Here is a 457,975-nt window from a genome sequence, read left to right as displayed (position 1 = left end):
GCCGCCGAGCGAGTAACCGGCAAGGATCTGCGCGGCCTGCATCACCTGCTCCTGATAGACGAAAATGCCGTAGGTCTCGTTCAGAATCGGCTCGAGCAAATCGTGCGGATATTCAATCGCCTCCTCGCCATTCTTGCGGCGGCCGAAGAGCGGGATATTGTCCATCGGGCCGGGCCGGTAGAGCGAGACGAGCGCGATGATGTCGCCGAAATTGGTCGGCTTCACGGCGGCGAGCGTCTTGCGCATGCCCTCGGATTCCAGCTGGAACACGCCGACCGTGTCGCCCCGCTTGAGCAGATCGTAGACCTTCGCGTCGTCCCAGCTCAGCCCTTCCAGATCGACGCTAACACCGCGCTTGGCGAGCAGCTTGACCGCGCGTTGCAGCACCGAGAGGGTCTTGAGGCCCAGAAAGTCGAACTTCACCAGCCCGGCGCTCTCGACATATTTCATGTCGAATTGGGTCACCGGCATGTCGGACTTGGGATCACGGTAGAGCGGGATCAGCTCCGACAACGGACGGTCGCCGATCACCACGCCGGCGGCGTGGGTGGAGCTGTTGCGCGGCAGGCCTTCCAGCATCATCGCCTGATCGACCAGCCGCTTGATCTGCCCGTCCGCCTTATATTCGGCGACGAACTCGGCGGAGCCGTTCATCGTTCGCTCTAGCGTCCATGGGTCGGTGGGGTGATTGGGAACCAGCTTGGCCAGCCGATCGACCTGATTATAGCCCATCTGCAGCACGCGGCCGGTATCCTTGAGCGCTGCGCGCGCCTTCAATGTACCGAAGGTGATGATCTGCGCGACCTGATCATGGCCATATTTGCCCTGCACATAGCGAATGACTTCACCACGCCGGGTTTCGCAGAAGTCGATGTCGAAGTCCGGCATCGAGACGCGCTCGGGATTGAGGAAGCGCTCGAACAGCAAGCCCAGGGCCAGCGGATCGAGATCGGTGATCGTCAGCGCCCAGGCGACGACCGAGCCAGCGCCCGAACCACGCCCCGGCCCCACCGGAATATCCTGCGCCTTGGCCCATTTGATGAAGTCGGCCACGATCAGGAAGTAGCCGGGAAAGCCCATCTGGATGATGATATCCAGCTCGAAATCGAGCCGGGTGAAATAATCCGGATAGCTCTCCCGCAGCGCGGCTTCATCAAGCTCGGCCGCGGCTTCGCCATGCGTGTGCTGGTGGATCTTGCGCAGGCGCCCGACGAGACCCGCCGTCGCATCGACGCGCAACTGCGCCTCCTCACCGTCGCGGTCGCCGGCAAGGCTGGGCAGGATTGGCTTGCGCTTGGGCGCCATCACCGCACAGCGCTGCGCCACGACGAGGGTGTTGGCGATGGCCTCCGGCAGATCAGCGAACAATTGCTGCATCGCATCGGCAGGCTTCATCCAGCTTTGCGGCGAGCTTTTCGGGCGGTCGTCGCTCTCCACATAGCTGCTGTTGGCAATGCAGAGCAGCACGTCATGGGCCGGATGGAAGCCGGCATCGCCATAACAGGCGGGATTGGTGGCCACGAGCGGCAGATTGCGCGCGTATGCGAGGTCGATCAGCGCGTCTTCCGCCGCCGCCATGATCGCATCGTCGGTGCGGGACAGCTCGATATAGAGGCGATCACCGAAGAGGGCGGAAAGCCGGCCCAAATAGCGACCGGCTTCCTCCGGCAGGCCTTCCGCCAGCAACCGGGCGAGTGCGCCTTCGCCGCTGGCCGTCAGGCAGATGAGCCCATCGGCATGGCGCTCCAGCGCCTCGAAGGAGACATGCGCCTCTTCCATTTCCGGCCGCTCGACATGGGCGCGGCTCGCCAGCGCACAGAGATTACCATAGCCCACGTCATCCTGCGCCAGCAGGACCAGCCAGTCGATCTGCACCGGCGCATTGTCCGGCCGGCCCGGGCGCGCCACCGCGAGCGTGGTGCCGATGATCGGCTGCACGCCGGCCTTCGCCGCCGCATCCGAGAAGGCCATGGCCGCATAGAGGCCGTTCCGATCGGTCAGCGCCGCGGCAGGAAAGCCCATCTCCTTGGCCCGCGCGGCAAGCTGCTTGGGCGCAATCGCGCCTTCCAGCAGGGTGTAGGCCGACAGGTTACGGAGCGGAACATAGGGCTGGTGCGGCATGACCGCTGTTATGGGGCTTTGGCGTCCATCTGGAAAGGGCCGCGCGCAAGTTACCCACAGGCTTTGCACCACTGGCGCCGCCATCGGGTGCCCATCCCAGAAATCGCTATGAACGCGGGATCTTGCAAGGACTTGCGCCCCGGACCCAAGATGGTTCAATGAGTCGCAGACACAGGGGACGGGATTATGGACATCGAACCGACGGGTGGCACGGCGCCATCACTCATGGAACGCGCGAAAGCGATCATCCTCAAGCCCAAGGCGGAATGGCCGGTGATTGCGGCGGAGACGACGCCGAGCGGTGACATCTTCACCAACTACGCCCTGCCACTGGCGGCGATCAGCCCGATCGCGGCCTTCGTCGGCGGCCAGCTCTTCGGCTTCGGCGCGTTCGGCTTCAGCTATCGCCCCTCGCTGATGGGCGGCCTCTCCATGGCGGTGACGAGCTTCATTCTTGCGCTGGTTAGCCTGTTCCTCATCAGCTTCATCGCCAACAAGCTCGCGCCCAAATTCGGCGGCGTCGGCAGTTCTCGCAACGCCTTCAAGCTCGTCGCCTATTCGATGACGGCCAGTTGGCTAGCCGGCATCTTCAGTATCGTGCCGTCACTCAGCTTCCTTGGAATTCTCGGCCTCTATTCTTTCTATCTCTTCTATGTCGGTGCGGCGCCGCTGATGAAAGTGCCGCCCGAGAAGGCGCTGACCTACACGATCGTGACGGTGCTGTGCGTGCTGGTGATCTATATCGTCATCGGCGCGATCACCGCCACGGTGGGCCGCACCTTCGGCTTCTCGCCCTCGGGCAGCCTGGGCGGCGGCACGGTGACGACGGAGGATGACGCGACGATCGTCCTGCCCGGCGTCGGCAACATCGATACCGGCAAGATCGAGCAGGCAGCGCGCGACATGGAAGCCGCGCAGACCCGTGAAGCCGTCGCTCCAGCGCAATTGCAGGCGCTCCTGCCCGCCAGCATCGGCGCCTATCAGCGCACGGCGATCAGCAGCGTCAAGGCCGGCCCCACCAGCCAGGCCGAGGCAAGCTATGAGGCAGGTGGCAAGCGCTTCACTCTCAAGGTCTCCGACATGGCTGTGATGGGTGCGATTGCCGGCATGGCGAGCGCCATGGGCGTTGAATCCAACCGTGAGGATGGCGACAGCTACGAGCGCACCACGACGGTGGACGACAATATGGTCATCGAGCGGTGGGACCGCGGCGCCGGCAACGGATCGTTCGCAACCACGGTCGACAAGCGCTTCATGGTCGAGGCAGAGGGCGACGCGGGCAGCATCGACGAATTGAAGGCCGCCGTCGCTGCCATCGACATGGCCAAGCTGAAAGGCCTGGGGCGCTAATCAGGCGCCGATCCGTTCAAAAATAGGCTGCGCCTGAGCGGTTCAGGCGCGAGGCTGAAAGCGTCGGCGATTACCAGTCCAGCACTTCGCCATCATAGGCCCAGAAGCGGCCCGTGTTCGCCATGCTCAGGCCATCGAGCACCTGCCGCAGCCCCGCCGCGCTGGTCTCGACGTCGATGTCCGCGCCGGGGCCACCCATATCGGTGCGCACCCAGCCGGGGTGGAGGGAGGCCACCGCAATCCCCTCGCCTGCCAGATCGGCGGCGAGGCACTGGACGACCTTGTTGACCGCCGCCTTGGAGGCACGATAGGCGAGATGGCCCGACTGCGGCGCGGCCATCGACCCCATGCGGCTGGAGGTCACCGCCACGCGGGGATGAGCCGCCCTGCGCAAATTGGGCAGCAGTGCCTGGATCACCCGCAGCGGGCCGAGCACGTTCACATCGAGCGTGCGCAGGAAGCCATCGAAGTCCATGTCCGTGCTGCTCTGACGCTCGGGGCCGATCACTCCGGCATTGGCAAGCAGCAGGTCGACCGGCCTGCCGTCCAGCGCCGCCGCAAACTTGCTGACCGATTGCGCATCCGCCACATCCAGCGCCATGGTGGTGCCGAAGATGGGGTCGGCTCTGTCTTCACCACGCATGGCCCGGATCACATCATGCCCGTCCTGCGCATATTGCCGGGCCAGTTTCAGGCCGATGCCCCGATTGGCGCCGGCGATCACGATGGTTGCCATGAGTCGTCTCCTGTCGCGTGCCGTCGGCCACCATGGCGCGCCGGCACAAATCGCTAATCGAGAAACCCGTCATGCAGCCGAACGATCCGGTCCATCCGCGCCGCCAGCCGCTCATTATGCGTTGCGATGAGGGCGGCTGAGCCCTGCTCGCGAACGAGCCGGATGAATTCGTCCAGCACCACATCGGCCGTGCGCTCATCCAGATTGCCGGTCGGCTCATCCGCCAGCACCAACGCCGGGCGATTGGCAAGGGCCCGGGCCACCGCGACGCGCTGCTGCTCGCCGCCGGAAAGCTGGCTGGGCTTATGCTCAAGCCGGTGCCCGAGACCGAGGCTGGTGAGCAGGCTTTCCGCACGCGCACGCGCCTCAGCCTTGCTCTTGCCGAGGATCAATTGCGGGAGGATGACATTCTCGACCGCGCTGAAATCCGGCAGCAGATGATGGAACTGATAGACGAAGCCGAGCTTCTCGCGCCGCAGCGTCGTGCGGCCATCATTACCCTCGCTTGCGACCTCGACGCCGCAGAGGCGGATCGATCCGCCGAAGCCGCCCTCCAGCAGGCCGATCGCCTGCAACATGGTCGACTTGCCGGAGCCGGACGGGCCGAGCAGCGCCACGATCTCGCCGGCCTGGACGTTCAGGTCCACGCCGCGCAGCACGTCGATCTTGGCGCCGCCCTGCGTGAAGCTGCGCGACAGGCTGTGAACGGAGAGCACCTCACTCATAGCGCAGCACCTGTACGGGGTCGGTATTGGCAGCCTTGAAGGCCGGATAAAGCGTGGCGAGGAAGCTGAAGCCCACCGCCATGATGCAGATGGCGCCGATCTCGACCGGATCGGGCTTGGACGGCAGCGAGGTCAGGAAGCGGATCGACGGGTCCCAGAGCTGCTGGCCGGTGAGCATCTGCACGCCATCGACAATGCCCTGGCGGAAGAACAGGATCACCGAGCCGAGCACAAGGCCTGCGCCGGTGCCAAGCGTGCCGATGGTCACGCCCACCGTCACGAAAATCCGCAACAGGCTGGCGCGCGTCGCGCCCATCGTGCGCAGGATCGCGATGTCCCGCGTCTTGGCGCGGACCAGCATGATCAGGGAGGAGAGAATGTTGAACACCGCGACCAGAATGATCAGCGAGAGGATGACGAAGGAGACCACGCGGTCCACCTGCAGTGCCTCGAACAGGCTGGCATTCATCTGTCGCCAGTCGATCACCTGGCCCTGGGTTGCGACCTGCTTGGTCAGCGGCGCCAGGATCTCGCCGACGCGGTCGGGGTCTTCCGTCTGCAGCTCGACCATGCCGACCTTGTCGCCCATCAGCAGCAGCGTCTGCGCATCCTGCATCGGCATGATCACGAACGCCTTGTCATAATCATAGATGCCGATTTCGAAGATGGCGCCGATCTCATAGGGGAGCTGGCGCGGCACCGTGCCGAAGGGCGTCGAGCGCCCGGCCGGATTGATGACGCTGATTGACTGGCCAACGCCCACGCCAAGCGCCTCGGCCAGGCGGGAGCCGATCGCCACCTTGCCACTGCCGGCCCGCACATCCTTGAGCGAGCCTGCCAGCACCTTGCCGGAGAGCGACGCATTGTCGTGAATATCGGCTTCCGTCATGCCGCGAATCAGGGCCGCCTCAACCCGGCCGTTAAACGTCGCCAGCAGCGGCTGCTCAATCAGCGGCGTCGCGCTGGTCACACCAGGCGTGGCTCGCGACTGCCGCGCGATCTCCTCCCAATTGTCCAGCCGCCCGCCATAGCCCTGCACCACCGCATGGCCATTCAAACCCACGATCTTGTCGAACAGCTCGGCACGGAAGCCATTCATCACGCTCATCACCACGATCAGCGCGCCCACGCCCAGCATCACCGCGACGAGGCTGATGGAGGCGACGAGGAAGATGAATCCCTCGCCCTTGCCAGGCAGCAGGTAGCGCCGGGCGATCATGCGTTCGTAACGATTGAGGATCATGGCAGGGGCAGAAGCCTCGCGGGGGAACAGTCTGCGCACCTCTATGGTGCGGGGGAGGGAGTGGCAAGGCCCTGCGGCCTGACCGGGGGCATGGCGCGCCTGTTGCGGATATGGCACAGGGTGCTTAACAATTTCGTAGCGTCGCAACTTGCCTGATGACAGCCGCCGTGCGTCATCCTAGCGTTAGCGGCGAAACACAGGCAATCATAGCAGGCCGTGGTTCAGGGATGTCGCATCCCGCCTGACTCGCTTGAGGGGGCCGGACAGGTGAGCGGAAGCGACGCCAAAGGGGGAGACGATTAATCGTCCACGGGCGCCCGGATCGGCAACGATCTGGGCGCTTAGTCTTTATGGCGATCTTCCCCGCACCCCTAGCACCCGATTGTTGCCGGATGATGTCAGCGCGAGCGGCACCGCTTGACTGTGTAAAAGTCTTGATCACTTGCCTCACCTGCCCCTCTTGAAAGGGCATGGCGCGCGCATATCTCTGCCCTGTCCGGTCGCCCATGATGGGGATCGGCTGATGCACCGGGCGCCGACTTCGGGCCTGGCATCGCAGTTCAAACACGCTCCAATGGAGGATTTGATTATGCGTGGCTTTGATTTGACTCCCTATCGCCGCTCCACTGTCGGCTTTGATCGCCTGTTCGACCTTATCGAGAACAGCGCGCGCCTGCAGCAGACGGACAATTATCCGCCCTATAACATCGAGCGCCTTGATGAGGATCGCTATCGCGTGACGGTCGCCGTCGCCGGTTTCAAGGCGGAAGAAATCGACATCACGGCGCAGCAGAACCTGCTGCAGATCACTGGCCGCAAAGCCGAGGTCGCGGAGAGCGAGCGCGCCAATTATCTTCACCTCGGCATCGCGAACCGCAGCTTCGAGCGCCGGTTCGAGCTGGCCGACTTCGTGCGCGTCGAGCGCGCCGACCTCGCCGACGGCCTGCTCATCGTAGAGCTGGTCCGTGAGGTGCCGGATGCGATGAAGCCGCGCAAGATCGCCATTAACGGCAAGGGCGAGGTCATCGACCTGGCAAGCGACAAGAACGCCGCCTGATCCGTTCCACCCCTCTCTCACCAGTCGGAGAGATGAGCGCCCGGGGAGACCCGGGCGCTTTTTTATGGCGGACCTTCGCGCCGCATCATTCCTCAAGCCGCCAGAGAATACGCTGATTAAAGCCGCTCATCACGGGCTGACCCAGCGCATTGCGCGCCGGCGTGTACCGGGCACGCGTCGTAATCATCTCGCATGAGGCCTTGTCCAGCAAATCATGGCCGCTGCTTTCCACCAGCCTGCAATCGAAAGGCTGGCCGGTCTCATCGACGGTGAAATGGATGATGGTCGCGCCTTCCCAGCCGTTACGCCGGGCGAGCAGAGGATAGTCGACGGCTGGCACGGCTCCCTGCAGCCTCGCCCGCATTGCCGGCGCTTTCAGGGCATCTTTTGCCGGATCATAAGGCGGCGGAACCTCGACATGCGCATAGTCGTCCTCAATGGTTTCGGGTAAGCCGAGGACCACCGCTTCCGCCAAGGCGCCGAATGCCGCCTCGGCTCGCTCGAAATGCCCTGCATAATCAACGTCGATCTGCACGGCTTTCCCAGCCCACAGCAGCAAGGTCCCGAGCCAGGCCACACCGACGAGCGCCAATATAAAATCCTGTGATTTGCGGTTCATGCCCCCCATCTCCGTTCCCGCATCATGCCCGAGCAACCCGCCAAGGCGCAACCGGTCCCCCTGACCATATCGATAGCCGCACCAGAAGCATTGGCCCCTGCCCCATCTTGCGCTAATCGCGCGGCATGACTGATCGATCGCCTCTCGCTCGCCCCTTCCCCGCCCTCCCGGACATTGCCGGTGTGACCCCGCGCGTAGCCCGCGCCCGATACAAGCAATGGGATCGCTGCGACCTCACTTATGTGGAACTGGCGGAAGGCACCGCTGTGGCCGGCGTCTTCACCCGGAACGTCTGCTGCTCGACCGAGGTCGAGCTTGGCCGCGAAAGCGCCGCGCAGGGCAAGGCGCGCGCATTGATCGTCAATGCCGGAAACAGCAACGCCTTCACCGGTTTTCGGGGGCGCGAAGCCGTGGACCAGATTCGCGATCAGGTCGCCGGGCACCTTGGCTGCGCCGCCAGCGACGTGTTTGTGAGCTCGACCGGGGTGATCGGCGTGCCGCTGCCCCGCGACAAGGCCCGCGCCGGCGTCGACGCGGCATTGGCCGCTACGCCCTGCACTTGGGAGCAGGCCGCCGAGACCATCGGCACCACGGACACCTTCGCTAAAGGCGCCACAACCAGCGCCTTGATCGGCGACAAGACCGTCCGCCTCTCCGGCATCATCAAGGGTTCGGGCATGATCGCGCCGGATATGGCGACGATGCTGGGCTATATCTTCACCGATGCCGCCATCGCGCCCGATTTGCTCCAGCAGATGCTGAGCGCCGCCAACCGGCGCAGCTTCTCGTGCATCACCGTGGATGGCGACACCTCCACCAGCGACACCGTACTGCTCTTCGCGACCGGCAAGGCCGGCAACGCCCCCCTCACGAGCATGGACGATGCCGGCGCCGACGCGTTTCAGGCAGCGCTCAACGACATTTGCACCCAGCTCGCCCAGCTCGTGGTGCGTGATGGCGAAGGGGCGCAAAAGTTCATGGAGGTCGAGGTGACCGGCGCCGTCAGCGACGAGAGCGCCCGGCGCATCGGACTCTCCATCGCCAATTCCCCGCTGGTGAAGACGGCAATCGCCGGAGAAGACGCCAATTGGGGCCGCGTGGTCATGGCAGTCGGCAAGGCCGGCGAGCCGGCGGATCGCGACAAGCTGGCCATCCGCTTCGCCGACAAATGGGTGGCGCAGGATGGGCTTGCCGTGGACAGTTATGACGAAGCCCCGGTGGCAGCGCATCTCAAGGGGCAGGATGTCCGCATCGGTGTCGACCTTGGGCTGGGCACAGGCCGCGCGACCGTGTGGACCTGCGATCTCACCCATGGCTACATCTCGATCAACGCCGATTACCGGAGCTAAGCCTCATGAACAGCCTCAGCAGCGCCGTGAGCGCGCTCCTGCGTGATGTCGCGCGCGATGTCGTCCTGCCGCGCTACCAGAACCTTGCCAATCACGAGGTGGAGGAAAAGACGGTCGGTGAACTGGTGACCATCGCCGACCGCGAAGCCGAGTTGCGTTTGAACGAAGGGCTGAGTCTTATCCTGCCCGAAGCGGGCCTTGTCGGCGAGGAAGCCTGCGCGGCCGATCCCGGCCTCACCGCAAAGCTCGAAACCGGTCTCAACTGGGTGATCGATCCAATTGATGGGACAGCGAATTTCGCTTCCGGAAAGCCGCCCTTTGCCATCATGGTCGCGCTGGCCGATGCCGGCGTGATCCAGGCGGGCTGGATTCTCGATCCCTTGACCGGGCGCCTGTGCGAGGCCTCGCTCGGACAGGGGGCGTGGATCGATGGCGAGCCGATAAAGGCCAAGGAGAGCGGCGCGGATATCCCGGTTGCCGGACTGTCCGTGCTGTTCCTGAACCCCGCCGACCGGCGGGCGATGATCGACCGCGTCGAAGGCCAGTTCGCCATTGCCGACATTCCGCGCTGTGCCGGGGAGCAATATCCCCGCATCGTGCTGGGCGTGCATGATCTCGCTGCGTTCGAGCGCACCTTGCCATGGGATCATGCCCCCGGAGCGCTCTTCGTCAACGAGGCGGGCGGTCGTGTCGCGCGCCCGGATGGCTCGCCCTATCGGCTGGCAGCCGATCCGGGGCGCGGCCTGCTTGCGGCGGCGTCTCCGGCTCTATGGGATCGTGCGGCCGCGGTTCTTTACGGTTAATCAATGCCCAGCACAAAATGCTGTTTTATAACGATAACTGAAAACAAAAAGGGCGCCGTTTGGCGCCCTTTCTTTGGCTCACCGCCAATGGTGGTCGGTTGCCTTACAGTTCGCCTTCGATCCAGCCCTTGAGCGCGCTCTTGGGGGCGGCACCGACCTTGGTCGCGGCCGGCGCGCCATTCTTGAACAGGATCATCGTGGGGATGCCGCGCACACCATAGCGAGTCGGCGCATCGGGATGATCGTCGATATTGAGCTTGGCGATGGTCACCTTCTCGCCCAATTCCTCGCTGATTTCTTCCAGAGCGGGTCCGATCATCTTGCACGGGCCGCACCATTCCGCCCAGAAATCGACCAGAACAGGCTTGTCGGACGCAATCACGTCCTCGTGGAAGCTGGCGTCGGAAATTGCCTTGGTAGCCATCGTCGAAACTCCTTCTGTCGAACGTCTATCTAGGTTGCCGAGGCGTCCGCCTCAAGGTCGGTGCTGCCCAACTTGTGCTCCTGTGCCAGCAAGCCGGGCTTGTGCGCAGCAAGCAAGGCCGGCGGCAGATCGATGAGGCGGGGGGCCGCCGTGTAAAGCAGGCTGACCCGTTGCGGACGACCCGGAAAAATCTCGGCCAGCGCAGCGGCATAGGCCGCCATCTGGCGGACATGGGTTACGGGCAAATCCACTGCATTGTCAGGGACATGCCGCCCGGTCTTGAAATCAACAATATGAACGAGGTCATCCGTCACCAGCAGCCGGTCCACCGTTCCCGCGATCACCTGCCCGGCTACGACGGCCGCGATGGGCGCTTCTGCCAGCGCATCCGGGCCGAACAGTGCAGCATGGTCGGGATCGTCCAGCACGGCGCTGACATGCGCGAGCAGGTCGGTGCGCATCCCGGCGTCGGCCACGCCGGCCCGCTCCAGCCAGCGCGAGGCGGCGGCAGAGCGCTCGGTGGCGGGCAGATCCGGCAAACGCTCGAACAGCGCGTGGAGCAGCCGCCCCCGCTCTGCAGCCGCACGCATGGCGGCATCCGGCGGCGGATTGGGCACGTCATCCTCGACCAACGCGGAGGGAGATAACGGGCGGGGCGGCCGCGCTTCTTGCGGCGCCGGCGCGCGCAGCCAGGCAGCCAGCGCGGGTTCTGCGGCGCTGGCATCTGCCTCGCGCGCTTTCTTGGGCTTGGCCGGCGCGAGACCTGCCGGGCCGGACCAGCGCAGGGCCTTGCCCCAGTCGGGCACGTCCGCCTCGGCAGCCCCGAGTGTCCGCATCGCCAGATCGACGGCTTGATACCAGCTTTCCTTGGGCGGCTCGCCCTTGGCGCGGCTACCGAGCGATCCGGTGACGATCAGCCGCTCTTCTGCGCGCGTGAGGCCGACATAGAGCAAGCGCCAATGCTCCTCCATGTCGAGCCGCTCGGCGGACTGCATGGCTTGTTCGATCGCCGGCGCGGCTTCGCCCTTGGCGGGGCGGATGAGCGGCAAGCGGGCGGCCTCGGTCACCGGCAGGCTCACGGCGTCGGCGCGCGGGCGCTGGCTGGGGTCGAAGGCGGCATCGGCGAGAATGACGATGGGCGCCTCCAGCCCCTTGGCGCCATGTACGGTCATCACCCGCACCATGTCACCACCCTCGCCCAGTTCGCGCTTGATGTCGGCATCGCCGCGATCGAACCAGTCGATGAAGCGCTGCAGCGACGGATGATCGTCCGCCTCAAAGCCCAGAGCGGCATTGAGCAGTTCGTCAATGGCATCGCGCGCCTCCTCCCCGAGCCGGGCGATCAGCTTGCGCCGTCCGTCCATGGCGCCGGAGAGGATAGCCTCGAGATAGCGATAGGGCGTCGTGAAATCGGCCTGCCCCAGCAGTGTGCGCAACGGGGCCTGAAGCTCCGGCGCCAATGTCGCGCGCAGGTGGCTCCATAGCGAGCCCTCGCGCGGGACGGCGCGCGCCAGCAATTCATCCTGCGTCCAGCCGATGAGCGGCGAGACCAGCAGATTGGCGAGGTTGAGATCGTCCTCGGGCTGCACCGCAAAGCGCAGGGCCGCCAGCAGATCGCGCACGGCGAGCGGCGCCTGGAGCCGCAACCGGTCCACGCCGGCGACCGGTACGCCCGCCTCATACAGCCGCGCGACGATGAGGCGGGAGAGCGCGCTGCGGCTGCGGAGCAGGATCAGCACATCGCCGGCGCGCGCCGGGCGGCCTTGGGTAGCCAGCGGCGTGCCGATCATGCCTTTGACCAGCCGCGCGATCTTCTCGGCATGGCGGCGCTGATGGTCGGCCAGCCAGTCTTCCTCCCCCTCGCTGGCAGTCTCGTCAGCCTCGCCGTCCTCGTCGCTCTCGCTCGGCAGCAATGAGGTCGGCGGGAGCAGCAGCACCTCACCGGGGTGCTGGCGGGCGGCCTGATGCGGCGCGGAGGGCGTCTCCAGCCCGAGGCGATCATGCCCGACCGCATCCAGCACCGCGTCGACGACATCGAGCACCGCAGGCATGGACCGGAAGCTGCGGGCCAAAGGCAACTCGGCGAACGGGTGGCCGACGCGCTCGGTTGCCTCGCGGAAGCGCTGCAGGGCGCTGGAAAAGGCCTCGGGACTGGTGCCCTGAAAGCCGAAGATCGCCTGCTTGGTGTCCCCCACCACGAACAGGGTGCGCAGTCGCGCCTGCTCGTCGGGCTCGACCTCAAGAAACTCCTCGACGATGGACCAGACGATGTCCCACTGCGCGTCATTGGTGTCCTGCGCCTCGTCCACGAGGATATGGTCGACCTGCTGATCGAGCTTGTAGCGGATCCAGTCCGCCATGCCCGGCTGGGTGAGCAGCGCACTCGCGCGGCCGATCAGATCATCGAAATCGACCGCGCCGGCCTGCCGCTTGGCCTTGGCATAAGCGCGGGCATAAGCACGGCCCGCCGTCAGGCCCTGCGCCGCCGTGCGCGCGAAGGCGGCTTGCTTGCGCAGATCGAGCAGAGCCTTGATCGCCGCGCCGCACGCGCTGGCGAGATCGACATAATCCGGCTCGGCTTCCAGCAGGTTCTTGTTGGCGCGGTTCTTGACCTCGCCTTCCTTGGTGAGCAGCACGCCGAGCAGGTCCGCCAGTCCCTCGGCGCGCTGGACCTCGGAGCCGCTTAGCCAAGCCGCGATCATATCAGCGCACGCTAGGCCGGATTTGGCACCCCATGCACCATTGGCCCGCGCGACGGCCTGCAACGCGGCCACCGGAAACACGCCCTCGGCGCAGCGATCCGCCAGATGGGCATCGATGTCGCCATCCGGCAGGTCGAGGAAGGCGAGGAGGAAGCCTTCCAGATCTTCCGGCAACGCATCCAGCAGTTGCGCCGCCGGCACGCAGCGGGCGAGATAGGCCTGCGTGCCTTCTTCGCCCAGCCGCAAGGCCAGCATCTCCAGCGCCGCTAGCACCGGATCGTCCTGCGCTTGCCCCGCCTCCTCGATCATCGCGATCAACGCACGCCGGGCCAGCTCGCCCTGCCCGCGCTCGTCGAGCGGGCGGAACCCGGGGACCAGTCCGGCCTCCAGCGGGAAGGCGGCCAGCAGCGCCTGACAGAAGCTGTGGATGGTCTGGATGCGCAGCCCGCCGCCAGTGGCATCCAGCACGCGCGCAAACAGCAGGCGGGCGCGGGCAATCGCCTCCGGCCCCGGATCCTCGCCGAGCGCCACCAGATCGCGCGCGACGTCCACGGACTGCCCCTGCACCCAGCGAGCAAGCCGGCTGTGGACGCGCTCGGCCATTTCCGCCGCGCCCGCCTTGGTGAAGGTCAGGCACAAGATGCGCTCGGGCGCGACGCCGCTCAGCAGCAGCCGCAGCACGCGGGCCGACAGCACGGCGGTCTTGCCGGTGCCGGCCGAGGCGCGCACCCAGCGATGGGCGGCGGGGTCCGAGGCGCTGGCCTGCTCCTGCGTCAGCCGGTTGAGTTCGCCCGCCTCAGACATGGCTCACCTCCGGCTGCGGCTCGGCGCGCCGATCCCGCGCGAACCACTCATCCAGCCGCATGAGCTGGTCATAGTCGGTGAACACGGGCGCATCGCTGTGCGGGCGGGCGGCGAATGGCTCGTCGCCTGTCAGCCAGCGCGCTACGGCATCATCGAAGAAGCCGGCGACCATTGCGAGGAAATCTGCCGTCATGATCCGCTTGTAGCTGCCTTTGGGGTCGGTCAACGGACGCTTGAACCCGAAATTGCCATCCGTGCCCTTGCCGAGCTTCCAATATTCAAAGGCGCTCACATCCGATCCGGCGGCAAGGCCCGCTTCCTTGGCGAAGCCGCCGGCCTGCGCGATCAGCCCCAGCAAACCGAGCTGGAGCGAGAAGCCGGCCTTGACCTGCTTGACCGAGGCGGTCGCGCCGCTCTTGTAATCGACAATGGCCAGTGTGCCGTCCGCGAACCGGTCGATCCGGTCCGGCTTGCCGCGCAGGGTCACGCCTGCCCGCTCGATACGGCCCCATTTCTCGCCGAACATCACGTCGCGCCCCTGCCCGGCCTGATCGCGCACGGCGCTCGCCACCCAGTCCAGCGCGGCCAGTAAACGCGGCTGCCAGAGCGTTTTGAGCAGCGGATGGGCTTGCGCCTGCGCGATCATCTCTTGGGCCAGCGCGGAGAGCCGCGCGGGATCGTGCCCGCCTTCTTCCATCCAGCGCTGGAGGACATCATGCGCGCGGGTGCCGCGCCAGGCCGGGCCGGGGTCGGCATCCACGACGTCCAGCGGCGCCAGGCGCAGAATGCGTGCGGCGTAGAAGGCGTAGGGATCGGCCCGCAAGCGATCGACATCGGTGACGGCGATCTCACGCGGGCGCAGGTCCGCGCGTGGGCGAGGTGCCGGCGCGCGATAGGCCGGCGCGGCGGCATCCGGCCGGTCGATGACCCGTGCGAGCGCGATCAGCCTGTCATCCTCTACCCAGCGCGCGCCGGTCATGGCCTTGAGCCTCAGCCAGAAGCGCGAGGCGACGGTGGGCGCGGAGGCATCCCGCCGGGCGCGGGAGAGGATCACCTGCGGCGCGCCCAGCCCATTGGCGAAATCATGCGCGGCGAGGCCGATGCGATAATCTAGCCCCGGCAGGCCGAGCGCGCGGCGGATGCGCGGGGCGAGCCAAGGGTCGGGCGATGGCAGGCCGGGCCAGACGCCTTCATTGAGTCCGGCGAGGATCATCAGATCGGCCTGTTGCAGCCGTGCTTCCAGCAACCCCAGGATCTGCAGGCGCGGGTGACCGCCCTGCGGCGGGCGCACGGCCTGCCCGCCGAGGATCTGCGCGAGCATCCCCACGAAGCCGGCACCATCCGCGCGCGCCGGCCCTTGCGGCGCGGCCGCTTCCGCATCGCCCAAGCATTGCGCGGCGGCGTGGCCCTGATGGCCGGCCCAGACGCGCTCCTCCGTCAGGGCCGAGGCGGTCTCGCGGACGGCGGCGAACAAGGCGGGCAGGCTCTGCACTTCAGAAAAGGCGGCCTCCAGAGGCGTCAGCAGTGCCACGACCTGCGCCCACCAGGGACGCAGCGTTTCCCTCATCGCCTGCTGCCGGTTGCCCTTCTCCGCGAGCAAGGCCGTGACGCCGGCCAATCCTGCCGCGGGCCGGGGGCCGCGCAGCACCAGATCGAGGCGGCGCACGGATTCGAGCCACGTCAGCCGCTCGTCACCAGCCATCACCAGCGGATGCTTGAGCAAGGCGAGCAGCGGCACCGGCGCGAACTGTTCCGCGCCGGCCTGCACGAGCGCCAGCAGCAGCGTACCGGGCGGAAGCTGGGAGAGCGGGCGGCCGGCGCTGTCATCCGCCTCGATTCCCCAGCGGCGCAGATGCGCGGACACGCGCGTCGCGAGCGCGCGATCCGGCGTCACGAGCGCGGCCGTGCACCCTTCCGTCTCCACCGCCTCGCGCAGGGCGATGGCGATGGCCTGCGCCTCCTCCGCCGGGTTCGCCGCCTCGATGGCGCGGACATCCTTGAGCGAGCGCTGCGCGGTCGGCACATCCGGCCAGCCGCCGGTCAGCAAAGCCGGGAGCAGCGCGTTGCTGATCGCCTTGCCGCGCGCGGCGCGGGCATCATGCTCGCTGCCCCAGCGCCAGAGCGCCACCTCGGCCCGGTGGGCATCCATCCGCTCCAGCAGCAGCTTGAGCGCGAATTGCGGGTGCGATTCATTGGCGGGGGGCGGCAGATCGCGCCCCGGCTCGGGCCGCGCGACGGGGCCGATCGCATCCCATTGCTCATCCGAGAGATTCTGGTCGAGATCGGGCAGCACCACCGCACCACGCGGCAGGCCGGCGACCGTCTTGAGCAGTCCCGCCACGGCTGGCGCATTGGTGACGATACCCGCGGCAACCACGAAGCGCTCCGGCGGCACCTCGCGCCAGCGGGCCGCAACATGATCGAGCAGGCGATTGCGCCGCTCGGCCATGTCGATCAGCCCGCGCGCGTTAAGCTCCTGGTGCCACTGGGCCGCCAGCGCATCGAAATCGCTGAACGCGGCTTGCCAGTGGTGCGAGAGGTCATCGGGCTGCAGCGCCTTGAGATCGGCAAGCGCCTTGCGCTCGACGGTCAACTGGTCGAAGGCGCCCGCCAGTGCCGTCGCCAGCCGCCAGCCCTCGCCCGTCTCAAGCCGCTCGCCCCGCCGCGCGCGCTGGTCGATCACCAGCCGGGTCAGGATCATCAGCCGCTCGGCCGGCGCGATGGCTTGCGGGATATCCGCTTCCGCCCCGATCGGGCTGAGCGCGCTGCCCAGCGCTTCATCGAGATCGATATCGCCGATGGGCACCAGCCTCGGCAGCAGCAACCCGTTGCCGGAGGCGCGCACGAACGCATCGCGCACCGCCCGCACCGCACGATTGTTCGGCAGCAATATGATGCCGCGTGCGAGGGCCAGCCCGCCATCGCGCCGGCCATGCTGGGCGAGAAGCCCGGCGGCGAGCGCATCCGAAAATGCCCGGTGAGCGGGGATGGTAAAGAGGGCCGGCGCGCGGCGCTCAGCCATCGGCCAATCCTGCCTCGACCAGCGGAATCGCCTGCGGGGTGCCGACATCGAACCATTGGCCGCCATGGCTCAGGCCAAAGGCGCGGCCCTGTTCAATCGCGCGGTCCCAGAAAATATTGGTCGAGAAGACCTCGCCCGGCGGATCGCGCACCAGGCGCGGCGAGAGGATTTGCACGCCGGTGAAGACGAACGGCGCCACGCGGCCGGGCTTGCGCCGGCTCAGGCGACCATTGGCCTCCATGTGGAAATCGCCAAGACCACGATGACCGGTGGCACGGGCGTGCGGGATGAGCAGCAGCAGCGCATCCATCGCGTCATCGTACCAGCGGTCGGCCAGCGCGCGTATGGAGTCGAATGGCCCGTTGATCCACAGATTGTCGCTATTGGCGCAGAGGAAAGGTTTGTCGCCAAGCAGCGGCAGCGCCTTGACGAGGCCGCCGCCGGTTTCCAGCAACCGGGCGCGCTCGTCGGAGACCGGATAGGTCGCACCCGTCCGCCGGGCGCGCGAGTCCAGATGCGCCTCGATGGGCGCGGCGAGATAATGGACGTTGACCACCGTGCGACGGATGCCGGCATCCTCGATGCGGTCCAGCGCATGATCCATGAGCGGCTGGCCGGCGACGCGGATCAGCGGCTTGGGTCGTGTGGCCGTGAGCGGACGCATCCGCTTGCCGAGGCCAGCGGCCATCAGCATCGCCGTCTCAAGCGTGGTGCTCATTGCGCGGATTGCCCCGCAGCCAGTTGGCCCCGCGCCGAGGCCGGCACATTCTCCGCGAACCAGTCGGCCACCGGCGCGAGCGCGGGATGAGCAAGATCGCGCTCCAGCAGCCCCCACATGCGCGGCAGGAAATCGAGATAGCGCGGCTTGCCATCGCGCTTCCACAGGCGCGTGAAAATGCCGATGATCTTGGCATTGCGCTGGGCACCCAGCACGGCATAAGCCGCCTCGAATTCCGGCGAAACCTTCGCGCGCGCCTGATAATGCGCCAGCATCGCCTGCTCCACGGCCGGGCTCACATCGCGCCGGGCATCCTGCAGGAGCGAGACGAGGTCATAGGCCGGGTGGCCGGCCAGCGCGTCCTGAAAGTCCAGCAGACCAAGCCCGCGCGAGCGCGCATGGTCCCGCAGCAGCATGATGTTCTCGGCATGATAATCGCGCAGCACTGTCACCACTGGCGCGACATCCTGCTCGGCGATCGGGAGCACCTTGTCCCACGCTGCGGTGTAGCCCGCCGCATCGACCGCAAGCCCTGCCGCCGGAGCGAACCATTCGGTCAACAGCGCTGCCTCGCGCTGGTAGACGGCGCGGTCATAAGGCGCGAGGCCACTCTGGGCCGGCTGCTCATGAAGATCGACGAGAAGGTCCACGGCGCGGGTGTAGATCGCCATTTCCTCGGCCGGCGCGGCATCCAGATGCTCGCGCACCCGCGCGTCGCCAAAATCCTCGAGCAGCACGAGACCCTGCGTCAGATCCCGCGCCAATATGGCGGGCGCCGCGAATCCGCTTTCGCACAGCCACTCGCCCACGCTGATGAACGGGCGCGGATCTTCATGCGGCGGCGGGGCGTCCATCAAAATGGCGCGACGATCACCCTCGACCACGCGAAAATAGCGCCGGAAGGAGGCGTCACCGGCAAGCGGCAGGATTTCCGCCCCTGCCCATCCGGCTCGATCGAGAAACGGGCGCGCGCTTGGCGGTGGGATCATGTGACTGGCCATCGGCTCTCCCAAACGCGCGGCACCCGCGCTGTCAAGCGGCGCGTGCCGTCCGCCAAAATGTCGATCTGCAGGGCGAGAGCAATGGCATCGTAGCGCCCCGCCAGCCGATCGGGCCATTCGATCGCCAACGCGCCATCTTCGAGCCATTCGTCCAACCCGAGTTCGCCGAGATCGCCCGTGTCCTCGATACGATAGAGATCGACATGGCCGACCGGCAGACGGGTCTCGGGCGGCTCATAGCCCTGCAGGATGGCGAAGGTCGGGCTTGGCACATCGCCTTCATGCCCAAGGCCCCTGAGCAGGCCGCGCGCGAGCGTCGTTTTGCCGGCGCCCAGCCCGCCGGTGAGCGTGATCACATCGCCGGGCCGCAGCTTTGCGCCCAAAGCTGCCCCGAAATCGGCGAGCGCGTCTGCTGAGGAGAAGGCAAGGGCACGATCGGACACGCCATCATTCTCCGCGCGGCAGAGTGAGGGTAACGCTGGTCCCCTGCCCGGGCTCGGAGACGAGATCGACGCTGCCGCCATGCGCTTCCACGAACTGGCGCACCAGCGGCAATCCCAGCCCCTGATTGGCCCCATCGCCGTGACGCCCGAACCGCACGAAAACGTCGAACAGATGCGCCTGTGTCTTAGCATCGATGCCCGGGCCGTCATCGGACACGATGATGCGCACCACGTCCGGCGCGGGCTGCACATGCACAAGCACCCGCCCGCCCCGGCTCACGAAACTCACTCCATTATCCACCACATGGGCGAGAGCCTGCCGCAGCCGGCGCTCGTCGCCCGACACGGTGCCCGGCTCCTGCTCGAACGACATGTCGACCGTCACGTCGCGCGAGTCCGCCTTGTCGCTCAGGCCCTCGACAACCTGCCGCACCATCGCGGCCACATCTATATCGCGCCTCTCGATAGGCAAGCCGCCCGCTGCACCCTGAGTCAGGTCCAGCACATTATCGATCAGCCGCGTCAGCCTTGTGGTCGCCGTCATGATGGCATTCACATAATCACGCGACTGGGCGCTCAATTCGCCCGCATAGCCGGCTTCCATCATCTCGGCGAAGCCGACGATGGAGGTGAGCGGCGTGCGCAACTCGTAGCTCATGTTGGAGACGAACGCGGTCTTCACCCGGTCTGCATCCTCCAGCGCCTCATTGCGATCCCGCAGGGCCTGCTCGATGTGGCGGCTGTCGGTGGTGTCGAGCATGGTGAACAGTGCGTTGCCGTCCGGCAGCGGGATGGCCGCAAATTCGAAGAAGCGCCCGTCGGCAAAGGCGATGCGCCCGCCGCGCTGGCGGCGCTCCATCGTCGCGGCCCGAATGAGCTGGTGGACAAGACCTGCCTGTTCGGGTCGCGCCAGGCGATCCGCCAGCGCCGACATGAGTTCATCGACGCGCGGATGCGCCGCCATGGTCGTGTCGGGCACGGACCAGATCTTGGTGAAGCGGCTGTTCCACAGATGCAGGCGACCGTCGGAGGCGAACACGGCAATCGCCTCGAACAGATTGTCGAGCGTCGCGGTGCGCACCCGCAGCAGCGTATCGCGCGCGGAGGCCAGCTGGACATGCTCGGTACGGTCCTCGAAGATGACCAGCAGGCCGCCATCGGGCAGCGGCTGGGCGTAGACGCGCAGATGCACGCCATCACGCAGGCGCCACTGCTCCTCATGCGCGGAGGGCGAGAGGAACCAGTTGCGGCGCTCCTGCCGCCATGCGCGGAAATCCGGCGTGTCGGGCACCTGCCCGCTGTCCCGCATGGCATCCAGTACCCGGTCGAAATGGGTGTCAAACGCCGCCGTCTCCGGCGTCAGGCCGAACAGGCTGAGGAAGGGCTGATTGCAGAACTGCAGCAGTTGATTGGCACCGAACTGGACGACGCCTGCCGACAGCCTGTCCAGCATGTCTCGGTTCGCCTGCGAAAGGTGGCGCAGCTCTGCCCGCACCTCCTCCAGCTCCTGCATGTCGATGGCGTAACCTGCAACGCCCGAGGGGCCAAGCGGGACATCGACGACCTTCATCAACCGGCGCTTGCCATCGATGGTGACCGGCAGCATCCGAGCGGTTGGGGCCTTGCGCGCGGCGGCATTGGCGGCGGATGCGCGCGGGGAAATGCCATCGACTGCTTCGACAAGCTCGATGCCCTGCTCGATGACATCCTGCGCGGACTTTCCGTCCACGGCCTTCACATAGGCGCTGTTGACCAGGCTGATCTGATGATCGGCGCCGCGATGCCAGACCGGCATGGGTGCCGCCTCGATCACACCCGAGAGCGCATCGAGGGCCTGGCGATACTGCCCGACCTGCCCGCGCAGCTCCTGGATCTGCGCGAAGCTGTCGGTCGCGTCGAAGACCCAGAGCACGACCGTGCCGGCCTTGCCGAGCCGCGTGCCGACAGGGCCGCCGCGCACCAGCAGCATCCGGTCCGACCCGTTGACCCGCACCGGCAGCGTGAAGGGTCGGCCGCCCTGCTGCGCCGCTGCGATCTCCGCCGCGAGCGCGCGGGCATGATCGGGCTCCAGGCCGCCATCTGCATCCAGCAGCCCATCGAGGTCGGTGGGCGCGGCCTCGCGGCCGAGCCATCCGGCGAGCCTGTCCGGCGCGTCCAGCTTGCCATCGGGGCGAATGAGCAAGGGTACCGCGGGCGCGGAATTCAGCAGATCGACCAGTTGCGCGGCGTGCGTGCGCGCCAGCGCCGCCTTGCGCCGCATCGAGAGGCCGGTGAACAGCGCCCAAACCGCCAGCACCAGCCACACGGCCAGCACGGCCCCCACGATCAGCGGAAAGAACGGGACATTGGCAATCACGGGAGTGGATTACGGGCCAATCCACCCTGAGACAAGGCCGGCTTGCGCCTTCTTTGGCGTTGGCCGGATAAGAAAAGGAACCGGCGCCCTCAGAGCGCCGGGCCGTCCTTCGTCACCGTCCAGGTCTGGCCCTGGCTCACCAGCTTCTGCAGGTCCGGCGTCTTACCCTTGGCCAGTAGCGCGTTCTGCTCCACCACCGCCTGCTCGAAGCTCGCCTTGGGGGCATCGTAGAGCACGCCCAGCGCCATCGGGAACAGGCCGAAGGGCATTTCCACCAGCATATGCGCAACGGCGCGATTGGTGACATCATGGACGATCACGCCGGCTGCCTGCCAATCACCATCGACCACGTCCACGACCTTGAGCGTCAGCGCCTCGCGGTCGAGCGCGATGCCTTTAGCGCCCTTATCGAAGAGCAGCGGCTTGCCATGCTCCACCCAGAGCTGGCCGACATCGGCATTCTTCTTCTCGGTGAAGTCGGCGAACACATCCTTGTTGTACACGATGCAGTTCTGGAAAATTTCCACGAACGCCGCACCCTTGTGCTCATAGGCGGCCTTGAGCACGTCCGGCAGCTGCTTGGACACGTCATAGGCCCGCGCGATGAACCGGGCACCCGAGCCGAGCGCGAAGGCGCAGGGCCGCGCCGGATGGTCGACCGAACCGAAGGGCGTGGATGGGCTCTTGGTCCCCTCCCGGCTGGTCGGCGAATATTGCCCCTTGGTGAGGCCGTAGATCTCGTTGTTGAACAGCAGGATCTGGCAATCGAGGTTGCGACGCAGAATGTGCATCGTGTGATTGCCGCCGATCGAGAGCCCGTCGCCGTCGCCGGTGACGATCCATACGTCCAGCTCGGGATTGGCCAGCTTCACGCCGGTCGCCACCGCCGGCGCGCGGCCGTGGATGGTGTGGAAGCCGTAGCTCTCGACATAATAAGGAAAGCGCGAGGAGCAGCCGATGCCCGAGACAAACACGGTGTTCTTGGGGTCCGCGCCCAGCTGCGGCAGCGTGCGCTGCACGGCCTTCAGGATGGCGTAGTCACCGCAACCCGGGCACCAGCGCACCTCCTGATCGGTCTCCCAGTCCTTGAGGCTGGTCTCGACGCGCAGCTTGGTCAATGTGGTCATGTCGTTCATGCGAGCATCCCCTCGATGGCCGCCTCGATCTCCGCGATGCGGAAAGGCTGGCCCGAGATCTTGTTGAGCGGGCGGGCATCCAGCAGATACTGGTCGCGCAGCACGGTCTTGAGCTGGCCAGTGTTCATCTCCGGCACGAGGATCTTCTCGTAGCCAGCGAGCAGCTCGCCCAGATTTTCCGGCAGCGGCCAGATATGGCGGATGTGGATGTGCGATACATCCAGCCCCTTGCGCCGGGCGCGCCGGACCGCCTGATGGATCGGGCCGTAGGTCGAGCCCCAGCCGACGACGACGAGCTTGCCGCTCTCCTCGCCCAGCGACACCTCCTGCCGCACGCCCTTGGCGATGCCCAGCACCTTGTCGCGGCGCAGTTCGGTCATCGCCTGGTGATTGGCCGGGGCGTAGTTGATGTGACCGGTGTTCACTTCCTTCTCGATGCCGCCGATGCGGTGCATGAGATCGGGCGTGCCCGGCTTGATCCACGGCCGTGCCAGCTTCTCATTGCGGGCATAAGGCTTGAGACCGCCTTCCGGCACCGCATCGAGGAACTTGACGGCGAACGGCGTGTAGCCGCTCATATCCGGCACTTTCCACGGCTCGGCGGCATTGGCTATATAGCCATCGGTCAGCAGCATCACCGGCGTCATATATTCGATGGCGATCCGGCAGGCCTCGATGGCGCAATCGAACGCATCGGCGGGCGAGCGGGCGGCAATGACCGGCATCGGCGCATCGCCATTGCGGCCATAGACGGCCTGATAGAGGTCGGATTGCTCGGTCTTGGTCGGCAGGCCCGTGGACGGACCGCCACGCTGTGAGTTCACGATCACCAGCGGCAGCTCGGTCATGATCGCGAGGCCCATCGCCTCGCCCTTCAGCGCGATGCCGGGGCCGGACGAGCTGGTGACGCCCAGCGACCCAGCATAGCTCGCGCCGATCGCGCTGGCGATGGCGGCAATCTCGTCCTCGGCCTGGAACGTCGTTACGCCATATTCCTTGAGGCGCGAGAGATGATGCAGGATCGAGCTGGCCGGGGTGATGGGGTAACCGCCGAAGAACATCGGCAGGCTGGCCAGCTGCGCACCCGCGACGAGACCGAGCGAGATCGCCTCGGCGCCCGTCACCGTGCGATACAGCCCCTCGGGGGCCGGCGCCGGGGCGACATGGAGCTGCTTGAGCGGCGCGGCCAGCTCGGCGGTCTCGCCATAGGCATGGCCGGCATTGAGCGCGGCGATGTTGGCATCGGCGATCTCCGGCGCCTTTGCGAACTTGGCCTTTAGCCAGTCGATGATCGGCTGGCGGCTGCGATCGAACATCCACAGCGCCAGGCCGAGCGTCCACATGTTCTTGGAGCGCAGCGCTTCCTTGTTGCCAAGGCCGAAGGGCTTCACGCTTTCCAACGTGAGCGCGGAAATATCGAACGCCAGCACCTGCCAGCGCGCCAGCGAGCCATCCTCCAGCGGATTGCTCTCATATTTCGCCTTGGCGAGATTGCGCTCGTTGAACTCGCCGGTGTCGGCGATGATGAGGCCGCCGGGCTTCAAATCCACCACATTGGTCTTGAGCGCGGCCGGGTTCATCGCGATCAGGATATCGGGCGCATCGCCGGCCGTCGTGATCTCGGACGAGCCGAAATTGATCTGGAACGCCGAAACGCCGAACAACGTGCCCTGCGGCGCCCGGATTTCCGCCGGAAAATCGGGGAAGGTCGCAAGGTCATTGCCTGCCAGTGCGGTGGACAGGGTGAACTGCCCGCCAGTGAGCTGCATGCCATCGCCACTGTCTCCGGCAAAACGGACGACAACGGCTTCGGGCGCAGCCTCTTCGCTGCTGTGAGTTATGGTCGATGTAGGTGCGGCAGATGCCATGCTCAGACTCTAGTAATGCAGTGGTTGCATCGCCCCTAGTCCGTCGAGCCCAGCCGAGCAAAGTAGAAAAGCTGCGCGCGACAGAGCATTGCCTTTTTCTCTCCGGCTTGCCATCGCGGCCGTGAACTTCTTTTAACGGATGAAATCGCGACCTCGTCATGACCAAGATCGACCCCGCCTCTCTCCCCTACCGCCCCTGCGTCGGCATCATGCTGGCGAACCGTCAGGGCGAGGTGTTCGTAGGCCAGCGACTCGATTCCAAGGAAGGCGATGCCTGGCAGATGCCGCAGGGCGGCATCGACAAGGGCGAGACGGCGGAGCAGGCACTGCTGCGCGAACTGGGCGAGGAAACCGGCATTGCGGCCGATCTCGTCGACATCATCGCCCGCTCGACCGAAGAGCATCTTTACGATCTGCCCGAAGAGCTGATGGGCCGGCTGTGGGGTGGCAAATATCGCGGCCAGACGCAACGCTGGTTTCTGCTGCGCTTCAAGGGCGAGGACAGCGATATCGACATTGCTACCGAGCATCAGGAGTTCATGGCGTGGCAGTGGGTCACGTCCGACCGGCTGGTGGATCTGATCGTGCCGTTCAAGCGCCCGGTTTATCGCGCCGTCGTGCAGGAATTTGCGCACCTGCTCTAAAATCGGGGCCGGCGGGATCGCCGGCACCGTCCCATCCTGACACATCTGGCGAACGCGACCGTCTCCTGCGATTGCGCATGGTTAACACGATCCTTACCTTTGCGGTCCGCCCTTCGGACTCGCGATGCACAGGACCAGAGATGCGCAAGATCGCCCGCCTCTTCACCATTCGCACCAAGTTCGAGGCCTATCTCGCGATCTTCGGCGTCGCCATGGGCGCGACCGCGCGGGGTGCCCATTATCTTGAGGTCTATCCCGGCTTTGCGGGCTATCTGCTCTACGCCAGCTGCTGCGGAGCGGTGATGATCGTGGGCGGCCTGATGATCGATGGGGTGACCCTCAAGCAGACTTATTGCCACTGACGCCAAGGCGCACCCAGTTCGGCCATGTCTTGCGCTCGATTGTTGAACCGGGAATAGGTTAGCGATCCGCCTTCCATGGATCACGAAAGACCTGCGATGACCTCAGCAAGCCAGACCCGCGCCCTCCTCGCGCGCTATTATGACGCCTTCAATGCCGGCGATGCCGAGACCATGCTGGCCTGCCTCGCCGACGATGTGGTGCATGATATCAATCAGGGCGAACGGGAATCCGGCAAGGACGCCTTCCGCGCCTTTCTGGGCTGCATGGACCGCGCCTATCGCGAGCGCCTTGCCGACATCGCGCTGATGGTGAATGAGGACGGCAGTCGCGCCGCGGCGGAATTCATCGTCTATGGCGAATATCTAGTCGGCGAGGACGGCCTGCCTCCCGCGCATGGCCAAAGCTATGTGCTGCCGGCTGCGGCCTTCTTCGAGGTGCGCGATAATCTGATCCGCCGTGTCACCGTCTATTATAATCTCGCCGACTGGATCGCGCAGGTCAGCCGGGAAGACGCGCCAGCGTGAGCAACCTGACCGTCGAGACGCTGCGGGACCGCGAGGCGCGCCATGCCGCCATCGACGATCTCGCCCGCCTGCGCATCACCGTCTTTCGCGAATGGCCCTATCTCTATGACGGCTCGGTCGACTACGAGCAGCGCTATCTGAGCGCGTTTCTCGACGGCGACGATGCGGCTTTGGTCATTGCCCGGGATGTCCGCGCCATCGTCGGCGTAGCAACCGCCTCGCCGATGATCGGGCAGGACGAACCGCTGCAGGCGCCATTCCGCGCGCGGGGCATCGAGGTGGACCGGCTCTTCTACTTCGGCGAGTCCGTGCTGCTCGGTGCCTATCGTGGGCATGGGCTTGGCCACGCCTTTTTCGATGCGCGCGAAGCCGCCGCACGCGAGGCCGGCGCGACGGCGACCTGCTTTTGCGGCGTCATTCGCCCTGCCGATCATCCGCTCCGCCCCGCTGAGGCCCGCGACCTTGGCCCATTCTGGCGCAAGCGGGGCTATCAGCCGCTGGAGGGCGTCATGGCAGAATATCGCTGGAAGGACATCGACCAGACGGACGAGACCAGCCACCCGATGCAGTTCTGGTCCCGCGACCTGTAGCGCTTAGAATAGCTTGCGGAAGCTCAACCGGACGGTGCGGCCCAGCGGATCGATGAAGGCGGGCTGATAGGCGAAGGGCACTGCGCCATTGCCATCCGTGACGCGCTGGCGTGCATCGAAGACATTCTCGACCCCCAGCTGGAGCCGCGCGCCGCGCAGGAACGAGGCTTTCTCGATCAGGCCGGGCATCTGATTGAAGTTCACGAACGCCCGCACGTCCACCTTGGCCAGCGCCCCAAAGCGCAGCTGGCTAGCCGGCAGCCCTGCCGTGCCATTGACGCGCGAGGGGCTGCGCCAGCTGCCGGTCAGCCGCAGACCGTAGCCGCTCTGCGAAATGCCGGTGCGCAGCTCGATCAGATGCCGCGACGGCCCGCTGGTGTCGCCCAGCGTATCGCCATCCAGCAGATCGAGCACGGGCAGGCTCGGGGCCAATTGCGTGGTGTTGGTCAGCGCCCACTCGTGATGGACCGAGAAATCGACGCGTCCGCCGCCGCCACCTGCACCGCCCCGTCCACCCGGGCCACCAGGACCAAAGCCGCCCGGCCGGGGACCGGGTCCAGCACCCGGAGGGGGTGCATCCGCGCCGGGCGGGGCGTCTGCTCCGGGCTGCCCGCCCCTGCCCGGCCGATCCGCACCGCCCGTCTCCCCGCGCGCTGTCCGCTCGGCCTGCCGCCGTTGGAACGCAGCCCGCATGGCATCGATCTGGCTCTGCGGGGTGGCAAGGCGTTTGCTGAAGCTGAAACCCCAGCGGAGCACTTCCCGCGTCTGCTCGGCGATGTTGATCGGGCGCAGGTCTACCTGCGTGAGGCGGCCGCTTTCATCGCGCGCGAACCGCTCCGGGAAAGCGCCGATGGTGTCCGCCGTCACGCCCGGAAAGGCCGACACCCCACCCTCGGTCGCGCGGTGATTGTAGGATATGTCGAACCGCAGGCGCGGCTCGCGCAGAACCGAGATGTCGGCTCCGAGCCGGAACGTCTTCACCCGCGCCTTGTCGAGATCGGGGTTGCCGCCCGTGATCGTCGTCACCAGCACGGATTCGCCGCGCGCGAAATCGAAGATCGGTACGAAGGGCGTAAAGGTCTGCGCATCGCCGATCTGGGCCACCGTCGCGGCGGAGTCTTCATCGCTGTAACCGGCCGAGAGGGACAGGAAGCCAAGCGGCGACCAGTTGAGACCCAGCCCGAAGTTCCGCAACGTGCCGGCATCCGAATAATGATCGAGCCCGAGCGTGACATTGGCGGACATGCGTCCGATGCCCGAGGAGGCGGGCACGAGGGGGATGTCCACGGTGAGCGACCCGGTCGCGCTGTCCCGCCCAAGGTCGCGAACCGAAGGGACCAGATCGCGCTCGCGCATATTCTCGATCCGCGTGAGCGCGCCCCCCAGCTTCATCGTGGCCATGACCTCACCGGCCGGCAGCCTGAATAGCGGCCGGTTATGGATGAAGGTGATGTCCGCCGTGTCCGAGGTGCTGCGTGTGAGGTCCGCAGCGCGCGCGTTGAGAAAGGCGGCATCGATCGGCAGGCTGGGGTCGGCCGCCGGATCGCCTGCCGCCAGCGCGTCGGCATAATCTGACAGATCGAACGGGCGGCCGGTGATGACGCGGCTCTCGGCACGCGCATAATTGGCGGTCAGCGTCCATTGCCCCGTGCTGCGCTCGGCATTGACGGTGAGGCCGACCGTGCCGGTCTGGCTCCTGGAGGCGCGCCCCAGAGCGCCGGCGCCCTCCAGTTGTGGGTAGAACAGCACATCGTCCGCGCCCGGCGCATAAGGCGTTCCGGCGGGAATCGTCACGCCCGGCAGGGTAAGGCCAACGAGGCTGTCCCGCCGATTGGTGACCAGCTCGCCGCTCAGTGTCGCCTTGGTGCGTTCGCCCAGGGGTCGGCTGTAGCTGGCATTGAGCGTCAGCGTCTCCTGCGCGGCCTGGAGACTGCGCGCCGGGCTCTCCGCGCGGTCCAGTCCGCGATCGCTCTCCAGAATCGGATCGATGCTCTCGTGCTCGGCGCTGATGTTCACCCGCTGGCTGTTGCGGATCAGGAAAAGGCCGCCCTCCAGCTCCAGCGAAGCGCCATCGCCCGCGGTCGGCACCCGGCCGTCGACCTCAGCCGTGACCGCGCGGAAGCGCTGGCGCAGGACGATGTTCATAACCTTCTGGTCGGCGCCGTAACCATAGCGAAGCCCAACTTCTTCCGGCAGGATATCGATCCGCGCGATGGCTTCGGCCGGCAGGCGGGCGATCTCGCGGAAGCCGGAAATGCGGTGCCCTTCGAGCAACGTCACCGGCGGCTTCCCGCTCGCGCTCTGCAGCTCAGGACCAAGTTCGGTCAGCAGGTCGCTGATCGTGCTGACGCCCAGGGCCCGGATGTCTGCAGGGCGCAACTGCAACTCAGGGGTGGCATTGCCGATGACCGCGCCCCGCTCGCGCTGACCGCTGACCACGATCTCCTCGATATCCGTCCCCACGCCCTCATCGAGGTGGGTATCCGCTTCTTGCGCTCCCGCTGCGGGCATCAGGGCAAAGGACGAGGTCGCCAGGAACAGTGCGGCGGCAGTGCGTCGGTTGGCGGGCATAGAAACCTTCAGAACGAGGGAGAGCCGAGGCTCGGCCGGATGAGGATGGCAAACAGCGAAACGGGTTCATTTCTGTCCTGTCTGCCAAGACCGCATTGCAAAATGCCGCCGCCGCCTTCAATCCTCCAATTTGTACTAAAATGTCACCCTGCCCCGCTGCAGGGATGGCACATATAAGAGGAGAGGCGCGCAATGACTTTGCCCATTGAAGACAGACTTGGCCTGCAGGATCTTATAGCCAATTATAGCTGGGCGCTGGACACCGGCGATGTCGATGCCCTGGTCGCCTGCTTCACCCCCGATGCGCGCATGGTGGAGGAGGTCTTCGAGGATCCAGACATCTGGGAAGGCCATGAGGGCATTCGCGGCATTGCCGAGCATTATCGCAATGCGCCGGGCTTTCCGGGCCGGCAGCATCATGTCACCCAGACGCAGTTCTTGCCGCAGCCGGACGGATCGGTAAAGATGCGTTCCTTCGCCTTCGTGACCGAATGCGAGGGCGAGCCGCCCTATCTGCTGCGCTTTGCCGGCTGGTATGACGACCATGCCGTGAAAGGGGCGGACGGCGCCTGGCTGTTCCATCGTCGCACCGTGCGCCTTTGGGATGGCGAAGTGCTGAAGAACTTCCCCGGCAAGGGCGAATGGGTGCCGCGCAAGCGCCCGGAATCGCTCATCATCAAGCGGTAACCCGCCCGTCACCCCGCCTTCGCGCCGACCAGGGCCAGCACCCGGTCGGCATAGTCGGGGCGACAGATCAGCAGATCGGGCATGTAGACATTGGCCTGGTTGTAGCGCAGCGGCGTGCCGTCGATGCGGGAGCAATGCAAACCATGGGCCAGCGCGACGGCGACGGGTGCGCAACTGTCCCACTCATATTGGCCGCCGCTGTGCAGGTAGATATCCGCCGCGCCGCGAACGACCGCCATCGCCTTGGCGCCGGCCGAGCCCATCGGGACTAGCTCGGCACCCAGCGCCTGTGCGACCGACAGCGCCTCCGGCGCCGGGCGAGTACGGCTGACGACCATGCGGGGCGTCGCAGGTGCCGGCGGCACGGCGATGGGCCGGTCCGAGCGCATCACCAGCCCCATGTCCGGCAAGGCGACGGCACCAAGGGCGGCCACGCCATCCACCGCGAGCGCGACATGGACCGCCCAGTCCGCCCGCGCCTCGCCATATTCGCGTGTGCCATCGACCGGATCGACGATCCAGACGCGGGACTTGGCGAGCCGATCCTTTGTGTCGCGGCTCTCTTCGGAGAGCAGGCCGTCGTCGGGTCTCTCGCGTCCGAGCACCTCGCATAGATAGGCATTGGCGAGGGCATCGCCCTCATTGCCCAGCGCCTTTCCATCGAAGCGCGCCTCATCCCGCAGGCCGAGCAGCCGCCGGCCCGCTTCCTCCGCGAGGTGCGCGGCCAGCTCTGCGTCCGTCACAGATCCGGGCTCCACACGCCCACGATGCGCTCGACGATGAGGTCCGCCGCCTGCTCGGGCGTGAGGGCCTGGGTGTCGATGCGGATTTCCGGCTTCTCGGGCGCTTCATAGGGACTGTCGATCCCGGTGAAGTTCTTGAGCTCGCCGGCACGGGCCTTCTTGTAGAGGCCCTTGACGTCCCGGCGCTCCGCCTCGGCCAGCGGAGTGTCGACGAACACCTCGATGAACTCGCCCGCCGGCAACATCGCGCGGACCATGTCCCGCTCGGCGCGGAAGGGCGAGATGAAGGCGGTGATCACGATCAGCCCGGCATCGGCCATCAGCTTGGTCACCTCACCGACGCGGCGGATATTCTCGATCCGGTCGGCCTCGGTAAAGCCCAGATCCTTGTTCAGGCCATGGCGGACATTGTCGCCATCGAGCAGGAAGCTGTGGCGGCCCAGCGCGAACAGCTTCTTCTCGACGATGTTGGCGATGGTCGACTTGCCCGAGCCGGACAGGCCGGTGAACCACAGCACCGCAGGCTGCTGGCCCTTCTGCGCCGCATGGGCCTCACGGCTGACATCCATCGCCTGCCAGTGGACATTCTGCGCCCGCCGCAGTGAGAAGTTCAACATTCCCGCCGCAACGGTGGAATTGGTGATCTTGTCGATGAGGATGAAGCCGCCCAGCGTGCGGTTCTCGGCATAAGGCTCGAACACGATGGCCTTGTCGGTCGTTAGCTCGGCAACGCCGATGGCATTCAGCTCCAGCGTCTTGGCTGCGAGATGCTCCATGGTGTTGACGTTGACGACATATTTGGGCGGCTGGACCGTTGCGGACACAGTCTGCGTGCCGATCTTGAGCCAATAGGCCCGGCCCGGAATCAGGGCATCGTCGGACATCCACACAACGGTGGATTCGAACTGATCGGCGGCCTGCGGAGGATTTTCGGCGGACGCGATCACGTCGCCGCGGGAGCAGTCGACCTCGTCGGCAAGGCAGAGCGTCACCGACTGGCCGGCAACGGCTTCGTCCAGATCGCCATCCAGCGTGACGATGCGCGTGACCGTGCTGGTCTTGCCCGAGGGGAGCACGCGGATGGCATCACCCGGCTTGATCGCGCCGCTGGCGACCAGGCCCGAGAAACCGCGGAAATCCAGGTTCGGCCGATTGACCCATTGCACCGGCATGCGGAACGGGCGGGCCTGATCGGCGCTGTTATCGACCTCGACCGTCTCCAGATAATCGACCAGCGTCGGCCCCTGATACCAGGGTGTGTTGGCCGAGAGGGTCGTGATGTTGTCGCCCTTGAAACCGGAGATCGGCATGGGTACGAACTGCTCGATGCCGATTTCCTTGGCGAAAGCGGCATAATCCGCGACGATCTTGTCGAACACGGCGCGGTCGTAACCGACCAGATCCATCTTGTTCACCGCGAGCACGATGTGGCGGATGCCGACCAGCTTGGCGAGATAGCTGTGCCGCCGCGTCTGGGTCAGCACGCCCTTGCGCGCGTCGATGAGGATCACGGCAAGATCCGCCGTGGAGGCTCCCGTCACCATGTTCCGGGTATATTGCTCGTGACCCGGCGTATCGGCGACGATGAACTTGCGCTTTTCCGTCGTGAAGAAGCGATAGGCGACATCGATGGTGATGCCCTGCTCGCGCTCGGCGGCGAGACCATCGACCAGCAGCGCGAAGTCGATCTCCTGCCCCTGCGTGCCGACGCGCTTGCTGTCCGCCTCCAGCGCGGCAAGCTGATCCTCGAAGATCATCTTGCTGTCATACAGCAGGCGCCCGATCAGGGTCGACTTGCCGTCATCCACGCTGCCGCAGGTGATGAAGCGCAGCAGCGACTTGTGCTGATGCTGCTCCAGATAAGCATCGATATCCTGCGCGATGAGGGCATCGGTCTGGTAGACCGGCGTCTCGAGGGTGGCGTCGGCCATCAGAAATAGCCCTCCTGCTTTTTCTTCTCCATGCTCGCGGCACCGCCATCCTTGTCGATGATGCGGCCCTGCCGCTCGCTGGTGGTGGTGAGCAGCATTTCCTGAATGACCTCCGACAGCGTGCTCGCCTCGCTCTCGACCGCGCCGGTGAGCGGGTAGCAGCCCAATGTGCGGAAGCGGATCGAGCGCATCACCGGCTCCTCGCCGGGGCGCAGCGGAAAGCGCTCGTCATCGACCATCAGCAGCATCCCGTCCCGCTCCACGGTCGGGCGCGGCTGTGCGAAGTAGAGCGGCACGATGGGGATGCGGTTGAGCTGGATATATTGCCAGATGTCCAGCTCGGTCCAGTTGCTGATCGGGAAGACACGGATGCTCTCGCCCTTGGCCTTCTTCGCATTGTAGAGGTTCCACAGCTCCGGGCGCTGGTTCTTGGGATCCCAGCCATGGCTCGCGGTGCGGAAGGAGAAGATGCGCTCCTTGGCGCGGCTCTTCTCCTCATCGCGGCGCGCGCCGCCGAAGGCGACGTCGAAGCCGTAGAGATTGAGCGCCTGCTTGAGGCCCTCGGTCTTCCACATGTCCGTGTGCAGCGGGCCATGATCGAACGGGTTGATGCCCCGCTCCTTGGCCTCGGGATTCTGGTAGACGAGCAGTTCCATGCCGCTTTCTTCCGCCATGCGGTTGCGCAGCTCGTACATCGCCTTGAACTTCCATGTCGTATCGACATGGAGCAGCGGAAAGGGCGGCGGCGCGGGATAGAAGGCCTTGCGCGCCAGATGCAGCATCACCGCGCTGTCCTTGCCCACCGAGTAGAGCATCACCGGCTTTTCCGCCTCGGCCGCCACCTCACGCATGATGTGGATGCTCTCGGCTTCGAGGCGTTCGAGATGCGTGAGCGTACGGGTCATGGAAAGTCCTGGACTGGATGGGCCGGTGGCATTGTCGATCAATCTTGGCCGATTAATCTGGTCCCGCTGCTAGCCCAGCAGCAGAGGTGGTGCAGCAAGCTTTTCCTACGATCCGCCACAGTTTGGCTTGGGCAGTCGCGCCTGGGTCTGCGACTGCCCCGTGGGAAGCGGGCCCTTAAGCCTCTTCTGCCGCCTTCTTCTTGGCCGGTGCCTTCTTCGCGGCAGGCTTCTTGGCTGCGGCCTTTTTGGCTGGCGCCTTGGCGGTCGCGGCCTTCTTCTTGGCCGGTGCTTTCTTGCCTTTCTTCTTGGCCGGCGCGGCAGCCGCGCGCGCATCGATAAGCTGAGCCGCTTCCTCCAGCGTCAGCGCATCCGGCGCAACGCTCTTGGGCAGGGTCGCATTGGTCGTGCCATCAGTGACATAGGGGCCATAACGGCCTTCCATCAGCTTGATCTCGGCCTCTGTGCGGGGATGTGCGCCCAGCACCTTGAGCGGCTCGGCGGCCTTGCGGGCGCCGCCGCGATTAGCGGCATCGGCCAGCTTGGCGACGGCGGCATTCATGCCGGTCTCGAAAATCTCGACCGTCGAGCCCAGCCGGGCATATTTGCCCTCATGCGCCAGATAGGGACCATAGCGCCCGAGGCTGGCCACGATCGGCTTGCCGGTTTCGGGATGATCGCCAATCGTGCGCGGCAGCGAGAGCAGCTTGACCGCCCAGTCGAGCGTCAGTTCGCCATCCGGCAGATCCTTGGGGATCGAGGCGCGCTTGGCCTCCTTGCCATTGCCCATCTCGACATAAGGCCCGAACCGCCCCGACTTGCGCAGGATCGGCTCACCGGTCTCGGGATGCTTGCCAAGCTCTTCCGGCCCGGTATCTGCCTCGCCGCTGCCCCCAGGCTGGCCGAATTTGCGGGTGAACTTGCACTCGGGATAATTGGAGCAGGCGATGAATGCGCCGAAGCGCCCGCCGCGTAGCGACAGGCGCCCGTCCGCGCACAGCGGACAGGCACGCGGATCGCTGCCGTCGGCCCGCTCCGGGAAGAGCATCGGCGCGAGAAATTCGTCCAGTTCGGCAGTGATCTCGGACGGCTTGCGATCCATGATCTCGACCGTCTTGGGCTTGAAGTCGCGCCAGAAGGCTTCCAGCACCGCCTGCCACTGCGCCCGGCCGCCGGAAATCTCGTCCAGCTCATCTTCAAGACCGGCGGTGAACTCATAGGCCACGTAGCGCTCGAAGAAGCGCTCGAGGAAGGCCGTCAGCAGCCGCCCGCTCTCCTCGGCAAAAAACCGGTTCTTCTCGACACGGACATAATCGCGATCCTTGAGCGTCTGGATCGTCGAGGCGTAGGTGGACGGGCGCCCGATGCCCAGTTCCTCCAGGCGCTTGACCAAGCTTGCCTCGCTGTAGCGCGGCGGCGGCTGGGTGAAGTGCTGCTCCGCGCGCACATCGCGCTTGGCCGGCTGGTCACCTGCGGACATGGCGGGCAGCAGCTTGCTGTCCTCATCCGCCACATCGTCGCGGCCTTCCTCATACAGCGCTAAGAAGCCGGGGAAGAGCACGACCTGCCCCGTCGCCCGCAGCGCGTGCTGGCCGGTGCCGTCGGTGAACTCGACCGCCGTGCGCTCCAGCCGCGCCGAGGCCATCTGGCTCGCCAGCGCGCGCTTGAAGATCAGATCATAGAGTTTGGCATGAACGCCCGAACCCACGCTCTCGCGCGTGAACTCGGTCGGGCGGATCGCCTCGTGCGCTTCCTGCGCGTTCTTGGCCTTGGTCTGGTACATGCGCGGCTTGTCCGGCAGATAGCCGCCGTCATAGCGGTCCGCGATGGCCTTGCGCGCGGCGGAGATGGCGCTGCCATCCATCTGTACGCCGTCGGTCCGCATATAGGTGATCGCGCCGTCTTCGTAGAGCTGTTGGGCGACGCGCATGGTTTCGTTGGCTGAAAGACCGAGCTTGCGCGCGGCCTCCTGCTGCAGCGTCGAGGTGGTGAAGGGCGGCGGCGGATTGCGGGTGGCCGGCTTGGTCTCGACCGAGGCGACGGTGAAGCGGCCGGCCTCCACATCAGCCTTGGCAGCCTTGGCATCGCCTTCCTTGCCGATGGTCAGCCGGTCGATCTTCTCGCCACGCCAGCGGACCAGCCGCGCCTCGAAGCTCTGCCCGGCCTGCTCCAGATCGGCCGTGACGGACCAATATTCCTGCGGCGTGAACGCCTCGATCTCGCGCTCGCGCTCGACGATGATGCGCAATGCGACTGACTGAACGCGCCCGGCGGACTTGGCGCCGGGCAGCTTGCGCCACAGCACCGGCGAAAGGGTGAAGCCGACCAGATAATCCAGCGCGCGACGGGCGCGATAGGCATCGATCAAATCTTCATCGAGCGCGCGCGGCGCCTTCATGGCCTCCGTCACGGCGGCCTTGGTGATGGCATTGAATGTCACGCGATCGACCAGCTTGGGGAGCGCCTTCTTGTTGCGCAGCACTTCCTGCACGTGCCAGCTGATCGCCTCGCCCTCGCGATCAGGGTCAGTCGCGAGGATCAGACGGTCGGCCTTCTTGGCCTCGTCGGTGATCGCCTTGAGCTGGCGCGCCTTGTCGCCATAATTCTCCCAGGCCATCGAGAAGCCATCGTCCGGATCGACCGAGCCATCCTTGGCAGGGAGATCTCGAACATGGCCGTAGGACGCCAACACCCGGAAGTCGCCTCCCAGATATTTTTCGATGGTCTTGGCCTTGGCCGGTGATTCGACGATAACGAGTTGCATAGGGTTCCGCTAACGATCCTTACGTGTACGCGCGAGTCTGGAAACGGCTCGGCCGCAACGTCAAGCGAAATGCTTACTCGCCGACATCGGGCTTCTCGGCTGCCACATGCCGGCGGTGCCACGTCGCCTGCCGCCAGATATAGATCAGCACGATCAACAGGATGATGCCCGTCGACAGCGGCCCGAGGAACTTCTCGATGTTGCTGAACCGCCGCCCGAGCACCCAACCGGCAATCGCCAGGCCGGAGCTCCATGCCGCGGTGCCGACTGTCGACCACACGAAAAAGCGGACCAGCCGCATCCGCAGAACCCCGGCGGGAATGGAAATGACCGAGCGAATGGTCGGGAGGACCCGGCCGATCATCACGATCGGCCCGCCGAAGCGCCGAAACAGGCCCTGCGCGCGCTCGACTTCAGGCCAGTCGAGCGTCAGCCAGCGGCCGTATCGCTCGATGAGGGGGCGGAATCGATGCAGGCCGATCATCCGCGCCAGCGCATACCAGAACAGATTGCCGGCCATCGCGCCCGCAGTACCGGCCAGGATCACGCCGCCCAGCCCCATGCCACCCCGCGCGGCGAGCACGCCCGCGACCGGCATGATCACTTCCGATGGGATTGGGGGGAACACGGTCTCCAGAAGCATGAGCAGGAACACGCCGAACAGGCCGGTGCTCTCCACGATATCAAACACCCAATCCTGCATTGAAAACTCCAGTCCAGCGCGCGTTAGCGTTAGGAGACGGGCGGATCTGCAACACGCAGACCCGCCCTGCCTCAACACCCATCAGCGCAAATAGTTGATGATCGCATAAACGCCGATGGCGCAGAGCAGAACAATTATCGATATCGCCGTATAGCCGAAGGGCGAAATCCGCTCGATATGATCCTTGTAGAAGCGCTCATAGCCGGGCCGCAGGTCATCGCGAGCGGACAGCATCGCGACATCATAGGAGGAGGCCTCCTTGCGATACCAGTGGAGAAGGCGGCGCAAATCGTCCTCGTTCAGGTCAGGATATGCGGCGATCAAGGCGTCGATGCGCGCCTGCGCAGCGACAGCCCCGGAGTCGGGGGTCGTCAGTTGTTTCATGATAATTGTCCGAAGTTCGGGTGAGATAGGGCGCCGAGAAGGCGCGATTACCGAGCTTCAGACAGAGGGAGGCGGGCGTGGGCCTTGATTGCGGCGCGCCGCCTGATCGTGGGTTGGGTCAGTGCGGTCCAGCCGCGGCAAGAATTGGGGGACCGCCTCTGTGTGCCCTGCCGCCACGACATCGGGCGCATAGGGGAGCGGCGGCAGCGCCTGATGCAACTCCGCCTTGGTAAACTCGCTCCGCCCCGGCGGGACCAGCGCAACTTCCACCGTCGAAGCGCTGAAAGCCGAGCCGTTGCGCGGCTGGAATGTCGCGGCACCGTCGGGCCATGCCTGCACCGCGATGAGCGCAAGGAGCAACAAGGATAGCAGCCGGCGCATCATCGCGCCGGGCAGTCCTCGCCCCTGCCAGGCGGGCGGCGTGTCAGGCGATGCCACCTCAGGCAAAGCTCACCCGTCCCCCGGCATGGCGCTGCAGACGACCGGCAATCTCAAGCTCCAGCAGCGCCGTCTGCACGCTCGCCGGTGCTAAGCCGCTCTGCCGGATCAGTTCGTCAACCGCCACCGGGCTGAGGCTGAGCAAGCCCGTCACGCGCTGCCGTTCCGCCTCCCCCAGATCGTCAGATGGCGGCTGCGACAGGAAGTCGCGCTGCCCCGAGCGCAGCGCGCGCGGATCGAGCGACGCGATCGCCTCCACGACATCCTGCGCGCTTTGCACCAGCGTGGCGCCGTCGCGAATGAGGGCATTACAGCCATGGGCGCGCGGATCGGCCGGAAAGCCGGGCACGGCCATCACCTCCCGCCCCTCCTCGCCCGCCAGCCGCGCAGTCAGCAGCGAGCCCGAGCGCGGCGCAGCCTCCACCACCACCGTACCCAGGCTCATCCAGGCGATGATCCGGTTGCGGGCGGGAAAGTGGCGGGCAAGCGGCTCAGCGCCGGGCGGCAGTTCGGTGAGCAGCAAGCCCTCGCGCGCAACCCGCTCCTGCAGATCGGCATTTTCCGGCGGGAAATTGACGTCGATGCCGGACCCGATCACCGCAACGGTCCGCGCGATCCCGGCCCCCTGATGCGCGGCGGTGTCGATGCCGCGCGCGAGACCGGAGACCACGACGATGCCGGCCTCTTGCAGGGCATGGGCCAGTTCTCGCGCAAATCGGCAGGCTGCGGCGGAGGCATTGCGCGCACCGACGATGGCGACACAGCGCTCAACGCCCAGCCCCGCGTTGCCCCGGGCGATGAGCACCGGCGGGGCACCTTCGGCCTGGCCGAGCAGAGCCGGGTAATCCGCCTCGCCCAGAAAGAGATAATGCGCGCCCAGCCGCTCGACCTGCGCGATCTCGGCATCGACGCTGTGGCGGTCACAGGGCTTGAAGCGGCGGTTTCCCCCGCGCGAGGCGAGATCGGGGAGCGCCTCCAGAGCGCGGCCCGCCGTGCCGAAGCGGGCCAGCAGCTGCCGATAGGCGACCGGGCCGATATTCGGCGTCCGGATGAGCCGCAGGCGATCGTGCCGATCTGCGTTGAGCCTCGTCATGCGGCGCGGGAGCGTCCCACGCGCGGTTCCTCCCCGCGCAGCAGGCGCGCGATGTTCAACCGATGCCGCCACAACACCACGAGCGCCATGCCGGCGATGGGCGCCGCAAGATCGGGCCGGCCAATCAGCAACGCCGCCACCGGCGCGCTGATGGCCGCGCTCATGCCGCCCACCGAACTGATCCGAAACAGGGCCAGCGCGGCCAACCAGACCGCCGCAAAGACCAGCCCGACGATCCAGGACAGCGCCAGACACACGCCCAGCATCGTCGCCACGCCCTTGCCGCCGCGAAAACTCAGCCAGACCGGATAGCAATGCCCCACAAAGGCCATGACGCCGCCAATAGTGGCGCCGCTGAGGGCCATATCCCCGACCGGCATCAGCCATGCGCCGACCATCGCCGCAACGGCACCCTTCGCCCCATCCAGCAGGAGCGTCGCAGCCGCGAGGCCTTTGCGCCCGGTGCGCAGCACATTGGTCGCGCCGATATTGCCGGAGCCGATCGCGCGCAGGTCCCCTGCCCCAGCCAGCCGCGTAAGGATGATGCCGAAGGGGATGGACCCCAGAAGATAGCCGACAAGCGCGACAAGGGCCGGCAACTGCCATTGCATGGGAATTCTGCTCCTGTTTCGCCGGTGACCTTTGCGCAGCGGCGGGCGATCTTGCAAGCGGGGATCGCGTGCGAGCGCCCGGCGGGTGGCGCGGACAGGCCCATCGCATGACTTTAATTTGCAACATTTCTGTCATCGATCCATCACAGGATGATGGCAGCGCAACCCGAGATGAAGACAATCGCGGTGTTCAGCCTCAAGGGAGGCGTCGGCAAATCCACCTTTGCCGTTAATCTGGCATGGGCCTCGGCAAGCCTCTCTGCGCGGCGGACATTGCTGTGGGACCTCGACCCGCAAGGCGCCGCGACCTGGCTCCTGGCCGCGCAAACGGAAACGCGCGACGCCGCCCGCGCGGTCTTCGCGCGGCAGCTGGAACCGGAAGACATCTGCCAGCCCACCGCCATCCCCGGCCTCGATCTCTTGGCCGCAGACATGTCCCTTCACGGTCTGGAGCGGCTGCTCTTCGATCTGGGTAAAAAGCGCCGGTTGGCGAAGCTCCTCTCGGGCCTCGCGCAGCGTTATGACCGTGTTATCCTGGATTGCCCGCCCGGGCTCACCGAGACAGCCGAGCAGGTGCTGCGGGGCGCGGATCTTGTCGTGGCCCCGGTGATCCCTTCACCGCTCGCGCGCAAATCGCTCGATGACCTAGCCGGCATCCTGATCCGGCGCGGCGGATGGCATCCCCCGATCCTGCCGGTGTTCTCGATGGTGGACCGGCGGCGCAAGCTCCATGCCGAGGCGCTTGAAGCCCATCCAGACTGGCCGATCGTCAGCTACTCCAGCCTTGTCGAGCAGATGGGCTTCCGGCGCGCGCCATTGGCCACCTTTGCAGCTCAGAGCCAGCCGGCCGAGCAGTTCGCGATGATCTGGCAAGCCATCGAGCGCCGTCTCGCCAAAGGGTGAGGCGAAAGGATCAGGCGACCTGCGTCGCCGAGCGCCCGAACAGGCCGATGCTCTCGTCTCGCGACATGGGCCGGCCGAAATAATAGCCCTGAATCTTCGAGCATCCCAGCGCCCGGATGATGTCATATTCCCCTTCGGTTTCTACACCCTCGGCGGTGGTCTCCAGCCCAAGGCTGGTGGCCATGGCCACCACCGCGTTGATGATGGCGAGGCTCTCACGCTGGCCGCGAGCGGCGCCGTGAATGAAGCTTTGATCGACCTTGATGGTGTCGAACCGTGCACGGGAAAGGTAGCCGAGCGACGAGTAGCCCGTCCCGAAATCGTCCAGCGAAAGCCGGATGCCCATTTTCGCCAACCGATCGAGCGCCTGCGACGCGCCCGTCTCCTCCTGCATGAATACGCTCTCGGTCACCTCCAGCTCCAACCGGCTGGCGGGAAGCCCGGACTGCGCCAGAGCTGCGCTGATCTGTGGGACGATCTCGGGATCGCATAGTTGCTGGGCCGACACATTGACCGAGAGGCTCACCGCGTCGGGCCAGTGACAGGCTGTCTTGCACGCCGTCTCCAGCACCCAAGTCCCGAGGCGGGAGATGAGCCTTGTATCTTCGGCGATAGGAATGAAGCGGCTGGGCGGAATCGGACCAAGCTGGGGGTGCGTCCACCGGCAGAGCGCTTCGAAGCCGATGACATGGCGGGACCGCGCGTTGACGATGGGCTGGTAGACCAAGTGAAATTCGCCGGCCTCGATTGCGTTGCGCAACGCCAGTTCGAGATTGCGACGCTCCTCCGCGTCGGCGTGCATCGATGCCGTAAAGCGCAGATGCTTGCCGCGCCCGGCCTCCTTGGCGCGATACATGGCCAGATCGGCGCTGCGCATCAGCATATCCGCATCCGTGCCGTCCTGCGGTGCCATGGCCGAGCCGATGCTGGCGCCGATGAACAGCGTCTGCCCATCGAGCACATAGGGTCTGGACACGACCTCGATGATCGCGCTCGCCAGCCGGTCGACATAGATGGGATCGGCCACCTCGCGCACGACTACGGCAAACTCATCGCCGCCGAGCCGCCCGCAGACTTCGTTGAGCGAGCAGACGCCGCGCAGACGTTCGGCAACTTGGGCCAGAAGCTGGTCGCCGACATGATGACCGAGCGTATCGTTCACCGATTTGAACCGATCGAGATCGATCATCATGAAGGCGCACCGCGTCTGCCACGTCTGCGTGTCTTCGACGGATTTGGCCAGTTCCTCGCCCAGATTGAGGCGGTTGGGAAGATTGGTGAGCGTATCCAGCCGGGCGAGTTGCGAAATGCGCTCATTCGTCTCCTTCTGCACCGTGATGTCGGAGCCGACGCCGCGAAAGCCCAGGAAATTGCCGGCCTCATCCAGCCGGGGAGATGCGGACAATGACCACCAGCGACGCGCACCATCGACCGTGCCGGACAGGCACAGGTCGGAAAAGGACACACGGTCCTTGAGCTTCTCCGCCAGCACATGAAGGGCCGGGTCGAAGTCCCCGTTCGTCCAGGTCGATCCCGCCAGCACCTGAAGGATGGACTGGCCGTCCACCTCTTCCACCGTCTTGCCGAGCATCCGCGCAAAGGCCGGGGAAACCCCGGTCAGACGCCGGGCGGTGTCGGTCTGCCACAGCACATCGGCCCCGTCGCGATCATGCTCGCGCAGCAGGAGACTGACGACCTCGCGCTTTTCGGCCAGCGCCTTGCTGGTCGAGACCTGCACGCCGAACTGGTGCGCCTGCCAGAGGCTTGTCGCCAAAGCGAGCAGAGCATAGATCGCCACGACACCCGCCAGAAAGGGATCGGCATGTCGCAGCATCATCCAGACGGTGCCCGTGCCGATCGACAGGATGAAGCCACTGGCGGACAATGGGGTGGACTGGAACGAAATGGCCACCGACGCCATCAGGCAGCAGGCGATGGTCCAGAATGTGACCACTTCTTCCGGCCTGGCTTCGCCGGTGAAGAGCACCATTGCGGCGACCCATATGGCGCCCTGCAGCCAGCAGATCGCGCCATGTCGCAACAATGCGGCCCGCGTCGCATCGGCATAATCCGACGCCACATTGACCCGGCGTAACCGCAGCAACTGCGCTTGTGAAATACCGAGCACCAACATCCAGACAACGAACATCCAGATATTGATATGGTTGTAAAACCGCGCGCCCACGAGCATGGCAGAGATGGCCGTGATCGTGGTGAAGAGCCCCAGCATCCGGTCTGCGGAGCGCATCTGGCTCCCGCATACAAGGCGCCCCTGCGCCCCGGGAAGCGGACGGAATCCGCACAACAAGCCGAGCGAAACGACTTCTGTGGCGGGCGCTGCGCGCTGGTCTGGGACGGTTGAACGCTTGGTCACGGCGCGGTCATATCGCGCGCAGGTTATCAACCCGTAAGCAAGCGCTTGCAGTCTTTTGCCGCGTCAACCGCTCCGATCAGGCCGCGATGTCATAGGGCACGATTTCCCCGGTCAGATACAGTGTCCGCGCCTTCGAGCGGCTGAGTTTGCCCGAGCTGGTGCGCGGCAGCGAGCGCGGCGGCACCAGTTCAACCACGCAGTTCATGCCGGTGATCGAACGGACGCGCTCGCGAATCTCTTCCCGCAGCCGTGCGCGCTCGACATTGTCAGAGACGCGGCAATGCACCAGGACGGCGGGTGCTTCCTCGCCACCAGCGGTGGTGATGGCGAAGGCGGCAATGTCCCCCTGCTTGAAGCCGGGAAGCTGCTCCACCGCCCACTCGATATCCTGCGGCCAGTGATTCTTGCCGTTGATGATGATCATGTCCTTGGCGCGGCCGACGATGTACAGATAGCCGTCCGAAAGATAGCCCATGTCGCCGGTGTCCAGCCAGCCGTCGGCCATGCAGGCATCAGTCGACTCCTGATCGCGGAAATAGCCGACCATGAGCGAGGGACCGGTCGTCCACACCTTGCCGATGGTCCGCTCGGGCAGCGGGCCGCCGAATTCGTCGCGGATTTCGACAGTCATGCCCATCACCGGCTTGCCGCAATTGACAATCGCGCGGAAACGCTGCGGGCGATCCTCGACGGCATGGCCGCCGGACAGTTCGGTTTCCTCGACCAGCTCCACCATGATGCCTTCACCCGGCGGCATGATGGTCACGGCCAGCGTCGCTTCAGCCAGGCCATAGCTCGGCAGGAAGGCCTTGGGCGAGAAGCCGGCTTCCGCAAAAGCATCAACGAACTGCTGCATCACATCCGGGCGGATCATGTCCGCGCCGTTACCGGCCAAGCGCCAGCGCGACAGGTCGAAGCGTTCGGATGCCCGCGTCTGGCTGGACATGCGACGGGCGCAGATATCGTAACCAAAAGTAGGCGAATAGCTGATTGCTGTGCCCTGATGGCGCGAGATCATATCCAGCCACGCCAGCGGGCGGCGCGCGAAATCCTCGGTCTTGAGGTAATCGGTCGAGACCTGATTGGCGACGACCGAGAGGAAGCAGCCGACCAAACCCATGTCATGATACCAGGGCAGCCAGCTGATGCAGCGGTCGCTCGCGATCAGCTCCATGCCGTGGCTATGGGCGGCGAGATTGCTGAGCAGTGCCTTGTGGGTCACCGCCACGCCATGCGGAAATCGCGTCGATCCGCTGGAATATTGCAGATAGCAGATGTCGTCCGGACCGGCCTGCGGCAGCGCACAGGCTGTCACCGGTGCCGCGAGGAAGTCATCGAAGCTGAGCGGCTCCACGCCCTTGCGGCGCGCGGCCTCACCGGCCATCTCGCTCAGCTCGGCAGGGAAGAGCAGCATGATCGGGTCGCAGCTGTCGAGCTGGACGCAAAGCTGGTCGATATAGCTTTCCTTGCCGCCGAAGCTGGTGGGCAACGGCAGCGGCACAGGCCAGGCACCGGCATAGACGATGCCGAAGAACAACTGGGCGAACTCGGGGCCGGTCTCGGCGATCAGGGCGATCCGCTGCTGGGGCTGGACACCCCGCGCAATCAACCGATAGGCGCAGGCCAGTGCATCGCCGCGCATCTCCGAAAAGGTATAAGGACGCGCAAGATTGCCGCGGGCATCGTGAAAGTTAACTCCACGAACACCCTGCGCAGCATAATCAAGCGCGGCACCCAAAGTATCGAAATCGGCAAAGCGCCGCTCAAGCCGATCTTCCGTCGGTGTTGGCTGCATCTTAAATGACCCTTCTTTTTCCGCCAGATATCATCCCCTTAAGTCAAGGCATGGCGGCTGTTCTCTTGCGTCTACGCCTGGCTGGCTTGCGCTTGTCTGAACCGAAAAGCCGCATTCTATGCCTAGCCCTACCCCGTTCTTGCGCGAGTTAGGCGCGTTTACTTTAAGACAGGGAGTGTGGCACAAAAATGGCGCATGACGCCGCGCCCGCAAAAATCGCCGCCAAAACCGCTTGTCGAAGCGAGCCTTGAGGCGCTGGCTCTCCACTATGTCGGGCGCTTCGCCACCAGCCGGGGCCGACTCGCCGCCTATCTTATGCGCAAGCTGCGCGAGCGTGGCTGGGCCGGCGATTCCCCGCCCCCGACCGAGCGGATCACGCAAAAGCTGGTCGATCTCGGCTATGTGGACGACCGAGCCTATGCCGAGATGAAATCCGGGGCGATGCAGCGGCGGGGCCTCGGGCAACGCCGCATCGCGCAGACGCTGCGGCATGACGGGATCGACGAGACGACATCCGAGCAGGCCGCCCCCGACGCTGCCGCGCAATGGGATGCGGCCGAGCGCCTCGCCCGCCGCAAGCGAATCGGGCCCTTCGCGGCCGAGCAGGCCGACCGGCCGTTGCGGGAAAAGCAGATCGCGACCTTTTTGCGGGCCGGCCACAGCATGCAGACCGCCCGCGACTGGATCGAAAGCGCGCCGGGCGAGTTGCCCGAGCGACCAGAGACCCTGTCAGCAGAGGATTGGGAATGACGAAGAGGCGGCGGATCGGGCGTGGTCTGAACATCGGCGCGCTGGCGACAGCGCTCGCGCTGGCCGCCTGCCATGCGGCGCCGGAGGACAGCGCTAACACCTCAGCGGTTGCCAATAGCGCGGCCCTGCCCGCTGGCAGCACCGAACTTCGCATTCACACGTCCAGCGGCCAGACCCATCGCTTCATCGCGGAACTGGCGGTGGACAAGGAGGCCCAGCAGCATGGCCTGATGGGCCGCGAGACGCTGGCCGACGATGCCGGCATGATCTTTCCGTTCGCCTATCCTAACATGGCATCCTTCTGGATGAAGGACACGCGCGTTCCGCTGGACCTGTTGTTCATCCGCACCGACGGTACGATTGCAGACATCCTGCAGGGTGAGCCGAACAGCCTGCGCCCGCTCGCGGCCAATGAGGCGGTGACGGCGGTGCTGGAAATCCGGCAGGGACGTGCGGAGGCGCTTGGCATCGCCAAGGGCGACCGGATCGAATGGGGCGATTGCGCCACGGATGCAGGCGCCGGTGCTGGTAGCGCGCCCGTGTGGCGAGCGGATCGCTTCTGCCCCTCGTCGCAGCACTGAGCGCACTTCATTCGATTCCACGTTGCCAATCCCCCGTGAGTGCGGCTAAGCGCTCTGGCCATGGGACTGCTCGGCAAGATCTTCACCTGGTGGGACGGCGCCACCATCGGCACCTCGCTGTTCACTTCGCGCAAAGGCACGAAAGTGGGCGAGGACCATCAGGGCAATGTCTATTATGAAGGCGGCACGGACCCCAACGGCCTCACGCGCCGCTGGGTGATTTACAAGGGCGCCAATGATGCCAGCCGCGTGCCTGCAGAATGGCATGGCTGGCTGCACCACAGCATCGACGGCACGCCCGAGAGCCATTTGCCGCCGCCCCGCATCTGGGAAACCGAATTCACGCCCAACCAGACGGGCACGCCGCAGGCCCATCTGCCTTCCGGCGCCATCGCTGCCGGCGGTCGCCGCCAGATGGCGACGGGCGACTACGAAGCCTGGACGCCGAATACGTGATGATTCTCCGGTCCGCGCGGCCGGGCCGATGGTTGCTCGCGCTCGGCATCATTGGACCGCTGACGGCCTGCGGGGACCCCGAGGCAGCCCGCAATGTCGCGGTCGTGCCGGAAGAGCGCACGCAGGACGAGCGCCCCGTGAAGGTCGAGACCGGCTTGCCCGGAACGCCGATGGCGGAGCGCGTCGCGGAGATCGGCCTGCTCAACAAGCGCAACGGCATCACCCAGAAATTCACGATGAAGCCGGGCGTGGCGTTGCGCTCGGGCAATGCCATAATCCGCCTGCGCGCCTGCGAAACCACCGCGCCGTGGGAAATGGACAAGGAAACCGGCGCATTCGTGCAGCTCGACGTGCTGGAAAGCCGCGACAATAAATGGCACCGCACCTTCTCCGGCTGGCTGTTCAAGGAACGGCCTGACCGCAATGTGGTGCTGCACCCGATCTACGACGTCTGGGTGATCAGCTGCGCGATGAGCTGGCCGGAGACCGGGCCGGATACGGTGCGCGTGGCGGATCGCAGCGCACGTTCGGCCGGCGCATCCGGCAACGAATCGAGCGCATCGAACGCGGCAGAAGCCCCCGCAGCGCCGTCCGCGCCTGCCGACAGCGCATCGCCGAGCAATCCCGAATAGGTCTGCGCATCGATCTCCACCGCGCCCAGGGAGGCAAGGTGCGGGGTCATGAACTGGCAATCGAGCAATGTGAATCCGCCGACCCGCAACCGGGCGACCAGCCAGGCCATCGCCACCTTTGAGGCATCACGCCGGCGGCTGAACATGCTCTCGCCAAAGAAGGCCCGCCCCAGCGCCAGACCGTAGAGCCCGCCGACGAGATGGCGCTCGCCATCCTCGTGGCTCCACACTTCCACGCTGTGCGCCAGCTTGCCGTGGTGCAGGCGCACAAAGGCTTCCTCAATGTCCCGATTGATCCACGTCGTCGGGCGATCTGTGGCGCTCTGCGCACACAGGGCGATGACCTGCTCGAACGCGGAATCCGCAGTGACCTCGAACCGGTCGGCGCGCACGGTCTTGCGCAGGGATTTGGAGAGATGAAAGCCATCGAGCGGCAGTATCGCCCGCCGCTCAGGCTCCACCCAGAAGACAGAATTGGCGGCACGGTCGTCGGCCATAGGGAACAGCCCGACCGCATAAGCGCGCAACAGGATCGGTAAATCGATCGCCATTCCCGGCCTTTAGCATCCCCACCGGCCTTTGTCGCGCCCGTCCCTTGGGGCAAAAAGGGCTGGCAGGCGCCACGGGGAGGCGATAGCGATCCGGCACAGTCTGGAGAGGAGCAAGCCTGTGGCAATTTTCGTGCTGGTTCATGGCGCCTGGGGCGGCAGCTGGGGTTATGGCCCCCTTGCCCGCGAACTGCGGTCGGCCGGCCATGAGGTACACGTCCCGTCGCTCACTGGGCTGGGCGAGCGTGCTCATCTGGCTCATGGCGGCCTTACGCTCAGCGATCATATCGCCGATGTGGTCGGCCTCATCGATTGCGAGGGCCTGCGCGACATCATCCTCGTCGGCCACAGCTATGGCGGCATGGTGATCACCGGTGTCTCGGCCCTGCGCGGCACCCGCATCCGCAGCCTCATCTATCTCGACGCCTTCCTGCCGAAGGATGGCGAAATGCTCTGGGACATCGTCGATGACGCGACGCGGGCGATGTATATCGAGAATCAGCGGCAGTCGCCGGGCCTCGTCCAGCCGATCTTCCCGGTTCCGCCGGGCCGGGCCGGGCGCGTCTCGGGCCACCCGCTCCTCACCCTGCTCGAACCGGTCAAACTGGGTGGCGAGGAGGACGCGGTCGCCCGGCGGACCTACGTCTTTGCGTCCGCCAGCCCGCTCGGCTCGTTCGCGCAGTTCCGCGCGCGCTGCACCGCAGACCCGGCCTGGGATGTCCACGAACTCCCCACCAGCCACATGATGTGGGACGATGATCTCCCCGGCATTACACGCATCCTCCTCGATGACGCAGCGAAGGACGAATGACGACAAGTTGCGGAAAGCGCCGTTGACCGCTTGCGCCCGCCTTCGGGTCGCGTTAAGGGCAGCGCCTTCACCGGCACAGGGGTGTAGCTCAGCTGGTAGAGCGTCGGTCTCCAAAACCGAATGTCGTAGGTTCGAATCCTATCGCCCCTGCCAAAACTTGCCCCGAGGCGCCCGAGCGCGTAGAGGCAAGGACGGTTGCGAAATGCAGGCGGCGGGCCGGCCGGAGAGAGCTCCGGGTGCGGTCCGCTTTCTTGTGTTTCAAAGAGTTCTGGTTTCATCTGAAAGAGCAGGCTGAGCGTGGCGAAAACCTCCCCCATCGAATTCGTGAACCAGGTCAAGGCCGAGTGGAACAAGGTCACCTGGCCGACCTCGCGCGAGACGGTGATGACCACGATCATGGTGGTGATCCTGACCACGGTGCTCGGACTTTTCTTCTTTGGCATCGACACGTTCTTTGGCTGGATCGTTCGCACGCTGCTGGGTTTGGCCGCGGGCCAGAGCTGATCGCCGCTCTCCCGACCAAGACGAATTGAGGAAACGATAAAATTATGGCGCGCTGGTACATCATCCACGCTTATTCGGGCTTCGAGAACAAGGTCCGCGAGTCCATCCTGTCCGAAGCCGAGCGCATGGGTCTGGCCCAGCTCATCGAGCAGGTCGAGGTGCCGACCGAGACCGTGACCGAAGTGAAGCGCGGCAAGAAGGTTCAGGTCGAGCGCAAGAACATGCCGGGCTATGTGCTCGCCAAGCTCAGCATGAACGATGATATCTACCACCTCATCAAGAACACGCCCAAGGTCACCGGCTTCCTCGGCAATTCCGGCAAGCCGCAGCCGATCAGCGAGGCGGAAGCCGCCCGCTTCTTCGGCGCGCGCGAGGAAGCCGCCGCCCAGCCACGTCACAAGGTCAATGTCGATTACGAGATCGGCGACAGCGTAAAGGTGATGAGCGGCCCGTTCGCCAGCTTCATCGGCACCGTCGAGGAACTGGACTTCGAGAAGAGCCGCGTGAAGGTCTCGGTTTCGATCTTCGGCCGCGCGACGCCGGTGGAACTGGACTTCGAGGAAGTCGAGCTTTCCAAATAAGGCTTTCGACAGCCAATTTTTCGAGCCGCCGGTCCCTGATCGGCGGCTCTTTTCTTGTGTCGGTCCCGATAACTCGCTCGTTATTCCCGCGTTCGCAGGAATAGCGGGAAGGAAACGCCGAACAGGCACAGACGCGCCGCGCCGGTCTTCAGCAGTCCTTTCCACCTCATCCAACCTGACCATCGCGCAGGGCGATTGCGTTGGCGCGGCGAATGATCCCTTGATTGCGCAAGCACCGCAACGGTGCCGCATCGGGAGAGATTGGGCGTGGCAGGGAGCAGGAGATCGTGGATTGCAGGCACGGCGTTGATGACGGCGCCGCTGCTCCTCGCGGGACAGGACGCCCCATCAGGCGGAATGCAGCCAGCCCATGTCACCAGCGAGCGGATGCGGGCGCCGGACGCAACCGCCAGCGCCGGCAGTTGGATGGCCTATGGGCGCAGCTATGACGAGCAGCGTTATTCGCCGCTCACCCAGATCAACGACAAGACCGTCCAAAGGCTGGGACTGGCCTGGTACGATGATTTGAACACCTATCGCGGCGTGCAGGCGACGCCGCTGGTGGTCGATGGCGTGATCTACAACGCCTCCGCCTTCAACATCGTGACGGCCTATGATGGACGGACCGGCCGCAAGCTGTGGACCTATGATCCGCAGGTCGAGCGACAGTGGGCGCGGCTGGCCTGTTGCGGTCCCTCGACCCGTGGCATTGCGGCGTGGAACGGCAAGATCTACGTCGCCGCGCTCGACGGCCGGCTGATCGCCGTGGATGCGCGGACCGGCAAGGAAGTCTGGACCGTTCAGACCTTCGACCGCGCGCACCCCTATTCCATCACCGGCGCGCCGCGCGTGTTCGATGGCAAGGTGGTGATCGGCCATGGCGGCGCGGACTATGGCGTGCGCGGTTTCGTCAGCGCCTGGGATGCGGAGACGGGTAAGCGGCTGTGGAAGTTCTACACCGTACCCGAAAACCCGGCCAATGGCCCCGACGGCGAAGCCTCGGACGCGGCTATGAAGATCGCCCTGCCGACCTGGCACGGAAAATGGTGGCAATATGGCGGCGGCGGCACGGCGTGGGACAGCTTCGTCTACGATCCGGCGCTCAATCTCGTCTACATCGGAACCGGCAATGGATCGCCGATCAGCTGGCATTTCCGCAGCGCGGGAAAGGGCGACAATCTGTTCCTCTGCTCCATCATTGCGGTCGATGCCGATACCGGCGCCTATCGCTGGCATTATCAGGCGGTGCCGGAGGAAGACTGGGACTTTACCTGCACCCAGCCGATGATGCTCGCGGACCTGAAGATCAAGGGCAAGACCCGCCCGGTCATCATGCAGGCGCCCAAGAACGGCTTTTTCTACGTGCTCGACCGCAAGACCGGGGAATTGCTCTCGGCCGAGAAATTCGTGCCGAGCAACTGGGCCAGCCATATCGACATGAAGACCGGGCGGCCGGTGCTCTATCCGGGCGTGCACCTGACGACGACGCCCCAGCGCATCACGCCGAGCCTGCTCGCAGCGCATAGCTGGCACCCCATGTCGTTCAGCCCGAAGACCGGGCTGGTCTATTTCCCGGCCATGGAACAATCCATCGTCTATGCCCGGCAGCGGGACGAGGATTTCGCCTTCGTGCCGTTCCGCAACAATGCCGGCTTCGATTATGCCGGCGCCACGCCGGAATGGGCCGCGCAGCGCAAGGCCTTGCAGGCAGAGGCGGATGCCATGGAGAAAGGCTATCTGCTCGCCTGGAATCCGGTCACACAGAAGAAAGCCTGGCGCGTGCCCTATTCACTCCCCGGCTCGGGTGGCACGTTGGCGACGGCGGGCAATCTCGTCTTTCAGGGCACCATCGAGAAGACCTTCGCAGCGTATCGCGCCGACACCGGGCAGAAGCTCTGGGACATGAATGTCGACAATGTAGCCATCGGCGGTCCAGTCACTTACGCCATCGACGGCGTGCAATATGTCGCGGTGAATGTCGGCTGGGGCGGATCGATCGTCGCGGGGCTAAGCAAGATTCCCGGCGGCTTCCGGGTGTCACCGGCGCGGTTGCTGGTGTTCAGGCTGGATGCAAAAGGCGTGACGCTGCCGCCCCTGCCGCCGCCGACGGCCCTGCCCCGCCCGCCCTTCCTCCGCGCCACCGAAGCGCAGGTGCGGCAGGGCGCCCAGCTTTATGGCGAGACCTGCGCCCGCTGCCATGGCGAGAATGCGCGCGGTGGACTCAAGGATCTGCGCTACATGACGCCCGATACCCGCGCGCACTTCCTCGATATCGTGCTGGAGGGCACCAAGGCCGATCTGGGCATGGCCAGCTTCAAGGGCGTGCTGGATAAGGCACAGGCGGAGGCGATCCACGCCTACCTCATCGCGCGCGGCAATGAGGATTGGCAGGACGACGCCGTGCGCAAGTGAGGGACTAGTTCGTGCGGCCTAGCCGCGCCGCTGGGCGAACCAGATGACGTGGCGCGGCCCCTTGCCGTTCTCTCGCGCCTTCACCGCCACCTCGTCGACGATGAACCCGGCGCTTTTCAGCCGGCGGGTGAAGGCTTCGTCCGAGCCGGCGGACCAGACGGCGAGAATGCCGCCCGGCTTGAGTGCCCGCATCGCCTGGGAGAGGCCGCGCGCGGCATAGAGCCGGTCATTGGCCGGCACGGTGAGGCCGTCGGGGCCGTTATCGACGTCGAGCAAGATGGCATCATAGCGCCCCTGCCCCTCTTCGATCAGCTCGGCGACGTCGCTGTGGACGAGATCGACGCGGGGATCATCCAGGCAGCCGGCCGCCAATTCGGCCATCGGCCCCCGCGCCCATTCGATAATCTCCGGCACCAGCTCGGCCACCGTGACCTTCGCCTGCGCATCGAGCGCGCCCAGCGCCGCGCGCAGCGTGAACCCCATGCCATAGCCGCCGATCAGCAGATGCCGTCCCGCGCGGGTCGGCAGCCGCTCCAGCGTCATCAGCGCCAGCGCCTTTTCCGATCCGCTCATCCGGCTGTTCATCAGTTCGTTGCGGTCCAGTACGATCATGAAATCGTCGCCGCGCCGGAACAGGCGCAGATCCTCGCCGCCGGGCACCTTCGCCGTGCCGAGATGTTCGCGGGGCTTCATATCGTTCCTTTCAACCGAGCCGTCCCTCTGGCAGACCCGGAGGCATCGCGCAAACGGTCCCGGCACTGTATGCCTCCGCGCGACTCTCCCCCTAATCCAATCCCCGGAGCTTCATGCGTTACTTTCTCGATACCGAATATAATGGTTTTGGCGGCGCCCTGATCAGCCTGGCCCTGGTGCCCGAATATGGCGATCAGGAGCTGTATCTCTCGCTCCTGCCACTTCCCGAACCGCTCCACCCCTGGGTCGAGCACAATGTGATTCCTTATCTGCGCCATGTGCCGACCGGGCTGGATTATGCCGTGGAGCGGGCCAATGCGTCCGAGCTGGTCGCCACCTATCTCGCCGGGGACAACGAGCCGATGATCGTCGCCGACTGGCCGGAGGACATCGCCCATTTCGCAACGCTGCTGATGACCGGCCCGGGCGAGATGATTGATGTGCGCGGCCTCCGCTTCGAGCTGGTCAACGCCGCCGGGTTCAGCAGCGCGCGCAACAGCCAGGTGCCGCATAATGCCCTTCACGACGCCCGCGCCTTGCGAGGCTTCGTGCTCTCGACAGATATCTGAACCGGGCGGCGCAGCAGGTATCGCTTGCCGCCGCCCGATAGATTGCTAACCATTAAAAGAATAGTTGCCTTACGAACGATTCGAGGCACAGCCGGAGAGGACAGCCAGCATGGCCAGCGCGCCCCGCTCGATCGATATCGCCACGTTCATCAATGAGCGGAAGCTCGGCCCGTTCAATTTCCGGCTGATCGTTCTCTCCTGGCTGATCACGGTGTTCGACGGGTTCGACATGATGCTGATCAGCTTCACCGCGCCCTGGATGCGGGATGAGTTGAGCCTTTCCACCCACCAGCTGGGCAATGTGTTTTCTGCCGGTCTGTTCGGCATGATGGTCGGCGGTTTTGCCTTCGCATACATCGGCGACAGGATCGGACGGCGACAGACGATCATCGGCGCCGCGTTCGCATTCGGTATTTTGACGACCGCCACCGCGCTGGCGCAGAGCTATGAAGCCCTTCTCATCCTGCGCTTCCTCGATGGCTTTGCCATTGGTGGCATGCTGCCACTCGCCTGGGCGCTCAACATCGAATATGTGCCCACCAAGTACCGCTCGACCGTGGTGACGGTGATCATGGTCGGCTACAGCCTCGGCTCCTCGCTGGCCGGGCCGGTGACCGTGTGGCTCGCACCCACCTATGGCTGGGAGGGCGTGTTCGTCTTCGGCGGCCTCGGCACGATCGTCTGCGCCTTTGCCCTGCTGTTCTGGTTGCCGGAATCGGTACGCTTCCTCGCCAGCAAGAACCTCAAGCCGGACCTCATCGCCAAGACGTTGAACAAGGTCGATCCCACGCTCGGCGCGACCGCGCAGGACCGTTTCGTGCTCAGCGACGAGAAGCAGGACACCAGCAACTTCACCGCCGCCAAGCTGTTCAAGGGCGACCTCAAATGGCTGACGCCGCTGCTCTGGCTGGCCTATATCGCCAGCACGCTGGCGGTCTATTTCAAGGCCAATTGGGGCCCGATCGTCTATGAAGATCTCAAATTCTCGCGAGAGACGGCGGCCTATGTCTCGTCAATCGGCGGCATCGCCGGGGCGGTGCTGGGCCTGCTGCTGATGCGCTTTACCGATGGCAAGGGGCCGCTCGCGGTCGCGGTCTATCCCGCCGTCGCCTTCCCGCTCCTGCTGCTGGTCGGCCTGGTGCCGATGGAACCGACGCTCTTCCTGATCGTCTCGGTCGCCGCAACCAGCTTCGTGGGCGGCGCGCATTTCGGTATCCTGTCGATTGCCGGCGTCTTCTATCCCTCCGCAATCCGGGCGAACGGCGCCGGCTGGGCAACATCCGTAGCCAAGATCGGCGGCATTGCAGGGCCGATCATCGGCGCGTTCGTGCTGGCGAGCGGCCTGCCGATCGTGCGCAGCTTTGCCATTCTGGCGCTGTGTCCTGCCGTTCTGGCACTGTGCGCGCTCGGCATCGGCATGATCGTGAAGCGCCGCAAAGCACCGGCGGACGTGATCAACACGGCGCAGCCCGCGCCGGCGGAATGAGCGGCGGCGCGACAACCTAAAAGCCCGGCTTCATCGGCAAGGGGAAATGCTCGCTGGTCTTCTGGGTGAAGCCGCGCCAATAGCGCGCCTCTCTCCTGAGCCAGTGCTACGAAAACCATGACGACAGAGCGCCTCTTCAAACCGATCCTCGCAGGCGCCCGGCTGATGCCGCGCCTGTTGGCGGTGATCGGCGCGACGGCGGGGATCGGGCTGACAATCGTGCTCTGCCTGCAATTCCCGATTGCCTCTGCCGATCTGCCGATCATCGTCGCGCCCATTGGCGCTTCGGCAGTGCTGGTCTTTGCCGTGCCGACCAGTCCGCTCGCCCAGCCCTGGTCGGTGGTGGGCGGGAACATCCTCTCGGCACTGGTGGGCGTGGCGGCGGCCCGCTGGATTCCGCCAATGGCGCTGGCCGCCGGCGTGGCTGTCGGGGGCGCGATCCTCGTGATGTCGCTCTGCCGCTGCCTGCACCCGCCCGGCGGGGCGGCGGCGCTGACCGCCGTGATTGGCAGCCAGGGCATTCACGATGCCGGCTATGCCTTCGCCTTCGCGCCCGTTGGGCTCAATTCCATCGCGCTGGTGTCGCTCGCCATGTTCTTCCATCGCATGACCGGTCACAGCTATCCGCATCAGCCGGCTGCGCCCGCAATCCAGAGCGCGCAGGTGCGAGAGGCATCAGGGCTGCACAGCGAGGATATCGACAAGGCGCTGGAGGATATGGACGAGAGTTTCGACATCAGCCGCGACGATCTCGCCCTGCTGCTCTCCCAGGCGGAGCTTCATGCGCTGGCGCGGCGTACCGCCGGGCAAAAGTGAATCGAGAAGACCGCTCTTTCCTTTTGCACCAGTCAACGCTATAGGCGCCGGCTTCCGGACGGTCTTGCAGGCCCGATGGAAGCCCATTGCGGGAGGACGACCCCTCAAGGTCAGCCGTTTGACCGCTAAGCTTGAACCGGGCGGCGCCATTGGCCCCGCCTTCTACAGAGTGAGTGTAATGGCCAAGAAAATTACGGGCTATATCAAGCTCCAGGTGCCCGCTGGAGCCGCCAACCCCTCGCCGCCTATCGGCCCTGCCCTGGGTCAGCGCGGCGTGAACATCATGGAATTCTGCAAGGCGTTCAACGCGGCGACCGAGAAGGAGCAGAAGGGTACGCCCCTGCCCACGATCATCACCGTCTACGCTGACCGCAGCTTCTCCTTCGTCACCAAGAAGCCGCCGGCAACCTATCTCATCAAGCAGGCCGTGAACCTCAAGTCCGGCTCCAAGGAGCCCGGCAAGGTCTCCGCCGGCAAGATCACGCGTGCCCAGCTCGCCGAGATCGCCGAAGCGAAGATGGTCGACCTCAATGCCAACGACATCGAGGCCGCGACGAAGATCATCGAAGGCAGCGCCCGCGCGATGGGCCTGACCGTGGTGGAGGGCTAAGAACATGGCAAAGCTGACCAAGAAGGCCAAGGCAATGGCCGCCGCAGTCGATGCGAACAAGCTGCACGGCGTCGATGAAGCCATCGCGCTCATCAAGAAGAACGCCACCGCCAAGTTCGACGAGACCGTCGAAGTCGCGATGAACCTGGGCGTCGATCCGCGTCACGCCGACCAGATGGTCCGTGGCGTCGTCACCCTGCCCGCCGGCACCGGCAAGGACGTGCGCGTTGCCGTCTTCGCCCGCGCCGACAAGGCGGATGCCGCCAAGGCAGCCGGCGCCGAGATCGTGGGCGCCGAGGATCTGCTCGAGCACATCCAGAACGGCAATTTCGACTTCGACCGCGTGATCGCGACGCCCGACATGATGGGTCTGGTCGGTCGCCTCGGTAAGGTGCTGGGTCCCAAGGGCCTGATGCCGAACCCGAAGCTCGGCACCGTCACGCCGAACGTCGCTGAAGCCGTGAAGGCTGCCAAGGGCGGCCAGATCGAGTTCCGCGTCGAGAAGGCCGGTATCATCCACGCCGGTCTCGGCAAGGCCAGCTTCACCGAAGCCGACCTGCGCAAGAACTTCGACGCCTTCGTCGATGCCATTGTGAAGGCCAAGCCCTCGGGCTCGAAGGGCAAGTATGTCCGCAAGATCGCTCTGTCGTCCTCGATGGGCCCGGGCGTAAAGGTGGACGTGGCTCAGGTCGCCTCGGCCTGATCTCACCCAATTCTAAAAACGCCCCGCCCGGTATCCACCGCGGCGGGGCTTTTTTATTGCCCGATGTTATGATCTGAATTGGCGGTGTGATTAGGCGTTTGTTCGTAAAGCGCCTGTTAACCCTGCGATGGCATTGCTTGGCGAGGCACGCGACGATAGAACTCAGATGAAAAACAGGGAAATTGGGGTGAAGAAGCGACATCCAACTGCTGGACAGGATGCCTATGACCGGGTGTCGAAACAGCTCAATCTGGCGGTTCGCCTTCTCGGCTTCTGGATCGCTCTTGTCAGCCTGTTCTTCCTCTTTCAGGCGCTCGATTATCGCGGGTTGATCGCGCGACTGGCCGAATGGCAGTTTCTTCATTTCGATCGTTACTGGCCCACCCTGACCTTCGTCGCGGTGACGGCATTGTTCTCTGCGCCGCTCATCGCTGCGGTGTGGCTGCTGCGCACGCGCCAGCGCCGCACCGAATCCTTCGGCCCTGCCCGGCAGGACGATCTGCGCATCGTTAAGGGACGCCTCGCTCGCCTCCAGGGCTTTTTCGCCGGCGTTTGCGTTGGCAGCCTGCTTGCAGCGGTCATTGTGCTGATCCTGCGGCTGCAATTGCCATCCGATGAGGGCACCCCACGCAGCATCGTCGTCGGCTCGCCCGATGCGATCGCGCCGGTGGAAGGCCGCGCCGTCATCACGGGCAGCATCGATCTGCGCGAGACGGCGCAGTTCAATGAGGATCTGCTGCTGGTCAAGCGCTCGCTCTATTTCGCGCCGGTTCGTTCCGGGCCGGACGATCGCTCGCCGCTGCGCTACTTTGTCGAGGTGCGGCGCAACGATGTGCCGGAAGGCTATCATCCCATCACCTTCCCCAAGGATGAGGACCTGGTGCGCGTCTGGCGGTTCCGCCTCTCGCACCTCGTCTTCACGCCCTATCTCGACGGCGTTCTGCGGCGCGAGGCCCTGCCGGGCGAGATCGTCAACCTGTATCGGCATGCGGGTTATGACGTCGAAGACGATAATTTCGTGCTGTTCAGCGGGCTCGACAAGCTGACGTGGCGCTACAACGTCCTTGCCGCCGAATTCGGGATTTCGGCTCTCATTTCCGGCCTTGCCGCCTTCATCTTCGGCCGCCGCCGCCGCCGGGTGAAGCAGCGGATGGAGGACGAAATCGAGGCCTCCCGCACGGCACAGGCGCCCGCCTGACCGCGCTTTCTTAATGCCGCGCTAACTCAATCTCGAAACCGCTTCTTGGGTGAGTCGGGGTGATGATGCGGCATGATTGGCATCCATCTCGAATTCGGTAGCATCATGGCGGCAATGGCATCCATTGCCGTCGCGCTGAGCAACCCGTTCACGGATCACCAGAACATCCAGAAGGAAGCCGCCGCAAACATCGCTGTGCCGGAGGCCGCAGTTCTGGATGCCCCGGCCATCCAACTACCTGCCAACACCGTGCAGCGCCATGCCGACGGCCTCTTCTATGTCGAGGCGAAGGCCAATGGCCACTCGATCCGCTTCGTGGTGGATACCGGCGCGACGGTCGTCGTGCTCAATCGGGCCGACGCGGCCAAGCTCGGCCTGACTTATGAGAGCCTGCCCGGTCGCGCACAGATGCGCACCGTCAACGGATCGTCCGCGATGCGCTGGGCGAAGATCGAGCGGATGGAAATGGCGGGCAAGCGCATCGAGCAGATCAGCGCCGCCGTGGTCGATGGCGCCCTGCCGGTTTCGCTGATGGGCCAGAATGCGCTGCAGCAACTCGGCACCGTCACCCTGAGCGGCGACACCTTGACGATCCACTGAACCGGGCTTCCCAGCCAGACCGATCCCGCCGCGCAATCGGCAAAGAAAAGGCCAGCCCCCCCGGACTGGCCTTTTCAGCGGGAAACGCGTGTGAAGCCGGCCATCAGCTGGCGGCGAAGGTAACCTTCACCGGATTGCGGCGACGCATCATCGTGCCGGCCAGACCGAAGCCCGCGATCATCAGCGCCCAGGTCGACGGCTCGGGAACCGAACCGAACACCGGCGGCACAAAATCGGGCAAGGGAATGGGAATGCCAGGGATGAACCCGCCGCCACCGCCCGTACCACCAGTGGGCGGCGTGAAGGAGGCCATGGAGGGCTCCAGCGACGGCTGCGTCACGATCAGCGGGCTGTTGAGGTTCGATACGAAATCGGCAGCTTCCGGCTCGGCGAAGAAGGCGGTCGGCGCGACCGGCGACTTGTTCGGCGCCGCGGTCGGCTTCTGCGCGAATGGGCTGCTGCCCTGGTTGCGAGAACGGCCAGGACCGCAATCGGCGCGATTGACCAGCTGGGTCAGGTCACCCTTTGAATTGACGAATTCGGGCGCGCAGCCATCGCGAAGATAGCCCATGATCGCGGAGCGCAGCGACGTCTCTTCCGGCGCGGGCACGGCGACGAACGCCGAGGCGAACTCAGGGATGGTGAACATCCGGCGCTCATTGTGCGGCGCGGCTGCGATCAAGGCGCTGGCCACCACGGCCAGACCGATCAAAGCTCGGTGCCGTTCAATTTCACGGCGCGCCCAACGGAGCGAGTCTGTCGATAAGCTTTCCATGAACCCGTGCTAAACCTGCGGTGGAAAGAATTAAAGCGCTTTAACCTTCTTTTCCCACGTCTTAACCACCTTTGCGCAGATGGCCGACAGACGTTGCCAAAGGGTCACAAATTAGGCGCCCACCGCCCTCCCCGGCTCCCTCGCCGTGGCCGGAATCGGAAACGGCTTGCTTTTCACCGCCGTCGCGCCTATCGGGCCTTCGCTCACCGGGCCCGTCCCGGTGCACCGTCCGAGACAGCTGGTGATGGGATCTGCCCATCTTAATGCCCAGCCGAGACGGGGAAAAGTTCTTGCCGGACGGCGCTCCGCTTCGATGCGCAGCTCAATCCGGGTCTGTCCGCACTCTCGTGCTGGACCAGTCAACCCTTCCCCTCGGACTGCTTCGCCGCATGCGGCCCATCTCGGGTCGTGCGCGGCACATGTGTGAACGCGGCCGGGCCTTCCGGGCCTTGCCGCAGAGGAGAATGGCATGGATCGCAATGAAAAGACCGAGGTCGTTTCCGCGCTTCACGAATCTCTGAAGGAAATGGGCGTGGTCGTCGTGACCCGCAATCTGGGCCTCAGCGTGGCTCAGTCGACCCAGCTCCGTCAGAAGATGCGCGATGCGGGTGCGACCTACAAGGTAACGAAGAACCGCCTTGCCAAGATCGCCATCAAGGACACCGATTATGCCAGCATCGAAGAGATGCTGGTTGGACCGGTGGGCCTGGCGACGTCTTCCGATCCGGTTGCGGCTGCAAAGGTCGCGATCGATTTCGCCAAGACGAACGACAAGCTGGAGATCGTCGGCGGCGCCATGGGCACTACGCTCCTGGACGCCAATGGCATCAAGGCGCTGGCTTCGATGCCGTCGCTCGACCAGATGCGCGCAACGCTGATCGGCCTCATTCAGGCCCCGGCGACCAAGCTCGCAGTCGTCACCAAGGAACCGGCCGCGCAGCTCGCGCGCGTCTTCAACGCTTATGCCACCAAGGATGCTGCCTGATCTTCAGGCCGCCTCCCCGGCAGACAGTTGCAATCAATTGACTTGGGCCAGACCCGGCCCCGCTAGAAAATGGAGTGAATTACATGGCTGATATCAACTCGCTCGTCGACCAGCTCTCCGCGCTGACCGTTCTCGAAGCTGCTGAGCTGTCGAAGGCTCTCGAAGAGAAGTGGGGCGTTTCCGCTGCAGCCGCAGTCGCGGTTGCTGCGCCCGCCGGTGGCGCCGGTGGCGATGCCCCCGCTGCTGAAGAGAAGACCGAGTTCGACGTGATCCTCGTCAACGACGGTGGCAAGAAGATCAACGTCATCAAGGAAGTCCGCGCCATCACCGGTCTCGGCCTGACGGAAGCCAAGGCGCTCGTCGAAGGCGCGCCGAAGGCTGTGAAGGAAGGCGTGAACAAGGCGGAATCCGAAGAGCTGAAGAAGAAGCTCGAGGAAGCCGGCGCGACCGTCGAGATCAAGTAAACTTGATGGGAGGGGAGCGGCCCGGCCGTTCCCGCCCGACAAAAGAAGCGCGTCCGGAGCGATCCGGGCGCGCTTCTTTTTGCGTTTGAGGGATCGTCGCGTGGATCAGGCGTGATCGATGGGCGCCCGGAGGCCGATCAACGGCGTGTGGCAGCCTCGGCCTTCATCGCCTCGATGGCTTCGCGCAGCGTCGGGTAGCGCGCCCGGTCGCCTCCCTCTCGGGCAGCGGAGCGCTCAGCCCGTCCATAGTCGGTCAGGGCCAGCGGCCCCTGCCGCCCGCGCATTCCCAGCCGCCAGAAGAGCAGACTGGCGAGCAGCACCAGACCGGCGATGAAGCCGATCTGCTGCCACGGCGCGGAGAGATATTGCGCCAGACCGAGGCCTTCCGCCTTGCCCTGCGTGCGCTGCAAGGTGGGGCCCGCCGGCCCGGCGCCCATCGGCACTGCGGACAGCGCGATCGGTACGGGTGGCCCATCTGCGCTATTCATGGCAGGCGCCCCGGCCACGCTCTCATTGGCCGGCGCGACATCCTGCGCCATAGCCACCGCCTTTGAACCAGAGTCCAGCAACTCCGGGCGCGCCGTGCGCACATCCTCATAGGAGCGCGCCAAGGGATCGCGGCTCTCCGGGCGATAGGCCGGCAATTCGCTCACCGGCCGCGCGAGGCGGTCGCGCGACTCCGGCCGCGCGGAGGGCTGCGCCAGACGGTCCCGGCTCTCGGGCCGCACCTCATTGGCAATCAGCATCGGTGCCCGCACCTGATTATCCTGCCCGAAGGCAGGCGGGAGCAGCAGGCTGGTGAGCTTCTGGAAATCGAGAAGGCTGGAGCTTGCCCGGACAAACGCAGTTTCCGCTTGCCCTGCCGCCGGACTCACGGCGAGAAGGCAGGCGATCGACGCCATCCCTGGAAAGACAACAGGCAATCTCATTATGACCCCACCGACCCATTTCGGGACAGACTGCGATCAGCATATCGTCGCGCCAATGTAAAGCGTGAGGGACAAAAGGCGCCCTGTGCCGCCCGATCCTTGCGCCGACACGTGCGGCCTGCGCCAGCCGATTATCGAAGGGACACATCATCATGGCCGAGACATCTTCTCTGACCACGACGAACAATGACGACCTCAAAGCGCTGGTGCGGACCGTCCCGGACTATCCGATTCCCGGCATCCAGTTTCGCGACGTTTCGACCCTGTTGCTGGATGGCGAGGGCTTTCGGGCGACGATCGACCGGATCGCGGCATTGGTCGATCCAGCGCAGGTCGACCTCATCGCCGGCATCGAGGCGCGCGGGTTCATCGTCGCAGCCGGACTCTCCTACAAGCTCGGCAAGGGCAAGCTGATGCTGCGCAAGTCCGGCAAGCTGCCCGGCGCGACGGTCGGCATTGATTATGCGCTCGAATATGGCACCGACCGGATCGAGATGCATCAGGGCGCCGTGCGGCCGGGGCAACGGGTGCTGCTGGTGGACGACCTGCTGGCGACCGGCGGGACCGCGCTCGCCGGCGCCGCCTTGCTGCGGGGCGAAGGTGCCATTGTCGATCAGGCGGCGTTCGTCATCGACCTGCCCGAGCTGGGCGGCGCGGCGCGCCTCAGGGACGTGGGCATCACACCCCTCTCCCTCATCACCTTTGAGGGGCATTGAGACGCATGCGCATCCTGATGCTCGCCGCCCTGCCGGAAGAGGCCGATGCCTTCCTGCCGGATGCGGGGGACAGGCTGGACGGCGACTGGCCGCTGGTGCGCCGCGTCGACACCGGGCGCCATCTGGTGCACATCGCGACGACCGGGATCGGCAAGGTCAACATCGCCGCGGCCGCCGCGCGGCTGCACGCGATCTACGATGCGGACATGCTGATGATCCTCGGGACGGCCGGCAAGCTGAGCGCCCTCGCCGGCGATTGCTTCTGGCTCGCCCGCGCCGTCCAGCATGATTATGGCGCGCGTCGCCCGGATGCCTTCGTGCACTACCCCGCTGGCGCCTGGCCAATGGGGCCGGCAAATGTCACGCCTTATGCGGCCATGCCCGATCCCGGCAGCGCCCTGCCCCATGCTTGCATCGCCAGCGGTGACGCATTCATCGAGGATGGCGCCTATGCGGCCCATCTCGTCGCTGCGCTGGATGCCGACATCGTCGACATGGAAACCGCGGCCGTCGCCCAATATGCCGCCCAGTGCGGCCTCCCCTGGGGCGGCATCAAGGCGGTGACGGACGATGCCAATCCCGACAGTGCCGGGGATTTCCACGCCAACCTCCGCGCCGCCTCTCGCCGGGCCGCGCTTGCCATGGAACGGGTGCTCGACCTGCTTTGACCTCGCCGGACAACACGCTAGATTGCGCCGACTGCATCGCCCCAACACAGAGAGACATGATGGCTCATTTTGCTGCTTCCCCCCTCCTCCTCGCCGCCACCGGCCTCTGCCTGGCCTTGCAGGGCTGCGGCGCCAAGGCCCCGGCGGGGCCGATGCCCACGCCCGAGCCCTTCGCCGAGGCGATCCTCTATGATGGCCAGGGCAACCGCACCGGTGTCGCGACGCTGGTGCCGGAAGACGGCCATATGCGCGGCAGCGTCGAGGTGACGCGCGGGCTGACGCCGGGTGCGCACGGGATGCACATTCACGCCATCGGCAAATGCACCCTGCCCGATTTCGTATCGGCCGGCGGCCACCTCAACCCCGAGAGCAAGCAGCACGGCACTGAGAACCCGCAAGGCCCCCATGCCGGCGACCTGCCGATGGTCACCGCTGACGCACGCGGCGCTGCCAGGGTAACGTTCATGGCGCACACCAACATGGCAACCTTGCTGGACGACGATGGCGCGGCGCTGGTGATCCACGCGGACGCCGACGACATGCGCACCGACCCCACTGGCAACAGCGGCGGCCGGGTGATGTGCGGCGTGTTCTACCGCAAGGAATCCTGATCGCAGATCGGGTTCGTCGCCGACCACCAACGCCGCAAAGGCATTGCAGCGGGCCGCAAGCCCCTTGCAATGCCGCGCGATGGCCTTATATCGCTGGTCATTCGGATTGGTCGGGCATCTGCCCGCCAGTCGCCTTCCGCTACCCGGGCAAGCATGACGCGTTGCGCACGACATGCATCACATATGGGGTGACGGCGAGGTTCATATGACGCTCAAGTGCGGATCGGACAGCCCCGGCCCGCACTTTTTTGCGTGCTCGCAGCCCTCGAATCGAGGTGCGCAGCCGCAGCAAAAGGCTGAATTTTCGCTGCAATGCGAAAAATATTATCGGGACCACAACACGCAGGAAGGTCAGGTATCTCTGGCATGGCAACCAAGGCTCTCCCCATCAAGCCCGGCGAAAGCGCCACCAAGCGTATCCGCAAGGTGTTCGGCAACATCCACGAGGTCGTGGAAATGCCGAACCTCATCGAGGTTCAGCGCGAAAGCTATGAGCAGTTCCTGCGGTCCAATCCCGCAATCGGCTATGTGTCCGGCCTTGAGAAGACGCTGCGCAGCGTCTTCCCGATCCGTGACTTTGCCGGCACGGCCGAGCTGGACTTCGTCCACTATGAGCTGGAAGATCCCAAGTACGACACCGAGGAATGCCGTCAGCGCGGCATCACCTACGCCGCGCCGATGCGCGTCACCCTCCGCCTGATTGTCTTCGAAGTCGATCAGGACACCGAGACCCGCTCGGTTCTCGATATCAAGGAGCAGGATGTCTACATGGGCGACATGCCGCTCATGACCGGCAACGGCACCTTCATCGTCAATGGCACCGAGCGCGTCATCGTGTCCCAGATGCACCGCTCGCCGGGCGTCCTGTTCGACCATGACCGTGGCAAGACCCACTCTTCCGGCAAGTATCTCTTCGCCGCTCGCGTGATCCCGTATCGCGGCTCCTGGCTCGACTTCGAGTTCGACGCCAAGGACATCGTGAACGTGCGTATCGACCGCAAGCGCAAGCTACCGGTCACTGCCCTGCTCTTCGCGCTTGGCCTGAACAGCGAGGAAATCCTCGGCGAGTTCTACAACAAGGTCACCTACGTGCGCGGCGAGAATGGCTGGCAGATCCCCTATACGGCGGACGCCTGGCGCGGCCTCAAGCCCACCTTCGACATCATCGACGCCAAGACCGGCGAAGTGGTGTTCGCAGCCGGGCAGAAGATCAGCCCGCGTGCGGCGCTGAAGGCTGCCAAGGACGGCCTGGAAGCGCTCGTGATCCCGACCGAGGAAGTCTATGGCCGCTACAGCGCCTATGACCTCATCAACGAGAGCACCGGCGAGATCTACATCGAAGCCGGCGACGAGGTCTCGCCCGAGAACCTCGCCAAGCTGGATGCGGCAGGCATCGACCGCCTCGAACTGCTCGACATCGACCATGTGAATACGGGTCCGTGGATCCGCAACACGCTCAAGGTCGACAAGGCCGAGGACCGCGACCACGCGCTCTCGGACATCTACCGCGTGATGCGCCCCGGCGAGCCGCCGACGCGCGAGACCGCCGAAGCCCTGTTCGAAGGCCTGTTCTTCGACGGCGAGCGCTATGACCTCTCGGCCGTGGGCCGCGTGAAGCTGAACATGCGCCTTGGCCTCGACGCCGAGGACACCATCACGACGCTGCGCCGCGAGGACATCCTCGCCGTGGTCAAGGAGCTGGTAAACCTCAAGGACGGCAAGGGCGAGATCGACGACATCGACAATCTCGGCAACCGCCGCGTGCGTTCGGTGGGCGAGCTGCTGGAGAACCAGTATCGAGTCGGCCTGCTCCGCATGGAGCGCGCCGTGAAGGAGCGCATGTCCAGCGTCGACGTCTCGACGGTGATGCCGAACGACCTCATCAACGCCAAGCCCGCCGTGGCCGCAGTGCGCGAGTTCTTCGGCTCCTCGCAGCTCTCGCAGTTCATGGACCAGACCAACCCGCTCTCCGAAATCACGCACAAGCGCCGCGTTTCGGCCTTGGGCCCGGGTGGTCTCACCCGTGAGCGCGCCGGCTTCGAGGTTCGCGACGTTCACCCGACCCATTATGGCCGTATCTGCCCGATTGAGACGCCGGAAGGCCCGAACATCGGTCTGATCAACTCGCTGGCGAGCTTCTCGCGCGTCAACAAGTACGGCTTCATCGAGACACCGTATCGCAAGGTCATCGACAACAAGGTGACGGACGAGGTCGTGTACCTCTCCGCCATGGAAGAGGCCAAGCACACGATCGCGCAGGCCAACGCCGAAGTGAACCCGGACGGCACCTTCGCCGAGGATCTCATCTCCGCCCGTGAGGCAGGCGAGTTCCTGATGGCGCCCCGCGACCACATCACGCTGATGGACGTCAGCCCCAAGCAGCTCGTTTCGGTTGCCGCATCGCTCATTCCCTTCCTGGAAAACGATGACGCCAACCGCGCGCTCATGGGATCGAACATGCAGCGTCAGGCCGTGCCGCTCGTGCAGGCCGAGGCGCCGTTCGTCGGCACCGGCATGGAAGAGACGGTTGCGCGCGACTCCGGCGCCGCCATCGCGGCCAAGCGCTCGGGCATCGTCGATCAGGTTGACGCCACCCGCATCGTGATCCGCGCCACCGAAGAGATCGAGGCCGGCAAGTCCGGCGTCGACATCTACACGCTGATGAAGTTCCAGCGCTCCAACCAGGACACCTGCATCAACCAGCGTCCGCTGGTGAAGGTGGGCGAGCATGTGAAGGCTGGCGACGTGATCGCCGACGGTCCCTCGACCGAGCTGGGCGAACTGGCCCTGGGCCGCAACAGCCTCGTCGCGTTCATGCCCTGGAATGGCTACAACTACGAAGACTCCATCCTGATCTCCGAGCGGATCGTTAAGGACGACGTCTTCACCTCGATCCACATCGAGGAGTTCGAGGTGATGGCCCGCGACACCAAGCTCGGGCCGGAAGACATCACCCGCGACATCCCGAACGTCGGCGAGGAAGCCCTGCGCAACCTCGACGAGGCGGGCATTGTCTACATCGGCGCCGAGGTGGAGCCGGGCGATATTCTCGTCGGCAAGATCACGCCCAAGGGTGAAAGCCCGATGACGCCGGAAGAGAAGCTCCTCCGCGCCATCTTCGGTGAGAAGGCCAGCGACGTGCGCGACACCTCGCTTCGCCTGCCGCCGGGCGTTGCCGGCACGATCGTCGAGGTGCGCGTGTTCAACCGTCACGGCATCGACAAGGACGAGCGCGCGATGGCCATCGAGCGCGAGGAAATCGACCGTCTCGCCAAGGACCGCGAGGACGAGCGCGCAATCCTCAATCGCGCAACCTTCAACCGCCTGCGCGAGATGCTGGTCGGCCAGACGGCCACGGCAGCACCCAAGGGCGTCAAGAAGGGTGTCGACATCACCGAGGAGCTGCTCTCCGAGGTCGAGCGTCACGAGTGGTGGAAGTTCGCGGTTGCGGACGATGCCCGCCAGTCGCAGCTCGAAGCGGTCAAGACGCAGTATGACGAGGCCGTGAAGGTCATCGTCGAGAAGTTCGAGGACCGTGTCGAGAAGCTGCAGCGCGGCGACGAGCTGCCCCCGGGCGTGCTCAAGATGGTCAAGGTCTTCGTCGCGGTGAAGCGCAAGCTGCAGCCGGGCGATAAGATGGCCGGCCGTCACGGCAACAAGGGCGTCATCTCGCGCATCCTGCCGGTCGAGGACATGCCGTTCCTGGAGGATGGCACCCCGGTCGACATCGTGCTCAATCCGCTGGGCGTGCCGTCGCGCATGAACGTCGGGCAGATCTTCGAGACGCACCTTGGTTGGGCCGCCCGCGGCCTTGGCCAGCAGATCAAGCATGCCCTGCGCGACTGGCGCGAGGCCAACCCGAACGCGACCGGCGGTGAAATGCCGGAAGCGGTGAAGGAGCGTCTGCTGACCGTCTATGGCGAGGATTATGCGGACGAGATCAAGTCCCGCTCGGCTGAGCAGGTCATCGAGCTTGCTTCCAACCTCGTGACCGGCGTTCCGATCGCAACACCGGTGTTCGACGGTGCGCGTGAAGCCGACGTTTCCGCTATGCTGCAGCTGGCAGGGCTCGATACGTCGGGCCAGTCCACGCTCTATGACGGCCGGACCGGTGACGCGTTCGACCGCAAGGTGACGGTGGGCATCATCTACATGCTCAAGCTGCACCACCTTGTGGACGACAAGATCCACGCCCGTTCCATCGGCCCCTACAGCCTCGTCACCCAGCAGCCGCTGGGCGGTAAGGCCCAGTTCGGTGGTCAGCGCTTCGGTGAGATGGAGGTCTGGGCACTGCAGGCTTATGGTGCAGCCTACACGCTGCAGGAAATGCTCACGGTCAAGTCCGACGACGTGGTCGGCCGTACCAAGGTCTATGAGGCGATCGTCAAGGGTGACGACACCTTCGAGGCCGGCATTCCGGAAAGCTTCAACGTGCTCGTGAAGGAAATGCGCTCGCTCGGCCTCAATGTTGAGCTGGCGGCGCTGGAAGACCTCTCCGACAGCGATGGCGACGACGAACTGCCCGAGGCGGCGGAATAAATCATGGAAGCCCCTCCCCTTCAGGGGAGGGGTTGGGGTGGGGCCTGGCGCTCAGTTTGCTGCGCGACACCCACCCCCTTCCCCTCCCTTGAAAGGGAGGGGCGAACCAAGTTTACGAGGAAGGGTATCAACCCATGAACGAACTGACCACCTTCGCCAATCCGATGGCCAAGCCGGAAACCTTCGACCAGATCCAGATCGGCATTGCGTCGCCTGAGCGCATCCGCAGCTGGTCCTTCGGCGAGATCAAGAAGCCGGAGACGATCAACTATCGCACGTTCAAGCCCGAGCGTGACGGCCTGTTCTGCGCGCGCATCTTCGGCCCGATCAAGGACTATGAGTGCCTGTGCGGCAAGTACAAGCGCATGAAGTATAAGGGCATCGTCTGCGAAAAGTGCGGCGTGGAAGTGACCGTTTCCAAGGTCCGCCGCGAGCGCATGGGCCATATCGAGCTGGCCGCGCCGGTTGCCCACATCTGGTTCCTCAAGTCGCTGCCTTCGCGCATCGGCCTGCTGCTCGACATGCAGCTCAAGCAGCTTGAGCGCGTCCTCTACTTCGAGAGCTACATCGTCATCGAGCCGGGCCTCACCCCGCTGGAGAAGTATCAGCTTCTCAATGAGGACGAGCTGGTCGAGGCGCAGGACGAATATGGCGAGGACGCCTTCTCCGCCGGCATCGGTGCCGAGGCGGTCAAGCAGATGCTCATGGACCTCGATCTCGAGGGCGAGCAGAAGGCGCTGATGGAAGAGCTGGCGACAACCAAGTCGGAGCTCAAGCCCAAGAAGATCATCAAGCGCCTCAAGGTCGTGGAAAGCTTCATCGATTCCGGCAACCGCCCGGAATGGATGATCCTCGACGTGGTGCCGGTCATTCCGCCGGAACTGCGCCCGCTGGTGCCGCTGGACGGCGGCCGCTTCGCGACCTCGGACCTCAACGATCTCTACCGTCGCGTCATCAACCGCAACAACCGCCTGAAGCGCCTGATGGAGCTGCGTGCGCCGGACATCATCGTTCGCAACGAAAAGCGCATGCTTCAGGAAGCCGTTGACGCCCTGTTCGACAACGGCCGTCGCGGCCGCGTCATCACCGGCGCCAACAAGCGTCCGCTCAAGTCGCTCTCCGACATGCTCAAGGGTAAGCAGGGCCGCTTCCGCCAGAACTTGCTCGGCAAGCGCGTCGACTATTCCGGTCGTTCGGTCATCGTGACCGGTCCGGAGCTCAAGCTGCACCAGTGCGGCCTGCCCAAGAAGATGGCGCTCGAGTTGTTCAAGCCGTTCATCTACGCCCGCCTCGACGCCAAGGGTCTCTCCATGACCCTCAAGCAGGCGAAGAAATGGGTCGAGAAGGAGCGCAAGGAAGTCTGGGACATCCTCGATGAGGTGATCCGCGAGCACCCTGTGCTGCTGAACCGCGCCCCGACGCTCCACCGCCTCGGCATTCAGGCGTTCGAGCCCGTGCTGATCGAGGGCAAGGCCATCCAGCTGCACCCGCTGGTCTGCGCCGCGTTCAACGCCGACTTCGACGGTGACCAGATGGCCGTTCACGTTCCGCTGAGCCTTGAGGCCCAGCTGGAAGCGCGCGTGCTGATGATGTCCACCAACAACATCCTCTCGCCCGCTAACGGCAAGCCGATCATCGTGCCCTCGCAGGACATGGTGCTGGGTATCTATTATCTGTCGATGGAGCTGGCCGGCGAGCCGGGCGAAGGCATGATCCTCGCCGACATGCAGGAGGTCCACCAGGCCCTCTTCGCCAAGGCGGTGACGCTGCACAGCAAGATCATCAGCCGCGTGCCGCAGACGGACGAGAATGGCGAGACCTACATGCGCCGCGTGGAAACCACGCCGGGCCGTATGCTGATCGGCGAGTGCCTCCCCAAGAGCCACAAGGTGCCGTTCGACGCCGTCAACCGCCTGCTCACCAAGAAGGACGTGGGCGACGTGATCGACGAGGTCTATCGTCACACCGGCCAGAAGGACACGGTGCTGTTTGCCGACGCCATCATGGCGCTGGGCTTCCGCCACGCGTTCCAGGCGGGCATCTCGTTCGGCAAGGACGACATGATCATTCCGGACAGCAAGGTGGCTCTGGTCGATGAGACCAAGGCGCTGGTGGCCGACTATGAGCAGCAGTATCAGGACGGCCTGATCACCCAGCAGGAAAAGTACAACAAGGTGATCGACGCCTGGTCGGGCTGCGGTGACCGTGTGGCCAACGCCATGATGGACGAGATTCGCTCGATGCCGCAGGACCCGGATACGGGCCGCCTGAAGCCGATCAACTCGATCTACATGATGAGCCACTCGGGTGCCCGTGGTTCCCCGGCGCAGATGAAGCAGCTGGCCGGTATGCGCGGCCTGATGGCCAAGCCGTCGGGCGAGATCATCGAAACGCCGATCATCTCGAACTTCAAGGAAGGCCTGACCGTCCTTGAATATTTCAACTCGACGCACGGCGCCCGTAAGGGTCTGGCCGACACGGCGCTCAAGACGGCGAACTCGGGTTACCTGACCCGCCGTCTGGTCGACGTCAGCCAGGACTGCACCATCGTCGAGGTGGATTGCGGCACGCAGAAGGCGCTGGAGATGAAGGCCATCATCCAGGGCGGCAGCGTGATCGCATCGCTCGGCGAGCGCGTGCTCGGTCGCACCACGGCCGAGGACATTGTGGACAGCAAGGATGGCTCGGTCATCGTTCCCGAGGGCGAGCTGCTGGACGAGGCGATGGTCGCGAAGATCGAGGCCATCGGCGTTCAGGCGGTCAAGATCCGTTCGCCGCTGATCTGCGAATCCAAGATGGGCGTGTGCGCCAAGTGCTACGGGCGTGACCTCGCCCGCGGTACGCCGGTGAACATCGGTGAGGCTGTCGGCGTGATCGCCGCCCAGTCGATCGGTGAGCCGGGCACGCAGCTGACGATGCGCACCTTCCACATCGGCGGTGCCGCCCAGCTCAACGAGCAGTCCAACCTTGAGGCCGTTTCCGACGGTTCGATCGAGTTGCGCGACATGCCGACCATCACGGACAAGCATGGCCGTAACCTGTCGCTGGCCCGCAATGGCGAACTGGCGATCATCGACGATGAAGGCCGCGAGCGTGCGGTCCATCGCCTGCCTTATGGTGCCGCCATCCTGTTCAAGCATGGCGCCAAGGTGAAGCAGGGCGACCGCATCGCCGAGTGGGATCCGTTCACGCAGCCGGTGATCACCGAGAAGCCGGGTATCGTGAAGTATCAGGACCTGATCGACGGCAAGACGCTGACCGAACAGGCGGACGAGGCCACCGGCATCACGCAGCGCGTGGTGACCGAATATCGTGCCCCGTCTCGCTCCAAGGACGATCTGCGTCCGCGCCTGACCCTGCTGGACGATGCCTCCGGCGAGGCAGCGCGTTACCTTCTGGCACCGGGCGCGACGCTCTCGGTCGAGGATGGCGCGCAGGTGCAGGCCGGTGACGTGCTGGCCCGTGTCTCCCGCGAGGCTGCCAAGACCCGCGACATCACGGGCGGTCTGCCGCGCGTGGCGGAGCTGTTCGAGGCGCGCAAGCCCAAGGACAATGCGATCATCGCACGGGTCTCGGGCCGCGTTCAGTTCCTCAAGGACTATAAGGCCAAGCGCAAGATCGCGATCCTCCCCGAGGATGGCGGCGAGCCGGTCGAGTATCTGATCCCCAAGAGCAAGGTGATCGACGTTCAGGAAGGCGACTACGTGAAGCGTGGCGACAACCTGATCGGCGGTTCGCCCGATCCCCACGACATTCTCGAAGTGCTCGGCATCGAGCCGCTTTCGGAATATATGGTCGCGGAGATCCAGGAGGTCTATCGACTGCAGGGCGTGAAGATCAACGACAAGCACATCGAGGTGATCGTTCGCCAGATGCTGCAGAAGGTTGAGATCACCGACGGCGGAGACACCACGCTGCTGGCAGGCGAGCAGGTCGATCGCGAGGAAATGGACGAAGTGAACGCCCGCCTCGCGCCCGGCCAGCAGCCGGCCTTCGGCAAGCCCGTGCTCCTCGGCATCACCAAGGCGTCGCTGCAGACCCGCAGCTTCATCTCGGCAGCCTCCTTCCAGGAAACGACCCGCGTCCTCACCGAGGCGGCCGTTCAGGGCAAGAAGGACACGCTGATCGGCCTCAAGGAGAATGTGATCGTCGGGCGTCTGATCCCGGCCGGCACCGGCTCCTCGATGAACCGGATGCGGATCGCCGCGAACAGCCGCGATGCTGCGCTCCGCGCCGCCATGCGGGCCGCCAACGAGGTTCACCTCGTGGCACCGCAGACCGCCGCAGAAGAGCATGAGGCCGAACTGCGCCAGCCCGTGGAAGCCGCCATCGGCGACGATCCGCTCGGCAAGGTGCAGGGTGAGGACTTCACCACCGAGGACATGAACTAAGCATCAGGTCCTTTCAGGAAGAAAATAGAGAGGCCCGCCGGAGCGATCCGGCGGGCCTTTTGCTTGGATGTCCGACGCGATATCCTGTGGCATCGACTCCCTTGGCCGCAGGACACATGATGCTGAAACTGAGGCTCTGCTGCCTTGCCCTAACCTTGGGCGCCCTCGCCCTCTCTGCCAGTGGCGCGCTGGGACAGACCAATCCCTATCAGGAGGATGCCCGTGCACTTCCGGGCATCATCGCGGAAACCTATGCCTATCCCGAGCGCCTTGCGGGTGGCGAATATCGCCTGCCCTCCCGGCTCCAGGCGGAAGCCGAGGCGGTGCGCGATGAGGATGGCCTCATCCGCCTTGCAGAACGCGCCCTCATGGTTCTCGCCGACCATCATGCAATCACGGGAGCCTCCTTCTCCAACAGCTGGGCGGTTTTCCCAAGCTATGGCGACCTGTGGATCGAGCGGCGCGGCGCTGGCTATCGTATCGAGCAGGTCCGGACCGGCAGCCCGGCGGAACAGGCCGGTGTGCAAGCCGGCGACGAACTGATCGCCATTGCCGGAACGCCTGTACAGGCAGCGGTCGACGCATTCTGGACCGACCTCGGCGTCGCGCCGGGCGAAGGCGATGCCGGCTATGCCGCGCGCGTGCTCGCGGCGGGCCGTCGCGACCGGCCGCGACAGCTGACCGTGAAGGCGGGCGGCAGGTCACCGCGCACGGTCGAACTGCCCAATCTGTACGCCCTCAAGCCTCAGGACATGCCGCCGCTTTCGGTCGCGGAGGACGCCCGCGGCGCGGCGATCATCCGTTTCCACGACTCCCTCGGTCGCGATGACACGATCCCAGCCTTCGATACGGCCATGGCAGCGCTGACGCCGGGCAAGCCGATCATCCTCGACCTGACCGACACAGCCAGCGGCGGCAATACCACGGTGGCGCGGGCGATCATGGGCTGGTTCGTCACCCAGCCCACCGCCTATCAAATTCACAACCTGCCCGTCGAACAGCGCGAGACAGGCATTGCGCGGCAGTGGATCGAGCAGGTGCTGCCACGGGCGGGGAAGCACCATGCCGGCCCCCTCAGTGTGCGGGTGTCACGCTGGACCGGGAGCATGGGCGAAGGCCTGGCGATTGGCCTGCATGCCATAGGCACGCGCGTGCAAGGCAGCAGGATGGCAGGGCTCCTGGGCGCGATCTACGATCATGCGTTGCCCAAATCCGGCGTGATCATCAAATTGCCGACCGAGCGGCTGTACGCTGTCGATGGGACGCCAAGGGAAGCGTTCCAGCCCGAGCCGGTCCCGATGGATACAGCGCGCTGAGGGTCAGCATTATGGGCGCGCGGCCAAGCCTGCGTCGGCGCTCCTTACAAAGAAAAAGGCCCCGGAAACCGGAGCCTTCCTCTGAAACCTTGGGTTGAGCCCGCTCAGTTCTTCTTGAGCGTGAGGCCACCGAAGCGCTTGTTGAACTGGGCCACGCGGCCGCCCTGATCGAGCTGGCGCTGACCGCCGGTCCATGCCGGGTGCGACGTCGGATCGATTTCCAGCGTCATCGTGTCGCCTTCCTTGCCCCAGGTCGAGCGGGTCTGGAAGCTGGTCCCGTCCGTCATCTGCACGGTGATGAGATGATACTCGGGATGCGTGTCTTTTTTCATGTGTCGGCTCCTGAAATGACCGGTTTCCGACCGGTCCGGGGCGTTAGGGAAGCGCGGCCCTTAGCGGGAAAGGGCTGGCTTGGCAAGGCTCCCCGGGGTTTGTGTCCCGCTCAGTCCTTCGGCGGATCGGCGATCATCGCGACGCAGTTTGTTTCTGCGCACAATTTGCCGTCGATGCTGGCCTTGCCGGAGAATTTGCAGACCGAACCGCGCAGCTGCGTGAACTCGACATGGAGGTCCAGCAGATGCCCCGGCTCGACAGGCGCACGGAACTTCGCGCCCTCGATGGTCATGAAATAAACGAGCTTGCCCGTGCCGGCGAGCCCGAGAGACTCGACGGCGAGGATACCGGCAGCCTGGGCAATCGCCTCGACGATGAGCACGCCCGGCATGATCGGACGCCCGGGGAAATGCCCCTGGAAGAACTGCTCGTTCATCGACACGGCCTTGACCGCGTGGATCGAGGTCTTGGGAACCATCGAGACCACACGGTCGACCAGCAGCAACGGGTAACGATGCGGCAAGGCTGCCAGCACGCCACGGATATCGAGTCCGCCGCTCTGTTCAGCCCCTGCGCTTTCCGCTTCGCTCATCGGTGATTAGCGCCCTTCGCCAGCCGTCGGCGTGCGCGCAGCCGGCGCTGCAGCGGCAGGCTGCTGCTGCTGCTGACCACCGGGCTGCCAGCCCTGCGGCGGCGTGATGCTGACGGACGGGACCAGCGCGTTGATCTCCTGCACGAGCAGACGGGTGACGTCCGCCGTGGGCTGGAAGGCTTCTGCGGCTTCCGCCTTCACCAGCAGGTCGATCTTGTTCTTGGTCATCACGTTGCGCATGGCCTCGGGCAGCTTGGCGCCGATCTGCTCGAGCACATAGGCGCGGGCGAGCTGGAGCGGCTGCTCGAGACGCTGCAGTTCGGCCTGCGCTTCCTGCGCGCGACGCTGCAACTCGTTATACTGGGTCTGCAGGGTGGTCTGCGTGGCAGCGGGCGGGTTCTGGCCAGCGGCCTGCGCTGCGGTCTGCAGCGCAGTCTGCTTCTGCTGAATCTCGGTCTGCAGCGCAGTGCGACGCGTGTTGATCTGGTCGATATTCGACTTGTAGGTCACCTGCATCTGCTGGCTGGCCGTGGTGGCCGCGCTCGACTGGCCAATCGCCTCGTCGATGTTGACGACGGCAATCGCCTGCTTGACCTGTGCGGAAACCGGCGCAGAAACGCTGAGGGCCGCGACCGATGCCGTTGCGAGCGCAACAGCGGAAAAGATGGAGTTACGCATCAGAATTGTGTCCCTATGTTGAAGGTTACAAGCTTGGTATCATCGCCGTCGACCTTCACCAGGGCCTTGGCGATATCGATCCGGAACGGACCGAAGGGCGAATTCCAGTTCACGCCGAAACCGACCGACACGCGCGGTTTGGGGCTGTCGCCGAGGAAGACTTCCTTGAAGCCGCCAATCGACGTTACGTAAGGCGTCGTACCGGAAGGACAGCTAGCGCCATCGGGAATGGACGAGAGCGAACTGGCGGTCGTGTCGGTCGCAGGCGTGATGCACTGCCTCAAGCCGCTGGCATCCCGGATGGGGAAATCGATGTTTTGGGGCAGGTCGATTAAGTTCGGACGACGGACGCCGAAGACGGCACCGGCATCGATGAACACTGACGGACGCAGGCCCATGTCACGCGCGCCGGCACCAAGCGGGATCTCGATCTCAAAGTGCGTAAGGTAGTAAGCGCGGCCGCCCAGAGCGTCGTCGGACCACTGGTCGCGATTTTCACTCAGTCCGATGACGTTATTATTCTCGTCGTACAGATAAGGCTTGCGCACGATGCGCGGCCCGACGCCGCGAATATCGAAACCGCGCAACTGCGGCTCACCCAGGAAGAAGCGATCGACGAGGCGGACGGGGTCGGAATTCGGCCCCGCGCCATCTTCGAACGAATGGATGTAGCCAGCCTCGCCCTTCACCGAGAAGATGAAGCCGCCGCCGAGCGGCCAGTATTTATCGGCAGAGAGACGGTTGCGCAGGTAACGAACGTTACCGCCCAGACCGGCAAAGTCCTGACTGAACGTGATGCTGTGCCCGCGCGTCGGACGGATGCGGTTGTCCCGCATGTCGTAGATCAACGAATAGCCGATCGACGACGTGGTGCGCTTGCCGATGGCATCGCACAGATACTGGCTTGCGCGCAGAGGGTCGCACTGGAAGTTGCCGGCCTGCTCACGGTCGGAGTAATAGTTGGCCTTGTCCAGCGTCACGTCCTCGAACGAGAGGCCATAGCGCAGCGCCAGCGAGAGATATTCGGTAATCGGCAGACCGGCCCGCAGCTGGAAGCCGGTGCGGACCTGGCTGTACAGCGTGTTGCGGTCATTACCGGACAGGTAGTTGAACGAGTTCGTATCCTGCCGGAAGATATCGCCGCCCAGCGCGATGTTCTTGTCCAGGAAGTAGGGCTCGGTGAAGCCGACGTTCACGGACTTTGAGTAGCTCGAATAATTGACCGAAGTGCGCAGTTCCTGGCCCATGCCGCGGAAGTTGCGCTGCGTGACCGATGCCGAGAGGATGAAGCGCTCAAGGCTCGAGAAACCAGCGGAAAGCTGAAGCTCACCGGTCGCCTTTTCCTCGACATTGGTTTCCAGCACGATGCGGTCGGGCGCGGAACCCGGCTTCTGGTCAATCTCCAGACGCTCCTGGAAGAAGCCCAGCGAGTTGATCCGGTCCTGCGAGCGGCGGACCTGGAACGTGTTGAACGCATCACCCTCGTGCAGACGGAACTCGCGGCGGATCACCTTGTCCTGCGTCAGCGTGTTGCCGTTGATATCGATCCGCTCGACATAGACGCGCGGCGCGTTGGCGATGCGGAAGGTGATGCCCATGGTGAGGTCTTCGCGGCTGCGATTGAACTCGGGCTGCACGTCGGCGAAAGCATAGCCGAACAGACCGGCGGTCTGGTTGAGCTGCTCGACCGTGTCTTCCACGGCCTTGGCGTTGTACCAGTCGCCCTTCTTCATCCGCAGCGAGCGGGACAGGCCCTCGGAACTGAGGTCGCGAATATCGCTCTGCACGGTCACGTCGCCGAACTTGTAGCGGTCGCCTTCCTCCACCACATAGGTGATGATGAAGTCCTGCTTGTTCGACGTCAGCTCGGCAACGGCCGACACGACGCGGAAATCGGCATAGCCCTGCGTCAGGTAGAACTGACGGACCTTCTGCTGGTCATAGGCCAGACGGTCGGGATCGTAGGTAGTGCCGGACGAGAAGACGCGGAACCAGCGCGACTGCTTGGTCGCCATCTCGCTGCGCAGCTGCCCATCGGAGAATTTGTCGTTGCCGATGATGTTGATCTGGCGGACCTTGGATTTCGGCCCTTCCGTGATCTCGTAGACGATGTCGACGCGGTTCTGGTCCAACTGCACCAGCTTGGGATCCACGACCGCCGCGAACCGGCCCTGGCGACGATACAGCTCGATGATCCGGGCGACGTCCGCACGCACCTTGGAGCGCGTGTAGATCTGCCGGGGCGCCATGCGGATTTCGGGAAGGATCTTGTCGTCCTTGAGGCGCTTATTGCCCTCCAGCACGATACGATTGATGACCGGGTTCTCGGTCACCTGGATGGTGAGCGCGCCCTGATTGTCGCGGATCTGCACATCCGAGAACAGTTCGCTGGCGTAAAGCTCGCGCAGCGCCTCGTCGAGCGTCTCGCGGGTGTATTTGTTGCCGATCCGCAGCTTGGTATAGGAGAGGACCGTGTCCCCCTCGAGGCGCTGGGCACCTTCCACCGTGATGGCGGAGATGGTGCGCTCTTCGGCGGTCACCGGCTGAACCGCAGGCGCGGAGGGCAGCGCGGGGGCCGGCTGCGCTGTGGCGCTTCCGGTGGCCTGTGCCATCGCCGGCACGGACCCGAAGCCCGCCAGGATGGTGCCACACAGGAGCAACGGCGCGAGGCGGCCCTGTGTCGATGAAATGCGTGCTGCTTCGCTCAAACTCAGATTCCTCGACATGTCCTGAATGCACTTCATCCGGGGAAGCCGCATCCGCGCTGCCTCCCCTGCCCCAACCCGATCAGCCAATCAAGCCGCTCAGCCCTCGCCAGACGCCAAACGACGCCAGATCGTTCAAAGTCACGAAGATCATCAGTCCCAGCAAAAGCGCGAGGCCCGACCGAAACGCCATTTCCTGAAAGCGTGGACTGACCGGCCTGCGCTGAATAGCTTCTATTCCGTAGAAGAACAAATGACCCCCGTCGAGCATGGGAATTGGCAAGAGATTGATGAACCCCAAGTTAATGGAGACCAGCGCAACGAAGGCAATCAGCGCCTCCGGCCCCAATGCCGCCTGCTCGCCGGAAATCTGCGCGATCTTAAGCGGCCCGCCCAGTTCATCGACTGAGCGTCGCCCGGTGACGATGTCGGCGAGGCCGCTCGCCATCATGCCGATCAGCTCGCCCGTGCGGCGCACGCCGACCCAGGGCGCCTCGAGCAACCCGACAGGGCGCGAAACCGATTCAAGGCTACGCACGCCGAGCGCGCCATAACGGAACTCGTTGCCGAATCGATCGACTTGAACGACCTCGCCGATCTTCACCGGAATCTGGCGCGCTGCCCCGCCACGCTCGACGGTGAGAGTGACCTCCTCGCCGGGCAGCTTGGTCACGATGATCTGGCGCAGCTCGCCAAACAGCTCCACCGGCTTGCCATCCACGCCGCGAATCTTGTCCCCGGACAGGATGCCGGCGCGGTCCGCCGCGGAATTGGCTTCCACCGCCGTCACGTCGGCCGGGGTGACATTCTCGCCATAGGCATAAGCAAAGCCGCCCAGAATGATCGCGGCGAACAGCAGATTGATAAGCGGCCCGGCCAGCACGATCAGCGCGCGCTTGCCGACCGACTTGGACTGGAAGGTGCGGTTGCGCTCATCCGGCGGCAGTTGCAGCCAGCTCGGGTCGGACTGGCTGGCCGCGTTCATGTCTCCGGCGAACTTGACGTAGCCGCCGAGCGGCAGCGCAGCGACGCGCCAGCGCGTGCCGCGCTTGTCATGCCAGGCGAAGACTTCCTTGCCGAAGCCGATGGAAAAGGTCTCGGCATGAACGCCGAACCAGCGGCCGACGAGATAATGTCCCAGCTCATGAACGAACACGAGCGGGCCGATGACCAGCAGGAACGCAAGAATTGTGAAGAAGAAACCGGGGTTATCGGTCAATTGATGAGCTCCGCCGTCAGCCGCTCGGCCATTGCACGCGCCGACCTGTCGATGGCCTGAACATCCTCGAGCGTGGCGATGCGGCCTGCATCGCTGCGGGCTAGCACGTCTTCGACGATCCGGCCAATATCAAGAAAGCCGATCCGCCCATCGAGGAACGCCCCGACGGCGATCTCATTCGCGGCATTGAGGACGGCAGGTGCGCCGCCGCCTGCCTGAATCGCCTCGCGCGCAAGGCGCAGCGCGGGGAAGCGCTCCTCATCGGGCGCCTCGAAATCGAGCCGGCCGAGTGTGGCCAGATCGAGCGGTTCGCAGGGCGTCTCCATGCGCTGCGGCCAGGCCAGCGCGCTGGCGATGGGGATGCGCATATCCGGGCAACCGAGCTGCGCAATCGTCGAGCGATCGCGATATTCGACCATCGAATGGATGACCGATTGCGGGTGAACGAGGATCGAGAAGCGCTCTAGCCCGATGGGGAAGAGGTGGTAGGCCTCGATCAGCTCCAGCCCCTTGTTCATCATCGTCGCGCTGTCGATGCTGATCTTGCGGCCCATCGACCAGTTGGGATGCTTGACGGCCTGCGCCGGCGTCACCGCGCGCATGGCCTCGCGGCCGAGTGTGCGGAACGGCCCGCCGCTGGCGGTGAGCGTGATCTTGCGCACGGCGTCGAGGCCGCCGCTTGCGAGGCACTGGAAGATCGCGTTGTGCTCGCTGTCCACCGGCAGCAGCGCGGCGCCACTGCGGGCGACCGCTGCCATCATGACGTCACCGGCCGAAACCAGCGCCTCCTTGTTAGCCAGCGCCACCGTCTTGCCCCCGGCGACCGCCGCGAGCGTGGGAGCCAGTCCCGCGCAGCCGACGATGGCGGCCATCGTCCAGTCTGCGCCCATTTGCGCCGCCTCGATCAGTGCCTCGCTGCCAGCGGCGACCTCGATGCCGCTACCGGCCAGCGCAGCCTTGAGCGCCCCATAGCGGCTCTCATTGGCGATGACGGCGCGGCGGGCGCTGTGCGTGACGGCGATCGCGGCGAGCTTGTCGACATCATCCCCGGCCGTCACGGCCAGAACCTCGAACGCCTCCGGCTCGCGCGCAATGAGATCGAGCGTGGAGGTGCCAACCGACCCGGTCGCGCCGAAGACGGAAACGGTGCGCGGCGCGATCATCCCAGCATTCCTCCTGCGCTGGCCAGAGAAGCCAGAATGGCGGCCAGCAGCAGGCCATCCACCCGGTCGAACATGCCGCCATGGCCGGGAATGAGATTGCCGCTATCCTTTACGCCCGCTCGGCGCTTCATCCAGCTCTCGAAAAAATCGCCGACCTGGGCCACCACCGCGATGGCCGCGCCGAGCAGGGCGCTGACCAGCACGAAACCGGGTTGAAGGCTCACACTGGCGACAATCGCCACCAGCAGCGCGGAGGCCGCCATGCCGCCGCCCAGACCAGCCCAGGTCTTGGACGGACTGATGGCTGGCGCGATTTTCGGTCCACCGATGGTCCGCCCGGCGAAATAGGCGCCCACATCCGTCGCGATGACGACGCCGATCAGCAGCCAGCGCGTCGCCGCGCCGAGAGACAGCAGCGCTAGCGCCGCGCCGCCAATATAGATCAACCCGAAGAGCAGCCAGAGTATCCGGGCGAGCGTGCCATCGGGAAAGCGCCGAACGAGGCCGCGCCATTCCCAGAAGACGAGCGCGCTCACCAGCGCCACCAGCAGGATCAGCACCGCGCCATCGGCCCATAGCGCGAGCCCGGCGCCGACCAGCAGCACGATCGCCGAGCCGGTGCGAACCGCCAGATCGGAACGAGGCGCGCGTTCCGCCATCATCGGCCTCCATACCGGCGTTCACGGCAGGCGTAGCTTTCCACCGCCGCTGCCAGCGCCGCCTCGTCGAAGTCCGGCCACAGCGTCTCGGTGAAATATAGTTCGGCATAAGCCGCCTGCCAGAGCAGGAAGTTGGAGAGGCGCACTTCGCCAGACGTGCGGATCAACAGATCGAGCGGCGGCAGATCGGCGGTGTCGAGCTGTGCCGCGATCAGGTCCGGCGTGATCGCCTCTGGCGCCAGCGTGCCGGCCTGCACCTGCTGGGCAAGAGCGCGCATGGCGCGAGCCAGTTCGTCCTGCGACCCATAATTGAGCGCCACCACCAGCGTGGACGCAGTGTTTCCGGCGGTGCGCGCTACGGCCGCATCGACCATGGCCGCCGCTTCCGGCTCGAAGGCATGGTGATTGCCGATGATCTTCAGCCGGATGCCAGCCTCGTGCAGATCGTCCACTTCCGAGCGGAGAAACTGCTTCATCAGGCCGGTCAGGTCGGCAATTTCATCCTCGGGCCGCTTCCAGTTTTCAGACGAGAAGGCGTAGAGCGTCACGCATTCGATGCCGAGCTTGGATGCAGCCCGCAGGGTACGACGCACGGCCTCGGCGCCGGCGCGATGACCCGCGACGCGCGGCAAGCGGCGCGCCTTCGCCCAGCGGCCATTGCCATCCATGATGATCGCGACATGGCGCGGCACCGCCCTTTCCCCGCCGGTCTGGGCGGGGGTCGGCGCGGCCTTGCGCGTCATCCTGGACCTCAAAAGGCTCATAAATGGCCCTGGCCTCTCCCTCGGCAGTCGAAGGACGGATTATTTGCCAAGGATTTCCTTTTCCTTCGCCTGCGCTGCCGCATCGATATCCGCTATGGTCGAATCGGTGAGCTTCTGCACGTCGGCTTCGGCGCGCTTGCGCTCGTCCTCGCTGATTTCGCCCTTCTTCTCGTCAGTCTTCAGATTGTCCATGCCATCGCGGCGGACGTTGCGGGCGGCGACGCGCGCCTTCTCGGCATATTGGCCGGCCAGCTTGGCGAGTTCCTTGCGGCGCTCTTCGGTCAGGTCTGGAATCGGCAGGCGGACATTCTGCCCGTCGACAATCGGGTTGAGGCCAAGGCCCGCCGAGCGGATCGCCTTGTCCACCGGGCCGACATTGGACTTGTCCCACACCTGCACGGAGAGCAGGCGCGGTTCCGGCGCGGAGACGGTCGCGACCTGGTTAAGCGGCATCTTGGCGCCGTACACCTCTACGGTGATGGGATCGAGCAGGCCCACATTGGCCCGGCCCGTGCGCAGCCCGTTCAGATCGTGCTGGAGCGCGTCGACGGCGCCTGCCATGCGGCGCTCCAGATCAGCCTTGTCATATTTTGCCATCTTGCCTCTCCGATGAACCTAGCGACCGCTGTCGACCAGGGTCGAAACACCCTCGCCGCGCAGCACGCGGGCAAGGTTGCCCTGCTCGCGAATGTTGAACACGATGATGGGAATGGCGTTATCGCGGCACAGCGCCACGGCGCTGGCATCCATCACCTTGAGATTTTGTGTGAGCACCTGATCGTAACTCACGCGATCGAAACGCTTTGCGGAGTCGACGAGCTTGGGGTCGGCATCATAAACGCCATCGACCGACGTGCCCTTGTAGAGCGCGTCGCAGCTCATTTCGGCCGCCCGTAGCGCCGCGCCGCTATCCGTCGTGAAATAGGGATTGCCCGTGCCGGCGGCGAAGATCACCACCCGGCCCTTCTCCAGATGCCGCTGAGCGCGGCGACGGATATAGGGTTCGCAAACGCTGGCCATGGGGATAGCGGACTGCACGCGCGTCGCGACGCCCAGATGCTCCAGCGCATCCTGCATGGCGAGGGCGTTCATCACGGTCGCCAGCATGCCCATATAATCGGCATTGGCGCGGTCCATGCCCTGCGCTGCGCCAGCCATGCCGCGGAAGATGTTGCCGCCCCCGATCACCAGACAGATCTCGAAGCCGAATTCCTTGGCTTCCTTCACTTCCCCGGCCACGCGCGCGACAGTGCCCGGATCGATGCCGAAGCTCTGAGCCCCCATCGCGGCCTCGCCCGAGAGCTTGATGAGAATGCGCTTGGGGGCGGTCGTGGTCATGAATGCCTAACAAATTCCAGAGACGGGAGCGGCGCGGACCTTAGTAAGCCCGCGCCGCCATGCCAAGCACCGAGCGCGCCCGGTGCGTAATAAATGAAGGAAAGGATCAGGCGCCGACGGCGGCTGCGACTTCTGCCGCAAAATCCTTCTCTTCTTTCTCGATGCCTTCGCCGAGCTGGAAGCGCACATAGTCCTTGAGGACGATGGTCGTGCCGGCATCCTTCGCGGCCTTGGCCACGACGTCCGCGATCGGCGTCTTGTTGTCCATCACGAAGATCTGCGAGAGCAGCGCCTGCTCCTTGGCGAACTTCGCCACGGCGCCGTCGACCATCTTGGCGACGATGTCGGCGGGCTTGCCCGACTCGGCAGCCTTCTCCGCCGCGATCTTGCGCTCGCGGTCGAGGATTTCGGACGGAATGTCCTCAGCCTTGAGCGCGACCGGGAAAGCCGCCGCGATGTGCATGGCGATCTGCTTGCCGAGCGGGGCGAGCACGTCGGCACCGGCCGGGCTTTCCAGCGCGACGAGCACGCCGATCTTGCCGAGCGAGGGCGCCACGGCGTTGTGCATGTAATCGATGACCAGCCCCTGATCGACCGACACAGCCTTCACGCGACGCAGCTGCTGGTTTTCGCCGATGGTGGCGACATTGGTCACCAGCGCATCGTTGATCGTGCCACCGGCCGGGTGCGGCGCGGCCAGCAGGGCCTCGGCATCGCCGATGGCGTTCTTGAGCGCCACGTCGCCGGCCGTGCGGACAAAGCCCTGGAACTGATCGTTCTTGGCGACGAAGTCCGTCTCGCTGTTCACTTCGACGGCAACGCCGCGCGTGCCATCGACAGCCACGACCACCAGGCCCTCGGCTGCGGTGCGGCTCGACTTCTTCTGCGCGGCGGCAAGGCCCTTGGCGCGCAGCCAGTCGACTGCGGCTTCCACGTCACCATTGGTTTCGGCAAGCGCCTTCTTGCAGTCCATCATGCCAGCGCCCGAGCGCTCGCGCAGTTCCTTGACGGCGGCTGCGGTAATCTCTGCCATGTCTCTTGTTCCTCAAATCTCGAATTCAATATTGCCAGATGTCAGGCGGGCGCCAGGATCGTTCCCGATCCGGCGCCCTGCCCGCACATTTTTGCGTGCGTTTGACGGCGCCGATCAGACCTGCGCGAGCGCTTCCTCAGCCGGCGGCTCGTCCATGGCGCCAAGGTCCATGCCAGATGCCGCGGCGGCGTTCTGGTTGCCGCGGGTCGCAGCCTGGGCCAGAGCCTCGCAATAGAGGCGGATGGCGCGGCTGGCGTCGTCATTGGCCGGAACCGGGAAGGCGATGCCCGACGGATCGACGTTCGAGTCGAGAACCGCGACCACCGGAATACCCAGCGTGTTGGCTTCCTTGATCGCCAGCTCTTCCTTGTTGACGTCGATGACGAACATCACGTCCGGAATGCCGCCCATGTCGCGGATGCCGCCGAGCGACAACTCGAGCTTGTCGCGCTCGCGCGTCATCTGGAGCACTTCCTTCTTGGTGAGGCCGTGGGTGTCACCCGACAGCTTCTCCTCAAGCGTCTTGAGGCGCTTGATCGAGCCGGAAATGGTCTTCCAGTTGGTGAGCATGCCGCCCAGCCAGCGGTGATTGACGAAGTGCTGACCCGAACGACGGGCGGCCTCGGCAATCGGCTCCTGCGCCTGGCGCTTGGTGCCGACGAACAGCACCTTGCCGCCAGCGGCGACCGTCGCGGACACGAAGTCCAACGCGCGGGCGAAGAGGGGAACGGTCTGCGAGAGATCGAGAATGTGGATGCCGTTCCGCTCGCCGAAGATGTACGGCTTCATGCGGGGATTCCAGCGGTGCGTCTGGTGGCCGAAGTGCGCGCCGGCCTCGATCAATTGGTGCAGGGTGACGACGGGTGCCGCCATAATATATCTCCTTCCGGTTGAGCCTCTGGGATTCAGTGACCGCGAAGCGGCACCGGTATGTGGCGAATCCCATGTGGGTTAGACGCGCGCCCTTAGACCAAGCCCGACAGGAGCACAAGCCTGCACATCCCGCTTGACAGGCGGCGAGAACAAGAACAAATAGAGAACATCAAGCCATGGCGATGCTGTGGACACAGGAAAGGGACGACGATGTTCTATATTCTGGGATATGCCTTGTTTGCGGTTGCGGCGACTTTGGCGGCGACGATCATGGTCCATGAACTGCGGCTGCGCCATGGCGCGATGATGCGCGCTCTGCGGACGCTGGATCTGGAAGGTTGGACGCCCGAGCGGGCCGGGCAGCGGCAGACGGCACAGCCCGTCGCCGCGACGGGCCTCAGCCTTGCGATAGCGATGCAGCCACGAGCCGCCGCTTAACCCGAGCGTAGCTGACCAGCCCGACCGGCAGCAGCGCGATGTACGCCAGCGACAGCAGTAGCAAAGCGTGCCACGGGGCAACCATCAAGCTCGCGGCGAAGATGCCGGCCAGCAGAATGGCGAACAGGCGCCAGGCCGGCGGCACGCGGAGCCCCTTCCAGCCCAGCGTCGGCAGGCTGGAGATCATCAGGAACGCCGAAATGACGATCCACGGGGCGACAAGCCGCCAGTCGCGGAACACGTCCAATCCGGTGATGAACCAGGCATAGAGCGGCAGCAGGGCGATGCCGGCGCCCGCCGGGGCAGGTACGCCAGTGAGAAATCCCGCAGCCTTGCGCGGCTGATCGATGACATCGAGGCTGGCATTGAAGCGCGCGAGGCGCAGCGCGCAACTGAGCGCCAGCACCAGCGCGACGATCCAGCCAAAGCGGGGCATGGACTGCAGCGACCAGAGATAGACGAGAAGCGCTGGCGAGACGCCGAAGGCAATCGCATCCGAGAGCGAATCGAGTTCCGCGCCGAAGCGGCTGTCCGCCCGCAGCAGGCGCGCGACACGTCCGTCGACCCCATCGAGCACGCCGGCAAAGATGATCGCCGCGACGGCAAGCTGCCATTCACCGGAAATGCCATAGCGAATGGCGGTGAGACCAAAGCAGAGCGCCATCGCCGTAATGGCGTTCGGTGCAACCTGACGCAGCGTGATGCCGCGGCTCATCCGGGCGATGGGACGCGGTCGCGCCATTATATCAAATCCGAAACAGGCGCGGGGCCGCCAATGGGCGCGCCAAGCGAGCGAGGCCTCATTGCAGCACAGCCGTGGCGGACTGGTTCTCGCCCAGATGCGCCAGGATCGTTTCGCCGGCGACGGTATGCGTGCCAAGCGCGACCTGCGGCGCCGTGCCGGCAGGGAGATAGACGTCCACGCGGCTGCCGAAGCGGATCAACCCGACGCGCTGGCCTGCCGCGACGATATCGCCGCGCTTGACGAAAGGAACGATCCGCCGCGCGACCAGCCCAGCGATCTGCGTGAAGCCCACCCGCACGCCATCGCTGCGCTCGACCAGAATGTGCTGGCGCTCATTGTCTTCGCTGGCCTTGTCCAGGTCCGCATTGACGAACTTGCCACTGATATAGACGACATCCTTGATGGTGCCGCTGATCGGGGTGCGATTGATGTGGACGTCGAACACGCTCATGAAGATAGAAACCCGTGTCATGGGTTCGGTTCCAAGCTTGTCTGGTCCGAGCATCTCCGGCGGGGGCGGAACGACCTGAATCAGGGTCACCAGGCCATCCGCCGGCGCGATGATCGCGCGCTCATCCTGCGGCACGGCGCGGATGGGATCACGGAAGAAGGCGAACACCCAAAGCGTCACGCCGACCATCAGCCAGGCCAGGATCGACCAGCCCATCAAGGCAAAAATGAGGGTAATCGCAGCGGCAATCGCCCCAAAGCGCCGCCCCTCCGGGTGAACCGATGGAAAACTCCACTTGACGCTTGTCCGTGAAGGCGCGACCGGCTGCGTGCCCGAAAATTCTGTTGTCATGGGCTCTGTTTAGGGTGAGCCGCCGCCCGGCACAATCCCCGCCGGCCCAAACAGGCCTGCCACGCGGCATAAATCGCCCGACATCAGCCTCTCATGCGTGGCTAGGGCAGTTGATCATCGCCGCGACCTTCCCTAGAGGCATGCTGAAAGGCCCTGCCGCGCGCGTTCGCGGCGGCCCCAGCGACATCGAACAGGGAACATGGCACGCATGAGCAAGATCAAGGTGAAAAATCCGATCGTCGAGATCGACGGCGATGAGATGACCCGGATCATCTGGGAATGGATCCGCGAGCGGCTCATCAAGCCTTATGTCGACGTCGACCTTCACTATTATGATCTCAGCGTCGAAGAGCGTGACCGCACCAACGACCAGATCACCATCGATTCCGCCGAGGCAATCAAGAAGTACGGCGTCGGCGTGAAGTGCGCCACGATCACGCCGGACGAGGCGCGCGTCGAGGAGTTCAAACTCAAACAGATGTGGAAGTCGCCGAACGGCACGATCCGCAACATTCTGGGCGGCGTCGTGTTCCGCGAGCCGATCGTCATCAAGAACGTGCCCCGCCTGGTGCCCGGTTGGACCGACCCGATCGTGATCGGCCGTCATGCCTTTGGCGATCAATATCGCGCCACCGACTTCCTCGTGCCCGGTCCCGGCAAGCTGCGTCTGGTGTTCGAAGGCGACGATGGCAAGGTGATCGACCGTGAAGTCTTCCAGTTCCCCGGCTCGGGCGTCGCCATGTCGATGTACAATCTCGACCAGTCGATCATCGATTTCGCCCGCGCATCCATGAACTATGCGCTCGACCGCAAGTGGCCGCTGTACCTCTCCACCAAGAATACGATCATCAAGGCCTATGACGGCCGTTTCAAGGATCTGTTCCAGGACGTTTTCGACCGTGAATTCAAGGACAAGTACGCGGCTGCTGGCATCGAATATCAGCACCGCCTGATCGACGACATGGTCGCGGCCGCACTCAAGTGGAGCGGCAAGTTCGTATGGGCGTGCAAGAATTATGACGGCGACGTCCAGTCGGACACCGTGGCGCAAGGCTTCGGTTCGCTCGGCCTGATGACCTCCGTCCTCATGTCGCCCGACGGCAAGACGGTCGAGGCCGAAGCCGCGCATGGCACCGTGACCCGTCACTATCGTCAGCACCAGCAGGGCAAGGCGACCTCGACCAACCCGATCGCCTCGATCTTCGCGTGGACCGGTGGCCTCAAGTTCCGCGGCAAGTTCGACGAGACGCCGGACGTCGTCCGCTTTGCCGAGACGCTGGAGCGCGTCTGCGTGCAGACGGTGGAAAATGGCGAAATGACCAAGGACCTCGCGATCCTCATCGGGCCGAATCAGGCCTGGATGACCACCGAGCAGTTCTTCGAGGCGATCCGCCGGAACCTCGAAGCTGAAATGAGCAACTGGTCCTAAGGACCTGAAGGGGGCGCTTCGATGGGGTCAACCACGCTCGAAGCGCCCTCCTCCCTCCCTGCGGTACGCCCGCACCCTGGCCTCCCGCCCACTCGCCCGAGCGGACTGATCCGATGATCCACGGCACGTTCGGCAGCCAGACCTTCAACGAGGCGCTGGTCATTCTCGGCGCGGCAGGCCTCGTGATCCCCGCCTTCGCGCGCTTCCGCATCAGCCCGATCATCGGCTTCATTCTCGTCGGCCTGCTGGTTGGCCCCTTCGGCCTCGGCCGGTTCGTCAGCGCTTATCCGGCGCTCGCCCATGTGACGATCTCGCGGGAATCGGCGATCACCGCCTTTGCCGAACTCGGCATCGTCATGCTGCTCTTCTCCATCGGCCTGGAACTGTCGTTCAAACGCCTGTGGTCGATGCGCAAATTCGTCTTCGGCATCGGTGCGGCGGAACTGCTCGGCAGCGCCACGCTGATCGGTGGCGGGATGCTGCTGCTGGGCAGCAGCCTGTATGCCGCCATCGGCCTGGGCCTCGCTCTCTCCCTCTCCTCGACGGCGCTGGTCATGCCGATTGCCGGCACCCATTCGGCGGTCGGCAAATCCGCGTTCGGCATGTTGCTCTTTGAGGATTTGGCGCTTGTGCCGATCGTCTTCGCGCTTGGTGCCATGGCGCCCAATGTCGCGGACGATGGCTGGGAAAATCTTGCTACCGTCCTGCTGACCGGCGGTCTCGCCGTCCTCGCCTTGCTGATCGGCGGGCGCTTCATGCTCCCCCGCCTCTTCGCACAGGCGGCGCGGGCCAAGCGACCCGAAGTCTTTCTGGCGGCAAGCCTGCTTGTGGTAATGGTCTCCAGCCTGCTCACCACCGCTGCCGGTCTCTCGCCCATCGTCGGCGCGCTGGTCGCGGGCATTCTGATCGCGGAAACCGACTATCACGGCCAGGTCGAGGGCATGACCGAGCCGTTCAAGGGCCTGGCACTGGGCGTCTTCCTGATCACCGTGGGCATGGCGATCGATCCGGTCGCCCTGGTCGCGCAATGGGATGGGTTGCTGCTCGCGATCACCGGCGTGGTTCTCGCGAAGGTGGCGGTGACCAGCCTGCTGCTGCTGCTTGCGGGCGCGCGGCGTGGGGTGGCGCTGGAAACCGGCATCCTGATGGGCAGCCCCTCGGAAACGACACTCATCGTGCTGGCGAGCGCCGTGACGGCCAATCTCATCAGCCCCGGCACGGCGGCGTTCTGGCAAATGGCCACCGCCATCGGCCTCACCCTCACCCCCATCCTCGCCAAATTCGGGCATCGCATGGCCCGGCGGGTCGAACGGGATGCGCTGGAGCCGGACAGCACCGACACTGACGACAATGCGCGCGCCGCCATCATCCTCGGCTTCGGCCGCGTTGGCCGCACCGTCGCGGATCTCCTGCGCGTGCATGAGGTGCCCTATGTGGCGGTGGAGAACGATATCGATATCGTCGCGCAGGCCCGGGCGGAGGGCTACACCGTCCAGTTCGGCGATGTGTCGCGCCCGGACACGCTCGATCGCCTGAGACTCGGGCGCGCGCAGGCGCTCATCATCACCATGGACGACCCGGTGCTGGCGATGCGCGTCACTAATCGCGTGCGGGGCTGGCTGGACGATCTGCCAATCATCGTGCGGGCGCGGGACACCACCCACGCCGCGCAACTCTATCGGGCCGGCGCAAGCGACGCGGTGCCGGAGACGCTGGAAAGCTCACTGCACCTGGCCGAGACCGCGCTGGTGGACCTCGGCCTGCCCATGGGGCCGGTAATCGCGTCCGTGCACCAAAAGCGCGAAGACCTGCAGAATGAGATCAAGGCGGCGGCGGAACTCGACGTCGCGCCGCGGCTGCGGAGCCGGCGGCTGGGGGAAGCGAACGGTCCTGCCTGAGCCCTACTCGCCGCTAGCGCGGCTCGTGCTCGGTTCCGCTGCCCGGGGTGATGAACAGCAGTTCCACCTCTCCGGCCGCATCCGCCGTGTGCCAGACATTGGCGGGGTTGATCGCATAGTCGCCGGCGGAGAGTGCAACATGGGTTTCCGTGCCATCGTCCGCGCGCTGCCGAAGCGTCACGGCGCCGGCGATGCAATAGACGATTTCTTCGCCGAGCGGATGCCGCTCCCACATCGACCAATTGCTGCTGAAACGATAGGCGCTGACCAGGCGGCCATCTGCGCCATCGCCGCCATGGCGGGCATCATAGGAGGCATACCATGCCGGATCGGAGGTCATGGCCGGCTGTGCCACGGCCTTGCCGCCCCGCGCGAGGTGTATGGGATAGGTAATGAGCGACTTCGGCGTCATGGATCGTCTCCCACACAGGAGCCGGCCGGACCGAGAGGTCTGCCCTCCCCCGTTCAGCGCCCCGTTAGCCCTGCGCGATGCGCGCCTTGATCGCCTCGATCGCCGCCGGTGCAGCCGAACCGTCCGGACCGCCACCCTGCGCCATATCCGGGCGACCGCCGCCACCCTGCCCGCCCAGCGCAGCCACGCCGAGACGAACCAGATCGACAGCGCTGAACGTGCCGGTCAGATCGTCGGTCACGCCGGCCGCGATGCTCGCGCGCCCGTCATTCACCGCGATGACGACGGCGATGCCGCTGGCAAGCCGGCCCTTGGCGTCATCCACCAGACCGCGCAGCCCCTTGGGGTCGAGCCCATCGAATTGCTGGGCGAGAACCTTGTAGCCATTGACGATCTCGGGCGCAGCCTCAGCCGAAGCGCCGCCGCCCGATGCGCCGGCCAGTGCGAGCGCCTTCTTGGCTTCGGCCAGCTCGCGCTCCAGCTTGCGGCTCTGTTCGGCCAGCGCGGCCACGCGGGCCGTTGCGTCCTCGGGCGTCGTCCGCAAGGTCGTGGCGATGGCGCGCAATTGCTCGTCGCGCTGCGTGAGCCACAGGCGCGCGGCCTCCCCGGTCAGCGCCTCGATCCGGCGGACACCGCTGGCAACCGCGCTTTCGCCCACGATCTTGAAGAGCGCGATGTCGCCCAGCGCGCGCACATGAGTGCCGCCGCACAGCTCGACCGAATAGGTGCCCTCGTCGCCCGTGCCCATGGAGAGCACGCGCACTTCGTCGCCATATTTCTCACCGAACAGAGCCATGGCGCCGGCAGCAATTGCGTCGTCCGGCGACATGAGGCGCGTGCTGACCTCGGCATTGCCGCGAATCTGCGCGTTCACATCGGCCTCGACCCGCGCGATCTGCGCCGGGGTGAGCGCCTCGGGATGCGAGAAGTCGAAGCGCAGCCGGTCTTCCGCGACGAGGCTGCCCTTCTGGGTCACATGCGGGCCGAGCGTCTTGCGGAGCGCGGCGTGCAACAGGTGCGTGGCGCTGTGATTGGCGCGCACGCGCGCGCGGCGGGCGGCATCGACCTCCATGTGGACGATATCGCCAATGGCGATTCGCCCGGCCTCGATGCTCGCCTGATGGGCGTGAAGACGGCCCAGGGGCTTGGCGGTGTCCGAGACGGTCGCAGACAGCCCATCTGACTTGCTGATCCGACCGGTATCGCCTGCCTGGCCGCCGCTCTCACCATAAAAGGGCGTCTGATTGGTGACGATGGTCACGCTCTCGCCGGCCTGCGCCTGCTCGACGCGAGCACCATCCCTGACCAGCGCGACGACGCGACCCTCACCGGCTTCGCTCAAATAGCCGGTGAACTCGGTCGAGCCCTCGCTCTCGGCAATATCGAACCAGACGTCTTCCGATGCCTTCTGGCCAGAGCCTTTCCAAGCGGCGCGCGCGGCGGCCTTTTGGGCAGCCATGGCCGCGTCGAAGCCGGAGCGGTCGACGGTGAGGCCCTGGGCGCGCAGCGCGTCTTCGGTCAGATCGTAAGGGAAGCCGTAGGTGTCATAGAGCTTGAACGCGGTGTCACCGGGCAGCGTCGCGCCTGTCGGCAGCCCGGCCACGGCTTCATCCAGCAGCTTGAGCCCCTTGTCGAGCGTCTGCCGGAAGCGGGTTTCCTCGCGCAGCAGCGTTTCCTCAATCAGCGGCTGGGCGCGGATCAATTCCGGGAAGGCCGCGCCCATTTCCGCGCTGAGACCGCCAACCAGGCGGTGCATCAGCGGCTCGGCGGCGCCCAGCAGATGCGCATGACGCATGGCGCGGCGCATGATCCGCCGCAGCACATAACCGCGCCCCTCATTGGCCGGCAGCACGCCATCGGCAATCAGGAAGCCCGCCGAACGCAAATGGTCGGCAATGACGCGGTGGCTGGCGGCCTGCTCGCCTTTTGCCGACGTCTTGGTCAGCGTGGCGGACAGATCGATCAGAGCCCGGAACTGGTCGGTATCGAAGACGCTATGCACGCCCTGAATGACCGTAGCCGCGCGTTCGAGGCCCATGCCGGTGTCGATGGAGGGACGTGGCAAATCGCCGACGATTTCGCCGCCCAGCTGCTCGAACTGCATGAAGACGAGATTCCAGATCTCGACGAACCGATCGCCATCTTCATCGGGCGAACCCGGAGGCCCACCGGGCACATCCGGACCATGATCGTAGAAGATCTCGGAACAGGGGCCGCATGGGCCATCATCGCCCATCGACCAGAAATTGTCTTTGGTCGCGATGCGGATGATGCGCTCGTCCGGAAGGCCGATCTTCTTCCAGTAACCGAAGGCCTCGTCATCGGTGTGATAGACCGTGACCAGCAGCCGGTCCTTGGGCAGGCCGAGTTCGCGCGTGACGAACGTCCACGCCAGCTCGATGGCGCGTTCCTTGAAATAATCGCCGAACGAGAAATTGCCGAGCATCTCGAAGAAGGTGAGGTGCCGCGCGGTGTAGCCGACATTATCGAGATCGTTGTGCTTGCCGCCCGCCCGCACGCACTTCTGCGAGGAGGTGGCCGTCTTGTAGGGACGACTCTCAAGTCCGGTGAACACATTCTTGAACGGCACCATGCCCGCGTTCACGAACATGAGCGTGGGATCGTTATTGGGCACGAGCGGCGCGGAAGGCACGATCTCATGACCATTGGCCCCGAAATAATCGAGGAACGCGCGGCGGATATCGTTGGTCGACGTCATGGACGAGCGATTAGGGGAAGCCGCAGCCGCCGACAAGCGGTGAGTGAACGGAAAATCGCGACCAAACTCCAATCGTCAGTCGCAAGCGCAGCTTCACGATCGCTCGAACTGCACAGCGCGCTACTCATGCGACGCCACCGCAGACGACGACCTGACCGTGCTTGTGCACGATCAGGCCGCCCGAAAAATCAATCCTCGCTTGCCTCGTCACTGTCCGGCCCGGTCATCATGCCCTCGGCCACAGCCTCGGTGCGCGCGCGGATGGTGCGCTCCAGCTTGTCCATCATTTCGGGATTTTCGCGCAGGAAGTTCTTGGCGTTCTCACGCCCCTGCCCGATCCGGACGGAATCATAGGAGAACCACGCACCCGACTTCTCGACCACGCCGGCCTTGACGCCCAGGTCCAGAATCTCGCCGACCTTGGAAATGCCTTCACCGTACATGATGTCGAACTCGACCTGCTTGAACGGCGGCGCGACCTTGTTCTTGACCACCTTCACGCGCGTGGCGTTGCCGACGATATCGTCACGATCCTTGATCTGGCCGGTCCGGCGAATGTCGAGACGAACAGAGGCGTAGAACTTCAGGGCATTGCCGCCCGTGGTCGTCTCCGGATTGCCGTACATCACGCCGATCTTCATGCGCAGCTGGTTGATGAAGATCACCATGCAGCGCGAGCGGCTGATCGAGCCGGTCAGCTTGCGCAGCGATTGCGACATGAGCCGCGCCTGCAGGCCGACATGGCTATCGCCCATCTCACCCTCGATCTCGGCGCGGGGCACCAGCGCGGCGACCGAATCGACCACCAGCACGTCGATGGCGTTGGAGCGCACCAGCGTATCGGTGATCTCCAGGGCCTGCTCGCCGGTATCCGGCTGCGAGACGATCAACTCATCGATGTTCACGCCCAGCTTGCGGGCATAGACTGGATCGAGCGCATGTTCGGCGTCGATAAACGCTGCCGTGCCGCCGATCTTCTGCGCCTCGGCGATCACATGGAGCGCCAGCGTGGTCTTGCCCGAGCTTTCCGGGCCATAGACCTCGATCACGCGACCGCGCGGCAGGCCGCCGACGCCAAGCGCGATATCAAGGCCCAGACTGCCTGTGGAAATCGCCTCGACCTGCATCGCCTCCTTGGAGCCCAGCTTCATCGCCGAGCCCTTGCCGAAGGCGCGATCGATCTGCGCCAGTGCTGCTTCGAGTGCTTTCTGCCGTTCCATGGTTCCCACGTTCTTCTCGCCGTCGATAAGCTTCAAGCTCGCCGTCATGTGCCTGCTCCCCATGGAAGTCAAATCCTCGTGAACCGAAAGTCACAAGAGCCATGTATCCTATTTGTTCTTGCGGAACAAGAGGGGAACGAAATTTAAGAGCGCAGGTCAGGCGACCCGGCGCGGACCTTCCGCCGGGACCGGCACGACCGCAACCTTGGCAGCGGCGAGGGAAGCCCCCTCCTCCGCCGTCAGCAGTACCGGACCGCGCAAATCCGGCCGCTTGCGGGGCGCGATGCAGCGCGTTGCGGCGCTGAGCTTCTCGACCGGCACCTCCGGAGCTTCCGGCGCGGATGCGGCCTGGGCGCGGATGCTGAGGTCCGCCGACCAGAGCCGTCTGACGATCGCACCGGCGACGGCGAGCGCTGAGGGACGCAGCGCATTCACGTTCATACCGTTGGTGAACAGCGACACGATCAGCCGGTCGCGAATTTCCTCGGAATGAAAGTCGAACAGGATACCGATCCGGCGGGCAGAATAGCGCACCTCGCCGCGCAATATGCCGACGTCGGGCAGCACGATCTGCACCCTTTCACCCACCGCGAAGCCGCTCGGCGCATCGAGATGCAGGCCGATGCCCGAGATGGAGATATCCCCCCTCGAGGCGCTGAGCATCTGTCCGTTATCGCCGATCAGCGTCACCGTCTGGCGCAGGTCGAAGCGCTCCTCGCCGCGCACACGCGGCTTCTCCAGGCACATCATCGCCACCAGCAGCAGCATCACCATGTTGAACGCCAGCCAGAAGGCCACGACCGGCAGCAGGCCATCCTGCGTGACGATGCGATAATCGGGCAGCATGTTGATGGCGAGGCTGGCCAGACTCGCCGCCATGAGGGTGAGCGAGGCGAACAGCACATAATCGCCCGGCCCGCGCTTGCCGCCCTTGGAGCCGGAGCCCTTGGGCGTCACCTTGAAGGTCAGTCCCTTCGGCGCGATCAGCGTCTTGAGCGCAGCGGGCAGGATGCGGAACGTCTGGAAGACGGACAGGATCTGCGCCGCGAGCGGATAATAGCGGCCCGGCGCCAGCATGCTGATGCCACCCAGCAGCGCGACGATCATCGGCAGAAGGAAGAAGATAATGCCCGGCAGATCGACCCCGACCATCGGCGCCAGATTGAACAGAGCGAACAGGATCGGCGCGAGGATGGTGAAGACCGATTGCAGGCCCTGCGTCACCCAGGCAGAGGGAAGGAACAGCAGCCGATAGCGCAGCTTCAGCGTGCCCCCCAGCGGGCCATGGTTGAGATAGAGAATCTGGATCGCGCCCTGCGCCCAGCGCTGACGCTGGACGAAGAAGGCAGCGGTGCTTTCCGGCGCGAGGCCATAAGCCAGCGGTTCGTTGAGATAGCGCGTGATGTACCCCTTGCGCAGGCTCGCCAGGGTCAGCAGCATATCCTCGGTGATCGAGCCCTCGGGCAGGCCGCCGCCGATCTCGTCGAAGATCGCCCGGCGCGTCACCGAGTTGGAGCCGCAGCAGAAGGAGGCATCCCAGCCATCCCGGCCCGGCATGATCGCCTCGAAGAAGAAGCGCTGATCGTCCGGCATGGCCTGCTGCAGGCCAAGATTGGTCTGCATGGGATCGTGATTGTAGAAGCTGTGCGGGATCTGGACGATCCCGATCTTCTCATTCTCGAAAAAGCCCATGGTGCGGATGAGGAAATCGCGCTGGGGCACAAAATCGGCGTCGAACACGGCGACGAACGGCGCATTCGTCTGGGTGAGGCCATGGTTGATATTGCCGGCCTTGGCGCCCTTGTTGTCCGGCCGGGTGATATATCCGGCGCCCTTGGCGAGGCACATGTCCTGTACCCAGGGCCGCCGCCCGTCATCCAGTACCCAAACGCGCGCCTCCGGCCAATCCATCGCGAGACAGCCGAGAATCGTCTTCTCCAGCACCTCGCGCGGCTCATTATAGGTCGCGATGAACACGTCCACCGGCGGCAGAAGATCGGCATTCTCCGCCCATAAAGCTCTCAGCCGGGCTTCCCCCGCATCGGCTTCAGCCGAGCGGTCCGTCGGGCGCGAAAGAATCGCCAGAAGAATGCCGGCATCGAACAGCGCCAGCACCTCCACGATCAGGCAGGAGACCGGCCACCAAAGCTCGCTGAAGCTGCCGCTCCAGGGAATCGTATAGACAATCCGCCAGTGCAGATAATTGACGATGGCAGCCGCAATCGTCGCCACGATGCCGACACGCGACGGCCATAGCCCGCCGAATATGACGAAGGCGCCCAGCACCAGCGCCAGCGAGGCCCAGGGCGCCGTGAAAGCGACGTCGGTCATACGCCTTAGAGACTGCGGCTGAACCGCACCTCAGCCAGACGCCCGACATCGCATTTGCGCGCGGCGTCGGCCTTGGCCGGCACCTGCTCGGGCAGCGCAACATCGACGATGATCTCGCGCGCTTCCGGCAGGGAATAGGTCGAGGCGGCGAGCAGGCCTTCCTGTCGGCGACCGGCAGCGCCGGTGATCGCGATGACCCGGCCCTTCATCCACTCGCTCGCGCCGATCATCCGGATGTTCGCGGGCGAGCCAGCGTGGATCACCTCCGCCTTGCGCTCGGGCAAGGCCACCTGCACGAAGCGACGGCGGCAATCGACCAGATCGACAACCGGCTCGCCGGCACGAATGGAGGTACCGGAACTGGCGGTGGTCGCCCAGACCAGCGTGCCGGCTGGCGCCACATAATTGGCGCGAGCCTGCGCATCCTTCAACCGGAGCTGCGTTTGGGTATACTCGGCATTGGCGTCGGTGAGCATCTTTTCAATGGTCTGGCGCTGGAGCACCACGCGATCGGCCTGCTGCACGGCATAAGGCGCATCATTATAGCTGTCGCCCAGAAACACCCCGGCGCGCGCGGCGTTGCGGGCAATGCCGATGGACTGGATCTTGGCCCCAAGGCCGCTGCACTCGCTGTCCTTCGCGGCGAGCAAGGCGCTGGCCTTTTCCACGCCGGAGGCAGACATGAAGCCCTGCTCGGAGAGCTGGCGGGCGCGGGCGAGGCTCGCGCGAAGTTCTGTCCGCTCGGCCTGGCAACCGGACAAGGCAGCGCCAGCGGCAGATTGATCCTCGTAGAGGCGCGCCGTCGTGGCGTTGGAGAACACCGTGGCGCGGCGCCCGAGCCGGACCTCCTGCGCGGTCAGCTCGCCGAGCTGGCGCTTGGCGAGATCGATCTGCGCGAGGGCGATTTCGGCCCGGGCCTTGAGTTCCGCGACCTCGCCGGTGTCCTGCGAGAGATCGAGCAGATGCACGGGCGTCGGCTTCATGAAATACTGGCCATCGGCGGGCAGCGCCGCCACCGTCCCGTCCGCCGCAGCGGTCAGGCGGATGATCGGCGCGTTCACCGCCGCCTGCGTCGACACATCGTTGAACACATAAGGCGCAAAGCCAATGGCGCCCGTGCTCAGCAAGGCTACCGCCAGCGCAATGCGCGTGCTGCGCGCCCGCAGGATCGTTTCAACGCGACTCATGAATACCACCACCCCTGAAAGATACCGGGCGTCTGCCCGGCGCCCACCGAGCGGGACTAGCAGTGGCGTGGTTACGATATCGTTAGCCGAAGCACGGCTGGGCCGTGTTATGCGCGGGCGGTCGCATCATCCTGCAGATCGCCCTGGCGGGCGCTCGCCAGCACATCGCGCGCGGCCTCGGCGAGTTGGGAGACCGAGAAGGGCTTGGGCAGGAAAGCCACATTCTCGATGTCGATGGACTTGCGAAGCTGCTCCTCGGCATAGCCGGACATGAAAAGCACCGGGATGTCAGGATGGCTCTCCCGGACATGGCGGACCATCGTCGGGCCATCCATCCCCGGCATCACCACGTCGGAAATCAGCAGATCGATCCGCTCGGCTTCGGCAAGCCGCGCCAGTCCCTGCTCGCCATCCGAGGCGGTGACGACGGTGTAACCCTGCCGGGCCAGCGCACGCTCGGCCACGTTGCGCACCATGTCCTCATCCTCGACCAGCAGGATGGTGCCGGTGCCCCATGTCTCGCTGACCGCCGCCTTGCGCGGGGCCACGGGGGAAGACATGCCTTCCGAAGCGACCGCGTGCACCGGCAGATAGATGTTGAACGTGGTGCCCTGCCCCACGGTCGAATCGGAGAAGATGAACCCGTTGGACTGCTTGACGATGCCGTAGACGGTGGAGAGCCCAAGCCCGGTGCCCTTGCCGACAGACTTCGTGGTGAAGAAGGGCTCGAAAATCTTGCCCAGCACCTCGGGCGGGATGCCGGTGCCGGTGTCCGAGATGCTGAGGCCCGTATAGTCGCCGATGGGCATGATCTCGTTCTTCATCTCGCGCACATCGGCAGCGGAGACCGGGAAAGTGCGGACCGTCACCGTGCCGCCTTCCGGCATCGCATCGCGCGCGTTCACCACCAGATTGACGATGACCTGCTCGAGCTGGCCAGGGTCGGCGCGGACATGGCCGAGATTGCGGCCGTGGAAGACCTCCAGCCGGATATTCTCGCCGAGCAGCCGCTTGAGCAGGCTGGAGACCTCGGACACGACATCGGGCAATTGCAGCACTTGCGGGCGCAACGTCTGCTGGCGCGAGAAGGCGAGAAGCTGGCGCGTCAGCGAGGCAGCGCGGTTGGAGTTGGCCTTGACCTGCTGGATGTCGTCATAGTCGCTATCGCCGGGCGTGTGGCGCATCAACATCAGATCGCAATGGCCGATGATCGCAGTCAGGATATTATTGAAGTCGTGCGCCACGCCGCCGGCAAGCTGGCCGACCGCCTGCATCTTGGTCTGCTGGGCGACCTGACGCTTGAGGCGCGATTCCTCGCTATTGTCCTTGAGGCTCAGCAGCACCGCGGCCTCGCCCAGCCCCCTCACCCCGGCGAGGCTCAGAGACACGGGCTCGTCCGGCGCGCCGAGCAGGCCGACCTGCATGTCGCCGGACATTTGCGGGCCATTGGCAAAGCGCCGGATAGTGTCGGCAACGGCGGCGCGATCCTCCACCACCACGATATCGCCCGGATAGCTCGGCTTCTCGCCCGGCGGGATGCCCGCAGCGCGACCAAAGGCCTTGTTGAAGAACAAAAGCCGCCCTTCCCGGTCGGCCATGCCAAGGCCGAAGGGCAGCAGCGAGAGCAGGGCTTCGACATAAGCGAGGCTGGAAATGCCCTCCACCGCAGACACGCTCTCATCCACCATGACCAGCACGATCTGGCCGGAGGGATCATCCGGGCGCAGCGGCACTTGGATCATGCGGATGGGCACCGCCTGTTTTTCTTCCTGCGCGAAGAAGATGCGGCCCTCGGCGTCCACGCGCATATAGCCGGCGAAGTCGCGACCCTCGATGATGCTGTCCGCGCGGCCGGTCGCGCGCAGGATGAAGGCGGGATTGGCCGCACGGATGCGCCCTTCCCCACCGATCATCACGCACATCAAGCCGGAATCGGACAGGCGCTCGCCCGCCTCGCCAGCCATGATGCGGCCGAAATCATCGACAATGCTGGCCTGCTGGACACTCTCGAACCGCCAGAGCAGATAGTCATCCGCCCGCCCGGTGCGCGTGACCTGCAGATCGAGATGCAGGCTGCCGCGCAATATGCCACGCACGGTGATTTCGCCCTCGCGCCAGGCCGCCTGTCCGGCCTGCGCCACGCGGTTGAGATCGCTCGGGGAAATGTCGATCTCGGCCGGCGCGGGATAGCCACCGAACCAGTCGCCATAATGATCGTTGGCGCACACCATGCGGCCCGTCCGGTCGGTCAGGGCGATGGCGCAACCGGCTGCATTTGCCGCCGCGCGGATCAGCGTCCAGTCCGGGTCTGCAGGCGTAGCCGGCACGACCGGCGCGAGGCTGCGCTGCGTCACCCAGAGCAGCGCGGACACCGCGAGCACGGACGCCCCGAACACGGCGCCCACAGCGGGATCGCCGAACAGCCATAACAGCGGCGCGCCCGCCAGCAGCGCGACCAGAGCGACGAGCAGCAGCATGGGGAAGCGCGGTTGATTTGCCGTCAGATTGAGCAAATCGCCATTGCGCGCATTCGCTCCCCCATCGCTCACGAAATCTGCCCTCCCAACGGCAAAATCCCGTCGCCTCCGGTCTCAGCGCTTTCCGAGCGCCCCGCCTGACGCCCGCGCCATTTCCGTCCGATGCGGCTCTTCCACAGCCAGGAGGAAACGAAATAGCCGATTGCGGCCGAGACGACCGACACGACGAACAGGCCGAACAGCAGCACCGGCGCCGTCGAGGACAGCAGCCAAGCCGTCCATTCCGCCAGCCCCGCCTCCTGATGAATAAGCGCCATCACCTGGCTAACATCGCCGGAGCGCCCCAACATGGTTGCGCCGACATAATAGGATGCGGCGAGGATGAAGGGCGTCGTCGCGGGATTGGACAGGAAGGTCATCGCAGCGGCCAGCGGCACATTCGCGCGGAATGGCAGCGCCAGCAGCGCCGCGCCGGCAATCTGCAGCCCGGGGATCAGCAGGAAGATGCCGACGAGCAAGCCCAACGCCACGCCGCGCGGCACGGACCTGCGGGTGAAGCGCCACAGCTCGGGGGCCAGCACGCGATGCGCCACCGGCTTGACGAACCGGTTTTCCGCCAGGCTCTCCCGGCTGGGCATGGACGCGCGAAACGCCTTGATCAGCCGGCGCTTGGGCATCAGCCCCGCTCCCGCATGATGCGGCCCTGTTCGCGCTTCCAGTCGCGCTCCTTGGCGGTCTCGCGCTTGTCGCGGACGTTCTTGCCCTTGGCCAGCGCCAGCTCGACCTTCGCCTTGCCGCGCTCATTGAAATAGACGCTCAACGGCACCAGCGTCATGCCCTGCCGGGCGACGGCGCCGTGCAGCTTGGCGATCTCGCGCTCGCGCAGCAGGAGCTTGCGGGGGCGCTTGGGCTCATGATTGAAGCGGTTGCCGTGGCTGAACTCGGGGATGTTGCTGTTGATCAGCCATATCTCGTCATCCTTCACCTCGGCATAGCTCTCGGTGATGGAGCCATCGCCAAAGCGCAGCGATTTAACCTCGGTGCCGCGCAGCATGATGCCCGCTTCGTAAACGTCCTCAATCGCGTAATCGAAACGGGCGCGCCGGTTCTCGGCCACGGTCTTGACCTTGTTGAATGTCGCAGGGCGCGGGCGAGCCATTGGAATCTTTCTGTAATGAGCGCCAGATTTAGGCGATGTGACCAGCCTAAACCAGCCCCGCGATCTCTAGAGCGCGGTCTACCGTCGCACGCGAGGCACCTGATGGCCATGTTATCGGCAGCCGCAGCTCGCACGGCATCTCCGGTCGCACCCGCGAGAGCGCATATTTGATCGGGCCCGGTGAAGAATCGGTGAAGAGCGCATCGTGAAGCGGATAGAGCCGGTCCTGCAACGCCAGCGCATCCTTCCAGCGATCCTCAAGGCAGGCATTCTGGAAATCGGCGCACAGGCGCGGCGCGACATTGGCCGTCACCGAAATGCAGCCCCGGCCGCCCATGGCGTTGAACGCCAGCGCCGTCTCGTCATTGCCGGAAAGCTGGCACCAGTCCGCCCCGCAGGCGAGGCGCTGGGCGGTCACGCGGCCGATATTCCCGGTCGCATCCTTGAGGCCCACGATGCTCGGAAATTCCTCGACCAGCCGGTGCAGCACCGGCACGCCGATATCCACGATGGAGCGGCCCGGAATATTGTAGAGCACGATGGGCAGATCGCAGCGCGAGGCCAGATAGGCGAAATGCTGGTACAGCCCCTCCTGGCTCGGCTTGTTGTAATAGGGCGCGACGACAAGCGCGGCATCGGCACCGGCGGCCTGCGCGGCGAACATATGTTCCAGCGCGATCCGGGTATCGTTGGAGCCAGCGCCGGCAATCACCGGCACGCGCCCAGCCGCCTGCTCGACGCAGATCCGTACGACGCGATTATGCTCCTCGATGGTCATCGTGGCGCTCTCGCCGGTCGTTCCGCACGGCACGAGGGCGCTCGATCCCTCCTCGATTTGCCAGTCCACGAAGCTGCGGAATGCGTCCTCATCCAGCCTGTCATTACGGAACGGGGTGATCAGTGCCGGAATCGAGCCGGAAAACATATGAAAAAACTCCTTCAAAGCGCGCGCTCGGACAGGCATAGTGGGGCAAATGCACGCGCCCGTTCACCGTTCGATCATCGAGGCTCTGCCATAATGCTTCCCATGGGAAAAGACCTTCGCTTATCTGCTGTCGTTCTTGTTGCGGCCATGGCCTTGGCAGCGACCACTGCATCGTCTCAGCAAAGCACGCCGACCGTCACCTGGCAGGCCGTTCAGGAGCGCCTTGCCGCTGGCGCCAATGACGAAGCACGCACCCGCGATGCGATTGAAAACTGGCGCCGCATTGCCTCCAGCGACAGCCACGATTTCTCGGTCTACGCCAACTTCCTGCTCGCCAACCCCGGCTGGCCCGAGGAATCCAAGCTGCGCTCCTATGCCGAGCGCCGCGTGGATGCGGACATCAACGAGCCGTCGGTCATTCTCGCCTTCTTCGCAAAATATCCCGCACGCTCTGCGCAGGCCAAGGCCATCCATGCGCTGACGCTGGCGCGAATGGGCAAGCAGGGCGAAGCGCAAAAAATGGCGCGTGACGCCTGGGCCTCCGGCGCCATGGATGCCAAATGGGAGGACCGGCTGCGGATGCAGTTCGCATCCACCCTCACGCCAGAGGATCATTTGCAGCGCGCGGATTCAGCGTTGTGGCAACGTCGCCCCGAGATCGCCGAACGCCTGCTCGCCTCGGTGCCGGTGACCCGCCAGGCGGTTGTCGCCGCGCGGATCGCCTTCCAGCGCAAATCGCCCAATGCTGCGGCCCTCATGGGTCCGGCCGATCCCGTGGGGATGCTCGACGCCGGCTATCTGGCCGACAAGGCACGCTGGCTGACCGACAATGGCGACCTTGCTGCGGCGCGCAGCCTGCTCGGCAACCGCACGGCGCTGATGCAGCGCCCGACCGACCCGGAAAAATGGTATGAGGTGCTGCTGGCGCAGGCCCGCGCCGCGAACAATGACAATCAGTTCAGCACCGCCTTTGCCATTGCTTCCAAGGTCGATGATGCCTTCCCCCGTGGGACAGACATCAGTGCGCAATCGCTGGGCGTGCGCGATGATTATACCAGCCTCACATGGCTGGCGGGCATGATCGCGCTCAACAAGCTGAACCGCCCCGCCGACGCCGAAGCGATGTTCGACCGCTATGCCAATGGCGCCAAATCGGGCCAGACCAGCTCCAAGGGCCATTATTGGGCCGGACGCGCAGCGCTGGCTGCTGGCCGGCAGGCGCAGGCGACTGCGCATTTCGAGAAGGCCGGCAGCTATCCCGATCAATATTATGGCCAGCTCGCGCTCGAGCGTCTCAAACGCCGCGTCAATCCCGATGCGCTCGCCAGTGCCGTGCGCCCCAGCGCCAGCGAGCGGGCCGCATTCATGGCGCGACCGGTGGTGCGCGCCGCCAGCCTGCTCGGGCGCAACGGGCAGACCCGCGACCAGTCGCTGTTCATCCGCGCCATTGCCGACAATGCGCAGACGGACACGGAACTGGCGCTTGCCGGCGAACTGGCGCAAGTCCTGGGCCGCCCGGATCTCGGCGTCATGGCCGCACGCAGCGCCGGCCGCAACGGCCTGAGCGCCGCGCCCGACTACAGCTTCCCCCGCATGAACGTGCCGCTGAGCGATCGCTCCAACTGGACGATGATCCACGCAATCACCCGGCAGGAAAGCCAGTTCGACCGGGCCATCGTCTCCCACGCTAATGCGCATGGCCTGATGCAGCTGCTCCCCTCCACCGCGCGCGAAGTCGCGGGCAAGATCGGCATGAGCTTCAACCAAAGCTCGCTCTACGACCCGAACTATAACGTGCAGCTCGGCAGTGCCTATTTCCAGCAATTACTGCGCTACTACAACGGCAGCTACCCGCTCGCCATCGCCGCCTATAATGGCGGCATGGGCCGAGTGAACCGCTGGCTGCAATCCAACGGCGACCCGCGCCTGCCCGGCGTGGACATGGTCCAGTGGATCGAGGACATTCCCATTTTCGAAACGCGCAATTATGTGCAGCGCGTGCTGGAGAATGCCGTGATTTATGACATGCTGAGCCCCGTGCAGAGCACCGCCGACTTGGCGCCGCTCAGCCGGTTCCTGGGCAAGTCCTTGCCCGGCTGAGGCCCGCCCGCATCCAGCTAATCCGACCTTTCGACCCAGAACAGAATAGAGACCATGACTGAAAGTGAGACGAGTTCCGCGCCCGCATCGACGTCCATTTCCGGACCTGCCGACGCCGCCGAGACCGACGAGAAGCGCGGGACCAAGGCCTTCTGGGCCGGCGTCGGCATCGGATCGGCGGCGCTCGCTGCAGCCCTGATGTATGCCAGCAAGCGGCCGAAACGCCGGGGCAAATGAGCGCGCTGCCTCGGCCGAACTACATCACGCCGGGCGGTTTTGCCGCGCTGCGCGCCGAATATGACCAGCTTCTCGGGGAAGAACGGCCCAAGATCGTGGAGATCGTCAGCTGGGCCGCCGGCAATGGCGATCGCAGCGAGAATGGCGACTATCTCTATGGCCGCAAGCGGATGCGGGAGATCGACCGACGCCTGAAATGGCTGGCGCAGCGGATGAAGCTCGCCAAGATCGTCGAACCCGCGCAGCAGCCGGACAAGAGCCGCATCTTCTTCGGCGCGACGGTCACGCTCGCCGATGAGGAGGACAATCAGCGCAGTGTTACCATCGTCGGCAATGACGAGGCGGATGCCGGCGCCGCTCGGATCGGCTGGGATACGCCGCTGGCGCGCGCCCTGAGAGGAGCTGCCGTGGGCGACCTACGCCGCGTCGACCTGCCGGGCGGCAGCAAGGAATGGGAAATCCTCGCCATCAGCTATCCGCAATGATCGCGCGGACGGCCTTGCTGGGGATTGGGCTGCTGGCCGGCACGGCGTCGGGGGCATGGGCTGCAGATTGCCCGACGGGGCTCTTCATGGCCGATGCCGGGCCGGATGCAGCCTCGGCACTGGAAATCGACCCGGATGGTCGCTTCCGCTACATGTTCACCGCCGGCGCTGTGGACGAATCGGCAGCGGGGCGCTGGGAATGCAGGGATGACGGCACCTTGCGCCTCACCACCGAGCCGACCCCCAAGCCGGCAGCGTTCTCGCTCGCCGATGTAGCCAGCGACGGGAACGAGCCGTTCACCCTGCTGGTCACCTGGCCCAATGGAGTGGGCGTTCCCGCCGTCGATTTTGAGCTCACCCTCGACGATGGCGACACCATCGCCGACTATACCCAGAGCGACGGCTGGACCGGCGATTTAGGCAAACGCCGTCCGCGCTCGATTCAAGTCTCCGAAGTATTTTTCGGCACCAAATCCGAGGTGATCCCGCTGCCCGCGCAGGAGCATCTTCGCGTCCACATCATCCTGACCCCCAATGACATGGGCGTTGCCGCTTTCCGCGATACGCTGGTGACTCGCGAGGACGACAAGCTGGTTCTCCATTGGCGCGACGGCACGATGCGCTACGCCCCGGCCGCGCAGGACTGAGCGCCTCGCCATGATGGACATCCGCCCCGCCTCGGCCGCCGACTGGCCGGACATCTGGACCGTATTCGAGCCGGTCATCCGCGAGGGCGCGACCTTTCCCCTCGCCCGCGATCTGGATGAGGCGGGTGCCCACGCCTACTGGACCGCGCCGGACAAGCAGGTGTTCGTCGCGACATCCGACACCGGCATCGTCGGCAGCTACACCTTGCGCGCAAACTCGACCGGCCCGGCTGCCCATGTCGCCAATGCCGGATATATCGTCCGGGCCGACCAGCGTGGGAAAGGCATCGCGCAGGCGCTGTGCCGCCACTCGCTGCAGACGGCCCGCGCGCAGGGGTTCCGCGCAATGCAGTTTAACCTGGTGATTTCCACGAACATCCGCGCCGTGCGCCTATGGCAGCATATGGGATTTAGCATGGTCGGGGCGCTTCCCGGCGCGTTCCACCATCCGGTTCACGGTTATGTCGATGCGCTCGTGATGTACCGCAGCCTCATGGATCAGGCCTGAGCCGCTCACTCCTCCGGCTGATAGCCGAACGCCTCATGCGCCAGTTTCACGACGGCGGGATCGACGTCCGGCATCTCCATCGAGACATGCTTTTCCAGCCGGTCGGCGATGCACGTGAGCGCCGCGATCCGCGCAGCCTTGCGATCATTGCCATCGATCACCTGCCAGGGCGCTTGCTTGGTGTCGGTCTTGGCGAACATGTCCTTGATCGCATCGAGATAATCAGCCCGCTTGTCGCGATTGCGATAATCCTCCGTGCCCGTCTTCCAGCGCTTGAAGGGATCGTCCAGCCGCTGGGCAAGCTGCTTGTCCTGCTCCTTCTGCGTGATGTGGACGAACAGCTTCACGATCGCGGTGCCGCTATCGATCTGCTGCGCCTCGAACGCATTGATTTCGTCATAGCCGCGCTTCCACTCGGCTTTTGTGCAGAAGCCCTCCACCCGCTCGACCAGCACGCGCCCGTACCAGCTTCGGTCGAAGATCGCGATGTGCTTGTCCGCGGGCAGCTTGGTCCAGAAGCGCCATAGGAAATGGCGCCCAAGTTCGTCCGGCGTCGGCGCCCCGATGGGCCAGACGTGGAAATAGCGCGGATCGAGCAGCGACGTCATTCGCTTGATGATGCCGCCCTTGCCGGCGGCGTCCCACCCTTCCAGCATCACCACGCTGCGGCGCTTGTGGATGATGTGGGCGACCTGGATCTTCTCCAGCCGCTTCTGGAGCTTGAGCAGCGCCTTGTCGAAGTCGCCGTCGAAATCGGCGCCTTTTTCGTAATCGGAGAGCTTGATGGTCATGGCCGCACCCTATCGTGCGGCCAGCCATTGTCGAGAGTTCAGCTCTTTTGCGGCTCGACGACGCGGATGTGCAGTTCGCGCAGCTGCTTGAGCTCCGCGTTGGAGGGCGCGCCCATCAGCAGATCCTCGGCGCGCTGGTTCATCGGGAACAGCGTGATCTCGCGCAGGTTCACAGCGCCACAGAGCAGCATCACGATGCGGTCCACGCCGGCGGCCATGCCACCGTGCGGCGGCGCGCCATATTGGAAAGCGCGGTAGAGGCCGCCGAAGCGATCTTCCACATCCTGCTTGCTCAGGCCAACCTTCTCGAAGGCCTTGACCATCAGCTCGGGCGACTGGTTGCGGATCGAGCCGGACGCGATCTCGAAGCCGTTGCACACCATGTCATACTGGAAAGCCTTGATCGACAGCGGATCGGGCCCGTCCAGCGCCTCCATCCCGCCCTGCGGCATGGAGAAGGGGTTGTGCGCGAAGTCCAGGCTCTTGGAGTCCTCGTCATATTCGTAGAACGGAAAGTCCACGATCCAGCACAGGTCGAAGCGGTCCTTGTCGATCAGGTCAAGCTGCTCGCCGACGCGGATGCGGGCAAGACCGGCGAGCTTGGCGGCTTGCGCCTCCTTGCCGGCAGCGAAGAACACGCCGTCATTGGGACCAAGGCCGAGCGCTTCGATCAGCTTGGCGGTCGCCTCAGGCCCGTGATTCTTGGCGATGGGGCCGCCCGGCTCGCCATCCTTGATGTTGATATAGCCAAGGCCCGAGAAACCTTCCGAGCGCGACCAGTTGTTCATCTCATCGAAGAACTTGCGGCTGCCCGCGCCAGCGCCCGGCGCCGGAATGGCGCGGATGACGCCGCCGCTCTCGACGATGCTCGCGAAGATGCCAAAGCCCGAGCCGACGAAGTGATCGGTCACATCGGTGATGATGATCGGGTTGCGCAGGTCCGGCTTGTCGCTGCCATATTTGAGCATGGCCTCGGCATAGGGGATGCGCGGGAAGCTGCCGGCCGGGGTCACCGGCTTGCCATCGGCAAAGGTCTCGAAGACCTGCGCGATCACCGGCTCCATGGTGTTCCACACATCTTCCTGCGTTACGAAGCTCATTTCCAGATCGAGCTGGTAGAACTCGCCCGGCAGGCGGTCGGCGCGCGGGTCTTCATCGCGGAAGCAGGGGGCGATCTGGAAATAGCGATCGAAGCCGGCGACCATCAGCAACTGCTTATACTGCTGCGGCGCCTGCGGCAGCGCGTAGAACTTGCCGGCATGAATGCGGCTGGGCACGAGGAAGTCGCGCGCGCCTTCCGGCGAAGACGCCGTGAGGATGGGGGTCGAATATTCGGTAAAGCCCGCACCTTCCATGCGGCGGCGCATATCCGAGATGATCTTTGTGCGCTTGACGATGTTGGCGTGCAACGTCTCGCGGCGCAGATCGAGGAAGCGATAGCGCAGGCGGATATCCTCGGGATATTCCTGCTCACCCGCGACCGGGAGCGGAAGCTCCTGCGCGGCGGAGAGTACGACGGCCTCTGCCGCCCGCACCTCGACCTCGCCGGTCGGCAGGTTCGGGTTCACGGCTTCCTTGGCGCGCGCCACCACCGTGCCGGTGATGGTGACGACGCTCTCGGCCTTCAGGCTCTCGATCACGTCGAACACCGGGCCGCTGACCTCAGTGACGATCTGCACCATGCCATAATGGTCGCGCAGATCGATGAACACCAGATCGCCATGATCGCGCTTGCGGTGGACCCAGCCGGACAGCCGAACAGTCTCGCCGGCATTGGCGGCGCGGAGCTCCCCGCAGGTGTGCGTGCGATAGGCGTGCATGGTCTAACGGCCTTTTATTTTCACGCGCCTCATTGCGAGGGCGCCAATTGGATGACAAAGACGACTTGTGGGGGATATGGTGATACGCTCAAGCGTGCCGCCGGCCCCCAATCCGAGGACCGGCCAATAATAAGATCACCTGCCATATGCAAATCCATCCATTGATCACTGACAGCTCTTCCCTCGCCGCGCTGTGCGAGCGGTTGTCCAAGGCCGACTTTGTCGCCGTGGATACCGAGTTCATGCGCGAGAACACCTATTGGCCGGAGCTGTGCCTTTTCCAGATCTCCGATGGGAAGGAAGCCGCGGCGATCGACCCCAAGGCGCCCGGGCTGGACATGGGGCCACTGCTCGACCTGCTGGTGACCAATGAGGATGTGCTCAAGGTCTTCCATGCCGGCGGGCAGGATATCGAGATCGTCTTCAACCTCACCGGCAAGACGCCGCACCCGCTGTTCGACACGCAGATCGCCAGCATGGCGCTGAGCCAGGGCGAGCAGATCGGCTACAGCAATCTGGTCGATAGCTGGCTGGGCATCCATCTCGACAAGGGCGCGCGGTTCACCGACTGGGCGCGCCGTCCGCTGGACAAACGGCAGATCGATTATGCGATCGGCGACGTTACCCATCTCGCCGCGATATTCCCGATGATGCTGGAGGAACTGCGCAAGACGGGGCGCGGCGTGTGGCTCAATCAGGAAATGGAGCGGCTCGCCGATCCCGGTAATTATGAGGTCAATCCGGCCGAGGCGTGGAAGCGCGTGCGCATTTCCAGCCGCAAGGCCGATGTTCTCGGGCGCCTGAAGGCGCTCGCCGCATGGCGCGAGACCGAGGCCAAGGACAAGAACCTGCCGCGCGGGCGCATCGTCAAGGACGAGACGCTGGCCGACATCGCCTCCCATCCGCCGCGCAAGCAGGAGGATCTGGGCAAGGTGCGCGGGCTTTCGGCAAGCTGGAAGGGCAATGACATCGGCGCGCGGCTGATGGCTGCAGTAGAAGATGCCGGCCCCCTCCCCCGCGACGAAATGCCCGAGCGCGATCCCGGTCGGCCCGGCCTCGGCAAGGAAGGCGCGCTGGTCGCCGATCTGCTCAAGCTGCTGCTCAAGATCCGCTCGCGCGAGATCAACGTTGCCTCGCGCCTGCTCGCCCGCGCCGACGATCTGGAGATGCTGGCAGCCGGCGTGCGGACCAACCTGCCGATTCTGGAAGGCTGGCGGTTCGAGCAATTCGGCCGCGACGCGCTGGATCTGGTGGAAGGCCGCATGGCCTTCGCGGTGCGCGACGGCAAGCTGCTGATGACCCGCACGGAAAAGCTGGCCGAGCCCAACGACTGATCGCCTGCCGGATGACCGGTGGACGCCCGCATGCTAGGCTGGCCTTTTGAGGAAAGGCCCGGCACCATGCGCATGATCGCTCCCCTTCTCGCTCTTGCCCCGCTGACGGCCTGCGCTACCGCCACGACCAGCGTGGGCGAACCGCCACTGGCCGGCAACGGCGCCTGTTCGGCGGAAGGCCTGCAAAGCGCCATCGGCCAGCGCGCAACCGCGACTCTGGGCGCCGACCTCCTCGCCAAATCCGGCGCCCGCACCCTACGCTGGGGCCCGCCTCGCTCGGCCATGACGATGGACTATCGCGAGGACCGGCTGAACATCAGCTATGATAATGCGATGATGATCGAGCGGGTGAATTGCGGGTGACGGGGGGCTGGGCTGCGCCGGCAATTCAGGGGTACGACACTGTACAGCCGTCCCGATAGGCGACTTTCCGGACGTTCGGCTTACCGGCGATCGCGGGTCACCGTTAGAGCGTCGTCTATCTCCCAAGCGTCGCTTTGGCGGATCATCCGCGCCACGGTGTGAGCGTCTCTGCTCCAATACCGAACTACGAACGCGCAGTTGATAGTGGTTGGACTTCCCGGAACATCGTTAGGTAACGCGTCACCGCACAACACGTCGGCTATTCGCTTTATGCGTTCCGAGTGGATCAGAACGACGCCGCTCGGATCGTCTTGTGCCGCTTGGTTGGAGGCGGCTTGGACGACCGCGCCGTCACGGTTACGAACTGCGGCCAATATTTGTTCATCGGTCGGACAGAGCGTCGGCGCAGCGCAGCGGCTCACATTGGCCATGATCAATAGAGCAATCAACTGCGCGTCCTTCTGAGCGCTTAAGACATTACTAGCATGAATGGCAGCTAACCACCCCAAGACAACCCATTAAATCCTTCAAAAATACTCTGAGCGGCCGATCCGTCGGCTCTGGAATTTGCCCGCAGCCAAGTCACGCATCGAGCAGATAGCCCATGCCCATGGCCTGGCCGAGCTGGCGCAGGCGGCGGTCGATGGATTCGCCGGCAAGTGCCGCATGTTCCGGGTCGAGGCGCAGGATGACCGTGCCGTCGCGCACGTCGAGCGAGGAGCCGTCCAGCGGGCCTTCCGCGCCGCCGGAGAGGCGCTGGCACAGGCGGATGGCAAGGCCCCACTGGATCGCGCGGCGCAGCAGCGGCTCGGGAGCAAGGCCTGCGAGCAGCGCGGGTATGCTGGTGCCGCCGCCAAAATTCGCGTGCAGCGCCTGCCCCAGCGCGGCGCGCTCGGCGGCATCCACGCCGACCCAATTGCCCTGCAAGGCGAATTCCATGCCGCGCTCGGCGCGAAACTCGGGATTGGCGCGCCAGCCGACATCCGCCAGCAGACAGGCCGCAAAGCGGATGCGCGCCCATTCCGGCGGATCATCGTGGAACAACGGCGCGATCCAGCCACTGATCGTATCGCCATGGCCGACAAAGCGCCCCTGCGCCTCACCCTCGATGCGGGCGGCGACCAGGAGCGGGTCCTGATTCGCCATATCGCGCGGCAAGCTCCCGTAGAGCAGCCCTTCCCGCAGCCCGAAGGCCGAAACGGTGAGATGGGCGGAGCGCAGCCGCTCCACCACCGCGCACAACAGATGCGCTGCATCCGGCAGGGTCGGGAAGCGCGCGCTGGAGACGCCGACTGCCTTGAGATCCGCCTTCTGCGCGCTTTCCAGCCATTTGAGCAGCTCGGCCGGGCGATCCGGCGTCATTCCGTAATGATGCAGGATCGGCAGCGAATAATTGGTGAGGTGCATGTCCAGTCGCGCCAGCGCGCGCCAGCTGCCGCCGATCAGATAGAAGGGCAGGCCCTGCTCGATGTCGCCAAGGCCCTGCGCTTTGAGCAGCCCATCGAGATGCTGGACCAGCCCCTTGCGTCCCCGCGCGCGGACGTCACCGATCCGAAAAATGCCGAGCGGCAGGGAAACGGGCATCTCCACGCCCTCGGGCCGCACGCGCACCAGTTCGAGACTGCCGCCGCCCAGATCGCCCATGATCCCGTCCGCACGCGGCATGCCGGAGAGCAGCCCGTGCGCAGAGGCCAGCCCCTCCTCCTGACCGCTCAGCACGCGCACCTCAAGGCCGATCTCCGCCGCACGGTCGATGAAGGTATCGCGGTTGGACGCATCGCGCACGGCGGCGGTGGCGACGCAGGTGATCTGGTCCACCTCCATCTCCACGCACAGCCGGGCAAAGCGCTCCAGCGCCATCAGCCCGCGCTCCATCGCCGCCGCGCCGATCCGCCCGGATGTGCCGATCTCCGCGCCCAGGCCCGCCAGCACCTTCTCGTTGAACAGCACGAAGGGAATGCGCCGTGGCCCGTCATAAACGACGAGGCGGACGCTGTTGGAGCCAATGTCAATGATCGCCGTCCGGCGGAAATGCGGGCCGTTGAGCGTCGCCTTCATCGAGCGGCGCGTCGTGCGATCGAGCAGGGTCATGGCCGCACCTCTGTCCTCAGCCACGCTCGGAGAGCGAGAGCTTGGGCACCGCGCGGGCGGAGCGCCGCGAGGCACCGCGACCGGAGAGGGACGGATTGGTCATGAAATAATGATGCAGGTTGAACGGCTTCTTCCCCGGCTTGAGGCGTGTGTAGCTGCCATCGCTGCCCAGTGCCCAGCTCTGCTCATCATCGAGCAGATTGGCCACCAGCACCTGATCGAGCACCTGATCATGGACGGTCGGGTTCTCAATCGGCAGCATATATTCAACCCGCCGGTCGAAATTGCGTGGCATCCAGTCCGCCGAACTGATGAACAGCCTGGCGCTATTGTTGGGCAGGGACTTGCCATTGCCGAAGGCCCAGATGCGACTGTGTTCCAGGAACCGCCCGATCACCGACTTGACCGAGATATTCTCCGACATGCCCGGCACGCCGGGCCGCAGGCAGCAGATGCCGCGCACGATCAGTTCCACCTTCACGCCCGCATTACTGGCGCCATAAAGCTGCTCGATGATCGCGGGGTCTACCAGGCTGTTCATCTTAGCCCAGATCGTCGCAGGGCGGCCAGCGCGGGCATGCTCGATTTCCGCTTCGATCAGCGCCGCGAGCTTGTCGCGCATGTGCAGCGGCGAGAGGGTAATCATCTCCATATGCTGCGGCTCGACATAGCCGGTGATGTAATTGAACACGGCGGCGGCATCGCGCCCGGCCCGGGGATCAGCGGTGAAAAAGGATAGGTCCGTATAGATGCGCGCGGTGATCGGGTGGTAATTGCCGGTGCCGAAATGGCAGTAGGTGCGAAAGCCGTTCCCCTCGCGCCGCACGACCATCGAAATTTTGGCGTGGGTCTTCCAGTCAATAAAGCCATAGACGACCTGCACGCCGGCGCGCTCCAGTTGCGCGGCCCAGAGCAGGTTCTGCTCCTCATCGAACCGCGCCTTCAGCTCGACGACGGCGGTGACGGACTTGCCTGCCTCGGCCGCATCAATGAGGGCACGGATGATCGCGCTCTGCTTGCCGGCACGGTAGAGCGTCTGCTTGATCGCCACTACATCGGGATCGTCCGCCGCCTGCTTGAGGAAGGCGATGACGACATCAAAGCTCTCATAAGGGTGGTGGACGACGATGTCCTTCGCGCGAATCGCGGCGAAGCAATCGCCGCCATATTCGCGGATGCGCTCGGGGAAGCGCGGGGCGTAGGCCGGGAATTTGAGATCCGGCCGATCTTCCTCGACCACCTCGGCCAGATCGGCGATACCCATGAAGCCATCGATATCCACGACCATGGCCTCATGGCCCTGCATCATCGTCTGCAGCTTGGTTTCGACCGGTTCGGCCACGCCGCTCTCGATTTCCACGCGGATGATCCGGCCGCGCCGGCGCTGCTTGATGGCGCTTCGATAATAGCGGACGAGGTCCTCGGCCTCTTCCTCGATCTCGATGTCGCTATCGCGCAGGATGCGGAACAGGCCGCTGTCCCGCACGATGAAGCCGGGGAAGAGCAAGGCCGAATAGCGCCGTACCAGCGCCTCAATGGCGATGTAGCGCGCGTTCTTGCCCGGCACGCGGATGAAGCGCGGCAGCGTGGCCGGCAGAATCACCAGCTCCTGTACCACCTCCTTGTCCGATTCGCGCAACAGGTCGAAGAACAGGCTGAGGCCCTTATTGGGAATGAACGGAAACGGGTGGGCGGGATCGAGCGCCTGGGGCGTGAGGATCGGGAAGATCTGCTCGAGGAAATGCTGGCGCATCCAGCTGTCCGCGCGGGCATCCACCGGTTCGGGACCGATCACGCTGATATGCGCGCTGCGGAGCGCGGCATGAAGATCATGCCAGACGACCTGCTGGGCGGACATGAGCGCCTCGGCCCGGTCGCCGATCGCCTCCAACTGCTGGGCCGGGGTCAGCCCATCGACCGAGCGCATTTCGACGCCCTGGAGCTGCTGGCCCTTGAGACCGGCCACCCGGACCATGAAAAACTCATCGAGGTTGCTGCCGGAGATGGAGAGAAAGCGCAGCCGCTCCAGCAGCGGATGCGCCGGATTGCAGGCTTCCTCCAGTACGCGCTGATTGAAATTGAGCCAGGACAGCTCCCGGTTGAAGTAGCGCGCCCCGTTTGCGGCGCCCGCGCCCGTGATCGAAGAAGTGGGATCGGCTTCAGACACGGTCAATGGGTCCCCTCATGCGGTGCGGTCTCATCCGCTCCGTCTAGCAGCGCATTGTTACGGAGCGCTTGCCGCGCCAACGCAACCGAGAGTTTCTGCCCCCGCGCCAGCGACAGCGCGTTCAGCTCGGCCACGACGCCGTCGATCGCGGCATAACAGCGCGCGGTGCGGCGGGCGAGAAAATCCGGGAGGTCCGGAGCGAAGGCCGAGCCTGCCCGCTCCAGTCCATGGACGATCAGCGCTGCGGTAACCGCTTCGTCCGGCGGGAGAATACGCGCGACGGCGGCGGTCGCGAGGCGCGTGCGCAGATCGGGCAATGCAATCGTCCATGTCGGCGGCGCCTCGCTGGCGACCATCAACAGCGGCCGGCCCGAATCGCGTGCCTCGTTCCAGAGGTGGAATAGGTGGGTCTCATCGGCGCGGTCGGCATCATCGACCAGCACGCCGCCGCTTTCGCGCAGAAACACCTCCGCGATGAGCGAACGACCGGACCGGGATGGGCCGACGAGCAATGTGCAGGGCGAGGGCCAGCGCTGCCAGTCGCGTATCAGCGCGAGCGCGTCGGTATTGGCAGCGTGGACCAGCAGACTTTCCGCTCCGCCATGCCGCGACCAGCCGATGGGCAGCGGCAACTGGGTCATTGCCCGCCCCCGCCTCCGCCGGCTGGTGGACTCGCGCTCCGACGGGCGATCCGCAGCGTGTTGCCAGATACGGCGACCGAATATCCCCGTCCTTCAAGCTGCGCGCGCAATTGCTCGATCGTGCCGCTGAAGCCGACCTGCATGACAGACGTGCCGCCGAGTGCCAGGCTTGAGGTCGAGGCCGCGCTGACCCCCGGAATACCCCGCAGCATCGCCTGCGCTTCCCCGACCGAGGCCGTGGTAGGCGTCTCGATCTGAACGCTGAACGAGGCGGCACCGGGCGTATCGGCCGGCAGGACACCGAGGATCGCCTCCAGCCCAACCGCATTCTCGATCTCGACCGCGTTGACCGGCTCCTCGATGACCAGCGAGGGGTCGAGCCGCAAGGTGCCGTCCGCCAGCGCGCCGGCGTAAAGCTGGTCGATCCGGGCGACGGCATCGCTCATCATCTTGGGCAGGTCGGCGGGCGTGGCAGCGCGCAGGGTGAAATCCCCGATGAAATTATTGTCCGGCCCATAGCGCGCGCTGAAATGGCCGGTAATCGGCCCGCCGGGAAAGCTGCGCTCGATCCGCGCGATAGGCATGATCACATCCGCCGCACCATAAAGATCGAGAAGGATACGCCACCAGTTGCGCCCGCGCCGGCCAGTCTGACCGGGATTGAGCAGCAGCGAATCCGGGCCATCGCCAGCGGTGCGCACATAATCGATCGGGCTGTCGGAAATGCGGAATTCCGCCCACGCCTTCTGCCAGGGCGTCACCCGCTCGAACGTCATCGGCGTGCCCGAATCCCAGAGAACCGGGATCACCAGCAGCGGCGGCGAGCGGCGAATCTGCCCGGAAACGCCAAGCGCCTGCCCGGCCCTAGCTCGATCGAACATCACCGAGAGCGTAGCGATATAGCGATTGGGACCGATTTGCTCCTGCTGCACCTCAATGCCGGACACCAGCCCATCCAGCACGCTGTCCCCAAGCGCAGGGCCATTGCCGCCATGCGTCCGCTTCCACAGCGATTGCCAGGCGAGGCGCTGGGCCAACCGCCACCCGGTCGCCCGCGCCGCATCGGCATTGGGCCCGGCGACATCGACGCGAATATCCTTCACCTCGAAATCGCCCTGCGAGGCCAGCGGCGCAATGCCCCGCTCACCCTCGATCTGCGCGACCAGCACAGCCGCAAAGGCCGCCAGAACCAGCGCGAACACGAAGTGAATGGGGCGCAAGGATGGCAGAGAGAGCGTCACGGCGCCCTTTTGGCGGCATTGTTCTGGAAAACCAAGCCCGATTTGGTAAGGGCGGGCCATGGACTCCAAGCACAACCAGCCCGAGGGCTACACCTATGCGCAGGCCGGCGTGGATATCGCTGCCGGAAATGCGCTCGTTCGCGCCATTGCTCCGCTCGCCCGCGCGACGCGGCGACCGGGGGCCGATGCCGATCTGGGCGGATTCGGCGGCTTCTTCGACCTGAAGGCGGCGGGCTTTACCGATCCGCTGCTCGTTGCGGCGAATGACGGCGTCGGCACCAAGTTGAAGCTCGCCATCGATAGCGGCAAGCATGACACGGTGGGCATCGATCTGGTGGCCATGTGCGCCAACGACCTCATCGTGCAGGGCGCAGAGCCGCTCTTCTTCCTCGATTATTTCGCGACCGGCCGCCTCGACAATGGCGTGGCCGAGCGGGTGATCGCGGGCATCGCCGAGGGCTGCAAGCAGGCCGGCTGCGCGCTGATCGGCGGCGAGACGGCGGAAATGCCTGGCATGTATGCCGATGGCGATTATGACCTCGCCGGTTTCTGCGTCGGCGCGGTCGAGCGCAACGAAGTGCTGACCGCCGACAAGGTAGCCGAGGGCGACGTGATTCTGGGCCTCGCCTCCTCGGGCGTCCACTCCAACGGCTATTCGCTGGTGCGACGCCTGGCGGCGGACAAGGGCTGGAAGCTGGACCGCCCTGCCCTGTTCGATCAGGAAGTGCTGCTCATCGATGCGCTGATGGCCCCGACCCGGATCTATGTGAAGCCGCTGCTGCCGCTGGTCCGCAAGGGCCTCGTCCATGCGATGGCGCATATCACCGGTGGCGGCCTGCTGGAGAATATCCCGCGGATTCTGCCGGCTGGCCTGCACGCGCATATCGATGCGGACCTTTGGGCGCAGTCGCGGCTGATGGCGTTCCTGCAAGCACAGGGCAATATCGAGCCGGGCGAGATGGCGCGCACATTCAATTGCGGGATCGGCATGGCCGTCGTCGTGGCGCCCGCCGATGTGGACGCGGTGAGTGCGGCGTTGCGTGAGGCGGGCGAGACCGTCCACCGCATCGGCGAGATTCGCGATGGCGAGAAGGGCTGCACCGTGCGCGGATCGCAAGAGACGTGGTGCGCCATGGCAGACTGGAACGCGGTCCATCTAGGGTAATAAGCCCGAACGGATTGGGGGAACTGACGTGTCCAAGGCCAAAGTCGCGGTAATGCTCTCCGGCACGGGGACGACGATGACGTCGCTCCTCTATGCCTCGCGCCTGCCGGACTGCCCCTATGAGATCGTGCTCGTCGCCTCCAACAAGCCGGAAGCGCGCGGGCTGACTGTCGCGGCGGCCGAGGGCGTGGCCACCTTTGCCCACAGCCACAAGGGCATGAGCCGCGAGGCCCATGAGGCGATCATGCTCGACGCGCTGCGGGCATCGGGCGCGGATTATGTCGCGCTGTGCGGCTATATGCGCATCCTCACCGCCGATTTCGTGGGCCAATGGGCGGGGCGGATGCTCAACACCCATCCGTCCCTGCTGCCCAAGTTCAAGGGGCTCGACACGCACCAGCGGGCCATCGACGCCGGCGATAGCCATGGCGGCTGTACCGTCCACCTCGTCACACCGGCGCTGGATGACGGCCCGGTGCTGGGGCAAATCCCGGTCGCGATCCTGCCCGAGGACACTGCCGACACGCTCGCCCAGCGCGTGCTTTATGCCGAATATCAGCTCTATCCCCGAATGCTCGCCAGCTATGTGGGGCGCGAGATGGACCCGGACTGGCTCATCGACCGCGTCGGCCAACTGGCCCTCGCCTTGCCGGAGACACATGCCCGCGACTCGCATGGGGCGGCGGGTTGGCGCGTGGGCAGCGAAACGTCGGGCAAGTTCTTCGCTTATGTCTCGGTGCGCCACCATGGCGAGGATGCGGTGGCGCTACTGGTCAAGACCTCCGGCGCTGACGAAATGGCCGCGCTGATCGAGGCCGACCCCGACATCTATTATCGCCCGGCTTACTACGGCGCGAGCGGCTGGATCGCGATCCGCCTCGACCGCCCGGGCGTCGACTGGGAGCATGTGCGCGGCTGGCTGGAAAAGAGCTGGCGGGCCGTGGCGCCCAAGCGGCTGGCAAAAATGCTCGAGATTGCGGACCAGTTTTAGCGCGGGAGCGCTGGCGGTCCCGACGTCCCAGCATTCCTTTCCGTCATTCCCGCGCACGCGGGAATCTAGCTTGAACCTCGCGTCACCGCGCAGGGGTAGTATGGATTCCCGCGTGCGCGGGAATGACCGAGAAAAAGGATCGAGGTCTTCGCATAACCGTCGACGTTTCCTCTCCGCAGCCGAAGTCCAGACATCCTCGCGCCAATTGATTGATGCCTCAAATAGGGATAGGGGGTATCCCTATGTCGCATCTCCTCGAAATCAATCCGCAGTTGCTCGCCCGCGTCCGGCGGATCGGGGGGCAGGTCAACGCCATCGAGCGCGCGCTCGAATCGGACAAAAGCTGTACCGATATCCTGCATCTGGTGGCGGCCGTGCGGGGCGCGGTGAACGGGCTGCTCGATGAAATCATTGCCGAGCATCTGGAGGCGCATGTCGCGCGGCCGGGGCTGAGCGATGCTGAACGCCAGATAGGGGCGGACGAACTGCTGGCGGTCATCCGCCGCTACGCGAAGTAGGGAACGGTGATGCGGACACTCGATATTGACGGCCTGACGCCGAGCCACGACTTCCTCGGCGCCTCGCATGACCAAAATGCCCGGCGGACCTATTGGGTCATCCTGCTAACCGTCGTGACGATGGTGGGCGAGATCATCGCTGGCTATTGGACCGGATCGATGGCGCTGCTGGCGGATGGCTTCCACATGGCGACCCATGCCGGCGCGCTGTCCATCGCCGCATTCGCTTATGGCTATGCGCGCAAACATGCGCAGGACCCCGCCTACAGCTTCGGGACCGGCAAGGTCGGCGATCTGGCAGGCTTCGCTTCCGCCATGGCGCTGGGTCTCGTCGCGCTGGCGATTGCCAGCGAGTCGGCGGTGCGCCTGTTCGAACCGACGAGAGTCGCCTTCGGCGAGGCCACCTTCGTGGCGGTGATCGGCCTGCTTGTGAACATCGCCAGCGCCCTGGTGCTGATGGGCGGTGCGCATGGGCATGATCATGGCCATGGACATGATCATGCCCATGCGCATCATCATCACGCCGCCCATGACCATGGCGCGCATGACCATGGGCATAGCCACGGCCATGACAATAATCTGCGCTCAGCCTATTTCCACGTGCTGGCGGATGCGCTGACCTCTGTCCTCGCCATCGGCGCCCTGCTGGCCGGGCGCTATCTCGATTGGGTATGGATGGACCCGCTGATGGGCATCGTCGGCGCGCTGGTCATCGCCCGCTGGGCCTGGAGCCTGATGCGCGACACTTCGACCATGCTGCTCGACCGCAGCGACGAGGCGCTGGCCGGCAAGGTGCGGGCGGTGGTCGAGGAGCAAGGCGATGCGCGCGTGGACGATCTTCACGTCTGGCGCGTTGGTCCGCAGGCACATGCCGCGATCGTCAGCGTCATCGCGCAACCGGAGGTCAGCAGCGACACGATTCGCGGCCGCATGGCCGGACGCTGCACGCTCGCGCATCTCACGATTGAAGTGCGCTAGCCGTCCCCTCGGTCGGGACGGCCCGAGACCTTAGCGGAAATTGTCGGCGTAAGCCTGAATCTTCAACGTCTTGGGTGGCGTTCTCACGACGTGATAGGCGATGCCATAGCGCTCGGCATAAGCACGGGCGGCGTCCTCGTCGGGGAAGCTCAGCTTGACCTGCTCCTGCGTGTCGCCAGAGCCGGCCCAGCCCATCAGCGGATCGGGCTTCTTGGCTTCTGCCGGGGCGAACTCCAGCATCCAGGTGCCGGTGCGCGCCCGACCGGACTGCATGGCGTTCTTGGGTATCTGGTAGATCCGGGCGGACATCGGTGCTTTCCCCATCGTGCATATGCCCAACATGTGAGCGCTTTCGCCGTCGCGCAAAGCGGGTGGCCCTGTCAAGATGATTGGAGGACTGAGGCGACCTGTTCGTGTCGAGCGAAGTCGAGACACGCGCGCACCGCTCTGCCGTGTCTCGACTTCGCTCGACACGAACGGAAGGTCATCCGGAACAGGATCACCGACGGGCATCAGCCTTCTTGGTCCGCAGCGTAGCGCTGGCCGCGGCGGGATCATCCGGCCACGGATGCCGCGGGTAGCGCCCGCGCATCTCTTTGGCGACGTCCGCCCAGCTGCCTTTCCAGAAGGCCGGCAGATCCCGCGTCGTCTGGATAGGGCGGCCTGCGGGCGAGGTCAGGGACAGCACCAGCGGGATGCGCTCGCGCCCGATGACCGGATGTTCCGACAGTCCAAAGAGCGCCTGCACCCGCAATTCGACGGTCGGGCCGGCTGGCGCCTCATAGTCGATGGCGTGGGTGCTGCCGGCCGGGCTACGGAACTCGGCCGGCGCCAGCGCCTCGATCCGCTGCGTGGCATTCCATCCCAGGCGCTGGGTTAGCAGGCCATGCAGCGCGCCACCGTCGATCGCGGAAAAGCGCCGGGCATTGGCGGGGAGCAGCATCTCCAGCCAGTCCTCCGCATCAGCGAGCAGCGCCGCATCGCCGATCTCATCGCCCACGCCCGCAAAGGCAGCCCGTGTCCGCAACGCCTGCGCCGCCTTGCCCCAGGGCAGCAGCCCCAGCCCCTCGCTGCGCAGCGCCTGTGCGAGCGCCGCAATGATGGCGGCCCGTTCGGGTGCGTCATCCGGCCCGCTGGTGAGACGGATTGCGCCCAGATGCCGCTCGCGCAATGCCTCAACGCCGGCCAGATCCTTGCGCCAGCGCACCGTGCGACGGTCCATGACGCGATGCCCGGCAGCGATCATCACATCCTCCTCCTGCACGGCCAATGCGGAGAGGATGCGTGCCCCGGCGGCGCTGCCCTGAATATCGCCCACCGCCAGCCAGTCTGCACGTGCCAGCGGATCGGCGGGATCGAGCCGGAAGCCGCGCCCGCCCGCGCTGATCCAATGTTCGCCACTGGCATCCCGTCGCCGGGCGATGCGGTCCGGGAAAGCCCGCATCATGCAGCGGGCAAGCGCGGCATCGTCGATAATGCCTCGCGACGACCCGGACGCGACTAACCCCAACCAGCGGCGGGCAAGGCCACGCGCCGCTTCGGCCCGCTGCCCCCGCTCGCGCTGCCAGAGCGCATGACGCCGGGCGAGGTCAGCCGATGGCCCGCCCAGCCCGCGCTCGGTGAGCAGCACCGCCACGTCAGCCGCCGCAGCGCCCTCCCCCGCCTCAGCCGAGGCGATGAGCATATGCGCGAGGCGTGGCTCCAGCGGCAGATCGGCGACCGCGCGGCCATGCGGCGTCGCCCGCCCCTCCCCATCCAGCGCGCCCAGCGCCTCGAGCCGGCGCCGCGCCTCTGCTACGGCCGCCGCCGGTGGCGGATCGAGCCAGCGCAGCATGGTCGGGTCGGTCACGCCCCACACCGCGCAATCGAGCAGCAGGCCGGTCAGGTCGCTTTCCAGAATTTCGGGCGGATCGAACGGCGGCAGCCCGGCGGTCGCCGCTGCTTCCCACAAGCGGTAGGCCACGCCCGGCGCCTGACGACCCGCGCGGCCGGCGCGCTGGGTCACTGCGGCCTGACTGGCGCGTTCCGTCACCAGGCGCGTGACGCCGGCGGCGAGATCGTGCCGGGGCCGACGGGCGAGCCCTGAATCGACCACGATGCGCACGCCGTCGATGGTGAGGCTGGTCTCGGCGATGCTGGTCGCCAATATCAGCTTGCGCGTGCCTGCCGCCGCCGGCCGCAGGGCCGCGCGCTGCGCTGCCGGGTCGAGCGAGCCATGCAGGCGATGGAGGGCGATGCTCTCGGACAGCCCCATCAGCCGCTCGGCCGTGCGCTCGATCTCGCCGACACCGGGGAGGAAGGCCAGAACATCGCCCTGCGACTCTTCGGCCAGCGCGCGACGGATCGCCGCCGCCATGCCATCCTCGATGCGCTGCTCTGCCGCGCGGCCAATATGCCGCAGATCGATGGGGAAAGATCGGCCCGCGCTCTCGATCACGGGGGCCGGCTTGTCCTCCACCGCCATGAGCGTGGCGAAGCGCGCACCATCAAGCGTGGCGGACATGGCGAGCAGGCGCAAATCCTCGCGCAGGCCGGATTGCGCATCAAGCGCGAGGGCCAGCCCGAAATCGCCTTCCAGGCTGCGCTCATGAACTTCATCGAACAGCACGGCGGCGACGCCGGTCAACTCTGGATCGGCCTGAATGCGGCGCCGGAAGATCCCTTCGGTCACGACGAGGATGCGGGTGCGGGCGGACTGGCGGCTCTCAAGTCGGGTGGCATAGCCGATGGTGTCGCCGGGCTTCTCACCAGCCAGATCCGCCATGCGCTCGGCAGCAGCGCGCGCGGCAAGCCGGCGCGGCGAGAGCAGCCAGATCTGCCCGCCCGCCACCCACGGCTCGCCCAGCAAAGCGGGCGCAACGCTGGTCGTCTTGCCCGCGCCGGGCGGCGCCACGAGCACGGCGTTCGGTCCCGCGCGCAAGGCGGCGAGCAGGTCGGGCAGAACCTCATGGATGGGGAGCGCAGCGGTCACGTCATTCGCTTATGCGCCGACGCCGGCAAAGCCAAGCTGGCGGCGTAAGGGATAAGAGCAAAGCCTGACCGCCGCAGCGTCATCCGAGGATGGCGAACATGGTTAATGCTTAACCACCGCCATGGGAGCAATCTGCTCCTGCGATTGCACCGGTGCGGCAAGAGTTCCGTGCACTTGTTCACTTAAGTCATGGAACTCTCTACCTTTTGCCGCAACGCCCGAACGCTCCGCCTCTTTACCGCGAAGAGGTATTGCTCTGTTAACCGTTCGAACCCATCCATGGTCTCGCTGAGGCGCAAGGCTTCGTAAAAATAGAAAGCTCGTCTGGCCCGGTTGGGGCCTTTTGGGGGTCGTCCAAGTGCATGATCATATTGTGTCCGCCTCTTTGGCGGAACCGCACGGCGGGCTGCTGTCCGTGCGCCGTATACCGTCTGCCTGCGGCCAGCGGCTGCGCACCATCGATGTCCGGCTGGCTGATCGGCCCGACCTGCGCGAGCAGGCGCATGATCTCCTGAACCGCATGTATGGATCGCGCGGTTATGGAATGGCGCATCTGCTTCCCGACAATGGCGATCACCAGGCCGTCTTCACGGCAGCGCTGGAAGATGCCGTAATCGCCACGCTCACCCTGACGGTGGACTCACCAGCCGGCCTTTCGACCGATCAGACGTTCCGCATGGAACTGGATGCCTTGCGCGAGGCGCCCGGTGCCCGCCTGTGCGAGCTCACCAAGTTCGCGGTCGATCCCATGACCAAGTCCCCCTCCGTCCTCGCGGGGCTTTTTCATGTCATCTTCATTTACGGTATGCAGCGCTTCGATTGCACGGATCTGGTGATCGAGGTGCATCCACGCCATGTGCGCTATTATGAGGCCATGCTCGGTTTCGATCGGCTTGGCCCGCCGAAGATGGATGAGTCCGTCTCCTGGTGGCCCAAGGATACGCCGGTACAGCTCATGCGCCTCAAGGTCTGCGATGTCGCCGACCAGATCAATCGCTTTGCCGGCCGCGCCGACAAGATCGGCCGCTCGCTCTACCCCTATTTCTTCTCGCGCGATGAGGAGCAGGACGTCGCACGGCGCGTCGCGCGCTTGTGGGACAGGGATGCGGGTTGCGCAGAACCCCGCAGCCGCAATGGCATGAGCGGCACATTCTGGCGCAGCGCCGCCTGAACAGGATCGTTTGCTCTCATCGCATAAAAAATGGGGATCAACGGCTGCACCCGTTGATCCCCATTCTTTATCGAGGCCGTCCCGTGGGAGACGGCCAGGATGATCAGGCGAACTGGACCCGTGCGCTAGTGCGACGTGCGCGGCGCATCGTGTAGCCAAGGCTGCCGAAGCCGAGCAGCATCAGTGCCCAGGTGGCCGGCTCCGGAACCGGCGCGCTCACCGGCGACGGCGTGAAGGTCAGGTTGCCGCCGTAGGAGCCCAGACCGGCGGACGTGCCGCTGATCACCAGCTCGTTCAGCATGCCGGCCATGATCGGGAAGCCCGAAATTCCAGCCGATTCAACGTCGGTGCCCTGGCCGAAGATCGGGACGTCCTTGCCGTTGATCGTGACAGTCAGCAGGTCGATGTTGGTCGACAGGCCCGACAGCGTCGTGATGATGCCGCCGCTGCCGACGCCATCAACGTCAACGATGAAGCGGTAAATGTCGGTGAAGATGCCCGAACCGATGTCGGTGCGGCCAATGGTGGCCGAAACGGCTTCGGTGATGGGGGGGATGGTGTCGCCAGACGTGGTGAACTCGTCATCGCCAGGCGTGAACGTGCAGTTCATGGCAACGCAGGTGGCGGCGTTGGCCGCACCCGGCGCAAATGCTGCCGCAGTGGCCAGTGCGGCCAAAGATACCAGTTTCCTCATGGATAGCTCCTTTGTTTGTTCGGTTTTTGAGCTGGCTCATCATGCTTCTCCCACACCGCCTGAAAGGCGAACATTCCGAGTAGATAATGAGGCGACCGCTCGCGCAGAGAAATACTGGTCGGTTAACGGATTATCAACGGATTCCTCATATTTTATTGCTGTATTTCAGATACTTAATCCGGCCAACCAATTTGCCGGGTTCCCAAAGTTCCCAACCGTTAACCGCAGATTTACCACGCTATGGCGGGCAGTGCGGTCGCTTCATCGCAACGCAGCATCGTTCCCGTGCAGTGCAAAATTATTTGGGTCGTGGCCGATATACCCCGTGTCCCGAAAATGGACGGGAAGGGACTGGCGAGAAGAGGGGAAGTGGCGGACTGCCGCACCGACAAGCCCCGATTCGAGACCGGCTAGGCGAGGCGGCCGCCCCGCCCAATCGGGCAGCGCGGCGCGTCATCTCGCTATGGTTGTCGGTGCAACGTGGAAGGCGCTGGCGCCCGCTGAAAAGCCGGATCAGTAAGCCCGCGCGATCGCGAATTCGACGGCTTCGACCAGCGCAGACTTGGCGGCACCCTTGCCGTACATGCCGATGGCGTCGATGGCGCGCTGGCCATAATGGCGCGCCCGCGCCATGGTGTCGTCGATCGCGCCGGTTTCGCGCAGCAAATGCTGGGCATGGGCGAGATCGGCATTGTCGCCATGGAGGCCGGACATCGCTTCTTTCCAGAATTTGCGATCCGCCTCGCCGCCGCGCGCATAAGCCAGGATTACCGGCAGCGTGATCTTGCCATCGCGGAAGTCATCGCCGGTATCCTTGCCCATCGTCGCGCCGTCCGAGACATAGTCGATCGCATCGTCGACGAGCTGGAAGGCAATCCCGAGATTGCGACCATAGGCATCCAGGGCCAATTCCTCCGCCTCCGGGCGCTCCGCGACCACGGCGGCGATCCGGCAGGCTGCTGCGAACAGGGCTGCGGTCTTGGCACCGATGATGTCGAGATACTGGTCCTCGTCGGTCTCCACACGACGCTGGGCGGTCAGCTGATTGACCTCCCCCTCGGCGATCACCGCAGATGCGTTGGAAAGGATCTTGAGAACCTTGAGGCTGCCATCCTCGACCATCAGCTCGAAGGACCGGCTGAACAGGAAATCGCCGACCAGAACCGAGGCATTGTTGCCCCAGATCATGTTGGCGGTCTGCTTGCCGCGGCGCATGGCGCTGCCGTCCACCACATCATCGTGCAGCAGCGTGGCGGTATGGATAAACTCCACCGTCGCCGCCAGCTTGTGGTGCCGAGTGCCGGCATAATCGAGCAGCCGGGCGCAGGCGAGCGTGAGCATGGGGCGCAGCCGCTTGCCACCGCCGGCGATGAGGTGCCCGGCCAGCTCCGGGATCAGCGGAATGCGCGACTGCATTCGGGCGAGGATGACTTCGTTGACGCGGTTCATATCCTCCGCAACGAGGCTCAGCATCGGCTGGAGGGATGGCGCGCCCTGGCGGGGCAGGTGGTGGATTGTGGCGCTCATGCGCGGTGCTCTGACCAGATGACCGCGCTTTGGCAAGCAAATTGGCTTGCCTTGTGCGCCCGGAGCGGCAAGTGATGCGCCGTTGCGGGCGCTGCCCGGCCCCTCATCAGCCTGGTTCGCCCCAGCGAGATCAGGCCACAGGAACAATGCCCCAGAGGCTCAGGGAGACGACCCGGAATGGACGAAACGCTCAGGCGCTACCGCGAAAGCATCGACAATATCGACGCGGCGCTGGTCTTCATGCTGGCGGAGCGCTTCAAGATCACCAAGGCGGTCGGGGAGCACAAGGCCCAGTCCGCCCTGCCCCCGGCCGACCCGGATCGCGAGGCCCGGCAGATCGAACGGCTGCGCACTTTGGCTATCGACGCCAATCTCGACCCGGATTTCACCGAGAAATTCCTGCGTTTCATCATCGATGAAGTGATCCGGCATCACGAACAGATGCGCGCCGACGAAGCGGATGCCGCTGGCGCCTGAGGTGCCCGAGGGTAACGCCGCCAGATTGTTCCCGCTGCGTTAACCAGGTAACAACCTGCGCCGGGCCATGATGGGCCATGGGGCAAAGCCAGCGCCACATTCTTTATGCCTTCATCCGCCACGCCGGCCTGCCGGTACTGGTGGGCCTTGGCTATTTCGTGATTTCCTACGCGACCATATCGCTCAAGACCACGAATGGCATGGTCGCGCCCGTCTGGATCGCCAACGCCTTTCTGCTGGCGCTCGTGCTCGCCCGGCCCGCGCGGCAGGCCCCTGCCCTCATCATGGCGGGCATGGTCGCCAATGTGCTGTCTGGCCTGCCGGCTGGCAATAATCTCCAGACGGCGTTGGTCTACGGGTTCGCCAATGGGCTGGAAATCGCCGTCGCGGTGGCCGGGCTCAAGCTGCACAGGAATGGCGCCCACGCCTTTTCGGACCCGGAGGCTCTCCCTCATGTGCTGATCTGGGCCGGGCTGGTCGGCCCGGCTTGCGGCGCTTTTCTCGGCGGGCTCGGTGCCTGGGCCAACAATGCCCATCCGCTCAGCGAAGCCTATGCGCGCTGGTTCCTGGCGGATGCTCTGGGCCTGTTGATCTTCACGCCGGTCTTCCTTGCCATGTTCAACGGCGAGATGAAGCGCAGCCTCGCCAGCCAGACCCGGCAACGCAGGCTAGAAGTCGCGGCGCTGCTCGCCCTCACCGCCGGCGCGGCTGGCGTCGCCTTCTTCTCGACGGAATCATCGCATCTGCTGCTCGTCGTTCCGCCCATGCTGCTCGTTCTACTGCGCAGCGGGTGGATGGCGACGAAGATCGCCCTCGCCATCGTCACCGTCATCGGCGGCGCAGCGATGATGGGCGGCTATGGCCCGCCGGTGATGCACAGCCATCATGCGGCCCATCACCTCTACGGCATCCAGATGTTCATCGCCCTGCTCATCGTGGTGCAGGTGCCGATCTCGGCCATGCTCGCCAGCCGGCAGGCGATGATCGAGCGGATGCGCCAGAACGAGCAGTCGCTGAACCTGCTCGCCTCCGCGTCTCCGGTGCTGCTGCTGGCGTTCAACCTCGAAGGCGTCTGTACGCGGGTCGTGGGCACGCGCGAACTGCTGCTCGACCGCCCGTTCGACGCGCTCGTCGGCGCAGAGCTCTCCGACATTTCGGAGGAAGGCCAATATGATCTGACCCGCGCGCATAGCGCGGCGCTTGAGGATGTGAGCACGAGCCAGATTGCCGAGTTTCGCACCCTCAAGCTGCGTGACGCCTGGATGGAGGCGACATTCCGCGCGCACTTCGACGAGCGCGGTCGGTGCATCGGGACAATCGCGACGGTGCAAGACATCACCCAGCGCAAGAAGCAGGAACTGTGGCTCTCCCGCACCGCCACGACGGACAGCCTGACCGGTCTGCTCAACCGCGCCGGCTTCCATCAGCGGCTGGAGCAGGCGCTGGTGAAGGCGACACCGGGCACCCTCAGCCTGGCCGTGATCGACATCGACCGGTTCAAGCTGATCAACGACAATAGCGGCCACCAGATGGGCGATACCGTGCTGCGGGAAATCGCATGTCGCATCTCGAGCCAGGTCCGGGCGAGCGACGCGGTCGGGCGCATGGGTGGCGACGAGTTCGTGGTGCTCCTCGCCACCTCGAATTGGGATCGTGTGCAGGAAATCTGCGGCCGGATCGTCTCCGCGGTCAGCAGCGAGCCCATTGCCCTGCCCTCGGGTAACAGCCTGCGGGCTGCGATCAGTTGCGGCGTCGTGCGCTACCGGCAGGGGCAAAGCGCCGAGGATTTCATCCATGAGGCGGACATCGCGCTCTACCAGGCCAAGCGCGGCGGTCGCAATCGGGTGGTCGCTGCCTGATCCGCAAGGTCGGCCGCGAACTGGCGACATTTTGTGACATTTGCGTCTGCCCGCGACAAAGTCTCGCGACAAGTCCCCGCTATATCATGGTCATGGCGCTACCCCCCGGCGCCGGCAGACCAGGAATTCAAGTCTATGAAACGTCTCACCGCAATCGCGCTCTCCAGCGTCGGCCTGCTGTCCATCGGGACCATGGCAATCGCTCAATCGGCACCGCAGCCGCCCCAGCGCGGCGAAGCCCGTCCGCCGATGGATCGCGCCTCCCTCGAAAAGCGCCTCGCGACCATGTTCGATGCCGCCGACACCAATCGGGACGGCGTGCTCTCGGTTGAGGAGCGCAAGGCCCATCAGGCGCAGAATCGCGACAAAATGCGCGATGCGATGTTCGCCCGCCTCGACGCCAATAAGGACGGCTCAATCTCGAAAGCCGAATTTACGGAAGCCGGCGCGATGGCCGGCGGCCATCAGCGACGCGGCCATGAAGGCAAACGGCGTGGCCATGGCGGCCCCGGCATGGGCGGCGGCATGATGATGATGGGACGCGAACTCGCTGCCTATCGTGACAAGCCGATCCCCCGCGCCACCTTCATCCAGGCAGGCCTTGCCGGCTTTGACCGAATGGACACCAACCGTGACGGCAAGATTTCGCCCGAGGAACGGCAGGCCGGCCGGAAAGCCATGATGGAGCGCCGCAATACCGACCAACGGCCTGCGCAAACGCCCCCGGTGCGCTGAGCCCCCTCGGCCGATCCGGCGGAGACAACTCCCCATGCCGCCGGATCGGCCATCCCACTTTCCCTCGGTCGCCTGCCCCTTTCAGGCGGCTGAGGGATGGACCTCAAGACCCAAGCAGGGCAGAGAATTGCATCCCACCGATTTTGCGAAAGCACTTTGATGTCCGCACGGCCCCATCTCCTCCTCGTCGACGATGAAGCGGCCATTCGCGAGCCGCTGGGGCAATATCTCCAGCGCGCCGGCTTTCGCGTTTCCGATGCAGGAAATGCGGCCGACGCGCGCAAGATCCTCGCCGGCAGCGCCATCGAATTGGTGGTGCTGGATATCATGATGCCGGGTGAAGATGGCCTCAGCCTGTGCCGCTCGATCCGCGAGCAGGGCGAACTGCCCGTGATCCTGCTCACCGCCCGCACCGAAGAGACCGACCGCATCGTCGGGCTGGAAATGGGCGCGGACGATTATGTGCTCAAGCCTTTCTCTCCACGCGAGCTCGTGGCGCGGATCAAGACGATCCTGCGCCGCGCCGGCAACGGCACCGCCCGCGAACCGCAGGCAAGTGCATCCCTCTACCGCTTCGAGGGCTGGACGCTCAGCGCTGACGACTGGACGCTGACCGGCCCGGACGAAGTCGCCATCCCGCTCAGCACGGCCGATTACCGGCTGCTCCATGCCTTCGTCACGCATCCGCGCCAGGTGCTCAGCCGCGATCAGTTGCTCGATCTCACGCAAGGCCGGGAAGCCCACGCCTTCGACCGCTCGATCGACAATCAGATCAGCCGCCTGCGCCGCAAGCTGGAAGATGACGCCCGCTCGCCGACGCTCATCAAGACCGTGTGGGGCGGCGGCTACATGTTCGCCGCCGATGTGGCGCGCGAATGACCCTCAGCCTGCGCACCTTCACCGGCTGGCTGCGGCCGAGAACGCTGGCGGGGCAGACAATCCTCGTCGTGGCTGCCTCCTTGTTTGCCGTGCAGCTCATCGGGTTCAGCTTCTACTATATGATGCAGCGCAATCAGTGGGTGACGATTGCCGCAGCCCCGGGCGTCATCCGCATCCTTGAGGCGCTCGATCAGCGAGACGCACCCTCCCCCTGGCATCGCGCGCGAGCGGCCCGCGGCATCGTCGTCACCGACGCGCCGCCCCGCCGCGAAGGCGCCGACTCGCCGCGCGTAGCCGTGCGTGCCAACGAGCTGTTTCGCTCGGCCGGGCTGGTGCCGCTCGCGGTCCGGGTCGCCATTGCGGAAGCCCGGCCCGGCGCGGATGGGCGCGAGCGCGCGCGCGATCTTCTCCAGCCGCCCAACCGCCGCGCACCGCGTCTGCAGGTGCAATTGAGCGTGCAACTCCGACCCGACCGCTGGATCACCGTCTACACCCGCGCCGCACCGGTAGCCCAGCCAATCCTGCGTCAGATCGTGATGCAGTCGCTGTTCCTCTATGGCATCGTGCTGATGCCGCTCGTCTGGTTCACCCGACGCCTAGCCCGGCCGCTCCACGCGCTCACCCAGGCCACCGCCCGGGTTGGCACGCCGGAGGGCGCCTCCCCGGTCATCGAAACCGGGCCGGAGGATTTGCGGCGCCTCGCGGCGTCCTTCAACGCCATGCAGGACCGCATCCGCTCCATGCTGGAGGAGAAGGACCATATGCTCGGCGCCATCGGCCATGATCTGCGCACACCCCTCACGGCGCTGCGGGTGCGCGTGGAATCGGTCGCCGAGGGGGCGGATCGCGAGCGCATGGTCGCGACCATCGAAGACATGCAGAAGATGCTCGACGACATCCTCTCGCTGGCGCGTGTCGGCCGGGACCGCGAACCACCACAGCGCATGGACCTTGCGGCGCTGGCCGATGCGACCATCGACGATTTCGAGGATATGGGCGTGCCGATGGAGCGAAGCGACATGCCGCGCGCCATCGTCAACGTCCATCCCCGCGCCGTCCGCCGCGCGCTCACCAACCTGATCGAGAACGCTGTCAAATATGGCGCACGGGCGCATGTCTCGCTGCGGATCGAAGGCCAACGCGCCACGCTCTGCGTCACCGACGAAGGCCCCGGCATCCCGGAGGACCGCATCGAGGACATGCTGCAGCCCTTCACCCGCATGGAAGCCTCGCGCAGCCGCGACACCGGCGGCACCGGTCTTGGTCTGGCCATCGTCCGGGCGGTTGCCTCGGCGGAATCGGGCCGACTGGAACTGCGAAATCGGCCTGAGGGTGGGCTGGTCGCGGAACTGAGTTTCCCGCTGGCGTGAAGACTGGCTCTCGGCTGCTTATGCGTCGACCTCGGACACACGAGTGACCGACAAATGGTGGTTGGCGACTGCCTGACGCCCCTGCTCTGGGCGCAGATTCCTGCCTGCTGGGAACATGTCCCAGAACAGGATGCAACAGGGGAACCAAGGTTAACAAAATGGAAACGGGGTCCCAGAAGCGGTATGCTGCATCAACGACATTTGAGTCGTGGGAGGCAAATCGGCTCGGGGTATTGTCGATTTGCGAGAATTAGAGGGCACTTCCATGGGTAAGTTTTTGACAGTCGCGCTGCTGGCATGCGGAACCTCATTTGCGGCCCTGCCCGCCAATGCAGCCGTCGTGATCAGCGGATACACGCTCGACACCGGCACGTTTGGCGCACAGACCGGCGTTCATTCGTCCAGTTCGCAGTCTGGCTCGACCTTGAACGGTTATGTGAATCAGGACGGATCGAGTGTCACGTTCAGCACCAGCACCGGCACGATGAGCATCACCGGCAGCGGGCAGGCCACCATCAACGGCGATCCGCTCATTGAAGATCTGAGCGTCCTCTTCGCCAAGGGCTGGGACAATGTGACGTTCAATTTCGCTGGCGACCCGGGCACGTTCAACCTGCTGGTCAATGGTTCGGCACTGTTCTCGAGCCCCGCGTGCGGCATCTGCACGATCGGCAATGGCAACAATCAGTTCACGCTGAGCGGCACGGGCATCACCAGCCTTGCTTTCACGTTCGATCCTGGCGTGACGAGCGCGCGTCAGTTCCGCGTGGAAGGCGTCAGCCAGGCACCGGTGCCTGAGCCCGCGACTTGGGCGATGATGATTGCAGGTCTTGGCTTGGCAGGGGCAGCGATGCGCCGCAAGAGTGCAAAGGTCCAGTTTGCCTAATCCCACAGGGCAGACTGCATAGCAGTTTTCCCAGCATAAATGGTGACTGCTTTAAAGGGCGCCGTTCCCACGGCGCCCTTTTTGCTTATCTCACGTGGCGGCCGGTTACATCGCACTCTACCGGTGATCGCAAGCCCGGCGCGGCCGTGTGGCGTGGAGTACACCCCCACCTCATCAATGCTGATCCATCAGCCCCGTCGTACGGGCCATCAGATCGGACTTGCCCGGGGGCGTATTGGAGCTGCGTTTTGGTACAGAGTCCGCATTGATCACCGTCGCGCCCTGGGGCAGCGCGGTGCGGCCGAGGTCCAGCTTGCGCACTTCGGATTCCGCCATGGCGACACGCTGGTCGCGCACGAGGATGCGGCGGTCGATCTTGGCCTGCTCGGGGCTTTTGGGAGCCGGGGCGGCGGGCTGAGCGCCTGCGGCATTGGCGGCCTGCCCCCCGGCGGGAGAGTCCTTGCTCCAGGCGAGGATCACCGACATGCGCCGGTTGCGCGGATCGTAGCGGTTGTCCGCGACGAACGGCTCGCGATCCGCCACGCCTTCGATGCGCGCGAAGCGATCCGCTCCGATGCCGCCCTGTGCGAGCACGGCGCGAGTGGCTTCGGCGCGGGATGACGAGAGCAGCCAGTTGTTCATGTTGCGCCCGGCGGCATAGGGCAGCGCGTCGGTGTGACCGCGCACGATCACATCGTTCGGCACTTCTGACACCGCCTCGGCGACCTGCGAGAGCAATGCGCGGGCTTCCGGCACCAGCCTGTCCGTGCCGATGGCGAACATCGCGAAATCGGCTTCATCCACCAGATCGATGCGCAAGCCCTCCAGCGTCTCGGTAAAGCGCACATGCTTGCGCAGCTTGCGGAGCGCTTCGGTGCGCTCGAGCTTCTGCTCCAGCTCCTGCTTGAGCTTCTCGAACTTCTGGCGATCCTGGTTCTTGAGATCCTCGCCGCCGACATCTTTGGTGCCCGTGGCGTCGCGCGGGATGGTGATGGCCAGATTGCCCTGCCCGCCCGTCGTCGGATAATTCTCCTTGCTGACGAGACTGTCGCCACCGAACAGGCCACTGGAGCCGGCGCTGTCCATCTTCATCTGCACCAGCGTGGGCGTGAAATAGTCGGCCAGTCCCTTGCGCTGCTTCTCGGTGGTCGCACCGAGCAGCCACATGAGCAGGAAGAAGGCCATCATCGCCGTCACGAAGTCGGCATAGGCCACCTTCCAGGCGCCGCCATGATGGCCGCCATGGCCGCCATCGATGATCTTCTTGACGATGATTGGCCTTGGTTCAGGCTCGTTCACCGGTTTCTTTGCGGCCGATGCCATGGCTTAGCCCTCAGCGAACGCGCATGCCGTCGAACACTTCGGCAAAGGCCGGCTGGTTCGCATGGATGAGGTTGGAGCGCGCGGCCTCGATGACCAGCGGCTGCGGGTGGCCGTGGAGCGAGGCGATGATGATCTGCTTGACGACATGATACATGGCGCCATCCGCCTCGATCACCTGCTTGGCGCGACTGGCGAACGGGCCGACCATCCCATAGGCCAGCAACACGCCGAGGAAGGTTCCGACAAGCGCCGAGCCGATCATGCCGCCCAGAATTTCCGGCGGCTTGTCGATAGAGCCCATGGTCTTGACTACGCCGAGCACGGCGGCGACGATGCCGAGCGCCGGCAGCGCGTCCGCCAGGCCCTGGAGATTGTCGGCGGGACGAACCGCCTCATGGTGGTGGGTCTTGAGCGCATTATCCATGACGTCCTCGACCGCATGCGGATCGAGCGTGCCGGATGAGACGACCACCAGCCGCAACGTATCGCAGATGAGGTGGATGAGCGCGCTGTCCGCCATCAGCCGGGGATATTCGGCGAAGATCGCGGAGGATTTGGGGTCTTCGATATGCGGTTCGAGCGCGACCGGACCTTCGACCCGCAGCGTCTTCATCAGCTTGCTGACGAGGAAGATGCAGTCGAGATAATCCTGCTTCTTGAACTTGGGGCCTTTGAAGACGGTCATCACGCCGCCGGCCAGCGCCTTCAAATCCGCGCCGCTGTTGCCGATGATCAGCGCGCCTGCCGCGGCGCCGCCGATGATGAGCATTTCGTGCGGAAGCGCATGAAGCACCGGACCAATGGCGCCGCCGGTGAGCATGAAGCCCCCGAAGACCATGACCAGCAGAACGACAAGACCGATACCAGCGAACATTCTGATCCCCGCATGTTCATAAAACGGGACCGCGCACAGCTGCTTTTGGTCCCTTCATCCCTTCCTAGAACGGCTCTGCTGAAACAGGGTTTAGCGACAGGGTTAGCGAAAGATGACGATTACGATTTTTCGAAATTTCTGCCGGCGCGAACAAGAAAAACGGCCCGCAGCCAAAAGCCTGCGGACCGCCAGATTTGCCTCTCTTCGAACAGGATCAGAAAAGATCGAATAGCGACTTTTGATTGATCCGCGCGAAGGCCAGTTGCGCGGCTTCCAGCGTCAGCAATTTGCTTTGCAGCTTCACGCTGGTCTCGGTGATGTCCGTATCTTCCAGCGCCGAGCGACGCTCAGTCAGCGCCAGATCGGAATTGGTGAGCCGCCCGCCAATGTCTTCCAGCCGCTGCGAGCGAACGCCCTGCACGGACTGGGCGACAATGACATGATCGAGCGCGGTGCGGGCATCCTGCAGGGCAGCGGAGCGGTCTGCCTCCGTACCGGTGCGCACCACATTGATGATGTCGGAGATCACCTGATCGATCGACCGGCTGCCCACCGCATTCTCCATGATGCTCGCGCGGGTCGGCACGGCTTCCACGTTCAGCCCTGCGCCCAGAGGAATCAGCACGGCGCTGGGATGATCGAAGACCGGCGTGCCCTGATAATCGGTCTGATTGAGGAGATCGTTGATCGTGGCGCGAATGCCTTCCAGTTCCTTGGCCACCGCCTCGCGCCCGGTCGATCCGTCGGCGGTCGAGGTGGACGTGACAATCAGCTCGGTCACGCGCGTCATGAGATTGTTGACCTCATTGAGATTGGTGCTGGCCTGCGTCGCGCGGGATTCGGCGAAGGTCAGATTGCCCTTCCACGCCGCGTTGATCGACTGGCGCCGCCCGACCTGCGAGATCTGCACCCAGTCATGCGGATTGTCCGAGGGCTGGTTGATCTTCTTGGTCGTCGAAATCTTGGTCTGCTCGCCCGCAATATCCGCAGCGAGCCGCTGCTGGCGGGTAATCTCAGCCGTGATGGACTGCGTGGTGATGAAAACCATGATGGATTGCCCTTATTGCGTCAGAATGCGGAAATCAGTGTCTGGAACATTTCCCGCGCGACCTGGATCACGCGGGACGATGCCTGGTAGGCCTGCTGGAGCCGGATCAATTCGGCCGCTTCCCGGTCGAGATTGATGCCGGCCACATCGGCGCGTGCCTGCTGCGCCATGGTGTTGCGGCTCTCGGCCGCGGTCTGCTCTTTGGTCGTGCTGTTGGCGATGCTGCCATGGGTCGCAATGATGCCGGTCCATTCATCCTCGATGGACCCGCTGCCGCGCAGGGCGGTCATGGCCAACAGATTGCCGTTCGCGGTGCCATCGGCGGAGAAGCGCGCGACGAGAGCAGGCGAGCTGATCAGCACCGAGAGCGAGCTGGCATCCGCCCCCATGCTCAGCAGTGTCTGGCCCGCGACACCGGGGGATGAATAGCCGCTGGTGTGCCAATCATTCATTTCGCTCACATAGCGGCTCGCGAGATCGTCCAACGCGTCGATCCTGTCCCGCACGACGCCGGCACTGGTGGCGATGCCGCCCAGCGCGCCACCGGTCGGGGTGGCAATCGCCGTGCCGTCCGCCAGCCCGAAGCTTAAAATGCCGTCGGCGGCCTGACTGACCGTCAGGGTCTTCACCTGATTGTTCTCGACCAGCATGTCGCTGCCGTAACTGATGTTCGCGACGCCATTGGCGCCGAAGGTCACCGTCACGTTCAGCCGCTCGGCAATCTCGCTCAGGGCCTGATCGCGTGAATCCAGCAGGCTCGCATGGCTCGCCGTTCCCTCCGGCACGCGGCGCAGGCCTTCATTGGCATTGCCGAGCTGGCGCAACGCATCGTTGAGCGAATCCACCTCATTGGTGGCCGTGTTGCCGATCGAGCTGCGGATCGAGACCAGATCATTGTGGCTCTGCTGAAACGCTGCATTGATCTGCTCGAACGAGAACAGCACGTCCGCCTGCAGCGTCGTGTCTGTGGGGTTGGAGGCGAGCCGCTCCACCGCTGCGAACATGCCGGTGAAGCGCTGGCCGACGCCCAGTTCGCCATCGTTGAGGGCGCTCTGGATGTCCGACATCCAGCGGGCACGCTGATTGACGCTGCCCAGCGCATTGGTCGTCTGACGCGCTGCCGCTTCCAGATATTGGTCGGATGCGCGCACCACGCCGCCGATCTGCACGCCGTAGAAGGAGGCGCTCGATTTATAGAGCAGCATCGGCGAATTGCCCGCCGCGGATTCGCTGAGCGCAATCGTCCGGCGGCTGTAGCCGGGCGTCTCCGCGTTGGCGATATTGTCGGCAATTGCTCCCATCGCCGCCTGATAGGCGCGCGTGCCGGAAGCGCCGATCTGAAGAAGATCGCTGCTCACGGCTTATGGTCAAGCTGCTGGAGGATCAGTTCGGCAATGCCAAGGCCACCCTTGGTGGCGAGCCCTTCGGCCATATGCGCGTCCTGCATCTCGCGGAACTGGTCTAGCCCGCTGCCGCCGCCAATCTCTTCGCCCAGGCTCGCCTGGCGCATGGAAGACAGGAGCTGGCGGGTGAACACGGCCTCGAATGCCTTGGCGGCCTTCTGCAATGCGGCGTGATCGTCGCTGGCCTTTGGCGACGTCGGGGCTTGCGCCTGCGCGCCCTGCATGGCGGCGGCAAAGGCCGCCTGACCGGAGCCGATCCCTGAGACCTGCGTCATATCACCTCCAGCTCCGCCCGCATGGCGCCGGCCTGCTTGAGCGCGCTCAGGATCTCGAGAAGGTCCGAGGGGGAGGCGCCCACGGCATTCACCGCCTTGACTATATCGGCCAGAGACGCGCCACCTTTAAACAGGAACATCGGATTCTTTTCTTCATGGGCGGAAAGCTGGCTGGATTCCTCCACCGCCGTCACCCCCCGCGAGAGCGGCGCAGGCTGCACGATGCGCGGCGCTTCGGTCACGGTCACGGTCAGCTTGCCATGGCTCACCGCGGCCGGGGTGATCTGCACATTGCCGTTGATGACCACCGTGCCGCTGCGCGCGTTGACGATCACCTTGGCCGGCGGATCGGCGGGTTTGACCTGGATGTTTTCGATGAGGCCCATCATCATGACGCGGCTCTCGGCACCCGGCGGTGCATCGATGGCGATGGAGACGCCATCCACGGCACGGGCGCGCTGATCGCCGAACGCGAGGTTGATCGCGTCGGCCACCCGCAGCGCGGTCGTCACGTCCGCCTCCGCGAGGTTGAAATTGATCGTCGGGCTGGTCTCGAACCCGGTGGCTACGGCGCGCTCGACGGAGGCGCCCGAGGGGATGCGGCCGGCCGAGGGCACGTTCACGGAAAGCTGCGAGCCATCGGCCCCGGAGACGCCGAAGCCGCCCACCGCCATATTGCCCTGCGCCATGGCGTAGATCTCGCCATCAGCACCACGCATCGGGGTCAGCACCAGCGTGCCGCCGCGCAGCGACTTGGCCTTGCCGAGCGCGGAGACGGTCACGTCCAGCCGCTGTCCCGGCTTGGCGAAGGCCGGCAATTCCGCCGTCACGAGTACGGCTGCGGCGTTCTTCAGCGAGGGGTTGACGCCCGGCGGCAAAGTGAGGCCGAAGCGCGAGATCACGCCCTTCACGCCCTGCGTCGCATAATCGAGGCTGTCATCGCCCGTGCCGGCGAGGCCAACCACAACGCCATAGCCGACAAGCTGGTTGGACCGCAGCCCCTCGAAGGTGCCGATGTCCTTGATGCGCTGGGCATGGGCCGAGGTGGCGATCATGAGGCAGAGCCCGAACGCCAGCAGGGCGAGGGAGACGACCAGCCGACGGAGCAAGGAGGGATAAGGCCTGATCATGGCTGAAAGCTCCATCAGAACGGGCTGATCATGGAGAAGAAGCGCTGCAGCCAGCCCTGACGGCTGGCGCGGGCGATTTCTCCCTTGCCGGTGTAGGTGATCCGCGCATCGGCGACGCGCGTCGAGAGAATGCGGTTATCGGGCCCGATGTCCGCCTGCCGGACAAGGCCGGAGATCTGGACGTATTCGTCGCCGCGATTAAGCGTGAGGGCCTTCTGCCCGCGCACCAGCATCGTGCCATTGGGATAGACCCGCGCAATGGTGACGGTGATCTCGCCGGAGAGCGCGTTCGACTGCGCAGCATCACCCTTGCCGGTGAAGCCCTGCGTGCCGCCCGAAGCGATGTCGCTACCGCTGAACAGCTTGCTGAACGGCCCGGTGCTGGGCGGTGTGAGGCCGATGCTGCCCGCGCGATTGGTATTCGCGCTGGTGCTCTTGCTGGCCTGCGTCCGCTCGACGAGGAGGATGGTGATGACATCGCCCACGCTTGCTGCCCGCGCGCCATTGGTCAGCGCGGAATAGCCGGCCGAGGCCTGAAAGATGCCGCCATTGGGCCGCACCGGCGCGGCGCTGCCAGCGTCGCCCGGATAGGTGACCTGATAGGCCGGGTTTTCGAGCGGCTCCTGCTTCTTGCCGAACAGACCGGCAGAGGCCGGTGCGGCAAAGCTGGTCGCCGTGAGCGCAAGGATCAGGATGGAAGCGCGGCGATACTGCATAGTCATGCTCAAAGCTGCTGATTGACGTATTGGAGCATTTCGTCGGTCGCCTTGATCATCTTGGAGGCGATCTCATAGGCGCGCTGGGTCTCGATCATCGTGACCAGCTCCTCGACGGTGTTGACGTTTGACTGCTCGAGCGCGCCCTGGCGGATGGTGCCGCGGCCTTCGAGGCCTGCAGCGCCCACCTGCGGCGCGCCGGATGCCGCCGTCTCCAGTAGGAGGTTTCCACCGACAGCCTGCAGGCCAGCGGGATTGACGAACCGTGCGGTTTCGATCGCGCCAAGCTCGACCGGCTCCTTTTGACCGGCGACGGTCGCCGAGACGGTCCCGTCATTGCCGATGGTGACGGCACTCACGCCCTCGGGAAGCTGGATCTGCGGCACCAGCGGCAGGCCATCCGGCGAGACCAGCAGGCCTTCCGCATTGGTCTTGAAATTGCCCGCCCGGGTATAGGCGATCGTGCCGTCGGGCTGCTGGAGCTGGAAGAAGCCGGCCCCCTCGATCGCGAGATCATAGGTGTTGCCGGTGGTGTTCATCGTGCCTTGGGTATCGATACGCTCGGTGCCGGTGAGCTGCACACCGGTGCCGAGGTTGAGGCCGATGGCGAGCCGGTTCTGGCTATCTGCCTGCGTGCCCGCCGCAATGACCTGCTGATAGGCCAGCGTCTCGAAATTGGCGCGGTCGCGTTTGAAGCCGACCGTGTTCACGTTCGCTAGGTTGTTGGCGATGACGCGCATCTTGACGTCCTGTGCGTCAAGGCCGGTGCGGGCGACATGAAGTGCGCTGCTGGTCATTGGTTTGGTCCCCTATCTATCCGTCAGTCGAGCCGCATGAGGCTCGCGCCGCCGGAGTCGATCTCCTTGGCGGTGTCGATCATCTTGATCTGATTTTCCCACGCGCGGCTCGCCTCGATCATCTGGACGAGCGCCGTGGTGGCATTCACGTTCGAGCCTTCAAGGGCGCCGCTGGTCACGGTCGCCATCGGGTCTTGCGGCAAGGCGCCGCCATTCACTTCGCGGAACAGCGTGTCCGTGGACTTGGCGATCGTCGACCCCTTGGCGTTCACCAGCTTGATGACATCGACCTGCTGCGGCTGATCGATCTGGCCGCCCTGCGGGACGATCCAGATGCTGCCATCCTTGGCGATGTTGACGCTATCGGCGGGCGGCAGGGTGATCGGGCCACCCTCCCCCAGCACCGGATAGCCATCGCCCGTGGTCAGCAGGCCGCTCTCGTTCAGCTTGAGATCGCCGCGCCTTGTATAGGCTTCCGACCCGTCATTGGCCTGCACCGCGATGAGGGCGTCACCATCCACCGCGATGTCGAGCGTATTGCCGGTCTGCACCGCCGTGCCGGCCTTCATGTCCGCCGCGATGACCTGCCCCACCTGCTCCGCGCGGCTCTGGAACGCGCCGCCGCCGACCCAGCGGGTCGAGGCGTTCGCGATCTCGGCGCGAAAGCCGCTGGTGTTGACGTTCGCGAGATTGTTCGCGACCGCCGTCTGGCGAGCCATCGTGCCGCGCATCGCGGTGCGGGCAATGGTGGTGAGACGATCCATGATTCAGCTCCGGGTCCGGTCGATCTTCGCGATCAGGTCCGCATGTTGATGATAGTCTGGGTCATGGCGGTGGCGGTCTCGATCGCCTTGGAATTCGCCTGGAAGTTGCGCTGCGCGGAGATCAGCGCGACCAACTCCTCGGTGATGTCCACGTTCGAGCGCTCCAGCGTGCCCGAGCGGACCGCGCCGACCATGCCGCTATTGCCGGCGCTGTAGCTCGCCTCGCCGCTGTCGCCGGAGGAAATCCAGTGCGAATCCCCCATCTGCCGCAGCTCTTCCTGCGCGGGAAATGAGGCCATGGCCACGACGCCGAGGTTACGCACCGAGCCATCGCCGAAGGTCGCACTGACGACGCCAGTGGCCGAGATCGCGATGGCGGTGAGCGGAATGCTGGCATCGTCCGGATGGGCGCTGGGGATTTCCAGATCGGAGAGATCGCCGGCCGCCGTGCTGGTCGGCGTGCCATCGCCGGTCGCGTTGGTCGGCAGCACCTGCAGGCGGGCACCGGTGGAATCGACGATGAAGCGGTTCTTGTCCATCGTGAAGGCACCGGCGCGGGTGTAGCTGATCGTCTGGTCAGGCGAGGCGCTCTTGACGGTGAAGAAGCCTTCGCCGGTGACGGCCAGATCCAGCGTCTTGTCGGTCGTCTCCAGCGTGCCCTGCGTGAACTGCTGCTTCACATCGACGAGACGGACGCCATTGCCGCCCGCGCCGACGCCGCCACTCGCATAAATGTCGCCGAAGGTTGCCTTGCTCTTCTTGAAGGCGAGCGAGGACACGTTGGCGACATTGTTGGCGACGACCCCGAGGTCGGTCTGGGCGCCCTTGAGGCCGGAAAGCGAAATGTAGAAGGACATGGTGGATGCTCCTTGTGAAGTTCAGGGATCAGCCGAGACGCAGCGCGTCTTCGGGCGAGAAATTGCCGAGGGCGGTCATGAGCTGGGCGTTTCCGCCGCTCGCGGGGGACTGGACGGCGGCGATGCTGGCCCAGGTCGCGATGCCGGCCGGCGTCGCGCCGCGCACCTTGACCTGCAGCGCCTGCCCGCCAATCACATTGCCGGCATCGTCCCGGCCGTCCCAGAAGAACGGCACATTGCCCTTGGATTGGGCGCCGAGATCGAAGCTCTGGACGACCTTGCCGCTGGCATCGACCAGATCGATCGATACGTTCGAGGCGTCGGCGCCCAGCGCGATCTCGCCGGCATAAGCGCCGGTGCGGTCGGGCGTGGCGATGTTGCTCTCGACCAGCATCGACTTGCCGATCCAGCCTGCGGCATCGGAGAGGCGCGCGCCGGACACGGAGTCCGCGATCTGGCTGAGCAGGGATGTCGATTGCGACTGCGAGGCCAGCGACGACATTTGCGCCATCTGTGTGACCATCTGATTGTTGTCCATCGGCTGGAACGGGTCCTGATGCTGCATCTGCGTGGTGAGCAGGCGCAGGAAGCCGTTCATGTCGATCGACGCGTTTGACTTCGCGCTCGTCTCGGCAAGGTTCCGGTTGGTGAACGCCGTGTTGGTGTCCACCGCCCAGGGGCTGGTGTTGGTCGTCACTGCTGTCATTTGCCGAGCCTGATTGTTTCGAGGATGAGGGATTTGGCGGTCTGGAGGACCTGCACATTGTTCTGGTACATGCGCGCGCTCTCGACCATTTCGACGAGCTCGGCGCTGGTATCGACGCCGGCTTCCCACACATCGCCATTGGCATCGGCTAGCGGATGGCCGGGCTCGTGCCGCTTGGTGGCGGGCGTGTCGGAGGTCACGACGTTATCGACCTTGACCGTGGCGACGCCGGGCTTCTCGACCACGGTGGAGAAGACCGGGCGGATCGCGCGATAGGCCTTGTCCTCGCTGCCCGTGACCGAGCCGGCATTGGCGAGGTTGGACGCGGTGGCGTTGAGGCGCACGAGCTGCGCCGACATGGCGCGCCCGGCGATGTCGAAAACGTTCATGGGCTTGTCCATGCTCATTCTCCTCGCAGCGCGCGCGTGATGGTGTTGAGCCGGCCCTCAAGGAAGGAAAGCGTGGTGCGGTACTTCACCGCATTCTCCGCAAAGAGCGTCTGCTCGGTCGACATCTCGACGGTGTTGCCATCGCTGCTCGCCTGCAGTGGCACGCGATAGCCCATTGCCGTTTCGAGCGCGCCGGTCACCGAGCCCTGCTGGCTGGTGGCGCTGGCGAGCGCCTTCTCGAAATCGATGTCGCGCGCCTTGTATCCGGGGGTCGAGGCGTTCGCGATATTGGAGGCAAGCAGCTCCAGCCGCTGCGAGCGCAGCGCCAGTGCCTTGCCATGGATGCCGAACAATGCGTCGTCGAACGACATTTTTTCGTGCCTTCCCTAAAAGTCCGTGGGCCGCATCCGTTCTGACCGGTTGAAACTGGTTCGGTTCCGGCACGACCCATGCCCACGGGTATGGATTGCAAATGCCGTGCCAAACCAAATTGCCGCCGGCTGAGGCCGCGCGGACATGAGGATTTCCGCGCCCTTTGCGCAGGCGGGCGGCAAGGGTGGCAATGTTTTGCCGGTTGGCGGCAGAGTTTTGCCGGTGCGCACGTGCGCCCGGCAGCATGGGGGGATGAGCGGGACCATGTCGGATGTTGTGGGGTTGGATATTCTCGGCCACGTCTTCGCGCCGCTGCCCCTATTGATGGTGCTGGGCGGCGCGATCATGATCGCACTGGCGCAGGTCGGGTTCGGCACGGGTTTTCGCGCCCTGGCTTCCCTACGCCCGCTGCTGACCGCGCGCCCGGATGATGAACGCGACAATGCCCGCGCGCTGCTGTTCAAGGTCGAGGCCGTCGCGCAGCTCAAGGGCCTGGCCCGCGCCGACCGACTGGAAAGCACCCACCCCTTCGTCAACCAGACCCTTACCACCCTCGCCAATGCCGCAGATGCCGAGCATTTCGCGCTCTGGGTCCATCAGGCGATCCATGATCGCCGTGCCCGTCACGGGCGGGTCATCGCCTTCTGGAATGCGCTGGCCGATGCCGCGCCGGCCGTCGGCATGGCCGGCACGATCGTCGGCCTGATCGGCATGTTTGCGCAGATGAGCGACCCCGCAGCTATCGGCCCGTTCATGGCGCTGGCGCTGATGACAACGCTGCACGGCCTGATCCTCGCCAACGCCATCGCCGGGCCCATCGCCAACCGCCTGTCCGCACTCTCCGAGCGGGAGATTGGCTGGCAGCAGGCCATGGCGGACCGGATGATCGCCATCGCCCGCCGGGAAGCCAATCCGTTCCAGCGTGCCAGCATTCGCGAGGTCGCCTGATGTCGGCGCAGCCGCGCCAGAGCCGCGCGCGCTGGGCGCTGAGCTTCGCGGACCTGTGCCTGCTGCTGCTCGCCTTCTTCGCCCTGCTGCAATCCAACCAGACCACGCGTGAGACGGCCCTGGCCGGGATTGGCAGCTATTTCGGCGCGTTCGAGGCGCCGCGCCAGGCCAATTTGGTCGCGCAAGAGCTGTTCGAGCCGGGCGAGGCTCTGCTCAACCCTGCCGGTCGCGCCGCTCTGCTGAAAGCGACAGAACCCATCGTGCACGAGAACAAGGTCGTGCGAATTCAGTCCATTGGCCTCGACTCCGGCGATCATCGCTTCGACGCCTGGGATCTGGCGGCAGCGCGCCTCGGCGCCGTCGCCCGCACCCTGGTCGCCGCCGGAGTGCCGGAGAAGCGCCTGCGGATCGCGGGCCTCGCCGAACGTCCCGACGCCAGCGCGCCCGGCAAGCAGACTATCAGGATCACCGAACTGGCCGAAACCGACCCGTAACATGCGTCTGGCACGGACCTTGCTGTGTTTGTTCCGACCATGCATCGGAGCAAGTGACGTGACGATTGAACGCCTGACCTTCCCAAAGCGCGCTGCCCTCATCGCAGCCCTGCTGCTCAGCGCGATCGCGCTTACCAGCATCCACGCGCCGGCGAAGGCGCAGAGTTTCGAGAATCTGGACCGGCTGGACAGCCTGGTTGCGGCCAGCCTCGGCGCCAATCTCGGCCAGCCGGGCGGCCCACTGGCGCCCATCGATCGCCGCCTGAAACTGGCACCCTGCCCGCAGACACCGACGGTCGAAACCCCGCAGATGAACGCCGCGACGGTTGCCTGCCCCAGCCTCGGCTGGCGCATCCGCGTGCCGCTGCTGGTCAACCGGCAGGCCGGCAATCCTCAGCAAAACGGCCGTTTTTCCGAGACCGCGAGCGGCGCGCCGGTCGTCAAGAAGGGCGATCCAGTTCAGCTGGTCGCGGGTAATGAGAGCTTCAGCATTTCCCGCATGATGATCGCGGATGAAGACGGCGCGCCCGGTGCGCTGATCCGCGTGCGGGAAGAACCGCGCGCCACGCCTGTCATGGCCCGTGTCGAGCGGACGGGTGTTGTTCGTATCCCCGGCATTTAAACTTTCCTGAACTGATCCGTTTATAGTACGGATTGGACAGAAAGGACGTTGGAATGATCAAGTCTGTTGGCCAGGCGACGAGCGCCGCAGTAGAGGCAGCCAAGCTGCGCGACGCTGCACAAGCCCGCTCCGCTGCGCCAGTCAGCGCCGAGCCCGCGCCCGCGAAAGCGGCGGAATCGGCAGCCACCCCCGCCGCGCGCATGGCCGCGCAGGGCGCCCCGGTGGACATGGACCGGATCAACCGCGTCAAGCAGGCCATTGCTTCGGGCCAATATCCGGTCGATGCCGACAAGATCGCCGATCGCATGATCGACCTCGATCTTCCTCATCTGCGCGCCTGAACGTGCCCCAAATGAACCTGTCCATCATCGAGAATTTCGCGGCCGCGACCGGTTCGCTCCGGGTCGCCATGCAAAGCGCCGACCCGCAGGCCATCGAAACGGCAATGGACCTGTTCCGCATCTCGCTCGATGCGATCAAATCCATCGAGACCTGGGAGCGTGATCCTGCGATCAAGGCGCGATTTAGCGACCTGATCGAGGAGCTGGATTCTTCGCGGATGCTCGCCTGCCTGCTCGGCGATATGACCACGCAGATGCACGGCGCGATCGCCGATCGCGATCTGGATGTGCCGCAGCCGCTGTACCAGCGCGCCGGCTGAGGCTTCGGCCTCGCCCCCGGATATTCGTACTTTCCTACCAAGCCCAGTGCGCCCTGTGGGCCTGTCGCCGCGCGTCGTGATCGCCCCAAAAATCCCGATCCGCCGTTAACCAATTCTGGCACGCATCTTGCTTTTTGATCCCCGGTACCAACGGGAGATCATTAGTCGCCATGTCCGTGAATGGACTGACCACCAACTCGGCCCAGGGCAGCAATGCCGCCAGGGTGACGCAGGCCATTGCCAAGGCCAGCAGTCGCACCGGTGTGGATTTCAATTATCTGATGAGCCAGGCGCATGTGGAAAGCGCGCTGAACCCGACGGCGCGCGCGCGCACCTCTAGTGCGACCGGCCTCTACCAGTTTATCGACCAGAGCTGGCTTTCCATCGTCAACGACCATGGCGCGAAATACGGCATGGACTGGGCGTCCAACGCCATCGAGCGCACGGCGAACGGGCGGTACGTGGTTTCGGACCCGGCCCTGCGCCAGCAGATCCTCGACCTGCGCAATCATCCCGAGACGGCCTCGATCATGGCGGCGGAACTCGCCACCGACAATCGCGCCTATCTTGAAGAGCGGATCGGCCGACCGGCCGAGGCGGTCGATCTCTACCTCGCCCATTTCCTCGGTGCAGGTGGCGCAGCGAAATTCCTTACGACGATGGCGCAGGCGCCCGACGCCTCCGGAGCGGCTCTGTTTCCCGCCGCCGCGCGGGCCAATGCCTCGGTGTTCTTCGACCGGCAGGGCAATGCCCGCAGCCTGACGGACATCCGCGCGAGCTTCGCGCAGAAGCTGGCGGTGGGCGGTCAGGCCGCCGGCAGTGCGGCAAGCGATATGGCGATGGACGGCACGCAGACCGTGATGCCCGCCGACTATGTCCGCATCGCGCAGGAGCGGCTGACGATGAACCAGACACTGAGCGAAAAGCAGCCCTATCCCGAATTCGCACCGCGCGCCGAAACCGCGCGGCTTGCCTACCTCATGCTCGCCACCCTCGGAAGGTAATCGCCAACCATGACGCGCAACGACATCAACGGCAGCATCTGGAAGAACTCGGCGCGCGGGGCAGCCCTGCCCTTCGCCATCCTGCTGCTCGTCATGTTCATGGTGGTGCCGGTGCCGGTGCTGCTGCTGGATATCGGCTTCGTCGGCAACATCATGATCAGCCTTGCGGTGCTGATGATCGCGCTGAACGCCGCCAAACCGCTCGATTTCTCCAGCTTTCCGACCGTGCTGCTGCTGGCCACGCTGCTTCGCCTGGCGCTCAACGTCGCCTCGACGCGCATTGTGCTGGTTAACGGTCACAACGGATCGGATGCGGCCGGCCATGTGATCGAGGCATTCGGCAATTTCATGATCGGCGGCGATTATGTCGTCGGCATCTTCGTGTTCGCGATCCTGATGATCATCAACCTTGTGGTGATCACCAAGGGCGCGGGCCGCGTGTCGGAAGTGTCTGCCCGCTTCACCCTCGATGCCCTGCCCGGCAAGCAGATGGCCATCGATGCCGATCTCAACGCCGGCCTGCTGACCGCCGAGCAGGCCAAGGTCCGCCGGCAGGAAGTCGCGACCGAAGCTGACTTTTACGGCTCGATGGACGGTGCCTCCAAGTTCGTGAAGGGCGACGCCGTCGCCGGTGTGCTGATCCTCGTCATCAATATCCTTGGCGGCATCACCCTGGGTCTGGTCAGCCATGACCTCTCCATCGGGCAAGCCGCGCAGACCTACATCCTGCTGGCCATTGGCGACGCGCTCGTGGCGCAGGTGCCGGCGCTGCTGCTCTCCATTGCCGCAGCCGCGATCGTGACCCGTGTCACGTCCGAGCATGATCTCTCCGGCCAGATCTCCAGCCAGTTCGGCCACAGCCGCGCCTGGGTTCCGGTTGCGGGTATTCTCACCGTGCTCGGCATCGTACCGGGCATGCCGCACCTCATCATCCTGCCCGCCGCCGGCCTCGCCTGGTTCATCGCGTGGAAACTGCGCAAGGCCGCCAAGGCCCGCAGCGAGGCACCGGCGGAACCGGCGGTGGTCGAAAATCCTGCCCACATCGAGTGGAGCGACGTCTCCGACGGCGCCGCGCTTGGCCTGGAGATCGGCTATGGCCTGATCTCGCTGGTTGATGAGCGCAAGGAGGCGCCGCTGATCGGCCGGATCACCGGCATTCGCCGCCAGCTCTCGCGCGAACTGGGCTTTGTGGTGCCGATGATCCGGGTGAAGGACAATCTCGCGCTTGGCCCGAACCAGTATCGCATCACCATCGCCGGTGTGGTGGTGGGCGAGGACGAGATTTTCCCCGATAGCCTGTTGGCGCTCGACAGCGGCGACATCACCCAGCGGATCGAGGGTCGCGCCGCGCAGGACCCGACCTTCGGGCTGGACGCGGTGTGGATTCCGATGGAGCGGCGCAGCGAAGCGGTCGTCTCCGGCTATACCGTCGTCGACCCGTCGACGGTGATCGCCACGCATATCAATCATCTCATCCTGCAGAACGCCGCTGAGCTGTTCGGCATGGACGAGGCCAAGAAGCTGCTCGACACACTGCGTGAAGTGACGCCGCAACTTGTCGAGGGCCTGACGCCCAATCCGTTGAGCCTCGCGCAGATCGCCGCGCTGTGCCGCGGGCTGCTCATTGAGGGCATTCCGCTCAAGGACTTCCGTCGTATCGCCGAAGCCATGGTGATCGTTGCGCGCGGGGACATGTCCACCGACGCGCTTATCGAGGCGGTCCGCCAGCGCATCGGCTCGCTGATCATCCAGAGCATCGTGCCAGTGAAAGCGCCGCTCCCGGTGCTCACGCTGGATGGCGAGCTGGAAGGCCTGCTCGCGCAGGCCATGCGCGTCGGCGCCGATGCCCATCACCCCATCGAACCGGCGCTGGCCCAGCGCCTCATCGAACAGGTGAGCGAGGCGGCCCGTCCGCTGATGGCACAGGCCCGCAACTTTGCGATCGTGACCTCACCGGTGGCGCGTCGCGCCCTCTCCCGCCTGTTCCGCCCGCATCTGCCCGACGTTCCGGTGCTCTCCTTCCTGGAAATCCCGGATGGCAAGGCCGTGGAAGTCGTGGCGGTGGTCGGCAACGAGACACGCATCCACCAGGTCGAGCGGCTGCAGGCGGCATGACGATGTTGCGCAGCATAATCCGCACACGCCTCCGCCCTGCTCGGAAATTCCCGGTTAAACCTTTCAGCATAGATGAGACCCATGCACAGCGCACAGCTTGAGGTTGCAGCCCTGACTTATGGTCGCCGGCCCGGTGTCTCACCGGATCAGCTGGCGCAGCAATATATGCCGCTGGTGCGCAAGATCGCCTGGCATGTCCATGGCCGCGTCTCCAGCGCGATCGAGATCGAGGATCTGCTGCAGATCGGCATGGTCGCGCTGGTCGAGGCGGCCAATAGCTTCGAGGATCGCGGCTTCGGCTTTGCGACCTATGCGCAAATGCGCGTGCGCGGCGCGATGATCGACCATCTGCGCCGCCATGCGACCCTGTGTCGCTCGGCGATGGCGCGCCGCAAGACCATTCAGGATGCCCGTCGCGCGCTGGAGCAACGCTTCGGGCGGCCGCCCGCGGATAGCGAAGTCGCCGCGCATCTCGGTCTTGATGCTGCCGGCTGGCGCGAGCTTGCCGATGGGACGGACATGGCGCAGCATCAGAGCATGGACGAGGTCTATTCGGACCAGTCGATGTGGTTCGCCGATGCAACCGAGGGCGCCGAGGAAGTGCTGGAGCGGGAATCCCTCAAGCGCGCGGTTTCCGCCTGCATCAAGGAATTGCCCGAGCGCGAGGCGATGGTGCTGCAGCTCTACTTCGTCGAAGAGATGAACCTTGAGGAAATCGGGCTGACGCTCGATATCGGCGCGGCCCGGGTGTGCCAAATCAAGAAATCTGCGCTCGACAAGCTGCGGGGACGCCTCAGCGCCTTCCTCTGACCGGAACCGCGCCGCGGGATGATCGTTTCTCCGCCATCAATCAGGTGGAGGATGACATGGCCGAAGAACCCAAAACGGTAATCGTCGAGCGCTCGAGCGGCGGCAGCGCAACCGCGATCATTGCGATCGTGGCACTGCTGATCCTCGCGGTGGGCGGCTACTTCCTGCTGCAGAGCCAGGATAACAAGAACGACGCTGTGTCCACGGCGGCGCAGCAAGTCGGCGATGCAGCGCAGGATGTGGGCGATGCGGCCCAAGGTGCTGTCGATAAGAAGTGAGCGTTTGCGGACAGCGCGCCGCCTCAATTCAAAATCGAGCAGATTTAGCCCCTCCTCTTCAGAGGAGGGGTTGGGGTGGGGTTGCGCCCGCGCGGCCACTTGCTAAGTTTGCGATGCTGGCGCATCGCCACCACCCCCAGCCCCCCCTCTGAGGCGAGCATATTTGTGGGTTTGACCCGCGCAGCCTAGGCGAACCCCCGCGGTTGCGCTAAAGCGCGGCCATGTCCGCCACTTACACCCTCGATACGGCGACCAGCCGGGCGAACCCCACGCCGGCGCCGATGCGTCGGCTGACCATTCCCGCCATCCGCGCGCGCAAAGTCGATGGGGTGACCGACTCGCCAATCGTGATGCTGACCGCCTACACGGCGCGGCAGGCGCAGTTGCTCGATCCCCATTGCGACCTGCTGCTGGTGGGCGACTCGCTCGGGCAGGTGATCTACGGCCTGCCGTCCTCCGTGCCCGTCACGCTCGAGATGATGGCCGCCCATGGCGCTGCGGTCGTGCGCGGCAGCTATCACAGCGCCGTCATCATCGACATGCCGTTCGGGAGCTATGAGGCCTCCCCTGAGCAGGCCTTCGCGAGCGCAGCCCACCTGATGAAGGAAACCGGCGCTGCCGGCGTGAAGCTGGAAGGCGGCGAGGCTATGGCGCCGACCATCGCCTTTCTGAGCGAGCGGGGCATCCCGGTCTGCGCCCATGTCGGGCTCACGCCGCAGGCGGTGAACGCGCTCGGCGGCTATGGACCGCGCGGCCGCGATGCCGCCGAGGCCGCCAAAATCCGTAACGATGCCCGCGCCGTCGCCGCTGCCGGCTGCTTTGCGATGGTGATCGAGGGCGTCATCGAGGAACTGGCTATCGAGATCACGGGAGACGTGCCCTGCCCCACCATCGGCATCGGCGCCTCGGCAGCCTGCGACGGGCAGGTGCTGGTGACCGAAGACCTCCTCGGCATGTTCGAGCGCACGCCGCGCTTCGTGAAGCGCTATGCCGATCTTGCCGGGACGATCAGCGATGCCGCGGCCCAATATGCGCAGGAGGTGCGCGCGCGCAGCTTCCCCGGCGAGGCCCAGCTTTATGGCGCCAAAAAGTGATTTGCGCGGAGTTCATCCGCCGCTAAGGTCCGCGGCCACAAAATCCCTTCATGCGCCCCTGCGCTTTTTCAGCCGACTGGAGATAGAGACTTGGCCCTGACGCCACATCAGAACGAGGCCCTGCTCCGCGAGATCGACGATGCCGTGCGACAGGACGATCTGCTATCCTTCTGGAAAAATTACGGCCGTCTGGTCATCGCCGTCGTCGTGCTTGGCCTCGCTGCCTTTGGCGGCTGGCTCTACTGGCAGCACCACCAGACCCAGAAAGCCGAGGCCAACGGCGAGCAGTTCGCCCGGCTGATGAGCGCTGCCCAGCGGGCCACGCTGGATGACGGGGTGTACAAGCAGATCATGACCGAAGGTGGCCCGGGTTATCGCGCGCAGGCGGAAATGCTCCGGGCCGCACTGGCGGGCGGTCGCAATGACCCCAAGACCGCGCTTGCCGCCTATGATGCCATTCTGGCCGACGCGCAGGCCCCGGCCGCGACAAAGGACGCCGCACTGATGCGCCGGACTGCCCTCGCCTTCGACAGCATGAAGCCGCAGGACGTGATCGCCGCGCTCAAGCCGCTGGCGGTGCCGGGCAATAGCTGGTTCGGCAGCGCCGGTGAACTGACCGCCATCGCCCATCTCAAGGCCGGCCAGCGCGATCAGGCCGGCAAGATCTTCAACGAGATGGCCAACGATCCACTGGTGCCTGAATCCATCAAGCTGCGCGCCGGACAGATGGCCAGCATGCTTGGATCGGCGACGACGCCCCGGCAAGCCGGGCCGACCGCTGACACGCCTGCCTCCTGATTCCATTGAAAGAGAAACCCACGAGGATGCGTAATCCCACATCATATCGCGCCGCCTGGATCGGCATTCCTGCGGCCCTGCTGCTCCTGACCGGATGCGGCGGGAAGAGCGGCCCCAAGACCCCCGTGCATGGCGACCGCACCTCCATCCTCGGCAGCAACAATGTGCTGGCCGTGGACGATGCTGTTGCGTCGCTCCCGGTCACACTGCCGCCCCCGGTCGTTAACCCCGCTTGGGCGCAATCGGGTGGCAATGCCGCCAAGGCCATCGGCCATGTCGCGCTCGGCGACAATATCCAGCAGGCCTGGTCGGCATCGGTGACCGGTGGCGGCTCGCGCAGCCGGCTGGCCGCAGCGCCGGTCGTCGCAGGCGGCAAGCTGTTCGTGATCGACACCGATGCGACGGTCTCCGCCTTCGACGCCAAGACAGGCGCGCGGCTCTGGTCGAAGAGCATTCGCTCGCCCAATCAGCCTTCGCAGGTGCAGTTCGGTGGCGGCGTCAGTGTCGAGGGCGACCGTTTGTTCGCCACGTCCGGCGCCGGGTCCGTTGCCGCGCTGAATGTCGCGGACGGCGCCGAGATCTGGAAGGTGCAGCCTGGCGGCCCGCTGCGCGGTGCACCCACGCTCTCCAACGGCAATGCCTATGTGATGAGCCAGGACAACCAGCTCTTCGCGCTCTCGCAGGCAGATGGCGCGGTCGTGTGGACGGACAGCGGCACGCTGGAAGCGACGGGCGTGTTCGGCGTCGGCGCTCCGGCGGCGGCGCAGGGTTCGGTGATCGCTGGCTATAGCTCGGGCGAACTGACGGCCTATCGCTACGAGAACGGCCGCGCCTTGTGGGGCGATGCGCTCAGCCGCACCAGCATCTCCACTTCGGTCGCCATGCTGACCGATATTGACGCCGACCCGGTGGTCGACCGGGGCCAGGTGTTTGCCATTGGCGAAGGCGGCCGCATGGCAGCCTATGAACTGGTGAGCGGGCAGCGCCTGTGGGAGCTGAACATCGGCGGTATCGCGACGCCGCTGGTGGTGAGCGACTGGGTGTTCGTGGTGACCGACAAGTCCCAGCTGCTCGCCATCACGCGTGCCACTGGCAAGATCCGGTGGATCAGTGATCTGCCGGCATGGCGCAAGCCGAAGAAGAAGACCGGCCCAATCCGTTGGCGCGGCCCGATCCTCGCGGGCGGCAAGCTCATCCTCGTCTCCACCGAAGGCGCGATGGCATTTGTCGATCCGACGAGCGGCAAAGTGCTGCAGGAGCGCGACCTCAAGCAGGGCCTCACCCTGCCGCCCATCGTCGCGGACAACATGCTTTATGTGCTGACGGACGAGGGACGCATCCTCGCGTTCCGCTGATGGCAAAAAGACAACGCCCAGACCGCGACACGCCGGCCGGAAGCCTTCCGGTCGTCGCCATCGTCGGCCGCCCGAATGTGGGCAAGTCCACGCTGTTCAACCGGCTGGTGGGCAAGAAGCTCGCGCTTGTCGATGACCAGCCCGGCGTCACCCGCGACCGGCGCGAGGGCGATGCCGAACTGCTTGGCCTCAAGTTCCGCATCGTGGATACCGCCGGTTTCGAGGAAGACGACGCGCAGACCCTGCCGGGCCGAATGCGCGCGCAGACCGAAATGGCGGTTCAGGGTGCCTCGGTCGCCTTGTTCATGATCGACGCGCGCGCGGGCATCACGCCGCTCGACGAGCATATCGCCCGCTGGCTGCGCGCCGGGAACACGCCGGTGGTGCTGCTCGCCAACAAGGCCGAGGGCCGCGCCGCCGATCCCGGCATCATGGAAGCCTTTTCGCTCGGCTTTGATGAGCCTGTGGCCTTTTCCGCGGAGCATGGGCAAGGTCTTGCCGACCTGTTCCAGGCGATCCGCTCGCATGTCGAGGCGGACGAGCCAGACCTACCCGTCGAGGGCGACGAGGATGATGTGGGAGACGAGGACGAGCTGGACGACAGCGCGCCGCTCAAGCTCGCTATCGTCGGGCGGCCCAATGCCGGCAAGTCCACGCTCATCAACCGCATATTGGGCGAAGAGCGGCTGATCACCGGGCCGGAAGCCGGCATCACGCGCGACAGCATCGCCGTGGACTGGACCTGGCACGCGCCCGACGGCGTGGCGCGCGCGGTGCGGCTGATCGACACCGCCGGCATGCGCAAGCGCGCAAAAGTGCAGGAGAAGCTGGAGAAGCTCTCTGTCGCCGATGCGCTTCATGCCGTGGATTTCGCGGAAGTCGTGGTGCTGATGCTCGACGCCACGCTTGGGCTTGAGGCGCAGGATCTGCGCATTGCCGACAAGGTTCTGAGCGAGGGCCGTGCGCTCGTGATCGCGCTCAACAAGTGGGACGTGGCCGAGAATGGCTCGTCGCTGTATCAGGGCGTCCGCAAGGCGCTGGAAGACGGGCTTGCGCAGGTGCGCGGCGTGCCGCTGCTCACTGTATCCGGCGCCACCGGAAAGGGCATTGACGATCTGCTGCAAGCGGCATTCGATACCCGCCGCCGCTGGTCGCAGCGCGTGCCAACGAGCCTGCTTAACCGCTGGTTCGATGAGGCGCTGGAAGCCAATCCGCCGCCGGCACCGGGCGGCAAGCGGATCAAGATGCGCTACATCACCCAGGCGCGCAGCCGGCCGCCCACCTTCGTGGTGTTCGGGTCGCGTCTCGACGAGGTGCCGGAAAGCTACAGTCGCTATCTCGTGAACGGCATCCGCAAGGCGCTCGACTTTTCGGGCGTGCCGATCCGGCTAAACCTGCGTAGCGCACGGAACCCATTTGACAAAAAGAAGTGATCCGGCGCGCGTCGACGCCCGCGGACTGAAATGTCCGTGGCCCGTCCTGCGTGCCGCGCGCGCGATGCGCGATCATGATTGCGTATTGCTTCTAGCCGACGATCCGGTGGCAAAAATCGATGTGCCGGCCTTGGCGCACTCCAATGGCTGGGCGGTCGGCGTTCACGAGGCCGAGAGCCATGTGGAATATGCGCTGAGCCGCAAGGGCGCAGAGGAAACATAAGCGAGCGAGATGCGGCCGTTTTGCGGCTTTTCCGTTGGCGGCAACGGCCTGTTCTGCTGCGCTGACAGATCTTGAGCGGCGGGCAGGTCCATTCTGCCCTTCCCCCTCACCCCTCGCCACCCTATAGCCGCCCGATGCTTGCCGATCCCGCCGCCCTGCTCAGAAGCGTCTTTGGCTTCGAGGCCTTTCGGGGCGTGCAGGCGCAGGTGGTGGACCGGGTGTTGGCGGGCCGCCCGACGCTGGCGATCATGCCCACCGGCGCCGGCAAATCGCTTTGTTATCAATTGCCTGCGCTCGCTCTGCCGGGCTGCTGCGTCGTGGTCTCGCCCCTGATCGCGCTGATGCACGACCAGTTGCGGGCGGCGCGAGCGCTCGGCATCCGCGCGGCGAGCCTCACGTCGGTGGACGCTGACTGGCGCGAGACGCAGGACAGGCTGGTTGCCGGCGAGCTGGACCTGCTCTACGTAGCGCCAGAGCGCGCCTCGGGAGACGGGTTCCGCGCGCTGCTGGAGCGGTCGCGCCTCAGCCTCTTCGCGATCGATGAGGCGCATTGCGTGTCGGAATGGGGCCATGATTTTCGCCCCGATTACCGCCTGCTGCGCCCACTACTGGACGCCTTTCCCGATGTCCCCCGGCTCGCGCTCACCGCCACGGCGGATGCCCACACCCGCGAGGATATTCTCACCCAGCTCGGCATTCCGGCCGAGGGGCTAATCATCTCCGGCTTCGACCGGCCCAATATCCGTTACCTCGTGCAGCCGCGCGATGGCCTGCGTCGTCAGCTCACCGATATTCTGGCGGCCAATTCCGGCCCGGGCATCATCTATGCGCCAACCCGCGCCGCGACCGAGCAGCTTGCCGAGGCGCTCGGTGCCAAGGGGCGGCCGGTGCTGGCCTATCATGCGGGGCTGCCCGCTGAGCTGCGCGCCGCCAATCAGGCCGCGTTCCTCGCCAGCGAGGAGATGGTGATGGTCGCCACCGTGGCCTTCGGCATGGGCATCGACAAACCGGATGTGCGCTTCGTCGTCCATGCCGGCCTGCCCAAGTCGATCGAGAGCTATTATCAGGAGAGCGGGCGCGCAGGGCGCGATGGCGATCCCGCAACGGCGACGCTGCTGTGGGGCGCAGAGGATTTCATGCGGGCGCGCCAGCGGATTAGCGAGGTGGAGCCAGAGCGTCAGGCCGGCGAGCGCGCGCGCATTGCCGCCCTGGGTGCACTGGTGGAAACCGCGCGGTGCCGCCGTGCGGTACTGCTGCGCCATTTCGGCGAGAACCCGCCGCCCACCTGCGGCAATTGCGACAATTGCCTCTCGCCCCCCGCCAGCATCGATGCGACGCTGACGGCGCAGAAGCTGCTCTCGGCCGTCCACCGCACCGGCCAGAGCTTTGGCCTCGGTCACCTCGAAGCCGTGCTGACCGGGCGGGGTAATGACCGGATTTCCCAGCGCGGGCATGATCGCCTGTCGGTCTTCGGCATTATCGAAGGCGAGGAGGCCGCGCTGATCAAGCCGGTCGCCCGCGCTCTGCAGGTGCATGATGCGCTGACCACCACCGACCATGGCGGGCTGGCGCTCGGCCCGGCGGCGCGCGGCTATCTCAAGGGCGAGGAGCGCGTCGAGCTGGTGATCCAGCCGAAGAAGGAGCGCCGGCGTGGCCGCGACAAGGGGGAGAACCCCGTCAACGACCCGGTTTTCGAGGCGCTACGCGAGTGCCGCCGCACGCTGGCGCAGGATGCCGGGGTGCCGCCTTATGTCATCTTCCATGACAGCACCTTGCGCGACATGGCCGCGATCCGCCCCAAGTCGCTGCGGGACATGGCACTGGTCAGCGGTGTCGGCGAGCGCAAGCTGGAGGCCTATGGCGAAGCCTTCCTCACCGCCCTTCGTCGCTTCGGCTAATTCATCAGCCCGTTTCGTCGGCGTCAGTGAGCCGCGCGGCCATATCCATGAAATTGCGGGCGGCCTCGCGCTCGGCGGGGTCCTTGAAGGCCACGTCCAGGTCCGGCGCGCCACCGAGCATGTGCAACAGCGCCCATAGGCCGAAGCGCCGGCCGGCGTCCTTCTCCAGCCCGAAATCGACGCGCATCCGCTCAATTCCGGCGCCCATCGCCTCGGGTGGCAACTCTTCCAGTTCGGTCTTGCCGAAATAGCGCAGCATCAGGTCATGAAAATCCATGGCCGCCAGCATAAGGCAGGCACAGCCCGGACGCAGCCGAAATCGACGGCGTTTACCGCCGGATCGTCACGCTCCAGGCGTAGCCGCGATACAGGGCGCGGCAGGACAGGTCGGCGCCATAGCTCGCGGCAAGGCCGTGGGCCACGGCAAAGAGCGGCTCGCGCGGCGTGACGTGAAAGCGCTCGAGCCAGCCCCGCAACGCCGCCCGGAACCAGCCGGGCAAGCGCTCCTGCTGGCCGAAATCGACGATATGGAGCGACCCGCCCGGTTCGACGACCGAGAGCGCCTGCGCGAGCGCCGCCTCCCATTGCGGGATCATCGAGAGGCTGTAGCTGATATAGACCCGGTCAAAGCCCGGCTCGCCGAACAAGGCCTGCGGATCGAACCGGGCGGCATCGGCGCGCTCCAGCAGGGTGCGCGAGTGCGCCCCCGCATGCGCAATATTGCGCTGCGCCGATTTGAGCATTTCCGCCGAGATATCGAGACCGAAGAGCCGCGCCTGCGGATAATGCCGGGCGACCAGCGCGAGATTACGCCCGGTGCCGACCCCGATCTCCAGCACCGATCCGCCAACCGGCACGGCCAGATCGCGGATGAGCCGATCCCGCCCCAGCAGATAATATTTGCGGGTGATGTCGTAGACATGCCGCTGCAGCGCATATTGCGCGTCCATCGCGCGCGCATGGCGGTCGCTCGCGGCGCCGATGCGGTCCATGTGCGACACCGCCTAGCCCTTCAAACCGTAGAGATGCACGCCACCATAAATGGACGAGCGGTCGGCGCGGGTGAAGCGCAGCGAGTCCTCGCCATGATAATGCCAGCGCTCCAGAAGCGGATCGGGCAAACGCCCCGGCAGCAGGCTCGGCTCGGCCGCCGTGCGGAAGAGCACCCGCGCATCGGGGCGCGCGGTACGGCTGATCTCGTACCAGAGCGCAGTCAGTTGCGCATCGCTCATCCAGTCCTGCGCATCGAGCAGAACATAGCGGTCGACGCTCGCAGCCGGCTGGCGTGAGAGCCAGTCGGTCATGTTGGCGTGCTGCACATCAACGCGGCGGGCCCTGTGCTTCACCGCCTCATAATGGGCGCGCTCCAGATAAGGCGGCAGCGGCGCATCCTCATGACGGCCATATCCACGACCAAATGCCTGCCAGGCGAAGTAGTTGGCTTTAAGATCATAGTCGCAGGCGAGCCGCTCAAGCCGCTTGCGCAACACCGCAGCCATTTTCTCATCGCCGGCAAGCACATCATATTGCGCGGGCGGAATGCCGAGGCCGAAGAGCGAGGCGGGCTGGTCGGTCAGCCAGCGAATGAACTTGCGCTCGAAGATCGGCGCCAGTCGCGCCTCGAAGATGCGGCGCTGCTCCTCCATGTCGCGCGCGGCCAGCAATTCGCGCGGATCGATGCGGTACAGCCGTGCCACCAGATGCGCCGCGCCGATGAAGCCGCCGAGCAACCCGCGCTTGTAAGCGCCGGAGCGGAACATGCCGATGCGGCGCCGCCCCACCAGATCGCGCCCCTCCCAATAGCGGCGCGCCGTCTCGTCCAGATGCGGGCGGATATAGGCCTTATAGGCCCGAAGATTCTCCGCGCTGTCGGCCTCGGCAAAGAAGCGGCGAAAGCTCGCATAATCGGGCAATTGCTGCGCCGCGACCTGCTTCAGCCGATTGAGCGCAATATGCGCCGTGTTGAGATCGACCGCCGTGATGCGGGCCGGATCGGCGGTCAGGTAGGAGAGCACATTGCAGCCGCCGCTGGCGATGGTCACGACATGGCTCTCCGGCTTGATCGCCAGCGCCGCCATGTCCACCACCGGGTCTTCCCAGATCTGCGCATAGACCAGGCCTCGAAACGCGAAGGCGAAGGCGCGTTCCAGAAGGCCCTCGCGCGTGGTCGCCTCATGGTTGATAACGGCGCGATCGATGACATGCGGCATGAACGGCTCCCCTGATGGTCCACTGACGCCCCACTAGGCGCCGTGCATGTCAGGCCCGTGACCGCGCGATGGCAGATTGGTGACGAGGCTGCGTGCAATGGTCTTGGCTCTGGCGGAGCGCTCACGCTAGGATCGGGCATGGCAGGGTCATCACCCCATCTCGATCAGATCTGGTACGCGCTGGAATGGCTCATCCGCCTCGGCGCGCTCGCGGTCGTGCCCTTGCGGCGGACACCTGCGGCGGCGCGGGCGTGGCTGCTGCTGATCTTCTTCCTGCCGGTGCCTGGCCTGCTCTTGTTTCTCGCCATCGGCAGTCCGCGCTTCCCGGCGTGGCGGCGCGAGCGGTTCGGCGCCTTGCAGCCCTTCTTTGCTGCGACCGCGCAGGCGCAGCAGCGGCATCATCCCGCGCTGGGCGATGTGGAGCCCATCGCGGCGCTCGCGCACACTTTGGGGCATATGCCCGCCACCGACGGCAATGCCATCACGCTGATCGACGCCTATGATGCGGTCGTGGACCGGCTCGTCGCGGATATCGATGCCGCCGAACAGTCCGTCCACCTGCTCGTCTACATCTTCGCCGACGATGCCGTGGGCCAGCGCGTGGCCGCCGCGCTTGGCCGGGCCGTTCAGCGCGGTCTGGACGTGCGGGTGCTGTTCGATCCGGTCGGTTCGCGCCCATGGCGGCGCGGGACGCAGGCGCTGCTGCGCGCCAAGGGGGTGCGTGTGTGCGAAACGCTGCCGTTGCGCCTCATCCGGGCGCGAACCCGGCGCGACATGCGCAATCATCGCAAGCTCTTCGTGATCGACGACAGGATCGGCTATGCCGGCTCCCAGAACATCGTCGCGCGCGATTTCCGGCCCGGCGTGGTCAATCGCGAACTGGTCGCGCGGGTGACGGGGCCGGTGGTCGCCAGCATGGCGGCGCTGGTGCGTGCCGACTGGTCGCTGGAGTCTGGCGATCCCCCCGGCGCCTCCCCTGCCCCGACGGACACCGCCGGGACCGCTTGCCTGCAATTGCTCCCGAGCGGGGCGGACTATCCGCTGGCCGGGTTCGAGACGCTGTTGGTCTGGCAATTGCATCAGGCGTGCCAGCACGTCGTCATGGTCAGCCCTTATTTCGTGCCGGGCGAGGACGTGCTCGGCGCCATGGGCGCAGCGGTGGCGCGCGGGGTCAAGGTCGACCTCATTCTCTCGCGCGTGGCGGATCAGCCGCTCGTTCGCCTCTCGCAAAGCTCCTTCTATCAGGAGCTGCTGGACGCCGGCGTCTCGATCCACCTGTTCCCCAACGAACTGCTCCACGCCAAGACGCTCAGCATCGATGACCGGCTGGCCGTGGTGGGATCGAGCAATGTCGACCTGCGCTCGTTCCAGCTCAATCAGGAGGCCAGCCTGCTGATCTACGACGCCGCCTCGATTGCGCAGGTGCTGACAATTCATGAAGGCTATCTGGCGGCCTCCACCACGCTGACCCCGACAGCATGGCGCGCCCGCTCGCGCACCCGGCGGCTCGCCGAGAACATCGCCCGGCTGGTGGATTCGCTGCTGTGAGCCTCAGCCCGCCCGGTCGGCGAGCTCCAGCAGGCGGGTGAACGTCTCCCGGTCGACATTGCCGCCCGAGAGGGTGACCAGCGTCGCATCGGTCACCGGCACCTTGCCCGCGAGCACGGCAGCCAGCGCCGCAGCGCCGCCGGGCTCGACGACCAGATGGAGCTTCTCGAAAACCACCCGCATGGCCTGCGCGACCTCCATCGGCGTCACGGCGGCGCCACCGCTGGCCCGGCCCTGCAATACCGCGAAATTAATCGGGAAGGTGCGTGGAGTCTGGAGCGCGTCGCAATCGGTCGGGAAGGCCAGGTCGTCCACCGACTGGATGCTGCCGACGGCGAGCGAGCGAAGCAGATCGTCATAGCCTTCCGGCTCGGCCAGATAGAGCGCCGCATCCGGGCAGGCCAGCGCGAGACCGGCAGAGAGGCCCCCGCCCCCGCAGCAGGCAACGATGCGGTCGGGTCCGCGCCCGAGCTGCACCTGCATTTGCGCCGTTGCCTCAATCCCGAGCGTGCCCTGCCCCTCGATGATCCACGGATCGCCATAGGCATGAACGAGGGTCGCGCCGGTCTTCGCGACGAGATCGGCAGCGATGCTGTCGCGATCCTCGCTCGCGCGATCATACAGATACACCTTGGCGCCCAGCGCCCGGGTCGCCGCCAGCTTGGCGCGGGGCGCATTGCTCGGCATCACGATGGTCGCGGCGATGCCAAGCCGCCGGGCGGCCCAAGCCACGCCCTGCGCGTGATTGCCGCTGGAAACGCCGACCACCCCGCGCGCCCGCTGCTCCGCCGTCAGATCGCTCAGCCGATGCCATGCACCCCGGATCTTGAAGGCGCCGATGGGCTGGAGCATGTCCGCCTTGCACCAGATCGTCCGCCCCTCGACCTCCAGAGGCAAAAGCGGCGTGGGCGGCAGCAGCGCCGCAATCTTGTCCGCCGCGCGCAACACGCCTTCGCGGCTCGGCGCACGAAGCGGATCGAGCAATTCTTGTTCTGTCACAGAGCCCCCCTATATGCAGGCGCTTGTCGATTCGACTTCATGGAGACTAACAGATGAGCAAGGTGCTGGTCATCGGCGCAGGTGGCGTCGGATCGGTCGCGGTCCACAAGATGGCGATGAATGTGGACATCTTCAGCGACATTCACCTCGCGAGCCGCACGGTCTCCAAATGCGATGCGATTGCCGCCTCCGTGAAAGAGCGCACGGGCGTTGCCATCAGCACCTATGCGCTGGATGCCGACGACGTGACCGCAACGACCGCGCTGATCAAGCAGATCGGCCCCAAGCTGGTCGTGAATCTGGCCCTGCCCTATCAGGACCTCGCGATCATGGATGCCTGCCTCGCGGCCGGCGTGAATTATATGGACACGGCGAACTACGAGCCGCGCGACGAGGCGCATTTCGAATATAGCTGGCAGTGGGCCTATCAGGACCGGTTCAAGGATGCCGGCCTCATGGCGCTGCTCGGCTCCGGCTTCGACCCGGGCGTCACCAGCGTCTTCGCGAGCTGGCTCAAGAAGCATCATTTCGAGCGGATCGACACGCTCGACATTCTGGACTGCAATGGCGGCGACCATGGCCAGCACTTCGCCACCAACTTCAATCCGGAGATCAACATCCGCGAAGTAACTGCGCCCGCGCGGCACTGGGAGAATGGTGCGTGGGTGACCACGCCTGCCCTCTCCTACAAGCAGAGCTTCGACTTCGAGCAGGTCGGCCCCAAGAACATGTACCTCATGTACCATGAGGAGCTGGAGAGCCTCGCCAAGCACCTGCCCGAGATCAAGCGCATCCGCTTCTGGATGACCTTTGGCGATGCCTATCTCAAGCATCTCGAAGTGCTGCAGAATGTCGGCATGACGCGGATTGACCCGGTGATCTACAATGGCGTTGAGATCATCCCGCTGCAGTTCCTCAAGGCCGTGCTGCCCGAGCCAGCCAGCCTTGGCCCGACGACTAAGGGCAAGACCAACATCGGCGATATTGCCACCGGCCTTGGCAAGGACGGCAAGGACAAGACGCTCTACGTCTACAATATCTGCGACCATGAGGACGCCTATGCCGAGACCGGCAATCAGGCGGTGAGCTACACCACCGGCGTGCCGGCGATGATCGGCGCGGCGCTGATGCTGCAGGGCCTGTGGTCCGGCGCTGGTGTGTTCAACATCGAGCAGCTCGATCCCGACCCGTTCATGGACATGCTCAACAAGCATGGCCTGCCGTGGCAGGTGAAGGAACTCGACGGACCGCTGCCCTTTTGATGGGCGCCCTGCGCATCCGCATCGGGCTGGCGAGCGCCGCCCTGGCGCTCGCTCTGGGAGGCTGCGCGCCGCAGATCGGCCTGGTCGATGGCGTGCCGTCTTCCGAGCTGAACAGTTGCGCCCGCCAGGGCGGCTCGCTGCAGGCACGGGGACGCGCGCAGACCGTCATGTGCGTGGTGCCTTATGCGGATGCAGGCAAGAGCTGCGCCTCGAAGAAGGACTGTCAGGGCCGCTGCCTCGCCCAGCCGGGCAAGAACGGCACCCTGCCGCTCGACGAGCAGAAGGCGCCCGGCCATTGCCAGGCTGACAACAAATTATTCGGATGCTTTGCCGAACTCGACGGCGGCAAGGTCGTTCGGTCTATGTGCATCGACTGATCGGTGCATCGATGAAGGCGCGGCGCTCGCAGCCGCGCCATGACATGACTTGAGCGGAGCAGACCCCATGGAAACCCGAGCCGGCGACCCCGGCGCCTTTGCGCGCTTCGACCTCAATCGCGTGCCCTCGCCCGCTTTCGTGGTCGATGCGGCCGCCATCCGCCGCAATCTGACGATCCTCAAGGACGTACGGGATCGGGGCGGCATCAAGATGCTGGCGGCGCTCAAGGCGTTCTCCATGTGGTCGCTCGGGCCCACTGTCTCGGCCTATCTCGACGGAGTCTGCGCCTCCGGCCTCTACGAGGCCCGACTGGGCCGCGAGGAATATACCGGGCTGGATGAGAAGGGCGAGGTCGCGACCTATTGCGCCGGCTACAAGGCGGCCGACCTGCCCGAGATCTGCGTGCTCTCCGATCATATCATCTTCAATTCGCCCGGCCAGCATGCGCGCTTTCGGCCCATTCTCGATGCGCAGCGCGCGCAGGGCATGAGCTTCGACGTGGGCTTGCGGATCAACCCCCTCCATGCCGAGGGCGAGGTGGCGAAGTACGATCCTTGCCGGCCCAACAGCCGGCTCGGCTTCCCCATCGACCAGCTTCTCCCTGAGCATCTTGAGGGCGTGGACGGCATCCATTTCCATACGCTGTGCGAGCAGGATTTCGTGCCGCTTGGCCGGACATGGGCCTCCGTTGAGCCGAGCCTCAAGCGCTTCTTTCCGCAACTCAAATGGCTGAACTTCGGCGGTGGCCATCATATCACCCGCGCCGACTATCAGCGCGATGAGCTGGTCGCCTTCCTCCAGCAGGTCCGCCGTGAGACCGGGCTCGACGTGTATCTGGAGCCGGGCGAGGCCGTGGCGTTGGACGCGGGCATATTGGTCGGCGAAATTCTCGATGTGATCGACAATGGCATGCCGGTGGCCATCGTGGATATTTCCGCGACCTGTCATATGCCGGACGTGATCGAGGCACCCTATCGTCCGGCCATGCTCGGCGAGCAACCCGGCGGCGATCTGGTGCGGCTGGGCGGCCCATCCTGCCTCGCCGGCGACATCATCGGCGACTATGCCCTGCCTGTCCCCGCCGAGCCGGGCCGGCGCATCGCCTTCCTCGATCAAGCGCATTATTCGATGGTGAAGACCAACACCTTCAACGGCGTGCCGCTGCCTTCCATCTGGTTGTGGGACAGCGAGACGGACGAACTGCAGGAAATCCGCCAGTTCAGCTATGAGGACTTCAAGAGTCGGCTGAGCTGACACGGAAATGACATAAAACTGTCACAATAAGCCCTTGAATTTCCTCGTCTCGTTCCAGCTGGATAACCAAAACTTTACCGTCCCGCTTCTAGAGGCGTGGCATGATGCATGCGCCCTCTTTCCAGATCGACCGACAGGATGACGAGGACGCTGTCGCCCGGCTGCGGATGCCGGGCAGCGCGCAGATCAAGGCGCGGCAGGGCGCCTCGTCGATGGAGATCGTGGCGGTATTTCGCCAGCATATGGGCTTGCGGCTTCTCCCGCTGGTCGATGAGGCGGATCGGCCGGTGGGCGCCATTTATGAGGAGGATGTCCGCAATATTCTCTTCAATCCCTATGGCTATGCCCTGTTAAGCAATCCCGGCATCACCATCGCCTTTGGCGAACGGATGCAACGCTGCCCGGTGGTCGAGATGGACCGGGGCCTTGCCGGCTTGCTCGCCGTCCACGCGCGCGACGGTGGCAAGGAAGCGATCATCGTGACGCGCGGGGGCCGCTATGCTGGCTTCGTTCCCAATGCCGCCATTTTTGCCGCAGTGAACGCGCAGGAGGTACGTCAGCTCCGTGCCCGCGACGCGGAACTGACGCGACTGCGGAGCGTGAGCGCTTCCTTCGAGCAGGACATTCAGGGCCTTTCGAACACCCTCGGCGACATGGCGGCCCTGCTCCAGCGCAATGCCACGGGCACCGCCAGTCGCAGCCAGGACAATACCGACCACGCTCTGCATGTGCTCACCGCCGCCAGCCAGACCGGCGCGATGATGGACGAGGTGGCGCGGTCCAGCGCCGCGCTTGTGCGATCGCTGGGCAGGCTCGACTGGGAGACGGAGCAGGCGCGCACCGTGGCCGCCGAAGCGGTGACCCGCGTGGACGCCAGCGCCGCGCAGGCGCAGGCGCTCGATCAGGCGACGCAATCCATCGAGACCGTCACCGCCACCATTGAAATGCTGGCACGCTCGGTCAAACTCCTCGCGCTCAACGCGTCCATCGAGGCCGCGAGAGCTGGGCAAGCCGGGCGCGGTTTTGCCGTCGTCGCCAATGAGGTACGCGCGCTGGCCCAGCAGACCGGTATGGCTGCGCAGAGCATCCGCACCCATGCCGTCACGGTGCGCGGCACGGTCGCTGCCGTGCGCAACGCACAGGCGGGCCTCGAGGACGTGATCGCAAGCGTCAAGCAGATTGCCGATGGCGTGACCGCAACCGTGAGCGCCCAGCGCGCGCTCTCCCTGCACCTTGCGGCCGGCACCGAACAGGCAGCGTCGGCAAGCAAGGATATTGAGGCGCATATCGTGCGGATCAGCGGCAATGCGCGGTCGGCGACCGAAGGGGCGCAGGATCTGGCGCGGACGGCTCATGATCTGAGCGACTCGTCCAGCACCCTCTCGCGGCGGGTGGAGCGGTTCCTGAGCGAGATCGTGATGCGTGAGGGCGGCGCTGGTTGAAGCGCATTCAGGCGCAGACTCGACTCGTCGCACCTGCCTTGCCCCGATCCGGCCTGTCTGCGACACGCCCGATCCTGTGCCGAAAGTGAGCCGCCGCAACGGCGCCATTCCAAAAGCTAGACTTTCCGCGACTTTCCCGCGCCGCAGCGCGTGACTCAATTTTGACCCCCGATCTTTACAGGGGGGGCCACAGGTCATATATGCGCACCCCTGCTGCCCCATGGGACTTCCACCGCAAGGCAGCTCTTTTCGACTGCAATCCACTGGAGGTCCCTTGAGTTGTACAAGCATCATAGCGCGCTGGGGGTAGCTCTCTCCCTCAAACCGGCAGCACCGGTAACGCTTATTCGCCCGCAGGCAGCTGCCCGCGCCGCTCGATACTTCTCGACGAAGTTCCCGGGGCGCTCGCTCTATGCCGTCAAGGCCAATCCCTCGCCCGCGTTGCTCGAAACGCTGTGGGCGGCTGGAATCACGCATTTCGATGTCGCGTCCATTGCCGAGGTTCGGCTGGTCGCGCGGACGCTGCCGCAGGCCAAGCTCTGCTTCATGCATCCGGTGAAGGCCGAGGAAGCCATTCGCGAGGCCTATTTCAAGCATGGCGTGCGGACCTTCTCGCTGGATTCGCTCGAGGAGCTGGAGAAGATCGTGCGGGCCACCCGTGGCGCGCCGGACCTTGAGCTGTGCGTGCGCCTGCGCGTCTCCTCCGAGCACAGCAAGCTGAGCCTTGCTTCCAAGTTCGGTTGCGATCTCGCCGATGCGCGTGAGCTGCTGCAGGCCACCCGTCAGGCCGCCGATGCGCTCGGCATCTGCTTCCACGTCGGCAGCCAGGCGATGTCGCCCCACGCCTATGTGCAGGCCATTGAGCGCGTGCGCGCCGCGATCGTCGATGCATCGGTGACGGTGGACATTGTGGATGTGGGTGGCGGTTTCCCCTCCACCTATCCCGGCATGGAGCCGCCGCCGCTCGGCCATTATTTCTCGGCCATTCACCGCGCCTTCGAGAGCCTGCCGATTTCCTATTCGGCAGAGCTGTGGTGCGAGCCGGGCCGGGCGCTGTGCGCGGAATATAGCTCGCTGCTGGTGCGCGTGGAAAAGCGCCGCGGTAACGAGCTGTTTATCAACGACGGCGCCTATGGCGCGCTGTTCGATGCCGCGCATCTCGGCTGGCGCTTTCCCGTGCAGTTGCTGCGCGCGGAAGCCAACGAGGCGGATCAGGAAGCTTTCAGCTTTTACGGCCCGACCTGCGACGACATGGACCATATGGCCGGCCCGTTCATGCTCCCTGCGGACGTGCGTGTGGGCGACTATATCGAGATCGGGATGCTCGGCGCCTATGGCAATGCCATGCGCACCGACTTCAACGGCTTCGGCGCGGAGAGCGTCGCACAGGTCGCCGACGAGCCGATGGCCAGCCTCTACCGCGAGGAAGAGCCCGTCCCGCAGCAGTCCAACGTGGTGCAACTGCGCCGCTAAAGCGGATTGCCAAGCCTGGCAGAATGAGACAGCCTCTCCGGACAAGTTTCGGGGAGGCTTTTTCATGTCCGTCAATCTGCTGGTGCCGGTGTTTGCGCTGGTGCTTTGGTCCATCGTGATGCTCATCTGGATGGTCGCGCTGCGGCTCCCGGCGCTGAGCAAGCTCAAAATCTCGCCGGAGCAGGCACGCGGCGGACGTGGGCAGGATCTCGACCGGATGCTGCCGCGCGAGATCAACTGGCCGGCGCACAATTATGCGCATCTGATGGAACAGCCGACGATCTTCTACGCGACGGCGATCGGCTTGGCGCTACTCGGCCAGGGCACGACGGCCAACATCGCCCTCGCCTGGGCCTATGTGGGCATCCGCATCGTCCACAGCGTGTGGCAAGCGAAGGTGAACACCATTCCGGTGCGCGCCAGCCTGTTTTTCCTCTCGTCGATCCTGCTGGCGGTGCTGGCCGTCAACGGCCTGCTCGCCGCGCTACGGCTCAGCGCCTGAAGGTCGCGACCAGCTCGACATGGGTCGACCAGCGGAACTGGCCGACGGGCTTCACCCGCTCGATGCGGTAGCCTGCCTCGGCCAACATCACCGCATCCCGCGCGAAGCTGGCCGGATTGCAGGAGACATAGACGATCAGCGCCACCTGTGAGGCCGCGATCTGCGCCACCTGGTCGCGCGCGCCGGCGCGGGGCGGGTCGAGCACGACGGCATCGAAGCGGTTGAGTTCCGCCGGGGTGAGCGGACGGCGGAACAGGTCGCGATGCTCCGGGAAGATGCGGCCGGGCAGGCGATTGCCGCCGCCGCGCAGGGCCATCACGAGATCGCGGGCGGCCTCCGCCGCATAGACCTTCCGCCCCGGCACATCATTGGCGATGGACAGGGCGAAGGTGCCGAGCCCCGCGAACAGATCGGCCACCATCGCCGCGCCGCCCAATGCCTGACGCACCTCGGCGACCAGAGCCGCCTCCCCGTCCTGCGTCGCCTGCAGGAAAGCGCGTGGCGGGTAGCCAGTGAGGACATCGCCGAAGCGCACCGTCGCCGGCTCCGGCTCCCAGATGGTCATCGGGGCATCGTCATCGATCAGGATGAGCCGGGCGAGCTGGTTCTCCCGGGCGAACTCGAGCAGCGCTTCGGTATGCGCGAGGCCATCGACCCGCAGGCCTGAAAGGACGACATCCACGCCCTGATCGACCAGCGTCAGATCCGCCTCGCCGGGCTGGCGATCCGGCAGCATCGTCGCAAAGAGCGCACGCAGCGGGGCGACCAGCGCGAAAAGGCGCGGGTCCAGCACCGGGCATTCGCGCAGATCGATAAGCTTGTGACTGCCCTGCTCCGAGAAGCCGAACTGGACGCGCTTGCCGAGCCGCAGCGCGCGCAGGCTGGCCCGACGACGGCTATGTGGCGGCGAGACGTGCGGCGCCGCGACCTCCTGCGCGCTCAGTCCCTGCCCGGCCAGCGCGCCGGCCACGCGATCGCGCACATAGTCGGTGAAGGCCTCACCCGACAGGTGCTGGAGCTGGCAGCCCCCGCATTGCGGGAAGTGCCGGCATGGCGGCGTGACGTGATGCGGCCCGGCCTCGATGCTGCCATCGGTGCGCAGACGGTCGCCCGGCGCGCTCAGCGCCACATGGCGGCCATCCGCCGTCACGCCATCGCCTCGCGCGGCAATGCGGACGATAAGATCGGGATCGGGGCTGGTCATGAGGCACTCGCAAGGGCAGCAGGAAGGCAACCGACAAGATCGTCGGCAATGAAACCCGCGCCGGCACGGCGGCCAGCCTCGCCATGCAGCCAGACGGCCTCACAGGCAGCGGTGAAGGCATCGCCCGTAACCGCCAGACGGCTCGCGCACAAGCCGGCCAGCACATCGCCCGTGCCGGCGGTGGAGAGCCATGACGAAGCCGGCGGGGCGACGACGCAGCGTCCATCGGGCGCGGCGATCACGCTGTCCGCGCCTTTGTGGACGACGACGGCCCCGATATCGGCCGCCGCCGCGCGAGTGCGATCGATCTTGTTGCCGGAGCGTTCGCCGAACAACTGGCGAAACTCGCCCTCATGCGGGGTGACGATAGCAGGGGATGGTGCTTCCGCCGGACCCCGCGTGCCCATCAGCCACAAGGCATCTGCATCGGCGACGGTCGGCACCCCTGCGGTCAAGGCCGTGAGGAGCGTGCGCCATGCGGCATCATTGCGCCCAAGGCCGGGGCCGACAAGCAGCGCCTTGGCCCGATCCACCTCGAAATGCTCGCTGCACACAATGGCGTGGCTTTGGGGACTGGCCGGCGCAGTCTGCCCGATCAGCCGCACATAGCCAGCACCGCTGTGCGCCGCCCCCTCCGCCGCCAGCGCGGCCGCGCCCGGCATCGCGCCGGCCACAACGCAGACCAGACCGCGCAGATATTTGTGGGCATCACGGGCCGGAGGCCGGATCGATGGCGGTTGAAGAACCCGCGCGGCATCCGCCGGCGCGTCGATGCCGATGTCGACAAGCCAGCGCTGCTGCGCGAAGCCGAGCGCCGGCATCAGCACATGGGCGGGCTTCCAAGCGCCCAGCGAGAGGCAATGGGTGAAGACCGGCACTGGGGAGAGCGCGAGCGCGGCATCGCTCTCCACGCCGCTCGGGACGTCGATGGCGTAGCTCAGTTGCGCGGCATCGACCAAGGCGCCGAGCCGCGCCGCCAGCTCCGGCGACAGGCCGCGCGTGAGGCCGATGCCGAACAGCGCATCCACCAACTGCGTCGCCGGTTCGGCAAGCATGATATCCTCGACCGGGCCGCCCCAGTCGGTGCGCGCCTTGCGGCTGCTGTCCGTTCCGCTCTCGCCCAGCGCCGCCACGCGGACGGGCACGCCCAGATCGCGCAGGGCACGGGCGATGACGAAGCCGTCCCCGCCATTGTTGCCGGGGCCGCAGAGCACCAGCACATCGCGCATCGCGCCAGCGCGGAAGATCACCTCCGCAGCGCCCTCGCCGGCCCGGCGCATCAGAGCATAGGAGTCCGTCCCGGCGTCGAACAGCGCCTGTTCGGCGGCGCGCATCTGGGCGACGGTAAGGATGGGCGTGGCGGTCATTGGCGGCTGCATCGCGGAGAGCGTAGGTTTCCTGATCCACCACTGTGCTCCTGCGAAGGCAGGAGCCTAGGGTGGTCAGGACGGTTGCTTGCGCCCTGGGCTCCTGCCTTCGCAGGAACACGGCGTTGAGCAAATAAGCGTCGGTGGCGCCGCAACTGACGCAGGGATGCATCAGCCCAGGCCCCTCTCCCGAGGAGAAGGGCCATGGGATCAGATATCAGCGAAGACATGCTTCTCCGCTTTGGCCCCGGGATGCGTCACCGCGCCCTGCCAAGCCGGGCCGACATTCTGCGCGTAGCGCCACAGGGCACCCGCCTGATAATCATTCTGGCGCGGTTGCCACTTCGCCCGGCGCTCGGCGAGCACGGCTTCGTCGACCAGCAGGTCGATCGTGCCCGCCTCGGCATCGATGCTGATCGTATCGCCATTTTCGACCAGCGCGATGGGGCCCCCGTCCGCTGCTTCCGGGCCGACATGGCCGATGCAGAAGCCGCGCGTGCCGCCCGAGAAGCGCCCGTCCGTGATGAGCGCGACCTTCTCGCCCAGACCCTGCCCATAAAGCGCAGCGGTGGTCGAGAGCATCTCGCGCATGCCGGGGCCGCCTTTGGGGCCTTCATAGCGGATCACGACGACATCGCCGTCCACGATCTGCTGCGCCTCGACGGCGGCGAAGGCCTCTTCCTCGCGCTCGAACACCTTGGCGATGCCGGTGAACTGCAGGCGCTTCATGCCCGCGACCTTCACGATCGCTCCTTCCGGCGCAAGGCTGCCCTTGAGGCCGACGACACCGCCGGTCGGCGTGATCGGCGTCTTGGCGTCGTAGATGACCTTCTGGTCAGGGTTCCACGTCACTTCGTCGATATTCTCGCCCAGCGTCTTGCCGGTCACCGTCATGCAATCGAGGTGCAGCAGGCCGGTCTGGGCCAGCGACTTCATGAGCATGTAGATGCCGCCGGCGGCATGCATGTCCTTGGCCACATACTTGCCGCCCGGCTTGAGGTCAGCCATGTACGGCGTGGTCTTGAAGATCTCGGCCACGTCGAACAGCGAGAAGTCGATGCCGCATTCATTCGCCATGGCCGGCAGGTGCAGCGCGCCGTTGGTGGAACCGCCGGTCGCCGCGACGATGCGGGCGGCATTCTCAAAGGCTTCGCGCGTGCAGATGTCCCGCGGGCGCAGGTTGATCTTGAGCAGTTCCATGATCTGCTTGCCCGCCGCGACGGCGATTTCCTGACGGCTCTTGTAGGGCGCCGGCACCATGTTGCTGTTCGGCAGCGACAGGCCGATGGCCTCGCCGACGCAGGCCATGGTGTTGGCAGTATATTGCCCGCCGCATGCGCCATGGCCCGGACAGGCCGCCTTCTCGATGGCCGTCACTTCCGAGAGCGGGCAATTGCCGGCAGCGAACCGCCCGACAGCCTCGAACACGTCGATGACGGTCAGGTCCTCGCGATCCTTATACTGGCCGGGGAGGATGGAGCCGCCATAGACGAAGATGCTGGGCACGTTGAGCCGCAGCATCGCCATCATCATGCCGGGGAGCGACTTGTCGCAACCGGCGAAGGTCACCAGCGCGTCATAGCAGTGGCCGCGCACGGAGAGCTCGACCGAGTCCGCAATGACCTCGCGGCTGACGAGGCTGCTCTTCATGCCCTGATGGCCCATGGCGATGCCATCGGTCACCGTGATGGTGTTGAACCGGAACGGCGTGCCGCCTGCCGCCATCACGCCCTCGCGCGCCCAATTGGCCTGCGTATCGAGCGTGGTGTTGCACGGCGCGCTGTCATTGCCGGCGGAGGCGAGACCTACGAACGGCTTGGCAATATCCTCTTCCTTCCAGCCCATCGCATAATAATAGCTGCGGTGGGGGGCGCTCTCGACGCCAACGGAGACGTAGCGGCTGGGGAGTTTGGATTTGTCGAAGCTGTGGGTCATTTCATTCACCTTCCTGCGGGCAGCGCTCTAGGCCCGTTGCGGGGCGGCTTGCAAGCATGGAGGGCGCAAAACACGCCTGTTGCGAGCCGCTCTCAGGAAAAGGCCGCACGGCAGGCGCGCAGCACCGGCCCGATGATGCCCGCCAGCCGCGCCTGACCGGCGCCGTCGCTCACCAGATCCTGCCGCATCTCGATGCCAAGATAGGGCCGCCCATGGGCCTCGGCATGGCGGTTCATCGTCGCATTGAGCAGCTTGCCCGAATAGGGCTCCTGATCGCCGACCAGCAGCCCGGTGGCGGCCAGCAGTGGGATGGCGATCCGCGCGCCGCGATCGTCCTGATTGTAGAGCACGCCGATGTCCCATGGGCGGGCCTCCTCGGGCCGGCTGCGCAATTGCGGCGTAAAACTGTGCAGCGAGAGCAGAAACGGCCGATGCCCCTGTTCGGCCAGCGCGGCGACCTCGGCATGATAGGGATCGTAGAAGCGCGCGAGGCGGTCGGCGACCTCGGCGGTGCTGTTGCCCTCGATATGGTGGCCATCGCTATGCACCGGCACCAGCCCGGCCGAATCCGCCTCGCGATTATAATCGATGACGAGGCGCGAGACGCCGCCCAGGATGGCGCAACACCCGCCTTGATCCACCAGCAGCCGCGCGACCTGCGCGACGCCGATGTCGACCGCGACATGCTCCTCCAGCACGGCAGCGGGTAGACCGAGATCGATATCCTCCGGCACATGGTTGGAGGCATGATCGGCGATGATCAGAATCGGTGCGGACGGATCGCCCAGGATTTGAAACGCAGCAGTCATGTCCAAGGCCTAGCGCAGTTTGCGGCCTGCCAAAAGACCACGTGTTCAGCGCAGCAGGCTGGTCATCACCCACCAGTCGGGATGGTCGGCGATGATGCGGTCTGCGGCGGCATCCCGCTCGGCCTCGCTCGCGAAGACGGCAAAGCAGGTCGCACCGGAGCCGGACATGCGGGCAACTTGGGGAAGCTGCGCGCGCAGCACCGCCAGCACGTCCTCGATTTCCGGCACCAGAGCCATAGCGCTCGCCGTCAGATCGTTGCGGCCCCGCGCCCATGCCAGCGGATCCAGCGCGCCCCGGTCGATGCCGTCCCATCCGCCGAACACAGGCCCGGTCGGGCAGGCGATCAGCGGATTGACCAACAACACGGGCGTCTCTGCAAGATCGAGATCGATCGTCTCCAGCCGGACGCCCACGCCCGACCCGAATACGGTGGCCGAGCCAAGGCAGGCGGGCACATCGGCGCCCAACGCCGAGGCGATGGCCGGGAAATCGATCTCCATCGGCCGCACGTCCCACAGCCGCACCAGCAGCCGAAGCGCAGCGGCGGCATCGGCCGAGCCGCCTCCGATGCCGGAAGCAACCGGCAGGTGCTTCTCGAGCAGCAGATCGGCGCCCAGATGGCCGCCAGTCACGGCTTGCAAGGCATGCGCTGCGCGCATCACCAGATTGCGCTCATCGGTCGGCAAGCCATCAGCGAACGGCCCTTCGACCCGCAGCGCGATCTCGCCGTCCTCGCGGAGCGTGCCGCTCAGCCCGTCGCCATCCGCGCAAAAAGCGAACAGGCTCTCCAGCTCATGATAGCCATCAGCGCGGCGCGCGCGGACATGAAGGGCAAGGTTGAGTTTGGCGTAGGCGGTTTCTGTGAGCACGGCCGCGCTCTTAGCCGCTCTGAACGCCGCTGTCTCGCCTACATATGCTGGCTGCGTGATAAGAGCACGCCGCGCACTCCGAGGGCGACGGGAACCATTCCGTCCGAAAACCGTCTCCCTATCGTCAAAACATTGTGTTGAAAGGGACCTCCATGCTCTGGACCATCATCGGTATTCTGATCGTTCTGTGGCTGCTTGGGTTCGTCCTGCATGTCGGCGGCGGCTTGATCCACATCCTCCTACTGATCGCGGGCGTGGTGTTCGTATTCCAGCTCATCACCGGTCGCCGATCTCTCTGATCGCGCCAGATGATCGATGAACAAACGGGGCCTTGATCGGCCCCGTTTTTCTATGCGTCAGCGAGGGTGTAGGCGCAGCTACATGTTCGGATAAGTCGGCCCGCCGCCACCCTCGGGCGCCACCCAGTTGATATTCTGGGTCGGGTCCTTGATGTCGCAGGTTTTGCAGTGGACGCAGTTCTGCGCGTTGATCTGGAAGCGCGGGTTGCCGGCGCCATCCTCTACCACTTCATAGACACCCGCCGGGCAATAAAGCCGGGCCGGCTCGTCATAGAGCGGCAGATTGTAGCGGATCGGCACGTCGGGGTCCTTGAGCTGCAGGTGGACCGGCTGGTCCTCCTCATGATTGGTGCCCGAGAGGAAGACGGACGAGAGGCGATCGAAACTGAACACCCCGTCCGGCTTGGGATAGGCGATCTTGTGAACGGCATCCTTGCGCCAGAGCTTGGTATGGTCGGCCTTGTTGCGCAGCGTAAACGGCAGCCCGATGCCGAGCGTGCGCATCCACATATCGATGCCGGCAAACAGCGTCCCCGCGACATTGCCGAACCTGGCCAGCGCCGGGCCGGCATTGCGCACCAGCTTCAGCTCCTTGGCGATCCAGCTTTCGTCCAGCGCGGCGGGGTAGGCATCCAGTACATCGCCGGAACGATCCGCGGCGACCGCATCCGCCACGGCGTCGGCCGCCAGCATCGCGGATTTCATCGCTGTATGCGTGCCCTTGATGCGCGGCACATTCACAAAGCCGGCCGAGCAGCCGATCAGCGCCGCGCCGGGCATCACCAGCTTCGGGATGGATTGCCAGCCGCCCTCATTGATGACGCGGGCGCCGTAGGAGACGCGCTTGCCGCCTTCCAGCACCGCGCGGATATCCGGATGCTGCTTCCAGCGCTGGAATTCCTCGAACGGGCTCAGATAGGGGTTCTTGTAGCCCAGCCCGACCACGAAGCCGAGCGCCACCTGACCATTCGCCTGATGATACAGGAAGCCGCCGCCATAGGCATCGGTCAGCGGCCAGCCTTGCGTGTGGATCACCCGGCCAGGCACATGCTTGGCCGGATCGATGTCCCACAATTCCTTGCAGCCCAAACCATAGGTCTGCGGATCGCTCTCCGCTTCCAGATCGAAGCGGGCCTTGAGCTGCTTGGTGAGGTGGCCGCGCGCGCCTTCTGCGAACAGCGTGTAGCGGGCATGAAGCTCCAGCCCGGGCTGATAATCCGGCTTGCGAGTGCCATCGCGGGCGACTCCCATGTCGCCGGTCGCGACGCCCTTCACGGCGCCATTTTCATCGTACAGGATTTCCGCGGCGGGGAAGCCGGGGAAGATTTCCACGCCCAGCCCCTCCGCTTGCTCGGCAAGCCAGCGACACAGCGAGCCGAGGGAGCCGGTATATGTGCCCTTATTGTGCATGAACCCCGGCGTCAGGAGATGCGGCATTGCGAATTTGCCCGAGCGGCTGAGCATCCAGTGATGGTTCTCGGTGACCGGCACCTGCGCCAGCGGGCAGTCGCTGGTCCGCCACTCCGGCAGCAGTTCATCGAGCGCCCGGGGATCAATCACTGCGCCGGAGAGAATATGCGCCCCGATCTCCGAGCCTTTTTCCAGCACGCACACGCTGATCTCGCTGCCCGCCGCCTTGGCGCGCTGCTTGAGGCGGATCGCCGCGCTCAATCCTGCAGGGCCTCCGCCTACGATCACCACGTCATAGGGCATGGATTCCCGTTCGGACATGTCTACCTCCCTATGCGGCGGACGCTCTGGAGTTCCGTCCGGTCGCCGCAATATTTTCACGCTTTACAGTCGCCAGCGATGCGGCAGAGTTGACCGCGCCGTCAACCTCTGTCTCTGTAAACCCATGGGTGAGCAGGACATGATGACGCCGGAGCAGGCGGCCTATGCCTATGCGCATTGGTGGCGGGAAGCGGGGCTGGACTGCGCCACCGACGAGGCGCCCCGGCGCTGGCGAGATGGCGAACCCGTTCCATTCTGGCGACGCTCTTCCAACACAGCCAGTGGCGCAGCAGACGTTGCCGCGCGGCCGGCCGTTGATGCGCCTGCTGAAGCCCCCGGGCCGGCGCCGCAGCCCGCCCCCGTACAGGCCCGCACGCCGGATCAGGCGCCCAAGAGGATGCCGGGAGATATACCGGGCTTCCTGGATTGGATTGCGCAGGACGCAGGCCAGCCGGAAGCCGACTGGCATGGCGAGCGGATCGCGCTCCCCGCCCTGCACGCGCCGCGCCTCGTTCTCCTCGTCGAGATGCCGGCCGCCGGTGCAACCGATCTGGCCCAGCTTCTCGAGCCGCAACAGCAGCGGTTCATCGCCTCGATGCTCGGCACGCTCGGCCTTGAGCCCGCACAGGCGCCCTGTCTGCCGCTGGCTCTGCGCCGTCCGCCGGGCGGTCATCTCGATGCCGCTTTGCTCCCCCAGCTCGCTGCGCGGATCAGCCGCTATCTCGATCTGGTCCAGCCGGGCGCGATCATCCTGCTGGGTGACCGGATCGGCCGCGCCATGCTCGGCGAGCGCTGGCGGCCGGGCCTGGTGGGGCTCGAAAAGATTGACCTACCGCATGGCAGCGTGGATACGGTCGCCCTCGCGGGGCCTGATCTGCTGATGAACCGGCCGCTTGCCAAGGCCAGAAGCTGGCAAAGCGTGCGTATGCTCCATGGATTGTTGACGCAATGAACAGGTCCCCTTCCCGATCCCGTGTGCGCCGGTCGCTGCTCATGGCCCTGTCGCTGTGCGCGCTCGCTGGCCCACTGGCGGTAGCCCAGCCGGCGGCGGCAGCCTCCGCCATCCCGACGCCGAGCCAGGATGAGCAAGGCCGATATGGCGCCATTCTCGCCATGCTGGAGGGCAAGCGCTGGGACGAGGCGCGCAGTGCCATTCTCGGCCTCTCCGAGGCGGACAGTATGCGCCCGCATCTGCTTGCCGAGCTGTATCTCGCCAAGGATAGCCCCCGCGTCGAGCTGTTCGACCTGCTCGACCTGCTGCACAAGACGCCCAACCTTCCGCAGAACGACCGCATCGCCTCGCTGGCCCGCAAGCGGGGCGCGCAGACGCTGCCGGACCGGCCGGCCACGCGCCAGCTCATGTGGACCGGCACGTCGCCCCAGCGGCAGATGCTCCGCTCGGTGAAGGGCGATGCCGCGGCTGATCAGCTGCGCGGCACGCTGCTCCAGTATATCAAGGACGATCAGCCTAATCAGGGCGAGGCCCTGCTCGCCTCCGCCGAGGCCGGGCTCGGCATGGATGGCCGCACCGAATTGCGTCAGCGCCTCGCCTGGTCCTATTTCATCTGCGGCGATACCGCCAATGCCCGCCGCATGGGCGCGCTGGCCGTCAATGGCGGCACCGGCGAATTCGTGGCACCGTCTTACTGGGTGATGGGCCTCGCCGCCTGGCGCGAGAAGCAATGGGCTGCCGCCGCCGACTCTTTCTATCATGCCGCGATGAGCACGTCCGACGCGGACCTGCGCAGCCGCAGCTATTTCTGGGCGGCGCGCGCCATGATGGCCGACCGCAAGCCCGAGCGGGTCAATGCCCTGCTGCGCAGCGCGGCGCGCGATGAAGAGAGCTTCTACGGCCTGCTGGCCCGCGAAACGCTCGGCCTCGGCTTCAGCACCGCGCTCAAGCGGGAGAATGTGTCGTCGCAGGATTGGTCACTGCTCGCGGGCAGCGGCAATGTCCGCAACGCCGTGATCCTCGCCACGCTGGGCCGGAGCGCGCAGGCCGATGCCGTGCTGCGCCATGAGGCTGCGCTGAGCGACGACACGCGCTATAGCGCACTCGTGCATCTCGCCAGCGACCTCTCGTTGCCGACCACCCAGCTCTGGCTGGCGCAACGCTCGCCAAGCGGGCGCAAGTCGGCGGCCTATGCGCGCTATCCCCGCCCGGAATGGTCACCGAGCAATGGCTGGCAGGTCGAGCGCGCGCTGGTCTTCGCCCATGCCCTGCAGGAATCCCGCTTCCAGACCGATGCCCGCAGCCCGGCCGATGCGCGCGGCCTGATGCAGGTGCTCCCGGGCACCGGTGCGCAGCTTGCCCGCTCCAGCGGCATGGCAGTGACGCCCGATCAGCTTTACGATCCGGCCGTGAGCCTCGCGCTCGGCCAGGCCTATCTGCGCAAGCTCAGCCAGATGCCGGCCACGGGCGGACTGCTACCCAAGGTCGTCGCGGCCTATAATGCCGGCCCCACTCCGATCGAGCGCTGGAACGTGCAGATCCGCGATGAGGGCGATCCGCTGCTCTTCATCGAATCCGTGCCTTATTACGAGACCCGCGCCTATCTGAACGCCGTGCTGCGCAATTACTGGATCTACCAGATGGACGAGCAAGGCGGCCGCTCCCCGGCACTCTCGGCCATGGCGCAGGGCCTGTGGGTCCGCTTCCCGGATGGCAGCAAGGATGTCGCCGTCCGCGTCACCCCGCATGGGACTGCCGCCGGTGCCTATTGACGAGAGCCGCGTCTTCACCCCGGTTCAGATCGCCCTGCTCACCATCTCCGACACGCGGACGCTGGCGGACGATCGATCCGGCGACACACTGGCCGAGCGGGTTACCGCTGCCGGCCATGTGCTGAAGGCCCGCGAGATCAGCAAGGATTCGGTCGAGACGATCCTCGGGCACCTCCACCGCTGGATCGATGATCCCCAGATCGATGTCATCCTCACCACCGGCGGCACCGGCGTGACCGGGCGCGACGTGACCCCCGAAGCGCTGGAAAAGGTGCAGGACAAGGCCATTCCAGGCTTTGGCGAACTGTTCCGCTGGCTCAGCTTCCAGTCGATCGGCACCTCGACCATCCAGTCCCGCGCCTGCGCCTGCGTGGCGCGCGGCACCTATATCTTCGCCCTGCCCGGTTCGACCGGTGCGGTGAAGGATGGGTGGGATCAGATTTTGGTCTATCAGCTCGACAGCCGCTTTCGGCCGTGCAACTTCGTGGAATTGATGCCGCGGTTGCTGGAGAAGTAGGCTCAGGAAATCCACAGAACCGTTCGTGTCGAGCCCTTCGACTGCCCGCAGGGCGCGCGCTCAGGGCTCGACACGAACGCGGAGTGGGGGGCGGCCTGATTTTTCCGCCCCTAAAACCTCAATACGCGCGGCCGACCAGAACCCGCTCGACAGCCTTCTCGCCCGTAAAGATGCACGTCCCGCTCGCCGGCGTCGCATCCATCGGCACGTTGCGCAGCGTCAGCTTTTCGCCCTTGAGCCAAGTGACCACCTTGTCCAACGCTTCCCCGGTGGGCTTGCTCCATTCGACCTCGACCCAGCCGGGCTTGTCGCCGCCGAACGCACCCGCCAGCGCCGTCAGCTCGCTCACGTCGCGGCGGATGTTCGCCTCCAGCCGCGCGCGCGCCTCGCTGTGCAGGCTGTCCTGAACGCCGCGCAGCATGTCCGCGACCGCCGCCACGAAAGCATCCCGCGCCATGACCTCGCTCGCCAGCTTGCCCGCCTCATTATAGAGCCGGTCCCGCCGCACGACCGAAACATTGCCGCCCGCCACATCGCGCCCGCCGACCTCGACGATGATCGGCGCGCCCTTCTTCACCCAGCCCCAGCGCTTGGGGGCGGCCTTGATCGGCTTCTTGTCGAACAACACCCGCAGCGGCTCGCGGAACACGTCGACCGCGCCCAGATCCTTGGCGAGCGCGTCGCAATATTCGATGACCGCCGCATCCTCGTCCGTATCGCGCAGCATCGGCACGATCACCACCTGATGCGGGGCGATCATCGGCGGGCAACGCAGCCCGTCGTCATCGCCATGGACCATGATGACGCCGCCGATCATGCGGGTCGAAACGCCCCAACTCGTGGTGTGGCACAGGGCCTGCTGGCCATCCTGATTCTGGTACTGGATGCCCGCCGCCTTGGCGAAGCCCGTGCCCAGATAATGCGAGGTGCCGGCCTGCAGCGCCTTGCCATCCTGCATCATCGCCTCGATGGAATAGGTGGCGACCGCGCCGGGGAAACGCTCATTCTCCGGCTTTTCCCCCGCGACCACCGGCATGGCCAGCTCGGTTTCCGCAAAATCACGGTACATTTCGAGCGCGCGCATCGTCTCGGTCCTCGCGTCGGCTTCGTCGGCATGGGCGGTATGCCCTTCTTGCCAGAGGAACTCGCTGGTGCGCAGGAACATGCGGGTGCGCATCTCCCAGCGCACGACATTGGCCCACTGGTTGGTGAGCAGCGGCAGATCGCGCCAGCTCTGCACCCAGCGCGCCATTGCCTTGCCGATCACCGTCTCGGACGTGGGGCGCACGACCAGCGGCTCCTCCAGCTTGGAATCGGGATCGGTCTGCAGCTTCCCGTCGATGTTCTTGAGGCGATGGTGGGTCACCACCGCCATTTCCTTGGCGAACCCTTCGACATGGTCGGCTTCCTCGGCGAAAAAGGAGAGCGGGATGAACAGCGGGAAATAGCAGTTCTCAACACCCGCCGCCTTGATGCGCGCATCCATCAGCTTCTGGATGCGCTCCCAGATGCCATAGCCCCACGGACGGATGACCATGCACCCGCGCACGCCGCTTTCCTCGGCCAGATCGGCCTCGCTGATCACGGCCTGATACCAGGCAGCGAAATCCTTGGCTCGGGTGACGGGCAACGCGTGCTTGATGTTGGACAATGTCTGGCTTCCGGGATCTGGATTGGGGATTGCAGCGGTCTTTAGTGGCCGCGCGGAAAAATACCAAGACGTTCGCGCGCTGACGCTGGGAGACGAACGGGAACTTTCCCTGACCTCACTCGTCCCGTCTCCAATGGCCCACTTCTCGTCGATGATTCGCACTATGCCCCGCCGCACTCGGATCATCGCGATGATGGCGGCCGCGCTGCTGGTTCTGCTGCTGGCCCTGCTGGTGCTGGCTGCCACCTTTCCCGCTTCCTGGTTCAAGGAGGCCGCCGAGCGGCGCCTGTCCGACCAGACCGGCACCAGAGCCACCATCGGATCGATGACGCGTGAAAGCACATTCTCGTTCAGCCCCGTGATTCAGGTGCGGGATATCCGTGTGCCCCAGCCTGCCTGGGCCGGCGAAGGCGATCTGGCACGGATCGAGGCGTTGCGGTTGCGTCTTCCGGTCCTCGGACTGCTGCTCGGGCACGGCGGGCCGCAGGTGCTCTCCGCCCGGGGCGTACGACTGACGCTGGTTCGCGACGAGAATCGCCGCAAGAGCTGGGACGCGCTCGGCAGTAAATCGAATAAGGACGACCAGGGCAGCTCGGAAACGCCTTTGGTCCGTGTCGATGACGCTGTGATCGATTATCGCGATGCCTTCCAGAAGCGTCAGTTCAAGGTCAAGCTGTCCGTCGATCCGCAGCAGGGCTTGCGCGGCACCGGCGCCGGCACCGTCGAAGGGGAACCGGTCATGCTGCGCCTGACCGGCGCACCGATGCGCGCCGGCCAGAGCTGGCCATTCGATGCGCGCATCATGGGTGACGCCCTCACCATGCACGCGCGCGGCACGATGGCCGGCCCGATGCGCACGGACGATATGACGTTCAAGGTCTCCGCTCGCGCCAGCACGCTCAAACTGGTGGACCGGATCATCGAGGCGGGACTGTTCGGCACGCAGCCGGTCGATATCGCTGCCAATGTCCAGCGGCGCGATGGCGTGTGGAGCGTGGCCGATCTGGGCGGCACCGTCGGCCGTAGCCGGTTCACGGGCGCGCTCACGGTTCGCAAGGTGGATGGCCGCACCAAGCTGGATGGCGAGGCGCGCTTCAGCCAACTCGATTTCGAGGATCTGGCCGACGACAAGGGCAATGCGCAGGCGGTCGCGCTGGAGCGAGCGCAGGGCCAGAGGCTAGTGCCCAACACGCGGATCAACATCCGCAAGATCGACAAGACGGACGGGCGCATATCGGTGCGCGTCGACCGGATTTTGGGCGGGCGGCGCCCCTCCTCCCTCACCAATGCCAGCGCGGTGCTGAATCTCGACAACCGCATCCTCACCGTCGATCCGCTGCGCATCGGCCTGACGCAGGGCGTGATGACCGGGCGGGCCGTGGTCAATCAGCGGGACGGCCAGCCCAAACCGACGGTCACGCTGGCGCTCGACATGCGCAACAGCAGCATCGCGGCGCTGGCGGGCGGGGACGGCAATAGCGAGGGCGACGTGCAGGGCCGCGTGGACGCACGCGCGCGCCTGACCGGCGTGGGCGACACGATCCGCGAGGTCGTAGGGCAATCGAACGGAACCGTAGGCGCGGTCACCCGCGGCGGATCGATGCCGGCGCGGTTGGCCGGCCTGCTGGGCTTTGACATCGGCAAGGGCCTGTTTGCGGACGAAGACGGACGGGAAGCGCTGCGCTGCGGTGTGGTCCAGCTCGATATACGGGGCGGACGCGGCGTTGTGCGCACCTTGGTCGTCGACACGCCGGTCAGCCAGTCACGTGGCACCGGCACAGTCAGCTTCCCCGCCGAACGTCTCGAACTGACCCTCAAGGGCCTCGCCAAGAACGAACATGCGCTGCAGCTTCCCGGCAATGCCCATCTGCGCGGCACATTGCGCAATCCCGATCTGGTCGTGCCGAAAAATACGCGCTCGGTCGGCAACATCCTGAAGGCCGTCGGTCGAGCGATCGGTGGTCGCGCGGAAACCGCACCGGATGCCAATTGCGCGGCGCTGATCGCTCGAACCGTGGGCCGTTAAGGCGCGGCCATCCCGACCGCGCCGGGGTTGGTCACCCGCCCAATTTGTCAATCTTGGCATTGAGCGCGGCGAGTTGTGCCTTGAGCTCGGACACTTCATCGGCAGAGTCGCCAGCCTTCGCGGGTGCGGCAGGTGCAGCGGGCTTGAAGGCGTTCGCTGCGGCGTTGAGCATTTCCATGTTGCGCTTGGCGATCTCGGCAAAGGGTCCGCCGGCGAATGCGCCCTGCATGGCTTCCTGGAATTGCTGCTGGTTCTTGCGGAACGCTTCCATGCTCGCCTCAAGATATTGCGGCACCATGGACTGCATCGAGTCGCCGTAGAGCGAAATGAGCTGGCGCAGGAAGCTGACCGGCAGCATGTTCTCGCCGCGCTGCTCTTCTTCCATGATGATCTGGGTGAGCACATTGTGCGTGATGTCTTCGCCGGACTTGGCATCGACTACCACGAAATCGCGCCCCTCGCGCGTCATCTGCGAGAGCAATTCAAGTGTGATATAGCTGGAGGTTTCCGTGTCATAGAGACGCCGATTGGCGTACTTCTTGATGACAATGGTCCCTGATTCGCCACCTGATTTCGATCGTGCCATAGATGATGCTCCACCCTCCGTTGGGCGCAACATAGCATCGTTTCTTTCTGCACCGCAACATGGGCCGCGTCCGCTGCCGCTGTTTCTTTCCATATTGTGGCAAGTTACGGCACAGGACGCCCAATTACGGCGCAAGGCATTGGCAGGATTGCGCCGTTTTCAGACAGCGTCGCGACCTGCGCCGAGTGACCTGCCGGAAATTGCTGCGCAAAATGGCCGCGCGGCTTTGCTCACGCGAAACGGCAATGCACAACGCAGCATGAGGGGCACCGACGGAGACCGGGCGCCGGTCATCCTCATCCCGTCGCTGATCAACCCGCCCCATGTCCTCGACCTCTCCGAACAACGCTCCTTGCTGCGCTATCTTGGACAGCAGGGCCATGACCCGCTGCTGCTGGACTGGGGCACGCCGGACGATGGCGAGCGCGACGTCGATCTGGCCGATCATGTCGAGCGCATGCTGCTCCCCTTGGTGCAGCAACTGGATCGCCCGCCGCTGCTCGTCGGCTATTGCCTGGGGGGGACTCTCGCCATCGGCGCGGCGGCGCGACTGCAGGCGCTGGGCAAGCCGGTCGCCGGCGTCGCGACCATAGCGGCCCCCTGGGACTTCTCTGCCTATGACGCCCCCTTTCAGTCCCAGCTTGCCGAAATCTGGGCCAAGGCCAAGCCCGGCTGCGAGGCGCTGGGCCTTGTTCCCATGGAAGTGTTCCAGACCGGCTTCTGGTCGCTCGATCCCGATCGCACCATTCGCAAATATGCCGCCTTCGCCGAAATGGAGGCTGACAGTCCGTCCTTCGAGGCCTTCATCGCGCTGGAGGACTGGGCCAATGAAGGCGCGCCGCTGACACTGGCGAGCGGACGAGACCTTGCCGAGCGGTGCTATGGCGCCAATATGACAGCGAGCGGTCAATGGTCCATCCACGGCACCGTCGCGGACCCGCAAGCGCTGGATTGCCCGACGCTCGCAATCGCCTCGACCACGGACCGGATCGTGCCCGCCGCCGCCGTGCCACCTGCGGCGGAACGGATCGACCTTGCGCTCGGCCACGTCGGCATGATGATCGGCAGCCGTGCGGAAGCGCAACTGTGGAGAGGATTGAGCGACTGGCTTTCGCGCTGTGGCGGCTGATGCTAGAGGCCCGGCACGAGAGAGCAACCTGCGCCCCTGGCGCCGCAATCGAGGGACTTGCCAATCCATGACCGATATCGTCATCACCGCCGCCAAGCGCACGCCGGTCGGCAGCTTTCTGGGCAGCTTCGCCAACACCCCCGCGCATGAACTCGGTCGCGTCGCCATCGTCGCAGCACTAGAGCAGGCCGGCGTCTCGCACGATGAGGTGAACGAGCTGATCTTCGGCCAGGTGCTCACCACCGCCCAGGGCCAGAACCCCGCGCGGCAGGCGGCCGTGAACGCCGGCATCCCGATCGACCGCACGGCGATCACCATCAATCAGGTCTGCGGCTCGGGCCTGCGCGCCGTCGCGCTCGCCGCGCAGGCGATCCGCTGCGGCGATGCCAGCATCATGGTGGCCGGCGGTCAGGAGAATATGTCCCTCTCGCCCCACGCCCAGATGATGCGCGCGGGCACCAAGATGGGACCGATTACGCTGATCGACACCATGGTGAATGACGGCCTGACCGATGCCTTCAATGGCTACCACATGGGCATCACGGCGGAGAATCTTGCCGAAAAGTACGGCATCACCCGCGAAGAGCAGGACGCGTTCGCAGCGGCCAGCCAGAACAAGGCGGAAGCCGCCCGCGCCGCGGGTCGCTTTGCCGATGAGATCGCGCCTGTCACCGTCAAGGGCCGCAAGGGCGACACCATCGTCGATGCCGACGAGTATATCCGCGCCGGTGCCACCATCGAGGCGATGGCAGGGCTGCGCGCTGCGTTCAAGAAGGACGGCACGGTCACCGCCGGCAATGCCAGCGGCGTGAACGATGGCGCCGCGGCGCTGGTGCTGATGACGGCCGAGGAGGCCGCCCGTCGTGGCGCACCGGTGCTCGCGCGCATCGCAAGCTGGGCGACCTGCGGTGTCGATCCCTCGATCATGGGCATCGGCCCGGCCCCGGCCAGTCGCATCGCGCTGGACAAGGCCGGCTGGTCGCTCGCCGACCTCGACCTGATCGAGGCGAACGAGGCCTTCGCTGCGCAGGCTCTTTCGGTCGGCAAGGAACTGGGATGGAACCCGGACATCGTGAACGTGAACGGCGGCGCCATCGCGCTTGGTCACCCCATCGGCGCCTCGGGCGCGCGCGTGCTCACCACGCTGCTTTACGAACTCGCCCGCCGCGACGGCAAGAAGGGTCTGGCGACGCTCTGCATCGGTGGCGGCATGGGCATCGCCATGTGCGTCGAACGCTAAGCCAGACATATCCTCATCACGGACCCTTATCACAGGCGCCAGCTCTCGCACGGGCTGGCGCCTTATTGATGGCCACGGCGCCTGACTGAAGATTGCTCTGACAGACCGTCAGCCCCACGCCCCGATGGCTATAAATCGGCAGTGAAGGCCGAAAATTCGGCGCTTTCGGGTTGTCCTCATGCCGCATTGTCTGGATAAGGTGGGCAGACCTTTTGAGGATCGCCAGATCCTGATCGCCATCGGATCGTCAATCACCTGCCGACGCATCACGGGAGCTGCGGACTTTTGTTGCTGATACTCGCCTTGCTGCCATTTCTTGGCGCGTTGCTGTTGGCGATACTCAGCGGCACCAGCCGAAATCTTCAGGCGTGGATCGCCGCCGGCACGACCGGCGCGGCGCTCGCGATCCTCATCGCGCTCATGCCGGCCGCTCTCGCCGGGCAGACCCCTGCGATGCAGATCGACTGGGTGCCGGCCCTCGGCCTGTCCTTGGGGTTCTTCCTCGATCCGTTGGGCGCGATGTTCGCGGGGCTGATCCTCGGCATCGGCCTGCTCATCATCGTCTACGCCCGTTTCTATCTGGCAGCGGAAGACCCAATGGGGCGCTTTCTGGCCTTTCTGCTACTGTTCCAGGGCGCCATGCTGGGGATCGCCCTCTCCGACAATGTGCTGCTGCTGCTCGTCTTCTGGGAGATGACCAGCCTTTCCTCCTTCCTGCTGATCGGCTTCTGGCGCGATAGAGCCGAGGCTCGGCAGGGCGCCCGCATGGCGCTGGTGGTGACGGGCGGCGGCGGGCTCGCGCTCATCGCCGGGCTATTGCTGCTGGGCAGCATTGCCGGCTCCACCGATATTCGCACCATAATGGCCAGCAGTGACCTCATTCAGGCCTCGCCGCTCTATCCGGTCGCGCTGGTGCTCATCCTGCTCGGTTGCTTCACCAAGTCGGCGCAATTCCCTTTCCACTTCTGGCTGCCGCACGCCATGTCGGCACCGACACCGGTCAGCGCCTATCTCCATTCCGCGACGATGGTGAAGGCCGGCATCTTCCTGATCGCGCGCCTATGGCCGGCGCTGGCGGGTACGGATCTGTGGTTCTATCTCGTCGCGACAACTGGCCTCGTCACCATGCTGATCGGCGCCGCCATCGCGCTGTTCAAGACCGACCTCAAGGCCATCCTCGCTTATTCGACCGTCAGCCATCTCGGGCTGCTGACCATGCTCTTCGGCTTTGGCAGCGGCACGGCGGCGATGGTCGGCGTTTTCCACATCCTGAACCACGCCATCTTCAAGGCGGCGCTGTTCATGAATGCCGGCATTGTCGACCATGAGGCTGGCACGCGGGATATCCGCCGGCTGGGCGGTCTCGCCACGCTGATGCCGATCACCGCGACGCTGGGCATGATCGCGGCGGGATCGATGGCCGGCCTGCCTCCCTTCAACGGCTTCCTATCCAAGGAAATGATGCTCGACGAGGCGGCGCATACCGCCTGGCTGGGGATGGGCTGGCTGGTGCCAGCCATCGCGGTGGTCGCCGCGACGCTCTCGGTCGCTTATGCGCTGCGCTACGCTTTCCAGGTCTATCTGGGCCGCCAGCGCGATGACTATCCCCATGCGCCGCATGATCCGCCCTTCGGCCTTTGGGCGCCCTCTGGGCTGCTCGTCCTTCTGGTCATCCTCGTCGGCCTGTTCCCCGCCACGCTGACGACATGGCTCGTGCAACCGGTCGCCGATACCGTCACCGCAGGCAGCGCCGGGACATTCGCGCCGGCCCTCTGGCATGGCGTGAATGCTGCTCTGCTGATGAGCCTGTTTGCCGTGGCGGTGGGCGCGCTGATGCTCTGGCGGTTCGGCCTCGCCGAGCGCATCTGGCAAGCGCTCCCGCTGCCGGAAGCCAAGCGCCTGTTCGACAGCGGGATTGCGACGCTGGTGGACGCCGCCCGCGGCTTCATCCATGCCGTGCACAACGGTTCGCTGCAGCGGCAGCTTGCGCTGATCTTCGTGCTTGCCATTGCGCTGGCGGTCGAGGGCGTGCTGGTCGGGGGCGGCAGCGGCACCGGGCCGCGCGCGACGCTGCCGGCCTCGCCGCTCGCCATTATCGGCTGGCTGTTGCTGGTCGGCGCGACGCTGGCGGTCGTCATCTCCCAGCGCGAGCGTTACCTCACGCTCGTCTTCATCAGCGTTATCGGCCTCATCGTCTCGCTCGGCTTCGTCTATCTTTCCGCGCCCGATCTGGCCCTGACGCAGATTTCGGTCGAGACGGTCACGATCCTGCTGCTGTTGCTGGCGCTCAACCTGCTGCCCAAAAAGCCTGCCCGCCTCTCCAGCGATGGCCTGCGGCTGCGGGATGGCTTGCTCGGCCTGGTGGGCGGCACCGTGGCCGGGTTAGGCGCGTGGGCCGTGCTCACCCGCGCGCCTAACCAGCCCATCTCGACCTTCCATTGGGAGAACAGCTATTCGGGCGGTGGCGGCACCAATGTCGTGAACGTGACGCTGGTGGATTTCCGCGCTTTCGACACCTTCGGCGAGATCATCGTGCTGGGCATTGCCGCGCTGACCATCTTCGCCCTGCTACAGCCGGCGACGCGCGGCGCGGCCGGCGCACGGCTGCGGGCGTGGCTCCCGGACCTCATTCGCTCGCCCGAACGGCACCCGATGATGTTCGTCGTCGCCACGCGGCTGCTGCTGCCGCTTGCCATGATGGTCGGCATCTACATCTTCCTGCGCGGGCATAATCTGCCGGGCGGCGGTTTCATCGCCGGGCTCATCATCTCCATTGCCGTGCTGATGCAATATATGGCGTCGGGCTTCGAATGGGCCGAACAGCGCCGCAAGTTCGACGAGCATCTGATGATCGGCCTCGGGGTCATCATCGCCGCGCTTACGGGCATGGGCTCGCTCGTCTTCGGCGCCCCGTTGTTCACCAGCGCCTTTGGCTATGTCACCCTGCCCGTCATCGGCACGTTCGAGTTGGCGACGGCCATGCTGTTCGACATCGGCGTGGCGATGACCGTGATCGGCGCGGTCATGCTCGCGCTGGCCGAACTCAGTCACATCGCCCAGCGCGCCGACAAGGAAGACCATAGCGACGACGCGCCCATGGATGTCGACCCCGCGCGCAACCGGGAGGCCAAGGCATGATCAGCATGGAAATGCTCGTCGCCAGCGCCATCGGCATCCTCACGGCGGCCGGCATCTATCTGTGCCTGCGCGGGCGGACCTTCCCGGTGGTGCTCGGCCTTGCCATGCTGTCCTACGCCATCAACGTGTTTCTATTCGCGATGGGGCGGCTGGTCGTGGACCGCCCGCCGATCTATGAGAAAGGCATTACGGATTATACGGACCCGCTGCCGCAGGCGCTGGTCCTCACCGCCATCGTTATCGCCTTTGGCATGACGGCGCTGGTGGTGGTCCTTTCCCTGCGCAGCTTCCTCGAGACGGGCACCGACCAGGTCGACGGCAAACCGGATGACGAGCCGGAGGACATCGTGCCATGACCGCGCTGATCGCCGCCCCCTTATTGTTGCCCGCGCTCATGGCCGCAGCCACGCTGATCTTCATGCGCCGCCACCGCTGGATCGGCGCCGCCATTTCCATCGTGGGCGCGACCGGCCTCCTCGCCCTCGCCATCTATCTACTGGGCGTCGCCAGCAGCGGCACGATCTCCGTCTACGCGCTGGGTGACTGGGCCGCGCCCTTCGGCATCGTACTGGTGCTGGATCGGCTCTCGGCGATGATGCTGCTGATTACCGCCCTACTCGCCCTGCCCGTCTTGTGCCACGCGGTGCTGACCGGGCTGGACCGCAAGGGCTGGCATTTCCATCCTCTGTTCCAGTTCCAATTGCTCGGCATCAACGGCGCGTTCCTGACAGGCGACCTGTTCAACCTCTTCGTCTTTTTCGAGGTCTTGCTGATCGCCTCCTACGGCCTGATGCTGCACGGCCAGGGCCCGGAGCGGCTGAAAGCCGGCGTGCAATATGTAATCGTCAACCTCATCGGCTCGACGCTGTTCCTTTTCGCGATCGGGCTGCTCTACGGCATCACCGGCACGCTCAACATGGCGGACATGGCCGCCCGCATCCCGGCCCTGCCGGCTGCAGATCAGGGCCTGCTGCGCGCCGGCGCGCATCTGCTGACGCTGGTCTTTGCACTCAAGGCGGCCCTGCTGCCGCTGCAACTCTGGCTGCCGCGCACCTATGCCGGCACCTCCGCGCCCGTGGCGGCTTTGTTCGCCGTCATGACCAAGGTCGGCGCTTATGCGATCATCCGGACATCCTCGCTGATCTTCGGCGATCAGGCCGGCGCGGCGGCATGGGCGCCGGAGGTGTGGATGATGCCGGCCGCACTGGCGACGATGGTGATCGGTTTTGCGGGCCTGCTGGCAGCGCGCTCCCTACGCGATCTTGCCGCATTCGGGCTGCTCGGCTCCACCGCCACATTGCTGGTCGCCATTGCGGCGTTCGACCGCACGGTGCTGACGGCGGGACTCTATTATCTGGCGCACACCACATTGGCTGCGGCCTTGCTGTTCCTCGTCGTCGATCTCATCCGGCTGCGGCGCGGTCGTTACGGCGACACGATCGTCCCCTCCCCACGCTTTGCCGGCATCGAGCCACTGTCCGCGCTCTACCTGCTGGCGGCCATGGCCCTCGCGGGCCTCCCGCCGCTTTCGGGCTTCATCGGCAAATTGCTGATCCTGCAGGCGACATTGGCGGACCCTTGGGCGGCGTGGATCTGGGCGGTCATTCTCGGCACCACGCTCCTCGCCATTCTCGGCCTCGCCCGCGCCGGCAGCGCCATCTTCTGGAAGAGCGCAGCGCACCCCGACAATCCACACGAAGATGCCGCGACGGCAAAGCCCGATGCCCGTCTGGTGGAGATGTTGCCCGCCACCGCCTTGCTCGCGACGCTGGTCGTGCTCACCGTCGCGGCGGGGCCGGTCACGCGCTACATGGACGCAACGGCCCAGCAGCTTTTCGCGCCGACGCACACGATCGAGGCCGTGCTCGGCCCGGCGACGGGAGGGTGAAGCAATGCTGACCAAACTCTTCCCCCATCCCGGCCTAACGGTGATGCTGCTCATCGTCTGGATCCTGATCCAGAACAGCCTGACGGCCGGTGGCTTCCTTCTCGGCCTCTTGCTGGCGACCGTCATCCCGGTGTTTACCGCACCGTTCTGGCCCGATCGCCCGCGCCTGCGCTTTGGCTGGGCGATGCTCGGTTATCTCGGGATCGTGCTCTACGATATTGTCGTGGCGAACTTCCATGTCGCCAAGCTCATTCTGTTCCGGCGCAACCGCGATCTGAATTCCCGCTGGATGACCATCCCGCTGGACCTGCGTTCGGCCGAAGCCATCACCGTGCTGGCCGGCACCATCAGCCTCACGCCCGGCACCGTCTCTGCAGACGTGTCGGCGGACGGGCGCTATCTGCTCGTCCACACGCTCGACACGGGCAATGTCGCGCACGAGATTGCCCATATCAAGGCGCGCTATGAGGCCCGGCTGCAGAGGATTTTCCGATGATCGCGCTCGCGCTGACCTTCGCCTTCGCCTGCATCGCGCTGGCCGTGCTGCTCAACCTCTACCGGCTGCTGCGCGGCCCCACGCGGTGCGACCGGATATTGGCGCTGGATACCATGGTGATTAACGCCATCGCGCTGATCGTGCTGTTTGGCATCTACGAAACCAGCACCACCTATTTCGAGGCGGCGCTACTCCTCGCAATGGTCGGCTTCGTCGGCACGGTGGCTTACTGCAAGTTCCTCCTGCGCGGCGACATTGTGGAGTAAGCCATGGCAGTGATCGCAGAAATCCTGATCGCCGCTCTCATCGTCCTCGGTGGCGCCTTCGCGCTGATCGGAAGCTGGGGCCTTGCCCGGTTGCCCAGCCTGATGACGCGGCTGCACGGCCCGACCAAGGCAACCACCCTCGGCGTCGGAAGCTGCCTCGTCGCATCCATGATCTACTTTCCGTTCCAGGACGGCACTTGGTCCGCCCACGAACTGCTCATCACTCTGTTCCTGTTCATCACGGCGCCGGTGTCCGCCAACCTCATTGCCAAGGCGCATCTGCACCGGCAGCGGACCAATACCGACGTGGAGCCAATGGACGGTGTACGGGATGCCTTGCCTGAGCCGGGCGGCGATACCGAATGGGCGACATTCGGCGTCGATCGGCCGGAGGGGCGCTAAACTGTGGGTTTCGCGGCATGAATCCTGATGACGACGAGAATCCCGGCGGCCTTGTCAATTGGCTGCGCGAGCGGCTGCATATCGTCATCGGCACGGGCGGTCTGATCGCCTGGCTGGTCATGCTGTGGCTGATGTTCGGCGACGTCCTTTGACTATCGATCCGGCGCGCCCCTAGCCCCGGGCGGCCAGTTGGTTTAGCATCGGGCCATGACAGGACTCTCACCGACCGAAATCGGGATCGTGGAGCATCTTAGGAGACGACAGGCGGACATGGCGACGCAAGTCGTCGACTGGGCGCAGGTCAACTCAGGCAGCCGCAATCTCGCCGGGCTGGAGCAGATGCGCCAGCATATCGCGGCCCGACTGACGGAGATTGCCGATACGGTCGCAACCGTTGCGCCAGAGCCCGCTGAAACGCTGGATGAGGCAGGCCGCACCGTTGCACTCGCCCATGGCGCCAATCTACTCGCCCGCAAGCGTGTCGCCTGCGCCCGCCGCATGATCCTCACCGGGCATATGGATACGGTCTTCCCGCCCGATCACCCCTTCCAGACCTGCCGCCTGATCGATGACGACCGCCTCAACGGCCCCGGCACCGCCGATATGAAAGGCGGGCTCCTCGTGATGATCGAGGCGCTGGCTGCGCTGGAGGCGGCGAATGCCATTCCCGATTTCGGCTGGGACGTGGTGGTCAATGCCGATGAGGAAGTGTCCTCGCTAGGGTCTGCAGCGCTGCTGCGCGAGACGGCGCGGCGCTGCCAGACCGGCATGACCTTCGAGCCTTCCGTCACGGTGGATGGCACGCTGGCGAGCGCCCGGCGGGGCAGCGGCAATTTCACCGTCGCTGTGACTGGCCGATCCGCCCATGCCGGCCGCAATCCATTGGACGGCCGCAATGCCGTGGTGGCCGCGGCCGATCTCGCGGTACGACTGGATTCGCTCAAGCACGAGATCGAGGGGCTTTCCGTCAATGTCGCGCGCCTGTCCGGCGGCGGCGCCAACAATGTTGTGCCCGATCGGGCGCTGCTGAGCTGGAACATGCGGCCCGTGGACCTGGCCGGCCAGCAGGCCGCCGAGCAGGCCATCGCCCTGATCATTGCGCAGGTCAGTGCGGATCATGGCGTGACGATCGCGCTCGCAGGCAGCTTTGCGCGACCGCCCAAGCCCTTCGACGCGAAGCATCAGGCGCTGTTCGGGCTGGTCCGGGAAACCGGCGCGGACCTGGGCCTCGCCATCGACTGGCAGCCAAGCGGCGGCGTTTGCGATGGCAACAACATCGCCGCCCAGAACGTTGCGGTGGTGGACACGATGGGCGTGCGCGGGGGTGCCATCCATACCGATGAGGAGTTCATGATTCTGAGTTCACTGAGCGAACGCTCCGCGCTGGCTGCCATCACCATGCTGCGGATCGCACAAGGACGGCTCGACCACGCCCTCAATTCCGCGCCGGATATGGCAGGGGCCGACCATGACTGACGGCTCTTTCAACGACTGGTTCGTCCGCCCTGCGACGACGACGGATATCGACGCCATCTACACGCTCGCCGGCCAGACCGGGCCGGGCTTCACCAATCTGCCCCATGATCGCGAGGCCCTGTTCGCACGCCTCGAACGATCCCAGCGCAGCTTTGAGGCGCAGTTGAGCCAGCCAGATGACGAGCTTTACATGTTCGCGCTGGAAGAAGCTGGCACCGGGCGGATCGGCGGAACGGCGCTCATCTTCTCCAGCGTCGGCACCAAGAAGCCCTTTTATTCCTACAAGCTCACCCGCCTCTCGCAGCACTCGCGCCAGCTCGACCGCATCGTCACGACGAGCGTGCTCAATCTGGTCAACGACTTTGCCGGCGCGAGCGAGGTCGGCGGCCTGTTTCTGGTGCCCGAACTGCGGCGCAGCGGGCTTGGCGTGCTGCTCGCGCGCAGCCGCTATCTGTTCATGGCGATGCACCGCACCCGCTTCGGCCAGCAGGTGCTCACCGAATTGCGGGGCTGGCAGGAGCCCGAAGGCGTCTCGCCATTTTGGGAAGGGCTGACCCGGCGCTTCTTCGACCTGGAGTTTGCCGATGCCGACCGCTTTCACGCCCTCAACGGCAACCAGTTCATCGCCGACCTGATGCCCAAACACCCGATCTACACCACGCTGCTGCCACCCGAGGCGCAGGCAGCTATCGGCAAGCCGCACGCGAGCGGCGCCGCAGCCATGAAGCTGCTCGCGGCCGAGGGCTTCCGCTATGATGGCTATGTCGACCTGTTCGACGCCGGGCCAACCATGCAGGCCGATGTCGATGATTTGCGGGCGGTGAAAGAAAGCCGCGAGGCGGCTGCCTTCAGCGATGCACCTCCATCTCAGACCCAGGCCCGCCCGATGTTGCTGGCCGCCGGAGATTTGCTCGATTTTCGCGCCTGGCGCGCCGCCGGACAGATCGATGCTGAAGCAGAGCGCCTGACCCTACCAGCGGATGCGATCGCGCTCGGCCGCCTGAGCGAGGGCGCAACGGCCCGTTATCTGACGACCGACTGACCGAACAGACCAAAGACGAAACGAGCGGAAGAGCATGACCGACCTGATTTCCACCGACCCGTGCACGGGAGACGTCGTCTGGCGGGGCGTTGCTGCGGATGCCGCTGCCGTCGATGCCGCCGTCGCGCAGGCCCGCGCCGCCCAACCGGGCTGGGAGCGCACACCGCTGACTGAGCGCATCGCCATCCTGCGCGCTTACGCCGCAGCGGTGAAAGCCCATGCCGATGACGTCGCGCGGGTGATCTCGCGCGAGACGGGAAAGCCTTTCTGGGAGACCGGGACCGAAGCGGCCAGCGTCGCTGCCAAGGTGGAGATTTCCATCGCTGCGCAGGCCGAGCGGGCGGGCCAGACGCTGCGGGATGGAGACGGGTTCGCTCTGGCGTTGCGCCATCGGCCCCATGGCGTGCTGGCGGTGCTCGGGCCTTATAATTTCCCGGCGCATCTGCCCAACGGGCACATCGTTCCGGCGCTGCTGGCGGGCAATGCCGTGGTCTTCAAGCCCAGCGAACTGGCGCCTGCGACGGCGGAACTGATGGGCCAGCTTTGGCGGGAGGCTGGCCTGCCCGACGGCGTGCTGCAGATCGTGCAGGGCGGCGGTGAGACCGGCAAGGCAGTGGCCGCGCATCCCGGTACGGATGGCCTGCTGTTCACCGGCAGTTCGAGCACCGGGAAGCTCCTCGCCCGCGCATTCGCCGACACGCCGGGCCGCATTCTCGCGCTGGAGATGGGCGGCAACAATCCGCTGCTCGCCTGGGAGATCGGCGAGGCCGACATGGACGCTGCCGTTGCGCTCATCGTCCAGTCCGGCTGGCTTTCCGCCGGACAACGCTGCACCTGCGCGCGCCGACTGATCGTGCAGGACGAGATCGCCGACGCGCTCATCGAGCGGGTCACGGCAACACTGGACAGGCTGATCGTCGGCGCGCCCTTCGACGATCCGCAGCCCTTCATGGGGCCGGTGGTGGATAATCGCGCCGCCGATCTGGTCGAGGCGCGCGTCGCGGATCTGCTTGCGTTGGGCGGGCGCCCGATCCGTCCGCTGGTCCGGAGGGACTCCGGCCTGCCCTTCCTCTCACCGGCGCTGATCGACATGACCGGCATCGAGACTGCCCCTGACGAGGAGATTTTCGGCCCGGTGGTCCAGCTCTGGCGCGAGACGCATTTCGACCGGGCCATCGCCCGCGCCAACGCCACGCGCTTTGGCCTGTCCGCCGCTATGCTGGGTGGGAGCCGGGCACAGTTCGAGCAGTTTCGCGCAGCCACGCGCGCCGGCGTCGTCAACTGGAACCGGCCCACCAACGGCGCCAGTTCCGCCATGCCCTTTGGCGGCATCGGCGACAGCGGCAACCTGCGCCCCAGCGCTTATTATGCGGCGGATTATTGCGCCTTCCCCGTCGCGGGCATGGAGGCCCCGGCGCTGGAGGGCGCGCTTTCCACCGGACTGCGCGCATGAGCACCGCGCCCGTCTTTCGCGAGGTCAATTTCGATGGGCTGATCGGCCCGACCCACAATTATGCGGGCCTCAGCCTCGGCAATCTGGCCGCCACGCTCCATGCCGGCGAGGTCTCCCAGCCCCGCAAGGCAGCCCTGCAAGGCATCGCCAAGATGCGCACGCTGCACGGGCTGGGACTGGGACAGGGCTTCTTCCTGCCGCACGATCGCCCGAACGCGGGCTGGCTGCGTCAATTCGGCTTCGACGGTTCGGATGCGCAGGTCTATGCCCGCGCATGGGCGGAAGAACCGCTGCTGTTCGCTCAAGCCACCAGCGCATCGGCGATGTGGGCAGCCAATGCGGCGACGGTCTCCCCTGCCCCGGATACGGCGGACGGGCGGACGCACTTCACCGTCGCCAATCTCGCGACCATGGCGCACCGCAGCCATGAATGGCCCGAAACGCTGCGGCAGTTGCGGCACATCTTCGCGGACGAACGCTATTTCGCGGTCCATGATCCGGTCCCCGCTCGCTTCGGCGATGAGGGCGCCGCGAACTTCATGCGGCTGGCCTCCCCCGTGAACGGCCCCGGCGTCGAGGTCATGGTCTATGGCGAACCGGGCGGGCGCTTTCCTGCCCGCCAATCGGCCGAAGCCTGCCGCGCGATCTTCCGTCGGCACGGCATTGAGGACGGCCTGACCGTACAGCAATCCGCCGACGCCATCGCAGCGGGCGCGTTCCACAATGATGTCGTGGCCGTCGCGCACGAAAACATCCTCTTCGCGCATGAACAAGCCTTTGCGGACAAGGCGGCCTTTTATGCCGCGCTGTCGCAGCGCTGCCCGGACCTGATCATCCTAGAGGTGCCGGCCAGCGAAGTCTCGCTGGAAGCCGCCATCGCCTCCTATTTGTTCAATTCCCAATTGGTGACACTGCCGGACGGGCAGCGAGCGCTGATTCTCCCGATGGAGTGCCAGGAAACCCCCGCCGTCAAAGCCTGGCTGGACAGCAATGTCGGCGCCAACGGCCCGATCCACACCTCCCATTTCGTCGATGTGCGCGAATCCATGCATAATGGCGGCGGCCCTGCCTGCCTGCGCCTGCGCGTGCTGCTCTCACGTGAGGCGGAACAGGCGGTTCACCCTGCCCATCTGCTCGACGAGCGCGGACTGGACCGCCTGGAGACGATCGTCGGCAATCACTGGCCCGAGCGCCTCGCCCCGTCCGATCTCGGCCTGCCCGACCTCTGGGCGCAGGCACAGGCGGCGCGGACGGCCTTGCGCCATGCATTGGAGCAAGCCCTGCCATGACCCGCTTCGTCGATCCTGCTGACATTCGCCTCGCCTTTTCGGAGGCGATGTCCGCGATGTACCGGGCCGAGGTGCCGCTTTACGGCACGCTGCTGGAGATCGTCGCCACGAGCAATGCCCGCCTGCTGCACAACAATCCCGCTCTGAACGAACGGCTCGCAGCGCAGGGCGAACTCGACCGGCTCAGTGCCGAGCGCCACGGCGCCATCCGGGTCGGCACGCCAGAAGAACTGCACCTCATGCGGCGGCTGTTCGCCGTGATGGGCATGGTGCCGGTCGGCTATTATGATCTCGGCGTGGCCGGTCTGCCGGTGCATTCGACAGCGTTTCGGCCGATTGACACGGCATCGCTGAACCGCTGCGCCTTCCGTATCTTCTGCTCGCTGCTGCGGCTCGAGCTGATCGAGGATGTTGCGTTGCGCGAACAGGCCCAGGCGCTGCTCGCCCGACGCAGCATCGTCACAGATGGCGCGCTGGCGCTGATCGACCGCTTCGAGCGGGAGGGCGGTCTGGGCACCGAAGAGGCAGAAGCCTTCGTGCTGGAGGCGTTGGAAACCTTCCGCTGGCATGGCGAAGCGCTGGTGGACCATGCAACCTATGAAGCCTTCAGTCGCGCGCACCGGCTGATCGCCGACATTGTGTGCTTCCGCGGTCCGCACATCAATCACCTGACGCCCCGCGCGCTCGACATCGATGCGGTTCAGGCCGAGATGATCGCGCGCGGCATCAAGGCCAAGGCCGTGATCGAAGGCCCGCCCCGCCGGTCTGTCCCGATCCTGCTGCGCCAGACGAGTTTTCAGGCGCTGGAGGAGGCCATCCTGTTCCGCGATGGCGATGAGAGCGTGGCCGGCGTCCACACCGCACGGTTCGGCGAGATCGAGCAGCGCGGGATTGCGCTGACGCCACATGGCCGCGCGCTTTACGATGCGATCCTCGCGGAAGCCGAGCAGGCCCGCGGCCTGGGCGGCAAAGGCTATGAAGCGCGCCTGGCAGAGATCTTCCAGCGCTTTCCCGACGATCTGGATGCGATCCGCGAACAGGGGCTGGCCTATTTCACTTATGCGCCGACGCCCAAGGCCGCTATGCTTCCTGCGGGACGCCAGCTGCCATCCGGCGCACCGGACGAGCTGGTTGCAGATGGCTGGCTGGAAGCGAGCCCGATCACCTATGAGGACTTCCTGCCGGTCAGTGCCGCCGGCATCTTTCGCTCCAATCTCGCCGATGCAGAGACTGGATCCCGCGCAGGCGCCTCATCGCAGGATGAGTTTGAGGCCGCGCTCGGCGTCCCGTGCCTTGACCCGTTCGGATTATATCTCGATCAGGAACAGGCCTCGCTCGAGATTCTGGGATAGGAGACTGGCGTTCACGCCGCAGCCGAATTCTCGCCGCTCAAAGCCCGAGCGCGGAGCATGAGGCGGCTCACAATGGCCTGATAGAATGCCCGATCCTCGGCGCTTGCCTCACTCCAGAGGCTGGCATCCCGCACCGAGGCCTCGCGATGGAGCGCCTTGTACACCACGGCACCGGCCTCGGTCGGTTGCAGGACGATATCGCGGCGACGGGTGGGCCTGAATCGCTCGATCAGCCCGCTCTCTTCCAGTGCCGAGACCGTCCGCCCGATCTGGCTCTTGTCCCGGCCCATCGCCTTGATCAGCTGCGCCATCGGCAGCGGCGCGTACAAGCCGATGAGCGCGAGAACCTGACCCTGAAAGTTCGACAGGCCGTGCATCCGCTGGCAGGAGAGCATCGCGCTGCGCTTGAGATAGGCGACCAGTCCGACCAGCTTGGGCGCGATGAGGTCCGGCGGCGGCTCGATCTTCTTGCCCTCCGGCCCGACAGGCCATGAGGGTGTGCCGGCCCCGCCCGGTGCCGCGCCGATGATCCCCGCCTCGACACTCAGGCAGCGCTCCTGATTGTAGATACGGGCCGCCTTTTGCGCCAACTGGTCGGTGAGCAGGCCGAAGCGCTCCAGTTCGTCGCGCCCCAGACCGCCTACCAGCTGGCCGTCACGGGCGCGGACGATGGCGCGGATCTTTTCGAAGAGCACCCGCCCCGCCGGGGAGAGGGTGAGCTTGGCGCGCAGCTTCTCGCGCACGATTAGCCCGTCCCGCTCCAAGGGCTTGATCGCGCGACTGACCTGCGCCTTTTCGTAGCCGGCAAAGCCGACGATGTCCTGAGAGGTCATGCCGCCGGAAAGCCCGAGCAGCAGCAGCAAATGGCGATGGATTTCTTTGTAACCCACCTCCGCCTCGAACAGCGGCAGGCCGCCCTCGCGGATCGCGCGCATGAGCAGCATGAGGCGCATCCCCAGAAGCCCGGCATCGAGCTGGGGGGGACCGATATCCGCCTCTTGCGTCACGATATTTTTGCTCCTCGCCCCTGGCATGCTGTCATCTGCATGATAAAGCCCATCGAACCCGATCAGGCAACCGGCGCGACGATATCGTGTGAGTCTTGCGACAGAGCTGTGATCGCGACGCGACAGGTCATCGACCGCTCAGGAGACACCATGCTCAGGATTTTCCGTTATATCGCCCTGGTGGAAGGCATCACGACCCTCGCGCTGTTCCTGATCGCGATGCCGCTCAAATATGGCTTCGACAATCCCGCGCTGATCCGTCCGGTCGGGATGACCCATGGCATCGCCTTCCTGCTCTACATCGGCGCGATGCTGTTCGTGCTGCCGGGCAAGGGCTTTGGTGTCATGGGCTGGCTGCGGACGACGCTGGCGGCATTCTTCCCGTTCGGCACCTTTCTCAACGATCCCTATCTCAAGCGGCAAGAGGCCGCCCTCACCCAAGGACGCGCACGCTCCGTCTAAGTCTGCGCGCCGAAGAGGCCGCGAAGATCAGGCCTTGAGGCGCTCGGCGTGCCAGCGGATATGCTCGGCCATGAAGGTCGAGATGAAATAATAGCTGTGGTCATAGCCGGGCTGCATGCGGATTGTCGCGGGCTGACTGGCCTTGGCACAGGCGGCTTCCAGCAGATGCGTGCGCAGCTCCTGCTCGAGGAAATTGTCCGCACCGCCCTGGTCGACCAGCAGGTCGGGCAGTCGCGCACCGCCTTCGATCAGCGCGACAGCATCATGCTGCGCCCAGGCCGATGCATCGTCACCCAAATAGCCGCCGAGCGCCTTCTGGCCCCAGGGCACCTGGCTCGGCGCAACGATGGGCGCCAAGGCGGAGACGGACCGGAAGCGCTCGGGATTGCGCAAAGCGATGGTCAGCGCGCCATGGCCGCCCATGCTGTGTCCGGTGATACCCTGCCGCGCCATATCGACCGGGAAATTTGCCGCGATCAGCGCCGGCAGTTCCTGCTCGATATAGCTCTTCATGCGATAATGGGTCGCGAACGGTGCCTGGGTTGCATCGACATAGAAGCCGGCGCCCAGGCCGAAATCATATTTGCCCTCCGCATCGTCGGGCACATCTTCGCCCCGCGGACTGGTGTCCGGCGCCACGAAGATAATCTTCTCCGCTGCGCAGGCCGCGCGATACTCGCCCTTTTCCATCACGTTCGCATGGGTGCAGGTGAGACCGGAGAGGTAGAAGAGCACGGGCAAGGTTTCGCCCGGCTCATGCTCGGGAACGAAGACGGCGAATGTCATCGCCGTCCCCGTCGCCGAAGATGTGTGCCGGTAGACGCCCTGGACGCCGCCATAGGCCTTGTTCGTCGAGAGCGTCTCCAGCGTCATCGATCAGGCGCCTTCAGGCAGCTGGCAGAAGACGCAGATCTTGTTGCCGGTCGGGTCGCGCAGATAGGCGCCATAGGCGTTGCCCGGCGCCTGCGGGCGCTTGCCCGGCTCGCCTTCGCTGGTGCCGCCATTGGCCACACCGGCCGCGTGGAACGCATCGACCTGATCCTTGTCGGCAGCGGCAAAGCCGATCGTGCCGCCATTGGCATGGGTCGCCGGCTCGCCGTTGATCGGCGAAATGATGCCGAAGGTGCCGCCATTGTGCGAATAGAAAGCGCGATCGCCGATGTTGTGGCCGGCGCCAGCGCCCAGTGCGCCGAGCACGGCGTCATAGAATTTCGCGCTCTGCGCGAGGTCCTTCGCGCCAACCATGATATGCGTAAACATTGTAACTCTCCTCTTGGTTACTCAAAATCCTGCGCGCACCGGAGCATCACTGGGGTTCGTCCCAAGCCGCGCAAAGCTTGTTGCCATCCGGATCGCGCAGATATGCGACCCAGATACCTCCCCCGGTGGCGGGCGAAATCCGGTTCTCCGGCTCTCCCTCGCACGCCTGGCCGCCATGCGCCAGGCCGGCTGCATGCCAGGCCTTCACCGCCTCCGGTGTGGGCGCCAGAAAGCCGACGGTCCCGCCATTGGCATGGGAGGCCGGTTGGCCATCGATGGGGTGGCCAACGATGAACAGACCGCCACCATCCCGATAGAGAAGCCGCCTCTTCGCATCGGCCTGCGCCGGCGCGATGCCCATCGCCGCGAACGTCGCATCATAGAAGATGCGCGCCCGCTCGATGTCGTTGGTGCCGAGAACCAGATGCCTGAACATGGGTGCCGCTCCCGAGCGCAACCGCCGCCCTGCGGACCTTAGAACACCACCACGGAGCGGATGCTCTTGCCGGCATGCATCAGGTCGAAGGCGGTGTTGATCTCTTCAAGGCCCATGACGTGGGTGATCATCGGATCGATCTCGATCTTGCCGGTCATGTACATGTCGACGATCTTGGGCACGTCCGTGCGGCCCTTGGCGCCGCCGAACGCGGTGCCGCGCCAGTTGCGGCCGGTAACGAGCTGGAATGGCCGCGTGGCGATCTCCTTGCCCGCTTCCGCCACGCCGATGATGATGCTGGTGCCCCAGCCGCGATGGCAGGCTTCCAGCGCCGTGCGCATCACTTCGGTGTTACCGGTCGCGTCGAAGGTATAGTCCGCGCCGCCGTCGGTCATCGCCACGATCTTCGCTACCACATCCTCGCGGCTCATGCCCTTGGAATTGAGGAAGTCGGTCATGCCGAACTTGCGGCCCCATTCCTCGCGATCCGGGTTGATGTCGACGCCGATGATCTTGTTGGCGCCAGCCAGGCGCGCGCCCTGGATGACGTTGAGGCCGATGCCGCCGAGGCCAAAGATCACGACATTGTCGCCGACCTGAACCTTGGCGGTATTGATGACCGCGCCCACGCCGGTCGTCACCCCGCAGCCGATGTAGCAGCTCGTCTTGAACGGCGCGTCTTCGCGGATCTTGGCGACCGCGATCTCGGGCAGAACGGTGAAGTTCGAGAAGGTCGAGCAGCCCATATAATGGTAGATCGGCTGGCCCTTGTAGGAAAAGCGCGTCGTGCCGTCCGGCATCAGGCCCTTGCCCTGCGTCGCGCGGATCGCGGTGCACAGGTTGGTCTTGCCCGAGAGGCAGGACTTACACTGGCGGCATTCCGGCGTGTAGAGCGGGATGACATGGTCGCCCGGCACCACGGAAGTGACGCCCGCGCCGACCTCGCGCACGATGCCCGCGCCTTCATGGCCGAGCACGCTGGGGAAGATGCCTTCGCTGTCGAGGCCGTCGAGCGTGTACGCGTCGGTATGGCAGATGCCCGTCGCCATGATCTCGACTAGAACTTCGCCCGCCTTGGGCCCTTCCAGATCCAGCTCGACGATCTCCAGCGGCTTCTTTGCCTCAAATGCTACCGCAGCCCGCGTTTTCATGCCCCATCTCTCCAGCAAGGAACGGCGCTCACGCGCCAGTTGCCGCTTGTTGGAACCTGAGACTGATTCTTGCAACCCCGCCCAAGCCGGTCGAACGCTTATTTCGCGCGGCACAGGGCCAGCAGGCCGGCCTCCCCGGCGCCGAGGCTGAGCAGCGCGCAGAGCAGGATTGCGAGGGCGGCAAGCGTCCGCACGCCGGGCTTGCGGGCCAGCCCGGCCAGCATCGTAGCGCCGCCCTGCACCGCCAGCAGCGCCGGCAGTGTGCCGATGCCAAAGCCCGCCATGACCAGCAGACCGCCGGTGAGCGACCCGGCAAAGGCCGCATATAGCAACGCACCGTAGACCATTCCGCACGGCATCATGCCCCAGCCAAAGCCGGTGGCGATCATGCGCAGGCGCGGCGGCAGCATCGATCGCGCCGCGCCTGCGACGGAAGCCGGCACATGCACCTGTCCCCGGATCGCGTGCCCGACCACAGCGGGGCTCGGCATGAGACCCAGCATCGAGAAGCCGACCCAAGCGAGGCTCATCGCCGCCGCCCAGCGCAGGAGCAGATGGCCGAGTGTCGCATCCAGCCCGCCCAGCGCCAGTGCACCAAGCGCGCCCGCCGCGCCGCCCATCACCATATAGGCACCGATGCGACCGGCATGGAGCCGCGCTGCGAAGACCGCAGGATGATCGCCCTCCGCCCGCGCCTGACCAAGCAGCAGCGCGATGCCGCCGCACATGCCCACGCAATGCAGGCTGGAGGCAAAGCCGAGCAGAAATCCGCCGCCGAAGGTCCACGGATCGGCCATCGCTCAGATCGCGCTGCTGAACCGCTGCTGGGACAGGGCGCGATGGCGGTCGAAGAGCACCGCGACGGCGCGTCCATAAGGCCGCCCCTCTTCGGTGATGCGCAGGCTATTGCCCTCCAGCGTAGCGAGGCCGCGCTCCAGGAAAGGCGCAAGTCCGGCACGCAGGTCCGTCCGGTGCAGATCGGTGCCGACGTTAGCGGCCCGGCCACAGAGCAGATCCTCGATGATCGCGCCGCGCCGCTGATCATCCGCGTCGCGCAGGATGCCGCGCTCGCCGGTCAGGCGGCCGGCGCCGGCGCGCATCCGGTAGCGGCCGCTATTCTTGTCATTCTGCACGATGAGATGCGGAAACTGGCCGATGGCCGTCGCGCCGATGCCGATCAGCACATCGGCCCGATCCTCGGTGAAGCCCTGAAAATTGCGGCGCAGCGTGCCCTGCAGCTGCGCCTTGGCGAGATCGTCATGGGGCAGCGCGAAATGATCGAAGCCCACCGGCACATAGCCAGCCGCAACGAGCTGATCATGCCCCAGCGCCGCCATGGCGAAACGCTCGGCCTGATCAGGCAGATGGGTGGCATCGATCCGCTTCTGGCGGGGCAGCATATGCGGCACATGCGCATAGCCGAACAGGGCGATCCGGTCTGGACGCATGGCGATGGCCTCGTCCAGCGTCTGCTCGAGCAACGCGCGATCCTGCCCCGGCAGGCCGTACATCAGATCGAAATTGATGGACCGCACGCCGTTGCTGCGCAGGCGATCAACCGCGCTGACGATGAGATCGCGCGGCTGGACCCGCCCGATTGCGGCCTGGATGGCGGGATCGAAAGTCTGCACGCCAAGGCTGGCGCGTTTGGTGCCGGAGACGCCCAGCGTCATCGCCCAGCGCTGGTCGAACCCGCGCGGATCGATCTCGACCGAGAGCACCGGCGCGCCGCAGTTGAAGGCCAGCATCATCTCATCGACCAGCCGGGCAAACTCCAGCGGCGGAATGGCATTGGGGCTGCCGCCACCAAAGGCGATGCGCTCGACGCGGGCGCGTCCGCCGAGGCGCTGTGCGACAGTGCGAATTTCGGCATGAAGCGCATCAAGATAGCTGGTCAGCCGCTGCGCCTTGTTGGAGCGCCCGGTGTTGCACCCGCAATACCAGCAGATCTCCTCGCAAAAGGGGATGTGCACATAAAGCGAGACGGGTTGCCCCGGCTGCACCGCATCCAGCGCATGGCCGAGATAGGCCTCCCCCACCCGGTCCGTGAATTCGGCCGCCGTCGGATAGCTGGTGTAGCGCGGCACCGGCCGGGCGAGCAGATCGGGATAATAGGACCACATGGAAATGGCTCTACTTTGTCGAGCGTTGGCTGCCCTTGACCTCGATCAAGCCAAGTCTTGCGCTGGGTCAATGAGCGGCGCCCACCCCAATCCTAATGAGCGATGCAGGTTCAGGGAAAGAAAGGAAAGAACCCATGAATGCTCGTTTACTCAGCTGTGTCGCCGGTCTTGCGATGCTCGCTGCCCCCGGGGTCGCGCAGGCGCAGCAAGGCAAGGTGCAGGTCAAGCTGATGGCAACCGGCGTACTGCCGAATGGCAAGATCGACACGGTGAAATCCGCCACGGTGACGCTGCCCGCCGGCACGGACACCGCCGCCAGCGACAATTGGGTGCCGACCGCCGCAATCGAATATTTCCTGAGCGATGCCGTCTCGGTAGAGACGATCTGCTGCATGACCGCGCACCATGTGGATGGCGCGGGCGCGATCAAGGGCGTCAACCGGCTGCTCGATGACATCAAGATCGTGCCGGCGACGGTGACGCTCAAATATCACCTCAACGCCGGCCCCATCAAACCCTATATCGGCGCCGGGCCGAGCTACTTCTGGGTGTTGGACTCCAAGGTGGGCGCGGGCGGCACCGCCGCGCTGGGCGCCGCGAGCGCCAAGCTCAAGAGCAAGGTTGGCTTCGCGCTGCAGGCCGGCGTCGACATTCCGGTCAATGATACGGGCCTTGGCATCTCCTTCGACGCCAAGCGCTACTTCGTCCGGCCGACTGCCGAATTCTACAATGCCTCCGGCGCCACCGTGCTGGCAACGCGGCACGAACTCGATCCCTGGGTCGTCAGCGGCGGCGTCAGCTACCGCTTCTAAGCCCAGTTACCGGCACGCGCCGGCAAGGCGGGTCTGCTCCTCCCTCTCCCGGAGCAGGCCCGTTTTTTTGTGGTTAAATCCCGACCGTTCGTGCTGAGTAGGGTCTGAGGTGCGCCGCAGGCGCATATCGAAGAGCCGTATCGAAGCATCGCAGCGCAGGGGCCAATCCTTCTATACGCCGCTTCGACAAGCTCAGCAGCTACTCAGGACGAACGGCGTTCACTGTCCGTAATGCCACAGGGTCGCGAAGACGCCGGCTTATCCTGATCCTCGATCAGAATGCGCATGGCGGCGCCATCCGGATCGTCGAACTGGCCATTGCGCAACGACCACATGAAGGCGACGAGGCCAGTCAGACCAAGCAGCAGGGCGACCGGGATGAGGAAGATCAATCCGTTCATCTGACGGCCCAACGCAACCGGAGGGAGTTCGCCACCACGATGAGTGAACTGCTCGACATCGCGACGGCGGCGATCAGCGGGGTGACATAGCCGGCAATCGCCAGCGGAACAGCGAGCGCATTATAGCCGATCGCCAGACCGATATTCTGCCGGACAATGCGCATGGTAGCGCGCGAGGCCCGCACCGACCTGGGGATGCCGGAGAGGCTATCGCCCAGAAACACGATGTCCGCCGCCTGCTGGCCGACATCGCTCGCCGAGCCGGGCGCCATGGAGATATGAGCAGCAGCGAGTGCCGGGCCGTCGTTCAGTCCGTCGCCGACCATCAACGGCTTGTGCCCAGCCTCGGCCAGCGATTGCAGCCGCGCCAGCTTGTCGGCCGGGCTCATCCCGCCTTGTGCCGGCACGCCGAGCTGATCGGCCAGCGACTGGACCGCCTCCTCCCGGTCGCCCGACATGATCGCCGGCGGCAGTCCGAGGCTGCGCAGGTCCGCCAGCGCCCGCGCCGCATCCGGGCGCAGCGCGTCGGCGAAGCGGATGACGTGGCGGCGGCCGGGGCCAAGATCCAGCGCGACAGCCATGGTCGGATCATCACTTGCGCCGGTCTTATCGCTCAGTTCCTGCGGCGTCGGCTTGCCCATCGCGACCGGTTGCCCCTGCCAGAGCGCGCGCACGCCCTCGCCCGGAATATCCTCGATGTCAGTGAGAGCCGCCGGGCCGACATGTTCACCGCCCAGCGCCTGCCGAAGCGCCACCGCGAGGGGATGGCGGCTGGTCATGGCCAGAGCGCGAGCGATGCTGCGCTCCTCTTCATCCAGCACTTCCACGCCGAAGGCACGCGGACGGCCGAGCGTGAGGGTGCCGGTCTTGTCGAACAGCGCCTGATCGGCCTGCGCGAGGCGCTCCAGCGCACTGCCGTCCTTCACCAGCAGCCCCGCCCGCATCATCGCCCCGCAGACCACCACCTGCGCCACCGGCACGGCGAGGCCCAGCGCGCAGGGGCAAGTGATGATGAGCACGGCGATGGCGACCAGCAGCGACTGGTGCCAACCCGCCCCGGCAATCATCCAGCCGGCGAAGGTGATGGCGGCGAGCAGATGGACCACCGGTGCATAAAGCCGCGAGCATTTGTCGGCGAGGCGGACATAGCGGGACTTGGCCTGGCCGGCGCCTTCCATCAACCGGGCGATTTCGGCAATCGCCCGGCCCTCACCCACCGCGCTCACGCGCAGGGTCACCGGGCCGTCGAGATTGAGCGTGCCGGCGGTCGCCATGTCGCCTGCGCGCAGCGCCACCGGCGCGCTTTCCCCGGTCAGCAAGGAGAGATCGAACCGGCTGGTGCCCTGCTCGATCACCCCATCTGCTGCGAGGCGCTCGCCGGCCGCCACCAGAACGCGGTCGCCCACGGCCAGCGCGTCGGCGGCCACCCACTGGCTCGCACCATCTTCCGCCAGCCTCATCGCACCGGGCGCGGTGCGGCGGACGAGCGCTTCGGCACCACTCGCGGCGCGCGCGCGCATCATCTCGTCCAGCACGCGGCCCGCGAGCAGGAAGGTGAGCAGCATCAACGCGCCATCGAACCACGCGTGGCGCCCACCGATGATCGTCTCGTAAAGGCTCATCGAGGTTGCGAGAATGACGCCGATGGAGATCGGCACGTCCATGTTGGTGGTTCCCGCTCGCAACGCCCTGAAGGCCGAGCGGAAGAAGGGCTGCCCCGCATAGCTGACCGCCGGGATGGCGATCAGCGCCGAAATCCAGTGGAACAGCGCGCGCGCGCTGCCATCCGCCCCGGACCAGACCGAGACCGAGAGCAGCATGACATTCATCGCTGCGAAGGCCGCAACAGCAAGGGCGCGAATGAGCTTGCGCAGCGTCTGGCTGCGCTCATGTGCCGCCGCACTGTGCAGCGGCTGCGCCTCGAAGCCGATCGCATCGAAGGCTTGCAGCAGGTCCGGCTCGGCCAGATCGGCGGCATGTGCGACGATTACCGTCTTGGCCGAGAAGTTCACGCGGGCGGCGTGGACTCCCGGCTGCAATGGCAACAGCCGCTCGATCTTGGAAATGCAGCCGGCGCAATGCATGTCCGGCACGGCGAGGCGGGTTTCCACCGCATCCGCCGACCAATCGGGCCTTGGCGCCACATAGGTCATGACAGATCGACCACCCGGTTGATCTCCCGCCCGTGGGCGCGGGCCCGCACATGGACGATCCAGCGGCCTTGCGGCAAAGGCTGCAGGCTCTCATACACGCCATCGCCGAGCGCCCGGAACTGCAGCGCGATATCCGGCTTGCGGCCAAGCGGGTGACGGGCGGTGGCGGTCAGCGCCACATCGTTCATCGGCGTATTCGCACTGCGCAGCGTCGCGCTCAGCCGTGTCTCCGCAGTCCGATTCAGCGTGAGCGCCCAGCCCAGCGCGTTTTCGGCGCGAGCCTGCGCCAGCCATTTGTTGAACTCCTGACTGGCGACATAGCTGTTCTGCACCACCAGCCCGCCAAAGGTGGAGCTGGCGAGGAAGGCCATGGTGAAATTGACCGCCATGACCACGCCGAAAAAGCTGACGAGAATGACGGTAATGTGCCGTCCGGTGAACTTGCGGGTCATTGGCCTTCCTCCGGGCGAACAAAGCTCTCATCATCCTGCGCAGCCTCTTTCTGTTCATCGAGCGTGCGCAGTGTGAAGGCGAAGTCCTGGCGGGCAAAGCCCTGCGCCGGCGCAACCACATGCACACGTTCCTTGAGCACCTGATCGGGCGGCACGTCGATTTGCAGGGTCCGGCTCGCCTGATCGCGGGTCTGGCCCTCGCGCCACATCAGCGCGCCGTCCAGCCCATCGAGGCCGATGGCCATCGGGCGCGCGCGGCTCTGCATGTTGCGCACCTTGATCAGATAGCTGTTGCGGATCGACCCGTCGGACAGACGGACATAGACCGGATTGCGCTCCGCATTGGCCGCGATGTCGATGCGCGAACGCACGCCCAGCGCGAACAGCATGGCAAGGCCAATGCTCGCCCAGATCGCGAAATAGGCAATTGTGCGCGGACGGAAGAGGCGCTTGCGCACGGGCGCCGGCGCCTCGCCCTTCATTTCGGCCTCGCAGTCGATCTCCGTGGCGTAGTCGATCAAGCCGCGCGGGCGGCCGATCTGCGCCATCACCTTGTCACAGGCATCGATGCACAAGGCGCAGGTGATGCACCCGATCTGCGGTCCCTCGCGAATGTCGATCCCGGTCGGGCAGACCTGCACGCATTGCAGACAGTCGATGCAGTCGCCGGTCGGCAGCCCTTCATCCTGCGCCTTCTTCAGCCCCTTGGTGCGGGGCTCGCCGCGCCAGTGCTTGTAGGTGACGATGAGCGATTTCTCATCTGTCATCGCGGTCTGGATGCGCGGCCAGGGGCACATGTAGATGCACACCTGCTCGCGCATGAAGCCGCCGAAGATGAAGGTCGTCATGGTCAGCACGAAGGTGGTGCCATAGGCGACGAACGGCGCCTGCCCGGTCCAGAACTGGTGTTGCAGCGTCGGCGCATCGGCAAAGTAGAAGATCCACGCGCCGCCGGTTAGGAACGAGATGACCAGCCAGACCGCCCATTTGCGCAGCCGCTTCCAGACCTTCGTCGGGGTCCAGGGCGCTTTCTCCAGCCTGATCTGCGCGTTGCGATCCCCATCGAGGAAGCGCTCGACATGCTGGAACAGATCGGTCCAGACCGTCTGCGGGCAGACATAGCCGCACCAGGCGCGGCCGACGGCGGAGGTCACCAGAAACAGACCGACGCCCGCCATGATGAGCAGGCCGGCGACATAATAGAATTCGTGCGGCCAGATCTCGATGCCGAACATGAAGAAGCGGCGATTGGCGAGATCGACCAGCACCGCCTGATTGGGCGCGTGCGGCCCGCGATCCCAGCGGATCCAGGGCGTGGCCCAATAGATCGTCAGGGTGACGGCCATCACCAGCCACTTGAAGCGGCGGAACGGCCCATCGACCTGCTTGGGGAAGACCGACTTGCGCTTGGCGTAGAGGCTTTCCGCTGGCGCGGTAACATCATTCACGGGGGACATGGCAGCGTCCGTTGTTGGCGTCTTCGGCATCAGATTGCCTCCGATCGATCTTCGCTTAGGCGCAGTCGGCTCAAACGACATTGAGCAGGATCAACGAAATGAGCGGCAGCCGGCCCCTCCCCCGACGCGCGGAGGAAGGGCCGGCTGCGCCTTATGGTGTTGCGGCGTTGGCCTGCGCCTCCGGTGCCCCGGCAGCCTCAGCGGCAATCTGCGCTGCGACCGGCGTCGCCTCGCCACCGCCAAGGCCGTGGACGTAGACGGCCAGCATGCGGATCGTCGCCTTGTCGAGCGCATGGCCCCAGGCGGGCATCACACCCCGACGGCTGTTCGTCACGGTCTGGGTCAGCGTGTCTCGATCGCCGCCATAGAGCCAGATCGGGTCGGTCAGGTTCGGCGCACCGAATTCACGCAGTCCCTTGCCCGCCGGGCCGTGGCAAACCGCGCAATTCTGCTGGAACAGCACGTCGCCACGCCGTGAGGAAGCGCTGGCCTTCTCCTGCCCGCTGATCACGCGGACATGGCTCACTACATCCTGAACCTGCGTGCCGGTGAGAATGCCGTCCTTGCCGAAGGCGGGCATCAGGCTCGTGCGAGTCTGCGGCTCATCCGGGTTCCGCACGCCATGAGTGATCGTATATTCGATCGATTGCAGGTCGCCGCCCCACAGCCAGTCGTCATCCACCAGATTCGGGTAACCCTTGGCGCCGGCAGCGCCCGAACCATGGCACTGCACGCAATGCACCTTGAACGCGGCTGCACCACCCTGCATCGCCGCTTCCATGAGCTTTGGCTGGGCGACCAGCTTCTCGATGGGCGTGGCAGCGATAGCCGAGAGGATCGGCGTGCGGCGCGCGGTCTCGGCATCCATCACCTGCTGGAGCTGCCCGCGGCTGGACCAGCCGAACAGCCCCTTGCTGGCTTCATGCGCGAAGGGAATAGCGGGATAAACCACCACATAGCCGATCGCGAACACCATCGTTGCGTAGAAAGTCCAGACCCACCAGCGCGGCATGGGGGTATCGAGCTCCTCGATCCCGTCCCATTCATGGCCGACGGTCTGGGTGCCGGTCGGCGCGTCGATGCGTTTCTTCTCAGCCATGGTTGTTCTTCCTGTCATGGGCTGCAGCCTCGCCATCTTCGGCGAAGATCAGGTGCGCGGCGTCCTGGTTGCTCCGGCGCGAGCCGGGACGGAACGCCCATGCGCACAGGCCGAAATAGAGCACCACCATTGCCGAAAGCCCGTAGCTGTCCGCGAAATGGCGCAGATCGTTATAGCTCATCGCTCCACCTCCTGCGGGGCGGCGCTGTCCAGATCGACCAGCGTGCCGAGCATCTGGAGATAGGCGACGAGTGCGTCCATCTCGGTCAGCTTGGACGGGTTTCCGTCGAAATCGCGGGCCTGCGCCTTGGGGTAGCGCTTGAGGAGATCGGCGGTGTCGGCCTCGGGATCGGCCTGCGCCAGCAGATCGGCATTCGCCTTCTCGATGTCCTCATCGCTATAGGGCACGCCCACCCGGCGCTGCGCCGTGAGATGGGCCGTCATGTCGCCCGCTTTCAGCTCACGTTTGGTGAGGAAGGCATAGGTCGGCATGATCGATTCCGGCACCACGCTGCGCGGATCGATGAGGTGCTGGACGTGCCACTCATCCGAGTAGCGCTTGCCGACGCGCGCCAGGTCCGGCCCGGTCCGCTTGGAGCCCCACTGGAATGGGTGATCATACATGCTCTCGGCGGCGAGGCTGTAATGGCCGTAGCGCTCCACCTCGTCGCGGAACGGACGGATCATCTGCGAGTGGCAGTTGTAGCAGCCCTCCCGCATGTAGATGTTCCGGCCCGCCAGCTCCAGCGGCGTGTAGGGACGCATTCCCTCCACCTTCTCGATCGTGTTGTCGATCCAGAAGAGCGGTGCGATCTCCACGATCCCGCCCACGGTAACCGCGGCGAAGGCAGCGACGGCAAGGAGCGTGACGTTGCGCTCCAGCTTCTTGTGCTTCTGTGCAAAGCTCGACATGGTTTTCCGTCCTTATTCCGCGGGAACCGCAGCAGGTTTGTGAGTGATCGGCCGGTCCTTCGCGGCGTCATAGGCAGCGTCGCTCATCGGCGCTTCGACGCGCTGGTGGCCGAGGATGGTGCGCCACACATTGATGGTCATGCACACCGCGCCCGAGAGGTAAAGCAGTCCGCCAAAGGCGCGCAGTACGTACATCGGGAACATCGCACGGACGGTGTCCGAGAAGGCGTAGACAAGGTAACCGTCCGCGCCATATTCCCGCCACATCAGGCCCTGCATGATGCCAGCGACCCACATCGCCGAGGCGTAGAAGACGATGCCGACGGTCGCGAGCCAGAAGTGCCAGTTGACCATGCGCAGCGAGTAGAGCCGGTTGCGGCCCCACAGCCGCGGCGTAAGATAGTAGATCGCCGCGAAGGTGATCATGCCGTTCCAGCCAAGCGCGCCCGAGTGAACGTGGCCGATGGTCCAGTCCGTATAGTGCGAGAGGCTGTTCACGCTCTTGATCGAGAGCATCGGCCCCTCGAAGGTGCTCATGCCGTAGAAGGCGAGCGCCATCACCATCATGCGGATGATCGGATCAGTGCGGACCTTGTCCCATGCCCCGTTCAGCGTCATCAGGCCGTTGATCATGCCGCCCCAGCTCGGCATCCACAGCATGACCGAGAAGACCATGCCCAGCGTCTGCGCCCAGTCGGGCAGCGCGGTGTAGTGGAGGTGGTGTGGGCCGGCCCAGATGTAGAGGAAGATCAGCGACCAGAAGTGGATGATCGACAGGCGATAGCTGTAGATCGGCCGCTCGGCCTGCTTGGGCACGAAATAGTACATCATCGCCAGGAAGCCGGCGGTGAGGAAGAAGCCCACGGCGTTATGGCCGTACCACCACTGGGTCAGCGCATCCTGCACGCCAGCAAAGGCGCTATAGCTCTTGGAGCCCAGCAGGCTGACCGGCATCGACAGGTTGTTGACGATGTGGAGCATCGCGATGGTGAGGATGAAGCTCAGGTAAAACCAGTTCGCCACATAGATATGCGGCTCGCTGCGCTTGACGATCGTCCCGACGAAGACCGCGAGATAGGCGACCCAAACGATGGTGAGCCACAGGTCGACATACCATTCGGGCTCGGCATATTCCTTCGCCTCGGTGATGCCGAGGAGATAGCCGGTCGCGGCGAGCACGATGAAGAGCTGGTAGCCCCAGAAGACGAAGCGCGCGAGCGAGGGGAAGGCAAGCCGGGCGCGGCAGGTGCGCTGCACTACATAAAAGCTGGTCGCGATCAGGGCATTGCCACCGAAGGCAAAGATCACTGCCGAGGTGTGCAGCGGCCGCAAGCGCCCGAAGCTGGTATATTCCAGCCCCAGGTTGAGCGCCGGGAAGGCAAGCTGCAAGGCAATGTAGAGCCCGGCGAGAAAACCGGCCATGCCCCAGAACACCGTGGCGATAACGCCCCAGCGCACCGGATCGTCATCATAATGCCCCTGATCGGGCATGCGCAAAATGCCGCGCGCCATCCCGCCCCAATCGGCGGAGCGAAGCGTCCCCATCATGGCGAGCAGCGCCGCGAGCGACGCAATGACCATGTGGATGGCAAATCCGGAATCCACGGCGAGCGCGGAGGCGAGCATCGCGAGAATGGCGAGCAGGAGCCAGCCTCCCGCCTTCATTGTTAGACCGGTCATAGAAACCCCTTGAGCAGCACAGTCCTGGGACTGTGCTGTCGCTGTGGATCAGCGGGGGCTAGGCATCATTGACATGGGTCAACGGGAAGAACGCGGTCTGCGGGGTGGCCGGCGCGCCATGATGCACACCGACGAGGAACGTGGCCCTCAGCCGTTGCCGGCTTCGGCCTCCATGGCGTCATGATCGAGGATGACGACAGTCCGCCGATCCGGCAGATCGATGATCCCGGCCTGGCGGAGCCGGGTGAGCTGGCGACTCACAGTCTCGATGGTCAGGCCCAGCAGATCGGCCATCTGCTGGCGGGTGAGCGGCAGTTCGAAGCGCTCGACAAGATCGCTGCCGCTACAGCTCGCGTCGGCAAGCCGTTGCGCCATTTCGAGCAGGAAGGTCGCGACACGCTCTCCGGCGCTCTTGCGCCCGAGCAGCAGCATCCAGTGACGCGCGCGATCCAATTCGGTGAGGGTCCGTTGGAGCAGCTTGTGCTCCAGCTCCGGATGCGTGCGGGCGAAATCGTCGAAGGACGAGCGCGTAAACAGGCACACCTGCGCATCGCACAGGGCAGTGACGCTGTGCTGAGTCGTGCTGCCAAACGGACGCCCGATGAAATCGGACGGATAGACAACGCCGACGATCTGTTCGCGGCCGTCCGCTGTCGAGGTGGACAGCTTGAGCACCCCGTCGATCACATTGGCGACCAGCAAGCTGTCATCGCCTTCCCACATCAGCGTCTGCCCGCGATGCACGGGCACGCGACGACCGATCTTGTTGAGCACCTCCAGCTCGGAGGTATCCAAAGATGAACAGATCGCGCGGTTCCGCACGACACATTGTTGGCAGCTAGTCACCGCGACTCTTTACAGCAGTCGTCGAGACTTTCCAACGGCCTAAGCGTCCATCTATGCCAAAGAGATATTGAACGCCCCGGCCCTCACCCTTCATGGAAGACACCGCCGTCAGTAGCCAACGGTGAACCGCATGTTCTTGTGCTTGGGCGTCTCGATCTCGTCGATCATCGCGACGGCGAAATCCTCATAGCTGATCGAGCTTTTGCCATCCGGCGCCGTCAGCAGCGTCTCGGTGCCGAGGCGAAAGGTGCCGGTGCGCTCGCCCGGTCCGAACATCATGGCCGGCGACAGGAACGTCCAATCAAAGCCCGGTCCGGCCTTCAACTGGTTAAGAAAATCGCGCGCCGGCGCGGCCTCGACCTTGATGAAGTCCGGGAAACCCGGCGTATCGAGCAGCACCACACCATCCTCGGTCTGCAGGCTCGCCGCGCCGCCGACGACCAGCAGCCAGCACCCGGCTTTGCGTGCCACCGCGAACACATTGTCCGCATCCAGCGACTTGAACGGCATGGAGAGAATGACCGCATCGTGGCCGGCGATCTTGCTCGCCATGTCGTCGACATCATTGATGTCGGCCTTCACCCACGTCACGCCCTCGCGCGGCGCTTCGGTGTCTGCGCTGCGCGAAATGCCGGTGACACTGTGCCCGCGACTCACGGCCTCATCGACCAGACGCTGGCCTGCATTGCCAGTGGCACCCATGATTGCGATCTTCATGCCTGCATTCCTCTCTTATCGCGCACATCGCGCGCCAAGCCCGCGACACCCAAATTGACTTTGCCTATTCTAAGGGCCCGTTCTTAGGGTCAAGCCGGACAAAGGCAAGAGACCAGCGCCGGGTTTCCCGACGTCAGCGATCAACGGCCAGCTTTTCCGCCATGTTCGGGTCATCCGCAGCGATCTCGACAGCATGCGAGGTGCGGAACGGCTGATTGGAATGCGGCGCAGTCAGCAGCGTCCACTGCGCGAGATCGCAGCCGAGCAGCAGCGGCCGCTCCGGCAGGCCAGCGGCGGCGAGCTGGCTCTTGGTCAGCGCTTCCAGCTCATGCGGACGGATGGAGAGATAGAAGATCTTCTGTCCCTCCGCCGCCAGTTTCTGCACCGTCTCGATCGCCACCGGATTGGGCTTCACTTCCTCGAAGCCGGGCTTGAAAAACAGCGACCCCTGCTCGAACAGGAAGCCATCGACGCTGATGAAGAACACCCGGTGGCCCTGCAGATATTCGCGCCACTCGTGGACCGTCCCCCAGTCCTGATACTGCTTGATCCGCTGTATCCGGAACACCGAGCCCTGCATCGCCAGATAGCCGATAATCTCGGAGAGATAGAGCTCGCCGGCGGACAGGCGCGGCTGGCCCATCAGCTCGTCATAAGCCGCCAGGAACTCGCGCGGACTGGAAAAATAATAGCCGCCGACGCTGAACAGATCGGAGATGACCTGCTTTTCGCGGAAATTGACGATCACATCTTCCTGATCGACCTGAACATAGCTCTTGTTCTGCGGGTTGACCTGGCTGAAGCTGCTGAGCGAAGCGACGCACACATAATTGTACGTTTGATAGAGGTGCGGGACCTCGAAATAATTGTCGCTGTCCTTCACCATGAAGGGCTCGTCGATGCCGCTCTTGAGCAGCGTCTGGGCGACCGTCTCGGACTGGCTGCGCGTCGGCTCGTCCAGAATAACGCAATTGACCTTCTGCCCAAAGGCGGCGCGCAGACCTTCCTGGGCCTGGAAGCGCTCTTCATGCTCGCGCAGGATCGTGAAGATGAAGTCATCAACATTGGCGCCGAGCCCCTGCACCGCCTTGAAGACCATCGGCAGGCCATCATTGTCGGGCAGCATCCACTTGGGCGCCATGTTAGGGAAGCGGGAGGAGCGGCCGGCGCAGGGTACGATGATCTTCATAGGTCTTCTCTCTCGCGTCAAAGATTGTCCAGGGCAGCGCGGCCGCATTCGGCCACCCGCCGGGCAACGAAGGCCCGGTCCTCGTTGGTCTTCGCATAAGGCAGGATGCGCGCGAAGGTGAGGCCGAGCAGGATGTAATGGCGCGCCGGATAAGCCGGGTCCAGCGCGGTCGCGGCAGCATGGAAGCGCTGCCGCAGCCACCATGTCACGCCCCGGGCCAGAGGCCGGCCACGATGGGCGTGCCAGAGTCCTTCGCATTCCTGGAACAGCTTGGACCAGTCGATCCAGACATGATCGAAGGGCGATGTGATCGTATCGATCAGCCACAAGGCGCCGCGCCGGTCGACGAGGATGTTCTCGAAGGTCAGATCGCCATGCGCTGCGGTGGGCTTTTCGTCCGCCACCAGCACATCCATGCGCTGTGCCGCCTCCACCAGAGGGGCGAGCGCTTGTTCGTGCATAGCGCCAGTCTTGTCGGCGATCTGCTGCAGCTTGTCCACCAGCAGGCTCTTGCGCGGGGCGAGTGGCGGCTGGCTGACCGGCACCGAAACCGCTAGGCGGCTCATCAGCCGCTCCACGCGGTCGGCGAAATCGGCGACATTGTCGAAGGTGCCATTGGAGAGGAAATTGACCGCATCGCGCGACGGGATGAACGCCATGTCGAAATAGAACAGCCCGTCCTGCTCGCCCATGTCGAGCACCTCGGGCATCCCGGCACAGCCTTCCACCAGCCCAGCCAGCGCCTGCTGCCGCACCGCCTGATCGCGCAACGACCCGTTGGCATCGACAAGATTGGCCGCCTTGCGCACGAAGGGCTGCCCCCCATCACGGACCAGCGCGACGGTCGCGCCGGAAAAGCCGGAGAGCGGAATGACCTCGCGGAACATCCGCAAGGCCGGGTGGCTGTCGAGGGTCAACTCTGGTCCTGTCATGATTTGCCCGGCCGATGGATGACGCCGGCTTGGGTCACGTCGATGACAGTCATGCCAGCGGCAAGGCCGGACGCGATCCCGACCGGCGTATCCTCGAACACGAGGCAGCGTGCGGGCGCTACCCCCAGCAACGCCGCGCCGGTGAGATAAGGTTCGGCATGCGGCTTGCCTTGCGCCACATCGTCGCCGCTGACCACGGCGCCGAAATGGGGGCGCCACGCCATCGTTTCCAAGATCGCTTCGACGCCATCCCGATTGCCCGACGACACCAGTGCCATGGGGATCGTGCCGGCATGACGCGCCAGCAAGTGTGAGGCGGTCAGGGCCGGGGCCTTCTCCTGCCGCAGCACGGTCTTGAAATGCGCCTTCTTCTCGGCATGGAGGGCGGCGATCGTCGCATCGTCGATCTCACCCATGCCCGCCACTGCCGCAAAAGCCGGGATCGCGATCCGGGCGGGCGGACCGACATTTGCAAGATAATCATCCATGGTGAAGCGATAGCCGCGCGCATCGAACACGGCTGCGTAGGCGAGCCCGTGGAGCGGCATGGTATCGACCAGCGTGCCATCCAGATCGAACAGCAGGGCGTCATAGGCGGAGAGGTCCACGCCGAGCGGCCATGGCTTCACGGACACGTCCGGCGTCATTTCCGGCCCCGCGATTTAACTAAAACGACCATCGACCCTCAAATAACCCCCTGCAATCGACGCACATCTGTCGCGCTGGCGAGCATTCTCTCAGCTGGCCGTCGTGAGAATGTGGAAATGGGTTGAATTCTTAATCCGAAATCTTGCTAGGTTGAACGCGCGCGCCATTGGCCATCGAGGAAAACCCGTGAAGTCTGTAAATGGAAAACCTGCAAGCGAGTTCCTCGACGATCGGCTTGCCGCAGCCAAAGAATTGACCGAGGCCTCAAACTATACCCCTGCCTTGGAGATTTACGAGGCAATATTTAAGGAGGGCATAACGGCCCACCGCGCCTTTGAGGGCGCCGGGCGCGCGCTGACCGGCGCGCTGATCGACGAGGCTTTGCCGACGGACTGGGGTCGGGAGCGGCTGGACGATCTCCTCCGCATCCTCGTCCTTGAGCGCGATCGCGACGGCACGCCCCCTGCCCTCTGCGCGCGGATCGCAGCAGCCCACGCGGGCGGCAATCAGGGCGTGCTTAAGAAGGCGGCCGAGCTTCTTCGGCCCGTTCTGACAGCTTTGTGGGATGAGGGCGCGCGCGACCGCGGCTTTTTGATCGCCGTACTGCTGCTGCGCCACCCCCTGCAGGGCTGGCAGGACGAAGCCGCGATCTCGCGCTGGCATCTCGACCTGCTGCCGCAACTGGACCGACACGAACTCAGCCTGCCCTATAATGGCATGTTCGATGCGGTGCATTTTCAGCCGAACATCGCCGATCTGGCCGGTCTCGCGGAGAACACGCCGCCCGATGCACTGGTAAATCGGTTCCCCGCCTGGCAATTGCTGCTCTTCTTGTGGATTACGGGATCACGCCGTGCAGACGCACAACTTGCAGCATGGCTGGCGGCCTATCGCAGCGCATATCCGGGTGGTGCAACCGATGAGGACGATGGCGCGGCGGCGCGCTCTCTGGCGCTGCGATGGGCGGTTTCGCCGGATGGTCCCGCGAGCGCAGCGGCAGTCACGACGGCCCTCGGTCCGGACCTGGCCGCGCTGGCGCAGCCGGGCCTCAAGCTGCGCTCGACTGCTGATCGCGCTAGGTCGAACGCAGCGCTTGCCCGGCTGGACTCCAGGCCATGGCAGGCGGCCGCTTTCGTGGAGGACAAGGTCACGGGCAAGGCGCCTTTCCTCAAGCTCGGGCGGCGCCGTCCGCGCATTGCCGTGTGCGTTTCGGGCCAGCTGCGTGGCTACCGCGCGGCCTTCCCGACCTGGCAGGCCAGCTTGCTGCGGGACGCGGACTGCCAATTCTTCATCCATAGCTGGAGCAAGATCGGGCGCTCGGGCGCAGAGCCGTTCCGCGCTTATCTGCCCTTCGCCGGCGAAGCCTTTTGCGAAGCGTGGCGCCTGCACGCCGGGCGCATCGGCATGCCCGGCATGGCCGAGCGCTACCCCGCGCTGTTCGCCGCGCTGGCGGATGGCGGGGTCGTCAGCAAGGCTGAACTCGAAGCCTTTTATAGCACCGAGCATGTGGTGCTGGAGGACGATAGCGACCCGGATTTTACGGGTTGGTCCAACCCCCGCAAGATGCACTACAAGCTCAAGGCCGCGTCGGACATGGCGATCGCCCGAGGCGACGAATTCGATCTCATCCTGCGCATCCGCCCGGACAAGGTCATCGGCGCGAAAGCCTTCCGCTGGAGCGACGCCTTGGCCGCTTGCCGGGCGACGCCCACGCTGCTTGCCGATGCGGCGATGGGCCATCAATATGGCACACTCATGATCGGGGATCAGGTCGCGCTCGCCAGCGCCGCGACCATGGCGGTCTATGCCGACACGCTGGATATCGCGCCTCGCTTTCATGAGATGGCGCTCTATGATGCCAAGCCGGATTTGATGGGTCACGTCAGCCTTGCCCAGACCTGTTGGTATGCCGGCATCACCGTGGCCAGATTGCCGGCCCGGATGGGCAAGTTGATGGAAGCAGCGCCGATGGCGAGCAGCGCCATCTGCGCTGCGCTCGAGCAGGACGCTGCCGGCCGTCACGACGCTGTGGACAACGCTTTGCTCACAGCGGCGCGAACGGACAGGCAGAGGCGCTGAACTCAGGAGCCGACGACCATCCCGCCATTGGGGTGGAGCACCTGCCCGCTCATATAGCTGGAATCCTCGCAGGCGAGGAACAGGAAGCACGGCGCGACTTCGTTCGGCTGGCCCGGGCGACCCATCGGCGTGCTCTCGCCGAAATGCGCGAGTTTCTCCTTGCTGGCACCGCCGAACGGGTTGAGTGGCGTCCAGATCGGCCCCGGCGCCACGGCGTTGACGCGAATGCCCTTGTCGATGAGGTTTTCGCTGAGCGAGCGGGTGAACGCCGTGATGGCGCCCTTGGTGCTCGAATAATCGAGCAGTTCCTTGGAGCCCTGATACATCGTGACGGAGGTGCAGTTGACGATCGCGGCGCCCTCGCGAAGATGCGGCATCGCCGCCTGCACCACGAAGAACATCGAGTAGATGTTTGTCTGGAACGTGCGCTTGAGCTGTTCCTCGGTGATGTCCTCGATCGCCTTGTCCGGGTGCTGCTCGCCGGCATTGTTGACGATGATGTCGAGACGCCCGAACGCGCCCACTGTGCGATCGATCAGGTCCTGACAGACAGCCTTGTCGCCCAGATCGCCCGCAAACACGAGCGCGCGAGCGCCTTCCTGTTCGACCAACTTTTGCGTCTTGGCGGCGTCTTCATGCTCGCACAGATAAGCGATGGCGACGTCCGCGCCTTCACGCGCGAACAGCACCGCAACCGCCCGGCCGATCCCGCTATCCGCACCGGTCACGACCGCGACCTTGCCTTTCAATCGGCCCGATCCCGGGTAACGCGGCATGAATTCGGGCTGGGGATCGAGCTTATGCTCGTCACCGGGCAGATTGTCTTCGTGGATCATGTCGATTGTGTCAGTCATGGATCATTCTTCCGTTCAGCACGTCACTTGACGTGGTCCGGCTTGCCCTTGCGGCTGCCGGAGGCAAAATCCTCAAGCTGGCTCTTGCTCATCGAGTCATACATCTCGCGTGAGGCACCCTTGAGGTCGGATTTGGCGCTGTCGCCGCGTTTGGCAGACAAGGCTGCCCCGGCGGCTTTCTGCTGCGCTTTGGATTTGGCTGGCATGAGTAAGCCTCCAAATTAAAAGGCCGCCCGTTCGTGCCGGGCGGCCTGTGCCTGTCGATCAGACGAAGGGATAAGGGATCCCCCAATATCCGTAGACCTGCCGCCCGTAGCCATGGTCGTAGACGGGGTCTTCCTGCGCATATCGCGGCGCGCCTTCGAGACGGGATTTCTCGATGTCGACGACATAGCCGCCATATTCGGTATCATAATCGAGCATGTCCCACGGCAGCGGATAATAATCGCTGCCGAGGCCGAACAGCCCGCCGAACGACATTACGGCATATTCAGCCTTGCCGCTCCTCTTATCGACCATGAAGTTGCGCACCGTCCCGAGCTTCTCGCCCTGCCGGTTGTACACCGTCGTTCCCTCGACCTTGTCCGAGGAGATGAGGCGCTGAGTTTCGTCAATTGCGATTTCGGTAGCCATGAGCCTGGTCCTCTTCCTGTTGAAGGTAGGCCTCGATCCACGGAAGGGGTTTGCCGATCCAACCGGGACCAAGGTGCCAATGCCGGACTATGCCGGCCCTGGGTCTTGAGGCGGCGCGTCAGCGCGACGCCACCTGCCAAACCAACGGCCAGATAGCGCAGGGGTTCCGGGTAAAGCGGCAAACCGATCGACAGCGAGTCACGCCGTGTCGCATCGGCGTCCGGAAGGCCGGTCCGGTCAGATCATGGACTGCGGCTGCACGAGACGATCGAAGGTCGCCGCGTCGACAAGCCCGAGCGCAGAGGCCGCCTCGCGCAGGCTCAGGCCCTGCTCATGGGCATATTTGGCAATCTTGGCGGCGTTGTCATAGCCGACCTCGGGTGCCAGGGCGGTGACCAGCATCAGCGAGCGCTCGACCAAGTCCGCGATGCGCGCCTCATTGGGCACGATGCCTTCCACGCAGCGCTCGGCAAAGCTCTCCATTCCCGTGCTCAGCAGATCGATGGAACGCAGGATCGCCGCACCGATCATCGGCTTGAAGACGTTAAGTTCGAGATGCCCCTGCAAGCCGCCGACCGTCACGGCCTGATGATTGCCGATCACCTGCGCGGCAACCATCGTCAGCATCTCGCACTGGGTGGGGTTGACCTTGCCGGGCATGATCGAACTGCCTGGCTCATTGGCCGGCAATTCCAGCTCGCCCAGCCCCGAACGCGGCCCCGAGCCGAGCAGGCGGATATCATTGGCGATCTTGGTCAGCGCGACGGCGAGTGTCGCCAGCGACCCGGAGAGCTGGACCAGCGGATCGTTGGAGGCCAAGGCCTCGAACTTGTTGGGCGCGGTCTTGAACGGAAGATCGGTCAACGCCGCAATCTGCTTGGCCACCGCCTCGCCGAACCCTTGCGGCGCATTCAGGCCTGTGCCGACCGCCGTGCCGCCCTGCGCCAGCGGCATCAGCTCGTCTTCCAGGGCGCGGGAGAGACGGTTGCGGCAGTTGAGCAGTTGCTGAGCATAGCCGGAGAACTCCTGCCCCAGCGTGAGCGGCGTCGCGTCCTGCAGATGCGTCCGGCCGATCTTGACGATGCCGGACCAGGCCTGCGCCATCGCGCCGAGCAGATCGGCAAGATGATCGAGCGCGGGCATCAGCCGTTCGACCAGCGCGCGGGCCGCCGCAATGTGCAGCGCCGTCGGGAAGCTGTCGTTGGAAGACTGGCTCATATTGACATGATCGTTGGGATGGACCCGTGCCTTGCCGCCGCGCTGACCGGTCAGCGCCTCGTTGGCCCGGCCGGCGATCACCTCGTTCACATTCATGTTGGTCTGGGTGCCGCTGCCGGTCTGCCAGATGACCAGGGGAAACTGATCGTCCAGCTTGCCGGCCACGATCTCCGCCGCTGCCGTCTCGATGGCATCGGCGATGTCCGGGGCCAGTCCGTGCGAGCGGTTCACATGCGCGGCGGCGCTTTTCACGATGGCCAGCGCATGGACGATGCCGATCGGCATTCGCTCGGACGGGCCGAACGGAAAATTCTCGATGCTGCGCTGGGTCTGGGCGCCCCAATAGGCCGCGTCAGGCACGTCGATGGGTCCCAGGCTGTCGCGTTCTTCCCGCATCTTCGTCACCGGTTTCTCCACTATCATCTGCCGGGCCTGTCTACGTGCGCCGCCGGCTGGCTCCAAACCCACAGCTTGCGCGTTGTGCGCTCGTCCATGCCCATGGACAAGTCCCGTGGATAGGCCCCGTGGATAGGCAAGGAGCGGCCCCGAGCATGACACACGCGCTGATTTTCGTCGACGACAGCATGCCGGGCATTCGCCGTCGACCGAGTGGAAAACGCGGCTGGGCCTATTTCGATGCGGAAGGCGCGCGCATCACCGAGCGGGCAGAGATCGACCGGCTCAACCGCATCGGCCTGCCGCCGGCATATACCGATGCCTGGTTCGCGCCCAATGCCCATGCCCATATTCTGGCAACGGGCATCGATGCGCGCGGGCGCAAGCAATATCGCTACCACCCCGATTTTACCGCCGAGCGGGACGCGCGCAAATATGAGGGCTGCGCCGCGTTCGGCGCCCTGCTGCCGCTGCTGCGCCGCCGGGTGGAGGATGATCTGGCCGGGCGCGGCCTCACGGCCGAGCGGGCCATCGCCTCGGTCGTGCAGCTGCTCGACAGCGGCCGCATCCGCGTGGGGAACGAGGCCTATGCCAAGAGCAATCGCAGCTTTGGCGCCACCACCCTGCGCCGGCGCCATGCCAAGGTCAGCGGCAGCCGCCTCACCCTGCGGTTCAAGGCCAAGTCGGGCAAGCTGAGCGAAGTCAGCATGACGGACCGCCGCCTCATTCGCTTCGTTCGCCAGATGCAGGATCTGCCGGGCCAGCACCTCTTCCAGTATCTGCGCGACGATGGCACCGCCTCACCGGTCTCCTCATCGGATGTGAACGGCTATCTGCGCGAGACGATGGGCGCGGACTTCACCGCCAAGCATTTCCGGACATGGCGGGCGAGCGTGCTCGCGTTCGACTGGCTGCTGCACGAGCAGGAGGTCTCCACCCTCACGGCGATGCTGACCCATGTCTCCGAACATCTGGGCAATACGCCGGCCATAGCCCGCAAATCCTACATCCACCCCAATCTCATCGCCCTTGCGCGCGACGGGGCGAGCGAATTCCGCAAGCAGACGCGCCTGCCGCGCCAGACCAAATGGCTCAGCCGCCCAGAACGCGGCCTGATCGCCTGGCTGGAAGAGCAGCAGGTCGAGGCCGGCTGATCAGCGGCAAACGCCCCAGCTGACCCCGCCCCGATCCGCCTGATCGAAGTGGAAGTGATCGGCATGCTGGCGGTTATAATCCGGCGAGAGCACGGTCGAAAACACGCGGCACGCGCCATCGCGCACGGTCCGCAGGAAGGCGGCCTCTTCGCCCTCTCCATCCCAATCCCGCAGCACCGAAATCCGGCGGCCGTCGCTCAGCACGAAGCCGGCGATGTCGAGTGCATTGGCGGTGGCATGTTCGCTCCACGCGCCTTCGCCGCGCCCGTACATTCGCCGGCAACTATAGCTGCCCAAATGCTCAATGCGGACAACCGACGCGCCAAGAATTTGCTGCGCGGCAGGCTGGACAACCTGCCAGGTCCAGAGCGCGGTGGCGGCCATAACGGTACAGGCCGGGGCCACGTCCGTCGGCAAAAGGGCGAGCATGTCCTGCCCAGCCGCAAGGCGGGTGGCGGTCGTGACTCGGCATTGGTCGCTGCCGAAAGCCGGCACCGCCGTCGTCTCCAACCCGGCGCGATGCAGCAAGGCGCGACATTGTGGCGCATCGTCCCGCAATCCCGAGAGCTTGTGCCGCGTGAACAAGCCGATGGGCTGATCGAGCGAAAGCGGCGTCCAGGGGAGATCCTGCGGGGCCGGGCGGAACAGTGCGAACGCCAGCAACGCTGCCAGAATCAGAGCGCCCGCCCAGACGAGCCAGCGGATCGCGCGATAAAAACCGGATGCCTTCATAGCTGCCTAACGCGGCAGGACGCGTTCCGCTTCCGACAGGGCCATGCAACTGCTGGCGCACGCAGGCGTTGATCGATCAGACGACAAGGAAATCACGAAAGGATTTGAGATGTCGATGCCCGAAGACCCCAAGACGAAAACCGAGACGGACGAAAACCCCGAGGTCCGCGATGCTGGGCCGGATGCGATGAAGCACAAGCCCGCCCCGGGCAAATGGGACGAGATTGACGAAGCCTCGGACGAATCCTTTCCCGCCAGCGACCCGCCGGCATTTCAGCCGTCGATAACTTGACGATCAAGCGGACGCGGGCGGTGCCACGGCGCCTGCCCGCGCCACGTCGATCGTCGCGATTTGCCCATTGCGCAATCCGTAGACCACGAACACGCGCACCTGAATGCTCTCGCCTTGCTTGAGCGGCTTGACCACGAAATCGGGCGCGTCCTGCTGCGCTATGAAGGTGCTGGTACAGTCCACCGCAATTCCATTGTCGTCGATCACCAGCCCATGGATGGTGAGATCTTCCCGTACCGTCTGGAACATGGTGCGATAGAAGTCGCAGATGCCATCGCGTCCGTTGATGACAGGCACTGAGGGTAGCCGCAGCACACAGTCCTCTGTGTAATAACGCCCTGCCCGCTCCATATCGCCAGCACTGAACGCCGCCGCATAGGCATGATAGGCTGCCCGCCCGCCCGCATGGGATGAGAGCATCGGCGCCTTGGTGACGCCCTGTTCCGCCGGCCAGGTCATGGAGCACAGTTCCTGGATTTGCCCGGCCTCGTTCAACAGATAGGTCACGAAGAACCGCACCGTCAGAATGTCGCCCGGCAGCAAGGGCGCGAAGGGGAAATCGGGGCGCGGCGCGTGGCAGATGAAATCCATGTCCACATCGACGAACAGCCGGTTGCCCTCCTGCAGCACCAGTCGGGGGCGGATGACCTCGCGTACGCCGTCATGGGCCCAGTCGAGGAAATCGAGCAGGCCATCGCGCCCACGGCAGACGCGGGTGCTGCTGTACATCACGCAATCCGGCGCGAACCACCGCTCGACAAGGCGATCATCCTGACCTTCGTTGAAGTCGGCGGCATAATCGTCGTAATTCAAGGCTTTTTCCTCGCTGAAGGAACGCCTTCACGCCCCATTTGATCGGCCCGCTTGGCCATGCGCAGCAACATGCCATCCAGGTCCGACAGTTCGGACTCGATGAAATCGGCCGTCAACATGCTGAAGAACTTGCGCCGGTCCATATGGACCCGCTTGTAGCTGTCCTGCCCCTTTTCGGTCAGCACCAGCAGGCTGCTCTTGCGGTTTCGGGGGTTTTCCTCGCGCCGCAGGAAGCCTTCTTCTTCCAGAACCCGCACCGCCCGGCTGACTTCCGCCCGGTCCACCAGCGCGGCTGCCGACACTTCGCTGGCACTTTTGGTGCCCATTACGGCCAAATGCGCCAGCACCCGCCACTCCGCCAGCGAGACACCCGCATTGTCCCGGATGTGCTGGACCGAAAGCCGGTCGAGCATCTTGCCGAGCATCAGCAGACGATAAGGAAGGTGGCGGGAATCGAAGATGCGCCAGGCTTCTTCGAGAGGGCCCGCCGCCCCGTTATTGTTATCCTTTGCGCTCAATTGCGCTCCCCCCTCTCCTCGGGCCGCCCCGGTTAGACCCGAGGCGGCACTATAATTCGCAGCGCGCCCTTAGAGGGCGACGCTGACCGCCTTGAGCTCGGTATAGGCCTCGACGCCGGCCTTGCCATTCTCACGGCCCCAGCCGGAGGCCTTGTAGCCGCCGAGCGGAAGCGCGGGATCGACGCCGCCCGAACCGTTGATGCGGATGGTGCCGGAGTTGAGGCGCCGGGCCAGCTTGTGTGCAGTGGAGATATTCTGGGTGTAGATGGATGCGGACAGGCCGAACTCCGTCTCATTGCCCCGCGCGGCCAGCGCCGCGACATCGTCCTCATCATTGAAACGCATCGCGCAGAGCACCGGGCCGAAGATTTCCTCGGCGCGCACGCGCATGTCGGGCTTGGTATCCACCAGCACGGTGGGCTGGACGAAATAGCCGCCCTCATAGCCCTCACCGGAGAGGCGATCGCCGCCGGCAAGCACGCTGGCGCCTTCCTGGCGGCCGGACTCGATATAACCGGTCACGCGGTCAAGCTGCGCCGCGCTGACCAGCGGGCCGATCATGGTCGAGGCATCGAGGGTCTGGCCGACCTTCATGCCCCGCGCCATGTTCACCACGCCTTCCAGCACGGCATCAGCCACCTTCTCATGCACGAACAGGCGCGATCCCGCCGCGCAGACCTGACCGGCATTGAAGAAGATACCCATCGCCGCTGCCGGAATGGCCTTGGAGAGGTCCGCATCCGCAAAGATATAGGTGGGCGACTTGCCGCCCAGTTCGAGCTGTACGCGCTTGAAGTTCGTCTTGGAGGCTTCGATGATCGCCTTGCCGGTCACCGTCGAACCGGTGAACGAGACCTTGTCGACATCGCGGTGCGCAGCCAGCGCCGCGCCGGCGGTCCGCCCGAAGCCCGAGACGATGTTGATCACGCCTTCCGGGAAGCCCGCCTCAAGCACCAGCTCGCCCAGCCGCAGCGTGCTGAGCGGGGTCTGCTCGGCCGGCTTGAGCACGACGGTGCAGCCCGCTGCGATCGCAGGGGCGAGCTTGCCCATCGCCATCACCAGCGGGAAGTTCCACGGCACGATCTGCGCGCACACACCAACCGGCTCGCGCAGCACATAGGAGAGCCATTCGCCCGGTGCGCTGATCTCTGCGGTCTCGCCGAAAATCTTGGTCGCCCAGCCGGCATTGTAGCGCAGCTGGCCAACGGCGCCCGCGACGTCGATCATCCGCGAGAACTGGATGGGCCGCCCTACGTCCAGCGTCTCCAGCAGCGCCAGTTCCTCGGCATTGGCTTCGAGCAGATCGGCGAGCTTGAGCAGCAAATTGGTCCGCTCGGTCGGCTTCACGCCCGACCAGGCACCCTCGAACGCCTTGCGCGCGGCGGCGACGGCCCGGTCCACATCGACCTCGCCGGCGCTGGCGACATTTGCGATGAGTTCCCCGGTCGAGGGATTGAGCGTTTCGAAGGTTTCGCCGGATGCGGCCTCGACCCACTGCCCGCCGATCAACATTTTGACCGGGCCGTTAGCGTAGCGCATACGCAGTTGCTCAAGCAGACCGGGATTATAAGGCGCATTCATCGAAACAGACATCCTTTCCAGCAGCCGTCGGCACCCTGACGGCAGAGATCATGTTGAATCATCATGATCTCCTCAATAACAGCAGACATGCGTCCACGCCAACTCTAGCGCGCCGGAAGTCCATGGAGAGTGACTTTGTCCGAAAATTCCTTTGATTATGTGATCGTCGGCGCGGGGTCCGCCGGGTCGGTGCTCGCGGCGCGACTCACCGAGGACCCGAATGTGCGCGTCCTGCTGCTGGAGGCAGGCGGCGGTGGCGATGACTGGCTGATTCGGATGCCGCTCGGCTTCCTCAAGGCGCTGTTCAAGCCCGGCTACACCTGGCCCTATTGGACGGAGCCGGAGCCGCACATGAACAACCGCAAGCTGATCCTGCCGCGCGGCCGGCTGCTCGGCGGCTCCAGCTCGATCAACGGCATGGTGTTCATGCGTGGTCACAGCGCCGATTTCGATCGCTGGGCGCAGATGGGCTGCAAGGGCTGGAGCTACGCCGATGTGCTCCCCTATTTCCGCAAGATGGAGCGCAGCTGGCGCGGCGCGTCCGATCTGCACGGCGCCGACGGCCCGCTGAGCGTGACGCCCAACGCCACCAAATGGCTACTGCACGATGAACTCATGGCCGCCGCGAACAACGCCGGCTTCCCGATCACCGACGATATTCACGATGGGGATGAAGAAGGTGTCGGCCGCGTCGAGCTGACCATCGACAAGAATGGCCGCCGCGCATCGACCTACGCCGCCTATCTCAAGCCCGCCATGGCCCGGCCCAATCTGACGGTGCTGACCAACGCCATGACCCAGCGCGTGCTGACTGAGGGCAAGCGGGCGACCGGCGTGGAGTATCGCCACGATGGCGTCCTCAAGACCGCCCTCGCCCGCCGCGAGGTGATCCTCTCAGGCGGCAGCTACAATTCGCCGCAGTTGCTCATGCTCTCCGGCATCGGCCCGGCGCAGCACCTGCGCGAGATGGATATCCCGGTCGTGCATGACCTGCCCGGCGTCGGCGAGAACCTCTCGGAACATCCCCGTACGCCCGTGCTATTCGAGGCTGCGCCGGTGACCTTCGTCAATGAGTTGCGCTTCGACAGGGCAACGCTCTCCGTGCTGCGCTGGTACTTCATGGGCACCGGCCCCTTTGCGCGGCAGGTGAACAGCGCCAACCCGGTGCTGCGCACCGACCCGCGCCTCGCCCAGCCGGACATTCAACTCTGGTGCAACCCCGTGACGCTCGACGCGCATCTGTGGTTCCCCGGCATCAAGAAGCGTCCGCCGCACAAGCTGACCGCCGACGTCATCCTGCTCCACCCGGAGAGCCGTGGCCGGGTGTTCCTCAAATCACCCAAGGCCGACGATCATGTCGGCATTTTCCTCAACCTGTTCAGCGCGCCGGCCGATTTCGCGACGGCGCGGGCGGGCATCCGCATTGCGCGGAAGATCTATGCCACTTCGCCGCAAGCCGAGATCACCGGCAAGGAAATCTCGCCCGGCGCCGATGTGGTGAGCGATGAGGCGCTGGATGAGCATATCCGCGCCACGACGACGACCACGCAGCATCCGCTCGGCACCTGCCGGATGGGCACCGGTCCGATGGCGGTGGTCGATCCGCAGTTGCGGGTGATCGGCATGGAAGGCCTGCGGGTCATCGATGCCTCGGTGATGCCGGACGAGACTGGCGGTAACATCAATGCGCCCACCATCATGCTCGCCGAGCGGGCGGCGGACATCCTCAAGGGCAAGGTTCTGCCCGCCGACGAACTGGTTCACACAGGAGAGTATGCCGCATGACCCGCGAGGATTTCGAGCGCTATATCAGCGCCTTCAACGCCAATGATTTCGATGGCTTCACCAGCTTCTACGCAGATGACGTGGACTTTCAGCTGGGGGACCGGATGCACATCGTCGGCCGGGAGAAGATCGGCGACTTCTATCGCGGCGTGAAGGCGCATTTCGAGGAAACGCTGACGATCCTCGACCTCATTCTCGCCGATGACGGCGCAGCGCTGCGGGTTCACACCCGCTTCGAGACGATCAAGGATTGGCCCGAATTCGAAATGTGGCCGACCAAGAAGGGCGATGTGCGCGAGATCGAGAGCATCATCCTGTACCGCATCGCGAACGGCAAGTTCACGCACATCAAATCTGCCCGCTTCAAGGAACTCTGAGTCTTGGCCAACAGCTCCACGCCCGACTTCATCGTCATCGGATCCGGCTCGGCCGGCGCGGTCATCGCCGCCCGCCTGTCGGAAGACCCCAATGCCAGGGTCCTCGTGCTGGAGGCCGGCCGTCGCGAGCGCGACATCCGCCTCACCATGCCGATCCTCTTCCCGTTCGTGATGGCCGATCCCAAGTTCAACTGGAGCTACATGGGCGAGCCGGAACCGTTCGCCGACAACCGCCAGATCCGCCAGCCGCGCGGCAAGGCGCTGGGCGGCTCGTCGATGATCAACGGCATGCTTTACGCGCGCGGCCATGCGCGGGATTATGACGAGTGGCGCCAGCTCGGCAACGAGGGCTGGAGCTATGACGATGTGCTGCCCTACTTCAAGAAATCGGAAAATCATTGGGGCCCTGAGGACCATTGGCATGGCAAGGGCGGCCCGCTGAGCGTCAAGCAGCAGCCCAAGACCAACGATCTCTACCAACGGTTCATCAGCACCGTAAAATCGCTCGGCTATGACGAGCGCGACAGCTTCCACCGCGCCGACCAGGAAGGCTGGGGACCGCCGCCGCTCAACATCCATGAGGGCACGCGCGCCAGCACCGCCGCGCGCTTCCTCATTCCGGCGATGTCGCGGCCCAATCTGACCGTGGAAACCGGCGCGCTGGTCACCCGCATCGAGGTCGCCAACGGCCGCGCGGTCGCGGTTCACTATCGCGACAGCGAAGGCCGGGACAAGCGGGTCGCCGCCGCGCAGGAAATCATCCTTTCGGGCGGTGCCTATAATTCGCCCCAGGTGCTGCTGCTCTCCGGCATCGGCCCGGCCGAGCATCTCGCCGAGCAGGGCATCGATGTAGTGCATCACCTTCCCGGCGTCGGCATGAACCTGCAGGACCACCCTTCGGTCGCGATGGTCAATGCAGCGGCGCGCAGCGTGACGCTGACCAACAGCCTGCGCATCGACCGCTCGGCGCTTGCCGCGCTGCAGTGGCTGCTGACGCGCGGCGGCATGATCGCCGACATGCCGGTGACCGCCAACGGCTTCATCAAGACCCGGCCCGAGCTTGAGCGCCCGGATGCGCAGTGCCTGTTCCAGCCGACCATGATCGGCGCGCAGACCTGGTTCCCCGGCTGGCGCAAGCCCAAGGCGGACGTGGTGGCCATGGCCTGCGTGCTGCTGCGGCCCGAGGGTCGCGGCTGGGTGAAGCTGCGCTCGGCAGACCCGACGGACAAGCCGCGCATCCTCTCCAACGTGCTCTCCACCGAGAACGATCGCGCCTTCTTCCGCCGCCTCGTGCCGCAACTGCGCGAGATATTCTCCACCGCACCGCTGAGCGACGTCTTGCGCGGCGAGGTAATGCCCGGCCCGAATGTAAAGAGCGATGCGGAGATCGATGCCTGGGTGCGCAGCGCGATCAACACCGCCCTCCACCCCGTCGGCACCTGCGCCATGGGGCAGGATGACATGGCGGTGGTCGATCCGCGCCTGTGCGTCCACGGCCTCCAGGGCCTGCGCGTGGCCGATGCCGCCATCATGCCGCGAATCGTGGGTGGCAACACCAATGCCGCAAGCATCATGATCGGCGAGAAGGCGGCCGACATGATCAAGGCGGACAACGGCCTGCAGGCCTGAGGCGAGCTTGCCGGTGACGTAGCGTCAGCTCAGGGTGGTCCGGTCGAACGGGCTGCCCCGGCTTGCGTTCACCCATTCATGGCGCGATAGGCAGGGCAACCTCAAAATTTGCAGGAGCCTTGCCTCATGCCTCGGCGTGTCCATCATATCGTTTCTCTCGCGGGCTGCACCGCCCTCCTCGCCCTTGCCGCTCCGGCCGCTGCCAATGAAGGCATGTGGATGCCGGGCCAGATCAAGGACATTGGCGCCGCGCTCAAGGCCGACGGTCTGGCGCTCTCACCCGATCAGCTGGGACGGCTGGATGCCGCGCCGCTGAACGCCATCGTTTCGCTCGGCGGCTGCTCGGCTGCATTCCTCAGCCCCGAAGGGCTGGTCGCGACCAACCATCACTGCGTGCAAGGGTCCATCCAGTATAACAGCGGCGAAGGCCGGGATTATCTGACCAATGGCTTTCTCGCCAAGGAGCTGGGCGAGGAACTGCCCGCCGCGCCCGGATCGCGCATCTATGTGATCGAGGATCTGCGCGACGTGACCAGCGCGATGATGCGCGGCGTGACGCCCCGCCTCGATGGCCTCGCCCGGTACGAGAAGCTGGACGCCAATCGCAAGGCACTGATCTCGGCCTGCGAGAAGCAGGCCAACCGCCGCTGCGACGTGCGGCCTTATTATGGCGGCGCGGCCTATTATCTCCAGCAGCAACTCGAGATTCAGGACGTCCGCCTCGTCTATGCGCCGGCCGAAGGGCTCGGCAATTTCGGCGGCGAGACAGACAACTGGATGTGGCCGCGCCACACCGGCGACTTCGGCTTCTATCGCGCCTATGTCGGGCCGGACGGCAGCTCAAAGCCTTTCGCGAAGGAGAACGTCCCCTACCGCCCGAAGTCCTGGCTGCGCATTGCCTCGCAGGGTGTGAAGGAAGGCGATTTCGTGATGGTCGCCGGCTTCCCCGGCACCACGAACCGCCTGCGCACCAGCGATGAAGTGCTGTTCAACTTCGCGGAATATGAGCCGCTCTGGCAGCGCCTGCTGAGCGATTACGCGACGCAGATCGACAAGGTGACGGCGGGCGACCGCGAAGCCCAGATCCGTTACGCCTCGATCCTCGCGGGGGCCGAGAATTACGAGAAGAAGCTCGCCGGCGACCTCGTCGGTGCCGACGCCATCCGCCTCGATGAGCGCAAGCCGGCCGAGGAAAAGGCCTTCCGCGACTGGGTCGCTGCCGACGCGGCCCGTCAGGCGCGCTATGGCGCGGACATTGCGGCGCTGGATGCGGTGGTCATCGAGAATAACAAGGCTTCCCTCACCGGCCTGCGCACCTCCCTGCTCAACCGCGCGCAACTGCTCGGCGCGGCCCGCACCCTGTATCGCTGGGCCAAGGAGCAGGAAAAGCCCGACGCCCAGCGCGAGAGCGGCTTCCAGCAGCGCGACCGCGAGAGCATTGTCGACCGGCTCCGTCAGGTTGAGCGCCGCTTCCTGCCCAAGATCGATCGTCAATTGTTCGAGGCTGCCCTTGCCGAATATCGCCAGCTCGACGCGGCGGATCGCGATGCCAGGTTCGAGGCCGCGCTGACGCAGATCGGCTTCGACCGGCTCTATGGCGAAACCAAGCTGGGCGACACGCCAACCCGGCTGGGCTGGCTGGACAAGCCCGCCTCCGCCTTCGAGACCTCGGACGATCCCTTCATCAAGCTCGCCATCGCGCTCTATGCCGGCGACATGGAAAGCGAGCAGGCCGCCAAGGCCCGCTCGGGTCGCACGCAGGCTGCGCGGGCGGGCTATATGAAGGGTCTGATGGCCTACAAGCAGGCGGCCGGCCTGCCCCTCTATCCCGATGCCAACAGCTCGCTGCGCCTGACCTGGGGCAAGGTCATGGGCAAGGAGAAGGACGGCCAGATCTGGACCGCCTTCACCACCGCCGAGGGCCTTCTCGCCAAGCAGACCGGCAAGGGCGAGTTTAATGCCCCGCAGGGCGCAATCGATGCGATCAGGGCCAAGGACTACGGCCCCTATGCCGCGCCGGAGCTGGGCACGCTGCCGGTGGACTTCATGTCCAATGTCGACATCACCAACGGCAACTCGGGCTCCTCGACGCTGAATGCGCGCGGCGAATTCGTTGGCCTGGCGTTCGACGGCACGCTGGAAGGCGTGATCTCCGACTGGGCCTACGTGGCCGAGCGCAACCGCACGATCCACGTCGACAGCCGCTTCATGCTCTGGACGATGGACAAGGTCGACGGCGCGCAGCGGCTGCTCAAGGAAATGGGCGTCACGCCCGTCGCCAGCCGCTGAGGCACAAGGACGGGGCGGCGCGGCCGCCCTGCCACCCTGCCACCCTGCCACCCTGCCCCACACGCACTAAAAGAGAAAGGCCGCTCCGGATGTCTCCGGGGCGGCCTTCCTTCATGTCAGCCTGATGCTGTCAGGCGCTGGTCAGAAGCTCTTGCGCACCGAGAGATACCACTCGCGGGGACGGCCCGGCTGGGCTTCCGTGGTGGGCTGGCCGAAGGGCACCAGATCGAAGATGTTGTAGTAATATTGCTTGTTGAACAGGTTGGTCGCACCGACCGCCACGGTTAGGTCGCCCGCATCGTTCTGGTAGCTGATCCGCCCGTTGAACACGGCGCGGCCGGGGATCTGGGCGATCGGGCTGCGCGAGTTAAACGAGATCTTCGACTGGTAGAAGCCGTCGATCCGCGGCGTGATGGAGCCACCCAGCTGCTCGACCGGGATCTCGTACTGGATACCAGCCGAACCCGTCCACTGCGGCACATAGACCGGCGTCTGGTTCACGACGAGCGGATCGTTCCGCAGTTCCGGCGCATCGAAGTGCGTGTAACCGCCCGCGAGGTTGAACGTCAGGCCATCGACCGGACGGGCCTCCAGCTCGACCTCGAAGCCCTTCACCTTGCCCGGCGAATTGACGTAGTTGGTCTTGGAGATGCAAGCCACGCCAATGCCCTGCGCGAGGTTGACCGCGCCGTCCGTTGCCGGATTATAGGCGCGGCACAGCTCGTTGCCGCCGGTCACAGCCGGATCGACCTGCGTTCCGGCGAGCGTGCAGACACCGGTCGTGCCATTGTTGATGCACTCCGAACCGCTCTGTGAGACGATGCGCGAGGAGTAGTCCGAATAGAAGCCGGCCACGTTCAGGCGCAGGCGACGGTCGAAGAAGTCACCCTTGAAGCCGAGTTCGTAGGCGACCATTTCCTCGGCCGCGACGGGCACGAGCTGCGAGGCCTGGAACGGACGCGGGTTGAACGCACCGGGACGATAGCCCGACGCGATCGAGCCGTAGACCATCACGGAATCGGTCAGCTTGTAGTCCGCGCCGAAGCGGTAATCGATGCGGTCGTCCTTGACGAGCACGGGGCGAATGATGCCGCCCTGGCCGTTGTTGAACAGCGTGTCCTTAGTATCCTCCGAGTAGCGCAGGCCAGCGGTGAGCTGCAGCCGATCGAGCGGACGAACCTGCGCCTGCGCATAAGCGGCCTTGGCTTCGCTATCCACGCTAATGCGGGCGTTCTGCTGGAAGTTGAGGAACGGGATCGAGACGTTGGACGTCGTCAGGCCCTTGCCCTTGTAGTAGAACAGACCGGCGGTCACATCGAACAGCGGGCTGGTGTAGTTGAGGCGCGGTTCGACCGTCCACTGCTCATGCGTAATGATGGACTTGGTGGTCTGCAGGCTCAGCGGCGACCCGTCGGTATCGTTCACCGCCGTCGTGAAGACGTTGCGGTAGCTGCCCAGCACGGTGAGCGTCAGGTCCTGGGTCAGATCGACCACGGCTTTGCCGCTGAAGCCGTAATTCTCGATCACAGCCTTGCGGTCGAAGCACTGGCCGCCACGGTCCGACCCACCGTTATAATAGGTGCCGGCGATGTTGGTCCCAGCCGGGATCGGATCGCAATAGGTGGCGTAGGTGGTGTAGGGGCTGTTGGTGAGGAAGCGGCTGTCATAGCTGACCCCCCACAGCGGCTGATAAACGGCCGCATCAAGCGCCTGCGTAGCTGCACTCGGCACGATGCGCAGTTGCTTGTTCGCCACCGCCGGGGAATCATCGTTGGTGTAGTCAGCCGAGAGCGTCAGGTCGATGCCGGTGCCGGCGTAACGCAGCGCACCGCGCAAGGCGACGACGCTTTCACCGCCATAGCGGCCCAGTTCGCAATCGGTCTGCGAGGCGCCGGAGAGGAAGCCGTCCGAGGGATCGAGCGAGGGGAACCTGCCGGCGAGGCCAGGCGTGCCCTGACGCACCATGTCACAACGGAAGTCGAGCAGCTTCTGGTAGCCCTTGCGCTTCTTCGAAACGCCTGAGACGCGGAAGAAGAGGTTCTCCGAGAGCGGCACGTTAAATCCGGCGCGCAGGTCGGTGCGGTTGTAGCTGCCCACGGTCGCTTCGACATAGGCCGAAGGTGTCGCGTCAGGTGCCTTGGAGATCAGGTTGACGGCGCCGCCAATGGCGTTGCGGCCGAACACCGTGCCCTGCGGACCGCGCAGCACTTCGACGCGCTCAAGATCGAGCAGATCGAAGGTCGAGCCGGCGAGCAGCGCATAATATTGGTCGTCGACATAGAAGGCCACGCCCGGCTCGAACGCCAGGTTGAAGTCATACTGGCCGATGCCGCGAATATAGGCCTGCACGGCGCGCCCGAACGATGCGTTGGCAGCCGCGAAGCTGGCGTTCGGCACGATCGCCGCGACGTCCTGAATGTTGTTGATCGCCCGATCGGTCAGCGCATTAGCGGTCACGGCGGTGATGGCCAGCGGCGTTTCCTGCAGGTTGGTGGCCGAGCGCGTCGCGGTCACGACGATCTCTTCGACACCGGCGCGCGGGGACTGCGCCTGGGCAGCGGCATCGTCCTGCGCCTGTGCGGGCGCTGCGATGCTCATGGCAAAGACGGACGCACCCGCCATGCCCAGAAGCTTGTTCCTCAACGAAAACGACATTCCAAATCTCCCAAAACGCGGGCGCAGGCCCATTGATCGATGGGTGAATGCCGCGCCGCATCCCCGCGCCGCCCGGAGACAGCGCCGCCCGCAAACGGGCCAGGACACCACGCAGCTTCACCGCGTTATTGGAGTGATCAGCAGAGAGGACTTATGCGCCAAGACGAACGAGATCGCCTTTGCCTGTGAGCCGATCAGGCACGATGAGGGCCTGATCGAAGCCACGGGCTTCGCCTGTACTGCATCCTTCTCCCGCTGGCATAAGACCAGCCGAGCATCGCCAATACTCCGAGATATTGACTTTGCCCGATACTCCAGCCTGCGCCATTGGAAGAGCACCGATGAGAAAACAAGAAAATTTCTCATCGAGCAGGAAATATTGATGACTTTGTCAGAAAGTGTCGCATCCATGCCACGATGGACCCTGGCCTGCGGGCCGGTGGCGCCTCTTGTTCCGATCCCGTCGAAACCGCGTCGCACCGGCTCTCGCGCGGGCCCCATGAGCGACATCGCCGCCCGTCACAACCGCTAATCTGCAACTTTGCCCTATAAGGATGTTGATTCCCCATCAACACCGTGTTTTGGTGCAATCCGATAAAAAGCCCGGCTGGTCGGCCGGATGGATGCGGGATGGCTGAATATGAACAGGTTTGACGTCGAAGACTTCATCGATCGGTCGCGGATCAGCGCCACCCAGATCATGGCGCTGCTCGTCTGCGTTCTGGTCTGCTTCATCGACGGGTTCGATATCTTCATGATCGGCAAGATCGCGCCGGCCATCGCTGCAGATTTCGGAGAGACCTCCGAGGCCATGACCAAGGTGTTCGTTTATCAGCAGATCGGCCTCGCCATTGGTGCCTTCAGCATCGCCCCGCTGGCGGACCGGTTCGGACGGCGGTTCATGCTCATGGTCTCCTGCCTCATCTTCGGCACGATCACCATCGGCAGCATCCATGCCCAGACGCTTACGCAGCTGGCTGTTCTGCGCGGCATTGCCGGCGTGTTCATGGCGGCGGGCCTGCCCATGGCCATGGCGCTGATCTCCGAGCTGACCCCCAAGCGCAAACGCTCGACGCTGATCTCTCTGGCGCTTGTCGGCTTCTCGACCGGCAGTGCCGCCAGCGGCGTCGTCGCGGCGTGGCTGCTGGACAGCTATGGCTGGGAAAGCGGCTTCTGGATCGGCGGCCTTGTGCCGATTACCTGCGCGGTGCTGCTCTTCCTGATCGTGCCGGAATCGCTCAAGTTCCGGGCCGAGCGCAACCCGTCCGACCAGCGGATCGCGACCACGATCCGCAAGATCGACCGCAATGTCGACCTGCGGGGCGACGAACTGTTCGTGATCGAGAGCGGTGGCGCCAAGGGGCGCAAGGCCAAGCTGTCCGACGTGTTCTCCGAGGGTCGCCTGACCATGACGGCACTGGTCTGGGCTGCCTGCACCCTCAGCATGACCAACACGGCCCTGCTTAGCGCCTGGATGCCGACCTTCTTCCTCGAAATGGCGGGCGTCCCCATCCAGGATTTCGCGAAGGTCGCCATGATCGGCTATCTCGGCGGGGTCGCGGGCACGCTCTCCATCGGCTGGCTGATGGACCGGATGCGCCCTGCCCTGCTCATCGCCTGCTTCTATGTCATGCTGGCCGTGACCATCAACCTGCTGGGCTGGGTGCCCTTCTACTCCGCCTTCTTCGTGGTCGCGCTGCTCACCTGGCAGTTCTTCCAGACCGGCGGACAGTCCGGCCTCAACACGATGATCGCCCAAGTCTATCCGCCCCGGATGCGCAGCACGGCATTGGGCTGGGCCGGTGGCGCCGGGCGCATTGGCGGCATCGTGGCGCCGATTGCGGGCGGCTTCGCGCTCGCCCAGCACTACTCGCTGCAACTCACCCTCGCGCTGACGGCAGCGCTACCGCTTGGCACCGCGATCTTGATGTTCGCCCTCGCCTATATCCGCCGCCAGGAAGAGGCGAAGGATAGAGAGCCCGTCGCGCTCGCGCATTGATATGCGCGCTCGACGGTGGTCGGGTGAAAAGGAAAAGGGCGGCCTCGCGATGATGCGAGGGCCGCCCTTTCTGTTTGAGGCCCGCCCGGTCTACAGGGAACCGGTCGGCCGATAGGTGTAAGCGATCAGGCCGCCGAGCTGAGCTTCATATTATACTGGCCGCTCTTGAGCGTCTCCTCCGGCACCCAGGTGCCGTGGAAGGTCGAGCGAACGCGGACGGGCAGCTTGAGCAGCGCAACCGGCCCGGCCGCCAGGTTTTGCGCGTCCAGAATGGCCAGATCGCTGCGGTTCTTAGCACCGCGTGCGACCAGCACGAGCAGCCACCCATCGCCTTCCGGCGCGTCCGGCGTGCGCGGCACGAACTGCGCCTCCTGCACGCTATCGCCCGGGCCAGGCTTCCAGATCTGGAACTCGCCTGTCTGGTTGTCGAACCGCGCCGTGCCGCTCGATCCATCCTGCGCGCGTGCGAGCAGGAAGCCATAGCGATAGGGCCGCCCCTGATAGCGATCGTCCGTGCGCGGCATCTCGCCCGGAATGTTCAGCAGGCGCTGGGTGGTGAAGCTGTCCTCATTGCTGGCGAGATCGAACGTCATGCGCGTCAGGAATGGCGGAACCGGCGCTGTCTCCTCGCCCTGCGGCGTGGTGAAGAAGGGGAAGCAATTGCCATCATAATAGCACAGGTCGAGATGGACCTTCGTGCCTTCGCGATAGGCATTCATCATGTGACCGGCGCTGCCGGTTGGCCCCTTGAACCAGCGAATATCCTCCGCTTTGCCATAACGCGGCACCAGCGCGACATGCACAGGCTGATCGGGGTGCCACTGATAATAAGGCCCGCCCTGCTTCACCACGTCGAGATCGGTGATGAGCGGGAAGAACGGCACGACCACCCATTCATCGGTGATCGCGAAATCATGGACGCAGGCTGCATAGGGCATCTCGAACCAGATCTCGGTCTTAATCTTGCGATCCGGCCCGAAGACGTAGAACACGAAATCCTTGGTCGCATCGCCCTTGGCCTGATAGCCGAACGCCAGCAGCTCGTTGGTGATCGGGTCTACCTTGGGATGCGCCGTAAACGTCTCGGACAATATCTGTCCGTCGAAGTCGACGCGGCCCTTGGTTTCCAGCGTGTCGGGGTCGATCTCGTAAGGGAGGTCATCTTCCTTCAACGCATAGAGATGGCCGGCATGGAACATCGCCGTGGTGTTGGCCGTACCAAGATGGATTTCCTTGGCGCTTTCATCGACCGTATAGCGGTTGCGGTAGCTGCCGAAGAGCCCGCGACGGGCGGCCTTCTGCGCCTTGTAGCGATCCGTCTCGACCCATTTGACGACATAGTCCGCCTGATTGTCCTTGAAGCGGATCATGTGCATCTGGCCTTCGCCATCAATGAAGATGTCATCGGTGCGGCCGGAGGGATATTGCCGGTCGGCGCCGACGCGATACAGGCCGCCTTCCAGCCCATCGGGGATGGCGCCGGAAATCAGCTCCAGCCCACGCAGCTCGATATTGGCGCGCATCGGCTCGCCCCAGCCGCGATACAACTCGACATCGGGAAATTGAATGGGTTCGACCATGGGGTCCTCCTGAAGAATCTGCCTCAGACGGTGGCGATGAAGTTCATGATGTGATGCTCAAGGTCGCTGTCTGGCGTCCCGATCTCGAGCACAGGTGACAGGTGGTTGTGGCCTCCCAGCCAATGCAGCCTTGGAAAGGCCTTGTTGGTTATGGCGTAGCGGGCAGCCAGGCTCGCGGCCTGCTGCTGGAACGGCACCGGATCGAACTCGCAGACCGAGAAGAACAGCGGGATCTTGCTGGTGAGCAGCCCGGCCACGGTGGACGCCTGCGCCCAGCCGGCCGGGTCCTCGCCATAATAGGATTTCTGGAACTGGTTCGGCTCGGCCGCGGCCACGTCGTAAATCCCCGAGCACATCAGCGCGCCGGCAATCTGCGGCGAGAAGCGCGCGACGCAATCGGCCACGTGCACCGCGCCCGCCGACTGCCCCATCACGAAGATGCGGTCCGGATCGCCGCCGAATTGCGCCACATTCTCGCGTAGCCAGATGACGGCATTGGCCACGTCCTCGCCGCCGGCCGGCCAGGTGGCGGCAGGGGCGAGCCGGTAGGTCATGGTGACGCCGACATAGCCCTCATCCACGGCGAAGCTGCCGATATTGTCGTAAAAGGGCGAGCCTTCGGTGGTCTTGTCGCCCATCACGAAGCCGCCGCCATGGACGAAGACCAGCACCGGCGCGCCGGAAAGCCCGTCGCGTGTGAAGATATCCAGCCGATTGCGTGCATCGGGACCATATTGATGGTCGCGCGTCACCCTGGCGCCCGCCGGAATGCCGGGCTGCAGGGCGCGGTAGATTCCCTGCGTGCCGCCCATCATGTCCGGGGTCAGTTCCGTGCCGAACGCTTCAAGCTGTTTGCGGATTTCGGGGGTCATGCAGCATCTCCAACCTTGAGCACCGGCTTGATCACCGTGCCCGCCTCACAATCATGAAACGCCTTGCCGATCTCATCAAAGGCGTAGGTCTCGATCAGCCGATCGAACGGGAAGCGCCCTTGCCGCCAGTAATCGATCAGCATCGGCAGGAAGGTGCGCGGATTGGCGTCGCCGCCGAGTATGCCGCGCAACTGCTTGCCACCGGCCAGCATGGGGAACATGGCCGGCGCCCATTCCCCCCGAGGCGCCGCGACGAAGCCGGCAGTGCCGTTCATTGCGAGGCATTCCAGCGCCATGGTGTGGACGGCTGGCACGGTGGTGGTGTTGAAGGTGAAGTCCACGCCGCGACCGGTAACCGCGCGAATCTGCTTGGCGACGTCCTCGCCGTCGGAGCGGATCGCATCGGTCGCGCCCAGTTCGCGCGCAAGCTCCAGCCGGCCCGGGTTGATGTCCACCGCGACGATCCGCTTCGCGCCCACCAGCTTGGCGGCCATCACCGCAGAGAGGCCGACTCCACCGACCCCGAAGATCGCGATGGTATCCCCTGCCCCCACCTTCAGCGCCTCGATCACCGATCCGGCGCCAGTGATGACTCCGCAGCCGAGCGGGGCCAGCAGTTCCAGCGGAATATCCTTGTCCACCTTCACCGCCGTGCGCTCCGGCACGATGCTGTGCGTCGCGAACGAAGACTGGCCGAAGAAATGCGAGTGGATGCGCTCATCCCTGCACGCCAGCGCCGTCGAGCCATCGAGGCGCTTGCCGCCGAAGTTCATCGGCATCGCCAGATCGCAATAGGTCGGCCGACCGGCCACGCAACTGGGGCACACGCCGCAGCTGCTGCCCGAGAGGAGCACATGGTCGCCCACCGCGAACCCGCGCACGCCCTCACCCAGAGCCTCGACCACGCCCGCGCCCTCATGACCCAGCACGATAGGATGCGGCGCGTGACGCCCCGGATGCTCATGCAAATCGGTGTGGCAGATGCCGACCGCGACCATACGCACGAGCATCTCGCCCGCGCGCGGCGCTTCCAGCTCCAGCGTTTCAAGCACCGGCGCCGGCTGATTGCCGCGACTGACGGCAGCGGTGATCTGCATCACTTCTTCCCCGCAACCGGCGGAGCCTGATGGCTCGGCTTTTTCTTGAGCAGGATCTCGCCTTTCCACGGCACCTGATCGGCGGCGGTCCAGGCGTTGACGTGCAGTGACTGGAACCGCCACACGCCTTCCTTCTTGGTCACATGGTCCTGCCGGGTGCCGATGCCGAACACGAAGTTGGTGTGGTAATCGGTCTGAAACTGTAGGATCTGGAAGAAGCAGCGCACGTCCACCTCGCCCTGCTCCGGGCGTGGGTCCATGATCAGCGTGTTCATGATGTGCTGGCGCCCATACCACCAGCTCTGCCGGTCGTTCCACAGCGAGCGCAGATTCTCCAGGATCGCCTCGTGGCCCTGCACCCGGCCCTGCCAGAGGTGATCGAACCAGGCGTCCTGCGCGAAGGTGGACATCGCCGTCTCTTCATCGGCGAGGTCGATCCCCCAGGCGTAGCGCGAATAAAGCTCCTGAATTTCGAGCCGGTCGAGTGCGCTCAGTTCCCATGCCATGTCAGTGTCCTCCCGGTTTTCCAAGATGGTGATCGTTCTGGATATCGGCCGGCTCGCCATGGTTGGTGAGCAGGGCCTTGCGGCGCACATAGCGCAGGATCGCCTCCGGGCCGGTGCGCGAGCCGCCGCCCACGCCGGACGCGCCAAAGGCATTGCTGCCAACCGTGCGGTTCTTGGCGAAGGTCAGGAAGGTATCCTGCATGAACACGGAGCCGGCATTGATCTGCAGGCCGATCGCCATCGCTTCTTCCGCGCTGCCCGCAACGACGTTCGCCGTAAGGCCGAAAATGGTGTCGTTGGCGAGGGCAATCGCCTCCTCAACCGTCTTGAACGGCATGACCGGCAGGATCGGCCCGAAGGTTTCGTCCCGCATGACCAGCATGTCGTGGGTCACGCCGGTCAGCACCGTCGGGCGCATGTAGAGCCCGCCATCGATCTGCTCGACGGCCCCGCCGGTGAGGACTTTGGCTCCCTTCCCGACCGCGTCGGCGATGTGGCGCGTCACAATCTCTGCCTGCGGTGCGAAGGTGAAGGGATGGAGATGGCCGGCGCGCGGATCGTCGCTGTTGAGGCGCACCTTCTTCGCCTTCTCGACCAGGAGCGCGACGAAGGCATCGTGGATGGCCTCGGCGACGTAAATGCGCTCGACCGAGAAGCAGACCATGCCATTGGCGTGAACCGCGCCGCGCAGGACTGCGGTGGTCGCCCGCTCCAGATCTGCGGTTTCCGTGACGATCACCGGGTCCTTGCCGCCCAGTTCCAGATAGCAGGGGATCAGGCGCTCGGCGCACTGCACGGCGATCTTGCGGCCGGTGGGTACGCTGCCCGTGAAGCAGACGAGGTCGACCGTGTCGATGATCGCCCGCCCCGTCTCGCCATCGCCCTGAACATAATCGAACACGCCGGCCAGTTCCGGCACCTGCGCCACGGCCTCGAACAACGGCTGCACCCAGCGCGGCGTCACTTCCGAGGGCTTGATGAGCACGGCGCAACCGGCGAACAGGGCCGGAATGGCATCGAGCAGCACCAGCATCATCGGCGCGTTCCAAGGGCCGATCACGCCGACCAGCGGATAGGGCACGAACTGCGTGCGCACCTCCACCTGCGGCATGGCCTTGGAGGGGCCGGTATAGCTTGCCGCATCGAGCGCGGCCTGCGCGTCCTCGATCCAGCCGCCGATATTGCCCATGGTGATGAAGCCCTGGAGATAGGAGGTGTGGCACCCGCCCGTATCGATCGCATCAGCCTCGGCGATGACGCTGGCGCGCTTGGCGACCTCGCCCAGCCAGCGCTGCATGACGTCGATGCGCTCTGCGAGCGGCTTGGCACCCCAGGCCTGCTGGTTGCGCCGGAGACGGTCAGCCTTCGCCGCCACGTCCTCCGCCGTCGCAATTTCCATCATAAAGTCGGTCGCGCCGCTGCGTGGGTTGTGCACGGGCACGCTGCGCCGTTCGATATCCGCCATGAACGTCCTCCCCAAAGGCGAGAGACTCGCCTCAATTAGTCAGACGTCGTTGTATATCGATGTTGAACGCGCAATCAACAGGATTGCGGCGGTTCATGATCCCAAGGGAAAAAGCCCGGATAGCGCAGGATCGCCGAGTGCGCGCGCACCACGGATTGCAAGGGCGGGAGCAGCGCTTCGAAGGCGCGCGCCGATATGTTGGATCGCACCGCATCTTCCGTTGCATCCGCGCTGGCCTGGAGGCGGTCGATCTGGTGCCGGCCCTCATCGGTGACGAAATAGAGCGTCTTGCGACGATCCTGCGGAGACGGCACTGCCTGCAACCACCCCCGCTGGGCCAGCTTCTTGAGAACGATCGCGCAGGTGGAGGGATCAAGCCCGTAGACCCGCGCGAACTCGACCTGACTCAGGCCGCCATGCAGATCGAGTATCACCATCGCGGAGAACTGGCGCAGGGTCACCGCCATCGGCGCGACCTGCTCACTGAAATGCGCATGGAGAATCTGCAGCGCGCGACGGAACAGCATGCTGGGCACATTGGCCAGATAGGAGTCCTGCCTGTCCCACCGCGGCGCGCCGTCATTGCCGGCCTCCACCAGGCTGGAGAGCTGCGCCATGGCCACCCCGCGCTCGTCGTCGCTCAGCGGGTCGAGCAGCAACGCCTGAAGCTGGGCGAAGGACGACCGGATTTCGTCCATGCGGGCTTCCCCGGCCGCCGTCAGCACCGGCAGACTGCGCCGCCGATCCCGATCATCTTGCTGGCGGGCGATAAGGCCGGTCAGTTCGAGATTCTGCAGCACGATCGCCGTGGTCGAGGTGTCGCTGCCGCAGGCCCGCGCGAGGCGAACCTGATCGCTCCCCGGACGCTCGGCAATCGCCAGCATCATTTCCGCCTGCGACAAGGTCTCGCCCCCGCAGGCCACCGATCCGTACAGGGCATTTGCGATCTGATCGATGCGATTGAGCAGAAACCCCGGCTTGCGCAGGAACACCCGCATGACCTGATCGAGCGGAACACGCGGTCTTTCTACGGCCCAATCAATCTCAGGTGCAGCAATGGCAATTTGTTTTGCAGGCATCGTCACAAACAGGCGGACCCCGTGATGGGCAATGTTATCATGCGCAACAATCGGCCAGATTCCGGGGCTTGGCAAGCATGTCGGTTAAGCAGATCGACGTTTTTCAGTTGAACCTGAGCGGCCACCCGCTTAGCTGTTGAAGAATCAACAACAAGAATTTTCTTGGAGCGCAGGATGACCGAGGACGACTATGCCGACTACATCGCCCGCTTCAATGCGAACGATTTCGAAGGTTTCGGCCGCTATTATTGCGATGACGTGGTGTTCAACCTGGGCGAGAAGCGCCAGATCATAGGACGTTCCGCCATTCTGGATTTCTACCGCGACGTGAAGTCCAAGGTCCGCGAAACGCTCGACATTCTCGCCGTCGCGGCCGGTCCGGGCACCCTCGCCTGCCATGTTCGCACCGAATTCTACGGCCTGGAAGACTGGCCCGACTTCATCGCCGGCCCCTTGATGAAGGGGCAAACCCTCAACATCGAGAGCCTTGGCTTCTATTATCTGCGCGACGGCAAGTTCGCGCAAATTCTCGGCGCGCGGTACAAGACGCTGCCCGCCACAGCTGCTGTTTGATAGTCATCGAAAAAGGAGATTGCACTTCATGGTAACGCCCGAGATTGCCCCCCATCCCTTCGCGCCGAAGTTCGAATTCGCCTTCACGGTGTCGATCGACCTGACACCGGCGGTGTGGATTTCCCCCACCAGCATGGGCGCGACCCGCGCTGCCGTGTGGGCAGCCCAAGGCACCTTCGAAGGCCCCCGCATTCGCGGCCGGGTCATCCCGATGAGCGGCGGCGACTATCCGCTGTCCCGCCCCAATGGCGTGATCGATTTCGACGCGCGCTACATGCTGGAAGCCGATGACGGCACGCCGATCTATCTGCAGAGCCGCGGCTATCGCTGGGCCGAAGGTGACGCCATGGAGCGCATGGCCCGCAACGAAGATGTGGGGCCGGACGAATATTATATGCGGGTGAGCCCCAAGTTCGACGTGCCCGAAGGCCCGCACGAATGGCTGGGCAAGCACATCTTCGTCGGCGTTGCCGAGAAGATCCCGAAGGCCAACCGCATCCACTATTTCATGCTGCTCTGACGGCTGACGCCTTCCAAAGAAATCCAGCTGCCGCCGCCTTGCACTTTCCGCAGGGCGGCGGCAGTGCCTTATCCAGCCAAGAGGAGAGCATGCGATGAACGATCCGCAAGTCCCCGCCCATCTCGAATATGTGTTCGAAATGCGGGTAAATTTCCGCCCTGAACGCTGCACGGTCGGCCCGCTGCCGGGTGGCGGCTATCAGGGTTACACGCCCTGCGCCAGCGGCACGATCTACGGCCCGCGCCTGTCCGGCATCGTCATTCCGGACAGCGGCGCCGATTATGCCAACGTGCGGGGCGATGGCACCATCGTCATCAAGTCGCACTATATGCTGCAGGCCGATGACGGCACGAAGATCTACATCAACAACAATGGCTATCTCATCCCGGCCAAGCCGGGCGAGGCGCGACTGGATGACGGCACCCCGCAGCCGGCCTATTTCTGCTTCTCGCCCACATTCGTGGTGCCCGAGGGGCCACATGACTGGATGGGCAAGACGCTGATCATCGGCACCGGCAGCCGCCGGTCCAACCCCGATCACTCGATCTTCACTTATTATGCGGTGAAGCAGACGCTCGACTGAGCATTTGACTGAACAAGCGAAAACGCCGCCGCTGGAGCCCTCGGGCCCCGGCGGCGGCGTTTTTCATGCCGGTCAGATTATCCGATCAGGCCGCGTCACCCGCCTGGCGCTTTTCCGCACCGAAGACGCGGACGGGGTCCTTACGGCCCTCCACCACATCCTTGTCCACCACGACTTCGGTCACGCCTTCCATCGTCGGCAGATCGAACATGGTGTCGAGCAGGATCGCCTCGATGATCGACCGCAGACCACGCGCGCCGGTCTTGCGCTCGATGGCGCGCTGAGCAATCGCCGTCAGCGCTTCGTCGGTGAACGTCAGCTCGACATCTTCCAGCTCAAAGAGCTTGCGATACTGCTTCACCAGCGCGTTCTTGGGCTCGGTGAGGATCTGCACCAGCGCAGCGATGTCCAGGTCTTCCAGCGTCGCGATGACCGGCAGACGACCGACAAACTCGGGGATCAGGCCGAATTTGAGCAGATCTTCCGGCTCGGTCTGCTTGAGCAGCTGACCCGTACGCCGTTCGTCGGGCGCTGCGACATGCGCGCCAAAGCCGATCGATTTGCCCTCAAGCCGGTCGCCGATGATCTTTTCCAGCCCCGCAAAGGCACCGCCGGCGATGAACAGGATGTTGGTCGTGTCGACCTGCAGGAATTCCTGCTGCGGATGCTTGCGGCCACCCTGCGGGGGCACCGAGGCGGTCGTGCCTTCCATCAGCTTGAGCAACGCCTGCTGCACGCCCTCGCCCGACACGTCGCGGGTGATGGAGGGATTCTCCGCCTTGCGGCTGATCTTGTCGATCTCGTCGATATACACGATGCCGCGCTGGGCCTTCTCGACATTATAGTCAGACGCCTGGAGCAGCTTGAGGATGATGTTCTCGACATCCTCGCCGACATAGCCAGCTTCGGTCAGCGTCGTCGCATCCGCCATGGTGAACGGCACGTCGAACGTCTTGGCCAGCGTCTGCGCGAGCAGCGTCTTACCGCAACCCGTCGGGCCGATCAGCAGGATGTTGGACTTGGCCAGCTCGACATCGCCCGCCTTGCCGCCATGCTCCAGCCGCTTGTAGTGATTGTGCACAGCCACCGAGAGCACGCGCTTGGCGCGCTGCTGGCCGATGACATAATCACTCAGCACATCGCAAATCTGCTGAGGCGTCGGCACGCCGCCTTCCTTGCGGCCGACCAGACCACCTTTGGTCTCTTCACGAATGATATCGTTGCACAATTCGACGCATTCATCGCAGATGAACACGGTTGGGCCGGCGATGAGCTTACGCACTTCGTGCTGCGACTTTCCGCAGAACGAGCAGTAGAGCGTGCTCTTCGAATCCGATCCTGTGAGCTTTGTCATTCAATCTCTTCCTTGGTCTGGCGCCGTCTCGCGCCAATTGCCCAGATGCTCTTTCCGTCGGTCATCCTAGACCGGCTTCTTGCAGCATCACAAGTGCCGAAAATGTCGCCAAATAGCGTAAACCAGACATTGCCGGCTCAAAAGCCATAATGGAAAGAAGATGGGAGGGCCGGTCCGGCTTTGCAATGGGAGATGCTGGCCGGCCCCGGTCAGGCTGCGAACAGAGAGATTTTAACGGCGGACACAAGCTGGCCGCTCACTCGACCACGGCACAGCCCAAAGTCCGGCGACGATGCACGGCGCCGTCGGGATGCAAAGGCCGACCGCGTGAGCGGCCGGCCCGACCCTATCAAGCCGGCGTTTCTTCGCTGGTGCCGGGACGCTTGTCGTACACCTTGTCCACAAGGCCGAACGCGAGCGCTTCTTCCGCTTCCAGGAAGGTGTCGCGATCCATGGCGGCCTCGATCTTCTCCAGCGGCTGGCCGGTGTACTTCACGTACAGATCGTTCAGGCGACGGCGGATACGAAGGATTTCCTTGGCCTGGATCTCGATATCAGACGCCATGCCCTGCGCGCCGCCAGACGGCTGGTGGATCATGATCCGCGCGTTGCTGAGCGCAAAGCGCATCCCCGGCTCGCCCGCGGCGAGCAGGAAGCTGCCCATCGATGCGGCCTGGCCGATGCACACCGTCCCGACCTTGGGGCGGATATATTGCATGGTGTCGTGGATCGCCATGCCGCTGGTCACCACGCCGCCCGGCGAGTTGATGTACATCCAGATGTCCTTCTTCGGGTTCTCCGATTCCAGAAACAGCAGCTGGGCAACGATCAGCGAGGCCATGTGATCCTCGACCTGGCCGGTCACGAAAATGATCCGCTCCCGCAACAGGCGCGAGTAGATATCGAAGCTGCGCTCGCCCCGGTTGGACTGTTCGATAACGATAGGAACAAGTGCCCCGAGCGGATCAAAATTATCGGTCATGATTCTCTTTCTTACTGGCCGTCTGCGGCCACTACATCGGACGTTTGGGCACTGACTTCAAGATGGGGGGCCATGTGACGCACGCAGATCTCGCCCGTTGACCAAGCGACGGGCCAACCGCTGCCCTGGCATCTCTACAAGCCGATAGCTGACCACAGAACAGAGCACGACGATGCCAACAAAAAGCAACGTCATGCCGTCGCCAAACAAAGCGGTGCCTCCAACCTGACTGTGACCATCAACACGCACGATCAAATCCACCCCCAGGAACCGCTGCGCAACGGCAAGACCGTTTAAAAAGCGGTAATAGAGAAAGCCATGGATCATGTAGATCGAGTAGGACAAAGTACCGAGCAGCACGAAAGGCGCGAGTTTGAGGACGCGGCTGCATATCCCCTTCTCTCGCGCGAAAACCAGCACGCTTATGAGGAAAACCAGTGGGGCCGCCAAGGACAGCGGGCCTGCTCCGGCGAGGCTCACGAACATCATGACAGTTGCAACCACGACAAGCTCGATCAGATGGTCCACCCAGCCTGCCACCCTGATTGCGTGAGCTGAAGCGGCGCACCGCCAGCCCACCATGCCTAGCGCAAATCCGAACAGGCAGCGGACCAGCGCTCCATCGTGGAAGACGTTAAGAAAGCGATCGGTGTTGAGAGCAAGAAAGATCGGTGCCCCGATGACGATCACCCCGCAGACCGGCAGCAACCAGCGCGCACGATATCGAAGCAGGAGCGCGAAGATAAGGTACGTCCAAAGTTCCGCAGCAATCGACCAGCTTGGGCCGTTCCACGGCGTCGCATCAGGTCCAAAGAAAATCTGAACCAGGAACAGCGACTGGATAAATGCGGCGACCGACTGGGTGCCGGTAAAGGGCTCCCGGTTTGCTAGCGTCGGCCAAAAAAGAGCGAACACAATCTCAAAAGCCAGAAAGACCATGAGCATGACGATGTGGAGCGGGTAGATGCGCCCAAGCCGCAACGCCATGAACCGCGGCACGGAAAAGCCTTCGCGCAGCCTCTCACCATAGCTGGAGCCGATCACAAAACCGGACAGGACAAAGAAGAAATCGACGAACAGAAAGCCATGCTGGATTATAGGTAACGCGGAAATGCGCCCCTGCGTCTGAAAGTGGAGCATCACCACCATGCAGGCGCACACACCCCGCAGGCTATCGAGCGCGACATAGCGGTGCTTGGCCTTCGTCAAATCCATATAGTGCTGCCCCTTTGGGCTTCCCTAGCGCGCGCCGTGGCGGCTAGACAAACCCGTTCACCTTCATTTTCGGAAGCGCAACCGGCCCTTTGCTTCTCAGCGGCGCGCTGACATCCCCGGCGCGGTATGCGCCAGATAGGCAAGGCGCTTCATTTCCTGCCGGCCGCGCGTCACCGTATCGAGGATGAGGCCGGTAAGCAGACACAGGGCGGACAGAACGCCCATCCCCACGATGGTGATGAGGGTCGGGAAGCGGGGCACAAGCCCCGTCTCCAGATAGGTCAGGATGACCGGCACGCCCATCAGCCCGGCAACCAGCGCGATCACCAGCGCAATGAAACCGAAGAACCACAAGGGCCGCTCCACGCGATAGAGCTGGATCATCGTGCGCAGGATGCGCCAGCCGTCGCGGAAGGTGTTGAGCTTGGAGAGCGAACCTTCCGCCCGCGCCGCATAGGCCGTCATCACCTCGCCCACCGGCATGCGTAGTTCGAGCGCATGAACGGACATCTCCGTCTCGATCTCGAAGCCTTCCGAGAGGATCGGGAAGCTCTTGACGAACCGCCGGGAGAACACCCGATAGCCTGAGAGAATATCGGTGAAACTGCGCCCGAAAAGCTGCCTCAGCAGCCCGGTGAGCAGCAGATTGCCGAGCCGGTGCCCCGGACGGTAAGCCGCCTCTACCTTAGACTTGCGGGCGCCGACGACCATGTCGAGCGGCCCGTCCAGCATCGCGCTGACCAGCGCCGGCGCCGCGCTCGCATCATAGGTCGCATCGCCATCGGCGAGCACGTAGATGTCCGCATCGACGTCCGCGAACATCCGCCGCACGACATGGCCCTTCCCTTGCTGCCGCACGCTGTGGACGATCGCCCCGGCGGCGCGCGCGACGGCGACGCTGTCATCGGAGCTGTTATTGTCGAACACGTAGATGGCCGCCTGCGGCAAGGCCTGCGCGAACGCGGTGACGGTCTGCCCGATGGCGACCGCCTCGTTATAACAAGGCAGCAGGACGGCGATGCGCACGCCTGTCATCGGGCTGGACGGGTCTGGATGCATGGGACTGCGGGCTTATGGCAACAGATCGCATGGTTGCAATGGTCTTTTGCGGCCCCAGCGCCCTGCGGCGCCTTCTGCACTCGTCCGGCGCGTTGCATCCAAAGAAAAAGCGAGCCGGAACGGTACCCCGCTCCGGCTCGCTTCTGATCAGTTCATGCTATCTGCAGTCAGGTCTCAGGCCTCGGCAGCCTTGGCCTTCTTGGCAGCGGGCTTCTTGGCCGGCTTCTCAGCCGCGTCGCCCTCGTCCGCCTTGGCAGCAGCGGCTTTCTTGGCCGGAGCCTTCTTGGCAGGCGCCTTGGCCTCTTCAGCCGGAGCGGCTTCTGCCTCGGCATCAGCCTTCTTGGCAGCCGGCTTCTTGGCGGCAGCCTTCTTGGCCGGCTTGGCGTCGTGGCTGTGATCGTGGCCGCAATCCGGCCCGTGGACGTGACCGCCCTCTTCGCTCTCGATCGCTGCTTCCAGATCCGCGCGCGCAACGGTGCGCTCGCTCACATCCGCCTTCTCGAAGAGATAGTCGACGACCTTGTCTTCATAGAGCGGGGCACGAAGCTGCGCAGCGGCCATCGGCTCGTTGCGGACATATTCGACAAAGCGCTCGCGGTCCTGCGGGGCATATTGCTGGGCAGCCTGGGCCACGAGGCGGTTCATTTCCGCCTGGGTGATCTCCACGCCATTGGCCTGGCCGATCTCAGAGAGAAGCAGGCCCAGACGGACGCGACGCTCGGCAATCTTGCGATAGTCGTCGCGGTCGGCTTCCATTTCCTTGAGCGCCGCCTCGGGATCTTCCTCGTGACCGGCTTCATGCTCAAGCTGCTGCCAGATCTGGCCGAACTCGGCCTCGACCATGCCCGGGGGCACCTCGAAATCATGGCCGGCAGCCAGCTGATCGAGCAACTGGCGCTTCATGTAGGTGCGCGTCAGATTGCCGTGCTCCTGCTCGATCTGCGCCTTGAACAGCTCGCGCAGCTTCTCGAGGCTCTCGAGACCGAGCTGCTTGGCAAATTCGTCGTCAGCGGGCTTCTCGACGGGGTTCTTGACCGCTTTGATGACGAGATCGAACGTCGCATCCTTGCCGGCCAGCTCCTTGGAGCCATATTCGGCGGGGAAGGTCACGTTGATGGTCTTCTCGTCGCCGGTCTTCACGCCAACCAGCTGATCCTCGAAGCCGGGGATCAGATTGCCCGAGCCGATGGCGATCGCCATGTCCGAACCGGTGCCGCCCTCGAACGGCACGCCGTCGACCTTGCCGACGAAATCCATGACGACCTGATCGCCTTCCTTCGCCTTGGCGGTCTTGGGGGCGTCCTCATAACGCTGGCTCTGCGCGGCGAGACGGCCAACCGCCTCGTCGATCTGCTCGTCGGTCACATCGACGACGAGCCGCTCCAGCTTGATGCCCTCGATCTTGGGCGCGGGAACCTCCGGCAGGATTTCCAGAGCGACCTTGACCTCGGCATCCTTGCCGTCCTCATAATCGGCCGTCAGCTCGACGCTCGGCTGCATCGCGGGACGCAGCCTGTTCTCGGCGATGACCTTCTCGACGCCCTCACGGATGGACTTGTCCAGCGCCTCGCGCTGCAGGGCCGGGCCGTGCATCTTGCGGACGAGGTTGGCAGGCACCTTGCCGGGCCGGAAACCGGGCATCCGCACCTGCGGCGCAATCGACTTCACTTCCTCTTCGACGCGGGCGTCGATGTCCTTGGCCGTGACGGTCAGCGTATAGGCGCGCTTGAGGCCCTCATTCAATGTCTCGACAATCTGCATATCTCTAACTCGACGCTTTCCAGGCTAGGATGAAATCTCTTGGAACGACCGGGGCTAGGCTGCGCAACTGGTGCGGGCGAAGGGACTCGAACCCCCACATCTTGCGATACCAGAACCTAAATCTGGCGCGTCTACCAGTTTCGCCACGCCCGCATCGGTCGCCGGTCGGCGGGCCATAGTGCAAAGCCTGGGAAAGGGCAAGGCTGTGCGCGCCTTGCCGTGTCGATCCGGAACGATCCCTCACCCCGCCCGTTGAAAAGAGCAAACGAAAGGACGCAAAGCCATGGCCAGCCAGCCGGAAATTCCGCCCCCCGATACCATCACCCCGCAGTCACCTGACGAGCTTCCGCCCATGGAATCGCCGGACGAGACGCCGTTTCGCGAACCGCCGGAAATCGCGCCAGAAACGCCCAATATTGACGAGCCCGGCCGCGGTCCCGACGAACTGCCGACCATCGCGCCGCCGCCAGACTGATCTGAGCTACTGATCTCAGCATCCCGGCCCGCCTAATGGAGGCGCGGCCGGGATGCGATCAGCCCAGTGCCTTCTTGATCAGTTCGTTGACCATCTGCGGATTGGCCTTGCCCTGCATGGCCTTCATCGTCTGACCGACGAAGAATCCGAACAGCGCTTCCTTCCCGGCCTTATACTGTTCGACCTTATCAGCATTGTCCGCGAGAATCTTCGCGACGACCGCCTCGATCGCACCAGTATCCGTGGTCTGCTTGAGACCGCGCGTCTCGACAATCTCGGCAGGCGCTTCGCCGGTTTCGAGCATGATCTCGAACACCTGCTTGGCGATGCTACCCGAAATCGTGCCATCGGCCACCAAGGCGAGCAATTCCGCGCCGCGCTCGGGGTTGACCGGGCTGTCTTCCAGCGTCTTGCCGAGGCGATTGAGCGCACCGTAAAGCTCGGAGAGCAGCCAGTTGGCGCTGGCCTTGGCCACCTCACCCTCGCTCTTCTTCTGGATGCGCGCGCTTTCCGCGAGCAGAGCCTCGAACCAGCGGGCCGTTTCCGCCTCCGCGGTCAGCACGCGGGCGTTGTACTCGGAGAGCCCCAGCACCTCGACATAGCGGGTGCGCTTGGCATCCGGCAGTTCGGGCAGCGAGTGCCGGCAATCCTCGATGAAGCTGTCCTCCAGCACCAGCGGGAGCAGGTCCGGGTCAGGGAAGTAGCGATAATCATGCGCGTCTTCCTTGGAGCGCATCGACCGCGTCGTGCCGGTGTCCGGATTGAACAGGCGCGTTTCCTGCACGATCCGCCCGCCGCCTTCGATTACGTCGACCTGCCGCTGGGCTTCATATTCGATGGTCTGCATGACGAAGCGCACGGAATTGACGTTCTTCGTCTCGGTCCGCGTGCCGAATTCCTCGCCGAACTTGCGCACGGAGACGTTCACGTCCGCGCGCATGGAGCCCTCCTCCATATTGCCATCGCACGAGCCGACATAGCGCAGGATCGCCCGCAGCTTGCGCAGATAGGCCCCGGCCTCGGCAGGCGAGCGCATGTCCGGGCGGCTGACGATTTCCATCAGCGCCACACCCGAACGATTGAGATCGACATAGGAGCGCGTCGGGTGCTGATCGTGCATCAGCTTGCCGGCATCCTGCTCGACATGGATGCGCTCGATGCCAATGGCCTTGTCGGCGGGAATGCCGGCCTTCTCGTCGGCTTCGATCGTCAGCGAACCTTCGCCGACAAGCGGATGATAAAGCTGGGAAATCTGGTAGCCCTGCGGCAAGTCCGCATAGAAATAATTCTTCCGGTCGAACCGGCTCCACTTGTTGATCTGCGCATTGATCGCAAGGCCGGTGCGCACTGCCTGACGGATGCACTCGCGATTGGGCACCGGCAGCATGCCGGGCATCGCGGCATCGACAAGGCTCACCTGCGTGTTCGGCTCCGCGCCGAAGGCCGTCGCCGCACCGGAGAACAGCTTGGCCTGGCTCACCACCTGCGCGTGAACCTCAAGGCCGATGACGACCTCCCAGTCCCCGGTGGCGCCACGAATGCGATAGCTCGTCTCAGTCATTCTTCAGTCCTTACAGTATTCCCGCGAAGGCAGGAATCCAGGGGAGTGCAGCCCTTGGCTGCCCTGGGCTCCTGCCTGCGCAGGAGCACGAAACACTTACCACCACGCCTCAGGCCGGGCGGTGAAGCCCGCCCGTTGCTCGATGGCAAAGCCGGCATTCAGCACGGATTGCTCATTGAAGGCCGGGCCGATGATCTGCAGGCCGAGCGGCAGCCCGTCCTTACTGAGCCCGCCGGGCACGGACATGGCGGGGAGACCCGCCAGCGAGGCCGGCACCGCGAACACGTCGTTCAGATACATTTTCAGCGGATCGTCGACATTCTCGCCGAGACCGAAGGCCGCGCTGGGCGCGGTGGGCGCAAGGATGACGTCGCAGGCCTCGAAAGCCTTGGCGAAATCCTGCGCGATCAGCGCCCGCACCTTCTGCGCTTGCGTGTAATAAGCGTCGTAGAAGCCCGCCGAGAGCACATAGGTGCCGATGATGATGCGGCGCTTGACCTCGGGGCCGAAACCGGCGGCGCGGGTCGCGGCATACATGTCCTGCAGGTTTGCGCCATCGGGCAGATCGCGCAGGCCATAGCGCACGCCATCATAGCGCGCGAGATTGGACGAGGCTTCCGCCGGAGCGATGATGTAATAAGCCGGCAGGGCATATTTGCTGTGCGGGAGCGAGACCTCGACGATCTCGGCGCCGGCATCCTTCAGCCAGGCAATGCCATCATCCCACACCCGCGCCACATCGGCATCGAGACCCTCGACGCGATACTCCTTGGGAATACCGATGCGCTTGCCCTTGAGATCGCTGGACAATCCCGCTTCCCACTGCGGCACTGGCAGGTCGAGCGAAGTGGAGTCCTTCGCGTCAAAGCCGGCCATATTCTCGAGCAGGATCGCGCAGTCGCGCACGTCCTGCGCCATCGGCCCGGCCTGATCGAGCGAGCTGGCAAAGGCGATGATGCCCCAGCGCGAGCAGCGGCCATAGGTCGGCTTGATGCCGGAAATGCCGGTGAAGGCCGCAGGCTGGCGGATCGACCCGCCGGTATCCGTGCCCGTCGCCGCCGGGCAGAGCCGCGCGGCAATCGCCGCCGAGCTGCCGCCCGAGGAACCGCCCGGCGCCAGCGCGGCATTGCTGCCGTCATTGCGCCGCCAGGGCGAGATCACATTGCCGAAATAGCTCGTCTCGTTGGAAGAGCCCATGGCGAACTGATCGAGATTGAGCTTGCCGAGCATGCCTGCGCCGGCATCCCACAGCTTCCGCGAGACGGTGGACTCGTAGGTCGGCGTGAAGCCTTCCAGCATGTGGCTGGCGGCGGTCGTCTGCACGCCCTCGGTGCAGAACAGGTCCTTCATGCCGATGGGCACGCCGGAAAGCGGCTTGAGCGTACCGGCGGCGCGGTCCTTGTCCGCCTGATCGGCAGCAGCCAGCGCATGCTCGGGCGTCTCGACGATGAAGGCGTTGAGCGCCTTGGCGGCGGCGACGTTGGCGTTAAACGCCTCGGCGACTTCCCGCGCGGAGAACTCGCCGGCACGGAAGCCATCGCGGATCTGCGCGACAGTGAAGTTGGTCAGATCGGTCACGATCCCGCTCCGTTCGCCCTGAGCTTGTCGAAGGGCTGCTTGTTGAGTCTCTCGTTTCTGGATCCCGGATCGGTCGCCGCTACGCGGCTGTCCGGGATGATCGAATGATGCCGTCCCGTCATCATTCGATCACCTTCGGCACCGCGAAAAAGCCATGTTCGGCCTGAGGCGCATTGGCCAGCACCTTGTCGCGGACATTGCCGTCGGTCACGGCGTCCTCGCGCAGGCGCAGCGTGTTGGGGATGACGGCGGTCATCGGCTCGACGCCGGTCACGTCCACTTCGCCCAGCTGCTCCACCCAGTGGAGAATGCCGTTGAGTTCGGGCACCAACGCCTGCGCTTCATCCTCGCTGACAGCGAGGCGCGCGAGGCTGGCGATCTTTTTTACGGTTGTCAGGTCTACGCTCATGGGAGCGCGCGCTAGCACTGGCTCCGGCGGTCATCAAGGCGCTTCCGCCGTTTCGGCCCCATTGGCGGCCGTCGACAGCGGTTCGCCGACCGGTTCGCCACCGATGTAGAGCTGTCGCGCCATCACGGGGCGGAGGTCCACGGCGCCGGCGCGGATCTGCGCGACGAGCCGGCGAGCGGCATCGCCTTGGGCAAGATAGCGGCTCTCATTGCTCCATTCGCCATTCTCCTGCCGGATGAGGCGCACGGTTGGGGCACAATCGCCGCATTCCGGAGCGGGCAGCTTCACAACGATCGCCAGATCCTCGCCCGGTACATAATGCAACAGGCACGGGCCGGCCTCCTCGCAGGCATCATATTGCAGCAGCCGCTTGCGCAGCGCTGGCGGCAATTCGACCGGGATGGGCAGGATCGTCAGCCGCTCGTCCAGCAATTCGCCACTGCGCGCGGCGACGACCATAGGCGGCACAGCCCAGCGGTCGGTCAGCTTCATCGTCTCGGCGGCATGACGGCGGATCGTCGCGTCGGCCGAGCCACTCGCCAGCCGTCGAATCGCGGCACGCCCCTCCGGCCCGAAATCGAACCACAAGGCACGGTAATCGAACTTGTCCGGCGCCACCTGCCCGCCCGCGAGGCGCTGGAGCTGGTGCGCAGTCGCGATCCGCTCGAAGCCGAAGATCGGCGTGGAGAGCAGTAGCGCAATACCGGCGATCACGAATACGAGCATGCGATTGGTCCGCCGCAGCCGCGCAAACCAGCCGCGTGCACCGAGGATGGCGACGGCATAGGCAATGGCGGTGATGCTCGCCACGGCCAGAAAGGCCAGCGCCCACAGCCGCTCCGGCGTCAGGCCATGCTGATGGATGCGCAGGCCCGAGGAGAAGACCGCTATACCCACCATCGGCAGCAGGAACAGGCCGAGCGCCGCCGCGCTGGCGCCCAGCAACACCGAGCGGGTTTCCTCAAGTGCCGTGTCGCCCACCACCGCATTGGCGAGAAACAGCGCCAGCACCGCTCCGGCCAGCATGATCGGCGTCGTGCCGCCCGTCGCCCAGAGCGGCGCCAGGCCGGTAACAGGCAAGGCCGCCAGGAAGATGCCGATCGCCAGCGCCACCACCGGCGCCAGCACGCGCAGCACCAGCATGGCCACGCGCTGCAAGGCGGCGATGATCGCCCCGCGATCCTGCAACAGCCCGAGCGCCGCACCGAAGGCGGCACCGCACAGCATGGCGACCACCGCAGACTCGCGCAGGGCATCGCGCAGGAACGGGAGCTTCACCAGCATGAACATCTGCGCCAGCAAATGGGCGATGCCGAAGCTGAGCAGCATGAACAGCGCGCTTGCGCCGATCAGCAGCGCATTCGTCCACAAATGGCCGTGAACATCCTCATAATGGATGGCCTGGCGCGACCAGGCCCGTACGGCGCGCGGCAACACACCGGCCGGCGCAGAGGGCGCGCCACCGGCCAGACTGCGGTCCTGCGCTGCCTGAAACAGCACCAGCAGCGCAGCCGCCGCGATGGCGCCGCAGACGAGATGCCAGAGATCGACGCTCGATCCGTGGCCGGGCACCCCGTTCCACAGGAAGACGCCGCCGCCAATGAGGCCGCAGATCAGTGCCACGACAAGAGCCGCGACCGGTCGCCGCCGGCGCCAACTGAGGCCAAAGGCGAGCGCGGCGGTCGAAAGGAACATGGGCAGCGCCGCGATCACCCGCCGCAGAAACTCGGGCTCGATGGGCGCGGGATCGGAAAACCGGTCGATCGCCAGACCGACAAGCGCGCCGAGCACACACAGCACCCAGGTGCGCAGCGGCCATACCGTCTGCGCCGTCGATGCGTTGCTGGCCATCATCCTGCTCCCCGCCGCGTCCGTTCCTGAACCGGTCCGACCTATCACGATCCGCTCGCAAGGCAAATTGGACCTTCGCCTGTTGGAGCTTCGCCTGCTGCCTTCGCTTGCCTCGCGCAACCCAAGCGGGCATGAGCCATGCCACTGCCCAGCTTGCCACAGAGATGGAGTCGTGCCCCTTTGGCCCGGAAGTTCCTGTATGTCGTCGCGTTTTTCACAGCCCTGGCAATCGCGGGAATGATCGCCTTCTCCTTCTTCGGCCCCCGGCTGATGCAGAGCGCGCTGGTGCCGCATGTCGGGTTCAGCGAACCGCCTGCCCTGCCCGCGAATTTCTATTCAGGTGGCGATGGATGGATCAGCCGGCCGGACGGGCGCCGCGACGACCCTGCCCGCTGGCAACCGGCCGCGAAACTCGCAGAGGCGGTCCCAGCCCAGAAAGCGGCGATCTTCTTCGTCCACCCCACCAGCTCGTTCGAAACGCTCCACTGGAACGCGCCGATCAACGACCGCATCGCAAAAGCGCAGGCCGCGCGGTTCGTGCGCATTCAGGCCAGCGCTTTCGCAGCGGCGGGCGATATCTGGGCGCCGCGCTACCGGCAGGCCGTGTTCGGTGCCTTCCTCACCGAAAAGGCGGACGCCGCGCTGGCGCTTGAGCGAGCCTATGCGGACGTGAAGGCCGCCTTCGCACAGTTCCTCGCCGCCAATCCGCAAGGGCCGATCATCCTTGCCGCGCACAGTCAGGGCAGTCGCCACCTGCTGCGGCTGCTCCATGAGGAAGCGGGCAACACTGCACTCAAGGCGCGGCTGGTCGCGGCCTATGTCGTCGGCTGGCCAGTCTCCGTAGAGCATGATCTGCCCGCTCTCGGCCTGCCCGCCTGCACGGGGCCGGGCACGACCGGCTGCGTGCTGAGCTGGCAGAGCTTTGCCGCGCCGGCAGACACGTCAGCCGTGGAAGCGTCGTTCGACCGCGAGCGCGGACTGGACGGCCAATCGCGCGCCGGGTCGGCCATGCTGTGCACCAATCCGCTCAATGGCGGCGCGGCGCCCGATGCGCCGGGCGATGCCAATCTGGGCGTGCTGCGCGGTGATGGCGAGGCGGCGTCGACCGTGCTGCTCACGCCCGGCGAGATCGGCGCGCGCTGCGCTGGCCGTGGCTTCCTGATGCTGGACAGCGCGCCCAAGCTCGGCACCTTCGTGCTCCCGGGCAACAATTACCACGTCTACGACTATCCCCTGTTCTGGGCGAACATCCGTGCCGATGCGCTCGGCCGACTGGCGGCATGGCACCGCTGATGGTCGGGGAAACGCTGATCACGCTCGACAAGGCGTCCTTCGCGCAGGCGCTGCCGGCGGGTGGACGCCTGCTCGGTATGGACCTTGGCACCCAGACCATCGGCCTTGCCCTGTGCGATGCCGGCTGGAGCATTGCCAGCCCCGCGCACACGCACAAGCGCGGCAAGTTCAGCAAGGACCGGGATGTGCTCGCCCAGTTCATCGCCCAGCAGTCGGTCAAGGGCCTCGTTATCGGCCTGCCGCTCAACATGGATGGCAGCGAAAGTCCGCGTAGCCAGGCCGCCCGCGCCTTTGCCCGCAACATCGCGGTGCTCGGCCTGCCGGTGCTGCTCTGGGATGAGCGCTGGTCGACCGTCGCGGCCGAACGGGCGATGATCGCGCAGGACATGAGCCGGGCCAAGCGCGCTGAAAAGATCGACGCCCACGCCGCCGCCCTCATCCTGCAGGGGGCCATTGACGGCCTGACGATGGGCTGACCGGCGCATGACGGAAACGCACATCATCTGGGGCTGGCTGGTGCTGATCAACCTCATCACCCTCGCCGCCTTCCGCCATGACAAGCAGCGCGCCATTGCCGGGGGACCGCGCATGCGCGAGCGCGATCTGCTGACCCTGGCGGCGATCGGCGGGACGATTGGCGCCTGGCTCGCCATGCGACTTTTCCGGCACAAGACCCGCAAGCGGGACTTCTCCCGCGCGCTGTTCCTCATCGCCGCCGCCCAGTGCGCGCTCATCATCCTGCTCGATCTCAATGCCTGGACAACCCCGAGCTGATACATCAGCGCTTGAGTCCGCCCCGCCGCTCCACTAACGAGGCGCTTTAATGACAATATCGCCCTCTCCCGCCACCGGCCTCATCGGCCGGGACAATTTCCCGCACCGGCATCTGGTGGGAATCGCCAATCTGGCGCCGCATGAAATCCGCTTTTTGCTGGATGAAGCCGAGCAATGGGCCTCGCTCAACCGTGCCGGCAGCCGCAAGCATGATGGGCGCCTCGCCGGCCTCACGCAGATGAACGCCTTCTTCGAGAACAGCACGCGCACGCTGCTCTCCTTCGAGGTTGCGGGCAAGCGGCTGGGCGCGGACGTGGTGAACATGCACGCCGCCCAATCGAGCGTGAAGAAGGGCGAGACGCTCATCGATACCGCCGTGACGCTCAACTCGATGCGCGCCGACGTGATGGTGATCCGTCATATGAGTTCGGGCGCCGTGCAGTTGATCGCCGACATGGTGGATTGCCCCGTGCTCAATGCCGGCGATGGCCGCCACGAGCACCCGACGCAGGCGCTGCTCGACGCGCTGACCATAAGGCGGCGCAAAGGCAGCTTCGAGGGGCTGATCGTCACGATATGCGGCGATATTCTCCACAGTCGTGTCGCCCGCTCCAACATGCTCTGCCTCACGGCCTTGGGCGCGCAAGTGCGGGTGTGTGCGCCGCCGACGCTGATGCCGCCTGCGGTGGAACGCTATCGGGTTACACCGTTCCATGACTTCAACGCCGCGCTGGAAGGTGCGGATGTGGTGATGATGCTGCGCATTCAGAATGAGCGGATGGACGGGGCCTTCATCCCCTCGGCCCGCGAATTTCACGCGCTCTATGGTCTCACGCCCGAGCGGCTGAAGCGCGCCAAGCCGGACGCGATCATCATGCACCCCGGCCCGATGAACCGAGGCGTGGAAATTGTCAGCAGCGTGGCCGACGATCCGGATCGCTCGGCGATCACCGAGCAGGTCGAGATGGGGGTCGCTATGCGCATGGCCTGCCTCGATGTCCTCACCCGCACAGCCCGGGGAGTCGAAGGATGGGCCTGACCGCGATCATCAACGCACGCCTGTGCGATCCGACCGCCAGCGCCCTCTCCGAAGGCACGCTGCTCGTTGAAGACGCGGCGATCGCAGCGGTCGGCGTGGTAAAGGTGCCTGACGGCGCCGAAATCGTCGATGCCAAGGGCATGATCCTCGCGCCGGGCATCATCGATCTGGGCGTGTTCCGCACCGACAAGCCGGCCTTCCACTTCGCCGGCATCACCCGCGCCGCGCTGATGCCGGACCAGTCGCCCGTTCTCGATGAGCCGGGGCTGATCCAGCACGCCGCTCGGGCCGGCAAGCCGGACTTCTGGGTACATCCGCTCGGCGCCGCGACGCGCGGGCTGGAGGGGCGCGAACTGGCGGAAATGGCGCTGATGAAGTCTGCTGGCGCCCGCGCCATCGCGACCGGCCGGCGCTGGATAGCCGACTCGGGCGTGATGCTGCGCGTCCTGCATTATGCCGCTGCGCTCGACCTGGTGGTCATTACCCATGCCGAGGATGGCGGCCTGACGGCCAATGCCGTGGCGACGGATGGCGAAACGGCCTCGCGCCTCGGCCTGCCCAGCGCCCCCGCCAGCGCCGAAGCGATGGCCATTGCGCGGGATATCGCGCTGGCGCGGGAGGCGGGCGCACGCCTGCATGTCCGCCTCGTCACCACTGCGGCCGGCTTCGCGCTCATTCGCGCGGCCAAGGCCGAAGGGTTGAAGGTGACCTGCGGCACCAGCCCCTCCTACCTCTTCCTCAACGATGCGGCGGTGAGCGATTTCCGCACCTTCGCACGCCTCTCCCCGCCACTGCGCGATGAGCGGGACCGGCTTGCCACGATCGAGGCGGTCGCGGATGGCACCGTCGACGTGCTGTGCTCGGGCCACGATCCGCGCGGCCCGGAAGACAAGCGCCTGCCCTTCGCGGACGCCCTGCCCGGCATCGCCGGCGCCGAGACACTGCTCCCGCTCGCGCTCAATCTGGTGCGTGAAGGCAAGATGACCGAAACCCGGATGATGGCCCTGCTCGCGGCCAATCCCGCCGCGATCCTCGGCCTCGATGCGGGACGGCTGGCGCCGGGCGCGCCGGCGGACCTCATCCTCATCGCACCTGACACACCCTGGATCGTCGATTCGGCCAAAATGGCAGCAGCGGCCGGCAATACGCCGTTCGACAAGCTGCCGGTTCAGGGCCGGGCGCGGATGATCATGAAAGGCGGCGTGATCCGCTGAGCGGATCGCCCACCGGCCCCATCACCGCGATGCGAATTGCGACCCGCCGGCCGGGGCGCCAGCGCGCGCCATGCGCGATGCATTGCTGTCATCGCGGCGCACGTAACAAGCCTGCCCCTCGCCGCGCAAAGTTTGGCACAGGGAACCGGCCGCGCCCCGGCTGGCAAAGCCACCCACCGCCACGCGATGGAAGGTGCGCCCATTGACGCTCGCGGCGGCAACGATCTCGCGATAGCCAGCCAGATGCGGGTTGCGGCGCATATCCTGCCACTTCACTCGCGCCATCGTTGCGCTGTCGAAGGCGCCGAGTTGGATCACCCAGTCGCCCGAAGCGCGACCCGGCCTGGCCGGCAGGACCGGCACCGCGCGAGACGCGGCGGCGATCTTCACCCCCATCGACGGGCTGGATGCAGCCGGCGCAAAGGCCATCTGAGCGATGTCGGGCGCCCTTGGCGCTGGCTCCAGGACCAGTAAAGGCGCTGCTGAGAGGATTTCGGCGGACGGCGCGCCGTAGGGCGCGTTCGCCGGGGACGCGATGGGAGAATCGGCTTTTGCCGGACCAGCCGGGTCTGAGGACCGGCTCGAGGGCGGGATCGCGACCGATTGAACGGCGGATGCTGCGCGCTCAGCATCGGCCGCTGCCGCAGGTGCAGCCGCTTCAGCCGTCTTCGCCGGCGACGGGGCGACGTCCTTTGGAGGTGCCCGTTCCGCAACGGCGGGAAGCTCGAAGCTGCGCAGCGCGAGGCGAGACGGCATCCCGGCATCGTCGGCACGGGGCGCAACCCCAGTCAGGGCAGCCACCCGCGCGCCGGGTTCAGCCTGCGCCACGGCCTGAGACCAGCGCCCGATGCGCTGCTCGGCCTCTTTGGAGGACAGATCCTGCCCGGCGATCAGCCGTGCCTGCCCCCAGGCGCCACCCAGCGCCAAGGCAAAGGCGAGGTTCTGTCGTGTCTGTGCCGAGGCGTCGGGTTGGCGCGCGGCGTAAACGAGCGCGCGCACGCCCTCCTGCACGTCGCCAGCCATGGCCATGGCGAGACCATAGTCCGAGGCGGGCAGCGTGGCAGCGTTGTCGGCGAGCAAAGCCTGGGCCGTGCTGTCATTGCCCAGCGCGGTCTCGCACAAGGCCAGGCTGATGATCGTGCGGACATCGCTGTTGCCCAGCGCCATGGCGTCCGTAAACGCCGCCTGTGCCGAGCGATAGCGGCCATTGGCGAGATAGGCACGGCCCAGCAAGACGCGATGGCCTGCAGTAGCCGGGTCGGCGGCGACCAGCGCCTCGGCAAGGTCGAGCGCGCGGGCGAACTTGCGATCCGCGAGCGCTGACTCGATCTTGGGCGAAAGTTGCGCAACCGAGGGCGTCGCGCGCGCGCTATGGGACTGGAGACCCAGCTGTGCGCAGCCGCCCAGCGTCACGCTGGAGAGCGCCACCGTCACCAGCAGCAAAGGCATTTTTACGGAGCGCGCCATATGCTTCACGCCTCCAGTCCCGAGCTGGATTCAATCTCTTCGGCGAGCGCCTGCACATGCGCGTCGGCGGCAATCATCTGATCCAGCGCCTCGATGAGAAGCTGCTGGGCGGAGCGCTTCGAGACCGCGCTCAGCAGGCGCAGGCGCAGGTGCCTCTCGCTATCGATCCGCAGCGTGAACGCCGCCTTGCGGCCGACGCCCGCCAGACTGGCCGGGCGCTTGGAAGGGACTTTCGGCGGCGTGACGCGCAGGCTGATTTGCTCGGCGAGAGCCAGCATCTGCTGCTTGGCCGGGGAGACCGGCGCCGGGTCGCTCTCAGCCACGGACACATTGGCGTTGATCGGCACCGCAGCGTCCGTCCCGTTGGCCGACGCTAGCATGTGGGGGGCAGCGCCCTCCCCCATGTCATTCCAGCCAAGGTCATCATGGACGGTCGGGGCGGTCGAAAGACCCGGCACCGCCGGGCGACGCATGGCCGGGCGCGCAGTGCCCCGCCGCGCGAGCAGGCTCGCGGTCAGCGATGCCGCAGGGCGCGGCTCGGTCATGGAATTATCGCGATTCATCCCTGCACCACCCGACGCCCGAAGCCGGTCTGGCGCGACATCGCCGCTGCGACATGGCTGGGCGAAAACACTGTCCGCCGGAAATTCCGCTCGAGCCGATCGGCCACATAGCTCCAGAGCTGCTCGACCTCCTGCGCCGAGCGTCCCTTGGGATCGAAGTCCATCACCGTGCGCCCATCGATCATCGAGGAGGCAAAATCGGTGCGCTGGTGAATGGTGACCGGTGCCACCGTGCCGTGCTGCGAAAGCGCAATCGCGGCTTCCGAGGTGATGCGCGCCCGCGGCGTTGCCGCATTGACCACGAAGATAAGCGGCTTGCCGGCGCGCTCGCACAGGTCGACCGTCGCGCCCACGGCACGCAGATCGTGGGGGCTGGGCCGGGTCGGCACCACGATCAGCTCGGCGACGCCGATGACGCTCTGAATGGCCATGGTAATGGCGGGCGGCGTATCGATGACCGCCAGCTTGAACCCTTGCTGGCGCAGCGCCTCAAGATCGCCGGCGAGACGCGCGACGCTTGTCTGGGCAAAGGCGGGATAATCGTCGCTGCGCTCGTTCCACCAATCGGAGAGCGAACCCTGCGGATCGATATCGATAAGGACGACCGGCCCCGCGCCAGCGCGCTGCGCCTGAACCGCAAGATGGCCAGATAGCGTGGTCTTTCCCGAACCGCCCTTCTGAGATGCTAGCGCCAATATCCGCACGACATTCCCCCGCTCGATCATGGATCGGGCAAGGAAATCTCACGCTTCCCTCTAAGATTCGGTTAAGTGCGCTGCCGGCCGCAGGAGAGACAGGGCTAACCCGTCACCCACTGCGCCCGAGCGATGCCCAAAGCATGCAGCAGAACGCTGAGGTCACCCCGCTCGATGGCGGCATCGGCAGCGGCGCGCGTCTTGGGCTTGGCATGGTAGGCAACGCCTAGCCCGGCCGCCTCGATCATCGGAATATCGTTCGCGCCGTCACCGATGGCGATGGACTGCGCGGGCGCCAATCCGCCCTGTTGCGCCGCCCCGAGCAGTTCGGCGCGCTTGCGTGCGGCATCGACAATCGGTTCGCCGACCGTGCCGGCAAGCTTGCCGTCCGCGATGTGCAGGGTGTTGGCAATGGCGACATCGAACCCGATCTCCTGCGCGACCGGCTGCGCGAACGGCACGAAGCCGCCGGACACCAGGATCGTGCGTGCGCCGCGCGACCGCAGGGTCTGCACCAGGGCCCGGGCGCCAGGCATCAGCCGCACCCGCTCGGCACGGCAGCGATCGATCATGGTCGCGTCCAGACCCTTGAGCAGCGCGACCCGCCCGGTCAGCGCCTGCGCGAAATCCAGTTCCCCGCGCATTGCTCGCTCTGTGACCGCCGCGATCTCGTCCTTGAGCCCTGCATAATCGGCCAGCTCGTCGATGCACTCGACGGTGATCATCGTCGAATCCATATCCGCCACGAACAGACGGCAGTCGCGGTTCGCCGCCGCGAGCACGAACAGGTCGGCGGGCGGCGCCAGCGCTTCCAGCGCCGCGCGCGCAACGGCCCGGTCGCCGGCGAACGGCAGGTCCACAGCCTCACCCGCCTCGATCCAGACCGGCGCGGCGACATCGAGACCCGCCTGCGCCAGCGCATCGCGCGCGGCGGTCACGTCCCCCTGCCCAAGTCCGTCATGCGCGACTAAGGTCGCAATCATGTCCCGTCCGTCCGAAATGCCGCCAGCCATGCCTGATCCTGATTCCCTGCCCGAAATGCGCGACCGGGAGCGGCCGCCGGTCGCGCTTATTGCCGGGCCGACCGCCAGCGGCAAGAGCGCAGTCGCAATGCGGCTCGCGCGGGCGACGGGCGGCATCATCATCAATGCCGATGCCAGCCAGGTCTATGCGGACCTCAATGTGCTGACCGCCCGCCCGCCCGAGGAGGATCTCGCGCAAGCCCCGCACCGCCTCTTCGGCCATATCGACGGCATGGAGGATTGCTCGGCCGCGCGCTGGGCGCAGGAGGCCAAGGCGGAAATCGACGCCGCCCATGCAAAGGGTGTTCCGGCCATTCTCGTGGGCGGCACCGGGCTTTATCTGCACACGCTGCTGCATGGCATCGCACCGGTGCCGGCGATCGACCCCGCGATCCGCGAGGCCGTGCGCGCGCTGCCGGTGGCGCAAAGCTATGCCGCGCTGGAACTGGAAGACCCAATCAGCGCAGGGCGACTCAATCTGGCGGATACCTCGCGCGTCGCGCGCGCGCTGGAGGTCGTCCGCTCGACCGGGACGCCGCTCCCCCAATGGCAGGCCCGGCGCGAAGGCGGCCTTGCGGGACACATGCGCATTCACGGCGCGGTGGTGATGCTCCCGCGCGAGGTGCTCGCCGAACGCGCCGAGCAACGGCTGGACCTCATGCTCGCGCATGGCGCCATCGAGGAGGTCAAAGCGCTCGTTCGCCGTGACATTCCGCAAGATCGACCGGTGCTGCGCGCACTCGGCGTTCGGGAACTCGCCGCGATGTTGGCGGGCCAAATCGACCTGGCGACGGCACGGGCGGCCATCCTCCAGCAGACCATCGCCTATCAGAAGCGGCAGCGGACCTGGACTCGGGGCCGGCAAGCCGGCTGGACGACCATCGATCCGCAGGCTGCGGTGATCATTGAAGACTTCAACAGCATCGCGCCGGAGGGCCATTAACGGCCACCTGCTCGTCTGTACCAAAACCGGACACGGCTTTCGACGTACAAGATGAACGCTTCAACGCTCTGACAAATGGTATAAAGGCCGTTCATCTTTCGCCATCCCGCACCGACGGAGACCTGTTTCATGCTCAAGCGTTCGTCCCTTGCCATCGCGCTCGGCCTCGCCGCGTTTGCCAGCGCCCCCGCCCTCGCATCCGGCGATGCCGCTGCGGGCCTTGAAGCGCTCAAGAACTATAATCTCATCGTGCTGGGTGACGTGAACCTGAAGCATGATGTCGAGGGCAAAATGCTGGTCGGCGGAAACCTGACCGGCGCGAGCCAAGTCGGCATCGGCAATTCGAGCCAGGGCCAGACAAAGAATGCCGGTATTCCCGTTCTGACAGTAGGCGGCAATATCTCCAATGCCGACATCAAGGTGCATAACGGATCCAATGGCGGCGTCGGCACCATCGCCAGCGGCGGCAGTGCCTCGGTCGCCGGCAATGTCAGCAACAGCTGGCTGACGATGAACTCGACGCCCCGCACCGTGACGGTTGGCGGCAACTTCACGGGCAGCAATCCCAACATCGGCAATGGCGACGTCTATACGATCGGCGGCAGCTTCTCCGGCGGGACGATCAACCAGAGTGGCGGCACGCTGAATGTCGGCGGCACGGCGTCGGGCAATTTCAACGGCGGCACGCGCAACTTCAATCTCGACTCCGGCAATTCCGGCTATGCGGCCTCGGTCTCGGCACCCATCACGGCGACCGTGACCAAGGTCTCCGACGATGTGCGCGCGCTCTCGACCGCGCTCGCCTCGCTCAACATGGCGAGCAACCCGAGCGGCTTCGACATCACCGGCACGGCCATGACGCTGAACGCCGTGGATAATGGCGCCGGCTATGCGCTGTTCTCCTTCAATGCGGCCGACTTCGCATCGATCAACAGCCTGAAGTACAACTTCTCGGGCACGACGCCGGTCATCATCAATGTGTTCGGCACCGATGTGAACCTGGGCTTCAACTCCAACGGCGCCAACCAGGCGAACAACCAGCAGGTCATCTGGAACTTCGTGAACGCGGAGACGCTCAACTTCTCCGGCAACATCTTTTATGGCTCGGTCCTGGCGCCCAGCGCCAGCCTGCTGATCCACACCCCGATCGAAGGTTCGGTCGTGGTCGGGCGCTATACTGATGGCAATGGCGGCGAGATCCACCTCGGCACCTTCAACGGCAACCTCAATCTGGTGCCCGTGCCCGAGCCTTCCACCTGGGCGATGATGATCATGGGCCTGGGCCTGACCGGTCTGGCGATGCGTCGCCGCGCGAAGACCGTCGCCTTCGCCTGACGGCCACGATCTTCATCATCCTTGAAAAGCTGGAACGGCGCTGACTTCGGTCGGCGCCGTTTCCATTTGGGACGCTGGCGGGAGCATGCCCGCTCAATAAAATGTTGCAGATTTTTCCATTATTGTAATTTTATTACTCAATATTGATTTGACACGGCATTTTATAATCCATAGAGGCACCAACCTTGTCAGGGCAGCTCCTTTCGACCAAGGGCGCTGCTAATGGTTTTCAAGGAGTTTCCCGTGGCCGAGAGAAGCGGCGCCGACATTCTGGTTCAATGCCTGCTCGATCTGGGGGTCGACACCGTGTTCGGCTATCCCGGCGGCGCGGTGCTGCCGATCTATGACACGATCTACGATCACCCGAAGATCCAGCACATTCTCGTCCGCCACGAGCAGGCTGCGGCCCACGCCGCCGAGGGCTATGCTCGTTCGACCGGCAAGCCCGGCGTCGTGCTCGTCACATCCGGCCCCGGCGCGACCAACGCGATCACCGGCATCACCGACGCGCTGATGGATTCCATCCCGATGGTCGTCATCACCGGGCAGGTGCCGACGACGCTGATCGGCACGGATGCGTTCCAGGAAGCCGATACCGTCGGCCTCACCCGCCACTGCACCAAGCATAATTATCTGGTGAAGAGCCCGGCCGATCTGGCCGCGACGGTGCACGAGGCGTTCCACATCGCGACCTCCGGCCGCCCCGGCCCGGTCGTGATCGATATTCCCAAGGACGTGCAGGTTGCCACCGCCGCCTATGAGAAGCCCTCGCTGAATGCCCATCCCAGCTACCGGCCGCAAACCGAGCCGGACGCGGAGATGATCGACAAGGCCATTGCGCTCATTCTCGATGCCAAGCAGCCAGTCCTCTACACGGGCGGCGGCGTCATCAACTCCGGTCCCGCAGCCAGCGAAGCCCTGCGGGCGCTGGCCGACATGCTCGGCGCACCGGTCACCTCGACGCTCATGGGCCTGGGCGCCTACCCCGCCTCCTCGTCGCAATGGCTGGGCATGCTGGGGATGCATGGCACCTACGAAGCCAATTTCGCGATGAACAAGGCCGATCTCATTCTCGCGCTGGGTTCGCGGTTCGATGACCGTGTGACCGGCCGGCTGGATGCGTTCGCCCCGCTCAGCAAGAAGATCCATGTCGACATCGACCGCGGCTCGATCAACAAGATCGTGCCGGTGGACGTGCCCGTTGTCGCCGATGTCGGCCGCGCGATCGAGGCGATCATCGCGGGCCTGAAGGCGCGCGGCTTCAAGAAGCCCGATTACAGCGGCTGGTGGTCGCAGATCGACGAGTGGCGCGCACGCAAGAGCCTCGACTATGTCGAGACCGGCGCGGAGATCATGCCGCAGCGGGCCATCGCCGAGCTTTACAACGCGACCCGCGACCGCGACACGATCATCACGACCGAAGTCGGCCAGCACCAGATGTGGGCGGCCCAGCACTATCATTTCGAGGAGCCGAACAAGTGGCTCACCTCGGGCGGGCTCGGCACCATGGGTTATGGCTTCCCGGCCGCAATCGGCGCCCAGCTCGGCAACCCCGATTCGCTGGTGATCGATGTGGCCGGTGACGCCTCGATCCAGATGAACATCCAGGAGCTTGGCACGGCGATCCAGTATCGCCTGCCGGTCAAGATCTTCATCCTGAACAACGAATATATGGGCATGGTCCGCCAATGGCAGGAACTCACTTATGAAAGCCGCTATTCGCACAGCTATTCGGACAGCCTGCCCGATTTCGTGAAGCTGGCCGAAGCCTATGGCGCGGCCGGCATTCGCATCGAGACGATGGACGAGCTGATCCCCGGCATCCGCCGGATGATCGACACGCCGGGTCCGGTCATTGTCGATTGCCGGGTGGCCAAGCTCTCCAACTGCTTCCCGATGATCCCGTCTGGCGCGGCGCATACCGACATGCTGCTCGACCCCAGCCAGGTCTCCGGGACGATGGACGACGAGGCCAGGGCACTGGTCTGATGACCCAGCCCGTCCGCCTTCGCCTCCATGTCAGCGAGCCGTTCGATTTCGAGCGGCACAATGAGAGTGCCGACCTGTTCGGCACCACGCGCGACCATGGCGACGAGGATGCGGGCGAGTGGGTGATCACGCTGGAAAGCCGGTTTCACTTCAACGAGCAGGATTATGACAGCGTTCTGGTATCGCCCCGCTATGTTGGAGAGCCGCTGCGCCGGGTGTTCGATGCGATGCTGGGCGAACCGGTGCGTATCGCCCACCGCACGCCCGAGGGTTGGCATTATGCCATGACCGGCATGCTCTCGGTCGCGCCGCCCCTCAGTGACGGCCCGGCCGGGACGCCAGACGATCCAACCGGTCTCTGACCGAACCGATTTTGAACCCATTGCGATTTCTTGACGAGGACGAAGAGTGATGCACATCCGCCAGGAGGACAGCGAACGCCATGTGCTGTCCGTCACGGTCACCAACGAGGCAGGCATTCTCGCGCGGATCGCGGGTCTGTTTTCGGCACGCGGCTATAATATCGAGAGCCTGACCGTCGCGGACGTGAGCGCGGACCATAAGGTCAGCCGCATCACCATCGTGACCAATGGCCCGCCGCGCGTGATCGACCAGATCATTGCCCAGCTGGAGCGACTTGTGCCGGTGCACAAGGTGACCGACCTCACCGAGATCGGCCCGTTCGTGGAGCGCGAGCTGGCGCTGGTGAAGGTTGCCGGCACCGGCGAGGCGCGCATCGAGGCGCTGCGGCTGGCGGACGTGTTCCGCGCCAAGGTGGTCGACACCACGCTGGAGAGCTTCGTCTTCGAGATCACCGGGCCGAGCAGCAAGGTCGATACGTTCGTCGGCCTGATGCGCGAGCTGGGGCTCGTTGAAGTGGGCCGCACCGGCGTTGTCGGGATGCTGCGGGGCGCCGCCGCCTGAATTTAGCCAGTCCACCCCGCAGAAAACCGCGACACCGGCTTGGCTTTGCCGGCTGAAAGGTGCAGGAGCGGTCCGCCGGCGGGGGCCGACACGAGATTTTTACATGGATGCCGACACAGGTCGGCCCGACGAACTGAAAGAGAAGGGTTCTGGGAAATGCGTGTTTATTACGATCGCGATGCCGATATCGGCCTCATCAAGGGCAAGAAGGTCGCAATCCTCGGCTATGGCAGCCAGGGCCATGCCCATGCGCAGAACCTGCGCGATTCGGGCGTTGCTGAAGTCGCGATCGCGCTGCGTCCCGGCTCGCCCTCGGCTACCAAGGCGGAAGGCGCCGGCTTCAAGGTGCTCGCGAATGCGGATGCTGCCAAGTGGGCCGACGTGCTGATGATCCTCGCGCCCGACGAGCATCAGGCCGCCATCTACGAGAACGACATCAAGGGCAATCTCCGACCCGGCGCCGCGCTGGCGTTCGCGCACGGCCTCAACGTCCACTTCGGCCTCATCGAGCCGCCGGCAGATGTCGACGTCATCATGATCGCGCCCAAGGGTCCGGGCCACACCGTGCGCGGCGAATATGTGAAGGGCGGCGGCGTGCCGTGCCTCATCGCCATCCATCAGGACGCGACCGGCAATGCCCATGACATCGCCCTCTCCTACGCCTCGGGCGTCGGTGGCGGTCGCTCGGGCATCATCGAGACCAACTTCAAAGAAGAGTGCGAGACCGACCTTTTCGGCGAGCAGGCTGTGCTGTGCGGTGGCTTGACCCACCTCATCCAGGCCGGTTTCGAGACGCTGGTGGAAGCCGGTTACGCGCCGGAAATGGCCTATTTCGAGTGCCTTCACGAGGTGAAGCTGATCGTTGACCTGATGTATGAGGGCGGCATCGCTAACATGCGCTACTCGATCTCCAACACGGCCGAATATGGCGACATCACCACCGGTCCGCGCATCATCACCGAAGAGACCAAGTGGGAGATGAAGAAGGTGCTGGAAGACATCCAGTCCGGCCGCTTCGTCAAGAACTTCGTGCTCGACAACCGCGCCGGCCAGCCGGAGCTGAAGGCCAGCCGCAAGGCCGCTGCCGCCCACCCGATCGAGCAGACCGGCGCCCAGCTGCGCGCCATGATGCCCTGGATCGGCGCCAACAAGCTGGTGGATCAGGCCAAGAACTGAGCCTTTTCCGGCATTAGTCCAGATATGGGGCGGCGGACCGTTGGTTCGCCGCCCTTTCTGTTACGCGCTGCCATTCACCAGATCGGCCAGCGCCTGCCATGGCGCGATATTCCAATAGCGCCGCGCCGAGCCGGATGGCGAAGGCAGCACGAACAGCCGCGTCGTCCCAATGCGCTCGCTCTGTTCGCCCAGCGCGATCCGGCCCGTCGGGCGATCGAGCAGACGGCTGGCGCCGGTCTTGCTGGTGAAGGCGAGGACAGCGGGCTGATAGCGCAGCATTTTTTCGCGCAGCACCGCCCCATCCAGCGCGTCGGCCGGCAGCTCGGCATCATTGCCGAAATGACCTTTGGAAAGATCGGTGAGGCCGATGCCCAGATCCAGCAATCGCGGATAATCGCACGGCGAGAACCGCTCCGGCGTCAGCCCGACCTGATGCAGCGTGCGCCAGAACAAATTGGTCGGATTGGCATAATAAGCCCGCGCCTGCGCCGACTGGCGCCCGAGCGCCGTGCCGCAGAAGACCAGCCGCAAGCCCGGTGCCAACAGGTCCGACACGGTGAAGTCATCCGGTAACGGACCTGATCTCGGCAGTAGCGTCATGGCTCTCATGTAAGCGTGCGCTGAGGGGGTATAAGACCAAAAACGCCTCCCCGTCATGCGGAGAAGCGTTTTTGGTTCGCATCACGCGTTCGTAATGCTCGGATTGGGCTCCACCACCGGCTCGCCGCGCGTCTTCCACAAGGAGTAGAATACGCCGCCCGCCAGAATGACGAAGGTGACGCTGAGCGACACCACCGGCGGGATCTTGGCGATGCCGAGCGCATCGGCTAGGACGATCTTGGAGCCGATGAACACCAGCAACAGGCTGAGCGCATATTTGAGGTAATGGAAGCGATGCACCATCGCCGCCAGGGCGAAATACAGCGCACGCAGGCCCAGAATGGCGAAGATGTTCGAGGTGTAGACGATGAATGGATCGGTGGTGATCGCGAAGATCGCCGGCACCGAGTCTACCGCGAACACCACGTCGACGAACTCGACCATCAGCAGCGCCAGGAACAGCGGCGTCATGTAACGGACCGTCCGCCCGGTCGCGCCATCGGGCAGCTTCACCCAGAAGTGATTGCCGTGCAGTTCTTCCGTCACCCGGAAGCGGCGCTTAACCCACCGCAGGACCGGCGACTTGCCAACCTCATATTCGGCTTCGGCATTGCGCCACATCTTGATGCCGGTGAAGATAAGGAAGGCCGCAAAGACGTAAAGCACCCAGTCCCAACGCTGCACAGCGGCGGCGCCGAAGCCGATCATGAGCGCCCGCAGCACGATGACGCCGAGAATGCCCCAGAACAGCACGCGGTGCTGGTACAGGCGCGGAATGCCGAAATAGGTGAAGATCATCGCGATGACGAAGACATTATCCATCGCCAGGCTCTTCTCGACCACGAAGCCCGTGACGTAATTCAGGCCCGCCGTCGGGCCAAGCTGCCACCAGATCCAGCCCCCAAAGGCCAGACCGAGCGTAATGTAGAAGGCGGACATGGCGAGGCTCTCGCGCACACCGATTTCCTTCTCCTCCTTGTGCAGCACGCCCAGATCGAAGACCAGCAGCGCCAGCACGAGGCCCATGAACATGAGCCACATCCAGGCCGGCTTGCCGAGCCAGAGAATATCCAGAAATTCCATGCGTCAGGCCCCCAGTGCCCGGGGACCGGCCAGCGAGCGCCGCAGGCGGCTCATCAGCATATCGCGGCGCAGCCACAAGCGCGCGACGAGATGACCATCGGGCCGCGCCTTGCCCCGTTCGCTGGACAGCGAATCGTCGACGCGTTGCAGCAGGACCATCAGATTGAACGTGAAGATATTCATGAACGTCATCCTCCAAAGTGCGTTGCACGTGATCGGATGACTGGATGCCTGAGCCTGAAAAACCGAACCTGCACCGGTATCACCCGATGCGGTCCGACATCGCGAGGCGCTCATGTTTGAGCGCTGCGCCAGAGGGGCCCGGTCCGCAGGCGGCATTTTGGAGATAGCGCGGCAGGTTTCAAGAGGGCGATGCGAAAAAACTTGCGTCGGGCCGTGACCGAGGCGCTATGCCAGATGACATCGCGCCTGCCGGGCCGCGAAGCCCGAGGTCTCGATCCCCATGCCACTCGATCCCTTCTACATTCTGTGCGCGGTGGTCGCCGTGGTGATTTCCGGCCTCGCCAAGGGTGGCTTCTCCGGCGCGGGCTCGCTGGCCATGCCTATCCTCGCCCTTGCGATCGACCCGGTGCGGGCCGCGGCTATCCTGCTACCGATCCTGATCGTGCAGGATGTGGTGAGCGTCTGGGCGTTCCGCCGCACCTGGGATGGGCATGTGCTCGCGGTGATGATCCCCGGCATGACCATTGGCGTGGCGCTGGGCTATTTCTTCTCCGCGCAGGTCTCGGCGGATGTCGTGCTGGGCGTGCTCGGCGCGATCTCGATCCTCTTCGGCCTGCAGCGCCTGTGGGTTGAGCGGGGCCATGCGATCACCCTGCCCTCCAATTCCCCGGCATGGCTGGGCGTGCTGTTCGGCGTCGCATCGGGCTTCACCAGCCACGTCGCCCATGCCGGTTCGCCGCCCTTCCAGATGTGGGTGCTGCCCCGCAAGCTTCCGCGCGATACGCTCGTCGGCACCACCGCCATCGCCTTTGCGGTGATGAACTGGATCAAGGTGCCGGCCTATGCCGCGCTCGGCCAGTTCACCCACGCCAATCTGCTCGCAACCGCTGCGCTGATCCCCCTCGCCCTCATCTCCACGATGCTGGGCGTGAAGCTGGTCCGCAAGGTCGATCCGGAGCGCTTCTATGTGCTGATCTACGTCCTGATGATCCTCCTTGGCGTGAAACTGCTCGCCGATGCGCTGATTTAAGTCCGGCGCGCTCCGCGCCGCACCCTTGCATTCCCCTGATGACAGCGGCGAGCGGCACGCTATGCTAAGGCGTATCGTTCTCAATCCCCCTCGCAGACGATCAGGAGACACAGATATGCGCCTCATTCACGCTGCCCTCCCCGCTCTTCTTCTTGCCGGCATCACCGGCGGGCTGGTCGCACAGCCCGGCAAGCCGGACCCCGCCGCGATTTCCGGCGGCACCTACACCGCTGATCCCGGCCACACGCTGGTGAAGTGGGAGGTCGATCATCTGGGCTTCACGCCCTATTTCGGCATTTTCGGTGACATCACCGGCACGCTCCAGCTGGACCCCAAAAACCCTTCGGCGGCCAAGGTCGATGTGACCATTCCCGTCTCCAAGGTCACCACCGCCAGCGCGGGCCTGACGGCTCACCTGCTGCGCGCCGGTAAGGACGGCAAGGCCGCCGACTTCTTCGGCCCGACGCCCGCCGACGCCCGCTTCGTCTCGACCAGCGTCGTCGTGGACGGTCAGGCTGCCAAGATCACCGGCAACTTCACGCTGAACGGCGTGACCAAGCCGGTCACGCTCGACGCACGCTTCTATGGCGCCGGCATGGGCATGGGCAACAAGGAGAATGTGGGCTTCACCGCCACCGGCTCGATCAAGCGCAGCGACTTTGGCGTTGCTTACGGCCTGCCGATGGTGGGTGACGAGGTTAAGCTCGAGATCGTCGCCGGCTTCACCAAGTAAGCGCTGAGACTATCCGGCCGGTGAGGCAATCACCGGCCGGTCACAGCCCATGCGCGCAAGATGGGCGCGCCGCGCGACGATCCCGTCATCCCCCTTGAAGATTGGCGAGAGCGGATAGACGCCGAGCGGCTGGAACTGCCGAAAATCCATCACCGCCACATCATAGCGTGCGCACAGGGCCGCCAGATCGGTGGCCTTGAGCATTTGCAGGGCCATCACCGCCGGCTTGCCGGGCGCACCATCGGCGCCGAAGCGCACAAGGTCGGTCATGAAATAGCCGCCGCGAATATCGACCAGCACCACATCGGCATCGGACGCGCGAATGGCCGCCATCGTCTTGGCATAGCCCCGCACATAGTGCTCCGTATCGCGGGCCTGCCAGAGCGTGCCCATCAGCGCGAAGAGGGCGCCGGCTACCAGCAGCGCCCGGCCATAGCGCGCATCGCGCGGCACGACGGCGCGCCAGCCAAGCCCGGCAAGCAGGCACAGCGCGCCGATCTGGCCATGCATATAGCGGAAACCCCAGCCATAGCCCTGATACAACGCAAGGCAGAGACCGGCGATCACGCCCAGCAGCAGCGGTACAGTCACCGGCACGTCACGCCACACACTCCGCCAGCGCACGCCCAACACTGCCAGGCCGGCGAGCGGCAGGAGCAGCAGATTGTTCCAGGCGATCAGCCGCGAAATGTTCAGCAGCGGCTGGAGATCATCGAGCCGGCCGAACAGGCTGATCAGCTTGTCGACGATGCTGTTGGTGCGGTGGACATCGCTCGGCGGTGCCGGGCCGACCAGCTCGGCCAGTGCCATCGGCCAGAGTCGCGCCCAGATCACCATCAGCGCGAGCGCGACACAGATATGGAACAGCGCCGGACCCCAGCGGCGATTGGCGGCCATCCAGAGGATGAACGGCGCAATGAACAGCAGCGGGAAGTGCCACTGATGCAGCCCGGCGGCCAGAACCGCGACCAATGCCGCCAGTCCATGCCCCAGCGTGCCGCCGCGCAAGACCAGCGCCAGCCAGATCATGTTGAACGCGAAATGGCTGGTCATTGCATAGGGCGTCATGGCGGTGACGAGCAATTGCGCGGAGGTGAGCGCCATGACCATCGTCACCAGCGCAGCATCGCGCCGATCCGGGTTGAGGTGCCGCGTGATATGCCAGAGCGCGACGAGGCCCGCGCCGAGGGTCAGCGGGGCGGCGAGATCAGCCAGCCCGACCCGCTGAAACAGGCTGCGGATTGCGGCATGGACCGGCAGATAGATCGAGGTCCAATGCGTATCCGAACCGTAGGGACTGTAGAATTCCGGCTGCATCGCATGGCGGACGGCATTCCAGGCTTCGGGAATCGGCCAGCCGATCATACCGTGGGCGAGCGCACCCGCCGTCAGTTCGACCATCACCTCGTCGCGCGAAACGCTGTAGCCATGGAAAACCCACGTCCGCCCCAGCCAGCCGAGCAGAACAACGACGATGATGCCGACGGGAACCAGCGCGCTGCCGGTGAAGACCCGACCACCGCCGCGCTGGGCGGGCAGCCCGCCACGCTGCACCCGCAGACCGACGAGGAAGCCGGCAATCAGGAGGCCAAATGCCTGCGCGTCCAGCATCCACATATCCTGCCGGGCGAACAGATATTCGGAAATGCTCCGGCCGGACTGGCCGCGCAAATGCCACATCCAGGTGCCCCAGCTGAGCACGAGGGGCAGCAGTCCGCCCGCCACCAGCGCCGTTGCGAGAGCCAGCGGGCGCCCGTGCGCCGGATCAGAGGATCGGGACATTGCCCTCACGCGCCAGATCTGCGCGAATGAACAGGCCGTCCATTTCCACCAGCAGCGGGAAATGGCCCTTGTTGTTGGCGAAGACAGCATTGGGCACGAAGCCGCCGCGCTCCAGAAGCGCGATCATCGTGCGATAGTCCGTCGCGCCATCGTAGAGCGGGCGCACCGATAATTCGGTCTGCGCGGCAGTGATACGCGCGGCAACCGCGCTGGCCCCGGACCAGACCTGCGCGTCATGCCCCTGCGTATCCATCTTGAGCAGAATGGCCTTGGCATCGCGCGCCGGCTCCAGGTCGGGCAGCAGCGTATCGAGCCGGGCGCAGGGCACGTGCACGGTGCGCGTGACCTTGTTGCGCTCGGCGAAAATCTGCTCGAGGCCATCCTGCGGGGCATTGAGCGAGCTGAACTGGTCGGCGGCCATCAGGTGGAAGGTCGCCTCCCCATCCCGATCCGACAGGGCGATATTGTGGACGTGCCACTCCGCATCCTTGCCGGCGATCTCCACCAGCTTCGCGCAAACCTGGGGATGCGGCTCGAACGAGAGGATCGGGCCGCGAAAGCCGACATCCTTGCGCAACATGGTGGCATATTGCCCGGCATTGGCGCCGACATCGATCACGCAATCGATGCCGAAATGCGCAATGAGCCGGCGCAGCGAGACGATCTCGCCATATTGATGCTGGCGGCCGACAAGGCCCAGCCGCACGGCCAGCCAGCGGTCGCGCAGTTCGCGGCGGTAGCGGCGCAGGTCGATCATGCCGCGCTCTCCCCGACTGTGTGCCCCGTTCTGGCCGCGAAACGCTCACGCGCGGTCTGGTAGGCCTCCTGCGTCTCCGCGGCGGCGACATCCCATCCCGTCATCACCTGACCATGGGCGCGCGCGGCCTCCCCCGCCTCCTGCCGACGGCGCGCATCGACGATGAGCTGGCGCAGGGCCACCGCCAACGCCGGGGCATTGCCCGCCGGAAAGCGCGTCGCCACGGCATCGGGAAGGTCGCCGAACATGCCGGCATCGCTGGTTACCATGGCGGCGCCATAGCGCAGCGCGGAGAGGAAGGCACCGCTCGAATCGATCTCGCGATAGGGAAACGCCAGAATGTCCGCCGCGCGCAGATGCGCATCGAGGCGATGCTCGGTTAGAAAGCCGAGATCGGTCACCAGTCGATCGCTAAAGCCGCCGCCATGAATGGCTTGCAGGAAGGCTTCGACCGGCATGAACGGCTTGCCGGCAATCGCCAACTCGAAGACAAGCCCGTCCCGCCAGAGATCGAGACAGGCCTGCACCAGCAGATCCAGCCCCTTATAGGGCCGAATCGTGCCGAAGAAGAGAATGCGCGGCACGGTTCCACGCGGGACGGCGGCAAGGTCTTCCGCGGCCGCCTCCCGCAAGGTCATCGGCGGATGTGGCACCAGCGCGATGTCCGCAGGGTCGATCCCCTGCTTGAGCAGCGTCTCGCGCGTCTGCTCGCCATGGACGATCAGCAGATCGAACTGCCGCAGCAGCGCCTCATAGCCGCGCCCCTGCACGCCCGAGCGATCCTCGCCATGAAACGGGCGCGCATTGTGGACGGTGTGGACCAGCGCCGTCCGGTCCGCCAGCCGATCGAGCAGGATTCTGTCCACCATCGCCAGCGGCAACCACTGGAAATGCGCCACATCGCCTACCAGGGAGCCGAGGCGGCCGAGCCGGGCATCCAGCGCATAATCGGCGGCCTTGGCGATCTGCCCGGCCCGGCCATCGCCCAGCACCGGCCGCAGCCGCTCGCCGATGCGGAAGAAGCGGGGCTCATAGCGGTAGCGCTTGGGCACGATGGCATCGGTTTCGCGCATCGGTCGGCCGATCAATGTCACGTCATTGCCGCGCGCGGCCAGCGCTTCGCACAGCCCATCGTCATAGCGCGGCGTGAACAGCGAGGGATCGATCATCGAAATCTTCACACGCTGCCCCTTGCCTGCGCCTCTGCGCCCCGCGCTCCTGTCAGATGCATCAGCATACGCCCATGAACCAGCCCCAGCGAAACATGAACAGCGGCGTAGAGAGCCAGAAACCCGGCGGATAGTGTCCAGCCGAGACTCTCATGTATCGGCATGGCCAAAGGAACGGCCAATACGCTGCCAAGCAACAGCAGCATCGAAGGCCGCAGCAAGGCGCCGAACCGCCCCAACCCCCACTGCAGATAAACCGAGACGCAAATGAGGCTGAGGCCAAAGAGCAGTGCAATCATCATCGCAATTTCAGAATATTGCAGGTCGAGATTGCCATTGAATATGATGTGAGCGATCAGCTTTCCCGCGACCAGCAGCGCGGCACTGCCGGCCATTGTGGCGCCCAGCGACCAGCCAAGGCAGCGCAGGACAGCGCGCCGCACGCCGGCCCCATCGCCCTGATAGGCCGCGCGCGTCAGGCCGGGCAGAACCGTCTCCGCAAGGGCGCGAATGACGGCGGACAGCGAGCGGGACAGCTTAAACACCAGATCGAAGAGCAGCAGCGGCCGTGGGTCCGGCGTCACCGCGACGATGGTGAAATAGGGCGCATTATAGGCGCCGACATCACACAGGGTGAGAATGCCGGTCCGGCCGAAATCGGAGAGATAATGCACCCGCACCGCCGACAGCCCCGGCCCCAGCACAATCCAGTCGCGCCGCCGCATCGCCAATGTCGCGTGGAAGGTCGCAAGCCCGGCGCACAGCACCCCGAGCGCGACGACCAGTTGAATGAGCACCGACGCAAGGATCGGCAGCGGCCCGAGCGCGGCCAATAGCAGCGCGAGGCCCGAGATACGGCGGATGCTGTCGAGCGCTTCCCACCAGAGATTGTGATCGACCGCGGCCAGCGCCCGCCGCGCCAGCAGGGTGAGCAGATTGAAGGCGGCGACGAGATAGAAGGTGATGAACAGCGCCGGATAGTCGGTCTTGAGCCAGCCCGTCGCGATGGCGCCACCAATCAGCACGGCGCCCAAGGCCACGAGGCCAGCAAGAATCCACAGCAGGGCGACCAGCTCGGCGGGATCGAACGCGCCCTCCCCGCTCACCCGCAAGCGCCGCAGCCGTGCATAGGCGATGGCGCTCAGGCCAAGCTCGGCGGACACCGTGAAGTTGGCGAACGCGACCAGCAGCAGAAAGCCGCGAAACTCCTCAAGGGGGAGAATGCGCACGAACACGAAGGTGACGACGAAACCCCACAGCATGGCGAGGGCCACATTGCCCAGCTTCACCAGCCCGAGCAGCCCGGAATGACGCTCAAGACGCCCCGCCAGCGCAATCAGGCCGGCCATCACCCCCGCAGGCTCATCATGCCGGTCGACGGGCGCGGAACAGCGTGTCGGCCAGGGCCTCCCGCCTCACCGCTTCGGGCGGCCGGGACGCGGCATCAATCAGGTCCACCTCGAACCCGGCCGCGCGGATGCGCTCGGCAAAGTCGCGGCCATATTGGCGGACATGGTCCCACTGGCCGAAGCGCCGCTCCCGCTCGCGGCCGGAGAGATCCGGCGGGCCATCCTCGCTGGGGCGATCCCATAGCGGCACGAGCAGCCAGGCCTCGCCGCCGGGCTTGAGCGCGCGCAGCACATTGCGCAGCACCACCGCGTCGTCAGGCACATGCTCCATCACATGGCTGGCATAAATGCGGTCGTAGCGCGACTCCTCGGTCATCGCCATCAGGTCCAGGTGCTGGACGCCGGGGACGGCATAGCGTGAGGGGTCGATATCGGCGGGCACATAATCGCCCGCATGGGCGCGGAACCGCTCAATCAGGCTCGCCTCGCCCGGCGCGCAATGCAGCACCGCGCTCCATGCCGGCAGGGTGATGACACCTTCATCAAGGAGATGATGCATCAGCCGTTCGCGTGGCGATGCGCCGCAATCGAGGCATCCCCACTCCGCTTCATCGCCGTAGCGGAAGAAGCCCACCACATCGCGCCGGCAGGCCGGGCAATGCCGGTCACGCGCTGCGCCGAAGGCTGACCGCACGGCCAGTTCGGCTCTCGAGAGATGCTTACCTGCGGCCTTGCGCACGCGTTGCATGGTGATCATGGCGCGAGCCTATACAATGCTGGACCCCGAAAGCGAGAGGAACCGCACATCTTTGCGTGCACGGCCTCAGTCGCGGGACTTGGCGGGGGTCCATAGCGTGAAGGTCTGCCCGCGCATGGCGAGCAGCACGCCCTTCAAAGTCGCCATATAGGCCAGCAACAGGTCGAATATCGCCGCGAGCGGCCCGCGCCGCGCCATCGCGCCCAGCATCGCCAGCACCAGCCCGGCCGCGACCAGCGCGACCGCTGCAACCGGCGTGATCCGCCAGGCGAGCGCCAGCGCCGCCACAACCGCCAGCCCGATCCACAGGCCCCCGAACCATCGCACGATCTTGCGCGAGCCATATTTGAACCGGTCGAGCCGTCTCATCCGCCGCAATCCCGGCCGCAAATGCCGGTGCGTGTGCCAGCTGCGGGCGGCGATGCGTACCTTGCGGCGGTACTCGTCGGCGCGCTGCGCCACCATCGCCTCACGGGCGATCACGTCCTTTGCCTTGATGAGTCGCCGACCGGCAAAGACAACGGCCATGGAGACGGTGAGATCGTCCAGCACGCTATCGGGGAAGTCGGGATACAGCGCGCGCCGGATCGAGAAGATCGATCCGTCCGCCCCCATCACATTGCCGGTGCGCGACTCGATATCCTTGAGATGCTCCTCGAGCCGCCAGTAGAGCGCGCCCACCGACGCCGAAGCGCTGCGATCCGCGCCATCATAATGCAGCGAGCCGAGCACGCCGCCGACCTGCGGATCGGCATAATATGGCAGTAGCGCATCGATAGCGTTTGCGTCGAGCAGCACGTTGGCGTCGGTAAAGACGAGAATCTCGCCCGTGGCCATGGCCGCGAGTTGCTTCATCCCGTGCGCCTTGCCGCTGCGGCCCGGACCGCGCAGCAGGGTCAGGACGTCCTGAGCCTGGCCCAGCAGGTCGCCTGTGCCATCACCGGAGCCATCGTCGAAGGCGAGGATCTGTAAACCCGGATGCCGCGCCTTGAGCGCACGCAGATTCTCGATCTTCGTGGGCAGCGATGCAGCTTCGTTATAAGCGCAGAAGAGCAGCGAGACGGTAGGCGGGACCGCGCCGCCCGCGTGCTGGACCGGCTTGGTCGGCAGCAGCCGCAGGATGAGCGGATAGATCAGGAACGGCCAGACCAGCAGCACCGCACAAAGCGTGATGATGAGGGTGAGGAACAGGTCGACGGGCGTCATCGTACGTGTCCCCTCCGGGCTTCCTTGTTCTCCTGCGAAAGCAGGAGTCCAGGGCGCAGCAGATGAACTTTGCCGCCCTGGACTCCTGCTTTCGCAGGAGCACAACACCCCTCTTCAAAACGCACACCCTCAGAATGCATTATCATGCGCCAGCACTCGCAGCGTCGCGACGATGATCCGCAGGTCCCGCCAGATCGACCAGTTGGTCACATATTCAAGATCCGACTGCAGCCGGTTGATGAGATCCTCATGCCGGTCGGTCGGGCCGCGATGGCCACGCACCTGCGCCAGACCGGTCATGCCCGGTTTGATGCAATGGCGCGCCCAATAGCGCTCATCGACCTCCCAATAGAGGCTCTGCGCCGCCTTCGCCGCCGGAGCGTGAGGGCGTGGTCCGACGATGCTCATGTCGCCTTTCAACACATTGAAAAGCTGTGGCAGTTCATCGATGCTCGTGCGCCGCAAAAAGGCGCCGATGCGGGTCACGCGCGGATCGTCCTTCTCGGTGAGCTTGTCCGCCTTGAGGTCGCTCAGCGCCATATGCATAGTGCGGAACTTGAGGATCATGAACGGCCGCGCATCGCGCCCCAGCCGCTGCTGGCGGAAGAACACCGGACCCGGCCCCGAGAGCTTCACCGCCAGCGTGCCGAAAATGAGGATCGGCGAGAGCGCCAGGATCGCCGGCACGCAGATCGCCAGATCGAACAGGCGCTTCAACAGCCGGTCCCGGAACAGCAGCGGTCCACCCGCAACCACCAGCGTCGGATGATCGGCAAAGGCGCTCACCTTCGCGGGCACGAACTGGCGCATCTCAGGCACCAGGATTTCTCCCTTGGCGGACAGGGAGGTAAGCACGATGCGCCAGTCCGCGATCCGCTCGGCGGGGCACGCGACGACCACGCGCTCGGCACCGCCGACACCATCGGCGAGGCGCTCGGCCATTTTGGCATCCCGCGCGGTGGGATCGAAGCCGATCGCCTGCGCATCCACCCGCCAGGCATCGCGTGGCGTTTCGATCTCGACGCCATCGACCAGCAGCACCGTGATGTGCGGCACCGTGCCGACCAGCCAGATTGCCAGCCGGTCGATCAGCGGACGCACCGCGATCAGCCCGCCGGCAGACAAAGCCAGGCCGACCATGAAGGTGAGACGCGACAATTGCTCGGCGATCTTGCCGAGGTAGATGATGAACAGAGTCAGCATCACCGCTTGCGCCAGCGACCATACCGCCTTGGCGGCGCTCGCCCGACGATTGCCGATCATCCTTATCCCGTAGACGCCGCCATGCACGGCAATGAGCACGTAGACCGGCACGATCATCGCGGCCATCACCAGACCGTGCGGCTTGCCCGGCTCGCCCATGAGCGAACCCAGAACCAGCAGATTGGCCAAGGCAAAGGCCAGCCCGAGCACCAGCATGTCGAGCATGATGCTCAGCAGATAGAGGCGCAGGCGTGCTGCTTCCTTCGACTGCGCTGGTTTGGCTGCCATGGCCGCGCGCTATGCCCCTGCGCGGGGGCCGTCAACGAGATTGTGCGTGGGCGACGCGGTGGCATCCGTCGCAGTTCCAGCAACATATGTCCCGCGCCGGGGCAGGATTTCGGGATCATCGCTGGAATATCGTGTATGACCCTTTTATGACGGCCGCCCCAGAACGCCGCGGAGAGATGATGCAGCACAGCCCCAACAGACCAGCGCCAGCCGTGAACAGGATTCAAAACAACCTGCTTGCGGCGCCGGAGAGACGTCTGCTGAACTGGCTGTGCAGCATCATGCCTCGCTGGGTCACGCCCGATATGCTCACGACGCTGGGCGTGGTGGGCGGGCTTGCCACCTTCATCGGCTATGCCGGCAGCAGCTTTGGAGACCAATGGCTGTGGCTGGCCATGGCGGGCTATGTGATGCAGTGGTTCGGCGACTCGCTGGATGGCAGCCTCGCCCGCTATCGGCACATTGAGCGGCCATCCTACGGTTACTTCATTGACCATAGCTGCGACGGCATCGTCACCTTGCTCATTCTGGGCGGCATGGGCTTCAGTCCCTATGTCCGGGTGGACGTCGCGATGTTCGCGGTCGTCGGCTATCTGCTGCTCTCCATCCACGCCTATCTCGCGGCTCGGGTGATGGGCGAATTCAAGCTCTCCTATGGCATAGCCGGGCCGACGGAGCTGCGCTTCGTGCTGATCGGCATGACCATCGGCATGATGCTCACCGACCCCACCAAGGCGCCGGCTATCTCGCCGTTTGACATGATCGTCGGCGGCGTGGGCGTGATTTTCGTGGTGCTGTTCGTCAGCCAGACGCTCGTTGCGGGCCGTCAACTGTCCCGGTCGGACAACGCCCGGCGCGGGTAAACGGCGCCGCGCCGAACGGGGCCTGCCTTATTCGGCAGCCTCTTCCAGATGACCATGCGGTGTAGCCTGCATCGCCGCGATGCCGAGCTTTGCGAGCAGCGCGCCATCCCTGTCGTCGCCGGCATTGGGTGTGGTGAGCAGCTTGTCGCCGGTGAAGATGCTGTTGGCCCCGGCCATGAAGCAGAGCGCCTGACAGGCCTCGCTCATGCTCTCCCGCCCCGCTGAAAGGCGGACCATCGCCTGCGGCATGGCGAGCCGCGCCACTGCCACCGTGCGGACGAATTCGATCTCATCAATCTTGGCGAGCGGCGTATCGGCGAGCATGTCGCCGAGCACGGTGCCCTTGACCGGCACCAGCGCGTTGATCGGCACGCTCTCCGGATGCGGCATCGTCGCCAGCGCGTGGATGAAGCCAATGCGATCCTCGCGCGTCTCGCCCATGCCTACAATGCCGCCGCAGCAGACGTTGATCCCCGCGGAGCGCACGGCCTCCAGCGTCTCGATCCGGTCGGCAAAGCTGCGCGTCGTGATCACCTCGCCATATTTCTCCGGCGCGGTGTCGATATTGTGATTGTAATAATCCAGCCCTGCCTCGGCGAGCATCTGCGCCTGACCGGGCGTCAGCATCCCCAGGGTCATGCAGGTTTCCAGGCCCATCTCGCGCACGCCCTTCACCATCTCGATGAGGGCGGGCATGTCGCGGTCCTTGGGGTTGCGCCAGGCTGCCCCCATGCAGAAGCGGCCCGAGCCGGCATCCTTGGCCTGCGCAGCGGACTGGAGCACGGCGCGCACGTCCATCAGCTTGGTGGCCTTGAGGCCGGTCTCTGCATGGACGGACTGGTTGCAATAGCCGCAATCCTCCGGGCAGCCGCCGGTCTTGATCGAGAGCAGCGTCGAGAGCTGCACCTCGTTGCGCGGATGATTGGCCCGATGCACGCCCTGCGCCTCATAGAGCAGATCCATGAACGGCAGATCGAACAGCGCGGCGATTTCCTCGCGCGTCCAGTCGGTGCGGGGGGCGGTGGTCACCGGCGCGGCTGGGGATGAAAGCTGTGTCATAGCCTGCCCCTCTGCCTTAGGCGGACGCGCTTGAAAAGCCACTCTTGCCATTGGCGGCATCCGCATAGCGCCTGAGCGCATCCGCATAACGCCTAACCAGCCGCCGCGCCTGTTCGTCGGCGGGCATCGCAGCAAGCGCCGCGCTCAGCCGCGCAGGCCATTCTCCCGGCAGATCGCCCAGCCGCTCTCGAGCGATGCCGATGGTGAAGAGGATGGCACGGCTCTCCGGCAGGCGCCTCAGCGTTTGCCGTTCGCAGCGGACGATCAGCGTCTGCCCGGCATTGTCCGGCGTGACATGCGCAAACGCGGCGGCCTCATCGACGGTCGGGAGATAGCGCCACTCCATGGACGGCACGATGAACCAGTTGGCCCGCGCGAAAATTGGCCCCGCTTTCAAGCTTGCCATGAAGTGATCGACACCGGGCGCCAATTGCTCGGCATAGCCATGGATGGGCGCATGGATCTGCGCCATCGGTCGGCCGATCTTGTCCGCAAGGCGCCAGTCGGTCGGGAAGCCCACCGCAGCGGCGGTAAGGTGCCACGGGTCACCCGGCTCCGCCTGCTGCATGATGCACAGATCTTCCCAGCAGCCGCGCGCGATATCGCCCAGCTCTCCTGAAATGCCGATCATCGCGCCGACCTCGCGGACGGCGCCCTCGGCACCGGGCAGCAGCTGAACCGCCTCCGGGTGCGCGTCGAATACCGCCGAGCGGGCGGCGCGGTCGAAGTCCGGCCAGAGCCAGTCCTCCTCCGGCACGCGGCGCAGGCCCATGGTCATCGCACGGCCCATCCGCGCTGCGCCCAGCAGATCGGGCACGGAGAAGCCAAGCGTCATGCTGCCCCGCCTCCGTGCCCGGCTGCCATCCTCAGAGCGCGTCCAGCGCCTGCGCCATGTCCGCGATGATGTCATCGATATGCTCGATGCCAACCGACACGCGCACCACGTCCGGCCCGGCGCCAGCTGCGACCAGTTCCGCCTCTGACAGCTGGCTATGGGTGGTCGAAGCAGGGTGGATGATCAGCGAACGGGTATCGCCGATGTTGGCCAGATGGCTGAACAGCTTGACGCCGGAGACGAGCTTGATGCCAGCCTCGCGCCCACCCTTCACGCCGAAGGTGAACACGGCGCCGCCTTTGCCGCCCAGATAGCGCTGCGCGAGCGCATGATAGGGGTCGTCCGGCAGACCGGCATAGCGCACCCACTCGACCTTGGGATGCTTCTGGAGCCACCGCGCCAGCGCCAGGGCGTTATCGCAATGCCGCTCCATGCGCAGCGACAGGGTTTCCATGCCAGTGAGCGCGAGGAAGGCATTCATCGGCGCCAGCGCCGGCCCCAGATCGCGCAGGCCCAGCACCCGGCAGGCGATGATGAAGGCAATCGGCCCTACCGCGTCGCTGAGCACCGCGCCGTGATAGGAGTCGTTGGGCTGGGTCAGGGCCGGGAACTTGCCGGACTTCACCCAATCGAACTTGCCCGCGTCCACGATCACGCCGCCGATGGAATTGCCATGGCCGTTGAGGAACTTGGTGACCGAATGCACCACGATGTCCGCGCCATGCTCGATCGGGCGGCACAGCACCGGCGTGGCCAGCGTGTTGTCCACGATCAGCGGAATGCCGGCGTCATGCGCGATCTTCGCGATCGCCTCGATATCCTGCACCACGCCGCCGGGATTGGCGAGGCTCTCGATGAACACGGCGCGCGTGCGGTCCGTGATCGCCGCGGCGATATTGGCCGGATCGTCCGCATCCACGAAGGTCGAGCTCCAGCTCATCTTCTTGAAGCTGTGGCCGATCTGGTTGAGCGAGCCGCCGTACAGCTTCTTGGCCGCGACGATGTGATCGCCGGCTTCCAGCAACGTGTGGAACGCCAGGAACTGCGCGGCATGACCCGAGGCCACGGCCAGCGCGGCAGCACCGCCCTCAAGCGCCGCAATCTTGCCTTCCAGCGCGCCGTTGGTGGGGTTCATGATTCGCGTGTAGATGTTGCCGAACGCCTGCAGCGCGAACAGGCGCGCGGCGTGATCGGCATCGTCGAACACATAGGATGCCGTTTGATAGATCGGCGTGATCCGCGCCTTGGTGGTCGGGTCGGGCTCGGTTCCGGCATGGACAGCGAGGGTATCGATCTTCTGGCTCACGGGGCTGCTCTCCTTTGTTTTGCGCGAAGCGTGACCGACAGCGGCATGGACCGCCGTACAGAAGGCTCCTTAGCCTCTCGCCAACGCAAAGCCTACCGCCAGCGCGTGCCCGCAGACCGATGATCCTCCACCTGCTTGCAGAGATCGCTCCCGATCGCCAACTAGGCACCACAGACAGGACACGTCATGCACATCCAGGATCCCACGCCCCGCCCCCGCCAGATCGCCGAGATCGGCAGCTATCATGCGCATATTTATTATGATGCCGCGACGCGCCCGGTGGCGGAGCGCCTGCGCGCGGGCGTGTCCGATCGATTTTCTGTCCGGCTGGGGCGCTGGCACGATCGGCTGGTCGGGCCGCACACGCAATCCATGTTCCAGATCGCCTTTGCCTGCGATCTGTTCGACACGCTGGTGCCCTGGCTGATGCTCAACCATGGCGGACTGAGCATCCTCATTCATCCCAATACGCTGAACCAGCGGCGCGATCATCTGGAGGACGCGCTGTGGATCGGCACCCCGCAGGCGATCCTTGGCGACCGCCTGCCGACCGAGGGCGCAGAGCCGAATGATGTGGGCGAGATCAATTCAGCGCCCGTCGCCGGAGTCACCATCTAGCGAGGCAGCATCCCCTCGCCGCAGCGCCTCTCGGAGCGGCGCGACAAGCATAGAAAAACCCCGCCAAGTCGTTGAACCTGGCGGGGTTTTCCATGGTGGGCGTGGCAAGGATTGAACTTGCGACCCCTGCGATGTCAACACAGTGCTCTACCACTGAGCTACACGCCCACTTGAGAGGAGAGGCCCTTACGCAACGCGCGAGGGCGGCGCAAGCGCAAATATCAGAGAAGGTTCTCCGCGCTGGTGCGATTGAACATTCGGTCGACCTCCATCACCAGATCGCGCAAGTGAAACGGCTTGGAGAGAACCTTGGCTTCCGGCGCGACGCGCCCCGCGCGCAGGGTCACCGCTGCAAAGCCTGTGATGAACATCACGCGCGTATGCGGCGAGACGGACGCGACATGCTGGGCCAACTCAATGCCGTCCATTTCCGGCATCACGATATCGGTCAGCAGCAGATCGAAATGCTCGGCCTCGATGATCGGCACCGCCGCCGTGCCCCGGTCCACCGCCACGACCTCATAGCCGGAGCGTTCGAGCGCACGAACGAGATACTGCCGCATCGAGTCATCGTCTTCCGCCAACAAAATGCGAAACATGCGCGTGCCGAAGCCTCCGGGATACTCGTCGATCACACCGCCATAAAGCCTGATAGGCCTTGGCGTCACCCCTTGCTTTATGCGAAAAGCGATTAAGAATTTCCATCAGTTGCGGCCAATTGCGGAAAATTTCGCAGCCGCAAGCGGCCCTGTGGAGGACCATTGCGACCCAAGCCCGCCCGGAGTCATGACGCGTTTCATCACTACGGCGTGGCCGGTGATTGCGGTCCTCTGGTGTTCGCCGTCCCTCACGCGGGGCGGGATTATTCCCCCGCCCTGCTCGCGCGGGCCCGGGTTTCGCAAAAGGCCTTGCAGGGGCTTGAGGACCGCTATGCCGATCTGCTGGTGGAAAGGCTCATCGAGCAAGGCCATCATGTGCTGGTCGCGCGCCAGCCCCGCGCCCTGATCGATCTCAATCGCGACGAGCGGGAAGTCGATCTCCGAGGCATCCAAGGGGCGCCATGGAGCTTTCGTGGCCAGAGCAGCGCAAAATTGCGCGGTGGCCTGGGCCTGATCCCGGAACGGCTGGCGACGACGGGCGGTCTCTGGCGCGACCCCCTGCCCTACGCCGCCCTGTGCCAGCATATCGAGCAGGTGCATCGCCCCTACCACGCCGCGCTGGCGGCTGCGCTTGACGTGACGCGCCGGCGCTATGGCATCGCGCTGCTGCTCGACATTCATTCCATGCCGCCGCTCAAGATCACCACGACCGACATACCGACTCCGCGCGTGGTGATCGGTGACCGATTCGGGCGGAGCGCAACGGATCGGCTGACCGACCTGTGTGCGGACGTCATCCGCCGGCACCGGCTGCCGGTGGCGATCAACGCGCCCTACGCGGGTAACCATATTCTGGAGCGACATGGCCGGCCCGAGCGGGACGTTCACGCCATTCAGATCGAATTCGATCGGTCGCTCTATCTGGATGCGGCAATGGCCGAACCGGGGCCTGGCCTTGCCATTGTGCAGGGCCTGCTTATGACACTGGCCGAGCATCTCTCGCGCGAGCTGATTGACTTTGCCCGGCCGCTGGCGGCCGAATAGCGCAGACCGAGCCGTCTTCGTTTAACCATAAAAAACCACCCCGTGCGATGCACAGGGTGGCCCAGGTTCAGGGAGGAGACGTCCCGAAAGGGCGGGACGCCCACGCAACGGCTCGAAAGGGGGAACAAGCCATTACGTATTTTGAAGTTAAGGCACGGCCCGAGCCTTTTCAAGCCCGGGCCGCAAGAGGTAGATGATTTTTTCAACTTATCGCCTCGCCCCGCCGAAAAATCGAGCGGCTGAGCGAGGGCGCGATTTAGCTGATCTGGTAAGCCGGCACCGGGCCGAGGCCGAGGGCGCGCTGAGCGAAGAACAGCTCACGCATGCCCTGCAGCGAGAACAGATGCGCATGGATGAGCGGAAGCGCACCGCTCTGGTTGAACTTGCGCAGCTGATCGCCGCGCAGCTCGCGCAGCTTTTCCTCGTTGACCATTTGGAAGCCGCGATAAACGAAGGGCTGCTCTTGATCGGGAATCTGGATGCTCAGCTCGCCGTCCATCAGAAGCTCCTGCTCCTGCAGTTCCTTGACGAACTGGCCGGTGCGCATCGCAGCTTCCTCAAACTGCTGGCAGAAAGCGAGCAGTTCCTTGGTCAGCTCGCTGGCCTCGCCATTTTCGATGAGCGGACGTCCGTCCTCATACTCACCGACGATTTCGCTGGTCGGATCGAAGCACAGCGACAGCTCGTCGGAATCCGGACGCAGGCGCACCAGCATCCAGGGGTAGCGACGGATATAGGCGGGAACATAGCCGTCCTCGCGGCGCAGCTTGCCCTCGCTATCGACCAGCGTGTTGACGCCCTCGTTGAGGCCCATCAGCGCTAGCGGCACGGGATTCGGGCCGCTGGAGAAGACGATCGGCAGGAAACGCTGGGCCTGCGCGAACTCGTCGAGCGTCAGCGGGACGGCGTGGACGCCCACGATATGCGGCGCGGTGTCATAGTTGCGCAGCGTGTACTTGCCGTGCTGCTCCACATTGAGCGGCACCAGATCGTTATAAAGCAGAGGCAAATTCTGGGCTTGTGGCGCGCTGGCCATGACATCGGTCTCCTGAAACGGACATGGATCAGCCCGTTCCCGATGGGCCGGCTGAATGACGCCCGGCCATAAAGGGCCGCTCGGGCCTAGGCAAGGGGCACAAGCTTGCCGGGATTGAATAGGCCCTGTGGATCGAACGCCCGCTTGATCGCCCGCACCGCATTCAGCTGGGCGGGTGGCGTAAGACGCGCAAACTCCGCGATCTTCATCTGGCCGATCCCGTGCTCGGCCGAGATCGATCCGTGCATCGCCACGACGATGTCGTTGACGAAGCGCGTCGCCTCTTCCCCGTGCGTGCCGAGCCAATCCGCCCCCTGCCCCGGGCCAGTGCCGGCCGGCGCGCGGACATGGAAGTGCACATTACCATCGCCAAGGTGCCCGAAGGACGAAGCCGTCGCCCCCGGGAACCGCGCCTCGCACGCCGCTGCCGCCTCGATCATGAAGCGGGGCATGTCCGCAATCGGTACGCTCACATCGAACTGCAGCGCAGGCCCCTGCGCCCGCTCCGCCTCCGATCCGCTTTCCCGCAGTTTCCAGAACGCTTCGGCCTGCGCCTCGCTGGCGGCGATGGCCGCATCGACGACCAGACCTTGTTCGAAGGCCTCGGCCAGAGCAGCCTCCAGCCGAGCAGCCGCGCTCTCTTCCTCGTCGGCCGCGTCCAGATCCACCTCGATCAGCGCATTCCACGGGGTTCGAGTCTCGATGGGCGCGCGGGTATCGGGGATCACATCGAGCACATGGCCGAGCGTGTCGCGCGCCATCACCTCGAACCCCTCGACGACGGACCCAAGGCGCCGCTCGAGAAATCGTAGCAGCGCCAGCGCCTGCGCGGGGTCTTCCACGCCGGCCCACGCCACGGCCCGATCGGCAATCGCCGGCACCAGACGAAGGCTCGCGGCCGTCACGATCCCCAGCGTTCCTTCCGCCCCGATAAGCAGCTGCTTGAGATCGTAACCCCGATTGTCCTTCTTGAGCGCGGCAATCCCATCGTGGATCGAGCCATCCGGCAGCACCGCCTCGATGCCCTCCACCAGCGCGCGCATCGTCCCGTGCCGCAGCACCTGCGTCCCGCCGGCATTGGTGGAGACCAGCCCACCCACTGTTGCCGATCCCTTGGCGCCCAGGCTCAGCGGAAACCGCCGACCGACCGCCGCTGCCGCCTCATGCAGCGTCGAGAGAATGACGCCTGCCTCACACACGGCGAGATTGGCGGCAGGATCGATCGCGCGAATCCGGTTCATCGCGCGGAGCGAGAGGATGAGGGCGCTGCCATCGGCCGGGGGTGTGGCGCCGCCGACCATGGAGGTATTCCCCCCCTGCGGCACCAAAGCGACGCCATGATCGTGCGCGCAGCGGACCATCGCGGCCACCTCCTGCGTGGAGCGCGGCGTCAAAATGGCGACCGCCTCGCCATGATATTTGCCGCGCCAGTCGCCCAGCCAGGGCGCGATGAGATCGCGATCCTCTATCAGGCCACGGGGGCCGGCAATCGCACGAAAGGCGTCCAGAACTGTCTCGGAGATCATGCCCGCCTATATGCCCTCTGCGCCGCCGCATGACCACCATCTGCGCGCAAAAATGCTTGCGAAGCGCGCGCCTTCGTTGTTGATCATACAATTAATCGGCTGTTCAAGCGGTAAGGGTTAGGGCATTTTCCTCCCCTGGGGTCAGTTCATTGCCAGCATCGTCGCCAACCATTTTGCTGCCGCTCCTGCTTTTGGGAGCATCGCAGGCCGTAGAGGCCGAGCAGCGCGTGGCGGGCCCGGAAATGAGCCGCATGGCGCGCATGGAGCAGGTCCAGCTCGCCCAGCTCTCCATCGAACAGCGAGTGATCATCCGCATCCCGACCATGCCGGCGCAACCCCGGACAGCTGCACCGGCGCCGCCGGTCATCCAGTGGAAGGAAGGGCGCGGCCCGCGTTGCCTCCCCCTCAACCTGATCCGCGCGGCGGTGGTGACGCATGCCGATGGCGTGACGATGGTGGTGAGCAACACCGAGCGCTACCGCGCCCATCTGGGGCGGGCCTGCCGGGCAGCGGACTTCTATTCGGGCTTCTACATCTCGCCCGACAAGGATGGGGTGCTGTGCGCCGGGCGGGACATGCTGCATGCTCGCAATGGCTCTGCCTGCGAGATCGAGCGCTTCTCGCGCCTCACGCCCCAGGTCGTGCACGCCGAGCCTGACGACGAGCCAAAGCGCGCGCGGTCTGACCGATAACTCCTGATAAGCGGGGCGGAATTTCGCGTTCCGCGTTCGAGGCCAGAAACCATATCGCCGCCGCAGCATTATCATGACGGGGAGCCTCAAGGCTCGCGGACGTCGCGTCAATCGCGACAGGGGAGCCGTCGTTGCGACTAAGATTACTGAAGGCAGGCTTGAAGCCAAGCGCGCAGAACTTTGGAAAAGCCTGGCGTGGAAGCTTGCTGGCGAGTGCCGGGATGCTGTGCCTTCTCGCGCATCCCGCTCAGGCGCAGCCCCCCTCGACCGATCAGGCGCAGCCGACCCGGAATTCAGACGCGGCCCCAGTCGAGCCGATCATTTCAGACGAAGAGTTCGACGCCAGCATTCCACCGATCGACGAAAGCGCGCCCCTTGGCAGTGTCCAGGCATGGGAAGCCGAGGCAGACCGGCGCGCGGCCAGCACCGGGCGCGATGCCAGCGTGAGCGCCGAGCCGACCCCCACCGAACAATCGGCGGCGGATGAGGGCCTGCCCGCTCCGCCAGAACTGGATGAGGAGCTCGACCGGCCCCTCACCCCGCTCTACGCCTTCGACGTCGAAACCTTCGATGAGAGCCAGTATACCGAGGCTGACGAAGGCCCCGCCCCTTCGCTGCGCTACAGCTACAAGATCGAGGGTCTCTCCGCGCTGGACGGGGCCGGCCCGGTGCTGCCCGTCGATGGCGGAGACATTGTCAGCCAGTTCAAGTCGCTTTCCGCGCTCGAGGATGGCGATGGCAAGGCGGACAATGGCGCCATGATCAATGCCCGGCTGGAGGAAGACCAGAAATTGCTGGTCGATATCCTCTCCTCGCAGGGCTTTTTCGATGCCACGGTGCGGGGTTCGCTGGAGCTTCCCGAGCAGGACAGCAAGGGGCCGATCACGGTCATCCTGCAGGCCACGCCCGGCCCGCGCTATCATCTGGGCGAGATCCGGTTCGATGCACCGCCGGTGCAGCCGGAGGATCTCATCACCCGCGCCTTCCGGCCCCGCACTGGCGACCCCATCGTGGCGGAGCGCATTCTCGGCGCGGAGGCCAATATCGCAGTCACCCTGCCGGAGAACGGCTATCCGTTCGTGAATGTCGGCCAGCGTGATATCGTGCTCGATCCGGAAACGGAGGCTGGCGACTACACGCTGCCGATCACCCCCGGCCCCCGCAGCAGCTTCGGCGACATCGTGGTCGAGGGCGAGAAGCCGGTGTTCGAGCCGGACCATATCCAGAAGATCGCCCGCTTCCGCAAAGGCGAGCTGTATGACAGCCGCAAGATCGATGATTTGCGACAGGCGCTGATCGCCACCGGCCTGCTCTCCGTGGGATCCGTGACGCCCCGCCCGAGCGCCGAGCCTGCGGGCGACGGCACCGACTATGCGACCCTCATCGTCAATCAGGAGGCCGGCCCCGCCCGCACCCTCGCCGCCCAAGCCGGATATGGCACGGGCCAGGGCGTCAAGGTCGAGGGGAGCTGGACGCACCGGAACATGTTTCCACCCGAGGGCGCGCTCATTGTTCAGGGCACGGCCGGCACATTGGAGCAAGGCCTCGGCGTCTCCTTCCGTCGCTCGAATGCCGGCAAGCGGGACCGCAGCGTGGAACTGGGCATCGATGCGCGCCACAGCAATTTCGACGCGTTCGAGGCGTTCACGGGCCGTCTTTATGGCCGCATCGCCTACGAAAGCACGCCCATCTGGCAGAAGCGGCTGACCTATAATTTCGGCTTCGAGCTGCTCGGCTCCAACGAGCAGGATTATAATTTCGACGCCGGTGAGCTGCGGCGGCGGACCTATTATGTCGCGGCGCTGCCGGGTCAGGTGACGTTCGACACATCCAACTCCCTGCTCGACCCGACCCGTGGCTTCCGGATCTCGGCCTGGCTCTCCCCAGAGGCATCGCTGGGCAGCGGCGCACAGACCTACGCCCGCGCGCTGCTGGAAGGCACGGGCTACTACCCCATCTCGGACGGGTTCGTGCTGGCCGGCCGTGCGCGCGTCGGCATGATCGGCGGCGCGGCGCGTGAGCAGATCGCACCCTCGCGGCGCTTCTACGGCGGTGGCGGCGGATCGGTGCGCGGCTTTGGCTATCAGGAACTCGGCCCCAAGGATCCCGATGCCCGGCCGATCGGCGGCCGCAGCCTCGTCGAGGCCGCGGCGGAAGTGCGCTATCGCTTCGGCGATTATGGCATCGTCGGCTTCATCGATGGCGGGCAGGTCTATACCAGCCAGGTGCCACGCTTTGACGATTGGCGCTTCGGCGTCGGCATAGGCGGGCGCTTCTACACCAATTTCGGCCCGATGCGGCTCGATGTCGCCACACCGATCAACCGCCAGCCGGGAGAATCCCGTATCTCCGTCTACGTCTCCATCGGGCAGGCTTTCTGATGGCTGATCCGACCCCGCCCCCCGCGCCGATCGCCCCGGATATGCCGGAAGAGACGACTGCCGAAACCGTGATCGTCCGCCGCCGGAATTGGCCGCGCCGCGTGCTGATCGGCATCGGCGCGCTGCTCGCCTTGCTGCTGGCCGTCATCATTGGCGGCTATGCCTGGCTGAACAGTGACAGTGGGCGGGGGTTCGTCACCCGGCAGATCACCGGGCTCAAATTCGAGAACGGCATGTCGATCGGCATTGGGCGGATCGATGGCTCGATCTTCGGCGCCATGCGTCTGCGCAACGTAGAGGTGCGGGATACAAAGGGCGTATTCCTGAGCGCGCCGCTCATCGAGATGGACTGGCGGCCGCTCGCCTATGCGCGCAGCCATGTCGACATCCGCTCCCTGTTGATCCCCGCCGCCCGGCTGCATCGCTCGCCGGAATTCAAGCCGACGCCATCCAGCGATGGGCCGCTGCTGCCCGATCTCGACATTGACGTGAACCGGCTCGACATTGGCCGCCTGCAGATCGACACCCCGGTGACCGGCCGCAAGCACCTGCTCGGCCTCGCCGGTACCGTCCACATTGCGGACCGCCGCGCGCGGATCAAGGCGGACGGGCGCGCCATTGTGGCGCCGGGCGTTGCGGGTGGTGACAGGCTGGCGCTGCTGCTCGACGCGGTACCGGAATCCAACCGCCTGGCGGTCGATCTGCGCGTGACCGCCCCGGCGCAGGGCTTGCTGGCGAGCTACACCGGCATCGCCGAGCCGACAGCCATCGCGCTGGCGGGCAAGGGTGACTGGCAGAGCTGGAGTGGCAAGCTGACGGGCCGCATGGGCAGCGAAAGCCTTGCCAATGTCGCGATCACGGGCCGCGACGGCACCTTCACGGTGCGTGGCCCCTTGCGGCCCGGCCTTTTCCTCACCGGCCCGGCTCGCGCCATGCTCGAGCCGGTGACGCAAATCGACATGACCGCTGCCCTCGCAGACCGCCGCGCCCGGATTCGTGGCGGCCTGGCCAGCGACAACTTCACCTTCGGCGCCCAAGGCCTCATCGATCTGGGTGCCAGCCGCATGGAGAATCTCGATCTCGCCTTCCGGCTCACCAAGCCCAGCGTGATCGCGGAGAATCTGCGCGGCGCGGATATCGCGATGAACGCCACGCTCAATGGCGCCTTCGTCGCGCCGACGATCCGCTATGGCGTGAACGCCCGCCAGATTGGCTTTGGCGCCACGCTGATCGAAGGCCTCGCCGTCTCGGGCAGCGCGACGCTGGACAAGGACCGCTGGATGATCCCCGTCGAGGGACGGGCCCGGCGGATCAGCGGCGTCAATGCCAGCATCGAGCCGCTGCTCACGAATGTGCGTCTGGACGGCGACCTGGCTTATGCCAATGGCCGCATCCTCTCGGACAATATGCGGCTGCGGTCTGACCGGATCGACGCCACCGCCGTGATCGTGGCCGACCTCAACACCGCGCTCTACACTGGCGCCCTCAATGGCCGGGTGAATGGCTATCAGGTCGAGAGCGTCGGCATCTTCAATCTGCAAACCGACATGGACCTCAAGACCGGCCAGAACGGCTCTTTCCGCCTTGGCGGCCGCGTCACCGCGCGCTCGACACGCCTGCTGAACGACGGGTTGCAAAGCTTTCTTGGCGGCAATGCACTCATCGTCGCGGATGTCGGCTATGACAGCAATGGCGTGGCCAGTGTCGAGCGGCTGAACGTCTCGGCGCCACAATTCCGCATGACCGGCGCGCGCGGTCGCTACGGCGCTGATGGCAGCGTGCGCTTCTCCGGGCGCGGAAGCTCGGATCAATATGGCCCGCTGGGCGTCGAGGTGACCGGCACGGTCAATCGGCCGCTGGTCCGGCTGGCAGCCGAGCGACCGGGCCTTGGCATCGGCCTCGCCAATGTGACGGCGACCGTGCGGGGCGACAACGGCACCTATCTGGTGCAGGGCGAAGGCGCCTCCGACTACGGTCCGCTGGACCTCAATCTGGCTATAATGACTGCGCGCGGACCTTTGACCGTCGATGTGCGCCAAGGCACGAGCTTCGGCGGCGTCGGCCTCTCCGGGCGCATCTCGCAAAGCCGCGCCGGCCCGTTCGAGGGCACATTGCTGGCCGATGGGTCCGGCATCAATGGGCGGGTTGCGCTTTCCGCGCAGGGCCCCGTGCAGCGCGCGCTGGTAGATGCCACCGCGCGCAATGCCAGCCTGCCCGGCAAGGCCGGCCTTACGGTGGAGCAGGCGCTCATCAAGGCAGACATTCTGCTGACGGAGCAGCCGCAGATCGTTGCCGATGCGCAGCTTGCCGGCACGCGGATGGGCGATCTCACCATCGCGGTCGCGCGGGGCACGCTGAATTATCGCGACGGCGGCGGTCAGGCGAAACTGCTGGTCGAGGGCCGCACGCGCTATCCTTTCCGCCTGGCCGCCAACGCCCGCATGGCGCGAGACCTGTGGCAACTCGCGCTGGACGGTCGCTTCAACGGCGTCGACGTCAAGACAAGCTCGCCGATGCGAATCGTGCCATCGAACGGACGCTATACGCTCGCCCCAACGCGGCTCACGGTCGGCGGCGGCACCTTGCACCTTGCCGGCCATTATGGTGACGGCATGGCCGTGCAGGCCAGAATGCAGGATCTCAACCTCGCCATCGCCAACCCCTTCGTGCCTGGCCTTGGCCTCGGCGGAAAGGCCACCGGCAGCCTCGACTTCACCCAGGCCAGCGAGACGGCCTTCCCCGCCGCCGACGCTCGCCTGACGATCGACGATTTCACCCGCACCAGCCTCGCGGCCGTCTCCGAACCGGTCGATATCCAGTTCGCCGGCCGGCTGATCCCGCAAGGTGGCGAGGCGAATGCGCTCATCCGCCGGCGCGGTGCCGCGATTGGCCGGATGAACGTCAGCCTCCAGCCGCTCGGGCCGGGCGCGGGTAGCTGGTCGACCCGCCTGCTCGCCGCGCCTCTGTCCGGCGGCTTGCGCTACAACGGCCCGGCCGACGTGCTCTTCTCGCTCGCCGCGCTGCCGGACCAGAGTCTCAAGGGGCCAGTCGGGGTCGCCGCCGATTTCAGCGGACGGGTCCGGTCGCCGCAACTCACGGGGGTCGTGCGGGCCAGCAACCTCACTTATGAGAACACCAGCTACGGCACCCGCCTTACCAACATGGCCGTGCGCGGGCGCTTCACCAACGACCGGCTGGAGGTCGAGAGCCTCACCGCCAATGCCGGCAATGGCACGGTCAGCGCCAGCGGATCGGTCTCGCTCAATTCCGATCAGGGCTTCCCGATCCAGCTCGGCATCGACATGAACAATGCGCAGCTGGCGCGCAGCGATGGCCTGCAGGCGCGGGCGACCGGCCAGATCCAGGTGGTCAACGGCCCCAACCAGCCACCGACGATCACGGGGCGCCTCACCCTGCCCGAGACGCGCTATCGCATCGTCTTCCAGGGCAGCGCGGAAGTCCCGACGCTGACCGGCGTGCGGCGCAAGCCGACGCTCAAGCGCGAGCGTATCTCCGGCGCGCCCGAGCCGATGAAGACCATCCCCTCCGACTGGCGACTGGACCTGCGCGTGCAGGCGGATAACCAGATCTATGTGAGCGGCATGGGCCTTGAGTCCGAATGGGCGGCGGATTTGCGCGTCGCCGGCACCAGCGCAGCGCCACAGATCACAGGGGGCGTCAACCTCGTGCGCGGCACGCTGGGCTTTGCCGGGCGCTCGTTCGAGCTTCAGCAGGGCCGGATCACCTTCAGCGGACCGGAGATGACCAACCCGCAGTTGCGCATCGTTGCGAGCGGCGAAGTCGAGGACGTGACGATCACCATCACGATCACCGGCAATGCTCAGGACCCGCAGATCGCGTTCACCTCCACGCCCAGCCTGCCGCAGGACGAGCTGATGGCGCGCATCCTGTTCGGCAATTCGGTGGGCGAGCTGAGCGCCATCCAGGCCGTGCAGCTGGCCGCCTCGCTCAACTCGCTGCGTGGCGGCTCGGGCGGCCTCAATCCGCTGGGCGTGCTGCAATCGGCCGGTGGCATCGATCGGCTGCGCCTGCTCGGGGCTGACGAGGAGACGGGCCGGGGCACGTCGCTCGCGGTAGGTCAGTATATCAGCAATGATGTCTATGTGGAGATCATCACCGATGCGCGCGGCCATACCGCCACGCAGCTGGAAATCAGCCTCTCGAAAGCGCTCTCGGTGTTGAGTTCGGTCAGCAACTTCGGCGGGTCCGGCGTGAACCTGCGCTACCGGAAGGATTATTGATGCGCGCGGTGACGATCCTGTCGATGCTGGCAGTGCTCGGGCTGGCGGGGTGCAGCAAGGAGCCGAGCTTCGATGAGCGCTACGCTACCGAATCCAACCGGATCGAGGGCATGGCGGCCAATATGCAGGCGCAGCTCGACGAGCAACTCAATGCCTCTGCCGCGGCCGGCCGCCTCGCCCTCCCCATCGATGAAAATGATGTGGCCGACAACGCCACGGCCCAACCATGACCAGCCAGACCGACACCGACCAAGAGAAGGAGGACCGCCCGATCTCTGCCCAGGAACTCGAAGTGCTTGCCGAAGAAATCCCTGGCGCAAAGGGCGATTCGCCGCTCTCTCTGCCGCCCAAAGCGTGGTGGGCGATCCTCAAGCGCATCTACGTGATGATCGGCTTCCATAATCTCAGCCTGCTCGCCGCCGGGGTCGCTTTCTTCTCCTTCCTTGCTTTCGTGCCGCTGATCGCCTCGATCGTTCTGCTGTACGGCCTCATCGGCGATCCGCAGATCGTCGCCAGCAACGTGAACCTTCTTCGCGGCTTCGTGCCGCCGGAGGTACTCACGATCCTGGAAGAGCAGCTTCTCGCTATCGTGACGACCAGCAAGGCAGCGCAGGGCTTCGGCCTGGTGCTGGCCCTCGCCTTTTCGATCTATGGCGCCATGCGCTCAGCGACAGCGATGATCGCGGCGCTCAACATCATTTATGAAGAGCATGAGACGCGCAATTTCTTCCGGACCACCGGCGTGGCCGCCGGCATCACCGTCGGCATGGTCGCGGTGGGCGTGATCGGCACCTTGGCGATCTCGCTGTTCACTTATGCCGGGCGCGTGCTCTCCGATTATATCGGCAGCGGTTCGGCGCTGATCATCCAGCTCGCGACCTGGATTTTCGCGGGCCTTTTGATCAGCCTGACCTTCGCCGTGTTCTACCGCTATGCGCCGGACCGCAGAGCCGCGAAATGGTGCTGGCTGTCGGTGGGATCGGTGCTCTCCACCCTGCTGTGGGTGGGGATCACGCTGGGCTTCGGCTTCTACGTCGCCAATCTGACCAATTATAACGCGACCTATGGCTCGCTTGCCGCTGTCGTCATCTTCCTTATGTGGTTGTTCCTCTCGGCTTATGCAGTGTTGATCGGCGCAGAGGTCAACAGCGAGATGGAGCGGCAGACAATGGTCGATTCCACCATCGGGCCGGATCGCCCGATCGGCCATCGCGGCGCGGTGATGGCAGACAATCTAGCGGTGAATGATGCCAGCCGCATATTGCTCGAAAAGAAGCGCCGGCGCGACGCCGATCGGGCTGCCAACAAGGCGCATTGAGCGGGGTCGCCGGGGACGCTGCCAATCTTTTCGGGAACGATCCGCTTCCCTCTCGTGTTCGCTCTATATCCGTAAGCAATGGGAGTAATGCCGTGACTGCAAGGATTTACGCCGTGGCCGCAATCGCCACGCTGGGTTTGGCAGCCTGTAGCAGCCCCGATCACACGCAGAACAACGCCGTGCCGGCCGATAATGTTGCCGACAATGCCATGATGGGCAATGCCACGGGCAATATGGCGAGCGGCGAAAGCGCCACCGCGACCCTGCAGACGGCGCAGGGCGCGCCGGCCGGCACCGCGACCATCCGCGCCATGGATGGCGGCTTGCAGATCATGCTCGCCCTGCAGGGCCTGCCTTCAGGGAGCAAGGGTGTCCATGTGCATATGACCGGCAAGTGCGATGCGCCCGACTTCACCACGGCGGGCGGTCACTGGAATCCTGCCAGCACCAAACATGGTCTGGAGAACCCGCAGGGTCAGCATGCCGGCGACATGCCGAACATCGACATTGGCGAGGATGGCCGGGGTACGCTCGAATACACGCTCAAGGGCGCCACGATGGCCGGCTTGATGGACACCGATGGCTCGGCGATCGTCGTGCATGAAGGCACGGACGACCAGCGCACCGATCCGTCTGGCGATAGCGGCGGGCGCATTGCGTGCGGCGTCTTCCAAGCGGGCGCCTGACCGCGCGTTTAGGTGATTTTCTCGAAGCCGGGGCTGATCGCGAGATCAGAAACCGGCTTCGACAGCCAGCCGGATGGCATCCGCCCCGGTTCGGACGCCCAGCGCCTGAAACAGCGCGGCGCGGTGCATTTTCACGGTCCGCTCACTGAGCCCCAGGTCGAACGCAATCTGCTTGTTGAGCTTGCCCGCCGACATCAGCACCAGGATTCGTCTTTGCCGTTCGGTGAGTGCCGAGACGCGCGCGGTGGCCATGCCCTTGCGGCTGTCCGGCCCGGCGGATGCCACGGCCGCAACCTCAACCTGAGACCCCAGAAAATATTCCAGCCCGCCATCGGTGTCGAACATCGGCGCGATCATCACCGCATTGCGGAACGGCGAGCCATCCTTGCGATAATTGGTGATCTCCACAATAGCCGGCTTCTTCTGCCGGATAGCCGAGCGCAGCAATTCGCTTGATGCGGCTTCCGTTTCGGCCCCGTGCAGGAAGCGGCAATTGCGTCCGAGAATTTCCGCGCGGCTATAGCCGGTAAGGCGCAAAAACGCCTCATTGCAGGCAATGATGGGATTATCGGCCAGCCGGGGATTGCTGATCACCGCTGCGGTCGAACTGGCATCGATGATGTCGCTTATGGCCATGCCAACAGCGATATCAAAAGCGGTACGCACCGCCAAGGTCTGGCGGGAGAATGGTGGTGTCCGGACGCGTTTTCTTGCGCGGCTGCATGGCAGCCTTAGCCCTCCAGCCCCCTCGCCCCCGGCCCCTCCTCTGAAGAAGAGGGAGTAAGCTGTGAGCCTTCCTCAGCCCTCCGGCCGGGCGTGCCGATCCAGAAAGGCCACGAAAAGCCCCAGCCACTGGCGGACCGGCAGTTGCGGCCAGCCCAGCCCGAAGCCGTGGCCGCCTTCCTCGAAGAAATGCGCCTCCACCGGCCGCGCCGCGACACGCAGCGCCTGCAGCATCTCCAGACTGTTCGACGGCGGCACCGCCGGATCGTCGAGCGCGTGCATCAGGAACGTGGGCGGCGTCTGCGACCCGACATGGGCGGCCGGCGAGCGCCGGGCGACCAGTGCGGGATCGGGCTTCTCGCCCAGCAGATATTTGCGCGAATCCGCGTGGGTATCCGGCATGCGCATGCTGATGACCGGATAGATCAGGCCGGCAGTGCGCGGCCTCGCGTCGAGCCGGTCGATGGCCTCGCGCGGGGCGTAAACCGGCTGCGCGAAATCGGTGATCAGGGTCGCCGCCAGATGCCCGCCGGCCGAGAAGCCGAGCACCGACACCTGATCAGGATCGATGCCGTAGGTTCCGACCATCGACTTGATGAGGCGCATGGCGCGTTGCGCATCCTGCAGCGGCACGTCGGACCGGTTGGTCCAGCCCTCCCCCGGCAGCCGGTGGACGAGGACGAAGACCGTATAGCCCTGCGCTGCAAGCGCCTCCCCGACCTCCGCCCCTTCATTGTCGATGGAAATGAAGATGTAGGCACCGCCAGGAATGACCAGCACCGCGCGGCCATTGGACTTGGCCGGACGGAAGACGCGCAGATAGGGCTTGTCGACATTGTGCATGAAAACCGGCGGCGCCTTGTCCATCGGCAGAGGACGTGCAGAAAAGCCGTTCTCGGGCGGCGCGCCCGTCCACAGGTCGATGATCGGCGCGGCAGTCCAGGAAGGCGGAATGACGCGAGGCGGCATCCCAGCCGGCGGCTGGGCAGCGGCCATCGGCACGCTTGCTGCACCGGCCACGACTGCCGCAATGCCCGCTGCCGCCAGAAAGCCTCTGCGATCCAGTGCGCCGTCTTCCTTTGCCATCAGTCCTGTCCCATCATCGTCGCCGGCTGAGCGGGCTTATGTTCACATCGCCGCAGACACTAGCGGTAATCGATTGCATTGCAAGCCGTCCGGCCAGTGGCGGCCGCCCCCTCAATCTGCCGATATTGAGCCAATCGACATTGCGAAAGCAATCGATTACAGCCATGCCCTCATCCGCCGCGCCTTGCTGCGGAATGATAATCTGCAGGCAGCCTGGTTCGACCGACGCTGCGATGGAACAATAAGGCCGAGAGGATCGCGAAGTGACGGAACGCCCCCACATCCAGCCGAGCAACGCATCGGCCCTGCTGAAATGGCTGGTCTTCCTGATGTTCGCGATGTTCGCGATGACCACCGATTCGGTCGGTACAGTGATTCCGCAGATCATCCGCGAGTTCAATCTGGGCATGACGGCGGCGGGATCGTTCCAATATGCGACGATGTCCGGCATCGCCATTTCGGCCATTTCGCTCGGCTTTCTGGCAGACCGCATCGGACGCAAGGCGACGATCCTCATCGGCCTCACCCTCTTTGGCCTCAGTTCTGTCGCCTTCGCAGCCGGGCATGATTTCCTGTTCTTTGTCGCCTTGCTGTTCATCTCGGGCATCGGCATCGGCATCTTCAAGGCCGGCGCGCTCGCGCTGATCGGGGACATCTCCCGCTCGACGCGCGAGCATTCGACGATCATGAATCTGGTCGAAGGCTTCTTCGGCGCCGGCGCGATTATCGGCCCGGCCGTCGTCGCTTGGTCGCTGCAGGAAGGGCTGAGCTGGAAGTGGGTCTACTTCCTCGCCGCCGGCATCTGCGCCCTGCTCGTGCTGGGCGCATTCGGCGCGCGCTTCCCGACCCCGGTGCGGGCCGATGAAAAACCTGCCGATCCGCGCGACGCTGCCCGGATGATGACCGATCCCACCGCCATGTTCTTCGCCACCGCTCTGATGCTGTATGTCGGCGCGGAAGCCGCGATCTACGTGTGGACGCCGACATTCCTCGCCAGTTACGAGGGCTCGAACGCGTGGCTCGCGGTCTATGCCGTCTCGATCTTCTTCGTGCTTCGCGCTGCCGGTCGCTTCCTCGGCGTGTGGCTGCTCGCCCGTTACGATTGGACCGCCGTGCTCGCCGTGTGCACCGTCGCAATGACGATCCTGTTCTGGATCGCCGTGCTGGGGGATAGGGACGTCGCCATCTACGCCCTGCCCGCCACCGGCCTGTTCATGTCCGTGCTCTATCCCACGATCAACTCGACGGGCATCAGCTGCTTCGAGAAAGCGCGGCACGGCTCGGTTGCAGGGCTGCTGCTGTTCTTCACCTGCCTCAGCGCCGTTATCGCCCCGCTCGCGATGGCGCTGATCGGCGACGGGCTGGGTGACGCGCGCTACAGCATCGCGCTTGGCGCGCTGATGGCGACCGGCCTTGCCATCCAGTGCATCTGGAACTGGCGCAAGCAGCCGTTCGCGAGCCGCTTGGCAGAGCGCAACAGCGCCGATTACCGCAAGGAAGTCATCATCGGCGACACCGGCCCGACCGCCTGACGGGCGCTCCAGGCGCGGACGCTGCGGCCCGCGCCGGAAAAATGCTTTGGCAAAACCCGCCTGCGCCCTAGAGATGCCATTTGTTTGGCCTTTGGATGCGAGAGGACACAGGAGCGTTGAAACCCAAGCAGGTTCGGACAATTTACGATTTGGCAGAGCTCGCCGGTGTCTCCGCCGCGACCGTCTCCCGCGCGCTGGCCGGCAAGGCCGTGGTCAATTCCGAGACTGCTGAGCGCATCCGCAAGCTGGCGCAACAACATGGTTTTCAGCCGAGCCCGCTGGCCCGCAACCTGCGCACGCGCAAGACCGGGGCGATCGGCGTGGTCATCCCGCTTGGCCATGAGCGCGCCCAGCATATCTCCGACCCCTTCTTCATGACGATCATCGGCTTCCTGGCCGATGAACTCACCGAGCGCGGCTTTGACCTCATGCTCTCGCGGGTCATTCCGGACCGGGACGACTGGCTGGAGGGCATCATCAAGACCGCGCGGGTGGATGGCCTCATCATCATCGGCCAGTCTGACCAGTCCGCGGTGCTCAACTCCGCCGCCGGCCATTATCTGCCGATGGTGGCCTGGGGCGCCTTCACCCAAGGGCAGAGCCATTGCTCGGTCGGCACCGACAATTTCCTCGGCGGCCAGATGGCAATGCGCCACCTGATCGAGCGCGGTTGCAAGCGCGTGGCGTTCCTCGGCAATCCCCGCGCCATCGAGATCGCCCAGCGCCTGCAGGGCGCACGCGCGGTGCAGCAAGATCACGCGGCGGACGTGATGCTGACCGAAGTGCCGACCCACCTCGCGCCGGAACTCAGCGCGCCGGACATCAACGCCTATCTCGATCAGGTGGATCAATTGCCCGACGGCATTTTTGCGGCCTCGGACATGATTGCCCTCGCCGCCGTTCAGACCGTCATCAGCCGGGGCATGTCGATCCCCGACGATGTGCGAATCGTCGGCTTCGATGACCTCCCGATTGCGCAAAGCATCGTGCCGCCGCTGACCACGATCCATCAGGATATTGCCAGCGGCGCCACGCAGATGGTCGATTGCCTGCTCAAGCGGATCGAGGGCCGGCAGACCGGTTCGATCATTCTCAACCCCGCTCTGGTGGTGCGCGGCTCCACCTGACGGACCGATTTTCCGCTGCTACAGCCCTGTTCCAAAATGGTTGTAATCGATTGCCAATGGCGTATTGGTTGCGAGGACTTGAGGAACGGGGACAATGATCGAAATTCAGGCGCAATCGCGCGCATATTTGCAGCATGGCGCGAGGAGCCCATGGCCTTGCAACACAGTTGCGAACGCCTCCTTTCCGGACATCGCCTGCCCCGGCCTCCTGCGCACTCGCGCCCTCTTCTTTCTCTGACCTAACTGGCTCTCCATGAACGATATCAGCACGACCCGCTGGACGGTCGAACAGCTTAATCACCTCAAACTGATCCCATCCTGCGTCGCGCCGCTCATCGGCGAGGCTGATGTGGAACGGATCAGTGAGGATGTGTGCGTGTGGGACGCCTGGCCCATCTTGCAGCGCGACGGTTCGCCGGCCCCCGCCGATCTGTGGATGGCGCTCGCCTCGCCCTGGTTTGCCGACCCTGATGAGCGTCACGGCCACGCCCGCATCCATTTGTTCGAGCGAAGGGGTGAGGATTGGCGGCATTATGGCCCGGTGATGCCGGACGGCTTCTCGCCCGGCAGCCGGGAATGGTCCGGCTCGGCCTATGTGGAGAGTGACGGCCGACGGTTGACGCTCTATTTCACTGCCGCCGGCTTTCGCGGCGAGAGCGAACTCAGCTTCGAGCAACGCCTGTTCGAGGTCGAGGCCGATCTGGTTAGCCAGGATGGCGGCTGGTCCGTCGAGAATTGCCGCAATCTGCTCGAATCCTTCCCGCGCGACCCGCGCTTTTATGCCGATCCGCTGTCGGCCGGTGGCGGCCTCGGCACCATCAAGGCCTTTCGCGATCCCGGCTATCTGCTCGATCCGGCGAGCGGCGAGCATTGGCTGCTGTTCACCGGCTCGCTGGCCACCTCGCAATCTGCCTATAATGGCGTTATCGGCGCGGCGCGGGCCAAGCCCGACGCCCTCGGCCAGTGGGAGGTGACCGCGCCGATCATCAGCGCCGATGGCCTCAACAATGAGCTGGAGCGCCCGCACATCGTGCTGGCCAATGGACTCTATTACCTGTTCTGGTCCACACAGACCCATGTGTTCAACCCGGAAGCCCCCCGCGCGCCGACCGGCCTGTACGGCATGGTGTCCGGGCAGATCACGCACGGGTGGAAACCCTTGAACGGTTCCGGCCTCGTCATCGCCAACCCGCCGGAAGCGCCGCGTCAGGCTTATAGCTGGCTGGTGCTGCCCGATCTCTCCGTCACCGCCTTCGCGGACGATTGGGGCCGTGGCGAGGCTGCCGAGGGTGCTAAGCGCTTTGCCGGCACCTTCGCGCCGTTCCTTCGTCTCGCCTTGGATGGCGAGACGACGCGGATTATCGACTGAGCCATGTCCAGCACGCGCCTTGCCGGGGTCGAGCTGGGTGGGACGAAGACCTTCGTCCTGCTCGCTCAAGGTGATCGCATCGTCGAGCGGGTTCGCATTCCGACGACGCAGCCTGACGAGACGCTGGCCGCCGCCAACGCACAATTGCGCGCCTGGCACGCGGATGCGCCCATTGCCGCGATCGGCATCGCATCTTTCGGCCCCATCGCTCTGTCCCGCAAATCCGATAATTTCGGCCATATGCTGCCCACCCCCAAGCCCGGCTGGGCGGGCGCCGACATTGCCGGCGGGCTGACGCGCGGCCTCGATTGCCCGATGGCCATCGACACGGATGTCAACGGCGCGGCCCTGGCCGAGCATCGCTGGGGTGCCGGTCGCGATCTCGATTGCTTCTGGTATATCACCATCGGCACCGGGCTCGGCGGCGGCCTGCTCGTTGACGGCAAGCCGGTGCACGGCGCCATGCACCCGGAAATCGGCCACATCCATGTGCGGCGCGCGGCAAGCGACAGCTTTGCCGGGGCCTGCCCGTTCCATGGCGACTGCATCGAAGGACTGGTGAGCGGCCCCGCCCTCGCCGCCCGCTTCGGCACCAGCCCCGAGCACGTCGCCGATGACGATCCGCGCTGGGATTTCGTGGCGTCCGACCTGGCGCAACTCGCCGCCACGCTGTTCCTCACCACAGCGGCAGAGCGTATCCTGTTGGGTGGCACTGTGGCCACCAGCCGCGCTGCGCTCCTGCCCACCATGCGCGCCACGTTGCTGCGGGATCTGGGCGGCTATCTGCCCTTCCTCACGCAGGAGACGGTCGAGCAACGTCTGTGCCTCGCAGGCCTCGGCGACGAAGCCGGCCCAATCGGCGCGATCGCGCTCGCCATGGCCGCACTGCAGGGCTGAGCGTCCGACGGAGCGCTTGCGCCGCGCAATGACGCTGGCGCTGCGTTCGCCTGCCGCATTGGCGCTTCACATATGAACTGATCTGGAAAATATGGCTGGGGCGGGAGGATTCGAACCTCCGCATGGCGGTACCAAAAACCGCTGCCTTACCGCTTGGCTACGCCCCAGCATCGCGCGCTGCGAGCGGCCCATATACAGGGCCGGGCGCAAATGCCAAGCCGGAGAAACGGTGGTTTGGCGATCTCTTTCGGTGAGCATCCTCCCTTGCGCGCCCTGCTTGCGAAAGCCGCGAGCGGGGTGCGGAACGAAGTTCCATCGCCTGTGCACACGCCTTATAAAACGGCGCATGAGCAACGCCCCATCCAGTCCCGCAGCTTCCCCCCTGTTCCTGCGCGAGGAGGAGATTCGTCGCGGGATCGAACTGCTGCAATTTGGTCATATGGCGTTCGCACGGGCCATGGACCCAATTCTGGATGAGCATCGGCTCGGCCGCGCGCATCAACGGGCGCTCTACTTCATCGCGCGGCGGCCCAATCTCAGCGTGTCGGCGCTCATCGCGCTGCTTGGCGTGACCAAGCAGTCGCTGGGGCGCGTGCTCGATGAGCTGATCGAGCGCGAGTTGCTCGCGGTCCACAAGGGCGACCGCGACCGCCGGCAGAAGCTGCTGAGGCTGACGCCTGCCGGGCAGGCCATCGAGCAGGCGTTGTTCGATGCCGTGCGTGAGCGGTTCGCGGCGGCCTATTCGGCAGCGGGGCAATCGTCCGTCACCGGCTTCTGGCGGGTGCTGGAGAGCCTGCTGGATCCGGAAACCCAGCGACTGGTCGCCGCCCTGCAAATCGCGCGCTGACGGTTCAGCTGGCCTTGGTAGACAAGGCAGCGAGAACTGCACCCCGGTCCCGCGCAGCCTTCAGCGTCTCCATGACGAGCGGGGCGAGGCCGTCGGACCGATCCAGCACGTCCAGCCCTTCGCGGGTCATGCCGCCCTTGCTGGCGACTGCATCCGCCAGATCGGCAGGCGGGCGATCCGCCGCCGCTGCGCTCAACGCGGCGCCTTCCACGGTCTTGAGCGCCATGCGCGCGGCCGCATCGGGCGCGAGGCCGAGTTCGGCGCCAGCCGTGGCCAACGCATCGATGAAGCGATAGACGAAGGCCGGGCCGCAGCCTGCGAGCGCTGTCGCGGCATCGAAAAGTTGCTCATCGTCCAGCCATTCGACCAGACCGAGGCGACTGCACATGGCATCGATCAGATCGCGCGCTCGTCCGTCAGCCGCATCTTCCACCTTGAGAATGCTGACACCCTTGCCGACCCGGACGGGCAGATTGGGCATGCACCGGACAATCGACTGGACGGCCGGGAAAGCATCCCGAATGCGGGCGATCGGTACGCCCGCGAGGATCGAAAGCAGTGTCGTCTCAGGCCCAAGAAGCGGTGCCGTTGCCCCGGCGACGTCCGCCAGTTGCTGCGGCTTGCAGCCGAGCATCACCAGCGTGTCACCCTCTACTGGCCCTTCGAGCGCTGTCAGCACTCGCACGCCCGGCGCGACCGCCTTGCCGCTGGGGCGCACCACCGTCACCCGCTCGGCGGGCAGGCCCTCGTCGAGCCAGCGCAGCAGCATGGCTCCGGCCATGTTGCCGCAACCCAGCAGAAGAAGATGCGAAGGCCACATCGGGCCAGCCTCAGGCTTCGCCATGCGTCTCAATCAGGCTGGCGGCCATGGCTTCAGCGGGATTCTTGCCACCCCACAGGACGAACTGGAAGACGGGGTAGAAGCGCTCGCATTCGTCGATTGCGCTTTCCACCAGCAACTGCGCCTGATCGAGCGTCAGCGATCCGCTGGGGCCGAGCAAGGCGCCATGACGGAACAGCAGCGTGCTACTCGCCGACCACAGCTCGAAGTGGCCGAGCCAAAGCTGCTCGTTGATGAGCGCGATGGTTTCGCAGATCGCAAGGCGCTTGTCATCGGCGACGCGAATGTCCGGCAGCACGAGAAGCTGCAGCACCATGTCATCGTCACGCCAGATCGCCCGGACTTCGTATTCGGTCCAGCTGCCGCGATGCCGCGCGACCAGCTCGTCCTCGCCGACATGCTCGAAGGGCCAGTCATGCGCCTCGAAATAGGCCGCCAGCATGTCGATCGGCTCGGCTTCCTGCTCGCCGCCTGTAAATTCATCCCGGTCGATCATACTCAAAAACCGTCAGTCCACTTCCTGTAACGGCCAGCGCCGTCCTGCCCCTGCTGGACAGCCCTTCGTAGCACGACACGGCGCAAGCGGAAAGGCAGGCGGCAGCGAAGCCGCGCCCAACCTGTCCGGAATGCGATATGTTGCTGTGAATAAGTTGTGGATAAATGCGGGATAGCTGGTCGAAAACTCAGCTTGCGGCCTTGTCCGACGGCTTGCCGGCCTTCGGCGCACCGCCCTCCAGCGCAGCCAGCCGCGCCTCGAGCGCTTCGACCTGCTCGCGCGCCTGCGCCGCCATGGCCTTGACCGCCTCGAACTCCTCGCGGCTTACGAAATCGAGCCCGCCGATCCACTCGCGCGCGCGCTCCCGGGCATTGCTTTCAAACTCGCGCCCCACCCCGGCCACGGTGCCGGCGGCGCCGTTGATGATCTTGGACAGGTCGTCGAAAAAGCGGTTTTCACTTTGCATGGGTCTGATCCTTCGCCGCCGCTGATGGCGGCCATCGCCTAGATTTGGGTACGCACGGCGGCCGGAACAAGGGTTTCGGCATCCGGGTTCATCCGGTCGATATCGAAGGCGAGCCCGCTCGCAAAGCCCAACCAGCAAAGATAGGGCACCATCAGCCACGCCGCGACAGACCGAATCCGCCCGACGAGGATGGTGGTGATCGTCGCCAGCGCGAGAATGACGAGGATCAGATAGAAGGCCAACGTCGCCTGATGTGCGCCGAAGAACAAGGGTGACCAGACGAGGTTGATGCAGAGCTGGACGATGAAGAGCGTGATGGCGAGCCCCCGCCCCCTCGCGCCGCGCGCGTGCAGGATCATCGCAAGCGCCAGGGCCATGAGCAGATAGAGGGTTGGCCACACCGTGCCGAACACCCAACCGGGCGGCACCAATGCCGGCTTGCTCAGCGCATCGAACCAGCGATTGTCATAACCGCTGTTGGACAGATAGCCCGACACAAAGCCGAGAAACTCGATGGCAGGGATGGTGACAAGCGCCCAGCGGAGGAAAGACATCCGCAACTGACTTCGCGATGCAATCTGGTTCACGCGCGCTCCCACTTCATGCCGAATCCCCACAGCGTTGACATGACTTTAACGATGGCGTTGCGCCGCGCCAGCCCTTCCCGCATGCCGATTGCACGGGAGAGGATCGCGCCTGCTTCATCCCGGCACGCGTGCGCCGGCAATCAGGAACTCCACATTGCCTTCCGGCCCAGTGATCGGGCTGGTGGTGAGGCCAGTGACCTGCCATCCCGGTTGTGCCGCCAGCCAGGCCTCCGCCTCCGCGCAGACGCGGGCGTGGACCTCCGGATCGCGCACCACGCCGCCCTTGCCGACCTCTTCGCGCCCCGCGTCGAACTGCGGCTTGATGAGCGCGACGAGCCGGGCGGCGGGTGCCGCGAACGTCAACGGGCGCTCCAGCACCTTGGCGAGGCTGATGAAGCTGGCATCGCAGACGATGATGTCGACCGGCTCAGGCACATGCGTGGCCGTCAGAATGCGCGCGCTGGTCTGCTCGTGAACGATGACGCGGGGGTCTTGCCGCAGCTTCCACGCAAGCTGGTTGGTGCCACTGTCGATCGCATAGACCCGCGTTGCGCCGTTGGTCAGCAGCACGTCCGTAAAGCCGCCAGTGGAACTGCCTACGTCCATCGCCACCAGTCCGGTCACATCGATGTTGAATGCGTCCAGCGCGTGCGCCAGCTTGAGGCCGCCACGCGAGACCCAGGGATGATCGCGCCCCTTGAGGACGATCTCCGCCTCCTCCGGCACCGCCTGCCCCGCCTTGTCCACAGGCTTGTCGCCGACCAGCACATTGCCGCTCATGATGAGCGCCTGCGCGCGGGTGCGGCTCTCGGCAAGGCCGCGCTCGACGAGCAATTGATCGAGGCGCTTCTTGGCCATGCTCAACGTTTCGCCAAAGCGGTGAGCGTGCCGGATGTCAGCACTTGCGGGAGAACCTGCGGCGTCGCAGCGCCGGGTGCATAGAAGAGGTACAGAGGTACGCCCGAGCGGCCATGCGCTTCGAGGAAGCGGCTGATCGCGGGATCAGCATTGGTCCAATCGCCGACCATAGGCGCAACCCCGCCCGCCTCGAAGGCCTCGCGCACCGCCTGCGTATCGATGGCATTGGCCTCATTGACCTTGCAGGTCAGGCACCAGTCGGCTGTGAAATAGAGGAAAACCGGCTTGTTCTGCGCCCGCAGCGCGGCCAGCCGGGCCTCGCTGAACGGCTCGCCCACCAGCCCTTCGCCCGCTACGGGACGATCCCCGCGCACCAGCGCAGGCGCGGCGATTGCAGCGCCGCTCAACAGTATGGCGACCAGCCCAGCCAAGGCCCAGTTGACGCCACCGCCGGCGCGCTGGCGACGCCCCAGCAGCAGCAGGGCCAGGATCACGCCGCCCGCCAGCAACACGCCCAGCACCACGCCACCGGCACCAAGCTGCCGCGAGAGCAGCCAGAGCAGCGCCAGCGCCGTCAGCCCCATCGGCACCGCCATGATTCGCCGAAAGCGCGTCATCCACGCGCCCGGGCGCGGCATCAGTCGGCGCAGTGCCGGAACCCAGGCAATGGCGATGAACGGCGAGGCCAGCCCGAGGCCGAGGCCTGCGAACACCGCCAGAGCCAGCGGCCAGGGCAGCACCAGCGCGGCGCCCATGGCCGCGCCCATGAACGGCCCGGTGCAGGGCGTCGCCACGAAGGCGGCCAGCGCGCCGGTCCAGAATGCGCCCACCTGCCCGCCTTGCCCGGCCCGCCCCTGCCCGACCGAAAGCGATGCGATCTCGAACCCGCCGAGAAGATTGAGCGTGATCGCCACCATCAGCATCAGCAGCACCGCGATCACGCGCGGGTCCTGCAACTGGAAGGCCCAGCCGACCTGCGTACCGCCGGCCCGGATCGACAGCATCAGCGCCCCGAGCGCGAGGCAGGTGACGAGAATGCCGGCGGTGTAAGCCAGCGCATCGCGCCTGGCCTGCCGCTCATCCCCGCCCGCCTTGGCCAGGCTGATCGCCTTGAGGCTGAGAATCGGGAAGACGCACGGCATGACATTGAGGATCAGTCCGCCCAGAAAGGCGCCGCCGAGGATCAGCAGGACCGCGCCAAGCCCGGTCTGCGCGGCTGGCTCGGCCGTTGTGGCGCCATCCGGCGCCACCGTCAGCCGCTCACCACCCTCGGGCACAGCACCGGGCGTGGCCCTGATCGCCAGCGCGACGCCCGGCGAAACTGCCAGCACGCCCTCGACCGTGCCGGGCACGGACGCGTCCTCGGCCAGCCCCACCTCCATCACCAGCCAGTCACTTGCCCGACGTACGGTCTGCGGTTGCGCGTAGCGCACGACATCCGGCGTGGTCGCAAAGAACCATGGCGCGCCCAACGGCGCCGCCTGCGGATAGGGCACCGCGATGCTCAGCGTCCCGCCGGCTATCGCATAGCGGGCGGGCTGATCGAGCGGACGGGGGAGAGCCGCGCGAAATCCATCGAAGATCTTGCGGGAGGCTGCCGTCGTAGCACCATCGCCAATGGTCAGCGTGGTCGCGATCTCGCCCTGCTCCGGCACGCAAATCGCATCCGTGCAGGCGAGCCAGCGCGCCGTGCCGCGCACCGGCAAGACGGTGCCAGCCGACAGGCCCGCGGGCACCACAAGATCGACCAGCACCGCATAGTCATGCTCGTAGACATGGTTCATCAGCCCGGCGATCAGCAGCCGGTCCGGCACGGGATAGCGGAAATCGCCTATCTTGAGGCCACTGCCCGCCGGCAAATCCCAGGCGACCTGCATCCCCTGCCCGGCATCGCCCGGATTGCCCCAATAGCCATGCCAGCCGGCTTTGGGTTTCATCACGATAGCGAGCGTGACGGTGCTCCCGGCCGCCGGGCGGTCCGTCTCGGCGATAAGGCTCGCGGTGATATTCGGTGCCCCGCGCTGCCCGAACGCACCGCCATCGGCTGGGGCCGCAGATTGCGCAAAAGCGGCTGGGCCAACCAGCAATGCTGCCAGAAGAACCCATAGCGTCATCAAAACGCCATTGAGCCGGCGCACAGGAAAAGCCATGAAACGGATCATTGGCCGTTCTGTAAGCGCGCGCCGCCCCGACCCCAAGGAGAATCTATGCGTTTCCCTGCTTGCCTGTGCCTTGCCGCAACGCTGGCCCTGAGTGGCCCGGCGCTGGCCCAGCCCGCGCAGACTCCAGCCGCGCCCGCTGCGCCCGCAGCTGAGGCGCCGCAGAGCCCGCCCAAGCTGCTGGTGGTCATCTCCGTCGATCAGTTTTCCACGGACCTGTTCGGCGCCTATCGCAGCGCCTTCACCGGCGGCCTGGCCCGCTTGCAGCAGGGCATTGTCTTCCCCAATGGCTATCAGGGGCACGCCGCCACGGAGACGTGCCCCGGTCATTCGACGATCCTGACCGGCAGCCGCCCCGCGCGCACCGGCATCATCGGCAATGACTGGATCGACCAGAAGATCGCCCGTGCCGACAAGACCGTCTACTGCGCCGAAGACCCCGACGTACCGGGCACGAGCTCGCGGGATTATGCGCCGTCCGTTAAGATGCTCCGCGTGCCAACGCTCGGGGGCTATATGAAGGCGCAGAATCCGGCGGCCAAGGTGGTGTCCGTCTCCGGCAAGGATCGCTCGGCGATCATGATGGGCGGGCCGGTGGTCGATCAGATCTGGTGGTGGGGCGGCAATGGCTTCACCAGCTATCGGGGGACGCCGCTCACCCCTTTGATCGAGCAGGTGAATGCCGGCGTGCGCAAGACCTTCGACCAGCCCCGCCCGGCGATGGACGTCCCCGCATTCTGCAAGGCCAATGACCGCGCCGTCCGCCTGACGGACACGCTCAGCGTCGGTGACGGACATTTCGCCCGCGCCGGCGGCGATGCCCGCGCCTTCCGCACCTCGCCCGAGGCCGATGCCGCCGTGCTGGCGCTCGCCGTCAAGCAATTGGAGGCGCAGCAGCTCGGGCGCGGCGACACCACCGACCTGCTGATCGTCGGCCTCTCGGCCACCGACTATATCGGCCATAGCTACGGCAATCGCGGCGCGGAAATGTGCATCCAGATGTTTGCGCTGGACGATGCCCTCGCCAGCTTCCTGGATCGGCTGGACGCGACCGGCCTCGATTATATGGTGATGCTCACCGCCGACCATGGCGGGCCGGACATTCCCGAGCGGCTGCGCGAACAGGCCGTTACCGACGCAGAGCGCGCGGACCCCGCCCTGTACCCGAGCGCGGTGAGTGCGGCGATCAGCGCGCGCACCGGCATCACCGTGCCGCAGGGTCCGTTGCTGCTCGGCACCAATCCCTTTGGCGACATCTATGTGAATGCCGCCCTGACCGCCGCCCAGCGTACGCGCGTCATTGCCGAGGCCAAGGCCTTCTACGCCGCTCACCGACAAGTCGAGGCCGTCTTCACCCGTAAGGATATCGAGGCCGCGCCGGCCCCCACCGGATCGCCGGAAAGCTGGTCACTCGCGACGATCGCCAAGGCCAGCTACGATCCGGAGCGCTCGGGCGATCTCGTCCTTCTGCTCAAGCCGAGGATCATGCCCATCGCCACGCCCGCGCCCGGCTATGTTTCGACGCACGGCAGCCCGTGGGGCTATGATCGCCGGGTGCCGATGCTGTTCTGGCGCAAGGGCCTGATGCACATGGAGCAGCCGCAAGCGGTGGAGACGGTGGATATCCTCCCGACCCTCGCGGCGCAGATCGGCGTCACCGTGCCGGCCGACCGGATCGATGGCCGCTGCCTCGATCTCGATCCCGGCCCGGCGACCCGTTGCCCCGCCCCGCAGGATCGCTAGACTGGCCTGAATCGGTCGCAACAAGCAGGACCGGATAAGGAGAGGCTACACGCATGTCAGGCAAGATCGTCATTACCGGTGCCTCAGGCCAATATGGCCGGGCCGCCACGGACCGGCTGATCGGGAAAGGGCTGGCAGACCAGCTCATCCTCATCAGCCGCTCGCCGGACAAACTGGCGGACCGCACCGCACAGGGCTGCGACGTACGCTATGGCGATTATGACAAGCCCGAAACGCTGGCCGCCGCCGTGCAGGGCGCGGAAAAAATGCTGCTCATCTCCGGCACGCGGGTCGGGGCCCGCGTCGTCCAGCACAAGGCGGCGATCGATGCGGCAGCGACCGCCGGCGTCCGCCACATTCTCTACACCAGCTTCATCGGCATCGATGACCCGAACAACCCGGCGGAAGTGCGCCACGACCATATCGAGACGGAACAGGCGATGCGCGCCTCCGGCATGGCCTGGACGGCGCTGCGCGACGCGCATTATGCCGACGCCATGATCCTGATGGCCGGGCCGAATGTGCTCGCCACAGGCAAATGGTTCAGCAATGCCGGCGAGGGGCGCGAAGCCATGGTTTGGCGCGACGATTGCGTGGACTGTGCCGTGGCCGCAATGACGACGCCCGGCCATGAGAACAAGATCTACAACATCACCGGGCCGGAACTGCAGAACTTTGGCGAGGTTGCCGCGCTCATCACGCAGATCACGGGCTGCCCGGTGGAGCACATTCCCGTCGACGACGCGCAGCAATATGCCATCTTCGACAGCATGGGGATTCCGCGGCGCCCGGTGGACGACCAATATGTGAGCGGCATTCCCTGGAACAGCGACGATATGGTGACCTTCGGCCGCGCGATCCGCGAAGGATATCTGGAATTGCGCACCGATGACGTGCAGGCGTTGACCGGCCGCCCGGCACGCTCCGTCCGCCAGATGATCGAGGAAAATCGCGCGATGCTGGTCGAGGCCGGCCGCGGCGCCACGGCGGCGCAACCGGCATGAACCGCGCCGATTACGAGCGGTATCTCGCGGCGTTCAACGCCAAGGATTATGATGCGGTCTGCGATTTTTACGCAGAGCCGATGGACATGCGCTTCTTCGGCGTCGCGCTGCAATCCCGCGAGGACATGAAGCGCTTCTACAGCTTTCTCCACGCCCATGTTCACGAGAGCGTGCGGGTGCTCAACTTCGCGTCGAGCGACACCCTGACGGCCGTCGACGCCATCGTGCGCATCGAGGCCTATCGCGACCTCGACCGGGCGACGCTCGATGCCAATGGCGCGGGCGGGTTGTTCCCGATCAAGGCCGGCGAGGTGCAGGAGATGCGGCAGTTCATCTTCTACACCCTGCGCGACGGGCTGATTGTGGACGTCGCCTGCGCGCTGGCGCCGCCGCCCGGCTGACCGGCGCGGCGAGCTGCTTTAGCGATAGGGCGACTGCGTGCGGCTCACATAGAGCGGCGAGCGCGCGACCGGGCCGCTGACGACCATCGCCTTCATGCCCTTGCGCACCTTGTCGGCATCGATGACATTGTTGAGAACCGCGCGGGTCTGGCCGCTCGGCAGTGGCTCGACCACAGAAAGACCGATACCAGCCTTGGCACAATAAGCCAGCACATCCGCCTCCGGGGCGGCGAGGATGACGACGCGGCTCATGCGGCGAGGCTCCCCTGCTGCGCGAACACCGCGCGCATGGCCGTGGCCGAGCGCAGACGGTAGGGATAGGGGTGCGCCTTAATGCGGGCGGACACAGAGCATGCGGCTTCCCGCGCGGCATGATGGCGCTGGCTGCAGCCGGCGAACTGGGCGTCGATCAGCGCGCGCTGCTGATCGTGCAAAAGGCGATTGAAATCTTCCATGAGCGTCTCCCGACACGGCAAGCGGGAGCACGACGGTCTCTCAGTTATCGCGACAGCTTGCGAGCAGGGTTCGCGCTAATCGCGCCGCCCTAGCAGCTAATATGTCATCTGTCGCACGCAATCGCCCCGGCAACAGCCCGGCGCACCGCGCACGGATCAGGTCAGCGCATAATAGCGCACCAGATTGCCGTCCGGCTTGCGCTCGCCCACGCCCACGAAGACATGGCGGGTCATCCAGTCATATTTGCCCTTGCTCGTCTCGAAGGTCGGCTGCGCGCGCAGATAATAATCCTCATGCGCGACCGGCTCGCCGCCCTCGAAGGCCCAGGCCCGCAGCCTGGCCATGGAGTCCGGCTTGCGCCCCCAGAGATAGCCCTTGTTCTGCATGTAGATGATCTCGCCATCGTCGGTTTCGAGCAGATAGCGGGCATCGAACACGGCGGTATCGTCATCGCGGAAATGGGCGTAATCGCCGCCGGAATTGGGCACGGCCCGCCCGCGCAGCCGCGGCCCCTCGAAATGCCCTTCATCCACGAGCACCGCCGAGCGGAAACCGCCATTGTGGACATTGGGAACGCCGAAGACCCGCGTGAACATGAGGCGGCACTCGAAGGCGAACTCAAGCACGGGCTGGTCGAGGGTCGAGAAGGACATGGGGGCTCCTTGGACGATCAAGCGGCGGGTGATCAGGCGGCGCGGGCGCCCACCTCTGGGCGGGCATCCCACGGGCTGGGCATATGATAGGGCACAGTGATGAAATTCGCTTCGATCTGGCAGATCATGCCGTGATCGATCTTGAACAACTCGGCGAGATAATAGCTATGCGGCCGGCGGATGTGCGAGCGGACCTGCGTGCCGTCGGTCAGCGTGTAATGATCCAGCCGCCCGCAATGATCGATGAAGCCATAAGCCAGCACCAGCCCCCGCTCCTCGTCCACCAGCGGAAAGCGGCGGCCGCGCAGGCGATCGTCATAGCGGTAATTGCCGGTGCGGAACTGCGCCTCGCACGGCAGGCCGGCGACAGGCACCAGCTTGGCGAACTCAGGGTTGTTGGTGGTCTGCACGCCGTTCTCGACCCGGTTGCAATCAGGGTGGAATTTGGTGCGGATCGTCCCGTCATTCAATTGCAAGGTCTCGAAATAACCATCTGACAAGGCGATCATTTCTGCGCGGGAGACGGGCGCCTCAACGGTGGCGTTGAGGATCGGCTTGTCGTCAAATCGCTGGTTCTCGAACACCGGCGAGCTGTCCACCTGCCGCACCACGATGGTCTCGGCCTCCGCTACCCGGCCCGCCTCGTCCAGCCCGAGGCGGACGGTGTATGCGCTCTCATCCAGCGGCTCCACCGCCGTACCGAAAAAGCCGACCTGTCGCGTCTGTTCGTCGGCAAACATCAGGCGATAGTCGCCGAGCCGCTCGATGGTGCCCCACAAGCCATCGTCCGGTTGGAGGCGGACATTGTTCTCGGTGATGAACGGATCGGGCGCCCAGTTCACGGCGCCGGGGTCTTTACGCCCCAGCGCCGCGAGATAGGCCTCCAGCGCATCATATAGCGCCGCGTGGCTCATCCCCTTTTGGCTCACGCCGCGTTGACCGGCGCGTCCATGTACATGGCCTTGATCTCCAGATAGGCCATCAGCCCGTCCACGCCGCCCTCCCGGCCGATGCCGGACTGCTTATAGCCACCGAAAGGCAGGCCCCAATCGACCTTCAACCCGTTCTGGCCGATGCCGCCGGTGCGGATGCGCCGGGCGACGTCGAAGGCGGCCTGCGCATCCTTGGTCAGCACTGAGCCCGAGAGGCCGTAATTGCTGTCATTGGCGACGGCGATGGCCTCCTCCTCATTATCCACCGGGATGATGCTGAGGACCGGGCCGAAGATTTCCTCCTGGGCGATCTTCGACTTGTTATCGACATTCTTGAACAGCGTTGGCTCGATGAAATAGCCCTGGTTGAGATGCTTGGGGCGGTTGCCACCGGTCACCAGATCGGCCGTCTTCTTGCCTTCCTCAATGTAGCTTTCCACGCGCTCGAGCTGGCGCTTCATCGCGAGCGGGCCGAGCTGCGTCGTCGGATCGTCCGAATAGCCGATCTTCACCTTCTGCATTTCCGCCGCAATGGCATCGGCAATCTCGTCCTGCCGGCCGCGTGGGACGATCAGCCGGCTGAGCATCGCGCAGACCTGCCCGGAGAGCAGGCTGATCGTCTGCGTCATCAGCTTGGCGGTCTCCTCGGCGGAGAAATCGTCGCGCACGATGGCAGCGGACTTACCGCCAAGCTCCAGCGTGCAGCGCGCGATCCGCTCGCCACACACGCTCGCGATGCGCTTGCCGGCCACGGTGGAGCCGGTGAAGCTCACCTTGTCCACGCCGGGATTGCAGACGAGGTGATCGCTCGCCTCGCGATGACCGCAGACGAGATTGACGACGCCCGCCGGCACGCCCGCCGCCTCGCACGCCTCGGCAATGATATAGGCCTCCAGCGGCGTCTCCGGCGAGGGCTTCATGACGACCGTGCAGCCCGTGATGAGCGCATTGGCGACCTTGGAGGCCATGATGCCATAAGGCCCGTTCCACGGCGCGATGGATGCGACCACGCCGACCGGCTCATAGACGAGATAGGCGGCGGCTGCGGCCTGCGTCTCGCGCTGCTGGACATACTGGAAGTTGGCACCCACCTCGCGGGTCTGGTCGAACTGCATGGTTGCGCCGGCGACCATGCCGGGCGCGAAGCTCGCGAGGCCACCCATCTGCGCGGTCCAGGCCTTGGCCAACTCGCTCGCGCGGCTCTGCAGATGCGCGGTGATCTTCTTCATGATCTCGTTGCGCTCAGCAACGCTCATGCGCGGCCACGGACCGTGGTCGAAGGCAGCGCGGGCGGCGGCAACGGCAGCGTCCATGTCCGCCTCATCGGCTTCCGCCACGGCGCCGACGACCTGCTCGGTGTTCGGCGAAACCAGCTCGATGAACCGCCCGCTATTGGGCGCGCGCCATTGCCCGTTGATCCAGACCTTGCCCGGCTCCTTCACGAACACGCCTTCGGGATTATGTCCTGCCACGCTCTCTCTCCTTCAATTCATAGCCCGGCGCCGCCGCCTTCTGGGGAGCGGACTGCCCGGATTCTGGCGACCTGCACGCCACCGGATTCGATGGCGCGGATGCTAAGGATTGCGGGCGTGGGTGCAAGGGGAAAGCGGTGGGACCGTTGTGATAATGTTGACTTTGTCTAACAGGAATCTTCGCCCGATGGCAACTCGGCGTCCCCGCCTGCAGTATTGGATTGTCAAACCCAGCGCGGACGAATTTCTGACGGCCGCTCGCGACTATCGTGGGCAGTCTTTTTGCGCATCGCTCGCAAATGCCAAGCACCCCAATGATTGCAAAATTCAACCATATTGACTCGCTCCTGTAACCGGCTCACACTCCGCGCCGATAACCGCCGCAGACTCAAGCAAGCACAGGCGGGAAAGACGAGAGAGGACGCCCATGATCACCGTCAATCAGCTTCATCCCCTGTTCTTCGGCGAGATCGTCGGGGCGGACCTCAAGGCCGAGCCGACCGAGGATCTGCGCCAGGCGGTGCAGGATGCGATGGACAAGCACATCGTCTGCGTTGTGCGGCAGGGACCGATCACGGATGAGGAGCATATCCGCTTCGCCCGGCTGTTCGGGCCGCTGGAATATCCCCCCAATTATGGCAAGCGCCCGGCGGGCCGGATCGCGCCGGAGCTGTTCTCGGCCGGCAATCTCGATCCTGATGGCAATATCAAGCCGCTGACCCCGGCCAATGCGAACATCGCCAAGGGCGCCGAGCGCTTTCATGCGGACAGCTCGTTCAACCCCCTGCCCTCCAAATGGTCGATGCTGCGCGGCGTTGAGTGTCCTCCTTCGGAGGTCGGCGGCGACACGCTGTTCCTCGATCTGCGCGCGGCCTATGACGATCTGCCGCAGGCGATGAAGGACAAGGTGGATGGCATGACCGGCATCCACGATTTCTGGCGCGGCCGCCAATATGCCGGGCTTGAGGTCACCGAGGAAATGAAGGCCGCGATGCCGATGCCACCGGTGCATCATCCGCTGGTGCGTGAGGCGCCGCTCGGGCGCAAGGCACTGTTCGTCGGCGGGCATTGCGTGGGCGTGGTCGGCATGAGCGACGATGAGGGCCACGCCTTCGTGGAAGAGCTGTACGCCCATGTGACCCAGCCCAAATATATCCACCGCCATCAGTGGACGGTCGGCGACATCGTGATCTGGGACAATCGCTATGCCCTGCACGCCGCGACGCCGCTGGAAACCGACCAGTATCGCCGCGACATGCGCCGCGCGACGCTCAATGAGAGCGGCGAGGAAGGCGACACCTACGAGTTCCGCCGGCGTCAGGCCGAGGCGGCGCACTGAGCGCCGGTCTGGACCTCAACCGCGCACTGACTGGCGTCATGCCTGGTAACAGCCGGCTTGGCGCCTCGGCGCGCGCCGGAGGTTCAGCGCGGCAGATAATCCTCCGCCATCGCCGCCTCGATGCCCGCATGACGGGCCTTCACCGAGCCGATGAAGGCCGGGTGGGTGATGACATAGAGCTTGCCGGTGAGGATCGCGTCCACGGTCATCTCCCCAACGGTCAGCGGGTCGAGCCAGAAACCCGGCGCCGTCGGCGGCAAGGCGCCGGGTGGCGGTGTCTCGTCCCGGTGGCGGAAGGGTGTATCCACCTGAAACTCCGCCGGGCGGTGCTGCTCGGTCTCCTCGATATTGGTGCGCACCGGGCCGGGGCACACCACCGTGGCGCCGATCGCGCCGCCTCCCATGCTGCTGCCCCCCATGCTGCTGCCCTTGGCATCCAGCTCCAGCTTGAGATGCTCGGTCATGGAAATGACCGCCGCCTTGGTTGGCGCATAGACGCCGCGCGTGGCGCGCGCCTGCATGATGGCGCCCTGCGAGGCGGTGTTGACGACATGCCCGCCCAGCCCATGCGCCTTGATGCGCGGCAGACCCGAAACGAGGCCGTTGACCACGCCCATCAGATTGACGCCGATGGCCCAGTCCCAATCCGCATAGGTCGCTTCATCGACCGGGCCCTGGATGCCGATGCCGGCATTGTTGACAAGAATCTGCAGCGGCCCGAGCGCGGCCTCGGCCTCGTCCAGCGCGGCGGCAAAGGCGTCCCGGTCGCGCACATCGAGTTGGAGCGCGCGGAAGCGATCCGCCCAGCCCTCGTCCGCCGCGACCTGCGCCGCCTGCGCCAGATGATCGGCGCGCACATCGCACACCGCGATCCTGGCGCCCTGCGCCGCCAGCGCGCGCGCCATGCCAAGGCCGATGCCGCTCGCACCGCCGCTGATGAAGGCCATCGTGCCTGCTACTGTCTTCATGCCTCTCCTCGCCTCGTGGCTACCACTCTTATTATGGGGATTTACAACCAATGACCGTGGACCTCTATCATGGCGAGCCGGCGTCCAACAGCCTGAAGGTCTTGCAGGCCATTCATGAGAAAGGCGTGCCCTTCACCAGCCATTACATCAACCTGATGAAGTTCGAGCAGCATGCGCCGGCCTATGTCGCGATCAACCCAGCCGGACAGGTGCCGACGCTGGTGCACGACGGCCGGGTGCTGACGGAATCGACGGTCATCAACGAATATATCGACGACGCTTTCGACGGCCCGCCGCTCAAGCCGGCCGATCCCTATCTGCAGGGGCAGATGCGCATCTGGACCAAATATGTCGATGAGGTGTTCCGCCCGTCCCTCTCCTTCCTCGCCTGGCATCGGGTGATCCCCGGCATGGCCAAGGCGCTGCCCGAGGGCGAGTTCGAGGCGCGACTCAAGCGCATCCCGCTCAAGGAAAAGCGGGATAAATGGGAGCTGGCGGCCAAGGGCGGCTTCTCCGAGCGGGAGCTTGAGGGCTGGCGCGCCAATCTGGAGGACGTGACCGACCGGGTGGAAGGCGCGCTCGCGGGCCATGACTGGCTGGTCGGCGGCATGTTCACGCTGGCGGACATTGCCGTCTTCGCCATGGCCGTCTCCATGCCGCGCAGCTATCCGGAGCTATGGAACGAGACCCGCACCCCATTGGCCATGGCCTGGATGGCGCGGATGAAGGCCCGGCCGGGCGTCGCTGCTGCGCTGGCGATGCCCGATCACACCGGCATGGTCTCCGGCAAGGCGTGAAAGCCGCGTCGCCACCCCATCTCTGCGGATTAATACCCCTTTTCGTACATTTTTGGGTCGCCAGAGTTCCCGTTAGGCTCCGGTTAAGCTTATTCATGCATGAGAGCGCTGGCCTTGTCCGTCAGCCCGGCCTTCCCGGCCGTTTTCGTGCTGCAGCGATACCGGATTGCCCCGGCTGACGGACAAGCGATCTCTCCCAAACCAGAACGAAGCGCCCGCGCCTTATCAGGGCTCCAGAACGCAGCCCGAATAGCCCGGCAGATCGCCCTGTCCTGCGCCGCCGACCTGCATCAATGGCGCCGCCCGACCGAGCCGCTTGGGCCAAGGCGCAGGCTCAGCCCCCAGATTGAACAGGCAAAGCCGGCGCTGCTCGCCAAAGCGCCGCTCGAACAGCAGCACCTGCTCATCGACCTGCAGAAAGCGGATGGCGCCCCAACGCAAAGCGGGCTGCCCCTTGCGGAAGGCGAACAGCGCGCGGGTGAGATGGAGCAACGATCCCTGCTCTGCCTCCTGCTTGTCGACAGCCAGGGCCGGATGGTCAGCCCCCACCGGCAGCCACGGTTTCCCGCTCGAAAAGCCGGCATGAGGCGCGTCACCCTTCCACGGCATCGGCGTTCGAGCGCCGTCGCGGCTGAGGGTCAGCGGCCAGTTGGCGATGGCCTCGGGATCCTGCAAATCCTCGAACGGCACATCCACCTGCGTCAGCCCCAGTTCCTCGCCCTGATAGAGGAAGATATTGCCGCGCAGGCAAGTGAGCAGCAGCAGCTTCATCGCCGCGAACCGCGCCCGCGTCTCGGCGCCTGCTTCGTCCGGTAGCCAGCGGGTGACGGCGCGGGGCGCATCATGGTTCTCGAATGCCCAACTCGGCCAGCCCATGCCGGCACGGTCCGGCCACTGGCCGATCGCATCCGCCACCACGCGCGGGGTTAGCGCGTCGGCATAGAGAAAATCGAAGCCGTAGCTGGTGTTCAGCCGGTTCTCGCCGCTGGTGTAGAGCTTCATCTCGCGCAGGGCCTCGTCCCCACCGATCTCGGCGACCGTGAACCGGTCATCATAGCTGTCAATCAGCGCGCGCACCCGCTCGATGAAGCGCGGAATATGGCGGTGCCCCTGATTGTAGCGCCGCTGCTGATAGTCGAACGGCCGCGTGCGCTGCCCGGCCTGGTTCGGGTGCGGCGGATTGGGGCGCAGGCGCGGATCGTGCATCAGGAAGTTGAGCGCATCGAGCCGGAAGCCATCGACGCCGCGGTCCAGCCAGAAGCGCGAAACGTCGAGCAAGGCCTGCTGCACTTGCGGATGATGCCCGTTGAGCTGCGGCTGCTCGCGCAGGAAGTTGTGGAAATAATATTGCCGTCGCCGCGCATCCCAGGTCCAGGCAGGGCCGCCGAACACGCTCTGCCAGTTCGATGGCGGCGCACCGTCCGGCTTGGGATCAGCCCAGACGTACCACCCGGCATGGTCGCCCTGCCGATCGGATCGGCTGGCCTGGAACCAGGGGTGCCGATCGGAGGTATGAGCAAAGACCTGATCGATGATCACCCGCAGTCCCAGTTCATGGGCGCGGGCCAGCAGGGCGTCAAAATCGGCGAGCGTGCCGAAGATCGGGTCGACATCGCAATAATCGGCGACGTCATACCCGAAGTCCCGCATCGGCGAGGTGAAGAAGGGCGAGAGCCAGATCGCGTCCACGCCCAGGCTGGCGACATGATCCAGACGCGCGGTGATCCCCGGTAGATCACCGACGCCGTCATCATTGGAATCGGCGAAGCTGCGGGGATAGATCTGGTAGATCGTCGCGCCCTGCCACCAGGGCAGCGTGTTGGGCGCGCGCTGGCTGACGGGAAGGCTGGTGGCGGCAGGCTGGTGATTCTCGCTCATCCGCGCCAAACTGCATGGGAAGTTGGGCGCTGGCAATTGCGTCGGGTAGCCATCAGCCTGCAAGCCACCCGGAACGAGAGACGAATGCGAACAAGAGCCGGGATTTGCGCGAAAAAGCAGCGCTATGCGACCGAAGCGGACGCCCGCGCGGTGGCGCTCCGCGCAGCGATTACGCTCCGCCCCTATCGCTGCGCCCTCTGCCGCCAATATCACCTCACCAGCCGGACGAAGGGGATGCGGGTGCTGAAGGTCGTCGAATGAAGGCGGTCAGTGCTCGCTAAGGGATAGCCTCAAATCCGTCATTTGCCTTTCGCCCTCATCCGTTTAGGCTCCGGACAAAATCAACGGGAGAGAGCGATGCGGTTTCAGGACAAGGTTGTGCTCGTCATTGGCGGCAACAGCGGGATCGGGCGTGCCGCCGCGCAAGGATTTGCTGCCGAGGGTGCGCATGTGTTCCTCACTGGGCGGTCGCAGGCGACCATCGATGAGACCGTGGCGGCGATTCTCGGCGCGCAGGGCTTCCAGGCGGATATCGCGCAGATCGACAGCAATGATGCCGTGATTGATGCCATCCGCGCGGCGCATGGGCGGATCGACATATTGTTCGTGAATGCCGGAATCGGTGCCTTCGCTCCCGTGGAAGAGGTGACGCCGGCGCAGTGGGACGAGGTGCACAACGTCAATCTGCGCGGTTGCTTCTTTGCCGTTCAGAAGGCCCTGCCACTGATGGGGCAGACACCGGGCGGCGCCATCGTCATCACCGGCTCGATCGGGTCGGTTGCAGCAGTGCCCGGCAACGCCATGTATGCGGCGGCGAAGGCAGGGCTGCGCGCGGTCGCGCGTACGCTCGCTGCTGAGCTGATCGGGCGGGGCATTCGCGTCAACATGGTCAGCCCGGGCCCCACCGAAACGCCGATCATCAACCGGTCCGGCCTGCCACCCGAGGCCGTGGCGGGCATGCGCGCGATGATGACCGACGCCATCCCGATGAAGCGCATGGGCACGCCGGAGGAAATTGCGCGCCCGGTGCTGTTCCTCGCCTCGGACGAAGCCAGCTTCATCACCGGCATCGACCTTTATGTAGATGGCGGCTGCGTGGAGCTTTAGCCTCAGGAGTTGGGCCTTCGAGCAGGATCAGGCCGACAGGTCAACGCTCGCGCTTTCCATCGGCCAGACCGAAGCGGCGGTTCCGTGCCTATCTTTGCGCCCTGCCCCGTGGAGCCGGGCCAGGAGGAAGCGCCCAAATCCCCAGCTGCCGAGGCCAGACGCCGCGTTGATATGGCCGACTGCGCCGGCATCGGCAAAACGGCTGCCCCAGAACTGGGCGAGACGCCTTGCCCGGTGGTATTGGATGTATGGATCGTCGCGGCTCGCCACCAAAATCGAGGGGAAAGGCAATGGAGCGCGCGAGGCCGGAGCGAACGGCTCCAGCCGCTCATCCAGCGGCGCCAGATCCAGCTCGGGCGGCGCAACGAGCAGCGCGCCCACAACCGGATAGCCAAAGTCCGGCCGCTCCATCGCAGCCCAGGCAGCGACGGCGTGGCACCCCAGACTGTGCGCCGCCAGAATGACCGGCCGGCCCGCGCTGCGGATCGCCAGATTGAGCTTGCTCACCCAATGCGTGCGGTTGGGCCGCGCCCAATTGCCGAGGTCGGCACGGACGCAATCGTCGCTCTCACGCTCCCAAATGCTCTGCCAATGGGCGGGGCCGCTGCCGTCCAATCCCGGCACGGTGAGGACCAGCGGGGTCGACAATGTGGATGTGACATGATCCATGATCAAAACTCCTGTTCTCAGGGCAGATCAGTCGGCTCGGTCTACGTCCCGATCGTCTCGCGGTATAATGTCTAACGTTTAAGTTGACAATATGATTGCGGTGGAGCGTGCGCTGATGCGGCCACGTGGTTCCCCCATGAACGATGCCGTTACCGATTAAACCGGCAGCCCCACATAATTCTCGGCGATGCTGGTCTGCGCGGCGACGCTGCCGGCGATATAGTCCAGTTCGGCAACCTGCATGGCGCGCTCGAAGGGGCCGTCTTCGGGGAAGCGGTGCATGAGGCGCGTCAGCGACCAGCTGAACCGCTCGGCCTTCCAGACGCGGGCCAGGGCCTTGTCCGAATAGCCGACGACGGCATCGGCATCGCCCCGCTTGAAGAAGGCGGTGAGCGCCGCGGCAGCATAATGCACGTCGCTAGCGGCAAGGTTGAGGCCCTTGGCGCCGGTGGGCGGCACGATATGGGCGCTGTCGCCGCAGAGCAGCAGGCTGCCATGGCGCATCGGGGCGAAGACGAAGGAGCGCAACGGCGCGATGGACTTCTCCAGCGCCGGGCCACGGGTGATGTGCGCGGCGGCATCCGGCCCGAGGCGGATCGCCAGTTCGTCCCACACGCGCTCATCCGGCCAGTCCTCGATCTTCTCGGTCAGCGGCACGTCGACATAATAGCGGCTGCGCGTCTCGCTGCGCATGGAGGCCAGCGCGAAGCCACGCTCGTGATTGGCGTAGATCAGCTCGTGATTGCAGGGCGGCACATCGGCGAGGATGCCGAGCCAGCCGAAGGGATATTCCCGCTCATAGGACTGGCCCGCGCTGGCCGGGATCGCCTGACGGCTGGGGCCATGATAGCCATCGCAACCGACGATGATGCGCGCATCCACGCGGTGTTCGCGCCCATCCTTGCTGTAGGTGACATAGGGCGTGTCGCTCTCGATCTCGTGCAGGGCGACATCGGCAGCACCATAGACGACCTCCAGCCCGCGCTCGTCACAGGCATCCATGAGATCCTTGGTCAGTTCGGTCTGGCCATAGACGACGACATGGCCGCCGGTGAGCCTGGCGATATCGATGCGAATCAGCCGCTCGCCATCGGCCAGGTTGAAGCCATCGTGCACAAGGCCCTCGGCCTTGAGCCGCGCATCAAGGCCAAGGCGTTCCATCAGCTCGACGGTGACGCGCTCCAGCACGCCGGCACGGATGCGGCCGAGCACATAATCGGGCGTCTGGCGCTCCAGCACGATACAGTCGATGCCCTCAGCCCGCAGCAGATGCCCTAGCAGCAGACCCGCGGGCCCAGCGCCAATGATGCACACCTGTGTCATTCCATCCTCCTCGCAGACTCTTGGCCGCATATCCGCATGACCGCGCGCATTTGGGAAGGGACAGTTGCGACAAGCTCTGGTATTTTCCGGACATGACTGCCCTCACCCATCCCCCACGCCATTCCCGCGAAGCGATCGTCCCAGCTTACGATCTCTATGGCGAGGACAAGGCGTCACGGCGCGAGGACTTTTTCCACGCCGAGACGATTGCCGTGCGCAGCCGGCGCTATGACTGGGAAATCGCGCCCCACACCCATGCTTCGCTCACCCAGATGCTGTTCGTGGCGCGGGGCGAGGTACGACTGCATCTCGCGGGGGAGGATCGGCGGGAGGCCGGTCCTTTGCTGGTCTGCGCGCCCAACGGAATTGTGCATGGCTTCGGCTTCTCGCCCGATGTCGAGGGATTTGTCGTGACCGCCTCACAGGATTTTGTGGACAGTCTCACGCGGCAGGATGCGCTGGGGCAACATCTCCGGACGCCGGCCATCCGGCGACCGGACGCAACGCTGACCGCGCGCCTGGAGGCGCTGGGCGCCGCGCTGGTCGAGGCCGAGCAGGACCGGTTCGCGCCCAATGGCCAGCGCCTGCACCACGCGCTTGCCGAAGCCTGGCTGCGCACGACCCTTGCTGCCGGTGCGCCGCCGGATGCCGCGCGGTCCAGCCTTGCCGAGCGGTTTCGCGTGATGGTGGAGGCGACCTATCGCGAGCATCGACCAATCGAGCACTATGCGCAGCGGCTGCATTGTACGGTCCGCACGCTCTCGCGCCAGACACAGGCCAGCTTCGGCATGACCCCGTTGCAGATCATCAACCGCCGGCTGCTGTTCGAGGCGAGGCGATTGCTGCGCTTCACCAATGCCGGTTGCTACGAGGTGGCGGCGGAACTGGGCTTTGACGACCCGTCCTATTTCTCCCGCTTCTACAAGCGGATGACCGGACGGGCGCCGGGCCTGGAGAAACGGCGCGAGAATGGGTGAGGCGTACCGCGTCAGGCGGCCTCCAACGCCGAACCACTCTCCTGCCGCGCCAGCTTCTCGACCAGCCGGTTGAAGAGAGTGACGCCGCGATCGTGCACGGTGGGCATCACCTGCACCTCTTCCGTATCGTCGATCACGCGCTGCTGCGCCTCGATCATCACCTTGTCCTCGGCAAAAGCCTGATCGGCCATGGCCATCAGAACATCGCGCAGCGCCTCGTCCCCATGGCTGCGATGCGGCCCCCAGGAGAAGAAATAGCGCGCGCTCTTGTCGCGCATCGGCGTCACAGCCTGGCTGGTGAAGGTGACGCCGCTTACCGCCTGAGACAGGTCCGGTTGGCCATAGTCGCAGGCCTTTGCGGTGCCGAGCGGAAAGACCCCGCCGGTCATCAGCAGGATGCCGGGGATGAGGAAATCATAGGTCATAAAGCTGTCCATCGGCTCGGGGCTGCGGCGCGAGGCCGAGCCGGTAGAGTTCTCAGTCCAGCGCTCATAGCGGATGCCGCGGTCCAAGGGCGTGATCCGCGCCGGCGTCTCGGCAAATTGCGGCCCGGAACCGAAGCTCTCCGCATGGACGAAGGTCAAATGGCTGAAATCGAGCAGATTGTCATTGATGATCCGCGCTTCCGCTGCATAATCGAGGTGGCCGTGGCCGAGAATGTAATCGGAATGGTCCAGCCCGACGGCGGGCGGAATCAGGCGCTCATCGGCCGCGTCGGCATCGCCCATCCAGACCCACAGCCAGCTATGGCGATCCACCACGGCATAGCGGCGCACGCGGGCCTGCGGCGGGATCTGCGCCTGACCGGGGATTTCGACGACCTGCCCGTCTGCATCGAACAGCAGGCCATGATACATGCAGCGCAGCCGCTCGCCTTCACAGCGGCCCAGCGAAAGCGGCGCGAGGCGGTGGACGCAGCGATCTTCCAATGCGTGGAGCGCGCCGGATGCGGTGCGCCAGATGACGATCCGCTCGCCGAGGATCGAGATGGCGAAAGGCTTCTCCGCCTCCAGTTCATGCGACCATCCCGCGACATACCAGGCATTCCGAACATAGGCCATGACAGGCGCCTCTCCAGCTTCATCCACTGCACGCAAATTGACTTAACGGTGTTAAGGAGTCAATGATCCTCTATGGCTTCCCCCATCTCCGTCCCGCTGGATATCGAGCGCTTGCTGCATGCGGCATTTGCCCAGTTGGAGGCCGACGGGCTGGACGCGCTGAGCATGCGCAAGCTGGCCGCGCGCCTCAATGTGCAAGCCCCGGCGATTTATTGGCATGTCAAGGACAAGGCCGAGTTGCTGGGGCTGATGGCCCGCCGCATTCATGGCCGGGCTTATGCGGACGTTACCCACGCCGAGGATTGGCGCGACTGGCTGCGGCAGTTCGGGCGGGCTCTGCGGCGCAGCTTCCTTGCCCATCGCGATGGCGCGCTGCTCTGTGCAGTGTCTCGCCCGCCGGCGGAGGCCGATCCAGCGGTCCATGCGCACCGCATCGCCGCGCCGCTGCTGGCGCTGGGCCTGCCGCAGCAGCACGCCCTTGCCCGGCAGGCCGCAGTCATCTCCTTCGTGCTGGGATGGTCGGCCTTCGAAGCGAACGGGCCGATGCACAGTTTCCTCGATAGTATATTGGATTTTGAAGGGAGCTTCGAGCCGGGGCTGGACGCGCTGGTGGCGGGCTTTCCGGAGGTAGCCAGCCAGGCTTAGCCGGCAAGCCAGCGCGACAAGCGGCTCTGCGGATCACTCATGAGGCTATGCGGATCGCCCTGCTCGACGATCCGGCCATCCAGCACCAGCGCAATCTCGTCAGCGGCATCGGCGGCATCGCGCACATCATGGGACACGAGAATGATGGGAATGTCCGAGCGGGCGCGCAATTCGACCAGCAGGCGATGCAGCGCCCGGCGGGTCGGGTGATCCACGGCGGAGAATGGCTCATCGAGCAGCAGCACCTGCGGATCGCGCGCGAGCGCCCGCGCCAGCGCGACACGCTGTTGCTGTCCGCCGGAGAGTTCACGAGGACGCCGGTCCTCAAGCCCTTCGAGATGGACCTGAGCGAGCAGCACATCCGCCCGCCCCTGCCGCTGCGTCGCCGGCATATCCAGCAACGCCTCCATGACATTCTGCCGCGCGCTCATGTGCGGGAACAGGGCGTAGGATTGGAACACGAAGCCGACATGCCGGTCCCGCGCGCGCATCTGCACGCCGGCGTGCGTATCCAGCCAGCATTGGCCGTTGACGCTGATCCGCCCGCGGGCGGGTGCCAACAACCCCGCAATCGCCCGCAAGATGGAGGTTTTCCCCGCGCCCGAAGGACCGACGAGCGCCAAGGTCCGTCCACGCGCCAGAGTGAGCTCCACGGCCAGCGCGATGGGCGCATGATGGCGCAGATGCAGGGTCACGCCCTCACCGCCCGCCTCAGCCATGTCGGCGCCCCCTCTGCCCCAGCAGGAAAACAAGGCTGACCGCCACCAGCGAGACCGCCATCAGCAGCAGCGCCATCTCATTGGCAGACGCCATGTCGAACGCCTGCACGCGATCATAAAGCGAGAGCGCCAGCGTGCGCGTCTTGCCGGGGATCGATCCGCCGACCATCAGCACCACGCCGAATTCGCCCAGCGTATGAGCGAAGGTCAACACGGCGCCGGTGAGGATGCCCGGCCAGGCCAACGGCAGTTCGATCCGCCACAGGCTGTGCCAGAGCGAATGGCCGCAGGTCGCCGCGGCATCGCGCAAATCGGCGTCGATGCTCTCGAAGGCCCGCTGCACCGGCTGAACCGCAAAGGGGAGATTGACCAACACCGAGGCGACAAGGATCGCCTCGAAGCTGAAGGCCAGCCCACTGCCGAACAGCGCCGCCCATGCTCGCCCAGCCCAGCTTTGAGGCCCCATGGCGGAGAGCAGGTAAAAGCCGATCACCGTGGGCGGCAGGACCAGTGGCAGCGTCACCAGCGCCTCGATCACCGCCCGCCCGCGAAAGCGCGCCAGCGCCAGCCAGCGCCCCAGCACCAGCGCCAGCGGCAGCAGGATCGCGACGGTGAGTGCCCCGAGCAGGAGCGAAAGATTGAGCGCTTGCCAGTCCATCGCCGGTCAGAGTGCTCCGGCCGGCAGGGTGAAGCCGTATTTGGCGAAGATCGCCTTGGCCGCGGGCTCGGCCAGATAGGCGTAGAAGCGCTCGGCCACTGGCCCCGCCGTCTTCATCAGCACCATGCGCTGGCGCAGCGGCGTATGCCAGTCAGCGGGGATCAGCACATAGGCCGCCTTGCCCTTCACGGCAGGATCGAGCACCAGCGAATGCGCGACGATGCTGCCCTGCGCCCCGCCTTCCGTGGCGAACTGCAGCGCCTGTGACACATTTTCCCCCAGCACGAGCTTATCCTGAAGCGGCTTCCACAGGCCGGCATGATCCAGCGCTTCCTGCGCGCGGCGACCATAAGGCGCGTGTTCGGGATTGGCGATGGCAAAGCGGCTGATGTCCCCGCGCGCCAGCCCCTCACGCAGACCCGCAAGCTGGGAATCGAGCCTGAGCGGCGAGCCCTTGGGCGCGATGAGCGCCAGGCGCCCGATGGCATAGAGCCGGCCTTCATCGCGGGTCTTACCGGCCTTGGCGAGCTGCGTCACATAGCTTTCATCGGCGGAGAGGAAGAGCTCGAACGGCGCGCCCTGCTGCAATTGCCGTGTGAGATTACCCGAGGCACCGAAGTTGAGCACCACCTTCTCACCTGTCTCCTTCTCGAACGCCGCCGCCGCATCGGTCAGCGCGAGGCGCAGGTCGGCAGCAGCCGCGATCTGCGGCGCCGGCTCGGACTTGCCGCACGCGACCAGCGCCAGCAGGCCGAGCAGCACGGCGCAACGGCGCAACAGATGAGTCATGAGGTCCGCCCTTCGATCGATGTATGACATTGCGCACATCGACGTGTGCGGGGCGCTGTGTCAAGTGTCCTGCATGCGCAAGAGGCGCGCGGAGGAGGTCGGCAAGGCGTGGGTGAGGACGGCGGAACGACGCTGAAGATCAAGGCGCAGGTGATCGCCGATGGTGTGATCGCCATCGGGCCGGGCAAGGCGCAGCTGCTCGCGGAGATCGCGCGGACGGGGTCGATCGCGGCGGCAGGCCGGGCGGTGGGCACGAGCTATCGCCGCACCCGCGACATGGTCGACATTCTCAACACAGGATGGGGCGCCCCGCTGATCGAAACCGCCAAGGGCGGCGCCAGCGGCGGCGGATCGCGCCTCACCCATCATGGCCGGGCGGTCCTAGAAGCCTATCGGCAGCTCGAAACCGCGGTGCAGGAGGCCGGAAGGGCCCATGCGGGTCATCTGATCGCTCTTATGAACGGCGTCGATCCCGACGCCGATCAATCGATCCGATAGACCGAAAGCCGCACCGTCGGGCCGACCTTGCCGCCTGTCGCGACAAACAGGGCGCGGTTTACCCAGTCGTACCCCGCATGGCCCGTCTCCAGCCGAATGAAAGAGCGCATGTAATAGTCGGACGGCGGCACCTGTTCGCCGGACGCGATGCGGGCCGTAACCTCGGGCGATGCATGGCGGATGCCGAGGCCCACGATCTCGATGACCGCGCCGTCGTGCGTTTCCATGGCGTAGCGGGCATCGAGCTGTGCCACGCCACCCGCTTGCACGGTCTGCCAGTCTGCGCCGACGTTCAGCAGCATGCCATTGAGCAACGGTCCTGTCACCGTGCCGCCGACCACCGGGATGATCCGCCGCGTACCAGCCGGTGTGACGCCCATCTCATGCGGAGGATCGAGCCGGATCTCGAAATCGCAGATGTGCGAGAGGCCCGGCGCGGGCAGCGTCATGCCGCGACCTTCGCGATTAGCGCGCCCGGCTCGATGGTGGGCGGCGCGGCGTTGAGCGTATCGCGCGCAAAGCCGGCCGCTTGCTGATAGGCCAGCATGAAGGCAGAGCGCTCGGCGGCGGGCAGCACATCCTCAATGTCCTCAAACGCACCGCCGCAGCGCTCCTCCACCAGTTCCAGCAGCCCGAAGGGGCCGGAGCCGCGATTGCGCATGGCGACCTGCCCGATGGGACCGCAGAGCTTCTCGTCAAAGGCGCGCAGTGCGGCCGGCGTCACGCCATGCGCCAGCAATTCACGGCCGATCACCCGCGCATCGACGATGGCCTGCGATGCGCCGTTTGAGCCGGTCGGATACATGGGATGCGCGGCATCGCCCATCAGCGCGATGGGACCATCGACCCAGGTCGGCAGCGGATCGCGGTCGATCATCGGATTTTCATAGGCGACATCCGACTTGGCCAACAGCTCCGGCAGATTCAGCCAGTCATAGACAAACCCGTCGAACTCATGCGCGAATTCGGCGAGTTCGACCGGGCGGAACCAACCGGATTTGCGCCAGTCATGATCGGTGTCATAGGTCTTCTCGGCGATCCAGTTGATATCCGCCAGCCCCTCCTCGTCGGCATGCGAGATGGGGTAGATCACCACGCGGTGCCGGCTGGTGCCCAGGCCCACGAAGGAGGAGCCGGTGCGGATCGGCACGCCGCGCGCGGTGCCGCGCCACATGATCGTGCCGCCCCAGTGGATCGGCGGTTGATCCGGGTGCATCTGCGCGCGGACGCTGGAATGGATGCCATCGGCTCCGAATAGCAGGGTGCCATCGACCTCGGCCTTGCCGCCGGCGGCGAGATCGACCAGCGCCGTCACGCCACCCTCCGCGCGCTTGCGATAGCCCGTCACCTTATGGCCGAGCTTCAGCGCCTCCGGGCCGAGCCGCTCGACCACCTTGCGGCAGAGCATCAGATGGAAGGCGCCCCGGTGGACGGCATATTGATGCCAGTCATAGCCGGCGACCTTGCCGCGCGGCTCGGAGTAAATCTCGCGGCCATTCAGCCCAACGAGTGCCCATTCCCGCGCCGGAATGCCGACCTCGTCCAGATCCGCCTCGCTTATTCCGAGGTCTTCCAGTTCGCGAATGGCATTGGGCTGGATGTTGATGCCCACACCGAGCGGCTTCAATTCGCGCACGCTCTCGAACACCGTGCAGGGCACGCCGATCTGATGAAGCGTGAGCGCCAGGACGAGGCCGCCAATGCCGCCCCCGGCGATCAAGACATGGTCGTGCGTCATCGAGAATATTGCCCTTTCCGTGCGAGCCTAACCCAGCCGACCCGCGCCGGCGCCTCATCTGCCCGAGGGAGCGCTGTACCGTCGTGGGGGCGCAGTGGCAATGTGGTGGGATCAATCGTGTGCCGGCTGCTGCGGGGTAGCGGCGGCCAGAAGTAGGACGCGATGGTCGAGCGGCTGGGCCCTGGGCTCCTGCCTTCGCAGGAGCACTGGCTTAGCGTTGTTGCTGAACCTTGCCGTGTTCCTGCGGAGGCAGGAACCCAGGGCGCAAGGGCACTGCGGCTGGGCCCTAGGCTCCTGCCTGCGCAGGAGCACTGAAGGAAGCAGGACCGGCGCCGCATTCCGCAGCACCAAGCGAGCCGTTAATGTCGAGCGAAGTCGAGGCACTCAGGACCTGTGCTTGCCGTGTCTCGACTTCGCTCGACACGAACTGGAATAAAAGAATGGGAAAGTGTGCGCCCCAAAACCAAAGAAGCCCGCCCCTCCCCCTCGGAAGGCGCGGGCTCCTTGGCGCGATGATCGCAATCCGATCAGATCGGGAAATGGCCCGGCTGGGTTTCCACCGTCACCCAGCGCAGCTCGGTGAAGCTGTCGATGCCGGCCTTGCCGCCGAAGCGGCCATAGCCCGAACCCTTGACGCCGCCGAAGGGCATTTGCGCTTCGTCATGCACGGTCGGGCCATTGACGTGGCAGATGCCGGACTGAATGCGCCGCGCGATGCCGAGGCCCTTGGCGATATCCTTGGTGAACACCGACGCCGAGAGGCCATACTCGGTGTCGTTGGCCAGTTCGACCGCATGCTCGGTGTCGCGGGCGCGAATGATGCCAACGACCGGCCCGAAGCTCTCATCGCGGAACAGCTTCATGTCCTGCGTCACCTTGTCGATGACATGGGCGGGCATGAGCACATTGTGCGTCGTCTCGCCGCCGGTGAGCTGGGTCGCGCCCTTGGCCAGCGCGTCCTCGATCAGGCTCTGACAGTGCGCCACGGTCTTGGCGTCCACCACCGCGCCGAGCGGGGTGTTGCCCTGACGCGGATCGCCCACGGGCATGGAGGCGACCTTCTCCTTGAACTTGGCGGCGAAGGCGTCGGCAACAGCATCGACCACGATGATCCGCTCGGTCGACATGCAGATCTGGCCCTGGTTCATGAATGCGCCGAAGGCCGCAGCCTTCACCGCTTCATCGAGATCGGCATCCTCCAGAATGACCAGCGGCGCCTTGCCGCCCAGTTCGAGCAGAACAGGCTTCAAGTGCTCGGCAGCGCGCTTGGCGATGATCTTGCCGACGGCGGTGGAGCCGGTGAAGTTGATGCGGCGGACCTGCGGCGCGTCGATCAGAGCGCCCACGACATCGGCCGCGTCTTCCGGCGCGTTGGTGACGACGTTCACTACGCCCTCGGGGAAGCCGGCCTCGGCAAACGCCTCGATGATCAGCGCATGGGTGCGCGGGCAGGATTCGGACGCCTTGAGGATGACGCTATTGCCGCAGGCGAGCGGCACGGCGATGGCGCGCACGCCGAGGATGATCGGCGCGTTCCACGGCGCGATGCCGAGGATGACGCCAACCGGCTCGCGCAGCGCCATGGAGAGGCAGCCGGGCTTGTCCGATGGAATGACCTCACCATTGATCTGGGTGGTGAGCGCGGCCGCTTCGCGGATCATGCTGGCAGCCAGGCCGAGATTAAACATCGCCCAACCCGCCGTTGCACCGATCTCGCCCATCATCGCTTCGACGAAGGCATCCTTCTTCGATTCCAGTGCCGAGGCGGCTTTCATCAGCACAGCGCGGCGCGCATTCGGCCCCATGACGGACCAGCTCTGGAACCCTTCCGCCGCCTTGGCAGCGATCGGCGCGATATCGGCGGCCTTCATCGCAGTCGCCGAGGATGCGACCTCGCCCGTCATCGGATTGTTGCGGCTAAACTCCATGGCGTTCCTCCAGTTCTCTCTCTCAAGACCAGTGTCGCGCACTCGCATGAGGCCGGATGGCAATGATCAGACCAAATGCGTGCGGCGGCGCGGCTCCCCTCTGCCTTGCGGAACCGCCGGATGCAATTGTCTTGCGCGCCCCACGCTCGACTTGCGCCAAGAAATGAAGGAACAGGGGTCGATCCTCGCGCGTTGTGGCGCATAACTGGGAACAGACGGCGGGTTCGAGACGTGCAGGCATCCGAAGACCTCAGGGCAGCATCGTTGGAGAGCTATCGGCAGTTGGTCGAAAGCATCACCGATTATGCCATGTGCATGCTGGATCGCACGGGCCATATCACGAACTGGAACGCAGGCGCGCAAAAGCTCAAGGGCTTCCAGCCGGAAGACATTATCGGCGTGCATTTTTCGCGCTTCTACACAGCCGAAGACGTGGAAAAGGGCATGCCCGAGCGCGCGCTGGAGATCGCCGCGACACAGGGCAAGCACGAATCCGAGGGCTGGCGACTGCGCAAGGATGGCTCGCGCTTCTGGGCGCATGTCGTCATCGATCCGGTTCGGGACGCACACGGCGCGCTGATCGGTTATGCCGGGATCACTCGTGACCTCACCGAACGCAAACTCGCAGAGCAGGCGCTGCGTAAAAGCGAAGAACAGTTCGCCCTGCTCGTCCAGTCCGTCACCGATTACGCCATCTACATGCTGGACCCTGAGGGCATGGTTTCCAGCTGGAATGCCGGTGCGGAGCGGATCAAGGGCTATCGCAAGGACGAGGTGCTCGGGCAGCATTTCTCGCAATTCTATCAAGAAGAAGATCGCACAGCCGGCGAGCCGCAACGTGCCCTGGAGACCGCGCGGTCGGAAGGTCGGTTCACGGCAGAAGGCTGGCGCGTCCGCAAGGGCGGCGAACGCTTCCGCGCGAGCGTCGTCATCGAGGCGCTGCGCGATGAGACCGGCGCGCTGGTGGGCTTCGCCAAGATCACCCGCGACGTCACGGAGCGGGAGGCAGCCCAGCGCGCGCTGGACGAAGCGCGCGAGGCGCTGGGCCAGGCTCAGAAGATGGAAGCGCTTGGCCAGCTCACCGGCGGCGTGGCGCATGACTTCAACAATCTGCTGATGGCGATCAACAGCAGCCTCATCCTGCTGCGCCGACGGATCCCGGAACAGGCCGAGACGCAACGCCTGCTCGACAACGCCATGCAGGCCGTCGATCGCGGCGCGACCCTAACCCAGCGCATGCTCGCCTTCGCGCGGCGGCAGGAGTTGTCCATCGGTCGCGTGCATATTCCCGAACTGCTGCGCGGCATGACCGAACTCGTCCAGCGGACCATCGGGCCGGAATGGCCCGTCAGCATGATCATTCCACTCGGACTGCAGGCGGTGAAAGCCGACGCCAATCAACTCGAAATGGCCATCCTCAACCTCGCAGTGAACGCGCGCGATGCCATGCCGGACGGTGGCGCGATCATCATCAAGGCGAACCGCCAGACCGTGCGGAGCAACGAGATCTCCGATCTGGAGGCGGGGCATTATGTGGTCCTGACCGTGGTGGACAGCGGCATCGGCATGGATGCCGAGACGCTCAGGCGCGCGACCGAACCCTTTTTCACGACGAAGGGCGTCGGTAAGGGCACGGGCCTTGGCCTCCCCATGATCCATGGCTTTGCGCGCCAGATCGGTGGCGCGTTCACGCTCACCAGCGCGCCGGGCAAGGGGACATCGGCGCAATTGTGGCTGCCGCAGGCCGCCGAGCAGTCACAGGCCACCACGCCCGCTGCGAAGGAACCGCCGCTGCCGCCGCAAGCCAAATGTCGTGTCCTAGCGGTGGATGACGATGCACTGGTTTTGATGAACACGGTCGCGCTGCTGGAGGATCTGGGGCACGAGGTCGTCAGCGCAGTCAACGGCGCTCATGCCCTTTCAAAATTCAAGGATGGCGGCTTCGACTTGGTCATCACGGATCAAGCCATGCCCGGCATGACCGGGACGGACCTCGCCGCGGCCATTACCGCCGTGCAGAGCGACATGCCGATCATCATCGCAAGCGGATATGGCGAGGGGCTGGTGTTGCCAGAAGGGCAGATTCATCGCCTGAGCAAACCGTTTGGCGAGCACCAGCTCGCCAAGGCCATTTACCAGGCCTGTTGCAGGGAGGATCGCCCCACCCCTGCGGTTTAAACGGACTTGCGCCCCATTTGCCGGGTCCGCCCGCTCAGGCGGATCGCCCGGCGCAGTAACGATGCGAAGGTACGCAGGACCGGCAAGCGGTCATAAAAGCGAACATCGTGGATGTCCGTGCGCGAAAGGCGCTGGTGCCCAAGGTCAGGGTTGGCGACATAGGTACGCAGGTCGGGATGGCGGTTGCGCAGGACAGACAGCGCCCCATCATAATGCATCGGCTCGCCATCCGGATGCCGCCCCCCTGCGGGGCGCTCCAGCATCGCTGCCAAATAGTGAGCGGCAAAACCGATCGTGTCTCCACGCACCGCGTAGAAATGGCATCCGGCGAGCCCTTTGCCGGGTGGGATCAGCTCAAGCGGGCGCTCGGTCGCTTCATATTGCCCCGGCAGAAGGCTGCCGAAAAAGATGTCCCATTCCACCCCGCCCAGCGTGGTCAGAGCGGCAGGCAGAACCGTCTCGATCCGGTCATGGAAATCGAAGTCATCCTCCAGCACCAGAACGGATCGATGCCCCGCCTCCGCCGCCTCCCGCAGCACGCTCATATGGCTATCGAAGCACCCTCGCGTCCCCGGCGTCGGAAACCCTGCGGAATCCGAAAAGCGCTTGGCCGTGAAGAATGCGATTTTCGGATGATCGAGGTCCAGCCCCAGACGCCTGAACTGCGCGGCCATCTCGCGGCGCCGGTCGGCCCGGTGAGGAAGATTGATGATCCGGATGGCATCGAACGCATCGAGCAGAGCATGACCGGCGGGGGTTGGGCTTACCATCGGCTGCGGTCCTTCTCGACTGGGTAATGGATGATCAGCCGCGACTCGCTCCGGCCCTCAACGGGCCTATAGACTGGGCTTCTCCCTTTAAGGAATCGCAAAACCGCCCCCAGCCGGGCCAGCGCTTCAGATCACCTTGCCGGGGTTGAGGATATTGTTCGGGTCCATCGCGCGCTTAAGCGTGCGCATCAGCGCCAGCTCTTCTGGCGTGCGGCAGTGGTGGAGAAATTCGCGCTTGATGCTGCCGATGCCATGCTCGGCGGTGATCGAGCCGCCCCATTCGCCGACCGCCTTGTAAACCAGCGCCTCCATCTCATGCTCGGGCATCGGGTCGCGGGGGACGCGCGCAGAGAGGTGGAGGTTGGAATCGGCGAGGTGCCCGAAGAAAACGGTCACGCAGTCCGGCCAGCGCTCCAGCAGCAGATTGCGTACATAAGGGATAAAATCGCCGATCTTGCGCGTCGGCAGGCTCACATCGAAGGCCACTTGCGGCCAGTGCACGCCCTTGTGCCACTCGCCCGGGCAATCGCGCACCGCCCAGATCTCCTGCCGCTGCTTGTCCGACTGGGCGATGACGGCATCCTTGACCAGGCCAGATTCGATCATGCCGCCGAGCACTTCCTCAAACCGCTCGGGATCGCGTTCCGGGTCGGTCCCGAGCACTTCGACCAGCGCATAGACGTTGTAACCGTGCGGCAAGGGCGGCTGGCGACCCAGCGCCGTCGTGCCGATCTGGTAGAAATCCGGCCACATCACCTCAAAGGCGGACAAGGTGCTCGCGAATGCCGAATTGCATTGTTTGAGCAATTCCAGCGTGGCCGCATAATCCTCGATCGCGACGACGGCGGTGCAGGCGCTGCGCGGCTTGGGGAACATCCGCAGCACCAGCCGGGTGATGACACCGAGCGTACCCTCGCTGCCGATGAAGAGATGCTTGAGATCATAGCCGGCGTTGTTCTTGATCATTACATTGAGCGACGAGATGATCGTGCCATCCGGCAGCACCGCTTCCACACCCAGAATGAGATCGCGCATCATGCCATAGCGCAGCACGCGGTTGCCGCCGGCATTGGTGGCCGCATTACCGCCGACCTGCGCCGTTCCGCGTCCGCCAAGATCGAGCGGAAACAGAAAGCCGCCTCATCGGCGGCGCGTTGAACGGTCTCCAGCACGGTCCCCGCGAGCACGGTCATCGTGCGGCCAGCCTCGTCTAGTTCCTCGATGCCCCGCATCCGTTCCAGCGACAGTAGCAGGCAAGGCCGATCCGCAAGGCCCCCCGCGCACAGGCTGGTCAAGCCGCCCTGTGGCACGACCGGCCAGCGCTCCTCATTGCAGATCGCCATGATCTGCGAGACCTGCTCGGTCGTGCGCGGATAGGCGATGCCGGGGAGCGGAATGTCCGCCGGCATGACATTCGTGAAATCAGAGACATGGCGCGCGAAATCGCCGTCCGTCCCATCCTTCACGATATCAGCGCCCAAGGCTTGGCGGAGGCGCGCGATGACATGGGCACCGCGCTGGGCTTCGTCCGCGAAGCCTTGTCCGCGCTCGTCCAGCGTTGCTTGGGTCATCAGGCCTCTCTCCTCTTGCAGCCACAACATAGCGCCCGGCGGCGCCCTGCATAGGCCAAGGCGATAGAACGAATCATGAAATCGGCCGCGAGCGCCGCCTCTGTTTCACCGTGAGACGGCCCTCAATTAGCGAGGCCCGTCAAAATTCTGTTAAGTATCTACATTTCTGTGATTTTTAGTGGAATTGCCACGCAAGCGGCTCCTTAAGTGCAAAAAGGTAAACTTGGTTTACGTCTTGTTAACCATAGTTTATTGTCCTCGAGGTCGGGTGATCCGACCAAATACAGGAGTCGTCGATGGTAAACGAAGTGATCGTTGAAGAACTCAGCGAGCAGGAAGTCGATCTGGTTGCGGGCGGTGGTCCGAGCCACGAATCGAGCGGTGGCATTCGCGGCTGATTTGTCAGTCGCTTCTGGTCACCACGATCAGATTGATCTTATGGCCGGGGGGGCGCGCGCGAATATGCGATCGTCCGCCCGGTTTTTATTTGTCATAACCTGAAACGGCATTTTTTCATCGCCTCGGCACAGCAGAGCATCCTAGAAAGCCGCTCAGGGGGACCGGATGCCACTCTTCAGGCGACAAGCACTCGATCATCACAACCGACTGCACGGGGACATTTTCCTCGTCCCTCCACTGCGTTGGCAGGCCATCGGCTGGCTGTTGCTTGGTCTGGTCTGTGCCGGTGTAGCCTGTCTCGCGTTCGGCAGCTTCAGCCGGACCATCAAGGCCGAGGGAAGCCTGCACATGTCAGACACGCCGTCGCCCTCCCCTTCCCAACCCGCAGCGCGCCCCTCGCCGGAATGGACGGCCCGCGTCACCGTGCCGCTCGCCCAGATCAAGGATGTTCATCAAGGCCAACAAGCCCGGGTCTCGCTCGCTGGCGGCAGCGCTGCCGACGCAACGACGCTGAGCGGCACGATTGCGGCGATCGCGACGCGCATGGACCCCGGCGAAACAACGGTGCCGGTCGAGATCCATCTGACAGCGCCAGGCGCAGAGCCGGGCAACCTCAGGGTCAGGGCCATTGACGGACAGCCTGTCACCGCGACTATCCTCATCGAACGGGTCCGCCTGTGGCGCTGGCTGTTCGCGCCGGTCCTTCCCCGCAGCGAGTCCTAGATGAACGCGCTGATTGCCAAAATCATGGGCCGGCGGCGCATTCGCCCGATCCTGCAGACCGAGGCGGCGGAATGCGGTCTCGCCTCGCTGGCAATGGTCGCCAACTGGCACGGGCATGAGCTTGATCTCAATGCCCTGCGCCAGCGCTTTGGCGTGAGCGCGCGGGGCATGACGCTGCGTCAACTGATGCAGACTGCGGACGACATGCAGCTGCTGCCGCGCCCGCTGAAGCTCGATCTGGCCGGCCTGCATCTTCTGCATCTGCCCGCCATCCTGCACTGGGATCTGAACCACTTTGTCGTGCTCGAACGCGTCGAGCCGGGCCGTGCCTATGTCGTCGACCCGGTGGGCATCGCGCGTTGGTACAAGTTCGACGAACTGGGACGCCATTTCAGCGGCGTCGCGCTGGAACTGCGCCCCTCGCAGGACTTCCAGTCCGTCCGGGCCAGGCGGCGCCTGCGCTTCCGCGATCTGTGGAGCGGCATGACGGGCGCACGCCGCACCTTTGCGCAGACGGTCATCCTCTCCATCGTCATGCAGATCTTCATTCTCGCCAGCCCCTTCTATCTGCGCACCGCCGTCGATGAGGTTCTGCCTGCGCAGGACGGCGGCCTGCTGCTCACGCTGGCGCTGGGATTTGGCGCGCTCGCGCTCATTGGTGCCGGCGCGGCGCTGCTGCGTAAATATGTGCTGCTGTCGTCAGGCGCTCTGCTCTCTTTCGGCATCACTTCCAACATCGTCCGCCACCTCTTCCGCCTGCCCATCGCCTGGTTCGAGAAGCGCAAGGTGGGAGACATCCTCACCCGCGTGCAATCCGTACTGCCGATCCAGCGCTTCCTCATCGAAAGCGCGCCGCTCGCGTTGATCGATGGCACGCTCTCGGTCCTCACCCTAGTGATGATGTTCCTGATCGCGCCCGAACTGGCACCGATCACGCTGGTCGGGCTCGTCCTTTATTCCGGCGTTCGGCTGGCCTTGCTCGCACGCGAGAAACAGCGTGAGGCGGAATATGTGAAGGCCCTCGCCCGCGAACAGGGCACGCTCATCGAGACCTTGCGCGGCATGGTCACGCTGCGCCTCGCCGGCCGCGAAGCGATGCGCCACAGCTACTGGCAGAACCGACTGACCGAGGCGCTCGGCGCGCGCTACCAGCACGAGCGCGTCAAGGCCTGGCACGAGACCGCCAAGACGATGATCCCCGCTCTGGAACTGGTGATAGTGATTTTCGTCGCCATGCGCGCCAATATGGATGGTGCCATCACGCTCGGCACCCTGTTCGCCTATCTGGCCTTTCGCACGCAATTTGTGCAAGCTGGCCAATCGCTGCTGGATGAAGGCGTCAAGCTCCGCTTGCTCGAACTCCATCTCGATCAGCTCGCGGACATTGTGCAGAGCGAGGACGATGCGGGCTTTGCCGAACCACTGAACCACGCCGACTTCTCCGGCCGGATAGAACTGCGCGATGTGCATTTTGCCTACGGCCCGCACGATCCGCCTGTGCTGCGGGGCGTCGATCTCGTCATCAAGCCGGGCGATCATGTCGCGATCACCGGCGCTTCCGGCAGCGGCAAGACGACCCTCGCCAAGATCATCCTTGGCCTGATCGATCCGACCAAGGGGCAGGTGCTGATCGACGGCCAGCCACTGCCGCAGTTCGGCCGCCGCGCCTTTCGCCAGTATGTCGCTGCGGTGCTGCAGGACGACGTCCTCTATGCTGGGTCCATCGCCGATAATGTCGCGGCATTTGGGGAGATCGACCCTGATCGCCTGCGGGATTGCCTCAAAGCCGCTGCCATTCTGGAGGACATTGAGGCGATGCCGATGCGGACCGAGACGCTGGTCGGGGATATGGGCTCAACCCTGTCCGGCGGACAGAAACAGCGCATCCTCCTTGCCCGCGCGCTCTATCGTGAGCCGGCACTGCTACTGCTGGATGAAGGCACCGCCCATCTCGACCTGGAGCATGAGGCCATGGTTAATCGCGCCGTCGCTGCATTGGGCATCACCCGACTCATTATCGCGCATCGGCCGGAGACGATTGCCGCCGCCGACAGGGTGATCAGGGTGGAGAACGGGGTGGTCACGAGCGATAGTCAGCCGCGGTCGACGACAAGCTAGAGCAAGCAGAACGCCGGTTTCACACCACAGACGGTACACCAGCGCGTCGCGACGAACAGTCGGCCCAAGCTCTCGAAGACCGCCGCCGCACCTCCCTGCCTGTCCCCTCGCACAAGCCTTTCCATCTCTTGTGAACAACTTGTTCACAGTTTCCTGACATTGACGTCCACTGGCGACTGAACCGCCCGAGTGTGGACCCATGTTGCGATTGCGCCTCCTTGCGAGACTGACCCGGTCGGCTCGCAGCCTCATCCTCGCCGCGGCGTGCCTCATCGGCATGATCGTGATGATGAGTGGCGCCGGCACGTCGCTGGACAATTTGACGCGCACCGAGCGCTACCAGCACTTTCCCAAGCAGCCGAGCGGCGAGCTGGTTATCGTTAAGATCGACACGCCCAGCATCAAGGCGCTGGGCACGTGGCCCTGGCCGCGCGGGCGCCATGGCGAGCTGATCGATGCCCTGAATCGCGCAGGCGCCGAGCGCATCGTCTCCAATATTATTTTCGACCAACCTGCAGCGGACCCTGCGCAGGACGACCGGCTCATCAAGGCACTCGCGGCCTCGAAGGCCGATGTCTATCTGGCCGCACTGCTGGAAAATCGCTCCAATGGGCGGGCAACCTACGAGGCGCTGCCGACGGAGGCGTTGCTGCCCTATGTCACGCCCGTCAACGTGTGGCTGCATAGCGATCCCGACCAATATTATCGGCGACTGGTGCTCAATGCTCCGGTCCTGGGTACGGAATTGCGCGATATTTCCCAGGCGCTTGCCGGCACCAACTATCCGGGGGAAGGCTCCTTCCCCATCGATTGGTCCTATTGGTGGAACCAGATCGACCATATTTCCTATTCGGACGTGCTGGCCGGCAAATTCCCCAAGGACTTTTTCAAGGGCAAGAAGGTCCTGGTCGGCATCGATGCCTTCGGCTTCGGCGACCAGTTCAACGTCCCCTATCACGAGAAGCTCTCCAGCCTTTATGTCTTTGCCGCCGCAGCGGAAACGCTGATCGCCGGACTGCCGGTCGAGGTGGGGCCGTGGCCGGCCATGCTACTCGCGCTGGCGCTGATCGGCCTCTCCTTCCTGCTCAAGCCCCGCTTTCGTTATCCGCTCTATCTGGCCGGAACCATAGGGCTGGTGCCCGCGCAGATTTACACGGAACATCTGACCCTCTGGCGGCCGGATGTCGGCCCGGCGATCCTTACGCTGGTCGCGGCGCTGGTCGCACAGTCGCTCCTCAGTGTCGCGCAGGCCTTGCTGGATCGCAGCACCAAGTCGGCTGAAGCGGGGCTCCCAAATCTGGCCGCCATGGTTCTCAACGAGGGCGAAGAAGGCGTGACGATCGTTGTCAGCCTGCGCAATTATGTGGAAACGACGGCGCTGCTTGGCCTCGCGGCGCAGGGCACGCTGCTCGCCAAGATTCGCGACCGCCTCATCCTCGCCGCAGGCCACGAGCGGATCTACCAGATCGACAATCACAGCTTTGCCTGGCGGAGCCGGGAGGATGTGCCGCAGGTGGTCGACAGTCTCGAGGGTCTGGAAGCGCTGTTCGCGCCGGGGGTTCAGGTCGAACAGCTCACGGTCGACATCACCCTGCACGCCGGCTTTTGCGACAAGCCGGACATGAGCGTGTCCGAAGCCATTCCTAAGGCAGTCCTCGCGGCGACCAACGCCACCAATCGCGGCATCTTGTGGGAGCGCTATGAGACCGAGGAGGACGAGCTGTTCTGGAAGCTCTCCATCCTCAACGAGTTCGAGCAGGCATTGCGCCGCGGCGATGTGTGGGTCGCTTACCAGCCCAAGCTGGACCTGCACGGCAATCGCATCACCAGCGCCGAAGCGCTGATCCGCTGGATTCACCCCGAGCGCGGCTTTATCCGGCCGGACCGGTTCGTCCGCGCCATCGAGGATGCAGGGCGGATCGAGCGGCTAACGCTCTATGTGCTCGAACGCGCCATTGCCGACTTCGCGCCGCTCAATCTCTCGGTCGCAGTCAATCTCTCCATGCGCATGGTCGGCAAGAACAAGCTGGAGGCGCCACTTCGCCTGCTGCTAGATACCTACGGAATGCCTGCCGAAAATCTTACGCTGGAGATTACAGAATCGGCCAGCATGGCGGACGAACAGGGCATCGCCGAACTGGAGTCGCTCCGGGCGATGGGCGTGCATATCTCCATCGATGACTATGGCACCGGCCAATCAACGCTATCCTATCTCAAGCGCTTGCCGGCGTCCGAACTCAAGATCGACCAGAGCTTCGTGCGGCAAATCCTCACCAGCCGCAGCGATGCTGTGTTGATCAATTCCACCATCAAGCTGGCCCATGAGCTCGACATGCAGGTGGTTGCCGAGGGCGTGGAGGACGAGAATGTCCTGCAGGCACTGGCCGCGATGGAATGCGACATCATCCAAGGCTATCATATCGGTCGCCCGGTGGCGCTTCCCGACTTTCTCGCCAATCTGCAAGCGGCGAACCGCAAGGCTGCGAGCCGAGCCCGCAAGAGCGCCCTTTCCGCAGCATAACAGGCAACGAAAAAGGCGCCGGATCGAAGACCCGGCGCCTTTTTGGCGTTTATGTCGGTCTATTTACCGCACCGAACCGCGACGAACCAGATTGACGATCGCGAGCAGCACGATGGCGCCAAGCAGCGAAACGATGATCGAGGTCAGATTGATCGCGCCCGATGTGATCGGGGCGGCGCCGAGGATCGGGGACAGCAGGAAGCCGGCGAGAACCGCACCGACAATACCCACCACGATATTCAGCAAAATGCCCTGCTGGGCATCGGTGCGCATGATCAGACTGGCAAGCCAACCAACAATGCCACCGACAATAAGAAGAATGATAAGGCCCATATTCCGTCTCCCTCAGTGATGTTGAAGGCAAAACAATTGTCTGAGGAATTCGTTCCGTTCTTGCTGAACGAATAGTTGACAAAGGCCGTCATCTTGAATCGAGTGCAGGGCGCGACATGGGCCCATCTTGCGGCCGTAACTTTACACAAGTTACAGGCTCAATTGCGCCTCGATCACGCGCCGCAAGTCTTCGAGGCGATAGGGCTTCTTGAGAATGGCGACCGCGTTCCGATGCTCCGCCCCGTCCATCGCGTCACCCGCGCCGGTTGCGAAGGCGAACGGGACACCTTTTTCCGCGAGACGGGCAGCGACGGGAAGGCTGTCTTCCTCATCGCCTAGCTTGAGATCGAGCAGCCCGAAATCGAACGCGACTTCGTTCACGAATGCCAGCGCTTCGGCGAGGTTGGCGGCCACCCGCACATCCGTGATGCCCAAGTCTTCGAGCAGGGCTTCGGTATTCATCGCGATGATCGGATTATCTTCGACCAGAAGAACGGCGTGGGGGCGTGGCGACAAGGGCGAGCCTGTTAGCAAGGATTGACGGGGCAATTATGCGCACCCGCCCGATGCGATCCACAGCGTTGCGATGGACCGAACCAAGTGCGGGTCTTTACGCTTGTTTCGAGGTTAAAGGCTGGCGACCTTGTCGAGATCCGCCAGCATTTCCGTGTGAGAGACGGCGCGGCTCTTCGAGCGCCCGCCCTTCTCACCCTCGTCGCCGAGCATGTCTTCCAGGCTCCGGCGGGCGCGCGCGACGCGGCTTTTCATCGTGCCGACCGCACATTGGGCGATGTCCGCGGCTTCCTCGTAGCTGAAGCCACCCGCCCCGACGAGCAGCAAGGCCTCGCGACGTTCGGGCGACAGGCGCATCATCGCGGCCCGCAGATCGCCCATGTGCAGGCCATCTTCCTGCCCCGCGGGCTGGCTCAGCAGCTTTTCGGCAAGGTCGGGATCATAATCGCCGCGGAACCGGTTGCGTCGCGCTTCGCTCAGATAGACGTTGCGCAGAATGACGAATGTCCAACTGCGCATGCTGGTGCCGGGCTGGAAGGAATCCCGCGCGGCCCAAGCCTTGAGCATCGTCTCCTGAACGAGGTCGTCGGCATAGTCCGGGCGACCGCACAAACCTCTCGCGAAAGCGCGAAGGTGCGGAAGAACGCCGGTCATCTCCGTACGAAAATCATAATTTTTCGGGATGTTACTGGCTGTCACCGCTTTTATCCAGCTTCTTGAGGAGCGCCACAAAGTCGTCCGGCAATTGCTCGTCGACGACTTCATCGTACATCCGCCTCAAGCCTTCGGCCCAAACGGGTTTTGCGCGACCACTGCGCTGCACGGAGTTCTTTCCGGGCTTTTCAGGCGTGCTGGACATGCCCCTACTTGCCTCGCAGAATATAGAATTGTTGAGATGTGACTGCACAACCGTTCCCAAAACCTCTGAAATCCAATTCCCGCCCCCTCGTAAAGTGACTGATGTGCGTTCCGGCGCGCAGCTCACGCCGCGACAGCGCGCAACATCCAGACATTTTCCTCATGCTTTCCGATGCGAGCTGTCAACATGTCTGCACTAAAGACATCGTCGCCTTCTTCGGCGACCGCGACAGCCTCACGAAGACGCCGGGCGACCGCTTCGTTATCCTTGATCAGCGCATCAATCATCTCGGCGGAGGACTGGACCGTCTTGCTGCTCTCCACCACGCTGCGCTCGGCATAGTCGCCAAAGGCTGCAGGAGCGACGTGGCCAAGCGCCCGAATACGCTCCGCCAGCGCGTCGCTGGCCAGCGCCAGATCCTCATATTGGGCTTCGGTCAGCTTGTGCAGACCAAAGAAGCTCGGCCCGACGATGTTCCAATGTACACCCAGCGTCTTGAGATACAGCGAGAAACTGTCAGCCAGAGCATCGGCAAGCTTGTCGGCAATCGCATCGACATTCTGCCGATCGATCCCGGTGTTGAAGGCCGCATCTTTCGGTTTTGCATTCAGGGCGCTATTCGCCATCACTGATCTCCGCTGGGGGCGTACGAATGGGGGAACGATCCCAAGGGGAAAGAGTTCCGATCTAACGGATCACGGCGCTTTGGCACCTCTTTGGTAATTTGGGTTCATGGTGAATTGGGATATTGGCAAACGTGCCAAGCGACGCTTCGATAGCTGGTTAAGAGAGTATCCCCGGGCGACGCCGATCGGGGTCTTCCTGTTTTCGCTTACGCTTGTCGGGGCCAGCGCGTGGTCTGTCGAAGTCGCGTCCGAGCGGACGCGGCGAGCGGCCGCTGTCATGCAGGCTGGGGAGATCGTGGCCGCTCTGCAGCGGCAGGCAGCCGCCAGTTCCGCCTATTTCCAAGCCACCAGCGCGCTCTTTCTCAGCGCAGACGGGGTCAGCCCCGAGTTCTTTCGCGACTTCATCACCCGGCTGCGCCAGGATTATGATTTTACGGGTGTCGTGGCCATTGGCTGGGCGCGCCACACCACAGCCGCGGAACTTCCGGCGCTGACCTCAAGAATGCAAGAAGCGGGTTATGAGGACTTCGCCGTCAACCCTGCTCCCGCACCGTCGAAGCAGGCGATGTATATCATCACCATCGTCGAGCCCAATTCCCTGGCCAATCGCCGCGTTCTCGGCTTCGACATCCATAGCGACGCACGGCGGGCGGCCGCGATCGACCGCGCGTTGCGAACCCGCTCAATGGCGGCGACAGACCCGGTCAAGCTGAAGATCGACGAGCATGCCGACCACAACACCGGCATCGTCGTGCTGCTCCCGGTCGCGCAGAGTGATGAGGGCCCAGTCAATGGCTTCATCTATGGCGCCATCCGGGTCGAGGAATTCATTCGCGCTGCTGTGAAACCATCCCTGCTGGAAACCGGCCGGATCGAGATTTTCGACACCACCCCGGATGGGCAGGAGCGCATCTTTGCCGCCGGCGATAGCGAGAGAGTGGAAAGGCCGCTGGAGCAGCGCTTCTCCCTGTTCGACCAGCAATGGTCCGTGCGCTTCTATCCAGCCGGTGAGCACTGGCTCTACCCCCTCACACTGGTCGTGCTGGTCGGCGGCGTCTCCTTTTCGATGCTGCTACTCGCCTACATCCTGCTCGTGCAGCGCCGCAACGAGGATCTCGTCGCGCTCGTCAATGCGCAGGCCGAGCGCGAGGCGGAGCGCGCCGCCTTCGTGCGCGAACTCAACCACCGGGTGAAGAACTCGCTCTCTAACGTCACGTCGATCATCGCCCTGACCCGGCGGAACGCAACCGACATCAATAGCTTTGCCGACAATCTAATGGAGCGAGTGCGCGCGTTGGCCGCCAGCCACTCATTGCTGGATGGCGCGCAATGGGGACCGACGGACCTCAAGGCGCTTATCGAGACTCAGTTGGGATCGCATGGCCACGCGCGCGGCCGCATCGTGTCCGATGGCCCCAATGTGCTAATCTCGCCCAACGATGCGCTGTCCATCGGCTTGGCACTGCACGAACTGCTCACCAACGCGACACGATATGGCGCCTTGTCCGCCGATCAGGGCGAAGTGCATCTGCACTGGTCGGTGGGAGATGAGAAGATCTCGGTATCGTGGGAAGAGCGCGGCGGTCCGCCGGTTGTGGAACCGGTCAAGCGCGGCTTTGGCCTGAACCTGATCGAGCGGGCTTTGGCCCACGAGCTGGGAACGCCGATCCGCATCGACTTTTTGTCGAGCGGCCTCATGTGCACGTTCGATATCCCCCTGCGCAAACCGAAATCGTTCCAGTTGCGCAGGAAGGATGGCGCCGCTTAACGCAGCGGCGCCGTGGACCCGAAGAACGCGACCTGCCCGATCGTCGCGCGAACGAAGTCGTCGCTGAAAGGCTTGGTGATCAGATAGGTCGGCTCCGGGCGTTCGCCGGTGAGCAAGCGCTCCGGGAAAGCAGTGATGAAGATCACCGGAACCGAGAACTTGCCTAGGATCTCGTTGACCGCATCGATCCCTGAACTGCCGTCCGCCAGCTGAATATCGGCCAGCACGAGATCCGGCCGGTGCTGATCGAACAGTGCCACCGCCTGCGCGTGCGTCGCAGCGGTACCCACCGCAACATGGCCGATGGAGGTCACGATCTCCTCGATCTGGAACGCGATGAGCGGCTCATCCTCGATGATCAACACGTTGAGACGGCTGCTGGAATCGATATCCGCCAGCGCGCTGTCGATCATCTCGCGAACGTCGTCCTCGGGGCAGTCGAGAATCTCGGCGATCTCGCTTTCCGAAAAATCTTCCACGGCGTTCAGCAGCAGCGCCTGACGGGCCAGCGGCGTCACCAGTTCCAGGCGATTGCTGGCAGTCGTGCCTTCATCCGAGCCGAGGCCGCCGCTCATCGACAGCTCAGCGCCGGCGGAAGCGTAGATGCGTGAGAAGGCACTGAACAGCCCGGTCCGCGATGTGGAGATTTGTTCGCGCAGGCTGGAATCGGCCAAAGCCGCCTCCAGAAGCTCCCGCACGAAACTGTCACCCAGCGACTGAGACCCCGTCAGAATTCGAGCATATCGCCGCAGATAAGGAAGTTGCCGCGCGATAAGGTCGGATAGAGCCATATGAACGTGTCTCCTGCATTTCAGCCAGCGCCCACAACCAAGAACACCGCATGACGCGGTGGAGCACCAAAAGTGCGCGGAATGTACGGTTTCGACAGGGTTCCCCACAAGAAATTTATTTTTGCAGACCTCGGGAACCAACGCGATTCAGGTGCATTTGAGGATCAGCATTGACATTAGTCTGCCCCCGATAATGTCAGCGTCACTTGACCGGTTTCCGCTCCTCCTCACCCCCCCCAAAGCGCGGAAACCGGTCAACCACCCCACATTATCTCCCGTCCTTCCTCTGCTGAGCCCGTGCCCGCGCGGCGAACAGAGGAACCATCCGTCCGAACCACCGTTGGGTTCAGGAAGGTTATCACGAGGAGTTAAGCCATGCACATTCGCACAAACCGTTCCACGCCTCTGGAAGACGGCCGCGACGTGATCATAACGCTTCGCTCCCGCGCGGAGGATATTGCCGAGCGTGGTCTTGCCAGGGCAACAACGCTGGCGGACGAGGCCGGCCGCCGGGCATCCCGGTTGGGGAAGGATACAGCGCGCAAGGTTTCGAAGGGCTCGAAATCCCTCGTTGAGAATGTGCGCGATCATGTGCCCGGCATGAAGCCCTCAGGCCTCGCGGCTTCGCCGGCCGCCCGGTTCGTCCGCCGCCACCCCGCCCTGCTCGTTGCCGTCGGACTGACCGCTGCGACGGTGGGATATCTCGCATGGCGCGCGCAGCAAGACACTGAAGAATCAGACGATTCTTCAGAGGGTTAATAAGCGAAAACCATTCTCTGCCAAATTAAGCGAGAAAGTTTTCGAAGGCCGGAACGAACCCGTCTATAGCTCGTTTAACGGGCAGATCTGGCACCATCAGGCTATTTTAGATGCTGCTAGCCCGGTGGTGCCAGATCCCCTCCTTCGCCTCGGACAGGCTAGGGTCGCGCAGACGCGGGCCGTGACAAAGCCTCGAAGAGCGCCCGCATCCCTAGAAAATCTTGACATCCGCGCCCGCCTTCATCATGGCGCAAGCGGTTGCCCGTGTGATCCAAAAGAGTCACGCGCCCTCTATTCACGGAATTCTGATGCCCTTTGCCGATCTCGGCCTTTCGAACGAATTGCTGCAAGCCGTCGGCGAGGCGGGGTATTCAGAGCCGACTCCGATTCAAGCGCAGGCAATTCCCTCCGTCCTGATGATGCGGGACATCATCGGCATCGCGCAGACCGGCACCGGCAAGACGGCCAGCTTCGTCCTCCCGATGATCGACATTCTGGCTCAGGGCCGCAGCCGCGCCCGGATGCCGCGCAGCCTCATTCTCGAGCCGACGCGCGAACTCGCGGCGCAGGTCGCCGAGAATTTCGAGAAATACGGCAAATATCACAAGCTTTCGATGGCGTTGCTCATCGGTGGCGTCTCGATGGGCGACCAAATCAAGGCGCTCGAAAAGGGCGTCGACGTGCTGATCGCGACGCCTGGTCGCCTGATGGACCTGTTCGAGCGGGGCAACATCTTGCTGACCGGCTGTTCGCTGCTGGTCATCGACGAGGCGGATCGGATGCTCGACATGGGCTTCATCCCCGATATCGAGAATATCTGCACCAAGCTGCCCGCGAACCGGCAGACGCTATTGTTCTCGGCGACGATGCCGCCGCCGATCAAGAAGCTTTCGGATCGCTTCCTGAGCAATCCCAAGTCGATCGAGGTAGCGCGCCCGGCCACCGCCAGCGCCAACATCACGCAGATGCTGGTGCCCGTCGCCGAGCGGGCCAAGCGCGAGACGCTGCGCTCGCTGCTGCGGAGCGAGAGCGCGGAAAGCGCGATCATCTTCTGCAATCGCAAGACGATGGTGCGGGAGCTGAACAAGAGCCTCAAGCGCCACGGCTTCCGGTCTGGCGAAATCCACGGCGATATCGATCAGGCCGCGCGCATCGCGGAGCTGGATCGCTTCAAGTCCGGTGAGATCAACTTGCTTGTCGCCTCCGACGTTGCCGCGCGCGGGCTCGATATCAAGGGCGTCAGTCACGTCTTCAACTTCGATGCGCCCTGGCACCCGGACGATTATGTGCACCGCATCGGCCGCACGGGCCGCGCCGGCGCGACCGGCAAGGCATTCACCTTCATCACCAATAGCGATGCTGAAGCTGTCGAGAATATCGAGAAGCTGATCGGCACGAAAATCCCGCGCCTCGACATGGGCACGCAGGCCACCGACGATGGTGAGGATGAAGGGCGCGGACGCGATCGTCGCGGTGGCGCGAAAGGCGCATCCAAGCGTCCTGCCAAGGCACCCGCTCGGCGTGAGCGTGGCGCCGACGCCAAGGGTGATCGTGAAACCGAATCGCTCGCCCCCGAGGCACGCCCCGCGCGTGAGGATGCGCGCCCGCCGCGTGAGACCCGTGAGGATCGCCAGCCCCAGCCACGGCGCCAGGATGCCCGGTCTGACGCTGAGCGTCCCAAGGCCCCGCAGCAACGCAATCGCGCGGATCAGGAGCCGGATGACGGATGGAACGGCCCCATGCCGGATTTCCTCTCCGTAGGCTTCAACAACTAAACCTACCGACGATACAGACGGGAGGCTCGGGGACGCGGCAACGCGTCTCCACGCCTGCCAATTGGCGGTGCGCAAACCGGCGATTTCGGTGCTATCCGACACTCAGGTCGCTATCGCAACGCGACGCGCCACCAACACGCAAAACCCGATTGCAATCGGCGCGGGCCTTGCCTATAGGCAGCCCTCCCTGGGGGCTGTAGCTCAGTTGGGAGAGCGCGTCGTTCGCAATGACGAGGTCAGCGGTTCGATCCCGCTCAGCTCCACCAGGGATTTTTCTTCCAGCCACGCTATCGCTCCCTCCCCGGCTTAAGCCGCGCGGCGGGAAGACGCATTTTCTGTGAACCGGTCCGCCTTTTTGGGGTTGCCACTCCGGCCATCCCACGGCATAGGCGCCGGACCTGATGACGGCTCCGCAACGGACCGACATGGATGGCCCCTTCGTCTAGCGGTTAGGACGCGGCCCTTTCACGGCTGAAACACGGGTTCGATTCCCGTAGGGGTCACCACTCAGACTTTCCCTCATTATCAAGCGCAGCATCACACCGGTCGCGCCGGCGTCACTCCGCCGGGGCCATGGCGGCCGATGGACCATTTGCCTCGTCCAGCGCCGCCAGATCGCCGCGCGCCCGTGCCTGCCGACCGTAGACCAGCTCAAACAGCGGCCCCGCCATCACCGTCGTGACGATGGCCATGAGGACCAGCATCGCGAACAGCGTCGGACCGATAATACCCTTTTGCAGGCCGATGTTGATGATGATGAGTTCCATCAGCCCCCGGGCGTTCATCAACGCACCGATGCCCAGCGCCGTGCGATGATCCTCGCCCGCCAGCCGAGCGGCGGCCCAGCAGGCCCCGAATTTGGCGATCACCGAGACGAGCAGAATGGCCAGCGCCGTCAGGAGCAGCTGCACGGAGTTCACCATGTCCATGCGCGTGTTCAGGCCGGAATAAGTGAAGAACATCGGCAAGAGCAGCACCACCACCAGCGGCTCGACCTTGCGCTTGATTTCAAGCGCAATCAGCCCGCGCGGCATACAGGCGCCGAGCAGGAAACCGCCGAAGATTGCGTGTATGCCGATCGCGTCCATGAGAAACGCCGAGAGGCTGAACAGGGCAAGGACGATAGCGAGGACCGTCATGCTCAGCCCGCCCTCCGCCTCCACGAGGCGCCCGAGCGGGATGAGCAGCCGGCGGCCCCACAGCAGCATGAGCCCCGCGTAGAGCAGCGCGCCGACAATGGCGATCACCGCCACGCCCGGTCCGGCACCGAAGGTCGCCAGCACGACCGCGAGCACGCACCAGGAGGCGGCATCGTCGAAGGCGCCCGCCGTCAGCGAGAGTGTGCCCAGCGACGTGTTGGCGAGGCCGCGCTCGTTGATGATCCGCGCCAGCATGGGAAAGGCTGTGAGCGCGATGCACGCGCCGAGGAACAAGGTGGCGCTCCCCCTTCCCACCCCGGCCGTGAACAGCCCGTCGATCGTCAGCAGCCAGGGGGTGATCACCGCCGCCAGCATGAACGGCACGGCGATGCCCGCCGCCGACACCGCGCCGGCGGCGCGCGCCTTCGAGCGGACGTGATCGAGCCGGAGCGTCAGTCCAACCAGAAACATATAGAGGCCCACGCCAAGCTGCGCGCCGACATAAAGGACGTTGCTGGTTTCCTTGGGGAAAACCGCGGCCTGCAGATCCGGCGCAAATAGGCCAAAGAGCGACGGACCCAGCACGACGCCGGCGATCATTTCCCCGACCACCTGCGGTTGGCGAAACAGGGTGCGGCCGAGCCATCCCACCACCCGGCACGTCACAAGGATGACGGCGATCTGCAGGAAGAAGTGCACGCTGTAGTCGGATGGCATTAAGCTCACAGCGGACTGGACGGCGGGGCCGTGGGGCGTCAAGACACGGCCCAGTTCACCCCAAAGCGATTGCTGCATCGCGCCCTGCTCCATATGTCCTCCCCGATGGCCCGCTTGTCCCGCGCCTGATCGGAAGCTACCATGGTAGCGTTATCATTGAAAGCGAGGACTGAAGCGGCTGTGAATGGCCAACTGGCGCGTCTGGCCCAACAAAAAAGCGGCTATGCGCTGCCTATGGATTGCCCGGCGAGCTGGGGAGGCATCGGAAATTCGGCGATACAAAACTTCCCGAGCGCAGTCGCGCCCCGTTGCCTTTGCGCGCCCGGCCTCATATGTCGGAGTAATAAAGGGAGTCTCTCATGACCGAATTCCGCTCGATCACTGCCGAAACCGGTGCGCCTTATGGTGACCCGCTGCCCGTTCACGGCCCGCAGGATGTCGCCGCCGCCTGCGCGTCCGCCGAGGAGGCCTTCGGGGTCTATCGCGCGACGAGCCGCGAAGATCGTGCGCGTTTTCTTGAGCGTTGCGGCGAGGAGATCATGGCGCTGGGCGATGGCCTGATCGAAACCGCCATGCGCGAGAGCGGCCTGCCGCGCCCCCGGCTCGAAGGCGAGCGTGGACGCACCGTGGGCCAGCTGCGCATGTTCGCCGATGTCGTGCGCAAAGGATGGTGGCAGCAGTTGCGCGTCGACCCCGCCATGCCCGACCGGCAGCCGCTGCCCCGCCCCGATCTGCGGATGCGGATGATCCCGCTCGGCCCGGTGGCGGTGTTCGGTGCCTCCAACTTCCCCCTCGCCTTCTCGACCGCCGGTGGCGACACGGCCTCTGCACTCGCGGCGGGTTGCCCGGTCGTCGTCAAGGGCCACCCGGCCCACCCGATCACGGCCTCGCTGATGGCGCAGGCGCTGACGGCGGCGGTGAAGGCCTGCGATCTCCCGGCGGGCGTGTTCAGCCAGATCATGGGGCCGTCGCACGAACTCGGCGCCGCGCTCGTCCAAGACCCGCGCATCACGGCGGTCGGCTTCACCGGCTCACGCGCCGGCGGCCTCGCGCTGGTCAAGTTGGCGCAGGCCCGCCCGGTTCCGATCCCGGTCTATGCGGAGATGTCGAGCATCAATCCGGTTCTGCTTCTCCCGCAGGCCCTCAAGGCGCGCGGCGCGGCGCTGGGCACCGCCTTCGTCGGCTCGCTGACGATGGGCGCCGGCCAGTTCTGCACCAATCCGGGCCTGCTGATCACCATGGAGGGCGACGGGCTCGATGCCTTCATTGCCAGCGCAACCGAGGGCGTGGCAGCGGCCGCCCCACAGACCATGCTCACCGCCGGCATTCGCGATGCCTATGGGAAAGGCGTTGCGGCGCTGGCCGGCCATGACGCAGTCGAAACGTTGGCCAGTGGCAACCCCGGTGAGGGCACCAGCGGTGGCGCCATCTTGTTCCAGACCAGCGCCGAGGCTTTCCTCGCCAACCCCGATCTCGCCGACGAGGTATTCGGCGCCAGCGGCATCCTGGTGCGCTGCGCCGATGAGGCCGAGATCGTGGCGATCCTCGAGGCGCTCGAAGGTCAGCTTACCGCGACGCTCCATATGGACGCCGAGGATGAGCCGCTTGCTGCGCGGCTGCTGCCGGTGCTGGAACGCAAGGTGGGGCGTATCCTCGCCAATGGCTGGCCGACCGGCGTCGAGGTCTGCCACGCCATGGTCCATGGCGGCCCCTTCCCGGCCACGTCGGACGGCCGCACCACCTCGGTGGGGAGCCTCGCCATCGATCGCTTCCTGCGGCCGGTGAGCTACCAGAACCTCGCCCAGTCGGTGCTGCCAGAGCCGCTGCGCGATACCGCACTGGGGGATGGCATCCCGCGCCTGTATGATGGCACTTTGCTCGCCGGTCGCTGAGGCCGGCAATCCCCGACGAGACAGCACGAACCGGCGCCCGCGCGGCGCATGAGGAACGGAAGAGGACGTCCAATGGCCACGCGTTTGCTCCAACATCAGGCACCTTCCGGCGCGCGATCCGTGATCCTCGCCGTGGATGACGAGGCTTGGCTGCTGCAGGGCAGCAGCAGCATCCGGGCACTGGCGCGGGACGCCCTCGCCCGGCGCCAGTCGTTACTGGAGACCGTGCAGCATTATGCCAAAGGTGCCTCTGTGGATCTCGCCGCCGCCTTCTCGGCCGGCGAATTGCTCGCGCCGATCGACCATGAAGACCCGGCCCATCTGCTGATGACGGGCACCGGCCTCACCCATCTCGGCTCCGCAGAAGGCCGGGACAAGATGCACAAGCAGGCGCTGAAGGCCGAAACGCTAACGGATTCGATGCGCATCTTCCTGGAAGGGCTGGAAGGCGGCAAGCCCGCACTTGGCGAGATCGGCCAGCAGCCGGAATGGTTCTACAAGGGCGATGGCTCGCAGTTGCTCGGACCGCACCAGCCGCTGGACATGCCGGGCTTCGCGCAGGATGGCGGCGAGGAGCCGGAATTGGCCGGCATCTACATCATCGATGCAGACGGCAAGCCGTGGCGGCTCGGTTTTGCGCTTGCTAATGAGTTTAGCGATCATGTGACCGAGCGGCACAATTATCTCTGGCTGGCGCACTCCAAGCTCCGCAAGGCCGCGCTCGGGCCGGAATTGCTGCTCGGCCCGGCGCCAGCGCATATCGAGGGGACCAGTCGCATCCGCCGGGGGGCTGACGTGATCTGGGAAAAACCCTTCCTCTCGGGCGAGGCAAACATGTCCCACAGCATCGCCAATCTCGAGCATCATCATTTCAAATATGCGCTCTTCCGCCGGCCGGGCGATCTGCACGTGCATTTCTTCGGCACGGCCACTTTGTCCTTCAGTGATGGCGTGAGCGCGCAGGAAGGGGACGTGTTCGAGATCGGCGCGGCGCCCTTCACGCTGCCGGTCTCCAATCCGCTCACGCGCATGGCAGAAACCCGCATCACCCCGGGCGTGCTGTGATGAGCGCCACGCCCATCCGCATCGCGCTGCAAGGCGTGGGCAAGATCGCGCGCGACCAGCATTTTCCCGCCATTGCCGCCAATCCCGATTTCGCCCTGACCGCAACCGTCAGCCGCCATCCGGACGGATTTGTCGATGTCCCGCATTTCAGCGATCTTGAGGCGCTGATCGCCGATGGCCCCGCAGTGGACGCCATAGCCCTCTGCACGCCGCCGCAGGTGCGCTATGCACTCGCCGCCCGCGCCATCGAGGCCGGTTTGCATGTGTTCCTCGAAAAGCCGCCCGGCGCCACCCTGTCGGAAGTCATTGCGCTGCAAGGTCTGGCGGAGGCGGCAGGCGTCACCCTCTTCGCCTCCTGGCACTCGCGTTATGCCGCTGGCGTGGAGCCAGCGCGCCACTGGCTTGCCGAGCGGCGGATCGAGCATGTCTCGATCATCTGGCGCGAAGATGTGCGGGTGTGGCATCCGGGGCAGGACTGGATCTGGGAACCGGGGGGCCTTGGTGTGTTCGATCCCGGCATCAATGCCCTCTCGATCCTCACGCAGATCCTGCCCAACCCGGTGTTCCTCAAGGATGCCACGCTGCAATTCCCCGAGAACCGGGCTGCGCCGATTGCCGCCGATCTGCGCTTGTCCGACACGCTCGGCACGCCGATCCACATGGATCTCGACTGGCGCCAGACCGGGCCGCAGAGCTGGGACATCATCATAGAGACCGACGCCGGGACTGTGCATCTGGCTAAGGGCGGCGCTGTGCTCTCCCTGCCCAAGGGCACGGTCGAGAGCCCCGATGTTGAATATCCCGGCCTCTATGCTCGCTTCGCCGAACTGGTGCGCGATGGGCGCAGCGATGTTGACGCCGCGCCGCTCTGCATTGTCGCCGACAGTTTCCTGCGCGGCCAACGCGTGCAGGTGGAAGCCTTCGAGGATTGAGCCGGAAAATCTGACTGTAAGGGGTTGCCGAATCCTGATCGGCCAATCATGATAACGCTACCAACAAAGAGTGGGGAGAGGACGATGAGCGTGTGCGGCGCGAGGCGGGGCTTGGGATATGCCCGACCTGTTCTGGCGCTCGGCTGTCTGCTTACGGCCAGCGGCGCATTGGCCGCCCCTCAGCTTTCCCCGGTCTGGACGGATCAGGCCGTCATCCAGCGCGACGCGCCTATCGTCATCGTGGGAACCGCCGCCCGAGGCGAGACAATCCGCGCCACTCTCGGCAGTGAACAGGCCGCAGCCACGGCGGATGCCAATGGCGCCTTCACCCTACACTTCCCTCCACGCCCGGCCAGCGAAACACCGCTGACGCTTCAGCTCTCGGGCGCGGATGGCAATGCTGTGACGGTGCGCGATCTGCTGGTCGGCGATGTGTGGCTGTGCTCGGGCCAGTCCAATATGGAGTTCCCGCTCGCACGGGCCTTGAACGGGCCGATGGTGGTGATGCAGTCGGGCGATCCCGGCCTGCGCCTGCTGCAAATTCCCAAGGCGACCGCCAGCCTGCCCGCGCCGCGCTTCGGCAGCCCGACGGCATGGACAGCCGCGACGCCGCAATCGACGCCGGAATTCTCCGCTGCCTGCTACTTCATGGGCAAGGCGTTGCGGGCGCAGCAACAGATCCCCATCGGCCTCATCCATGCGAGCTGGGGCGGCTCGCGGCTGCGACCCTGGCTCACACCGGATGCCGCCGAAGCGCTGGACGGCAAGGACGATCTGGCAATGCTGCGCCAACATGCCACCGATCCGCTCGGCGCCGTCACCGCCTTCGCCCCGCAATGGGAGCGCTGGTATCGGGACGAAGCCGAGAAGAGCGAGCCCTGGCGCAAGCCGGATATCCTCAGCTGGCAGGATGTGCCCGCCATCGGCGTGTGGAACGACTGGACAGGCACGCGGCTCGCGAAGGATGCCACCGGCACCGTCTGGCTGCGCCGCACCGTGCGGCTGACCGGCTCACAGGCTAATGCCGGCGCGATGCTGGAGCTGGGCATCATCGACGATATGGACATGACCTTCGTCAACGGCCGCGCGGTGGGCAATACGTTCAGCTGGGACGAGGCGCGCCGCTATGCCGTCCCGCCTGCGTTGCTCCATGCGGGCGATAATGAGATCATGGTCGCGATCAGCAACAGCTGGGACAAGGGCGGTTTCACCACCGGCCCAGAACGGTTGAAGCTGACGATCGCAGGCGGTGCTGAGGTCCCCCTCGCGCAAGGCTGGCGCTACAGCATCGCCCCCGTCCCCAGCTTCCCGCCGCGCCCGCCATGGGACGGCAATGGCGGCCTGGGCGTCATGCACAATGCCATGGTCGCGCCTTTGGGGCAGATCGCCCTGCGCGGCGCTGCATGGTATCAGGGCGAGAGCGACGTGGACGTGCCCGGCTATGCCCGCCGCCTCACCGCGCTTGCGGCAGGATGGCGCCACCAGTTTGGCAAGGACATGCGGATGCTGGTGGTGCAGCTTGCCAATTACGGGCCAGCGCAACTGGCGCCGGCAGCGTCCGGTTGGGCGACCGTCCGTGAAGACCAGCGCGCCTTCGTCAACAGCGATGCCAATGCCGCCTTGGTGACCGCCATCGACATCGGCGAGCGCACCGATATCCACCCTGCCAATAAGGCGCTGCTCGGCGCCCGCTTGGCCATGGCCGCGCAGGGAACGCCTTTGCCGATGCCCATGCAAGCCTTGCGCACGCGGGGGCGCATCAGGATCAGCTTCTCAGGGATCGAGGGCAGCCTCGCCGCATGGAGCGCCGCTGCGCCCATCGGCTTCGAGCTATGCGGCGATACGCAGGAGAGCTGCCGCTATGCGCAGGCGCGCATCTCGGGAGCGGACGTGTGGCTCGAGGACGATGGCCGCGCCGCCAGCCGGGTGCGCTATGCGTGGGGCGACAGCCCCGTCGTCAATCTCTTCGATGGCCGCGCGCTGCCCGTTCCCGGCTTTGAACTGCCGATCCGCAGCGAGGCGCAGCCCTGACAAAAGATCATTCGCACTCAAGACATTCAAATAGGGGAGAGAGACTTTGAGATTTCCAACATTGGCCCTGCTGGCCACAGCCATGAGCATCCCGGCTTTCACCGCCGCGACCACGCCCGCCGCCGCGCAGGCTCGCGCCGGCGATCCGGTCGAGGTGCGGATCGACGCCACCAAGCCGGGCGCGACGATCAGCCGCGACATCTTCGGCCAGTTTGCCGAACATCTCGGCACCGGCATCTATGGCGGCGTGTGGGTCGGCAAGGATAGCAAGATCCCCAATGTCCGCGGCATCCGCACCGATGTCGTCAACGCCCTGCGCGCCATTCGCACCCCGCTGGTGCGTTGGCCTGGCGGCTGCTTTGCGGACGAATATCATTGGCGCGACGGCGTGGGTCCGGCCAAGAACCGCCGCAGCTCGATCAATTCCAACTGGGGCGGCTCGGTCGAGACCAGCGCTTTCGGGACGGACGAGTTCATGGATTTCGTCGGCCAGGTCGGCGCCGAGGTCTACCTCAACGTCAATGTCGGCTCCGGAACGGTGAAGGAAGCCGCCGACTGGGTCGCCTATATGACCGCCGATCCCACGACATCGGCGGGCAAGGAGCGCGCCGACAATGGTCACCGCGAGCCTTACAAGATCAAATATCTTGGCCTCGGCAATGAGAGCTGGAGCTGTGGCGGGGCGATGCGGCCGGAATTCTATGCCGACCAGATGAAGCTCTATGCCCGCTTCGTGCGCAACTATCACGCCGAGCAGGGCGAGGGAAAACCTGATGCCATGCTGCGCGTCGCAGTCGGACCGGGCGATGACAAAACCGCTTACACCGAAGAGGTGATGAAGACCTGGAAGCAGCACGACTGGGCGTGGTCGGTCGAGAGCCTCTCGCTCCATCGCTACACGACCGGTGGCTGGCCGCCCTCCTACCCCAGCGACGCCTTCGATGAGGGCGCCTATGCCCGACTGGTCAAGGAAACGCTCGGGATGGACGACTTCATCAAGGCCAATGCGGCGGTGATGGACAAATATGACCCCGAGAAGAAGGTTTCGCTCGCCATCGATGAATGGGGCGTTTGGCTCAAGCCCCTGCCCGGCACCAATCCCGGCTTCCTCCAGCAGCAGAACTCGCTACGCGACGCCATTATCGCGGCGCTCAACATCAACATTTTCGCGCGCCATGCCGACCGGGTGAAGCTGACCAACATCGCCCAGATGATCAATGTGCTACAGGCCATGATCCTCACCGATGAAGAAAAGATGGTGCTCACGCCCACCTATCACGTCTTCAAAATGTATGTGCCGTTCCAGGATGCGACTTTCATTCCGGTCAGTTTCCAGGCCGGGACGTACCAGCATGGAGACATCACCCTGCCTCGCATCGATGCCGTTGCCGTGAAGGACAAGCAGGGCAAATACTGGCTGGCACTGACCAATGTCGACACCCAGCGCGCGGCGCCGGTGACGGTGAACGTCGCAGGGCTGAACGTGCGCTCGGCGCGCGGCGAGGTGCTGACCGCGCCAAAGGTGGACAGCATCAACAGCTTCGCCGCCCCCAATACCGTCAGCCCCAAGCCGATTGCGGGCAGCGTGCGCGGTGGCAAGCTGACGATCGACATGCCAGCTAAGTCCGTCGCGGTGATCGCGCTGGAACCCTGATGAAGAAGCCGCGCGGGCGCGCATGATCGCGCCCGCGCCAGCCCTCCTGTTGCCACAAGGCCCCAAGTCCCGCTAATTGAGCCTCCAGCAACGTCCAGACGATCTGGCGGCAACAGGGGCATGACTATCAGCACGCAGGATAACAGCGCGGCCGGGAACGGGGGTTTGGGCGACACCCCGACCGGGCTCCCCCGCTCGGCGAAGGGATCGGGCCGGCGGCTTCGCGGGGCTGTGGCTCATTATCTCGGCTCGGCGATCGTCTCCGGGCGGATCGCGCCGGGCGAACGACTGACGGGCGAGATTGAGAATGCCGAGGCGCTGGACGTCTCCCGCAGTGCCTATCGTGAGGCCATTCAGGTGCTGACCGCCAAGGGGCTGGTGGAAAGCCGCCCCAAGGCCGGCACACGCGTGCTGCCGCGCAGTCACTGGAACCTGCTCGATCCGATGGTGCTGGCCTGGGCCTTCGGCGGCGAGCCGGATGTGAATTATGTGCGCGACCTGTTCGAACTGCGGGCAATCGTCGAGCCGGAGGCCGCGCGCCTCGCCGCCAAGCGGCGGGATCGCAATGATGTTGCCGCGATGAAGGATGCGCTGACCCGAATGCGCCGCTTCACGCTGGCGACCGAGCAAGGGCGGGAAGCGGACCGGGATTTCCACAGCGCGTTGCTTGCCTGCACCGGCAACGCCGTGTTGATGACGCTCAGCGCCAGTATCGGTGCGGCCGTCAACTGGACGACGCAGTTCAAGCAGCGGTCCGTTGGCCTTCCGCGCGACCCGGTGCCCGATCATATGCGCGTATACGATGCGATTGCCGCCGGGGACGCAGATGCGGCGGCGGAGGCCATGCAGGTTCTCGTGCAGCTCGCCCTCGATGATACACGGGCGGCGATGCAGCGTCCGACGGATGACGAGCCAGGCGGCCTCGCCTGACGCTTCCGAACGCAGATCGGCCCCGCCAACCGCCGGCTCGACTGAGCCAGAGATGGACGGGGCCGCCGCGATCCTGACTTAGGCGCCGTCGACCGCCTTGCTGACCAGCACATGGACTTCCACGCGACGGTTCTGGGCTTTGCCTTCCGGCGTGGAGTTATCAGCGACCGGATCGGAAAGCGACATGCCGGCCGGGGCGAGCATGCGGTATGGCTTCCACTTGCAGGTCTGCTGCAGATAATTGAGCACGCTCGCCGCGCGCTTCTCGCTCAGCGTCTGGTTGAATTCCGGGTCGCCGGTCGAGTCCGTGTAGCCGACCACGAGCAGCAGGGCATTCTCGGTCGCCTCAGCCTGCGCCGCGGTAGCGCAGAGATTCTGCTTGGCCATCGGCGAGAGCACCGCCTTGCCGGTGTCGAAGTTCACGTTGGTCGTGCTCTTGATGTTATACTTGTCGATATCACCCATGCGGGCGCGCAGGGCGTCCGTGGCGGCCGTCTGCTCCTCAAAGCGCTGCGAGGTGCCGTTGCGGATCATTTCGGCCGTGCGCAGATCGCGGTTCTTGAGGTCGATCTTGCTGGCGACGAGACCGCCGCCGCCCTGCAGCGTGTCGACCTTGACCGGGAGGCCGTTCAGGAGCTGATCGGCACCCAGCTGATCGCGGTTGAGGCCGAGGAAGCCGCCGCTGGCCGTAATGCGGGTCGAACTGTTGACGGTGACCGTGTTGCGCGTGCCATCGGTCGAGGTGATCTGCAGCTGGTCGCCATTGCGCGCAGAGATGATCCCCTCGATCTCCGGGCCGGCCGTCATCTGGGCGGAATCGGTGTAAACCGTCGTCGAGACATCCGCCTCAGGGGCGGTTTCGGTCTGCGCGAGCACGCTGCCGGACGCCACGCCGGTCATCAAGGCCAGCGTCATAAGAAGCTTGGAACTGGTGGAAAGGGTATTCATTGCGTTTCTCCTACTCGTCGATCGGCTGGGGTCTGCAGGATCGCAGCATCATCCGACCGCCGCTCGCGAGGTGCGTATTCGACTGTCAGAAACCCCTCCGTCATGAACTCTCCGAACCTTTCAATGCGGCGCAGGAAGCACCACGAGTTCCTGCGTGTTCAGGGGAACCTTGCGCATAGATGAACGGTTCCCCTCCCCCCACGTTAACCACCGGTAACCAGAGTGGATCGTGCGGCAGGACGACTTTGCGCCGACTCAACTCGGCGATGCAGGCGCACAGAAATGCGATGACCGACGAACGGGCGGGATGGTCCTTATCGCTCGGCGAGGAGAGCGAAGGCATGCCTCGTGGTAGCGTGTCGGCGCCTATTCCATCAGCGCCGCATCACCCCAGGTCACCGGGTCGGGAAAGCGCTCAGCCTGCGCCGTCCGGGCGACCAGCTCAATGATGCGGACCCCGTCAACGGGGACATCGAACGACTGCACCGCTTCTCCCGCTTGGGCCGGCCTGGAGCGCGCGAGCAGCTTGCCATCGCCGTAGACCAGGAATGTCACCGGCTGCTGGCGGGAGCGCGCGGAGTCATCCACTCCCACGGAGGCGACGAAGCGCCGGAACCCTTCATTGCGCACCTCCACCCGCGAATTGGTGAGAATGCCAAGGCCGGTCTCGAAATGCGTGCCGGCAACGGATAGCGCCTGCCCGAACGGCGTCTGGTCCAGCCGTGCCCCGCCCCAGCCGCCATATTGCGTGCGCTCGCCGCCACCCTTGGTCCCGCGCCAGGGGAGCAGTCCGCGATACACCTGCGGGTCCGCCTCCGGCACGACCACGCCATCCTCCGCAGGATTGACCCGTGACGGCTGCTCGGAAAGATAGAGCCCTCCAACGAGCCGCCGCGCGCCCTTTGCGCGAAAGATCAGTGTCTCATACGGCGCGAGGTCGAGGGCTTGCTCGCCCGTGAACTGACGGTCTGCGCCCTGCCAGAGATCGGTGAGCCTGACCGGCGCACCGCTCGCGAACTTCAGATGGTCCGCTGTCAGCACCGCCTTGGCGGGCGCGGCCGTGCGGTTGAATACCGCGACGGCTTTGTCGCCATCGGCAAGCGTCTTCACGAAAATCTGCACATCCTGCGAATCGAAGGCGAGCACCGCCTGATTGCCTGCGGGGTCCTGATTGAGCGCGACGATCCGCTCATTGCCGAGGATCGCCAGCATCTGCGGCGAGGCCTTGCGCAGATCATAGCCGATGATCAGCGGCGCATTGACCATGGCCCACAGCGCCATGTGCGAGCGCGCACGGACGGGGTTGGTCATGTCGAAATCCCCGGTGCCGACGAACAGCATGTCGGGGTCATTCCAGGAGCCGGGGTGACCATAGAGCGGGCGATGCGCGACGCTGTCGAGATTGTGCAGCATCCGGCTCCAGGTGGGGAAGATATCCTCGCTGGTGCGCGACATGTTGCCGACCGTCCGGGACCATGCCCGCGAGTCCGCCGATCCCCACAGGCACAGCGAATAAACATAATCCTGGTCGGGATTATGTCGCTCCAGCGCCTGCCGCACCTCGTCATACAGCGCCTTGACGGCCGGAATATCGGTACGCCCGAGCGACTCCACGTCGATGAGCGGATCGAGGCCGCGATACTGCCCTGCCTTCACGCGCGGGTCGCTGGGTGGCAGCCCGCGAATGCCGCAGGCGTCGACCTTGATAAGGTCGAAGCCCCATTCCTTGAAGTAGAGCGCAATGTCCTGATCGACATGACCGTAGAGGCCCACTTCCCGCTCCAGCACCGTGCCTTCAGGCTGGTTCGGGAAGGTCGATGTGAACACCTGCCCACAGGAATTGCGACCGATATCGGAATAGATGCCGGCCTTGAGGCCCATGGCGTGCAGCTTTTCGGTGAGCGGCCGAAAGCTGTTGCCGCCGCCTGCGGTCGCCGCCGAGGGAAAAGTCTCGGTCCGGATCAGCATCCGCCCGTCCGGCTGGCGGCGCTTGAGCCACCAGCCATCATCGATGTTGATGTAGCGATAGCCTTTTGCGGCGAGGCCGCTCTCCACGATCACCCGCGCCGAGGCCATCAGCTTGGCTTCATCGATATCACTGGTGAAGGCGTTCCAGCTGTTCCAGCCCATTGGCGGCAGCGGGGCGTGCCCGCCGCTATAGATGCTCCAGCGCCCCGTGGGCGCCAGCGGATCAACCATAGCGCTGCTGGCGGCATCCGGCGACCCGGCGGGGGTTGTCTGGGCGACGGCCTGCGTCGCTGCCAGCGCCGCCGCTGCGGCCCCTACCGCCAGCCACAGACGGGACGCATGTCTGAGGGTCATCGGGCCGCGCCGGCCTTGGCAACCAGATGCGTACTGAAGAACGGCAGCACATGGTCCTGGAATCGGAACGCGACATGGCTGGTATGCGTGCCCTCGTACAGGGTGAAGCTGTTCGCGATGCCGTAGGAATCGAGGACCTTGTGCAGCGTCTCGGTGTCGGTCTTGAGACTATCCTGATCGCCGACGTCCATCGCGATCGCGGCATAGCCTTTCAGCGCGCCGATATATTGGTCGACAAAGGCCAATGGCGCATTGGCCGCCCATTTTGCCAGAATGGCATTGCGCTGCGCCTCATCGCCGCCCGGAAGATCGAGATAGAGCGGCGGCTTTTGGGGATTAGGCGACCAGGCCGCGCCGACCGCGAGCTGCGCCCGCAGCGGGAATGGCAGGTTCGCGGAGTCAGCGGGGGATTTGACCCCCGCGATCTGCGCCAACCCGGCTTCATCCAGCGCAAAGGCATCGCGCGCGGACAGGCAGCACGGGCTCATCAGATAGAGCGCCCCAAACTGATCGGCGTGCTTCATCCCGATCCGCGCCGCGCCGTAGCCGCCCATGGAATGGCCGACGAGGCCACGGCTCCGCGGGGTCGCCAGCGTGCGATAGTGGCTGTCGATATAGGCGATGAGATCGTGGGAGATGAACCGCTCAAAGTCGCCGGTTGTCGCCGAGCTCGAGTACATCGAGCCATTGTGAATGGTCTTGCTGTCGGGGAAGACCAGAATCATCTCCTGCGCGCCCTTGGCCAGCGCACCCTCGATCACTTGCGGCACATGGATTTCGCCGATCCACTGTTCAGCGCCGATGGAGTAGCCGTGCAGAGCGTAGACGACCGGATATCGTTTGGCCCGGTTGGTGGCATAACTGGGCGGCAGGACGACGATGACATCGCGATCGGCAGACTCGCCTTCCAGATTCCCCGCGATGGCCGGGGAATGGACCTTGATTCGCTCGAGCGTCACCTTCGGCGCGCCCGGCACCGGCGTCGGCGCGTTGGTGGCAACCTGCGCCAGAGCCGGCGCGGCAGGCATAGCCAGGCACAGACCTGCCAGCAGGGCCGCGTGAATTGCGCTTGTCTTCCTCGTCATCCCATCCTCCTGTTTTGGTGATTACCAGCGGCAGCCAGTCAGCCGCCGCGCAGTTGCTGCATGATCAGAGCGCGGATGCGCGCGTAATTTCCCTGTCGCAGCGGCCCCAACAGTCCGCGCTGCGCCTCCGGCAGATGGGCAAGCGGATGCCCTTCGCGCTGAAAGACATAATGATCAAAATAGGCGCGCCATGCTTCCCGCTCGGCGGCCGGGCGCTCGGCGATGGCGATCATCGCCAGCATCATCGCCGTCATCGGCGCATCCGGGCCGACGGAGAAGGCATCCCACCAGTAATTGACCAGCATGTTGAACGGCGCTGTCGCCTCCACCTGATGCCACCATAATTTGGGGAGGTAGAGCGCGTCGCCCGGCAGAAGCTCGACCGTAATGGCCCGCGCGCGGGCCTGCGCCATGCGGGGGTAACGGGGATCGCCCTCCGGCGCCGAGGCCGCGAGACTGATGGGCGGACCGGACAAGGTGTGGTCGATCGGGCCGACGTACAGGTCGCCAATCGCATCGGGCGGATACAGCGAGAAGCATCGCCGGCCCGCCACCACGCAAGCCAGATTCTCGAACGTATCGTAATGGCAACTCACATGAGACGTGTTGCCCAGCCAGATGCGCGGCACAACGCCCTGCGGCATGAATGGCAGGGCATTGTCCGCCTCAAAGCCCGGCACATAGCTGCTGGTCGGCAGCGAGCCCATATACACCGTGCCATCGCCGGGGGTCTCGGCGCGCGCCAGGATCTGCCGCAAGCCCTCGCGCAGAGGCACCTCGCGCCGCTCGAAATTGAAGCCCTCCAGGCCATCGTCGTAAAAATAGCGCCCGGCAATGTCCGGCGCGCCGACGAAGATTTCTCCCGGCCGGTCTGTGGCGAAACGGTCCAGATAGTCCGCGAGCGCACCGTCCGCCTGCGCGGCCGCGCGGACGACCGGCCAATCGGCGCATAGGCCGCGAACAACCGCAGGCTGGCAGGGCTCGACCAGCAGGCGCCGAAACGCGCCGGCGTCGGTCAGTGCCTCCCGGTCCAGCTCGGCAATGGCAGCGGCCATCGAGCTTCTCCGATCAACCGGCCCGGGTCAGCATCTGGTTGCGACGCTCGGCCAGCACCGGAACCTGTTTGAGCGACGCCGCGACGCAATAAGCCAGTTGAAGATCGCCATTGCGGAACAGCGCCAGCACGCTGGCATCGTCAAGATCGTGCAACCGATCGAGGCTGACCGTGTATAAGCCCGCCAACTCAATGGTTTCGCCATCGTCGAACCGCAGCGAGATATCGATCGGCTGAATGATGCCCAGGCGATTGAGCGTGGCAATGAAGCGCTCGGCCTCCTGCTGGCCGGCGACAATCTGTCCAAGCAACCGCTGCATATGCCGCGTGGTCGATGTCGCCCCGCCATCCTCATCGAACAAAGGCTCGCCGGACACTTCGCTCAGGCGGGGGCTGGCCCGGTCGATCGCGATATTCTCGCCGGACACGAAGAAGGCCTCACGCTGCTCATCGAGCGAGCGGAAAGGCGCCTTGCCGGAATGCGAGTCGACCAGCAGATTTTCGCCTTCCTTGAAGCCGAACAGGGCACCGACATAGAAAGCGCCGGTTTCCGGGTTCTTCGCAAAGAGAATCGGGCAGACCGCCGCAGCCGCCGCAAATTCCGACGGCAGGACCGGCACGAAGTTGCGCGTTTCCGCCGAAATTGCGCCCAGGCGCAGGTGCCGATGGGCCTGCGAATCCAGAATTTCGAGTGCTGCTTCCATGCCATCCCTCTCCTCATTTTTCTTGCGATGGCGGGAGCGCGCTTCTTGACGCCGTTCTCCGCACCGCAAGTCCAATCGCTGCAATCCACCGCAGGAATCGGACGTTTTCGGTCGATAATCCAGCCCTTTGGTGGGCCATATATACACCGAAAATTTGAGCTTGATAGCGCTACCTTTTCGCACTAACGTTCAAGCATAGAAAAACACGATGTCTGGAGAGGGTGTAAGCGTGACGTGTCACGCCGACAAGGGACCACTTTATCCGCATCATGTGAAAACCGGCGGCAGCAATGCCGTTTCGTGGCGTCTTCTATCCGGGAAACCGGCCAGCAGAGCCGTTCGATGATTACAAGTGGAGGGGGTTATGAAAGGCAATCAGCCTAACTTCGATTATCTCAATCGTCCTGCAATTCTCAAGGCGGTCCTGCTCGGCGCCCCCAGTGCCTTGGCGCTGATCGTCTCGGCACCGGCGATGGCCCAAAGCAGCGCAGCGCCCCAGAGCGCATCGACTGAAGACATCATCGTCACCGGCTACCGCGCCTCGCTCCAGCAGAATCTCGACATCAAGCGCGAGTCCGCCGGCGTCGTGGAAGCGATCTCGGCCGAGGACATCGGCAAGTTCCCCGATCCTAACGTCGCGGCCGCCCTGCAGCGCCTGCCTGGCGTCTCCGTGCAGCGCAACGGTCGCCGTGGCGAGGCGGACGGCGTCACTATCCGCGGCTTTGGCGGGGACTTCATCGACACGCTGGTCGATGGCCGCCACATTTCCACCGCCATCGGCAACCGCGGTGTCGACTTCACGACCATCGGCTCGGACTTCGTCGGCCGGCTGAACGTCTACAAGACGCCCAATGTCGAACTCTCCACCAGCGCCATCGGCGGCTTCATCAATGTGGAGATGCCCAAGCCGTTCGACCGTCCGGGTTTCCAGGTCATCGGCCGCGCCTCCGGCTCGTACCAGTCGCGCAGCAAGGATGTGACGCCGTCTGCCGGCCTGCTGATCTCAAACACGTTCGCGGATGACACCATCGGCATCCTCGGCAACGTCAACTACAAGCGCACGGACACCACCTCCAACCGCGTGTTCGTACCGGGCTGGATCGGCGCCAATTTCGCACCCTGCCAGGCCGGCCCGAACGTGCCGACCTGCACGCCGACCAGCGATGCGACCAGCGCCGCTTGGGCGACACCCTCAAATCGCAATTCGGTGCTGAACTGGTTTCCGCAGCAGACCGGCATCGAGCAGATCCACACCAAGGACGAGCGCCTCGATGCGCGCATCGCTCTGCAGTGGCAGCCCTCGGACAATCTGCTCATCACGGTCGATGACAATTTCAGCCGTCAGACCGTGCACAGCAATGCGTTCGGCTATGCCGCCTGGTTCAACGGCAGCGACCTGCGCAACGTGAAGTATGACGAGAACGGCACGGTCGTCGACTTCTCGCAGTTCGGCACGCCGATGGATTTCAACGCCAACTACACCCGCACCATTCTCGAAACGAACACCATCGGCGCGAACGTCAAATGGGATGTCAGCGAGAACCTCAAGCTGGATGTCGACGGCTTCATTTCCCGCAGCACCCGCAATCCGGGTCGGAACGGCTATAATGACAGCATGGACATCGGTTACGGTGGCACCAATGCTGGCGGCACCACCATCCTGGGGGCCAATACCGGCGTCACGATCCTTGGGCCCAGCAAGGACTATCTGCCGCAGATCCACGACATCGGTCCGGCAGGCAATGTCTCGCGCTTTACCGACACCAGCGTGATCGGTTCGCACGTGATTGTCCGTGGCGCGCCCTACAATGCCGACACCGTCAAGCAATTGCGGGCCGTGCTCCGCTGGGATCAGGACAACGTCAAGCTGGCCTTCGGTGGCCAGTATATGGAAGACAAGCTGTACGGCGAGAACACCAGCACGTTCAGCAATGGCGTGTTCGCCAGCCGCTCGGGCTATGGCACGCCTTCCGGACGCCCCGGCGGATCAAGCGGCGGCATCGCGCCACTGCCGGCCAGCGTCTATCAGGGCATCATCAGCACCGCGAACTGGATCCCCGGCTATCAGGGCAATCTCGGGCCTTCGGTCATCGTCTATGATCCCTATCAGGTCTACAAGCTGCTCGAAGCCTCGGGTGGATCGGTGGCACCGACGCTCGATCCGGCCAGCGTGTATGAAATCCGCGAGAAGACCTATGCCATCTTCTTCCGGGCAACCTTCGACACCGATCTGGGCGGCATGCCGTTCAGCCTGACGGCCGGTCTGCGGCATGAAGGCACGCATCTGACCTCGAACGCGATCGGGCGCCGTCTGCTGGGCCTGTCCATCCCGTCGGGCGATCCGACCCTCATCCAGCCGAACCCGGCCTTGGGGACCAACGGCTTCTCCGATCCGACGACCATCTCGCGCAGTTCCAACTACACCTTCCTCCTGCCCAGCCTCGATGCGAAGCTGGAGGTGATGCCCAACCTGCTGCTGCGCATGAGTGCCTCACGGACCCTCACCCGTCCGGGCCTCGCCGCGCTGCGTCCCACCGTCACGCTGGGAACGTTGCGCGTGGGCAGCCTCTCGGCCAGTGGCGGCAACCCCGACCTCAAGCCGTATCTCTCCGATAACTTCGATGCGGCGGCAGAGTGGTACTATCAGCGCAACTCCTATGTTTCGGCCAACTTCTACCTGAAGCACATCACCAACTTCGTGGTCGGTGGCGTGTCGGTGCAGTCGATCGACGATGCGATCGATCCCAGCACCGGCCGGCTTGCGCGCTTCAACGTGAACAGCCAGGTCAACGGGCCGGAAGCCACCGTGAAGGGCGTGGAAATCGCCGTGCAGCACGTCTTTGGCGAGAGCGGCTTCGGCTTCCAGGCCAATGCCACCTTCCCGTGGAGCAACCGCAACTACGATCCCACCAGCACGGACGGCTCGGCCTTCTCGATCACCGGCCTTGCCAAGTCGGCCAACCTGATCGCCTTCTACGACAAGGACGGCTTCCAGATCCGTGGTGCCCTCAACTGGCGCGACGAATATCTGGTCCGGCTCGGTCAGGATCAGGGCGGCACCTTCGGTGCGGAGCCGGTCTATGTCGATCAGCAACTACAGATCGATGCCTCGGCCAGCTATGACGTCACGCCTTTCGCGACGGTCTTTGTCGAGGCCAACAACCTCAACAATTCGACCTACAGCACGCACGGGCGGTTCAGCAATCAGACGCTGGATGTCTTCTCTTACGGGCGCCGCTTCTCGGCCGGTGTCCGTGTGAAGTACTGATCGGGTTGACTTCTTGCCGGGGGAGCGCACTCCTGCGCTCCCCCGCATCGTTCATGTGAGTGGTCATGGTTCATCCGGTCAAGAATATCGTGATCGTCGGCGGCGGCACCGCCGGGTGGCTGACGGCTGGGATCATCGCGGCGAGACATCGCGGCCGCATTCCGCACAGCTTCACCGTCACGCTGGTGGAATCGCCGAACACGCCGATCATCGGGGTTGGGGAAGGTACCTGGCCCACCTTGCGCTCAACGCTCAAGACCATGGGCGTCTCCGAAACCGACTTCTTCCGCGAATGCGACGCGGCCTTCAAACAGGGCGCGCGCTTCAACCGCTGGACCACCGGCGCGGCCGATGACGGCTATTATCACCCGCTCGTTCTCCCGGAGGGTTTTGCCCGGGTCAATCTCGTCCCCCACTGGCTCGCCAACGGCAAGGGCCAGAGCTTTTGCGACACGGTGTGCCCGCAGGGCGTGATCTGCGACGAGAATCTAGGGCCCAAATCCATCACCACGGCCGAGTATGAAGGCGCCGCCAACTACGCCTATCATCTTGATGCCGGAAAGTTCGCGCCCTTCCTGCAGCGCCATTGCTGCGAGACCTTGGGCGTGCGCCATGTGCTGGCCGATGTCCGGCAAGTGCTGCTGGCGGAGAATGGCGACATCCGCGCCATCGACACGGAGCAGGCCGGCGAAATCGAAGGCGATCTGTTCATCGACTGCACGGGCTTTCGCAGCCTTTTGCTGGGCGATGCGCTGGGCGTGCCGTTCAAAGATTGCGGCGACATCCTGTTCTGCGACACCGCGCTGGCCGTGCAACTGCCCTATGAGAGCGAGAGCAGCCCGGTCGCGACGCACACCATCTCCACCGCGCAAAGCGCCGGCTGGATCTGGGACATCGGCCTGCCCTCCCGCCGTGGTATCGGCCATGTCTATTCCAGCCGCCACATCACGCAGGACGAGGCCGAGCGCGAGCTGCGCGCTTATCTCGGCCCGGCAGGCGCGGACCTTCCGTTGAGGAAGATCGACGTCCGCTCGGGCCATCGCGAAATCTTCTGGAAGCGCAATTGCGTCGCGGTTGGTCTCGCCGCCGGTTTCCTCGAGCCGCTGGAAGCCTCCGCCATCGTGCTGGTGGAACTCTCCGCCAAGATGATCGCCGAGCAGATGCCGGCCTGCCGCGAGGTGATGGACATCATCGCCCGACGCTTCAACGAGACCACCAGCTATCGCTGGGGCCGGATCATCGATTTCCTCAAGCTGCATTATGTGCTGACCAAACGCACCGACAGCGCCTTCTGGCGCGACAATCTGCTGCCGGAGACCATTCCGGACCGGTTGCAGGACCTGCTGGACCTCTGGCGCTACCAGTCGCCCTGGTTCCATGACGAGTTCGACCGCATCGAGGAGGTCTTCCCCGCCGCGAGCTACCAATATGTGCTGTACGGCATGGGCTTCCGCACAGAAGTCGCACCCGAAACGCTGACGCCGGAGGCTGCCGTCGCCATGCAGGCGATCCGCGAAAACAGCCGCCAGACCGACCGGCTGCGCACCAGCCTCCCCCGCCATCGCGACCTGCTGCGCAAGATTCGCGACTACGGCCTCCAGCCCGTCTGAGCTTTGGGGGCATGAGACAGGCTTCCGGCATTCGGCCCCACGTCCCACGCTTATTGGGTAGCGCTACCTTTCTTCCACCACTTCGCATCCTGATCGCATTAACCTGCGGATGGCCGTGCGTGGTCGCCGCGCAATTGCCGCCTGCGCCCGTCATCCCCGCAATGCCTGCGCGAGGCGCACCCAATTCGGAAGATGCCTTCTCCAATGTGCAGATATCCCCGCGACCGGAGGCCAAGCCGGTGGTGCTGCACGTCGCGCCGATCGGCGCAGAGACGGGCGATGGCAGCGCCGCGCGTCCGTTCGGCACGCTGGTGCAGGCGCAGGCAGCGGTACGGCGGCTGAACCGCGACAGGCCGGTCACCGTCCAGCTCGCCGACGGCGTCTATTCCCTCGACGCGCCTTTGCACTTTGGCGCGGAGGATGGCGGCCATGCCGGCCATATCGTCCGCTGGGAAGCCGCGCCGGGCGCGCAGCCCACGCTCTCCGGCGGGTCGATCGTGCAGGGTTGGACGCTCGCCGACCGCGACCGCAACATCTGGACGGCGTCGATCGGCAAAGGCAGCGATCCGCGCCAATTATGGGTCGATGGCCGCCTCGCCCATCGCGCCGCTGTCGAGGCGCCCCGGAGCGCCTTCGCCTTTTGCGATTGGGGCATCCAAATCGTCGATCCGGCCTGGCGCTTTCTCGCCAGCTTGCCGGACCAGAGCCGCATGGAGGTGGAGAACACCGGCTTCTTCACCGACAGACGGGCCGTCATCGACCGGATCAAGGGCGACCGCATTCTTCTCAAGCAGCCCGGCTGGCGGAACAATCTGATCGGCTACGATACCTTTGCCAAGCCGGTCTCCGGGACCAAGGCCCGCTTCTTCGTCGCCAATGCCCTCGCCTTCATGCGCGCCGCCGGCGACTGGTATGCCGATCCGGCGAAAGGCGTGCTCTACTACAAGCCGCAGGATGGCCAGTCGCCCGAGGCCCATGAGATCGTCGTGCCGCGACGGGAGGCGCTCATCACGATCGCCGGGAGCGCGGAGGCGCCGGTGTCGGACATTCTCTTCGAGGGGCTGGCCTTCCGCCACACAAGCTGGCGCGGGCCGAGCAGCGCCGAGGGCTATGCCAGCCAGCAGAGCGGGAGCTATCTCGCAGGCGACATCGCCAATTATCCCGCCGATCCAATTCGCGATTGCAGCTGGGGCTGTGCCGCGTTCGAGGCGCAACGCAACCACTGGCGCCAGCAGCCCGCCTCCGTGCAAATTTCCGCCGCGCGGCGGATCACGTTCCGCAACGCCACCTTCGCGCAACTGGGACAGATCGCGCTCGGCATCGGCAATAATCGCGAGGCGAATGCGCGCGGTCCGGGGCTTGCCGCGCAGTCGATCGAGGTCAGCGACTCGCGCTTCGGCCCGCTGGCCGGCGGTGCGATCATGGTCGGGGGAACGACCGTCGATGCCCACCATCCCTCAACGCCGGACATGGCCGTCCGCGACATACTGATCCGCAACAATCACATCGAGACGGTATCGCAGGATTATCGCGAGCAGGCCGCCATTCTGGTTACTTACGCCTCAGCCACACTCATCCTGCACAATGACGTTTCCGATGCGCCTTATGATGGCATTGATGTCGGTTGGGGCTGGGGAACCAATGATCCCGGCGGCAACACCGCCTATATGACGCGGGCGCGCGGCTATTACGACCAGCCCGGCAACCGCATCTACGAGACGCCGACGATCCTGCGCGACACGGTGATCTTCGGCAACCGCGTTCACGGCGTGAAACGCTGGTTTCCGGACGGCGGCGCCATCTACCACCTCTCCGCCGATCCGGGCGCGCTGATTGCCGAAAACCACATCTATGATGTCCCCGGCGGCATCGGCGTCTATCTGGACGAAGGCTCGCGCTACGTCACCGTCCGCCATAATGTCATCGACGGCGTCGGCCTATGGGTGAACCTCAATGCGCAGGACGACGCCCGGCCGCGCCGAACCAATCTGGACAATCTTGCCTCCGGTAACTGGTTCAACAGCGGCAAGGCCAATGGCAATTGGTCAGCCTATCTGAACAACCACCTCGTCGATAATATTGCCGTCAACGGGCAGGCCTGGCCGCCCGAGGCGCGCGCCGTCATCGCCCGTGCCGGGGTCCAGATGGGCGGCACCGCGCCATGACCGCCCTTCCCCATCCTTTCGCCGATTCAGACGCTGGAGACAGATCATGACCGCCGCTCCCTCCCTACGCGCCCTCATTCTCGCCGGTGCTGCGGTGTTCGCCGTGCCGCTGGCCGCTCAGGCAGACGATGCCGGCACGGTCATGGCACAGTCCGAGCGGCAGGCGGCAGGCATCGTGGCGAAGCTCACGCCGCAGGAAAAGGCGGACCAGCTTCTCAATGTCGCGCCTGCCATCCCGCGCCTTGGTATTCCCGGCTACAATTGGTGGACGGAATCGCTGCACGGCGCGATGGGCACGCTGCCGACCACCAACTTCCCCGAACCGATCGGCCTCGCCGCCACCTTCGATGCGCCGCTGGTCCATGATGTCGCCAACATCATCAGCGTCGAGATGCGGGGCCTGCATACGCTGGCGCGGCAGACCGGACGCCTGGGGCGCATCGGCACGGGGCTGGACACATGGTCGCCCAACATCAACATCTTCCGCGATCCGCGCTGGGGGCGCGGGCAGGAAACCTATGGCGAGGACCCCTTCCTCACGGGCGAGATCGGCAAGGCGTTCATCACCGGCATGCAGGGGCCTGACCCGGCACGGCCGAACATCATCGCGACGCCCAAACATTATGCCGTGCACAGCGGCCCGGAATCGACGCGCCATCATGCCAATGTCTATGTCTCTCGCCATGATATGGAGGACACCTATCTGCCGGCCTTCCGCGCTGCCATTGTGGACGCCAAGGCGGGATCGATCATGTGCGCCTATAACCGCGTGAACGGGCAGCCGGCGTGCGCCAGTGATGATCTGCTCAAGACGCATTTGCGCGATGCCTGGGGCTTCAAGGGCTATGTCGTCTCCGATTGCGATGCGGTGACCGATATCAAGCGCAACCATCATTATGCGCCGGATGCCGCCACGGCGGTCGCCGCCGCCATGCGGGCCGGGGTCGATAGCGAGTGCAATGGCGCGACACTGAGCGACACCGCGGGCCTGGGCCAGCCCTATCTCGATGCGCTGAACCGCAATCTCATCACCCAGAGCGATATCGATACCGCGCTCGTGCGGCTGTTCTCCGCGCGCCTGCGCAATGGCGACCTGCCCGGTCTTGGGCCGCGCGCGGCCATCGCACCATCCGTCATCGGCGCGCCGGACCACGGAGCGCTCGCGTTGAAGGCCGCCGAAAAGAGCCTGGTGTTGCTCAAAAATGATGGCGCGCTGCCGCTCAAGCCCCATGCCCGCATCGCCGTCATCGGCCCGCTGGCGGATGCCACCCGCGTGCTGCGCGGCAATTATTCTTCTACGCTCTCCGGCCCGCCGATATCCGTGCTGGAGGGGCTTCGTCAGGCCATGCCCGGCGCGACGATCCATCATGCGCCCTTCACGGAGACCTTCACCGATGGCGACCGCGTGCCGACGGCAGCCCTCATCGCGCCAGACGGCAAGCCGGGCCTGCTGGCGCGCTATTACAACCCCACGCAGACGCCGCCCGCCCGCTTCGCCCCAGGCACGTTCGACAGCGCCACAAAGGCGATGACCTTCCAGACCAGGCCGGTTGTGACCCGCAGGGAAGCCGATGTGTCGGGACGCAGCCTCGATCTGGCGAACGTCTCCGACCATCACCGCGTGGTCTGGACCGGCTTCCTCGTGCCGCCGGAGAGCGGCACCTACCGGCTCGGCCTGTCCGGCTCCAACGGCGAAATGCTGCTCGACGGCAAGCCGTTCGTGGACCTCAAAAACTCGCGCTGGAACAGCCTGCCCACGATGAAGACGCTGACGCTGGAGAAGGGCAAGCGCTACCCGATCGAGATCATGATGACCTCGCACATCAACACGGGCATCGACCTGATGTGGAAGCGCGTCTCCCCCGATGCCGATGCGGCGATTGCCGCTGCGGCGGCGCAATCGGACGTGATCGTCGCGGTCGTCGGCCTCACCTCGGATCTCGAAGCCGAGGAAACGCCGGTGAAGGTGCCGGGCTTTGAGGGTGGCGACAAGACCACGCTCGATCTGCCGGCCGAGCAGCTTGCCATGCTGGAAAAGGCCCGCGCGCTGGGTAAACCGCTGGTCATCGTGGCGATGAACGGCAGCCCGATCAATCTCGCCTGGGCGAAGGACCATGCAGCGGGCATCGTGGAGGCCTGGTATCCGGGCCAAAATGGCGGTCTCGCGGTCGCCAATGTCCTCTCCGGCAAGACCAATCCCTCCGGGCGCCTGCCCCTCACCTTCTATCGCAGCGTGGATGAGCTGCCGCCCTTCGGCGACTACAGCATGGCCGGGCGCACCTACCGCTACTTCACCGGCACGCCGGTTTACGGCTTCGGCTACGGCCTGAGCTACACGCAATTCGCCTATGAGCCGCTGCAGGTGCAGGCCTCGGGCGATGCTGCGCAAGGCGTGCGGGTCTCGACCACCCTGCGCAATAGCGGGCAGCGAGCGGGCGAAGAGGTGGCGCAGCTCTATCTCGATTTCCCGGATGTGCCCGGCACCCCGCGTATCGCCTTGCGCGGCTTCCAGCGGGTGGACCTGAAGCCCGGCGAATCCCGCGCGATCAGCTTCGATCTCTCGCCGCGCGATCTGAGCGCGGTGTCGCTGGAGGGCGTGCGGCAGGTCTTCCCCGGTGCATATCGCGTCTCGGTAGGCTCGGCTCAGCCCGATAGCGGCCTGCCGGTGCAGAGCGCGGACTTCGCCATCGCCACCGGCGTCACCCTGCCGAAATAGGCGCGATGCCCAGCCAGCCGCTCACGTCGATCTGCTGTGAGCGGCCAGCCTTCAGCCGCACGGTCAGGCGCTGGCTGGCGAAGCGGACCGTCCGCTCCGCATCGACGGCGCTGGTGAGGGTCAGCGTGCGCGGCCGGGACTGCGCCCAACCGAGATCGACCATGCAGGCCCCCCGCGCCCGCAGCCCCCGCACCGCGCCGGTCGGCCAGGCCGAGGGCAGCGCCGGCAGGAGGTGAATCTCATCGCCCCGGCTGCGCATCAGCATATGCGCGATGCCGGCGATGCCGCCGAAATTGCCATCGATCTGGAAAGGCGGGTGGGCATCGAACAGATTGGGATAAGTCCTCTCCGGCCCGAGCAAAAAGCACAGGATGCGGTGGGCCCGGTCGCCCTCGCCAAGCCGCGCCCACAGGTTGATCCGCCAGGCCGTCGCCCAACCGGTGCCGATATCGCCGCGCAATTCCAGCGAGCGGCGCGCCGCCGCCGCGAGCGCTGGCGTGTCGTCAGGGTCGATCTGTTGGCTGGGGAATAGCCCGTAGAGATGCGAGACGTGGCGATGGTCCGGCTCGGGCGCCTGCGCATCCCAATCCTGCTGCCACTCCTGCAACTGCCCTTGCGCGCCGACATGATCTGGCGCGAGACGCCCACGCAAGGCGCGAAGCTCCGCCGCGAAGGCGCCGTCGATGCCGAGCAGATCGGCGGCCTGCGCCGTCTGATCGAACAGGTCGCGCAAAATCTGCTGGTCCATGGCCGGCCCGGCGCAGATCGCGATGTCACCATGATGGGCGTTCTCCGGAGAGAGCGACGGGCTGGTAACGAGGGCGCCGGTCTCGGGATCGACCTGCAGCGTATCGACAAAGAACAGCGCCGCCCCGCGCATGAGCGGATAGACATCGCGCAGGAAGGTCTTGTCTCGCCCATAATCCCAGCGCTCCCACAAATGGGCGCACAGCCACGCCCCGCCGGTCGGCCACATCCCCCAGCGCGCGCCATCCACCGGCGCGGTGGCGCGCCAGATATCGCTGTTATGATGCGCCACCCAGCCGCGCGCGCCATACATCTCCCGCGCGGTGCGGGCGCCGCTTTCCGCCAGCTCCTGCACCATCCGCACCAGCGGCTCGGTGCATTCGGGCAAGGCCGTGATCTCAGCCGGCCAGTAATTCATCTGCGTGTTGATGTTGATCGTGTATTTCGATCCCCAAGGCGGATCGATGCTCTCATTCCAGATGCCCTGCAGGTTGGCGGCCTGGGAGCCGGGGCGCGACGAGGCAATCAGCAGATAGCGCCCATAATTGAAATAGAGCGCAGCAAGGCCGGGGTCATCGCGGCTCTGCGCGGCGATCACGCGCTCATCGGTGGGCAGCGCGGCGGCGCTGTCATCGCCAAGGTCGATCTCGACGCGGCGGTACAGGGCGCGATGGGCAGCGACCGCTTCACCATGCAGTTGCTCGGTGCTGCGCGCCATCGCGTCGACGATCCAGCCGCGCACAAGCGCATCTGGATCGCCGGAGACATCGTCGAAACGGCGGAAGCTCGTCGCCATCGCGACCAGAACCGTCACCGCCCGCGCGCCACGCAACGCCAGATGATCGCCCTGCGCGGTGAGCGAGCCGCCTTCCGGGATCACGCGCACCAGCCCTGCCAGCTTCAGCGCACCGTCGACGCCATGCGCGCCACGATTGCGCCCCCGGATGAGCAGCAGCGCGTCGCGAGCCTCCACCTGCGCCTCCTGCGCCGGCGTGAAGCCGATATCGAGATCGAGCGACGCCGGGCCATCCACCTCGTGGCGCAGCACGATCACCTGTCGCACGGGCGACGCAAAGACCGTGCGCTCATGCCGGGTGTTCGCCAGCGTGAACGTCGTCGTCGCCGTGGCGCGGTCGAGGTCCAGCATGCGCGCATAATCCGCCGGGACAGCAGCGGACGCGGCGCCCGGCAAGCTGAGCAACAGATCGCCGAAGCTCTGATAGGCCATCTGCTGGACCGGCTGGCCGATCAAGGTGCGGTTCGCGAGGTCATGCGCCTGCGCGTAATCTCCCTGCGCGATCAGCCTGCGCACCTCCGGCAAGGCGGCACGGGCAGCGGGATTGACCGGATCATAAGGCCCGCCGGACCATAATGTATCCTCGTTGAGTTGCAGGCGCTCGGTGCCGACGCCGCCGAACACCATCGCGCCGATCCGGCCATTGCCGACCGGCAGGGCCTGCGTCCATTCGGTCGCCGGGCGCCGATACCAGAGCCGGTCGCGCAGGGGTCTGTCGCTTTCGGACGCGGCCACGGCGGCGCCCGGCAAACAGGCATTGGCGGCGAGCAGCAGCGAGCCTTCTAGCACATCGCGGCGCGTAACCATGGCTCAGCGATCCTTTCGGCTAGCGGGTCCAGACATATGGCCCCACGATGGTGCCGGTGAACCCGCCTGCATCCTGTGTGCTGAGGAAGCGGGCATCCACATCCGCCGCAAGCCGGCCCATGCCCCCTGCCCCGGCATAGTCGAAGGACATGGCCCCGCCACTGGCACGGATCGTCAACGTCATCGGGCCACGATTGGCGATGGGCGCAGAGGCGACCAGTTGCTCCTTGCCCTTGGCGCGCGTGTAGAGCGCAATTGCATCCTGCCCGTTCAGCCGCGTAAGGCCGAAGAACAGCCAGGCGTCGTCGCTTTGCATCGCGGCAAGGCCGGCGCGGTCGCCTTCCTGCTCCGGCGAGAAGGTCACGACCGTGCGCATCGTCGCGACATGATGCTGCTGGCGCCGCCCGAGGAAGGCGGGCGTTCCGGCCTTGTCACCGAGCGGCGCGGCACTGGCCAGCACCAGATCGCCACGCTCAAGCCGATAGAACGGGTGATCCGGCGTGCGGACGCCGACCCATTGCATCGCCAGCCGGTCGCCCTCGAAGCTGTCGGCATACGCGAAATCGCCGCTGGTCGGCAGCGGCGGTCGGACCTGTGGAGGCAGCGCGGGCGCCTCGGGCGCGAACGGGATCGTCTCGCCATGCGGCAGGATGACCGGCCAGCCGTCTTTCCACTGGACCGGCAGCAGGAAGGTTTCGCGGCCGATATTGTAATAGTTATCGGCATAGGGCCGCACCGCCAGAAATGTCGCCCACCAGTCGCCCGCCGGGGTCTGGACCAGCTTGGCATGGCCGGCGGAGGTGATCGGATCGAGCCGCGCGGGGTCGAGGTCGCGCTGGGTGAGGATGGGGTTATCCTTGTGCGGCACATAAGGTCCGCGCAGCTTGCGCGAGCGGAACACCACCTGGGAGTGATCGACGCTGGTGCCACCTTCCGCCGCGGTCAGATAATACCAGCCATCCTTGCGCAGAATGTGCGGCCCCTCGATCCAGATCGGCTTCTTGCTCAGGTCCACCCCGCCATTGACGAGCTGGGTGCTCGGCCCGACCATCTTGCCGGCCCGCCAGTCATATTCCTGAATCCAGATTGCGCGGTGCCCCTCATAGCGCGGCGTCTCATCCGGCCCGCGATTGTTGACGATATAGGCCTTGTCGCCTTCCCAATAGATCGACGGGTCGATCCCCTCGAACGGCAGCCACATGGGGGTGGACCAGGGGCCGGCGGGGTTCTTGGCGGTGATGACGAAATTGTCCCGGCATCCCACGCATGTGTTGACGATGTAGAAGGTGCCATCATGAAAGCTGATGTCCGGCGCGAACACGGCTTCTGACACGCCCCGGCCGGCGAGGTTGAGCTGATCGGGCCGGTCGATCGCATTGCCGATCTGCGTCCAGTTCACCAGATCCTTGGAATGCCAGACCGGAAGCCCCGGAAAATGCGCGAAGGATGAGGTGACGAGATAATAATCCTCCCCCACCCGCGTGATCGAGGGATCGGGATAATAGCCTGAAAGGATGGGGTTGCGGTAGGCGCCGGGGGTCACCGTCACCTGCTCGATGGACTGCCCGTCATAATCGAAGCTGGCAAAGCGCGCCTCCGGCCCTGCCCATGCCGCGACGGGCGCCAAAGCCAGCGTTGTGGCCATCCATCCCCGCGCCCACAGTCCCGCCGCGATCTTCATTGTCCCTCTCCTGTTTGGCGGCACGCTGATCCTGTGCGGATTCGCTGCCCTGAGTCATATTGGTAGCGCTCCCATTTCTTCTTGCCCAGCCCTGTTTATCTGCAGGAGCGCCTATCCTCTTCCAAACAGGACAAATTCATGCGCGAGCGGAATCCATTTGACCGCGCCACCTCCGCAATGGTAGCGCTACCTTAACAACGCCGCACAACCATAAGCGGTGCGCAAGATAAACAAAGGAGAGCCCCCTTGTCGAAAGTCCCGATGCTCCGGACCAGCCTTGTCGTGCTTGGGCTCGCCACCGCCCTTTCCGCCTGCTCCTCGGATGAACCCGCCGCCGCACCCAATGGCGCAACTGGCGCGGCGCATGAATCGGATGGCATCTCGGCCGACGGCAAGCGCTTCCTCTCCCAGCCTCTCGTGACGGAGATTTTCACTGCCGATCCTTCGGCCCATGTCTTCAACGGCAAGATCTACGTCTACCCCAGCCATGATGTCGACGCCGGCATCCCGGACGATGACCTCGGCAACCAATATGCCATGCATGACTATCGCGTGCTGGAGATGGACAAGATCGGCGGTCCGGTGAAGATCGGCCCGGTCGCGCTGGACGTGAAGGATGTGCCCTGGGCAGCCAAGCAGATGTGGGCACCCGACGCCGCGTTCAAGAATGGCACCTACTATCTGTACTTCCCGGCCAAGGACAAGGACGGCATCTTCCACATCGGCGTGGCGACCAGCAGCACGCCCATGGGTCCGTTCAAGGCCGAGCCCAAGCCGATCGCCGGCAGCTTCTCCATGGACCCCAATGTGTTCACGGACACGGATGGGACCAGCTACATGTATTTCGGCGGCATCTGGGGCGGCCAGCTCCAGAACTGGGCCAAGGGCAAATATGATGCCTCGATCGGCGTGACCGACCTCAAGGCCGACGATCAGCCCGCGCTCATGCCCAAGGTCGCCAAAATGGCTCCGGACATGAAGAGCTATGCCGAAGCGCCCCGCGACGCGGTGATCCTCGATGAGAAAGGCAAGCCGCTCCTCGGTGGCGACCATGATCGCCGCTTCTTCGAGGGCACCTGGATGTACAAGCGCGGCGACACTTACTACCTGACCTACTCGACCGGCGACACGCACTTCCTCATCTACGCCACGGGCAAGACGCCTTATGGTCCGTTCACCTATCGCGGCAAAATCATGGAGCCGGTGCAGGGCTGGACCACCCACCACTCGATTGTGGACTGGGGCGGCAAGACCTGGCTCTTCTATCATGACACGCAGCTGAGCGGCAAAAACCACCTGCGCAACGTGAAGGTCACCGAGCTGACCTTCAACGCCGACGGCACGATCCAGACGATCAATCCGTTCCGCGACTGACCGGCATGTTCCTCGGCATCGACATCGGCACCTCCGGCGTGAAAGCGGTCGTCATCGACCAGCATGGCGCCGTTGTCGGCCAGGGAACGGCAGCGCTCACCGTGCAGCGGCCGCATCCGCTCTGGTCCGAGCAGGACCCGGCCGCGTGGTGGGCCGCCACCACCGCAGCCGTGCAGGCCATCGACCCCGCCGTGCGGCGCGCCGTGCTGGGCGTCGGGCTCGCCGGCCAGATGCACGGGGCCACGCTGCTCGGCGCGGACGATCAGCCGCTGCGGCCGGCAATCCTGTGGAATGACGGGCGCAGCCACGCCGAATGCATCGCGCTGGAAGACAAGACCGACGCATTCCGCACGATCGGCGGCAACATCGTCATGCCCGGCTTTACGGCGCCCAAGCTCGCCTGGGTCGCCCAGCACGAGCCGGAGATCTTCGCCGCCACACGCACCGTGCTGCTGCCCAAGGATTATATCCGCCTGCAGATGACCGGCGACAAGGCCACGGACATGTCCGACGCTGCCGGCACCGTGTGGCTGGATGTCGCCGGCCGACGCTGGGCGGAAGCGCTGCTGGACGCGACCGGCCTCAGCCTTGCGCACATGCCGGCACTGTACGAGGGCACCGCGTTGACCGGCACGTTGCGGCCGGACGTGGCGCAACTCTGGGGCATGTCCCCCGTTCCGGTCGCCGCCGGGGGCAGCGACAATGCCGCCGGCGCTGCGGGCATCGGCATCGTCAGCGATGGCGACGGGCTGCTCTCCCTTGGCACATCGGGCGTAATCTTCATCGCCAACGATCAGTTCAAACCCAATCCAGACCGAACCGTGCACGCCTTCTGTCACTGCCTGCCTGCACACTGGCATCAGATGGCCGTGCACCTGTCGGCGGCGTCGTGCATTGACTTTGCTGCACGCCTCTCCGGTGCAGCCGGCGCCGCCGACCTCTTTTCCCGGGCGGAGTCCGTTGGCGCCGCGTGCGGACCGGAACTCTTCCTCCCCTATCTCTCAGGCGAACGCACACCGCATAACGACCCGCAGGTGCGCGGCGCCTTCCTCAATCTCGATCATGATAGCGGGCCGGAGCGGCTGGCGCAGGCGGTGCTGGAGGGCGTTGCCTTTGCCTTTGCCGATGGGCTGGATGCGCTGCGCGACGCCGGGAGCGATGTGCAGGAACTGGCCGTGATCGGCGGTGGCGCGCGGTCGCGCTATTGGGGCCAGATCATCGCCGCTGCACTCGGCACGCGCCTGAATTACCTCAAGGGCGGTGAAGTCGGCCCGGCGATGGGCGCGGCCCGCCTGGCCCAGATCGGCGTGACCGGCGGCGCACCCGCCGACATCTGCACGACGCCGCCGGTCGCCCATGTGATCGAGCCCGACCCGCTGACCGCCGAACGACTGGCCCCCAAGCGCGAGGCCTTCCGCCGCGCCTACCCCGCCATTCGCGCCGCACAGAGCTGACATTCTTGAAACCGATAGGGAGCGCCTGATGGCCACCGACTATTTTGCAGACATTGCCCCCATCGCCTATAAGGGCCCGGATACCGACGACGAGCTGGCCTATCGCTGGTATGACAAGGATCGCGTCGTGCTCGGCAAGCGGATGGAGGATCATCTCCGCTTTGCCGTATGCTTCTGGCACACATTCTGCTGGCCGGGCTCGGACGTGTTCGGCGCCGGCACCTTCGACCGCCCCTGGCATGCTGGCGCCAATGATAGCGCTGCTGCCCATCAGAAGCGCGCCATCGCCTTCGATTTCTTCAAGAAGCTCGATGTCCCCTTCTACTGCTTCCACGATGTCGACGTGATGGCGCAGGCCGAAGGCGTGGCCGAGCATCGCCGCTACCTCGCCGAGGCCATCGATCATCTGGAAGGGCTGCAGGCTTCGAGCGGGCGCAAGCTGCTGTGGGGCACGGCCAATCTGTTCGGCCACCCCCGTTTTGCTGCTGGCGCCGCGACAAATCCGGACCCGGAAGTCTATGCCTTCGCCGCCATGCAGGTGCGCGATGCGCTGGAGGCCACGCATCGCCTCGGCGGCGTCAACTATGTGCTGTGGGGCGGCCGCGAGGGCTATGAAACGCTGCACAACACCAACTTGAAGCGCGAGCTCGACAATTTCGGGCGCTTCCTGACGCTCGTGGTCGAGCACAAGCACAAGATCGGCTTTTCCGGCACGATCCTCATCGAGCCCAAGCCGCACGAGCCGACCAAGCATCAATATGATTTCGATACAGCGACCGTTTACGGTTTCCTCAAGCGCTATGGCCTCGAGAATGAGGTGAAGGTGAACATCGAGGCGAACCACGCCACGCTCGCCGGCCACACCTTCGAGCATGAGCTGGCCACGGCGGCGGCGCTCGGCATCTTCGGATCGATCGATGCCAATCGCGGCGACCATCAGAATGGCTGGGATACCGACCAGTTTCCCAATTCAGTGGAAGAACTCACCGTCGCGATGATCGAGGTGATCCGCGCCGGCGGCTTCACCACCGGCGGGTTCAACTTCGATTCCAAGGTCCGGCGCCAGTCGATGGACCCGGTGGACCTGTTCTACGGCCATATCGGCGGCATCGATACGGTGGCGCGCGGCCTGTTGAATGCCGCCGCGATCATCGAGGATGGCCGCATCGATGCCCTGCGCAACCAGCGCTATGCGGGCTGGGATGGCCCGCTCGGCAAGGAGATCGCCGCGCTCGACCTCGCCGGCATTGCCGAGCTGGCCGTGACCCGCGCGCTCGACCCCAGGCCTGCCTCCGGAAGGCAGGAGCGGATCGAAAATCTCGTCAATCGCTTCATCTGAGCCATGCCGGACCCGGGCGCTTCCTCTTCGCCGGGTCAGGTCACTGATGAGGTGGTCGCTCCGGCGGCCACCTCTTTTTTTGCTATCTTGTCGCCCAGGCGCTAACGAAACCGAAATTGCCGTGCCCCTAGATCGGTACGACGAGACGATAACGACGCGGAGCCAAAGCAAGATCGCCCCTTCATCTTATCTGTTGCGGTGAACGCACGATATTGGGAGAGGTCTCGCCCGGTTCCGGATAGGAAGGCGAACAAGTCAGGCGATGGTCACCAACCGCAGTTCCCGCTCGTCCCGTCGGCAGAGCTCTGGCCCCAAGATCGAGGATGTCGCCCGCCTGGCCGGCGTTTCGCCGATGACCGTGAGCCGCGTGATCAACAAGGGCACCAATGTCCGTGAGGACAAGCGCCTGGCGGTCGAGGCCGCGATCGCCGAGCTGAACTACGCGCCCAATATCGCTGCCCGCACGCTCGCCGGTGGGGAGGACACGCGCATCGGGCTGCTTCACTCCAACCCGAGCTTTGCCTATCTCAGCGAGTTTCTGGTGGGCATATTGGCGGAGACCAGCCGCACCGGCGCGCAGTTGATCGTCAAAGAGTGCAATGAGGAAGGCGCAGAGGACAAGGCCATCGAGGCGCTGCTCAAGGGCCGGGTGGACGGGATCGTCCTGCCCCCGCCGCTGAGCGATTCCCCCTCCGTGCTCGCCGTGCTGGAAGGCGCCGGCGTGCCGGTCGTCGCGGTCGCCACCGGGCGCGCGCCCGACTGGGCGCTCTCGGTGAGCATCGATGACAAGGCGGCGGCCCACGCCATGACCGATCACCTGATCCTGCTCGGGCATCAGCGCATCGGCTTCATCACCGGCCACCCCAACCAGACGGCCAGCGCCGAACGGCTGGAGGGCTATCGCTCCGCGCTGGAAAAGCACGGCATTGCGCCGCAGCCCGAGCTGATCGAGCAGGGCTTCTTCACCTTCCGCTCCGGGCTGGAGGCAGCCACGCGCCTGCTCGACCTGCCCGAGCCGCCGACGGCGATCTTCGCTTCCAACGACGATATGGCCGCAGCTGCGCTGACCGTCGCGCACCGGCGCGGCATCGATGTGCCGCAAATGCTGACCATCTGCGGGTTCGACGATACCGCTCTGGCGCTCACCAGTTGGCCGGAGCTGACCACGATCCGCCAGCCGATCACCGATATGGCGCAGCAGGCGGTGGCGCTGCTGACCCGGGAAATCCGCATGCGCAACGCCTCATCGAAGGGCGTGGACCACCCGCATGTCGTGACGCCCTACACGCTGATCGCGCGTGAGAGTGACGGACCCCCGCCCCAGCCCTGAAAAGCGAACGGCCCGGCAACGCCTAAGCGTGACCGGGCCGAGCGTGTTGTCGGGTGAGCGATCAGCCTTCCATCTGCTCCAGTTCCCGTCCCTTGGTCTCGCGCACCATGGCGCGGACGAAGAAGAAGGAGACGGCGGCAAAGAAGGCATAGCCGAAATAGGCCACCGCAAGGCCAGGGCTGACCACCAGCGAGGGGAAGCTCACCGAAACGAGGGCGTTCGCCAGCCACTGCGCCAGCCCCGCCACCGCCAGGCCCGAGCCACGGATCTGGTTAGGGAACATCTCGCCCAGCATCACCCACATGATCGGCCCCCAGCTCAGGTTGAAGAAGATCACGTAGAGATTGGCCGAAATCAGCGCGATGATGCCATTGCTGCCGGGCAGCACCACGCCGCCATCGGCGCCCGTGACCGCCGTGGAAAAGGCATAGGCCACGATCGCCAGCGTGACGGCCATGCCCGCCGATCCGAAAAGCAGCAGCGGCTTGCGGCCGATCTTGTCCACCAGGAACATGGTGGCGATGCAGGCGGCGATGGAGAGCACGCCCGAGAGGATGTTGGTCTGCAGCGCATAATCCTCCGAGAAGCCGACAGCCTCCCACAAGGTGGCGCCATAATAGAAGACCACGTTGATGCCGACGAACTGCTGGAAGATCGCAAGGCCGATGCCGGTCCACACGATCGGCCGGATGCGCCCCGTCGTCTTGTCGATGAGATCGGAGAGACGCGGGCGATGGTGATCGGCAGCGAGGCTGTCGCGGATCTCACTCACCTTGCGCGTCGCTTCCTCGGGGCCGAACAGCCGCGAGAGAACCGCATGGGCGCGCTCTTCCTTGCCCTTGACCACCAGATAGCGTGGGCTTTCGGGAATGATCAGCAGCGCCAGGATGTAGATGGCCGCCGGGATCGCCTGCAGCAGAAACATCCAGCGCCACGCCGGCAGATCGAACCACAAGGTCGCCGTCGAGCCGCCGGCATAGCGCGCCAGCACGAAGTTGGCGACGAATGCTCCGGTAAGGCCGGTGATGATCATCACCTGCTGAATGCTGGAGAGGCGCCCCCGGATCGAGGCTGGCGTCACCTCGGAGATATAGACCGGCGAAATCACGCTGGCCGCGCCGACGCCGAGGCCGCCGATGATCCGCGCCACGATGAACATCGCCGAAGACCCGGCCGCACCGGCCAGAAGCGCGCTGATGAGGAAGAGCAGGCCGGCCAGCATCATCACGCCGCGACGGCCAATGAGGTCGGACATGCGCCCGGCGAGAAACGCGCCCAGCGCGGAGCCGACCAGAATGGCGCCGACATTGATGCCGATGCCCAGCGCGCCCAGGTCAAACGCGGATTCCAGCCCTTTCTGGGTGCCGTTGATCACGCCGGAATCATAGCCGAACATGAAGCCACCAATGGTGGCGATGGCCACGATGGCGAATATGAACCCGATGTTGGTTCGCCCGATGGCGTGCGTTTCAGCGCTCATGCCGAGCCCCTCCTCTCTCTCAAAAATTCTGCCGACTCCAGCCGAGGCCGTGACGGCGTTTCTTCTGTCAAATATCTGCCGGGGTAACCGGCAATCCTGCAACCTTGGGATCGAATGCGAAGACGTGGCCGGCCAACGGCTGTGCCTCACGCGCGGCAGCATCCAGCCCCTTGTGCGCGGTGGTGGCATAGGCCGTGCGCAGATCCGGCCCTCCAAAGGCGATCTTGGTGACATTGGCGACGGGGAAGGAGATGGTCTGCATCAGCGAGCCCTGCGGATCATAGCGCCGCACGCCCCAGCCGCCGAACAAAGCGACCCACAGGCAGCCCTCACTATCCAGCACGGAGCCGTCCGGCCAGCCGGCGCCATCCTCGATGGTGATGAACAGCTCGCCCGCGCCGACCGTGCCGTTCTCATCGACCGGGACTTTCCAGATTTTCCGGCCAAGCGTGTCGGTGTAATAAAGCGTGCGCCCATCTGCGCTGATGGCAGGGCCATTGGTGATCTCGACAGCAGGCACGGCCGTGGCGGCGCACTGCCCGCCGGCGAGGCAATAGAGACGCCCGGTATGGGCGGCTTCGCTGTCGTCCATGCTGCCGAACCACAGCCGCCCTTGAGTATCGGTGGCGGCGTCGTTCAGCCGATTGCCGGGCAGATGCGGCTCCGGATCGTGGAACAGCGAAAATGTCCCGCTTTGCGGATCGAACCGATGCAGGCCGGTGCGCACGCCGGTCATCATGTCGCCGCTGCGCGTAGGCAGCGCCCAGCCGATCTGGTCCGGCGCATCCCATACCGCCAGCGCGCCGGTGGTCGGCACATGGCGGTAGAGCCTGTGCGCCTTGATGTCGACGAACCACAGAGCATGGTCCCACCAGACCGGCCCTTCGCCGAGCGTCATGCCCAGGGGAAGGATCGGCTCGGGCTGCATCTCAGCGCCAGCCTGCGTCGACGAAATATTCGTGCCCGCTGCACAGCGCTCCGTCATCGGAGGCGAGGAACAGCGCCAGCGCGGCGACATCGCGCGGCTGGATGCGGCGCGGGAGGCACTGGGCCTGCAGGATCTCCGCCTCACCTTCCGGCGTGTACCACTGCTTCTGGCGGGGGGTATCGACATTGCCCGGCACGATGGCGGTCACGCGGATATTGTCGCCGCCCAGATCACGCGCCAGCGCGCGGGTCATGCCCTCCACGCCGGCCTTCGCGGTCTGGTAGAGCACCAACTCGGACATGCCGAGATGCCAGCTCACCGAGCCCAGATTGATGACGGCACCGCCGCCCCGCGCCCGCATCGCCGGAACCACAGCTTGCGCGGCGAAGAATTGATGGCGCAGGTTGGTGGCCATGCGCTCGTCCCAATAATCGGCGGTCACCTCGTCATAGCGGTGGCGGTCGTCATTGGCGGCATTGTTGACCAGCACGTCGAACCCGCCCATCTCGCTCTCCAGCGCGCGGACGGTCCGCTCCAGTTCGGCGACGTTGCGCAGGTCGCAATGGCGAAAGCGCGCGCCGGCGAGATCCCGCGCCAGATCGGCGCCGGCAATGTCGTTGAAATCGAGGAAGGCGACGTGCGCGCCCTGCCCCGCGAAGGCCGCGACGATGGCCGCCCCGATCCCGGTCGCCCCGCCGGTGACCAGCACGTTCTTGCCCGCCAGGCTGGGATAGACGGCGTATTGTGTTTGCTCAGACTTGTTCATGCCGATTCCAGAAGACCGCGCCGCTGCAGATTTGCGTAAAAGGCGCCGATGCCCATCTGCCAGGGCGGTGCATCGCGCGAGGTGACGACCCGGTTGACCAGACGACCCAGCTTGTCGGATGCGATGGTGACGACATCACCCACCTTGTGAGTGAAGCCACGTCCCGGCTCGTCGCGGTCCTGCACGGGCGCGAAGAGCGTGCCGAGGAACAGCGCAAAACCATCGGGATATTGGTGCTCGCTCAGAGTCTGGCGCACCAGATCGAGCGGATCGCGGCTGATCTCCGCCATGTTGCTCACGCCCTTCAGCACGAACCCATCCTCTCCGGCGATGGTCAGCCGCACTTCGGCACGGCGCACATCATCGATGCTGAAGCTGTCATCGAACAGCCGCACCAGCGGGCCGATGGAACAGGAGGCGTTATTGTCCTTGGCCTTACCGAGCAGCAGCGCCGAGCGGCCCTCGAAATCGCGCAGATTGACGTCATTGCCGAGCGTCGCGCCGACGACGGCGCCGAGGCTGTCCGCCAGCAGCACGATCTCCGGCTCGGGGTTGTTCCACGCAGAATCCGAACGGATGCCGATCGCGGCGCCGGGCCCCACGGTGGAGAGCACCGGCGACTTGGTGAACACCTCCGCATCCGGGCCGATGGCGACCTCCAGATATTGCGACCACAGCCCATCCTCGATCAGCGCCTCCTTGAGAGAGGCGGCCTCTGCCGTACCGGGCTGGACGGAGCGGATTTGCCCGCCAATGCGCGACTCCAGCCGCTCGCGGATCGAGGCAGCCCGGCTCCAGTCGCCCCGCGCCCGCTCCTCGATCACCCGCTCGATGGCGGAGAGAGCGAAGGTGACGCCGCAAGCCTTGACGCACTGTAGATCGACGGGGCTGAGCAAGCGCGTGGATGCCGGATCAAAATGGCCCAGCGACGTGCCGCCAGCGCCTGAAAAATCGCCGCTTTCCACAAGGGCCGAGACGGTCGGCCAGACGTGCGCCATATCGAGCAGTTCACCCTGCCGGACGAGCACGGGGCTCGGGCCATCGCCAAAATCGGCTCGCCCCAGAAACATACCCTCTTCCCAATCGACGGGCAGCATCGGGCCGGACTCTTCTGGATGTATCACTTCCTCTCCCTCGCCCCCCGAGGGCGCCCCTGTGTGTTAGCGCTATCAAGAGCTATTGCGCTTGTTTGTCAAGAGGGGCTACTCCTGCGCCTCTAACGCGTTGACAAGAGAGACGATGACACCCGGCCCGATCCTCTGTTTCGGCGAACTGCTGCTCCGCCTCTCCGCCGTACCGGGCGAGAGCCTGTTCCAGAGCGAGCGGCTGGATGCGCGATTCGTCGGCGCGGAAGCCAATGTCGCGGTGGCGCTGACGCGGCTGGGCGTGCCGAGCGCGTTGCTCACCGCGCTCCCGCCGGGCGCGGTCGGGGATGCGGCGCTGGACGCCCTGCGCCGGCCCGGCGTGGACGTGCGCCATGTGCAGCGCCAGCCCGGGCGGATAGGGCTGTTCTATCTCATGCCCGGCAGCGGCCTGCGCGCGCCTGCGATCAGCTATGATCGCGCCGGCAGCAGCTTCGCGATCACCCCGGCCGAACGTTATGACTGGGCCGCGGCGCTGGAGGGCGTGGCCATGCTGCATCTTTCCGGCATCATCCCCGCCCTTGCGCCTGAGGCCCACAAATTGTCCCTCGCGGCGATGGAAGCGGCGAAAGCCGCCGGCATCCCGATCTCCTTCGACGGGAATTTCCGCGCGACGCTCTGGGAACGCTGGTGCGACGATCCCACGCCGATCCTCGCCCGCCATGTCGAGATGGCCGATCTGTTCTTCGGCAGCGCGCGGGACATTGCGATGCTGCTCGGCCAGTCCTTCGATGCGCAGGACGCGGACGGACGCCGCGCCGCAGCCCAGGCAGCCTTCGCGCGCTTCCCCAATCTGCGCCACATCGCCTCCACCCATCGCGTGGTCACACATGCCGGGCTCCATCACCTTTGCGCCCGCCTCGATACACCGGATGACAGCTTCGAGACGCAAGCGATTGAAGTCGGCGGAATCGTTGACCGGATCGGCACCGGCGATGCGTTCGCCGCCGGCGTGATCGCGCATCTCGATGCCGGCATCGCCACCGCAGCCGAACGCGGCCTGGCGCTCTGTGCGCTCAATCATTTCGTCCATGGCGATTTCAGCCCGATCAGCGCGGAGGAACTCGCCGCATTCCGCCCCGGCCAAACCGGCGATGTCCGCCGATGAGAAAGCGAGCATCCCTGTGAAACCTTGGTTCGATCAGATCGCCGACATGCCGCTGGTGGCGATCCTGCGCGGCCTCACACCCGAGGAGGCGCCCACTGTCGGCTCTGCGCTCATCGAGGCGGGCCTGCGCTGCATCGAGGTGCCGCTCAATTCGCCGCGCCCGCTGGAGAGCATCGCCGCCCTCGCCCGCCTGCCCGGTGGTGCGCTGATCGGGGCCGGAACCGTGCTCAGCGCGGATGCGGTCGATCAGGTCGCGCAGGCGGGCGGGCGCGTCATCGTCTCGCCCAACATGAACCCGCAGGTGATCCGCCGCACCAAGGCGCTCGGCCTGCTTTCTGTGCCCGGCATCGCCACGCCCAGCGAGGCCTTCGCCGCCATCGATGCCGGGGCCGATGCGCTCAAACTCTTCCCCGCCGAGATGCACAGCCCGGCGGTGCTCAAGGCGATGAAGGCGGTGCTGCCCGCCGACATTCCTGTGCTGGTGGTGGGCGGCATCGGGCCGGACAATATGGCCGCATGGCGCAGCGCCGGCGCTGCCGGGTTCGGCATTGGATCATCGATTTATCAGCCGGGGCTGGACGCAGCACAGGTCCGCCAGCGGGCAGATGCCATGGTAGCGGCGTGGCGCGCGCTTGAGCACTGAGCGCTTGTGGAGGCGTGTTCGGCAAAACCCTGCCCCACCCCCGCCGTGACCCCGGGTCAAGCCCGGGGTGACGGTTGGAGGGGTGGTTAGTCTCACCCCTGCTTACCGCTCCGCGTTCGCCAGCTCATGCGCAGCGTTCGCCAGTTCGATGAATCCCGCGCCGGCCGAGATCACATATTCATTCTGCCCCCAGAAGAACGGCCAGTCCTCATGGTTCTCCGGGAAATCGGGCTTGATAATCAGCGCACCCGGCACCACGCCGCCGGCGATGAAGCTGAAGTCCGCGCGATTGGTGCCATAGGCGACTTCCTTGGATCGCGCGCCAACCGCCGAGACGAAGGAAATATCCGAGCCGGGATGGTTGCCGAGCAGATAGTCGATGCTGCGAAACACCGCATCGCTCTTCACAATCTCCGGGAAAGCCTTGTGCAGTGCATAAGCGGCGAGACCATAGTCGATCACGCCTTCATTCCCCGCCCAGCCGCCTTCCGAGATCGGCACGCCATAGGGATTGGCGGCGGCGATCTTGTCGCTCTGCGCGGCCCATTGCCGCACGAGCGGCTCCATCGCTGTGCGATAGGAAGGCGGCATGAACGGCAGGGCTTCCGTCGCCAGCGCGGCCTGAAAGCCGAAGAATTTTGAGACGGACGGCCACAACGCCTCGATCTGTGCCGCGTAGCGCTTGTCGCGCGTAGTCTTGAGCAATTGCACGGCGGCCGCGAACTGCTCGGCTTCGAGCGGCCCGCCGGTCGTATTGCCATGCTGGAAGACATAAGGCGGATGGCTCTGCTCCTCGACCCACACCCGCGTCGCAATGGCCAATGCCTTGGCGGAGAGCGCCGGGTCCAGCGTCTTGAGGGCGCGACTGGCCGCAGCCAGCGCCGCGATCGAACCGTAATTGAGCGCCGAGGACCGACTGGTGAAAGCCCAGCGATCATCGGGCGTGCCGCTGCGGTCCCCCTTCACCTCATAAGGCTTGAGCGCCGGGTCATAAATCTTGCCGTCGGTCTTGGTCACGGCGTCGCCAAGATGCGTGTACTGCCCCACATCCGGCTCCACGATGCCGTGGATCGCATGGCCCACCGCATCGAATTGCGCGACGAGCTGGAGCGTGCCGTGGCGGATCTGCTGGAGCAGGTCAGGCTGACCATCGGGCACATGGATTTCCACGCGCCGTGTGGCATCGTCGACGCTCATCGTGTCGCGATCCAGCCCGAAGCTCTCCCAACTGCGCACCATGGAGCGGATCACGGCATATTGGGTCTGCGTGCGGATGTCATAGTCGCCGGCATCGTACCATCCGCCGATGTTAAGGCCGGGAATATGCTCGCCAGGCTTGAAGCGCGTATCAGTGGTCGGCCCCTGCGCATAGAGGTCGATATGCTCATGATTGAGCGGCGCCTGCCGGGCATCGTCCTTGTGGGATTCGCCGTGCCAGACCCGATAGGCCTCATTGACGGTCACATGGTCCATCGCCACCGGGAAGTAGACGTCCAGTGTTGGATGCCAGGCATCGGCGAACAGATCCTGCGCGATGCGGAACGGCGCGGTCTTGCTGTCGCCATAGGCCAGCCGATAGAGGCCCGGCGCGCGCACGGTGCTGAAGTCGAAACGCAGATAGCGATAGCGCAGATAATCCCCCGCTTCGGCAGGCGTGCCGATGAGCACGGGCACCTCCTGCCCCGAAGGCTCCACGCGTAGAAGCTGCACCTGCGGTCGCCGGGTGTCCGCGCGGTCGATCTCGATCGTCGCGACCTTCGCCTGCCCCGGCGTGTAGCCAAGCTGCGAATGGCCGATGGACGGCGGCCGCAGCCAGCCGGGCGTGCTGGTCGGAGAGAGGGTCCACTGCACCACCACGCCCGTCTTGCCCGCCGGCAGCAGCGACCGCAGGACGAACCAGCCATTCTGCGCCTGATTGCGCCCGTCATACAGCGCGATGGGCGTCTGCGAGCGCAGGCGGACCCGGCGCGCGGCATCCGACGGGGCAAGGACGATGTCGCTGCCTTGCGCCAGAGGGAGCGGTTCGGCACCGGGACCATCGCTGCGTCCGCTGGCGGGATTACGCTCCGGCGTCCGCGCCATCGCGCTGGCCGGATAACGCGGGAAGGCGCCGGCCTTGCCATCCACCATGAAGGCATTGTGGTAATAAGCCGAGGGCAGGAACTCCAAATTCAGCCCCGCCTTGCCCACCAGCGCCGCCGGCAAGGCGCGCGGCAGTTCGACCGTCAGGAGAAGGTCCGCGCCGCGCGGAACGGCGCGGATGATGTAGCGAAAATCATGCTCAGGATATTCCAGCACCGCCTCGATGGTGCCGGTCCGCGCATCGACCTTGCGTTCGATCATCCGCCCGATGGCATCCCACTGGCCCGGTGTGGCGGAGAGGCGGACATCGCCATTGGTGGCGATGCGCCGATCCTGCTGGATGATCTCCACACCGCTGATCTTCGAATCGGCGAAAAGCCCGTCATACCAGTTGCTGAACACCAGCACATTGGCGGCAGGCGCCTCAAAATAGCCGGAGTCACCAAGCCGCAGGGCCGGTTCCTCGCCATGGGCAGCGGGCATCACCGAAGCCATAAAAACTACGACAAAAGATCCAAGCAAAGCCCCGCGCCGCATCCCATCCCTCCTGATTTTGTTAACGCTAACATAGCGGCGTGATTCTCGGATTTGCAACAAAATTGTGCGATAACGCTGACTTACGGACTCCGCGGCACCGCTCAGCGATTGAAACTGCGGGCTATTTTTGTCGGACAAGTTGACGTTTGAATAGATCAACGATTATTCTGCAGCCATCGCATCGGGGGACTCGCAGGTTCGCCGCAATGGCGTATCGAGGAGGAGGCAGGCAGTCGGCCTATCGACCGCCGCTAAACCGGGGAGGAAAGTCTTGAACATCTCGATACGTCATGCGTCCGTTCGCACCGTGCTGTCCGCGCTGGCTCTCGCCGCCTTGTTTCCTGCCGCCCTGTCACCTGCCGCCGCGCAGGATGCGACCGTTACCGCCATTCCCGCGCCGGCAGAACCCGGCGCCATTCCGCTCGGCACCGGCCCGGTCAAGGGCGCCACGGCGCCCGAAAGCTGGTTCCGCCAATATGGCGTGCCAATGGCCCGCAATGTCTCCACCGCCACGCTTACACCGGTGCTGCCGGCACCGGGCAAGGCCAATGGCACGGCGGTCATCGTCGCGCCGGGCGGGGCTTTCCTGCTGCTTTCCATGGAAAATGAAGGCTGGCGGGTTGCCCGCGCGCTGGCAGACCGGGGCATCACGGCTTTCGTGCTCAAATATCGCCTGCGGCCCACACCGCCCGCGCTTGCCGATTTCGATCGCCAGTTGCGCGCTGCCTTCGCCAATGTCGGCCGGGCGGAGACGCGCTCCAGCCCGGACGAGGCCGTGGCCGGGCTGCCGGAGCAGATCGCCGATGCCGTGGCCGCAATCACGCTGGTGCGCGCCCGTTCCGCCGAGTGGGGAATCGACCCTAAGCGCGTCGGCATGATGGGCTTTTCCGCCGGGGCCATGACGACGATGGTCACGACCCTCGCCCGTCCCGATCTCGACCTGGCGTTCATCGCGCCCATCTACGGCTCGATGGAACGGGTGACCGTCCCCGCCAACGCGCCGCCCTTGTTCGGCGTCATCGCCTCGGATGATCCGCTGTTCGCTAAAAAGGGCTTCGGCCTGCTCGATGCCTGGCAGGAGGCCGGCAAACCGGTTGAATTCCACCTCTACGAGCGCGGCGGCCACGGTTTCGGCCTCGGCAAGGACGGCACGACCAGCACCGGCTGGCTGGATGCGTTTGTGGCGTGGCTGGACATGCACGGGCTGCTGAAACCGTCCTGACCTGCCCCGCAGGTCTCTTCCCGGGCTGCGCACGCCGCAGCCCACCCTTGAAGGAATGACCATGATCGCGTCCAAGGCCCTATCTCATGTGCGTTGCTGCCTCGCCCCGCTGGTCCTGTTGGGTGCCCTGCAGGGTGTCGCAAGCGCGGCGGAGGACGCAGGCACCCTCGCGCCCTTTTTCACGCCAGCCGGACGCGCCTCGGCCAGACCGGATGCGGACGGGTTCATCCGCCGCTGGCTGATCCTGGAGCCGATCGCCAAGCCCAACCGCACCAACACGGTGTTTACCGGCAGCTATGTGCGCAAGACGCTGACCGCCTATCCCTTTCCCAACCAGACCAGCGGCCTGCCACGCGCAGGTGAGACTGTGACCGTGGAAGGGCAAACGCTCGCCTGGCATGCACTCGATTCAAGCGCGTTCGACGTGAAGCTGTTCAATTTCGCCCAGTCGCTGGGCAAGACCAAATATGGCGTGATCTTCCATGTCGCGACCGTCGTGGACAGCCCGCGCGACATGGAGGTGCGCATGGCCGTGGGCTCAAACTCGGCCTCCATGTGGTGGGTGAATGGGGTGGAGACGGCCGTCCTGTTCAACGATCGCCGCATGGTGATGGATGATGTGCTCTCGCGCCACATCACCCTGAAAAAGGGCCGCAACATCATTCGCGGCGCGGTCATCAACGGGCCGGGCCTGAGCGATTACTGCGTCCGCTTCATCGATGAAGCTGGACGCGGCGTCACCGATCTTGCGGTGACCACGCTTTGAACGAGCCGCACCCCGGCTCCTCCCCTCTCCCCTTCGCCCAACCGAGGTGATCGCATGAACCGCACCGTCGCAGCCACTGGCCTCACCCTTGCCCTCCTGCTCCAGAGTCCCGCCAGCGCGCAGCTTGCAGGCGAGCCCTATATCCACGATCCGTCCACCATCACCTATTCGGACGGCAAATATTACACCTTCGGCACCGGTCAGGGCGGCCTGGTGTCCGAAGATGGCTGGACGTGGCGCAGCGGCGGCAACCGGCCGGGCGGCGGCGTGGCGCCCGATGTCATCAAGATCGGCGATCGCTATTATGTCTCCTACGCCGTCGGTGGCGGCGGCATGTCCGGCGGCCATGCCAGCGACGTGAAGATCATGTGGACCAAGTCGCTCGATCCCGCCTCCCCCGATTTTGGCTATCATGAGGTGGGCACGGTCGCCTCCAGCGACGGCAAGGAAAATCTCGACGCCATCGATCCCGCTTTCCTCTATGTCGATGGCCGGCTGTGGCTGAGCTATGGCACCTATTTCGGCGCAATCCAGATGATCGAGCTGGACCCCGCCACCGGCGCGCGCAAGGCCGGCAATAAGGCGGTGGATATCGCCATCGACATGGAAGCGACCGCCCTGCTCCACCGCGATGGCTGGTATTATCTTCTTGGCACGCACGGGACCTGCTGTGACGGCCCCAATTCCACCTACCACATCCGCGTCGGCCGCTCGCGCGATCCGCTCGGGCCTTATGTGGATCATATGGGCATTCCGCTGCTCAAGGGGGGCGGCAAGATGGTCGTCAACGCGCGCGGACGGGACATCGGCCCCGGTCACTTCGGGCTGATCGACCTGGGCGAAGGGGTCGAGAAGTTCTCGATGCACTATGAGATCGACATGAACCGGGGCCGCAGCGTGCTCGGCATCCGCCCCCTGCTGTGGAAGGATGGCTGGCCCGTCGCGGGCGACAATATCGCCGAGGGCACCTATGAGATCGAGGCCGAGCGCAGCGGCTACGCCCTCCAGCTTGCCACCGATTTCGTGCGGGTCGATTTCGACGCCCGCCGCAGCTTCTTCGCCCCGCCCGGCACACCGCCTGTCAACGTACCCGACCAGACGCTCGCACAAGTGGAGCCTGGATGGCCGAACAAGGCCGTATCGGTCGATCTGGGCGACTATATGGTCCGCCCCCAGCAGCTTTGGACGGTCGCCCCCGTGCCGGGCGCGGGCGGCGTGATGGGTGCGCCTTATTACAAGATCGTCATTTCCGGCACGCAACGGACGCTTGCGGCGACGGCCACCGGTGAGGTGGAAGCAGTGCCGGCCTTCACCGGCGCGCCCGAGCAGCTGTGGCGGATCGACCAGCTCACCGACGGCACTTACCGGATCATGTCGAAGGCCACGCCCGGCACGGGCGAAGCACGCGCCCTCGTTGCCATCGGCGGTACCACGCCGGCGCTAGTCAAGTTTGATCCCGAGAGTCCGGCCGGCCGCTGGACGTTCAAGAAGCCCTGAAGATCGGCGTCAGGCGACCCGACGCAACCTTAAGCTATCATGATCCGTTGGAGGAGACCGGACGCTCTCGTCCGGCTTCTCCAGGAGGCCCTTAATGGCTGACATGACGCTCGATGACCTGTCCGAGAAGATGGGCAAGATCGATTTCGGGATGCTCTCCACGCGCACGGAGGGCGGCGCCCTGGCCAGCCGGCCGATGAGCAACAATGGTGAGGTCGCCTGGCGCGGCGACAGCTTCTTCTTCACCTATGAGGCGGCGCGCACCATCGCCGATATCGAGCGCGATCCCGAGGTGGGCCTTACCTTCACGGGCGCGGTCGGCCTGCTGGGCGGACCGCCGCTGTTCATCGCCGTCGAGGGTCGAGCGGAGCTGATCCGCGACAAGGCGCGCTTTGCCGAGCATTGGAACAAGGATCTCGAACGCTGGTTCGAGCAGGGCATCGAGACGCCGGATCTGGTGATGATCCAGGTCCGCGCCCGTCGCATCCATTACTGGAACGGCAGCGACGAGGGGGAAGTCCCTCTCTGATCTAAGCGGGCGCCGCGGTCTGCCCGCGACGCCCGTTCCCGCTGCGTTTAGCTGAAAGCGCGTGCGACCTTGCGCCGCCGCATGGTGCTGCCGATCAGCGCGAAGCCACCCAGCATCATCGCCCAGGTCGCAGGCTCCGGCACCGATCCGGCATAGCTGAGCTTCACCAGATAAGACTGGTTCGGCCCGTCGCCATCGTCGCTCACGAGGTAGATGTTGCCGGCATCGTCGAGGGTCAGGCCCTCGAACTTGCCGCCCTGGTTGGCCGGGTCGACCAGCGACTTGAAGCCGGAGAGATCATAGCTGCTCACGACCTGGCCGGCCTGCGTCACCTCGAGCAGGTTGAACGAGCGGCCGCTGAGGATGAGCAGATTATCGCCGAACGGCGTCGCGGAGAAGATGCCATTGGAAAGCACCGCAATGTCAGACAGCCGGTCGAGGCCCGGCAGCGCCGCAATATCGAACAGCTCGGTGACCGTCGCCGTCTCCGTGCCGAAATTGGCGCCGGAGATCTTCCAGATCGTCTCCGGGCTGCGCTCCTTCACGCCATAATAGTCGCCAGTCACCTTGTTGTAGGCAATGCCCTCCAGGCCGCTATTGCCGGCATCGGGGCCGACGCTGATCGTCGGCGCATCCGGATAGGCGGTGTAGGTGCGGGTCGTGCCGTCCACGCCGGTCTGGCTGAGCAGCGCGATATCCTGATAGCGTTCCTCGGCGACGACATATTGGCCATTGCCCACATAAGTAAGACCCTCGGCGTCGCATTGGGAGGAGCCGAGCGAAAGGCAGCCGGAGAGGATGATGGTGGCGGTCTTGTTGCCGTTCAGATCATATTCGCCCCAGATGTTCGTGCCGTCATCCTCTTCCTCATCATTGGTGACCATCAGCGTGCGCGTGTCCCAGTTATAAGCAACCGCGCTGGCTTCCTTGGTGTCGATCGCTTTGCTGAAGCCGACGACATAGTTGTCGAGCAGGCCAGCCGCGTGGGAAGACGCAGCAGAAAAGGCGAACATCGCAATGCCCGCGCGCAGAAACATCATCTTCATGGCAACCTCCGAATCATGCCCTCCCCCATGGAGGTCGCCCGCCTATCGGAGGCGCGAATGACAGGATGATTACATTTGATTAACCATGATGACGGCTACGGGAAGGACCGCACCAGATCGGGACATGCGCCTGCGCCCCATCAAAGAGCGAATGCAGCAGGCGGCCTAGATGCGACCTCGCAACGTTCCCAATACAGGATCTCAACTCATGCCCGCCCCCCTCACCCAAGCATCATCGGTGCCGGAGATCGTTGCCGCCATGCAAAGCATGACCTCCGAGCCAGTACTTGCCGGCATGCAGCGGGTCGGCATTCGTACCGATAATGCGTTGGGGCTGAGCAACCCGGTTTTGCAGGGCATCGCCAAACAGATCGGCCCTAACCATGAACGCGCGATGGCCTTGTGGCAGACTGGCATTCGCGATGCGCGGGTGCTGGCGATCTACACCGCCGAGCCGGCCCAGCTGACGACAGAGCAAGCCCGCGCATGGGCGGACGATTTCGAGTCCTGGGAGATCGTGGACATCGCCGCTGACTTGTTCGTGGAAGCGGGGCTTGACGCGCTCATTCCCCTGTTCGCCGCCGACGAGCGCGAGTTCGTCCGCCGCGCTGCCTTTGCCATGATCGCCGGCGTGGCGGTCCATCGCAAGGCCGAGCCGGACGCAACCTTCATGGACGCGCTGCCCCTGATCGCGCACCATGCGCAGGACGCGCGAAACTATGTGCGCAAGGCGGTAAACTGGGCGCTGCGCAACATCGGCAAACGCAACCTCGCCTGTCACCAGCCGGCCCTGGCGCTCGCGGAGCAGCTCGCCACATCGGACGACAAGACCGCACGCTGGGTCGGCAGCGACGCGCGCCGCGAACTCTCAAGTGCGAAGGTGATCGAAAGGCTGCACCACAAGCAGCGATCAAAATTGTGAGATTTTGGTGCACCCGACTGGATTCGAACCAGTGGCCTTTGCCTTCGGAGGGCAACGCTCTATCCAGCTGAGCTACGGGTGCGTGGAAAGGTCCGCTATCAGTTTTGATGCAGCCGGCCAAGAGTAAAGGTAGGCCGCCCTCCGATTATTGGCGGGCGATGATTGGGCCGCGATTATTGGTCGCCCTGCCCTGCGTTCCTCTCCATCAGCCACCGGGCGGCGACGGCCGGGGCAACCGGACGATCCGGGCGGTCGACCATCAGATTGGCCGCGCGCATCCGCTCGACCGGAATGGCGCCGATCAGCGGTTTGAGCGCCGCCATCAGCCGCGCATCCGTCTCGCGGCCGGGCGCCACCATCACGATCGCGTCATAGGGCGGGATGCGCTCCAGCGGGTCAGCGAGCACCAGCAGATTGTCCGCCGCGATGCGCCCGTCACTTGAAAAGGCGGAGATCACATCGACATCCCCATCCTTCACCGCCCGATATAGGAAGGTGGATTGATATTCGCGCGTCCGCGCGAAGCGCAGGCCGTAGCCTTGCGTCAGCGCGGTCCAGTCCGGCCGCGTGAAGAACTCGAAATCGCCGCCCATGACAAAGCGCGGGGCGTAAGGCGCGAGGTCGGCAATCGAGCGGATGCCGAGTTGCTGCGCCTTGTCGGCGCGCATCGCCAGCGCATAGGCATTCTCGAAGCCGAGCGGACCGACCAGCGTCACGCCATGTTCGCGCTTCAGCCACTCCGCCATCTGCGCCAGCATCGCGGCGCGCCCCGGCTGATCGGTACGGCCCATCACATTGGCCCAGACCGTGCCGGAATAATCGACATAGACGTCCACATCGCCCTGCGCGAGCGCCCGGAACACCACCGCCGATCCCAGCCCGCTGCGCACGGTGGCCGTGCCGCCCTCATCCGCCAGCCGCTGGCCGATAAGATCGGCCAGGATATATTGCTCGGTAAAGTTCTTGGCGCCGATGACGTAGCCGCCCTTCGTTGCCGGGGCGAACACGCTGGCCGCCGCCGTGGCGATGCCGAGGCACAGGATCAGCGCCCCCGCCCAGATGCGCCTGCGCGCGCGCCGGGCGATCCCCGTCTCGATCAGACCGAGGAGTTGATCCACGGCCAGCGCCAGCGCCGCAGAGACGCCGCAGCCGAACAGCACCCACACCCAATTCTCGGTCTGCAGGCCGGAGAAGATATAATTGCCAAGGCTGGTCTGCCCGACCGGCGTCGCCAGCGTGGCGGTGCCGATCACCCAGACGGCGGCGGTCCGCACCCCGGCCATGGCGACCGGCGCGACCAGCGGCATCTCCACCTGCCGGAGGCGTTGCCGGTCGGTCATGCCGACGCCATGCGCCGCCTCGATCAGCGCCGGATCAAGGGTGGTGATGCCGGTGACGATGTTCCGTACGATCGGCAGCATGGAGTAAAGGGTCAGCGCCAGCAGCGCAGGCAGGAAGCCGAGCGCCGAGAAGCCCTGCCCGGTCAGCCGCAGAGAGAGCAGGGAGAGCGCTAGCAATAGGGGGTAGAACAGCGCCATCAGCGCCAGCCCCGGAATGGTTTGTACGAGGCTGACGAAGGAAAGGACCGGCCAGCGCAGTCGCGGGCTGCGGCTTGCGGCGATGGCCAGCGGCAGGCTGAGCAGAATGCCCAGCCCCAGCGCGGCCGCGCTCAGCAGCACATGAAAGCCCAGATATTCCGGCAGCACGCGCAGGGCGCTGGAGAGGGAGCTGTCCATCGCTCAGTCGGTCCCCTCCGGCCCGGCCGCGATCAGGCGCCGGACCTGTTCGGCCTGCCGCATCGGCATCGCCATCAGCGCGCGCACGGCCTCATTGGGCGGATCGGTCAGCAGCCGGTGCGGGGTATCGTCGGCAATGATCCGGCCGCCCTCCAGCATGACGATCCGGTCGGCGAGCAGCACGGCCTCGAAGACGTCATGGGTCACCAGCACGGTGGTGAGGCCCAGCGTCTCGTGCAGGCGGCGGCAGGCGCGGCCGAGCGTGTCGCGGGTGATCGGGTCGAGCGCCCCGAATGGCTCGTCCATCAGCAAGATGCCGGGTCTTGCCGCCAGCGCTCGCGCGATCCCGACCCGCTGCCGCTGACCGCCCGAGAGCGCATCGGGCATGCGCACGCCATAATCCTCGGGCAGGTCGACCAGCGCCAGCAGCTCGCCTACGCGGTGGACGATATCCTGCGCCGGCCAGCCGAGCAGGCGCGGCGTCAGGCCGATATTCTCGGCGACGCTCAGATGCGGAAACAGGCCGATACCCTGAAAAACATAGCCGATCTCCCGCCGCACTTCATAAGCGGGCCGGTCATTCACCGGCTCGCCGTGGATGCGGACGATACCGCGGTCCGGCTCGATCAGCCGGTTGATGCACTTGAGCAGCGTCGTCTTGCCCGAGCCGGAGGCGCCCACGAGCGCCACGAAGGTGCCCGCTGCAATATGCAGATCGACATTGTGCGTGGCGAAGGTCCGACCGCCATCGAAACTCTTGGCAACGCTCTCCAGCGCGATCGCATCGGCTTGGCTCATCGGGCCATGATGGCGGCGCCAGGCGAGAATAGAAAGCGAACTTTCCCCGGCCCGCCGCAAATGCGGCGCGATGCCAGCATCCCACAGACGAAAACGGAGGCCCTGGGGCCTCCGCTCACATCATCCCGCGGGATGATCGCTCGCCATCGCCTGATGGCTTTGGGCGCGTCACCGCGCCCGTAAGGCTTATGCCTCTTCGCGGGTGTCGCGACGCTCGGCGATACGCGCACGCTTGCCGGTGCGGCCACGCAGATAATAGAGCTTGGCGCGACGCACGACGCCCTTGCGGACGACCGTGACGCTGTCCACGTTCGGCGAGTAGAGCGGGAACACGCGCTCAACGCCCTCACCGAAGCTGATCTTGCGCACGGTGAAGTTGGAGCCCATGCCCTTGTTCGAACGCGCGATGCACACGCCCTCGAAGTTCTGGACGCGGGTGCGGTCGCCTTCGACGACCTTCACGCCCACGCGCAGCGTGTCGCCCGGACGGAAATCCGGAATATCCTTGGAGATGGCGGCAATGTTTTCCGCCTCGATGGTCTGCAGCAGGTTCATCTGTCCTGTCTTCCTTCGTCTGCGTCGCGCGCCAGAGGCAGGTCAGTCCCGAGCGTTCCTGTAACGCTCCCAGAGGTCCGGCCTGCGTAACCGTGTGTCATCCTCCGCCCATTGTTTCCGCCAGGCGGCGATCTTCGCATGATCCCCCGATCGCAACACTTCAGGGATCATACGCCCTTCCCATTCCTGGGGTCGGGTATATTGCGGATATTCGAGGAGGCCGTTCTCAAACGATTCCTCGACACCGCTAGAAGCCGCGCCCATTACGCCGGGAAGCAGGCGAATGCAAGCATCCAGCAGCATGAAAGCGCCGATTTCTCCGCCCGAGAGTATGATGTCGCCCATCGACACCTGTTCGATCGGCCGCCCTTCGAACAGGCGTTCGTCAAAACCCTCGAAGCGCCCGCATAAAATCGTGGCGCCCGGCCCCTCGGCCAGCCTGCGAACCCGCGCCTGCGTGATCGGCGTGCCGCGCGGCGTCATCGCAAGCACCGGCAGGTCCGGGCGCGCATCCAGCGCATGATCGACAGCGCGTGCCAGCACATCGGCGCGCAGCACCATGCCTGCCCCGCCGCCTGCCGGCGTATCGTCCACGCTCCTGTGCTTGTCCGTCGCGAAGTCGCGGATCTGGATGGGTGCGCAGGACCACGCCCCCTCCCCCAGCGCCCGACCGGCAAGCGAAATGCCGAGCGGCCCGGGAAACATCTCCGGATACAAAGTGAGGATCTGTGCGGTGAAGGTCATGATTTAAAAGCGATCAGCGGGATTTGGGACGTGCGGGACGATCGGCGATACACACCAGAAATTCGGCCTCGCCACCGCCCAGAAGCGCAGAGAAAAGAGACTTGACCCGCAGGAGACGTTTCGCGACCGGCCAGCGCCTCGTGCGCAGCCCGCGCGTCCGCATGATCTCTTCCGACGCGCCCACCATGAAATTGAACTGCCGCGAGCTGGGCTTGGCAAAAACCTTGGCAGACCGCAGACCATTGCTGACCGCGAGTTTTCTCAGGGCGCGCCTGGTGAACAGATGCAGATGCCGGGGCGTTTCCAGCCCCCGCCAATGTTCGCCAAAATGGCGGTGCCCTAGCGCGTCGACGTTCGGCGTGATCATCACCAGCCGCCCGCCGGGTGCGAGCAATTCACTGCACCGCGCGATCGTGCGACCCGGCTCGGGCACATGCTCGATGACATTGTCGAGCAGGATGCCGTCGAACTTTTTCCCATCGAATCGCGGATCGAAAATATCGGTCGCAAAGACCTGTGCGCCGCGCACCTGCGACGCCACAGCGACCGCCTGTTCATCGAAGTCGATGCCGACGGCGCTCCAGCCCGCCTCGACAATCGACCGCAGGAACCCGCCGGACCCGCAGCCGACATCCAGCATGACGCCGGGCTTACGGTGCGCGAAGTAATTGAGGCCCGACTGGTAGTGATGCTTCCACCAGGGCAGCAGGCCCAGAAGTCGATAGCGCAGAGCCGGCGCATGCGAGGCGGCCCCCTCCGGCGCCACGATCACCGGCGCCTGGTCGTGGGTGTGGTAGGATTGATAGAGCGTCGCCAGACTCTGCGGCGTGGGCATGGGGTCGATCCACCCCGAGCCGCAGTGCGGGTTGCGACAGATCCTCAGCCCCCAGCGTCCCGGCGCGCCGAACATCGGATCGCGCAGATCGCGATAGTGCTGAGTGCCCGATTCGCCGCACAACGGACAATCCGGCGCGGGCAGGCAGCCAATACCCTCATTGTCCAAAACAATCGCGTTCATGCGGCCCTGCGCTCTTGGAGGTGATCGATCGAGACCGATCCATGTGGGCAAGCAAGAGGCCCGTCCTCATCCGCCGAAGCGGAATGTCCTGTCAGTCTGCAAGGAAAAGGCTGCTCAGGACAAGTCTTTCCTCGTTCCAGTCGAGCACCGCTTCCGGCTGCATGGGGACCATGAACCGTTTTCCGCCGGGCTTCTCGATTTCGATGACGTCACCGGCCCCGAAATTCTCGACAGCCACGACCGTCCCCACCGCTTCGGCCGATTCGGCGACGCATGGCAGGCCGATCAAATCGACATGATAATATTCGCCGGGTTCGAGCGGGGGCAGCGCCGAGCGCGGAACGGTGAGTTCCACGCCGCGCAAGGCTTCGGCGGCATTGCGATCGGCGATTTCCGCAAAGCGCGCGACGGCGCCATTCGAGCCATCGCGCACCGTCTTGAGCGTGAGGGTGCGACCGCCCGCCTCGAAGCTCTTGTAGCGCTTCAAGCTCTCCGGCCCATCGCCGAAGAGCTTGAGACGCACTTCCCCCGTCACGCCATGCGCGCCGATGACAGCCGCGAGCGTGACGGGACGATCCCCTGGCAAGATCAGCCCTCGGCCTGCTCTTCAGCGGCAGCCTCGGCAGCGGGTGCTTCCTCGGCGGGGGCTTCAGCAGCCGGCTCTTCAGCCGGAGCATTGGCGGCTTCTTCCGCAGCCTTGCGGGCTTCCTCGGCCTCGGCCAGCTTGGTGGCCTTGTCCTCGGCGCGGTCCTTGGCCTTCTGGCCCGGCTCTGCCTTGTTGGGGTTGTTGCGCGCAGCGCGCTCCTTGACGCCTGCGGCATCGAGGAAGCGGGCGACACGGTCGGTCGGCTGGGCGCCGACGCTCACCCAGTGCTTGGCGCGCTCGGTGTCGAGCACGACGCGCTTCTCGTCATCCTTGGCGAGCAGCGGGTTGTAGCTGCCGATGCGCTCGATGAAGCGGCCATCGCGCGGCGAGCGGCTGTCCGTCACCACGATCTTGTAATAGGGGCGCTTCTTGGAGCCACCGCGCGACAGGCGAATGCTGGTTGCCATCTGTAACTTACCTTACCTTTCTTCTGAACTCTGAACCTGAAATTCGTTACGTTACTTCTTGAGAAAATTCTGAAAACCCGGCGGAAGCTTGGGCATGTCCGGCATCCCCGGAAGTCCCTTGAGGGCGCTGAGATCGCCCTGCCCCGCTCCCGGCGCACCGCCGCCACCGCCGAGCAAACCGCCCAGCCCGCCGCCGCTACCGCCGCCCGCAAACATCTTGGCCAGTCCCTTGAGACCGCCCATTTTCTTGATCTTCTTCATGGCGGTTTCCATCTCCTTGTGCATCTTGAGGAGACGGTTGACGTCCTGCACCTGCAGGCCCGCGCCCTTGGCCACGCGGATTTTGCGCTTGGCGTTGAGCAGTTCCGGGCGCTCACGCTCCTTGAGCGTCATCGAGCCGATGAGTGCATCGAGGTGAACCAGCGTCTTGTCGTTAACGCCGGCATTGGTCATCTGCGCCTGCGCCTTTTTGAGGCCGGGGATCATGCCCGCGAGCATGCCGAGGCCGCCCATGCGCTGCATCTGGCTGAGCTGCGCGCGCAGATCGTTGAGATCGAACTTGCCGGCAGCCATGCGCTTGGCCAGCTTGTCGGCATCTTCCTGCTGGATCGATTCCGCCGCGCGCTCGACGAGGCTGACGACGTCGCCCATGCCGAGGATGCGCTGCGCGACCCGCGCGGGATGGAAGGGCTCGATGGCATCGAGCTTTTCGCCGGTGCCGGCGAACTTGATCGGCTGGCCAGTAACGGCGCGCATGGAGAGCGCGGCACCACCGCGCGCATCGCCGTCCATGCGGGTGAGGACGACGCCGGTCAGGGGCACCTGCTCGGTAAAGCTCTTGGCGACGTTGACCGCGTCCTGGCCGGTCAGGCTGTCGACGACCAACAGGATTTCAGCCGGCGTCGCGACATCCGCGACCGCCTTCATCTCGTCCATCAGCGCCTGATCGACGTGCAGGCGGCCAGCCGTGTCCAGCATCAGCACGTCGAAGCCCTGCAGCTTCGCGGACTGGAGCGCGCGGCGGGCGATATCCACCGGCTGCTGGCCGGGCACGATCGGCAGCGTCGCGACATCGGTCTGCATGCCGAGAACCGCCAGCTGCTCCTGTGCCGCCGGGCGATTAACGTCGAGCGACGCCATCAGCACCTTCTTGCGCTCTTTTTCCTTGAGGCGCTTGGCGAGCTTGGCCGTGCTAGTGGTTTTGCCCGAGCCCTGCAGGCCGACCATCATGATCACCGCCGGTGGCGTCACGTCGATCAACAACTCGCTGGTCTCGGCGCCCAATGTCTCGGTCAGCGTGTCGGAGACGATCTTGACGACCATCTGCCCCGGCGTAACCGAACGCAGAACGTCCGATCCCACCGCGCGCTCGGTCGCCTTGTCGACGAACGCGCGCACGACCGGCAAGGCGACGTCGGCTTCCAGCAGGGCGATTCGGACCTCGCGCATGGCAGCGCGCACGTCCGCCTCGGTCAGCGCACCGCGCCCCCGAAGCTTCTCGAACACCCCACCGAGCCGATCGCTCAGACTATCGAACATCACCACCTCATTGCAGCCGAAGCCGCTGAAAAACCAACCAAAACGCCGCAACGCACAAAGCGCCGGTGGGCGAAACCTCGCCGACCAGCGTCTATCCTTGGACAGTGAAATCCAGGACTGTCAGGGCGCCCGGGCAGTTGGACAACCGCGCCGGAACAGCGGCTCCTTAACGAAATCCGCCGGTTAAGACAAGAAGGCAGGCATCCGGGCCTGTGCTGGACGCACGGAGAGGCCGAGTCAGAAAGGCTTTGGCAGGAATTTGCCGCTATCGCGCTTGCAGTTTGGAAATCCGCTCTTAGCTGCTATTCTGCGCGACAGAGCCAAGGAATGAGGGTGCAGTGGCAGCGGACGACGTGAATTCAGTTTCGGATGAGAGCGAGCCCACGCGGCGCTCGCTCAGCCGTCGCCATCTCCTCATGGGCGGCGCCATGCTGGCCGTGAGCGGCCTTGCCATCGCGCGCGAGCCGCATCAGCGTTACCGCGACCTCTCCGACAAGCAGTTTGAGGCCCTGTTCCCCAAGGCATTCGGCGATTGGAAGACGCTGCCCGTCAGCGAGCTCGTGCTGCCGCCAGAGAGCGACCTGGCCGACAAGCTCTATCAGCACATTCTCACGCGCACCTACGTCAATTCCAAGGGCGTGGGCGTGATGTTCCTGGCTGCTTACAACAGCAAGCAGTTGAACAACGTCCAGCTCCACCGGCCCGAAATATGCTATTATGCTGGCGGTTTCTCAATCGATCGCAGCGAGTCACTGGATTTGCCGGTTGATGTGGCCGGCCGCCAAATGATCATTCCGGCCCGGTCGGTGACGGCGGTGCTCGGCTCGCGCAACGAGAACATCCTGTACTGGACGCGGATCGGCCCCGACTTCCCGCAGAGCTGGCTCGCGCAGCGCATCGCAATGACCAAGGCCAATATCGCCGGCTATCTCGCCGACGGGTTGCTTGTCCGCATGTCGGTGATCGACAAGAATTACGATGAGTCCCTGCACAACATGCAAATCTTCATCGCAGACATGCTCAAGCATTCGGGCGAGCCGACCAGGGACATGGTGGTCGGCGACGCCTGATCCGACGTCGCTAGAGCCGGCCTTCCAGTTCGGCGATCCCGGCGACCAGACCGGCCTCGAAAAGCCCGTTGCGAAACTGTGGCAGCATGGCCGTGTCGATGATCGCTTGGCAGTCATCGTCCGGAATGGCGGCGGCAAGGCCCTGCCCGACCGCGATGCGGACCAGCTGTTCCCTCGGCGCGAGCAGGATCACGATCCCCTCCGCCCCCGGCGCACCCACGGCCCAGCGATCGCCAAGCTCGCTTGCATAGCCGGCAATGTCCTGCCCATCGAGGGACGGCACCGTGACGACGATGGCCTCCCGCCCGGTCGCGGCCTGCAGCCCTACCAGCCGGCGCTCGATCTGGTGCCGCTGATCGGGCGTGAACAGCGCCGCGGCGTCAGTCACCCAGCCATCGCGCGCAATCGGCAGGCTGGATGGGAGGACGATCTGGGCGGTCTCGGTCGGTTCACCGGCCGCAGCGGGCGCACCCATTAGCCCCGCCGCCACACACAGGGCCGCGATGCCAAGGGCGGAAAGCCCGCGTGTCAGGATCACCCAAGCACTTTCGCGAAGGCGGCAACACCGGCGCGCGGCCCATCAGGGTGGTTCCACACCGCGCCACTCACCGCGAGAAAATCGGCGCCAGCCTCGACCAGCGGCGCTGCATTGTCGGCAGTGATGCCGCCGATGGCGACGCAGGGAATTTCAAAGATGGACGACCACCAGCGCAGCAGGTCCGGTTCCGCATGGTGGCTCACCTCCTTGGTGGTGGTAGGATAGAAGGCCCCGAAGGCGACATAATCAGCCCCAGCTTCCCCGGCTTCCATCGCCATATGACGACTGTCATGACAGGTCACGCCTATCTGGGCCGAGGGGCCGAGCACGCGCCGGGCCTCGCGAGGATCCCCGTCCCCCTGCCCCAGATGAACGCCATCGGCGCAGAGGCGCTGGGCCAGCGCGATGCTGTCATTGACGATGAAGGCGACATCCCGCTCGGCGCAGAGGCGCTGGAGCGGTTCGGCCAGCCGCGCGACTTCATCCTCGCTCACGCCCTTGAGGCGAAGCTGAAACGCGGCGACACTGCCGCCGTCCAGCGCCTCGGCAAGGCGAGCGGCGAAATCCTCTCCGATCACCGGCGGGGAGATCAGGTAGAGCTGGCAGGGCGGAAGGCTGAGCGCCTGTGTGGTCTCGGTCATTCCGCCCCCATAAGCCCGGTGGCCGCGCGGTCAACCGGCGGCGGCGGAACCCGACAAGGCCGCCTCGATCGCAGCGACGAGGTCGCCATCGTCCGGCTTGGTATCCGGCGAGAAGCGCGCCAGCACCGTGCCATCGCGTCCGACGAGGAATTTCTCGAAGTTCCAGAGCAGTTCCGGCGGATCGTTCGGCGTGCGGTTGCCGCTCTTGAGACGCTCACGGAACGCGCCATCGTTGCGCGCCTCCGGCTGCGCCTGCGTCAGGGCCGCGAACAGCGGGTGCTTGTCCGGCCCGGTGGCGACCACCTTCTCGAACATCGGGAAGTCCACGCCAAAATTGGTCGTGCAGAAGCTCTCGATCTCCTCATTGGAGCCCGGCTCCTGCCCCGCAAAATCGTTGGCGGGAAAGCCCAGCACCACCAGGCCATCGTCCTTATATTTGCGGTAGAGTGCTTCCAGCCCCTCATATTGCGGGGTGAGGCCGCATTTGGACGCCACGTTGACGATCAGCAGCACCTTGCCGGCATAATCGCCCAGCGACGCATCATCGCCCTTGATGGTCTTGAGCGGAATTTCGTCCAAAGCAGTCGTCGTCGCGGTCATGGTCATCCTCCAGATGAAAAAGGGCAGCTCGCCCAAGATAGGGAGCCGCCCTTCCTCTGTCATCGGGTGGAGACCGCAGGCGGCGCAATTGGGCGCCGCCCCGTCGTGCGCGTCAAGCCGCGACCTTGTCCGTCGAGGCTTCGTAGATCTCGTCGATCGCGCTGGCGAGCGAGGCGTTGAACGCCTCATCGCTCATCTGGTGACGCAGATCCTCCAGCAAGGCCCGGCTGAAGCTGGCGATCATGCCGCGATTCTTCGCCAGTTCGGCGCACGCCTCGGGACGCTTGTAACCGCCCGAAAGGGCGACGACGCGCAGCACCTTGGGATGATCGACCAGCGGACCGAACAGACCGGCCTTTTCAGGGATCGAGAGCTTGAGCATCACCTGCTGACCCTCGGGCAGTGCATCCAGCGCCTTGAGGATTTCCTCCAGCAGGATCTGGTCGGCCTGCGCCCGCTCGGCGCTCTTGATGTTCACTTCCGGCTCGATGATCGGCATCAGGCCCGCTGCGAGCACCTGCTGGCCAATCTCGAACTGCTGCTTGACGATGGCGGCAATCCCCTCGCGGTTGGCGAGATTGACGACCGAGCGCTCCTTGGTGCCGAACACGCCGAGGCTCTTGGCACGCTTGAGCAGCGCGTCCAGTTCCGGCATCGGCTTCATCATCTGCACGCCATTGGCCTCGTCTTCCAGGCCCTTGTCGATCTTGATGAACGGCACGACGCCGCGTTCGATGAGCGCGGCCGGCGTCGGCTTGCCGTCCACGGTGCCGTCCATGGTCTTCTCGAACAGGATGGCGCCCAGCACCTTCTCGCCGGTGAAGGCGGGCGAGGTGATGATGCGGCTACGCATCTGGTGGATCAGGCCGAACATCTCTTCATCACCCGAATAGGCGTTTTCTTCGATGCCATAGCCCTTCAGCGCCTTGGGCGTGGAACCGCCGCTCTGGTCGAGCGCGGCAATGAAGCCCTGCCCCTTGGCAATCTTCTCGGTCATGTCGGAGTCCTGCATCATCCTGTCCTGTTTTTCGAAGTGGTGCCAAAATCGGCGGTGCTGTGTGGCACGCCTATGCCGCGCCTGCGCCGCATATTGCAAGCCGGTCAACCATCTTGACGGGCGCACTGCCCGGAACGAAAGATGGTTGGAAGGGGGGACGATCGATGCGCTCAAAATTCGCGGCCGTTGCCGCACTGATTGCGATCATCGGCATGAGCGTGGCCCGGCCAGCCCACGGTCAAAAGATCAAGGTGGGCGACCTAGCGCCAGCGTTCACGCTGATGCTGGCTGATGGAAGCTCGGTTTCGCTGGCCGATCTCAAAGGGCAAGTCGTCGTCCTCAATTTCTGGGCGACATGGTGCGGACCATGCATCAAGGAACTGCCGACGTTGGACGCCTTTCACGACATCCTGAAGGACAAGGGGCTGCGCGTTTTTGCCGTGGCGACAGAAGATTCCGTGCCGCTCCCCAAGCTCAAGAAAATGCTGGCCGGGATGACCATCCCGATGGTTCGACGGGTGAAAGGCCCCTATCGCCATCTGGGCGCGCTCCCCACAAACTTCGTGATCGGGCGCGACGGACGCGTTCGTTATGCCGCCACCGGCGCCTTCGACCTCGATCAACTCAACCGCGTAATCATTCCGCTGATGAACGAGCGGGCGCCAACGGCTCCCGCTCGCTCGCGTTGATCAACCGCGCGTAAGCGCCGCGACGCCCGGCAGTTCCTTGCCTTCCATCCACTCCAGGAAGGCGCCGCCTGCGGTCGAGACGAACGAGAAATCCGCAGCCACGCCGGCATGATTGAGGGCGGCGACCGTATCGCCGCCGCCGGCAACTGACACCAGCGAACTTTCCGCCGTCAGCGCCGCGGCCGTGCGGGCCAGCGCAACGGTGGCCGTGTCGAAGGGCGTCAGCTCGAACGCGCCGAGCGGGCCGTTCCACACCAAGGTCTTGCAGGTCTTGAGAACGTCCGCGAGCGCCTCGACGGCGGCCGGTCCCACGTCGAGGATCATTTCCCCATCGGCCAGCTCGTTCACGTTGCACACGCGGTAGCTGGCGGGATTGGCAGCGAATTCGGTCGCGACGGCGACGTCATAGGGCAGGTGCAGGGTGCAGCCCGCTGCTTCGGCCTTCTCGAAAATCTCGTTGGCCGTATCGACCAGATCATGCTCGCACAGCGACTTCTTCACATCGACGCCGCGTGCCGCGAGGAAGGTGTTGGCCATGCCGCCGCCGATGATGAGATGATCGACCTTGGCGATGAGGTTTTCGAGCACGGCCAGCTTGGTCGAAACCTTGGCGCCGCCCACGACCGCCGCGACCGGCTTCTCCGGCTGGCCCAACGCGGCTTTGAGCGCATCCAGTTCCTTTTCCATCGAACGACCGGCGAAGGACGGAAGGCGATGAGCAAGGCCCTCGGTCGAGCAGTGCGCGCGATGGGCAGCGGAAAAGGCGTCGTTCACATACATGTCGCCAAGCGCGGCCATAGCATCGGCCAGCGCCGGATCATTCTTCTCCTCGCCCGCATGGAAGCGGGTGTTTTCCAATATGGCGATGTCGCCACCGCGCATAACCGCAATGCCGGCAGCTGCCGCTTCGCCCTGGCAGTCAGGAATGAACTGCACGTCGCGGCCCAGCACATGGCTCAGCCCGCGCGTGACGAGGCTGAGCGAGAGATCGGGCGACTTCTGGCCCTTGGGGCGACCGAAATGCGCGAGGATCAGCACTTTCGCGCCCCGGTCCGCCAGTTCCAGCAGCGTCGGCACGGCGGCCCGCAGGCGCGTGTCGTCGCTCACCGACCCTTCCGACATCGGCACATTCAGATCCTCGCGGACCAGCACGGCCTTGCCGGCGATATCGCCCATGTCGTCCAGCGTCTTGAAGGGTTTGGCCACGTCGTCACTCTCCCATGCGTGAATCGGGCCGAGCGTGTGTGAACATGCCCGGCCCGAAGAAATGTCAGCGGTGTTCCGCAATCCTCAGATCAGGCCAGCAACAACCTTGCTGGTGTCGATCATGCGGTTCGAGAAGCCCCACTCATTGTCGTACCAGCTCAGCACGCGCACGAGCTTGCCGTCGATGACCGCCGTCTCGAGGCTGTCGACGGTGGAGCTGCGCGGATCGCCATTATAGTCGATGGAGACCAACGGCTCATCCGAATAGCCCAGCACGCCCTTGAGCGGGCCGTTGTCGGCAGCAGCCTTGAGCAGGCTGTTGACCTCTTCCTTCGTCGTGTCACGCTTGGCGATGAACTTGAGGTCGACGACCGACACGTTCGGCGTCGGCACGCGCACCGAGGAGCCGTCCAGCTTGCCCTTCAGCTCCGGCAGCACCTCGCCCACGGCGCGGGCTGCGCCCGTCGTGGTCGGGATCATGGAGAGCGCAGCGGCACGGGCGCGACGCATGTCCTTGTGGATCTGATCCAGCGTGTTCTGGTCGTTGGTGTAGCTGTGGATCGTCGTCATGAAGCCGCTCTCGATGCCGACCGCGTCGTTCAGCACCTTGGCGAGCGGCGCGAGGCAGTTGGTGGTGCAGCTCGCGTTCGAGATGACGATGTCGTCGGCGGTCAGCGCATCGTGGTTCACGCCGAACACGATGGTCTTGTCGACGCCCGTAGCGGGCGCGGAAATGACGACGCGCTTGGCGCCGGCGGTCAGGTGGGCGCTGGCCTTGGCTTTGTCCGCGAAGATGCCGGTGCATTCGAGCGCGATCACCACGCCGAGCTCGGCGTGCGGCAGATTGGCGGGGTCACGCTCCGCCGTCACCTTGATGCGCTTGCCGTCCACGACGAGGCTGTCGCCATCGACCGAGACCTCGCCCTTCCAGTTGCCATGCACGCTGTCCCGCTTGAACAGCAGCGCGTTCGACTTGGCATCGCCGAGGTCGTTGATCGCGACCAGCTCGAAATCATGATCGGTGCGCTCCAGCAGCGCGCGCGCGACGAGGCGCCCGATCCGTCCGAACCCGTTGATTGCTACCTTGATCGCCATGTCCTGCACTCCTTAGCTCAAAGTCAAACCAGCGCGGCGGAAACCCGTGCCGCGACACTCTGGGCATTCAGCCCGAAATGATCGTAAATTTCCTGCGCCGGCGCCGAGAGGCCGAAGCTGTCGATACCGATATTGATGCCATCGGTTCCCGTAATCGTCGCCCAGCCGAAGGTGGTGCCGGCCTCGATCGAGACACGCAGCGCGCCCTGCGGCAGCACGGAAGCCCGGTAGGCCTCTTCCTGCGCCAGGAAGCGCGACATGCTGGGCATGGAGACGACGTTGGTGGCGACCCCCTTCTCTTCCAGCAGCTTGGCGGCGTTCACGGCGATCTCCACTTCCGATCCGGTGGCGATCAGCACCACCTTGGGCGCGGTCCCGCTGGTCACGAGGGTGTAGGCCCCCTTGGCACAGAGATTTTCAGAAGCGTCGGTGCGCAATTGCGGCAGATTCTGGCGGCTGAGCGCCAGCAAGGACGGCGTGGACTCCTGCTGCAAGGCAAGCGCCCAGCACTCGGCTGTCTCGATGGTGTCGGCGGGACGGAAGACCTCCAGATTGGGGATCATCCGCAGCGACATCACATGCTCAATAGGCTGGTGGGTGGGGCCATCTTCGCCCAGGCCAATGCTGTCATGCGTCATGACATAGACCACGCGCAGCCGCTGCAAAGCGGACATGCGGATGGCATTGCGCGCATAATCGGAAAAGACGAGGAAGGTGCCGCCATAAGGGATCATGCCGCCATGCAGCGCGATGCCGTTCATCGCGGCGGACATGCCAAACTCGCGGATGCCGTAGTAGACATAGCGACCGCTATAATCGTCGCGGCTGAAAGCAACCTTCTGGTCCTTGGACTGGGTCAGGTTGGAGCCGGTCAGGTCCGCCGAGCCGCCGAACATCTCGGGCAGTTGCACGTTGATCGCATCGAGCGCCATCTCGCTGGCCTTGCGCGTTGCGACCTTCTTGGGCTCGGCGATCAGGCCATCGAGATAGGACTGGATGGAGAAGCCAGCCGGGAGCTTGCCCGCCATGCGCCGCTCGAATTCATCCTTGTCAGAATGGCTTGCAAGGCGGCCCTGCCAATCGGCATGAGCCTTCTTGCCGCGCGTGCCGGTCTCTGCCCATGCAGCCTTCACGTCATCGGGCAGCTCGAACGGCGGCAGATCCCAGCCCAGCGCCTCGCGGGTCGCCGTGATTTCGTCCTCACCCAGCGGCGATCCGTGCACCTTGTGCGAGCCTGCCTTGTTTGGCGCGCCCTGGCCGATGCGGGTGCGGCAGGCGATGAGCGAGGGGCGCGGATCGGCCATGGCCTCATCCATCGCGCGGCGAATGTCGCCGAAATCATGGCCGTCGCAGGCCGTCACGTGCCAGCCGGTCGCGGCGTAACGGGCCAGCACATCCTCGCTGGAGGAGAGGCTGACAGCGCCGTCGATGGTGATCTTGTTATCGTCCCACAGCACATTCAGGCGCCCGAGGCCCAGATGACCTGCCAGGCCGATCGCCTCATGGTTGATACCTTCCATCAGGCAGCCATCGCCCGCGATCACCCAGGTGCGGTGATCGACCAGCGGATCGCCGAAGGTCGCATTGAGATGCCGCTCGGCCATTGCCATGCCGACGGCCATGGCCAGCCCCTGACCCAGCGGACCGGTGGTGGCTTCAACGCCCGCCAGTTCGAAATTCTCGGGGTGACCTGCGCAGGGGCTGCCCATCTGGCGGAAATTGCGGATGTCCGCCATCGTCGGTCTGGCATAGCCGGACAGGTGCAGCAGCGCATAGATCAGCATGGAGCCGTGGCCAGCCGAGAGCACGAAGCGGTCGCGGTCGTGCCAGCCGGGCGCGCTCGGATCGAACTTCAGATAATCCTTGAAGAGCACCGTCGCGACATCGGCCATGCCCATCGGCATGCCTGGGTGGCCGCTGTTGGCGGCCTGCACGCCGTCCATGGAAAGGACGCGAATGGCGTCGGCGAGCCGCTTTTCGGTGACTGACATGGGCGAGCGCCCCTTCTTCTTTATCTGGCCCGCAGGCGTGTTGCTCCAGAGCGATCAAGGACCGAAGATGGTCGATGAACGGCCGCGCCGGCACCGAGAGAACGGGCCATGAGTCGCCGCGCGGTCTCCATGTCGTCTAGCGGCCCAAGCGTCAACCTGCGGGGCGCCCCACAGCCGCAAAGGCACGGTGATTCTGGCCGCATCACGCTCAATCCGCAGCTGCGCAACGAGTTTTTGCATTCGCTCGGGAGCGTGATAAGGGTTCGCTCATGGCAAGCAAGGCGATGATGCAGGCGATCGAGCGGCTGGAACGCGCCGTGACGCGCGCCGAGGGACTGGCGCGGGAATTGACCGAGGCGCGTGCGCAGGAAATCGAGGCGCAGCTCGCGGCCGGCAGCATCGAGGATGATGGCCCGCCGGTGGATATCGACCCCTTCTCACGCGACAAGGCGATCGCAGCGCTGAAATCGCTCGATGCGCTCATTGGCGATCTTCAAAAGGCCAGGAGCGAAGCCTGATCTATGGCAGAAGTACGAATCATGGTCGGCAGTCGGCAATATGCAGTGCATTGCCGGGATGGCGAGGAAGCGCGCCTGCACGAGCTGGCCGCATTGATGTCCGAGCGGGTCCAGCAGGTCAGCAGCGGCAGTCCCGGGCTGACCGAGGTGCGGCAACTGCTGTTCGCCGGCCTGCTGCTGGCCGATTCCCTCACCGACAAGGCGCCCGCCCCGGCAGCCGCGCCACCACCGCCCGCCGAGCCGGAGGACGAATCCGCAACGCTGGACGCGCTCGATGCGTTGGCCCAGCGGATCGAAGCCTTGGGCGACAGCCTTGCAGCCCAGCTGTCCAACGCCTAAGTAAGGCGGGACGGGTACTGCCCGGTGCGCGCATTAGCGAACATCCCTGAGGCGATAATCACATCCAAGGGGGCTGTCCCTGGCCGGACCCAGGTCCGAACTACATGGTCCCCACCTGACGTTGAGGCGTCAGAGGATTTTCCGGCAAACGGCCATGGCGGTCCCGTCACCCCGCCGGCATCTCGGACAGGACCCAAAGAATGACCGATACTGATCGCGCCAAGCTGCGCTCCTCTTTGCTCGCCCGGCGCTCCGCCTTTGTCGCAGGCCTGCCGCCTTCGGTGCGCACGCTGGCCTTCCGGGTTCTCCCTTCCCCCGTGCTCGCCCGCATGCCGCCCGGCTCGCGCGTCGCCATCTATCGGGCCATGGGCTCGGAAGCGCCGACCGAAGCGCTGATCGACTTCCTCCACGAGCGTGGTTTTAAGCTGTGTCTACCCCGGCTCGGCAAGACCACGGCCGAGGACATGGAGTTTGCCGACTGGTCGCCGGACGACATATTGGTGCCGGGCCAGCTCCGCATTCCCCAGCCAGCCCCGCAGGCCGCCACGGTCACGCCGGACGTGGTGCTGACGCCGCTCGTCGGGTTCGATCCCTCGCTCAATCGCATCGGCCATGGGGCGGGCTATTATGACCGTGCTTTCGCCAAGCTGCCCAACGCGCTGCGAATCGGGATGGCGTGGAGCTGCCAGATGGTCGATGCGCTGCCCATCCAGCCGTGGGACGTGCCCCTGCACATGCTGTTCACCGAGCAGAGCGTCATCGAGGGAGAGGCCGCGTGAACGACGCGCCGCAACCGAGCTGGCGCAAGCCGGCGGGCATGTTCGCCATCCTCGGCATCATCGCCGTCTGGGCCGCCATCATCGGCTCCTTCTCGGAGCAGATCGCGCGCTGGCCCGGCGCCCTTCAACTCGTCTTCTATGTGATCGTGGGGATCATCTGGATCTTCCCGACCCGGCCCATCCTGGTGTGGATGGAAACAGGCCGCTGGCGCGCCTGAGCGCCAGTTCCAAATCCATTTTCTAGAGGCTTGTCCCGCTCCGTTCAGGAGAGGGAAGCCAGCGCGATGCCATTCTCTTCATTGAAGAAAATGGCGCGAGTGACGGGGCTCGAACCCGCGACCTCCGGCGTGACAGGCCGGCACTCTAACCAACTGAGCTACACCCGCGCTTGGCTGAGGAGGGCGCAGGTATAAGAGGGCGCCGGCCCTGTCAACACGCTTCGCGCGATCAATTGCGATATTCTTCCTGCGGGTCCGATGGCACGCTGGTGAGCGTTCCGGACTCGAACAGGAAACCGGCGATATCCGGCTTACCGGCTGCCGCCAGCACCGTCTGGATGATGATCAGCAGCGGCACCGCCAGCAACGCGCCTGCGGTGCCCCATACCCAGGTCCAGAAGCTCAGCGAGACGAGAATCATCAGCGGACTGAGCTTCAGGCGCTCGCCGAGCACCAGCGGCGTCACGACATTTGCCTCTATGAGATGCAGCCCGGTCATGATGATCGCCGGCATCAGCGCCCAACCAACCGTGGAAAAGGTCATCAGCCCGCCCATCGCCAGCAGGATCGCCGCCACGAAGGGGCCGAAATAGGGAATGAAGTTGAGCAACGCGACGAATCCGCCCCACATGAACGGCGTGGGCATCCCGAACAGGCTGAGCGCGACGGCGACGGTGAATCCGAGCAGCACGTTGATGAGCGCGATGGTGAGCACATAACGCGACGTGGCATCGACGACGTTCTGGATCACCCGGGCAATGGTCAGCGCGCCCGAGAAGCTGCCCCGCCCCTGAATCGTCCGCCGGCGCATGCGCGTCCAGCCGGAGAGGAAGAAGAAGATCACCAGCAGCCCGAACACGACATTGATGACCACACTCGGCGCGGCGGTGGTCAGCATGTCCAGTAGCGAGCCGGGGCGCGGCACCTCGCCGGGCACCGTCGGCGCCCTGCGGGTTTCCGTGACCAGCTTGAGCAGCCCGTCGATGAAACCTTGCGCCTCTGTATAGAGCCGAATGACCGGCTCCAGCGTCGTCTTGATCTGGCCGATCCGCTCGGGAAGCTGAGCGATCCAGTCGACCGCCGGCACCACGATGAGCACCAGCGCGGCATTCACAGCGAACAGGAAGGACACGAGCGCGATCAGCGCGGCCAGCGGCGACGGGATTCGCCGCCGCTCGAGCCACTCGAGGAAGGGCACGAGGCAGATTGCGATCACCAGCGCGACCGTGAGGGGAAGAAAGAAAGCACCACCAGCCCGAAGCACGAACGGCAGGGCCAGCAACACGCCCAGCCCCGCGAACAACGCGATCGAGGCAACCAGCCGGTTGCGCTCCCAGGTACTGCGATCAAAGCGCTCCGCGGAGGGCTGATCGCCCGCGCCGTGCTCTGTGGCCAGATTTTGCTCGTCCAGCGGCACCGACAAGCCCCTTAAACCGCGACCGGGGCAGCGATGCCGCGTTGCGGCGCATAGTCCTCGACCACGAAGTCCTCGATGTGATGCGCGAAGATCGTGTCCGGTCTGCGCAGGATTTTCAGCTTGGGCGAGCCGGACGGCGTCCGCGACAGCTGCTCTTCCACCAGATCGGCGTGATTGAGATAGAGATGGACGTCCCCGCCCTGCCAGACGATCTCGCCGGCCTCCAGATCGCACTGCAGCGCCAGCATCCTCGTCAGCAGCGCCAGCCCGAAGATGTTGAAGGAAAAGCCGAGGCCCAGATCGCAACTGCGCTGGAACAAAAGCCCGTTGAGGCGCCCGTTCGCGACATGGAACTGGTAGGTCATATGGCAGGGCGGCAGCGCCATGCCCTCCAGCTCATCGACATTCCAGCCAGTGAAGAGCAGCCTGCGCGAGCCGGGATTGTTGCGGATGGCATCGATCAGCGTCGCGATCTGGTTATGCCCGGTCGCCGCGCGGCGATAGAGCCCCTCCCCGGCCTCCGGCGCCGGCTCGAAATGCGGCCAGTTGACCCACTGCCGGCCATAGACGGGGCCAAGATCGCCCCATGCCTGCGCGAAGCCATCATCTGCCAGAATGCGCGCCTCGAAATCCTCCATGGAGATCATGTCGCCGGTTTCGCGCCGGTAGCGATCCAGCGGCCAGTCGGTCCAGATGTGGACGCCTTGCGCCACCAGAGGGCGGATGCTGGTATCCCCGGAGAGAAACCACAGCATCTCCCGCGCGGCGACCTTCCAGTAGACGCGCTTGGTCGTCAGCAGAGGCACCGCGTCATGGCCGAGCGAGAATCGCATCGTCGCCCCGAAAATCGACCGCGTGCCCACGCCGGTGCGGTCCACCCGTTCATCGCCCGCATTCCAGATATGCCGCATCAGATCGAGATATTGCTGCTCATAATGCGGCGAAGCGCTCGTTGGCGGCGCAGACTCGGCGAGGGAGGCAGATGAAAGCATGGATCGAGCTTAACCGCGCCGCCGCGCGAGCGCCAGCACATGCCATCTGCCGCCCTGATAAGCGCGACCAAACGATCCCGCAGCCAAGGGTTACCGCGCTGTTTGACGATTTCTCGATGCAGCGCTTGCCAGCACGCAAACCCCTGACTATAGGGCAGCGCCTGTCTTGCCGGCGCTTCAAGCGTCGGCCCGGTCGGGGAGTAGCTCAGCCTGGTAGAGCACTGTCTTCGGGAGGCAGGGGCCGGAGGTTCGAATCCTCTCTCCCCGACCATTTAATTGCGCCATCGCGCCTGAGATTAATCAGGCGGCGGACACAATCACATAGCGAAAATCAACACGAAAAGCGGCGTGACCCGAAAACCACGCCGTTTTGATAGAGAAGTCCGATCCGCTTAAGCGGCGGCCTGACGCTTCTTGCGCTCGATCTCGATAAGTCGGTCCGCCATCTGCTGCCAGGCGGCCTCTGCCCGCAGGCAGCGCTCGCGGACATTGGCCAGATCGGCCTTGCTGGCGGCATCGGCACTTTCCGCCGCGCGGGCGAGATAGAAATCACTGGTCGCTGACATTGCACGCTCCTTGCCGGCTGTGCGCGGGGGCCGCGGCGGCCCCAGCGTGAACTCTGATGGGAAGATTGGCGTTTTACCGTCTCCCCTGCCCCGCCCGGAAATCCTTGCGAGAAATCCTTGCGAGGCACACCCCCGACTGGACGAGCCAGCCAGGGAGAGCGTGCTGCTCAGGCTTCTTCGAGCTGCGTTGCCGAGGCCCGACCGCGCTGGTCGGTCGTGATCTCGAACTTCACGCGCTGATTCTTGTCGAGCGTGTGCATACCGGCCTGCTCGACCGCGCTGATATGGACGAAGCTGTCTTCACCGCCATCGTCGGGTGCGATAAAGCCATAGCCTTTGTCGGCGTTGAAGAATTTGACTGTGCCAATGGGCATGGGATCATTCCTTTTACATAAGAAACCCACCGAAACGCGCGTCCCGGTGGCGCTGGCCGAAGTATCAAAGGAAGAATCCGCTGCAATGGCATCAAAATCCGTCGAGGTGCGACGTTAGCGGATATTAGATGGTCCCGATTGCCCGAAATGTCAATATTTTGGCATTTTTGTTTGATAACTTTGTCTATTTTATCGTCATATTTCCGTTCAAACCGCGCGGAGCGCCAATTCGACTTTGCCAATCGAGCGCGGCCACCTCATGCCAGCCATGTTCACGCCAGCGAAGCGATGATAGGTCGGGGCGACTACTCATCATGGCGAGCGAACGGCACCAGCGCATGACGGATCTTTCCCGCACCGACCTGAAGCTTCTCCACGAACTGCAGCAGGACGGCCGCATCACCAATCTGGCCCTCGCCGAGCGCGTCGGCATGTCGCCCAGCCCGTGCCTGCGCCATGTGCGGCGGCTGGAGGAAGAGGGCATCATCACCGGCTATACGGCGATCGTCGATCGCAAGCGGGTGGGCCTTGGCATCCTTGCCTATGTAGAGGTGAAAGTGCCCCAGACGCCCAGCGGCGCTACCAAGGGCTCCTCTGGCTCCTCCATCATCGAACAGTTCAAGGAGGCCGTGCTGAACGAGCCGGCGATCGTGGGTTGCGTCATCACGGCCGGGCAGTTCGATTTCCTGTTGAAAGTGCTGGCGCCGGATATGGATGCCTATGCCGAACTGGCCCAGCGCGTGCTGCTCAAGCTGCCGGGCGTCCGCGACATGCGCACCACCTTTGCGCTAGACGTCGTCAAGGACAGCACGAAGCTGCCGCTCAATACGGCGTAATCGACCGCGCTTGGCGCCGGTACCGTCCATATTCACCTAATAATCTGCAAATTTCGGTGCATTAAGATCATTCATGCCCGCATGAAGGTGATAATCGTTCCTTATGAGCGCTACCGCGATTGACTATGGAGAGACCTGATGTGCGATGACCATCCCTGGCCCCAGGAAGGCCGCACCCGCATGATCGTGCCTGCCCCGGTGGGCAGGATCGGCACCGGCATGCCTGACCCGGAGCCGGACCTCATCCGCCAGATGGATGAGAATCACGTCTTCATGATGGGCGACAACCCGGCGCTGCCGCGTATGCCGAAACAGCCAAAACTGATGGATTTCTTCAAATATCGGTTCAACGATATTGCCATCCGCCATCTGCTGACCAGCGCCAAGCGCGCGCTGGACGATGGGCAGGAAGAGAAGATCGTCCTTGCCTGCTTGCTGCACGATATTTCCAACGGATGCTTCGTGCGCGCCGACCATGGCTATTGGGGCGCACAGATGATCGCGCCTTATGTCTCCGAAGAGATCGCCTGGGCCGTGCAATATCACCAGCCGCTCCGCTATTTTGCGGATGAGTCGGTGGGATATGAATATCCGGAGAGCTATGATCGCTTCTTCGGGCCGGACTATGTTCCGCCCGAATATATCCAGCGCGATGCCGAATATGCCCGCAACCACAAATGGTACATGAGCTCGCGGCTGGTCACGATCTACGATTATTACTTCTTCGACCAGTCTCCGCCGGTCGACCCCGAAGAGTTCACCGACATCATCGGGCGGCACTTCCGGGAGCCAGAAGAAGGCCTGGGCTTCGATCGCTCACCCACCGCGCACATGTGGCGCACGATGATCTGGCCGAATAACTTCCTTTGATCGGTGCGCAGAGCGCCCACCGTTCATGCTGAGTAGGGTCTGAGGTGCGCCGCAGGCGCGTATCGAAGAGCCGTATCGAAGCATCGCAGCGCACGGAGCAGGCCTTCGATACGCTGCTTCGACAGGCTCAGCAGCTACTCAGGACGAACGGAGGGCACGACCACACACCGCCAAACAGGAGCGGCGCCCTTCCCCGAGAGGAAGAGCGCCGCCGTGTCGGCCTGCCCTTATAAGGCAGTGCCAGTGGTGATCAGAAGTTGAAGCCGACCGAGAAGATCGCCTGCCGGGGCGCGATGTACGTCTCGAACCCTTGCGAGCTGCCATAAGGGTCGGAGAAGCGCGAGTTCACGCCGGTCGTATCGAACACATTGGTAACCGAAGCGCTGAAGTAAACCGGCGCATCGTCCAGCGCATATTTCACGAACAGGTTGACCGTGTCGTAGGACGGCGTCTTGTCGTAGAAATCGTCGTTGAACACGCGATAGAAGAACTGGCCGCGATAGAGATACTGTGCCCGCGCCGTGAGTTCGCCGGCCCCGAGCTGATCGGTGTAGGTGACCGCGATCGAGCCCTGGAACTTGGGCAGCTTGGGCACCCGGTTGCCGTTGATATTCTCGCGAGCCGCTTCACGCGCCAGCACGGCGGGGTAGAAGTTGCTCCAGAACAGCCAGTCGGGATAGCCCGCCGCCGTCTGCGCTTCGTCGGCCTTCACCGGATCGAGCGCGAGATAATCCTCGTCGAACTTGCCGCGCAGGAACGAGGCGGAGCCGTCGATCTTCAGCTTGCTGGTGACCGCCCAGGCCCCTTCCAGCTCCAGGCCGTAGATATGCGCGCCGGGGGCGTTGGCCGTGCCTTCGCCATACAGGATCGCATCCTCGTCGAGGAACTGCATGTTGCTGTAGTCATAATAGAAAGCGGAGGCGTTGAAGGTCAGCGCATTGTTGAAGAAGCGGTTCTTGGAACCGATCTCGAACGAATTGACCGTCTCGGGCTTGTAGGTCGGTTGAATACCGGTCGCAAAGCCCAGCGACGAGGAGCTGTTGCCGCCTGCAGCCGAACTGTTGATGCCGCCCGGTTTGAAGCCGCGGGTGAAGCTGGCGTAGAGCAGATTTTCCGGCGTGATCTTGAAGTCCAGCGCCACCTTGCCTGTCCATTCCGTCGTGCTCAGGCCGTCCGTCGGGGTCGGCTGGAGAAAGGCGCCGGACGTGTAGCTTGCGGTGTCGCTGTTGCTGGCTCCCTGACCGCTATATTTGTCGCTGTTGTAACGGATGCCTGCCGTGAGGCTGAACTGCGATGAGAAGTCGTAGGTGCCCTGCACATAGGCGGCCCAGGCTTCACGCTTGATCGACGAGAGCTCCGCATAAGTGAGATTGCCGACCAGCGGGTCGTTATAGGGTGTGGTAACCGGCAGGACGGGCGGAACGAGATTGTCGTCACTGCCGCGATATTCGAGAATATACTGGTCGTTGGTCGACTGCAGATACACCGCACCAGCGATCCACTGGAACGGCCCCTCGTGCGTGGAGGAGATATTGAACTCCTGCGTCCAGCTCTTGGTGTTGCTCTCCCACATGGCCACGTGGTCGTAGCGGGTGCCGCCGAAGGTAAGCGGGCTGTAGGTCAGTGCCTCGAAGAGGTCGGCCGTCAGGCCGTCCGCATCCCAGCTCTGCTCGCTGTGGACCTTCTGGTAGCTGGTGATCGACTTCACCGTCGCGAAGCCGGCATCGAAAGCAACCACACCGTAGTAAAGCTCTGTGTTCACCACCGACCGACCGGGATAATCCTGCGTGAGGCGCCGCGGATCGGTCTCGGGATCGAACACGTTCTTCTGCGCCGTGCCATGGGTGTTGCTGCGATACTGGATGGTGTTCAGGCTGACCGAGATGCTGTCGGTCGGCTCCCAGAGCAGGGCCGCCTTCCAGCCGGTTTCGTTGGCGTCATCCAGTTCATATTGGCCGAAGCCCACGACATCAGTCGCCACGGCATAACCGTCATGCTTCTGGTGCTGCCCGGCGACGCGCAGGGCGAGCGTATCGCCCAGCGGCACGTTCACGCCGGCATTCATCTTCAGCATGTTGTAGTTGCCGATGCCGATCTCGCCGTTCGCGCTGGATTCGCCCAGGACCGGCTGGCGGGACACGACGTTGATCGTGCCGCCCGTCGAGCCCTGACCGAAGGTCGTGCCCTGCGGGCCGCGCAGCACCTCGACCTGGGCCACGTCGATGAACGCCGCGTTGGCAGCAATGGAGTTGAAGATGTAGACGCCATCGACATGATAGGAGACGCCAGGCTGCGTGTTGGTGTTCTCCGGCGTTTCCGATCCGATGCCACGGATGGTGATGATGCGCTCGGCGCCGCCGCTCTTGGCGACCACGAGGCCGGGCACCGAGCCGTTGAGGCCGGTCACATCAGTGACGTTGGCCATGCTCAGCGTCTCTGCGGTCACGGCGGACACCGAGAGGTTGGCGCGCTGCAGGCTCACATCCACCTTGGAGGCGGTGATGACGATCTCGTCGCCATCATGTGCGCTCGCGCTATCCGCAGGCGCTTCCTGCGCGAAACCTGCGCTGGTCATCAGCGCGGCCATCGCCGCACCCGCCATGAAATATCCGTATGTCTTTCCTAGTCTATCGCTCATTGTCGCGGTCCCCTTCTCGGCCTGACCTCGCGGCTCCTCTCCGGCGATTGTTCCGGCCCCGGTTTTCCCTGAGTGCCGCTGAGCCTGCATTGAGCCAGTTTTGGGGAACTTAATCTTGAGGCGGGGCGCAGAACTTGTTGATGCAAATGCGCCATGCTGCATTGCAACACGGTCCGGGCGGGCGCTCGACCTGCGCGCCCTATATAAGAAGCATCACCACCGGCTGGTCGGCGCGAACGCTGGCGGTGCGCCCACGCCCGCATTTGATTCGCGCACCGGACACTAATTTTGCATGTGCTGCCAAGACGGGAAGAAAGGGACGCTTTAGTCAGGCAGGATCAGATCCAGACGACGATAATGGCCTTGCAAGAGGAGCCGCGCTGACCATGTCCACGACGACGACCATAGCCCTGGAACCGGTACGGACCGACGCCGCCTGGCGCGGCGATACGCTGTCCCAATCTCAGGATTGGATCTACCGGCTCTCGGAGGATCAGGTTGCGGAACTGGAAACGCTGGGCACCCGGTTCGTAGAGGCCAATCCTGACCTGCGTTTCGTCTCCAAGCAGGATTATCCGCTGGTTGCCTGCGCCGACGCTGCCGCCGAATGGGGTCGCGATGTCGATTACGGCCGGGGCTTCGTGCTGGTGCGCGGCCTGCGCACCCATCTCTACTCGGACGCGCTCTCGGCGGCGATCTACTATATTCTGGGCCTGCACATGGGCGACCCCATCCGCCAGAACGAAATGGGCGACCTGATCGACCATGTCTATGCGACCTCCGACAAGACCATGGACGATCCCACCGCCCTCTCCTCCAAGGTGCGGGACAAGCTCGTCTACCACTCGGACAGCTCGGATATCGTGGCGCTGATGTGCCTGCGCCCAGCCAAGGAAGGCGGCGCATCCTGTCTCGTCTCGGGCGCGCAGATCTACAATGAGATCCTCGCCCGCCGGCCCGATCTGGCGCCCCTGCTGCTCGAGCCGTTCCACTGGGACTGGCGCCGGCAGGACCATAATGCGCCCGCCAACACCTACACCTCGCCCATCATCAGCATGGAAGAGGGCGTGTTCAGCATGTATGCGGGGTCGCTCTACATCCTCACCGCGCAGGATTATCCCGAGGCGCCACGCCTGACGCCCGAGCAGATCGAAGTGCTCAAGCTGTTCGACGACATCACTTATGAGCCGGGCATGGCCATCGAGATGGATTTCCGCCCCGGCGACATCCAGTGGCTGTCCAACTATGCCGCGCTGCACGCGCGGACATCGTTCAACGATTTCCCGGAACCGCAACGCCGCCGCCACCTGCTTCGCCTGTGGCTGCACCGGGATTCGGGACGGCCTGTTGGCGAGAATTTCGGCAAGAACGGCGTCGTGCAGCACCGCGAAAAGCCGCGCGACGGCGGTGAGGAACATCCGGACGCACGATTCACAGTCGGCGCGATTTCCGTCCCCCGGCTGCTGTCCTGACCTGCCTGCTTCTCCTGGAAAAATGAAGAAACCCCGGAAAGCACTGCTTTCCGGGGTCTTTTATTGCCGACAGACGGGACCGATCAGGCCGCGGGAAAGCCCCCTGCAAAGGCGAAGTCGGCCACGGGCTTGCGGTCAGAGGGCTGCTCGCGCTCGCGCAGGCCTTCAGGCAAGGTCGATGCATCGCCAATGCGCCCCACCGCGATGGCCGCCTCGATGCGGAAATCGTCCGGCACGCTCAATTCAGTGCGAACCTTGTCGAAGTCGACCCCGGTCATGCCGTGCGTGTAAAGTCCGGCGAGGGTAGCCTGCATAGCGAGCATGCCCCATGCCGCGCCGGCATCGAAGGAATGGCTGTGCGAGGTGGATTTCGGCGTGCCGTCCGGGTTGCGCATCTGCGTGTCGGAGAGGATGATGATCAGCGCGCCGGCGCTTTCCGCCCAGCTCCGGTTGAAAGGAATCAGCAGATCGAGGAACCGCGTCCAGTCCGCGCCGTCGCGCACGGCGTACAGGAACCGCCAGGGCTGCGCATTGAACGCCGACGGCGCCCAGCGCGCGGCTTCGAACAACCGCAGCAACTCGCTTTCCGCCACCGCGCTGCCATCGAAGGCGCGTGGAGACCAGCGGCGGGTAAAGATGTCATCGATCTCGTGGTGGGTCGTCCTCGCGCCTGCTTCAGCCATATGTCAGCGTCTTCCTTGCTTTACAGCATGTTGATGATGGACGTGCTCTCGCGCACGTCCGCGAAATTGAGGCGCAGGTTGAGCAGCGCTGCGTTGTGCTCCTCATCCGTCACCGCGGCCATCGCGTCCAGCGCGGCAATGACCTTGTAGCCGCGCATATAGGCATCGCGCGCGGTACTTTCACAGCAAACATTGGTCAGCGTTCCGGCGATGACCAGCATCTCGATGCCCCGCTCGCGCAGCTGCGCCTCAAGCTGGCCAGCCGGGCAGGCGAAAGCGCTATAGCGATATTTGTCGAGCACCACATCGCCCGTCTCCACCGCCATAGCCGGATGCAGGCCATGCGCCGGGTGCCCGGGCGTCAGGGCCTCCATGGCGGCCTGCACATGAGGATCGGCCCGATCATATTGCCAGGGCGCCATGGCGAGCGGGGGATCGTCCGAGACACTCTGCCGGGTCCAGAGGATCGGGCAGCCGGCGGCCCGCATCGCTATGGCGAGCTGGTTGACCGCCGGGATGATGTCCATCCCGTACGGATTGCCGAACACCGCGCCTGGCGCCAGGAACGCCGTCTGCATGTCGATCACGACCAACGCAGTCCTCCCCGGCACGATCGCCGAAAAGCTGTTCAGATAGCGCCCGCGCTCGATGGCCCATGCCGGCAGGCGGCTGTCATGCATCGGCGCTTGCCATCTCCTCGGCCGGGTAGGCGATGGAGAGGGAATAGTCCTTCCAACGCTCCATCTCTGCGCGCAGCAGATCGGTCTGCCCTTCGGCATAATGCAGCGCATCCTCACCCAACAACAGGTGCATGGGCGGTTGTGGGGCGTCCAGCGCGGCGAGGATTGCGGCAGCGGCGCGGATCGGATCGCCCTTCTCCTTGCCGACGCCTTCCTTGAGCGACTGGCGGGCGAAATGGGCCGAGCCTTCATAGTCCGCGATGATCCGGTCGGCGAGACGCAGCGACCCGCCCGCGAAATTGGTGCGCAGGCCGCCCGGCGCGACGTTGGTGACCTTGATGCCGAGCGGGCCGACCTCCTGCGCCAGCGTCTGCCCGATGCACTCCAGCGCATATTTGCTCGCCCCGTAGATGGACGTACCCGCCCAGGGCGCCAGGCCACTGACGGAGGTGATGTTGACGATATGCCCCGCCTTCCGTGCGCGCATGGCGGGCAGCACCGACTGGATCATCGCAATCGCACCGAAGAGGTTGATGTCGAACAGCGCGCGCGCGTCATCCAGCGTGATTTCCTCGACGGCACCGATCAGCCCGTATCCGGCATTGTTCACCAGCCGGTCGACACTGCCCATGGTCTCCTCTGCGAGCGCCACGAGCGCGGCCGGCGCGACCGGGTCGCCGAAATCGAGGCCGTGCGCAAAGGAGCGCCCCGGCGCCAGCGCCGCGAAACGGGCGCACGCCTCGACACTGCGCGACGTGCCGAAAACCTGGTCGCCCCGGTCGAGCGCGGCCTGGGCCAGCGCTTCGCCGAGACCGCCGCCAATACCTGTGATCAGCCAGTTCACCATGCGTCATCTACCTTGTTGAGAGTTGCTGCGCCCTGTGTACGCCCGTGGCAGCGCAGCGCTTTGCAAGGCAGACCGCAATTGTTGTCAGGGAGCGCACGCCGGCGCGCGGCGCATTGTGACGGGGCGCCGATCATGGTTGGGAGCGAGGCAGTTCAGAAGGAGGCCGGCATGGCGGTGGTGGTAGCAGGATCGATCAATGTGGACCTGATCCAGTCCGTGGATGCCCTCCCCCGGCCCGGCGAAACGGTGCTTGCCTTGCAGTCCGAGCGCCTGCCCGGCGGCAAGGGCGCGAATCAGGCCGTCGCCGCAGCGCGCGCAGGGGCGCAGACGCGCATGATCGGTGCGGTCGGCGAAGACGAATCCGGCGTCTGGATGACTGAGCAGCTCTCCGCCGCCGGGGTCGACACGCGCGCAGTGATCGCTGTCGAAGGAGCGGCGACCGGCACCGCCTACATCACCGTCGACACGTCCGGCGAGAATCAGATCATCGTGGCGTCCGGCGCCAACGCCGCCTTGGCGCCCGCCATGGTCGATACCGTGGCAGACGCCGATATCCGCGTCGCTCAGCTGGAAGTACCAGTCGAAACCGTCGCGGCGTTCTTTGCCGCATCACCGGGAAAGCAGGCGGTGCGAGTCCTCAATGCGGCCCCTGCGGTTCTGGAAGCCAAACGCCTGTTCGCCTCGACGGACGTGCTGATCGTCAACCAGCATGAGCTGGCCGTCTATCTCGGCCAGCATGAAGAGCGAGCGACGCCGCAGGCCGCGCTGGCGGCCCGAGCGTTGATCAGCCGAGACGATCAGCTCGTCATCGTCACGCTCGGCGCATCCGGTTCGATAGCGGTGCGGGCAGGCAGCGCGGTGCATGTGCCGGCCTTTCCGGTCGTGCCGCGCGACGCGGTGGGCGCTGGCGACTGCTTTGTCGGCGCGCTGTGCGCCATGCTCGATCGCACCGGCGACGCTCGGCCAACGGACGAGGCCCTGCTGATCTTCGCCAATGCCGCGGCCGCCCTGTGCACGCAAAAGCCCGGCGCCGTGCCCGCCATGCCACTGCGGAGCGACGTGGAAGCCTTCATCGCCGCCCATCCGATCGAGGGCCGACCAATATAATATGCGCGAATGATCAAGAACGGATCGGTCGGCGCGATAAGGTGGGCGTGCCAATAAGGTCACGGGATTGAGATTATGAGCGAGATTACGCCGACGCCCTTCGGGTTGCCCTCCGACACAGGAGGAAAGGATTTGGGCGTGTTCCTTCCCATCGCCAACGGCGGATGGATCCTCTCGAAAAACAAGCCGCACATCGATGCGTCCTACAGCTACTGCCGCGATGCGGCGGTGCTGACGGAAAAGCACGGGCTGGATTTCGCGATGGCGATGGCCAAGTACCGCGGCTTCGGCGGCGAGACCGAGCATTGGGACTATCAGCTCGATTCCTACCTCACCATTGCCGGCGTGGCGGAAGCGACCAGCCGCGTGAAGGTGTGGGGCACGGTTCACACGCTCCTGCAGAATCCAGGCGTTGTCGCCAAGATGGTCGCCACGCTGGACCAGATCAGCGGGGGCCGCGCCGGCCTCAACATCGTCACCGGCTCCTATAAGGACGAGTTCGCACAGATGGGCGCGTGGCGCGACGATGTGAACCATGATGAGCGCTACGACCTCGCTTACGAATGGATCCAGGCGATCAAGGCGCTGTGGACCGGCGAAACCGTCACGAAAGAAGGCAAATATTTCTCGCTGGAGGATTGCCGCTCGCTGCCGACGCCCTCCACCCGCCCCTTCCTCGTCTGCGCCGGCACCTCCGGCAAGGGCATGCGCTTTTCGGCTGACGAGGTGGATGCGATCTTCCTTTCCGGCGGGACACCGGAAGAACTCAAGACCGCCAGCGAGAAGGCCAAGGCTGTCGCTGCCGACATCGGCAAGCCGATCCGCACCTATTCGATGATGACGCCCGTGTTCGGCGAGACCGATGCGGAAGCAGAAGCCTTTGCGCAATCCATCCGCGACGGCTTCGACGAAGGCGCGTTGCACGGCATGATGCGCGCTTATGGCTTCCTCGACAGCGAAATCGGCAAGGAAAACGACTTCACCCGCAAGAGCCGGGCTGGCTTCATGACCCCCCATGTCATCGGCACGCCCGAGACGGTGGTCGAGAAGCTCACCGAACTCTTCGAGGTTTCCGGCACGGACGGGCTGATGCTGATCTTCCCGGATTACATGAAGGACATCCCGATCTTCGGCGAGCGTGTCCTCCCGGTCCTGCGCGAGCGCTTCCCCGGCAAGGTTCCGGTCCATGCCTGACGCGGCGCTCGTGGACATTCCCCACGTCGCCGCCAGCGATCTGGCGGGGATGATCGCGCCCGAGCGCACCGCGCTCGTGCTGGTGGATATCCAGAACGACTGGGCCGCCCCCGAGGGCCTGCTCGGGCAGCATGGGGTGGATCTCTCCGCACCCCATGCTGCCATCGACAAGGCCGAGGAGCTAGTCGCCGCGGCGCGTGCGGCTGGCGTCACGCTCGCCTTCGTGCGGGTGGTGACGACGCCCGAAACCGATTCCGAGGCGCTCAAGACCTTCTACACGCGTCGCGGCGAACCCGGCGGACAGGTCATCTGCCGCAAGGGCTATGGTGCTGACTATTATCGGCTCTTGCCCGAGCCGGGCGATATCGAGGTCGAGAAGGTTCTCTACAATTGCTTCCACGGCACCGACTTTGAGGCCCAACTCACCGAGCGCGGTATCGACACGTTGCTGATTACGGGCCTGAGCACTGACTGCTGCGTTGACGCCGCAGCCCGCTCGGCCTTCCACCGCAATTTCAATGTGTTTGTCGTATCGGACGCCACTGCCGCCTATGAGCCCGGACTGCATGAAGCGACGCTCAAGGTGCTCAGCAAGAACTGCGCCCTGATGGTCACCACGCAAGCCGCCAAAACGGCCTGGACGCTATGACCCCGCCGCCGGCGATCGCCCTCGACGCCGCGAACGGCCCTCTCAGCGAAGCGCCCGCACTGAACAAAAGCAGGACCGGCGTGCTGATCGCCGCCACGGCGGGCAATGCGCTCGGCAAGACCGCCACGGTTCATGCGGTTTTCGGCACCTTCCTTGTGCCCCTCTCTCAGGAATTCGGCTGGGCACGATCGAGCATTTCGATGGTGCTGGCGATCCTAGCCGTCGTGAGCGCATGCATCTATCCGCTCGCCGGCCGCTATGCCGATCGGCACGGCACCCGCAACATGGTGCTGTTGGGCAATGTGCTGTTCGCCCTCGCCGTCGCCTGCCTCGCGCTCACGAACGGCAATCTGATGCTGTTCTACCTCAACTTTCTGGCCATCAGCCTGTTCGGCTCGCTGCCCGCCACCTCGGTCTTCTCGCGCCTGGTGGCGGAATGGTTCGACACCAATCGGGGCACCGCGCTTGGCGTGAGCGCAGGGCTCGGCAACGGCATTGGTTCGGTCTGCGTGCCGATCATGACCGCGCTGATCGTCTCCACAGCCGGCTGGCGCGCGGGCTATCTGGGGATCGGCGCACTGATCCTGTGCGTCGGCTTTCCGATCTTTTTCTTCCTGCTGCGCGATGCACCGCGCCCGGCAGCGCCGAGCAACCCATCGGAGACAGCCTCCCCCATCGTGGACGGCATGACCTTGCGTGAGGCCATCGGCACCGCGCCCTTCTGGCTGATGCTGGTCGCAATCGCAGCCGGTGGCGGCACCATGATCGCGGTGCTGAGCCATGTCGTGCCCATTCTGGCGGATCGTGGCTATGGCCTTGGCACCGGCACCGCCATCGTCAGCATTTTCGCGCTGACCGGCTCGCTCTGGCAGATCTTCACCGGACGCGTGCTCGACAAGAGCCGCGGCCCGCGCGTCGTCGTGCCGATGTATGCGCTCGCCATTCTCGGCCTACTGCTGCTCGAATTCTCACCCTTCGGCGCCCTGCTGCCCGTTGCAGGCCTGTGTCTTGGCATTGCGCTCGGCGCCCAGTTCGGCGCCCTGCCTTACTTCATCGCCCAATATTTCGGGCTACGCAGCTTTGGCGTCATCATTGGCGTTATGTATTCGGCCGTCATCGGCGCGCAGGGCATCACGCCGGTGCTGATGGACCTGAGCTACGACATGATCGGCCATTATCGCGCTGCGGTGGTCGTAGCTGTCGGCGTGATGGCCGTCGGCAGCCTGCTGCTTTTCCTGCTTCCGCCCTATGCCGCCAACACTGGATCGTCTGCTCCCGCCGAATGAGACGGGACGGCGGCCCGCCAAGCGAGAGGACGCCCCACGTCAAGACACCGGCACACCCAAACCGGCATCTTCCAGGCACTTACTCCAGATAGGCGAGTCGCTGCATGACCTATGAAGGACGGAAAAAATACCTGGCGCTGACGGCGTTCTGCCTGCTGTTTTTCATGCTCAACGCCTTCACCTTCAACGGGCTTGGCGTCGTGCTTCCCTATATGGTCGAGGAGATGGGCTGGCCCTGGGCCGTCGCTGGCCTTGGCTTCACCTTCCTGGGCGTGGCGTGCGGCTTGTCCAGCCTTGCACCCGCTATCTCGATCCGGCGCCTCGGCGTTTCCCGCACGATGATGATCGGCGGCGCGCTTCTCCTCATCGGCTTCACCTGCCTGGCCGTCACCAAAACGGCGATGGTCTACTTCATCGGCACGGCGTTTGCCGGCGTCGGCTTCTCGATGTGCGGGACCACGGGCGGCGTGAACGTCATTTCCCACTCCTTCGAGAAGCGCTCGACCGCCATGGGCGTGTACTTCACCGCCGGCGGCATGGGCGCGGTTGTCGGGCCGCTGATCGCGTTTTCAACGCAGGCGATCACCGGCGAATGGCGCCATTACTGGTGGACGGCCGCCATTGCTGCCGTGCTGCTTTCGATGTTCGCTGCCCTCGTCACCAGCGACCGGCCCGGTGATGCCGAGGTTGCGCCCAAGCCCCGGAAAGCCATGGCCACGGACGGCTGGACGGCACGGGCCGCGATGCGCACCGCGCAATATTACATCGTGGTCGGCGTCTACACCTCATTCCTGCTGATCAACACCACCGTTCACGGCTTTGCGGTGAAGCATCTGACCGAGACCGGCCTGACCATGGGTGCGGCCGCCACCGTGATGAGCGGCATTGCCCTCGTCAGCGCCGCCGGATCGATGATCGCCGGCATGGCGGGCGAAAAGATCGGCGCGCGCGAGCTCACCTTGCTCTCCATCACCTCCACCTCGCTCGGCGTGCTGGCGCTGATGATCGGCGGCAATCTGTTCGTCGTCTCGCTGGCCGTGATCGGACTGGGTGTGGGCTTCGGCTTCAGCTATGTCAGCACGGCGATGTTGATGCTCAACCTGTTCGGCAAGCGCGCCAATCTGGAGCTCTATTCCACGATGAGCCTGATCTCGACTGCAGCCGCCATCGGCCCGGCGCTGGGCGGCGTCATTCGCGACGAAACGGGCGGGTTCTCGCTTGTCTTCCTCGGCTGCGCCCTACTCGGCTTCATCTTCGTCGGAGCCCTGCTCTTGCTCCGCACCCCGGAGCTCCCCCAACAAGACACAGCGGAGGATGCCGAGCCCGCCTTGGCAGCATGACATGACCCAAGCCCAGCCCAAACCCGCTCCGATGTTCGCCAATCCTGCCACGGCCCCCTATCAGGTGACCGAAGCCGAGAAGGACGCTCTCGCCGCCGCCATCGATTCCGATGAGCTGGTCGCCCTCGCCCTTGAACTCGGCAACATTCCGAGCCGCTCGCGTGAGGAAGCCGCCGCCGCGCAATATGTCTATGACTGGATGGATCGCGAAGGCTTCCAGCCCCGCCGCGCCGGCGCCACGCCCGAGCGACCCAACATCATCGGCGAGTATGGCGGCTTGGGCACGGGCGCCAACCTGCTCTTCACCGCCCATCTCGATACGGAAAGCCCGAGCGGCGACCTCTCGCAGGACAAGTTCCGCTATCGCGAGAGCACCATGCGCGATCCGGAATGGACGCAGTGCTGGCTCGATGAGGATGGGCGCCTGCGCGGCTTCCCCATCTCCAACGATCGCGGGCCGATGGCCTGTTTCCTGATGGCGGCCAAGGCGCTCAAGAAGGCGGGCATCGGCCTTGCCGGCAAGACCTGGCTCACCGCCTGCCCCGGCGAGATCGGCCCCGAGCCAATCGAGGAATTCTCCGGTATCGATTATCTCGGCAAGGATATCGGCGCGCATTATCTGTTCCACCATGGCGGCGTCGCGCCTGATTATGCCATTGCCGCCGAAGGCACGGATTTCGGCCTGACCTGGCAGGGCTGCGGCTATGCCCTCTTCCGCGTACGCATCTTCGGCACGGGCATGTTCACGCCGATTCTGGGAACGCCGGAGACCGTCGCCCAGCACCTCAACCCCATCTACAAGCTCGGCCCGGTGATCGACGCGCTGCACCAGTGGGGCCGGCAGTGGGAAGCCCAGGGCGTGTTCGAGACGGCGGGTGGCCTCTCCCTCCCCAAGACGCAGATCGCGTCCGTGCGTGCTGGCGCGCCGACCGACTATGGCGCCGGCACCGAGGTGTGCGCCGTCTATGTGGAAGTGTGCCTCGCACCCGGGCAAAAGTCGGCGCAGGCCTATCACCAGATCGTCGCGGCGATGCGCACGCTCGATCTCGACAGCTTCGATGTCGAGCCAATGGTCGTCCGCCACGGTTTCGTTGCCGACGCGGACGAAGTCGCGCCACTCGCCGGCGCGGTGGATGCCGCTACGCGCCTCGCTCGGCAGGCGCCGGTGGAGCGCGCGCATCCTGTCTATTCCAGCATGTGGCGCGACCATAATGTGTTCAACATGCAGGGCATTCCCGCCATCACGACCGGCATGCCACGCTGGCGCCCGGCACCCGAGGATCTGCACTCCAGCGCTCTCATCTATGCACTGACCATGCTGGCCGTATGCGGACGCTCCGAGCACGCACCAAATTCTGCTGCGATTTCATCTGTTTACGGGGGCAGGGATGACCCATTCTGAAACAGCCGCCGCGTGATGGATTGACCGGGCTCTCTCAGGCGCGCATCTTGGCGGGCATAAAGACCCGGGAGAGGCGCACCAAAACATAGAGAACCGCCGTTGCGCTCGACTACAAATGCCTACCCCAAGGAGCAGCGACTCAGCGCATGGAGCTTTGCGCTCAAGCGCGTTTCGATCACGCTGGAAGCGGCCGACGAGGCTACGCTCTACGGCGAGCTTATCCAGTTCACCAGCAGCAACGGCATCGTGTTTGTGCGCCTGCTGGCGACCGCTCAGGAATATACCGTTGATTTTCGCGATGAGCCGGGCTGCTTCTGGCTGGCCGTGACGCTCGATGCGCCAAGCGTGGCGCGCAACGCCACCACCAGCTTCACCCTCGATGATGGCCACATGGTCTGCGCGCGCAGCGAAATGCCGATGTCGCTGCAGTTCACCGGCGATCACCGCGTGCTGTTGCTCAAAATTCCGCCGCGCGCGCTCGATCAGCGCCTCAAGGCCTTGCTACCCGAAAAGCCCCGGCACCTTTCCGCCGACAGCGGCCCTGCCCGCCTGCTCTCGACCGTGCTGCGCTCGCTGGCGGACATGGGCAACGACGTGACGGACGAGGAACTGCGCCCGGTGGAACTGGCCCTACCCGAGTTTCTGCTGGCCAGCCTGCTCAACGATGCGCCCGCCCGCGCGCTCGGCGGCGCGGCGGGCATGCGCGCCGCGCTGCTGGAGCGGATCTTCCAGACCATCGAGATGCGCCTCTCGGACCCCAATCTGAATTACCAGCAGGTTGCGGCCGAACATGGCATTTCCCCGCGCTATCTGCAGAAGCTTTTTGAATCGATCGACGACAGCTTTGGCCATTATGTGAAGGTGCGGCGGCTGGAGCGCTGCCGGCTCGACCTGCGCAGCCCGCTCCACGTGCAGAAATCGATCTCGGACATTCTGTTCCAGTGGGGCTTCAACGATTCCGCCTCGTTCAGCCGCGCCTTCCGCGAGCAATATGGCATTTCCCCGCGCGACTATCGCAAGATGCCGGCCGTGGACGAGGCCGACCACGGCCCCGACACCCTGCGGCGCGGCCGTTCCACCGCCAAGCGAGCGGTCAGCGACGAAGCCGCCGTCGCGCCGGTCGAGGAGTTGGAGATCGGCGAGGTGGATTCGGACGGCGCCGAGGCCAACGTCATCCCGGCGATTGGCGATGAAGGCACGGTGCGGCATCATCATCTGCCGGTCAGCCCGCGCACGGTCCATTGGGGCTATTTCAGCTCGGCGATCAAACCGGCGCTGATGGTGCGCTCGGGCGACTTCGTGACGGTGGAGACGCTGACCCACCACGCCAATGACGATCCCGAACGCATGGTCGAGGGCGATCATGGCGCGGAGAGCGTCTATCGCTGGGACGAGACGGGCCGGGCGATCGAGCGCCGCGGCGCCGGTCCGATGAGTGCCAGCGAGTTCGGGCGCGGCCCAGGCGAGGGCTTTGGCGTGCACATCTGCACCGGGCCGATCGCCATTCAGGGCGCGGAGCCGGGCGACATCATTGAGGTGCGCATCCTCAGCCTGGATCCGCGCCGCAGCGGCAATCCCCGCTTTCAGGGTAAGTCCTTCGGCAGCAATGCCGCAACCTTCTGGGGCTTCCATTATAACGATCTGCTCACCGAGCCGAAGAACCGCGAAGTGATCACCATCTACGAGGTTGAATCCGGCGGCGAACGGCGGCCCACGGCTCACGCGGTCTATTCCTATCATTGGACACCGCAGACCGACCCCTCAGGCACCGTCCATGAGCGCTATGATTATCCGGGCGTCCCGGTCGATCCTGAGACGATCGAGCGCAATTATGACATCCTCCAGAATGTCGAAATCCCGATCCGCCCGCATTTCGGCGTCATCGCGCTGGCGCCGGCCCATACCGAGCCGGTCGATACCATTCCGCCCAGCGCCTTTGGCGGCAATATGGATAATTGGCGGACCGGCCCCGGATCGAGCGTGTTCCTGCCTGTGCAGGTCTCGGGCGGACTGCTTTCGCTCGGCGACCCGCACGCCTCGCAGGGCGATTCCGAACTATGCGGCACCGCCATCGAATGCTCGATGACCGCGCTCATTCAGGTGATCCGCCACCCCGCCGGCGAGCTGACCGGCAAGCTGCGCGACCTCGATTACCCCATGATCGAAACCGAGACCGAATGGGTCATCATGGGTTTCAGTCACCCGGATTATCTGAAGGAACTGGGCGAGGACGCGCAGAGTGAAGTCTACAAGCGCGCATCCATCGATGCCGCCATGCGCGACGCGTTCCGCAAGGCGCGGCGCTTCCTGATGACCACCAAGGATCTCTCGGAAGACGAAACCATCTCGCTTCTCTCGGTCGGGGTGGATTTCGGCATCTCACAGGTCGCCAACGGCAATTGGGGCGTCCACGCGATCATTCGCAAGGAACTGTTTACCGCCTGATCGCTGGCTCCTGCTCGGCAAGCACGGCCTGCGCTGCCTGATCGACGAGGCCCCGCAATCTGATCGTGCGATCCACGAAAGCGGGGCCGACCAGCACATTGGTCATCACGATGGCGACCAGATTTCGGCCGGGATGGACGAAGAAATAGCTGTTGGCAGACCCCGACCAGCCACCGGCACCGGCCGGCATCCCGCCGCGCTGCTCGCTGACCGCATCGCCGAGGCCCAGGCCATAGCCGAACAGGACATTCTCGTGCGGCTGCCCGCCGGTCTCCAGCCGGGGCTGGAACATCTGGTCCACCGTCTCGGGCCGAAAGAGGCGCTTGCCCTGCCACGTCCCCCGATTGGCCAGCATCTGCGCGAAGTTCAGATAATCATGCAGTGTGCCGGCCAGCGCGCCGCCGCCGTCGAACGGCCGGGCGGGGTCGCGATATTCGGACGTCGCCGCCGGCTCGATAGCCTGCAGGCCGCCGTCCACCGCCGCATAATTGGTGACGAGCCGTGTGGCGCGCGCATCGTCCATCACGAAGCGCGTGTCGGTCATGTCGAGCGGATCGAAAATGCGGGCTTGCAAGAACGCATCGAGGCCCTGCCCCGTCACCCGCTCGATCAGCGCGCCGAGAATGCCGGTGGAGTTGCCATAAGAGAAGCGCGCGCCGGGCTGATGCAGCAGCGGGGCCTTGGCGAGGCGCCCGATCAGCTCGTCCATCGTTCTGGCTGGCGGCGCATCGTCGGCATTCTGCCCGACCCCGCCAGCGCGCATCACGCCATGGCGGCGATAATATTGCTGCACAGGGCCGTTGCCGGTGAAATTGTAAGTTACTCCGCTGCTATGGGTGAGCAGATCGCCGATGGTCACTGGGCGGTTCAGCGGCTCGGTCACCATCGCATCGAGGCTGCCGCTCTTATAGACCCGCAGATCGGCGAATTCCGGCATGTAGCGGCTGAGCGGCGCATCAATGGCGATCTTGCCTTCTTCCACCAACATCATCACCGCGACGCTCGTAATCGGCTTGGTCATCGAATAGAGCCGGAAGATCGCGTCGGCGGGCAGTGCGCGGTCGGCTTCGAGGTCAAGCTTACCGGTCGAAACGCGAAGCCGCTCCCGCCCGTCCTTGACGATCACGGCCTGCGCATTGGGCAGCTCTCGCGCCTCGACCATGGCCTGCAGCCCCGCACGCAGGGCGGACAGTGCATCGGCCGGCGCGACGGCCTCCGCTGTAGCACCGGCCTTGGCCGCGAGCGGCGTGGCCGTCAGCCAGAGACAGGCCAGCGCACCAGCCGCCAGTCGGGCGGCGGCCCGCATCAGTACGGCCGGTCGCCTGCGATCGTCACCCGATAGCCCGAGCGCGTTTCCGGGAAATAATCCCAGGTCGCGAAATGCTGCGTGCAGCGATTGTCCCAGAAGGCGACCGAATGCGGCTGCCAGCGGAAGCGGACCTGGAAATTCGGGTTCTTCACATGCTCGGTGAGGAAGCGCAGCACCGCATCGCCTTCCTCCTCGGACAGACCGTTGATCTTGATCGTCTTCGACTTGCTGATGAACAGGCATTTGCGCTTGGTCACCGGGTGGGTGCGGACGACAGGATGCGTGTTGCGTGGGTAGACCTTGTCCACATCTGGGAACAGCTCGCGATAGATGTGGTTGGAATCATGGACCGCCGTCAGAGGTTCCAGAAAAGCCTGCATGGCCGGCGACAGCGCATCATAGGCGGCATACATGCTCGACCACAGCGTATCGCCGCCCGTGGGGGGCACGGTGTGCATGTAGAGGATGCTGCCCATGGGCGGTTCGGCATCTTCGCTCAGGTCCGAATGCCAGTCCTCGCCGGCGATGAACTTGCTGTTCGCATCCGCATGGATCGCCACGATCTCGGGATGTTCGGCAAGGCCGGACACACCGCTGTGCAGCGCCAGCTCGCCGAAATAGCGGCCCAGGCGCTTGTGATTGTCGTGCTCCAGATTCTGGTCGCGGAAGAACAGCACCTGATGCTCCATCAGGGCGTCATGCAGCTCGCTGACGACCTTGTTGCCGAGCGGGGCGTTCAGATCGACCCCGAACACTTCGGCACCGATCCGCCGGGTGACGGGGCGGATATCAAGAACATCATAGGACATGGCGAACAACCTCGACTGGAACGTAACCCTTGGCATGTGGGCTGCGCGATCATGCGCCAGCGGCGCACACACGTCTTGTCAGCCCGCGAAAGCTCGATTGTCCGGCAGCGCCTGCCGCGCATTGGCGCGGGTCTGGCGCGGCGCCTCCTCGAAGCGCTCGCGATAGGCCCGGCTGAAATGCGCCGACTGGTTGAAACCCCAGCGGAAGGCGATCTCGGAAATGCTCAATTGCGCGTGAAGTGGATTGACGAGATCGGCCCGCGCGCGCTCAAGGCGGCGCCCCTTCACATAGCCGGTCACCGTCTGCCCTGAGCGCGCGAAGAGCTGCTGGATATAGCGCACCGACACGCCCTCGCTGCGCGCAACGGACTGCACCGAGAGGTCCGCGTCGGTCAGATTGGTTTCGATCGTGCGACAGATCCGCTCGAACTGTCGAGCGCGGTGCGCGGCGGCACCGCCCTTGGCCTCCACGCCGCCGGCATGGGCGATCACCGGCACGAGCAATTCGATCAGCGCCGTCTCAAGCGGCGCGAATTCGCGGGCGCGCCCTTGCGAGAGCGAGTCGGCGGCGCTGCGCAGCAGCGCCAGCAGCGCATGGGCCACCAGACTGTCCGGCTGGATGACTCCGATGCGCCGCGCCAGCGGTGCCAGCATCCGCGCATCGATGGCAACGCTGGGGATGCGAACGAAGAACTGGCGAAATTGCGTCTTGAACCGCAACGCGGCGTCCACGCCCGTCGCGCCGTAGATGAGGCAGTCGCCGGTGAGCGGCATCACGCCTTCATGCGTCTCCAGCGAGGCTTCGCCATCGATGAGCAGACCCAACCACAGGCCGGGCGCGGCCCCCGGCGTGCGACCCGCGATGGTGAGGGCGCCGCCCGTCACCACCGCGAATTCAAAGCCCATCGGCGAGGTGATGGCGAGCACCGACCCGCCTGCCTCTGCCGTATTGGGAAACGGCATTTGCAGGCGCTGCATGGCGGCGGCCCAGGCCGGGGCGCGCTCCGCCGCCGGCAGCGACGCGACGTCGAAGGACCAGGCGTCCGGACTGGAGACTGCCTCCCCCGGCCGGGCCGGATCAGCGGGGATCGCGGACACTGCCCTTGTTCGGGAACATGCCACGGTCGATCCGCACATGAATGCCCTGCGTGCCATCGACGACCTGCGTCACGCCGAAGTCGGCACCGACACTCATCAGCGAATAGGCGTCCGTCCGCGACAGGCCCTGATGTTCGGAGAGCAGTTCGATCATGTCCATGGCGGCATTCTTCATCGCTGCATCGAGATCATCGCCAAAGCCGTGGACGATCCAGTGATTGGGCGTTTCCAGCAGCGGCGATGGGAACTTGAAATCCTTACGCAGGATGATCTGGAACAGCACGTCGAGCGAGGCTTCGATGGCCGTGCCGCTGATCTCGCCATCGCCCTGGCTGACATGCGGATCGCCGATGGAGAACAGGCCGCCCTTGACCTGCACCGGATAATACATTCGGGCATTGGCGCCGATCCGCCAGTTATCGATATTGCCGCCATGCAGGCCCGGCGGAATGGTGCTGACCGGCGCATCGACCGCAGGCGCGACGCCGGCGGTGCCGAGATGCGGGCGGGCGGGGATTGTCACGCCGGGCAGCGCCGGTTGCCGGTCGCAATGCGGGCAGTTGGTGATGCGGCCAGGCGTCGTGTAAACCCCCTCGACATCATAGGCGTAAAGCGCGGTGGCAGTGTTGGCGTTCGGGTCCAGCTCGTAGATCGTCACGCGCTCGGTCTCGCCGAACTCCTTGTAGAGATGCCCCCAGTTCGCCTGCAGGTTGGAGCCGTAATTGAAGCGCGGGGTCATCTGGAAATAGCGCACTTCCAGCATGTCGCCGGGCTCTGCGCCCTCGACATAGATCGGCCCGGTCATGATGTGACAGCCCGGTGCGCGCGTGCTGGGATCGACCTCGGTAAAGATGCGCTGGATGTGCTCGTCGAACATCAGCTCGGGATCATCGCCGGCGTGGTGCGTCACCGCCTGCGCCTGGATGAGATCGCCGCTCTTGACGGTCAGCGCTGGTTTCAGTTCCGGTGAGAAGAAGCCCCAGTGCACGGTCTCAGGCGTCGCCCGCAAATAGTGCAGCGCTCCGGGCTGCGTTTCGCTCCGTCGCATTCCATGATTGCAGATCAGCGCCATAATTCCCCTGCTCGTCAGTCAGTGTTGGGTTTGTGGAGGCTCAGGAAGCCCCGATGAGGATGCTCGTCATGCCGAGCGACTTGTGATGGATGAAATTGGGGTGCAGCTGCGCTTCCTCACCCGGATGACGCGCACCCAGCACATAGAGCAGCGGCCAGAAATGGTCGGGCGTCGGCACCGACAGGCGGGCATCGTCGCCCAGCGCCGCGAAATCGATGACCGTCTGCGGGCGATCCGCGACCACGGCGTCCAGCATCGTGCTGTTGAACCGGTCGGCCCACGGATAGGGCTCGGCATCCGGGTTGTTCCAGTCCATCGCCGGCAGATTGTGGACGATGTTGCCGGTGCCCATGATGAGCACGCCCTCGTCGCGCAGTGGGCGGAGCATCTGGCCGATCTTCCAGTGCTGCTCGGGCGTGGCATTCACGTCCATGCCCAGCTGCACGACAGGAATATCGGCCTCGGGATAAGCGTGGACGAGCACCGTCCAGGTGCCATGATCCAGGCCCCAATTGGCATCCATATGGACCGGCACGGGATCGAGCAGTTCGGCCACACGCCGCGCCAGGGCGGGGTCGCCGGGCGCCGGATATTGCATGTCGAACAGGGCCTGCGGGAAGGCGCCGAAATCATGGATGGTGCGGGGCTGCGCCATCGCCGTCACGGCCGTGCCGCGTGTCAGCCAGTGCGCCGAGATGCACAGGATCGCCTTGGGCTTGCCGATGCTCTGTGCGATGCCCTGCCAGGCCTGCGTGGTGCTGCTCTGCTCGAGCGCTACCATGGGGCTGCCATGACCAAAGAAGATCAGCGGCAGGCGGCTCATTGTGCGGCTCCTGTTGCGCAGGCGCGCCTTGCGGACAGACAGGGTTGAACTTGTAGGCTCATGGTCGCTTTTGCCTCATGCTTGCCGCTCGGGCCGTTGCATTGGATGACTGGAGGCTATGGGAAGGGTTGCGGCCCGGTCTTGCAGATTGGCGCACAACATGTTGTTCCGCCAACCCGCCAGCGGGCCGCGCGCACCCCTCATTCCTTGGTGAACGTCTCGGGAATCTGCGGATTTTCGCCCGCCTTGCCCCACAGCAGGATCTCATTGCCCCAGGGGTCGACAAAGCAGTGGTTATAGCCGTTGAACTCGGCCCAATAATGGTCGCGCCACAGCAGCGTTGCGCCCAGTTCCTGCGCCGTCACCAGGATTCGATCCGCCGAATCATCGTCGCTGATCAACACCCAGATGCGCGGCTTGCGGCCATCGCTGGCGATATGGCGCGGCGCGACGCCTGCCGGGTCGGGATGCGGGCGCATATTGTCGACCTTGGCGATGCCCATGTGGAGATTGCCGATCTCGCTGTCCGTCCCGTCCTTCTTCTTGAAGAAGCCGCCCGGCACCATGCGGTGATAGACGCCCATCGGGCGGGGATCATTCTCCCAGCCGAACACCTGCGCGTAGAATTCACCGGCAGCATTGGGATCGTCGGCGGGAATATCGAAAAAAATAAGCGAATTGGTCATCATCACCTCTGACTGGACACAAGCCTTTCGGCCGCCGCGCCAGTTAGGCAGCGCGGCGGACGCGAAGCTGTGTCTCCTGCGAACAATGTTTTGATTTCGGGCCTCAGCCCGTCGCGGCGAGGCCCTGCCCCGCCGCCGGAGAGATCAGGAGGTTGCGTGCAACCGCGTGACCGGCGCCGAGGGGCCGCGACGACGGTCCCACTCCTGCTGGTAGCGGTCGACCAGCCACACATTGAGCTGGCGCTGCGCATCTTCCTGCCAGCTGTAGCGCCCGCGCGGGGCGAAGCGGGACGAGAGCCCCTGCTGCACCAGCAGATCGACATGCAGGTCCTGCGCGACAATATCCGCCGTATGCTCGTCATTGATCCGGCGCTTTTCCTCGAACTCCGGGTCCTCGAAGGCGCTGGGATGATAGAGGCTGCCGAAGGTCAGGCCGTGCGTGGTCGGCGAGCGCGCATCCATGATGAGGTAGATCACCACATCGTTGAGCACGACCAGCGACAGCGTCGGCGGCAGGTTCACGAACAGCAGCCGGCTCTGCTCCTCCTCGGTCAGCTTGGGGAAGACCGGCAGCAGCGCCTTCTCGGTGGGGTTGAAGCTCGCATTGGGGTGCGTGGAGCCGTTGAGGCGATAATAGCCCGCCGTCTCGCGCGGCACTTCGGGGAAGCTCGCCAGCGAACTCGGCACGAAATCGTGCAGCCCCTGATGGAGCCGGCTGGCATGATAGCCATCATTGTTATTCTCGAACTGGACCTTCCAGTTCCACGGATATTCGTGGGACAGCGGCTCGGGGCCGCGCAGGCTGGCAAACTCGTAATTCGCCACGACCGGTTCGATCGGCCCCATGCGCGAGGCCAGCGATTCCGCTTCGGAATCGAAATTGACGAAGATGAAGCCGTGCCACAGCTCCACCTTGAGCTTGGGCAGATTATACTGCGCCTTGTCGAAATTGCAGGTGCGGCCCATCGCCGGCGCGCCGACCAGCTTGCCGTCCAGATCATAGGACCAGTGGTGATAGGGGCAGGTAAAACCGCGCGTGTTGCCCTTGCCTTCCGCCACCAGCATGGCGCGGTGCTGGCACACGGCGGACATGGCCTTGATCTCCCCGTCCCGCCCGCGCGAAATGATGATCGGCTCATTGGCGTGGCTGGTCGTGAAGAAATCCCCGACTTCCGCGATCCACTCGTCCCGCCCGACGCAGAGCCATTCGCGATAAAACAGCGCGTCCTTCTCGAACTCGTAGAACTCCTGACTCGTGTAGATCTCCGGCGGCAGCGTCTCCGCCTCTTCCGTGGGCTTCACAGAGGAGGCAAAGCTGTCGAAGAACTTGTCGGTCAGAAGAGTCATGTCACATCCTCGCAATTGGCGTCCATGCCGCGCCGCGCGTCCAGTCCCGACCCTCGGCCAGAACCGCCATGCAGCGCGAAGCACCCCAGGCTGAAAAGATGTGTACCAACCGCCGCCCCGACTGGCTTTGCGCCGGGCGACCAACTTTTTGTCGAGAGAGGCAGGGTGGACCGGGTGGCGCGAAGCTGCGCGGGTTGGCCGGTCGCCGTCAATAAGAGAGGTTGGGGTGCATTCCGGACGCGGCGCTGGCCCGACGCCGCGCATTCACGACGGGGCACGCTCTGAAGCGCTTAACATGTCTGCGATAAGGGGAAATGGTGGAGCCGAGGGGGATCGAACCCCTGACCTCTACACTGCCAGTGTAGCGCTCTCCCAGCTGAGCTACGGCCCCGATCATTGCAGCGGCGACGGGTGGGTCCGTCGCGGCGAGGCGCTGCCTTTAGGTCAGGCTCTGCCTCGCTGCAAGTCCATTTTTTATGGCGCGCGATCTTTCCTGCGCGCTCAGTTTTCTTCGTCGTTATCGTCGCCGGCGTCGACGCCGAGATCGTCATCGCCGCCGAGATCGACGTCGTTGTCGGGCGAGCCTTCGGCCTCATCGACGTCGATGTCGATGTCCAGATCATCGTCTGCCGTGCTTTCCGTATCCGCACCGGCCGCGACCTTCTGCGGCGCTTCCTCGAAGGGCAGCGGCTGCTTGGACTTGAGCACAGGCTCGGGCGTCCAGACATTGCCGCATTCGATGCATGTCACGGGCTCATCCTTGCCCAGATCATAGAAGCGCGTTGCGCATTTGGGGCAGGTCCGCTTCGATCCCCATTCAGGCTTCACCATGTGCCGCCTCATCCTTCCAGAGAGTAATAGCCAAGTGCGCGGACAGGCAGGCCTGCCGCGAAGTGTGGGGCGCCTTGCCATAGCGGGCGGGCACTGTCAAAAGCAGTTCGCCATTTTTATTGCCCGCCCTCCTGCTCCGCGCAGCGACGGCCATTTTTCGGACCTGATTTTCATGACTGACATTGCGCGCAACATGCTCTTCGAGCCTGGCG

420 protein-coding genes, 10 tRNA genes and 2 pseudogenes (2 of these 432 cut by a window edge) are annotated in these 457,975 nt (G+C 65.0%); 196 read left to right on the top strand and 236 right to left on the bottom strand.

The genetic code is table 11. From position 1 onward, the window contains the following. A protein-coding gene (gene dnaE, locus M2336_RS11995) for a DNA polymerase III subunit alpha (RefSeq protein WP_264572698.1) crosses the window boundary here: on the bottom strand, positions 1–2,121 show its 5' portion. It extends 1,416 nt beyond the left edge of the window; only the first 2,121 of its 3,537 coding nucleotides appear in the window; its start codon is at positions 2,119–2,121; its stop codon lies beyond the left edge, outside the window. 186 nt (positions 2,122–2,307) lie between these two features. On the opposite strand from dnaE, the gene M2336_RS11990 reads away from it, so the two are divergent. Continuing rightward, on the top strand, positions 2,308–3,471 hold the full coding sequence (locus M2336_RS11990) for a Yip1 family protein (protein ID WP_264572697.1): 1,164 nt from the start codon (positions 2,308–2,310) through the stop codon (positions 3,469–3,471). Between the two features lie 70 nt (positions 3,472–3,541). Here the strand turns inward: M2336_RS11990 and M2336_RS11985 are convergent, their stop codons facing one another. The 3 genes from M2336_RS11985 to M2336_RS11975 are packed head-to-tail and all read right to left on the bottom strand — an operon-like array spanning position 3,542 to position 6,175. Continuing rightward, complete coding sequence (locus M2336_RS11985; protein WP_264572696.1) at positions 3,542–4,207, bottom strand: SDR family oxidoreductase; 666 nt, start codon at positions 4,205–4,207, stop codon at positions 3,542–3,544. Between the two features lie 53 nt (positions 4,208–4,260). Next, positions 4,261–4,932: an ABC transporter ATP-binding protein gene (locus tag M2336_RS11980; RefSeq protein WP_264572695.1), complete on the bottom strand. Its 672-nt coding sequence runs from the start codon at positions 4,930–4,932 to the stop codon at positions 4,261–4,263. Next, a complete protein-coding gene (locus M2336_RS11975; protein ID WP_181559519.1) occupies positions 4,925–6,175 on the bottom strand; it encodes a lipoprotein-releasing ABC transporter permease subunit in 1,251 nt (416 codons plus the stop codon). Before M2336_RS11975 ends, M2336_RS11980 begins: the two co-directional genes overlap by 8 nt. A 589-nt stretch (positions 6,176–6,764) precedes the next feature. Here M2336_RS11975 and M2336_RS11970 point away from each other — a divergent pair. Next, positions 6,765–7,232: an Hsp20 family protein gene (locus tag M2336_RS11970; RefSeq protein WP_264593028.1), complete on the top strand. Its 468-nt coding sequence runs from the start codon at positions 6,765–6,767 to the stop codon at positions 7,230–7,232. An 85-nt stretch (positions 7,233–7,317) separates the two neighbouring features. Here the strand turns inward: M2336_RS11970 and M2336_RS11965 are convergent, their stop codons facing one another. Continuing rightward, a complete protein-coding gene (locus M2336_RS11965; protein ID WP_264593027.1) occupies positions 7,318–7,851 on the bottom strand; it encodes an energy transducer TonB in 534 nt (177 codons plus the stop codon). Positions 7,852–7,976: 125 nt separating this feature from the next. Here M2336_RS11965 and argJ point away from each other — a divergent pair, with 125 nt between their 5' ends. Both argJ and M2336_RS11955 read left to right on the top strand, forming a co-directional pair. Continuing rightward, entirely contained in the window at positions 7,977–9,200 is a 1,224-nt protein-coding gene (gene argJ, locus M2336_RS11960; protein ID WP_264593026.1) for a bifunctional glutamate N-acetyltransferase/amino-acid acetyltransferase ArgJ, read from the top strand. A gap of 5 nt (positions 9,201–9,205) precedes the next feature. Then, a complete protein-coding gene (locus M2336_RS11955) occupies positions 9,206–10,003 on the top strand; it encodes an inositol monophosphatase family protein (protein ID WP_264593025.1) in 798 nt (265 codons plus the stop codon). 103 nt (positions 10,004–10,106) lie between these two features. Here M2336_RS11955 and trxA read toward each other — a convergent pair whose 3' ends face one another. From trxA to M2336_RS11910, 9 genes are all read right to left on the bottom strand, one after another. Beyond that, on the bottom strand, positions 10,107–10,427 hold the full coding sequence (trxA, locus tag M2336_RS11950; RefSeq protein ID WP_181559514.1) for a thioredoxin: 321 nt from the start codon (positions 10,425–10,427) through the stop codon (positions 10,107–10,109). Between the two features lie 29 nt (positions 10,428–10,456). After that, positions 10,457–13,933, bottom strand: coding sequence for a double-strand break repair helicase AddA (addA, locus tag M2336_RS11945; RefSeq protein WP_264593024.1), 3,477 nt, complete (start codon positions 13,931–13,933; stop codon positions 10,457–10,459). Beyond that, a complete protein-coding gene (gene addB, locus M2336_RS11940) occupies positions 13,926–16,955 on the bottom strand; it encodes a double-strand break repair protein AddB (protein ID WP_264593023.1) in 3,030 nt (1,009 codons plus the stop codon). The genes addA and addB overlap by 8 nt, the downstream gene beginning before the upstream one ends. Continuing rightward, positions 16,948–17,673, bottom strand: coding sequence for a nucleotidyltransferase family protein (locus M2336_RS11935; RefSeq protein WP_264572689.1), 726 nt, complete (start codon positions 17,671–17,673; stop codon positions 16,948–16,950). Before M2336_RS11935 ends, addB begins: the two co-directional genes overlap by 8 nt. Then, positions 17,670–18,662, bottom strand: a complete 993-nt coding sequence (locus M2336_RS11930; RefSeq protein ID WP_264572688.1) for an aminoglycoside phosphotransferase family protein — start codon at positions 18,660–18,662, stop codon at positions 17,670–17,672. The genes M2336_RS11935 and M2336_RS11930 overlap by 4 nt, the downstream gene beginning before the upstream one ends. Further along, on the bottom strand, positions 18,659–19,117 hold the full coding sequence (gene tsaE / locus M2336_RS11925; RefSeq protein ID WP_264572687.1) for a tRNA (adenosine(37)-N6)-threonylcarbamoyltransferase complex ATPase subunit type 1 TsaE: 459 nt from the start codon (positions 19,115–19,117) through the stop codon (positions 18,659–18,661). Before tsaE ends, M2336_RS11930 begins: the two co-directional genes overlap by 4 nt. A gap of 4 nt (positions 19,118–19,121) precedes the next feature. Further along, complete coding sequence (locus tag M2336_RS11920) at positions 19,122–21,470, bottom strand: PAS-domain containing protein (protein ID WP_413715973.1); 2,349 nt, start codon at positions 21,468–21,470, stop codon at positions 19,122–19,124. A gap of 92 nt (positions 21,471–21,562) precedes the next feature. After that, positions 21,563–22,609, bottom strand: a complete 1,047-nt coding sequence (locus M2336_RS11915) for a 2-oxoacid:ferredoxin oxidoreductase subunit beta (protein ID WP_264572685.1) — start codon at positions 22,607–22,609, stop codon at positions 21,563–21,565. Further along, positions 22,606–24,477, bottom strand: a complete 1,872-nt coding sequence (locus M2336_RS11910) for a 2-oxoacid:acceptor oxidoreductase subunit alpha (protein WP_264572684.1) — start codon at positions 24,475–24,477, stop codon at positions 22,606–22,608. The genes M2336_RS11915 and M2336_RS11910 overlap by 4 nt, the downstream gene beginning before the upstream one ends. A gap of 158 nt (positions 24,478–24,635) precedes the next feature. Between M2336_RS11910 and M2336_RS11905 the strand changes: the two genes are divergently transcribed. From M2336_RS11905 to M2336_RS11890, 4 genes are all read left to right on the top strand, one after another. Further along, the gene (locus M2336_RS11905) at positions 24,636–25,121 is read left to right on the top strand and encodes an RNA pyrophosphohydrolase (RefSeq protein WP_181559507.1); all 486 of its coding nucleotides are present in this window, start codon (positions 24,636–24,638) and stop codon (positions 25,119–25,121) included. Positions 25,122–25,261: 140 nt separating this feature from the next. After that, positions 25,262–25,483: a hypothetical protein gene (locus M2336_RS11900; RefSeq protein ID WP_264572683.1), complete on the top strand. Its 222-nt coding sequence runs from the start codon at positions 25,262–25,264 to the stop codon at positions 25,481–25,483. Positions 25,484–25,579: 96 nt separating this feature from the next. Beyond that, entirely contained in the window at positions 25,580–26,008 is a 429-nt protein-coding gene (locus M2336_RS11895; protein WP_264572682.1) for a ketosteroid isomerase-related protein, read from the top strand. Further along, complete coding sequence (locus M2336_RS11890) at positions 26,005–26,598, top strand: GNAT family N-acetyltransferase (RefSeq protein ID WP_264572681.1); 594 nt, start codon at positions 26,005–26,007, stop codon at positions 26,596–26,598. Before M2336_RS11895 ends, M2336_RS11890 begins: the two co-directional genes overlap by 4 nt. Positions 26,599–26,601: 3 nt before the next feature. Here M2336_RS11890 and M2336_RS11885 read toward each other — a convergent pair whose 3' ends face one another. After that, positions 26,602–29,169: a TonB-dependent receptor gene (locus tag M2336_RS11885; protein ID WP_264572680.1), complete on the bottom strand. Its 2,568-nt coding sequence runs from the start codon at positions 29,167–29,169 to the stop codon at positions 26,602–26,604. A 192-nt stretch (positions 29,170–29,361) separates the two neighbouring features. Here M2336_RS11885 and M2336_RS11880 point away from each other — a divergent pair, with 192 nt between their 5' ends. Continuing rightward, complete coding sequence (locus M2336_RS11880; RefSeq protein WP_264572679.1) at positions 29,362–29,856, top strand: nuclear transport factor 2 family protein; 495 nt, start codon at positions 29,362–29,364, stop codon at positions 29,854–29,856. Between the two features lie 8 nt (positions 29,857–29,864). Here M2336_RS11880 and M2336_RS11875 read toward each other — a convergent pair whose 3' ends face one another. From M2336_RS11875 to plsY, 9 genes are all read right to left on the bottom strand, one after another. After that, positions 29,865–30,599: a 3'(2'),5'-bisphosphate nucleotidase CysQ gene (locus M2336_RS11875; protein WP_264572678.1), complete on the bottom strand. Its 735-nt coding sequence runs from the start codon at positions 30,597–30,599 to the stop codon at positions 29,865–29,867. Beyond that, a complete protein-coding gene (gene cysN / locus M2336_RS11870) occupies positions 30,596–32,530 on the bottom strand; it encodes a sulfate adenylyltransferase subunit CysN (RefSeq protein WP_264572677.1) in 1,935 nt (644 codons plus the stop codon). Before cysN ends, M2336_RS11875 begins: the two co-directional genes overlap by 4 nt. Next, complete coding sequence (cysD, locus tag M2336_RS11865; RefSeq protein WP_181559499.1) at positions 32,530–33,435, bottom strand: sulfate adenylyltransferase subunit CysD; 906 nt, start codon at positions 33,433–33,435, stop codon at positions 32,530–32,532. The genes cysN and cysD overlap by 1 nt, the downstream gene beginning before the upstream one ends. A 175-nt stretch (positions 33,436–33,610) precedes the next feature. Then, positions 33,611–36,196, bottom strand: coding sequence for a type I DNA topoisomerase (gene topA / locus M2336_RS11860; protein ID WP_264572676.1), 2,586 nt, complete (start codon positions 36,194–36,196; stop codon positions 33,611–33,613). Positions 36,197–36,269: 73 nt separating this feature from the next. Beyond that, a complete protein-coding gene (locus M2336_RS11855; protein ID WP_264593022.1) occupies positions 36,270–36,899 on the bottom strand; it encodes a DedA family protein in 630 nt (209 codons plus the stop codon). A gap of 81 nt (positions 36,900–36,980) precedes the next feature. Continuing rightward, positions 36,981–37,283, bottom strand: coding sequence for a hypothetical protein (locus tag M2336_RS11850; protein WP_264570147.1), 303 nt, complete (start codon positions 37,281–37,283; stop codon positions 36,981–36,983). Positions 37,284–37,340: 57 nt separating this feature from the next. Beyond that, positions 37,341–37,721: a hypothetical protein gene (locus tag M2336_RS11845; RefSeq protein ID WP_264593021.1), complete on the bottom strand. Its 381-nt coding sequence runs from the start codon at positions 37,719–37,721 to the stop codon at positions 37,341–37,343. A 1-nt stretch (position 37,722) separates the two neighbouring features. Then, positions 37,723–38,814: a DNA-processing protein DprA gene (dprA, locus tag M2336_RS11840; RefSeq protein WP_264593020.1), complete on the bottom strand. Its 1,092-nt coding sequence runs from the start codon at positions 38,812–38,814 to the stop codon at positions 37,723–37,725. Continuing rightward, on the bottom strand, positions 38,811–39,425 hold the full coding sequence (plsY, locus tag M2336_RS11835) for a glycerol-3-phosphate 1-O-acyltransferase PlsY (RefSeq protein WP_264572671.1): 615 nt from the start codon (positions 39,423–39,425) through the stop codon (positions 38,811–38,813). Before plsY ends, dprA begins: the two co-directional genes overlap by 4 nt. A 153-nt stretch (positions 39,426–39,578) precedes the next feature. Between plsY and M2336_RS11830 the strand changes: the two genes are divergently transcribed. After that, positions 39,579–40,328, top strand: coding sequence for a ParA family protein (locus M2336_RS11830; RefSeq protein WP_264593019.1), 750 nt, complete (start codon positions 39,579–39,581; stop codon positions 40,326–40,328). A 10-nt stretch (positions 40,329–40,338) separates the two neighbouring features. On the opposite strand, the gene M2336_RS11825 is transcribed toward M2336_RS11830, so the two are convergent. Further along, entirely contained in the window at positions 40,339–42,576 is a 2,238-nt protein-coding gene (locus M2336_RS11825) for a putative bifunctional diguanylate cyclase/phosphodiesterase (protein WP_264593018.1), read from the bottom strand. A gap of 202 nt (positions 42,577–42,778) precedes the next feature. Continuing rightward, a complete protein-coding gene (locus tag M2336_RS11820) occupies positions 42,779–44,497 on the bottom strand; it encodes a fatty acyl-AMP ligase (RefSeq protein WP_264572668.1) in 1,719 nt (572 codons plus the stop codon). Between the two features lie 195 nt (positions 44,498–44,692). On the opposite strand from M2336_RS11820, the gene M2336_RS11815 reads away from it, so the two are divergent. The 4 genes and pseudogenes from M2336_RS11815 to M2336_RS18010 all read left to right on the top strand — a co-directional run. Next, positions 44,693–45,247, top strand: a complete 555-nt coding sequence (locus M2336_RS11815; protein ID WP_264572667.1) for a regulatory protein RecX — start codon at positions 44,693–44,695, stop codon at positions 45,245–45,247. After that, positions 45,244–45,828 (top strand): DUF192 domain-containing protein, encoded by a 585-nt coding sequence (locus M2336_RS11810; RefSeq protein ID WP_264572666.1) that lies wholly within the window; start codon positions 45,244–45,246, stop codon positions 45,826–45,828. The genes M2336_RS11815 and M2336_RS11810 overlap by 4 nt, the downstream gene beginning before the upstream one ends. Before the next feature lie 60 nt (positions 45,829–45,888). Beyond that, the gene (locus M2336_RS11805) at positions 45,889–46,284 is read left to right on the top strand and encodes an NADH:ubiquinone oxidoreductase subunit NDUFA12 (RefSeq protein ID WP_181559488.1); all 396 of its coding nucleotides are present in this window, start codon (positions 45,889–45,891) and stop codon (positions 46,282–46,284) included. Then, positions 46,284–46,691, top strand: a pseudogene (locus tag M2336_RS18010) (DUF2155 domain-containing protein); the annotation flags it as partial. The gene M2336_RS11805 and the pseudogene M2336_RS18010, both read left to right, overlap by 1 nt. Before the next feature lie 35 nt (positions 46,692–46,726). Here M2336_RS18010 and aat read toward each other — a convergent pair. After that, positions 46,727–47,467: a leucyl/phenylalanyl-tRNA--protein transferase gene (aat, locus tag M2336_RS11795; protein WP_264572665.1), complete on the bottom strand. Its 741-nt coding sequence runs from the start codon at positions 47,465–47,467 to the stop codon at positions 46,727–46,729. Positions 47,468–47,585: 118 nt separating this feature from the next. On the opposite strand from aat, the gene M2336_RS11790 reads away from it, so the two are divergent. The 5 genes from M2336_RS11790 to M2336_RS11770 all read left to right on the top strand — a co-directional run bounded on the left by M2336_RS11790 (position 47,586) and on the right by M2336_RS11770 (position 51,772). Beyond that, the gene (locus M2336_RS11790; protein ID WP_264572664.1) at positions 47,586–48,275 is read left to right on the top strand and encodes an alpha/beta fold hydrolase; all 690 of its coding nucleotides are present in this window, start codon (positions 47,586–47,588) and stop codon (positions 48,273–48,275) included. A 77-nt stretch (positions 48,276–48,352) separates the two neighbouring features. Continuing rightward, a tRNA-Trp gene (locus tag M2336_RS11785) sits at positions 48,353–48,428 on the top strand. 144 nt (positions 48,429–48,572) lie between these two features. Further along, the gene (secE, locus tag M2336_RS11780; RefSeq protein WP_181559485.1) at positions 48,573–48,779 is read left to right on the top strand and encodes a preprotein translocase subunit SecE; all 207 of its coding nucleotides are present in this window, start codon (positions 48,573–48,575) and stop codon (positions 48,777–48,779) included. A gap of 44 nt (positions 48,780–48,823) precedes the next feature. Beyond that, positions 48,824–49,360, top strand: a complete 537-nt coding sequence (gene nusG, locus M2336_RS11775; protein ID WP_181559484.1) for a transcription termination/antitermination protein NusG — start codon at positions 48,824–48,826, stop codon at positions 49,358–49,360. 357 nt (positions 49,361–49,717) lie between these two features. After that, positions 49,718–51,772, top strand: a complete 2,055-nt coding sequence (locus tag M2336_RS11770) for a PQQ-dependent dehydrogenase, methanol/ethanol family (protein WP_264593017.1) — start codon at positions 49,718–49,720, stop codon at positions 51,770–51,772. An 18-nt stretch (positions 51,773–51,790) separates the two neighbouring features. Here M2336_RS11770 and M2336_RS11765 read toward each other — a convergent pair whose 3' ends face one another. Continuing rightward, the gene (locus M2336_RS11765; protein WP_264593016.1) at positions 51,791–52,465 is read right to left on the bottom strand and encodes a spermidine synthase; all 675 of its coding nucleotides are present in this window, start codon (positions 52,463–52,465) and stop codon (positions 51,791–51,793) included. Positions 52,466–52,578: 113 nt separating this feature from the next. Here M2336_RS11765 and M2336_RS11760 point away from each other — a divergent pair, with 113 nt between their 5' ends. From M2336_RS11760 to M2336_RS11730, 7 genes are all read left to right on the top strand, one after another. Continuing rightward, on the top strand, positions 52,579–53,034 hold the full coding sequence (locus M2336_RS11760; RefSeq protein WP_181559481.1) for a hypothetical protein: 456 nt from the start codon (positions 52,579–52,581) through the stop codon (positions 53,032–53,034). Positions 53,035–53,143: 109 nt separating this feature from the next. Further along, complete coding sequence (locus tag M2336_RS11755) at positions 53,144–54,520, top strand: MFS transporter (RefSeq protein ID WP_264593015.1); 1,377 nt, start codon at positions 53,144–53,146, stop codon at positions 54,518–54,520. 117 nt (positions 54,521–54,637) lie between these two features. After that, entirely contained in the window at positions 54,638–55,336 is a 699-nt protein-coding gene (locus M2336_RS11750; RefSeq protein ID WP_264593014.1) for an HPP family protein, read from the top strand. Between the two features lie 178 nt (positions 55,337–55,514). Beyond that, a complete protein-coding gene (gene rplK / locus M2336_RS11745; RefSeq protein WP_181559478.1) occupies positions 55,515–55,946 on the top strand; it encodes a 50S ribosomal protein L11 in 432 nt (143 codons plus the stop codon). Positions 55,947–55,950: 4 nt separating this feature from the next. Beyond that, entirely contained in the window at positions 55,951–56,649 is a 699-nt protein-coding gene (gene rplA, locus M2336_RS11740; protein ID WP_181559477.1) for a 50S ribosomal protein L1, read from the top strand. Positions 56,650–56,836: 187 nt separating this feature from the next. Next, complete coding sequence (locus M2336_RS11735; protein WP_264578740.1) at positions 56,837–57,847, top strand: hypothetical protein; 1,011 nt, start codon at positions 56,837–56,839, stop codon at positions 57,845–57,847. 72 nt (positions 57,848–57,919) lie between these two features. Beyond that, positions 57,920–58,447 (top strand): TIGR02281 family clan AA aspartic protease, encoded by a 528-nt coding sequence (locus tag M2336_RS11730; RefSeq protein WP_264572658.1) that lies wholly within the window; start codon positions 57,920–57,922, stop codon positions 58,445–58,447. 103 nt (positions 58,448–58,550) lie between these two features. Here M2336_RS11730 and M2336_RS11725 read toward each other — a convergent pair whose 3' ends face one another. Continuing rightward, positions 58,551–59,096, bottom strand: a complete 546-nt coding sequence (locus tag M2336_RS11725) for a PEPxxWA-CTERM sorting domain-containing protein (RefSeq protein ID WP_264593013.1) — start codon at positions 59,094–59,096, stop codon at positions 58,551–58,553. A gap of 595 nt (positions 59,097–59,691) precedes the next feature. On the opposite strand from M2336_RS11725, the gene rplJ reads away from it, so the two are divergent. Both rplJ and rplL read left to right on the top strand, forming a co-directional pair. Further along, positions 59,692–60,207 (top strand): 50S ribosomal protein L10, encoded by a 516-nt coding sequence (gene rplJ / locus M2336_RS11720; protein ID WP_181559473.1) that lies wholly within the window; start codon positions 59,692–59,694, stop codon positions 60,205–60,207. A gap of 83 nt (positions 60,208–60,290) precedes the next feature. After that, the gene (rplL, locus tag M2336_RS11715; RefSeq protein WP_181559472.1) at positions 60,291–60,671 is read left to right on the top strand and encodes a 50S ribosomal protein L7/L12; all 381 of its coding nucleotides are present in this window, start codon (positions 60,291–60,293) and stop codon (positions 60,669–60,671) included. A gap of 137 nt (positions 60,672–60,808) precedes the next feature. Here rplL and M2336_RS11710 read toward each other — a convergent pair whose 3' ends face one another. Further along, positions 60,809–61,600 carry a hypothetical protein gene (locus M2336_RS11710; RefSeq protein ID WP_264593012.1) on the bottom strand — a complete coding sequence of 264 codons (792 nt, stop codon included), beginning with the start codon at positions 61,598–61,600 and terminating at the stop codon, positions 60,809–60,811. A 152-nt stretch (positions 61,601–61,752) separates the two neighbouring features. On the opposite strand from M2336_RS11710, the gene M2336_RS11705 reads away from it, so the two are divergent. The 6 genes from M2336_RS11705 to M2336_RS11680 all read left to right on the top strand — a co-directional run bounded on the left by M2336_RS11705 (position 61,753) and on the right by M2336_RS11680 (position 73,841). Continuing rightward, entirely contained in the window at positions 61,753–62,316 is a 564-nt protein-coding gene (locus M2336_RS11705) for an adenine phosphoribosyltransferase (protein WP_264572655.1), read from the top strand. Between the two features lie 5 nt (positions 62,317–62,321). After that, positions 62,322–62,984: a purine phosphorylase gene (locus M2336_RS11700; RefSeq protein ID WP_264572654.1), complete on the top strand. Its 663-nt coding sequence runs from the start codon at positions 62,322–62,324 to the stop codon at positions 62,982–62,984. A gap of 59 nt (positions 62,985–63,043) precedes the next feature. Beyond that, positions 63,044–63,595: a superoxide dismutase family protein gene (locus M2336_RS11695; RefSeq protein ID WP_264593011.1), complete on the top strand. Its 552-nt coding sequence runs from the start codon at positions 63,044–63,046 to the stop codon at positions 63,593–63,595. A gap of 366 nt (positions 63,596–63,961) precedes the next feature. Further along, positions 63,962–68,134, top strand: coding sequence for a DNA-directed RNA polymerase subunit beta (rpoB, locus tag M2336_RS11690; protein WP_264572652.1), 4,173 nt, complete (start codon positions 63,962–63,964; stop codon positions 68,132–68,134). A gap of 134 nt (positions 68,135–68,268) precedes the next feature. Continuing rightward, complete coding sequence (gene rpoC / locus M2336_RS11685) at positions 68,269–72,525, top strand: DNA-directed RNA polymerase subunit beta' (RefSeq protein WP_181559466.1); 4,257 nt, start codon at positions 68,269–68,271, stop codon at positions 72,523–72,525. 119 nt (positions 72,526–72,644) lie between these two features. Next, positions 72,645–73,841: a S41 family peptidase gene (locus M2336_RS11680; protein ID WP_264593010.1), complete on the top strand. Its 1,197-nt coding sequence runs from the start codon at positions 72,645–72,647 to the stop codon at positions 73,839–73,841. Between the two features lie 104 nt (positions 73,842–73,945). Here the strand turns inward: M2336_RS11680 and rpmE are convergent, their stop codons facing one another. From rpmE to rpsB, 12 genes are all read right to left on the bottom strand, one after another. After that, entirely contained in the window at positions 73,946–74,173 is a 228-nt protein-coding gene (gene rpmE, locus M2336_RS11675; protein WP_181559464.1) for a 50S ribosomal protein L31, read from the bottom strand. A gap of 110 nt (positions 74,174–74,283) precedes the next feature. After that, on the bottom strand, positions 74,284–74,766 hold the full coding sequence (gene fabZ, locus M2336_RS11670) for a 3-hydroxyacyl-ACP dehydratase FabZ (protein WP_264572650.1): 483 nt from the start codon (positions 74,764–74,766) through the stop codon (positions 74,284–74,286). A 6-nt stretch (positions 74,767–74,772) separates the two neighbouring features. Continuing rightward, on the bottom strand, positions 74,773–75,444 hold the full coding sequence (locus M2336_RS11665) for an OmpH family outer membrane protein (RefSeq protein WP_264593009.1): 672 nt from the start codon (positions 75,442–75,444) through the stop codon (positions 74,773–74,775). Beyond that, entirely contained in the window at positions 75,444–78,056 is a 2,613-nt protein-coding gene (bamA, locus tag M2336_RS11660) for an outer membrane protein assembly factor BamA (RefSeq protein ID WP_413715972.1), read from the bottom strand. The genes M2336_RS11665 and bamA overlap by 1 nt, the downstream gene beginning before the upstream one ends. A 175-nt stretch (positions 78,057–78,231) precedes the next feature. Continuing rightward, the gene (locus tag M2336_RS11655) at positions 78,232–79,368 is read right to left on the bottom strand and encodes a M50 family metallopeptidase (RefSeq protein ID WP_264570126.1); all 1,137 of its coding nucleotides are present in this window, start codon (positions 79,366–79,368) and stop codon (positions 78,232–78,234) included. Next, positions 79,365–80,531, bottom strand: a complete 1,167-nt coding sequence (locus M2336_RS11650) for a 1-deoxy-D-xylulose-5-phosphate reductoisomerase (protein ID WP_264572648.1) — start codon at positions 80,529–80,531, stop codon at positions 79,365–79,367. Before M2336_RS11650 ends, M2336_RS11655 begins: the two co-directional genes overlap by 4 nt. Further along, on the bottom strand, positions 80,528–81,193 hold the full coding sequence (locus M2336_RS11645; protein WP_264572647.1) for a phosphatidate cytidylyltransferase: 666 nt from the start codon (positions 81,191–81,193) through the stop codon (positions 80,528–80,530). Before M2336_RS11645 ends, M2336_RS11650 begins: the two co-directional genes overlap by 4 nt. Continuing rightward, positions 81,190–81,933 (bottom strand): isoprenyl transferase, encoded by a 744-nt coding sequence (locus M2336_RS11640; RefSeq protein ID WP_264572646.1) that lies wholly within the window; start codon positions 81,931–81,933, stop codon positions 81,190–81,192. The genes M2336_RS11645 and M2336_RS11640 overlap by 4 nt, the downstream gene beginning before the upstream one ends. Before the next feature lie 60 nt (positions 81,934–81,993). Further along, positions 81,994–82,551 carry a ribosome recycling factor gene (frr, locus tag M2336_RS11635; protein WP_264570122.1) on the bottom strand — a complete coding sequence of 186 codons (558 nt, stop codon included), beginning with the start codon at positions 82,549–82,551 and terminating at the stop codon, positions 81,994–81,996. An 18-nt stretch (positions 82,552–82,569) separates the two neighbouring features. After that, positions 82,570–83,292, bottom strand: a complete 723-nt coding sequence (gene pyrH / locus M2336_RS11630; RefSeq protein ID WP_264570121.1) for a UMP kinase — start codon at positions 83,290–83,292, stop codon at positions 82,570–82,572. A 106-nt stretch (positions 83,293–83,398) separates the two neighbouring features. Then, positions 83,399–84,325 carry a translation elongation factor Ts gene (gene tsf, locus M2336_RS11625; protein ID WP_264570120.1) on the bottom strand — a complete coding sequence of 309 codons (927 nt, stop codon included), beginning with the start codon at positions 84,323–84,325 and terminating at the stop codon, positions 83,399–83,401. Positions 84,326–84,439: 114 nt separating this feature from the next. Beyond that, positions 84,440–85,198, bottom strand: coding sequence for a 30S ribosomal protein S2 (gene rpsB / locus M2336_RS11620; RefSeq protein WP_264572645.1), 759 nt, complete (start codon positions 85,196–85,198; stop codon positions 84,440–84,442). Between the two features lie 210 nt (positions 85,199–85,408). On the opposite strand from rpsB, the gene M2336_RS11615 reads away from it, so the two are divergent. After that, positions 85,409–85,636 carry a hypothetical protein gene (locus tag M2336_RS11615; protein WP_264572644.1) on the top strand — a complete coding sequence of 76 codons (228 nt, stop codon included), beginning with the start codon at positions 85,409–85,411 and terminating at the stop codon, positions 85,634–85,636. Here M2336_RS11615 and M2336_RS11610 read toward each other — a convergent pair. Both M2336_RS11610 and M2336_RS11605 read right to left on the bottom strand, forming a co-directional pair. After that, positions 85,596–86,378: a CDP-alcohol phosphatidyltransferase family protein gene (locus M2336_RS11610; protein WP_181559452.1), complete on the bottom strand. Its 783-nt coding sequence runs from the start codon at positions 86,376–86,378 to the stop codon at positions 85,596–85,598. The genes M2336_RS11615 and M2336_RS11610 overlap by 41 nt on opposite strands. Before the next feature lie 58 nt (positions 86,379–86,436). After that, positions 86,437–87,183, bottom strand: coding sequence for a phosphatidylserine decarboxylase (locus M2336_RS11605; protein ID WP_264570117.1), 747 nt, complete (start codon positions 87,181–87,183; stop codon positions 86,437–86,439). 208 nt (positions 87,184–87,391) lie between these two features. On the opposite strand from M2336_RS11605, the gene M2336_RS11600 reads away from it, so the two are divergent. Continuing rightward, positions 87,392–88,612 carry an NADP-dependent isocitrate dehydrogenase gene (locus tag M2336_RS11600; RefSeq protein WP_264572643.1) on the top strand — a complete coding sequence of 407 codons (1,221 nt, stop codon included), beginning with the start codon at positions 87,392–87,394 and terminating at the stop codon, positions 88,610–88,612. 113 nt (positions 88,613–88,725) lie between these two features. Then, complete coding sequence (locus M2336_RS11595) at positions 88,726–90,510, top strand: cation:proton antiporter (protein ID WP_264572642.1); 1,785 nt, start codon at positions 88,726–88,728, stop codon at positions 90,508–90,510. Between the two features lie 13 nt (positions 90,511–90,523). On the opposite strand, the gene M2336_RS11590 is transcribed toward M2336_RS11595, so the two are convergent. The 9 genes from M2336_RS11590 to dapA form a co-directional block, all read right to left on the bottom strand. Next, positions 90,524–90,922, bottom strand: a complete 399-nt coding sequence (locus tag M2336_RS11590) for a cupin domain-containing protein (RefSeq protein ID WP_264572641.1) — start codon at positions 90,920–90,922, stop codon at positions 90,524–90,526. Positions 90,923–90,986: 64 nt separating this feature from the next. Beyond that, entirely contained in the window at positions 90,987–93,641 is a 2,655-nt protein-coding gene (alaS, locus tag M2336_RS11585) for an alanine--tRNA ligase (RefSeq protein WP_264572640.1), read from the bottom strand. 188 nt (positions 93,642–93,829) lie between these two features. Beyond that, positions 93,830–94,909 carry a recombinase RecA gene (gene recA / locus M2336_RS11580; RefSeq protein WP_319801641.1) on the bottom strand — a complete coding sequence of 360 codons (1,080 nt, stop codon included), beginning with the start codon at positions 94,907–94,909 and terminating at the stop codon, positions 93,830–93,832. A 108-nt stretch (positions 94,910–95,017) separates the two neighbouring features. After that, on the bottom strand, positions 95,018–97,192 hold the full coding sequence (locus M2336_RS11575; RefSeq protein ID WP_264572639.1) for a glycosyltransferase: 2,175 nt from the start codon (positions 97,190–97,192) through the stop codon (positions 95,018–95,020). A 5-nt stretch (positions 97,193–97,197) separates the two neighbouring features. Further along, the gene (locus tag M2336_RS11570) at positions 97,198–98,379 is read right to left on the bottom strand and encodes an HlyD family secretion protein (protein ID WP_264572638.1); all 1,182 of its coding nucleotides are present in this window, start codon (positions 98,377–98,379) and stop codon (positions 97,198–97,200) included. Positions 98,380–98,486: 107 nt separating this feature from the next. Then, a complete protein-coding gene (locus M2336_RS11565; RefSeq protein ID WP_264574868.1) occupies positions 98,487–100,856 on the bottom strand; it encodes a response regulator in 2,370 nt (789 codons plus the stop codon). A 68-nt stretch (positions 100,857–100,924) separates the two neighbouring features. After that, positions 100,925–101,533, bottom strand: coding sequence for a DUF2062 domain-containing protein (locus M2336_RS11560; RefSeq protein ID WP_264572637.1), 609 nt, complete (start codon positions 101,531–101,533; stop codon positions 100,925–100,927). Beyond that, positions 101,533–102,015, bottom strand: coding sequence for an SsrA-binding protein SmpB (smpB, locus tag M2336_RS11555; RefSeq protein ID WP_264570111.1), 483 nt, complete (start codon positions 102,013–102,015; stop codon positions 101,533–101,535). The genes M2336_RS11560 and smpB overlap by 1 nt, the downstream gene beginning before the upstream one ends. 46 nt (positions 102,016–102,061) lie before the next feature. Further along, entirely contained in the window at positions 102,062–102,940 is an 879-nt protein-coding gene (dapA, locus tag M2336_RS11550; protein ID WP_181559441.1) for a 4-hydroxy-tetrahydrodipicolinate synthase, read from the bottom strand. 147 nt (positions 102,941–103,087) lie between these two features. On the opposite strand from dapA, the gene M2336_RS11545 reads away from it, so the two are divergent. Genes M2336_RS11545 through M2336_RS11525 form a run of 5 tightly spaced genes read left to right on the top strand, consistent with a single transcriptional unit; the run spans position 103,088 to position 106,917 of the window. Further along, positions 103,088–105,040: a lytic transglycosylase domain-containing protein gene (locus tag M2336_RS11545; RefSeq protein ID WP_264572636.1), complete on the top strand. Its 1,953-nt coding sequence runs from the start codon at positions 103,088–103,090 to the stop codon at positions 105,038–105,040. Between the two features lie 54 nt (positions 105,041–105,094). After that, entirely contained in the window at positions 105,095–105,277 is a 183-nt protein-coding gene (locus M2336_RS11540; protein ID WP_264572635.1) for a hypothetical protein, read from the top strand. Further along, complete coding sequence (gene greB / locus M2336_RS11535) at positions 105,274–105,762, top strand: transcription elongation factor GreB (protein ID WP_181559438.1); 489 nt, start codon at positions 105,274–105,276, stop codon at positions 105,760–105,762. The genes M2336_RS11540 and greB overlap by 4 nt, the downstream gene beginning before the upstream one ends. Then, positions 105,759–106,409 (top strand): hypothetical protein, encoded by a 651-nt coding sequence (locus M2336_RS11530; RefSeq protein ID WP_264572634.1) that lies wholly within the window; start codon positions 105,759–105,761, stop codon positions 106,407–106,409. The genes greB and M2336_RS11530 overlap by 4 nt, the downstream gene beginning before the upstream one ends. A 10-nt stretch (positions 106,410–106,419) precedes the next feature. After that, positions 106,420–106,917 (top strand): N-acetyltransferase, encoded by a 498-nt coding sequence (locus M2336_RS11525; protein WP_319801473.1) that lies wholly within the window; start codon positions 106,420–106,422, stop codon positions 106,915–106,917. A gap of 5 nt (positions 106,918–106,922) precedes the next feature. Here M2336_RS11525 and M2336_RS11520 read toward each other — a convergent pair whose 3' ends face one another. Then, on the bottom strand, positions 106,923–107,708 hold the full coding sequence (locus M2336_RS11520; protein WP_264593008.1) for a polyphosphate kinase 2 family protein: 786 nt from the start codon (positions 107,706–107,708) through the stop codon (positions 106,923–106,925). Positions 107,709–107,746: 38 nt separating this feature from the next. After that, complete coding sequence (aspS, locus tag M2336_RS11515) at positions 107,747–109,528, bottom strand: aspartate--tRNA ligase (RefSeq protein ID WP_264593007.1); 1,782 nt, start codon at positions 109,526–109,528, stop codon at positions 107,747–107,749. A 146-nt stretch (positions 109,529–109,674) separates the two neighbouring features. Between aspS and rnd the strand changes: the two genes are divergently transcribed. Continuing rightward, the gene (gene rnd / locus M2336_RS11510; protein WP_264572631.1) at positions 109,675–110,862 is read left to right on the top strand and encodes a ribonuclease D; all 1,188 of its coding nucleotides are present in this window, start codon (positions 109,675–109,677) and stop codon (positions 110,860–110,862) included. Between the two features lie 66 nt (positions 110,863–110,928). Further along, a complete protein-coding gene (locus tag M2336_RS11505; RefSeq protein WP_264572630.1) occupies positions 110,929–111,225 on the top strand; it encodes an I78 family peptidase inhibitor in 297 nt (98 codons plus the stop codon). A 582-nt stretch (positions 111,226–111,807) separates the two neighbouring features. Here the strand turns inward: M2336_RS11505 and M2336_RS11500 are convergent. From M2336_RS11500 to M2336_RS11485, 4 genes are read right to left on the bottom strand one after another with little or no spacing between them, the layout of a single operon-like run. Then, the gene (locus M2336_RS11500; RefSeq protein WP_264572629.1) at positions 111,808–113,316 is read right to left on the bottom strand and encodes a Ppx/GppA family phosphatase; all 1,509 of its coding nucleotides are present in this window, start codon (positions 113,314–113,316) and stop codon (positions 111,808–111,810) included. Between the two features lie 16 nt (positions 113,317–113,332). Next, entirely contained in the window at positions 113,333–115,483 is a 2,151-nt protein-coding gene (locus M2336_RS11495) for an RNA degradosome polyphosphate kinase (RefSeq protein ID WP_264572628.1), read from the bottom strand. Positions 115,484–115,485: 2 nt separating this feature from the next. Then, positions 115,486–116,124 carry a DnaA/Hda family protein gene (locus M2336_RS11490; protein WP_264593006.1) on the bottom strand — a complete coding sequence of 213 codons (639 nt, stop codon included), beginning with the start codon at positions 116,122–116,124 and terminating at the stop codon, positions 115,486–115,488. After that, positions 116,121–117,425 (bottom strand): heavy-metal-associated domain-containing protein, encoded by a 1,305-nt coding sequence (locus M2336_RS11485; protein WP_264572626.1) that lies wholly within the window; start codon positions 117,423–117,425, stop codon positions 116,121–116,123. Before M2336_RS11485 ends, M2336_RS11490 begins: the two co-directional genes overlap by 4 nt. On the opposite strand from M2336_RS11485, the gene purM reads away from it, so the two are divergent. From purM to dmeF, 4 genes are all read left to right on the top strand, one after another. After that, positions 117,424–118,530, top strand: coding sequence for a phosphoribosylformylglycinamidine cyclo-ligase (gene purM, locus M2336_RS11480; protein WP_264572625.1), 1,107 nt, complete (start codon positions 117,424–117,426; stop codon positions 118,528–118,530). The two genes, M2336_RS11485 and purM, sit on opposite strands and share 2 nt — an antisense overlap. Before the next feature lie 28 nt (positions 118,531–118,558). Beyond that, on the top strand, positions 118,559–119,521 hold the full coding sequence (gene purN / locus M2336_RS11475; RefSeq protein WP_264572624.1) for a phosphoribosylglycinamide formyltransferase: 963 nt from the start codon (positions 118,559–118,561) through the stop codon (positions 119,519–119,521). A gap of 242 nt (positions 119,522–119,763) precedes the next feature. Continuing rightward, complete coding sequence (locus tag M2336_RS11470) at positions 119,764–120,039, top strand: metal/formaldehyde-sensitive transcriptional repressor (RefSeq protein WP_181559427.1); 276 nt, start codon at positions 119,764–119,766, stop codon at positions 120,037–120,039. Between the two features lie 9 nt (positions 120,040–120,048). Further along, a complete protein-coding gene (gene dmeF, locus M2336_RS11465; protein WP_264593005.1) occupies positions 120,049–121,017 on the top strand; it encodes a CDF family Co(II)/Ni(II) efflux transporter DmeF in 969 nt (322 codons plus the stop codon). Positions 121,018–121,047: 30 nt separating this feature from the next. Here dmeF and M2336_RS11460 read toward each other — a convergent pair whose 3' ends face one another. Together M2336_RS11460 and hrpB are read right to left on the bottom strand one after the other, a co-directional pair. Continuing rightward, positions 121,048–121,326, bottom strand: coding sequence for an ETC complex I subunit (locus tag M2336_RS11460; protein ID WP_181559425.1), 279 nt, complete (start codon positions 121,324–121,326; stop codon positions 121,048–121,050). A 190-nt stretch (positions 121,327–121,516) separates the two neighbouring features. After that, positions 121,517–123,988 (bottom strand): ATP-dependent helicase HrpB, encoded by a 2,472-nt coding sequence (gene hrpB, locus M2336_RS11455; protein ID WP_264593004.1) that lies wholly within the window; start codon positions 123,986–123,988, stop codon positions 121,517–121,519. A 373-nt stretch (positions 123,989–124,361) separates the two neighbouring features. Between hrpB and M2336_RS11450 the strand changes: the two genes are divergently transcribed. Beyond that, a complete protein-coding gene (locus M2336_RS11450; protein ID WP_264572621.1) occupies positions 124,362–125,159 on the top strand; it encodes an N-acyl amino acid synthase FeeM domain-containing protein in 798 nt (265 codons plus the stop codon). A gap of 103 nt (positions 125,160–125,262) precedes the next feature. Here M2336_RS11450 and M2336_RS11445 read toward each other — a convergent pair whose 3' ends face one another. Both M2336_RS11445 and M2336_RS11440 read right to left on the bottom strand, forming a co-directional pair. Next, entirely contained in the window at positions 125,263–125,853 is a 591-nt protein-coding gene (locus M2336_RS11445; protein WP_181559422.1) for an FxDxF family PEP-CTERM protein, read from the bottom strand. A gap of 513 nt (positions 125,854–126,366) precedes the next feature. Next, positions 126,367–127,380, bottom strand: a complete 1,014-nt coding sequence (locus M2336_RS11440; RefSeq protein ID WP_264570092.1) for a polyprenyl synthetase family protein — start codon at positions 127,378–127,380, stop codon at positions 126,367–126,369. Positions 127,381–127,557: 177 nt separating this feature from the next. Here M2336_RS11440 and M2336_RS11435 point away from each other — a divergent pair, with 177 nt between their 5' ends. The 6 genes from M2336_RS11435 (at position 127,558) to M2336_RS11410 (ending at position 133,586) form a co-directional block, all read left to right on the top strand. Continuing rightward, positions 127,558–127,857 (top strand): chorismate mutase, encoded by a 300-nt coding sequence (locus tag M2336_RS11435; protein WP_264572620.1) that lies wholly within the window; start codon positions 127,558–127,560, stop codon positions 127,855–127,857. A gap of 77 nt (positions 127,858–127,934) precedes the next feature. After that, positions 127,935–129,716, top strand: coding sequence for a diguanylate cyclase (locus tag M2336_RS11430; protein ID WP_264593003.1), 1,782 nt, complete (start codon positions 127,935–127,937; stop codon positions 129,714–129,716). Between the two features lie 135 nt (positions 129,717–129,851). Then, entirely contained in the window at positions 129,852–130,451 is a 600-nt protein-coding gene (locus M2336_RS11425) for an EF-hand domain-containing protein (protein WP_264593002.1), read from the top strand. A 159-nt stretch (positions 130,452–130,610) separates the two neighbouring features. After that, the gene (locus tag M2336_RS11420; protein ID WP_264575982.1) at positions 130,611–131,330 is read left to right on the top strand and encodes a response regulator; all 720 of its coding nucleotides are present in this window, start codon (positions 130,611–130,613) and stop codon (positions 131,328–131,330) included. Then, a complete protein-coding gene (locus M2336_RS11415) occupies positions 131,327–132,700 on the top strand; it encodes an ATP-binding protein (protein ID WP_264593001.1) in 1,374 nt (457 codons plus the stop codon). Before M2336_RS11420 ends, M2336_RS11415 begins: the two co-directional genes overlap by 4 nt. Before the next feature lie 265 nt (positions 132,701–132,965). Next, positions 132,966–133,586 carry a PEPxxWA-CTERM sorting domain-containing protein gene (locus M2336_RS11410; protein WP_264593000.1) on the top strand — a complete coding sequence of 207 codons (621 nt, stop codon included), beginning with the start codon at positions 132,966–132,968 and terminating at the stop codon, positions 133,584–133,586. A 174-nt stretch (positions 133,587–133,760) separates the two neighbouring features. Here M2336_RS11410 and M2336_RS11405 read toward each other — a convergent pair whose 3' ends face one another. The 13 genes from M2336_RS11405 to flgB form a co-directional block, all read right to left on the bottom strand. Further along, positions 133,761–134,909: a flagellar motor protein MotB gene (locus M2336_RS11405; RefSeq protein WP_264592999.1), complete on the bottom strand. Its 1,149-nt coding sequence runs from the start codon at positions 134,907–134,909 to the stop codon at positions 133,761–133,763. 10 nt (positions 134,910–134,919) lie between these two features. Next, on the bottom strand, positions 134,920–135,783 hold the full coding sequence (motA, locus tag M2336_RS11400) for a flagellar motor stator protein MotA (RefSeq protein ID WP_264572615.1): 864 nt from the start codon (positions 135,781–135,783) through the stop codon (positions 134,920–134,922). Positions 135,784–135,997: 214 nt separating this feature from the next. Further along, positions 135,998–136,831, bottom strand: a complete 834-nt coding sequence (locus tag M2336_RS11395) for a flagellin (RefSeq protein WP_181559412.1) — start codon at positions 136,829–136,831, stop codon at positions 135,998–136,000. A 20-nt stretch (positions 136,832–136,851) separates the two neighbouring features. After that, on the bottom strand, positions 136,852–138,189 hold the full coding sequence (gene flgK, locus M2336_RS11390; RefSeq protein WP_264572614.1) for a flagellar hook-associated protein FlgK: 1,338 nt from the start codon (positions 138,187–138,189) through the stop codon (positions 136,852–136,854). Further along, on the bottom strand, positions 138,186–138,509 hold the full coding sequence (locus M2336_RS11385; protein ID WP_264572613.1) for a rod-binding protein: 324 nt from the start codon (positions 138,507–138,509) through the stop codon (positions 138,186–138,188). Before M2336_RS11385 ends, flgK begins: the two co-directional genes overlap by 4 nt. Beyond that, complete coding sequence (locus M2336_RS11380; RefSeq protein WP_264574865.1) at positions 138,506–139,564, bottom strand: flagellar basal body P-ring protein FlgI; 1,059 nt, start codon at positions 139,562–139,564, stop codon at positions 138,506–138,508. Before M2336_RS11380 ends, M2336_RS11385 begins: the two co-directional genes overlap by 4 nt. Before the next feature lie 89 nt (positions 139,565–139,653). After that, complete coding sequence (locus M2336_RS11375) at positions 139,654–140,361, bottom strand: flagellar basal body L-ring protein FlgH (protein WP_264572612.1); 708 nt, start codon at positions 140,359–140,361, stop codon at positions 139,654–139,656. Positions 140,362–140,363: 2 nt separating this feature from the next. Further along, complete coding sequence (gene flgG / locus M2336_RS11370) at positions 140,364–141,152, bottom strand: flagellar basal-body rod protein FlgG (protein ID WP_181559407.1); 789 nt, start codon at positions 141,150–141,152, stop codon at positions 140,364–140,366. A gap of 23 nt (positions 141,153–141,175) precedes the next feature. Further along, positions 141,176–141,916, bottom strand: coding sequence for a flagellar basal body rod protein FlgF (locus M2336_RS11365; protein ID WP_264572611.1), 741 nt, complete (start codon positions 141,914–141,916; stop codon positions 141,176–141,178). 32 nt (positions 141,917–141,948) lie between these two features. Further along, positions 141,949–142,773, bottom strand: a complete 825-nt coding sequence (locus M2336_RS11360; protein WP_181559404.1) for a flagellar hook-basal body complex protein — start codon at positions 142,771–142,773, stop codon at positions 141,949–141,951. Positions 142,774–142,801: 28 nt separating this feature from the next. Beyond that, on the bottom strand, positions 142,802–143,479 hold the full coding sequence (locus M2336_RS11355) for a flagellar hook assembly protein FlgD (RefSeq protein WP_264570079.1): 678 nt from the start codon (positions 143,477–143,479) through the stop codon (positions 142,802–142,804). Beyond that, the gene (gene flgC / locus M2336_RS11350; RefSeq protein ID WP_181559402.1) at positions 143,476–143,886 is read right to left on the bottom strand and encodes a flagellar basal body rod protein FlgC; all 411 of its coding nucleotides are present in this window, start codon (positions 143,884–143,886) and stop codon (positions 143,476–143,478) included. Before flgC ends, M2336_RS11355 begins: the two co-directional genes overlap by 4 nt. Then, positions 143,883–144,239, bottom strand: a complete 357-nt coding sequence (gene flgB / locus M2336_RS11345) for a flagellar basal body rod protein FlgB (protein WP_264572610.1) — start codon at positions 144,237–144,239, stop codon at positions 143,883–143,885. The genes flgC and flgB overlap by 4 nt, the downstream gene beginning before the upstream one ends. 265 nt (positions 144,240–144,504) lie before the next feature. Here flgB and M2336_RS11340 point away from each other — a divergent pair, with 265 nt between their 5' ends. The 15 genes from M2336_RS11340 (at position 144,505) to recQ (ending at position 157,973) form a co-directional block, all read left to right on the top strand. Next, positions 144,505–145,188 carry a motility protein A gene (locus M2336_RS11340; RefSeq protein WP_264572609.1) on the top strand — a complete coding sequence of 228 codons (684 nt, stop codon included), beginning with the start codon at positions 144,505–144,507 and terminating at the stop codon, positions 145,186–145,188. Next, positions 145,188–145,682 carry an OmpA family protein gene (locus M2336_RS11335; protein ID WP_264572608.1) on the top strand — a complete coding sequence of 165 codons (495 nt, stop codon included), beginning with the start codon at positions 145,188–145,190 and terminating at the stop codon, positions 145,680–145,682. The genes M2336_RS11340 and M2336_RS11335 overlap by 1 nt, the downstream gene beginning before the upstream one ends. Positions 145,683–145,746: 64 nt before the next feature. Continuing rightward, complete coding sequence (locus M2336_RS11330; protein WP_413715971.1) at positions 145,747–146,304, top strand: flagella basal body P-ring formation protein FlgA; 558 nt, start codon at positions 145,747–145,749, stop codon at positions 146,302–146,304. Positions 146,305–146,357: 53 nt separating this feature from the next. Next, a complete protein-coding gene (flgM, locus tag M2336_RS11325) occupies positions 146,358–146,645 on the top strand; it encodes a flagellar biosynthesis anti-sigma factor FlgM (RefSeq protein ID WP_264570074.1) in 288 nt (95 codons plus the stop codon). 11 nt (positions 146,646–146,656) lie between these two features. Next, entirely contained in the window at positions 146,657–146,965 is a 309-nt protein-coding gene (locus tag M2336_RS11320) for a hypothetical protein (protein WP_181559394.1), read from the top strand. 176 nt (positions 146,966–147,141) lie between these two features. Beyond that, positions 147,142–147,969, top strand: a complete 828-nt coding sequence (locus M2336_RS11315; RefSeq protein WP_413715970.1) for a transglycosylase SLT domain-containing protein — start codon at positions 147,142–147,144, stop codon at positions 147,967–147,969. A 9-nt stretch (positions 147,970–147,978) separates the two neighbouring features. Then, positions 147,979–150,084: a flagellar biosynthesis protein FlhA gene (gene flhA / locus M2336_RS11310; protein WP_264570072.1), complete on the top strand. Its 2,106-nt coding sequence runs from the start codon at positions 147,979–147,981 to the stop codon at positions 150,082–150,084. 81 nt (positions 150,085–150,165) lie between these two features. Further along, the gene (locus M2336_RS11305; RefSeq protein WP_264572606.1) at positions 150,166–150,894 is read left to right on the top strand and encodes a FliA/WhiG family RNA polymerase sigma factor; all 729 of its coding nucleotides are present in this window, start codon (positions 150,166–150,168) and stop codon (positions 150,892–150,894) included. Positions 150,895–150,950: 56 nt separating this feature from the next. Next, complete coding sequence (locus tag M2336_RS11300) at positions 150,951–151,172, top strand: hypothetical protein (protein WP_264572605.1); 222 nt, start codon at positions 150,951–150,953, stop codon at positions 151,170–151,172. A gap of 221 nt (positions 151,173–151,393) precedes the next feature. Beyond that, entirely contained in the window at positions 151,394–152,266 is an 873-nt protein-coding gene (gene panB / locus M2336_RS11295) for a 3-methyl-2-oxobutanoate hydroxymethyltransferase (RefSeq protein ID WP_264572604.1), read from the top strand. A 90-nt stretch (positions 152,267–152,356) separates the two neighbouring features. Further along, the gene (locus M2336_RS11290) at positions 152,357–153,064 is read left to right on the top strand and encodes a tetratricopeptide repeat protein (protein WP_264572603.1); all 708 of its coding nucleotides are present in this window, start codon (positions 152,357–152,359) and stop codon (positions 153,062–153,064) included. 26 nt (positions 153,065–153,090) lie between these two features. Beyond that, entirely contained in the window at positions 153,091–154,419 is a 1,329-nt protein-coding gene (locus M2336_RS11285) for a PQQ-binding-like beta-propeller repeat protein (protein WP_264572602.1), read from the top strand. Then, entirely contained in the window at positions 154,419–155,852 is a 1,434-nt protein-coding gene (gene der, locus M2336_RS11280; RefSeq protein ID WP_264572601.1) for a ribosome biogenesis GTPase Der, read from the top strand. Before M2336_RS11285 ends, der begins: the two co-directional genes overlap by 1 nt. Continuing rightward, positions 155,836–156,075: a sulfurtransferase TusA family protein gene (locus tag M2336_RS11275; protein ID WP_264572600.1), complete on the top strand. Its 240-nt coding sequence runs from the start codon at positions 155,836–155,838 to the stop codon at positions 156,073–156,075. The genes der and M2336_RS11275 overlap by 17 nt, the downstream gene beginning before the upstream one ends. A gap of 134 nt (positions 156,076–156,209) precedes the next feature. Further along, positions 156,210–157,973, top strand: coding sequence for a DNA helicase RecQ (recQ, locus tag M2336_RS11270; RefSeq protein ID WP_264592998.1), 1,764 nt, complete (start codon positions 156,210–156,212; stop codon positions 157,971–157,973). A gap of 4 nt (positions 157,974–157,977) precedes the next feature. Here recQ and M2336_RS11265 read toward each other — a convergent pair whose 3' ends face one another. The 3 genes from M2336_RS11265 to M2336_RS11255 are packed head-to-tail and all read right to left on the bottom strand — an operon-like array spanning position 157,978 to position 160,183. Then, positions 157,978–158,250: a hypothetical protein gene (locus tag M2336_RS11265; protein WP_264572598.1), complete on the bottom strand. Its 273-nt coding sequence runs from the start codon at positions 158,248–158,250 to the stop codon at positions 157,978–157,980. A gap of 52 nt (positions 158,251–158,302) precedes the next feature. Continuing rightward, complete coding sequence (locus M2336_RS11260; RefSeq protein WP_413715930.1) at positions 158,303–158,965, bottom strand: class I SAM-dependent methyltransferase; 663 nt, start codon at positions 158,963–158,965, stop codon at positions 158,303–158,305. Between the two features lie 12 nt (positions 158,966–158,977). After that, positions 158,978–160,183 (bottom strand): DUF3419 family protein, encoded by a 1,206-nt coding sequence (locus M2336_RS11255; protein ID WP_264572597.1) that lies wholly within the window; start codon positions 160,181–160,183, stop codon positions 158,978–158,980. 138 nt (positions 160,184–160,321) lie between these two features. Here M2336_RS11255 and cls point away from each other — a divergent pair, with 138 nt between their 5' ends. Next, positions 160,322–161,731: a cardiolipin synthase gene (cls, locus tag M2336_RS11250; protein ID WP_264572596.1), complete on the top strand. Its 1,410-nt coding sequence runs from the start codon at positions 160,322–160,324 to the stop codon at positions 161,729–161,731. Between the two features lie 3 nt (positions 161,732–161,734). Here cls and M2336_RS11245 read toward each other — a convergent pair whose 3' ends face one another. Continuing rightward, the gene (locus M2336_RS11245; RefSeq protein WP_264572595.1) at positions 161,735–162,730 is read right to left on the bottom strand and encodes a threonine/serine dehydratase; all 996 of its coding nucleotides are present in this window, start codon (positions 162,728–162,730) and stop codon (positions 161,735–161,737) included. 53 nt (positions 162,731–162,783) lie between these two features. Here M2336_RS11245 and M2336_RS11240 point away from each other — a divergent pair, with 53 nt between their 5' ends. The 6 genes from M2336_RS11240 (at position 162,784) to M2336_RS11215 (ending at position 169,041) form a co-directional block, all read left to right on the top strand. Beyond that, positions 162,784–163,992: a saccharopine dehydrogenase family protein gene (locus M2336_RS11240; RefSeq protein WP_264572594.1), complete on the top strand. Its 1,209-nt coding sequence runs from the start codon at positions 162,784–162,786 to the stop codon at positions 163,990–163,992. Beyond that, a complete protein-coding gene (locus tag M2336_RS11235) occupies positions 163,992–164,369 on the top strand; it encodes a hypothetical protein (protein WP_264572593.1) in 378 nt (125 codons plus the stop codon). The genes M2336_RS11240 and M2336_RS11235 overlap by 1 nt, the downstream gene beginning before the upstream one ends. 67 nt (positions 164,370–164,436) lie before the next feature. Next, entirely contained in the window at positions 164,437–165,624 is a 1,188-nt protein-coding gene (locus M2336_RS11230) for a carboxynorspermidine decarboxylase (RefSeq protein WP_264592997.1), read from the top strand. Between the two features lie 101 nt (positions 165,625–165,725). Continuing rightward, positions 165,726–167,066, top strand: a complete 1,341-nt coding sequence (locus M2336_RS11225) for a methyl-accepting chemotaxis protein (protein ID WP_264572591.1) — start codon at positions 165,726–165,728, stop codon at positions 167,064–167,066. A 279-nt stretch (positions 167,067–167,345) separates the two neighbouring features. Then, positions 167,346–168,539 (top strand): type III PLP-dependent enzyme, encoded by a 1,194-nt coding sequence (locus M2336_RS11220; protein ID WP_264572590.1) that lies wholly within the window; start codon positions 167,346–167,348, stop codon positions 168,537–168,539. Between the two features lie 64 nt (positions 168,540–168,603). Beyond that, positions 168,604–169,041 (top strand): MAPEG family protein, encoded by a 438-nt coding sequence (locus M2336_RS11215; RefSeq protein WP_264572589.1) that lies wholly within the window; start codon positions 168,604–168,606, stop codon positions 169,039–169,041. Here the strand turns inward: M2336_RS11215 and M2336_RS11210 are convergent. The 5 genes from M2336_RS11210 to M2336_RS11190 all read right to left on the bottom strand — a co-directional run bounded on the left by M2336_RS11210 (position 169,031) and on the right by M2336_RS11190 (position 175,226). Next, positions 169,031–170,245: a class I SAM-dependent RNA methyltransferase gene (locus M2336_RS11210; protein WP_264572588.1), complete on the bottom strand. Its 1,215-nt coding sequence runs from the start codon at positions 170,243–170,245 to the stop codon at positions 169,031–169,033. The two genes, M2336_RS11215 and M2336_RS11210, sit on opposite strands and share 11 nt — an antisense overlap. Beyond that, on the bottom strand, positions 170,242–171,612 hold the full coding sequence (locus M2336_RS11205) for an NAD(P)H-hydrate dehydratase (RefSeq protein WP_264592996.1): 1,371 nt from the start codon (positions 171,610–171,612) through the stop codon (positions 170,242–170,244). The genes M2336_RS11210 and M2336_RS11205 overlap by 4 nt, the downstream gene beginning before the upstream one ends. A gap of 210 nt (positions 171,613–171,822) precedes the next feature. Beyond that, a complete protein-coding gene (ilvD, locus tag M2336_RS11200) occupies positions 171,823–173,547 on the bottom strand; it encodes a dihydroxy-acid dehydratase (RefSeq protein WP_264570052.1) in 1,725 nt (574 codons plus the stop codon). A 92-nt stretch (positions 173,548–173,639) separates the two neighbouring features. After that, positions 173,640–174,356: an N-formylglutamate amidohydrolase gene (locus M2336_RS11195; protein WP_264572586.1), complete on the bottom strand. Its 717-nt coding sequence runs from the start codon at positions 174,354–174,356 to the stop codon at positions 173,640–173,642. A 45-nt stretch (positions 174,357–174,401) separates the two neighbouring features. Beyond that, complete coding sequence (locus tag M2336_RS11190; RefSeq protein ID WP_264572585.1) at positions 174,402–175,226, bottom strand: 4-(cytidine 5'-diphospho)-2-C-methyl-D-erythritol kinase; 825 nt, start codon at positions 175,224–175,226, stop codon at positions 174,402–174,404. Between the two features lie 152 nt (positions 175,227–175,378). On the opposite strand from M2336_RS11190, the gene M2336_RS11185 reads away from it, so the two are divergent. After that, entirely contained in the window at positions 175,379–175,525 is a 147-nt protein-coding gene (locus M2336_RS11185) for a lmo0937 family membrane protein (protein WP_181559368.1), read from the top strand. Positions 175,526–175,603: 78 nt separating this feature from the next. On the opposite strand, the gene M2336_RS11180 is transcribed toward M2336_RS11185, so the two are convergent. Next, positions 175,604–177,256, bottom strand: a complete 1,653-nt coding sequence (locus M2336_RS11180) for an electron transfer flavoprotein-ubiquinone oxidoreductase (RefSeq protein ID WP_264572584.1) — start codon at positions 177,254–177,256, stop codon at positions 175,604–175,606. Positions 177,257–177,395: 139 nt separating this feature from the next. Between M2336_RS11180 and M2336_RS11175 the strand changes: the two genes are divergently transcribed. From M2336_RS11175 to moaB, 3 genes are read left to right on the top strand one after another with little or no spacing between them, the layout of a single operon-like run. Continuing rightward, positions 177,396–178,208, top strand: a complete 813-nt coding sequence (locus M2336_RS11175; protein ID WP_264592995.1) for a hypothetical protein — start codon at positions 177,396–177,398, stop codon at positions 178,206–178,208. Further along, positions 178,205–179,980: a lytic transglycosylase domain-containing protein gene (locus tag M2336_RS11170; RefSeq protein ID WP_264572582.1), complete on the top strand. Its 1,776-nt coding sequence runs from the start codon at positions 178,205–178,207 to the stop codon at positions 179,978–179,980. The genes M2336_RS11175 and M2336_RS11170 overlap by 4 nt, the downstream gene beginning before the upstream one ends. Further along, entirely contained in the window at positions 179,970–180,497 is a 528-nt protein-coding gene (gene moaB / locus M2336_RS11165; protein ID WP_264574862.1) for a molybdenum cofactor biosynthesis protein B, read from the top strand. The genes M2336_RS11170 and moaB overlap by 11 nt, the downstream gene beginning before the upstream one ends. A 118-nt stretch (positions 180,498–180,615) precedes the next feature. Here moaB and proS read toward each other — a convergent pair whose 3' ends face one another. After that, positions 180,616–182,139: a proline--tRNA ligase gene (gene proS, locus M2336_RS11160; RefSeq protein WP_264574861.1), complete on the bottom strand. Its 1,524-nt coding sequence runs from the start codon at positions 182,137–182,139 to the stop codon at positions 180,616–180,618. A 172-nt stretch (positions 182,140–182,311) separates the two neighbouring features. Between proS and M2336_RS11155 the strand changes: the two genes are divergently transcribed. Then, positions 182,312–184,174 carry an AsmA family protein gene (locus M2336_RS11155; RefSeq protein ID WP_264592994.1) on the top strand — a complete coding sequence of 621 codons (1,863 nt, stop codon included), beginning with the start codon at positions 182,312–182,314 and terminating at the stop codon, positions 184,172–184,174. Between the two features lie 31 nt (positions 184,175–184,205). On the opposite strand, the gene phaR is transcribed toward M2336_RS11155, so the two are convergent. After that, positions 184,206–184,760 (bottom strand): polyhydroxyalkanoate synthesis repressor PhaR, encoded by a 555-nt coding sequence (gene phaR / locus M2336_RS11150; RefSeq protein WP_181559362.1) that lies wholly within the window; start codon positions 184,758–184,760, stop codon positions 184,206–184,208. Positions 184,761–185,019: 259 nt separating this feature from the next. Between phaR and M2336_RS11145 the strand changes: the two genes are divergently transcribed. The 14 genes from M2336_RS11145 to M2336_RS11080 all read left to right on the top strand — a co-directional run bounded on the left by M2336_RS11145 (position 185,020) and on the right by M2336_RS11080 (position 199,931). Next, positions 185,020–185,889, top strand: coding sequence for an alpha/beta fold hydrolase (locus tag M2336_RS11145; protein ID WP_319801471.1), 870 nt, complete (start codon positions 185,020–185,022; stop codon positions 185,887–185,889). Positions 185,890–185,956: 67 nt separating this feature from the next. Beyond that, positions 185,957–187,129 (top strand): acetyl-CoA C-acetyltransferase, encoded by a 1,173-nt coding sequence (locus M2336_RS11140; protein ID WP_264572580.1) that lies wholly within the window; start codon positions 185,957–185,959, stop codon positions 187,127–187,129. A gap of 285 nt (positions 187,130–187,414) precedes the next feature. After that, positions 187,415–190,267, top strand: coding sequence for a monovalent cation/H+ antiporter subunit A (locus tag M2336_RS11135; RefSeq protein WP_264572579.1), 2,853 nt, complete (start codon positions 187,415–187,417; stop codon positions 190,265–190,267). Positions 190,268–190,272: 5 nt separating this feature from the next. Next, positions 190,273–190,623, top strand: coding sequence for a Na+/H+ antiporter subunit C (locus M2336_RS11130; RefSeq protein ID WP_181561385.1), 351 nt, complete (start codon positions 190,273–190,275; stop codon positions 190,621–190,623). After that, a complete protein-coding gene (locus M2336_RS11125; RefSeq protein ID WP_264572578.1) occupies positions 190,620–192,155 on the top strand; it encodes a monovalent cation/H+ antiporter subunit D in 1,536 nt (511 codons plus the stop codon). Before M2336_RS11130 ends, M2336_RS11125 begins: the two co-directional genes overlap by 4 nt. Before the next feature lie 4 nt (positions 192,156–192,159). Continuing rightward, positions 192,160–192,651 (top strand): Na+/H+ antiporter subunit E, encoded by a 492-nt coding sequence (locus M2336_RS11120; protein WP_264572577.1) that lies wholly within the window; start codon positions 192,160–192,162, stop codon positions 192,649–192,651. After that, positions 192,648–192,917 carry a K+/H+ antiporter subunit F gene (locus M2336_RS11115; protein WP_264570039.1) on the top strand — a complete coding sequence of 90 codons (270 nt, stop codon included), beginning with the start codon at positions 192,648–192,650 and terminating at the stop codon, positions 192,915–192,917. The genes M2336_RS11120 and M2336_RS11115 overlap by 4 nt, the downstream gene beginning before the upstream one ends. A gap of 3 nt (positions 192,918–192,920) precedes the next feature. Next, the gene (locus tag M2336_RS11110; protein WP_264572576.1) at positions 192,921–193,319 is read left to right on the top strand and encodes a Na+/H+ antiporter subunit G; all 399 of its coding nucleotides are present in this window, start codon (positions 192,921–192,923) and stop codon (positions 193,317–193,319) included. A 17-nt stretch (positions 193,320–193,336) separates the two neighbouring features. Beyond that, positions 193,337–193,471, top strand: a complete 135-nt coding sequence (locus M2336_RS11105; protein WP_264572575.1) for a hypothetical protein — start codon at positions 193,337–193,339, stop codon at positions 193,469–193,471. A gap of 55 nt (positions 193,472–193,526) precedes the next feature. Next, positions 193,527–194,795, top strand: a complete 1,269-nt coding sequence (locus M2336_RS11100) for a hydrolase (protein ID WP_264592993.1) — start codon at positions 193,527–193,529, stop codon at positions 194,793–194,795. Then, positions 194,788–195,837 carry an arginine N-succinyltransferase gene (locus M2336_RS11095; protein ID WP_264572573.1) on the top strand — a complete coding sequence of 350 codons (1,050 nt, stop codon included), beginning with the start codon at positions 194,788–194,790 and terminating at the stop codon, positions 195,835–195,837. Before M2336_RS11100 ends, M2336_RS11095 begins: the two co-directional genes overlap by 8 nt. A gap of 34 nt (positions 195,838–195,871) precedes the next feature. After that, positions 195,872–197,290: a succinylglutamate-semialdehyde dehydrogenase gene (gene astD / locus M2336_RS11090; RefSeq protein ID WP_264572572.1), complete on the top strand. Its 1,419-nt coding sequence runs from the start codon at positions 195,872–195,874 to the stop codon at positions 197,288–197,290. Next, positions 197,287–198,579 (top strand): N-succinylarginine dihydrolase, encoded by a 1,293-nt coding sequence (locus tag M2336_RS11085; protein WP_264572571.1) that lies wholly within the window; start codon positions 197,287–197,289, stop codon positions 198,577–198,579. The genes astD and M2336_RS11085 overlap by 4 nt, the downstream gene beginning before the upstream one ends. Further along, positions 198,576–199,931: a VOC family protein gene (locus M2336_RS11080; RefSeq protein WP_264572570.1), complete on the top strand. Its 1,356-nt coding sequence runs from the start codon at positions 198,576–198,578 to the stop codon at positions 199,929–199,931. Before M2336_RS11085 ends, M2336_RS11080 begins: the two co-directional genes overlap by 4 nt. 11 nt (positions 199,932–199,942) lie before the next feature. On the opposite strand, the gene M2336_RS11075 is transcribed toward M2336_RS11080, so the two are convergent. Then, the gene (locus M2336_RS11075) at positions 199,943–200,938 is read right to left on the bottom strand and encodes a MarR family transcriptional regulator (RefSeq protein WP_264572569.1); all 996 of its coding nucleotides are present in this window, start codon (positions 200,936–200,938) and stop codon (positions 199,943–199,945) included. A gap of 150 nt (positions 200,939–201,088) precedes the next feature. Between M2336_RS11075 and M2336_RS11070 the strand changes: the two genes are divergently transcribed. Further along, positions 201,089–201,400 (top strand): DUF3817 domain-containing protein, encoded by a 312-nt coding sequence (locus M2336_RS11070; protein WP_264572568.1) that lies wholly within the window; start codon positions 201,089–201,091, stop codon positions 201,398–201,400. Positions 201,401–201,427: 27 nt separating this feature from the next. Here M2336_RS11070 and fghA read toward each other — a convergent pair whose 3' ends face one another. The 6 genes from fghA to hemN all read right to left on the bottom strand — a co-directional run bounded on the left by fghA (position 201,428) and on the right by hemN (position 206,370). After that, positions 201,428–202,273 (bottom strand): S-formylglutathione hydrolase, encoded by an 846-nt coding sequence (fghA, locus tag M2336_RS11065; RefSeq protein ID WP_264572567.1) that lies wholly within the window; start codon positions 202,271–202,273, stop codon positions 201,428–201,430. Positions 202,274–202,276: 3 nt separating this feature from the next. Further along, positions 202,277–202,660: a VOC family protein gene (locus M2336_RS11060; protein ID WP_181559349.1), complete on the bottom strand. Its 384-nt coding sequence runs from the start codon at positions 202,658–202,660 to the stop codon at positions 202,277–202,279. 46 nt (positions 202,661–202,706) lie between these two features. Next, a complete protein-coding gene (locus tag M2336_RS11055) occupies positions 202,707–203,096 on the bottom strand; it encodes a VOC family protein (RefSeq protein WP_264572566.1) in 390 nt (129 codons plus the stop codon). Positions 203,097–203,134: 38 nt separating this feature from the next. Continuing rightward, on the bottom strand, positions 203,135–204,247 hold the full coding sequence (locus M2336_RS11050; RefSeq protein ID WP_264570027.1) for an S-(hydroxymethyl)glutathione dehydrogenase/class III alcohol dehydrogenase: 1,113 nt from the start codon (positions 204,245–204,247) through the stop codon (positions 203,135–203,137). Positions 204,248–204,345: 98 nt separating this feature from the next. Beyond that, entirely contained in the window at positions 204,346–205,044 is a 699-nt protein-coding gene (locus M2336_RS11045; RefSeq protein WP_264572565.1) for a sulfite exporter TauE/SafE family protein, read from the bottom strand. Between the two features lie 3 nt (positions 205,045–205,047). Next, positions 205,048–206,370, bottom strand: a complete 1,323-nt coding sequence (gene hemN / locus M2336_RS11040) for an oxygen-independent coproporphyrinogen III oxidase (protein WP_264572564.1) — start codon at positions 206,368–206,370, stop codon at positions 205,048–205,050. Between the two features lie 134 nt (positions 206,371–206,504). Between hemN and M2336_RS11035 the strand changes: the two genes are divergently transcribed. Then, positions 206,505–207,182, top strand: a complete 678-nt coding sequence (locus M2336_RS11035; protein ID WP_264572563.1) for an OmpW/AlkL family protein — start codon at positions 206,505–206,507, stop codon at positions 207,180–207,182. A 203-nt stretch (positions 207,183–207,385) separates the two neighbouring features. On the opposite strand, the gene ccoS is transcribed toward M2336_RS11035, so the two are convergent. The 13 genes from ccoS to M2336_RS10970 form a co-directional block, all read right to left on the bottom strand. Beyond that, entirely contained in the window at positions 207,386–207,583 is a 198-nt protein-coding gene (gene ccoS / locus M2336_RS11030) for a cbb3-type cytochrome oxidase assembly protein CcoS (protein ID WP_264572562.1), read from the bottom strand. After that, complete coding sequence (locus M2336_RS11025; protein WP_264572561.1) at positions 207,580–209,736, bottom strand: heavy metal translocating P-type ATPase; 2,157 nt, start codon at positions 209,734–209,736, stop codon at positions 207,580–207,582. Before M2336_RS11025 ends, ccoS begins: the two co-directional genes overlap by 4 nt. Further along, positions 209,733–210,188: a FixH family protein gene (locus M2336_RS11020; RefSeq protein ID WP_264592992.1), complete on the bottom strand. Its 456-nt coding sequence runs from the start codon at positions 210,186–210,188 to the stop codon at positions 209,733–209,735. Before M2336_RS11020 ends, M2336_RS11025 begins: the two co-directional genes overlap by 4 nt. Next, on the bottom strand, positions 210,185–211,645 hold the full coding sequence (gene ccoG, locus M2336_RS11015) for a cytochrome c oxidase accessory protein CcoG (protein ID WP_264574859.1): 1,461 nt from the start codon (positions 211,643–211,645) through the stop codon (positions 210,185–210,187). The genes M2336_RS11020 and ccoG overlap by 4 nt, the downstream gene beginning before the upstream one ends. Before the next feature lie 151 nt (positions 211,646–211,796). Further along, on the bottom strand, positions 211,797–212,744 hold the full coding sequence (gene ccoP, locus M2336_RS11010; protein ID WP_264572559.1) for a cytochrome-c oxidase, cbb3-type subunit III: 948 nt from the start codon (positions 212,742–212,744) through the stop codon (positions 211,797–211,799). Next, positions 212,737–212,925 (bottom strand): cbb3-type cytochrome oxidase subunit 3, encoded by a 189-nt coding sequence (locus M2336_RS11005; protein WP_181559338.1) that lies wholly within the window; start codon positions 212,923–212,925, stop codon positions 212,737–212,739. Before M2336_RS11005 ends, ccoP begins: the two co-directional genes overlap by 8 nt. Then, positions 212,922–213,656, bottom strand: a complete 735-nt coding sequence (gene ccoO / locus M2336_RS11000) for a cytochrome-c oxidase, cbb3-type subunit II (RefSeq protein ID WP_264570018.1) — start codon at positions 213,654–213,656, stop codon at positions 212,922–212,924. The genes M2336_RS11005 and ccoO overlap by 4 nt, the downstream gene beginning before the upstream one ends. Positions 213,657–213,668: 12 nt before the next feature. After that, a complete protein-coding gene (gene ccoN / locus M2336_RS10995; protein WP_264572558.1) occupies positions 213,669–215,336 on the bottom strand; it encodes a cytochrome-c oxidase, cbb3-type subunit I in 1,668 nt (555 codons plus the stop codon). Between the two features lie 147 nt (positions 215,337–215,483). Continuing rightward, positions 215,484–216,182 carry a Crp/Fnr family transcriptional regulator gene (locus M2336_RS10990; RefSeq protein WP_181559335.1) on the bottom strand — a complete coding sequence of 233 codons (699 nt, stop codon included), beginning with the start codon at positions 216,180–216,182 and terminating at the stop codon, positions 215,484–215,486. Between the two features lie 108 nt (positions 216,183–216,290). After that, positions 216,291–216,899, bottom strand: a complete 609-nt coding sequence (locus M2336_RS10985; RefSeq protein ID WP_264572556.1) for an NAD(P)-dependent oxidoreductase — start codon at positions 216,897–216,899, stop codon at positions 216,291–216,293. A 133-nt stretch (positions 216,900–217,032) separates the two neighbouring features. Further along, positions 217,033–218,088, bottom strand: coding sequence for a hypothetical protein (locus tag M2336_RS10980; protein WP_264572555.1), 1,056 nt, complete (start codon positions 218,086–218,088; stop codon positions 217,033–217,035). Positions 218,089–218,105: 17 nt separating this feature from the next. Beyond that, positions 218,106–219,005, bottom strand: a complete 900-nt coding sequence (locus M2336_RS10975; RefSeq protein ID WP_264572554.1) for a phosphotransferase — start codon at positions 219,003–219,005, stop codon at positions 218,106–218,108. An 11-nt stretch (positions 219,006–219,016) separates the two neighbouring features. Then, positions 219,017–219,667: an HAD family hydrolase gene (locus tag M2336_RS10970; RefSeq protein WP_264592991.1), complete on the bottom strand. Its 651-nt coding sequence runs from the start codon at positions 219,665–219,667 to the stop codon at positions 219,017–219,019. Positions 219,668–219,854: 187 nt separating this feature from the next. Here M2336_RS10970 and M2336_RS10965 point away from each other — a divergent pair, with 187 nt between their 5' ends. After that, positions 219,855–221,747, top strand: a complete 1,893-nt coding sequence (locus M2336_RS10965; RefSeq protein WP_264572552.1) for a hypothetical protein — start codon at positions 219,855–219,857, stop codon at positions 221,745–221,747. A gap of 2 nt (positions 221,748–221,749) precedes the next feature. Here M2336_RS10965 and M2336_RS10960 read toward each other — a convergent pair whose 3' ends face one another. The 4 genes from M2336_RS10960 to fumC form a co-directional block, all read right to left on the bottom strand. After that, positions 221,750–222,601: an SDR family oxidoreductase gene (locus M2336_RS10960; protein ID WP_264572551.1), complete on the bottom strand. Its 852-nt coding sequence runs from the start codon at positions 222,599–222,601 to the stop codon at positions 221,750–221,752. Between the two features lie 23 nt (positions 222,602–222,624). After that, positions 222,625–222,807 carry a DUF3008 family protein gene (locus M2336_RS10955; RefSeq protein WP_264572550.1) on the bottom strand — a complete coding sequence of 61 codons (183 nt, stop codon included), beginning with the start codon at positions 222,805–222,807 and terminating at the stop codon, positions 222,625–222,627. Positions 222,808–222,865: 58 nt separating this feature from the next. Then, complete coding sequence (locus M2336_RS10950; protein ID WP_181559327.1) at positions 222,866–223,234, bottom strand: PRC-barrel domain-containing protein; 369 nt, start codon at positions 223,232–223,234, stop codon at positions 222,866–222,868. Between the two features lie 237 nt (positions 223,235–223,471). After that, positions 223,472–224,848, bottom strand: a complete 1,377-nt coding sequence (gene fumC, locus M2336_RS10945) for a class II fumarate hydratase (protein WP_413715969.1) — start codon at positions 224,846–224,848, stop codon at positions 223,472–223,474. Between the two features lie 155 nt (positions 224,849–225,003). Here fumC and M2336_RS10940 point away from each other — a divergent pair, with 155 nt between their 5' ends. Further along, entirely contained in the window at positions 225,004–226,002 is a 999-nt protein-coding gene (locus tag M2336_RS10940) for a DNA topoisomerase IB (RefSeq protein ID WP_264572548.1), read from the top strand. Here the strand turns inward: M2336_RS10940 and M2336_RS10935 are convergent, their stop codons facing one another. Further along, entirely contained in the window at positions 226,003–226,734 is a 732-nt protein-coding gene (locus tag M2336_RS10935; protein ID WP_264592990.1) for an extensin family protein, read from the bottom strand. A 109-nt stretch (positions 226,735–226,843) separates the two neighbouring features. Here M2336_RS10935 and M2336_RS10930 point away from each other — a divergent pair, with 109 nt between their 5' ends. Further along, positions 226,844–227,026, top strand: a complete 183-nt coding sequence (locus tag M2336_RS10930) for a hypothetical protein (protein ID WP_264572224.1) — start codon at positions 226,844–226,846, stop codon at positions 227,024–227,026. Between the two features lie 3 nt (positions 227,027–227,029). Here the strand turns inward: M2336_RS10930 and M2336_RS10925 are convergent, their stop codons facing one another. The 3 genes from M2336_RS10925 to M2336_RS10915 all read right to left on the bottom strand — a co-directional run bounded on the left by M2336_RS10925 (position 227,030) and on the right by M2336_RS10915 (position 229,938). Next, positions 227,030–227,839, bottom strand: a complete 810-nt coding sequence (locus M2336_RS10925) for a nuclear transport factor 2 family protein (protein ID WP_264592989.1) — start codon at positions 227,837–227,839, stop codon at positions 227,030–227,032. Then, a complete protein-coding gene (locus M2336_RS10920) occupies positions 227,836–228,357 on the bottom strand; it encodes a MarR family winged helix-turn-helix transcriptional regulator (RefSeq protein WP_264592988.1) in 522 nt (173 codons plus the stop codon). The genes M2336_RS10925 and M2336_RS10920 overlap by 4 nt, the downstream gene beginning before the upstream one ends. Positions 228,358–228,426: 69 nt before the next feature. Then, positions 228,427–229,938: an aldehyde dehydrogenase family protein gene (locus M2336_RS10915; RefSeq protein ID WP_319801470.1), complete on the bottom strand. Its 1,512-nt coding sequence runs from the start codon at positions 229,936–229,938 to the stop codon at positions 228,427–228,429. A 135-nt stretch (positions 229,939–230,073) separates the two neighbouring features. On the opposite strand from M2336_RS10915, the gene M2336_RS10910 reads away from it, so the two are divergent. The 4 genes from M2336_RS10910 to M2336_RS10895 all read left to right on the top strand — a co-directional run bounded on the left by M2336_RS10910 (position 230,074) and on the right by M2336_RS10895 (position 236,018). Then, positions 230,074–231,723: a GMC family oxidoreductase gene (locus tag M2336_RS10910; RefSeq protein ID WP_264572544.1), complete on the top strand. Its 1,650-nt coding sequence runs from the start codon at positions 230,074–230,076 to the stop codon at positions 231,721–231,723. Continuing rightward, the gene (locus tag M2336_RS10905; protein WP_264572543.1) at positions 231,720–232,100 is read left to right on the top strand and encodes a nuclear transport factor 2 family protein; all 381 of its coding nucleotides are present in this window, start codon (positions 231,720–231,722) and stop codon (positions 232,098–232,100) included. Before M2336_RS10910 ends, M2336_RS10905 begins: the two co-directional genes overlap by 4 nt. A 3-nt stretch (positions 232,101–232,103) precedes the next feature. Continuing rightward, positions 232,104–233,729, top strand: a complete 1,626-nt coding sequence (locus M2336_RS10900) for a GMC family oxidoreductase (RefSeq protein ID WP_264572542.1) — start codon at positions 232,104–232,106, stop codon at positions 233,727–233,729. A gap of 126 nt (positions 233,730–233,855) precedes the next feature. Next, positions 233,856–236,018, top strand: a complete 2,163-nt coding sequence (locus tag M2336_RS10895; protein ID WP_264572541.1) for a S46 family peptidase — start codon at positions 233,856–233,858, stop codon at positions 236,016–236,018. Positions 236,019–236,159: 141 nt separating this feature from the next. Here M2336_RS10895 and M2336_RS10890 read toward each other — a convergent pair whose 3' ends face one another. Further along, a complete protein-coding gene (locus M2336_RS10890) occupies positions 236,160–238,673 on the bottom strand; it encodes a TonB-dependent receptor (RefSeq protein ID WP_264592987.1) in 2,514 nt (837 codons plus the stop codon). On the opposite strand from M2336_RS10890, the gene M2336_RS10885 reads away from it, so the two are divergent. Continuing rightward, positions 238,651–239,205 (top strand): hypothetical protein, encoded by a 555-nt coding sequence (locus tag M2336_RS10885; protein ID WP_264572539.1) that lies wholly within the window; start codon positions 238,651–238,653, stop codon positions 239,203–239,205. The genes M2336_RS10890 and M2336_RS10885 overlap by 23 nt on opposite strands. Before the next feature lie 108 nt (positions 239,206–239,313). Then, positions 239,314–240,672 carry an MFS transporter gene (locus M2336_RS10880; protein ID WP_264572538.1) on the top strand — a complete coding sequence of 453 codons (1,359 nt, stop codon included), beginning with the start codon at positions 239,314–239,316 and terminating at the stop codon, positions 240,670–240,672. Between the two features lie 125 nt (positions 240,673–240,797). Here M2336_RS10880 and M2336_RS10875 read toward each other — a convergent pair whose 3' ends face one another. The 6 genes from M2336_RS10875 to M2336_RS10850 form a co-directional block, all read right to left on the bottom strand. Continuing rightward, the gene (locus tag M2336_RS10875) at positions 240,798–242,252 is read right to left on the bottom strand and encodes a carotenoid oxygenase family protein (RefSeq protein WP_264572537.1); all 1,455 of its coding nucleotides are present in this window, start codon (positions 242,250–242,252) and stop codon (positions 240,798–240,800) included. A gap of 23 nt (positions 242,253–242,275) precedes the next feature. After that, a complete protein-coding gene (locus M2336_RS10870) occupies positions 242,276–243,124 on the bottom strand; it encodes an alpha/beta hydrolase (protein ID WP_181559314.1) in 849 nt (282 codons plus the stop codon). After that, positions 243,121–244,221 carry an NAD(P)-dependent alcohol dehydrogenase gene (locus M2336_RS10865; RefSeq protein WP_264572536.1) on the bottom strand — a complete coding sequence of 367 codons (1,101 nt, stop codon included), beginning with the start codon at positions 244,219–244,221 and terminating at the stop codon, positions 243,121–243,123. The genes M2336_RS10870 and M2336_RS10865 overlap by 4 nt, the downstream gene beginning before the upstream one ends. Further along, positions 244,221–244,727, bottom strand: a complete 507-nt coding sequence (locus M2336_RS10860) for a nuclear transport factor 2 family protein (protein ID WP_181559312.1) — start codon at positions 244,725–244,727, stop codon at positions 244,221–244,223. Before M2336_RS10860 ends, M2336_RS10865 begins: the two co-directional genes overlap by 1 nt. A gap of 1 nt (position 244,728) precedes the next feature. Further along, positions 244,729–246,192, bottom strand: a complete 1,464-nt coding sequence (locus tag M2336_RS10855; protein ID WP_264572535.1) for an aldehyde dehydrogenase family protein — start codon at positions 246,190–246,192, stop codon at positions 244,729–244,731. Positions 246,193–246,266: 74 nt separating this feature from the next. Further along, complete coding sequence (locus M2336_RS10850) at positions 246,267–247,190, bottom strand: MarR family winged helix-turn-helix transcriptional regulator (protein WP_264592986.1); 924 nt, start codon at positions 247,188–247,190, stop codon at positions 246,267–246,269. Positions 247,191–247,445: 255 nt separating this feature from the next. Here M2336_RS10850 and M2336_RS10845 point away from each other — a divergent pair, with 255 nt between their 5' ends. The 3 genes from M2336_RS10845 (at position 247,446) to M2336_RS10835 (ending at position 248,947) form a co-directional block, all read left to right on the top strand. Further along, on the top strand, positions 247,446–247,844 hold the full coding sequence (locus M2336_RS10845) for a nuclear transport factor 2 family protein (RefSeq protein WP_181559309.1): 399 nt from the start codon (positions 247,446–247,448) through the stop codon (positions 247,842–247,844). 28 nt (positions 247,845–247,872) lie between these two features. Further along, on the top strand, positions 247,873–248,364 hold the full coding sequence (locus M2336_RS10840) for a DUF3237 domain-containing protein (protein WP_264572533.1): 492 nt from the start codon (positions 247,873–247,875) through the stop codon (positions 248,362–248,364). A gap of 94 nt (positions 248,365–248,458) precedes the next feature. Beyond that, the gene (locus tag M2336_RS10835; RefSeq protein ID WP_264572532.1) at positions 248,459–248,947 is read left to right on the top strand and encodes a DUF3237 domain-containing protein; all 489 of its coding nucleotides are present in this window, start codon (positions 248,459–248,461) and stop codon (positions 248,945–248,947) included. An 85-nt stretch (positions 248,948–249,032) separates the two neighbouring features. On the opposite strand, the gene clpX is transcribed toward M2336_RS10835, so the two are convergent. The 6 genes from clpX to M2336_RS10805 form a co-directional block, all read right to left on the bottom strand. Further along, on the bottom strand, positions 249,033–250,301 hold the full coding sequence (gene clpX, locus M2336_RS10830; RefSeq protein WP_181559306.1) for an ATP-dependent Clp protease ATP-binding subunit ClpX: 1,269 nt from the start codon (positions 250,299–250,301) through the stop codon (positions 249,033–249,035). A 349-nt stretch (positions 250,302–250,650) separates the two neighbouring features. Beyond that, positions 250,651–251,283: an ATP-dependent Clp endopeptidase proteolytic subunit ClpP gene (gene clpP / locus M2336_RS10825; RefSeq protein WP_181559305.1), complete on the bottom strand. Its 633-nt coding sequence runs from the start codon at positions 251,281–251,283 to the stop codon at positions 250,651–250,653. Between the two features lie 57 nt (positions 251,284–251,340). Further along, positions 251,341–252,498 carry an acyltransferase family protein gene (locus M2336_RS10820; RefSeq protein ID WP_264572531.1) on the bottom strand — a complete coding sequence of 386 codons (1,158 nt, stop codon included), beginning with the start codon at positions 252,496–252,498 and terminating at the stop codon, positions 251,341–251,343. Between the two features lie 96 nt (positions 252,499–252,594). Then, a complete protein-coding gene (locus tag M2336_RS10815) occupies positions 252,595–253,557 on the bottom strand; it encodes a glycosyltransferase family 2 protein (protein WP_264572530.1) in 963 nt (320 codons plus the stop codon). Between the two features lie 174 nt (positions 253,558–253,731). Continuing rightward, a complete protein-coding gene (gene tig, locus M2336_RS10810; RefSeq protein WP_264572529.1) occupies positions 253,732–255,318 on the bottom strand; it encodes a trigger factor in 1,587 nt (528 codons plus the stop codon). A gap of 68 nt (positions 255,319–255,386) precedes the next feature. Then, a tRNA-Leu gene (locus tag M2336_RS10805) sits at positions 255,387–255,471 on the bottom strand. A 130-nt stretch (positions 255,472–255,601) separates the two neighbouring features. Here M2336_RS10805 and M2336_RS10800 point away from each other — a divergent pair. After that, on the top strand, positions 255,602–255,793 hold the full coding sequence (locus M2336_RS10800) for a hypothetical protein (RefSeq protein ID WP_264572528.1): 192 nt from the start codon (positions 255,602–255,604) through the stop codon (positions 255,791–255,793). A 58-nt stretch (positions 255,794–255,851) separates the two neighbouring features. Here M2336_RS10800 and gatB read toward each other — a convergent pair whose 3' ends face one another. The 4 genes from gatB to M2336_RS10780 all read right to left on the bottom strand — a co-directional run bounded on the left by gatB (position 255,852) and on the right by M2336_RS10780 (position 261,192). After that, positions 255,852–257,354: an Asp-tRNA(Asn)/Glu-tRNA(Gln) amidotransferase subunit GatB gene (gene gatB, locus M2336_RS10795; RefSeq protein ID WP_264572527.1), complete on the bottom strand. Its 1,503-nt coding sequence runs from the start codon at positions 257,352–257,354 to the stop codon at positions 255,852–255,854. A 96-nt stretch (positions 257,355–257,450) separates the two neighbouring features. Continuing rightward, on the bottom strand, positions 257,451–258,932 hold the full coding sequence (gene gatA / locus M2336_RS10790) for an Asp-tRNA(Asn)/Glu-tRNA(Gln) amidotransferase subunit GatA (protein WP_264572526.1): 1,482 nt from the start codon (positions 258,930–258,932) through the stop codon (positions 257,451–257,453). Positions 258,933–259,053: 121 nt separating this feature from the next. After that, positions 259,054–259,341 (bottom strand): Asp-tRNA(Asn)/Glu-tRNA(Gln) amidotransferase subunit GatC, encoded by a 288-nt coding sequence (gene gatC, locus M2336_RS10785; RefSeq protein ID WP_264572525.1) that lies wholly within the window; start codon positions 259,339–259,341, stop codon positions 259,054–259,056. Between the two features lie 33 nt (positions 259,342–259,374). Continuing rightward, positions 259,375–261,192: a DUF4153 domain-containing protein gene (locus M2336_RS10780; protein ID WP_264572524.1), complete on the bottom strand. Its 1,818-nt coding sequence runs from the start codon at positions 261,190–261,192 to the stop codon at positions 259,375–259,377. Between the two features lie 180 nt (positions 261,193–261,372). On the opposite strand from M2336_RS10780, the gene M2336_RS10775 reads away from it, so the two are divergent. The 5 genes from M2336_RS10775 to M2336_RS10755 are packed head-to-tail and all read left to right on the top strand — an operon-like array spanning position 261,373 to position 265,512. Then, the gene (locus M2336_RS10775; protein ID WP_264572523.1) at positions 261,373–262,485 is read left to right on the top strand and encodes a DUF3089 domain-containing protein; all 1,113 of its coding nucleotides are present in this window, start codon (positions 261,373–261,375) and stop codon (positions 262,483–262,485) included. Next, positions 262,485–262,961: a Holliday junction resolvase RuvX gene (gene ruvX, locus M2336_RS10770; RefSeq protein WP_181561379.1), complete on the top strand. Its 477-nt coding sequence runs from the start codon at positions 262,485–262,487 to the stop codon at positions 262,959–262,961. Before M2336_RS10775 ends, ruvX begins: the two co-directional genes overlap by 1 nt. A gap of 7 nt (positions 262,962–262,968) precedes the next feature. Next, a complete protein-coding gene (locus M2336_RS10765; protein WP_264572522.1) occupies positions 262,969–263,259 on the top strand; it encodes a DUF1294 domain-containing protein in 291 nt (96 codons plus the stop codon). Between the two features lie 49 nt (positions 263,260–263,308). After that, entirely contained in the window at positions 263,309–264,298 is a 990-nt protein-coding gene (locus M2336_RS10760; protein ID WP_264572521.1) for an aspartate carbamoyltransferase catalytic subunit, read from the top strand. After that, positions 264,289–265,512, top strand: a complete 1,224-nt coding sequence (locus M2336_RS10755; RefSeq protein ID WP_264572520.1) for a dihydroorotase — start codon at positions 264,289–264,291, stop codon at positions 265,510–265,512. Before M2336_RS10760 ends, M2336_RS10755 begins: the two co-directional genes overlap by 10 nt. A 21-nt stretch (positions 265,513–265,533) precedes the next feature. Here M2336_RS10755 and M2336_RS10750 read toward each other — a convergent pair whose 3' ends face one another. The 4 genes from M2336_RS10750 to serB all read right to left on the bottom strand — a co-directional run bounded on the left by M2336_RS10750 (position 265,534) and on the right by serB (position 269,250). After that, complete coding sequence (locus tag M2336_RS10750) at positions 265,534–266,979, bottom strand: SPOR domain-containing protein (RefSeq protein WP_264572519.1); 1,446 nt, start codon at positions 266,977–266,979, stop codon at positions 265,534–265,536. 5 nt (positions 266,980–266,984) lie between these two features. Then, positions 266,985–267,524: a hypothetical protein gene (locus M2336_RS10745; RefSeq protein ID WP_264572518.1), complete on the bottom strand. Its 540-nt coding sequence runs from the start codon at positions 267,522–267,524 to the stop codon at positions 266,985–266,987. Positions 267,525–267,538: 14 nt separating this feature from the next. Then, a complete protein-coding gene (locus M2336_RS10740) occupies positions 267,539–268,246 on the bottom strand; it encodes a ParA family protein (RefSeq protein ID WP_264574857.1) in 708 nt (235 codons plus the stop codon). A gap of 95 nt (positions 268,247–268,341) precedes the next feature. Beyond that, positions 268,342–269,250, bottom strand: a complete 909-nt coding sequence (gene serB, locus M2336_RS10735; protein WP_264572517.1) for a phosphoserine phosphatase SerB — start codon at positions 269,248–269,250, stop codon at positions 268,342–268,344. Between serB and miaA the strand changes: the two genes are divergently transcribed. The 6 genes from miaA (at position 269,249) to ilvC (ending at position 275,626) form a co-directional block, all read left to right on the top strand. After that, entirely contained in the window at positions 269,249–270,202 is a 954-nt protein-coding gene (miaA, locus tag M2336_RS10730) for a tRNA (adenosine(37)-N6)-dimethylallyltransferase MiaA (RefSeq protein ID WP_264572516.1), read from the top strand. The two genes, serB and miaA, sit on opposite strands and share 2 nt — an antisense overlap. A gap of 129 nt (positions 270,203–270,331) precedes the next feature. Continuing rightward, the gene (locus tag M2336_RS10725; RefSeq protein WP_264592984.1) at positions 270,332–271,537 is read left to right on the top strand and encodes a collagen-binding domain-containing protein; all 1,206 of its coding nucleotides are present in this window, start codon (positions 270,332–270,334) and stop codon (positions 271,535–271,537) included. 243 nt (positions 271,538–271,780) lie between these two features. Beyond that, positions 271,781–273,526, top strand: a complete 1,746-nt coding sequence (locus M2336_RS10720) for an acetolactate synthase 3 large subunit (protein WP_264572514.1) — start codon at positions 271,781–271,783, stop codon at positions 273,524–273,526. Further along, positions 273,526–273,888, top strand: coding sequence for a hypothetical protein (locus tag M2336_RS10715; protein WP_264572513.1), 363 nt, complete (start codon positions 273,526–273,528; stop codon positions 273,886–273,888). The genes M2336_RS10720 and M2336_RS10715 overlap by 1 nt, the downstream gene beginning before the upstream one ends. 49 nt (positions 273,889–273,937) lie before the next feature. Continuing rightward, positions 273,938–274,450, top strand: a complete 513-nt coding sequence (gene ilvN, locus M2336_RS10710) for an acetolactate synthase small subunit (protein ID WP_181559290.1) — start codon at positions 273,938–273,940, stop codon at positions 274,448–274,450. A gap of 156 nt (positions 274,451–274,606) precedes the next feature. Further along, the gene (ilvC, locus tag M2336_RS10705) at positions 274,607–275,626 is read left to right on the top strand and encodes a ketol-acid reductoisomerase (protein ID WP_264592983.1); all 1,020 of its coding nucleotides are present in this window, start codon (positions 274,607–274,609) and stop codon (positions 275,624–275,626) included. 60 nt (positions 275,627–275,686) lie between these two features. Here the strand turns inward: ilvC and M2336_RS10700 are convergent, their stop codons facing one another. The 3 genes from M2336_RS10700 to M2336_RS10690 all read right to left on the bottom strand — a co-directional run bounded on the left by M2336_RS10700 (position 275,687) and on the right by M2336_RS10690 (position 277,492). After that, positions 275,687–276,226 carry a mismatch-specific DNA-glycosylase gene (locus M2336_RS10700; RefSeq protein ID WP_264572512.1) on the bottom strand — a complete coding sequence of 180 codons (540 nt, stop codon included), beginning with the start codon at positions 276,224–276,226 and terminating at the stop codon, positions 275,687–275,689. An 81-nt stretch (positions 276,227–276,307) separates the two neighbouring features. Next, positions 276,308–277,309 (bottom strand): TerC family protein, encoded by a 1,002-nt coding sequence (locus M2336_RS10695; protein ID WP_264572511.1) that lies wholly within the window; start codon positions 277,307–277,309, stop codon positions 276,308–276,310. A gap of 3 nt (positions 277,310–277,312) precedes the next feature. Further along, positions 277,313–277,492: a hypothetical protein gene (locus M2336_RS10690; protein ID WP_264572510.1), complete on the bottom strand. Its 180-nt coding sequence runs from the start codon at positions 277,490–277,492 to the stop codon at positions 277,313–277,315. A 280-nt stretch (positions 277,493–277,772) separates the two neighbouring features. On the opposite strand from M2336_RS10690, the gene M2336_RS10685 reads away from it, so the two are divergent. Both M2336_RS10685 and M2336_RS10680 read left to right on the top strand, forming a co-directional pair. Further along, entirely contained in the window at positions 277,773–278,522 is a 750-nt protein-coding gene (locus M2336_RS10685) for a sulfite exporter TauE/SafE family protein (RefSeq protein WP_264572509.1), read from the top strand. 115 nt (positions 278,523–278,637) lie between these two features. Further along, positions 278,638–279,255, top strand: coding sequence for a YceI family protein (locus M2336_RS10680; RefSeq protein ID WP_264572508.1), 618 nt, complete (start codon positions 278,638–278,640; stop codon positions 279,253–279,255). A gap of 9 nt (positions 279,256–279,264) precedes the next feature. On the opposite strand, the gene M2336_RS10675 is transcribed toward M2336_RS10680, so the two are convergent. From M2336_RS10675 to M2336_RS10645, 7 genes are all read right to left on the bottom strand, one after another. Further along, positions 279,265–281,037, bottom strand: a complete 1,773-nt coding sequence (locus M2336_RS10675) for an MFS transporter (RefSeq protein WP_264572507.1) — start codon at positions 281,035–281,037, stop codon at positions 279,265–279,267. After that, entirely contained in the window at positions 281,021–281,785 is a 765-nt protein-coding gene (locus tag M2336_RS10670; RefSeq protein WP_264593260.1) for an FkbM family methyltransferase, read from the bottom strand. Before M2336_RS10670 ends, M2336_RS10675 begins: the two co-directional genes overlap by 17 nt. Before the next feature lie 5 nt (positions 281,786–281,790). Further along, positions 281,791–282,975: a glycosyltransferase family 4 protein gene (locus M2336_RS10665; RefSeq protein WP_264572506.1), complete on the bottom strand. Its 1,185-nt coding sequence runs from the start codon at positions 282,973–282,975 to the stop codon at positions 281,791–281,793. Continuing rightward, the gene (locus M2336_RS10660) at positions 282,972–284,312 is read right to left on the bottom strand and encodes a hypothetical protein (protein ID WP_264572505.1); all 1,341 of its coding nucleotides are present in this window, start codon (positions 284,310–284,312) and stop codon (positions 282,972–282,974) included. Before M2336_RS10660 ends, M2336_RS10665 begins: the two co-directional genes overlap by 4 nt. Positions 284,313–284,328: 16 nt before the next feature. After that, positions 284,329–285,069: a class I SAM-dependent methyltransferase gene (locus M2336_RS10655; RefSeq protein WP_264572504.1), complete on the bottom strand. Its 741-nt coding sequence runs from the start codon at positions 285,067–285,069 to the stop codon at positions 284,329–284,331. Positions 285,070–285,135: 66 nt separating this feature from the next. Next, a complete protein-coding gene (locus M2336_RS10650; RefSeq protein ID WP_264572503.1) occupies positions 285,136–286,275 on the bottom strand; it encodes a glycosyltransferase in 1,140 nt (379 codons plus the stop codon). A gap of 129 nt (positions 286,276–286,404) precedes the next feature. Then, complete coding sequence (locus M2336_RS10645; protein ID WP_264572502.1) at positions 286,405–287,766, bottom strand: exopolysaccharide biosynthesis polyprenyl glycosylphosphotransferase; 1,362 nt, start codon at positions 287,764–287,766, stop codon at positions 286,405–286,407. Between the two features lie 179 nt (positions 287,767–287,945). Between M2336_RS10645 and M2336_RS10640 the strand changes: the two genes are divergently transcribed. Continuing rightward, positions 287,946–288,629, top strand: a complete 684-nt coding sequence (locus M2336_RS10640; protein WP_264574855.1) for a CDP-alcohol phosphatidyltransferase family protein — start codon at positions 287,946–287,948, stop codon at positions 288,627–288,629. A gap of 27 nt (positions 288,630–288,656) precedes the next feature. Here M2336_RS10640 and bioB read toward each other — a convergent pair whose 3' ends face one another. Genes bioB through M2336_RS10625 form a run of 3 tightly spaced genes read right to left on the bottom strand, consistent with a single transcriptional unit; the run spans position 288,657 to position 291,829 of the window. Then, positions 288,657–289,688 (bottom strand): biotin synthase BioB, encoded by a 1,032-nt coding sequence (bioB, locus tag M2336_RS10635; RefSeq protein WP_264572501.1) that lies wholly within the window; start codon positions 289,686–289,688, stop codon positions 288,657–288,659. 16 nt (positions 289,689–289,704) lie between these two features. Continuing rightward, positions 289,705–290,523: a DUF3445 domain-containing protein gene (locus M2336_RS10630; RefSeq protein ID WP_264572500.1), complete on the bottom strand. Its 819-nt coding sequence runs from the start codon at positions 290,521–290,523 to the stop codon at positions 289,705–289,707. 31 nt (positions 290,524–290,554) lie between these two features. Further along, entirely contained in the window at positions 290,555–291,829 is a 1,275-nt protein-coding gene (locus M2336_RS10625) for an O-acetylhomoserine aminocarboxypropyltransferase (RefSeq protein ID WP_264592982.1), read from the bottom strand. Between the two features lie 186 nt (positions 291,830–292,015). On the opposite strand from M2336_RS10625, the gene M2336_RS10620 reads away from it, so the two are divergent. Next, on the top strand, positions 292,016–292,447 hold the full coding sequence (locus M2336_RS10620) for a DOPA 4,5-dioxygenase family protein (RefSeq protein WP_264572498.1): 432 nt from the start codon (positions 292,016–292,018) through the stop codon (positions 292,445–292,447). Between the two features lie 93 nt (positions 292,448–292,540). Here M2336_RS10620 and M2336_RS10615 read toward each other — a convergent pair. Next, a tRNA-Val gene (locus tag M2336_RS10615) sits at positions 292,541–292,615 on the bottom strand. A gap of 53 nt (positions 292,616–292,668) precedes the next feature. Beyond that, positions 292,669–293,046 carry a cell cycle two-component system response regulator CpdR gene (gene cpdR / locus M2336_RS10610; RefSeq protein WP_181561372.1) on the bottom strand — a complete coding sequence of 126 codons (378 nt, stop codon included), beginning with the start codon at positions 293,044–293,046 and terminating at the stop codon, positions 292,669–292,671. Between the two features lie 234 nt (positions 293,047–293,280). On the opposite strand from cpdR, the gene M2336_RS10605 reads away from it, so the two are divergent. Further along, positions 293,281–294,090 carry an N-formylglutamate amidohydrolase gene (locus M2336_RS10605; protein WP_264572497.1) on the top strand — a complete coding sequence of 270 codons (810 nt, stop codon included), beginning with the start codon at positions 293,281–293,283 and terminating at the stop codon, positions 294,088–294,090. Positions 294,091–294,346: 256 nt separating this feature from the next. Here M2336_RS10605 and M2336_RS10600 read toward each other — a convergent pair whose 3' ends face one another. After that, a complete protein-coding gene (locus M2336_RS10600) occupies positions 294,347–295,126 on the bottom strand; it encodes a SapC family protein (protein WP_181559273.1) in 780 nt (259 codons plus the stop codon). Between the two features lie 86 nt (positions 295,127–295,212). Continuing rightward, positions 295,213–296,652 carry an FAD-binding oxidoreductase gene (locus M2336_RS10595; protein ID WP_264572496.1) on the bottom strand — a complete coding sequence of 480 codons (1,440 nt, stop codon included), beginning with the start codon at positions 296,650–296,652 and terminating at the stop codon, positions 295,213–295,215. A 173-nt stretch (positions 296,653–296,825) separates the two neighbouring features. Between M2336_RS10595 and M2336_RS10590 the strand changes: the two genes are divergently transcribed. The 6 genes from M2336_RS10590 to M2336_RS10565 all read left to right on the top strand — a co-directional run bounded on the left by M2336_RS10590 (position 296,826) and on the right by M2336_RS10565 (position 305,991). Continuing rightward, positions 296,826–297,344 carry a hypothetical protein gene (locus tag M2336_RS10590; protein WP_264592981.1) on the top strand — a complete coding sequence of 173 codons (519 nt, stop codon included), beginning with the start codon at positions 296,826–296,828 and terminating at the stop codon, positions 297,342–297,344. 203 nt (positions 297,345–297,547) lie between these two features. Further along, positions 297,548–299,725 (top strand): autotransporter assembly complex protein TamA, encoded by a 2,178-nt coding sequence (locus M2336_RS10585; RefSeq protein WP_264592980.1) that lies wholly within the window; start codon positions 297,548–297,550, stop codon positions 299,723–299,725. After that, positions 299,725–303,987, top strand: coding sequence for a translocation/assembly module TamB domain-containing protein (locus M2336_RS10580; protein ID WP_264592979.1), 4,263 nt, complete (start codon positions 299,725–299,727; stop codon positions 303,985–303,987). The genes M2336_RS10585 and M2336_RS10580 overlap by 1 nt, the downstream gene beginning before the upstream one ends. Beyond that, positions 303,987–304,217, top strand: coding sequence for a hypothetical protein (locus tag M2336_RS10575; RefSeq protein ID WP_181559269.1), 231 nt, complete (start codon positions 303,987–303,989; stop codon positions 304,215–304,217). Before M2336_RS10580 ends, M2336_RS10575 begins: the two co-directional genes overlap by 1 nt. Further along, a complete protein-coding gene (locus M2336_RS10570; RefSeq protein ID WP_264592978.1) occupies positions 304,214–305,305 on the top strand; it encodes a YihY/virulence factor BrkB family protein in 1,092 nt (363 codons plus the stop codon). The genes M2336_RS10575 and M2336_RS10570 overlap by 4 nt, the downstream gene beginning before the upstream one ends. Before the next feature lie 92 nt (positions 305,306–305,397). After that, positions 305,398–305,991: a superoxide dismutase family protein gene (locus M2336_RS10565; protein ID WP_264579232.1), complete on the top strand. Its 594-nt coding sequence runs from the start codon at positions 305,398–305,400 to the stop codon at positions 305,989–305,991. A 45-nt stretch (positions 305,992–306,036) separates the two neighbouring features. Here the strand turns inward: M2336_RS10565 and M2336_RS10560 are convergent, their stop codons facing one another. Beyond that, a complete protein-coding gene (locus M2336_RS10560; protein ID WP_264592977.1) occupies positions 306,037–306,627 on the bottom strand; it encodes a PAS domain-containing protein in 591 nt (196 codons plus the stop codon). Between the two features lie 162 nt (positions 306,628–306,789). Beyond that, positions 306,790–307,800: an alpha/beta hydrolase gene (locus M2336_RS10555; protein WP_264592976.1), complete on the bottom strand. Its 1,011-nt coding sequence runs from the start codon at positions 307,798–307,800 to the stop codon at positions 306,790–306,792. A 263-nt stretch (positions 307,801–308,063) separates the two neighbouring features. Between M2336_RS10555 and M2336_RS10550 the strand changes: the two genes are divergently transcribed. The 4 genes from M2336_RS10550 (at position 308,064) to M2336_RS10535 (ending at position 312,725) form a co-directional block, all read left to right on the top strand. Further along, positions 308,064–309,332, top strand: coding sequence for an MFS transporter (locus M2336_RS10550; protein WP_264572488.1), 1,269 nt, complete (start codon positions 308,064–308,066; stop codon positions 309,330–309,332). Between the two features lie 149 nt (positions 309,333–309,481). Further along, positions 309,482–310,459: a LacI family DNA-binding transcriptional regulator gene (locus M2336_RS10545; protein WP_264572487.1), complete on the top strand. Its 978-nt coding sequence runs from the start codon at positions 309,482–309,484 to the stop codon at positions 310,457–310,459. A gap of 253 nt (positions 310,460–310,712) precedes the next feature. Then, positions 310,713–311,828, top strand: coding sequence for a glycoside hydrolase family 68 protein (locus M2336_RS10540; RefSeq protein ID WP_264572486.1), 1,116 nt, complete (start codon positions 310,713–310,715; stop codon positions 311,826–311,828). 3 nt (positions 311,829–311,831) lie between these two features. Next, a complete protein-coding gene (locus M2336_RS10535; RefSeq protein WP_264572485.1) occupies positions 311,832–312,725 on the top strand; it encodes an ROK family protein in 894 nt (297 codons plus the stop codon). Between the two features lie 92 nt (positions 312,726–312,817). On the opposite strand, the gene M2336_RS10530 is transcribed toward M2336_RS10535, so the two are convergent. After that, positions 312,818–312,892, bottom strand: a tRNA-Gln gene (locus tag M2336_RS10530). Between the two features lie 179 nt (positions 312,893–313,071). On the opposite strand from M2336_RS10530, the gene M2336_RS10525 reads away from it, so the two are divergent. After that, the gene (locus M2336_RS10525; protein WP_264572484.1) at positions 313,072–313,572 is read left to right on the top strand and encodes a MarR family winged helix-turn-helix transcriptional regulator; all 501 of its coding nucleotides are present in this window, start codon (positions 313,072–313,074) and stop codon (positions 313,570–313,572) included. 4 nt (positions 313,573–313,576) lie between these two features. On the opposite strand, the gene M2336_RS10520 is transcribed toward M2336_RS10525, so the two are convergent. The 6 genes from M2336_RS10520 to M2336_RS10495 all read right to left on the bottom strand — a co-directional run bounded on the left by M2336_RS10520 (position 313,577) and on the right by M2336_RS10495 (position 318,970). Then, positions 313,577–314,416, bottom strand: coding sequence for a pyrroline-5-carboxylate reductase family protein (locus M2336_RS10520; protein WP_264572483.1), 840 nt, complete (start codon positions 314,414–314,416; stop codon positions 313,577–313,579). After that, complete coding sequence (locus tag M2336_RS10515) at positions 314,403–314,909, bottom strand: YbjN domain-containing protein (RefSeq protein WP_181559260.1); 507 nt, start codon at positions 314,907–314,909, stop codon at positions 314,403–314,405. The genes M2336_RS10520 and M2336_RS10515 overlap by 14 nt, the downstream gene beginning before the upstream one ends. Before the next feature lie 187 nt (positions 314,910–315,096). Continuing rightward, on the bottom strand, positions 315,097–315,375 hold the full coding sequence (locus M2336_RS10510; RefSeq protein ID WP_264572482.1) for an accessory factor UbiK family protein: 279 nt from the start codon (positions 315,373–315,375) through the stop codon (positions 315,097–315,099). A gap of 38 nt (positions 315,376–315,413) precedes the next feature. Next, positions 315,414–315,962, bottom strand: coding sequence for a TspO/MBR family protein (locus M2336_RS10505; RefSeq protein ID WP_264572481.1), 549 nt, complete (start codon positions 315,960–315,962; stop codon positions 315,414–315,416). Between the two features lie 114 nt (positions 315,963–316,076). Beyond that, a complete protein-coding gene (locus M2336_RS10500; protein WP_264572480.1) occupies positions 316,077–316,820 on the bottom strand; it encodes a TlyA family RNA methyltransferase in 744 nt (247 codons plus the stop codon). Between the two features lie 2 nt (positions 316,821–316,822). Next, positions 316,823–318,970, bottom strand: coding sequence for a protein-disulfide reductase DsbD family protein (locus M2336_RS10495; RefSeq protein WP_264572479.1), 2,148 nt, complete (start codon positions 318,968–318,970; stop codon positions 316,823–316,825). Between the two features lie 57 nt (positions 318,971–319,027). Between M2336_RS10495 and M2336_RS10490 the strand changes: the two genes are divergently transcribed. From M2336_RS10490 to M2336_RS10480, 3 genes are read left to right on the top strand one after another with little or no spacing between them, the layout of a single operon-like run. After that, the gene (locus M2336_RS10490; protein ID WP_264572478.1) at positions 319,028–320,722 is read left to right on the top strand and encodes an alkaline phosphatase family protein; all 1,695 of its coding nucleotides are present in this window, start codon (positions 319,028–319,030) and stop codon (positions 320,720–320,722) included. A gap of 53 nt (positions 320,723–320,775) precedes the next feature. Further along, a complete protein-coding gene (locus M2336_RS10485; RefSeq protein ID WP_264572477.1) occupies positions 320,776–321,726 on the top strand; it encodes an SDR family oxidoreductase in 951 nt (316 codons plus the stop codon). Continuing rightward, positions 321,723–322,127, top strand: coding sequence for a nuclear transport factor 2 family protein (locus M2336_RS10480; protein ID WP_264572476.1), 405 nt, complete (start codon positions 321,723–321,725; stop codon positions 322,125–322,127). The genes M2336_RS10485 and M2336_RS10480 overlap by 4 nt, the downstream gene beginning before the upstream one ends. A gap of 18 nt (positions 322,128–322,145) precedes the next feature. On the opposite strand, the gene M2336_RS10475 is transcribed toward M2336_RS10480, so the two are convergent. The 5 genes from M2336_RS10475 to M2336_RS10455 all read right to left on the bottom strand — a co-directional run bounded on the left by M2336_RS10475 (position 322,146) and on the right by M2336_RS10455 (position 325,640). Then, the gene (locus tag M2336_RS10475) at positions 322,146–322,379 is read right to left on the bottom strand and encodes a hypothetical protein (RefSeq protein ID WP_181559252.1); all 234 of its coding nucleotides are present in this window, start codon (positions 322,377–322,379) and stop codon (positions 322,146–322,148) included. Then, positions 322,376–322,582 carry a hypothetical protein gene (locus M2336_RS10470; protein WP_264572475.1) on the bottom strand — a complete coding sequence of 69 codons (207 nt, stop codon included), beginning with the start codon at positions 322,580–322,582 and terminating at the stop codon, positions 322,376–322,378. Before M2336_RS10470 ends, M2336_RS10475 begins: the two co-directional genes overlap by 4 nt. A 156-nt stretch (positions 322,583–322,738) precedes the next feature. Continuing rightward, positions 322,739–323,236 carry a DUF3237 domain-containing protein gene (locus M2336_RS10465; RefSeq protein WP_181559250.1) on the bottom strand — a complete coding sequence of 166 codons (498 nt, stop codon included), beginning with the start codon at positions 323,234–323,236 and terminating at the stop codon, positions 322,739–322,741. Positions 323,237–323,268: 32 nt separating this feature from the next. Next, entirely contained in the window at positions 323,269–324,150 is an 882-nt protein-coding gene (locus M2336_RS10460) for a hypothetical protein (protein WP_264572474.1), read from the bottom strand. Between the two features lie 11 nt (positions 324,151–324,161). Then, on the bottom strand, positions 324,162–325,640 hold the full coding sequence (locus M2336_RS10455; protein ID WP_264572473.1) for an aldehyde dehydrogenase: 1,479 nt from the start codon (positions 325,638–325,640) through the stop codon (positions 324,162–324,164). Positions 325,641–326,067: 427 nt separating this feature from the next. On the opposite strand from M2336_RS10455, the gene M2336_RS10450 reads away from it, so the two are divergent. After that, entirely contained in the window at positions 326,068–326,979 is a 912-nt protein-coding gene (locus M2336_RS10450; RefSeq protein WP_264572472.1) for a TauD/TfdA dioxygenase family protein, read from the top strand. An 83-nt stretch (positions 326,980–327,062) separates the two neighbouring features. On the opposite strand, the gene M2336_RS10445 is transcribed toward M2336_RS10450, so the two are convergent. After that, positions 327,063–327,947: an SDR family NAD(P)-dependent oxidoreductase gene (locus tag M2336_RS10445; protein WP_264572471.1), complete on the bottom strand. Its 885-nt coding sequence runs from the start codon at positions 327,945–327,947 to the stop codon at positions 327,063–327,065. A 50-nt stretch (positions 327,948–327,997) separates the two neighbouring features. Here M2336_RS10445 and M2336_RS10440 point away from each other — a divergent pair, with 50 nt between their 5' ends. Then, on the top strand, positions 327,998–328,744 hold the full coding sequence (locus tag M2336_RS10440; RefSeq protein WP_264572470.1) for a glutathione S-transferase family protein: 747 nt from the start codon (positions 327,998–328,000) through the stop codon (positions 328,742–328,744). Between the two features lie 225 nt (positions 328,745–328,969). On the opposite strand, the gene M2336_RS10435 is transcribed toward M2336_RS10440, so the two are convergent. Next, positions 328,970–330,622: an alpha-glucosidase family protein gene (locus M2336_RS10435; RefSeq protein WP_264572469.1), complete on the bottom strand. Its 1,653-nt coding sequence runs from the start codon at positions 330,620–330,622 to the stop codon at positions 328,970–328,972. An 84-nt stretch (positions 330,623–330,706) separates the two neighbouring features. On the opposite strand from M2336_RS10435, the gene M2336_RS10430 reads away from it, so the two are divergent. Both M2336_RS10430 and M2336_RS10425 read left to right on the top strand, forming a co-directional pair. Beyond that, positions 330,707–330,883, top strand: a complete 177-nt coding sequence (locus M2336_RS10430) for a hypothetical protein (protein WP_264572468.1) — start codon at positions 330,707–330,709, stop codon at positions 330,881–330,883. 96 nt (positions 330,884–330,979) lie between these two features. Then, positions 330,980–331,729: an SDR family NAD(P)-dependent oxidoreductase gene (locus tag M2336_RS10425; protein ID WP_264572467.1), complete on the top strand. Its 750-nt coding sequence runs from the start codon at positions 330,980–330,982 to the stop codon at positions 331,727–331,729. A gap of 27 nt (positions 331,730–331,756) precedes the next feature. On the opposite strand, the gene M2336_RS10420 is transcribed toward M2336_RS10425, so the two are convergent. Then, complete coding sequence (locus M2336_RS10420) at positions 331,757–332,398, bottom strand: RBBP9/YdeN family alpha/beta hydrolase (RefSeq protein WP_264572466.1); 642 nt, start codon at positions 332,396–332,398, stop codon at positions 331,757–331,759. Positions 332,399–332,554: 156 nt separating this feature from the next. Then, a complete protein-coding gene (gene pobA / locus M2336_RS10415; RefSeq protein ID WP_264592975.1) occupies positions 332,555–333,721 on the bottom strand; it encodes a 4-hydroxybenzoate 3-monooxygenase in 1,167 nt (388 codons plus the stop codon). Between the two features lie 92 nt (positions 333,722–333,813). On the opposite strand from pobA, the gene M2336_RS10410 reads away from it, so the two are divergent. Then, entirely contained in the window at positions 333,814–334,698 is an 885-nt protein-coding gene (locus tag M2336_RS10410; RefSeq protein WP_264592974.1) for a helix-turn-helix domain-containing protein, read from the top strand. 11 nt (positions 334,699–334,709) lie between these two features. On the opposite strand, the gene M2336_RS10405 is transcribed toward M2336_RS10410, so the two are convergent. After that, positions 334,710–335,759: an aromatic ring-hydroxylating dioxygenase subunit alpha gene (locus M2336_RS10405; RefSeq protein WP_264592973.1), complete on the bottom strand. Its 1,050-nt coding sequence runs from the start codon at positions 335,757–335,759 to the stop codon at positions 334,710–334,712. Positions 335,760–335,831: 72 nt separating this feature from the next. On the opposite strand from M2336_RS10405, the gene M2336_RS10400 reads away from it, so the two are divergent. Then, positions 335,832–336,404, top strand: coding sequence for a TetR family transcriptional regulator (locus M2336_RS10400; RefSeq protein ID WP_264592972.1), 573 nt, complete (start codon positions 335,832–335,834; stop codon positions 336,402–336,404). Here M2336_RS10400 and M2336_RS10395 read toward each other — a convergent pair. Genes M2336_RS10395 through modA form a run of 3 tightly spaced genes read right to left on the bottom strand, consistent with a single transcriptional unit; the run spans position 336,401 to position 338,570 of the window. Then, a complete protein-coding gene (locus M2336_RS10395; protein WP_264592971.1) occupies positions 336,401–337,123 on the bottom strand; it encodes an ABC transporter ATP-binding protein in 723 nt (240 codons plus the stop codon). The genes M2336_RS10400 and M2336_RS10395 overlap by 4 nt on opposite strands. Further along, the gene (modB, locus tag M2336_RS10390; protein WP_264592970.1) at positions 337,116–337,781 is read right to left on the bottom strand and encodes a molybdate ABC transporter permease subunit; all 666 of its coding nucleotides are present in this window, start codon (positions 337,779–337,781) and stop codon (positions 337,116–337,118) included. Before modB ends, M2336_RS10395 begins: the two co-directional genes overlap by 8 nt. A gap of 6 nt (positions 337,782–337,787) precedes the next feature. After that, positions 337,788–338,570 (bottom strand): molybdate ABC transporter substrate-binding protein, encoded by a 783-nt coding sequence (modA, locus tag M2336_RS10385; protein WP_264592969.1) that lies wholly within the window; start codon positions 338,568–338,570, stop codon positions 337,788–337,790. A gap of 108 nt (positions 338,571–338,678) precedes the next feature. Here modA and M2336_RS10380 point away from each other — a divergent pair, with 108 nt between their 5' ends. Next, positions 338,679–339,068: a winged helix-turn-helix domain-containing protein gene (locus M2336_RS10380; RefSeq protein WP_264592968.1), complete on the top strand. Its 390-nt coding sequence runs from the start codon at positions 338,679–338,681 to the stop codon at positions 339,066–339,068. On the opposite strand, the gene M2336_RS10375 is transcribed toward M2336_RS10380, so the two are convergent. The 3 genes from M2336_RS10375 to M2336_RS10365 all read right to left on the bottom strand — a co-directional run bounded on the left by M2336_RS10375 (position 339,053) and on the right by M2336_RS10365 (position 342,734). Next, on the bottom strand, positions 339,053–339,517 hold the full coding sequence (locus M2336_RS10375; protein ID WP_264592967.1) for a DUF3237 domain-containing protein: 465 nt from the start codon (positions 339,515–339,517) through the stop codon (positions 339,053–339,055). The two genes, M2336_RS10380 and M2336_RS10375, sit on opposite strands and share 16 nt — an antisense overlap. Beyond that, a complete protein-coding gene (locus tag M2336_RS10370) occupies positions 339,514–340,806 on the bottom strand; it encodes a flavin-dependent oxidoreductase (RefSeq protein WP_264592966.1) in 1,293 nt (430 codons plus the stop codon). Before M2336_RS10370 ends, M2336_RS10375 begins: the two co-directional genes overlap by 4 nt. 527 nt (positions 340,807–341,333) lie before the next feature. Continuing rightward, positions 341,334–342,734, bottom strand: a complete 1,401-nt coding sequence (locus tag M2336_RS10365; RefSeq protein ID WP_264569917.1) for an aldehyde dehydrogenase — start codon at positions 342,732–342,734, stop codon at positions 341,334–341,336. Between the two features lie 264 nt (positions 342,735–342,998). On the opposite strand from M2336_RS10365, the gene M2336_RS10360 reads away from it, so the two are divergent. Next, the gene (locus M2336_RS10360; protein WP_264592965.1) at positions 342,999–344,912 is read left to right on the top strand and encodes a PAS domain-containing sensor histidine kinase; all 1,914 of its coding nucleotides are present in this window, start codon (positions 342,999–343,001) and stop codon (positions 344,910–344,912) included. On the opposite strand, the gene M2336_RS10355 is transcribed toward M2336_RS10360, so the two are convergent. The 3 genes and pseudogenes from M2336_RS10355 to M2336_RS10345 form a co-directional block, all read right to left on the bottom strand. Next, positions 344,909–345,682: a glycosyltransferase family 25 protein gene (locus tag M2336_RS10355; RefSeq protein WP_264574852.1), complete on the bottom strand. Its 774-nt coding sequence runs from the start codon at positions 345,680–345,682 to the stop codon at positions 344,909–344,911. The genes M2336_RS10360 and M2336_RS10355 overlap by 4 nt on opposite strands. 126 nt (positions 345,683–345,808) lie before the next feature. Beyond that, on the bottom strand, positions 345,809–346,558 hold the full coding sequence (locus M2336_RS10350) for an FAD-binding oxidoreductase (protein ID WP_264593259.1): 750 nt from the start codon (positions 346,556–346,558) through the stop codon (positions 345,809–345,811). A gap of 165 nt (positions 346,559–346,723) precedes the next feature. Next, positions 346,724–347,025 (bottom strand): annotated as a pseudogene (locus M2336_RS10345) (FAD-binding oxidoreductase); the annotation flags it as partial. A 792-nt stretch (positions 347,026–347,817) separates the two neighbouring features. On the opposite strand from M2336_RS10345, the gene M2336_RS10340 reads away from it, so the two are divergent. The 3 genes from M2336_RS10340 to M2336_RS10330 all read left to right on the top strand — a co-directional run bounded on the left by M2336_RS10340 (position 347,818) and on the right by M2336_RS10330 (position 353,014). Continuing rightward, positions 347,818–348,375 carry an HlyD family secretion protein gene (locus M2336_RS10340; RefSeq protein ID WP_264574850.1) on the top strand — a complete coding sequence of 186 codons (558 nt, stop codon included), beginning with the start codon at positions 347,818–347,820 and terminating at the stop codon, positions 348,373–348,375. Continuing rightward, positions 348,376–350,493 carry a peptidase domain-containing ABC transporter gene (locus M2336_RS10335; protein WP_264592964.1) on the top strand — a complete coding sequence of 706 codons (2,118 nt, stop codon included), beginning with the start codon at positions 348,376–348,378 and terminating at the stop codon, positions 350,491–350,493. 199 nt (positions 350,494–350,692) lie between these two features. Continuing rightward, complete coding sequence (locus tag M2336_RS10330; protein WP_264574848.1) at positions 350,693–353,014, top strand: EAL domain-containing protein; 2,322 nt, start codon at positions 350,693–350,695, stop codon at positions 353,012–353,014. Between the two features lie 63 nt (positions 353,015–353,077). On the opposite strand, the gene M2336_RS10325 is transcribed toward M2336_RS10330, so the two are convergent. From M2336_RS10325 to M2336_RS10305, 5 genes are all read right to left on the bottom strand, one after another. After that, positions 353,078–353,347 carry a GlsB/YeaQ/YmgE family stress response membrane protein gene (locus tag M2336_RS10325; RefSeq protein ID WP_264574847.1) on the bottom strand — a complete coding sequence of 90 codons (270 nt, stop codon included), beginning with the start codon at positions 353,345–353,347 and terminating at the stop codon, positions 353,078–353,080. A 150-nt stretch (positions 353,348–353,497) separates the two neighbouring features. After that, positions 353,498–353,863 carry a response regulator gene (locus M2336_RS10320; RefSeq protein WP_264574846.1) on the bottom strand — a complete coding sequence of 122 codons (366 nt, stop codon included), beginning with the start codon at positions 353,861–353,863 and terminating at the stop codon, positions 353,498–353,500. 111 nt (positions 353,864–353,974) lie between these two features. Further along, complete coding sequence (locus M2336_RS10315) at positions 353,975–354,514, bottom strand: sigma-70 family RNA polymerase sigma factor (protein ID WP_264572220.1); 540 nt, start codon at positions 354,512–354,514, stop codon at positions 353,975–353,977. A gap of 31 nt (positions 354,515–354,545) precedes the next feature. Next, positions 354,546–354,719 (bottom strand): NepR family anti-sigma factor, encoded by a 174-nt coding sequence (locus tag M2336_RS10310; protein WP_264569909.1) that lies wholly within the window; start codon positions 354,717–354,719, stop codon positions 354,546–354,548. A 122-nt stretch (positions 354,720–354,841) separates the two neighbouring features. Beyond that, positions 354,842–355,345, bottom strand: a complete 504-nt coding sequence (locus M2336_RS10305; RefSeq protein WP_264574845.1) for a Dps family protein — start codon at positions 355,343–355,345, stop codon at positions 354,842–354,844. A gap of 277 nt (positions 355,346–355,622) precedes the next feature. On the opposite strand from M2336_RS10305, the gene M2336_RS10300 reads away from it, so the two are divergent. Next, positions 355,623–357,113 (top strand): CHASE domain-containing protein, encoded by a 1,491-nt coding sequence (locus tag M2336_RS10300; protein WP_264592963.1) that lies wholly within the window; start codon positions 355,623–355,625, stop codon positions 357,111–357,113. On the opposite strand, the gene M2336_RS10295 is transcribed toward M2336_RS10300, so the two are convergent. Next, complete coding sequence (locus tag M2336_RS10295) at positions 357,110–357,904, bottom strand: response regulator (RefSeq protein WP_264574992.1); 795 nt, start codon at positions 357,902–357,904, stop codon at positions 357,110–357,112. The genes M2336_RS10300 and M2336_RS10295 overlap by 4 nt on opposite strands. 375 nt (positions 357,905–358,279) lie before the next feature. On the opposite strand from M2336_RS10295, the gene M2336_RS10290 reads away from it, so the two are divergent. From M2336_RS10290 to M2336_RS10275, 4 genes are all read left to right on the top strand, one after another. Then, on the top strand, positions 358,280–358,663 hold the full coding sequence (locus tag M2336_RS10290) for a hypothetical protein (protein WP_264574843.1): 384 nt from the start codon (positions 358,280–358,282) through the stop codon (positions 358,661–358,663). 308 nt (positions 358,664–358,971) lie between these two features. Next, positions 358,972–360,438: a DEAD/DEAH box helicase gene (locus M2336_RS10285; protein ID WP_264574842.1), complete on the top strand. Its 1,467-nt coding sequence runs from the start codon at positions 358,972–358,974 to the stop codon at positions 360,436–360,438. 190 nt (positions 360,439–360,628) lie between these two features. After that, positions 360,629–360,704, top strand: a tRNA-Ala gene (locus tag M2336_RS10280). 165 nt (positions 360,705–360,869) lie between these two features. Beyond that, a tRNA-Glu gene (locus M2336_RS10275) sits at positions 360,870–360,944 on the top strand. 51 nt (positions 360,945–360,995) lie between these two features. Here the strand turns inward: M2336_RS10275 and M2336_RS10270 are convergent. Further along, the gene (locus M2336_RS10270; RefSeq protein WP_264574841.1) at positions 360,996–362,372 is read right to left on the bottom strand and encodes a cation:proton antiporter; all 1,377 of its coding nucleotides are present in this window, start codon (positions 362,370–362,372) and stop codon (positions 360,996–360,998) included. A 281-nt stretch (positions 362,373–362,653) separates the two neighbouring features. Here M2336_RS10270 and M2336_RS10265 point away from each other — a divergent pair, with 281 nt between their 5' ends. From M2336_RS10265 to M2336_RS10240, 6 genes are all read left to right on the top strand, one after another. After that, the gene (locus M2336_RS10265) at positions 362,654–364,186 is read left to right on the top strand and encodes an aldehyde dehydrogenase (NADP(+)) (RefSeq protein ID WP_264574840.1); all 1,533 of its coding nucleotides are present in this window, start codon (positions 362,654–362,656) and stop codon (positions 364,184–364,186) included. Between the two features lie 72 nt (positions 364,187–364,258). After that, the gene (gene araD1 / locus M2336_RS10260) at positions 364,259–365,251 is read left to right on the top strand and encodes an AraD1 family protein (RefSeq protein ID WP_264574839.1); all 993 of its coding nucleotides are present in this window, start codon (positions 364,259–364,261) and stop codon (positions 365,249–365,251) included. Then, entirely contained in the window at positions 365,251–366,183 is a 933-nt protein-coding gene (locus M2336_RS10255; RefSeq protein WP_264574838.1) for a Gfo/Idh/MocA family protein, read from the top strand. The genes araD1 and M2336_RS10255 overlap by 1 nt, the downstream gene beginning before the upstream one ends. Before the next feature lie 84 nt (positions 366,184–366,267). After that, a complete protein-coding gene (locus tag M2336_RS10250) occupies positions 366,268–368,214 on the top strand; it encodes a sialate O-acetylesterase (protein ID WP_264592962.1) in 1,947 nt (648 codons plus the stop codon). 82 nt (positions 368,215–368,296) lie between these two features. Then, on the top strand, positions 368,297–369,868 hold the full coding sequence (locus M2336_RS10245; protein WP_264574836.1) for an alpha-N-arabinofuranosidase: 1,572 nt from the start codon (positions 368,297–368,299) through the stop codon (positions 369,866–369,868). A 120-nt stretch (positions 369,869–369,988) separates the two neighbouring features. Then, positions 369,989–370,798 (top strand): FadR/GntR family transcriptional regulator, encoded by an 810-nt coding sequence (locus tag M2336_RS10240; RefSeq protein WP_264574835.1) that lies wholly within the window; start codon positions 369,989–369,991, stop codon positions 370,796–370,798. Between the two features lie 78 nt (positions 370,799–370,876). On the opposite strand, the gene M2336_RS10235 is transcribed toward M2336_RS10240, so the two are convergent. The 5 genes from M2336_RS10235 to M2336_RS10215 all read right to left on the bottom strand — a co-directional run bounded on the left by M2336_RS10235 (position 370,877) and on the right by M2336_RS10215 (position 376,911). After that, positions 370,877–371,746, bottom strand: coding sequence for an OmpA family protein (locus M2336_RS10235; protein ID WP_264574834.1), 870 nt, complete (start codon positions 371,744–371,746; stop codon positions 370,877–370,879). Between the two features lie 366 nt (positions 371,747–372,112). After that, positions 372,113–374,068: an NPCBM/NEW2 domain-containing protein gene (locus M2336_RS10230; protein WP_264592961.1), complete on the bottom strand. Its 1,956-nt coding sequence runs from the start codon at positions 374,066–374,068 to the stop codon at positions 372,113–372,115. Next, on the bottom strand, positions 374,065–375,153 hold the full coding sequence (locus M2336_RS10225) for an alpha/beta hydrolase (protein WP_264592960.1): 1,089 nt from the start codon (positions 375,151–375,153) through the stop codon (positions 374,065–374,067). Before M2336_RS10225 ends, M2336_RS10230 begins: the two co-directional genes overlap by 4 nt. A gap of 38 nt (positions 375,154–375,191) precedes the next feature. Then, positions 375,192–376,208, bottom strand: coding sequence for a cupin-like domain-containing protein (locus M2336_RS10220; RefSeq protein ID WP_264592959.1), 1,017 nt, complete (start codon positions 376,206–376,208; stop codon positions 375,192–375,194). 13 nt (positions 376,209–376,221) lie between these two features. Next, on the bottom strand, positions 376,222–376,911 hold the full coding sequence (locus M2336_RS10215; protein WP_181559204.1) for a SapC family protein: 690 nt from the start codon (positions 376,909–376,911) through the stop codon (positions 376,222–376,224). A 364-nt stretch (positions 376,912–377,275) separates the two neighbouring features. On the opposite strand from M2336_RS10215, the gene M2336_RS10210 reads away from it, so the two are divergent. From M2336_RS10210 to M2336_RS10195, 4 genes are all read left to right on the top strand, one after another. Beyond that, positions 377,276–380,179 carry a TonB-dependent receptor gene (locus tag M2336_RS10210; RefSeq protein WP_264574830.1) on the top strand — a complete coding sequence of 968 codons (2,904 nt, stop codon included), beginning with the start codon at positions 377,276–377,278 and terminating at the stop codon, positions 380,177–380,179. Positions 380,180–380,244: 65 nt separating this feature from the next. Next, positions 380,245–381,789: a tryptophan halogenase family protein gene (locus tag M2336_RS10205; protein ID WP_264574829.1), complete on the top strand. Its 1,545-nt coding sequence runs from the start codon at positions 380,245–380,247 to the stop codon at positions 381,787–381,789. Between the two features lie 161 nt (positions 381,790–381,950). After that, entirely contained in the window at positions 381,951–383,954 is a 2,004-nt protein-coding gene (locus M2336_RS10200; protein WP_264574828.1) for a right-handed parallel beta-helix repeat-containing protein, read from the top strand. A gap of 46 nt (positions 383,955–384,000) precedes the next feature. Further along, a complete protein-coding gene (locus M2336_RS10195; protein WP_264592958.1) occupies positions 384,001–386,670 on the top strand; it encodes a glycoside hydrolase family 3 C-terminal domain-containing protein in 2,670 nt (889 codons plus the stop codon). Here the strand turns inward: M2336_RS10195 and M2336_RS10190 are convergent. Next, positions 386,654–389,020, bottom strand: coding sequence for a glycoside hydrolase family 95 protein (locus M2336_RS10190; protein ID WP_264592957.1), 2,367 nt, complete (start codon positions 389,018–389,020; stop codon positions 386,654–386,656). The two genes, M2336_RS10195 and M2336_RS10190, sit on opposite strands and share 17 nt — an antisense overlap. Before the next feature lie 19 nt (positions 389,021–389,039). After that, the gene (locus tag M2336_RS10185; protein ID WP_413716181.1) at positions 389,040–390,701 is read right to left on the bottom strand and encodes a glycoside hydrolase family 43 protein; all 1,662 of its coding nucleotides are present in this window, start codon (positions 390,699–390,701) and stop codon (positions 389,040–389,042) included. 261 nt (positions 390,702–390,962) lie between these two features. Between M2336_RS10185 and M2336_RS10180 the strand changes: the two genes are divergently transcribed. From M2336_RS10180 to M2336_RS10165, 4 genes are all read left to right on the top strand, one after another. Beyond that, positions 390,963–392,075: a glycoside hydrolase family 43 protein gene (locus M2336_RS10180; protein WP_264593257.1), complete on the top strand. Its 1,113-nt coding sequence runs from the start codon at positions 390,963–390,965 to the stop codon at positions 392,073–392,075. A 5-nt stretch (positions 392,076–392,080) separates the two neighbouring features. Continuing rightward, complete coding sequence (gene xylB / locus M2336_RS10175; protein ID WP_264592956.1) at positions 392,081–393,529, top strand: xylulokinase; 1,449 nt, start codon at positions 392,081–392,083, stop codon at positions 393,527–393,529. A 28-nt stretch (positions 393,530–393,557) separates the two neighbouring features. Beyond that, positions 393,558–394,868, top strand: coding sequence for a xylose isomerase (gene xylA / locus M2336_RS10170; RefSeq protein WP_264592955.1), 1,311 nt, complete (start codon positions 393,558–393,560; stop codon positions 394,866–394,868). Positions 394,869–395,130: 262 nt separating this feature from the next. After that, positions 395,131–396,198 carry a LacI family DNA-binding transcriptional regulator gene (locus tag M2336_RS10165; RefSeq protein ID WP_264592954.1) on the top strand — a complete coding sequence of 356 codons (1,068 nt, stop codon included), beginning with the start codon at positions 395,131–395,133 and terminating at the stop codon, positions 396,196–396,198. A gap of 61 nt (positions 396,199–396,259) precedes the next feature. On the opposite strand, the gene M2336_RS10160 is transcribed toward M2336_RS10165, so the two are convergent. From M2336_RS10160 to M2336_RS10145, 4 genes are all read right to left on the bottom strand, one after another. After that, positions 396,260–397,678, bottom strand: coding sequence for a sugar porter family MFS transporter (locus M2336_RS10160; protein ID WP_264574822.1), 1,419 nt, complete (start codon positions 397,676–397,678; stop codon positions 396,260–396,262). Positions 397,679–397,745: 67 nt separating this feature from the next. Next, complete coding sequence (locus tag M2336_RS10155) at positions 397,746–398,606, bottom strand: SMP-30/gluconolactonase/LRE family protein (RefSeq protein WP_264592953.1); 861 nt, start codon at positions 398,604–398,606, stop codon at positions 397,746–397,748. Position 398,607: 1 nt separating this feature from the next. After that, on the bottom strand, positions 398,608–399,372 hold the full coding sequence (locus M2336_RS10150; RefSeq protein ID WP_264574820.1) for an SDR family NAD(P)-dependent oxidoreductase: 765 nt from the start codon (positions 399,370–399,372) through the stop codon (positions 398,608–398,610). Further along, the gene (locus M2336_RS10145; RefSeq protein WP_264574988.1) at positions 399,369–400,469 is read right to left on the bottom strand and encodes a fumarylacetoacetate hydrolase family protein; all 1,101 of its coding nucleotides are present in this window, start codon (positions 400,467–400,469) and stop codon (positions 399,369–399,371) included. Before M2336_RS10145 ends, M2336_RS10150 begins: the two co-directional genes overlap by 4 nt. A gap of 142 nt (positions 400,470–400,611) precedes the next feature. Here M2336_RS10145 and M2336_RS10140 point away from each other — a divergent pair, with 142 nt between their 5' ends. Together M2336_RS10140 and M2336_RS10135 are read left to right on the top strand one after the other, a co-directional pair. Further along, on the top strand, positions 400,612–401,622 hold the full coding sequence (locus tag M2336_RS10140; RefSeq protein WP_264592952.1) for a sugar kinase: 1,011 nt from the start codon (positions 400,612–400,614) through the stop codon (positions 401,620–401,622). 46 nt (positions 401,623–401,668) lie between these two features. Beyond that, the gene (locus M2336_RS10135; protein ID WP_264574987.1) at positions 401,669–402,265 is read left to right on the top strand and encodes a 2-dehydro-3-deoxy-6-phosphogalactonate aldolase; all 597 of its coding nucleotides are present in this window, start codon (positions 401,669–401,671) and stop codon (positions 402,263–402,265) included. Between the two features lie 102 nt (positions 402,266–402,367). Here the strand turns inward: M2336_RS10135 and M2336_RS10130 are convergent, their stop codons facing one another. Next, the gene (locus M2336_RS10130; RefSeq protein ID WP_264574818.1) at positions 402,368–404,830 is read right to left on the bottom strand and encodes a glycoside hydrolase family 9 protein; all 2,463 of its coding nucleotides are present in this window, start codon (positions 404,828–404,830) and stop codon (positions 402,368–402,370) included. 325 nt (positions 404,831–405,155) lie between these two features. On the opposite strand from M2336_RS10130, the gene M2336_RS10125 reads away from it, so the two are divergent. The 4 genes from M2336_RS10125 (at position 405,156) to M2336_RS10110 (ending at position 408,898) form a co-directional block, all read left to right on the top strand. Further along, on the top strand, positions 405,156–406,106 hold the full coding sequence (locus tag M2336_RS10125) for an alpha/beta hydrolase (protein WP_264574817.1): 951 nt from the start codon (positions 405,156–405,158) through the stop codon (positions 406,104–406,106). A 61-nt stretch (positions 406,107–406,167) separates the two neighbouring features. Further along, positions 406,168–406,872 carry an acetylxylan esterase gene (locus M2336_RS10120; protein WP_264574816.1) on the top strand — a complete coding sequence of 235 codons (705 nt, stop codon included), beginning with the start codon at positions 406,168–406,170 and terminating at the stop codon, positions 406,870–406,872. 54 nt (positions 406,873–406,926) lie between these two features. Next, complete coding sequence (locus tag M2336_RS10115; protein ID WP_264574815.1) at positions 406,927–408,369, top strand: family 43 glycosylhydrolase; 1,443 nt, start codon at positions 406,927–406,929, stop codon at positions 408,367–408,369. A 94-nt stretch (positions 408,370–408,463) separates the two neighbouring features. Beyond that, the gene (locus M2336_RS10110) at positions 408,464–408,898 is read left to right on the top strand and encodes a pyridoxamine 5'-phosphate oxidase family protein (protein ID WP_264574814.1); all 435 of its coding nucleotides are present in this window, start codon (positions 408,464–408,466) and stop codon (positions 408,896–408,898) included. Between the two features lie 47 nt (positions 408,899–408,945). Here the strand turns inward: M2336_RS10110 and M2336_RS10105 are convergent, their stop codons facing one another. Then, positions 408,946–409,944: an SdiA-regulated domain-containing protein gene (locus tag M2336_RS10105; protein WP_264574813.1), complete on the bottom strand. Its 999-nt coding sequence runs from the start codon at positions 409,942–409,944 to the stop codon at positions 408,946–408,948. Between the two features lie 208 nt (positions 409,945–410,152). On the opposite strand from M2336_RS10105, the gene M2336_RS10100 reads away from it, so the two are divergent. Further along, on the top strand, positions 410,153–410,866 hold the full coding sequence (locus tag M2336_RS10100; RefSeq protein ID WP_264574812.1) for a DNA alkylation repair protein: 714 nt from the start codon (positions 410,153–410,155) through the stop codon (positions 410,864–410,866). A 5-nt stretch (positions 410,867–410,871) separates the two neighbouring features. Here M2336_RS10100 and M2336_RS10095 read toward each other — a convergent pair. The 9 genes from M2336_RS10095 to ffh form a co-directional block, all read right to left on the bottom strand. After that, positions 410,872–410,948: transfer RNA gene (locus M2336_RS10095), tRNA-Arg, on the bottom strand. A 91-nt stretch (positions 410,949–411,039) separates the two neighbouring features. Then, the gene (locus tag M2336_RS10090; RefSeq protein ID WP_264574811.1) at positions 411,040–412,602 is read right to left on the bottom strand and encodes an ABC transporter permease/substrate-binding protein; all 1,563 of its coding nucleotides are present in this window, start codon (positions 412,600–412,602) and stop codon (positions 411,040–411,042) included. A 3-nt stretch (positions 412,603–412,605) separates the two neighbouring features. Next, complete coding sequence (locus tag M2336_RS10085; RefSeq protein WP_264574810.1) at positions 412,606–413,400, bottom strand: ATP-binding cassette domain-containing protein; 795 nt, start codon at positions 413,398–413,400, stop codon at positions 412,606–412,608. A gap of 186 nt (positions 413,401–413,586) precedes the next feature. Beyond that, positions 413,587–413,955, bottom strand: a complete 369-nt coding sequence (gene rplS, locus M2336_RS10080) for a 50S ribosomal protein L19 (RefSeq protein WP_181559181.1) — start codon at positions 413,953–413,955, stop codon at positions 413,587–413,589. A 42-nt stretch (positions 413,956–413,997) separates the two neighbouring features. Continuing rightward, on the bottom strand, positions 413,998–414,699 hold the full coding sequence (gene trmD, locus M2336_RS10075) for a tRNA (guanosine(37)-N1)-methyltransferase TrmD (RefSeq protein WP_264574809.1): 702 nt from the start codon (positions 414,697–414,699) through the stop codon (positions 413,998–414,000). Between the two features lie 13 nt (positions 414,700–414,712). Beyond that, a complete protein-coding gene (locus M2336_RS10070) occupies positions 414,713–415,609 on the bottom strand; it encodes a class I SAM-dependent methyltransferase (RefSeq protein WP_264592951.1) in 897 nt (298 codons plus the stop codon). Positions 415,610–415,808: 199 nt separating this feature from the next. Further along, the gene (gene rimM / locus M2336_RS10065) at positions 415,809–416,303 is read right to left on the bottom strand and encodes a ribosome maturation factor RimM (RefSeq protein WP_264574807.1); all 495 of its coding nucleotides are present in this window, start codon (positions 416,301–416,303) and stop codon (positions 415,809–415,811) included. A gap of 2 nt (positions 416,304–416,305) precedes the next feature. Beyond that, positions 416,306–416,770, bottom strand: coding sequence for a 30S ribosomal protein S16 (rpsP, locus tag M2336_RS10060; RefSeq protein ID WP_264574806.1), 465 nt, complete (start codon positions 416,768–416,770; stop codon positions 416,306–416,308). Positions 416,771–416,821: 51 nt separating this feature from the next. Continuing rightward, entirely contained in the window at positions 416,822–418,309 is a 1,488-nt protein-coding gene (gene ffh, locus M2336_RS10055) for a signal recognition particle protein (RefSeq protein WP_264574805.1), read from the bottom strand. A 338-nt stretch (positions 418,310–418,647) separates the two neighbouring features. On the opposite strand from ffh, the gene epsI reads away from it, so the two are divergent. After that, complete coding sequence (gene epsI, locus M2336_RS10050; RefSeq protein ID WP_264574804.1) at positions 418,648–419,379, top strand: exosortase-associated protein EpsI, V-type; 732 nt, start codon at positions 418,648–418,650, stop codon at positions 419,377–419,379. 10 nt (positions 419,380–419,389) lie between these two features. Here epsI and M2336_RS10045 read toward each other — a convergent pair whose 3' ends face one another. From M2336_RS10045 to M2336_RS10030, 4 genes are all read right to left on the bottom strand, one after another. Next, positions 419,390–419,917, bottom strand: a complete 528-nt coding sequence (locus M2336_RS10045; RefSeq protein ID WP_264574803.1) for a TPM domain-containing protein — start codon at positions 419,915–419,917, stop codon at positions 419,390–419,392. Then, positions 419,914–420,558 (bottom strand): thiamine phosphate synthase, encoded by a 645-nt coding sequence (thiE, locus tag M2336_RS10040; protein WP_264574802.1) that lies wholly within the window; start codon positions 420,556–420,558, stop codon positions 419,914–419,916. Before thiE ends, M2336_RS10045 begins: the two co-directional genes overlap by 4 nt. 30 nt (positions 420,559–420,588) lie before the next feature. Next, positions 420,589–421,158 carry a glutathione peroxidase gene (locus M2336_RS10035; protein WP_181559172.1) on the bottom strand — a complete coding sequence of 190 codons (570 nt, stop codon included), beginning with the start codon at positions 421,156–421,158 and terminating at the stop codon, positions 420,589–420,591. Between the two features lie 112 nt (positions 421,159–421,270). Continuing rightward, the gene (locus M2336_RS10030; RefSeq protein ID WP_181561363.1) at positions 421,271–422,170 is read right to left on the bottom strand and encodes a fructose bisphosphate aldolase; all 900 of its coding nucleotides are present in this window, start codon (positions 422,168–422,170) and stop codon (positions 421,271–421,273) included. Positions 422,171–422,319: 149 nt separating this feature from the next. Here M2336_RS10030 and M2336_RS10025 point away from each other — a divergent pair, with 149 nt between their 5' ends. Further along, positions 422,320–422,844: a TlpA family protein disulfide reductase gene (locus M2336_RS10025; protein ID WP_264569848.1), complete on the top strand. Its 525-nt coding sequence runs from the start codon at positions 422,320–422,322 to the stop codon at positions 422,842–422,844. Here M2336_RS10025 and M2336_RS10020 read toward each other — a convergent pair whose 3' ends face one another. From M2336_RS10020 to tkt, 3 genes are all read right to left on the bottom strand, one after another. After that, positions 422,845–424,050, bottom strand: a complete 1,206-nt coding sequence (locus M2336_RS10020) for a phosphoglycerate kinase (RefSeq protein ID WP_264574801.1) — start codon at positions 424,048–424,050, stop codon at positions 422,845–422,847. A gap of 84 nt (positions 424,051–424,134) precedes the next feature. Further along, the gene (gap, locus tag M2336_RS10015) at positions 424,135–425,145 is read right to left on the bottom strand and encodes a type I glyceraldehyde-3-phosphate dehydrogenase (protein ID WP_181559169.1); all 1,011 of its coding nucleotides are present in this window, start codon (positions 425,143–425,145) and stop codon (positions 424,135–424,137) included. A gap of 23 nt (positions 425,146–425,168) precedes the next feature. Continuing rightward, positions 425,169–427,136: a transketolase gene (tkt, locus tag M2336_RS10010; RefSeq protein ID WP_264574800.1), complete on the bottom strand. Its 1,968-nt coding sequence runs from the start codon at positions 427,134–427,136 to the stop codon at positions 425,169–425,171. Positions 427,137–427,405: 269 nt separating this feature from the next. Between tkt and M2336_RS10005 the strand changes: the two genes are divergently transcribed. The 4 genes from M2336_RS10005 (at position 427,406) to M2336_RS09990 (ending at position 428,990) form a co-directional block, all read left to right on the top strand. Further along, complete coding sequence (locus M2336_RS10005) at positions 427,406–427,654, top strand: hypothetical protein (protein WP_181559167.1); 249 nt, start codon at positions 427,406–427,408, stop codon at positions 427,652–427,654. Positions 427,655–427,675: 21 nt separating this feature from the next. Continuing rightward, entirely contained in the window at positions 427,676–427,993 is a 318-nt protein-coding gene (locus M2336_RS10000) for a cell division protein ZapA (protein ID WP_264592950.1), read from the top strand. Between the two features lie 200 nt (positions 427,994–428,193). Beyond that, positions 428,194–428,772 carry a 5-formyltetrahydrofolate cyclo-ligase gene (locus tag M2336_RS09995; RefSeq protein WP_264569844.1) on the top strand — a complete coding sequence of 193 codons (579 nt, stop codon included), beginning with the start codon at positions 428,194–428,196 and terminating at the stop codon, positions 428,770–428,772. Next, on the top strand, positions 428,769–428,990 hold the full coding sequence (locus M2336_RS09990; protein ID WP_264569843.1) for a DUF2842 domain-containing protein: 222 nt from the start codon (positions 428,769–428,771) through the stop codon (positions 428,988–428,990). Before M2336_RS09995 ends, M2336_RS09990 begins: the two co-directional genes overlap by 4 nt. Before the next feature lie 91 nt (positions 428,991–429,081). On the opposite strand, the gene M2336_RS09985 is transcribed toward M2336_RS09990, so the two are convergent. The 3 genes from M2336_RS09985 to thyA form a co-directional block, all read right to left on the bottom strand. Then, a tRNA-Asp gene (locus tag M2336_RS09985) sits at positions 429,082–429,158 on the bottom strand. Between the two features lie 61 nt (positions 429,159–429,219). Continuing rightward, positions 429,220–430,311, bottom strand: a complete 1,092-nt coding sequence (locus M2336_RS09980) for an AI-2E family transporter (protein WP_264574986.1) — start codon at positions 430,309–430,311, stop codon at positions 429,220–429,222. A gap of 107 nt (positions 430,312–430,418) precedes the next feature. Next, positions 430,419–431,399 carry a thymidylate synthase gene (gene thyA / locus M2336_RS09975; RefSeq protein WP_264574798.1) on the bottom strand — a complete coding sequence of 327 codons (981 nt, stop codon included), beginning with the start codon at positions 431,397–431,399 and terminating at the stop codon, positions 430,419–430,421. Positions 431,400–431,593: 194 nt separating this feature from the next. Here thyA and M2336_RS09970 point away from each other — a divergent pair. After that, a tRNA-Pro gene (locus tag M2336_RS09970) sits at positions 431,594–431,670 on the top strand. A 121-nt stretch (positions 431,671–431,791) separates the two neighbouring features. Here the strand turns inward: M2336_RS09970 and M2336_RS09965 are convergent. Then, the gene (locus tag M2336_RS09965) at positions 431,792–431,965 is read right to left on the bottom strand and encodes a hypothetical protein (RefSeq protein ID WP_181559163.1); all 174 of its coding nucleotides are present in this window, start codon (positions 431,963–431,965) and stop codon (positions 431,792–431,794) included. Between the two features lie 167 nt (positions 431,966–432,132). Continuing rightward, positions 432,133–432,339 (bottom strand): cold-shock protein, encoded by a 207-nt coding sequence (locus tag M2336_RS09960; protein ID WP_181559162.1) that lies wholly within the window; start codon positions 432,337–432,339, stop codon positions 432,133–432,135. Positions 432,340–432,653: 314 nt separating this feature from the next. On the opposite strand from M2336_RS09960, the gene M2336_RS09955 reads away from it, so the two are divergent. Together M2336_RS09955 and M2336_RS09950 are read left to right on the top strand one after the other, a co-directional pair. Next, a complete protein-coding gene (locus M2336_RS09955; RefSeq protein WP_264592949.1) occupies positions 432,654–433,175 on the top strand; it encodes an Lrp/AsnC family transcriptional regulator in 522 nt (173 codons plus the stop codon). Between the two features lie 138 nt (positions 433,176–433,313). Continuing rightward, on the top strand, positions 433,314–434,045 hold the full coding sequence (locus tag M2336_RS09950) for an HD domain-containing protein (protein ID WP_264574796.1): 732 nt from the start codon (positions 433,314–433,316) through the stop codon (positions 434,043–434,045). Between the two features lie 250 nt (positions 434,046–434,295). On the opposite strand, the gene M2336_RS09945 is transcribed toward M2336_RS09950, so the two are convergent. Beyond that, positions 434,296–436,683, bottom strand: coding sequence for a TonB-dependent receptor (locus M2336_RS09945; RefSeq protein ID WP_264592948.1), 2,388 nt, complete (start codon positions 436,681–436,683; stop codon positions 434,296–434,298). A 386-nt stretch (positions 436,684–437,069) separates the two neighbouring features. Between M2336_RS09945 and M2336_RS09940 the strand changes: the two genes are divergently transcribed. Further along, positions 437,070–438,155 (top strand): TauD/TfdA family dioxygenase, encoded by a 1,086-nt coding sequence (locus tag M2336_RS09940; RefSeq protein ID WP_264592947.1) that lies wholly within the window; start codon positions 437,070–437,072, stop codon positions 438,153–438,155. 83 nt (positions 438,156–438,238) lie between these two features. Here the strand turns inward: M2336_RS09940 and M2336_RS09935 are convergent, their stop codons facing one another. The 3 genes from M2336_RS09935 to M2336_RS09925 are packed head-to-tail and all read right to left on the bottom strand — an operon-like array spanning position 438,239 to position 440,365. Next, positions 438,239–438,838, bottom strand: a complete 600-nt coding sequence (locus M2336_RS09935; RefSeq protein ID WP_264592946.1) for a nitroreductase family protein — start codon at positions 438,836–438,838, stop codon at positions 438,239–438,241. A gap of 20 nt (positions 438,839–438,858) precedes the next feature. Further along, positions 438,859–439,518, bottom strand: coding sequence for a cysteine hydrolase family protein (locus M2336_RS09930; protein WP_264574792.1), 660 nt, complete (start codon positions 439,516–439,518; stop codon positions 438,859–438,861). Next, entirely contained in the window at positions 439,511–440,365 is an 855-nt protein-coding gene (locus M2336_RS09925; RefSeq protein ID WP_264574791.1) for an oxidoreductase, read from the bottom strand. Before M2336_RS09925 ends, M2336_RS09930 begins: the two co-directional genes overlap by 8 nt. A gap of 168 nt (positions 440,366–440,533) precedes the next feature. Here M2336_RS09925 and M2336_RS09920 point away from each other — a divergent pair, with 168 nt between their 5' ends. From M2336_RS09920 to M2336_RS09890, 7 genes are all read left to right on the top strand, one after another. Beyond that, positions 440,534–441,472 carry a ribokinase gene (locus tag M2336_RS09920; RefSeq protein WP_264574790.1) on the top strand — a complete coding sequence of 313 codons (939 nt, stop codon included), beginning with the start codon at positions 440,534–440,536 and terminating at the stop codon, positions 441,470–441,472. A gap of 75 nt (positions 441,473–441,547) precedes the next feature. Then, complete coding sequence (locus tag M2336_RS09915; RefSeq protein WP_181559154.1) at positions 441,548–442,666, top strand: LLM class flavin-dependent oxidoreductase; 1,119 nt, start codon at positions 441,548–441,550, stop codon at positions 442,664–442,666. After that, on the top strand, positions 442,659–443,315 hold the full coding sequence (locus M2336_RS09910; RefSeq protein ID WP_264574789.1) for a cysteine hydrolase family protein: 657 nt from the start codon (positions 442,659–442,661) through the stop codon (positions 443,313–443,315). The genes M2336_RS09915 and M2336_RS09910 overlap by 8 nt, the downstream gene beginning before the upstream one ends. Continuing rightward, positions 443,312–444,601, top strand: coding sequence for an MFS transporter (locus M2336_RS09905; protein ID WP_264592945.1), 1,290 nt, complete (start codon positions 443,312–443,314; stop codon positions 444,599–444,601). The genes M2336_RS09910 and M2336_RS09905 overlap by 4 nt, the downstream gene beginning before the upstream one ends. 104 nt (positions 444,602–444,705) lie before the next feature. Continuing rightward, complete coding sequence (locus M2336_RS09900; RefSeq protein ID WP_264574787.1) at positions 444,706–445,941, top strand: CynX/NimT family MFS transporter; 1,236 nt, start codon at positions 444,706–444,708, stop codon at positions 445,939–445,941. 1 nt (position 445,942) lies between these two features. Next, the gene (locus M2336_RS09895) at positions 445,943–447,343 is read left to right on the top strand and encodes a peptidase M20 (protein WP_264574786.1); all 1,401 of its coding nucleotides are present in this window, start codon (positions 445,943–445,945) and stop codon (positions 447,341–447,343) included. Positions 447,344–447,442: 99 nt separating this feature from the next. Beyond that, positions 447,443–449,788, top strand: coding sequence for an acetamidase/formamidase family protein (locus tag M2336_RS09890; protein WP_264574785.1), 2,346 nt, complete (start codon positions 447,443–447,445; stop codon positions 449,786–449,788). On the opposite strand, the gene M2336_RS09885 is transcribed toward M2336_RS09890, so the two are convergent. From M2336_RS09885 to M2336_RS09845, 9 genes are all read right to left on the bottom strand, one after another. Then, positions 449,778–451,094: a serine hydrolase domain-containing protein gene (locus tag M2336_RS09885; RefSeq protein ID WP_264574784.1), complete on the bottom strand. Its 1,317-nt coding sequence runs from the start codon at positions 451,092–451,094 to the stop codon at positions 449,778–449,780. The genes M2336_RS09890 and M2336_RS09885 overlap by 11 nt on opposite strands. Continuing rightward, the gene (locus M2336_RS09880) at positions 451,094–451,906 is read right to left on the bottom strand and encodes a TauD/TfdA dioxygenase family protein (RefSeq protein WP_264574783.1); all 813 of its coding nucleotides are present in this window, start codon (positions 451,904–451,906) and stop codon (positions 451,094–451,096) included. Before M2336_RS09880 ends, M2336_RS09885 begins: the two co-directional genes overlap by 1 nt. A gap of 78 nt (positions 451,907–451,984) precedes the next feature. Beyond that, positions 451,985–453,004 carry a helix-turn-helix domain-containing protein gene (locus M2336_RS09875; protein ID WP_184117300.1) on the bottom strand — a complete coding sequence of 340 codons (1,020 nt, stop codon included), beginning with the start codon at positions 453,002–453,004 and terminating at the stop codon, positions 451,985–451,987. After that, entirely contained in the window at positions 452,985–454,076 is a 1,092-nt protein-coding gene (locus tag M2336_RS09870) for an acetamidase/formamidase family protein (protein WP_181559146.1), read from the bottom strand. Before M2336_RS09870 ends, M2336_RS09875 begins: the two co-directional genes overlap by 20 nt. Positions 454,077–454,116: 40 nt before the next feature. Next, complete coding sequence (ygiD, locus tag M2336_RS09865) at positions 454,117–454,899, bottom strand: 4,5-DOPA dioxygenase extradiol (protein WP_264569825.1); 783 nt, start codon at positions 454,897–454,899, stop codon at positions 454,117–454,119. A gap of 200 nt (positions 454,900–455,099) precedes the next feature. Then, on the bottom strand, positions 455,100–455,585 hold the full coding sequence (locus M2336_RS09860) for a VOC family protein (RefSeq protein ID WP_264592944.1): 486 nt from the start codon (positions 455,583–455,585) through the stop codon (positions 455,100–455,102). A 144-nt stretch (positions 455,586–455,729) separates the two neighbouring features. Continuing rightward, the gene (locus M2336_RS09855) at positions 455,730–456,932 is read right to left on the bottom strand and encodes an aromatic ring-hydroxylating oxygenase subunit alpha (protein ID WP_264574782.1); all 1,203 of its coding nucleotides are present in this window, start codon (positions 456,930–456,932) and stop codon (positions 455,730–455,732) included. A gap of 315 nt (positions 456,933–457,247) precedes the next feature. Then, positions 457,248–457,323: transfer RNA gene (locus tag M2336_RS09850), tRNA-Ala, on the bottom strand. Positions 457,324–457,433: 110 nt separating this feature from the next. Beyond that, positions 457,434–457,763, bottom strand: a complete 330-nt coding sequence (locus tag M2336_RS09845) for a TIGR02300 family protein (RefSeq protein WP_181559142.1) — start codon at positions 457,761–457,763, stop codon at positions 457,434–457,436. 172 nt (positions 457,764–457,935) lie between these two features. Between M2336_RS09845 and aroA the strand changes: the two genes are divergently transcribed. Next, positions 457,936–457,975, top strand: the 5' end (the start) of a protein-coding gene (aroA, locus tag M2336_RS09840; protein WP_264574781.1) for a 3-phosphoshikimate 1-carboxyvinyltransferase. The gene runs 1,301 nt beyond the window's last position; 40 of the gene's 1,341 nt are visible here — the first part of the coding sequence; its start codon is at positions 457,936–457,938; its stop codon lies off the right edge, out of view.

Source organism: Sphingobium sp. B1D7B, assembly GCF_025961965.1.
GTDB lineage: Bacteria > Pseudomonadota > Alphaproteobacteria > Sphingomonadales > Sphingomonadaceae > Sphingobium.
Note: the sequence above shows the minus strand (reverse complement) of the source record. Positions and strands in the feature narration are given on the sequence as shown.

Coding starts and splice junctions, on each gene's coding strand:
- M2336_RS11990 (WP_264572697.1), top strand. CDS start 2,308: ATGGACATCGAACCGACGGGTGGCACGGCGCCATCACTCATGGAACGC.
- M2336_RS11985 (WP_264572696.1), bottom strand. CDS start 4,207: ATGGCAACCATCGTGATCGCCGGCGCCAATCGGGGCATCGGCCTGAAA.
- M2336_RS11980 (WP_264572695.1), bottom strand. CDS start 4,932: ATGAGTGAGGTGCTCTCCGTTCACAGCCTGTCGCGCAGCTTCACGCAG.
- M2336_RS11975 (WP_181559519.1), bottom strand. CDS start 6,175: ATGATCCTCAATCGTTACGAACGCATGATCGCCCGGCGCTACCTGCTG.
- M2336_RS11970 (WP_264593028.1), top strand. CDS start 6,765: ATGCGTGGCTTTGATTTGACTCCCTATCGCCGCTCCACTGTCGGCTTT.
- M2336_RS11965 (WP_264593027.1), bottom strand. CDS start 7,851: ATGAACCGCAAATCACAGGATTTTATATTGGCGCTCGTCGGTGTGGCC.
- argJ (WP_264593026.1), top strand. CDS start 7,977: ATGACTGATCGATCGCCTCTCGCTCGCCCCTTCCCCGCCCTCCCGGAC.
- M2336_RS11955 (WP_264593025.1), top strand. CDS start 9,206: ATGAACAGCCTCAGCAGCGCCGTGAGCGCGCTCCTGCGTGATGTCGCG.
- trxA (WP_181559514.1), bottom strand. CDS start 10,427: ATGGCTACCAAGGCAATTTCCGACGCCAGCTTCCACGAGGACGTGATT.
- addA (WP_264593024.1), bottom strand. CDS start 13,933: ATGTCTGAGGCGGGCGAACTCAACCGGCTGACGCAGGAGCAGGCCAGC.
- addB (WP_264593023.1), bottom strand. CDS start 16,955: ATGGCTGAGCGCCGCGCGCCGGCCCTCTTTACCATCCCCGCTCACCGG.
- M2336_RS11935 (WP_264572689.1), bottom strand. CDS start 17,673: ATGAGCACCACGCTTGAGACGGCGATGCTGATGGCCGCTGGCCTCGGC.
- M2336_RS11930 (WP_264572688.1), bottom strand. CDS start 18,662: ATGATCCCACCGCCAAGCGCGCGCCCGTTTCTCGATCGAGCCGGATGG.
- M2336_RS11915 (WP_264572685.1), bottom strand. CDS start 22,609: ATGAACGACATGACCACATTGACCAAGCTGCGCGTCGAGACCAGCCTC.
- M2336_RS11910 (WP_264572684.1), bottom strand. CDS start 24,477: ATGGCATCTGCCGCACCTACATCGACCATAACTCACAGCAGCGAAGAG.
- M2336_RS11905 (WP_181559507.1), top strand. CDS start 24,636: ATGACCAAGATCGACCCCGCCTCTCTCCCCTACCGCCCCTGCGTCGGC.
- M2336_RS11900 (WP_264572683.1), top strand. CDS start 25,262: ATGCGCAAGATCGCCCGCCTCTTCACCATTCGCACCAAGTTCGAGGCC.
- M2336_RS11895 (WP_264572682.1), top strand. CDS start 25,580: ATGACCTCAGCAAGCCAGACCCGCGCCCTCCTCGCGCGCTATTATGAC.
- M2336_RS11885 (WP_264572680.1), bottom strand. CDS start 29,169: ATGCCCGCCAACCGACGCACTGCCGCCGCACTGTTCCTGGCGACCTCG.
- M2336_RS11880 (WP_264572679.1), top strand. CDS start 29,362: ATGACTTTGCCCATTGAAGACAGACTTGGCCTGCAGGATCTTATAGCC.
- cysN (WP_264572677.1), bottom strand. CDS start 32,530: ATGGCCGACGCCACCCTCGAGACGCCGGTCTACCAGACCGATGCCCTC.
- cysD (WP_181559499.1), bottom strand. CDS start 33,435: ATGACCCGTACGCTCACGCATCTCGAACGCCTCGAAGCCGAGAGCATC.
- topA (WP_264572676.1), bottom strand. CDS start 36,196: ATGCAACTCGTTATCGTCGAATCACCGGCCAAGGCCAAGACCATCGAA.
- M2336_RS11855 (WP_264593022.1), bottom strand. CDS start 36,899: ATGCAGGATTGGGTGTTTGATATCGTGGAGAGCACCGGCCTGTTCGGC.
- M2336_RS11850 (WP_264570147.1), bottom strand. CDS start 37,283: ATGAAACAACTGACGACCCCCGACTCCGGGGCTGTCGCTGCGCAGGCG.
- dprA (WP_264593020.1), bottom strand. CDS start 38,814: ATGACGAGGCTCAACGCAGATCGGCACGATCGCCTGCGGCTCATCCGG.
- plsY (WP_264572671.1), bottom strand. CDS start 39,425: ATGCAATGGCAGTTGCCGGCCCTTGTCGCGCTTGTCGGCTATCTTCTG.
- M2336_RS11830 (WP_264593019.1), top strand. CDS start 39,579: ATGGCAGCGCAACCCGAGATGAAGACAATCGCGGTGTTCAGCCTCAAG.
- M2336_RS11825 (WP_264593018.1), bottom strand. CDS start 42,576: ATGCGCTCCGCAGACCGGATGCTGGGGCTCTTCACCACGATCACGGCC.
- M2336_RS11820 (WP_264572668.1), bottom strand. CDS start 44,497: ATGCAGCCAACACCGACGGAAGATCGGCTTGAGCGGCGCTTTGCCGAT.
- M2336_RS11815 (WP_264572667.1), top strand. CDS start 44,693: ATGACGCCGCGCCCGCAAAAATCGCCGCCAAAACCGCTTGTCGAAGCG.
- M2336_RS11810 (WP_264572666.1), top strand. CDS start 45,244: ATGACGAAGAGGCGGCGGATCGGGCGTGGTCTGAACATCGGCGCGCTG.
- M2336_RS11805 (WP_181559488.1), top strand. CDS start 45,889: ATGGGACTGCTCGGCAAGATCTTCACCTGGTGGGACGGCGCCACCATC.
- aat (WP_264572665.1), bottom strand. CDS start 47,467: ATGGCGATCGATTTACCGATCCTGTTGCGCGCTTATGCGGTCGGGCTG.
- nusG (WP_181559484.1), top strand. CDS start 48,824: ATGGCGCGCTGGTACATCATCCACGCTTATTCGGGCTTCGAGAACAAG.
- M2336_RS11770 (WP_264593017.1), top strand. CDS start 49,718: ATGCAGCCAGCCCATGTCACCAGCGAGCGGATGCGGGCGCCGGACGCA.
- M2336_RS11765 (WP_264593016.1), bottom strand. CDS start 52,465: ATGAAGCCCCGCGAACATCTCGGCACGGCGAAGGTGCCCGGCGGCGAG.
- M2336_RS11760 (WP_181559481.1), top strand. CDS start 52,579: ATGCGTTACTTTCTCGATACCGAATATAATGGTTTTGGCGGCGCCCTG.
- M2336_RS11755 (WP_264593015.1), top strand. CDS start 53,144: ATGGCCAGCGCGCCCCGCTCGATCGATATCGCCACGTTCATCAATGAG.
- M2336_RS11750 (WP_264593014.1), top strand. CDS start 54,638: ATGACGACAGAGCGCCTCTTCAAACCGATCCTCGCAGGCGCCCGGCTG.
- rplK (WP_181559478.1), top strand. CDS start 55,515: ATGGCCAAGAAAATTACGGGCTATATCAAGCTCCAGGTGCCCGCTGGA.
- rplA (WP_181559477.1), top strand. CDS start 55,951: ATGGCAAAGCTGACCAAGAAGGCCAAGGCAATGGCCGCCGCAGTCGAT.
- M2336_RS11730 (WP_264572658.1), top strand. CDS start 57,920: ATGATTGGCATCCATCTCGAATTCGGTAGCATCATGGCGGCAATGGCA.
- M2336_RS11725 (WP_264593013.1), bottom strand. CDS start 59,096: ATGTTCACCATCCCTGAGTTCGCCTCGGCGTTCGTCGCCGTGCCCGCG.
- rplJ (WP_181559473.1), top strand. CDS start 59,692: ATGGATCGCAATGAAAAGACCGAGGTCGTTTCCGCGCTTCACGAATCT.
- rplL (WP_181559472.1), top strand. CDS start 60,291: ATGGCTGATATCAACTCGCTCGTCGACCAGCTCTCCGCGCTGACCGTT.
- M2336_RS11710 (WP_264593012.1), bottom strand. CDS start 61,600: ATGAGATTGCCTGTTGTCTTTCCAGGGATGGCGTCGATCGCCTGCCTT.
- M2336_RS11705 (WP_264572655.1), top strand. CDS start 61,753: ATGGCCGAGACATCTTCTCTGACCACGACGAACAATGACGACCTCAAA.
- M2336_RS11700 (WP_264572654.1), top strand. CDS start 62,322: ATGCGCATCCTGATGCTCGCCGCCCTGCCGGAAGAGGCCGATGCCTTC.
- M2336_RS11695 (WP_264593011.1), top strand. CDS start 63,044: ATGGCTCATTTTGCTGCTTCCCCCCTCCTCCTCGCCGCCACCGGCCTC.
- rpoB (WP_264572652.1), top strand. CDS start 63,962: ATGGCAACCAAGGCTCTCCCCATCAAGCCCGGCGAAAGCGCCACCAAG.
- rpoC (WP_181559466.1), top strand. CDS start 68,269: ATGAACGAACTGACCACCTTCGCCAATCCGATGGCCAAGCCGGAAACC.
- M2336_RS11680 (WP_264593010.1), top strand. CDS start 72,645: ATGCTGAAACTGAGGCTCTGCTGCCTTGCCCTAACCTTGGGCGCCCTC.
- rpmE (WP_181559464.1), bottom strand. CDS start 74,173: ATGAAAAAAGACACGCATCCCGAGTATCATCTCATCACCGTGCAGATG.
- fabZ (WP_264572650.1), bottom strand. CDS start 74,766: ATGAGCGAAGCGGAAAGCGCAGGGGCTGAACAGAGCGGCGGACTCGAT.
- M2336_RS11665 (WP_264593009.1), bottom strand. CDS start 75,444: ATGCGTAACTCCATCTTTTCCGCTGTTGCGCTCGCAACGGCATCGGTC.
- bamA (WP_413715972.1), bottom strand. CDS start 78,056: ATGGCACAGGCCACCGGAAGCGCCACAGCGCAGCCGGCCCCCGCGCTG.
- M2336_RS11650 (WP_264572648.1), bottom strand. CDS start 80,531: ATGATCGCGCCGCGCACCGTTTCCGTCTTCGGCGCGACCGGGTCGGTT.
- M2336_RS11645 (WP_264572647.1), bottom strand. CDS start 81,193: ATGATGGCGGAACGCGCGCCTCGTTCCGATCTGGCGGTTCGCACCGGC.
- M2336_RS11640 (WP_264572646.1), bottom strand. CDS start 81,933: ATGACGCGCAAGGCCGCGCCGACCCCCGCCCAGACCGGCGGGGAAAGG.
- frr (WP_264570122.1), bottom strand. CDS start 82,551: ATGGCAAAATATGACAAGGCTGATCTGGAGCGCCGCATGGCAGGCGCC.
- pyrH (WP_264570121.1), bottom strand. CDS start 83,292: ATGACCACGACCGCCCCCAAGCGCATTCTCATCAAGCTCTCGGGCGAG.
- tsf (WP_264570120.1), bottom strand. CDS start 84,325: ATGGCAGAGATTACCGCAGCCGCCGTCAAGGAACTGCGCGAGCGCTCG.
- rpsB (WP_264572645.1), bottom strand. CDS start 85,198: ATGGCGGCACCCGTCGTCACCCTGCACCAATTGATCGAGGCCGGCGCG.
- M2336_RS11615 (WP_264572644.1), top strand. CDS start 85,409: ATGTTCTATATTCTGGGATATGCCTTGTTTGCGGTTGCGGCGACTTTG.
- M2336_RS11610 (WP_181559452.1), bottom strand. CDS start 86,378: ATGGCGCGACCGCGTCCCATCGCCCGGATGAGCCGCGGCATCACGCTG.
- M2336_RS11605 (WP_264570117.1), bottom strand. CDS start 87,183: ATGACAACAGAATTTTCGGGCACGCAGCCGGTCGCGCCTTCACGGACA.
- M2336_RS11600 (WP_264572643.1), top strand. CDS start 87,392: ATGAGCAAGATCAAGGTGAAAAATCCGATCGTCGAGATCGACGGCGAT.
- M2336_RS11595 (WP_264572642.1), top strand. CDS start 88,726: ATGATCCACGGCACGTTCGGCAGCCAGACCTTCAACGAGGCGCTGGTC.
- M2336_RS11590 (WP_264572641.1), bottom strand. CDS start 90,922: ATGACGCCGAAGTCGCTCATTACCTATCCCATACACCTCGCGCGGGGC.
- alaS (WP_264572640.1), bottom strand. CDS start 93,641: ATGACGTCGACCAACGATATCCGCCGCGCGTTCCTCGATTATTTCGGG.
- recA (WP_319801641.1), bottom strand. CDS start 94,909: ATGACGGCGAGCTTGAAGCTTATCGACGGCGAGAAGAACGTGGGAACC.
- M2336_RS11575 (WP_264572639.1), bottom strand. CDS start 97,192: ATGACCGACGTCGCTTTCACGGCGCCCTGGGCCTCGCTGGCGCTGGTG.
- M2336_RS11570 (WP_264572638.1), bottom strand. CDS start 98,379: ATGAGTCGCGTTGAAACGATCCTGCGGGCGCGCAGCACGCGCATTGCG.
- M2336_RS11565 (WP_264574868.1), bottom strand. CDS start 100,856: ATGCTGCTGCTCGTCGCTCTGGTCGCGCTGCTGGCGGGCGCGCCGCTG.
- M2336_RS11560 (WP_264572637.1), bottom strand. CDS start 101,533: ATGCCCAAGCGCCGGCTGATCAAGGCGTTTCGCGCGTCCATGCCCAGC.
- smpB (WP_264570111.1), bottom strand. CDS start 102,015: ATGGCTCGCCCGCGCCCTGCGACATTCAACAAGGTCAAGACCGTGGCC.
- dapA (WP_181559441.1), bottom strand. CDS start 102,940: ATGTTTTCCGGCTCGATTCCGGCACTGATCACCCCGTTCCGTAATGAC.
- M2336_RS11545 (WP_264572636.1), top strand. CDS start 103,088: ATGGCCTTGGCAGCGACCACTGCATCGTCTCAGCAAAGCACGCCGACC.
- M2336_RS11540 (WP_264572635.1), top strand. CDS start 105,095: ATGACTGAAAGTGAGACGAGTTCCGCGCCCGCATCGACGTCCATTTCC.
- greB (WP_181559438.1), top strand. CDS start 105,274: ATGAGCGCGCTGCCTCGGCCGAACTACATCACGCCGGGCGGTTTTGCC.
- M2336_RS11530 (WP_264572634.1), top strand. CDS start 105,759: ATGATCGCGCGGACGGCCTTGCTGGGGATTGGGCTGCTGGCCGGCACG.
- M2336_RS11525 (WP_319801473.1), top strand. CDS start 106,420: ATGATGGACATCCGCCCCGCCTCGGCCGCCGACTGGCCGGACATCTGG.
- M2336_RS11520 (WP_264593008.1), bottom strand. CDS start 107,708: ATGACCATCAAGCTCTCCGATTACGAAAAAGGCGCCGATTTCGACGGC.
- aspS (WP_264593007.1), bottom strand. CDS start 109,528: ATGCACGCCTATCGCACGCACACCTGCGGGGAGCTCCGCGCCGCCAAT.
- rnd (WP_264572631.1), top strand. CDS start 109,675: ATGCAAATCCATCCATTGATCACTGACAGCTCTTCCCTCGCCGCGCTG.
- M2336_RS11505 (WP_264572630.1), top strand. CDS start 110,929: ATGCGCATGATCGCTCCCCTTCTCGCTCTTGCCCCGCTGACGGCCTGC.
- M2336_RS11500 (WP_264572629.1), bottom strand. CDS start 113,316: ATGACCCTGCTCGATCGCACGACGCGCCGCTCGATGAAGGCGACGCTC.
- M2336_RS11490 (WP_264593006.1), bottom strand. CDS start 116,124: ATGACCCAGTTGCCGCTGCCCATCGGCTGGTCGCGGCATGGCGGAGCG.
- purM (WP_264572625.1), top strand. CDS start 117,424: ATGGACTCCAAGCACAACCAGCCCGAGGGCTACACCTATGCGCAGGCC.
- M2336_RS11485 (WP_264572626.1), bottom strand. CDS start 117,425: ATGGCCCGCCCTTACCAAATCGGGCTTGGTTTTCCAGAACAATGCCGC.
- M2336_RS11470 (WP_181559427.1), top strand. CDS start 119,764: ATGTCGCATCTCCTCGAAATCAATCCGCAGTTGCTCGCCCGCGTCCGG.
- dmeF (WP_264593005.1), top strand. CDS start 120,049: ATGCGGACACTCGATATTGACGGCCTGACGCCGAGCCACGACTTCCTC.
- M2336_RS11460 (WP_181559425.1), bottom strand. CDS start 121,326: ATGTCCGCCCGGATCTACCAGATACCCAAGAACGCCATGCAGTCCGGT.
- M2336_RS11445 (WP_181559422.1), bottom strand. CDS start 125,853: ATGAGGAAACTGGTATCTTTGGCCGCACTGGCCACTGCGGCAGCATTT.
- M2336_RS11440 (WP_264570092.1), bottom strand. CDS start 127,380: ATGAGCGCCACAATCCACCACCTGCCCCGCCAGGGCGCGCCATCCCTC.
- M2336_RS11435 (WP_264572620.1), top strand. CDS start 127,558: ATGGACGAAACGCTCAGGCGCTACCGCGAAAGCATCGACAATATCGAC.
- M2336_RS11430 (WP_264593003.1), top strand. CDS start 127,935: ATGGGGCAAAGCCAGCGCCACATTCTTTATGCCTTCATCCGCCACGCC.
- M2336_RS11425 (WP_264593002.1), top strand. CDS start 129,852: ATGAAACGTCTCACCGCAATCGCGCTCTCCAGCGTCGGCCTGCTGTCC.
- M2336_RS11420 (WP_264575982.1), top strand. CDS start 130,611: ATGTCCGCACGGCCCCATCTCCTCCTCGTCGACGATGAAGCGGCCATT.
- M2336_RS11415 (WP_264593001.1), top strand. CDS start 131,327: ATGACCCTCAGCCTGCGCACCTTCACCGGCTGGCTGCGGCCGAGAACG.
- M2336_RS11410 (WP_264593000.1), top strand. CDS start 132,966: ATGGGTAAGTTTTTGACAGTCGCGCTGCTGGCATGCGGAACCTCATTT.
- M2336_RS11405 (WP_264592999.1), bottom strand. CDS start 134,909: ATGGCATCGGCCGCAAAGAAACCGGTGAACGAGCCTGAACCAAGGCCA.
- motA (WP_264572615.1), bottom strand. CDS start 135,783: ATGTTCGCTGGTATCGGTCTTGTCGTTCTGCTGGTCATGGTCTTCGGG.
- M2336_RS11395 (WP_181559412.1), bottom strand. CDS start 136,831: ATGGTTTTCATCACCACGCAGTCCATCACGGCTGAGATTACCCGCCAG.
- M2336_RS11385 (WP_264572613.1), bottom strand. CDS start 138,509: ATGACGCAGGTCTCAGGGATCGGCTCCGGTCAGGCGGCCTTTGCCGCC.
- M2336_RS11380 (WP_264574865.1), bottom strand. CDS start 139,564: ATGATCGCCACCTCGGCCCATGCCCAGCGCATCAAGGACATCGGCACC.
- M2336_RS11375 (WP_264572612.1), bottom strand. CDS start 140,361: ATGACTATGCAGTATCGCCGCGCTTCCATCCTGATCCTTGCGCTCACG.
- flgG (WP_181559407.1), bottom strand. CDS start 141,152: ATGACCAGCAGCGCACTTCATGTCGCCCGCACCGGCCTTGACGCACAG.
- M2336_RS11365 (WP_264572611.1), bottom strand. CDS start 141,916: ATGGATCGTCTCACCACCATTGCCCGCACCGCGATGCGCGGCACGATG.
- M2336_RS11360 (WP_181559404.1), bottom strand. CDS start 142,773: ATGTCCTTCTACATTTCGCTTTCCGGCCTCAAGGGCGCCCAGACCGAC.
- M2336_RS11355 (WP_264570079.1), bottom strand. CDS start 143,479: ATGACAGCAGTGACGACCAACACCAGCCCCTGGGCGGTGGACACCAAC.
- flgC (WP_181559402.1), bottom strand. CDS start 143,886: ATGAGCATGGACAAGCCCATGAACGTTTTCGACATCGCCGGGCGCGCC.
- flgB (WP_264572610.1), bottom strand. CDS start 144,239: ATGTCGTTCGACGACGCATTGTTCGGCATCCATGGCAAGGCACTGGCG.
- M2336_RS11340 (WP_264572609.1), top strand. CDS start 144,505: ATGTCGGATGTTGTGGGGTTGGATATTCTCGGCCACGTCTTCGCGCCG.
- M2336_RS11335 (WP_264572608.1), top strand. CDS start 145,188: ATGTCGGCGCAGCCGCGCCAGAGCCGCGCGCGCTGGGCGCTGAGCTTC.
- flgM (WP_264570074.1), top strand. CDS start 146,358: ATGATCAAGTCTGTTGGCCAGGCGACGAGCGCCGCAGTAGAGGCAGCC.
- M2336_RS11320 (WP_181559394.1), top strand. CDS start 146,657: ATGAACCTGTCCATCATCGAGAATTTCGCGGCCGCGACCGGTTCGCTC.
- flhA (WP_264570072.1), top strand. CDS start 147,979: ATGACGCGCAACGACATCAACGGCAGCATCTGGAAGAACTCGGCGCGC.
- M2336_RS11305 (WP_264572606.1), top strand. CDS start 150,166: ATGCACAGCGCACAGCTTGAGGTTGCAGCCCTGACTTATGGTCGCCGG.
- M2336_RS11300 (WP_264572605.1), top strand. CDS start 150,951: ATGGCCGAAGAACCCAAAACGGTAATCGTCGAGCGCTCGAGCGGCGGC.
- panB (WP_264572604.1), top strand. CDS start 151,394: ATGTCCGCCACTTACACCCTCGATACGGCGACCAGCCGGGCGAACCCC.
- M2336_RS11285 (WP_264572602.1), top strand. CDS start 153,091: ATGCGTAATCCCACATCATATCGCGCCGCCTGGATCGGCATTCCTGCG.
- der (WP_264572601.1), top strand. CDS start 154,419: ATGGCAAAAAGACAACGCCCAGACCGCGACACGCCGGCCGGAAGCCTT.
- recQ (WP_264592998.1), top strand. CDS start 156,210: ATGCTTGCCGATCCCGCCGCCCTGCTCAGAAGCGTCTTTGGCTTCGAG.
- M2336_RS11265 (WP_264572598.1), bottom strand. CDS start 158,250: ATGGATTTTCATGACCTGATGCTGCGCTATTTCGGCAAGACCGAACTG.
- M2336_RS11260 (WP_413715930.1), bottom strand. CDS start 158,965: ATGGACCGCATCGGCGCCGCGAGCGACCGCCATGCGCGCGCGATGGAC.
- M2336_RS11255 (WP_264572597.1), bottom strand. CDS start 160,183: ATGCCGCATGTCATCGATCGCGCCGTTATCAACCATGAGGCGACCACG.
- cls (WP_264572596.1), top strand. CDS start 160,322: ATGGCAGGGTCATCACCCCATCTCGATCAGATCTGGTACGCGCTGGAA.
- M2336_RS11240 (WP_264572594.1), top strand. CDS start 162,784: ATGAGCAAGGTGCTGGTCATCGGCGCAGGTGGCGTCGGATCGGTCGCG.
- M2336_RS11235 (WP_264572593.1), top strand. CDS start 163,992: ATGGGCGCCCTGCGCATCCGCATCGGGCTGGCGAGCGCCGCCCTGGCG.
- M2336_RS11230 (WP_264592997.1), top strand. CDS start 164,437: ATGGAAACCCGAGCCGGCGACCCCGGCGCCTTTGCGCGCTTCGACCTC.
- M2336_RS11225 (WP_264572591.1), top strand. CDS start 165,726: ATGATGCATGCGCCCTCTTTCCAGATCGACCGACAGGATGACGAGGAC.
- M2336_RS11215 (WP_264572589.1), top strand. CDS start 168,604: ATGTCCGTCAATCTGCTGGTGCCGGTGTTTGCGCTGGTGCTTTGGTCC.
- M2336_RS11210 (WP_264572588.1), bottom strand. CDS start 170,245: ATGACCAGCCCCGATCCCGATCTTATCGTCCGCATTGCCGCGCGAGGC.
- M2336_RS11205 (WP_264592996.1), bottom strand. CDS start 171,612: ATGACCGCCACGCCCATCCTTACCGTCGCCCAGATGCGCGCCGCCGAA.
- ilvD (WP_264570052.1), bottom strand. CDS start 173,547: ATGACCCACAGCTTCGACAAATCCAAACTCCCCAGCCGCTACGTCTCC.
- M2336_RS11195 (WP_264572586.1), bottom strand. CDS start 174,356: ATGACTGCTGCGTTTCAAATCCTGGGCGATCCGTCCGCACCGATTCTG.
- M2336_RS11185 (WP_181559368.1), top strand. CDS start 175,379: ATGCTCTGGACCATCATCGGTATTCTGATCGTTCTGTGGCTGCTTGGG.
- M2336_RS11180 (WP_264572584.1), bottom strand. CDS start 177,256: ATGTCCGAACGGGAATCCATGCCCTATGACGTGGTGATCGTAGGCGGA.
- M2336_RS11175 (WP_264592995.1), top strand. CDS start 177,396: ATGATGACGCCGGAGCAGGCGGCCTATGCCTATGCGCATTGGTGGCGG.
- M2336_RS11170 (WP_264572582.1), top strand. CDS start 178,205: ATGAACAGGTCCCCTTCCCGATCCCGTGTGCGCCGGTCGCTGCTCATG.
- M2336_RS11155 (WP_264592994.1), top strand. CDS start 182,312: ATGCCCCGCCGCACTCGGATCATCGCGATGATGGCGGCCGCGCTGCTG.
- phaR (WP_181559362.1), bottom strand. CDS start 184,760: ATGGCACGATCGAAATCAGGTGGCGAATCAGGGACCATTGTCATCAAG.
- M2336_RS11145 (WP_319801471.1), top strand. CDS start 185,020: ATGAGGGGCACCGACGGAGACCGGGCGCCGGTCATCCTCATCCCGTCG.
- M2336_RS11140 (WP_264572580.1), top strand. CDS start 185,957: ATGACCGATATCGTCATCACCGCCGCCAAGCGCACGCCGGTCGGCAGC.
- M2336_RS11130 (WP_181561385.1), top strand. CDS start 190,273: ATGGAAATGCTCGTCGCCAGCGCCATCGGCATCCTCACGGCGGCCGGC.
- M2336_RS11125 (WP_264572578.1), top strand. CDS start 190,620: ATGACCGCGCTGATCGCCGCCCCCTTATTGTTGCCCGCGCTCATGGCC.
- M2336_RS11120 (WP_264572577.1), top strand. CDS start 192,160: ATGCTGACCAAACTCTTCCCCCATCCCGGCCTAACGGTGATGCTGCTC.
- M2336_RS11115 (WP_264570039.1), top strand. CDS start 192,648: ATGATCGCGCTCGCGCTGACCTTCGCCTTCGCCTGCATCGCGCTGGCC.
- M2336_RS11110 (WP_264572576.1), top strand. CDS start 192,921: ATGGCAGTGATCGCAGAAATCCTGATCGCCGCTCTCATCGTCCTCGGT.
- M2336_RS11105 (WP_264572575.1), top strand. CDS start 193,337: ATGAATCCTGATGACGACGAGAATCCCGGCGGCCTTGTCAATTGGCTG.
- M2336_RS11100 (WP_264592993.1), top strand. CDS start 193,527: ATGACAGGACTCTCACCGACCGAAATCGGGATCGTGGAGCATCTTAGG.
- M2336_RS11095 (WP_264572573.1), top strand. CDS start 194,788: ATGACTGACGGCTCTTTCAACGACTGGTTCGTCCGCCCTGCGACGACG.
- astD (WP_264572572.1), top strand. CDS start 195,872: ATGACCGACCTGATTTCCACCGACCCGTGCACGGGAGACGTCGTCTGG.
- M2336_RS11085 (WP_264572571.1), top strand. CDS start 197,287: ATGAGCACCGCGCCCGTCTTTCGCGAGGTCAATTTCGATGGGCTGATC.
- M2336_RS11080 (WP_264572570.1), top strand. CDS start 198,576: ATGACCCGCTTCGTCGATCCTGCTGACATTCGCCTCGCCTTTTCGGAG.
- M2336_RS11070 (WP_264572568.1), top strand. CDS start 201,089: ATGCTCAGGATTTTCCGTTATATCGCCCTGGTGGAAGGCATCACGACC.
- fghA (WP_264572567.1), bottom strand. CDS start 202,273: ATGACGCTGGAGACGCTCTCGACGAACAAGGCCTATGGCGGCGTCCAG.
- M2336_RS11060 (WP_181559349.1), bottom strand. CDS start 202,660: ATGTTTACGCATATCATGGTTGGCGCGAAGGACCTCGCGCAGAGCGCG.
- M2336_RS11055 (WP_264572566.1), bottom strand. CDS start 203,096: ATGTTCAGGCATCTGGTTCTCGGCACCAACGACATCGAGCGGGCGCGC.
- M2336_RS11050 (WP_264570027.1), bottom strand. CDS start 204,247: ATGAAAACGCGGGCTGCGGTAGCATTTGAGGCAAAGAAGCCGCTGGAG.
- M2336_RS11045 (WP_264572565.1), bottom strand. CDS start 205,044: ATGGCCGATCCGTGGACCTTCGGCGGCGGATTTCTGCTCGGCTTTGCC.
- hemN (WP_264572564.1), bottom strand. CDS start 206,370: ATGTGGTCCTATTATCCCGATCTGCTCGCCCGGCCGGTGCCGCGCTAC.
- M2336_RS11035 (WP_264572563.1), top strand. CDS start 206,505: ATGAATGCTCGTTTACTCAGCTGTGTCGCCGGTCTTGCGATGCTCGCT.
- ccoS (WP_264572562.1), bottom strand. CDS start 207,583: ATGAACGGATTGATCTTCCTCATCCCGGTCGCCCTGCTGCTTGGTCTG.
- M2336_RS11025 (WP_264572561.1), bottom strand. CDS start 209,736: ATGACCTATGTGGCGCCAAGGCCCGATTGGTCGGCGGATGCGGTGGAA.
- M2336_RS11020 (WP_264592992.1), bottom strand. CDS start 210,188: ATGACCCGCAAGTTCACCGGACGGCACATTACCGTCATTCTCGTCAGC.
- ccoG (WP_264574859.1), bottom strand. CDS start 211,645: ATGTCCCCCGTGAATGATGTTACCGCGCCAGCGGAAAGCCTCTACGCC.
- ccoP (WP_264572559.1), bottom strand. CDS start 212,744: ATGGCTGAGAAGAAACGCATCGACGCGCCGACCGGCACCCAGACCGTC.
- M2336_RS11005 (WP_181559338.1), bottom strand. CDS start 212,925: ATGAGCTATAACGATCTGCGCCATTTCGCGGACAGCTACGGGCTTTCG.
- ccoO (WP_264570018.1), bottom strand. CDS start 213,656: ATGTCGAGCTTTGCACAGAAGCACAAGAAGCTGGAGCGCAACGTCACG.
- ccoN (WP_264572558.1), bottom strand. CDS start 215,336: ATGACCGGTCTAACAATGAAGGCGGGAGGCTGGCTCCTGCTCGCCATT.
- M2336_RS10985 (WP_264572556.1), bottom strand. CDS start 216,899: ATGAAGATCGCAATCATGGGTGCCACTGGCAATGCAGGCCAGCGTCTG.
- M2336_RS10980 (WP_264572555.1), bottom strand. CDS start 218,088: ATGAAGATCATCGTACCCTGCGCCGGCCGCTCCTCCCGCTTCCCTAAC.
- M2336_RS10970 (WP_264592991.1), bottom strand. CDS start 219,667: ATGACGCCGGACGTGTCCGTGAAGCCATGGCCGCTCGGCGTGGACCTC.
- M2336_RS10960 (WP_264572551.1), bottom strand. CDS start 222,601: ATGACTGACACAATCGACATGATCCACGAAGACAATCTGCCCGGTGAC.
- M2336_RS10955 (WP_264572550.1), bottom strand. CDS start 222,807: ATGCCAGCCAAATCCAAAGCGCAGCAGAAAGCCGCCGGGGCAGCCTTG.
- M2336_RS10950 (WP_181559327.1), bottom strand. CDS start 223,234: ATGGCTACCGAAATCGCAATTGACGAAACTCAGCGCCTCATCTCCTCG.
- fumC (WP_413715969.1), bottom strand. CDS start 224,848: ATGCGGGAAGAACGCGACAGCCTGGGACCCATCGACGTGCCTGACGCG.
- M2336_RS10940 (WP_264572548.1), top strand. CDS start 225,004: ATGACACACGCGCTGATTTTCGTCGACGACAGCATGCCGGGCATTCGC.
- M2336_RS10935 (WP_264592990.1), bottom strand. CDS start 226,734: ATGAAGGCATCCGGTTTTTATCGCGCGATCCGCTGGCTCGTCTGGGCG.
- M2336_RS10930 (WP_264572224.1), top strand. CDS start 226,844: ATGTCGATGCCCGAAGACCCCAAGACGAAAACCGAGACGGACGAAAAC.
- M2336_RS10915 (WP_319801470.1), bottom strand. CDS start 229,938: ATGAATGCGCCTTATAATCCCGGTCTGCTTGAGCAACTGCGTATGCGC.
- M2336_RS10905 (WP_264572543.1), top strand. CDS start 231,720: ATGACCCGCGAGGATTTCGAGCGCTATATCAGCGCCTTCAACGCCAAT.
- M2336_RS10895 (WP_264572541.1), top strand. CDS start 233,856: ATGCCTCGGCGTGTCCATCATATCGTTTCTCTCGCGGGCTGCACCGCC.
- M2336_RS10890 (WP_264592987.1), bottom strand. CDS start 238,673: ATGTCGTTTTCGTTGAGGAACAAGCTTCTGGGCATGGCGGGTGCGTCC.
- M2336_RS10880 (WP_264572538.1), top strand. CDS start 239,314: ATGAACAGGTTTGACGTCGAAGACTTCATCGATCGGTCGCGGATCAGC.
- M2336_RS10875 (WP_264572537.1), bottom strand. CDS start 242,252: ATGGTCGAACCCATTCAATTTCCCGATGTCGAGTTGTATCGCGGCTGG.
- M2336_RS10870 (WP_181559314.1), bottom strand. CDS start 243,124: ATGACCCCCGAAATCCGCAAACAGCTTGAAGCGTTCGGCACGGAACTG.
- M2336_RS10865 (WP_264572536.1), bottom strand. CDS start 244,221: ATGCAGATCACCGCTGCCGTCAGTCGCGGCAATCAGCCGGCGCCGGTG.
- M2336_RS10860 (WP_181559312.1), bottom strand. CDS start 244,727: ATGGCATGGGAACTGAGCGCACTCGACCGGCTCGAAATTCAGGAGCTT.
- M2336_RS10855 (WP_264572535.1), bottom strand. CDS start 246,192: ATGGCGGATATCGAACGGCGCAGCGTGCCCGTGCACAACCCACGCAGC.
- M2336_RS10850 (WP_264592986.1), bottom strand. CDS start 247,190: ATGCGGGTGTTCCTGCGCAAGCCGGGGTTTCTGCTCAATCGCATCGAT.
- M2336_RS10845 (WP_181559309.1), top strand. CDS start 247,446: ATGACCGAGGACGACTATGCCGACTACATCGCCCGCTTCAATGCGAAC.
- M2336_RS10840 (WP_264572533.1), top strand. CDS start 247,873: ATGGTAACGCCCGAGATTGCCCCCCATCCCTTCGCGCCGAAGTTCGAA.
- M2336_RS10835 (WP_264572532.1), top strand. CDS start 248,459: ATGAACGATCCGCAAGTCCCCGCCCATCTCGAATATGTGTTCGAAATG.
- clpX (WP_181559306.1), bottom strand. CDS start 250,301: ATGACAAAGCTCACAGGATCGGATTCGAAGAGCACGCTCTACTGCTCG.
- clpP (WP_181559305.1), bottom strand. CDS start 251,283: ATGACCGATAATTTTGATCCGCTCGGGGCACTTGTTCCTATCGTTATC.
- M2336_RS10820 (WP_264572531.1), bottom strand. CDS start 252,498: ATGGATTTGACGAAGGCCAAGCACCGCTATGTCGCGCTCGATAGCCTG.
- M2336_RS10815 (WP_264572530.1), bottom strand. CDS start 253,557: ATGCATCCAGACCCGTCCAGCCCGATGACAGGCGTGCGCATCGCCGTC.
- tig (WP_264572529.1), bottom strand. CDS start 255,318: ATGCAGATTGTCGAGACATTGAATGAGGGCCTCAAGCGCGCCTATACG.
- M2336_RS10800 (WP_264572528.1), top strand. CDS start 255,602: ATGGCCAGCCAGCCGGAAATTCCGCCCCCCGATACCATCACCCCGCAG.
- gatB (WP_264572527.1), bottom strand. CDS start 257,354: ATGACTGAGACGAGCTATCGCATTCGTGGCGCCACCGGGGACTGGGAG.
- gatC (WP_264572525.1), bottom strand. CDS start 259,341: ATGAGCGTAGACCTGACAACCGTAAAAAAGATCGCCAGCCTCGCGCGC.
- M2336_RS10780 (WP_264572524.1), bottom strand. CDS start 261,192: ATGGCCAGCAACGCATCGACGGCGCAGACGGTATGGCCGCTGCGCACC.
- ruvX (WP_181561379.1), top strand. CDS start 262,485: ATGGTCGGGGAAACGCTGATCACGCTCGACAAGGCGTCCTTCGCGCAG.
- M2336_RS10765 (WP_264572522.1), top strand. CDS start 262,969: ATGACGGAAACGCACATCATCTGGGGCTGGCTGGTGCTGATCAACCTC.
- M2336_RS10760 (WP_264572521.1), top strand. CDS start 263,309: ATGACAATATCGCCCTCTCCCGCCACCGGCCTCATCGGCCGGGACAAT.
- M2336_RS10755 (WP_264572520.1), top strand. CDS start 264,289: ATGGGCCTGACCGCGATCATCAACGCACGCCTGTGCGATCCGACCGCC.
- M2336_RS10750 (WP_264572519.1), bottom strand. CDS start 266,979: ATGGCGCGCTCCGTAAAAATGCCTTTGCTGCTGGTGACGGTGGCGCTC.
- M2336_RS10745 (WP_264572518.1), bottom strand. CDS start 267,524: ATGACCGAGCCGCGCCCTGCGGCATCGCTGACCGCGAGCCTGCTCGCG.
- miaA (WP_264572516.1), top strand. CDS start 269,249: ATGCCTGATCCTGATTCCCTGCCCGAAATGCGCGACCGGGAGCGGCCG.
- serB (WP_264572517.1), bottom strand. CDS start 269,250: ATGGCTGGCGGCATTTCGGACGGACGGGACATGATTGCGACCTTAGTC.
- M2336_RS10725 (WP_264592984.1), top strand. CDS start 270,332: ATGCTCAAGCGTTCGTCCCTTGCCATCGCGCTCGGCCTCGCCGCGTTT.
- M2336_RS10715 (WP_264572513.1), top strand. CDS start 273,526: ATGACCCAGCCCGTCCGCCTTCGCCTCCATGTCAGCGAGCCGTTCGAT.
- ilvN (WP_181559290.1), top strand. CDS start 273,938: ATGCACATCCGCCAGGAGGACAGCGAACGCCATGTGCTGTCCGTCACG.
- ilvC (WP_264592983.1), top strand. CDS start 274,607: ATGCGTGTTTATTACGATCGCGATGCCGATATCGGCCTCATCAAGGGC.
- M2336_RS10700 (WP_264572512.1), bottom strand. CDS start 276,226: ATGACGCTACTGCCGAGATCAGGTCCGTTACCGGATGACTTCACCGTG.
- M2336_RS10695 (WP_264572511.1), bottom strand. CDS start 277,309: ATGGAATTTCTGGATATTCTCTGGCTCGGCAAGCCGGCCTGGATGTGG.
- M2336_RS10690 (WP_264572510.1), bottom strand. CDS start 277,492: ATGAATATCTTCACGTTCAATCTGATGGTCCTGCTGCAACGCGTCGAC.
- M2336_RS10685 (WP_264572509.1), top strand. CDS start 277,773: ATGCCACTCGATCCCTTCTACATTCTGTGCGCGGTGGTCGCCGTGGTG.
- M2336_RS10680 (WP_264572508.1), top strand. CDS start 278,638: ATGCGCCTCATTCACGCTGCCCTCCCCGCTCTTCTTCTTGCCGGCATC.
- M2336_RS10675 (WP_264572507.1), bottom strand. CDS start 281,037: ATGTCCCGATCCTCTGATCCGGCGCACGGGCGCCCGCTGGCTCTCGCA.
- M2336_RS10660 (WP_264572505.1), bottom strand. CDS start 284,312: ATGGCCGGCCTGATTGCGCTGGCGGGGCGTCTTGAGCGTCATTCCGGG.
- M2336_RS10655 (WP_264572504.1), bottom strand. CDS start 285,069: ATGATCACCATGCAACGCGTGCGCAAGGCCGCAGGTAAGCATCTCTCG.
- M2336_RS10650 (WP_264572503.1), bottom strand. CDS start 286,275: ATGACGCCCGTCGACCTGTTCCTCACCCTCATCATCACGCTTTGTGCG.
- M2336_RS10645 (WP_264572502.1), bottom strand. CDS start 287,766: ATGGCAGCCAAACCAGCGCAGTCGAAGGAAGCAGCACGCCTGCGCCTC.
- M2336_RS10640 (WP_264574855.1), top strand. CDS start 287,946: ATGCAGCACAGCCCCAACAGACCAGCGCCAGCCGTGAACAGGATTCAA.
- bioB (WP_264572501.1), bottom strand. CDS start 289,688: ATGACACAGCTTTCATCCCCAGCCGCGCCGGTGACCACCGCCCCCCGC.
- M2336_RS10630 (WP_264572500.1), bottom strand. CDS start 290,523: ATGACGCTTGGCTTCTCCGTGCCCGATCTGCTGGGCGCAGCGCGGATG.
- M2336_RS10620 (WP_264572498.1), top strand. CDS start 292,016: ATGCACATCCAGGATCCCACGCCCCGCCCCCGCCAGATCGCCGAGATC.
- cpdR (WP_181561372.1), bottom strand. CDS start 293,046: ATGTTTCGCATTTTGTTGGCGGAAGACGATGACTCGATGCGGCAGTAT.
- M2336_RS10600 (WP_181559273.1), bottom strand. CDS start 295,126: ATGGCCAGCGCGCCACAAGCCCAGAATTTGCCTCTGCTTTATAACGAT.
- M2336_RS10595 (WP_264572496.1), bottom strand. CDS start 296,652: ATGATCTCCGAGACAGTTCTGGACGCCTTTCGTGCGATTGCCGGCCCC.
- M2336_RS10580 (WP_264592979.1), top strand. CDS start 299,725: ATGGCTGATCCGACCCCGCCCCCCGCGCCGATCGCCCCGGATATGCCG.
- M2336_RS10575 (WP_181559269.1), top strand. CDS start 303,987: ATGCGCGCGGTGACGATCCTGTCGATGCTGGCAGTGCTCGGGCTGGCG.
- M2336_RS10570 (WP_264592978.1), top strand. CDS start 304,214: ATGACCAGCCAGACCGACACCGACCAAGAGAAGGAGGACCGCCCGATC.
- M2336_RS10560 (WP_264592977.1), bottom strand. CDS start 306,627: ATGGCCATAAGCGACATCATCGATGCCAGTTCGACCGCAGCGGTGATC.
- M2336_RS10555 (WP_264592976.1), bottom strand. CDS start 307,800: ATGGCAAAGGAAGACGGCGCACTGGATCGCAGAGGCTTTCTGGCGGCA.
- M2336_RS10540 (WP_264572486.1), top strand. CDS start 310,713: ATGAACGATATCAGCACGACCCGCTGGACGGTCGAACAGCTTAATCAC.
- M2336_RS10535 (WP_264572485.1), top strand. CDS start 311,832: ATGTCCAGCACGCGCCTTGCCGGGGTCGAGCTGGGTGGGACGAAGACC.
- M2336_RS10525 (WP_264572484.1), top strand. CDS start 313,072: ATGAGCAACGCCCCATCCAGTCCCGCAGCTTCCCCCCTGTTCCTGCGC.
- M2336_RS10520 (WP_264572483.1), bottom strand. CDS start 314,416: ATGGCGAAGCCTGAGGCTGGCCCGATGTGGCCTTCGCATCTTCTTCTG.
- M2336_RS10515 (WP_181559260.1), bottom strand. CDS start 314,909: ATGATCGACCGGGATGAATTTACAGGCGGCGAGCAGGAAGCCGAGCCG.
- M2336_RS10510 (WP_264572482.1), bottom strand. CDS start 315,375: ATGCAAAGTGAAAACCGCTTTTTCGACGACCTGTCCAAGATCATCAAC.
- M2336_RS10500 (WP_264572480.1), bottom strand. CDS start 316,820: ATGGCCAAGAAGCGCCTCGATCAATTGCTCGTCGAGCGCGGCCTTGCC.
- M2336_RS10495 (WP_264572479.1), bottom strand. CDS start 318,970: ATGGCTTTTCCTGTGCGCCGGCTCAATGGCGTTTTGATGACGCTATGG.
- M2336_RS10490 (WP_264572478.1), top strand. CDS start 319,028: ATGCGTTTCCCTGCTTGCCTGTGCCTTGCCGCAACGCTGGCCCTGAGT.
- M2336_RS10485 (WP_264572477.1), top strand. CDS start 320,776: ATGTCAGGCAAGATCGTCATTACCGGTGCCTCAGGCCAATATGGCCGG.
- M2336_RS10480 (WP_264572476.1), top strand. CDS start 321,723: ATGAACCGCGCCGATTACGAGCGGTATCTCGCGGCGTTCAACGCCAAG.
- M2336_RS10475 (WP_181559252.1), bottom strand. CDS start 322,379: ATGAGCCGCGTCGTCATCCTCGCCGCCCCGGAGGCGGATGTGCTGGCT.
- M2336_RS10470 (WP_264572475.1), bottom strand. CDS start 322,582: ATGGAAGATTTCAATCGCCTTTTGCACGATCAGCAGCGCGCGCTGATC.
- M2336_RS10465 (WP_181559250.1), bottom strand. CDS start 323,236: ATGTCCTTCTCGACCCTCGACCAGCCCGTGCTTGAGTTCGCCTTCGAG.
- M2336_RS10460 (WP_264572474.1), bottom strand. CDS start 324,150: ATGAGCCACGCGGCGCTATATGATGCGCTGGAGGCCTATCTCGCGGCG.
- M2336_RS10450 (WP_264572472.1), top strand. CDS start 326,068: ATGATCACCGTCAATCAGCTTCATCCCCTGTTCTTCGGCGAGATCGTC.
- M2336_RS10445 (WP_264572471.1), bottom strand. CDS start 327,947: ATGAAGACAGTAGCAGGCACGATGGCCTTCATCAGCGGCGGTGCGAGC.
- M2336_RS10440 (WP_264572470.1), top strand. CDS start 327,998: ATGACCGTGGACCTCTATCATGGCGAGCCGGCGTCCAACAGCCTGAAG.
- M2336_RS10435 (WP_264572469.1), bottom strand. CDS start 330,622: ATGAGCGAGAATCACCAGCCTGCCGCCACCAGCCTTCCCGTCAGCCAG.
- M2336_RS10430 (WP_264572468.1), top strand. CDS start 330,707: ATGCGAACAAGAGCCGGGATTTGCGCGAAAAAGCAGCGCTATGCGACC.
- M2336_RS10425 (WP_264572467.1), top strand. CDS start 330,980: ATGCGGTTTCAGGACAAGGTTGTGCTCGTCATTGGCGGCAACAGCGGG.
- M2336_RS10420 (WP_264572466.1), bottom strand. CDS start 332,398: ATGGATCATGTCACATCCACATTGTCGACCCCGCTGGTCCTCACCGTG.
- pobA (WP_264592975.1), bottom strand. CDS start 333,721: ATGACACAGGTGTGCATCATTGGCGCTGGGCCCGCGGGTCTGCTGCTA.
- M2336_RS10410 (WP_264592974.1), top strand. CDS start 333,814: ATGACTGCCCTCACCCATCCCCCACGCCATTCCCGCGAAGCGATCGTC.
- M2336_RS10405 (WP_264592973.1), bottom strand. CDS start 335,759: ATGGCCTATGTTCGGAATGCCTGGTATGTCGCGGGATGGTCGCATGAA.
- M2336_RS10400 (WP_264592972.1), top strand. CDS start 335,832: ATGGCTTCCCCCATCTCCGTCCCGCTGGATATCGAGCGCTTGCTGCAT.
- M2336_RS10395 (WP_264592971.1), bottom strand. CDS start 337,123: ATGGCTGAGGCGGGCGGTGAGGGCGTGACCCTGCATCTGCGCCATCAT.
- modB (WP_264592970.1), bottom strand. CDS start 337,781: ATGGACTGGCAAGCGCTCAATCTTTCGCTCCTGCTCGGGGCACTCACC.
- modA (WP_264592969.1), bottom strand. CDS start 338,570: ATGACTCATCTGTTGCGCCGTTGCGCCGTGCTGCTCGGCCTGCTGGCG.
- M2336_RS10375 (WP_264592967.1), bottom strand. CDS start 339,517: ATGACGCTGCCCGCGCCGGGCCTCTCGCACATCTGCGATTTCGAGATC.
- M2336_RS10370 (WP_264592966.1), bottom strand. CDS start 340,806: ATGACGCACGACCATGTCTTGATCGCCGGGGGCGGCATTGGCGGCCTC.
- M2336_RS10365 (WP_264569917.1), bottom strand. CDS start 342,734: ATGGAGTTTAGCCGCAACAATCCGATGACGGGCGAGGTCGCATCCTCG.
- M2336_RS10355 (WP_264574852.1), bottom strand. CDS start 345,682: ATGGTAAGCCCAACCCCCGCCGGTCATGCTCTGCTCGATGCGTTCGAT.
- M2336_RS10350 (WP_264593259.1), bottom strand. CDS start 346,558: ATGTTCCCCAAGCCGCGCAGCGCCTGCACCGCCGTCGTCGCGATCGAG.
- M2336_RS10340 (WP_264574850.1), top strand. CDS start 347,818: ATGCCACTCTTCAGGCGACAAGCACTCGATCATCACAACCGACTGCAC.
- M2336_RS10335 (WP_264592964.1), top strand. CDS start 348,376: ATGAACGCGCTGATTGCCAAAATCATGGGCCGGCGGCGCATTCGCCCG.
- M2336_RS10330 (WP_264574848.1), top strand. CDS start 350,693: ATGTTGCGATTGCGCCTCCTTGCGAGACTGACCCGGTCGGCTCGCAGC.
- M2336_RS10325 (WP_264574847.1), bottom strand. CDS start 353,347: ATGGGCCTTATCATTCTTCTTATTGTCGGTGGCATTGTTGGTTGGCTT.
- M2336_RS10315 (WP_264572220.1), bottom strand. CDS start 354,514: ATGACCGGCGTTCTTCCGCACCTTCGCGCTTTCGCGAGAGGTTTGTGC.
- M2336_RS10310 (WP_264569909.1), bottom strand. CDS start 354,719: ATGTCCAGCACGCCTGAAAAGCCCGGAAAGAACTCCGTGCAGCGCAGT.
- M2336_RS10305 (WP_264574845.1), bottom strand. CDS start 355,345: ATGGCGAATAGCGCCCTGAATGCAAAACCGAAAGATGCGGCCTTCAAC.
- M2336_RS10300 (WP_264592963.1), top strand. CDS start 355,623: ATGCAGGCTGGGGAGATCGTGGCCGCTCTGCAGCGGCAGGCAGCCGCC.
- M2336_RS10295 (WP_264574992.1), bottom strand. CDS start 357,904: ATGGCTCTATCCGACCTTATCGCGCGGCAACTTCCTTATCTGCGGCGA.
- M2336_RS10290 (WP_264574843.1), top strand. CDS start 358,280: ATGCACATTCGCACAAACCGTTCCACGCCTCTGGAAGACGGCCGCGAC.
- M2336_RS10285 (WP_264574842.1), top strand. CDS start 358,972: ATGCCCTTTGCCGATCTCGGCCTTTCGAACGAATTGCTGCAAGCCGTC.
- M2336_RS10270 (WP_264574841.1), bottom strand. CDS start 362,372: ATGCAGCAATCGCTTTGGGGTGAACTGGGCCGTGTCTTGACGCCCCAC.
- M2336_RS10265 (WP_264574840.1), top strand. CDS start 362,654: ATGACCGAATTCCGCTCGATCACTGCCGAAACCGGTGCGCCTTATGGT.
- araD1 (WP_264574839.1), top strand. CDS start 364,259: ATGGCCACGCGTTTGCTCCAACATCAGGCACCTTCCGGCGCGCGATCC.
- M2336_RS10255 (WP_264574838.1), top strand. CDS start 365,251: ATGAGCGCCACGCCCATCCGCATCGCGCTGCAAGGCGTGGGCAAGATC.
- M2336_RS10250 (WP_264592962.1), top strand. CDS start 366,268: ATGAGCGTGTGCGGCGCGAGGCGGGGCTTGGGATATGCCCGACCTGTT.
- M2336_RS10245 (WP_264574836.1), top strand. CDS start 368,297: ATGAGCATCCCGGCTTTCACCGCCGCGACCACGCCCGCCGCCGCGCAG.
- M2336_RS10240 (WP_264574835.1), top strand. CDS start 369,989: ATGACTATCAGCACGCAGGATAACAGCGCGGCCGGGAACGGGGGTTTG.
- M2336_RS10235 (WP_264574834.1), bottom strand. CDS start 371,746: ATGAATACCCTTTCCACCAGTTCCAAGCTTCTTATGACGCTGGCCTTG.
- M2336_RS10230 (WP_264592961.1), bottom strand. CDS start 374,068: ATGACCCTCAGACATGCGTCCCGTCTGTGGCTGGCGGTAGGGGCCGCA.
- M2336_RS10225 (WP_264592960.1), bottom strand. CDS start 375,153: ATGACGAGGAAGACAAGCGCAATTCACGCGGCCCTGCTGGCAGGTCTG.
- M2336_RS10220 (WP_264592959.1), bottom strand. CDS start 376,208: ATGGCCGCTGCCATTGCCGAGCTGGACCGGGAGGCACTGACCGACGCC.
- M2336_RS10215 (WP_181559204.1), bottom strand. CDS start 376,911: ATGGAAGCAGCACTCGAAATTCTGGATTCGCAGGCCCATCGGCACCTG.
- M2336_RS10210 (WP_264574830.1), top strand. CDS start 377,276: ATGAAAGGCAATCAGCCTAACTTCGATTATCTCAATCGTCCTGCAATT.
- M2336_RS10205 (WP_264574829.1), top strand. CDS start 380,245: ATGGTTCATCCGGTCAAGAATATCGTGATCGTCGGCGGCGGCACCGCC.
- M2336_RS10200 (WP_264574828.1), top strand. CDS start 381,951: ATGCCTGCGCGAGGCGCACCCAATTCGGAAGATGCCTTCTCCAATGTG.
- M2336_RS10195 (WP_264592958.1), top strand. CDS start 384,001: ATGACCGCCGCTCCCTCCCTACGCGCCCTCATTCTCGCCGGTGCTGCG.
- M2336_RS10190 (WP_264592957.1), bottom strand. CDS start 389,020: ATGGTTACGCGCCGCGATGTGCTAGAAGGCTCGCTGCTGCTCGCCGCC.
- M2336_RS10185 (WP_413716181.1), bottom strand. CDS start 390,701: ATGAAGATCGCGGCGGGACTGTGGGCGCGGGGATGGATGGCCACAACG.
- M2336_RS10180 (WP_264593257.1), top strand. CDS start 390,963: ATGCTCCGGACCAGCCTTGTCGTGCTTGGGCTCGCCACCGCCCTTTCC.
- xylB (WP_264592956.1), top strand. CDS start 392,081: ATGTTCCTCGGCATCGACATCGGCACCTCCGGCGTGAAAGCGGTCGTC.
- xylA (WP_264592955.1), top strand. CDS start 393,558: ATGGCCACCGACTATTTTGCAGACATTGCCCCCATCGCCTATAAGGGC.
- M2336_RS10165 (WP_264592954.1), top strand. CDS start 395,131: ATGGTCACCAACCGCAGTTCCCGCTCGTCCCGTCGGCAGAGCTCTGGC.
- M2336_RS10160 (WP_264574822.1), bottom strand. CDS start 397,678: ATGAGCGCTGAAACGCACGCCATCGGGCGAACCAACATCGGGTTCATA.
- M2336_RS10155 (WP_264592953.1), bottom strand. CDS start 398,606: ATGCAGCCCGAGCCGATCCTTCCCCTGGGCATGACGCTCGGCGAAGGG.
- M2336_RS10150 (WP_264574820.1), bottom strand. CDS start 399,372: ATGAACAAGTCTGAGCAAACACAATACGCCGTCTATCCCAGCCTGGCG.
- M2336_RS10145 (WP_264574988.1), bottom strand. CDS start 400,469: ATGCTGCCCGTCGATTGGGAAGAGGGTATGTTTCTGGGGCGAGCCGAT.
- M2336_RS10140 (WP_264592952.1), top strand. CDS start 400,612: ATGACACCCGGCCCGATCCTCTGTTTCGGCGAACTGCTGCTCCGCCTC.
- M2336_RS10135 (WP_264574987.1), top strand. CDS start 401,669: ATGCCGCTGGTGGCGATCCTGCGCGGCCTCACACCCGAGGAGGCGCCC.
- M2336_RS10130 (WP_264574818.1), bottom strand. CDS start 404,830: ATGCCCGCTGCCCATGGCGAGGAACCGGCCCTGCGGCTTGGTGACTCC.
- M2336_RS10120 (WP_264574816.1), top strand. CDS start 406,168: ATGATCGCGTCCAAGGCCCTATCTCATGTGCGTTGCTGCCTCGCCCCG.
- M2336_RS10115 (WP_264574815.1), top strand. CDS start 406,927: ATGAACCGCACCGTCGCAGCCACTGGCCTCACCCTTGCCCTCCTGCTC.
- M2336_RS10110 (WP_264574814.1), top strand. CDS start 408,464: ATGGCTGACATGACGCTCGATGACCTGTCCGAGAAGATGGGCAAGATC.
- M2336_RS10105 (WP_264574813.1), bottom strand. CDS start 409,944: ATGAAGATGATGTTTCTGCGCGCGGGCATTGCGATGTTCGCCTTTTCT.
- M2336_RS10100 (WP_264574812.1), top strand. CDS start 410,153: ATGCCCGCCCCCCTCACCCAAGCATCATCGGTGCCGGAGATCGTTGCC.
- M2336_RS10090 (WP_264574811.1), bottom strand. CDS start 412,602: ATGGACAGCTCCCTCTCCAGCGCCCTGCGCGTGCTGCCGGAATATCTG.
- M2336_RS10085 (WP_264574810.1), bottom strand. CDS start 413,400: ATGAGCCAAGCCGATGCGATCGCGCTGGAGAGCGTTGCCAAGAGTTTC.
- rplS (WP_181559181.1), bottom strand. CDS start 413,955: ATGAACCTGCTGCAGACCATCGAGGCGGAAAACATTGCCGCCATCTCC.
- trmD (WP_264574809.1), bottom strand. CDS start 414,699: ATGACCTTCACCGCACAGATCCTCACTTTGTATCCGGAGATGTTTCCC.
- M2336_RS10070 (WP_264592951.1), bottom strand. CDS start 415,609: ATGTTCGGCGCGCCGGGACGCTGGGGGCTGAGGATCTGTCGCAACCCG.
- rpsP (WP_264574806.1), bottom strand. CDS start 416,770: ATGGCAACCAGCATTCGCCTGTCGCGCGGTGGCTCCAAGAAGCGCCCC.
- ffh (WP_264574805.1), bottom strand. CDS start 418,309: ATGTTCGATAGTCTGAGCGATCGGCTCGGTGGGGTGTTCGAGAAGCTT.
- thiE (WP_264574802.1), bottom strand. CDS start 420,558: ATGACCGAGACCACACAGGCGCTCAGCCTTCCGCCCTGCCAGCTCTAC.
- M2336_RS10035 (WP_181559172.1), bottom strand. CDS start 421,158: ATGACCGCGACGACGACTGCTTTGGACGAAATTCCGCTCAAGACCATC.
- M2336_RS10030 (WP_181561363.1), bottom strand. CDS start 422,170: ATGCAGGACTCCGACATGACCGAGAAGATTGCCAAGGGGCAGGGCTTC.
- M2336_RS10025 (WP_264569848.1), top strand. CDS start 422,320: ATGCGCTCAAAATTCGCGGCCGTTGCCGCACTGATTGCGATCATCGGC.
- gap (WP_181559169.1), bottom strand. CDS start 425,145: ATGGCGATCAAGGTAGCAATCAACGGGTTCGGACGGATCGGGCGCCTC.
- tkt (WP_264574800.1), bottom strand. CDS start 427,136: ATGTCAGTCACCGAAAAGCGGCTCGCCGACGCCATTCGCGTCCTTTCC.
- M2336_RS10005 (WP_181559167.1), top strand. CDS start 427,406: ATGGCAAGCAAGGCGATGATGCAGGCGATCGAGCGGCTGGAACGCGCC.
- M2336_RS10000 (WP_264592950.1), top strand. CDS start 427,676: ATGGTCGGCAGTCGGCAATATGCAGTGCATTGCCGGGATGGCGAGGAA.
- M2336_RS09995 (WP_264569844.1), top strand. CDS start 428,194: ATGACCGATACTGATCGCGCCAAGCTGCGCTCCTCTTTGCTCGCCCGG.
- thyA (WP_264574798.1), bottom strand. CDS start 431,399: ATGCTTTCATCTGCCTCCCTCGCCGAGTCTGCGCCGCCAACGAGCGCT.
- M2336_RS09965 (WP_181559163.1), bottom strand. CDS start 431,965: ATGTCAGCGACCAGTGATTTCTATCTCGCCCGCGCGGCGGAAAGTGCC.
- M2336_RS09960 (WP_181559162.1), bottom strand. CDS start 432,339: ATGCCCATTGGCACAGTCAAATTCTTCAACGCCGACAAAGGCTATGGC.
- M2336_RS09955 (WP_264592949.1), top strand. CDS start 432,654: ATGGCGAGCGAACGGCACCAGCGCATGACGGATCTTTCCCGCACCGAC.
- M2336_RS09950 (WP_264574796.1), top strand. CDS start 433,314: ATGTGCGATGACCATCCCTGGCCCCAGGAAGGCCGCACCCGCATGATC.
- M2336_RS09945 (WP_264592948.1), bottom strand. CDS start 436,683: ATGAGCGATAGACTAGGAAAGACATACGGATATTTCATGGCGGGTGCG.
- M2336_RS09940 (WP_264592947.1), top strand. CDS start 437,070: ATGTCCACGACGACGACCATAGCCCTGGAACCGGTACGGACCGACGCC.
- M2336_RS09935 (WP_264592946.1), bottom strand. CDS start 438,838: ATGGCTGAAGCAGGCGCGAGGACGACCCACCACGAGATCGATGACATC.
- M2336_RS09930 (WP_264574792.1), bottom strand. CDS start 439,518: ATGCATGACAGCCGCCTGCCGGCATGGGCCATCGAGCGCGGGCGCTAT.
- M2336_RS09925 (WP_264574791.1), bottom strand. CDS start 440,365: ATGGTGAACTGGCTGATCACAGGTATTGGCGGCGGTCTCGGCGAAGCG.
- M2336_RS09920 (WP_264574790.1), top strand. CDS start 440,534: ATGGCGGTGGTGGTAGCAGGATCGATCAATGTGGACCTGATCCAGTCC.
- M2336_RS09915 (WP_181559154.1), top strand. CDS start 441,548: ATGAGCGAGATTACGCCGACGCCCTTCGGGTTGCCCTCCGACACAGGA.
- M2336_RS09910 (WP_264574789.1), top strand. CDS start 442,659: ATGCCTGACGCGGCGCTCGTGGACATTCCCCACGTCGCCGCCAGCGAT.
- M2336_RS09905 (WP_264592945.1), top strand. CDS start 443,312: ATGACCCCGCCGCCGGCGATCGCCCTCGACGCCGCGAACGGCCCTCTC.
- M2336_RS09900 (WP_264574787.1), top strand. CDS start 444,706: ATGACCTATGAAGGACGGAAAAAATACCTGGCGCTGACGGCGTTCTGC.
- M2336_RS09895 (WP_264574786.1), top strand. CDS start 445,943: ATGACCCAAGCCCAGCCCAAACCCGCTCCGATGTTCGCCAATCCTGCC.
- M2336_RS09885 (WP_264574784.1), bottom strand. CDS start 451,094: ATGCGGGCCGCCGCCCGACTGGCGGCTGGTGCGCTGGCCTGTCTCTGG.
- M2336_RS09880 (WP_264574783.1), bottom strand. CDS start 451,906: ATGTCCTATGATGTTCTTGATATCCGCCCCGTCACCCGGCGGATCGGT.
- M2336_RS09870 (WP_181559146.1), bottom strand. CDS start 454,076: ATGGCGCTGATCTGCAATCATGGAATGCGACGGAGCGAAACGCAGCCC.
- ygiD (WP_264569825.1), bottom strand. CDS start 454,899: ATGAGCCGCCTGCCGCTGATCTTCTTTGGTCATGGCAGCCCCATGGTA.
- M2336_RS09860 (WP_264592944.1), bottom strand. CDS start 455,585: ATGACCAATTCGCTTATTTTTTTCGATATTCCCGCCGACGATCCCAAT.
- M2336_RS09855 (WP_264574782.1), bottom strand. CDS start 456,932: ATGACTCTTCTGACCGACAAGTTCTTCGACAGCTTTGCCTCCTCTGTG.
- M2336_RS09845 (WP_181559142.1), bottom strand. CDS start 457,763: ATGGTGAAGCCTGAATGGGGATCGAAGCGGACCTGCCCCAAATGCGCA.